General features: G+C 69.0%; 416 protein-coding genes, 9 tRNA genes, 2 other RNA genes and 1 riboswitch (2 of these 428 only partly in view). Of the genes, 165 read left to right on the forward strand and 262 right to left on the reverse strand.

Annotated elements, in window-relative coordinates; genetic code table 11:
• Nucleotides 1-918 carry the 5' portion of an anthranilate synthase component I gene (locus U9J23_RS14005; RefSeq protein ID WP_176569465.1) on the reverse strand. The gene continues 666 nt to the left of window position 1, outside the view, so 918 of the gene's 1,584 nt are visible here — the first part of the coding sequence; its start codon is at nucleotides 916-918; its stop codon lies beyond the left edge, outside the window.
• A gap of 44 nt (nucleotides 919-962) precedes the next feature.
• Nucleotides 963-1,751, reverse strand: coding sequence for a dioxygenase family protein (locus U9J23_RS14010; RefSeq protein WP_059381014.1), 789 nt, complete (start codon nucleotides 1,749-1,751; stop codon nucleotides 963-965).
• 109 nt (nucleotides 1,752-1,860) lie between these two features.
• Between U9J23_RS14010 and U9J23_RS14015 the strand changes: the two genes are divergently transcribed.
• The gene (locus U9J23_RS14015) at nucleotides 1,861-2,346 is read left to right on the forward strand and encodes a MarR family winged helix-turn-helix transcriptional regulator (protein ID WP_059381013.1); all 486 of its coding nucleotides are present in this window, start codon (nucleotides 1,861-1,863) and stop codon (nucleotides 2,344-2,346) included.
• A 27-nt stretch (nucleotides 2,347-2,373) separates the two neighbouring features.
• Here U9J23_RS14015 and U9J23_RS14020 read toward each other — a convergent pair whose 3' ends face one another.
• From U9J23_RS14020 to U9J23_RS14060, 9 genes are all read right to left on the reverse strand, one after another.
• Nucleotides 2,374-3,657 carry an acyl-CoA dehydrogenase family protein gene (locus U9J23_RS14020; RefSeq protein ID WP_085468364.1) on the reverse strand — a complete coding sequence of 428 codons (1,284 nt, stop codon included), beginning with the start codon at nucleotides 3,655-3,657 and terminating at the stop codon, nucleotides 2,374-2,376.
• Nucleotides 3,657-4,790 (reverse strand): acyl-CoA dehydrogenase family protein, encoded by a 1,134-nt coding sequence (locus U9J23_RS14025; protein ID WP_059381011.1) that lies wholly within the window; start codon nucleotides 4,788-4,790, stop codon nucleotides 3,657-3,659. The genes U9J23_RS14020 and U9J23_RS14025 overlap by 1 nt, the downstream gene beginning before the upstream one ends.
• Nucleotides 4,791-4,902: 112 nt before the next feature.
• Nucleotides 4,903-5,082: a tautomerase family protein gene (locus U9J23_RS14030; RefSeq protein ID WP_016935788.1), complete on the reverse strand. Its 180-nt coding sequence runs from the start codon at nucleotides 5,080-5,082 to the stop codon at nucleotides 4,903-4,905.
• 56 nt (nucleotides 5,083-5,138) lie between these two features.
• Nucleotides 5,139-5,909: a cutinase family protein gene (locus U9J23_RS14035; RefSeq protein WP_059381010.1), complete on the reverse strand. Its 771-nt coding sequence runs from the start codon at nucleotides 5,907-5,909 to the stop codon at nucleotides 5,139-5,141.
• 80 nt (nucleotides 5,910-5,989) lie between these two features.
• Entirely contained in the window at nucleotides 5,990-6,352 is a 363-nt protein-coding gene (gene hisI / locus U9J23_RS14040; protein ID WP_016696032.1) for a phosphoribosyl-AMP cyclohydrolase, read from the reverse strand.
• Complete coding sequence (gene hisF / locus U9J23_RS14045; RefSeq protein WP_016696031.1) at nucleotides 6,349-7,122, reverse strand: imidazole glycerol phosphate synthase subunit HisF; 774 nt, start codon at nucleotides 7,120-7,122, stop codon at nucleotides 6,349-6,351. Before hisF ends, hisI begins: the two co-directional genes overlap by 4 nt.
• Complete coding sequence (locus tag U9J23_RS14050; protein ID WP_016696030.1) at nucleotides 7,119-7,961, reverse strand: inositol monophosphatase family protein; 843 nt, start codon at nucleotides 7,959-7,961, stop codon at nucleotides 7,119-7,121. The genes hisF and U9J23_RS14050 overlap by 4 nt, the downstream gene beginning before the upstream one ends.
• Nucleotides 7,962-7,964: 3 nt before the next feature.
• On the reverse strand, nucleotides 7,965-8,699 hold the full coding sequence (gene priA / locus U9J23_RS14055; protein ID WP_326598470.1) for a bifunctional 1-(5-phosphoribosyl)-5-((5-phosphoribosylamino)methylideneamino)imidazole-4-carboxamide isomerase/phosphoribosylanthranilate isomerase PriA: 735 nt from the start codon (nucleotides 8,697-8,699) through the stop codon (nucleotides 7,965-7,967).
• Between the two features lie 72 nt (nucleotides 8,700-8,771).
• Nucleotides 8,772-11,051: an ATP-binding cassette domain-containing protein gene (locus U9J23_RS14060; protein ID WP_059381006.1), complete on the reverse strand. Its 2,280-nt coding sequence runs from the start codon at nucleotides 11,049-11,051 to the stop codon at nucleotides 8,772-8,774.
• A 62-nt stretch (nucleotides 11,052-11,113) separates the two neighbouring features.
• Between U9J23_RS14060 and U9J23_RS14065 the strand changes: the two genes are divergently transcribed.
• The gene (locus U9J23_RS14065; RefSeq protein ID WP_326598472.1) at nucleotides 11,114-12,127 is read left to right on the forward strand and encodes a helix-turn-helix transcriptional regulator; all 1,014 of its coding nucleotides are present in this window, start codon (nucleotides 11,114-11,116) and stop codon (nucleotides 12,125-12,127) included.
• A gap of 1 nt (nucleotide 12,128) precedes the next feature.
• On the opposite strand, the gene U9J23_RS14070 is transcribed toward U9J23_RS14065, so the two are convergent.
• The 11 genes from U9J23_RS14070 to hisD form a co-directional block, all read right to left on the reverse strand.
• Nucleotides 12,129-12,917 (reverse strand): ABC transporter ATP-binding protein, encoded by a 789-nt coding sequence (locus U9J23_RS14070; RefSeq protein WP_059381004.1) that lies wholly within the window; start codon nucleotides 12,915-12,917, stop codon nucleotides 12,129-12,131.
• Between the two features lies 1 nt (nucleotide 12,918).
• Nucleotides 12,919-14,550: an ABC transporter permease gene (locus tag U9J23_RS14075; protein WP_059381003.1), complete on the reverse strand. Its 1,632-nt coding sequence runs from the start codon at nucleotides 14,548-14,550 to the stop codon at nucleotides 12,919-12,921.
• Entirely contained in the window at nucleotides 14,547-15,623 is a 1,077-nt protein-coding gene (locus U9J23_RS14080) for an ABC transporter substrate-binding protein (protein ID WP_064059960.1), read from the reverse strand. Before U9J23_RS14080 ends, U9J23_RS14075 begins: the two co-directional genes overlap by 4 nt.
• Before the next feature lie 77 nt (nucleotides 15,624-15,700).
• A complete protein-coding gene (locus U9J23_RS14085) occupies nucleotides 15,701-16,780 on the reverse strand; it encodes an isopenicillin N synthase family dioxygenase (RefSeq protein WP_326598476.1) in 1,080 nt (359 codons plus the stop codon).
• Nucleotides 16,781-16,938: 158 nt separating this feature from the next.
• Nucleotides 16,939-17,133: a hypothetical protein gene (locus U9J23_RS14090; RefSeq protein ID WP_059381114.1), complete on the reverse strand. Its 195-nt coding sequence runs from the start codon at nucleotides 17,131-17,133 to the stop codon at nucleotides 16,939-16,941.
• Nucleotides 17,134-17,189: 56 nt separating this feature from the next.
• Nucleotides 17,190-17,825 (reverse strand): imidazole glycerol phosphate synthase subunit HisH, encoded by a 636-nt coding sequence (gene hisH, locus U9J23_RS14095; RefSeq protein WP_024101217.1) that lies wholly within the window; start codon nucleotides 17,823-17,825, stop codon nucleotides 17,190-17,192.
• 10 nt (nucleotides 17,826-17,835) lie between these two features.
• Complete coding sequence (locus U9J23_RS14100; RefSeq protein WP_085468367.1) at nucleotides 17,836-18,993, reverse strand: MFS transporter; 1,158 nt, start codon at nucleotides 18,991-18,993, stop codon at nucleotides 17,836-17,838.
• Nucleotide 18,994: 1 nt separating this feature from the next.
• Complete coding sequence (locus tag U9J23_RS14105; RefSeq protein ID WP_016696019.1) at nucleotides 18,995-19,150, reverse strand: hypothetical protein; 156 nt, start codon at nucleotides 19,148-19,150, stop codon at nucleotides 18,995-18,997.
• Nucleotides 19,151-19,153: 3 nt separating this feature from the next.
• Nucleotides 19,154-19,768, reverse strand: coding sequence for an imidazoleglycerol-phosphate dehydratase HisB (hisB, locus tag U9J23_RS14110; protein ID WP_106199458.1), 615 nt, complete (start codon nucleotides 19,766-19,768; stop codon nucleotides 19,154-19,156).
• Nucleotides 19,765-20,892: a histidinol-phosphate transaminase gene (locus U9J23_RS14115; RefSeq protein ID WP_326598482.1), complete on the reverse strand. Its 1,128-nt coding sequence runs from the start codon at nucleotides 20,890-20,892 to the stop codon at nucleotides 19,765-19,767. Before U9J23_RS14115 ends, hisB begins: the two co-directional genes overlap by 4 nt.
• Nucleotides 20,889-22,211, reverse strand: a complete 1,323-nt coding sequence (gene hisD / locus U9J23_RS14120) for a histidinol dehydrogenase (protein ID WP_085468370.1) — start codon at nucleotides 22,209-22,211, stop codon at nucleotides 20,889-20,891. The genes U9J23_RS14115 and hisD overlap by 4 nt, the downstream gene beginning before the upstream one ends.
• 121 nt (nucleotides 22,212-22,332) lie before the next feature.
• On the opposite strand from hisD, the gene U9J23_RS14125 reads away from it, so the two are divergent.
• The 4 genes from U9J23_RS14125 to U9J23_RS14140 all read left to right on the forward strand — a co-directional run bounded on the left by U9J23_RS14125 (nucleotide 22,333) and on the right by U9J23_RS14140 (nucleotide 26,300).
• Nucleotides 22,333-22,716: a helix-turn-helix domain-containing protein gene (locus tag U9J23_RS14125; RefSeq protein ID WP_085468371.1), complete on the forward strand. Its 384-nt coding sequence runs from the start codon at nucleotides 22,333-22,335 to the stop codon at nucleotides 22,714-22,716.
• Nucleotides 22,717-22,827: 111 nt separating this feature from the next.
• Complete coding sequence (locus tag U9J23_RS14130; protein ID WP_326598486.1) at nucleotides 22,828-24,582, forward strand: PHA/PHB synthase family protein; 1,755 nt, start codon at nucleotides 22,828-22,830, stop codon at nucleotides 24,580-24,582.
• Between the two features lie 108 nt (nucleotides 24,583-24,690).
• Nucleotides 24,691-25,116, forward strand: coding sequence for a hypothetical protein (locus U9J23_RS14135; RefSeq protein WP_059380999.1), 426 nt, complete (start codon nucleotides 24,691-24,693; stop codon nucleotides 25,114-25,116).
• 65 nt (nucleotides 25,117-25,181) lie between these two features.
• Nucleotides 25,182-26,300 carry an alpha/beta fold hydrolase gene (locus U9J23_RS14140; RefSeq protein WP_059380998.1) on the forward strand — a complete coding sequence of 373 codons (1,119 nt, stop codon included), beginning with the start codon at nucleotides 25,182-25,184 and terminating at the stop codon, nucleotides 26,298-26,300.
• 37 nt (nucleotides 26,301-26,337) lie between these two features.
• Here the strand turns inward: U9J23_RS14140 and U9J23_RS14145 are convergent, their stop codons facing one another.
• The 5 genes from U9J23_RS14145 to nadA form a co-directional block, all read right to left on the reverse strand.
• The gene (locus U9J23_RS14145) at nucleotides 26,338-26,631 is read right to left on the reverse strand and encodes a DUF2470 domain-containing protein (RefSeq protein WP_016696012.1); all 294 of its coding nucleotides are present in this window, start codon (nucleotides 26,629-26,631) and stop codon (nucleotides 26,338-26,340) included.
• A gap of 108 nt (nucleotides 26,632-26,739) precedes the next feature.
• Nucleotides 26,740-28,182 carry a WS/DGAT/MGAT family O-acyltransferase gene (locus tag U9J23_RS14150; protein ID WP_059380997.1) on the reverse strand — a complete coding sequence of 481 codons (1,443 nt, stop codon included), beginning with the start codon at nucleotides 28,180-28,182 and terminating at the stop codon, nucleotides 26,740-26,742.
• A gap of 198 nt (nucleotides 28,183-28,380) precedes the next feature.
• Nucleotides 28,381-29,247: a carboxylating nicotinate-nucleotide diphosphorylase gene (gene nadC, locus U9J23_RS14155; protein WP_059380996.1), complete on the reverse strand. Its 867-nt coding sequence runs from the start codon at nucleotides 29,245-29,247 to the stop codon at nucleotides 28,381-28,383.
• A 1-nt stretch (nucleotide 29,248) separates the two neighbouring features.
• Entirely contained in the window at nucleotides 29,249-30,820 is a 1,572-nt protein-coding gene (locus tag U9J23_RS14160; protein WP_106199451.1) for an L-aspartate oxidase, read from the reverse strand.
• Nucleotides 30,817-31,848, reverse strand: a complete 1,032-nt coding sequence (gene nadA, locus U9J23_RS14165) for a quinolinate synthase NadA (RefSeq protein WP_272268647.1) — start codon at nucleotides 31,846-31,848, stop codon at nucleotides 30,817-30,819. Before nadA ends, U9J23_RS14160 begins: the two co-directional genes overlap by 4 nt.
• Nucleotides 31,849-31,930: 82 nt before the next feature.
• On the opposite strand from nadA, the gene U9J23_RS14170 reads away from it, so the two are divergent.
• The gene (locus U9J23_RS14170) at nucleotides 31,931-32,641 is read left to right on the forward strand and encodes an NUDIX hydrolase (RefSeq protein WP_059380994.1); all 711 of its coding nucleotides are present in this window, start codon (nucleotides 31,931-31,933) and stop codon (nucleotides 32,639-32,641) included.
• A gap of 15 nt (nucleotides 32,642-32,656) precedes the next feature.
• Here the strand turns inward: U9J23_RS14170 and U9J23_RS14175 are convergent, their stop codons facing one another.
• Nucleotides 32,657-32,797 carry a hypothetical protein gene (locus U9J23_RS14175; protein ID WP_006554085.1) on the reverse strand — a complete coding sequence of 47 codons (141 nt, stop codon included), beginning with the start codon at nucleotides 32,795-32,797 and terminating at the stop codon, nucleotides 32,657-32,659.
• Nucleotides 32,798-32,858: 61 nt separating this feature from the next.
• Entirely contained in the window at nucleotides 32,859-33,488 is a 630-nt protein-coding gene (locus U9J23_RS14180) for a TetR/AcrR family transcriptional regulator (RefSeq protein WP_059380993.1), read from the reverse strand.
• Nucleotides 33,489-33,598: 110 nt separating this feature from the next.
• On the opposite strand from U9J23_RS14180, the gene U9J23_RS14185 reads away from it, so the two are divergent.
• From U9J23_RS14185 to U9J23_RS14200, 4 genes are read left to right on the forward strand one after another with little or no spacing between them, the layout of a single operon-like run.
• Entirely contained in the window at nucleotides 33,599-34,495 is an 897-nt protein-coding gene (locus tag U9J23_RS14185) for an SDR family NAD(P)-dependent oxidoreductase (RefSeq protein WP_326598495.1), read from the forward strand.
• Nucleotides 34,496-34,540: 45 nt separating this feature from the next.
• Nucleotides 34,541-34,795 carry a maleylpyruvate isomerase family mycothiol-dependent enzyme gene (locus tag U9J23_RS14190; protein ID WP_272268638.1) on the forward strand — a complete coding sequence of 85 codons (255 nt, stop codon included), beginning with the start codon at nucleotides 34,541-34,543 and terminating at the stop codon, nucleotides 34,793-34,795.
• Between the two features lie 17 nt (nucleotides 34,796-34,812).
• Entirely contained in the window at nucleotides 34,813-35,181 is a 369-nt protein-coding gene (locus tag U9J23_RS14195) for a hypothetical protein (RefSeq protein ID WP_326598499.1), read from the forward strand.
• Nucleotides 35,182-35,197: 16 nt separating this feature from the next.
• On the forward strand, nucleotides 35,198-35,764 hold the full coding sequence (locus tag U9J23_RS14200; RefSeq protein ID WP_059380990.1) for a DUF488 domain-containing protein: 567 nt from the start codon (nucleotides 35,198-35,200) through the stop codon (nucleotides 35,762-35,764).
• 61 nt (nucleotides 35,765-35,825) lie between these two features.
• Here U9J23_RS14200 and U9J23_RS14205 read toward each other — a convergent pair whose 3' ends face one another.
• The 3 genes from U9J23_RS14205 to bioB all read right to left on the reverse strand — a co-directional run bounded on the left by U9J23_RS14205 (nucleotide 35,826) and on the right by bioB (nucleotide 37,661).
• Complete coding sequence (locus U9J23_RS14205; protein ID WP_059380989.1) at nucleotides 35,826-36,359, reverse strand: GNAT family N-acetyltransferase; 534 nt, start codon at nucleotides 36,357-36,359, stop codon at nucleotides 35,826-35,828.
• Nucleotides 36,360-36,447: 88 nt separating this feature from the next.
• Nucleotides 36,448-36,648 (reverse strand): biotin synthase auxiliary protein BsaP, encoded by a 201-nt coding sequence (gene bsaP, locus U9J23_RS14210; protein ID WP_106199444.1) that lies wholly within the window; start codon nucleotides 36,646-36,648, stop codon nucleotides 36,448-36,450.
• Nucleotides 36,648-37,661 carry a biotin synthase BioB gene (gene bioB, locus U9J23_RS14215; protein ID WP_229582091.1) on the reverse strand — a complete coding sequence of 338 codons (1,014 nt, stop codon included), beginning with the start codon at nucleotides 37,659-37,661 and terminating at the stop codon, nucleotides 36,648-36,650. Before bioB ends, bsaP begins: the two co-directional genes overlap by 1 nt.
• A gap of 161 nt (nucleotides 37,662-37,822) precedes the next feature.
• Between bioB and U9J23_RS14220 the strand changes: the two genes are divergently transcribed.
• From U9J23_RS14220 to U9J23_RS14245, 6 genes are all read left to right on the forward strand, one after another.
• On the forward strand, nucleotides 37,823-38,449 hold the full coding sequence (locus U9J23_RS14220; protein WP_059380986.1) for a TetR/AcrR family transcriptional regulator C-terminal domain-containing protein: 627 nt from the start codon (nucleotides 37,823-37,825) through the stop codon (nucleotides 38,447-38,449).
• Nucleotides 38,450-38,491: 42 nt separating this feature from the next.
• The gene (locus tag U9J23_RS14225) at nucleotides 38,492-39,781 is read left to right on the forward strand and encodes an SWIM zinc finger family protein (RefSeq protein WP_326598507.1); all 1,290 of its coding nucleotides are present in this window, start codon (nucleotides 38,492-38,494) and stop codon (nucleotides 39,779-39,781) included.
• Nucleotides 39,778-41,178: a DUF5691 domain-containing protein gene (locus U9J23_RS14230; protein WP_229582093.1), complete on the forward strand. Its 1,401-nt coding sequence runs from the start codon at nucleotides 39,778-39,780 to the stop codon at nucleotides 41,176-41,178. Before U9J23_RS14225 ends, U9J23_RS14230 begins: the two co-directional genes overlap by 4 nt.
• A 77-nt stretch (nucleotides 41,179-41,255) precedes the next feature.
• The gene (locus U9J23_RS14235) at nucleotides 41,256-42,344 is read left to right on the forward strand and encodes an ATP-binding protein (protein WP_059381112.1); all 1,089 of its coding nucleotides are present in this window, start codon (nucleotides 41,256-41,258) and stop codon (nucleotides 42,342-42,344) included.
• Nucleotides 42,341-44,542, forward strand: coding sequence for a DUF5682 family protein (locus tag U9J23_RS14240; RefSeq protein WP_106199441.1), 2,202 nt, complete (start codon nucleotides 42,341-42,343; stop codon nucleotides 44,540-44,542). The genes U9J23_RS14235 and U9J23_RS14240 overlap by 4 nt, the downstream gene beginning before the upstream one ends.
• The gene (locus tag U9J23_RS14245) at nucleotides 44,539-45,696 is read left to right on the forward strand and encodes a VWA domain-containing protein (RefSeq protein ID WP_085468378.1); all 1,158 of its coding nucleotides are present in this window, start codon (nucleotides 44,539-44,541) and stop codon (nucleotides 45,694-45,696) included. The genes U9J23_RS14240 and U9J23_RS14245 overlap by 4 nt, the downstream gene beginning before the upstream one ends.
• Nucleotides 45,697-45,732: 36 nt before the next feature.
• On the opposite strand, the gene U9J23_RS14250 is transcribed toward U9J23_RS14245, so the two are convergent.
• On the reverse strand, nucleotides 45,733-47,337 hold the full coding sequence (locus tag U9J23_RS14250) for an MFS transporter (RefSeq protein ID WP_059381111.1): 1,605 nt from the start codon (nucleotides 47,335-47,337) through the stop codon (nucleotides 45,733-45,735).
• Between the two features lie 112 nt (nucleotides 47,338-47,449).
• Between U9J23_RS14250 and U9J23_RS14255 the strand changes: the two genes are divergently transcribed.
• A complete protein-coding gene (locus tag U9J23_RS14255) occupies nucleotides 47,450-48,445 on the forward strand; it encodes an iron-siderophore ABC transporter substrate-binding protein (protein WP_059380981.1) in 996 nt (331 codons plus the stop codon).
• Between the two features lie 29 nt (nucleotides 48,446-48,474).
• Here U9J23_RS14255 and bioD read toward each other — a convergent pair whose 3' ends face one another.
• The 3 genes from bioD to U9J23_RS14270 form a co-directional block, all read right to left on the reverse strand.
• A complete protein-coding gene (bioD, locus tag U9J23_RS14260) occupies nucleotides 48,475-49,173 on the reverse strand; it encodes a dethiobiotin synthase (protein WP_059380980.1) in 699 nt (232 codons plus the stop codon).
• Nucleotides 49,170-50,309, reverse strand: a complete 1,140-nt coding sequence (locus U9J23_RS14265) for an 8-amino-7-oxononanoate synthase (protein ID WP_326598515.1) — start codon at nucleotides 50,307-50,309, stop codon at nucleotides 49,170-49,172. Before U9J23_RS14265 ends, bioD begins: the two co-directional genes overlap by 4 nt.
• A gap of 144 nt (nucleotides 50,310-50,453) precedes the next feature.
• Nucleotides 50,454-51,743 carry an adenosylmethionine--8-amino-7-oxononanoate transaminase gene (locus U9J23_RS14270; protein ID WP_059380978.1) on the reverse strand — a complete coding sequence of 430 codons (1,290 nt, stop codon included), beginning with the start codon at nucleotides 51,741-51,743 and terminating at the stop codon, nucleotides 50,454-50,456.
• A gap of 150 nt (nucleotides 51,744-51,893) precedes the next feature.
• Between U9J23_RS14270 and U9J23_RS14275 the strand changes: the two genes are divergently transcribed.
• The 3 genes from U9J23_RS14275 to treY are packed head-to-tail and all read left to right on the forward strand — an operon-like array spanning nucleotide 51,894 to nucleotide 58,722.
• Nucleotides 51,894-53,996: an acyltransferase family protein gene (locus U9J23_RS14275; protein WP_326598519.1), complete on the forward strand. Its 2,103-nt coding sequence runs from the start codon at nucleotides 51,894-51,896 to the stop codon at nucleotides 53,994-53,996.
• Nucleotides 53,997-54,043: 47 nt separating this feature from the next.
• Nucleotides 54,044-56,332 carry a glycogen debranching protein GlgX gene (glgX, locus tag U9J23_RS14280; RefSeq protein WP_059380976.1) on the forward strand — a complete coding sequence of 763 codons (2,289 nt, stop codon included), beginning with the start codon at nucleotides 54,044-54,046 and terminating at the stop codon, nucleotides 56,330-56,332.
• Nucleotides 56,329-58,722 carry a malto-oligosyltrehalose synthase gene (gene treY / locus U9J23_RS14285; RefSeq protein ID WP_106199433.1) on the forward strand — a complete coding sequence of 798 codons (2,394 nt, stop codon included), beginning with the start codon at nucleotides 56,329-56,331 and terminating at the stop codon, nucleotides 58,720-58,722. Before glgX (U9J23_RS14280) ends, treY begins: the two co-directional genes overlap by 4 nt.
• Here the strand turns inward: treY and U9J23_RS14290 are convergent.
• Both U9J23_RS14290 and U9J23_RS14295 read right to left on the reverse strand, forming a co-directional pair.
• Entirely contained in the window at nucleotides 58,719-59,231 is a 513-nt protein-coding gene (locus U9J23_RS14290) for a DUF2029 domain-containing protein (protein WP_085468382.1), read from the reverse strand. The genes treY and U9J23_RS14290 overlap by 4 nt on opposite strands.
• Complete coding sequence (locus U9J23_RS14295) at nucleotides 59,228-59,449, reverse strand: helix-turn-helix transcriptional regulator (protein WP_059381110.1); 222 nt, start codon at nucleotides 59,447-59,449, stop codon at nucleotides 59,228-59,230. Before U9J23_RS14295 ends, U9J23_RS14290 begins: the two co-directional genes overlap by 4 nt.
• A 368-nt stretch (nucleotides 59,450-59,817) precedes the next feature.
• On the opposite strand from U9J23_RS14295, the gene U9J23_RS14300 reads away from it, so the two are divergent.
• Nucleotides 59,818-61,095 (forward strand): amidohydrolase family protein, encoded by a 1,278-nt coding sequence (locus U9J23_RS14300; protein ID WP_059380974.1) that lies wholly within the window; start codon nucleotides 59,818-59,820, stop codon nucleotides 61,093-61,095.
• Nucleotides 61,096-61,170: 75 nt separating this feature from the next.
• Here the strand turns inward: U9J23_RS14300 and U9J23_RS14305 are convergent, their stop codons facing one another.
• Nucleotides 61,171-61,656 (reverse strand): TIGR00725 family protein, encoded by a 486-nt coding sequence (locus U9J23_RS14305; RefSeq protein WP_059380973.1) that lies wholly within the window; start codon nucleotides 61,654-61,656, stop codon nucleotides 61,171-61,173.
• A gap of 123 nt (nucleotides 61,657-61,779) precedes the next feature.
• Here U9J23_RS14305 and U9J23_RS14310 point away from each other — a divergent pair, with 123 nt between their 5' ends.
• Nucleotides 61,780-62,193 (forward strand): YchJ family protein, encoded by a 414-nt coding sequence (locus tag U9J23_RS14310; RefSeq protein WP_059380972.1) that lies wholly within the window; start codon nucleotides 61,780-61,782, stop codon nucleotides 62,191-62,193.
• 10 nt (nucleotides 62,194-62,203) lie between these two features.
• On the opposite strand, the gene U9J23_RS14315 is transcribed toward U9J23_RS14310, so the two are convergent.
• Nucleotides 62,204-62,875: a TetR/AcrR family transcriptional regulator gene (locus U9J23_RS14315; protein ID WP_059380971.1), complete on the reverse strand. Its 672-nt coding sequence runs from the start codon at nucleotides 62,873-62,875 to the stop codon at nucleotides 62,204-62,206.
• Nucleotides 62,876-62,985: 110 nt separating this feature from the next.
• Here U9J23_RS14315 and treZ point away from each other — a divergent pair, with 110 nt between their 5' ends.
• Entirely contained in the window at nucleotides 62,986-64,734 is a 1,749-nt protein-coding gene (treZ, locus tag U9J23_RS14320) for a malto-oligosyltrehalose trehalohydrolase (protein WP_059380970.1), read from the forward strand.
• A gap of 87 nt (nucleotides 64,735-64,821) precedes the next feature.
• Complete coding sequence (locus U9J23_RS14325; RefSeq protein WP_006554117.1) at nucleotides 64,822-65,094, forward strand: hypothetical protein; 273 nt, start codon at nucleotides 64,822-64,824, stop codon at nucleotides 65,092-65,094.
• 9 nt (nucleotides 65,095-65,103) lie between these two features.
• Here U9J23_RS14325 and ilvA read toward each other — a convergent pair whose 3' ends face one another.
• Together ilvA and U9J23_RS14335 are read right to left on the reverse strand one after the other, a co-directional pair.
• Nucleotides 65,104-66,423 (reverse strand): threonine ammonia-lyase IlvA, encoded by a 1,320-nt coding sequence (gene ilvA / locus U9J23_RS14330; RefSeq protein ID WP_059380969.1) that lies wholly within the window; start codon nucleotides 66,421-66,423, stop codon nucleotides 65,104-65,106.
• A 155-nt stretch (nucleotides 66,424-66,578) separates the two neighbouring features.
• Nucleotides 66,579-67,022 carry a nitroreductase family deazaflavin-dependent oxidoreductase gene (locus U9J23_RS14335; protein ID WP_059380968.1) on the reverse strand — a complete coding sequence of 148 codons (444 nt, stop codon included), beginning with the start codon at nucleotides 67,020-67,022 and terminating at the stop codon, nucleotides 66,579-66,581.
• A 138-nt stretch (nucleotides 67,023-67,160) separates the two neighbouring features.
• Here U9J23_RS14335 and U9J23_RS14340 point away from each other — a divergent pair, with 138 nt between their 5' ends.
• Complete coding sequence (locus U9J23_RS14340; protein ID WP_059380967.1) at nucleotides 67,161-67,388, forward strand: hypothetical protein; 228 nt, start codon at nucleotides 67,161-67,163, stop codon at nucleotides 67,386-67,388.
• A gap of 219 nt (nucleotides 67,389-67,607) precedes the next feature.
• Here U9J23_RS14340 and dnaE read toward each other — a convergent pair whose 3' ends face one another.
• The 5 genes from dnaE to lspA all read right to left on the reverse strand — a co-directional run bounded on the left by dnaE (nucleotide 67,608) and on the right by lspA (nucleotide 74,497).
• Nucleotides 67,608-71,144: a DNA polymerase III subunit alpha gene (gene dnaE, locus U9J23_RS14345; RefSeq protein WP_106199428.1), complete on the reverse strand. Its 3,537-nt coding sequence runs from the start codon at nucleotides 71,142-71,144 to the stop codon at nucleotides 67,608-67,610.
• Nucleotides 71,145-71,182: 38 nt separating this feature from the next.
• A complete protein-coding gene (gene rarD / locus U9J23_RS14350) occupies nucleotides 71,183-72,124 on the reverse strand; it encodes an EamA family transporter RarD (protein WP_372466034.1) in 942 nt (313 codons plus the stop codon).
• A 124-nt stretch (nucleotides 72,125-72,248) separates the two neighbouring features.
• Nucleotides 72,249-72,896, reverse strand: a complete 648-nt coding sequence (locus tag U9J23_RS14355) for a hypothetical protein (RefSeq protein WP_059380964.1) — start codon at nucleotides 72,894-72,896, stop codon at nucleotides 72,249-72,251.
• Between the two features lie 3 nt (nucleotides 72,897-72,899).
• Nucleotides 72,900-73,808, reverse strand: a complete 909-nt coding sequence (locus U9J23_RS14360; protein ID WP_016691814.1) for an RluA family pseudouridine synthase — start codon at nucleotides 73,806-73,808, stop codon at nucleotides 72,900-72,902.
• A 14-nt stretch (nucleotides 73,809-73,822) separates the two neighbouring features.
• Nucleotides 73,823-74,497, reverse strand: a complete 675-nt coding sequence (gene lspA / locus U9J23_RS14365) for a signal peptidase II (RefSeq protein ID WP_059380963.1) — start codon at nucleotides 74,495-74,497, stop codon at nucleotides 73,823-73,825.
• 66 nt (nucleotides 74,498-74,563) lie between these two features.
• Between lspA and U9J23_RS14370 the strand changes: the two genes are divergently transcribed.
• Nucleotides 74,564-75,520, forward strand: coding sequence for a hypothetical protein (locus U9J23_RS14370; RefSeq protein ID WP_064059915.1), 957 nt, complete (start codon nucleotides 74,564-74,566; stop codon nucleotides 75,518-75,520).
• A gap of 78 nt (nucleotides 75,521-75,598) precedes the next feature.
• Here U9J23_RS14370 and U9J23_RS14375 read toward each other — a convergent pair whose 3' ends face one another.
• From U9J23_RS14375 to U9J23_RS14490, 24 genes are all read right to left on the reverse strand, one after another.
• Complete coding sequence (locus U9J23_RS14375; RefSeq protein ID WP_033097609.1) at nucleotides 75,599-76,105, reverse strand: hypothetical protein; 507 nt, start codon at nucleotides 76,103-76,105, stop codon at nucleotides 75,599-75,601.
• Nucleotides 76,106-76,228: 123 nt separating this feature from the next.
• Nucleotides 76,229-77,536, reverse strand: coding sequence for a DNA polymerase IV (locus U9J23_RS14380; protein WP_059380961.1), 1,308 nt, complete (start codon nucleotides 77,534-77,536; stop codon nucleotides 76,229-76,231).
• A 124-nt stretch (nucleotides 77,537-77,660) separates the two neighbouring features.
• Nucleotides 77,661-80,819, reverse strand: a complete 3,159-nt coding sequence (gene ileS / locus U9J23_RS14385; RefSeq protein ID WP_085468385.1) for an isoleucine--tRNA ligase — start codon at nucleotides 80,817-80,819, stop codon at nucleotides 77,661-77,663.
• Nucleotides 80,820-81,080: 261 nt separating this feature from the next.
• Nucleotides 81,081-81,353, reverse strand: a complete 273-nt coding sequence (locus tag U9J23_RS14390) for a hypothetical protein (protein ID WP_059380959.1) — start codon at nucleotides 81,351-81,353, stop codon at nucleotides 81,081-81,083.
• Between the two features lie 63 nt (nucleotides 81,354-81,416).
• Nucleotides 81,417-82,265, reverse strand: coding sequence for a DivIVA-like cell division protein Wag31 (gene wag31, locus U9J23_RS14395; RefSeq protein ID WP_059380958.1), 849 nt, complete (start codon nucleotides 82,263-82,265; stop codon nucleotides 81,417-81,419).
• A gap of 151 nt (nucleotides 82,266-82,416) precedes the next feature.
• Nucleotides 82,417-82,707 carry a YggT family protein gene (locus tag U9J23_RS14400; protein ID WP_006554132.1) on the reverse strand — a complete coding sequence of 97 codons (291 nt, stop codon included), beginning with the start codon at nucleotides 82,705-82,707 and terminating at the stop codon, nucleotides 82,417-82,419.
• Nucleotides 82,708-82,863: 156 nt separating this feature from the next.
• Nucleotides 82,864-83,502 (reverse strand): cell division protein SepF, encoded by a 639-nt coding sequence (locus U9J23_RS14405; RefSeq protein ID WP_085468386.1) that lies wholly within the window; start codon nucleotides 83,500-83,502, stop codon nucleotides 82,864-82,866.
• A gap of 32 nt (nucleotides 83,503-83,534) precedes the next feature.
• Nucleotides 83,535-84,269, reverse strand: coding sequence for a YggS family pyridoxal phosphate-dependent enzyme (locus U9J23_RS14410; RefSeq protein ID WP_059380956.1), 735 nt, complete (start codon nucleotides 84,267-84,269; stop codon nucleotides 83,535-83,537).
• Nucleotides 84,266-85,012, reverse strand: coding sequence for a peptidoglycan editing factor PgeF (pgeF, locus tag U9J23_RS14415; protein WP_085468387.1), 747 nt, complete (start codon nucleotides 85,010-85,012; stop codon nucleotides 84,266-84,268). The genes U9J23_RS14410 and pgeF overlap by 4 nt, the downstream gene beginning before the upstream one ends.
• The gene (ftsZ, locus tag U9J23_RS14420; RefSeq protein ID WP_059380954.1) at nucleotides 85,009-86,244 is read right to left on the reverse strand and encodes a cell division protein FtsZ; all 1,236 of its coding nucleotides are present in this window, start codon (nucleotides 86,242-86,244) and stop codon (nucleotides 85,009-85,011) included. The genes pgeF and ftsZ overlap by 4 nt, the downstream gene beginning before the upstream one ends.
• A gap of 262 nt (nucleotides 86,245-86,506) precedes the next feature.
• The gene (locus U9J23_RS14425; protein ID WP_370670832.1) at nucleotides 86,507-87,280 is read right to left on the reverse strand and encodes a cell division protein FtsQ/DivIB; all 774 of its coding nucleotides are present in this window, start codon (nucleotides 87,278-87,280) and stop codon (nucleotides 86,507-86,509) included.
• Nucleotides 87,277-88,845, reverse strand: coding sequence for a UDP-N-acetylmuramate--L-alanine ligase (gene murC, locus U9J23_RS14430; RefSeq protein ID WP_059380953.1), 1,569 nt, complete (start codon nucleotides 88,843-88,845; stop codon nucleotides 87,277-87,279). The genes U9J23_RS14425 and murC overlap by 4 nt, the downstream gene beginning before the upstream one ends.
• Complete coding sequence (murG, locus tag U9J23_RS14435; protein ID WP_059380952.1) at nucleotides 88,842-89,996, reverse strand: undecaprenyldiphospho-muramoylpentapeptide beta-N-acetylglucosaminyltransferase; 1,155 nt, start codon at nucleotides 89,994-89,996, stop codon at nucleotides 88,842-88,844. The genes murC and murG overlap by 4 nt, the downstream gene beginning before the upstream one ends.
• The gene (gene ftsW, locus U9J23_RS14440; RefSeq protein ID WP_059380951.1) at nucleotides 89,993-91,480 is read right to left on the reverse strand and encodes a putative lipid II flippase FtsW; all 1,488 of its coding nucleotides are present in this window, start codon (nucleotides 91,478-91,480) and stop codon (nucleotides 89,993-89,995) included. Before ftsW ends, murG begins: the two co-directional genes overlap by 4 nt.
• Nucleotides 91,481-91,560: 80 nt before the next feature.
• On the reverse strand, nucleotides 91,561-93,051 hold the full coding sequence (gene murD, locus U9J23_RS14445) for a UDP-N-acetylmuramoyl-L-alanine--D-glutamate ligase (protein ID WP_085468388.1): 1,491 nt from the start codon (nucleotides 93,049-93,051) through the stop codon (nucleotides 91,561-91,563).
• 2 nt (nucleotides 93,052-93,053) lie between these two features.
• Nucleotides 93,054-94,133 (reverse strand): phospho-N-acetylmuramoyl-pentapeptide-transferase, encoded by a 1,080-nt coding sequence (gene mraY, locus U9J23_RS14450; RefSeq protein WP_016693810.1) that lies wholly within the window; start codon nucleotides 94,131-94,133, stop codon nucleotides 93,054-93,056.
• Complete coding sequence (locus U9J23_RS14455) at nucleotides 94,130-95,671, reverse strand: UDP-N-acetylmuramoyl-tripeptide--D-alanyl-D-alanine ligase (protein WP_059380950.1); 1,542 nt, start codon at nucleotides 95,669-95,671, stop codon at nucleotides 94,130-94,132. The genes mraY and U9J23_RS14455 overlap by 4 nt, the downstream gene beginning before the upstream one ends.
• Nucleotides 95,668-97,329 carry a UDP-N-acetylmuramoyl-L-alanyl-D-glutamate--2,6-diaminopimelate ligase gene (locus U9J23_RS14460; protein ID WP_326598556.1) on the reverse strand — a complete coding sequence of 554 codons (1,662 nt, stop codon included), beginning with the start codon at nucleotides 97,327-97,329 and terminating at the stop codon, nucleotides 95,668-95,670. The genes U9J23_RS14455 and U9J23_RS14460 overlap by 4 nt, the downstream gene beginning before the upstream one ends.
• 206 nt (nucleotides 97,330-97,535) lie before the next feature.
• Entirely contained in the window at nucleotides 97,536-99,368 is a 1,833-nt protein-coding gene (locus U9J23_RS14465; RefSeq protein ID WP_059380948.1) for a peptidoglycan D,D-transpeptidase FtsI family protein, read from the reverse strand.
• A gap of 71 nt (nucleotides 99,369-99,439) precedes the next feature.
• The gene (locus U9J23_RS14470) at nucleotides 99,440-100,288 is read right to left on the reverse strand and encodes a hypothetical protein (RefSeq protein ID WP_059380947.1); all 849 of its coding nucleotides are present in this window, start codon (nucleotides 100,286-100,288) and stop codon (nucleotides 99,440-99,442) included.
• A 3-nt stretch (nucleotides 100,289-100,291) separates the two neighbouring features.
• The gene (gene rsmH, locus U9J23_RS14475) at nucleotides 100,292-101,332 is read right to left on the reverse strand and encodes a 16S rRNA (cytosine(1402)-N(4))-methyltransferase RsmH (RefSeq protein WP_059380946.1); all 1,041 of its coding nucleotides are present in this window, start codon (nucleotides 101,330-101,332) and stop codon (nucleotides 100,292-100,294) included.
• Between the two features lie 290 nt (nucleotides 101,333-101,622).
• On the reverse strand, nucleotides 101,623-102,054 hold the full coding sequence (mraZ, locus tag U9J23_RS14480; RefSeq protein ID WP_006554148.1) for a division/cell wall cluster transcriptional repressor MraZ: 432 nt from the start codon (nucleotides 102,052-102,054) through the stop codon (nucleotides 101,623-101,625).
• A gap of 439 nt (nucleotides 102,055-102,493) precedes the next feature.
• Nucleotides 102,494-102,913, reverse strand: a complete 420-nt coding sequence (locus U9J23_RS14485) for a DUF3040 domain-containing protein (RefSeq protein WP_060652805.1) — start codon at nucleotides 102,911-102,913, stop codon at nucleotides 102,494-102,496.
• 173 nt (nucleotides 102,914-103,086) lie between these two features.
• Nucleotides 103,087-103,572, reverse strand: a complete 486-nt coding sequence (locus tag U9J23_RS14490; RefSeq protein WP_059380938.1) for an SAV_6107 family HEPN domain-containing protein — start codon at nucleotides 103,570-103,572, stop codon at nucleotides 103,087-103,089.
• 322 nt (nucleotides 103,573-103,894) lie between these two features.
• Between U9J23_RS14490 and U9J23_RS14495 the strand changes: the two genes are divergently transcribed.
• From U9J23_RS14495 to U9J23_RS14515, 5 genes are read left to right on the forward strand one after another with little or no spacing between them, the layout of a single operon-like run.
• Complete coding sequence (locus U9J23_RS14495) at nucleotides 103,895-104,542, forward strand: GNAT family N-acetyltransferase (protein WP_059380937.1); 648 nt, start codon at nucleotides 103,895-103,897, stop codon at nucleotides 104,540-104,542.
• Nucleotides 104,539-106,134 carry a phytoene desaturase family protein gene (locus U9J23_RS14500; RefSeq protein ID WP_326598564.1) on the forward strand — a complete coding sequence of 532 codons (1,596 nt, stop codon included), beginning with the start codon at nucleotides 104,539-104,541 and terminating at the stop codon, nucleotides 106,132-106,134. Before U9J23_RS14495 ends, U9J23_RS14500 begins: the two co-directional genes overlap by 4 nt.
• Complete coding sequence (locus tag U9J23_RS14505) at nucleotides 106,131-107,009, forward strand: carotenoid biosynthesis protein (protein WP_272268601.1); 879 nt, start codon at nucleotides 106,131-106,133, stop codon at nucleotides 107,007-107,009. The genes U9J23_RS14500 and U9J23_RS14505 overlap by 4 nt, the downstream gene beginning before the upstream one ends.
• On the forward strand, nucleotides 107,006-107,728 hold the full coding sequence (locus U9J23_RS14510) for an LppM family (lipo)protein (RefSeq protein WP_080968141.1): 723 nt from the start codon (nucleotides 107,006-107,008) through the stop codon (nucleotides 107,726-107,728). The genes U9J23_RS14505 and U9J23_RS14510 overlap by 4 nt, the downstream gene beginning before the upstream one ends.
• Nucleotides 107,698-108,915 carry a glycosyltransferase family A protein gene (locus U9J23_RS14515; protein ID WP_272268599.1) on the forward strand — a complete coding sequence of 406 codons (1,218 nt, stop codon included), beginning with the start codon at nucleotides 107,698-107,700 and terminating at the stop codon, nucleotides 108,913-108,915. Before U9J23_RS14510 ends, U9J23_RS14515 begins: the two co-directional genes overlap by 31 nt.
• Before the next feature lie 21 nt (nucleotides 108,916-108,936).
• Here the strand turns inward: U9J23_RS14515 and metF are convergent, their stop codons facing one another.
• Entirely contained in the window at nucleotides 108,937-109,881 is a 945-nt protein-coding gene (gene metF / locus U9J23_RS14520) for a methylenetetrahydrofolate reductase [NAD(P)H] (protein WP_272268797.1), read from the reverse strand.
• A 219-nt stretch (nucleotides 109,882-110,100) separates the two neighbouring features.
• Here metF and U9J23_RS14525 point away from each other — a divergent pair, with 219 nt between their 5' ends.
• From U9J23_RS14525 to U9J23_RS14540, 4 genes are all read left to right on the forward strand, one after another.
• Nucleotides 110,101-111,147 carry a polyprenyl synthetase family protein gene (locus tag U9J23_RS14525; protein ID WP_059380932.1) on the forward strand — a complete coding sequence of 349 codons (1,047 nt, stop codon included), beginning with the start codon at nucleotides 110,101-110,103 and terminating at the stop codon, nucleotides 111,145-111,147.
• A 5-nt stretch (nucleotides 111,148-111,152) separates the two neighbouring features.
• Entirely contained in the window at nucleotides 111,153-112,685 is a 1,533-nt protein-coding gene (gene crtI / locus U9J23_RS14530; protein WP_326598568.1) for a phytoene desaturase family protein, read from the forward strand.
• 100 nt (nucleotides 112,686-112,785) lie between these two features.
• Nucleotides 112,786-114,372 carry an alpha-(1->6)-mannopyranosyltransferase A gene (locus U9J23_RS14535; protein WP_174479565.1) on the forward strand — a complete coding sequence of 529 codons (1,587 nt, stop codon included), beginning with the start codon at nucleotides 112,786-112,788 and terminating at the stop codon, nucleotides 114,370-114,372.
• Nucleotides 114,365-115,303 (forward strand): phytoene/squalene synthase family protein, encoded by a 939-nt coding sequence (locus U9J23_RS14540; RefSeq protein WP_080968142.1) that lies wholly within the window; start codon nucleotides 114,365-114,367, stop codon nucleotides 115,301-115,303. The genes U9J23_RS14535 and U9J23_RS14540 overlap by 8 nt, the downstream gene beginning before the upstream one ends.
• Before the next feature lie 39 nt (nucleotides 115,304-115,342).
• Here the strand turns inward: U9J23_RS14540 and U9J23_RS14545 are convergent, their stop codons facing one another.
• Nucleotides 115,343-115,714 (reverse strand): Rv2175c family DNA-binding protein, encoded by a 372-nt coding sequence (locus U9J23_RS14545; RefSeq protein WP_229579298.1) that lies wholly within the window; start codon nucleotides 115,712-115,714, stop codon nucleotides 115,343-115,345.
• Nucleotides 115,715-115,896: 182 nt separating this feature from the next.
• On the opposite strand from U9J23_RS14545, the gene pknB reads away from it, so the two are divergent.
• Nucleotides 115,897-117,942, forward strand: coding sequence for a Stk1 family PASTA domain-containing Ser/Thr kinase (gene pknB, locus U9J23_RS14550; RefSeq protein ID WP_059380929.1), 2,046 nt, complete (start codon nucleotides 115,897-115,899; stop codon nucleotides 117,940-117,942).
• A gap of 42 nt (nucleotides 117,943-117,984) precedes the next feature.
• Here the strand turns inward: pknB and U9J23_RS14555 are convergent, their stop codons facing one another.
• From U9J23_RS14555 to U9J23_RS14610, 12 genes are all read right to left on the reverse strand, one after another.
• Nucleotides 117,985-119,370: a class II 3-deoxy-7-phosphoheptulonate synthase gene (locus tag U9J23_RS14555; RefSeq protein ID WP_059380928.1), complete on the reverse strand. Its 1,386-nt coding sequence runs from the start codon at nucleotides 119,368-119,370 to the stop codon at nucleotides 117,985-117,987.
• Between the two features lie 54 nt (nucleotides 119,371-119,424).
• Nucleotides 119,425-119,916 (reverse strand): polyadenylate-specific 3'-exoribonuclease AS, encoded by a 492-nt coding sequence (locus U9J23_RS14560; RefSeq protein WP_026061497.1) that lies wholly within the window; start codon nucleotides 119,914-119,916, stop codon nucleotides 119,425-119,427.
• A 4-nt stretch (nucleotides 119,917-119,920) separates the two neighbouring features.
• The gene (locus U9J23_RS14565; RefSeq protein ID WP_085468539.1) at nucleotides 119,921-120,709 is read right to left on the reverse strand and encodes a lysophospholipid acyltransferase family protein; all 789 of its coding nucleotides are present in this window, start codon (nucleotides 120,707-120,709) and stop codon (nucleotides 119,921-119,923) included.
• A gap of 145 nt (nucleotides 120,710-120,854) precedes the next feature.
• Nucleotides 120,855-121,832, reverse strand: a complete 978-nt coding sequence (locus U9J23_RS14570) for an ROK family glucokinase (RefSeq protein ID WP_059380927.1) — start codon at nucleotides 121,830-121,832, stop codon at nucleotides 120,855-120,857.
• Entirely contained in the window at nucleotides 121,829-122,251 is a 423-nt protein-coding gene (locus U9J23_RS14575) for a hypothetical protein (RefSeq protein ID WP_085468396.1), read from the reverse strand. Before U9J23_RS14575 ends, U9J23_RS14570 begins: the two co-directional genes overlap by 4 nt.
• Complete coding sequence (locus U9J23_RS14580; RefSeq protein ID WP_272268592.1) at nucleotides 122,239-123,447, reverse strand: ArsA family ATPase; 1,209 nt, start codon at nucleotides 123,445-123,447, stop codon at nucleotides 122,239-122,241. The genes U9J23_RS14575 and U9J23_RS14580 overlap by 13 nt, the downstream gene beginning before the upstream one ends.
• 23 nt (nucleotides 123,448-123,470) lie before the next feature.
• Nucleotides 123,471-123,908: an SRPBCC family protein gene (locus U9J23_RS14585; RefSeq protein ID WP_016693835.1), complete on the reverse strand. Its 438-nt coding sequence runs from the start codon at nucleotides 123,906-123,908 to the stop codon at nucleotides 123,471-123,473.
• Between the two features lie 158 nt (nucleotides 123,909-124,066).
• Nucleotides 124,067-124,456: a polyketide cyclase / dehydrase and lipid transport gene (locus U9J23_RS14590; RefSeq protein ID WP_186455411.1), complete on the reverse strand. Its 390-nt coding sequence runs from the start codon at nucleotides 124,454-124,456 to the stop codon at nucleotides 124,067-124,069.
• Between the two features lie 39 nt (nucleotides 124,457-124,495).
• The gene (locus tag U9J23_RS14595) at nucleotides 124,496-125,665 is read right to left on the reverse strand and encodes a glycosyltransferase family 4 protein (RefSeq protein ID WP_059380922.1); all 1,170 of its coding nucleotides are present in this window, start codon (nucleotides 125,663-125,665) and stop codon (nucleotides 124,496-124,498) included.
• A 71-nt stretch (nucleotides 125,666-125,736) separates the two neighbouring features.
• Nucleotides 125,737-127,077 (reverse strand): hypothetical protein, encoded by a 1,341-nt coding sequence (locus tag U9J23_RS14600; RefSeq protein WP_326598582.1) that lies wholly within the window; start codon nucleotides 127,075-127,077, stop codon nucleotides 125,737-125,739.
• Between the two features lie 76 nt (nucleotides 127,078-127,153).
• Nucleotides 127,154-128,197: a C40 family peptidase gene (locus U9J23_RS14605; protein WP_006554173.1), complete on the reverse strand. Its 1,044-nt coding sequence runs from the start codon at nucleotides 128,195-128,197 to the stop codon at nucleotides 127,154-127,156.
• 274 nt (nucleotides 128,198-128,471) lie between these two features.
• Entirely contained in the window at nucleotides 128,472-129,053 is a 582-nt protein-coding gene (locus U9J23_RS14610; protein WP_059380920.1) for a C40 family peptidase, read from the reverse strand.
• A gap of 15 nt (nucleotides 129,054-129,068) precedes the next feature.
• A riboswitch (cyclic di-AMP (ydaO/yuaA leader) is annotated at nucleotides 129,069-129,233 on the reverse strand.
• A 451-nt stretch (nucleotides 129,234-129,684) separates the two neighbouring features.
• On the opposite strand from U9J23_RS14610, the gene U9J23_RS14615 reads away from it, so the two are divergent.
• Nucleotides 129,685-131,433, forward strand: coding sequence for a DEDD exonuclease domain-containing protein (locus U9J23_RS14615; protein WP_080968140.1), 1,749 nt, complete (start codon nucleotides 129,685-129,687; stop codon nucleotides 131,431-131,433).
• 32 nt (nucleotides 131,434-131,465) lie between these two features.
• Nucleotides 131,466-131,741 (forward strand): Lrp/AsnC family transcriptional regulator, encoded by a 276-nt coding sequence (locus U9J23_RS14620; RefSeq protein WP_059380919.1) that lies wholly within the window; start codon nucleotides 131,466-131,468, stop codon nucleotides 131,739-131,741.
• 83 nt (nucleotides 131,742-131,824) lie between these two features.
• Here U9J23_RS14620 and trpD read toward each other — a convergent pair whose 3' ends face one another.
• Nucleotides 131,825-132,904: an anthranilate phosphoribosyltransferase gene (trpD, locus tag U9J23_RS14625; protein ID WP_085468399.1), complete on the reverse strand. Its 1,080-nt coding sequence runs from the start codon at nucleotides 132,902-132,904 to the stop codon at nucleotides 131,825-131,827.
• Nucleotides 132,905-132,967: 63 nt separating this feature from the next.
• Complete coding sequence (locus tag U9J23_RS14630; RefSeq protein WP_059380917.1) at nucleotides 132,968-133,423, reverse strand: hypothetical protein; 456 nt, start codon at nucleotides 133,421-133,423, stop codon at nucleotides 132,968-132,970.
• A gap of 174 nt (nucleotides 133,424-133,597) precedes the next feature.
• On the opposite strand from U9J23_RS14630, the gene ctaE reads away from it, so the two are divergent.
• The 6 genes from ctaE (at nucleotide 133,598) to U9J23_RS14660 (ending at nucleotide 139,789) form a co-directional block, all read left to right on the forward strand.
• Nucleotides 133,598-134,212, forward strand: a complete 615-nt coding sequence (ctaE, locus tag U9J23_RS14635; RefSeq protein ID WP_059380916.1) for an aa3-type cytochrome oxidase subunit III — start codon at nucleotides 133,598-133,600, stop codon at nucleotides 134,210-134,212.
• A 100-nt stretch (nucleotides 134,213-134,312) separates the two neighbouring features.
• A complete protein-coding gene (gene qcrC / locus U9J23_RS14640) occupies nucleotides 134,313-135,149 on the forward strand; it encodes a cytochrome bc1 complex diheme cytochrome c subunit (RefSeq protein WP_174479564.1) in 837 nt (278 codons plus the stop codon).
• Nucleotides 135,146-136,273, forward strand: coding sequence for a cytochrome bc1 complex Rieske iron-sulfur subunit (gene qcrA / locus U9J23_RS14645; RefSeq protein ID WP_059380914.1), 1,128 nt, complete (start codon nucleotides 135,146-135,148; stop codon nucleotides 136,271-136,273). Before qcrC ends, qcrA begins: the two co-directional genes overlap by 4 nt.
• A complete protein-coding gene (qcrB, locus tag U9J23_RS14650) occupies nucleotides 136,270-137,931 on the forward strand; it encodes a cytochrome bc1 complex cytochrome b subunit (RefSeq protein ID WP_059380913.1) in 1,662 nt (553 codons plus the stop codon). The genes qcrA and qcrB overlap by 4 nt, the downstream gene beginning before the upstream one ends.
• A 162-nt stretch (nucleotides 137,932-138,093) precedes the next feature.
• Entirely contained in the window at nucleotides 138,094-138,777 is a 684-nt protein-coding gene (locus U9J23_RS14655) for a HEAT repeat domain-containing protein (protein ID WP_145708969.1), read from the forward strand.
• A gap of 4 nt (nucleotides 138,778-138,781) precedes the next feature.
• The gene (locus tag U9J23_RS14660) at nucleotides 138,782-139,789 is read left to right on the forward strand and encodes a HEAT repeat domain-containing protein (protein ID WP_145708968.1); all 1,008 of its coding nucleotides are present in this window, start codon (nucleotides 138,782-138,784) and stop codon (nucleotides 139,787-139,789) included.
• A gap of 71 nt (nucleotides 139,790-139,860) precedes the next feature.
• Here U9J23_RS14660 and U9J23_RS14665 read toward each other — a convergent pair whose 3' ends face one another.
• Both U9J23_RS14665 and ctaC read right to left on the reverse strand, forming a co-directional pair.
• A complete protein-coding gene (locus tag U9J23_RS14665) occupies nucleotides 139,861-140,277 on the reverse strand; it encodes a cytochrome c oxidase subunit 4 (protein ID WP_006554396.1) in 417 nt (138 codons plus the stop codon).
• A gap of 33 nt (nucleotides 140,278-140,310) precedes the next feature.
• Nucleotides 140,311-141,396 carry an aa3-type cytochrome oxidase subunit II gene (gene ctaC, locus U9J23_RS14670; protein WP_272268581.1) on the reverse strand — a complete coding sequence of 362 codons (1,086 nt, stop codon included), beginning with the start codon at nucleotides 141,394-141,396 and terminating at the stop codon, nucleotides 140,311-140,313.
• Between the two features lie 353 nt (nucleotides 141,397-141,749).
• On the opposite strand from ctaC, the gene asnB reads away from it, so the two are divergent.
• Nucleotides 141,750-143,675, forward strand: a complete 1,926-nt coding sequence (asnB, locus tag U9J23_RS14675) for an asparagine synthase (glutamine-hydrolyzing) (RefSeq protein WP_059380909.1) — start codon at nucleotides 141,750-141,752, stop codon at nucleotides 143,673-143,675.
• 73 nt (nucleotides 143,676-143,748) lie between these two features.
• On the opposite strand, the gene U9J23_RS14680 is transcribed toward asnB, so the two are convergent.
• Together U9J23_RS14680 and U9J23_RS14685 are read right to left on the reverse strand one after the other, a co-directional pair.
• A complete protein-coding gene (locus U9J23_RS14680) occupies nucleotides 143,749-144,723 on the reverse strand; it encodes a carbohydrate kinase family protein (RefSeq protein ID WP_059380908.1) in 975 nt (324 codons plus the stop codon).
• A gap of 134 nt (nucleotides 144,724-144,857) precedes the next feature.
• On the reverse strand, nucleotides 144,858-145,208 hold the full coding sequence (locus tag U9J23_RS14685; protein WP_006554400.1) for a HesB/IscA family protein: 351 nt from the start codon (nucleotides 145,206-145,208) through the stop codon (nucleotides 144,858-144,860).
• A gap of 141 nt (nucleotides 145,209-145,349) precedes the next feature.
• Between U9J23_RS14685 and U9J23_RS14690 the strand changes: the two genes are divergently transcribed.
• Nucleotides 145,350-146,024 carry a DUF3043 domain-containing protein gene (locus U9J23_RS14690; protein ID WP_059380906.1) on the forward strand — a complete coding sequence of 225 codons (675 nt, stop codon included), beginning with the start codon at nucleotides 145,350-145,352 and terminating at the stop codon, nucleotides 146,022-146,024.
• Between the two features lie 14 nt (nucleotides 146,025-146,038).
• On the opposite strand, the gene U9J23_RS14695 is transcribed toward U9J23_RS14690, so the two are convergent.
• The gene (locus U9J23_RS14695; RefSeq protein WP_059380905.1) at nucleotides 146,039-146,272 is read right to left on the reverse strand and encodes a hypothetical protein; all 234 of its coding nucleotides are present in this window, start codon (nucleotides 146,270-146,272) and stop codon (nucleotides 146,039-146,041) included.
• A 123-nt stretch (nucleotides 146,273-146,395) separates the two neighbouring features.
• On the opposite strand from U9J23_RS14695, the gene cobT reads away from it, so the two are divergent.
• Together cobT and U9J23_RS14705 are read left to right on the forward strand one after the other, a co-directional pair.
• Nucleotides 146,396-147,487, forward strand: coding sequence for a nicotinate-nucleotide--dimethylbenzimidazole phosphoribosyltransferase (cobT, locus tag U9J23_RS14700; protein WP_059380904.1), 1,092 nt, complete (start codon nucleotides 146,396-146,398; stop codon nucleotides 147,485-147,487).
• On the forward strand, nucleotides 147,487-148,251 hold the full coding sequence (locus U9J23_RS14705; RefSeq protein ID WP_059380903.1) for an adenosylcobinamide-GDP ribazoletransferase: 765 nt from the start codon (nucleotides 147,487-147,489) through the stop codon (nucleotides 148,249-148,251). Before cobT ends, U9J23_RS14705 begins: the two co-directional genes overlap by 1 nt.
• Before the next feature lie 73 nt (nucleotides 148,252-148,324).
• On the opposite strand, the gene U9J23_RS14710 is transcribed toward U9J23_RS14705, so the two are convergent.
• Together U9J23_RS14710 and gcvT are read right to left on the reverse strand one after the other, a co-directional pair.
• A complete protein-coding gene (locus tag U9J23_RS14710; RefSeq protein WP_106199386.1) occupies nucleotides 148,325-149,431 on the reverse strand; it encodes a branched-chain amino acid aminotransferase in 1,107 nt (368 codons plus the stop codon).
• A 32-nt stretch (nucleotides 149,432-149,463) separates the two neighbouring features.
• The gene (gcvT, locus tag U9J23_RS14715) at nucleotides 149,464-150,564 is read right to left on the reverse strand and encodes a glycine cleavage system aminomethyltransferase GcvT (protein WP_106199384.1); all 1,101 of its coding nucleotides are present in this window, start codon (nucleotides 150,562-150,564) and stop codon (nucleotides 149,464-149,466) included.
• 155 nt (nucleotides 150,565-150,719) lie between these two features.
• Between gcvT and U9J23_RS14720 the strand changes: the two genes are divergently transcribed.
• The 5 genes from U9J23_RS14720 (at nucleotide 150,720) to U9J23_RS14740 (ending at nucleotide 157,449) form a co-directional block, all read left to right on the forward strand.
• Complete coding sequence (locus tag U9J23_RS14720; protein WP_085468405.1) at nucleotides 150,720-152,231, forward strand: leucyl aminopeptidase; 1,512 nt, start codon at nucleotides 150,720-150,722, stop codon at nucleotides 152,229-152,231.
• A gap of 296 nt (nucleotides 152,232-152,527) precedes the next feature.
• On the forward strand, nucleotides 152,528-154,654 hold the full coding sequence (gene sucB / locus U9J23_RS14725) for a 2-oxoglutarate dehydrogenase, E2 component, dihydrolipoamide succinyltransferase (RefSeq protein WP_283479235.1): 2,127 nt from the start codon (nucleotides 152,528-152,530) through the stop codon (nucleotides 154,652-154,654).
• A gap of 126 nt (nucleotides 154,655-154,780) precedes the next feature.
• Nucleotides 154,781-155,560 carry a lipoyl(octanoyl) transferase LipB gene (gene lipB, locus U9J23_RS14730; RefSeq protein ID WP_059380889.1) on the forward strand — a complete coding sequence of 260 codons (780 nt, stop codon included), beginning with the start codon at nucleotides 154,781-154,783 and terminating at the stop codon, nucleotides 155,558-155,560.
• Nucleotides 155,561-155,614: 54 nt separating this feature from the next.
• Nucleotides 155,615-156,625, forward strand: a complete 1,011-nt coding sequence (gene lipA, locus U9J23_RS14735; protein WP_026061742.1) for a lipoyl synthase — start codon at nucleotides 155,615-155,617, stop codon at nucleotides 156,623-156,625.
• 83 nt (nucleotides 156,626-156,708) lie between these two features.
• A complete protein-coding gene (locus U9J23_RS14740; RefSeq protein ID WP_059380888.1) occupies nucleotides 156,709-157,449 on the forward strand; it encodes a DUF4191 domain-containing protein in 741 nt (246 codons plus the stop codon).
• 119 nt (nucleotides 157,450-157,568) lie between these two features.
• Here U9J23_RS14740 and U9J23_RS14745 read toward each other — a convergent pair whose 3' ends face one another.
• Nucleotides 157,569-158,045: an RDD family protein gene (locus tag U9J23_RS14745; RefSeq protein WP_059380887.1), complete on the reverse strand. Its 477-nt coding sequence runs from the start codon at nucleotides 158,043-158,045 to the stop codon at nucleotides 157,569-157,571.
• 210 nt (nucleotides 158,046-158,255) lie between these two features.
• Between U9J23_RS14745 and glnA the strand changes: the two genes are divergently transcribed.
• The 4 genes from glnA to U9J23_RS14765 all read left to right on the forward strand — a co-directional run bounded on the left by glnA (nucleotide 158,256) and on the right by U9J23_RS14765 (nucleotide 163,163).
• Nucleotides 158,256-159,692, forward strand: coding sequence for a type I glutamate--ammonia ligase (glnA, locus tag U9J23_RS14750; RefSeq protein WP_016694971.1), 1,437 nt, complete (start codon nucleotides 158,256-158,258; stop codon nucleotides 159,690-159,692).
• 274 nt (nucleotides 159,693-159,966) lie between these two features.
• A complete protein-coding gene (locus U9J23_RS14755) occupies nucleotides 159,967-160,356 on the forward strand; it encodes a Fur family transcriptional regulator (protein WP_059380886.1) in 390 nt (129 codons plus the stop codon).
• Nucleotides 160,357-160,393: 37 nt separating this feature from the next.
• Nucleotides 160,394-162,577, forward strand: a complete 2,184-nt coding sequence (gene katG, locus U9J23_RS14760) for a catalase/peroxidase HPI (RefSeq protein ID WP_095092032.1) — start codon at nucleotides 160,394-160,396, stop codon at nucleotides 162,575-162,577.
• A gap of 250 nt (nucleotides 162,578-162,827) precedes the next feature.
• Nucleotides 162,828-163,163, forward strand: coding sequence for a hypothetical protein (locus tag U9J23_RS14765; protein WP_064059832.1), 336 nt, complete (start codon nucleotides 162,828-162,830; stop codon nucleotides 163,161-163,163).
• 6 nt (nucleotides 163,164-163,169) lie between these two features.
• On the opposite strand, the gene U9J23_RS14770 is transcribed toward U9J23_RS14765, so the two are convergent.
• The 3 genes from U9J23_RS14770 to U9J23_RS14780 form a co-directional block, all read right to left on the reverse strand.
• Complete coding sequence (locus U9J23_RS14770) at nucleotides 163,170-166,181, reverse strand: bifunctional [glutamine synthetase] adenylyltransferase/[glutamine synthetase]-adenylyl-L-tyrosine phosphorylase (protein WP_272267302.1); 3,012 nt, start codon at nucleotides 166,179-166,181, stop codon at nucleotides 163,170-163,172.
• A 14-nt stretch (nucleotides 166,182-166,195) separates the two neighbouring features.
• Nucleotides 166,196-167,533 carry a glutamine synthetase family protein gene (locus tag U9J23_RS14775; protein ID WP_059380883.1) on the reverse strand — a complete coding sequence of 446 codons (1,338 nt, stop codon included), beginning with the start codon at nucleotides 167,531-167,533 and terminating at the stop codon, nucleotides 166,196-166,198.
• A gap of 85 nt (nucleotides 167,534-167,618) precedes the next feature.
• Nucleotides 167,619-169,169 carry an alpha/beta hydrolase gene (locus tag U9J23_RS14780; protein WP_024101317.1) on the reverse strand — a complete coding sequence of 517 codons (1,551 nt, stop codon included), beginning with the start codon at nucleotides 169,167-169,169 and terminating at the stop codon, nucleotides 167,619-167,621.
• A 185-nt stretch (nucleotides 169,170-169,354) separates the two neighbouring features.
• On the opposite strand from U9J23_RS14780, the gene panB reads away from it, so the two are divergent.
• The 4 genes from panB (at nucleotide 169,355) to pip (ending at nucleotide 174,505) form a co-directional block, all read left to right on the forward strand.
• On the forward strand, nucleotides 169,355-170,215 hold the full coding sequence (gene panB, locus U9J23_RS14785; protein WP_024101318.1) for a 3-methyl-2-oxobutanoate hydroxymethyltransferase: 861 nt from the start codon (nucleotides 169,355-169,357) through the stop codon (nucleotides 170,213-170,215).
• A 112-nt stretch (nucleotides 170,216-170,327) separates the two neighbouring features.
• Entirely contained in the window at nucleotides 170,328-173,030 is a 2,703-nt protein-coding gene (locus U9J23_RS14790; RefSeq protein ID WP_006554419.1) for a cation-transporting P-type ATPase, read from the forward strand.
• A 71-nt stretch (nucleotides 173,031-173,101) separates the two neighbouring features.
• Entirely contained in the window at nucleotides 173,102-173,542 is a 441-nt protein-coding gene (locus U9J23_RS14795; protein ID WP_033097808.1) for a hypothetical protein, read from the forward strand.
• 51 nt (nucleotides 173,543-173,593) lie between these two features.
• The gene (gene pip / locus U9J23_RS14800; RefSeq protein WP_059380898.1) at nucleotides 173,594-174,505 is read left to right on the forward strand and encodes a prolyl aminopeptidase; all 912 of its coding nucleotides are present in this window, start codon (nucleotides 173,594-173,596) and stop codon (nucleotides 174,503-174,505) included.
• A gap of 7 nt (nucleotides 174,506-174,512) precedes the next feature.
• Here pip and U9J23_RS14805 read toward each other — a convergent pair whose 3' ends face one another.
• The 4 genes from U9J23_RS14805 to rnpB form a co-directional block, all read right to left on the reverse strand.
• A complete protein-coding gene (locus tag U9J23_RS14805; protein WP_059380881.1) occupies nucleotides 174,513-175,115 on the reverse strand; it encodes a CHAP domain-containing protein in 603 nt (200 codons plus the stop codon).
• Nucleotides 175,105-176,514: an RNB domain-containing ribonuclease gene (locus tag U9J23_RS14810; protein WP_085468408.1), complete on the reverse strand. Its 1,410-nt coding sequence runs from the start codon at nucleotides 176,512-176,514 to the stop codon at nucleotides 175,105-175,107. The genes U9J23_RS14805 and U9J23_RS14810 overlap by 11 nt, the downstream gene beginning before the upstream one ends.
• A gap of 43 nt (nucleotides 176,515-176,557) precedes the next feature.
• Nucleotides 176,558-176,740: a hypothetical protein gene (locus tag U9J23_RS14815; RefSeq protein WP_059380879.1), complete on the reverse strand. Its 183-nt coding sequence runs from the start codon at nucleotides 176,738-176,740 to the stop codon at nucleotides 176,558-176,560.
• A gap of 245 nt (nucleotides 176,741-176,985) precedes the next feature.
• An RNA gene (rnpB, locus tag U9J23_RS14820) (RNase P RNA component class A) lies at nucleotides 176,986-177,393 on the reverse strand.
• Nucleotides 177,394-177,448: 55 nt separating this feature from the next.
• Between rnpB and U9J23_RS14825 the strand changes: the two genes are divergently transcribed.
• Both U9J23_RS14825 and U9J23_RS14830 read left to right on the forward strand, forming a co-directional pair.
• On the forward strand, nucleotides 177,449-177,970 hold the full coding sequence (locus U9J23_RS14825; RefSeq protein WP_059380878.1) for a DUF1697 domain-containing protein: 522 nt from the start codon (nucleotides 177,449-177,451) through the stop codon (nucleotides 177,968-177,970).
• A 108-nt stretch (nucleotides 177,971-178,078) separates the two neighbouring features.
• Nucleotides 178,079-179,323 (forward strand): lipase family protein, encoded by a 1,245-nt coding sequence (locus U9J23_RS14830; RefSeq protein WP_106199373.1) that lies wholly within the window; start codon nucleotides 178,079-178,081, stop codon nucleotides 179,321-179,323.
• Between the two features lie 134 nt (nucleotides 179,324-179,457).
• Here U9J23_RS14830 and U9J23_RS14835 read toward each other — a convergent pair whose 3' ends face one another.
• The 3 genes from U9J23_RS14835 to U9J23_RS14845 all read right to left on the reverse strand — a co-directional run bounded on the left by U9J23_RS14835 (nucleotide 179,458) and on the right by U9J23_RS14845 (nucleotide 182,575).
• Entirely contained in the window at nucleotides 179,458-180,618 is a 1,161-nt protein-coding gene (locus U9J23_RS14835) for a bifunctional RNase H/acid phosphatase (protein ID WP_059380876.1), read from the reverse strand.
• Nucleotides 180,615-181,352 (reverse strand): zinc ribbon domain-containing protein, encoded by a 738-nt coding sequence (locus U9J23_RS14840; protein ID WP_059380875.1) that lies wholly within the window; start codon nucleotides 181,350-181,352, stop codon nucleotides 180,615-180,617. Before U9J23_RS14840 ends, U9J23_RS14835 begins: the two co-directional genes overlap by 4 nt.
• 74 nt (nucleotides 181,353-181,426) lie before the next feature.
• Complete coding sequence (locus tag U9J23_RS14845; RefSeq protein ID WP_085468410.1) at nucleotides 181,427-182,575, reverse strand: Nif3-like dinuclear metal center hexameric protein; 1,149 nt, start codon at nucleotides 182,573-182,575, stop codon at nucleotides 181,427-181,429.
• 75 nt (nucleotides 182,576-182,650) lie between these two features.
• Between U9J23_RS14845 and U9J23_RS14850 the strand changes: the two genes are divergently transcribed.
• The 5 genes from U9J23_RS14850 to U9J23_RS14870 are packed head-to-tail and all read left to right on the forward strand — an operon-like array spanning nucleotide 182,651 to nucleotide 185,836.
• A complete protein-coding gene (locus U9J23_RS14850) occupies nucleotides 182,651-183,349 on the forward strand; it encodes an HAD hydrolase-like protein (RefSeq protein ID WP_085468411.1) in 699 nt (232 codons plus the stop codon).
• Nucleotides 183,339-183,809: a low molecular weight protein-tyrosine-phosphatase gene (locus U9J23_RS14855; RefSeq protein WP_085468412.1), complete on the forward strand. Its 471-nt coding sequence runs from the start codon at nucleotides 183,339-183,341 to the stop codon at nucleotides 183,807-183,809. The genes U9J23_RS14850 and U9J23_RS14855 overlap by 11 nt, the downstream gene beginning before the upstream one ends.
• Nucleotides 183,810-183,837: 28 nt before the next feature.
• Nucleotides 183,838-184,674 carry an SURF1 family cytochrome oxidase biogenesis protein gene (locus tag U9J23_RS14860; RefSeq protein WP_059380871.1) on the forward strand — a complete coding sequence of 279 codons (837 nt, stop codon included), beginning with the start codon at nucleotides 183,838-183,840 and terminating at the stop codon, nucleotides 184,672-184,674.
• Nucleotides 184,671-185,072 (forward strand): DUF5655 domain-containing protein, encoded by a 402-nt coding sequence (locus U9J23_RS14865; protein ID WP_080968132.1) that lies wholly within the window; start codon nucleotides 184,671-184,673, stop codon nucleotides 185,070-185,072. Before U9J23_RS14860 ends, U9J23_RS14865 begins: the two co-directional genes overlap by 4 nt.
• Before the next feature lie 35 nt (nucleotides 185,073-185,107).
• On the forward strand, nucleotides 185,108-185,836 hold the full coding sequence (locus U9J23_RS14870) for a CBS domain-containing protein (RefSeq protein ID WP_059380870.1): 729 nt from the start codon (nucleotides 185,108-185,110) through the stop codon (nucleotides 185,834-185,836).
• Nucleotides 185,837-185,897: 61 nt separating this feature from the next.
• On the opposite strand, the gene U9J23_RS14875 is transcribed toward U9J23_RS14870, so the two are convergent.
• The 3 genes from U9J23_RS14875 to U9J23_RS14885 all read right to left on the reverse strand — a co-directional run bounded on the left by U9J23_RS14875 (nucleotide 185,898) and on the right by U9J23_RS14885 (nucleotide 186,920).
• A tRNA-Val gene (locus U9J23_RS14875) sits at nucleotides 185,898-185,969 on the reverse strand.
• 32 nt (nucleotides 185,970-186,001) lie between these two features.
• Complete coding sequence (locus tag U9J23_RS14880; RefSeq protein WP_059380869.1) at nucleotides 186,002-186,466, reverse strand: peroxiredoxin; 465 nt, start codon at nucleotides 186,464-186,466, stop codon at nucleotides 186,002-186,004.
• A gap of 31 nt (nucleotides 186,467-186,497) precedes the next feature.
• The gene (locus U9J23_RS14885; protein ID WP_006554437.1) at nucleotides 186,498-186,920 is read right to left on the reverse strand and encodes a DUF3052 domain-containing protein; all 423 of its coding nucleotides are present in this window, start codon (nucleotides 186,918-186,920) and stop codon (nucleotides 186,498-186,500) included.
• A 326-nt stretch (nucleotides 186,921-187,246) separates the two neighbouring features.
• On the opposite strand from U9J23_RS14885, the gene aceE reads away from it, so the two are divergent.
• From aceE to U9J23_RS14915, 6 genes are all read left to right on the forward strand, one after another.
• Complete coding sequence (aceE, locus tag U9J23_RS14890; RefSeq protein WP_059380868.1) at nucleotides 187,247-190,096, forward strand: pyruvate dehydrogenase (acetyl-transferring), homodimeric type; 2,850 nt, start codon at nucleotides 187,247-187,249, stop codon at nucleotides 190,094-190,096.
• A 66-nt stretch (nucleotides 190,097-190,162) separates the two neighbouring features.
• Nucleotides 190,163-191,476, forward strand: a complete 1,314-nt coding sequence (locus U9J23_RS14895) for a PucR family transcriptional regulator (protein ID WP_230823462.1) — start codon at nucleotides 190,163-190,165, stop codon at nucleotides 191,474-191,476.
• A 128-nt stretch (nucleotides 191,477-191,604) separates the two neighbouring features.
• On the forward strand, nucleotides 191,605-192,522 hold the full coding sequence (locus tag U9J23_RS14900; protein WP_085468541.1) for an ACP S-malonyltransferase: 918 nt from the start codon (nucleotides 191,605-191,607) through the stop codon (nucleotides 192,520-192,522).
• A gap of 120 nt (nucleotides 192,523-192,642) precedes the next feature.
• Nucleotides 192,643-192,921, forward strand: a complete 279-nt coding sequence (gene acpM / locus U9J23_RS14905; protein WP_016691373.1) for a meromycolate extension acyl carrier protein AcpM — start codon at nucleotides 192,643-192,645, stop codon at nucleotides 192,919-192,921.
• Nucleotides 192,918-194,174 (forward strand): KasA/KasB family beta-ketoacyl-ACP synthase, encoded by a 1,257-nt coding sequence (locus U9J23_RS14910; RefSeq protein ID WP_167388361.1) that lies wholly within the window; start codon nucleotides 192,918-192,920, stop codon nucleotides 194,172-194,174. The genes acpM and U9J23_RS14910 overlap by 4 nt, the downstream gene beginning before the upstream one ends.
• A gap of 91 nt (nucleotides 194,175-194,265) precedes the next feature.
• Nucleotides 194,266-195,699: an acyl-CoA carboxylase subunit beta gene (locus U9J23_RS14915; protein WP_016691371.1), complete on the forward strand. Its 1,434-nt coding sequence runs from the start codon at nucleotides 194,266-194,268 to the stop codon at nucleotides 195,697-195,699.
• Nucleotides 195,700-195,811: 112 nt separating this feature from the next.
• On the opposite strand, the gene U9J23_RS14920 is transcribed toward U9J23_RS14915, so the two are convergent.
• From U9J23_RS14920 to U9J23_RS14930, 3 genes are all read right to left on the reverse strand, one after another.
• Complete coding sequence (locus U9J23_RS14920) at nucleotides 195,812-196,318, reverse strand: DUF3145 domain-containing protein (RefSeq protein WP_059380865.1); 507 nt, start codon at nucleotides 196,316-196,318, stop codon at nucleotides 195,812-195,814.
• 123 nt (nucleotides 196,319-196,441) lie between these two features.
• Complete coding sequence (locus tag U9J23_RS14925) at nucleotides 196,442-197,254, reverse strand: serine hydrolase domain-containing protein (RefSeq protein ID WP_272267293.1); 813 nt, start codon at nucleotides 197,252-197,254, stop codon at nucleotides 196,442-196,444.
• Nucleotides 197,255-197,306: 52 nt separating this feature from the next.
• Entirely contained in the window at nucleotides 197,307-198,434 is a 1,128-nt protein-coding gene (locus U9J23_RS14930) for an NDMA-dependent alcohol dehydrogenase (protein WP_059380863.1), read from the reverse strand.
• Between the two features lie 168 nt (nucleotides 198,435-198,602).
• Here U9J23_RS14930 and U9J23_RS14935 point away from each other — a divergent pair, with 168 nt between their 5' ends.
• The 4 genes from U9J23_RS14935 to U9J23_RS14950 all read left to right on the forward strand — a co-directional run bounded on the left by U9J23_RS14935 (nucleotide 198,603) and on the right by U9J23_RS14950 (nucleotide 203,238).
• Nucleotides 198,603-200,255 carry an MBL fold metallo-hydrolase gene (locus U9J23_RS14935; RefSeq protein WP_085468414.1) on the forward strand — a complete coding sequence of 551 codons (1,653 nt, stop codon included), beginning with the start codon at nucleotides 198,603-198,605 and terminating at the stop codon, nucleotides 200,253-200,255.
• Nucleotides 200,256-200,398: 143 nt separating this feature from the next.
• Nucleotides 200,399-200,818 carry a Zn-ribbon domain-containing OB-fold protein gene (locus U9J23_RS14940; RefSeq protein WP_059380861.1) on the forward strand — a complete coding sequence of 140 codons (420 nt, stop codon included), beginning with the start codon at nucleotides 200,399-200,401 and terminating at the stop codon, nucleotides 200,816-200,818.
• Nucleotides 200,819-200,849: 31 nt separating this feature from the next.
• Nucleotides 200,850-202,001, forward strand: coding sequence for a thiolase family protein (locus U9J23_RS14945; protein ID WP_085468416.1), 1,152 nt, complete (start codon nucleotides 200,850-200,852; stop codon nucleotides 201,999-202,001).
• A 199-nt stretch (nucleotides 202,002-202,200) separates the two neighbouring features.
• Nucleotides 202,201-203,238, forward strand: a complete 1,038-nt coding sequence (locus tag U9J23_RS14950) for an alpha/beta hydrolase (protein ID WP_080968131.1) — start codon at nucleotides 202,201-202,203, stop codon at nucleotides 203,236-203,238.
• Between the two features lie 28 nt (nucleotides 203,239-203,266).
• Here the strand turns inward: U9J23_RS14950 and U9J23_RS14955 are convergent, their stop codons facing one another.
• The gene (locus U9J23_RS14955; protein ID WP_272267290.1) at nucleotides 203,267-204,232 is read right to left on the reverse strand and encodes a helix-turn-helix transcriptional regulator; all 966 of its coding nucleotides are present in this window, start codon (nucleotides 204,230-204,232) and stop codon (nucleotides 203,267-203,269) included.
• Between the two features lie 61 nt (nucleotides 204,233-204,293).
• On the opposite strand from U9J23_RS14955, the gene U9J23_RS14960 reads away from it, so the two are divergent.
• On the forward strand, nucleotides 204,294-204,866 hold the full coding sequence (locus tag U9J23_RS14960) for a DinB family protein (protein WP_272267289.1): 573 nt from the start codon (nucleotides 204,294-204,296) through the stop codon (nucleotides 204,864-204,866).
• A 1-nt stretch (nucleotide 204,867) separates the two neighbouring features.
• The gene (locus tag U9J23_RS14965; RefSeq protein ID WP_085468419.1) at nucleotides 204,868-205,305 is read left to right on the forward strand and encodes a VOC family protein; all 438 of its coding nucleotides are present in this window, start codon (nucleotides 204,868-204,870) and stop codon (nucleotides 205,303-205,305) included.
• A 10-nt stretch (nucleotides 205,306-205,315) separates the two neighbouring features.
• Here U9J23_RS14965 and U9J23_RS14970 read toward each other — a convergent pair whose 3' ends face one another.
• Nucleotides 205,316-205,705 carry a VOC family protein gene (locus tag U9J23_RS14970; protein ID WP_059380856.1) on the reverse strand — a complete coding sequence of 130 codons (390 nt, stop codon included), beginning with the start codon at nucleotides 205,703-205,705 and terminating at the stop codon, nucleotides 205,316-205,318.
• Nucleotides 205,706-205,778: 73 nt separating this feature from the next.
• Between U9J23_RS14970 and U9J23_RS14975 the strand changes: the two genes are divergently transcribed.
• Nucleotides 205,779-206,522, forward strand: a complete 744-nt coding sequence (locus U9J23_RS14975) for a TetR/AcrR family transcriptional regulator (protein WP_059380855.1) — start codon at nucleotides 205,779-205,781, stop codon at nucleotides 206,520-206,522.
• Between the two features lie 63 nt (nucleotides 206,523-206,585).
• On the opposite strand, the gene nhaA is transcribed toward U9J23_RS14975, so the two are convergent.
• Entirely contained in the window at nucleotides 206,586-208,439 is a 1,854-nt protein-coding gene (nhaA, locus tag U9J23_RS14980; protein WP_059380894.1) for a Na+/H+ antiporter NhaA, read from the reverse strand.
• A gap of 437 nt (nucleotides 208,440-208,876) precedes the next feature.
• Between nhaA and U9J23_RS14985 the strand changes: the two genes are divergently transcribed.
• Entirely contained in the window at nucleotides 208,877-209,323 is a 447-nt protein-coding gene (locus tag U9J23_RS14985) for a hypothetical protein (RefSeq protein WP_085468422.1), read from the forward strand.
• On the opposite strand, the gene U9J23_RS14990 is transcribed toward U9J23_RS14985, so the two are convergent.
• The 3 genes from U9J23_RS14990 to U9J23_RS15000 form a co-directional block, all read right to left on the reverse strand.
• Nucleotides 209,320-209,700, reverse strand: coding sequence for a hypothetical protein (locus tag U9J23_RS14990; protein ID WP_080968136.1), 381 nt, complete (start codon nucleotides 209,698-209,700; stop codon nucleotides 209,320-209,322). The two genes, U9J23_RS14985 and U9J23_RS14990, sit on opposite strands and share 4 nt — an antisense overlap.
• Nucleotides 209,701-209,822: 122 nt before the next feature.
• Nucleotides 209,823-209,896 (reverse strand) — tRNA-Ile (locus U9J23_RS14995).
• Nucleotides 209,897-210,088: 192 nt separating this feature from the next.
• Nucleotides 210,089-210,161, reverse strand: a tRNA-Asn gene (locus U9J23_RS15000).
• Nucleotides 210,162-210,309: 148 nt separating this feature from the next.
• On the opposite strand from U9J23_RS15000, the gene U9J23_RS15005 reads away from it, so the two are divergent.
• Nucleotides 210,310-210,555 carry a hypothetical protein gene (locus U9J23_RS15005; protein ID WP_059380852.1) on the forward strand — a complete coding sequence of 82 codons (246 nt, stop codon included), beginning with the start codon at nucleotides 210,310-210,312 and terminating at the stop codon, nucleotides 210,553-210,555.
• Nucleotides 210,556-210,559: 4 nt separating this feature from the next.
• Here the strand turns inward: U9J23_RS15005 and dnaG are convergent, their stop codons facing one another.
• The 3 genes from dnaG to U9J23_RS15020 all read right to left on the reverse strand — a co-directional run bounded on the left by dnaG (nucleotide 210,560) and on the right by U9J23_RS15020 (nucleotide 214,537).
• Nucleotides 210,560-212,455, reverse strand: a complete 1,896-nt coding sequence (dnaG, locus tag U9J23_RS15010; protein ID WP_085468423.1) for a DNA primase — start codon at nucleotides 212,453-212,455, stop codon at nucleotides 210,560-210,562.
• 79 nt (nucleotides 212,456-212,534) lie between these two features.
• Nucleotides 212,535-213,806, reverse strand: coding sequence for a deoxyguanosinetriphosphate triphosphohydrolase (locus U9J23_RS15015; RefSeq protein WP_059380850.1), 1,272 nt, complete (start codon nucleotides 213,804-213,806; stop codon nucleotides 212,535-212,537).
• A gap of 38 nt (nucleotides 213,807-213,844) precedes the next feature.
• Nucleotides 213,845-214,537, reverse strand: a complete 693-nt coding sequence (locus tag U9J23_RS15020) for a YdcF family protein (protein ID WP_085468424.1) — start codon at nucleotides 214,535-214,537, stop codon at nucleotides 213,845-213,847.
• Between the two features lie 86 nt (nucleotides 214,538-214,623).
• Between U9J23_RS15020 and U9J23_RS15025 the strand changes: the two genes are divergently transcribed.
• Together U9J23_RS15025 and U9J23_RS15030 are read left to right on the forward strand one after the other, a co-directional pair.
• The gene (locus U9J23_RS15025; protein WP_272267287.1) at nucleotides 214,624-216,660 is read left to right on the forward strand and encodes a TPM domain-containing protein; all 2,037 of its coding nucleotides are present in this window, start codon (nucleotides 214,624-214,626) and stop codon (nucleotides 216,658-216,660) included.
• A gap of 3 nt (nucleotides 216,661-216,663) precedes the next feature.
• The gene (locus tag U9J23_RS15030) at nucleotides 216,664-217,734 is read left to right on the forward strand and encodes a DUF6670 family protein (RefSeq protein WP_230823474.1); all 1,071 of its coding nucleotides are present in this window, start codon (nucleotides 216,664-216,666) and stop codon (nucleotides 217,732-217,734) included.
• Between the two features lie 111 nt (nucleotides 217,735-217,845).
• Here U9J23_RS15030 and U9J23_RS15035 read toward each other — a convergent pair whose 3' ends face one another.
• The gene (locus tag U9J23_RS15035) at nucleotides 217,846-219,237 is read right to left on the reverse strand and encodes a glycine--tRNA ligase (protein ID WP_059380846.1); all 1,392 of its coding nucleotides are present in this window, start codon (nucleotides 219,235-219,237) and stop codon (nucleotides 217,846-217,848) included.
• Nucleotides 219,238-219,412: 175 nt separating this feature from the next.
• Here U9J23_RS15035 and U9J23_RS15040 point away from each other — a divergent pair, with 175 nt between their 5' ends.
• Both U9J23_RS15040 and U9J23_RS15045 read left to right on the forward strand, forming a co-directional pair.
• Nucleotides 219,413-219,796, forward strand: a complete 384-nt coding sequence (locus U9J23_RS15040; protein WP_085468427.1) for an ArsR/SmtB family transcription factor — start codon at nucleotides 219,413-219,415, stop codon at nucleotides 219,794-219,796.
• Nucleotides 219,793-220,209, forward strand: coding sequence for a Fur family transcriptional regulator (locus U9J23_RS15045; protein WP_016691347.1), 417 nt, complete (start codon nucleotides 219,793-219,795; stop codon nucleotides 220,207-220,209). Before U9J23_RS15040 ends, U9J23_RS15045 begins: the two co-directional genes overlap by 4 nt.
• A 68-nt stretch (nucleotides 220,210-220,277) precedes the next feature.
• Here the strand turns inward: U9J23_RS15045 and U9J23_RS15050 are convergent, their stop codons facing one another.
• The 4 genes from U9J23_RS15050 to recO are packed head-to-tail and all read right to left on the reverse strand — an operon-like array spanning nucleotide 220,278 to nucleotide 222,847.
• Complete coding sequence (locus tag U9J23_RS15050; RefSeq protein WP_059380844.1) at nucleotides 220,278-220,835, reverse strand: T3SS (YopN, CesT) and YbjN peptide-binding chaperone 1; 558 nt, start codon at nucleotides 220,833-220,835, stop codon at nucleotides 220,278-220,280.
• On the reverse strand, nucleotides 220,832-221,257 hold the full coding sequence (locus tag U9J23_RS15055) for a hypothetical protein (RefSeq protein ID WP_085468428.1): 426 nt from the start codon (nucleotides 221,255-221,257) through the stop codon (nucleotides 220,832-220,834). The genes U9J23_RS15050 and U9J23_RS15055 overlap by 4 nt, the downstream gene beginning before the upstream one ends.
• Complete coding sequence (locus tag U9J23_RS15060; protein ID WP_059380842.1) at nucleotides 221,254-222,060, reverse strand: isoprenyl transferase; 807 nt, start codon at nucleotides 222,058-222,060, stop codon at nucleotides 221,254-221,256. The genes U9J23_RS15055 and U9J23_RS15060 overlap by 4 nt, the downstream gene beginning before the upstream one ends.
• Complete coding sequence (gene recO, locus U9J23_RS15065) at nucleotides 222,017-222,847, reverse strand: DNA repair protein RecO (protein WP_080968129.1); 831 nt, start codon at nucleotides 222,845-222,847, stop codon at nucleotides 222,017-222,019. The genes U9J23_RS15060 and recO overlap by 44 nt, the downstream gene beginning before the upstream one ends.
• Before the next feature lie 103 nt (nucleotides 222,848-222,950).
• Here recO and U9J23_RS15070 point away from each other — a divergent pair, with 103 nt between their 5' ends.
• The 4 genes from U9J23_RS15070 (at nucleotide 222,951) to U9J23_RS15085 (ending at nucleotide 227,403) form a co-directional block, all read left to right on the forward strand.
• On the forward strand, nucleotides 222,951-224,360 hold the full coding sequence (locus tag U9J23_RS15070) for an amidase (RefSeq protein ID WP_145708028.1): 1,410 nt from the start codon (nucleotides 222,951-222,953) through the stop codon (nucleotides 224,358-224,360).
• On the forward strand, nucleotides 224,351-224,926 hold the full coding sequence (locus U9J23_RS15075) for a TetR/AcrR family transcriptional regulator (RefSeq protein WP_085468430.1): 576 nt from the start codon (nucleotides 224,351-224,353) through the stop codon (nucleotides 224,924-224,926). The genes U9J23_RS15070 and U9J23_RS15075 overlap by 10 nt, the downstream gene beginning before the upstream one ends.
• A gap of 261 nt (nucleotides 224,927-225,187) precedes the next feature.
• Entirely contained in the window at nucleotides 225,188-226,714 is a 1,527-nt protein-coding gene (locus U9J23_RS15080; protein WP_143533341.1) for a permease, read from the forward strand.
• A 41-nt stretch (nucleotides 226,715-226,755) separates the two neighbouring features.
• Nucleotides 226,756-227,403, forward strand: a complete 648-nt coding sequence (locus tag U9J23_RS15085) for a cysteine hydrolase family protein (RefSeq protein ID WP_179161725.1) — start codon at nucleotides 226,756-226,758, stop codon at nucleotides 227,401-227,403.
• Nucleotides 227,404-227,413: 10 nt separating this feature from the next.
• Here the strand turns inward: U9J23_RS15085 and era are convergent, their stop codons facing one another.
• The 5 genes from era to U9J23_RS15110 all read right to left on the reverse strand — a co-directional run bounded on the left by era (nucleotide 227,414) and on the right by U9J23_RS15110 (nucleotide 232,057).
• Entirely contained in the window at nucleotides 227,414-228,331 is a 918-nt protein-coding gene (gene era / locus U9J23_RS15090) for a GTPase Era (protein WP_059380837.1), read from the reverse strand.
• Complete coding sequence (locus U9J23_RS15095; protein WP_059380836.1) at nucleotides 228,328-229,644, reverse strand: hemolysin family protein; 1,317 nt, start codon at nucleotides 229,642-229,644, stop codon at nucleotides 228,328-228,330. The genes era and U9J23_RS15095 overlap by 4 nt, the downstream gene beginning before the upstream one ends.
• A gap of 58 nt (nucleotides 229,645-229,702) precedes the next feature.
• Nucleotides 229,703-230,245, reverse strand: a complete 543-nt coding sequence (ybeY, locus tag U9J23_RS15100) for an rRNA maturation RNase YbeY (protein WP_059380835.1) — start codon at nucleotides 230,243-230,245, stop codon at nucleotides 229,703-229,705.
• A 49-nt stretch (nucleotides 230,246-230,294) separates the two neighbouring features.
• A complete protein-coding gene (locus U9J23_RS15105) occupies nucleotides 230,295-231,353 on the reverse strand; it encodes a PhoH family protein (RefSeq protein ID WP_326598638.1) in 1,059 nt (352 codons plus the stop codon).
• A 62-nt stretch (nucleotides 231,354-231,415) separates the two neighbouring features.
• On the reverse strand, nucleotides 231,416-232,057 hold the full coding sequence (locus U9J23_RS15110; protein ID WP_326598640.1) for a TetR/AcrR family transcriptional regulator: 642 nt from the start codon (nucleotides 232,055-232,057) through the stop codon (nucleotides 231,416-231,418).
• 180 nt (nucleotides 232,058-232,237) lie between these two features.
• On the opposite strand from U9J23_RS15110, the gene U9J23_RS15115 reads away from it, so the two are divergent.
• Nucleotides 232,238-233,851, forward strand: coding sequence for an MFS transporter (locus U9J23_RS15115; protein ID WP_106199350.1), 1,614 nt, complete (start codon nucleotides 232,238-232,240; stop codon nucleotides 233,849-233,851).
• Here the strand turns inward: U9J23_RS15115 and U9J23_RS15120 are convergent.
• From U9J23_RS15120 to hrcA, 4 genes are read right to left on the reverse strand one after another with little or no spacing between them, the layout of a single operon-like run.
• Complete coding sequence (locus tag U9J23_RS15120) at nucleotides 233,795-234,607, reverse strand: alpha/beta hydrolase family protein (RefSeq protein ID WP_059380832.1); 813 nt, start codon at nucleotides 234,605-234,607, stop codon at nucleotides 233,795-233,797. The two genes, U9J23_RS15115 and U9J23_RS15120, sit on opposite strands and share 57 nt — an antisense overlap.
• A 43-nt stretch (nucleotides 234,608-234,650) precedes the next feature.
• Nucleotides 234,651-235,409, reverse strand: coding sequence for a 16S rRNA (uracil(1498)-N(3))-methyltransferase (locus U9J23_RS15125; RefSeq protein WP_059380831.1), 759 nt, complete (start codon nucleotides 235,407-235,409; stop codon nucleotides 234,651-234,653).
• A gap of 9 nt (nucleotides 235,410-235,418) precedes the next feature.
• On the reverse strand, nucleotides 235,419-236,570 hold the full coding sequence (dnaJ, locus tag U9J23_RS15130; protein ID WP_059380830.1) for a molecular chaperone DnaJ: 1,152 nt from the start codon (nucleotides 236,568-236,570) through the stop codon (nucleotides 235,419-235,421).
• Between the two features lie 49 nt (nucleotides 236,571-236,619).
• Nucleotides 236,620-237,663: a heat-inducible transcriptional repressor HrcA gene (gene hrcA / locus U9J23_RS15135; RefSeq protein WP_326598646.1), complete on the reverse strand. Its 1,044-nt coding sequence runs from the start codon at nucleotides 237,661-237,663 to the stop codon at nucleotides 236,620-236,622.
• A 159-nt stretch (nucleotides 237,664-237,822) separates the two neighbouring features.
• Here hrcA and U9J23_RS15140 point away from each other — a divergent pair, with 159 nt between their 5' ends.
• A complete protein-coding gene (locus U9J23_RS15140; protein ID WP_059380828.1) occupies nucleotides 237,823-238,176 on the forward strand; it encodes a type II toxin-antitoxin system VapB family antitoxin in 354 nt (117 codons plus the stop codon).
• Nucleotides 238,177-238,258: 82 nt separating this feature from the next.
• Nucleotides 238,259-239,761 (forward strand): serine/threonine-protein kinase, encoded by a 1,503-nt coding sequence (locus U9J23_RS15145; RefSeq protein ID WP_059380827.1) that lies wholly within the window; start codon nucleotides 238,259-238,261, stop codon nucleotides 239,759-239,761.
• A gap of 40 nt (nucleotides 239,762-239,801) precedes the next feature.
• Here the strand turns inward: U9J23_RS15145 and hemW are convergent, their stop codons facing one another.
• A complete protein-coding gene (gene hemW, locus U9J23_RS15150; RefSeq protein WP_326602934.1) occupies nucleotides 239,802-241,049 on the reverse strand; it encodes a radical SAM family heme chaperone HemW in 1,248 nt (415 codons plus the stop codon).
• A gap of 368 nt (nucleotides 241,050-241,417) precedes the next feature.
• Between hemW and U9J23_RS15155 the strand changes: the two genes are divergently transcribed.
• The 7 genes from U9J23_RS15155 to U9J23_RS15185 all read left to right on the forward strand — a co-directional run bounded on the left by U9J23_RS15155 (nucleotide 241,418) and on the right by U9J23_RS15185 (nucleotide 248,894).
• The gene (locus U9J23_RS15155) at nucleotides 241,418-243,133 is read left to right on the forward strand and encodes a nitrite/sulfite reductase (protein WP_059380826.1); all 1,716 of its coding nucleotides are present in this window, start codon (nucleotides 241,418-241,420) and stop codon (nucleotides 243,131-243,133) included.
• A 49-nt stretch (nucleotides 243,134-243,182) separates the two neighbouring features.
• Entirely contained in the window at nucleotides 243,183-243,911 is a 729-nt protein-coding gene (locus tag U9J23_RS15160) for a phosphoadenylyl-sulfate reductase (RefSeq protein ID WP_059380825.1), read from the forward strand.
• Complete coding sequence (gene cysD, locus U9J23_RS15165; RefSeq protein WP_326598653.1) at nucleotides 243,908-244,852, forward strand: sulfate adenylyltransferase subunit CysD; 945 nt, start codon at nucleotides 243,908-243,910, stop codon at nucleotides 244,850-244,852. The genes U9J23_RS15160 and cysD overlap by 4 nt, the downstream gene beginning before the upstream one ends.
• 2 nt (nucleotides 244,853-244,854) lie before the next feature.
• Nucleotides 244,855-246,189, forward strand: a complete 1,335-nt coding sequence (locus U9J23_RS15170) for a sulfate adenylyltransferase subunit 1 (RefSeq protein WP_326598655.1) — start codon at nucleotides 244,855-244,857, stop codon at nucleotides 246,187-246,189.
• Nucleotides 246,186-246,929 carry a sirohydrochlorin chelatase gene (locus U9J23_RS15175; RefSeq protein WP_085468435.1) on the forward strand — a complete coding sequence of 248 codons (744 nt, stop codon included), beginning with the start codon at nucleotides 246,186-246,188 and terminating at the stop codon, nucleotides 246,927-246,929. Before U9J23_RS15170 ends, U9J23_RS15175 begins: the two co-directional genes overlap by 4 nt.
• Nucleotides 246,930-247,034: 105 nt before the next feature.
• Entirely contained in the window at nucleotides 247,035-247,925 is an 891-nt protein-coding gene (ppk2, locus tag U9J23_RS15180) for a polyphosphate kinase 2 (protein WP_085468436.1), read from the forward strand.
• A gap of 93 nt (nucleotides 247,926-248,018) precedes the next feature.
• Nucleotides 248,019-248,894, forward strand: a complete 876-nt coding sequence (locus U9J23_RS15185; protein WP_326598660.1) for a universal stress protein — start codon at nucleotides 248,019-248,021, stop codon at nucleotides 248,892-248,894.
• A gap of 56 nt (nucleotides 248,895-248,950) precedes the next feature.
• Here the strand turns inward: U9J23_RS15185 and U9J23_RS15190 are convergent, their stop codons facing one another.
• The 6 genes from U9J23_RS15190 to U9J23_RS15215 all read right to left on the reverse strand — a co-directional run bounded on the left by U9J23_RS15190 (nucleotide 248,951) and on the right by U9J23_RS15215 (nucleotide 253,306).
• On the reverse strand, nucleotides 248,951-249,949 hold the full coding sequence (locus tag U9J23_RS15190) for a sulfate/molybdate ABC transporter ATP-binding protein (protein WP_085468437.1): 999 nt from the start codon (nucleotides 249,947-249,949) through the stop codon (nucleotides 248,951-248,953).
• The gene (cysW, locus tag U9J23_RS15195) at nucleotides 249,946-250,752 is read right to left on the reverse strand and encodes a sulfate ABC transporter permease subunit CysW (protein ID WP_059380818.1); all 807 of its coding nucleotides are present in this window, start codon (nucleotides 250,750-250,752) and stop codon (nucleotides 249,946-249,948) included. Before cysW ends, U9J23_RS15190 begins: the two co-directional genes overlap by 4 nt.
• Nucleotides 250,749-251,546: a sulfate ABC transporter permease subunit CysT gene (gene cysT / locus U9J23_RS15200; RefSeq protein ID WP_085468544.1), complete on the reverse strand. Its 798-nt coding sequence runs from the start codon at nucleotides 251,544-251,546 to the stop codon at nucleotides 250,749-250,751. Before cysT ends, cysW begins: the two co-directional genes overlap by 4 nt.
• Before the next feature lie 114 nt (nucleotides 251,547-251,660).
• Nucleotides 251,661-252,686 (reverse strand): sulfate ABC transporter substrate-binding protein, encoded by a 1,026-nt coding sequence (locus U9J23_RS15205; protein WP_085468438.1) that lies wholly within the window; start codon nucleotides 252,684-252,686, stop codon nucleotides 251,661-251,663.
• 149 nt (nucleotides 252,687-252,835) lie between these two features.
• Nucleotides 252,836-252,928: an Ms4533A family Cys-rich leader peptide gene (locus U9J23_RS15210; protein WP_315899260.1), complete on the reverse strand. Its 93-nt coding sequence runs from the start codon at nucleotides 252,926-252,928 to the stop codon at nucleotides 252,836-252,838.
• A gap of 171 nt (nucleotides 252,929-253,099) precedes the next feature.
• Nucleotides 253,100-253,306 carry a hypothetical protein gene (locus U9J23_RS15215; protein WP_085468439.1) on the reverse strand — a complete coding sequence of 69 codons (207 nt, stop codon included), beginning with the start codon at nucleotides 253,304-253,306 and terminating at the stop codon, nucleotides 253,100-253,102.
• A gap of 66 nt (nucleotides 253,307-253,372) precedes the next feature.
• Here U9J23_RS15215 and U9J23_RS15220 point away from each other — a divergent pair, with 66 nt between their 5' ends.
• Nucleotides 253,373-255,316 (forward strand): glycoside hydrolase family 15 protein, encoded by a 1,944-nt coding sequence (locus U9J23_RS15220; protein ID WP_085468440.1) that lies wholly within the window; start codon nucleotides 253,373-253,375, stop codon nucleotides 255,314-255,316.
• 7 nt (nucleotides 255,317-255,323) lie between these two features.
• Here the strand turns inward: U9J23_RS15220 and U9J23_RS15225 are convergent, their stop codons facing one another.
• The 3 genes from U9J23_RS15225 to lepA form a co-directional block, all read right to left on the reverse strand.
• A complete protein-coding gene (locus U9J23_RS15225; RefSeq protein ID WP_085468441.1) occupies nucleotides 255,324-256,301 on the reverse strand; it encodes an ABC transporter substrate-binding protein in 978 nt (325 codons plus the stop codon).
• A 67-nt stretch (nucleotides 256,302-256,368) separates the two neighbouring features.
• On the reverse strand, nucleotides 256,369-257,301 hold the full coding sequence (locus U9J23_RS15230) for an NAD(P)H-dependent flavin oxidoreductase (protein ID WP_059380814.1): 933 nt from the start codon (nucleotides 257,299-257,301) through the stop codon (nucleotides 256,369-256,371).
• A gap of 35 nt (nucleotides 257,302-257,336) precedes the next feature.
• Complete coding sequence (gene lepA / locus U9J23_RS15235; protein WP_228525328.1) at nucleotides 257,337-259,232, reverse strand: translation elongation factor 4; 1,896 nt, start codon at nucleotides 259,230-259,232, stop codon at nucleotides 257,337-257,339.
• Nucleotides 259,233-259,295: 63 nt separating this feature from the next.
• On the opposite strand from lepA, the gene U9J23_RS15240 reads away from it, so the two are divergent.
• Nucleotides 259,296-259,964 carry a type II toxin-antitoxin system PemK/MazF family toxin gene (locus U9J23_RS15240; protein ID WP_326598669.1) on the forward strand — a complete coding sequence of 223 codons (669 nt, stop codon included), beginning with the start codon at nucleotides 259,296-259,298 and terminating at the stop codon, nucleotides 259,962-259,964.
• A 27-nt stretch (nucleotides 259,965-259,991) separates the two neighbouring features.
• Here U9J23_RS15240 and U9J23_RS15245 read toward each other — a convergent pair whose 3' ends face one another.
• The 4 genes from U9J23_RS15245 to U9J23_RS15260 form a co-directional block, all read right to left on the reverse strand.
• Nucleotides 259,992-260,813 carry an aquaporin gene (locus tag U9J23_RS15245; protein ID WP_085468444.1) on the reverse strand — a complete coding sequence of 274 codons (822 nt, stop codon included), beginning with the start codon at nucleotides 260,811-260,813 and terminating at the stop codon, nucleotides 259,992-259,994.
• 120 nt (nucleotides 260,814-260,933) lie between these two features.
• Nucleotides 260,934-261,764 (reverse strand): transglutaminase family protein, encoded by an 831-nt coding sequence (locus tag U9J23_RS15250; protein ID WP_085468545.1) that lies wholly within the window; start codon nucleotides 261,762-261,764, stop codon nucleotides 260,934-260,936.
• An 8-nt stretch (nucleotides 261,765-261,772) separates the two neighbouring features.
• Entirely contained in the window at nucleotides 261,773-262,747 is a 975-nt protein-coding gene (locus U9J23_RS15255) for an alpha-E domain-containing protein (protein WP_106199339.1), read from the reverse strand.
• The gene (locus U9J23_RS15260) at nucleotides 262,747-264,339 is read right to left on the reverse strand and encodes a circularly permuted type 2 ATP-grasp protein (protein WP_442802250.1); all 1,593 of its coding nucleotides are present in this window, start codon (nucleotides 264,337-264,339) and stop codon (nucleotides 262,747-262,749) included. Before U9J23_RS15260 ends, U9J23_RS15255 begins: the two co-directional genes overlap by 1 nt.
• 261 nt (nucleotides 264,340-264,600) lie before the next feature.
• Between U9J23_RS15260 and rpsT the strand changes: the two genes are divergently transcribed.
• Nucleotides 264,601-264,861 carry a 30S ribosomal protein S20 gene (rpsT, locus tag U9J23_RS15265; RefSeq protein ID WP_006554505.1) on the forward strand — a complete coding sequence of 87 codons (261 nt, stop codon included), beginning with the start codon at nucleotides 264,601-264,603 and terminating at the stop codon, nucleotides 264,859-264,861.
• Nucleotides 264,862-265,013: 152 nt separating this feature from the next.
• Here rpsT and holA read toward each other — a convergent pair whose 3' ends face one another.
• The 14 genes from holA to U9J23_RS15335 all read right to left on the reverse strand — a co-directional run bounded on the left by holA (nucleotide 265,014) and on the right by U9J23_RS15335 (nucleotide 279,806).
• Nucleotides 265,014-265,985: a DNA polymerase III subunit delta gene (gene holA / locus U9J23_RS15270; protein ID WP_106199337.1), complete on the reverse strand. Its 972-nt coding sequence runs from the start codon at nucleotides 265,983-265,985 to the stop codon at nucleotides 265,014-265,016.
• Nucleotides 265,982-268,342 (reverse strand): DNA internalization-related competence protein ComEC/Rec2, encoded by a 2,361-nt coding sequence (locus tag U9J23_RS15275; RefSeq protein WP_194699222.1) that lies wholly within the window; start codon nucleotides 268,340-268,342, stop codon nucleotides 265,982-265,984. The genes holA and U9J23_RS15275 overlap by 4 nt, the downstream gene beginning before the upstream one ends.
• Complete coding sequence (locus tag U9J23_RS15280; RefSeq protein WP_145708048.1) at nucleotides 268,339-269,172, reverse strand: ComEA family DNA-binding protein; 834 nt, start codon at nucleotides 269,170-269,172, stop codon at nucleotides 268,339-268,341. The genes U9J23_RS15275 and U9J23_RS15280 overlap by 4 nt, the downstream gene beginning before the upstream one ends.
• Before the next feature lie 147 nt (nucleotides 269,173-269,319).
• Nucleotides 269,320-270,159, reverse strand: a complete 840-nt coding sequence (locus tag U9J23_RS15285) for a DegV family protein (RefSeq protein WP_085468450.1) — start codon at nucleotides 270,157-270,159, stop codon at nucleotides 269,320-269,322.
• A gap of 5 nt (nucleotides 270,160-270,164) precedes the next feature.
• Nucleotides 270,165-270,947 carry a diglucosylglycerate octanoyltransferase gene (gene octT, locus U9J23_RS15290; RefSeq protein WP_059380806.1) on the reverse strand — a complete coding sequence of 261 codons (783 nt, stop codon included), beginning with the start codon at nucleotides 270,945-270,947 and terminating at the stop codon, nucleotides 270,165-270,167.
• On the reverse strand, nucleotides 270,934-271,512 hold the full coding sequence (locus U9J23_RS15295) for a histidine phosphatase family protein (protein WP_326602937.1): 579 nt from the start codon (nucleotides 271,510-271,512) through the stop codon (nucleotides 270,934-270,936). Before U9J23_RS15295 ends, octT begins: the two co-directional genes overlap by 14 nt.
• Nucleotides 271,513-271,601: 89 nt before the next feature.
• Nucleotides 271,602-272,009 carry a ribosome silencing factor gene (rsfS, locus tag U9J23_RS15300; protein WP_024101369.1) on the reverse strand — a complete coding sequence of 136 codons (408 nt, stop codon included), beginning with the start codon at nucleotides 272,007-272,009 and terminating at the stop codon, nucleotides 271,602-271,604.
• Complete coding sequence (nadD, locus tag U9J23_RS15305) at nucleotides 272,006-272,719, reverse strand: nicotinate-nucleotide adenylyltransferase (RefSeq protein WP_226949848.1); 714 nt, start codon at nucleotides 272,717-272,719, stop codon at nucleotides 272,006-272,008. The genes rsfS and nadD overlap by 4 nt, the downstream gene beginning before the upstream one ends.
• Before the next feature lie 19 nt (nucleotides 272,720-272,738).
• Nucleotides 272,739-274,184, reverse strand: a complete 1,446-nt coding sequence (locus tag U9J23_RS15310; RefSeq protein ID WP_059380803.1) for a vWA domain-containing protein — start codon at nucleotides 274,182-274,184, stop codon at nucleotides 272,739-272,741.
• 1 nt (nucleotide 274,185) lies between these two features.
• On the reverse strand, nucleotides 274,186-275,082 hold the full coding sequence (locus tag U9J23_RS15315; protein ID WP_006554514.1) for an AAA family ATPase: 897 nt from the start codon (nucleotides 275,080-275,082) through the stop codon (nucleotides 274,186-274,188).
• A 29-nt stretch (nucleotides 275,083-275,111) separates the two neighbouring features.
• On the reverse strand, nucleotides 275,112-276,395 hold the full coding sequence (locus U9J23_RS15320; protein WP_059380802.1) for a glutamate-5-semialdehyde dehydrogenase: 1,284 nt from the start codon (nucleotides 276,393-276,395) through the stop codon (nucleotides 275,112-275,114).
• Between the two features lie 48 nt (nucleotides 276,396-276,443).
• Nucleotides 276,444-277,550 carry a D-alanine--D-alanine ligase family protein gene (locus tag U9J23_RS15325; protein WP_059380801.1) on the reverse strand — a complete coding sequence of 369 codons (1,107 nt, stop codon included), beginning with the start codon at nucleotides 277,548-277,550 and terminating at the stop codon, nucleotides 276,444-276,446.
• A 118-nt stretch (nucleotides 277,551-277,668) separates the two neighbouring features.
• Nucleotides 277,669-278,802, reverse strand: coding sequence for a cystathionine gamma-lyase (locus U9J23_RS15330; protein WP_080968135.1), 1,134 nt, complete (start codon nucleotides 278,800-278,802; stop codon nucleotides 277,669-277,671).
• Between the two features lie 5 nt (nucleotides 278,803-278,807).
• Nucleotides 278,808-279,806 (reverse strand): NAD(P)H-dependent glycerol-3-phosphate dehydrogenase, encoded by a 999-nt coding sequence (locus U9J23_RS15335; RefSeq protein ID WP_059380799.1) that lies wholly within the window; start codon nucleotides 279,804-279,806, stop codon nucleotides 278,808-278,810.
• A gap of 239 nt (nucleotides 279,807-280,045) precedes the next feature.
• Here U9J23_RS15335 and cofC point away from each other — a divergent pair, with 239 nt between their 5' ends.
• Genes cofC through U9J23_RS15350 form a run of 3 tightly spaced genes read left to right on the forward strand, consistent with a single transcriptional unit; the run spans nucleotide 280,046 to nucleotide 283,909 of the window.
• On the forward strand, nucleotides 280,046-280,747 hold the full coding sequence (gene cofC / locus U9J23_RS15340; RefSeq protein WP_059380797.1) for a 2-phospho-L-lactate guanylyltransferase: 702 nt from the start codon (nucleotides 280,046-280,048) through the stop codon (nucleotides 280,745-280,747).
• Nucleotides 280,744-282,939: an RNA degradosome polyphosphate kinase gene (locus U9J23_RS15345; protein WP_059380796.1), complete on the forward strand. Its 2,196-nt coding sequence runs from the start codon at nucleotides 280,744-280,746 to the stop codon at nucleotides 282,937-282,939. The genes cofC and U9J23_RS15345 overlap by 4 nt, the downstream gene beginning before the upstream one ends.
• Nucleotides 282,940-282,952: 13 nt before the next feature.
• The gene (locus tag U9J23_RS15350; protein ID WP_326598688.1) at nucleotides 282,953-283,909 is read left to right on the forward strand and encodes an NUDIX hydrolase; all 957 of its coding nucleotides are present in this window, start codon (nucleotides 282,953-282,955) and stop codon (nucleotides 283,907-283,909) included.
• 96 nt (nucleotides 283,910-284,005) lie between these two features.
• Here U9J23_RS15350 and U9J23_RS15355 read toward each other — a convergent pair whose 3' ends face one another.
• From U9J23_RS15355 to leuC, 3 genes are all read right to left on the reverse strand, one after another.
• Entirely contained in the window at nucleotides 284,006-284,731 is a 726-nt protein-coding gene (locus U9J23_RS15355) for an HU family DNA-binding protein (RefSeq protein WP_326598690.1), read from the reverse strand.
• Nucleotides 284,732-284,902: 171 nt separating this feature from the next.
• The gene (leuD, locus tag U9J23_RS15360) at nucleotides 284,903-285,499 is read right to left on the reverse strand and encodes a 3-isopropylmalate dehydratase small subunit (protein ID WP_059380784.1); all 597 of its coding nucleotides are present in this window, start codon (nucleotides 285,497-285,499) and stop codon (nucleotides 284,903-284,905) included.
• 28 nt (nucleotides 285,500-285,527) lie between these two features.
• Nucleotides 285,528-286,955 carry a 3-isopropylmalate dehydratase large subunit gene (leuC, locus tag U9J23_RS15365; protein ID WP_059380783.1) on the reverse strand — a complete coding sequence of 476 codons (1,428 nt, stop codon included), beginning with the start codon at nucleotides 286,953-286,955 and terminating at the stop codon, nucleotides 285,528-285,530.
• A gap of 116 nt (nucleotides 286,956-287,071) precedes the next feature.
• Between leuC and U9J23_RS15370 the strand changes: the two genes are divergently transcribed.
• Together U9J23_RS15370 and U9J23_RS15375 are read left to right on the forward strand one after the other, a co-directional pair.
• Nucleotides 287,072-287,773 carry an IclR family transcriptional regulator gene (locus tag U9J23_RS15370; protein ID WP_059380782.1) on the forward strand — a complete coding sequence of 234 codons (702 nt, stop codon included), beginning with the start codon at nucleotides 287,072-287,074 and terminating at the stop codon, nucleotides 287,771-287,773.
• Between the two features lie 84 nt (nucleotides 287,774-287,857).
• Complete coding sequence (locus tag U9J23_RS15375) at nucleotides 287,858-288,370, forward strand: pyridoxamine 5'-phosphate oxidase family protein (RefSeq protein WP_059380781.1); 513 nt, start codon at nucleotides 287,858-287,860, stop codon at nucleotides 288,368-288,370.
• Nucleotides 288,371-288,423: 53 nt separating this feature from the next.
• On the opposite strand, the gene U9J23_RS15380 is transcribed toward U9J23_RS15375, so the two are convergent.
• From U9J23_RS15380 to U9J23_RS15400, 5 genes are all read right to left on the reverse strand, one after another.
• A tRNA-Glu gene (locus tag U9J23_RS15380) sits at nucleotides 288,424-288,496 on the reverse strand.
• A gap of 83 nt (nucleotides 288,497-288,579) precedes the next feature.
• A tRNA-Glu gene (locus U9J23_RS15385) sits at nucleotides 288,580-288,652 on the reverse strand.
• An 86-nt stretch (nucleotides 288,653-288,738) separates the two neighbouring features.
• Nucleotides 288,739-288,810, reverse strand: a tRNA-Gln gene (locus U9J23_RS15390).
• A 184-nt stretch (nucleotides 288,811-288,994) separates the two neighbouring features.
• Nucleotides 288,995-290,467: a glutamate--tRNA ligase gene (gene gltX, locus U9J23_RS15395; RefSeq protein ID WP_059380780.1), complete on the reverse strand. Its 1,473-nt coding sequence runs from the start codon at nucleotides 290,465-290,467 to the stop codon at nucleotides 288,995-288,997.
• Between the two features lie 66 nt (nucleotides 290,468-290,533).
• Complete coding sequence (locus tag U9J23_RS15400) at nucleotides 290,534-291,310, reverse strand: fumarylacetoacetate hydrolase family protein (RefSeq protein WP_059380779.1); 777 nt, start codon at nucleotides 291,308-291,310, stop codon at nucleotides 290,534-290,536.
• Between the two features lie 110 nt (nucleotides 291,311-291,420).
• On the opposite strand from U9J23_RS15400, the gene U9J23_RS15405 reads away from it, so the two are divergent.
• Nucleotides 291,421-292,617 (forward strand): MFS transporter, encoded by a 1,197-nt coding sequence (locus U9J23_RS15405; RefSeq protein ID WP_059380778.1) that lies wholly within the window; start codon nucleotides 291,421-291,423, stop codon nucleotides 292,615-292,617.
• Between the two features lie 94 nt (nucleotides 292,618-292,711).
• Here the strand turns inward: U9J23_RS15405 and U9J23_RS15410 are convergent, their stop codons facing one another.
• From U9J23_RS15410 to U9J23_RS15435, 6 genes are all read right to left on the reverse strand, one after another.
• Entirely contained in the window at nucleotides 292,712-293,722 is a 1,011-nt protein-coding gene (locus U9J23_RS15410; protein WP_059380795.1) for a 3-isopropylmalate dehydrogenase, read from the reverse strand.
• 80 nt (nucleotides 293,723-293,802) lie between these two features.
• Nucleotides 293,803-295,395, reverse strand: a complete 1,593-nt coding sequence (gene serA / locus U9J23_RS15415) for a phosphoglycerate dehydrogenase (protein ID WP_059380777.1) — start codon at nucleotides 295,393-295,395, stop codon at nucleotides 293,803-293,805.
• Between the two features lie 128 nt (nucleotides 295,396-295,523).
• Nucleotides 295,524-297,296, reverse strand: coding sequence for a SulP family inorganic anion transporter (locus U9J23_RS15420; protein WP_059380776.1), 1,773 nt, complete (start codon nucleotides 297,294-297,296; stop codon nucleotides 295,524-295,526).
• A 118-nt stretch (nucleotides 297,297-297,414) separates the two neighbouring features.
• Complete coding sequence (gene ilvC / locus U9J23_RS15425) at nucleotides 297,415-298,416, reverse strand: ketol-acid reductoisomerase (protein WP_016691198.1); 1,002 nt, start codon at nucleotides 298,414-298,416, stop codon at nucleotides 297,415-297,417.
• Nucleotides 298,417-298,466: 50 nt separating this feature from the next.
• The gene (gene ilvN / locus U9J23_RS15430; protein WP_006554535.1) at nucleotides 298,467-298,970 is read right to left on the reverse strand and encodes an acetolactate synthase small subunit; all 504 of its coding nucleotides are present in this window, start codon (nucleotides 298,968-298,970) and stop codon (nucleotides 298,467-298,469) included.
• The gene (locus U9J23_RS15435) at nucleotides 298,967-300,907 is read right to left on the reverse strand and encodes an acetolactate synthase large subunit (protein WP_080968125.1); all 1,941 of its coding nucleotides are present in this window, start codon (nucleotides 300,905-300,907) and stop codon (nucleotides 298,967-298,969) included. Before U9J23_RS15435 ends, ilvN begins: the two co-directional genes overlap by 4 nt.
• A gap of 266 nt (nucleotides 300,908-301,173) precedes the next feature.
• Between U9J23_RS15435 and U9J23_RS15440 the strand changes: the two genes are divergently transcribed.
• Both U9J23_RS15440 and ilvD read left to right on the forward strand, forming a co-directional pair.
• Nucleotides 301,174-301,695 carry a PH domain-containing protein gene (locus U9J23_RS15440; protein WP_059380774.1) on the forward strand — a complete coding sequence of 174 codons (522 nt, stop codon included), beginning with the start codon at nucleotides 301,174-301,176 and terminating at the stop codon, nucleotides 301,693-301,695.
• Nucleotides 301,696-301,834: 139 nt separating this feature from the next.
• Entirely contained in the window at nucleotides 301,835-303,676 is a 1,842-nt protein-coding gene (ilvD, locus tag U9J23_RS15445; RefSeq protein ID WP_059380773.1) for a dihydroxy-acid dehydratase, read from the forward strand.
• A gap of 78 nt (nucleotides 303,677-303,754) precedes the next feature.
• On the opposite strand, the gene U9J23_RS15450 is transcribed toward ilvD, so the two are convergent.
• A complete protein-coding gene (locus tag U9J23_RS15450) occupies nucleotides 303,755-304,513 on the reverse strand; it encodes a DoxX family protein (protein WP_085468458.1) in 759 nt (252 codons plus the stop codon).
• Nucleotides 304,514-304,590: 77 nt separating this feature from the next.
• Between U9J23_RS15450 and U9J23_RS15455 the strand changes: the two genes are divergently transcribed.
• Entirely contained in the window at nucleotides 304,591-305,736 is a 1,146-nt protein-coding gene (locus U9J23_RS15455) for a PQQ-dependent sugar dehydrogenase (RefSeq protein WP_085468459.1), read from the forward strand.
• Here the strand turns inward: U9J23_RS15455 and U9J23_RS15460 are convergent, their stop codons facing one another.
• A complete protein-coding gene (locus U9J23_RS15460) occupies nucleotides 305,737-306,942 on the reverse strand; it encodes a cation:proton antiporter (protein WP_229579359.1) in 1,206 nt (401 codons plus the stop codon).
• A gap of 162 nt (nucleotides 306,943-307,104) precedes the next feature.
• On the opposite strand from U9J23_RS15460, the gene U9J23_RS15465 reads away from it, so the two are divergent.
• Nucleotides 307,105-307,848, forward strand: a complete 744-nt coding sequence (locus U9J23_RS15465) for an SDR family oxidoreductase (RefSeq protein ID WP_106201498.1) — start codon at nucleotides 307,105-307,107, stop codon at nucleotides 307,846-307,848.
• 29 nt (nucleotides 307,849-307,877) lie between these two features.
• The gene (locus tag U9J23_RS15470; protein WP_197700703.1) at nucleotides 307,878-308,429 is read left to right on the forward strand and encodes a TetR-like C-terminal domain-containing protein; all 552 of its coding nucleotides are present in this window, start codon (nucleotides 307,878-307,880) and stop codon (nucleotides 308,427-308,429) included.
• A gap of 81 nt (nucleotides 308,430-308,510) precedes the next feature.
• On the opposite strand, the gene gatB is transcribed toward U9J23_RS15470, so the two are convergent.
• The 4 genes from gatB to U9J23_RS15490 form a co-directional block, all read right to left on the reverse strand.
• Complete coding sequence (gene gatB, locus U9J23_RS15475; RefSeq protein ID WP_016691191.1) at nucleotides 308,511-310,019, reverse strand: Asp-tRNA(Asn)/Glu-tRNA(Gln) amidotransferase subunit GatB; 1,509 nt, start codon at nucleotides 310,017-310,019, stop codon at nucleotides 308,511-308,513.
• A gap of 42 nt (nucleotides 310,020-310,061) precedes the next feature.
• Complete coding sequence (locus tag U9J23_RS15480; protein WP_059380768.1) at nucleotides 310,062-311,090, reverse strand: 6-phosphofructokinase; 1,029 nt, start codon at nucleotides 311,088-311,090, stop codon at nucleotides 310,062-310,064.
• 105 nt (nucleotides 311,091-311,195) lie between these two features.
• Nucleotides 311,196-311,873, reverse strand: a complete 678-nt coding sequence (locus U9J23_RS15485) for a response regulator (protein WP_016691187.1) — start codon at nucleotides 311,871-311,873, stop codon at nucleotides 311,196-311,198.
• 11 nt (nucleotides 311,874-311,884) lie between these two features.
• On the reverse strand, nucleotides 311,885-313,051 hold the full coding sequence (locus tag U9J23_RS15490) for a sensor histidine kinase (RefSeq protein ID WP_370670829.1): 1,167 nt from the start codon (nucleotides 313,049-313,051) through the stop codon (nucleotides 311,885-311,887).
• A gap of 167 nt (nucleotides 313,052-313,218) precedes the next feature.
• Here U9J23_RS15490 and U9J23_RS15495 point away from each other — a divergent pair, with 167 nt between their 5' ends.
• Nucleotides 313,219-313,830, forward strand: a complete 612-nt coding sequence (locus tag U9J23_RS15495; protein WP_059380766.1) for a hypothetical protein — start codon at nucleotides 313,219-313,221, stop codon at nucleotides 313,828-313,830.
• Nucleotides 313,827-315,107 (forward strand): alpha/beta-hydrolase family protein, encoded by a 1,281-nt coding sequence (locus U9J23_RS15500; RefSeq protein ID WP_326598716.1) that lies wholly within the window; start codon nucleotides 313,827-313,829, stop codon nucleotides 315,105-315,107. Before U9J23_RS15495 ends, U9J23_RS15500 begins: the two co-directional genes overlap by 4 nt.
• Before the next feature lie 82 nt (nucleotides 315,108-315,189).
• Here U9J23_RS15500 and gatA read toward each other — a convergent pair whose 3' ends face one another.
• Both gatA and gatC read right to left on the reverse strand, forming a co-directional pair.
• Entirely contained in the window at nucleotides 315,190-316,665 is a 1,476-nt protein-coding gene (gene gatA / locus U9J23_RS15505) for an Asp-tRNA(Asn)/Glu-tRNA(Gln) amidotransferase subunit GatA (RefSeq protein WP_059380765.1), read from the reverse strand.
• Nucleotides 316,662-316,961, reverse strand: a complete 300-nt coding sequence (gene gatC / locus U9J23_RS15510) for an Asp-tRNA(Asn)/Glu-tRNA(Gln) amidotransferase subunit GatC (RefSeq protein ID WP_006554549.1) — start codon at nucleotides 316,959-316,961, stop codon at nucleotides 316,662-316,664. Before gatC ends, gatA begins: the two co-directional genes overlap by 4 nt.
• Nucleotides 316,962-317,328: 367 nt before the next feature.
• On the opposite strand from gatC, the gene U9J23_RS15515 reads away from it, so the two are divergent.
• Complete coding sequence (locus U9J23_RS15515) at nucleotides 317,329-317,979, forward strand: amino acid-binding protein (protein ID WP_059380764.1); 651 nt, start codon at nucleotides 317,329-317,331, stop codon at nucleotides 317,977-317,979.
• Between the two features lie 37 nt (nucleotides 317,980-318,016).
• On the opposite strand, the gene U9J23_RS15520 is transcribed toward U9J23_RS15515, so the two are convergent.
• The 5 genes from U9J23_RS15520 to U9J23_RS15540 all read right to left on the reverse strand — a co-directional run bounded on the left by U9J23_RS15520 (nucleotide 318,017) and on the right by U9J23_RS15540 (nucleotide 326,331).
• On the reverse strand, nucleotides 318,017-320,500 hold the full coding sequence (locus U9J23_RS15520) for a LuxR C-terminal-related transcriptional regulator (RefSeq protein WP_230823512.1): 2,484 nt from the start codon (nucleotides 320,498-320,500) through the stop codon (nucleotides 318,017-318,019).
• 225 nt (nucleotides 320,501-320,725) lie between these two features.
• The gene (locus U9J23_RS15525) at nucleotides 320,726-322,117 is read right to left on the reverse strand and encodes a glutamate decarboxylase (RefSeq protein ID WP_106199316.1); all 1,392 of its coding nucleotides are present in this window, start codon (nucleotides 322,115-322,117) and stop codon (nucleotides 320,726-320,728) included.
• Nucleotides 322,118-322,172: 55 nt separating this feature from the next.
• Nucleotides 322,173-324,158: a YhgE/Pip domain-containing protein gene (locus U9J23_RS15530; protein ID WP_059380763.1), complete on the reverse strand. Its 1,986-nt coding sequence runs from the start codon at nucleotides 324,156-324,158 to the stop codon at nucleotides 322,173-322,175.
• Between the two features lie 3 nt (nucleotides 324,159-324,161).
• On the reverse strand, nucleotides 324,162-325,037 hold the full coding sequence (locus tag U9J23_RS15535) for a hypothetical protein (RefSeq protein WP_326598724.1): 876 nt from the start codon (nucleotides 325,035-325,037) through the stop codon (nucleotides 324,162-324,164).
• A gap of 58 nt (nucleotides 325,038-325,095) precedes the next feature.
• Nucleotides 325,096-326,331 (reverse strand): metal-dependent hydrolase family protein, encoded by a 1,236-nt coding sequence (locus U9J23_RS15540; protein ID WP_420892907.1) that lies wholly within the window; start codon nucleotides 326,329-326,331, stop codon nucleotides 325,096-325,098.
• A 218-nt stretch (nucleotides 326,332-326,549) separates the two neighbouring features.
• Between U9J23_RS15540 and U9J23_RS15545 the strand changes: the two genes are divergently transcribed.
• Nucleotides 326,550-327,191: a hypothetical protein gene (locus U9J23_RS15545; protein ID WP_272267225.1), complete on the forward strand. Its 642-nt coding sequence runs from the start codon at nucleotides 326,550-326,552 to the stop codon at nucleotides 327,189-327,191.
• Nucleotides 327,192-327,227: 36 nt separating this feature from the next.
• Here the strand turns inward: U9J23_RS15545 and ligA are convergent, their stop codons facing one another.
• The 6 genes from ligA to U9J23_RS15575 form a co-directional block, all read right to left on the reverse strand.
• Nucleotides 327,228-329,336, reverse strand: coding sequence for an NAD-dependent DNA ligase LigA (gene ligA, locus U9J23_RS15550; protein ID WP_085468467.1), 2,109 nt, complete (start codon nucleotides 329,334-329,336; stop codon nucleotides 327,228-327,230).
• 36 nt (nucleotides 329,337-329,372) lie between these two features.
• Nucleotides 329,373-330,398: a methionine synthase gene (locus U9J23_RS15555; RefSeq protein WP_272267224.1), complete on the reverse strand. Its 1,026-nt coding sequence runs from the start codon at nucleotides 330,396-330,398 to the stop codon at nucleotides 329,373-329,375.
• Nucleotides 330,395-331,474, reverse strand: coding sequence for a tRNA 2-thiouridine(34) synthase MnmA (gene mnmA, locus U9J23_RS15560; RefSeq protein ID WP_059380757.1), 1,080 nt, complete (start codon nucleotides 331,472-331,474; stop codon nucleotides 330,395-330,397). The genes U9J23_RS15555 and mnmA overlap by 4 nt, the downstream gene beginning before the upstream one ends.
• Nucleotides 331,471-332,706, reverse strand: a complete 1,236-nt coding sequence (locus U9J23_RS15565; RefSeq protein WP_085468469.1) for a cysteine desulfurase family protein — start codon at nucleotides 332,704-332,706, stop codon at nucleotides 331,471-331,473. The genes mnmA and U9J23_RS15565 overlap by 4 nt, the downstream gene beginning before the upstream one ends.
• A 172-nt stretch (nucleotides 332,707-332,878) precedes the next feature.
• A complete protein-coding gene (locus U9J23_RS15570; RefSeq protein WP_059380755.1) occupies nucleotides 332,879-333,835 on the reverse strand; it encodes an electron transfer flavoprotein subunit alpha/FixB family protein in 957 nt (318 codons plus the stop codon).
• Nucleotides 333,836-333,880: 45 nt separating this feature from the next.
• Nucleotides 333,881-334,666: an electron transfer flavoprotein subunit beta/FixA family protein gene (locus U9J23_RS15575; protein WP_059380754.1), complete on the reverse strand. Its 786-nt coding sequence runs from the start codon at nucleotides 334,664-334,666 to the stop codon at nucleotides 333,881-333,883.
• 223 nt (nucleotides 334,667-334,889) lie between these two features.
• Between U9J23_RS15575 and U9J23_RS15580 the strand changes: the two genes are divergently transcribed.
• From U9J23_RS15580 to U9J23_RS15595, 4 genes are read left to right on the forward strand one after another with little or no spacing between them, the layout of a single operon-like run.
• Nucleotides 334,890-335,690: a class I SAM-dependent methyltransferase gene (locus U9J23_RS15580; RefSeq protein WP_085468470.1), complete on the forward strand. Its 801-nt coding sequence runs from the start codon at nucleotides 334,890-334,892 to the stop codon at nucleotides 335,688-335,690.
• 26 nt (nucleotides 335,691-335,716) lie between these two features.
• Entirely contained in the window at nucleotides 335,717-337,237 is a 1,521-nt protein-coding gene (locus U9J23_RS15585) for a 1,4-alpha-glucan branching protein domain-containing protein (protein ID WP_059380790.1), read from the forward strand.
• Entirely contained in the window at nucleotides 337,234-338,481 is a 1,248-nt protein-coding gene (locus U9J23_RS15590) for a glycosyltransferase family 4 protein (protein ID WP_059380752.1), read from the forward strand. The genes U9J23_RS15585 and U9J23_RS15590 overlap by 4 nt, the downstream gene beginning before the upstream one ends.
• A complete protein-coding gene (locus U9J23_RS15595; protein WP_059380751.1) occupies nucleotides 338,478-339,020 on the forward strand; it encodes a GNAT family N-acetyltransferase in 543 nt (180 codons plus the stop codon). The genes U9J23_RS15590 and U9J23_RS15595 overlap by 4 nt, the downstream gene beginning before the upstream one ends.
• A gap of 13 nt (nucleotides 339,021-339,033) precedes the next feature.
• Here U9J23_RS15595 and U9J23_RS15600 read toward each other — a convergent pair whose 3' ends face one another.
• Both U9J23_RS15600 and U9J23_RS15605 read right to left on the reverse strand, forming a co-directional pair.
• Entirely contained in the window at nucleotides 339,034-340,536 is a 1,503-nt protein-coding gene (locus U9J23_RS15600; protein WP_272267222.1) for an amidase, read from the reverse strand.
• 34 nt (nucleotides 340,537-340,570) lie between these two features.
• A complete protein-coding gene (locus U9J23_RS15605; RefSeq protein WP_106199309.1) occupies nucleotides 340,571-341,329 on the reverse strand; it encodes an acyltransferase in 759 nt (252 codons plus the stop codon).
• A gap of 93 nt (nucleotides 341,330-341,422) precedes the next feature.
• Between U9J23_RS15605 and U9J23_RS15610 the strand changes: the two genes are divergently transcribed.
• Nucleotides 341,423-342,739 (forward strand): outer membrane protein assembly factor BamB family protein, encoded by a 1,317-nt coding sequence (locus U9J23_RS15610; protein WP_326598734.1) that lies wholly within the window; start codon nucleotides 341,423-341,425, stop codon nucleotides 342,737-342,739.
• A gap of 25 nt (nucleotides 342,740-342,764) precedes the next feature.
• Here U9J23_RS15610 and U9J23_RS15615 read toward each other — a convergent pair whose 3' ends face one another.
• The 5 genes from U9J23_RS15615 to U9J23_RS15635 are packed head-to-tail and all read right to left on the reverse strand — an operon-like array spanning nucleotide 342,765 to nucleotide 347,452.
• The gene (locus U9J23_RS15615) at nucleotides 342,765-343,922 is read right to left on the reverse strand and encodes a THUMP-like domain-containing protein (protein ID WP_326598736.1); all 1,158 of its coding nucleotides are present in this window, start codon (nucleotides 343,920-343,922) and stop codon (nucleotides 342,765-342,767) included.
• Nucleotides 343,923-344,900 (reverse strand): class I SAM-dependent methyltransferase, encoded by a 978-nt coding sequence (locus U9J23_RS15620; RefSeq protein ID WP_085468475.1) that lies wholly within the window; start codon nucleotides 344,898-344,900, stop codon nucleotides 343,923-343,925. It lies immediately after the preceding gene.
• 53 nt (nucleotides 344,901-344,953) lie between these two features.
• The gene (locus tag U9J23_RS15625) at nucleotides 344,954-345,733 is read right to left on the reverse strand and encodes an enoyl-CoA hydratase-related protein (RefSeq protein ID WP_059380745.1); all 780 of its coding nucleotides are present in this window, start codon (nucleotides 345,731-345,733) and stop codon (nucleotides 344,954-344,956) included.
• Between the two features lie 10 nt (nucleotides 345,734-345,743).
• Entirely contained in the window at nucleotides 345,744-346,577 is an 834-nt protein-coding gene (locus U9J23_RS15630) for an NUDIX hydrolase (protein WP_059380744.1), read from the reverse strand.
• A 44-nt stretch (nucleotides 346,578-346,621) separates the two neighbouring features.
• On the reverse strand, nucleotides 346,622-347,452 hold the full coding sequence (locus U9J23_RS15635; protein ID WP_006554577.1) for an ABC transporter ATP-binding protein: 831 nt from the start codon (nucleotides 347,450-347,452) through the stop codon (nucleotides 346,622-346,624).
• A gap of 73 nt (nucleotides 347,453-347,525) precedes the next feature.
• Between U9J23_RS15635 and glgX (U9J23_RS15640) the strand changes: the two genes are divergently transcribed.
• Both glgX (U9J23_RS15640) and U9J23_RS15645 read left to right on the forward strand, forming a co-directional pair.
• On the forward strand, nucleotides 347,526-349,658 hold the full coding sequence (gene glgX, locus U9J23_RS15640; protein ID WP_106199306.1) for a glycogen debranching protein GlgX: 2,133 nt from the start codon (nucleotides 347,526-347,528) through the stop codon (nucleotides 349,656-349,658).
• A gap of 23 nt (nucleotides 349,659-349,681) precedes the next feature.
• Nucleotides 349,682-349,870 carry a GNAT family N-acetyltransferase gene (locus U9J23_RS15645; RefSeq protein ID WP_218775620.1) on the forward strand — a complete coding sequence of 63 codons (189 nt, stop codon included), beginning with the start codon at nucleotides 349,682-349,684 and terminating at the stop codon, nucleotides 349,868-349,870.
• On the opposite strand, the gene U9J23_RS15650 is transcribed toward U9J23_RS15645, so the two are convergent.
• From U9J23_RS15650 to ctaD, 3 genes are all read right to left on the reverse strand, one after another.
• Nucleotides 349,827-350,672, reverse strand: coding sequence for a peptidyl-tRNA hydrolase (locus tag U9J23_RS15650; RefSeq protein WP_442802251.1), 846 nt, complete (start codon nucleotides 350,670-350,672; stop codon nucleotides 349,827-349,829). The genes U9J23_RS15645 and U9J23_RS15650 overlap by 44 nt on opposite strands.
• Nucleotides 350,665-351,894, reverse strand: coding sequence for a phosphoserine phosphatase SerB (serB, locus tag U9J23_RS15655; RefSeq protein WP_059380740.1), 1,230 nt, complete (start codon nucleotides 351,892-351,894; stop codon nucleotides 350,665-350,667). Before serB ends, U9J23_RS15650 begins: the two co-directional genes overlap by 8 nt.
• 172 nt (nucleotides 351,895-352,066) lie before the next feature.
• Complete coding sequence (gene ctaD / locus U9J23_RS15660; protein ID WP_072740429.1) at nucleotides 352,067-353,827, reverse strand: aa3-type cytochrome oxidase subunit I; 1,761 nt, start codon at nucleotides 353,825-353,827, stop codon at nucleotides 352,067-352,069.
• A gap of 269 nt (nucleotides 353,828-354,096) precedes the next feature.
• Between ctaD and U9J23_RS15665 the strand changes: the two genes are divergently transcribed.
• From U9J23_RS15665 to U9J23_RS15675, 3 genes are read left to right on the forward strand one after another with little or no spacing between them, the layout of a single operon-like run.
• The gene (locus U9J23_RS15665; protein WP_059380738.1) at nucleotides 354,097-355,104 is read left to right on the forward strand and encodes an ABC transporter substrate-binding protein; all 1,008 of its coding nucleotides are present in this window, start codon (nucleotides 354,097-354,099) and stop codon (nucleotides 355,102-355,104) included.
• Nucleotides 355,105-355,150: 46 nt separating this feature from the next.
• Nucleotides 355,151-356,209 carry an iron-siderophore ABC transporter substrate-binding protein gene (locus tag U9J23_RS15670; RefSeq protein ID WP_059380737.1) on the forward strand — a complete coding sequence of 353 codons (1,059 nt, stop codon included), beginning with the start codon at nucleotides 355,151-355,153 and terminating at the stop codon, nucleotides 356,207-356,209.
• Between the two features lie 49 nt (nucleotides 356,210-356,258).
• Nucleotides 356,259-356,732 (forward strand): NUDIX hydrolase, encoded by a 474-nt coding sequence (locus U9J23_RS15675; RefSeq protein ID WP_059380736.1) that lies wholly within the window; start codon nucleotides 356,259-356,261, stop codon nucleotides 356,730-356,732.
• Here the strand turns inward: U9J23_RS15675 and U9J23_RS15680 are convergent.
• From U9J23_RS15680 to U9J23_RS15700, 5 genes are all read right to left on the reverse strand, one after another.
• Entirely contained in the window at nucleotides 356,726-359,962 is a 3,237-nt protein-coding gene (locus U9J23_RS15680) for an arabinosyltransferase domain-containing protein (RefSeq protein WP_085468479.1), read from the reverse strand. The genes U9J23_RS15675 and U9J23_RS15680 overlap by 7 nt on opposite strands.
• A 158-nt stretch (nucleotides 359,963-360,120) precedes the next feature.
• Entirely contained in the window at nucleotides 360,121-361,131 is a 1,011-nt protein-coding gene (gene nrdF, locus U9J23_RS15685; protein WP_272267211.1) for a class 1b ribonucleoside-diphosphate reductase subunit beta, read from the reverse strand.
• A 653-nt stretch (nucleotides 361,132-361,784) separates the two neighbouring features.
• Complete coding sequence (nrdE, locus tag U9J23_RS15690; protein WP_442802252.1) at nucleotides 361,785-363,950, reverse strand: class 1b ribonucleoside-diphosphate reductase subunit alpha; 2,166 nt, start codon at nucleotides 363,948-363,950, stop codon at nucleotides 361,785-361,787.
• Between the two features lie 83 nt (nucleotides 363,951-364,033).
• A complete protein-coding gene (nrdI, locus tag U9J23_RS15695; RefSeq protein WP_106199297.1) occupies nucleotides 364,034-364,486 on the reverse strand; it encodes a class Ib ribonucleoside-diphosphate reductase assembly flavoprotein NrdI in 453 nt (150 codons plus the stop codon).
• A gap of 110 nt (nucleotides 364,487-364,596) precedes the next feature.
• Nucleotides 364,597-364,827 (reverse strand): redoxin NrdH, encoded by a 231-nt coding sequence (locus U9J23_RS15700; protein ID WP_006550390.1) that lies wholly within the window; start codon nucleotides 364,825-364,827, stop codon nucleotides 364,597-364,599.
• A 393-nt stretch (nucleotides 364,828-365,220) separates the two neighbouring features.
• Here U9J23_RS15700 and U9J23_RS15705 point away from each other — a divergent pair, with 393 nt between their 5' ends.
• Genes U9J23_RS15705 through U9J23_RS15725 form a run of 5 tightly spaced genes read left to right on the forward strand, consistent with a single transcriptional unit; the run spans nucleotide 365,221 to nucleotide 370,153 of the window.
• A complete protein-coding gene (locus U9J23_RS15705) occupies nucleotides 365,221-366,180 on the forward strand; it encodes a glycoside hydrolase family 26 protein (protein WP_106201496.1) in 960 nt (319 codons plus the stop codon).
• Entirely contained in the window at nucleotides 366,177-367,412 is a 1,236-nt protein-coding gene (locus U9J23_RS15710) for a PP2C family protein-serine/threonine phosphatase (RefSeq protein WP_106199295.1), read from the forward strand. The genes U9J23_RS15705 and U9J23_RS15710 overlap by 4 nt, the downstream gene beginning before the upstream one ends.
• On the forward strand, nucleotides 367,409-369,364 hold the full coding sequence (locus U9J23_RS15715) for a glycosyltransferase family 2 protein (protein ID WP_159417935.1): 1,956 nt from the start codon (nucleotides 367,409-367,411) through the stop codon (nucleotides 369,362-369,364). Before U9J23_RS15710 ends, U9J23_RS15715 begins: the two co-directional genes overlap by 4 nt.
• Nucleotides 369,361-369,696 carry an STAS domain-containing protein gene (locus U9J23_RS15720; protein WP_106199293.1) on the forward strand — a complete coding sequence of 112 codons (336 nt, stop codon included), beginning with the start codon at nucleotides 369,361-369,363 and terminating at the stop codon, nucleotides 369,694-369,696. The genes U9J23_RS15715 and U9J23_RS15720 overlap by 4 nt, the downstream gene beginning before the upstream one ends.
• Nucleotides 369,686-370,153, forward strand: a complete 468-nt coding sequence (locus U9J23_RS15725) for an ATP-binding protein (protein ID WP_159417934.1) — start codon at nucleotides 369,686-369,688, stop codon at nucleotides 370,151-370,153. Before U9J23_RS15720 ends, U9J23_RS15725 begins: the two co-directional genes overlap by 11 nt.
• Here U9J23_RS15725 and U9J23_RS15730 read toward each other — a convergent pair.
• From U9J23_RS15730 to U9J23_RS15745, 4 genes are all read right to left on the reverse strand, one after another.
• Nucleotides 370,133-372,256 carry a xanthine dehydrogenase family protein molybdopterin-binding subunit gene (locus U9J23_RS15730; protein ID WP_106199290.1) on the reverse strand — a complete coding sequence of 708 codons (2,124 nt, stop codon included), beginning with the start codon at nucleotides 372,254-372,256 and terminating at the stop codon, nucleotides 370,133-370,135. The genes U9J23_RS15725 and U9J23_RS15730 overlap by 21 nt on opposite strands.
• Nucleotides 372,253-373,254 (reverse strand): FAD binding domain-containing protein, encoded by a 1,002-nt coding sequence (locus tag U9J23_RS15735; RefSeq protein ID WP_326598763.1) that lies wholly within the window; start codon nucleotides 373,252-373,254, stop codon nucleotides 372,253-372,255. The genes U9J23_RS15730 and U9J23_RS15735 overlap by 4 nt, the downstream gene beginning before the upstream one ends.
• Nucleotides 373,251-373,844, reverse strand: a complete 594-nt coding sequence (locus tag U9J23_RS15740) for a 2Fe-2S iron-sulfur cluster-binding protein (RefSeq protein ID WP_085468481.1) — start codon at nucleotides 373,842-373,844, stop codon at nucleotides 373,251-373,253. Before U9J23_RS15740 ends, U9J23_RS15735 begins: the two co-directional genes overlap by 4 nt.
• A 216-nt stretch (nucleotides 373,845-374,060) precedes the next feature.
• A complete protein-coding gene (locus U9J23_RS15745; RefSeq protein WP_085468482.1) occupies nucleotides 374,061-374,618 on the reverse strand; it encodes an NAD(P)H-dependent oxidoreductase in 558 nt (185 codons plus the stop codon).
• Nucleotides 374,619-374,707: 89 nt separating this feature from the next.
• Between U9J23_RS15745 and U9J23_RS15750 the strand changes: the two genes are divergently transcribed.
• The 3 genes from U9J23_RS15750 to U9J23_RS15760 are packed head-to-tail and all read left to right on the forward strand — an operon-like array spanning nucleotide 374,708 to nucleotide 376,631.
• Nucleotides 374,708-375,391: a TetR/AcrR family transcriptional regulator gene (locus U9J23_RS15750; protein ID WP_085468483.1), complete on the forward strand. Its 684-nt coding sequence runs from the start codon at nucleotides 374,708-374,710 to the stop codon at nucleotides 375,389-375,391.
• A gap of 4 nt (nucleotides 375,392-375,395) precedes the next feature.
• Entirely contained in the window at nucleotides 375,396-376,187 is a 792-nt protein-coding gene (locus U9J23_RS15755; RefSeq protein ID WP_059380729.1) for an META domain-containing protein, read from the forward strand.
• Between the two features lie 24 nt (nucleotides 376,188-376,211).
• Complete coding sequence (locus tag U9J23_RS15760; RefSeq protein WP_226949852.1) at nucleotides 376,212-376,631, forward strand: META domain-containing protein; 420 nt, start codon at nucleotides 376,212-376,214, stop codon at nucleotides 376,629-376,631.
• A 24-nt stretch (nucleotides 376,632-376,655) separates the two neighbouring features.
• On the opposite strand, the gene U9J23_RS15765 is transcribed toward U9J23_RS15760, so the two are convergent.
• Entirely contained in the window at nucleotides 376,656-377,204 is a 549-nt protein-coding gene (locus tag U9J23_RS15765) for a nucleosidase (protein WP_059380727.1), read from the reverse strand.
• The gene (locus tag U9J23_RS15770) at nucleotides 377,201-378,001 is read right to left on the reverse strand and encodes a fructosamine kinase family protein (RefSeq protein WP_085468484.1); all 801 of its coding nucleotides are present in this window, start codon (nucleotides 377,999-378,001) and stop codon (nucleotides 377,201-377,203) included. The genes U9J23_RS15765 and U9J23_RS15770 overlap by 4 nt, the downstream gene beginning before the upstream one ends.
• Nucleotides 378,002-378,095: 94 nt before the next feature.
• Between U9J23_RS15770 and nadE the strand changes: the two genes are divergently transcribed.
• Nucleotides 378,096-378,932: an ammonia-dependent NAD(+) synthetase gene (nadE, locus tag U9J23_RS15775; protein ID WP_059380788.1), complete on the forward strand. Its 837-nt coding sequence runs from the start codon at nucleotides 378,096-378,098 to the stop codon at nucleotides 378,930-378,932.
• On the opposite strand, the gene U9J23_RS15780 is transcribed toward nadE, so the two are convergent.
• Both U9J23_RS15780 and moaA read right to left on the reverse strand, forming a co-directional pair.
• A complete protein-coding gene (locus tag U9J23_RS15780; protein ID WP_024101433.1) occupies nucleotides 378,929-379,207 on the reverse strand; it encodes a MoaD/ThiS family protein in 279 nt (92 codons plus the stop codon). The two genes, nadE and U9J23_RS15780, sit on opposite strands and share 4 nt — an antisense overlap.
• On the reverse strand, nucleotides 379,200-380,258 hold the full coding sequence (gene moaA, locus U9J23_RS15785) for a GTP 3',8-cyclase MoaA (protein ID WP_059380724.1): 1,059 nt from the start codon (nucleotides 380,256-380,258) through the stop codon (nucleotides 379,200-379,202). The genes U9J23_RS15780 and moaA overlap by 8 nt, the downstream gene beginning before the upstream one ends.
• Nucleotides 380,259-380,387: 129 nt before the next feature.
• On the opposite strand from moaA, the gene U9J23_RS15790 reads away from it, so the two are divergent.
• From U9J23_RS15790 to U9J23_RS15805, 4 genes are all read left to right on the forward strand, one after another.
• Complete coding sequence (locus U9J23_RS15790; RefSeq protein ID WP_106199284.1) at nucleotides 380,388-381,593, forward strand: molybdopterin molybdotransferase MoeA; 1,206 nt, start codon at nucleotides 380,388-380,390, stop codon at nucleotides 381,591-381,593.
• The gene (gene moaCB / locus U9J23_RS15795; protein ID WP_059380722.1) at nucleotides 381,590-382,588 is read left to right on the forward strand and encodes a bifunctional molybdenum cofactor biosynthesis protein MoaC/MoaB; all 999 of its coding nucleotides are present in this window, start codon (nucleotides 381,590-381,592) and stop codon (nucleotides 382,586-382,588) included. Before U9J23_RS15790 ends, moaCB begins: the two co-directional genes overlap by 4 nt.
• On the forward strand, nucleotides 382,581-382,994 hold the full coding sequence (locus tag U9J23_RS15800) for a molybdenum cofactor biosynthesis protein MoaE (protein ID WP_059380721.1): 414 nt from the start codon (nucleotides 382,581-382,583) through the stop codon (nucleotides 382,992-382,994). The genes moaCB and U9J23_RS15800 overlap by 8 nt, the downstream gene beginning before the upstream one ends.
• A gap of 225 nt (nucleotides 382,995-383,219) precedes the next feature.
• On the forward strand, nucleotides 383,220-384,617 hold the full coding sequence (locus U9J23_RS15805; protein WP_085468487.1) for a DEAD/DEAH box helicase: 1,398 nt from the start codon (nucleotides 383,220-383,222) through the stop codon (nucleotides 384,615-384,617).
• Between the two features lie 77 nt (nucleotides 384,618-384,694).
• Here the strand turns inward: U9J23_RS15805 and U9J23_RS15810 are convergent, their stop codons facing one another.
• From U9J23_RS15810 to U9J23_RS15820, 3 genes are all read right to left on the reverse strand, one after another.
• Nucleotides 384,695-385,717, reverse strand: a complete 1,023-nt coding sequence (locus U9J23_RS15810) for a CobW family GTP-binding protein (protein ID WP_106201495.1) — start codon at nucleotides 385,715-385,717, stop codon at nucleotides 384,695-384,697.
• A gap of 72 nt (nucleotides 385,718-385,789) precedes the next feature.
• Nucleotides 385,790-386,425 (reverse strand): MBL fold metallo-hydrolase, encoded by a 636-nt coding sequence (locus U9J23_RS15815; RefSeq protein WP_059380719.1) that lies wholly within the window; start codon nucleotides 386,423-386,425, stop codon nucleotides 385,790-385,792.
• Nucleotides 386,422-387,507: an S-(hydroxymethyl)mycothiol dehydrogenase gene (locus tag U9J23_RS15820; RefSeq protein ID WP_059380718.1), complete on the reverse strand. Its 1,086-nt coding sequence runs from the start codon at nucleotides 387,505-387,507 to the stop codon at nucleotides 386,422-386,424. The genes U9J23_RS15815 and U9J23_RS15820 overlap by 4 nt, the downstream gene beginning before the upstream one ends.
• 321 nt (nucleotides 387,508-387,828) lie before the next feature.
• Between U9J23_RS15820 and U9J23_RS15825 the strand changes: the two genes are divergently transcribed.
• Nucleotides 387,829-389,604: a cutinase family protein gene (locus U9J23_RS15825; protein WP_059380717.1), complete on the forward strand. Its 1,776-nt coding sequence runs from the start codon at nucleotides 387,829-387,831 to the stop codon at nucleotides 389,602-389,604.
• Between the two features lie 39 nt (nucleotides 389,605-389,643).
• On the opposite strand, the gene U9J23_RS15830 is transcribed toward U9J23_RS15825, so the two are convergent.
• Nucleotides 389,644-390,921 carry a LuxR C-terminal-related transcriptional regulator gene (locus U9J23_RS15830; RefSeq protein ID WP_059380786.1) on the reverse strand — a complete coding sequence of 426 codons (1,278 nt, stop codon included), beginning with the start codon at nucleotides 390,919-390,921 and terminating at the stop codon, nucleotides 389,644-389,646.
• Between the two features lie 166 nt (nucleotides 390,922-391,087).
• Here U9J23_RS15830 and U9J23_RS15835 point away from each other — a divergent pair, with 166 nt between their 5' ends.
• Nucleotides 391,088-392,665 carry an AMP-dependent synthetase/ligase gene (locus U9J23_RS15835; RefSeq protein ID WP_326598781.1) on the forward strand — a complete coding sequence of 526 codons (1,578 nt, stop codon included), beginning with the start codon at nucleotides 391,088-391,090 and terminating at the stop codon, nucleotides 392,663-392,665.
• Between the two features lie 89 nt (nucleotides 392,666-392,754).
• A complete protein-coding gene (locus tag U9J23_RS15840) occupies nucleotides 392,755-394,638 on the forward strand; it encodes a siderophore-interacting protein (RefSeq protein ID WP_085468488.1) in 1,884 nt (627 codons plus the stop codon).
• Here U9J23_RS15840 and U9J23_RS15845 read toward each other — a convergent pair.
• Nucleotides 394,624-394,794, reverse strand: coding sequence for a hypothetical protein (locus U9J23_RS15845; RefSeq protein ID WP_155418929.1), 171 nt, complete (start codon nucleotides 394,792-394,794; stop codon nucleotides 394,624-394,626). The genes U9J23_RS15840 and U9J23_RS15845 overlap by 15 nt on opposite strands.
• Before the next feature lie 7 nt (nucleotides 394,795-394,801).
• A complete protein-coding gene (locus U9J23_RS15850; RefSeq protein WP_085468550.1) occupies nucleotides 394,802-395,365 on the reverse strand; it encodes a TetR/AcrR family transcriptional regulator in 564 nt (187 codons plus the stop codon).
• 80 nt (nucleotides 395,366-395,445) lie between these two features.
• On the opposite strand from U9J23_RS15850, the gene U9J23_RS15855 reads away from it, so the two are divergent.
• A complete protein-coding gene (locus tag U9J23_RS15855; RefSeq protein ID WP_059380714.1) occupies nucleotides 395,446-395,898 on the forward strand; it encodes a DUF1772 domain-containing protein in 453 nt (150 codons plus the stop codon).
• 1,219 nt (nucleotides 395,899-397,117) lie between these two features.
• On the opposite strand, the gene U9J23_RS15865 is transcribed toward U9J23_RS15855, so the two are convergent.
• The 7 genes from U9J23_RS15865 to U9J23_RS15895 form a co-directional block, all read right to left on the reverse strand.
• Nucleotides 397,118-398,494 (reverse strand): carboxylesterase/lipase family protein, encoded by a 1,377-nt coding sequence (locus tag U9J23_RS15865; RefSeq protein WP_272267196.1) that lies wholly within the window; start codon nucleotides 398,492-398,494, stop codon nucleotides 397,118-397,120.
• 130 nt (nucleotides 398,495-398,624) lie between these two features.
• Nucleotides 398,625-399,056 (reverse strand): MarR family winged helix-turn-helix transcriptional regulator, encoded by a 432-nt coding sequence (locus tag U9J23_RS15870; RefSeq protein WP_059380711.1) that lies wholly within the window; start codon nucleotides 399,054-399,056, stop codon nucleotides 398,625-398,627.
• Between the two features lie 166 nt (nucleotides 399,057-399,222).
• A complete protein-coding gene (locus tag U9J23_RS15875) occupies nucleotides 399,223-400,224 on the reverse strand; it encodes a DUF3068 domain-containing protein (RefSeq protein WP_085468492.1) in 1,002 nt (333 codons plus the stop codon).
• A gap of 491 nt (nucleotides 400,225-400,715) precedes the next feature.
• Nucleotides 400,716-402,317: a bifunctional 3-(3-hydroxy-phenyl)propionate/3-hydroxycinnamic acid hydroxylase gene (mhpA, locus tag U9J23_RS15880; protein WP_160877594.1), complete on the reverse strand. Its 1,602-nt coding sequence runs from the start codon at nucleotides 402,315-402,317 to the stop codon at nucleotides 400,716-400,718.
• Nucleotide 402,318: 1 nt separating this feature from the next.
• A complete protein-coding gene (locus tag U9J23_RS15885) occupies nucleotides 402,319-403,287 on the reverse strand; it encodes a fumarylacetoacetate hydrolase family protein (RefSeq protein ID WP_059384782.1) in 969 nt (322 codons plus the stop codon).
• Nucleotides 403,284-404,420 carry a VOC family protein gene (locus U9J23_RS15890; protein ID WP_326598790.1) on the reverse strand — a complete coding sequence of 379 codons (1,137 nt, stop codon included), beginning with the start codon at nucleotides 404,418-404,420 and terminating at the stop codon, nucleotides 403,284-403,286. The genes U9J23_RS15885 and U9J23_RS15890 overlap by 4 nt, the downstream gene beginning before the upstream one ends.
• Nucleotides 404,417-406,198, reverse strand: coding sequence for an AMP-dependent synthetase/ligase (locus U9J23_RS15895; protein WP_085468495.1), 1,782 nt, complete (start codon nucleotides 406,196-406,198; stop codon nucleotides 404,417-404,419). The genes U9J23_RS15890 and U9J23_RS15895 overlap by 4 nt, the downstream gene beginning before the upstream one ends.
• Before the next feature lie 182 nt (nucleotides 406,199-406,380).
• On the opposite strand from U9J23_RS15895, the gene U9J23_RS15900 reads away from it, so the two are divergent.
• On the forward strand, nucleotides 406,381-407,043 hold the full coding sequence (locus U9J23_RS15900; protein ID WP_106199274.1) for a TetR/AcrR family transcriptional regulator: 663 nt from the start codon (nucleotides 406,381-406,383) through the stop codon (nucleotides 407,041-407,043).
• Between the two features lie 544 nt (nucleotides 407,044-407,587).
• Here the strand turns inward: U9J23_RS15900 and U9J23_RS15905 are convergent.
• The 6 genes from U9J23_RS15905 to pgm all read right to left on the reverse strand — a co-directional run bounded on the left by U9J23_RS15905 (nucleotide 407,588) and on the right by pgm (nucleotide 412,170).
• Nucleotides 407,588-407,663, reverse strand: a tRNA-Ala gene (locus tag U9J23_RS15905).
• 73 nt (nucleotides 407,664-407,736) lie between these two features.
• Nucleotides 407,737-407,809: transfer RNA gene (locus U9J23_RS15910), tRNA-Ala, on the reverse strand.
• Nucleotides 407,810-407,955: 146 nt separating this feature from the next.
• Complete coding sequence (locus U9J23_RS15915) at nucleotides 407,956-408,705, reverse strand: DsbA family protein (protein ID WP_326598794.1); 750 nt, start codon at nucleotides 408,703-408,705, stop codon at nucleotides 407,956-407,958.
• Between the two features lie 40 nt (nucleotides 408,706-408,745).
• On the reverse strand, nucleotides 408,746-409,237 hold the full coding sequence (locus U9J23_RS15920; RefSeq protein WP_272267192.1) for a MauE/DoxX family redox-associated membrane protein: 492 nt from the start codon (nucleotides 409,235-409,237) through the stop codon (nucleotides 408,746-408,748).
• A gap of 26 nt (nucleotides 409,238-409,263) precedes the next feature.
• Nucleotides 409,264-410,481: an MFS transporter gene (locus tag U9J23_RS15925; protein WP_179161718.1), complete on the reverse strand. Its 1,218-nt coding sequence runs from the start codon at nucleotides 410,479-410,481 to the stop codon at nucleotides 409,264-409,266.
• A 60-nt stretch (nucleotides 410,482-410,541) separates the two neighbouring features.
• Complete coding sequence (pgm, locus tag U9J23_RS15930; protein WP_059384788.1) at nucleotides 410,542-412,170, reverse strand: phosphoglucomutase (alpha-D-glucose-1,6-bisphosphate-dependent); 1,629 nt, start codon at nucleotides 412,168-412,170, stop codon at nucleotides 410,542-410,544.
• Between the two features lie 289 nt (nucleotides 412,171-412,459).
• Between pgm and U9J23_RS15935 the strand changes: the two genes are divergently transcribed.
• Nucleotides 412,460-413,461 (forward strand): IS481-like element ISRae1 family transposase, encoded by a 1,002-nt coding sequence (locus tag U9J23_RS15935; RefSeq protein ID WP_326598798.1) that lies wholly within the window; start codon nucleotides 412,460-412,462, stop codon nucleotides 413,459-413,461.
• A 288-nt stretch (nucleotides 413,462-413,749) separates the two neighbouring features.
• On the opposite strand, the gene ssrA is transcribed toward U9J23_RS15935, so the two are convergent.
• From ssrA to prfB, 9 genes are all read right to left on the reverse strand, one after another.
• Nucleotides 413,750-414,118, reverse strand: a transfer-messenger RNA (tmRNA) gene (ssrA, locus tag U9J23_RS15940).
• Nucleotides 414,119-414,232: 114 nt separating this feature from the next.
• Nucleotides 414,233-414,655 carry a TIGR03667 family PPOX class F420-dependent oxidoreductase gene (locus tag U9J23_RS15945; protein ID WP_059382201.1) on the reverse strand — a complete coding sequence of 141 codons (423 nt, stop codon included), beginning with the start codon at nucleotides 414,653-414,655 and terminating at the stop codon, nucleotides 414,233-414,235.
• Between the two features lie 123 nt (nucleotides 414,656-414,778).
• A complete protein-coding gene (locus tag U9J23_RS15950) occupies nucleotides 414,779-415,636 on the reverse strand; it encodes a DMT family transporter (protein ID WP_167388377.1) in 858 nt (285 codons plus the stop codon).
• Nucleotides 415,633-416,109 carry an SsrA-binding protein SmpB gene (gene smpB, locus U9J23_RS15955; RefSeq protein ID WP_024101458.1) on the reverse strand — a complete coding sequence of 159 codons (477 nt, stop codon included), beginning with the start codon at nucleotides 416,107-416,109 and terminating at the stop codon, nucleotides 415,633-415,635. Before smpB ends, U9J23_RS15950 begins: the two co-directional genes overlap by 4 nt.
• A gap of 69 nt (nucleotides 416,110-416,178) precedes the next feature.
• Nucleotides 416,179-417,084: a permease-like cell division protein FtsX gene (ftsX, locus tag U9J23_RS15960; protein WP_059382203.1), complete on the reverse strand. Its 906-nt coding sequence runs from the start codon at nucleotides 417,082-417,084 to the stop codon at nucleotides 416,179-416,181.
• 49 nt (nucleotides 417,085-417,133) lie between these two features.
• The gene (ftsE, locus tag U9J23_RS15965) at nucleotides 417,134-417,823 is read right to left on the reverse strand and encodes a cell division ATP-binding protein FtsE (RefSeq protein ID WP_006550350.1); all 690 of its coding nucleotides are present in this window, start codon (nucleotides 417,821-417,823) and stop codon (nucleotides 417,134-417,136) included.
• A 55-nt stretch (nucleotides 417,824-417,878) separates the two neighbouring features.
• Nucleotides 417,879-418,385, reverse strand: coding sequence for a hypothetical protein (locus tag U9J23_RS15970; RefSeq protein WP_085468498.1), 507 nt, complete (start codon nucleotides 418,383-418,385; stop codon nucleotides 417,879-417,881).
• Nucleotides 418,382-419,269: a mechanosensitive ion channel family protein gene (locus U9J23_RS15975; protein ID WP_226949853.1), complete on the reverse strand. Its 888-nt coding sequence runs from the start codon at nucleotides 419,267-419,269 to the stop codon at nucleotides 418,382-418,384. The genes U9J23_RS15970 and U9J23_RS15975 overlap by 4 nt, the downstream gene beginning before the upstream one ends.
• A 21-nt stretch (nucleotides 419,270-419,290) precedes the next feature.
• Nucleotides 419,291-420,409 (reverse strand): peptide chain release factor 2, encoded by a 1,119-nt coding sequence (gene prfB / locus U9J23_RS15980; protein ID WP_059382205.1) that lies wholly within the window; start codon nucleotides 420,407-420,409, stop codon nucleotides 419,291-419,293.
• A gap of 146 nt (nucleotides 420,410-420,555) precedes the next feature.
• On the opposite strand from prfB, the gene hisN reads away from it, so the two are divergent.
• Nucleotides 420,556-421,341: a histidinol-phosphatase gene (gene hisN, locus U9J23_RS15985; protein WP_059382206.1), complete on the forward strand. Its 786-nt coding sequence runs from the start codon at nucleotides 420,556-420,558 to the stop codon at nucleotides 421,339-421,341.
• A gap of 45 nt (nucleotides 421,342-421,386) precedes the next feature.
• Here the strand turns inward: hisN and U9J23_RS15990 are convergent, their stop codons facing one another.
• Nucleotides 421,387-422,223: a MerR family transcriptional regulator gene (locus U9J23_RS15990; RefSeq protein WP_059382207.1), complete on the reverse strand. Its 837-nt coding sequence runs from the start codon at nucleotides 422,221-422,223 to the stop codon at nucleotides 421,387-421,389.
• A gap of 165 nt (nucleotides 422,224-422,388) precedes the next feature.
• On the opposite strand from U9J23_RS15990, the gene U9J23_RS15995 reads away from it, so the two are divergent.
• The 3 genes from U9J23_RS15995 (at nucleotide 422,389) to U9J23_RS16005 (ending at nucleotide 426,952) form a co-directional block, all read left to right on the forward strand.
• Nucleotides 422,389-423,783, forward strand: coding sequence for an acyl-CoA dehydrogenase family protein (locus tag U9J23_RS15995; protein ID WP_059382241.1), 1,395 nt, complete (start codon nucleotides 422,389-422,391; stop codon nucleotides 423,781-423,783).
• Nucleotides 423,784-423,811: 28 nt separating this feature from the next.
• Nucleotides 423,812-425,026 carry an acyl-CoA dehydrogenase family protein gene (locus tag U9J23_RS16000; protein ID WP_059382208.1) on the forward strand — a complete coding sequence of 405 codons (1,215 nt, stop codon included), beginning with the start codon at nucleotides 423,812-423,814 and terminating at the stop codon, nucleotides 425,024-425,026.
• Nucleotides 425,027-425,248: 222 nt separating this feature from the next.
• The gene (locus U9J23_RS16005; protein ID WP_059382209.1) at nucleotides 425,249-426,952 is read left to right on the forward strand and encodes an acyl-CoA synthetase; all 1,704 of its coding nucleotides are present in this window, start codon (nucleotides 425,249-425,251) and stop codon (nucleotides 426,950-426,952) included.
• 50 nt (nucleotides 426,953-427,002) lie between these two features.
• Here U9J23_RS16005 and U9J23_RS16010 read toward each other — a convergent pair.
• Nucleotides 427,003-427,079, reverse strand: a tRNA-Met gene (locus U9J23_RS16010).
• Nucleotides 427,080-427,547: 468 nt separating this feature from the next.
• Between U9J23_RS16010 and U9J23_RS16015 the strand changes: the two genes are divergently transcribed.
• Entirely contained in the window at nucleotides 427,548-428,072 is a 525-nt protein-coding gene (locus U9J23_RS16015) for a transglycosylase family protein (protein ID WP_059382242.1), read from the forward strand.
• Nucleotides 428,073-428,151: 79 nt separating this feature from the next.
• Here U9J23_RS16015 and U9J23_RS16020 read toward each other — a convergent pair whose 3' ends face one another.
• Nucleotides 428,152-431,166 (reverse strand): UPF0182 family protein, encoded by a 3,015-nt coding sequence (locus tag U9J23_RS16020; RefSeq protein WP_179161719.1) that lies wholly within the window; start codon nucleotides 431,164-431,166, stop codon nucleotides 428,152-428,154.
• Between the two features lie 192 nt (nucleotides 431,167-431,358).
• Between U9J23_RS16020 and U9J23_RS16025 the strand changes: the two genes are divergently transcribed.
• Nucleotides 431,359-431,964: a PPA1309 family protein gene (locus U9J23_RS16025; protein WP_059382211.1), complete on the forward strand. Its 606-nt coding sequence runs from the start codon at nucleotides 431,359-431,361 to the stop codon at nucleotides 431,962-431,964.
• An 80-nt stretch (nucleotides 431,965-432,044) separates the two neighbouring features.
• Here the strand turns inward: U9J23_RS16025 and U9J23_RS16030 are convergent, their stop codons facing one another.
• Nucleotides 432,045-433,070 (reverse strand): YlbL family protein, encoded by a 1,026-nt coding sequence (locus U9J23_RS16030; RefSeq protein WP_024101465.1) that lies wholly within the window; start codon nucleotides 433,068-433,070, stop codon nucleotides 432,045-432,047.
• A gap of 115 nt (nucleotides 433,071-433,185) precedes the next feature.
• Here U9J23_RS16030 and U9J23_RS16035 point away from each other — a divergent pair, with 115 nt between their 5' ends.
• The 3 genes from U9J23_RS16035 (at nucleotide 433,186) to U9J23_RS16045 (ending at nucleotide 436,928) form a co-directional block, all read left to right on the forward strand.
• On the forward strand, nucleotides 433,186-434,631 hold the full coding sequence (locus U9J23_RS16035) for a zinc-dependent metalloprotease (protein WP_326598819.1): 1,446 nt from the start codon (nucleotides 433,186-433,188) through the stop codon (nucleotides 434,629-434,631).
• An 84-nt stretch (nucleotides 434,632-434,715) separates the two neighbouring features.
• A complete protein-coding gene (locus U9J23_RS16040) occupies nucleotides 434,716-435,606 on the forward strand; it encodes a hypothetical protein (RefSeq protein WP_085468501.1) in 891 nt (296 codons plus the stop codon).
• Nucleotides 435,603-436,928, forward strand: a complete 1,326-nt coding sequence (locus U9J23_RS16045) for an ABC1 kinase family protein (RefSeq protein ID WP_085468553.1) — start codon at nucleotides 435,603-435,605, stop codon at nucleotides 436,926-436,928. The genes U9J23_RS16040 and U9J23_RS16045 overlap by 4 nt, the downstream gene beginning before the upstream one ends.
• 19 nt (nucleotides 436,929-436,947) lie before the next feature.
• On the opposite strand, the gene U9J23_RS16050 is transcribed toward U9J23_RS16045, so the two are convergent.
• Nucleotides 436,948-437,274: a WhiB family transcriptional regulator gene (locus U9J23_RS16050; RefSeq protein ID WP_226949854.1), complete on the reverse strand. Its 327-nt coding sequence runs from the start codon at nucleotides 437,272-437,274 to the stop codon at nucleotides 436,948-436,950.
• A gap of 486 nt (nucleotides 437,275-437,760) precedes the next feature.
• On the opposite strand from U9J23_RS16050, the gene U9J23_RS16055 reads away from it, so the two are divergent.
• Nucleotides 437,761-438,120: a VOC family protein gene (locus U9J23_RS16055; RefSeq protein WP_272267187.1), complete on the forward strand. Its 360-nt coding sequence runs from the start codon at nucleotides 437,761-437,763 to the stop codon at nucleotides 438,118-438,120.
• Between the two features lie 44 nt (nucleotides 438,121-438,164).
• Here U9J23_RS16055 and U9J23_RS16060 read toward each other — a convergent pair whose 3' ends face one another.
• On the reverse strand, nucleotides 438,165-440,309 hold the full coding sequence (locus tag U9J23_RS16060; RefSeq protein WP_059382216.1) for an ATP-dependent DNA helicase UvrD2: 2,145 nt from the start codon (nucleotides 440,307-440,309) through the stop codon (nucleotides 438,165-438,167).
• Between the two features lie 109 nt (nucleotides 440,310-440,418).
• Between U9J23_RS16060 and U9J23_RS16065 the strand changes: the two genes are divergently transcribed.
• Complete coding sequence (locus tag U9J23_RS16065) at nucleotides 440,419-440,673, forward strand: mycoredoxin (RefSeq protein WP_059382217.1); 255 nt, start codon at nucleotides 440,419-440,421, stop codon at nucleotides 440,671-440,673.
• 92 nt (nucleotides 440,674-440,765) lie between these two features.
• Here the strand turns inward: U9J23_RS16065 and nudC are convergent, their stop codons facing one another.
• Nucleotides 440,766-441,665, reverse strand: coding sequence for an NAD(+) diphosphatase (gene nudC, locus U9J23_RS16070; protein ID WP_059382218.1), 900 nt, complete (start codon nucleotides 441,663-441,665; stop codon nucleotides 440,766-440,768).
• 9 nt (nucleotides 441,666-441,674) lie between these two features.
• Entirely contained in the window at nucleotides 441,675-442,763 is a 1,089-nt protein-coding gene (locus U9J23_RS16075; protein ID WP_085468502.1) for a potassium channel family protein, read from the reverse strand.
• Between the two features lie 120 nt (nucleotides 442,764-442,883).
• Between U9J23_RS16075 and U9J23_RS16080 the strand changes: the two genes are divergently transcribed.
• Both U9J23_RS16080 and U9J23_RS16085 read left to right on the forward strand, forming a co-directional pair.
• Complete coding sequence (locus tag U9J23_RS16080) at nucleotides 442,884-443,273, forward strand: DoxX family protein (RefSeq protein WP_059382220.1); 390 nt, start codon at nucleotides 442,884-442,886, stop codon at nucleotides 443,271-443,273.
• A 60-nt stretch (nucleotides 443,274-443,333) separates the two neighbouring features.
• Nucleotides 443,334-444,398 (forward strand): NAD-dependent epimerase/dehydratase family protein, encoded by a 1,065-nt coding sequence (locus U9J23_RS16085; RefSeq protein ID WP_085468503.1) that lies wholly within the window; start codon nucleotides 443,334-443,336, stop codon nucleotides 444,396-444,398.
• A 7-nt stretch (nucleotides 444,399-444,405) separates the two neighbouring features.
• Here the strand turns inward: U9J23_RS16085 and U9J23_RS16090 are convergent, their stop codons facing one another.
• Both U9J23_RS16090 and U9J23_RS16095 read right to left on the reverse strand, forming a co-directional pair.
• Nucleotides 444,406-447,762 (reverse strand): ATP-dependent helicase, encoded by a 3,357-nt coding sequence (locus U9J23_RS16090; RefSeq protein ID WP_085468504.1) that lies wholly within the window; start codon nucleotides 447,760-447,762, stop codon nucleotides 444,406-444,408.
• Nucleotides 447,759-451,085, reverse strand: a complete 3,327-nt coding sequence (locus tag U9J23_RS16095) for an ATP-dependent helicase (RefSeq protein WP_179161730.1) — start codon at nucleotides 451,083-451,085, stop codon at nucleotides 447,759-447,761. Before U9J23_RS16095 ends, U9J23_RS16090 begins: the two co-directional genes overlap by 4 nt.
• Before the next feature lie 155 nt (nucleotides 451,086-451,240).
• Between U9J23_RS16095 and U9J23_RS16100 the strand changes: the two genes are divergently transcribed.
• Genes U9J23_RS16100 through U9J23_RS16110 form a run of 3 tightly spaced genes read left to right on the forward strand, consistent with a single transcriptional unit; the run spans nucleotide 451,241 to nucleotide 454,107 of the window.
• The gene (locus U9J23_RS16100; protein ID WP_179161720.1) at nucleotides 451,241-452,026 is read left to right on the forward strand and encodes an alpha/beta fold hydrolase; all 786 of its coding nucleotides are present in this window, start codon (nucleotides 451,241-451,243) and stop codon (nucleotides 452,024-452,026) included.
• A 3-nt stretch (nucleotides 452,027-452,029) separates the two neighbouring features.
• On the forward strand, nucleotides 452,030-452,356 hold the full coding sequence (locus tag U9J23_RS16105; RefSeq protein WP_059382224.1) for an MGMT family protein: 327 nt from the start codon (nucleotides 452,030-452,032) through the stop codon (nucleotides 452,354-452,356).
• Nucleotides 452,357-452,370: 14 nt separating this feature from the next.
• Nucleotides 452,371-454,107: an NTP transferase domain-containing protein gene (locus U9J23_RS16110; protein ID WP_059382225.1), complete on the forward strand. Its 1,737-nt coding sequence runs from the start codon at nucleotides 452,371-452,373 to the stop codon at nucleotides 454,105-454,107.
• A 1-nt stretch (nucleotide 454,108) separates the two neighbouring features.
• Here the strand turns inward: U9J23_RS16110 and U9J23_RS16115 are convergent, their stop codons facing one another.
• The 6 genes from U9J23_RS16115 to U9J23_RS16140 all read right to left on the reverse strand — a co-directional run.
• Nucleotides 454,109-454,837 carry a sirohydrochlorin chelatase gene (locus tag U9J23_RS16115; protein WP_059382226.1) on the reverse strand — a complete coding sequence of 243 codons (729 nt, stop codon included), beginning with the start codon at nucleotides 454,835-454,837 and terminating at the stop codon, nucleotides 454,109-454,111.
• Nucleotides 454,834-455,973: a uroporphyrinogen-III synthase gene (locus tag U9J23_RS16120; RefSeq protein ID WP_268654030.1), complete on the reverse strand. Its 1,140-nt coding sequence runs from the start codon at nucleotides 455,971-455,973 to the stop codon at nucleotides 454,834-454,836. Before U9J23_RS16120 ends, U9J23_RS16115 begins: the two co-directional genes overlap by 4 nt.
• Nucleotides 455,970-456,404, reverse strand: coding sequence for a nitrite reductase small subunit NirD (gene nirD, locus U9J23_RS16125; RefSeq protein ID WP_059382228.1), 435 nt, complete (start codon nucleotides 456,402-456,404; stop codon nucleotides 455,970-455,972). Before nirD ends, U9J23_RS16120 begins: the two co-directional genes overlap by 4 nt.
• Before the next feature lie 89 nt (nucleotides 456,405-456,493).
• Entirely contained in the window at nucleotides 456,494-459,010 is a 2,517-nt protein-coding gene (gene nirB / locus U9J23_RS16130; RefSeq protein ID WP_326598837.1) for a nitrite reductase large subunit NirB, read from the reverse strand.
• A gap of 30 nt (nucleotides 459,011-459,040) precedes the next feature.
• Nucleotides 459,041-460,495, reverse strand: coding sequence for a nitrate/nitrite transporter (locus U9J23_RS16135; protein WP_326598838.1), 1,455 nt, complete (start codon nucleotides 460,493-460,495; stop codon nucleotides 459,041-459,043).
• A gap of 122 nt (nucleotides 460,496-460,617) precedes the next feature.
• Nucleotides 460,618-461,373: the 3' portion of a TIGR02569 family protein gene (locus U9J23_RS16140; RefSeq protein ID WP_026061392.1), read on the reverse strand. 99 nt of this gene lie beyond the right edge of the window; 756 of the gene's 855 nt are visible here — the last part of the coding sequence; the start codon falls outside the window, past its right edge; its stop codon occupies nucleotides 460,618-460,620.

Below are 461,373 nucleotides of genomic sequence, written 5' to 3' on the forward strand. Positions count from 1 at the left end.
CGGGCCCGGGATGTGGAGCAGGAACATGTACGGGCTGGGATTGGACGCACGGAGCATCCGGTAGACGTCGATCGGCTCTGCGTCGCAGTCGATCTCGAAGCGTTGCGAGAGCACCACCTGGAAGGCCTCACCGGCCTCGATGTCGCCGATCAGTTTGCGGACGTCCGTGCAGAACGACTCGGTGGTGCGCTGACGGCGGTAGTCGGGTTCGGGTCGCGAGTAGGTCGCGACGGTGGCCGGTGCGGGGGCTGCGAGCGCCTCCGTCATCCGGTCGAGGCGGGCGACGGCGTCGTCGTAGGCCTCGTCGACGCGCTCGTCGGAGCCGTCCCAGTTCACGGCGTTGGCGATGAGCCAGATCATGCCCTCGTGGTGGTCGACGGCCGCGAGGTCGGTGGCCAGCAGCATCACCATCTCGGGGATCTGCAGATCGTCCTCGGCGAGCGTCGGCAGCTTCTCGAGATGGCGGACGACGTCGTAGCCGAGATAACCCACCATGCCGCTGGTGAGGGGCGGCAGTCCGTGGATGCGGTCGGTGTGGAGCAACTGGAGGGTCTCGCCGAGGACGTCGACGGGGTTGCCGCCCGTGGGCGCGCCGGCCGGGACGTTGCCGTACCAGGCGGCGTCGCCGTCGACGACGGTCAGCGCCGCCGGGCTCCCGGCACCGATGAACGACCACCGCGACCACGACCGGCCGTTCTCCGCCGACTCGAGCAGGAACGTCCCGGGGCGGTCGGCCGCGAGCTTGCGATAGGCCGACAGCGGGGTCTCCGCATCCGCGAGCACCTTGCGGGTCACCGGGACCACGCGGTGCTCGGCGGCCAGCTGGCGGAACTGCTCGCGGGTGGTCGTCGAATCGGAACGGCCGCCACCCGAGGAGTCGGTGGTGGCTGCGGGAATGGTGGTGGGCTCGCCGGACATGCGCCCCATCATCCCAGGGACCTCGTCCGGCCCTGCAGCCGCCGTCAGGCGACCTGGAACGAGCGCTTGGCCAGGCCCATCCAGAAGCCGTCGACGACCTGGTCGATGCCGCGACCGGGGGCATCGGAGGCACCGAGGGTGACGAACAGCGGAGCGAAGTGCTCGACCGTCGGATGCGCGTAGGGCATGCCCGGTGCGCGGTGCCGGAAGTCGAGCAGCGCGTCGACGTCGCCGCGCGCGAGTTGCTCGGCGGTCCAGTGGTCGAACTCCGCGGACCAGCCCGGTGCGGGCGCCTCGGGGCGCGGGTCGCGCAGGAAGGGCAGACCGTGTGTGGTGAACCCGGATCCGATGATGAGCACGCCCTGCTCGCGCAGCGGCCGCAGTCGTGCGCCCAGCTGCAGCAGGCGTTCCGGATCCAGTGTGGGCAGGGAGATCTGCAGCACGGGGATGTCGGCGTCCGGGTACATGACGGTCAGCGGCACGTAGGCGCCGTGGTCGAGTCCGCGGTGCGGTTGCTGCACGACCGGTTCGTCGTCGGGCATCAGCGCCGCGACCTGCCGGGCGAGTTCGGGGGCGCCGGGGCTGGTGTAGGTCACCTCGTAGAAGCGACGTGGGAAGCCCCCGAAGTCGTACACGAGCGGGGTTCCGGTGGTCGTCGAACCGATGGTCAGCGGAGCGGATTCCCAGTGCGCCGAGACCACGAGGATCGCCGTGGGGCGCGGCAGATCGGCCGCCCAGCGCTGCAGCTGCGACACCCACAGTTCGCTGTCGACGAGCGGCGGGGCGCCGTGACTGAGGAACAGGGCGGGCGTGGTCGCGGATTCGGTGGTCATGACATCCCCTCAAGTTGAAGCTTCAAGTATCATAGAGGAGAACCCGTCGCGCGGCCATTCCCGACCTCGGCCGGCTGCGACAGCGAGATCGAACGAGCGAGGAGCAGGTATGAGCAACGAGGACCCGCGGTGGCTCGATCCGACGCAGCAGAACGCCTGGCGGGCACTCGTCTCCGTCGTCACACGACTGCCGGCCGCGCTCGACACCCAGATGCAGCGCGACTCCGACATGACGCACTTCGAGTACTTCGTCCTCGCACTGCTCTCCGAGAACCCCGAGCGCCGGTTGCGTCTCAACGCTCTCGCCGCCGAGGCGAACGCGTCGCTGTCGCGGCTCTCGCACGTCGTCACGCGCCTCGAGAAGCGCGGCTGGGTGCAGCGGGAACCGGTTCCGGGCAGTCGCGGTTCGTACGCAGTGCTCACCGATGCCGGCTACGACACCGTCGTCGAGGCTGCACCGAGCCACGTCGAGGCGGTGCGCAGGCTCGTGTTCGACGGCCTCGACGACGACCAGGTGCGCGCGCTCGCGCGCCTGGGCTCCGCCCTGGTCGAGCAGATCGACGAGGGGATCGCCGGCGGTATCGGCAAGGCCTGAGCTATCGCCCCACCCGCCGTGCGCCCGTCACGTGGCGGGGCGGCTCCTCGGCACGTCCCGGAACGGGATGTTCGGGTCGTGGCTGCGCTCACGCGGCATGCCGAGCACGCGTTCGCTGATGGCGTTGCGCGCCATCTCCGTCGTCCCGCCCGCGATGCACCACACCTGCCGCATCAGATGGTCGACGCCGCGCTGCGCGACCGCTCCGTCGGTCTCGTCCCAGGCGGCACCGTTGGCGTCGGTGAACTCGTAGCCGATGGTGACGAGGCGGCTCTCCACGACACCGGACATCAGGCGGGCGATGCTCGCGGCCTGGTCCGACATGGTCCGCGTCGCCACGCCCGTGGACACCCGCTGTTCGAGGGACTGCTTGACCAGTTCGAGCATCCGCGCCTCCCCGAGGAGGTCGCGGGCGAGCGGGTCGTCGAGCCGGCCGGCGTCGTGGGCCACGGCGAACAGCTCGGGCATCCGCGAGGCGCCGCGCGAGACCCCCGCCGGGATCGTCGTGTACGGCGAGTTCCGGTACATGCGCTCGTGGAACATCCAGCGGGTGCCCACGGTCCAGCCGTCGTCGACCTCGCCGAGCCGGTCGCTGTCGGGGACACGCACATCCGTCAGGAATTCCTGGCAGAACTCCTTCGAGCCGCTGAGCATCTCGATGCGGTGCACCTCGACCGAGGGTTGCTTCAGCGGAATCATGAAGACGGTCAGTCCCCGGTTCTTCGGGACGTCCCAGTCGGTGCGGGCCAGGCACAGCGCCCAGTCCGACCACCACGCACCGGTGGTCCAGATCTTCGATCCGTTGAGGATCCAGTCCTCACCGTCGCGGACCGCGGTGGTGACGGCGGCGGCGACGTCGGATCCGCCGCTGGGTTCGGAGAGCATCTGCATCCACAGTTCCTCGCCCTTCAGGATGGCGGGGATGTGGCGGCGTTTCTGTTCCTCGGTCCCGAATTCGAGCAGCACCGCCGCGCACGGCACGAAGGTGGGCACCTGCAGACGGGATGGATATTCGTAGCCGGCGAGTTCCTCGTCGAACACCTGCTGGTAGGCGCGCGGCAGCCCCTGCCCGCCGTACTCGCGGGGAAAGCAGATGCCGGCGAAGCCCGCGTCGAACATCGCCCGCTGGATGTCGCGCTCGCGCCGGACGAGGGCCAGTTCCTCCTCGTCGGATGCCTCAGGGCGGAGCACCCCGATGTAGGCCGCGGAGTCGGAGCGTTCCAGGTTGGCGTCGATCCACGCCCGCGCCCGTGCCCGGAACTCGTCGAGCGTCTCGGTCACGTCGGCCCTGTCCGAGGTGTCGAGGGCCATCAGGATGCCTCCCGGAGTTCGACGATGTCGGCGAGACGGGCACGATGTTCGGCCGGGGTGCCGAAGCCGGAGCGGTTCGCGGCCGCGCGTCGCGCATAGAGGTGCAGATCGTGTTCGTAGGTCACGCCGATCCCGCCGTGGATCTGGATGCAGTCCTGCACCAGCTCGCTGCCGTACTGGCCTATGTAGGCCTTTGCGGCGCAGACGAGTTCGTCCGCATCGGAGCTCGATGTCGCGACCGCTCCGGCCGCGCGGTCGGCAATCGCGTGACTCGCCTCGATCCAGGTCTTCATGTCGGCGAACCGGTGCTTGAGTTCCTGATAGGAGGCGAGCGGGCGACCGAAGGAGTAGCGGTCGAACGCCCATGCGACGGTGAGATCGAAGACCGCCTGCAGCGCCCCGACGGATTCGGCGCAGGAGATCACGATCGCGGTCCGCCGCGCGCGGGCGGCGTCGTCCGCTCCCCCGCCGGGTCCACCGACGACGGAGCTCAGCGGCACGCGCACCTCGTCGAAGTGGACCGCGGCGTAGCGCCGCGTGACGTCGATCGACCGAAGCGGCGTGATGTTCACTCCCTGCGCGTCGCGGGGTACGAGCACGTTGGTCACGTCCTGCCCGGTCCGACCGGTCACGAGCAGGAGATCGGCGGTGATGACGGCCTCGACGGGGCGTTTGGTGCCGGTGACGACCACCTCGTCGCCGTCGATCCGGATCTCCACAGGCGCGGTGGCGGTCCGGCTGCCGGCGCGCGGTTCGTCCAGGCACCAGGCTGCGGTGGCGCGGCCGGCGAGCAGCGCCGCCAGCGTCTCCTCGTGGTCTTTCCCGTACCGGCCGAGCATCTCCGCCGCGATGTTCGTGGGGCACAGCGGCCCGGGGGCGGCGTGGCGCCCGAACTCGTGGGCGACCAGCGTGAGATCGACGAGTCCGAGACCGCTCAGCGATCCTCCGCCGTGGTCCTCGTCGACGAGCAGGCCGGTCCAGCCGAGTTCGGCCCCGGCACGCCAGTAGTCGGCTGCGAAGCCGTCCGGATCGTCGCGGAGGCGGCGGATCCCGTCCGGCGGCACCCTCTCCGCGAGGAACCGTGCCGTGGTGTCGCGGAAGAACTCCTGATCCGGACTCGGATCCAGCAACATGCGTGCCCCTTCACCCCGTCGTCAGAACATAACGCTCTCAATACAGAGAACACTATTCTCATCGGATACGAAAGGGGTGCGCGAAGACGGACTCGGGGTGAACCGGGTCGGGTCAGCCGAGCGGAGTTCCGCCCACGCCCCAGTTCTCGCGGGGCACCTCGGTGATCGTCACCCACACCGACGACGGATTCTTGCCCGAGGCCTCGGCGTACGCGCGGGTGACCGCGGAGATCACCTCGGCCTTCTGCTCGTCGGACAGGCCCGGCGTCTGACTGATCTGGATGAGAGGCATGCGGGCATTGTCGCAGCCCGTCGCACGACCCGCCGATCGGTCCTGCGCCGTGTCCGTCACGGCACGATCCGGACCTCCGTCGTCCGCGGATGCTCGACGAGCGCGACCATCACATCGACGAACGGGACACCGTCGACCACCAGCGTCGAATAGTGCTGGTGCAGAGCGAAATAGCCCTCGATCCGGCCCGCGGCACCCGCGGGGTCCGCCAGCGGATCGACCATGTCGCACACGGCATCGCCGGCAGCGCAGACGGTGGCCACCGGAACGTCCCCGAAGCCCGCCCGCGCCCCGGTCGGTGAGATACCGGGCAGGGCTGCGGGCACCACGACCTCCGCGCCGGTCCCGGACGTCCGCGGATCGGCGATGAGCAGACCGGCGAGATCGGCCGGTCGGTCGACGGCGCGCGCCAGGTCGGCGAGGACGTCACCGGCGACAGCGGCCCCCTGCGAGAAACCGACGATGCGCACCGCGGCCCCGGGGCACTCCGTGTGCGCCCGCGCGACCTGCCGGTGGAGTTCGGCGACCCCGAGTTCCTTCGACCCGTCGTAGGTGTGGGTACCGAGCGGGCTGATCTCCCCGGGATAGTCGATCCGTATCGTGCGCGCGCCGCGAGCCGCCAGGCGCTCGAGGATCGGATGGACCGTCGACGTTTCCTTGCCCACCTTGAGGGTGCCGTCCACGCCGAGAGCGATCATCGGCGGGCAGTGTGCGAGTGCATCCGACGACGCGAGATCCGGCGCGGCCGCGGCGGGCGAGCCTACGAGGCCCGCGAGCGCGATCGCCGCTCCGAGGATCGCACCGACCCGCGTCGTCACCGCGCGCATCTGTCCCCTTCCGGATCGTCGCGCGGCGACGCTATCAGGGGCGGGGAACGAGCGATGTCGTGCGAACGGACGACATCCGGCTACTCGGCGATCTGCGGTGCCTCGAGCAGGACGTCGGTGTCGAAGCAGGTGTGCGTGCCGGTGTGGCAGGCGGCGCCGACCTGGTCGACGACGAGCAGCACCGTGTCGCCGTCGCAGTCGAGGCGCACCTCGTGCACGTACTGGGTGTGTCCGGACGTCTCGCCCTTGACCCAGTACTGCTGCCGCGACCGCGAGTAGTAGGTGGCCTTGCGGGTCGCGAGGGTGCGGGCGAGCGCCTCGTCGTCCATCCACGCCATCATCAGGACGGCGCCGGTGGTCCGCTCCTGCACGACGGCGGCGAACAGGCCGTCGTCGTTGCGCTTGAGCCGGGCGGCGATCGCCGGATTCAGGATGTCGCTCATCGGACCGTGATCCCTTCCGCGCGCATCGCGTCCTTGACCTGACCGATGGTCAGCTCCCGGAAGTGGAAGACACTCGCGGCGAGCACCGCGTCGGCACCGGCCTGCACGGCGGGTGCGAAGTGCTCGACGGCGCCGGCACCGCCGGAGGCGATGACGGGCACGTGCACGGCCTTGCGCACGGCCTCGATCATCTTCAGGTCGAAACCGTTCTTGGTGCCGTCGGCGTCCATCGAGTTGAGCAGGATCTCGCCGACGCCGAGTTCCTCGCCGCGCCGGGCCCACTCGACCGCGTCGATGCCCGTCCCGCGACGACCACCGTGGGTGGTGACCTCCCAGCCGCTCGGCGTGGGTTCCTGCCCCGCGGGCACGGTGCGGGCGTCGACCGACAGCACGATGCACTGCGAGCCGAATCGCTCGGACATCTCGCGCAGCACCTCGGGCCGGGCGATGGCCGCGGTGTTGACCGAGACCTTGTCGGCGCCGGCGCGCAGCAGGCGGTCGACGTCCTCGACGGTGCGGACGCCGCCTCCGACCGTGAGCGGGATGAACACCTGCTCGGCGGTACGCGTGACGACGTCGAGCATGGTGCCGCGGTCGCCGCTCGACGCGGTGACGTCGAGGAAGGTCAGTTCGTCGGCGCCCTGTTCGTTGTAGAGGGCGGCGAGCTCGACCGGATCACCCGCATCGCGCAGGTTCTCGAAGTTGACACCCTTGACCACCCGCCCCGCATCCACGTCGAGGCACGGGATGACCCGCACGGCCAGCGTCATGTTCGATCTCCTTCGGAACCCAACTGCTCGGCCACGGACTGTTCCGTCGCCGACTGCACAATCTCCAGTATCTCGCCGTGCACTCCGGGCGCTGCAGCGACCACCGATCCGGAGCCGATCCGCCAGGGCCGGCCCGCGAAGTCGGTGGCGATGCCACCGGCGGCCCGCACGAGTGCGACACCGGCGGCGTTGTCCCAGGGGTGGTGGCCGAACACCACGGCACCGCCGATCGCGCCTCCCGCGGTGAACGCGAGGTCGGCGCCGGTGGAACCGTGCATCCGCAGCCGGGCGACGCGCCGGCTCAGCTCGGTGATGACGGCGAGACGCCGGGTGCCGGGCACCCGACCGCGACTGTCGATGTCGAAACTGCCGACGGCGATCATCACGTCCTCGAGCCGGGCCGGCTGCAGCGGTTCGGTGGGCTTGCCGTTCACGAGCAGCGGCCCGTCGGCGATTCCCGCGAAGCGCTGATTCGTCAGCGGCAGCCACGTGAGGCCGAGGATCGGTTCGCCGTCCTCGACGAGAGCGAGGAGGATCCCGGCCATCGGCAGCCCGGCGGAGTAGTTGATGGTGCCGTCGATCGGGTCGAGCAACCAGACGGTGCCCTCCCCTGCGGACGGACCGCCGAACTCCTCACCGTGCACGGGGATACCGGTGCGCTCGGCGAGGGCACCGGAGATCCGCCGCTCGAGTTCGAGATCGAGATCGGTCGCGAAGTCGTTCGGTCCCTTGTCGACGGAACGCGGCGCACCGTGCCCGGCGACGAACCGTTCCGCGACCTCGTCGAGTACACCGCTCGCGACGGCGAGCAGCCGGTTCAGGTCTGCGGGATCGGTCATCGGTCAGCGCGAGACGGCGTCGAGCGCCTCGGTCAGCGTGAATCGGCCCGCGTACAGCGCCTTTCCGACGATGGCACCTTCCACACCCTCGTCGACGAGCGTCGCGATGGCACGCAGGTCGTCGACGGTCGAGACGCCACCGGAGGCGACGACCGGCGATTCGGTGGCCGCGCACACCTCGCGGAGCAGATCGAGATTGGGGCCGGAGAGGGTGCCGTCCTTGGTGACGTCGGTGACGACGTAGCGCGAGCAGCCGTCGCGTTCGAGACGTTCGAGCACCTCCCACAGGTCACCGCCGTCGGAGACCCAGCCGCGGCCGCGCAGCCGCCACCGGCCATCGAGGAGCTTGACGTCGAGACCCACGGCGATGCGGTCGCCGAACTCGCCGATGACGCGCGAGCACCACTCGGGATTCTCGATCGCGGCGGTGCCGAGGTTGACGCGGGCGCAGCCGGTCGCGAGGGCCGCGGCGAGGGTCTCGTCGTCGCGGATGCCGCCCGACAGCTCGACCTTCACGTCGAGTTCGCCGATGACCTCGGCGAGGAGGACGCGGTTGTCGCCGCGACCGAACGCCGCGTCGAGGTCGACCATGTGCACCCATTCGGCTCCGGCGTTCTGCCATTCGAGGGCGGCGTCGCGGGGCGAACCGTAGCCGGTCTCGCTGCCCGCCTCTCCCTGAACGAGGCGAACTGCTTCACCGTTGACGACGTCGACTGCGGGCAAAAGGACCAGGCTCACTGCGTACACATTAGTGCCTGTACCTGTGACATCGCCAAACGCGTGGCCGGGGCGCCGGGAAAGCGCCGTGCGTCATGCCGACCGTGCCGCGTCGAGGGCCCGGCAGGTCGGGGTCGGACGGCCGGTGTACTCGTCGACGGGCCCCTCGTACAGCACGGTTCCGCCGTGCCGTCCCGGTCCCGGTCCGAGGTCGACGATGTGGTCGGCGTGGCGGATCACCTCGAGGTGGTGCTCGATGACGACGACCGTGTGCCCTCGGTCGACGAGGTCGTCGAAAACGCGCAGGAGGGTGCCGATGTCCTCGGCGTGCAGGCCGGTGGTCGGTTCGTCGAGGACGTAGAGGGTCGGTGTCCTGGCTCGTCCGAGTTCCTTGGCGATCTTGACCCGTTGACACTCGCCGCCCGAGAGCGTGTCGAGCGACTGCCCGAGGCGGAGGTAGTCGAGACCCACCCCGGCGAGTGCACTCAGTCGGCGCGTGATCTCCGGGTGTGGCAGTTCCTCGAGGGCACGACCGACGGTGAGGTCGTCGACGTCGGCGATCGACAGGCCGTTCACGGTGTGCCCGAGCACCTCGGCGGTGAACCGGCGACCGTGGCAGGTGTCGCAGACGACCTCGTGTCCGTCCATGAAGGCGAGGTCGATGTACACGACACCGGCCCCCGTGCAGGTCGGGCACGCACCTGCCGAGTTCGCGCTGAACAGGCTCGCCGGCACACCGTTGTGTTCGGCGAACATCCGCCGCAGGGCAGGTGCGATGCCGGTGTAGGTGATCGGGGTGGAGCGGCGGTTGGTGCTCACCGGCCGCTGGTCGATCACCGTGGCGTCGTGTTGGTCGACGAGTTCGGCTGCGAGACTGGACTTTCCCGATCCGGCGACGCCGGTGGACACGGTGAGCACCCCGGTGGGGATCTGCACCGTCAGGTCGCGGAGGTTGTTGCGACATGCACCGGCGATCGTGAGATTGCCGGTCGCCTCGCGAGCGGGGCGACCGCCGCCGATGTCGCGCCGCAGCGATCGGCCGGTGGGGGTGTCGGCCTGCCGCAATCGGTCGAAGGTGCCCTGGAAGACGAGGCGACCACCGGACGAACCCGCACCGGGACCGATCTCGATCACCTCGTCGGCACGGGCCATGACGGCCGGATCGTGCTCGACGACGAGGACGGTGTTGCCGCTGTCACGGAGCCGTTCGAGGAGCTCGATCATCGACTCCACGTCGGCGGGATGCAGACCGACCGTCGGTTCGTCGACGACATAGGTCATCTCCGTCAGGCTCGACCCGAGGTGACGGACCATCTTGATCCGTTGCGATTCGCCGCCCGAGAGCGTGGTGGTCGTCCGGGCGAGCGCGAGATAGCCGAGGCCGATCGTCACCATCGCCTCGAGCCGGCCCACCAGTGCGGATACCACGGGAGCGGCGCGCTCGTCGTCGATCGTGCGCACGAACTCGAGCAGTTCGGCGATCTCGAGGCGGGACAGCTCCCCGATCGTGCGGCCGCGCACTGTGACCGCCCGCGCGGCCGCGTTCAGCCGTTCCCCGCCGCAGTCCGGGCACGTCTCGGCGCGGGTGAAGCGCCGGATGACGTCCTGCTTGCGTTCGGAGAGGTTGTCGGAGGTGTGCAGGTGGATGCGCTCGAACCTTTCGACGACGCCCTCGTAACCGTCCGGCGGTTTGTGGCCCAGCGCCGCTGCGGCCTCGCCACCGTGGAGCAGTGCCTCGCGCTCGGCGGGCCTCCACTCGCGTAGGGGTGTGTCCGCGTCGAAGGACCCGATGTCGGCGTACTGGGAGTACCAGTACCCGCCGTTGCCGAATCCGGGCACCAGGATCGCGCCCTCGGCGAGGGACCGGTCGAGATCGAGGAACCGCTCGACGGCACTGACGACGATCTCGCCGAGCCCGGAGCAGGTCGGGCACATTCCCGTGGGGTCGTTGAACGAGAAGCGGTTCGACTCGCCGAGGACGGGTGTGCCCGCGCGGGAGTACAGCAGCCGCAGATAGGTCCAGGTGTCGGTGATGGTGCCGACCGTCGAGCGGGCGTTGCCGCCGAGCCGACGCTGGTCGACGACGATCACCGGCGTCAGACCGTCGATGTGGTCGACGTCGGGTCGCGTCCATTTCGGGAGCCGGTTGCGCGTGAACGGCGGGTACGTCTCGTTGAGCTGGAAGCCGGCCTCCGCCGCGATCGTGTCGAAGATCAGCGACGACTTGCCGGAGCCGGACACCCCGACGATCACCACGAGCCGGTTGCGCGGAACGGTCAGATCGATGTCGGCCAGGTTGTGGGTGCGGGCGCGGCGGATCGTGATGGCGCGGTCTCGCACTGCCGCCTCGGTTGTCGTGACGGTGGTGGTCATGGGTTCGACGCTACGACCGGTTGCGGCCGGATCCTGGCCGCAACCGATGGGAGTATGGCGCCATGGCGGACGTCACCGAGCGGATGCTCGCGTTGTTGTCGATCCTGCAGACCGGACGCACGATCGGCGGGGACGAGCTGGCCCGGCGGCTGCAGGTGAGCCGCCGGACGCTCCGCCGCGACGTCGACCGTCTGCGCGGCTACGGGTATCCCGTCGAAACCCGTTCCGGGCCCGGCGGTTTCTATCGCCTCGCGTCGGGACGCTCGATGCCGCCGCTGGTACTCGACGACGACGAGGCCGTCGCGGTGCTGCTGGGACTCGGCGCCCTCGCTGCGACCGGGCCGGCCGAAGGAGGGCTGGACGACGCCGCGACCCGTGCCTACGGCAAGCTCGACCAGTTCCTGCCCGCGCGGCTGCGCCCGCGGGTCGCGGCCGTCCGCAGCGCGGTGGAGACGAGTGCGCTGCAGGCGCCCAGCGTGTCGGCGGAGCTGCTCGGCACCGTGGCAGAGGCGATCGCGCGGTGCGACACACTCACCTTCGACTACGTCGACGCGCAGGGCTCGCCCACCTCTCGCCGGGTCGAGCCGTACCGGCAGGTGCACCACCTGGTGCGGTGGTACCTCCTCGGATGGGACGTCGATCGTGAGGACTGGCGGGTCTTCCGTCTCGACCGTGTGCGCGACCTGCTCCGCACCGGCCGCCCATTCGCACCGCGCCCGCTTCCCGCCGGGTCCGCCACGGAATACCTGCGGCAAGGACTCCGGCAGGGGCGGACACCGGTGCACCTGGACGTGGCGGCCTCGGCCACCCGGGTGGCCGACGCGCTGAAGTACCAGGACGCCGAGATCCGCCCGACGGGTGACGATCGGACCGAAGTGGACCTCGCGGTCGAGTCGTGGCAGTGGCTCGTCCTCGCGCTCGCCGCCCTCGACGCCGACGTCCGGATGCGCGCGGCCCCGGAGATCGTGCGGTCCTGCGCGGTGTTCGCCGATCGTCTGCGCGCGACGGCGCAGAACGCCGTCGTCCCCTCCGAGGCGGAGAACGCCGTCATCCCTTCCGAGGAGCGTGCGAGGTGAATCAGAGCGCGGCCGGAGCGAGAAGATCGTCGGACGAGAACAACGCGTCCGAGATCTCGTCGCACAGGCGGTGGAACTCGGGGCTGCGCTTGATCTCCGGCAGACGCGGGCGCGGCAGGTCGATCTCGAAATCCGCGCGGATGCGGCCCGGCCGCGCCGACATCAGCAGCACCCGGTCGGCGAGGAAGACGGCCTCCTCGATCGAGTGCGTGATGAGCAGGGTGGTCGTCGCGCGGCGGGTCCAGATCTCCTGGAGCAGACCGTTGAGGTTCTGCCGGGTCATGTCGTCGAGTGCCCCGAACGGCTCGTCGAGCAGCAGGATGTCCGGCTCCGAGACGAGTGCCCGCGCGATGGAGGCGCGCTGACGCATACCGCCCGACAGGTGGGCGGGGCGGGCGTCGGCGAAGTCGCCGAGCCCGACGAGCCGCACGAGTTCGGCGACGAGTTCGGGGTCCGAACGGCCGGCCGCCGCGAGGGGCAGCGCGACGTTCGCGGCGACCGACCGCCACGGCAGCAGCGCCGGGTCCTGGAAGGCGATACCCACACCGTGACGGCGGCGCACGACATCGGGGTCCTCTCCCGCGACCTTCACACTCCCGGTGGTGGGGGTGTCGAGGCCGGCGAGCATCCGCAGCAGGGTGGACTTGCCGCAGCCGGACGGGCCGACGATCGCGGTGAACGAGCCGGGTGGGGCGTCGAACGAGACGTCGGTGAGGGCTTCGACGCGGCCGGTGCGGCCGTCGAAGAACTTGTGGACCGCCGAGACGGAGATGCCCGGGGTGCTCTGCATGTCAATCTCCCATCCGTGCCAGCACCCAGGACTCCAGGGCGGTCACGATCGTGTAGGCGGCGATCATCGTCAGGGTGCACACCACGACCGCCGCCCACAGCTGGTCGTAGGCGAAGGTGGTGGTCGAACGCAGCATCAGGTATCCGAGACCGGTTCCGGTGGCGAGCCATTCGACGAGCAGGGCGCCGACGACCGCGGCCGGAACCGCGATCCGCGCGGCGGCGAGCAGCGCGGGCAGGGCGGCGGGGATCTGGGCGCACAGGAAAGTGCGGGTCGCGCTCGCGCCGCTCGCCCGGAAGACGTCGGTGACGCTGCTCGGCACCGCGCGCACGGCGGCCAGCGTCATGACGAGCGTCGGGAAGAAGGTGACGGCGCCGCAGATCGCCGCGGCGGTGAACAGCCCGCGCCCGAAGACGATCATGAAGATCGGGGTGAACACTCCGAGGGGCACCGACTGCAGCACGATCGCCGGAGGCATCGCGACGTATTCGAGGGCCGGGAAGCGCACCAGCACTGCGACCAGCAGCAACGCCGCGACGGTGCCGGCGAGATAACCGACCGCCGCGAACGACAGGGTCTGCCCGAGCGCGTCGAACACCACCGCGCGGTGGTCCGCGGCGCGATCGCCGGCGAAGAGGAACCGTGCGACGTCCGCGGGCGTCTTGGCCACCATCGGGCTCGGTTGCAGCAGTTCGACGGCCGCCCACCACACCGCGAGGGTCACCGTGACGGCGGCGACGAGTCCCCCGACCATTCCGAGGAGGCGTCGCCATCCCGTCACGGCCGGGGTGGCCGGGCCGAAGGTGACCGAGCCGGTGGACACGGTCGCGGCCCACGGTGAGGTCCACCGGTTCACCAGCGCCGGGACGGCGTAGGCGATGCCGGCCACGGCGGTCGCGGCGAGCGCCAGCGCCCACGTCAGCGGCACGTTCAGCTGCTGCTGGGCAGTCATCATGGCGGGCCCGAGACCTTCGGAGCCGCCGAGATATTCGCCGATGATCGCGCCGAGCACCGCCGCAGGGCCGGCGATGCGCAGGCTCGCGAGCAGGCTCGGCAGACCGGCGCGGATACGGGCGAAGCGCAGTTCGGCGCCGAGCCCACCGCCGGTCGCGCGGACGACGTCGAGCACCGTCGGGCTCACCGCGCGCAGACCGACGACCGTGCCCACGACGGTGGTGAGGACCACCCCGAGCGCGGAGATCACGATCTTCGGGGTGTCGCCGTCGAGGAGCACGTACAGCACGGGCCCGATCGCGAGAGCGGGCAGGAACGACACGACGGCGGCCAGTCGCAGGACGGATGCCTCGAGTCGCGGCACAACGAGCACGAACACCCCCAGCGCCACCGCGATCGCGTTGCCGGCGAGCCAGCCGAGCGCGGCGACGCGTGTGGTCGACAGGGTGTTGGCCGCGATGAGATCGCCGTTGTCGACGAAGGCGCCGAGTACGGCCACCGGCGTCGGGATCAGCGCCGGACGGGCCACGGCGAGCAGGGTCCACACGAGCAGCAGACCCGCGAAACCGAGCGCGCCGGACACCAGCCGACGGTCGGGACGGAAGCGGACGACTCGCCGGACGGGCGGCGCGCTCGGGAGGCGCGCCGGTGTCACCGGACCGGCGACGACGGTGCTCATCCGTCGATCGCGACGTCGGCGAGCGCCGTCGCGAGGTCGGGTCGCGCGTCGTAGACCTCGGCCAGCACCGACAGGTCGAACAGCTCGTCGGCGGAGATGTCGAGGCCGGAGGCGGCGAGGGTCGCGAGGTTCTGGGCGACGAGATCGTCGGTGACGGTCATCAGGCCGGAACTGCGGGTGTCGTCGGTGACGATCAGGTCGTTCTGGATGCGGGCGATCTCCGTCTGGACGGCGAGGTCGAGACCGAGATCGGGCGCGTAGGAATCGATCGTGATCGATGCGGCGCGTTCGGGATCGGTGATCGCGGCGATCCACCCTTCGATCTCGGCGGTGAGGCACTTGACGAGGTCGGCGCGCCGATCTCCCGACAGGGTCGACTCGTCGGCGACGTACACCTGCGCGACGAGCGGATAGCCGTTGTCGGCGAGGAGCAGCGTCTCGACGTCGTAACCGGCGGCAGCGAGTGTGACGGGTTCGTTGGTGACGAAGGAGAACCAGCCGTCGACCTCCCCCTGGGTCAACGGCGAAGGGTCGAACTGGACGGGCACGGTGGTCACCGACGCCGGATCGATGCCGGCTCCTTCGAGGAAGGCCGTCCACACCGTCTCGTTGACGGCCTGCACACCGATGGTGCGTCCGACGAGATCCTGCGGAGTCCGGATCGGTGCGCTCGCCAGGGACGTCACGGCGTACGGGTTCTTCTGGTAGAGCGCGCCGACGATCTTCACCGCCGCTCCCCCGTTGAGCCGGGCGGTGGCGACCTGGTCCGGTGTCGAGGCGACACCGAGCAGTGCCTTGCCGACCCCGACGTCGAGGGGTGTGGGTGTCGCGGTCGGGCCGCCTTCGAGCAGCTCCACCGTCTCGATGCCCTGGGCGGCGTAGAAACCGTCGGCGATCGCGAGGTAGGTGCCGGCGAAGGACACCGAGTGGGTGTAGGACAGCCGGAACGCGACGGATCCCTCGCTGCCGGTGGCGCTGTCGCCGTCGCCGGAGCAGGCGGTGAGCAGTGTGGATCCGGCGCCGAGCAGGATCAGTCCGCCGAGGGAACGGGCAAGGAACGCACGTCGGGGCATGGTCGTCACGGGATGGACTCCTGGGGAGAACCGCCGGCGGGGGGCCGGCGGTGGGACGGGGGTGGGGTGAGGACAGCTCAGGCGGTGAGACCGACGACCTTGTACTCGAGATATTCACCGGAGTGCACCGGTTCGTGGGCGGGCGGGGTGGCGGCGTCGGTGCACGAGGGCAGGCACTCGATGACCGCGGACCAGTTGGGGGTGTGGAAGAACGGCATCGAGATGCGTTCGCGGTCCCACTTCTCCGGCGGCGGGGGCAGGATCCGGTGGTGGGTGGAGACCCAGCGGTTGTTGGTCCAGATCGCCATGAGGTCACCGATGTTCACGACGAACGAGTTCTCGATGAACGGCACGTCCACCCATTCACCGGTGGAGCGGTCGACGACCTGCAGGCCGCCCTCCTCGTCCTGGTACAGGATCGTGAGGGTGCCGGAGTCGGTGTGCGGGAACTTGCGGAACTGCCCGTCCACCGGGGGCGTGGTGATGGGCGGGTAGTAGTTGGCGCACAGGTTGGTGAGGTGGTTGTCGAACAGTCCGTCGAAGTAGTGCTCGTCGAGTTCGAGGCCGAGCGCGAAGAAGCGCATGACCTCGAGGGCGAGGTGTTCGAGTTCGCCGTAGTACTCGAGCCAGGCCGGGCGGAAGTCCTCGAGGCCGGCGAGGTCGGGCCAGCGGTTGGGGCGCGTCCACACCGCGGCGCCCTCGGCGAGTTCGGCGGTGTCGGGCACGCCGGGCTCCCCCGCCCGGTTCATGGTGAACAGCTCGCACAGGTCGGGCGGCGAGTCGAGGCCGGTCGCGAGACCGTCGGCGCTGGCACCGTCGCGCCCCTTCGTGCTGACGCGGCCCTCGTGGAACAGGCGCAGGCCGCGCAGGGTCACGTCGCCGGGAGGTGCGACGAGATGGCGTCGCTGCTCGAGGGGCACGTGGAAGAAGCGGCGGGTGGCGTCGAGGACCCGGTCGATGAGGCCGCGGTCGATGCCGTGGCCGGAGAGCACGAAGAATCCCGATGTGCGGCAGGCCTTGTCGAGGGCACGGCCGACGGCGGCGCGGGCGTCGGGGTCTCCTGTCAGGGCGAGCGACAGGTCGATCTGGGGGATGTATCCGTCGAGGAGGACCGGGGAGTCGATGACGGATGCGGAGGTGGGGCTGGCTTGGGTCACCCGTTCATCGTTGGGCACGTCGATGACGAATATTGTTGCGTAGATTAACTACAGGTAACCGGTTTGTCCGATTTCGTAGCGGCTGCGTTACGCAGCTCCTCGCGCACCCAACCGAGGTTCGCTACCGCAACACGCCGAGCGAAACCCGGTTCGGCGCGTCAGCTTTCGGGGCGGTCGTCCTCGGCGGGACCGAAGGCGCGGCGGGCCGACCGCGTCGACACGACACCCATCGCAACGACGGCCGCCACGATGCCGACGAGTGCGATGACGAGACCGACGACCGGCGTGGGCCGGACCGCCACCACGACGATCGCGGTGACGAGCAGGACGACGGTCGCTGTGCCGACAGACATCAGCGCGTGACGGCCGAAGGAGAACTCTCCGCCCGGCCGACCGCGCCGCGGCCCGGTCACAACGAGCTGACCCAGTTCTGCAGCAACTGTGCGCCGGCGTCGCCGGACTTCTCCGGGTGGAACTGGGTGGCCGAGAGCGGACCGTTCTCGACGGCAGCGACGAAGCGGCTGCCGTGCTCGGCCCAGGTCACCTTCGGCGGCGCGAGACGCTCGGGAGCGTCGAGCTCCCACTTGCGGGCGGCGTAGGTGTGGACGAAGTAGAAGCGGGTGTCGGCGTCCATGCCGGCGAAGAGCACCGAATCGGCGGGGGCCTCGACGGTGTTCCAGCCCATGTGCGGGAGCACCGGCGCGTCCAGGCGCTCGACCGTGCCCGGCCACTCGCCGCAGCCCTCGGTCTCGATGCCGTGCTCGACGCCGCGTTCGAACAGGATCTGCATGCCGACGCAGATGCCGAGCACGGGGCGTCCGCCGGCGAGGCGGGTGCCGATGATCTTGTCTCCACCGACGCTGCGCAGGCCCTTCATGCACGCGTCGAAGGCCCCGACGCCGGGGACGACGAGGCCGTCGGCGGCGAGCGCGATCTTCGGGTCGGCGGTGACCTCCACATGCACGCCGGTACGGGCGACTGCCCGCGTGGCGGAGTGGAGATTGCCCGAGCCGTAGTCGAGGACGGCGACCGTGGTTGCGCTCATGATGTCGATTCTAGGTGGTGGGACGGGGACGTTCCGACGGCCCGGCCAGTCGGGCCAGCAGCGGCAGGGCCGGGACCAGGACCGCGGCCGCGGCGAACGCCGCGGGATATCCGGCCGCGGCTGCCACCGCGCCGAGGGCGAACGAACCGGCGCCGGTGCCGGCGTCGAAGCCGATGTTCCAGGCGGCGCTCGCCGAGCCGGTGTTACCGGCCCCGGCGCGACGGAACGCGACGAGCAGCGCCTCGTTCTGCACGACACCGAAGCCGAATCCGAAGGCGATCGCGGCGACGATCAGCAGCACCGCTCCCCCGCGGTCGTCGGCGACGAGCGCGAAGGGAATCATCGCCAGGCCCGCCAGGCCGAGACCGACGGGCAGCAACTTGCCGGCGCCGACCCGGTCCGCGACGGAACCTGCCGCGTACCGCCCGATCAGCGAGGACGCGCTGAGTACGGCCAACGCTGCCGCGACGGGCAGGCCGGCGACCGCGATGCGCAACAGCGAGGTGAGACCGCCGTAGGCGATCGCACCCGCGCCCACCGCGACCAGCGGGAACAGGAGCACGACCGGCGGCACCCGTCGTGCCGTCCGCGACTGTTTCGCGGCCAGCCGTGGCAGACGGCTCGCGGCGAACAGACCGGTGGACGAGATGATCGCGCCGAGCACGAACACCGGCGTGGTGGAGAACCGCTCGGCGATCGCCAGCCCGGCGGGCAGGCCGATCGTCTGGGACGCGGCGATGGCGATGCCGAGCATGCCGGTGGCCCGGCCGAGCAATCGCGGCGGCGCGAGCTCACCGACGAGAGCGGCCGCCGCCACGGTGATCATGCCGAAGCCGATACCGCGCAACGCGGAGATCCCGAGCACGGCCGCCGGGGCCATCGACACGAGGAACAGCAGCGACGGTGGCCCGAGGAACAGGCAGCCGGCCGCGAGCGTCGCGCGGTGACCGAACGCGCGCAGCAGTCGCGGCATCGCGAGCTGGGTCAGGACCGTGGTGAACATGAACACCGCCGTCACCGACCCGGCGAGCGTGTCGCTGCCACCGGCCTCGGCGATCGCCCACGGCACGACCGGCAGCAGCAGCGAGAAGCCGCCGAAGGCCGCCGCGGACGTCGACCACGCCGGGATCAGACCACGAACGGTGAACAGTCCTTGTTGTTCCGCCACGTCAGAGCAACCGGAAGACGCCCGCGGCGGCTGCCAGCACGGTCAGAGCCAGCAGCACACCCGCGAACAACGTGTTGCGAGCCTTCCACATCGACCACGTTCCGCCCGCCGCGAATCCGGCCACGATGAAGCACAGGTAGGTGAGGACGACATCCATATGTCAGAGACTGCCCTTCGTCGACGGGATGCCGGTCACGCGGGGGTCGGGTTCGACGGCCTCGCGCAGCGCACGGGCGACCGCCTTGAACTCGGCCTCGGTGATGTGGTGCGGGTCGCGGCCGTAGAGCACCCGCACGTGCAGTGCGATGCGGGCGTGGAAGGCGAACGACTCGAACACGTGCCGGTTGATCACCGTCGAGTAGGGCACGCCGGGGTATCCCCCGATCACCGAGTGCACCATGTAGTCGGGTTCACCGGTGAACACGCAGTAGGGGCGGCCGGAGACGTCGACCGACGCGTGCGCGAGGGTCTCGTCCATCGGGATGAAGCAGTCGCCGAAGCGCCGGATGCCGCGTTTGTCGCCGAGGGCCTGACCGAAGGCCTGGCCGAGGACGATGGCGGTGTCCTCGACGGTGTGGTGGGCCTCGATCTCGACGTCGCCCTGCGCCTGCACGGTGAGATCGAACGAACCGTGCTGGCCGAGCGCGGTGAGCATGTGGTCGTAGAACGGGATCCCCGTGGAGATCTCGGTGCGGCCGGTCCCGTCGAGGTCGATCTCGACGGTGATGCTCGATTCCTTGGTGGTGCGTTCGACGCGCGCGATGCGGTCGCTCATAGGGTTTCCTCGATGTCCGTGGCTGCGAGCTTTTCGCTCACTCGCAGCAACTCGTCGTTCTCGTGGGTCAGGCCGATCGTGGTGCGCAGGTAGCCGGGGATCCCGACGTCGCGGATGAGCACACCCTCGTCGAGATACCGCTGCCAGGTGGCGGGGGCATCCGCGAAGCGGCCGAACAGGATGAAGTTGGCGTCGGAGGGGATCACGTCGTAGCCGAACCGGGCGAGTTCGGCGGCGACGCGGTCGCGCTGGGCCGCCAGTTCGGCGACCGATGCGAGGGTTTCGTCCGCGTGCCGCAGAGCCGCACGCGCGGCGGCCTGGGTGACGACCGACAAGTGATAGGGCAGGCGCACGAGCAGCAGCGCCTCGATCACCGCGGGGGCGGCGGCGAGATAGCCGAGCCGTCCACCGGCGAAGGCGAACGCCTTGCTCATCGTCCGCGAGACGACGACCTTCGTCGGGTACTCGTCGATCAGCGACAGAGCGCTCGGCTGCGACGAGAACTCGACGTACGCCTCGTCGACGATCACGATGCCGGGTGCGGCGTCGAGGATCACCCGCAACTGGTCGAGCGGGATGCTGTGTCCCGTCGGGTTGTTGGGGCTGGTGACGAAGACGACGTCGGGCCGCCGCTCCCGCACGGCGGCGACGGATGCCTCGACGTCGAGGGTGAAGTCGTCGCGCCGGTAGGTGGACAGCCACTCGGTCTGGGTGCCGTCGGCGATGATCGGGTGCATCGAGTACGACGGCACGAAGCCCATCGACGTGCGCCCGGGGCCACCGAAGGCCTGCAGGAGCTGCTGCAGGATCTCGTTGGAACCGTTCGCGGCCCAGACGTTCTCGACGCCGAGGGGAACACCGGACGCCTTCGTCAGATAGGCGGCGAGGTCGGTGCGCAGCGCGACCGCGTCGCGGTCGGGATAGCGGTGCAGCTGCGTCGCCGCCTCACGCACGGCCTCGGCGACGTCGTCGACGAGCGCCTGCGTGGGCGGGTGCGGGTTCTCGTTGGTGTTGAGCTGGACGGGCACCGTCAGCTGGGGTGCACCGTAGGGCGACTTGCCGCGCAGGTTCTCGCGCAGCGGCAGGTCGGCGAGGGTGATGCGGGAGCCGGGGATCTGGGTCACTTCAGCGCCTCGAATCGCAGACGGACGGCTTCACCGTGGGCGGGCAGGTCCTCGGCGTTCGCGAGGGTGATGACGTGACCGGAGACGTCCTTCAGGGCCGCCTCGGTGTACTCGACGACGTGGATGCCGCGAAGGAAGGTCTGCACGCTCAGGCCCGACGAGTGCCGGGCGCAGCCGGCGGTGGGCAGCACGTGGTTCGATCCGGCGCAGTAGTCGCCGAGGGAGACCGGCGCCCACGGCCCGACGAAGATCGCACCCGCCGAACGGACACGCGCGGCGACCTCGGAGGCGTTCTCGGTCTGGATCTCGAGGTGCTCGGCGGCGTAGGCGTTGACGACCTTCAGGCCCTGGTCGATGTCGTCGACGAGGACGATGCCGGACTGGCTGCCGGACAGCGCGGTGGTGACGCGCTCGCGGTGCTTGGTGAGCTCGAGTTGCGCGGCGAGCGCGGTGTCGACGGCGTCGGCGAGGTCGGTGCTGGTGGTGACGAGCACCGAAGCGGCCATGACGTCGTGCTCGGCCTGACTGATCAGGTCGGCGGCGACGTGCACCGCGTCGGCGGTGTGGTCGGCGAGGATCGCGATCTCGGTGGGACCAGCCTCGGCGTCGATGCCGACGACCGCGCGGCACAGCCGCTTGGCGGCGGTGACGTAGATGTTGCCGGGGCCGGTGATCATGTCGACCGGGGCGAGTTCGGCGCCGTCGGTGTCGGTGCCGCCGTACGACAGCAGTGCGACGCCCTGGGCGCCGCCGACGGCCCACACCTCGTCGACGCCGAGCAGGGCCGCGGCGGCGAGGATCGTCGGGTGCGGCAGTCCGCCGAAGTTCTTCTGCGGCGGCGAGGCGATGACGAGCGATTCGACGCCGGCGGCCTGCGCCGGGACGACGTTCATCACGACCGACGACGGATAGACCGCGTTGCCACCGGGCACGTAGAGGCCGACGCGTTCGACCGGCACCCAGCGTTCGGTGACGGTACCGCCGGGGACGACCTCGGTGGTGACGTCGGTGCGACGCTGGGCCGCGTGCACGACGCGCGTGCGCGCGATGGCCTCCTCGAGGGCGGCACGGACGGCGGGGTCGAGTTCGGCGAGCGCTCGGTCGAGTTCTGCGGCGGGAACACGCACGGACGCCGGGCGGACCCCGTCGAACTTCTCGCAGTAGTCGAGCGCAGCCTCGGCGCCGCGGTCGCGGATGTCGTCGACGACGGGACGGACCTGATGGAGCACCGCGTCCACATCCACTCCGCCGCGGGGCAGTGCGCCCCTGAGCTCCGCAGTGGTGGGAGTACGACCGCGCAGGTCGGTGCGGGCAAGCATGAGGTGTCCTCTCTCGTCGAACAGGGATCACCCTCTACTATCCCGCATCCCCCGACGACGTTCGAAGTCGCGCCCGCGTGAGGATGCTCTCGGCACGGATCACCGTGCTTATGCTGTCGGCATGGACGAGGACGAGTCGCGCCCGAGCACGTTGGGCGAGTTGATCCGCCGCCAGCGTGAACTCGCAGAACTGCCCATGCGTCAGCTCGCGGCGATGGTGGGTATCTCGAATCCGTACCTGTCGCAGATCGAACGGAACCTGCGGGCGCCGAGCGAGCGTGTGCTGCAAGCGATCGCCGAACAGTTGCACCTGTCCGCGGACACCCTCGCGGCCCACGCGCAGGCCGACGACGGAGCGGAGTCCGCCGTGCTGCGGGCGATTCGCGAGGATCCCGACCTGACCAATCCCCAGCGGCGTTCGCTCGAGGAGATGTACGAGGCGTTCCGGGAGGTCACCGTCGCGCGTCGTCGGCGTGGCGGAGGGCGCGAACCCGGCGAGGAGTGAGCATTCTCACAATCGCCACCAGGCGGGTTCGTGCGTCACGCAGCAGCCGAGGTCAGCCCGATTTCGTCACGTCGTCGGCGAACATGCAGGTAGCACGTACCTGGGGGTAAGGTGCGCGCCTCCGTCGGCGGCGTCAACATCGGCTCCGGACCATTCACCCAGTTCTGGAGTTGCTCGGTGCTCAACCATCTGCAGAAGAAGCTCACCTCCTCCCTCGACCCGATCGGGTGGGGACCGGCCGTCGCATCCGTCGCCGGCCGTGCAGTGAAGAATCCGCGGGCCGTGGCCGGCGCGACCACGGAGTACGCCGGCCGTCTGGCGAACATCCCGGCGGCGGCGACACACGTGTGGAACGCCGCCGATCCGCAGCCCCCGGTGCCGCTGGATCCGAAGGACCGCCGGTTCTCCGATGCCGCCTGGAAGGAGAATCCGGCCTACTTCTCGCTGCTGCAGAGCTATCTCGCCACCCGCGAGTACGTCGAGGACCTCGCCGACGCCGGCTCGGGCGATCCCGTGCAGGACGGCAAGGCCCGTCAGTTCGCGAACCTGATGTTCGACGCGCTCGCCCCGTCGAACTTCCTCATCAACCCGGGTGTGCTCGTGCGCGCACTCGATACCGGTGGCGCTAGCCTGTTCCGCGGCGCGAAGTACGCCATCGAGGACGTCGTGCACCGGAAGGGCCTGCCGCTCAAAGTCGATCGCGAGGCGTTCACCCTCGGCGAGAACATGGCCGCGACCCCCGGCAAGGTCGTCTTCCGCAACGACCTCATCGAGGTCATCCAGTACGCCCCGCAGACCGGTGAGGTGCACGAGATCCCGATCCTGGCGGCGCCGCCGTGGATCAACAAGTACTACATCCTCGATCTCGCGCCGCAGCGCAGCCTCATCGAGTGGGCCGTGCAGCACAACCGCACCGTGTTCGCGATCTCGTACCGCAACCCGGACGAGTCGATGCACGAGATCACGATGGACGACTACTACCGCCAGGGAGTCTCCGCGGCGCTCGACGTCGTCGAGGAGGTCACCGGCTCGTCGCGCATCGAGGTGCTGTCGATCTGCCTGGGCGGCGCGATGGCGGCCATGGCCGCGGCTCGCATGGGCAAGCTGGGCGACAAGCGCATCAGCGCGTTCACGATGCTCAACACGCTCCTGGACTACAGCGAGGTCGGCGAGCTCGCGCTGCTGACCGACCCGGCGACGCTCGACCGTGTCGAGTTCCGGATGAGCAAGCAGGGCTTCCTCTCGGGCAACGAGATGGCCGGCAGCTTCGACATGATCCGTGCGCGCGATCTGATCTTCAACTACTGGGTGTCGCGGTGGATGAAGGGCGAGAAGCCCGCCGCCTTCGACATCCTGGCGTGGAACGAGGACAGCACCCGCATGCCGGCGAAGATGCACTCGCACTACCTGCGGTCGCTGTACGGCCGCAACGAGCTCGCACGCGGCGTGTACGAACTCGACGGCGAGGTCCTCGACCTGTCGGACATCACGTGCGACACCTACGTGGTGGGCGCCATCAACGACCACATCGTGCCGTGGACCTCGTCGTACAAGGCGACGGGCCTGCTCGGCGGGTCGGTCCGGTACGTCCTGACCAGCGGTGGCCACGTGGCCGGCGCGGTCAATCCCCCCAACCCGAAGGCCTGGTTCGAGGCCGTCGGTGCGCCCGACTCCGAGAAGCTCCCGAAGCTGCCCGAGGACCCGAAGGCGTGGTCGGAGAAGGCCACTCGCACCGCAGGGTCGTGGTGGGACGACTGGACCGCATGGTCGACGAAGCGGGCCGGTGAGCTCGTCGCTCCCCCGGCGATGGGCAGCGCGCAGCATCCGCCGCTGTGCGATGCCCCGGGAACGTATGTCTTCGGGTGACATTGCGTGTTAGCTATCATTTTGCTAACCTGCTAACAGCGCTGATCCGAGCGCACCCCACAGGGGAAGCCCCGCTCCTGTCACGAGCGCCCACGGAAGGTACACACCATGACCGCACCGACCAAGACCACCGCCGCCAACGCCAAGGCCACCGATGCCGCGGCCAAGGCGACCGAAGCCGCCACGAAGGCCGCCGCCGAGGCCACCGCAACGGCCCAGCAGTCGGCCGAGAAGCTGACCTCGACGGCCGCTGCGGTTGCCGACAAGGCCGCGACCGAGTTCACCAAGACCGTCGACGAGGCCACCGAACGCTTCCAGGAGTTCAACGCGAAGTTCGTCGACGCCGCGAAGCAGAGCGGAAACCTCGGTGTCGACACCTACGAGAAGGCCGTCTCGAGCCTCCTGGATCTGCAGGAGAAGGTCGCCGACGCCACCCCCGTCGAGTGGGTCGCCGATCTCGCCAAGGCGCAGGTCTCCTTCGCTCGCGAGCTCACCACCACCGTCACGAGCACCGCTCGCGACCTGCTGAAGTAATCGTCGACTCACTCGATGCAGTCGATACCGAACACCGCATCAGCGGACGTTCTCCGGTGCAGTGCATGCTGACACCGACACCAGCCCGGATCGCCGCGGCCCCGTTTCGTCTCGGGACCGCGGCGATCGCGGGCTGGAGCGGCTATCTCGCCGGCCTCGTACGACGCGGCGCCACGCCGTGCACGCTGGTCTCCGACGCGAACCGGTACAGCCGCGCCCTGACCTCGGCCACGCCGCCGCGCTGGACCACGGACTGGCCGGTCGTGTGCCGGTGGTCGCTCGGAGCTCTGCGTGATTGCAGCACCCCCGATCCCGCACGCGACGAGATCCCCACGCTGTTGCTGCCGCCGCAGGCCGGCACCCACTCGTGCATCGTCGACCATTCCGCCGACCGCAGCCAGGTCGAAGCCCTCAGGGCCGGTGGCCTTACCCGCCTGCACTGCCTCGACTGGGCACCCGCGACTCCCGCGACGGACGACTGCTCGATCGATGAGCACCTGGCGGTCGTCGCCGAGGCCGTCGACCATCTCGGTGGCCGGGTGAACCTGATCGGCGACAGCCAGGGCGGGTGGCTCGGCACGATCTACGCGGCACTGCATCCCGAGCGCGTGCACTCGCTGACCGTGGCGGGAGCACCCATCGACTTCCACGTCGACCAGCCGGCGCTGTCGGTGCTCGCCCACGCGCCCCGCGGGGCCGCGGCCACAACGATCGACTTCTGGTACGGGGCGGCGCGGGCCGTCGGAGTGCCGACCACCGATCCGATCGGTGAGATCGAACGAGCGATGACACTGCTCGGCCTGCTCCACGATCCCGACGAAGTGGCGCGCTGGGAGGCCGAACGGCACTGGTTCACCTGGAAGCAGGAGATCCCTTCGGCCTTCCGCGAATGGATCATGCGGCACCTGTTCGTGGGCAACGAACTCGTCGCCGGCACGCTGAAGGCCGAAGGACGCGTCGTCGACCTCTCGGCCGTCGAGTGCCCGGTCCACCTCATCGCCGGGTCCGCCGATCCGATCGCAACTCCCCGGCAGGTCACCGCGCTGGCCGAGCACGTGTCGACCCCTCCGGAGAGGATCACCACCACGATCGCCGATGCCGGCCACATCGGGCTGTTCATCGGCCGCCGTGCGCTCACGGAGGTGTGGACGCCGCACGCCCGTCGCGTCGCGGCGTCGGCGTGATCGTGCTGTCCCGGCCGCAGCGCGGTCGGGACAGCGATCAGGACGGGGTGTCGACCCCGAGGCGCGTACACGCCGCCTTGTAGAGGTCGACGACGGCCGTGCGGAGTCCCGCCCGGTCGGTCACCGGCTCGAGCCACGGGATACGCACGGTGTGATCGCGACCGTCGATGACGACGACCCACTCCCCCGCCTCGCGGTCGACGCCGGTCATCCGAGCCTCGACGGCACCGGGCTCGGCGAAGGCACGCACGATGAGCAGGCTGTCGGCCGCGTGGTCGTCGTTCATGTGGGCGGTCACAGCCGCCACCACCTGGCTGTCGAAGTCGGTCACGGGCGCTCAGCGTAGCCAATCGGGGCGGGTGACGGGCGTGTCGGTCCCGTTCGCGACCCCACCCTGTCCGTTCGGTGATGCGCCGCAACGATTCTCGAAACGCCGCGGTCAGCCGTGTTCGGCGTCGCTCTCGCCGCTCACCTCGTCGTCGACCTCGACCCGGACGCCGAGGGCGGATTCCAGCGCCTCGAGTTCCTCGTCGAAGTGATCGAGCAGCCGGACGAGATCCGGGACCGTGCGACCGCAGGCCGTGAGACCGAAGGCGATCTCGTCGTCGGTGCTCGTGCACGTGATGTTCAGCGCCTGCCCGTCGACCGGCACCGACAGCGGATACAACGCGTCGACGCGCGCACCGTTCCAGTACAACGGCGCATCAGGGCCCGGCACGTTCGAGACGATCACGTTGAACGGCGGCCGCGGCAGCGCCCGGTTGCCGGTGAGTACTCCCACCGCCAGGGGCGCCACACCCACCGCGCTCGTCGCGAGACGACCGAGCTTCGACATCGAGTTCATTGCGTGCTTGCCCTCGATCATCGAACCGCGCACGCGCGCAAGACGTTCCACCGGGTCGGCGCACTGCGTCCCGAGTGTGCACATGAGGATGCCGATCTCGTTGCCCGACGAGCTCCCGCTCCGACGCAACGAGACCGGGACCATCGCCACCAGCGAATCCTCCGGCAGCGCATCGTGTTCGGAGAGATACGCCCGCAGCGCCCCACCGGACAGTTCGAGGACGACGTCGTTGAGCGTCGCGTCGGCCGCCTTGGCCACCATCCGCAGTCGCTCGATCGGCCAGGACCGGGCCGCGAATCTGCGCGATCCGGAGATCTGCCGGTTGAGGATCGTGTTCGGAGCGCCCAGCGACAACGAACCACCGCGATTGTGCAAAGCACGGTCGACGGTGCCGACGAGCGCCGGAACCAGAGCGACCGCCTCGGACACGACGTTCACTGCATCGTTCACCGCACCGGTCGCCGCGCGGACGACGGCGCCGGGGAACCCGATCGCGGTACCCATCGCCGAGCGGCTCGACGACTGCGCGTCGGCGACCGCCCACGGGGCCGGCATGTCGGTGCGGTCCGGGTCGGTGCTGAGCGCACGGCGCAGCAGGCGCATCGCCCCCACCCCGTCGGCGACCGCGTGGTGGATCTTCACGTAGAGGGCGTAGCGACCGTCGGACAGCCCTTCGATCAGGTGCATCTCCCACAACGGGCGGGTGCGGTCGAGCAGCGACGCGTGCAGGCGGGAGACGAGTTCCCACAGATCGTCCATCGTGCCCGGGGACGGCAACGCGTTGAACCGGACGTGGTAGTCGATCGAGAAGCGCGGATCGTCCTCCCATGCCCACTGCCCGAGGGTGAACAGCGAGCGGGTGGGCCGCTTGCGCCACAGCGGCCCGGCGGGTTCCTCCCGGGCGAGCGCCTCGGCGAACATCGACTTCAGGTCGCTCGCGTCCTTGCCCTCCGGCGGCTGGAACAGCAGGAGACCGCCGACATGCATCGGGTGGTCGCGCGACTCGCCGAGCAGGAACATCGAGTCGGTCGGTGACATCGGTAACCGCATCGTGTTCTGTCTTCCTCCCCCACCCGGCACCGGCGACAACCGGAGCACCGCCCCTACGTGACCGGTACCGGCACGTCGATGTGCTGTCAGTTCTACCCCAGAAAGCGCACGTGCGGGACCGTCTCACCGACGGATGTTCCGGTGGCGCGTCCGATTCGTCCCTGCCGTGACCTGCGACCTACACGCTCACATGTCGAGGCCGAAGTCCAGGACGGTCACAGAGTGGGTGAGCGCACCCACCGCGAGGAAGTCGACGCCCGTGCGCGCGTAGTCGGCGGCGACGTCGAGGGACAGGCCGCCGGAGGATTCGAGTCGTGTCTGCGGCGCATGGGTGTTGCGCCGCTGCACCGCGATCTGAGTCTGCCACAGCGGGAAGTTGTCGAGCAGGATCAATTCCACGTTCTCGGCGAGCACCTCGTCGAACTGCTCGAGGGTGTCGACCTCCACCTCGCACGCGATATCGGGAGCGTGCTCCCGGACGGCGCGCAGCGCCGCGACCACCGAACCGGCCGCGGCGACGTGGTTGTCCTTGATCAGCGCCTCGTCGCCGAGTCCCATGCGGTGGTTGACGCCGCCGCCCATCCGCACCGCGTACTTCTGCAGTGCGCGCATCCCCGGCAGGGTCTTGCGGCTGTCGCGGATCTTCGCCTCAGTGCCGGTCACGGCGTCGACCCAGTGCGAGGTCGCCGTGGCGATGCCCGACAGATGGCACAGCAGGTTGAGCATCGTGCGCTCGGCGGTGAGCAGGCCGCGGGTCGGCGCCTCGACGGTCAGGACCGAATCCCCGGGCAGCACGCGCGTGCCGTCGGACCTGCGATCGAGCACGCGGTAATGATCGGCACCGATGACCTCGTCGAGGACGAGCAGACCGACATCGAGACCGGCGAGGGTGCCGGCCTGCCGCGCGACCACCGAGGCAGTGGCGACGGCGTCGGCGGGCACGGTGGCGTCGGTGGTGACGTCCGGTCCGTAGCGCAGGTCCTCGTCGAGCGCCTTCCGGACCAGCTCGCGGGTCTCGGCGAGGTCGAGTCCGTCGGGCAGCGCGGTGGTCATCTCAGTTGACTCCTGTCAGTTCCGGGGTGGTGAAGGACAACTCGCCGTCGTCGTCGATGCGCAGTTCGAGGCTGCGTGCCTGCGTCGGGTCGGTGTCCGGACGGTCGCTGCGGGTGTGGCATCCCCGCGATTCGGTGCGGCGCTGCGCCGCGAGCAGCAGGGCCCGCGCGGTGACGGTGAGGGCCGAGTCCTCGAGTCGATCGGCGTCGGTACAGGTTGCAGCGACGCTCATCCTGTCGAGTTCGACTGCGGCAGCGGCCAGTCCGTCCGCGTCGCGCACGACCAGCGCGTGCCGGGTCATGAGCTGCTGCAGCACCGTCCGATCACAGACGGTCGAGGCGACGGCGGGAATGCCGTCCGTCCCGACACGCGTTCCGGCCCGTTCGATCGCCGCGGCCGTCCCCGCGCGCTCGCCGAGGACGAGCCCTTCGAGAAGACTGTTGGAGGCGAGCCGGTTCGCGCCGTGCAGGCCGGTACGTGCCACCTCACCTGCCGCGTACAGACCGGGGATGCGGGTGCGGCCGTGCACATCGGTGACGACACCGCCGCACGAATAGTGCGCGGCGGGAGCAACCGGCAGCAGATCACGGGCCGGATCGAGACCGGCGTCGGCACACATCGCCGTGATGGTCGGAAAACGCGTGGCGAAGCCGTCGAGGCGACGGGCGTCGAGGTACACGTGATCCTCACCGAGTGCAGTGAGTCGCTCGGCGATGGCCCGCGAGACGACGTCGCGGGGTGCGAGGTCGCCGAGCGGATGCACACCCTCGGTGATCGATCGGCCGCGGGAGTCGACCAGTCGTGCTCCCTCCCCGCGCACCGCTTCGCTGATGAGCGGCCGACGTCCGGTGCCGCCTTCCGCGAACAGCACGGTCGGGTGGAACTGGACGAATTCGAGGTCGGCGACACCGGCGCCGGCGGCCAGGGCCAGCGCGATGCCGTCGGCCGTGGCGCCGGGCGGATTCGTGCTGCACGCGTACAGCTGCCCGAGACCACCGGTCGCGAGCAACACGGCCGGGGTGTGGACGACGCCGAACCCGCGCTCGTCGAGGACGAGCAGTCCGGTGACGCCCCGCGCATCGGTGAGGATCCGGGCGGCAGCGGCGCCGAACAGGACGGGCAGACCCGCCGCGCCGAGGGCTCGCTGAACCTCGGCGCCGGTCGCGTCACCACCGGCGTGGATGATGCGGCGGGTACTGTGCCCACCCTCGCGGGTGCGGGCGATGTCGCCGTCTCCGGCGGTGTCGAACACCGCTCCGAGGTCACGCAGGGCGGTGACGGCGTCGGGGCCGGCGGTGACGATCGAGCGCACCGCGTCCTCGTCGCACAGTCCTCCGCCCGCGGCGAGGGTGTCGGCGACGTGGGCGTCGACGCTGTCGCCCACCGGCGCCACCACGGCGATGCCGCCCTGGGCGTACTGGGTGGCCGTGTCGGTGGGGCCCCCCTTGCTCACCGTGAGCACCCGTGCGCCGCGCCGGGAGGCCGCGCGCGCGGCCGTGAGACCGGCGACGCCACCTCCGACGACCACCAGGTCGGCGTGGTCCTCCCACGCGACCGTGATGGCGGTGGTCACTCGCCGCTGCCCGGGTTGCCGATGGCGATCATGCGCTGCACCGACAGGCGGGCCCGCTCGGCGACGTCGGCTGCGACGTGGACCTCGTCGCGTCCCTCCTGCAGGCAGCGCAGCAGCGCGGCGGGCGTGATCATCTTCATGTAGGGGCACGACGCCCGGTCGTTGACCGCCTGGAAATCGATGCCGGGCGCGGCCTTGCGGAGCTGGTGCAGCATGCCGACCTCGGTGGCGACGAGGACCTGCTTGGCGCCGGTCTCCCGGGCGGCGTCGATCATGCCGCCGGTGGACAGGATTCTGACCTTGTCGTCGGGCACGAAGCCCTCCCCGGCGAGATACAGCGCCGAGGTGGCGCAACCGCACTCGGGGTGGACGAACAGGTCGGCGTCGGGGTGCGCCTTGGCCTGCGCGGCGAGCTCGTCGCCGTTGATGCCGGCGTGCACGTGGCACTCCCCGGCCCAGATGTGCATGTTCTCGCGACCGGTGACGCGCTTGACGTGGGCGCCGAGGAACTGGTCGGGCAGGAACAGCACCTCGCGGTCGGGGTCGATGGACGCGACGACGTCGACGGCGTTCGAGGACGTGCAGCAGATGTCGGTCAGGCCTTTGACCTCGGCGGTGGTGTTGACGTACGAGACCACCACGGCGTCGGGGTGGTCGGCCTTCCACTCGCGCAGCTGGTCTGCGGTGATCGAGTCGGCGAGCGAGCAGCCGGCGCGCTCGTCGGGGATGAGCACCGTCTTGTTCGGGCTGAGGATCTTCGCGGTCTCGGCCATGAAGTGCACGCCGCAGAAGACGATGGTGTCCTCCTCGGCTTCGGCGGCGATACGCGAGAGCGCGAGCGAGTCGCCGACGTGGTCGGCGACGTCCTGGATCGCGGGAAGCTGGTAGTTGTGCGCGAGCAGCGTGGCGTTGCGCTCACGGGCCAACCGGCGGACCTCCTCGGCCCACTCCGGCGTCGCCTCGACGCCCGTGTATCCGCCGGGGCCGTCGACGATGGTGGCGGCTCCCGTCCACTCGGTCGTGGTCATGGCCTAGCTCCTTCGAGGGTGTCATCCCGGCGGGTTCTACCGGAATTGCCGTATTCGAGGTTTTCGACTTAGGATCGAAAACATGCCACATGGTAACACCCGTCACGAAGTGCTCATCGCCGTGTTCCAGGTTCGCCGCTTCCCGGACGCCTCGGGAGTCCTCCGCGAGGAGCCCGAACTCGGGGTGCTGCTGTGGCAGCGGGCCCTCGATCCGCAGGTCGGCACGTGGTCGCTCCCCGGCGGCCAACTGCGCAACGACGAGGACCTCACGACGTCGGCAAGGCGGCAACTGGCGGAGAAGGTCGATGTCCGCAAGGTCGCGCACCTCGAACAGCTGTCGGTCTTCTCCGACCCGGATCGGGTGCCGGGACCGCGCACGATCGCGTCGACCTATCTCGGCCTGATCCCCCTCACCTCGGATCCCCAGCTGCCGTCCGATACGGCCTGGCATCCGGTCTCGGACCTTCCCGCGATGTCCTTCGACCACGGGGTGATGGTGGCGAACGCCCATGCGCGCCTTGCCGCGAAGCTGTCGTACACGAACATCGCGTTCGGCCTCGCGCCGGCGGAGTTCTCGATGTCGACGCTGCGCGACATCTATTGCGCTGCATTGGGTTACGAGGTGGATGCCACCAATCTCCAACGGGTGCTGGCGCGCCGGAACGTGCTCACCCGCACCGGCAACACCGCACCGTCCGGCAAAGCGGGAGGTCGCCCCCCGGCGCTCTACCGCTTCACCGATTCCCGGCTGCGCGTGACGGACGAATTCGCCGCCCTGCGACCGCCGGTGTGAACCTCCCGGAGGAGATCAGAAAGGCCGTCCCATGATGACCTCGAGCAACTGCAGCGGCATCGTCAGGAAGGCCGACCCGACGAACAGCGCCGAGCGCAGCGGGTCGCCCGCCAGATAACCCTCGCGGATCCATTCCAGAACATCGACCGAACCCATGCTGTCCCTCCCTGATCGTCATGTGATTCCGACGTGTGTGTCGGACAGGAGGAGTCGTACGTTACAGACCGGCGGACGGGTCGCCCTCGGACGGACGCGTCAGGCCGGAGAGGACGGTCTCGACCAGAGTGCGGACGTAGTCGTCCGACGGGGGTTCGCCGGCGGTCGACCATTTCTGGGCGACAGGCGCGAACAACATGTCCACGGCGACATCGAGATCGAGGTCGTCCGGCAGTTGCCCCGCACTCTGCGCGGCGCGGAGCCTGGCCTTCTTCATCTCCCGCATCGGCGCGTCGAGGCGGTGTTCGTATTCCGCTGCGAGCCCGGGGTCTTCGAGTACCGCCACGGTCAACGCGCGCAGCGGGACGGCGAACTTCGGATCACGCAGCTCCGCCACGGTGGCCTGCAGCACCGCAACGAGGTCCGCGCGGAGGTCGCCGGTGTCGGGCAGCGCGGCCTCGTCCCCGGCATCGCCCTGCGTGTGCGCCAGATACGCGTCGAGGAGGACGGCTCCTTTCGACGGCCACCAGCGATAGATCGTCTGCTTCCCCACGCCGGCCCGGGCGGCGATCGCCTCGATACCGAGTTTCGAGTAGCCGACCTCGGCGACCAGGTCGAAAGCGGCATCGAGGATCGCTTTCCGCGAGGCGGGGTTCCGCCGGGAGTTGCCGGGTCCGGGGCGTGCAGACATGGGACGACGATATCGCATCGAGACGAGACGTTGCGTCTTGACAGGCGGCGCCCGGAGGGTCATCCTCAGTTGAACGAGACGAACCGTCTCGTCTCACACAGGAGGTATGCATGCGAACACAACCGACCGCGTCCCCCGCCACCCCCGGCGTCCGTCCTCGCACGTGGTTGATCACCGGCGCGAGCCGCGGCCTGGGCAGGGAGTTCGTCCGAGCGGCACTCTCGAGAGGTGACAACGTCGTAGCCGTCTCACGGTCGATCGGATCGGCCGATCTCCCCCGGGAGCCGGAGCGTCTCCTCCGGCTCCCGGCCGACGTCACCGAACGCACAGCGGTGTTCGCCGCTTTCGACACCGCCCGAAAACATTTCGGAGGCATCGACATCGTCGTCGACAACGCGGGCACCATGGCCTACGGATTCGTCGAGGAGTTCACCGAGGAGCAGGCGCGCGCACAGTTCGAGACGAACTTCTTCGGGGCGATGTGGGTCAGCCAGGCAGCCATGGCGGCCTTTCGCAGTCGAGGACGCGGGCATCTCGTGCAGATCTCGAGCATCGGGGGCGTGCTGAGCGGGCCCGGCACAGGGCTGTACAGCGCAAGCAAGTTCGCCCTCGAAGGACTCAGTGAAGGACTGGCCGTCGAGGCCGCCCATTTCGGCATCGACGTGACGATCGTCGAGCCGGGTGGCTACTGGACCGACCTCTACACCACCATGACGGTGAGCACTCCGCGATCGGACTACGACGCGCTGCGAGCCGAGATCGAGGAGCAGAGCGCGTCCACGAGCATCGACAGCCACCCCGCTCTGGCCGCGCGGGCACTGCTCGAGGTCGTCGACGCCGACCGGCCACCGCGCCGCATCGTGCTGGGCAACTCCGTCCTGGATGCGGCCGTGGCCGCCACCCGGGAGAAGATTGCCACCTGGCTCGAGTGGGAGTCGGTGAGCCGTGCCGCGGAGGACGCCGTACCGGCATTGGAATCCGGGGGTGGGGAGCGATCCGCGATCTAGAATGGGTGGATCGTGTGTCCGGCGGAGCACAGGTCGGGTGATTCCATGAACGTCGACGACATCTGGAACGCGATCGACGAGCAGCGCGCACGAACTGCCGATCTGCTGGAGCAACTGACCGACGACGAGTGGAGCCGGCCGTCGCTGTGCGAGGGCTGGACCGTGCGCGACGTCGCGGCCCACCTCACGCTCCAGCAGCTCACCGTGGTCGACCTCGTCCGGATGGCGCTGCGTCATCCCGGTGGTGTGAACACGATCATCCGTGAGTCCTCCCGGCACCGCGCCCGACAGCCGAGTTGATCACCGACCTCCGGGGAATGATCGGCTCCCGCCGGCACAACGTGGGCATCACCCCGCTCGAGACGATGATCGATCTGCTCGTCCACGGCCAGGACATCGCGATACCCCTGCAGCGCGACCTGCCGATGCCGCCGGACGCCGCAACAGCGGGCGCCACTCGGTTGTGGTCCACCCGCAGCACCGGGAAGGCCCGGGTCTTCGCCGACGTCCCGCTCGACGGATTCCGTTTCACCGCAACCGATGCCGAGTGGTCCTCCGGTTCCGGACCCGAGGTGCGGGGACCGATCTCCGCGATCCTGCTGCTGTTTTCGGGCCGTCGCGCGGGGTTGTCCCGATTGGAGGGCGACGGCGCCGGGGAACTGCGCCGCCGGCTGGCACACGCGTGATGGCACGATGGGAGGCATGAGTGCCGACGCCCGCGTCCTGTGGACCATCGGCCACTGGACGTGCCCGCAGTCGGTCCTGCTCGACACGCTGACCTCGGCCGACATCGAACTCGTCGTCGACGTGCGGAAGATGCCCGGTTCGCGCCGCAGCCCGCAGTTCGACGCCGACGAGATGCCGTCCTGGCTCGACAGCGCCGGGATCGGCTACGTGCACCTCACCGAACTCGGCGGCAGGCGGCCGAAGCAGAAGGACATCGATCCGACCGTCAATGCAGGCTGGAAGAACGCGAGTTTCAAGAACTACGCCGACTACACCCTCACCGGCGACTTCGAGGCCGGACTGAAGCGACTCACCGATCTGGCCGAGCACCGGCACGTCGCCATCATGTGCGGCGAGCCGATGCCGTGGCGCTGCCACCGGTTGTTGATCGCGAACACCCTCGCCGCGCGGGGGTGGACCGTCGTGCATCTCGTCAACAACGCGAACCCGCGACGGCACGAGCTGGGACAGTGGGGTGCGACTCCGTCGGTGGGTTCCGACGGAGTCGTGACCTATCCCGCCGAAGAACGCGGGCTCCCGTAGCGTTCCGGGCCTCGCAGGGGCCCGCGTGCTCACCCTGCCCGGGAGGCAGCGGCAACGCGGATCACCCGAGGTCCCGCGAGTAGTGGACCGCGAGCGCATCCGCCCCCGACGGAGTGACGGTCCGGGTTCGGGCACCGCGGATGTAGCCGCACCGCTCGAGCACGCGCTGGGATGCTTCGTTCTCGGGGAGGGTGCGCGCGGTCAGGCGGAGTAGTCCGCTCCGCCGAGCGAACTCGGCCGCGAGATCGAGTGCGTCGGCAGCGAGCCCTCTCCCACGACCGAGCGGATGCAACCAGAATCCGACTTCTGCTTCCTCGGCGGTGATGCCGAACAACACGAGACTGCCGGCGAAGCGGTCGGTCTCCGGTTCGGCGATCGTCAGTACGGCCAGATCTCCGCGCTCCAGCCCTTGCCGGATCTCGCCGTCGATCAGGGCTGCGACGGACGCTTCCGTGTACCCCGGTTCGGGCAGATGTGCGTACCGGCGCACCAGTGGATCTGCGGTCCCGGCGGCATAGGTAGCCGCGTCGTCACCGCGCATCGCCCGCAGCTGTACTCGGTCGTTGCGTAAGGGCAGCAGTCGGGTATTCAGCATGCATACGACGCTACATCGTTCGGTCGCCGTAACTTTCGCTGGTTGTCGACGCGGTCTGCCCGGCACGATCCGGGACGCGCACGGTCGGTCAACGCTGTTCGCTCATCACCGAGTCGACGCTTCCGTGGCGCGAACACCGCGCCCACCACCCGTCCGGCGCGATCTGGACGATCATCCGGCGACCGCACTGCGCGCAGAAGCGCGGCGGTTCGAGTCCGAGTTGCACTGCCGCGGAGGGGATTCGGATCGTCCCGTCGACGATCTCTTCGCCGGTGAACGGATCGAACATCAGATCGTCTCGCCGAGGGCCTTGATCGGCATCTTCAGTTCGCCGAGCAGATCGAGGTCGGTCTCCACAGGCCGGCCGAGCGTGGTGAGGTAGTTGCCGACGATGACGGCGTTGATCCCGCCGAGGATCCCCTTCTGCGCGCCGAGGTCGCCGAGTGTGATCTCGCGGCCACCGGCGAACCGGAGGATGGTGCGCGGCAACGCCAATCGGAAGGCCGCCACCGCCTTGAGCGCCTCGGTGGCGGGCAGCACCTCGAGGTCGCCGAAAGGGGTGCCGGGGCGCGGATTGAGGAAGTTCAGCGGCACCTCGTCGGGTTCGAGCGCCGCGAGGTCGGCTGCGAATTCTGCTCGCTGCTCGATGGTTTCACCCATTCCGAGGATGCCTCCGCAGCACACCTCCATACCCGCTTCGCGCACCATGCGCAGCGTCTCGAAGCGCTCCTCCCAGGTGTGGGTGGTGACGACGTTCGGGAAGTGCGAGCGCGCGGTCTCGAGGTTGTGGTTGTAGCGGTGCACACCCATCGCGACGAGTCGGTCGACCTGTTCCTGGGTGAGCATGCCGAGCGAGCACGCGATCTGGATGTCGACCTCGTTGCGGATCGCCTCGATACCGGCCGCGACCTGCGCGAGGAGGCGTTCGTCGGGTCCGCGCACGGCCGCGACGATGCAGAACTCGGTCGCTCCGGTCTTGGCGGTCTGCTTCGCGGCCTCGACGAGCGACGGGATGTCGAGCCGGGCGGCTCGCACCGGGGAGGCGAACAGGCCGGACTGCGAGCAGAAATGGCAGTCCTCGGGGCAGCCACCGGTCTTGAGGCTGATGATCCCCTCGACCTCGACCTCCGGTCCGCACCACGCCATGCGCACGTCGTGGGCGACCGCCAGCAGGTCGTCGATGCGATCGTCCGGCAGCTGCAGGACCTCGAGGGTCTGGTCGCGGTCGAAACCGATGCCGCGACGGAGCACCTGGTCGCGAGCTATTTCGAGGATGTCGGTGCGGGCGGGCGCCTGGGTCACTGCCGTCTCCTGGGGTGGCGAGAACTTGAACATCGTTCAATTGAACAGCGTTCAGGTTAGGGCGAAGCGTCCGATAGTGTCAAAGGCACGAATCCTTCGGTTCGGATCCCCGGCGGCGCGGTACCGCCGCGGGCAGTGGGAGAAGCGGGAGCAGAGAAGCAGTGCAGTTGCGACGCGGCGACGTCCTCGACGGCGCCATGGCGATCCTCGACGAGTACGGGCTCGGCGACCTGACGATGCGCAAGCTCGCGTCGTCGCTCGGCGTCCAGCCCGGCGCGTTGTACTGGCACTTCCCGAACAAGCAGACCCTGCTCGGCGCCATGGCGGACCGCATCCTCGACGGTGTCGACGAGCCGCCCGCGAGCGATGCCTGGGACGACGCCCTCTCCGAGCTGGCGCACCGTTTCCGCGCCGCGCTGCTCGCCCATCGCGACGGCGCCGAACTCGTCGCCTCGAGCTACGCCTCCCGGCTGACCACTTCCCGGGCGCGCGACGCCTTCGTGGCCACCGCCGAACGCGCGGGTCTGTCCCGGGCGTACGCCGAACTGACCGGCTACGCGCTGCTGCACTACGTGCTCGGCCACACCGTCGACGAGCAGTCCCGCGCGCAGCTCGAGGAACTCGGCGCGCTCACCCGCGCTCCCCTCTCCCCCGATGTCGCGACCGAACAGCCGACCGAGACCGACGACGAACTGCTCGACGGCGATCCCGCCGTCCGGTTCGAGTTCGGCCTGCGGTTGTTCGTCGACGGCATCCGCGCACGTCTGGAGACCCGTGCGACATCCTGACCCCGCCGTTCCTGTCGGACCCGTCTCCTACCTTCGACGCTCGTGACCGCCCCCTGGACCCTCCAGCAGATCAACGCCGTCGCACCCGATCCGTCCTCGCTGACGGCTGCGCGCGGCGTCGCCTCCGCATGGCTCGAGACCGGTCACGACACCACCGCCCTGTGGGGACTGTGCCGCGGACGCGGCACCACGCCGTATCGCACGGCGATCCACCCGAGCGCTCCCGCCTACACGTGCACGTGCCCGAGCCGGAAGCTGCCCTGCAAGCACGCCCTGTCGCTGCTCGTGCGCTGGTCCGAGGGCGCCGTACCCACGGGGCAGGCACCCGACTTCGTCACCGGATGGCTCGCCGCCCGCGCCGCGTCCACCGCACCGCCCGCCCCGGCGGACGAGCCGGTCAAGGCACCCGATCCGGCGACCGCCCAGCGCCGCGCCGCGCGGGTCGCGGCAGGACTCGACGACCTCGACCGCTGGCTGACCGACCGCATCCGGCACGGCCTCGGGGCGGTGGATCACGGCTACGACACCTACGAGGCGATCGCTGCCCGCATGGTGGATGCCCAGGCTCCCGGCGTGGCGTCGGCACTGCGCGCCCTGGCCTCCGTCGTGAACGACGAAACCGATTGGCCCGCCAGGCTGCTCGAAGAGTATGCGCGCCTGCACCTCATGGCCGTGGCGTACCGGCAGCGCGACGAACTGCCGAGGCCGCTCCTGCGTTCGCTGCAGACCCATCTCGGTTTCGGCACCCGCAGCGAGGAGGTCCGCGCCGAACCGGCCGTGCGCGACCGCTGGCAGGTCCTCGCCGTCCGCGTCACCGAGGAGAGCCGGATGTTCACCCGCAAGACGTGGTTGCGGGGACGGTCGAGCGGACGCTGGGCGATCCTGCTCGACTTCGCACACGGCACAGCACGTTTCGCCGCGCCGCTCCCCTTCCCCGGGTCGCTCGTCGATGCCGATCTGCACTTCTACCCCGGTGCGGCCCCACTACGGGCGGTGCTCGGCCGGCAGCACGGGGAGACGGAGCCGTTCACAACCCTGCCCGCCACCGGACTCGACGCCGCACTGGACGAGTACGCCCGCATGCGCGGAGCAGATCCGTGGTTGCGCACCTGGCCCGTCCTGCTCGACGCGGTCACTCCCACCGACAGTGAAGACGGATGGTACGTCGTCGACCCGTCCGGACGGGCACTGCCGCTCGCCGGAGACGACGACAGCCGCTGGCGGCTGCACGCTGTCGCAGGGGGCCGTCCCGTGACGGTCTGCGGCGACTGGGACGGAACCGCTCTCGCCCCGGTCTCCCTGTTCACCGGAGGACAGGTGATGACCTGGTGAGCACACTGCCCGAATCGCTGACGACCGCAGCACTTCTCGGAACGGCACGCTCCGCTCCGGAGTTCGGCGCGCTGCACACGGCCGGTGCCGCGGGCGAACTCGCCGGAGACCCCGCCGCGACACTGCTCGCCGCTGCCGCCCTGGAGGCGACCTTCCTCACCGCCGCGACCGTGCCGGTGGTCCGCGAACGGCCGTCGCCGGCCCCGGACGACGACCGTCCCGTCCTTCCCGGCGCGGCTGCCGAACGCCTGCGCGCGCTGCTCGCCGTCCGCTCCCCGCTGCTCGACGAATGGTTCGAGGTGGCGGCCCGGTTCCGCGCGTCGCACGACATCGTGGTCGACCTGTTGATCGTCGCGACCACCGACGCGGTGCACCGCGACCGGCTGATCGCTCTCACCGGCGCCCGCGGACGCTGGGTAGCCGCGCGCCACCCGGAATGGGCCGATCTGCTGCCACCCGACCCGCTCGACGACACGCCCTGGCACGTCGGTCCGCCCGCCCGGCGACGCCGATGGTTCGAGGTGCTCCGCGCGCACGATCCGGCCGCGGCGACAGCCACGCTCGCGGCGTCATGGGGTGCGCAGACCGCCGCCCAGCGGGCCGAACTCGTCGCCCTGCTCGCGGTCGGTCTCGGTCCGCACGACGAAGACCTGCTCGAGCGCGCCCTCGACGACCGTAGCCGCAAGGTTCGCGCCGTCGCGCTCGACCTTCTTCCCCGCCTCCACGACTCCGCGTTCGCGCGACGCATGGCCGAACGAGTGCGGCAATGGCTGCTCGTCGACGGCTCGACCGTCACCCTCGCCGTCCCCGAACGGCCGGACGAGAGCGCACTCCGCGACGGTCTCTCCGACGGTCCGGCCCGCGATCTGCTGGTGGCGGCAGTCGCGGCCGCTCCGCTGTCGGTGTGGCGCGAGCACGCCGGAGACGGGGTGCTGCCGGAGTTCGACGTCGACGACGCCATCCGCACGGCACTGACGGACGCGTGGGGCCGCGCGGCGGTCCGGCAACGCGACAGCGGATGGGCCGCGGCGTTGCTGCGACGCGACGGCACCGTCGACACGTCGGTCGCCCGGGTCGTACCTCGCGACATCCTGCTCGCGCACCTGCGCGAGACGTCGCCGCCCGCGGTTCTCGACGACGCGTTGCTCGCCGCGCTCCCGGCGCCGTGGCCGCGAGATGTCGCCGAGAAGGTGCTCACCGCGCTGTACACGAAGCTGACGACCACCCGTGTGGTGCGCGACGTCCTGACGCTGCTCGCCCACCGGGCACCGTTCGAGCTGGCCGATCTGCTGGCCGACGCCGCGAACCGCACCGACGATCTCGGTCGCCTGCACCTGTTCGCGAGCGCAGCCGACACCCTGACCCTCCGCAAGACGATCCACGAGGAGCTGAGTTGACCGACTTCGAGTCGACCCCTGCAGTTGTCGGTACCGACGAGGCCGCGACGCCCGAGACGGGCACGTCCGAGACCGCCGTGACCGGCACCGACCTGCTGCGCCCGCACGCCGAGCAGCAGTACGCGCACGAACTCGCGGCGCTCGCGCGACTCGACGACCGGCCGCGCCCGCCGTCGTGGCAACTGTCCCCGTGGGCGGTGGTGACCTATCTGCTCGGCGGCGAACTGTCCGACGGCACCGTGATCACCCCGAAGTACGTCGGCCCGCGCCGATTGATCGAGGTTGCCGTGGCGACCCTGGCGACCGACCGGGCACTGCTGCTGCTCGGTGTGCCGGGTACCGCGAAGACCTGGGTGTCGGAGCATCTCGCCGCCGCGATCAGCGGTTCGTCGACCCGGCTCGTGCAGGGAACGGCGGGTACGACCGAGGAGTCGGTGCGCTACGGCTGGAACTACGCGCGGCTGCTCGCCGAAGGGCCGAGCGCCGACGCGCTGGTGGCCTCCCCGGTCATGACCGCGATGCGCGACGGCGCCGTGGCACGCATCGAGGAACTCACCCGCATTCCCGCCGACGTGCAGGACGCGCTGATCACCATCCTGTCGGAGAAGACGCTTCCCGTCCCCGAACTCGGCATCGAGGTGCAGGCGACGAAAGGGTTCAACGTCATCGCCACCGCCAACGACCGCGACCGCGGGGTCAACGACCTGTCGTCCGCGCTGCGTCGACGGTTCAACACCGTCGTATTGCCGTTGCCGGCGAGCGAGGAGGACGAGGTCTCGATCGTCACCCGCCGCGTCGAACAACTCGGCGCCGCACTCGAACTGCCCGCCGTGCCCGCGGCCGCGGAGGAGATCCGCCGCGTCGTGACGGTGTTCCGGGAACTGCGCAGCGGAGTCACCACCGACGGCCGGACCAAGCTGAAGTCCCCGTCGGGCACGCTGTCCACCGCCGAGGCGATCTCGGTGGTCACGGGCGGTCTGGCGCTGTCGGCGCACTTCGGCGACGGGGTGCTGCGTCCCTCCGACGTCGCCGCCGGAATCCTCGGGTCGGTCGTCAAGGACCCCGTCTCCGATCGCGTGGTCTGGAACGAATATCTCGAGGCCGTCGTCCGCGAACGCGGCGACTGGACCGACTTCTACCGGGCGTGCCGGGAGATCACCGGGTGACCGACGCTCTCTTCGACCGCGCGGATGCGCCCGCGGAGATCCGGGTCTTCGGGATCCGGCACCACGGACCGGGTTCGGCGCGCGCGGTCCTGCAGGCACTCGCCGAGTTCGAACCCGACACCGTCCTCATCGAGGGTCCGTCGGACGCCGATCCGGTGCTCGCGCTCGCCGCGGCCGACGACATGGTCCCCCCGGTCGCATTGCTGGCCTACGCCCGCGACGAACCGGCGCGGGCGGCGTTCTGGCCGTTCGCGGCCTTCTCGCCCGAGTGGCAGGCCCTGCGCTGGGCGTACCTGCACGATGCCGACGTGCGGTTCTGCGACCTTCCGGCGGCGATGTCGCTCGCCGCCGAACGCGAGGTCGGCGACCGCGCGACCGACGACCTGCTCGGCATGCTCGCCCGCGCCGGCGGCTACGCCGACTTCGAGCAGTGGTGGGACGCGGTGGTCGAGCACGGCACCGCACAGGCCTTCGACGAGATCACCGACGCGATGCGCGTGCTGCGCGAAGATGTCGGGATCGACGACCACACCGCGCGACGCGAGGCGCACATGCGGCAGGTGCTGCGCGCAACGGTCAAGGCCGGGGCCCGCGCGATCGCCGTGGTGTGCGGGGCGATGCACGCGCCCGCACTGACCGGCCGACTCGGACCGGCCGCCCCCGACGCGCGTCTGCTCAAGGGCATTCCCAAGGTGAAGACCACTCTCACATGGGTGCCGTGGAGCCACTCCCGGTTGTCGCTGTCGTCGGGCTACGGCGCCGGCATCACCTCACCCGGCTGGTACCACCATCTGTTCACACAGCCCGCGGACACGACCGCACGCTGGTTCACCCGCGTGGCCCGTGTCCTGCGCGAGGAGGATCTTCCCGTCTCGAGCGCCCACGTCATCGAGGCGACGCGCCTCGCCGACACGCTCGCGGCGCTGCGCGGTCGCGCTGCGGCCGGACTCGACGAGGTCGTCGAGGCGACCCGATCGGTGCTGTGCGACGGCGACGACGTCCTGCTCGACCTCGTCACGCGGCGGCTCGTCGTCGGCGAGGCACTCGGTTCCGTCTCCGAGGACACCCCCACCGTCCCGCTCGACACCGACCTGCAGCGGAATGCGAAGTCGTTGCGCCTCAAGCGGTCCGCCGAAGCGAAGAACCTCGATCTGGACCTGCGCCGCGAGATCGACGTCGCGCGGTCGCGACTGCTGCACCGCCTGGCTCTGCTCGGGATCGACTGGGGCACGCCCACGGAGAGCGAGGTGCGCTCGACCGGTACGTTCCGCGAGACCTGGACGCTGCGGTGGGAACCCGAGTTGTCGGTGGCGATCGTCGAGGCGTCCCGGTGGGGCACGACGGTGGAATCCGCGGCGGCCGCCACGGTGGCCGACCGTGCCGCACGCTCCGGGATCGCGCTCGCCGACCTCACCGAACTCCTCGAACGGGCGTTGCTCGCCGACCTGCGGACCACGATCACGTCGCTGGTGACGGCGATCGACGCGGCGGCCGCACTCGATCACGATGTGCTGCACCTGATGAGCGCACTGCCGACCCTCGTGCGCACCGTCCGTTACGGCGATGTGCGGGGCACCGATCTGTCCTCCCTGGAACACGTCTGCGACGCCCTGCTCGCGCGTGTCTGCGCCGGTCTCCCGGCGGCGGTCACCGGTCTCGACCACGACGCCGCCGATGCGCTGCGCACCGCGATCGACGACGTGCATCTCGCTCTCGCGCTGCGTGAGGACCCGACCGCGACCGGCCGGTGGCTCGACACTCTGACGTCGGTGAGCGAGCGTGACGACGTCGACGGTCTGCTCGTCGGCCGCACCACCCGGATGCTGCGCGACACCGGCCGACTCGGCGAGTACGAGGCGTCCGTGCGGGTCGCGCGAGCGTTGTCGGTGGGGTCATCGGCACCCGTGAAGGCGCGCTGGATCGACGGATTCCTCGGCGGGGGCGGGCTCCTGCTCGTTCACGACAGCGCACTGTTCGACCTCGTCGACGAGTGGATCAGCAACCTCACCGACGACGACTTCGTCGACGTCCTGCCCGTCCTCCGACGCACCTTCGGGTCGTTCGCCTTCGGTGAGCGACGCCTGCTCGGGCAGACCGTGCGCGGCGAACGCACCCGCCGCACGGAGGCACCACCCGCCGTGGATCGCGGCCGGATCGCCCTGACAGCCACCGCGTCGATCCTGGGAGTGTCGGCATGACAACCGAATCCGGAGACACCGAACGCCTGCGCCGCTGGCGGCTCGCACTCGGCGAGGCCGCCGAGGACTCCACGGGCTCCCTGTCCTCGGCCGACGACAACGCCATGGACGCCGCGCTCGCCGCGCTGTACGACACCGCACCCGGCGACGGCACCGCACCGCGCACGGCAGGTCTCGGCGCGTCCGCGCCACGGGTGGCGCGCTGGCTCGGCGACATCCGCACCTACTTCCCGACGTCCGTCGTCCAGGTGATGCAACGCGATGCGGTGGATCGACTCGGACTGACCCGGCTGCTCCTCGAACCCGAGATGCTCGAAGCCGTCGAACCGGACGTACACCTGGTGGGCACGTTGCTGAGCCTGAACCGCGTGATGCCGGAGACCACCAAGGCGACGGCCCGGACGGTCGTCGAGAAGGTCGTGCGCGAGATCGAGGAACGCATCGCCCAGCACACCCGCACCGCCGTCACGGGCGCACTCGACCGGTCGTCGCGGACGTCGAATCCGAAGCTGCGCGACATCGACTGGGATCGCACGATCCGCGCGAACCTCGCCCACTACCTGCCGGAGCATCGCACGGTGGTGCCCGAGAAGCTGGTGGGCTACGGGCGCCGGTCGCAGGCGGTGAAACGCGACGTAGTGCTCGCGGTGGACCAGTCCGGATCGATGGCATCGAGCGTGGTGTACGCGTCGGTGTTCGCGGCGGTCCTGGCGTCGATGCGGGCACTGCGGACCTCGCTGGTCGTCTTCGACACCGCGGTGGTGGACCTGACCGACAAGCTCACCGATCCGGTGGACGTGCTGTTCGGCACCCAGCTCGGCGGCGGCACCGACATCAATCGGGCGATCGCCTACAGCAGGTCGCTGATCACGCGCCCGGCCGATTCGCTGTTCGTGCTCATCTCGGATCTGTACGAGGGCGGTATCCGCGCCGAGATGCTCTCCCGCATCCGGGAGATGCTCGCCGCAGGTGTGCAGGTCGTGGTGCTGCTCGCGCTGTCCGACGACGGGGCGCCGTCCTTCGATCGCGACAACGCGGCGGCGCTCGCCGAACTCGGAGTCCCCGCCTTCGCGTGCACGCCCGACCGGTTCCCGGAACTGCTCGCCGTCGCGCTCGAACGAGGTGACATCGGACGCTGGTCGCAGACCGGATGAGGGCCGACCGATCCCGAACGGCGTGAAGATCGGGGTTCAGTGGGCCGGTTCCCCGGGGAAGTCGACCGCCGCGTCACCGTCCTCCTCGGCGTACCGCTCGAGCAGCGCGATCTCGCCCGTGCGTGAGGGGAACGCGAAGGCCACCAACGCCGCTCCGACCAGCACGATCGCGATCGCGGCCGTGTAGGCGCGGGTGTCGCCGTCGAGGAAGGCCGACCGGGCGGCCTCGACGATCTGCGGCGCGTACTGCGGATAGTGTTCGGCGATCCCGACGGCACCCGCGAACGACTTCTCCAATGCGGTCTCGGTCTGCTCGTCGACGGCCGCGGCCTGCGGACTCGCCGCGATCGTCGCGGCGAGGGAGGCCGAGTACCCGGCCGTGAGCAGGGCACCGAGGATCGACTGGACGATCGCGCCGCCGAGATCACGTTGCAGATCGGCCGTGCCGGAGGCCATTCCGGCGCGGGAGACCGGCACCGACCCCGTGAGCGAATGCGAGGCCGGGGTACCGGCGAGACCGACACCGGCTCCCAGGCACATGTATCCGAGGGCGATCACCCAGTAGTGCGCGTCCTCGTCCCACAGCATCAGTGCGACGACGAGTCCGGCCACGATCGCGACGTAACCCGACAGCAGGGTGAAGCGGGAGCCGCGCGACCCGACCAGTTTCGCCGACTGCGGTGCCACCAGCACCATCACGAATGCGGCGGGCAGCGCCGCCGATCCGGCCGCGAGCGTGGAGTATCCGAGCACGTTCTGCAGGTACTGCTGGCTGATGTACATCGTGCCCATGAGGGTGCCGAACACGATGATGCCCGCCACGGCCGCGACCCAGAACACCCGGCGCCGCGCGACGCGCAGGTCGAACAGGGGATTCGCCGCGCGCAGCTGGCGCATCACGAAGAGGATCACCGCGACGAGAGCGATCACGAGGGCGGACACCGCGATGGTCTTCATCCCGTCGACGGGCACGAAGTTGATGCCCAGGACGAGCGAGCCGACGAGCACGACCGAGACGATGCCACCGAGATGATCGACCGGGTCGGTCGACTCGTTGACGTGGCTCGGCACGAACACCCAGGTAAGGGCCAGCGCGATGAGCGCGAGCGGGATGGTCACGAGGAAGACCGATCCCCAGAAGAACTGTTCGAGCAACATGCCGGCGACGAGCGGGCCGAGCGCGGTCAGGCCGCCACCGATCGACGACCACAGCGCGATCGCGCGCGTGCGCGCTGCGCCCGACCACAGTGCGGTGATCAGGGCCAGGGTGGTGGGGAACGCCAGACCGGCGGAGACGCCGCCGAGCACCCGTGCTGCGAACAGCACCTCGGTGCTCGGCGCGAATCCGGCGACCGCGGAGGCGGGAACCGACAAGGCCATGCCGAGCAGCAGCATCGTCTTGCGTCCGTAGCGGTCGCCGACGGCCCCGAGGTAGAGCACCGACGCGGCGAGACCGACGGAATAACCGACCGCGACGAGGTTCAGTTCGGTCTGGCTCGCGTCGAACGCCTTCCCGATGTCGGGCAGTGCCACGTTCGCGACGGCGAGGTTCAGGTTCGCCACGGCGGCGACGAGGATCAGCGAGGCCAGCACCAGCTTCGCGCGTGCCGGCCGACCGTCGTCAGGTGGGGTCACGGACACATAGTGCGCGCCAGAGCCGCTGTTCTGCGTGGTTTCCGGCCGGTTTTCACCTCCGGTCACCCCGCCGGGTTAGGATCACCTCACTTGTTGATCGACAGACTCGAGGCCAGTCATGACACGCCGTTCCGCCGCGCTGCTCCGTTCCGCCGCTCTGTTCACGGCCACCGCGATCGCGCTGACCGCGTGCGGATCGGCCGACACGGAATCCGACTCCGGTCCGGCACCGGCCGACGGTGCCTTCCCCGTCACCGTCGACACGAAGTTCGGGGAGGTCACCATCGAATCCGCCCCGGAACGCGTCGCGGCACTGGGCTGGGGCGACGCCGAAACCGCACTGGCGCTCGGGGTTCAGCCGGTGGCCGCGAGCGACTGGCTCGCCTTCGGTGGCGACGGTGTGGGCCCGTGGGCGCAGGGGCTGTACGACTCGCCGCCGGAGCTCATCGGCACGATCGAGCCGTCCTTCGAGCTGCTCGCGGCGCAGACGCCCGATCTGATCCTCGACACCAAGAGCTCCGGTGAGCAGGCCCGCTACGAGACGCTGTCGGGGATCGCTCCGACGGTCGCTGGTCCGGAGGGCAGCGACGCCTATCTCACGTCGCTCGACGACCAGGTGACCTCCGTGGCAGCGGCTCTCGGTGTCCCGGACAAGGGTGCCGAATTGTTGTCGCAGATCGATGCGGACTTCGAGCAGGCCGCTGCCGACAATCCCGGGTTCGCGGGCAAGACCGTCACCGTCGCCTCCTACACGTCGGAGGGGTGGGGTGCCTACGTGGTCGGTGACTCGCGCGTCGACTTCATGACCGAGCTCGGTTTCGTGAACAATCCGCAGGTGCAGGCCGCGGCGACGGACGACTTCTTCATCACCGTCTCCGACGAGAACCTGGACATGCTCGACGCCGACCTGCTGATCGTGCTGCCGATCTACGTGCCGGCCGCGGAGGTGACCGACAATCCGGTCTTCCAGCAGCTCCCGGCGGTGCGCGACGGCCGGTTCCTCGTGCTCGACAGCGATTCCGACATCTCCGCGGCGTTCTCGACGAATTCGGTGCTGTCGGTGCCGTTCGCACTCGACGAGTTGGTTCCGCTGGTCGCCGAACGCGTGAACTGAGCCCGCCCCGCGGCGTATCTCGACTTCCGCTATGCGTATGTGGCGGCGGGGGCGGGCGGAGGCAGATCCGACCATCGGGAGGCACGGGCAGCAAAGCTGTGGGCGTCGAGTGCGCCGCTGCCGGCCGGGATCCGGCCGACGACCGGGACGCCGGTGACGTCGGGAAGGTCGTCCAGATTGCATTGCTCCGCCAGATCCGGTGCAGCAGGCCAGGACCCGATGATCACCCCCGGGCATTCGACCCCCGCCGCGCGGAGCGCCGCCACGGTGAGCGCGGTGTGGTTGAGCGTGCCCAGTCCCGCGGCGGCGACGATCACCGCCGGTGCTCCGAGCGCGGCTGCGACGTCGGCGAGGGTGAAGCCGCCCGCACCGAGCCGGACGAGCAGACCTCCCGCCCCTTCGACCAGGGTGAGGTCGTGCTCGGCGTCGAGTCTCCGGACGGTGTCGATGATCTCGTCGAGAGTGAGCGGCGGACGTCCACTGCGCCGCGCGGCGGTGTCGGGCGCGAGCGGATCGGGATACCGCGCGAGTTCGACGACCCGGACGGAGTCTCCGGTCAGTCGCAGGATCTCGTGCAGGTCGCCCGGTCCGTCGTCGGTCACGCCCGTCTGGGCGGGTTTGCACACCGCGACCCGTAGCCCCGCGGTCACGGCGTTCACGGCGAGCGCCGCGGTCGCGACGGTCTTGCCCACATCGGTCGATGTACCGGTGACGACGAGAACGCTCATGCCCGGGCTCCCGCGAGGATGTCGGTGAGCACCTCGTCGACGAGGGTGCGTTCGTCGTCGGTGAGGTTCGCGCGGGCCGTCAGGCGCAGCCGCGAGGTGCCCGCCGGCACCGAGGGCGGCCGGAAGCAGCCGACGTGCACACCGCGCTCGCGACACCGCGCCGCGGCGTCGGCCGCGACGTGCGGGTCACCGAGGATCACCGACACCACGGCGGACGGCGGCGCCTCGACACCCGTGACCCGGGCGAGGTGCGCGGCCTGATCGAGCACGGCCGCCGCGCGGGCGGGTTCGGCGCGCAGCACCTTCAACGCGCCCCGGGCGGCACCGACGGCGGCCGGGGCGAGCCCGGTGTCGAAGATGAAGGTGCGGGCGGTATCCACGAGGTGTTCCCGCACGCGCCCGTCGGCGAGGACGACTCCGCCCTGGGAGGCAAGGGATTTCGACAGCGTCGCCGTGACGACCACATCGGGCTCGCCGGCGAGACCCATTTCGTGGACGAGTCCGCGGCCCCCCGCGCCGCGGACCCCCACTCCGTGGGCCTCGTCGACGAGCAGCAACGCGCCGTGCGCTCGGCAGACGCGATGCAGTTCCCGCAGCGGCGCGAGGTCGCCGTCGGTACTGAACACCGAGTCGGTCAGGACGAGCGCGCGGGCCTCGGTGCGCGTCGCGAGGGCGTGCGCGACCGCGTCGACGTCGTTGTGCGGGGTGACGACGATCCTCGAGCGGGACAACCGGCACGCGTCGACGAGCGAGGCGTGGCTGCCGGCGTCCGACACGATCAGTGCGTCCCTGCCACCGAGGGCGGCGACGGCACCGAGGTTGGCGGCGTATCCGCTCGAGAACACCAGGCCGCTGTCGGCCCCGACGAAGTCGGCGAGTTCGCGTTCGAGGAGCTCGTGTTCGGCGGTGGTGCCGGTGACCAGGCGCGATCCGGTGGAACCGGCTCCCCATCGCCGCAGGGCGGCGGTGGCCCCCGCGAGGACCTCGGGATGGCGGGTCAGGCCGAGATAGTCGTTGGAGGCGAGGTCGACGACGGTCGAGCAGGGGGTCCGGACGACGGGGTCGCGGTGCAGGCCCGCTGCGCGTCGCGCCGCCGCGGTGCCGTCGAGCCACGCCAGGGCGGGATGTGCGGTCATGAGCGGTGACCTTACTTGAACACCGTTCAAGTCGCTACGTCGGTGGCCTCGGGTCGCAGGCCGGATGCCTGGATCGCCGGACGTTCCTACGGCGCACCGCGCGCCCTGAGGGCCGTCGGCGCGAATGTCGGCCGACTCCTTCGATCAGCGGATGTTCGCGCCGACGGCGGCGATCATCCCCGAGGTGATCGCCGCGAGATCGTCGGCCGAGCAGATGTAGGGCGGCATCGCGTAGACGAGATTGCGGAACGGCCGCAGCCACACGCCGGCCGCCACGGCGGCATCGGTCGTCGCGCGCATGTCCACCGGTTCGGTGAGTTCGATCACGCCGATGCCTCCGAGGACGCGGACGTCCACAACCCCCGGCACCTCGCGTGCGGGGGCGAGTCCTTCGGTCAGACCGGTGTTCACCGCCGCCACCTCGGCACGCCAGTCGCGGGAGAGCAGCAGTTCGACCGCCGCGACGGCGACGGCGCACGCGAGCGGGTTGCCCATGAAGGTCGGGCCGTGCATCACACCGCCGCCCTCCCCCGCGCTGATCGCCTCGGCGACGGCCCGCGTACACAGCGTCGCGGCGAGGGTCATGTATCCGCCGGTGAGTGCCTTGCCCACGCACATCACGTCCGGGCTCACCTGCGCGTGATCGGCGGCGAAGAGTTCGCCGGTGCGCCCGAACCCGGTCGCGATCTCGTCGAAGATCAGCACCAGTCCGTGCTCGTCGCACATCCTGCGCAGCTCGCGCAGATACCGCGGGTCGTGGAAACGCATGCCGCCGGCGCCCTGGACGACCGGCTCGACGACGATCGCGGCGAGCTCGTCGACGTGCTCGAGCAGGACCGCCTCGAACTGCGCGACGTAGTCGGGATCGAACCGGTCCGGTGGGGCGGGGGCGAAGACCTGTCGCGCGAGCATGTCGGTCCACAGCGCGTGCATGCCGCCGTCCGGGTCGCACACGCTCATCGGGGCGAAGGTGTCGCCGTGGTAGCCGCCGCGCCAGGTGAGCAGACGACGCCGTCCCGGTCGGCCGACGGCACGCTGGTACTGCACCGCCATCTTCACGGCCACTTCCACCGACACCGAACCCGAGTCGGCGAGGAAGACCGTGTCGAGACCGTCGGGCGTGATGTCGACGAGCAGTTCCGCGAGCCGCGCGGCGGGCTCGTGGGTGAGGCCGCCGAACATCACGTGGCTCATCCGGCCGAGCTGGTCGCGGACGGCGGCGTCGAGGACCGGATGCCCGTATCCGTGCACCGCGGCCCACCACGAACTCATGCCGTCGACCAGCTCACGACCGTCGGCGAGGACGATCCGGGTACCGTGGGCACGGTCGACCACCAACGATTCGGTGGTCGCCGGGAACGCGCCGTAGGGGTGCCAGAGGTGCCGAGCGTCGAGGGTGCGGATCCGCTCGACCGGGAGAGGAGAGTTGTCCACGCCCAGACTGTAGGCGGTTGGAAGTTGCCGCCCGCAGCCGCGTAGTCTGCCCCAGTTGCCGTGAACAGACGCTCACGGCAACCGACCGGCGCGCTCGTCGCCCGGTCGGCAGCACAGCCGAACACGTAAGACACCGGGGGTATCCGTCACATGTCCGTCCACACCTCGGGACCGGAACTCGAGAGTGGCGCGCGGACAGCAGGCACCCGCCCCGCGCGCCGTGCCGACATCGACGGACTGCGCGGTCTCGCGATCGCGCTCGTGGTGATCTTCCACGTCTGGTTCGGTCGCGTCTCCGGTGGTGTCGACGTCTTCCTGGCGCTCTCCGGATTCTTCTTCGTGGGCACGCTCCTGCGGACGGCCGACTCCTCGGCCCCGCTCGATCCGCGTCCCGTCCTGCGGCGGATCGGCCGGCGTCTGCTGCCACCGCTCGTCGTCGTACTCACCGCCGTCGCGGCCGCCACGGTCGTGCTGCGGCCGTTCACACAGTGGCTCGATCTGGCCGACCAGACCGGGGCGTCGCTGCTGTTCTTCCAGAACTGGCACCTCGCCCGCACAGCGAGCGACTATCTGGCCGCGGACCCGATGGTCAGCCCGCTCCAGCACCTGTGGTCGATCGCCGTACAGGGCCAGTTCTACATCGCGGCCCTCGTGGTGGTGTTCGGCCTCGCGTGGCTGTTGCGGCGGATGTCGGTGCCTGTCCGTCTGCCCCTGACGGTGCTGCTGGCCGTGCTCACCGCGGCGTCGCTCGCGTATGCGGTGCTCGCCGACCGTCCGCAGTCGTGGCTCTACTACGACAGCGCCGCCCGTGCGTGGGAGTTGACCCTCGGTGGTCTGCTGATGTGCCTGTCGCCGTGGCTGCGGGTTCCGCGCGCCCTGCGGATCGTACTCGGCGCCCTCGGACTCGCGGTGCTCCTCGCGTGCGGCTTCGTCCTCGACGGCAACTCCCTCTTCCCCGGCCCGTGGGCCCTCGTCCCCGTCGGTGCGGCGATGGCACTCGTCGTCGCGGGCATCCGCTCCGGCTCCGGTCCTGACTCCGACTCCGGCGCCGAGCACGACACGCCGTCGGCGCGACTGCTGGCGTCCGCGCCCATGGTGCGCCTCGGGGCGATCGCCTACGCGCTGTACCTGTGGCACTGGCCGGTCCTCATCGGCTACCTGATCGTGCGCGGACACCCATCGGTCGGCCTGGTGGGCGGGCTCGTCGTGATCGCCCTGTCGCTGCTGCTCGCCGAAGCGTCGACCCGGTGGTTCGAGGACCCCATCCGTCGCGTCGACCCCCCTCGGCCGTCCCGCACCGCGCTCGTGGGTCTCGTCACGGTCCTGGCCGTCGCCCTCGTCGGGGCCGCGAACCTCTGGCACACCCACGTCGACCGCTCGACGGAGGCCCTCGACGGCATCGCCGCCCTGCCGACGGAGCTGTATCCCGGCGCCGCGGTGTTCGATCCCGCCGTCTCCACCGAGGCGCAACCGGTGCAACCGCCGCTGCTCGTCGCCCATCGCGACCTGCCGCCCGCGACGCTCGACAACTGCATCGCCCAGCACACCAACCGCACACCGTTGACCTGCACCTACGGCGATCCCCTCGCAACGCGCCGCATGGTGGTCGTCGGGGGGTCGCACTCGGAGCACTGGCTCGCCGCGCTCGACGCGCTCGGCATCGAACACGGCTTCCGCCTCGACACCTATCTCAAGGTCGGGTGCCCGCTCTCCGATCCCCTCGCCCCGCTCGTCGAGGAGTCCCCGACGGTCGAGTGCGACACGTGGTCGACCGCCGTCCTCGCGGAACTGCGCGCCGATCCGCCCGACTACGTGTTCACGACGTCGACGCGCACCAAGGACCAGGGCGAGGGACCGGGCGACTTCGTCCCGTTCTGGTACGTCGACCTGTGGGAGACGCTCGCCGATTACGGCATCCCGGTGGTGGCGATCCGCGACAACCCGTGGCTGTTCCGCGGCGACGTCGCCTATCGGGCCGCCGACTGCCTCGCCGGGGGCGGCACCGCGGAGACGTGTGGGGTGCCCCGTGAGGAGGCGCTGGACCCGATCGACCCGGCCGTCGCCGCGTCCGCGCACCTGCCCACCGTGTCGCTGCTCGACCTGTCCGACAAGTTCTGCCGGCAGGATCTGTGCCGGGCGGTGGAAGGCAACATCCTCATCTACCGCGACGAGAACCACCTCACCACGACCTACGTCCGGACGCTGACGCCCGAGCTCGGCCGACAACTCGGCCCCGCCACCGGTTGGTGGTGACGCGCTCACCCGGTGCCCGGACCGCCGGAAGGCTACTGTTGGCGGACATGGAGCCCACCGAAGCGAGCGCTAACGACGAGATGCCCGAGCCCCTGGAAGTGTGGCCGGGATCCCCGTACCCCCTCGGCGCGACCTACGACGGGGCGGGCACGAACTTCGCACTGTTCTCCGAGATCGCCGAGAAGGTCGAATTGTGCCTCATCTCCCGCGACGGGAGCGAGACCCGCGTTCCCCTCGAGGAGGTGGACGGTTACGTCTGGCACGCCTATCTTCCGACGGTCTCCCCCGGTCAGCGTTACGGCTACCGCGTACACGGGCCGTTCGATCCGGAGAACGGTCACCGGTGCGATCCGAGCAAGCTGCTCCTCGACCCGTACGGGAAGGCGTTCGACGGTTCGTTCGACGGCGACCCGTCACTGTTCTCCTACCCGCTGCCCGGTGCCGAGCCCGAGGCCGAGGCCGACAGCGCCGCCGACGAGAACACGGACGTCGCCGACACCGAGGACACCGGCGAGCCCGCGCCTGCCGACGACGCCGAGCCCGAGGCGATCGCGACGGGACAGACCTCCGACGCCGCCGCGGAGTTGCCCGGCCTCGATTCGCTGGGGCACACCATGACGACCGTGGTGATCAACCCGTTCTTCGACTGGGCGATGGATCGCCAGCCCCGGCGCCCCTACAACGAGACGGTCATCTACGAGGCCCATGTCAAGGGCATGACGGCCACGCATCCGGACGTCCCCGAACACATGCGGGGCACCTACGCCGGTCTCGCGCACCCGGCGATCATCGACCATCTTCTCGGGCTCGGCGTCACCGCCATCGAGCTGATGCCCGTGCACCAGTTCATGCACGACCAGGTGCTGATCGACCAGGGACTGCGGAACTACTGGGGTTACAACACCTTCGGGTTCTTCGCGCCACACGCCGAGTACTCGTCGTCGACCAAACCCAGTGCCGTGGTCGCCGAGTTCAAGGCGATGGTGCGGGCCTTCCACGAGGCCGGCATCGAAGTGATCCTCGACGTGGTCTACAACCACACCGCCGAGGGGAACCATCTCGGTCCCACCATCTGCTTCCGCGGCATCGACAACGCCGCCTACTACCGCCTCGTCGACGACGACAAGGCCTACTACATGGACTACACGGGAACGGGCAACAGCCTCAACGCCCGTCACCCCCACACCCTGCAGCTGATCATGGACTCGCTGCGCTACTGGGTGACCGAGATGCACGTCGACGGCTTCCGGTTCGATCTCGCATCGACCCTGGCGCGCGAACTGCACGACGTCGACCGCCTGTCGGCCTTCTTCGATCTCGTCCAGCAGGACCCGGTCGTCTCGCAGGTCAAGCTCATCGCCGAACCGTGGGACATCGGTGAGGGCGGCTACCAGGTGGGCAACTTCCCCGGCCAGTGGACGGAATGGAACGGCAAGTTCCGCGACACGGTCCGCGACTACTGGCGCGGCGAACCGGCCACTCTCGGCGAGTTCGCGTCGCGCCTGACCGGCTCGTCGGACCTGTACGAGGACACCGGGCGTCGCCCCGGCGCGTCGGTCAACTTCGTCACCGCCCACGACGGGTTCACCCTCGCGGATCTGGTGTCGTACAACGAGAAGCACAACGACGCAAACGGCGAGGACAATCGCGACGGCGAATCGCACAACCGGTCGTGGAACTGCGGGGTCGAAGGCCCCACGGACGATCCCGAGGTTCTTGCACTGCGCGGGCGCCAGCAGCGCAACATGCTCGCGACGCTGATCCTGTCGCAGGGCACGCCGATGCTCGCCCACGGCGACGAGTTCGGTCGCACCCAGCAGGGCAACAACAACGTGTACTGCCAGGACAACGAGCTGTCGTGGGTGGACTGGTCGCTCGCCGAGTCCAACGCCGACCTGGTCGCGTTCACCCGCAACGTGATCGCATTGCGCACCGAGCATCCGGTCTTCCGGCGTCGCAGGTTCTTCGAGGGCCGGCCGATCCGCAGCGGCGATCAGTCCCGCGACATCGCGTGGCGCACACCGGCCGGCGACGAGATGATGCCCGAGGACTGGGACAGCGGTTTCGGCAAGTCGCTCGCGGTCTTCCTCAACGGCGAGGGCATCCCCGAACCCGATCAGCGGGGGCAGCGCGTCGTCGACGACTCGTTCCTGATGTGCTTCAACGCCCATCACGAGCCGATCGAGTTCGTCACCCCCGACGGCCCGCACGCCGAGGAGTGGACGGTCGCGCTCGACACCGACGTTCCGGACGGTCTGCGCGAGGAGGTCGTCGTCGCCGGTAAGCCGGTCCGGGTGCAGGCACGCTCGGTGCTGGTGCTCCGGAAGACCCGGTGACGACCGGCGGTACGGAGTCGGCAGGTGTGAGCGACGCCGGCGCGGGGAATACTGCGCCGGTGTTGTCCACCTACCGCCTCCAGATGCGCGGCGACGAATGCACCTTCGCCGACGCCGTCGCCCTGCTCGACTATCTCGACGCCCTGGGTGTCTCGCACGTCTACCTCTCCCCCGTCCTCAGCGCGACGACCGGGTCCACCCACGGATACGACGTGGTCGATCCCGGCACGGTCTCCGAATCGCTCGGGGGACGCGAGGGCCTGGAACGGTTGTCGCGGGAGGCACGCGCACGGGGCATGGGGCTGGTCGTCGACATCGTCCCCAACCACGTCGGGGTGGCCGACCCACGCCAGAACGCGTGGTGGTGGGATGTCCTGAAGCACGGCTCCGGGTCCCGCTACGCGTCGTTCTTCGATCTCGACCTCGCCGACGACAACGGTGCGGACGGGCGGATCGCTCTGCCGGTGCTCGGATCGGACGACGCCGTGCGGGAGCTGACCGTCGACCGCTCGGGCGACGAACCGATGCTCGCCTATTACGACAAGCGATTCCCGATCGCTCCCGGAACCGACGAGGGCACCGGCGAGGAGGTCCACGCGCGGCAGGCCTACCGGCTCGTGGCGTGGAACTCGGGATTGATCGGATACCGCCGCTTCTTCACCGTCGACGATCTCGCCGCGGTGCGGGTGGAGGATCCCGCGGTGTTCGACGCGACGCACGAGCAGGTCGCGTCGTGGATCGCCGACGACCTGGTCGACGGGATCCGTGTCGACCATCCGGACGGTCTCGCCGATCCGGCCGGATATCTCGCGCGCCTGCGCGAGGTGATCGGACCCGATCGCTGGCTCGTGATCGAGAAGATCCTCGGCGACGCCGAGCCGCTGGATGCGACGCTGCCGGTGGACGGCACCACCGGCTACGACGCACTCGGCGAACTGTCGTCGGTGTTCGTCGACCCGTCCGGCGAGACGGAGCTGAATGCCCTGTCGCGCAGGTTCACGGGCGCCGAAGGCAACGTGCCGTGGCTGCACGCCCGCGAACACGACCTCAAACGATCGGTGCTCGGCAGTGGGCTCGCGCCGGAGGTGCGCCGCCTCGTTCGGGCGATCCGACGCGAGACCGGCGACACCGGGTGCGACGACGCGGCGCTGCGCGAGGCCGTGATCGCCGTCGCCGCACAGCTTCCCGTCTACCGCGCCGACTACGCGCCGCTCGCGACCCTGGTGCCGCGCATCGTCGGCGACCTCGCGCGGACGCAACCCGCACTCGATCCCGCCCTCGCAGTGTTCGCCCGGGCGATGGCCCTCGGCGGTGAGGCAGCGGCCCGCTTCGGCCAGGTCTGCGGCGCGGCGACCGCCAAGGCGGTCGAGGACTGCCTGTTCTATCGGGCGGCGCGGCTGATCTCGCTGCAGGAGGTGGGCGGGCAACCCGGCCGTTTCTCGGCCACCCCGGCCGAGTTCCACCTCGCGTGGACCCAGCGGGCACGGCACTGGCCGCGGGCGATGACCACCCTGTCGACCCACGACACCAAACGCAGCGAGGACGTCCGGGCTCGGATCGGCGTGCTCTCGCAGGTCGCCGACGAGTGGTCCCGCCGGCTCGGGTCGTGGAACGAATCGGCACCCGCACCGGATCCGGCGATCGGACTGTTCCTGTGGCAGACCCTCTTCGGAGTCTGGCCGCTCGACGGAGCAGTGACCGACGAACTGCGCGAACGGGTACATGCCTACGCGCAGAAGGCGCTGCGCGAGAACGGGACCCGCACCACGTGGACCGAGGTCGACGAGGAGTTCGAGACCGCGGTCGACAACTGGCTGGACGCGGTGATCGACGGACCGGTCGCGGATGAGCTCACCGCCTTCGTCACCGAGGTCGAACCGCACGTCGCGGCCGTCTCGTGCGGCCAGAAACTGCTGCAACTGCTGGGCCCCGGCATTCCCGACGTCTATCAGGGCACCGAACTGTGGGACGACTCCCTCGTCGATCCGGACAACCGGCGGCCGGTGGATTTCGACGCCCGACGGCGGCTGCTCGACGCCCCCGATTCGGCGCCGGCGAAGTTCACGATCGTGCGCACCGCGCTCCGGCTGCGCCGCGAACGTCCGGCGAGCTTCGTCGGGGGCGCGTACGTTCCGGTCCTCGCCACCGGTCCGGCTGCCGAGCACCTGCTCGCGTTCGGCCGCGGGCCGGCGACGGACGACCTCGACGTTCTCGCGGTGGCGTCCCGTCGCACCGTGGCGCTGTCGCGCTCGGGCTGGAAGGACACGGCCGTCGACCTGCCCGACGGCAACTGGTCGGACGTGCTGACCGGACGCTCCTTCACCGGTCGGATGCGGGTCGCCGATCTGCTCGACTCCCTGCCGGTCGCGGCACTCGTCCGCGCGCGTTAGTCCTCGAGCGCGTCGAGCGCTTCCTCCGCGTCGAGCCGGCGCTGGGTACGGCGCCGGCTCCACGTGAGGACCAGTCCCGCGAGGACGATCACGGTGGCCGCACCGACGATGCGTCCGGCCCAGGTCGCGGCATCGTTCTCGAACGGCTGACCCTCGTAGCGCAGGCGGAGGAAGATGCCGGCGACGCCGACGAGATAGAGCGCGGCGGCGGCGGCACTGCGGGGTCGCCACAGTTTCGCGGTGGCGTACAGGTCGACGTCGCGTTGCCGCGCGTACAACTGGGTCACGATCGACACGACGAACCAGGCCACGAGGATACCCAGCGCGGTCCACGCCCCGGGTCGGCCGACGAGCCACGGGAGCAACGCCGCCGCGACCAGCGCGATCCACTGGGACAACTGGAATCCCACCGCCGAGGCTTCGTTCCAGACGTCGCGCTGGCGCTCGTCGCGGTAGAAGTCGTCGTCGAGATCGCCGATGAAACGCGCGGTTTTCAGGAAGACGGTCATGAGGACTCCTTGGTGGTGAGCGGGAACAGTTCCTCGACCGTGGTGTCGAGTCTGAGGGCGAGACGAAGGGCGAGGTAGACGCTGGGCGCGTAGTCGCCCTTCTCGGTCGAGACGATGCTCTGCCTGCTGACGCCGACCGCGTCGCCGAGCGCGGCCTGGGTGAGTCCCGCTTGCTTGCGGAATTCGCGGACCCTGTTGCTCCTCGGTGTGTCGGTCACGGCCAGAAGTAAACCCTGCTTGTCATTTTGTGTCAAGCATTCTTGTCATTTTCGATCATCGAACCACCACGGCACACCTGTCGAGCCGGACATCCGACCACCCCTCGACACAGTCGATCACGGAATCGAGAATTACATTCTCGCGATCGAAGGTTCCGACAACACTCCGGTCTTCGACGAATCGTGCGACAATGCGCCGATTTCCGAGTAGATCCCCATCTCGGCGAGGCATGGATTCGACACCTCCACCCACGAAATCCACCCGATACGCAACACTCCTTGATTTATGTTCTCGAATACGGAAATCTAGTTCTCATCGCGAGCGCCGACGCCGGCAGGACTTTTGCGCAGCCCAGGGAGAGGATTCGATGAAGACCGAAGACATGGTGATGATCAGCATCGACGACCACGTCGTCGAACCCGCGGACATCTTCGAGAAGCACTTCCCCAAGAGCCTGATGGACCAGGCTCCCAAACTCACCGCCCATCCCCGCAACCCCAATGTGCAGGCCTGGCAGTTCCAGGGCACCGTCGTCGGCAGCTCCGGCCTCAACGCCGTCGTCTCCTGGCCCAAGCACGAATGGGGCATGGACCCCACCGGCTACGCCGAGATGCGACCGGGTGTCTACGACATGGACCTGCGCGTGCGCGACATGGACGCCAACGGAACCCTCGCCGCGACCCTGTTCGCCACCTTCCCCGGCTTCGCCGGCACCCACCTGGCGAGCCTGCCCGACAAGAAGCTCTCCCTCGCCGCACTGAAAGCGTTCAACGACTGGGTCGTCGGCGAGGTCCCGGACGCCCACCCGGGCCGGTTCATTCCCATCGGCATCATCCCGTTCTACGATGCCGAAGAATCGGTGAAGGAAATCGAGCGCATCGCCGCCATGGGATGCCGGTCGATCAGCATCCCGGAGACGCCCTACGGCGTCGGCGAGGGTTATCCCGACTTCAAGTCCGGGCACTGGGATCCGATCTTCGAGGCATGCGTCGAGCACAACATCGTGTTGTCCCTGCACATCGGCGGCGGTATCAACCTCGTCAAGCGCCCGGCCGGTTTCAACATCGACGACATGATGATCCTCACGCCGCTCATCTCGACCATCGCGGCCACCGACATCATGCTCAGTGGCGCCTTCCAGAAGTTCCCCGATCTGAAGGTCGCGATGAGCGAGGGCGGTGTCGGCTGGGTCGCGCCGTGGCTCGACCGCCTCGACCGGCACATCGTCAACCAGTCGTGGACCGGCACCAGCTTCCTGCCGGCCGGGATGAGCCCGACGGACGTGTGGCGCAAGAACTTCCTCGCCTGCTACATCACCGAGCCGAGCGGACTGAACAACCGTCACCGGCTCGGCGTCGACACCATTGCGTGGGAATGCGACTACCCCCACTCCGACTCGACGTGGCCGAACTCCCCCGAGATGCTCAAGGAGGAACTCGACGCGTGCGAGTGCACGGACGAGGAGATCGACAAGATCACCTTCGCCAACGCCGCGAAGTTCTTCGACTGGGATCCTTTCGAGCACATCCCGCGTGAGGAGGCCACCGTCGGCGCCCTGCGCGCCCGCGCCGGCGACGTCGACATCAGCGAGACGTCCAAAGAGGAGTACCGCCGCCGCTACGAGCTCGCCAACTCCGGCTCGTAGAGCCTGCTCCACAGGAGCCCACAGCAGACGATGCCCGCCGATCCGGATCGGCGGGCATCGTCAGTCTAAGTCGGCTCACACCGGGTCCTTGCGCCACAACAGCGCGTGCAAGCACTCGACGGCCTCGGCGGGCGATTCGACGTCGAGCACTCCCGCTGCGGGCATCCGCCAGCCCCCGATCGAGATGACCGGGACACCGATGCGGACCGCGAGCGCGATCTCGCTCATCGTGCCCCAGCTTCCACCCACCGCGATCAGCGCGTCACTGCTGCGCACGAGCAGCGCGTTGCGCATCTCTCCGAGCCCGGTGGGAACGGCCACCGTCAGATAGGGATTGCCCTCGGCACGGTCGTCTCCGGGCAGCAGGCCGAGGGTCGTCCCACCGGCTTCCACAGCGCCCCGGCAGGCTGCCGCCATCACCCCACCCAGACCGCCGGTGACCACGACGGCCCGGCGTCCGGCGAGGAGTCCCCCGACCTGGCGGGCGAGGCGTCGCTGTTCGGGCGTGGCTTCACCCGGCCCCACGACCCCGACATAGCGCTGCGCATTCATGTTCGGCATTCTGCATCATGGAGCGCTCCGGAGCGCGCGGTCCGAGAACATCATTCACGCCCGGTGATCGTCCGCTCCTGCAGGCACCGCCCCGAGGTCGGGCGATCGAGCCCCTCGGGGGAGACTGTGGCCATGAGCAGAGCCGACCGCAGCGCCGACATCAGCCCGGACTCCCCGTGCCCGTGCGGTCGCGGCGTTCCCCTGTCCGAATGCTGCGGGCCGCTGCTGGCCGGCGCGAGCGCGCCCACCGCCGAACGGCTGATGCGTTCGCGGTACACGGCCTTCGCGACGCGCGACGCGGCGCACCTGCTGCGCACCTGGCACCCGTCCACGCGTCCGCGCTCGATCGAGTTCGACCCCGGTCAACGCTGGACCGGACTCGAGGTCCTGCACACCACCGGAGGCGGATTCCTGCACACCACCGGCACGGTGGACTTCCGCGCGCACTGGAGGGCGGGCGGGGTGCCCGACTCGATGCGCGAGCACAGCCGGTTCGTGCGGGAGGACGGCGAGTGGCTCTACCTCGACGACCGGGGCGACGACTGAGTCGAATCCGTCACGGTGCAGGTGGCCGCAACAGCGTCGCGCGCAGCGTCCCCGAGAGCCACTGACGGTACTGGTCGACGTCCCATCCGCGATCCCGCCTCAGCAGCGCGTGCACCTGTGGGGAACTCAGGGTGAACAGGACATCTGCCGCGTGTTCGACGGTGACGTCCTCACGCAGCCAACCGGCGTGTTCGAGTCCTTCCGCGAGAGTGCGGGCGTTCTCGGCCGTCGCCTTCGCGTCGTCCGCGGCGAAACGACGCATATCGGGATCCGCCCCCGATGATTCCACGGAGGTCATGAGCAGCCCGCCCGCGCGTTCGAGCATCGCGGTGCCGTAGCGGACCACCTGCTCGACCACCAGATCGACGTGCGAGACCGCGCCGCCGGCGTGGGACGGTTCCGGTTCCGCCGCCGCGGTCGCGCGCGGATCGCCGTCACCGGCCACCGCGTGATCGAGCGCCTCGCGGAAGATCTCCGCCTTGCCGCCGGGGAATGCGGTGAACACCGTCCGCACCGCCACACCCGCTTCGTCCGCGATGTTCTTGACGGTTGTGCTGACGTAGCCGTCGCGAACGAACAACCGTGCCGCGGCGTCGCGGATCGTCTCGCGGGTCCGGCGGGCCGCTTCCTCGCGCAACGGTGAGGTGTACCGTCGGCGGGCTCGCTCGGGATTCGGGTTCACTCCCCCAGTATCGAGTGCATTGCAGCTGCAACAAAATTGACGCGCGGCAGGTGGGTCGTCCGTCGGCGCCATCCCCTGCACCGGCGCCGCCGACACGGCATGCTGGTCGAGTGCACACCTTCGAGGTCTGGGCTCCGATCCCGTCGTCCGTCCGACTGTTCGCCGACGGACGGCTCCACGACATGCAACGCGACGACGACGGCTGGTGGCGTACCACCGTCGATGTCGCTCCCGACACCCGATACGGTTTCGTGCTCGACGACGACACCGGGACGGTCCTTCCCGACCCGCGCTCTCCACGTCAGCCGGAGGGCGTGCACGAGCCATCGCAATTGCACGTGCTCGACGAGTCGAAGTGGACCGACCGCAACTGGACCGGCCGGCAACTGACGGGAAGCATCATCTACGAGATGCACGTCGGGACCTTCACCCCCGAGGGCACTCTCGACTCGGCGATCGACCGTCTCGACGAACTCGTGGACCTCGGCGTCGAGTTCGTCGAACCCATGCCGCTCAACGCGTTCAACGGCACCCACGGGTGGGGCTACGACGGCGTGCTCTGGTACGCGGTGCACGAACCCTACGGCGGCCCCGATGCCCTGCAGCGTTTCGTCGACGCCGCTCACGCGCGCGGTCTGGCCGTGGTGCTCGACGTCGTCTACAACCATCTCGGTCCGTCGGGGAACTATCTGGGTCGCTTCGGCCCCTATCTCTCCGCCGCCCCGGGAATCTGGGGCGACAACATCAACCTCGACGGTCCCGGATCCGGGGAAGTGCGGCGGTACATCCTCGACAACGCGCTGCGTTGGTTCCGCGAGTTCCACATCGACGCCCTCCGGCTCGACGCCGTGCACGCGCTGATCGACCACACGGCCACCCACCTCCTCGAGGAACTGTCGGTCGAGACGTTCCGCCTGTCCGCTCATCTCGGCCGTCCCCTGTCGTTGATCGCCGAATCGGACCTCAACGATCCAAAACTGATCACTCCCCGGCCCGGCGGTGGATACGGACTGCACGCGCAGTGGGCCGACGACGTCCACCACGCGATCCACGCAGCGGTGTCCGGTGAACGACAGGGCTACTACGGCGACTTCGGTTCCCTGGACTGCCTCGCGTACACGCTCGGGCACGGCTTCTTCCACGCCGGGACGTACTCGAGTTTCCGCGGCCGGGTCCACGGGCGCCCGCTCGACACCCGGCGCACACCGGCGAGCGGTCTGGTCGCCTACACCTGCACGCACGATCAGGTCGGCAACCGGGCGCTCGGCGACCGGCCCGGGGCCTATCTCGAACCCGGTCAGCTGGCCGTCAAGGCAGCGCTCGTACTCGCTTCCCCGTACACCCCGATGCTGTTCATGGGCGAGGAGTGGGGTGCGAGCACACCCTTCCGCTACTTCACGTCGCATCCCGAACCGGAACTCGCCGCGGCGGTCGTCGAGGGTCGCCGGCGCGAGTTCGCCGAACACGGCTGGGACGCCGACGACGTACCCGACCCGCAGGCTTCGGAGACCTTCACCGGCTCGAAGCTGCGCTGGGACGAACGCGACGAGGACGGGCACGCCCGGCTGCTGGAGTGTTATCGCGCACTCATTGCGCTCCGGCGGGATCGGGCCGAGCTCACCGATCCCTGGCTCGAGCACGTGCACGTGACATACGACGAGGACGAGAAGTGGCTCGTCGTGCACCGCGGTGCGCTGCGCGTGGCGTGCAATCTCGGACCCGATCCCGTCACCGTGCCGGTCGGCGGGAGGCCTCTGCTCTGGTGGGACGAACCGGTGGTCAACCGCACCGAGTCCGCGGTGCTGATCCCGGGCTGGTCCTTCGCGATCCTGGAGGCTCCCGAGACGCCCCGCCGATAACGTTCGTCAGGCGAAAAAAGTCGTTGATTATGCCACGAGTGGGCGAGTACCGTCTCAGGTACCGTCGAATTCTCGAGGTGGATCACCATGAAACCCAAGAAGATTCTGGCGAGCGTATTCCTCAGCACCGCCCTCGTCCTCGCCCCCGCAGGGGTTGCCTCGGCGTCACCGGTGGTCGACACGTCCCCCGGCGTCGTCGCCGTCAACCACGACCACCACGGCAACCATCACAACAATCACTGGAAGGATCGCGACCACCACGGCAAGAACCACAGGAACGACTGGGATCGCCGTTGGGACAATCCGTGGCGTCCCGACTGCTTCTGGTTCGGCCCGTGGCTGGTGTGCTCGCCCTGGTAGCGACTCCGACTAGGTGAGATAACGGTAGGCCGGCGACCCCGGCTCGAGTCGCTGCGCGTCGATCGGCGACGCGTCCATGCGATTGAGCAGGGCCGAAAGGTCTTCTGCAGCACCCAGTTCGATACCGACGAGGGCAGCACCGGTCTCCCGGTTGTTGCGCTTGACGTACTCGAACAGGGTGATGTCGTCGTCCGGTCCGAGGACCTCGTCCAGGAACCGGCGCAGCGCGCCGGGCTCCTGGGGGAAGTCCACGAGGAAATAGTGTTTGAGCCCGCGGTGGACGAGCGACCGCTCGATGATCTCGCCGTAGCGCGAGACGTCGTTGTTGCCGCCCGACACCAGGCACACCACGTTCGCTCCGGGCTGCACCGAGATCGACCCGAGGGCAGCGACGGACAGTGCGCCGGCGGGCTCGGCGATGATGCCCTCGTTCTGGTACAGATCGAGCATCGTGGTGCACAGCGCACCCTCGTCGATCTGGGTCATGCCGAACGGGGCCCGACCGAGCCCCTCGCGGCGCAGCGTGGCCACGAGCGGCAGGCTCGAATGGGACACGACCTCCGCACCGAGTTCGGAGACGACAGCGTAGGGGACGTCGCCGATCCGCTTGACCGCAGCGCCGTCGACGAACGGCTCGACCTCCGGCAGCGTGACGGGACCACCCGCGACCAGCGCGGCGGTCATCGATGCTGCGCCGGCCGGCTCGACGCCGACGATCGACGTGCGTGGGGACCGCTCGCGCAGATAAGCGGCGACACCGGCGATGAGGCCGCCCCCACCGACGGGGACGAGCACGACGTCGAGATCACCGTCGAGCTGTTCGAGGATCTCGCGGGCGATGGTGCCCTGGCCCGCGGCGGTGCGGGCGTCGTCGAAGGGCGGGATCATCGTCGCACCGGTGCGGATCGCATCGTCGGCCGCCGCCGCGGCCGCGGCGTCGAAGGTGTCGCCGACGCCGATGAGTTCGACGCTGTCGCCACCGTGGACGCGGATCCGGTCGCGCTTCTGCTTGGGAGTGCGGGTTGGCACGTAGATGCGTCCCTGGATTCCCATCACCCGGCACGCGTAGGCGACGCCCTGCGCGTGGTTGCCGGCGCTCGCCGTGACGACACCCGCGGCACGCTCGGCCGCGTCGAGCTGCGCCATGGCGTTGTACGCCCCGCGGAGCTTGAAGGACCGCACCCGGGTGAGGTCCTCACGCTTGAGGTACACGTTGGCACCCACGAGCGCCGAGAGCCGGGGGCTGCGCTCGAGCGGCGTCGGGGCGACCGCCTCCGAAATTCGCTCGGCAGCCGCATCGATGTCGGCCGCGCGGGGCACGGCGGTCACAGTCGTCGGTTCTGCTGTTCGCGAAGTGGAGGTCACCCGTCAATGCTGCCACTCCCCCGAATCGCCCACCACGGCGGGACCTGCATCGAGGGAGTGGCAGGACCTTCCGGACAGTGCCCGGAACGCTGTCGGCTCTTCGTCGGAGCGCGTTCCGTCTACGAACTCTCGATCGGTTCGAGAACGAAGACGGGGATCTCGCGGTCGGTCTTCTCCTGGTACTCCGCGTAGGGCGGGAACGCCTCGACGGCACGCTCCCACCACTGCGCCTTCTCCTCGCCGTGGACCTCGCGGGCGATCATGTCCCATACCTCGGTGCGGTCCCTCACTTCCACGTGCGGATTCGCGAGGACGTTGTGGTACCAGACAGGATGCTTCGGTGCACCGCCGAGCGAGGCGACGGCGGCATACTTTCCCTCGTGCTCGACCCGCATGAGAGGGATCTTGCGGAGCTTGCCGGACTTGGCGCCGACCGTGGTGAGGATGATCACCGGCCGGCCCTGGAGGGTCGTGCCGCGGGTTCCGCCCGACGACTCGTACTCCTCGACCTGCTTGGCACTCCATTCGACGGGACTCGGTTCGTACTCTCCGTGCAGTGGCATACCCACCAGTCAACACAATCGTTGTGACAGTCGCCGCCCGATCGCCGAGTTCGGTGGCCCGAACTCTTCCCTGCGCCTATCCTGAAGAAAGAATTCCGCTCGGCCTACAGCCGCTCTGCCTACAGGAGGTGCACCGAGATGTCCGTGCTCGATACCCGGGTACACCGTGAGCGCACCGACGGCGTGGACATCGCCGGCACGATCTGGCCCCTGTACAAGCTCGAAGCACTCGCCGCCGGTCTCCTCACCCTGCTCGTGGTCCTCGTCGTCACGACCAACGCCCAGAGCGCCGTCCTCGGTGCCGCTGGGGTCACCGTCGTCGTGTGGTGGGTCCGCAGGATCCAGCGGCACGCACTCCGTTCCTAGACGAGACACACCGCTCGCCGTCGCGGCCGACCCCATCCCGGTCGAGGGACGCCTTCCGCGTGCCCCTCTGCTCGGAGCCCGGTCGGGTGCCGTCCGGGCGCATCCCACCCGCACCGCCGCTCTGACGGCACACGAACGGCAGATCGCCGAACTCGCAGCCACCCGGATTCGCAACCGCGCGACGCTCGCCGGAGCACTCGCGTCGCGCGGCGGGACCGGCTAGGTGGCCAGGCAGCCCGGGCCGAGCAGGGCCTTGAGGTCGCCCATGAGCGCGGACGACGGTTCGACCCGCAGGCTGTCGTCGAGCTTGAGGACGGTGACCTTGCTGCCGGTGATGAGCCGCACGTGCACGTCGGACGAGCCGGGATGGCGGGTGAGGACGTTCTTGAGGGCACCGACCTTGTCGGGGGTGCACAGGCGGGTGGGCATCGACACCGACACCGGCTTCGCGACCCCGATCTGCGACAGGTCGGGGACGACGAGATCGTTGGCGATCAGGGAGATCCGGTCGTCGCGGATCGACACCCGCGCCTTGACCAGCACCACCGAGTCCTCCACGACATCCATGCCGTAGACGGCGTAGGACTGCGGGAAGAACAGCACCTCGATGCCACCGGTGAGGTCCTCGAGCTGCGCGGACGCCCAGGCCAGACCGTTCTTGTTGATGCGCCGGTTCACCGAGGCGAGGATGCCGCCGACGGTGACCTGACTGCCGTCCTTGAGCGCGCCTTCGAGGATCGCCGGGATCTGGGTGTCGGCCTGCGACGCGAGCACGTGCTCGACGCCGTTGAGCGGGTGCCCGGAGACGTAGAGGCCGAGCATCTCCCGTTCGAGGGCGAGGCGGTGCTTGGTGTCCCATTCCTCCTCGGGGATGCGGACGTTGAACACCGCGGCGACGGACTCGTCGGCGTCGTCGCCGCCGAACAGGTCGAACTGACCGATCGCCTCGGCCTTCTTCGTGCTCATCACCGCGTCGATCGCATCGGCGTGGACGAGCATCAAGCCCTTGCGCGGGTGCCCGAGCGAGTCGAATGCGCCTGCCTTGATGAGGGATTCGGTGACCTTCTTCGAACACGCGACGGTGTCGATCTTGTTGAGATAGTCGGAGAAGTCGGTGTAGCGGCCCTTCTCCTCCCGACCCTTGATGATCGAGGCAACGACGTTCGTGCCGACGTTGCGAACGGCGCCGAGGCCGAACCGGATGTCCTCGCCCACCGACATGAAGTTGGTGTGCGACTCGTTGACGTCCGGCGGCAGCACCGTGATGCCCATCTTGCGGCAGTCGGACAGGTAGACCGCGGCCTTGTCCTTGTCGTCGCCCACGGAGGTGAGCAGACCGGCCATGTACTCGGCCGGGTAGTTCGCCTTGAGGTAGGCGGTCCAGAACGAGACGAGGCCGTAGCCGGCGGCGTGCGACTTGTTGAACGCGTAACCGGCGAAGGGCAGAACGGTGTCCCACAGCGCGGTGATCGCCGCCTGCGAGAAGCCGTTGTCCTTCATGCCTTGCGCGAAGCCGTCGTAGGCCTCGTCGAGGATCTCCTTCTTCTTCTTACCCATCGCGCGGCGCAGCAGGTCTGCCTGTCCGAGCGAGTAACCGGCCACCTTCTGAGCGATCTGCATGATCTGCTCCTGGTAGACGATCAGGCCGTAGGTGTCGGCGAGGATCTCCTTCAGCGGTTCCTCGAGCTCGGGATGGATCGGCTTGACCTCTTGCCGCCCGTTCTTGCGGTCGGCGTAGTCGTTGTGCGCGTTCATGCCCATCGGACCGGGGCGGTACAGCGCGAGCACGGCGACGATGTCCTCGAAGCCGGTGGGCTGCATACGGCGCAGCAGGTCGCGCATGGCGCTGCCGTCGAGCTGGAACACGCCGAGCGTGTCGCCGCGGGCGAGCAGTTCGTAGGTCGCGGGATCCTCCAGCGGGAGGGTGTCGAGGTCGAGATCGATCCCGCGGTTGACCTTGATGTTCTCGATCGCGTCGCCGATGACGGTGAGGTTGCGCAGACCGAGGAAGTCCATCTTCAGCAGGCCGATGGCCTCGCAGGACGGATAGTCCCACCCGGTGATGATCGCGCCGTCCTGCGCACGCTTCCACAGCGGGATCGCGTCCATGAGCGGCTCGGACGACATGATCACCGCGCAGGCGTGGACGCCGGCGTTGCGGATCAGGCCCTCGAGTCCGAGGGCGGTGTCGTAGATCTTCTTGATGTCCGGGTTGGACTCGATCAGCTGGCGGACCTCGGCGGCTTCCTTGTACCGCTCGTGGCTCGGGTCGGTGATACCCGAGACCGGGATGTCCTTCGCCATGATCGGCGGCGGCAGGGCCTTGGTGATCTGGTCGGCGATCGCGAATCCGGGCTGGCCGAACTGCACTCGCGCGGAGTCCTTGATCGCGGCCTTCGTCTTGATGGTGCCGAACGTGATGACCTGGGCGACCTTGTCGTTGCCCCACCGCTCGGTGGCGTAGCGCACCATTTCACCGCGGCGGCGATCGTCGAAGTCGATATCGATATCGGGCATCGACACGCGCTCGGGGTTGAGGAACCGCTCGAACAGCAGGCCGTGCGGGATCGGGTCGATGTTGGTGATGCCCATCGCGTAGGCGACGAGCGAACCGGCAGCCGAACCACGGCCGGGGCCGACACGGATGCCGACCTCGCGGGCGTGGTTGATGAGGTCGCCGACGACGAGGAAGTAGGCGGGGAAGCCCATCTGGTTGATGACGCTGATCTCGTACTCGGCGCGCTCGACGTACTCGCGGGGCGGGCCGTCGGGGAAGCGCCGGTCGAGACCGCGCATGACCTCCTTGTGCAGCCAGCTCGCCTGCGTCTCCCCTTCCGGTACCGGGAAGACCGGCATCCGGTCGCGGTGGGTCCACACGTCCTCGTAGGACTGCACGCGCTCGGCGATGAGCAGCGTGTTGTCGCAGGCCCCCGGCACCTCGCGGTCCCACTGCTCGCGCATCTCCTGCGCCGACTTGAGGTAGTAGCCGTCGCCGTCGAACTTGAACCGGGTGGGGTCGGAGAGGGTCTTACCGGTCTGGATGCACAGCAGCGCCTCGTGGTTCGCGGCCGCATCCTTGGTGACGTAGTGGCAGTCGTTGGTCACCAGTGGCGGGATGTCGAGCTTGCGGCCGATCTCGATCAGACCCTCGCGAACCCGGCGCTCGATGGACAGGCCGTGGTCCATGAGTTCGAGGAAGAAGTTGTCCTTGCCCCAGATCTCCTGCCACTTCGCGGCGGCCTCGAGCGCCTCGCGCTCGTGACCGAGGCGCAGGCGCGTCTGGATCTCGCCCGACGGGCAACCGGTCGTGGCGATGATGCCCTCGTGGTGGTGGGCGATGAGGTCTTCGTCCATACGCGCCCACTTGCCGAGCTGCCCCTCGATCGATGCGAGCGAGGACAGCTTGAACAGGTTCCGCAGGCCCGTCGAGTTCTCGGCGACCATCGTCATGTGGGTGTAGGCACCCGAGCCGGAGACGTCGTCGGACTTCTGGCCGGGATCGCCCCACTGCACACGCTTGGTGGAGAATCGCGACTCCGGCGCGACGTACGCCTCGATGCCGATGATCGGCTTGATGCCGAACTTCTTGGCGACGTTGTAGAACTCGCTGGCGCCGTACATGTTTCCGTGGTCGGTCATGCCCACGGCCGGCATCCCCAGCCGTTCGGCCTCCTTGAACAACGGTCCGACCTTCGCGGCACCGTCGAGCATCGAGTACTCGGTGTGGGTGTGCAGATGAACGAACGAGTCAGCCACGCGTGCCTCTCCCGGGATGTCTGTGGGCAGAGACGAGTCTAAGCCGCGCGAGGGTCCGCGGTGACCACGGCACGCTGACGACGGGCCCGCACGAGGGCGTCCGTGCTGTACACCGCCAGTGCGATCCAGATCAGGACGAAACCGATCCATCGCGAGGCGGGCATGTCCTCTCCGAGCACCACCACACCCCACGTCATCTGCAGGCTCGGCGTGAGGTACTGCAGCATGCCGAGTGTCGCGAGAGGGACCCGTTGCGCGGCCGCGCCGAAGAGCAGCAGCGGCACAGCGGTCACCAGCCCCGCCGACACGAGCAGCGCGGTGTGATCCATGCCGTACCCGAGGAAGGTGCCGGTGCCGGTCACCGCGAGGAAGATCACGTACCCGAGCGCGAACGGGGCCGCGACGATCCCCTCCCCCGTCAGGGACGTGCGCGGATCGAGCGGCACGATCTTCTTGATCACCCCGTAGGACGCGAACGACAGCGCCAGGGTCAGGGCGATGATCGGCGGTCTTCCGTAGTCGACGGTGATCACCACCACCGCGCATATCGCGAGCACCAGCGCCGCGATCTGCGCCGGCCGCAGTCGTTCCCGGAAGAACAGGACTCCGAACACCACGCTGACGAGCGGGTTGATGAAGTAGCCCAGTGCGGTCTCCACGACCCGGCCCGAGACGACGCCGTAGATGTAGACGCCCCAGTTGACCGCGATCGCGGTGGACGCCGCGGCGACCAGACCCCACGTGCGGGCCGACAGGCCACGCAGGGCGCCGAGGCGTCCCATGACGCCCAGCACGATCAGCATGAGCACGAGGGTCCACAGCACGCGGTGCGCGAGGATCTCGACGGCGCCGGCAGGTTCGAGCAGACCGAAGTAGGCGGGGAACAGTCCCCACAATCCGTAGGCACCCAGGCCGCACAGCACCCCCGTGCGCGCGACGCTCCGCTGCCCCGAATCGTTCCCTTCCCCCGAGTCGCTCACCGGCTCACCCTACGGCGCCGCCGGTGCACTGTCGTTCCGAAACACTGTCGTTCCGAAACACTGTCGTTTCGAGACACTGTCGTTTCGAGACACGCTCGTTCCGAGACGGGGTCGCACCGCACCGTCACGCCTCCCCGTCGTCGGGGCCGGGCACGACCGTCTCGACGTGCGTGGGGAGCAGCGGCGTCACCGCGAAGCGTCCCGCGATCGCGTCGGCGGGCAGGACCTCCACGGCCCGCACGTCCGAGGCGTCGGCGACGGCCCGGAACTGCTCGGGAGTGCCACGGAGCACCGCCGCCACCACGCAGTCGCAACCGCCGGCGAGCCGCTGCGCGGAGACCGCCCCGACCCGTGCGGCGCGTTCGGTCCCGAACTCCATCAGGCTCAGCCTGCCCGCGGCGACCGAGGGAGCACGACGGACCGCCTCCGCGTTCTCCGGCACCGCGACCGGCACCAGCGGTGTCTGGACGCGGTCGATCGGGACGCGCAGCAGCACCTGCGCCACGCGCACCTCGCCGGTGAGTTCGACGACCCGGTCGATGCCGACGGTGTCGGCGAACGACACCAGTCCCCAGTGCTCGAGATCTCCGTCCGCTTCGGCCTCGGTCAGGCTGTCCGCGGCCCGCGTCAGATAGTCGGCGACCACTTCCCCGTTGTCGGGGCCGAGGGTGTCGCTGCCCACGGGGGCCGGCCGCGGCGGTGAGGTCCACCCGGCGACGAGCACGGCGACGACGAGAACGACGACCGCCGCCCAGGGCAGGACGCGTCCCATCGGTCAGGCGTTGCGCAACACGGCGAGCGCGTGTTCGAGATCCGGCGGGTACTTGCTGGTGATCTCGACCCAGTGTCCGCGCGTGGGGTGCGAGAACCCGAGGGTGCACGCGTGCAACCACTGCCGTTCGAGACCGAGACGCGCCGCGAGACGCGGGTCGGCTCCGTAGGTGAGGTCGCCGCAACAGGGGTGACGCAGCGCCGAGAAGTGCACCCGGATCTGATGGGTGCGCCCGGTCTCGAGGTGGATGTCGAGCAGGCTCGCCGCCTGGAACGCCTCGATCGTGTCGTAGTGCGTCACGCTGGGCTTGCCGTCGGCGGTGACCGTGAACTTCCAGTCGCTGCTGCGATGACGGCCGATCGGTGCGTCGATTGTGCCGCTGCTCGGGTCGGGATGCCCCTGGACGAGCGCGTGGTACCGCTTCTCGACCGTGCGTTCCTTGAACGCGCGCTTGAGCACGGTGTAGGCGCGTTCGGACGTCGCGACCACCATGACGCCGGAGGTGCCCACGTCGAGCCGGTGCACGATGCCCTGGCGCTCGTGGGCCCCGGACGTGGAGATCCGGTAGCCGGCGGCGGCGAGACCACCGATCACGGTCGGTCCGGTCCAGCCGACGCTCGCGTGGGCGGCGACACCCACGGGCTTGTCGACAGCGACGATGTCGTCGTCGGCGTAGAGGATCTCCATACCCTCGACGGGCTGGGCCTCGATGGTCAGGGGGCGGGGCGGCTCGGGCAGTTCCACCTCGAGCCAGGAGCCGGCGGACAGTCGGTCGGACTTGCCCACGGCCGCGCCGTCGACCACGACGGCGCCCTCCTCGGTGAGCGTGGCGACCACGGTCCGGGACAGACCGAGCAGGCGCGCGAGGCCTGCATCGACACGCATCCCGTCGAGCCCGTCGGGTACGGGCATCGCGCGGGTTTCCCTCACTGGTGTGATTCCTTTCTCGTGTCGTCCGCATCCGGCGCTGCGTCCCGGCCCTTCGAGGCACCGCCGTCGGGTTCGACGCCGAAGACGGTCAGGGCCACGAGCAGGATCGCCCCGCACACGATGGCCGAGTCGGCGACGTTGAACACCGGCCACCATCCGACCGACACGAAGTCGACGACGTGGCCCTGCAGCGGTCCGGGCGAGCGGAACAGACGGTCGGTGAGATTGCCGAGGGCTCCCCCGAGGACGAGGGCGAGGCCGAGTGCCCACCATCCCGATCTCAGGGTCCGGCCGATCTTCACGACACCGACGACGACGGCGATCGCGACCAGCGTGAGCAGCCAGGTCATGCCCGTGGCCATGGAGAACGCGGCACCGGGATTGCGGACGAGTGTCAGGGTGACCGTGTCGCCGACGATCGAGATCGGGTCGGCGGGGTCGATGTAGTGGACGGCGAGCACCTTCGTCACCAGATCGGCGACATAGACGACGAGCGCCACGAGCAGCAGCGGTCGCAGCATGCGCCGGCCGATGGACGGGGACGGCTCGTCGGCACGACCGGGAACCGGAGTCGGCTCGTCGACGCGACCGGGAACCGGCGTCGGCTCGTCGACGCGACCGGGAACCGGCGTCTCCGCGTCGCGGTCGGGTCGGGAAGCTTCGTTCGTCACCGCTCCATCATCCCCTACCGGACGACCGCGGCGGTTCCCCCACCCGTCGTGGCTACCCTGGGTGGCGTGCCTGCGCTGTCCAGATTCCCCCGCTCGGGGCCGTGTGCCCTCGCGGCCGTGCTGTCCCTCTCCGCTCTCGTCGCCGGTTGCGGTGGTCCTTCGGACGGCGCGCCCGCCGTCACGGCGGCGACATCGACGGAGGTGACGGTGCCGGTATCGGCGGTGACCACGACGGTGCTCGACCCCGGCGCCGAACCCCGATCGGTGGTGCGTCTCGCCCCGGAGGCCGGGGTGCAGCAGGGCGTCGTCCTCACCACCCGCTCCGAGGTCTTCCAGCGCGTCGGCGACGACCCGCAGCAGGACTTCTCCACTCCCGAACTGACCCTTCCGCTCTCGGCCACGGTCGAGCAGGCGGTCTCCGACGAGGACCCGAGCACCGTGGTCGACATCACCGTCGGATCGGCGACGTCGCCGGACGAGACGCTCGGATCCGCGTTGTCCGACGCCGAGGGTTCCGGGGCCGGACTGACCATCGGGCCGACCGGCGCGATCAGTGCGCTGCGCCTCGAGCCCGCTCCCGATGCGGCGAACATCGCACGATCGGCGATCGAGCAGGCGTTCTACCAGGCCGTCTATCGCATCGTCTCGTTCCCGGAGGAAGCCGTCGGGGTGGGCGCCGTGTGGGAGATCCACCAGCAGGTGATGAGCGCGGGCATCACCCTCGACCAGGTCGGGACGGCGACACTCGTCGAGCGGGAGGACGACCGTCTCACGGTCGACGTGAAGGTCGAACAGACACCGCGCGAGTCCACCTGGGTGTTGCCGAACGGGCAGGGCCGTCTCGACATCGAGCAGTACACGATGGCCGGGGAGGGGTCGATGACGATCGACGCGTCGCTCCCCCTGCCCGTCGGCGGAGAACTGACGGTGCGGGGCGATCAGACCTACGTCGAGCCGGACGGCGGAACGCGCCTGTCGCAGTCGCAGGTCGACCGGGTGGGCTGGAACACCCCGGATCGGTAGTCCGGAAGATATACGAACGCCGACGGCCGGCGCGGAAGTTCCGCGCCGGCCGTCGGGTCGTTCGGGACGAGTACTACATCACACGCAGGCCGGGGACTGCAGCTGCGCCATATTGATGACGATGGAGCACGCGTAGTCCTTCGACACCTTCCAGGTGTCGTCCTCGGCGACGAAGTCGACCGTGCCGAAGGACGGCTGGTCGCTGCCCGCGAGCGCCATCTCGACACCGGCGGTGATCGTGCCGTTCTCGTTGTCGGTCACGTCGACGACGTTGACCTGCACACCGGCATCGTTGGCCGCCTGGGCGACCATGTTGATCAGCTCCGGATCCTCCTCGGCGCCCTGGACCAGGTCGGTCTTCTCGGCGGCCGGGACGCTCAGGTCGAAGGCGCGCGCGAGGTCGGCGTTGAGCTCCTCGACGGTGGGCACCGGCGGGTAGTCGACGGCCGGAGCCGCGGCGGTCGTGGTCGTGCTGGTCTTCGCGGTCGTCTCGGAGGAGCTACCGCCGTCGTCCGAGCTGCAGGCGGACATCGTGAGGGCGGCGGCGAGCGCCACGGTGGCGACGGTGATCTTGCGAAGCTTCAACTTCTCGTCCTTCTCGTTCGGTCGTGCACGATGTGATTCGTCGTGCTCGGTCATCCGGCAGCGGATCGCCCGCAAGAGTACCCGGCGGTAGTAAGAAGACCATGAGGGCGCCGGGAACATGTTTCAGTTCAGGCTCGCGAGCGGGTCGGCGACGGTGAGGTCGGGATCGTTCTCGTCGAGCGTCCGCGCTGGTCCCGGACCCGTGCTGCGTGTCTCGAAGCGGACGGTGACCACACCGTGTCCCGCACCCTGCACCCATCCGTGCCCGAATTCCGGATGGCAGACGTCGGCGCCCGGCGTCCACCGCGTGGCCGGTCCGCTCGCCGCGACGAACTCCTCGTCCTCCTCGGCCGGCCCGGTCTCCTCGGTCGTCGTCCGGTCCAGTTCGGGGAACAGGGTGTCCTGCGCGATCGCGGACAGACCCGCATAGCCCACCCCGACGAGCCGGACGGGACCGATCTCGAGGGGATCGAGCGCGAGGCGCTGGGCAGCGGCGGTGAGCACCTGCACGTCCTCGGTGGCGTAGGGCAGGGTCGACGACCGGGTGAGCACCGACATGTCGGCCTTACGCAGCTTGAGCACCACCGTGCGGGCGGCACGCCCGTCCTTGCGCAGGCGTGTGTGCGCGGCGGTCGCGGACGCGGCGATCGCCCGCCGCAGTCCGGGCATCGCGACGATGTCCGTGGGGAAGGTGGTCTCGGCGCTGACCTGTTTCGCCTCGGCGCGTTCGGCGACGGGCCGGTCGTCGAATCCGTTGGCGAGCCGGTGCAGTCCCGGTCCGATGGTGCCGCCGAGGATCGACGCGGCCTCGGCGACGGGCAGCGCCGCGAGATCTCCGATGGTCTCGATGCCGAGTCGCCGCAACCGGTCCTCGGCCACCGGACCGATCCCCCACAGCTTGCGAACCGGCAGGCTGTGCAGCAACGGGAGTTCGCCTTCGGGCCGGACGACGAGCAGCCCGTCCGGTTTCGCGAGACCGGACCCGATCTTCGCGATCTGCTTACCCGATCCGGCGCCGATGGAGGCGACGAGACCCGTTTTCTCCCTGACGTGTTCGCGTAGCTCCGAACAGAAGCGTTCGACCTCGTCGGCGTCGGCGCCGGCGAGTTCGAGAGGTTCGGCGAACGCCTCGTCGAGCGAGAGGGTCTCGAGGATCGGGATCCGGGCGCGCAGGGTGTCGAAGACGAGTCCGCTCAGTTCGCGGTAGAGGATTCCGCGCGGAGGCAGCACGACCGCCGCCGGTCCGACGAGGCGCCGTGCCCGGCTCATCGGCATGGCCGAGCGCGCACCGTAGACGCGGGCCTCGTAGCTCGCGCCGGCCACCACCCCGCGGGCACCGAGCCCACCGACGAGGACCGGCCGGCCCCGCAGGGTCGGCCGGGTCAACTGCTCGGCGGACGCGAAGAACGCGTCGAGATCCAGGTGCAACACCCAGCGCCGACTCACGGAAGCGGGCACGTGTCGAGACTAGTGCGCCGCACCCACACGTCCGGTGGGAGGCCACGGGTCGGTGCTTCCGGAAGGACGCTCGGCCCTTCCGGAAGCACCGGCCCGGTCACGCCTTGACGATGGACGCGCGGGTTCCTTCGCCGAGTTCGATCGCCTCGCCCTCGGGGGCGCCGAGCTCGAAGGTCGTGGCGAGGATCTCGCCGGCGATCAGATCCCGGTGGCGTGCAGCCCATTCGGCGCGTTCGGCGGGAACCTCGAACCGCACCGAGATGCGGTCGGAGACCTCCAGGCCGAGGTTGCGGCGCGCGTCCTGGAACTCGCGGATGCGGTCCTTGGCCCAGCCCTCGGCCTCGAGTTCCTCGGTGACGGTCGTGTCGAGGACCACCAGGCCGTTGCCACCCGGCAGCGCGGCGGTGGATTCCGGCTCGGCCGCGACGAGACGGCTGGTGTACTCCTCGGGCAGCAGGGCGATTCCGGCCGCGGTGACCGTGCCGTCCTCCGCCTGCGTCCAGTCGCCCGCCTTGACCGCCTTGATGACCTTCTGCACGTCCTTGCCGAGACGCGGACCGGCGGCACGCGCGTTGACGACCACCTCGAACCGGCCGTGGGCCTCGACGTCGTCGGTGGTCACGACCCGCTTGACGTTGACCTCGTCCTTGATGAGGTCGACGAACGGATCGAGATGCGACGAACCCGGCGTCGCCACCGTGACCTCGGGCAGCGGGAGTCGCACGCGCAGCTTCTGGGCCTTGCGCAGCGACAGCACGGTCGAGCACACCCCGCGCACCTCGTCCATCGCCGCGACGAGCGCGGGATCCGAGGGCAGGTCGTCGGACGCCGGCCAGTCCGCCAGGTGCACCGACCGGCCACCGGTCAGACCCCGCCAGATCACCTCGGACGCCATCGGCAGCAACGGCGCGGCCAGGCGCGTGACGACTTCGAGCACCGTGTGGAGGGTGTCGATCGCGTCGGTGTCCTCGTCCCAGAACCGGTTCCGCGAGCGGCGCACGTACCAGTTGGTCAGCGCGTCGCAGAAGGTGCGCAGCTCGTCGCACGCCCCGGCGATGTCGACGGCCTCGAGCGCCTCGGTGATGACGTCGCGGGTCTGCGCGAGCTTGGCGAGGATGTACCGGTCGAGCACGTTCGTCGAATCGGTCCGCCAGGTGCCCGGCTTCGACGCGTACAACTGCAGGAAGCTCCATGCGTTCCACAGCGGCAGCAGCGCCTGTCGCACACCCTCCCGGATGCCCTGTTCGGTGACGACGAGGTTGCCGCCGCGCAGGATCGGCGAAGACATGAGGAACCAGCGCATCGCGTCGGAGCCGTCGCGGGCGAAGACCTCGTTGACGTCGGGGTAGTTGCCCTTCGACTTGCTCATCTTCAGACCGTCGTCGCCGAGGACGATGCCGTGCGCGGCAACGCATTTGAAGGCGGGACGGTCGAACAGCGCGGTGGCCAGGACGTGCAGCGTGTAGAACCAGCCGCGGGTCTGGCCGTTGTACTCGACGATGAAGTCGCCCGGGTAGTGCGTGTCGAACCAGTCGCGGTTCTCGAAGGGATAGTGCACCTGGGCGAACGGCATCGAGCCGGACTCGAACCAGCAGTCGAGGACCTCGGGGACGCGACGCATGGTCGACTTCCCGGTCGGGTCGTCGGGATTCGGCCGGGTGAGTTCGTCGATCATCGGCCGGTGCAGGTCGGTGGGACGCACACCGAAGTCGCGTTCGAGTTCGTCGAGCGAACCGTAGACGTCGACGCGCGGATATTCCGGGTCGTCCGAGACCCACACCGGGATCGGGCTGCCCCAGTAGCGGTTACGGCTGATGTTCCAGTCGCGGGCGCCTTCGAGCCACTTGCCGAACTGACCGTCGCGGATGTGCTCGGGCACCCACGTGATCTGCTGGTTGAGCTCGACCATGCGGTCGCGGAAACGGGTGACGGCGACGAACCACGACGGCACCGCCATGTAGATCAGCGGCTGACCCGACCGCCACGAGTGCGGGTAGGAGTGCTCGATGGTCTCGTGCCGCAGCAGCTTTCCGGCGGCCTTGAGGTCCTTGATGATGACGGGGTTGGCGTCGAAGACCTGCAGGCCCTCGTACGGCGGCACCATCGAGGTGAACTTGCCGCCCGGATCGAGCGGCTGCACGAGCTCGATGCCGTTGCGCTGGCAGTACTCCATGTCCTCTTCACCGAAAGCCGGTGCGAGGTGGACGATTCCGGTACCGGATTCGGTGGTGACGTAATCGGCGGCGATCACCCGGTGGGCGTTCTCGTGGCCGGTGAAGAAGTCGAAGGGCGGCTCGTAGGCGAGACCGACGAGGTCGGTGCCGCGGTAACGGCCGAGCACCTCGGGCTCCTCGCCGAGCTCGCGGGTGTAGTGACCGAGACGATCCTGCGCGAGCACGTAGGTCTTGCCGTCGGCGCCGCGTACGGCGACGTACTCGATCTCGGGGTGCACCGCGATCGCGAGGTTGGACGGCAGGGTCCAGGGCGTGGTGGTCCAGATGAGCGCGCACGCACCGTCGAGTTCGGAGCCGGGTGCGCGCAGCACCATGTCGACGGTGACCGCCGGGTCCTGACGCATCTTGTAGGCGTCGTCGAGGCGGGTCTCCTGGTTCGACAGGGGCGTCTGCTCGTACCAGCTGTAGGGCAGCACCCGGAAGCCCTGGTAGATCAGGCCCTTCTCGTACAGCGACTTGAACGCCCACATGACCGACTCCATGAAGTCGAGGTCGAGGGTCTTGTAATCGTTGTCGAAGTCGACCCAGCGGGCCTGGCGGGTGACGTAGTCGCGCCACTCACCGGTGTAGCGCAGCACAGACTGCTTGCAATAGGCGTTGAACTCGGCCAGGCCCATCGAGTCGATCTCGGACTTGTCCTTGATGCCGAGCTGCTTCTCCGCCTCGAGCTCGGCGGGCAGTCCGTGGCAGTCCCAGCCGAAGCGGCGGTCGACCTTCTTGCCGAGCATGGTCTGGAAGCGCGGGACGACGTCCTTGACGTAGCCGGTGAGCAGGTGCCCGTAATGCGGGAGACCGTTCGCGAAGGGCGGGCCGTCGTAGAAGACGAACTCGTCGGCGCCGTCGCGGTTGCGCAGCGAGGCCTCGAAGGTTCCGTCGGAGGCCCACTGAGCGAGCACACGTTCTTCGAGGGCCGGGAAGTCGACACCCGAATCGCGCGGCAGGCCGTAGTCGACGCGCGGATATCCGGCAGTACTGCCGGCGGTTGCTGCGGTGGGATCCGGTGCAGCGTGGTTCTCGGTCACAGCGTGGCTCCTCCGTGCCTGGATACGTCTCGGCACGGGGACGATCGCCGTGCGCGTGCACGGCCACCGCGGTACCACCCCGCTTGCACGTCCCCGAGGGACGGCCACTCGTTCGGGCTGTGACGGGCCCACCCGTCCGGTTCTACTGGGCGACCGGCAAGGTCGCCGTTCTTCCGGAGGCTCCCCGGTGATGGCCGGATCGACGCCACCCGCGATCGCGGGATCGAGCTTCACACTCGGTGATGCATATTGTAGGACGCTTCATCGATCCGACGAATTCCGGTCGCCGGGACGCCGGCGCGGTGCGCGCCGACCGGAACGTCCGCCCGAGGTTCCGGCCTGCCCGACGGAACGGGGATCGGCCCACTCACCTTCGGCCGAACTCCGTCCGCCGAGTGCGCTCGCCAGCAGGAGCACTGCTCCCACGACGCACACCGCGATACAACCCCATGCCCAGACCACCGAACCGGTCATCAACGCGATCACGAGAAGACCGAATCCGACAGCTGCGAGTACCAGCGTGACGACGAGCACGACGCTCCTCCTCTACCGAGGTACAGCACCAGGCCGTACAGCACGAGCCGGAGAGACCGTCGGTCAGCTGTTGCCCTTCGCGAAGGACGACGATCCGAACGACGACGACGAGTTGGACTGGTTGAACACTTCCTGTCCACCGTCCACCGGAACCGCGGAACCGCGCTGCTCGAGCTCTTCGAGCTGCGACTCCAGGTAGGACTTCAGGCGCACCCGGTACTCGCGCTCGAACGTCTTGAGCCGCTCGATACGCTCCTCCAGCACCGAACGCTGCTGGTTGATCGTGGCCATGATCTCGGTGTGCTTCTTCTCCGCGTCCGCCTGCAGCGCATCGGCCTTCTCCTTGGCCTGACGCAGCTGGGTCTCCGAACGGGTGCGCGCATCGGCGAGCATCGCGTCGGACTTCTGCCGCGCGTCGGCGATCATCGCCTCGCTGCGGGTACGTGCATCGGAGACGAGCTGCTCGGAGTTGGTCCGGGCGTTGCGCACGAGCTCCTCGGCCTCGGCCTTGGCGTCGCCGGTGAGGCGGTCGGCCATCTCCTGCGCGAGTCCGAGGACCTTGGCGGCCTGCATGCTCGCATCGCCGCTCGACGGCGCAGCGGCGACCGGGGCGGGTGCCGGCGCCGGAGCGGGCTCCGGCTTCGGTGTCTCGACGACGCGCGCGGGTTCGGGTTTGGACGGGGCCGCCGGCGCGGACGACGACGCGGCGCGCGGTGCCTTCTTGGCCTCGGCGAGCTCCTGGTCGAGTTCGGCCACCCGCTGACGCAGGTCGGCGTTCTCCTCGATGAGGTTCGTCAACTCCTGCTCGACGAGATCGAGGAAGGCGTCGACCTCGTCCTCGTTGTAACCACGCTTCCCGATCGGAGGCTTGCTGAACGCGACATTGTGCACATCAGCTGGTGTCAGCGGCATGGAAGGATCCCTTCACGCGTCGAGTAAGCGGTCAAGCAGGCGTTCTGAGTAATCGACAGTGCGTTACGCGTATCAAAACCCACTGTATATGGCACTCCATTGTGGCACACGGCAGCTCCGGGACGGCCCGACACGACGCCGGACGAAGGCATCATGCTGCGCCGCCCCTGGGCAGGAATGCCATGAGGAAATACACGATGAACAGCAAGACCATGATGGACAGATCGAGCCGTACACCACCGAGATTGAGCGGAGGAATCAGTCTCCGCAGCAGCTTCACCGGCGGATCCGTGACCGTGAAGATCGCCTCGAGAACGACGACCACGAAGCCGGACGGCTTCCACTCCCGCGCGAAGGTTCTGATGAACTCGACGATGATCCGTCCGATCAGCAGAAGCCAGAAGATGAACAGCAGGAACCACAGCACCTCGAAAACGGCCACCTGCCCACAATGCCCGACGATGACGGGTCGATCAAAACCGAAACGCCCGGCCTGCAGTGATCTGCATCATGGCCGGGCGTGTCGGGACGCTCGAGGGACGGCGACGGGCATGCGGCGACGGACGTGCCGTGTGCACGCCCGCGCAGCGCGCGTCGACTACTGCTGGTTGTAGAAGCCGGTCTCGGCGATACGCCGACGTTCCTCGGCGGAGACGTCGATGTCGGCGGGCGAGAGCAGGAAGACCTTCGTAGCCACCTTGTCGAACGAACCGCGCAGCGCGAAGGCGAGCCCGGCCGCGAAGTCGACGAGGCGCTTGGCGTCGGCGTTGCTCATCTCGACGAGGTCCATGATGACCGGCGTTCCGTCGCGGAAACGCTCACCGATCGTGCGCGCCTCGCTGTAGTCGCGGGGGCGCAACGTGGTGATCTTGGACAACGGACCTCCCTCGTCGAACAGCGCACCACGCCGGGGCTCGGCACGCTCGAGTCGGCTCTCCGCCGTCAGTGGTGCGCGGCTGGGAACCGCGCGGGCCGGGGTGGGCGCCGGACGAGGGCTGCGGGCCGTGATGGGCTCGACCCGCGGACGCGGCGCCGGCTCGTACCGGTCGAATTCGTCGTGCTCGAACTCGCGGACCGGTTCCTCGCGGTGCGACGGGGCGTAGCCGCCGTAGGGCGCGTCGCCGTAGTCGCGATCGCGGTCACGGCGGCCACTCGCCGGATCGTCGAGGTACTCGTCCTCGTAATCCTCGAGCGGCACCATCCCGAAGTACGCCTTGAACTTGTGGAGTGTGCTCATCGATCGCCTTTCCCTCGCGCGGCGGATGTCATTCAGGCTAACGGTCGATACCCCAAGACCGCCGTTCCGACACGCACGCACGTCGAACCCCATCGAACCGCGTGCTCGAGGTCACCCGACATGCCCGCGGACAGCTCCACCGCCGCCGGGTGGTCCTGCAGCAACCGTGCATGCATGCCGTGCAGCAGCTCGAATGCCCGCTCGGGCTCCCACCCGAGCGGCGGCACCCCCATCAGGCCTCCGAGTTCGAGGACCTCGGACGCGGCGACCGCCTCCGCGAGGGCGGGCAGATCCTCGGCCACCACGCCACCACGCTCACGGTCGCCGTCGAGGCTGACCTGCAGCAGCGCCCGGAGCGGTGCGGTGCGTTCGCCGGCGTCGAGGGCCGCCCGCACCCCCTTCTCGAAGGCCTGCACGAGACGGAGACTGTCGACCGAGTGCACCGTATGCGCCCAGCGGACGACCGCGCGGGCCTTGTTGCGCTGCACCCGCCCGATCATGTGCCACTCGACCGGCGCGGTGACGCTCTCCCGGAACTCGGCGATCTTCGCGCTCGCCTCCTGCTCGCGGGACTCGCCGAAACGTTCGCATCCCAGCTCGTGGAGAAGCACGGCGTCGGACGCGGGAAAGAACTTGGTGACCGTCAGCAAGGCGACGTCCGACGGATCACGGCCGGCGGCGCGTGCCGCGGCGTCGAGTCGCTCGCGGACGGCGGCGAGACGCCCGGCGAGTTCGTCGCGCCGGTTCTCGGAGGTAGGGGCGCTCACGCCGTTCCCTCCTCGCCGGCCTCCTCGAGCCAGACGACCGAGGCGAAGCGGCCCGTAGGTGCCGAGCGCCGGTGGCTGAACAGCGAGGTGTCCTCGATCGTGCAGCGCGGATCCTCCGCCACGGCGGTCACGCCGTGGTCGGCGAGTTGGCGGCGCAGTCCGGCACGCAGGTCGAGTCCCGGAGTACCGCGGTTCGTGCGGGTCGCGCTGCCGGGCAGGTGAGCCTCGACATCGGCCCTCATCGCCGCGGGCACCTCGTACTGTCGTCCGCTCGCAGCGGGCCCGAGCAACGCGCCGATGCGATCGGGGCGGGCGCCGAGATCGACCATGACGTCGAGCACGCGCGGGAGGATCCCGATGCGCGCCCCCACCCGGCCGGCGTGCACGGCGGCGATCACCCCGGCCACCTCGTCGGACAGCAGGATCGACACGCAGTCGGCGCTGAGGGTCACGAGCGCGAGCCCGGTCTCGCGCGTGACGAGCGCATCGGTGGCGGGAACGGGTTCGGACACCGGCCCGTCGACCACGGTGACGTTGCGGCTGTGGATCTGTTCCATCCAGACAAACCGCTCCGGCGGCAGCCCGAGGACGGACGCGAGCCGCCGCCGGTTGGCGGCGACTGCGGCCGGGTCGTCACCGACGTGGTCGGCGAGGTTGAAACTGTCGTACGGAGGTGCGGAGACCCCGCCGGCTCGTGTGGTCACGACCCGGCGGGCGCGCAGCAGGCGGTGCGGAGCCGTCAACGGCGCATGAAGATCGGCACGTCGACGTCGTCGTCGCCGTCGTCGTCGATGTCCACGCTGCGGGGTGCGTGGCCGCCTCCGGCCGGCGGCTGGTTGCCGACGGGGGGCTGGTCGCGCACCGGGGTGGGTTCGACCGTCTCGCGCTCGGGACGGCCGAGCTCGCCGGCACGCGCGACGCCGATCGCACCGGGCCGACCGGCCGGCTGTTGCTGCTGCGGCTGCTGCCCCTGGCCCGACTGCTGACCCGGTTGCTGCTGGCCCACCTCGACGGGACGGCGGGCGGGCGTTCCGCCCTCGAAGCCGGCGGCGATGACGGTCACGCGGACCTCGTCGCCGAGCGAGTCGTCGATGACCGTGCCGAAGATGATGTTGGCATCGATGTGCGCTGCCTCCTGCACGAGCGAGGCGGCCTCGTTGATCTCGAACAGGCCGAGATCGGATCCGCCGGCGATCGACAGCAGCACGCCGCGCGCGCCTTCCATCGACGCCTCGAGCAGCGGCGAGTTGATCGCGGCCTCCGCGGCCTTGATCGCACGACCCTCACCGCGCGAGGAGCCGATGCCCATCAATGCGGAGCCGGCACCCGACATGACGCCCTTGACGTCGGCGAAGTCGACGTTGATCAGACCCGGGGTGGTGATGAGGTCGGTGATGCCCTGGACACCGTTGAGGAGCACCTCGTCGGCGGAGCGGAAGGCGTCCATGAGGCTGACGGCGGCATCGCCGAGCTGGAGGAGCCGGTCGTTGGGGATGACGATGAGCGTGTCGCAGGACTCGCGCAGCGTCTGGATGCCGGTGTCGGCCTGGCTGCCGCGGCGCTTGCCCTCGAACGAGAACGGACGCGTGACGACACCGACGGTGAGCGCGCCGAGCTTGCGGGCGATGCTCGCGACGACGGGAGCGCCGCCGGTACCGGTTCCACCACCCTCGCCTGCGGTCACGAAGACCATGTCGGCGCCCTTGAGCACCTCTTCGATCTCGTCCTTGTGATCCTCGGCGGCCTTGCGGCCGACCTCCGGGTCTGCGCCGGCGCCGAGTCCGCGGGTCAGTTCGCGGCCGACGTCGAGCTTGACGTCGGCATCCGACATGAGCAGAGCTTGCGCGTCGGTGTTGACGGCAATGAACTCGACTCCCTTGAGTCCCTGCTCGATCATGCGGTTGACCGCGTTCACGCCGCCACCGCCGATACCGACGACCTTGATTACGGCGAGGTAGTTGTGCGGGGGCGTCATGTGCTCTCGCCTTCCTGAAGTTCCGGGTGGTGCATGGTGTCCGGGTGGTGCTCGGGTCTGGGTGGTGCTGGGTCTGGGTCTGGCTCGATGTCGGTCACGTCCGCCGGTCGGGCGGACGGCTCCGCAGCGCGCTGCCCCGACAAACCCTCAACCACAGCTTGAAGGTTATGTCAAGTAACGCGACTGTCCGAAACGCTATGGCACGGGTACCGGGATTAGCCAGTAGACGCGCCGGACACGCCGGACGAATTTCGTCGATCCCTCACCTCACCGTCGGCAGGTCGGGACTCGCCACGTCGAACCGCTCCCCCGGCTGCGTCAGCAGCGGGCCGACGACCGCCGCCTTCCGCTCGGAACGATCGGTCCCACCCCACACCACGACACGCCCGTCGGTGAGGACGATCGAGATGTCGGACGAGGAGGGCGCTTCGACCGTCTCCACCTGCACGCGCAGGTCGGGCGGCAACTTGTCGAGCACCTCCACGGCGGCGCGGGTCGCGGGATCGCCGGTGCCCGGCGTCGGGGTGACGAGGCGGGGCGTGAACATCGGGGGCGGTTCGACCGCGAAGTCCACTCCCTCGATATCGACCGAATGGGTGCCGTCGGGGGCGTCGAAGAAGACCATCGCCTCGCGCTCGGTCACCGTCACCCGAACGGTGGAGGGATAGACCCGCTGGACCCGGGCCGACGCCGCGCGCGGAATCGTGGCGACCCGCTGGGCCGCCGCGGCCGTGTCGACCCGGAGCAGCGGCGTGCCCTCGGCGACCGCGAGCGCGTCGACCACCTCGTCGTAGGTGACGACCTCGATCCCGTCCACCTCGATCACCCGCACGGACAACAACGGCGACAGCCAGGCCACCGCGATGGCACCGAGGAGCACCGCGACGACAGCCGCCCCGACGAGCACGGTCCGCAAGCGCACCGACCGCCCGGACGGGCGCCGGGCGGTACTGCGTTCGCGGGCTTCATCGGGATCACGGGATTCGCGTGACGGTCGCCCGCGGCGGCGGCGTGACGAGACGGCGGCGGGCGTCACGAGCCGATCGGCCCCGGTCCGGAACCGCCGGGTGCGCGGAATCCGCCGGGCTCGGGAACCGCCCCGGCCGGACGGAAACGACCCGGTTTGCTGTGCAGCGCGTCGAGGATCTGCCGGCCCAGCATCGTGACGTCACCGGCACCCATCGTGATCACGACATCACCCGGCCGGGTCAGACGCGCGACCTGCCGCGGCACCGCGGACAGATTCGGCTGGTAGTGCACAGGCTTGCTCACCGCCCGCGCGACCAGCGCACCGCTGACACCGGGGATCGGTTCCTCGCGGGCGCCGTAGACGTCGAGCACCACGACCTCGTCGGCGAGGTCGAGCGCCTGCCCGAACTCGGTGGCGAACGCCTCGGTGCGCGAGTAGAGATGCGGCTGGAAGACGACGATCACGCGGGGTCGTTCGGTGCCGGTCTCGGTGTAGCGCAGCGGCTCTCCCGCGACGAGTTCGGCCGCGGCCGCGAGGACCGCGCGGACCTCGGTGGGATGGTGGGCGTAGTCGTCGAACACCCGCACGCCGTGTTCGCGGCCGGTGTACTGGAACCTCCTGTGGACACCACCGAAGCCGGCGAGGCCCTCCAGCGCCTCGTCGACCTGCGCTCCCGCTTCGAGCGCCGCAAGCAGCGCGGCGAGAGCATTGAGCGCCATGTGCCGGCCGGGGACGGACAGTCGCACGGTGCGCGGCGAATCCTCACCCGCGAGGTGGAACTCGGCGACGCCGCCGACGTCCTTGGCCTCCCAGCCGAGCAGCCGCACCCCGACGGGAACGCCGCGGTGGTCGCCCGCGGTGCCGATGACGTCGGCGGTGCCGTAACCCTGCACCCGCAGGTCGTCGCGGCCGAGGGCGACGACGCGTTCGGCGAGGGCCGCCGAGCCGGGATCGTCGAGGCAGACGACGAGCAGGCCGCCGGGGGCGATGCGGGCGACGAACTCGTCGAAGACCGCCGTGTACGCCTCCGGCGTGCCGAAGTAGTCGAGGTGGTCGGCCTCGATGTTCGTGACGATCACGGTGTTCGGGTCGTACTGCAACAGCGAGCCGTCGCTCTCGTCGGCTTCGGCGACGAAGACGTCCCCGCTGCCGTGGTGGGCGTTGGTCCCGGATTCGTTGAGTTCACCGCCGACCGCGAAGGACGGATCGAAGCCGCAGTGCTGCAGCGCGACGACGAGCATCGACGTCGTGGAGGTCTTGCCGTGGGTGCCGGAGACCAGGAACGTGCGGTTCCCTCGCATCAGCGAGGCGAGGACCGCGGGGCGCAACAGGATCGGGATGCCCCGCTCGCGGGCGGCGACCAGTTCGGGATTGTCCTTCGGGATGGCCGCGAACGTCGTGACCAGGGCGGTGGGACCACCCTCGAGCAGGTCGAGAGCCTCGGCGGCGTGGCCGATGCGGACCTGCGCGCCGCGGGCCCGCAGCGCGAGCACACCGCGGCTCTCCTTCGCGTCGGAACCCGATACCTGTCCCCCACGGGCGAGCAGGATCCGGGCGATGCCCGACATCCCGGCACCGCCGATACCGACCATGTGCACCCGCTCAAGCTCGGCGGGCAACTGCGCACTCATCGTTCACTCCTGTTCGGTTCCACTCCGGCAACCTCGAGCACTATGCGCGCCATCTCGTCCGCGGCACTGCGGTGGCCGGCGGCCGCGGCGCTGCGCCCCATCTCCACGAGTCTCCGCTCGTCGCCGAGCAGCGACACCACTTCCGTGGCGACATAGTCCGAACTCAGGTCGCCGTCGGCGACGATCCTGCCACCGCCGGCCTCGACGACGGGGCGGGCGTTGAGTTCCTGTTCACCGTTCCCGTGCGGGAGCGGCACGTACACGGCGGGCAGACCCACCGCCGAGACCTCCGCGACCGTCATGGCCCCGGACCGGCACACCACCGCGTCGGCGGCGGAGTACGCGAGGTCCATCCGTTCGAGATAGGGCACGGCGACGTACGGCGCGCGGGCGTGTCCGGGGTGAGCGGGAATGTCCACGGTGTTCTTCGGTCCGTGCGCGTGCAGCACGGCGATGCCGGCCTCCGCGAGCGCCGAGGACGCACCGGACACGGCCTCGTTCAGCGAGCGTGCACCCTGCGACCCGCCGAAGACGAGCAGCACGGGCACGTCGTCGGGCAGACCGAAGTGCCGTCGTGCCTCCGCGCGCAGCCCGGCGCGGTCGAGACCGGTGATCGACGAGCGGACCGGGATCCCCACGATCTGCGCGTCGCCACGCCGGACGATTCCCGAGCGCGGGACGGCGGCGAGCACACGCTCGGCCCGCAGGGCACCGATCCGGTTGGCGATGCCCGCGCTCGCATTGGCCTCGTGGACGACGACCGGGATGCGCCGGCGTCGACGCAACGGACCGGCCCCGGCCGCGAGATAGGCGGGCAGCGCCACGTACCCGCCGAAACCGACGACGACGTCGGCGTCGACCTCGTCGAGGATCTGCCGGGTGCGGCGCACCGACGAGACGACCCGCCCCGGTAGCTTCAGCAGGTCCATCGTCGGCTTACGGGGCAGCGGCACCGGTGGGATGAGTTCGAGGGGATACCCGCGGCGGGGCACCAGCGTCGTCTCGAGTCCCCGTTCGGTGCCGAGCGCGGTGATCCGCGCGTCGGGCACGAGCGCGCGGACGGCGTCGGCCACCGCGAGTGCCGGTTCGATATGACCGGCCGTGCCGCCTCCGGCCACCACCACCGACAGTGCCGGCCTCTCCCCACTCACCTACGGTTCCCTCTCTCTCCGCTTCGTCCGTTCGATCCGCGTGTCGTGCGGTTCGTCTGCTGCCGGCCCCGAGCCGGTTCGCGCGCAGGTTGTGCACGCCGGGCCCGGCCGGTCCCCTCCCGGGGTTCCGTCCGGCCCGCCGATCCCCGGCGGTCCTGCGCGGCTCTCCGTTGCCGCTCGTTCGGCACCTGGGGCTTCCGCGTGCGCGATCCCCCACCACCCGACGCGGGGCGGGCACTGCGCTCGGGTGCCGCGGCCCGCGCTCGCGGCTGTCGTGCTGCGACCGTACGCGCCGCCGAGGAGCGACCGGCCCGGTAGGCCTCCGGCTTGCGCAGACGCAGCAGTCGCGCGAACCGGCCGTCCTGCCCCGCGTGTAGCGCGGCGATCGCCTCGGGTTCGTGTCTGGCCGCGTTCGCGATCAAACCGAACATCAGCAGGGTGGTGGCCGTGGAAGTGCCACCGGCCGACACGAGCGGCAACTGCAGGCCGGTCACGGGCAGCAGTCCCACGACGTAACCGATGTTGATGAAGGCCTGGCCGATGATCCACGTCGTCGCCGTCGCGGTGAACAGGCGCAGGAAGGGGTCGGCCGAGCGCATCGCGATCCGCAGTCCGACATAGGCGAACAGACCGAACAGGCCGATGACGGCCACTCCACCGAGGAAGCCGAGTTCCTCACCGATGATCGCGAAGATGAAGTCGTTGTGGGCGTTGGGCAGATAGCTCCACTTCGCGCGGCTCTGACCGAGCCCACGCCCCCACAGGCCGCCGTCCGCGAGCGAGAACTTCGCCTGTCGCGCCTGGTAACCGGCACCCTGCGGGTCGTCGCCGGGGTTGAAGAAGGCCCGCACACGCTGCGAGCGGTAGCCGGCCGTCAGGGCCAGGATCACCGCGAGTGTGGCGGCCGTGCCGACGATCCCGAGGAACACCTTGAGCGGCAGTCCCGCGAACCACAACAGGGCGATCACGATGATCACGATCGAGACGGTGGTGCCGAGGTCGGGCTGGAGCACGATCAGGCCGGTCACGAGCAGGGCGGCCGGGACGAGCGGGACGAGCATCTCGCGGAGCGTCGAGTTCTCGCCGCGCCGGGAGGCGAGCAGGTGCGCACCCCACACGGCAAGGGTGATCTTGGCGATCTCCGCCGGCTGCAACGAGATACCGGCGATGACGAACCAGCCACGGGTGCCCTGCGAGACCGTACCGATGCCCGGTATGAGCACGAGCACGAGCAGTACCACCGAGAACGCGAACGCCGGGAAGGCGAAGCGTCGCATCAGACGGACCGGGATCTGCAGCGCGATGTAGAAGATCACCATGCCGAGGACGGCGAAGATCACCTGCGAGGTGAACAGTCCGTAGGCCGATCCTGCCGCGGCCACCGCGCCGACGCTCGACGACGACAGCACCATGACGAGTCCGAGCACGGTGAGCAGGACGGCGATCGTCACCACGAGGTGGAAGGACGCAAGCGGTCGCGCCATCCAGGCCCCGAAGCGCCCGCGTACTCCGACCACCGGTTCGTCGGTGGTCGCCCCTGTTCGGGTCGCTCCTGCCCGAGGGGTCACGGTTGCGTCCCGCCCCCGCGGAGTTCCTCGACCGCGGACGCGAAGCTCCTGCCGCGTTCGGCGTAATCGGCGAACATGTCGAGCGATGCCGCGGCCGGCGCGAGCAGCACCGTCTCCCCCGGCGAGGCGAGAGCGGCCGCTTCCCGGACCGCCACGCGCATAGCGGCGGGGCCGTCGGCGCCCGGCGCCGCGACCCTCCTCACCGAGGCGGTGTCGGTCTCGCTCGTCGCATCGGTCATCGCTTCATCGTCGCCCGTGTCCACGACGACGACCGGGACCTGCGGGGCGTGTCGCGCCAGCGCGTCGGCGATTTCGCCGGCGTCGCGGCCGAGCAGCACGGCTCCGGACAGTCGCGGTGCCACCTCGGCGACCAGGTCGTCCACCCGGGCGCCCTTGAGCAGACCACCGGCGATCCACACCACGCGGTCGCGGGCGAGCAGCGAACTGCGGGCCGCGTGCGGATTGGTCGCCTTCGAGTCGTCGATGTACTCGACGCCGTCGACCTGCCCCACGGGCGCGGCGCGGTGCGGGCCCACGCGGTGCCGTCGCAGGCCGTCGTGCACCGCCGAGGCGGGCACGTCGATGGCCCGGGCGAGGGCGGCGGCCGCGAGTGCATCGGACAGTCCGGCGGGGCCGGGCGGCGTCACGTCGTCCACCCGGGCGAGCACGGCGGAATCGGCGAACGCCCGATCCACGAGCAGTTCGCCGCTGATCCCGAGCTCGCCTTCCTGCGGATAGCCCAGGGTGAAGCCCACGGTGACCACGGCACGGGACCGGTCGCCGAGACCACCGGCGATCGGGTCGTCGAGACCGATGACCCCGACGGCTCCGGTGAGGGCACCGAGTTTGGCCTCGATGTAGTTCTCGATGCCGCCGTGCCAGTCGAGATGGTCCTCGGCGATGTTGAGCACGACACCGGCCTCGGGCCGAACCGAGGGCGCCCAGTGCAGCTGGAAGGACGACAACTCCACGGCGAGGACGTCGGCCCGCGGTTCGTCGCGGCGCAGGGCGTCGAGCACGGGAAGACCGATGTTGCCGCACGCGACGCTGCCGAGACCGGCGGCCTCGAGGATCGCGTGCAGCATCATGGTCGTGGTGGTCTTGCCGTTCGTCCCGGTGACGACCAGCCACCGACGGGCCGGTCCGTAGACCTCGGCGCGGTCGATGCGCCAGGACAGTTCGATGTCGCCCCAGATGGGGATCGCCGCGCCGGCCGCGCGCGAGAGCAGCGGGGCGTCGGGCGGGAATCCGGGACTCGTGACCACCAGGGCGAACTCGCGCAGCGCAGCGGGGTCGTCGACGAGGCTGTCGAGGTCGACCGTCCGGGCGCCGAGCGCCGCGCACTCGGCCAGTGCGCGCTCGTTGCGGTCGGTGACGGTGACGTGGGCGCCGAGATCGGTGAGGGGTTCGATCGTCGCGCGGCCGGAGACCCCTGCCCCGGCGACGAGCACCGCCCGTCCTCTGAGCCGTTCGAGTTCGTCGTTCACGGTCAGTCCCCGATCGCCGCGAGGTATTCGCTGTAGAAGAGGGCCAGACCGATCGCCGAGGCGATGGCGGCGAGCAACCAGAACCGGATGATCACCGTGGTCTCGGCCCATCCGCCGAGTTCGAAGTGGTGGTGGAAGGGTGCCATCCGGAACACCCGCCTGCGGCTGGACCGGAAGACCGCGACCTGGATGACCACCGAGGCGGCCTCCGCGACGAACAGCGCGCCGATGACCACCATGAGCAGCTCGGTGCGGGTCGTGATGGACAGACCGGCGAGCATGCCGCCGAGGGCGAGCGAGCCCGTGTCGCCCATGAAGATCTTGGCCGGTGCGGCGTTCCACCACAGGAAGCCGATGCAGGCGGCAGCGCCGGCGGCGCACAGCAACGCGAGGTCGAGCGGGTCGCGGACGTCGTAGCACCCGGCGGTCGGCTCCACGGCGCACGCGTTGCGGTACTGCCAGAAGGTGATGATGACGTAAGCGCCGAGCACCAGCGCCATCGAACCGGCAGCGAGACCGTCGAGGCCGTCGGTGAGGTTCACCGCGTTCGACCATGCGCTGACCAGCAGGTAGACGAACAGGATGAACACGATCGAGCCCATCGAGACCGTGGCGATGTCGCGCACGTAGGACAGGTCGGTGCTGGCCGGGGTGAGACCGTCCGCATTGCGGAACTGCAGCGCGAGGATGCCGAAACCCACCGCGACGACCAGCTGGCCGACCAGCTTGGCCGTCTTGTTCAGGCCGAGATTGCGCTGCTTGCGGATCTTGATGAAGTCGTCGAGGAAGCCGACGCCGCCGAGCGCCGTCGTCAGGCCGAGCACGAGCAGACCCGAGGCCGTGGGACCTTCCGCGTCGTATCCCATACCGATGAGATGCGACCCCCAGTAACCGGCCCACAGACCGGCGAGGATCGCGACGCCGCCCATGGTCGGGGTGCCGCGCTTGGACTGGTGGCTCTGCGGGCCCTCGACCCGGATCTCCTGCCCGAAACCCTGCCGGGAGAACATCTTGATCAGGACGGGGGTGAGCAGGATCGAGACTGCGAGCGCGATGCCCGCCGCGAACAGGATCTGTCTCACCGGGCGTCCTCCGTCCCCACAGCAGCGTCGTTGTCTCCGGCACCGGGATCGTCCGCGAGGACGGCCTCGGCGACGGTCCACAGTCCCACGGACTGCGATGCCTTCACGAGCACGATGTCGCCCGGTTGCAGTTCGTCGCGCAACAACGCGATCGCGGCGTCGGCATCGGGTACGTGGCTCGCTTCCTCACCCCACGATCCTTCCATCACGGCGCCCTGGAACAGACCCCGGACCGGCCGGGTGGCACCGACGGCGATGATGCGGGTGACGTCGAGGCGCACGGCGAGACGTCCGATGGCGTCGTGGGCGACGACGGCGTCGTCCCCGAGCTCGGCCATCTCCCCCAGCACCGCGAAGGTGCGCCGGCGATCCGGACCGGACCGCGCCATGGTGACCAGGGCCTTCACGGCTGCGCGCATGGAATCGGGATTGGCGTTGTAGGCGTCGTCGATGACGGTCACCCCGTCGGATCGGGTCTGCACCGCCATGCGGTGCGCCGAGACGGGACCCGCCGTCGCGAGCGCCTCGGCGGCCTGCTCGACCGTCGCACCGCATTCCACGGCGACGGCGATCGCCGACAGGGCGTTGCCGATCTGGTGTTCGCCGTGCACGGCCAGGCGCACCGGCACGCGCCGCTCCTGTCCGTCGGCCCCGGGGACAACGGCGGTGAAGGACGCACGCGCCTGATCGTCGAGGTGGATGTCCTCGGCGCGATAGGCGGCACCGGACCCGGTCCCGACGGTCACCACGCGACCGGTGGTGCGCGTCGCCATCTTCGACACGAGGGTGTCGTCGGCGTTGAGGATCGCCACTCCCCCGTCGGCGGCGCTGGGCAGCGCCTCGACGAGTTCGCCCTTCGTCTTGGCGATGACCTCCTGCGAACCGAACTCGCCGAGGTGGGCGGTACCGACGTTGAGCACGACACCGATCCGCGGCGGGGCGATGCGGGTCAGGGTCGCGATGTGCCCGGGGCCCCGCGCCGACTTCTCGAGGACGAGGAACCGGGTGGATTCGGTGGCGCGCAGCGCGGTCCAGGGGTGGCCGAGTTCGTTGTTGAACGAGCCGGGCGGTGCGACGACCTGCCCGAGCGGTGCGAGCACGGCGGCGATCATGTCCTTCGTGGACGTCTTGCCCGCCGAACCGGTGACACCGACGACGGTGAGGCCGGCGTCGGTGAGCGTGTCCACCACGGTGCGGGCGAGCTTCGCGAGGCCGGCGAGCACGGCCGCGCCGGATCCGTCGCTGTCGTGTTCGAGCGCGAGGGCGTTGGTCTCGGTCGGCGGGATCGGCGGCACCACGATGGCGGGCACACCCACCGGCCGTGCGGCCAGGACAGCGACCGCACCGGCGGCGACGGCGGCCGCGGCGTGATCGTGCCCGTCCGAGCGCGCACCGGGCAGCGCCAGGAACAGGCCGCCGGGACCGATCCGTCGCGAGTCGAACTCGACGGAACCGGTCACCTCGGCGGACGGATCGTCGACGTCGTGCAGGGTGCCCCCGACGACCTCCGCGATCCGAGCCAGTGTCATCGGGATCATGCCTTGCCTCCGTGATGCGAACCGCCCGCAGCAGGCGGATGGTCACCGTCGGGTCCTGCGGTCCGGTACTTGTCGAGAGCTGCACCGAGGACCTCGCGGTCGTCGAAGGGGTGCTTCACTCCGTCGATCTCCTGCCCCGTCTCGTGGCCCTTGCCGGCGACGAGGACGACGTCGCCCGGGCGGGCCCACGCGACCGCGGCGTCGATCGCCGCGGCGCGGTCGCCGATCTCGAGGATCTCGCCACGTTCGGCCGGCGGCACGGAGTGCGCACCGTCGAGGACGGCCGCGCGGATGGCGGCGGGGTTCTCGGTTCGTGGGTTGTCGTCGGTCACGACCACCAGATCGGCGGCTCGCGCCGCGACCTCGCCCATGATCGGCCGCTTCGTCCGGTCGCGGTCGCCGCCCGCACCGACGACGACGGCGACGCGTCCCTCGGTCGCGGCGCGCAGGGTTCCGATGACCGCTTCGAGCGCCGCGGGCTTGTGGGCGTAGTCGACGACGGCGAGGAAGTCCTGTCCGCGCTCGACCCGTTCGACCCGGCCGGGCACCGCGACATCGGCGATACCGCGGATCGCGGCGTCGATGTCGGCGCCCACCTCGGCGCAGAGCGCCACGGCGAGGGCGGCGTTGGTGACGTTGTAGCGGCCCGGCAGGCCGACGGTGGCGCGGCGGGCGATCCCGTCCGGACCGGTCAGGGTGAACTGCTGCACGCCCGTCTCTTCGGGGACGTCGTCGGTGACCGTCCAGTCGGCACCGGCGGCACCGACGCCACCGGCGTCACCTGCGGCACTGTCGTCACCTGTGGCACTGTCGCCACCTGTGGTGACCGTGCGGACTGCGGTCGCGTCGTCGCGGCCGGCGCGAGCGACCTCGGCCATGCGGCGTCCCCACGCGTCGTCGGTGCACACCACCGCGCGCTGGGCCCGGACCGGCGAGTCCTCGGCGAACAGCCGGGCCTTCGCGCCGAAGTAGTCGTCGAGGTCCTTGTGGAAGTCGAGATGGTCCTGGGACAGGTTGGTGAACCCGCCGACGGCGAACTCGGTGGCGTCCACGCGACCGAGCGCGAGGGCGTGGCTGGAGACCTCCATCACGACCGTGTCGACACCGCGTTCGCGCATGACGGCGAACAGTGCGTGCAGCTGCGGCGCCTCGGGGGTCGTGAGGGTGCTCGGCACGCGGATCCCCTCGATCCGGGTCTCCACCGTGCCGACGAGACCCACGACGCGTCCGGCCGCGACCAGGCCGGCCTCGACGAGATAGGAGGTCGTGGTCTTACCGGACGTGCCCGTGATGCCGATGACCTGCATGCTCCGGGAGGGGTGTCCGTAGACGGTGGCCGACGCCGCCCCCAGCGCGGCACGCGGCTCGGGATGGACGAGGACCGCGACCGGATCCGAGGTGGCCTCGGCGACGAGATCGCGACCGGCCTCGTCGGTCAGCACGGCGACCGCTCCGCGCTCGAGCGCGGTGCCCGCGAAGGAGGCGCCGTGGGCGCGCGCGCCGGGCAGCGCGGCGAAGACGTCGCCGGGGCGGATGCCCTGGGCGCGCAGGTCGATGCCGGTGACCGCGGCCGCACGGGCCGCATCATCTCCGGCGGCTGCATTGACGATCTCGACGCGCGCCCCGATGGCGTCGGCGAGAACCGAGATCTGCGTCATCGGTGGGTGCTCGGGTCTCCGCCCCTCCTCCGGAGGAGCCGGATCCGGACTCGATGGCACAGGCACCAGTTTCCTCTCGCTTCGCTGCAGCTCGTCTGCAGGCACTCCGACGGATGTTCCCGGGTTCGTTCCCGATGCGGTCTCGGCGACGATCGTCGTGTCACGTTACCGACGTGTCAGCCTACCGAGGCGCCACGGTCACCTCGTCAGTCGACCTGGAGGATCAACTTGCTCTCCGGTTCGGCCGACAGCGGCACGCCGTCGCGCTGCAGCAACCACGACGCGATGTTGCGGAACAGCGGCGCGGCCGATTGGCCACCGCTGCCGTCGGAGCTGCGGGTCGGGGCGTCGAGCATGATGCCCACGACGTAGCGCGGATCGTCGGACGGCGCGATGCCGGCGAAGGTGATCCAGTAGTCGGAGTTCGAGTAGCACTTGCAGTTCTGGTCGATCTGCTGGGCGGTGCCCGTCTTGCCCGAGATCTGATAGCCCTCGATGGCGGCGCCCGCGCCGGTGCCCTGCTGGTTGCCGGTATCGGACTGGACGACGGAGCGGAACATGTCGCGCACCGTCGCGGCGGTCTGCGGGCTCACCACCCGCACCGGATCGGGGCGGGGCGTCTCGGTGCGTGTGCCGTCCGGCGCGACGGTGGCCCGCACGACCCGCGGCGGGACACGCTCGCCGTCGTTCGCGATGGTCTGGTAGATCGCAGTCATCTGCAGCAGCGTCATCGACAGACCCTGGCCGATGGGAAGGTTCGCGAAGGTGCCACCCGACCACTGCTCCCGGCTGGGCAGCAGACCCGCCGACTCGCCGGGCAGGCCGACATCGGTGCGCTGACCGAGACCGAACAGTCGCAGCATCTCGGCGAAGCGGTCCTCACCGATCCGCTCCGCGAGCATGAGCGTGCCGACGTTCGACGACTTCCCGAACACACCCGTCGTGGTGTACGGCACGACCCCGTGATCCCAGGCGTCCTTGACGGTCGCGCCGGCCATGGTGATCGTGCCGGGGACCTGCAGAACCTCGTCGGGGCGGGTCAGACCGTCCTCGATCGCCGCGGCCGCAGTGATGATCTTGTTCACGGATCCGGGCTCGAACGGCGAACTGACCGCGAGATTGCCCTGTTCGGCGTCGGGCGGGTTGTTCGCGACACCGATCGACGGGTCGAAGGTGCTGTCGTTCGACATGGCGAGCACTTCGCCGGTGTGCGCGTCGAGCACCACGGCGGAGGCGTTCTTCGCCCCGGACAGGTCCTTGGCGCGCTGCACCTCCTGCTGCACGTGGTACTGCAGGTCGTTGTCGATCGTGAGCTCGACGGAGGAACCGTCGACGGCGGGCTGGCGGTCGCGCCAGCTGCCCGGGATGACGGCGCCGTCGGACCCGCGGTCGTAGGTGGACGACCCGTCGGTACCCGCCAGCACGGCGTCCATCGACGCTTCGAGCCCGATCAGGCCGTGTCCGTCCCAGCCGGTCGCGCCGACGAGATTGGCGGCGAGCGATCCGCCCGGATACAGACGGATGTCCTGGCGTTCGGTGCCGACCTTGTCGTACTCGTCGACGATCTCCGCCGCGACGCCCGGATCGACACCGCGAGCGAGGTACACGAAGGTCTCGTCGCTCTCGAGCATCTCGAGCACGTCCTTCTCGGGCGCCGCAGCGCCGAGCGCGTCGTGGATCGCCGACGCGACGCCCTCGAGATATTCCGAGACCTCGGGCCGGGACGGATCCTTGGCGCGTTCCTCCTCGAGTTCCTTGCGCACCCGCACGGGTTGGAAGGTCAGTGCCTTCGCCTCCATGGTGTAGGCGAGTGGTTCGCCGTTGCGATCGGCGATGGTGCCGCGGGTCGCGGGTTCGACGAGTCGGGTGGTGCGCTGGCTGGCCGCCTCGGCGGACAGGGTCGGGGCCTGGACGAGCTGCACGGACAGCAACTGCGCGACGGCTACGCCCAGAGCGCCGAACATGCCGATCCGGCCCCATTTGTTGCGAAAGGTGAAACTCGTCCGGTCGCGGTGCTTGCGATCGCGCGGCGCGGGCATTCGAGCCCGCCCGCCGCGCGTCGCAGGGGTGGAACGTCGCTGCGGTGCACGCCGGGGGGTGGAGCGGTTGTTCACCGAGGCCCACCCTCGGGTTCCGTCGGCACGGCCTGGACAGGTGCTTCGGGCGCCGCTTCACGGGGCGCCTCGGATTGCGGCAGCTCGCTCACGGGTACCGATTGTCCCGCCGCGGGCGGAACAGGTGCGGCACCCTCGACGTCCGGCGTGGCGCCCGCAGGAGCCTCCGCCACGGACGCGGGCACGGGAGCCGGTGCCGGATCCTCGCCCACAGGGCGGCCGTCGGACGACGGCGCCGCCCGGCGCGCGTCCTCGGTGTCGGTGCGCGGCCGGGGTCCCTCGCTCACGTCACCGAGCGGCCGCGGTGTCTCCGCCCCGGCACTGCCGGCCAGCGGGGTCTGGACGCGGGCGTCCTCCCGGGCCGGCGGATCCAGCGGGGCCGGCGGGGCGCCCTGAGCCGGAACCGGATCGCCCACCACCTGCACCGAACCGTCCGGAGCGACGACGATCCGCGCGACCTGCCCGGTAGGAATCATGCCCAGCTCCGCCGCGGCGACGGCGAGCGCGGGAGCCGATTCGGCCGTGGCGACGTCGCGCTGGAGCACCGCGCGCTTCTGGGCGAGTTCCTCGTTGAGGGAACGCGCCGCGCTCAGCTCGTAGGAATCCTCGGTCGCCCGGGTGGTCAGCAGCAGCGTCACGGCCATGCCCACGCCCAGGAGCCCGATGATGGTGGCGACGAACGGGATCCGGGTGCGGACACGTCCGGCACCCGTCGTGCGCCCGCGGGTCTCGACCTGCTCGACCCCGAGCTGTGCTGCGCGCTGCGACCGTCGCTGATAGGCACGCTGCGCTGCGGTCGATCGCCCCGGGTTCCGGCGCTGCGGGGGTGCCACCTGTACGGTCATCGGTTACCTCCTGGCGATTCGTTCTGCAGCACGCAGGCGGACGGGCGCCGAACGTGGGTTGGCCTCGATCTCGTCGTCCGTCGCCCGCTCCGCACCGCGGGTGAGGATGCGCAGCTCCGGTCCCATCCCGGGCAGTTCGACCGGAAGCCCTTCGGGACTGCGGGACTTCGCTCGCGGGGTCAGTTCCTGCTTGACGACCTTGTCCTCGAGCGACTGGTAGGACATGAAGACGATCCGGCCACCCACCGCGAGAGCATCGATAGCGTCCGGTATCGCGTTGCGCAACGAGTCGAGCTCCGCATTCACCTCGACCCGCAGCGCCTGGAAGGTGCGCTTGGCCGGGTGACCACCGGTACGGCGGGTCGCAGCAGGGATCGTGCGGTACAGCAGTTCGACGAGTTCGCCGCTCGTCCGGAACGGGGCCTTGGCCCGGGTCCGGACGATCTCGGAGGCGATCCTGCCGGCGAAACGCTCCTCGCCGTAGGTGCTCAGGATGCGGGCGAGGTCGCCGTGGCTGTAGGTGTTGAGGACGTCGGCCGCGGTGATGCCGGTGGTGGGATCCATCCGCATGTCGAGCGGTGCGTCCTTGGAATAGGCGAAGCCGCGCTCCGCCTCGTCGAGCTGCATCGAGGACACGCCGAGATCGAACAGGGCGGCATGGACCGAGCCGTGCCGGTCGAGGCCGACACTCTCGAGTGCATCGGCGATCCCGTCGTAGCGGGTGTGGACGAAGTCGGTGCGATCGGAGAACCGTGCGAGTCGCTCGCGGGCGATCGCCAGTGCGTCGGGATCGCGGTCGAGGCCGACGAGCCGCAGCTTGGGGTAGATCGTCAGGAAGTGTTCGGAGTGCCCACCGAGACCGAGGGTCGCGTCGACGTAGACCGCGCCCTCGCCGTCGGGAGCGACGCTCTCGATGGCCGGGCCGAGCAGGTCGACGGCCCGCTGGAGCATGACAGGCACGTGGCCGAACTCCACCGCAGATGCCACATCGGCACCGGTGGCCTCATCCGTACCATCGACGGATTCGTGCTCGCCGTCCACCATGTGTCCTCCGGAATCCTGCTCGGGCCGCTTACGGTCTGTGGGGTACTCGTCGGGTGGACGGTGGTGTGCCTCGTGCCTGCCTGTCGCTCGTCTCGATACCGTGCTCGCCGCCACGGGGGTGGATACGGAAGACGGCGAATGCCTCGAGGTCTCTGTCCGAGTCCGAAGAGACCTGACGCCGGGGAAGTGCGTCAGGGCCCTTCGGTCCGTACCTGGCGCTGGGGAAGTGCGTCAGGGCCGGCACATCGGGCAGAGGCCTCGCGGCACTCGCCGCGCAGCCCGAGCCGTGGTTACAAGATGTCGCGTAGTGCTTCGTCTCTCGCTTCCGAGAAGTCTTCTTCGTGCTCGGCGAGGTAGGTCTCCCATGCCGTCGCGTCCCAGATCTCGAGGTACCTGACCGAACCGATCACCACGCAGTCCTTGGTGAGACCGGCGTACTTGCGGTGGGCCGACGACAGCGTGATCCGGCCTTGTGAGTCGGGTCGCTGCTCCTCCGTTCCCGACGCGAGGCTCCGCAGGAACGCACGTGCCTGAGGGTTGCTCCGTGAGGCACTCGCAGCGCGTTCGGCCAGAGCGGCGAACTCGTCACGAGGGAACACGGTGAGGCTGTGATCCTGTCCCTTCGTGATCATCAACCCTCCCGCCAGCTCGTCTCGGTACTTCGCCGGCAGCGTGAGCCGGCCCTTGTCGTCCAACTTCGGGGTGTAGGTACCGAGGAACACTCGGCGCCTCCCCGCTGCCGGACGGATGCTTCGCGCGACAGGACACCTTGTCCCGCCGCGCCCCACATTACCCCACTTTGCCCCACCGGAAACGGATTACCGCCGCCCGGTCACGCGTGTTGTCGTCACATTCCCAGCTCAGAGTGGGTGGCGAAAAATGGGGACACGCCCTCTCGTGACTACGGCGGATCCACCGACGTCGGCGCCCCGACGATCCGCCCCACCGGCGGAGCGAGGTTCGAGCGATGGGCGACCAGGGGAAACACTGCGCCCGGGGCCGGGGTGGGAGGCAGTGGGGGGACGGGGAACGCGCGAGTGGGGCGCGGTGGTGGAGCGACAGGAGGGATGGAGGGAGGTCGCTGGGCAGGCCGACGGAGAAACGACGACGGCGCGACCCGTTGGGTCGCGCCGTCGTCGATACACCTGATGGTCGAGGAGGTCAGTCCTGCTCGAAACGCCTCCGGAACCGCTCTTCCATGCGGTTGGTGAAGCCACCACCCGAGGACTTCTTGCCGCCGCGGGAACTTCGACCGGTCTTTCCGGAACCGGAACTACCGCCCGTCGCCCCTGGAGTCGACGGCCGACGACCGCCGAGGAGCAACAGGACTCCGGCGGCGAACATCACGAGGAACCCGAGCAGACTGATGATCGGGAAGCCGCCCGGCTTGAGCGGCAGGGCAACGCCGGCGATCAACAGCGTCAGGCCCAACACGAACAAGGCGCCGGCCTGTAGCCGCCGCCGGTTCGACGCCATCCCCAACCGGCTGCCACGCACGGTCGAGGCGAACTTGGGATCCTCAGCATAGAGCGCGCTCTCGATTTGATCGAGCATGCGCTGCTCGTGCTCGGAGAGTGGCACGGTACCTCCCCCGGCACTAAACGGTGGCCACCGGATCCGTGGGGCGAATCCGGCGGGGGGCCGTCCGTACGGCCGCCTGAGTCAATAATACGAGCAGATGTCGCTGTGGACCACAAACTCCACACGTGAGTTCGATCCCCTCTTCGGCGAAGACCCTCGTGAGGGGGCGAAAGTCACCCACCGACACCGACCTCCGGCTCTGCTTCGGCGTCGAGATAGCCCTCCACATCGTGCAGGAAGTGACCCACCTCGTCGTAGAACGCCCCGGATTCGTCGGCGCCCACCGCATGCACTACCCCCGCCTCGACTGCGGCGCGGGTGGCTGAGCGATCGGCGAAGTAGTCGGCCCAGACGGCGAAGGACTCGTCGGCGCGCGCCATGAGCGCCCACGCGTTGCGCGTGGCGGGCCGGCGGGGGCGGATCCCGGAACGCAGCTCCGCGGCGGCGACCACCGCGCCCGCGCCGCGCAGCGCCGCCAGATAGGCGAGGCGGAACCGCTCGCCAGGATCGCCGGCACCGGCGGCACCCGAGAGCAGATCGTCGGCCTTGCGCAGCAGCGTCGCCGCGCGCGCCGAGGTGGCATGGTCGATGCATGCGGACGGCCCGAGCGTGGGAGACGTTCGGCGCGGGCCTCGACTCGCGACCTGACCGTTGGCCATGTTCACGCACCTCCTCGGCGTGGTCTCACCACTCGTTACAACGAGCGGTATCCGGTGGCATTCCCGCCGAAACGCCGAGGAACGGAGATCACTGTCCTCGAGTGAGGCCGACACGGACGCCGAGCGGGAGACCCCAGGGTGATCCGGGGATGTTCGCTTCCCTCGAACATCCCCGGATCACCGGTGTCGAACATGCGTTCGACGTATTCAATATAGCTGGACCCACCGACAACCCGTCAAGAGAAAGTGGCCACGTCATCCCGAACGATCAGCGAGACCCGAGCACCTCCGACGCAGCGCGAGCCACCCGAACGAGTCACGCATGACCACCGATCCCCGCCAGGACGCCCCGATCCTCACCGAGCTCTCCCCCGCGGACTTCCGTGCGCGCCTGCCCGAGCTGCTGGCCGTCTACGTCGCGGCGATGCGGTATCCCCGCGGCACGGAGTACCACCGCGCGCCGATGTGGTCCGAGCATTCGGCCCGCGAGGGATGGCAGGCGTTCGCTGCGAGTCTCCCCGACGATCCGGACACCGCCGTCGGGATCGCGTACGGCTACCGGGGCGACACCCGCCAGTGGTGGAACCAGCAGGTGCGCGCCGGGATGCGCCATTCCGGACGGTCCCCCGAGGAGATCGATCGCATCCTCTCCGACTACTTCGAGCTCACCGAACTGCACGTCCGCCCCGACATGCAGGGACGCCGCATCGGTGAACTGCTCCTGTCGGCGCTGCTGCGGGAACGCACCGAAGCGGCCGTACTGCTGTCGACACCCGAAGTGCCGGGCGAGGACAACCGGGCGTGGCGGCTGTACCGTCGGTTCGGATTCCAGGACGTCGTCCGCCGGTTCGTCTTCACCGGCGACGCCCGCCCGTTCGCGGTCCTCGGCAGGAGCCTGCCTCTGGAGCCGGACCTCGTTCCGTACCACCATCACACGATCGACGATCCGGACGGAAGCGGTACCCCATGAACTCCACACTCGACGTCGTCGTCGTCGGCTCGGGCCACAACGCCCTGGTCTCGGCGTGTTATCTCGCCCGCGACGGATGGTCGGTGGAGGTCCTCGAACGCGACACCGTGCCGGGCGGCGCCGTCTCCACCGTCGAACGGTTCCCCGGATACGCCGTCGACCGCGGTTCCTCGGCGCACATCATGGTGCGCCACTCCGGGATCGTCGAGGAACTCGATCTCGCTGCCCACGGCCTGCGCTACATCGACTGCGACCCGTGGGCATACGCGCCGCCGCCGACGGACTCCGACCGCCCCGGCATCGTCTTCCACCGCGATCTCGACCGGACCTGCGCCTCCGTCGAAGCAGCCTGCGGACGCCGCGAGGCCGACGCGTACCGCCGCTTCGTGCAGGACTGGGGTCCGCGCAGCGCCGCGGTGATGAAGTCGTTCACCCACCCCCCGACCGGCCGGCACCTGCTGTCCTCGTTCTGGGGACTCGACGCCGGGGAGGGCGGCAGCGCCCTGTCCCGCCGGTTCCTCACCACCGGCGACAGCCTGCTCGACGAGTACTTCGACGACGAACCCCTCAAGGCGGCACTCGCCTGGTTCGGCGCGCAGTCCGGCCCGCCCATGTCCGAGCCCGGCACCGCCGCGATGGTGGGCTTCGCGGCCCTCATGCACACCCTGCCCCCGGGGCGCGCGATCGGCGGGAGCGGCGCGCTCACCCAGGCCCTGCTGTCGCGGCTGCGGTCCGACGGCGGCACGGTGACCTGCGGCGACGCCGCCACCGAGATCCGCCGGACCGGCGATGTGTGGACCGTGCGCACCGAATCGGGACGCTCCCTGCGGGCCCGGAGGGTCGTCGCCGGATGCCACGTACTGACCACGCTGGATCTGCTCGACCGCGGCGGATACGACCGCGACCGGCTCGAGCGCTGGCGCCGCAGCATGCGGGTCGGCCCCGGTATCGGCATGGTCCTGCGGCTCGGCACCGACTCGCTGCCCCGCTACCGCGGCTGCGACGAGCCCGAACTGACGACCGCCGGCCTGCAACTGCTCGTCGACGACCGCGCCCACCTGCGCGCCGCGCACGGTGCGGCGATGGCGGGAGACCTGCCCCCGCGACCGGCCGTCCTCGCGATGAGCTTCTCCGCCCTCGACCCAACGATCGCACCCGAGGGCAAGCACCAGATCACCCTGTGGTCCCAGTGGCATCCGTACGCGCTGCGCGACGGGCGTCGCTGGGAGGACATCGCCGGCGCCGAGACCGACCGCATCCTCGCCGAGATGGAGACGCGCTCTCCCGGATTCACCGCAAGCGTGGAGCACTGCCACGTGCAGACCCCCGCGGACATCGAGAGCGAACTCGGCCTGCTCGGCGGGAACGTCATGCACGTGGAGATGTCGCTGGACCAGATGTTCCTGTGGCGCCCGCTGCCGGAACTGTCCGGCTATCGGGTGCCCGACGCGCCCGGCCTCTATCTCACCGGCGCCTCGACCCATCCCGGCGGTGGAGTCTCCGGTGCGAGCGGCCGCAACGCCGCCCGGGTCGCCCTCGCCGACGCCAAGGGAACTCTCGTGGACCGCGTGAAGGGCTGGGTGTCGCGGTGACCGACACCCGCGTCCCCGCACCGCCCCGACCGGCCCGCTGGAAGACGATCCTTCCGATCGTCCCGGCCGTCGCCGCGGTCCTGGCCCAGATCGCCTACCCCCTCACCGAGGGTGGCGCCCGGGACGCCGCGACCGTCGCGGTCGTCACGCTGCTCACCGCCGCATGTCTCGTCCACGCCGCGCTGAACCGCGGCCTCACCTTCGCCGTCGTCCTGATCGTCAGCTCGGCGGGCATCGGATATCTGTCCGAGGTGGTCGGCACGACGACCGGCTATCCCTACGGCTGCTACAGCTATGTCACCGATCGGCTCGGACCGGCCGCCTTCGACGTCCCGCTGGTGGTGCCGCTGGCGTGGTCGGCGGGTCTGTACCCCGTCTGGTGCGTGGCCTCCCGCCTCGTCCGCAACGGTCCCGGCCGGGTCGCGGCGGTCACCGTCGGCATGCTGGGCTGGGATCTGTATCTCGACCCCCAGATGGTGGCGGACGGGCACTGGTCGTGGTGCAACGCCGGCGGACTGCCCGGGATCGAGCACATCCCACTCACCAACTACGCGGGCTGGCTTCTCGTCGCCGCGATCATGGCGACCGTGCTCGTGCTCGTCGACTCCCGTTCGGATCGCACCGACACGTCCCGGCACGACGCCGTGCCCGTCGTACTGTTCCTGTGGACGTGGCTCGGTTCGGCGCTCGCCCACAGTGTCTTCCTCGACGCTCCCGAACTCCGCTACTCCGCGGTGTACGGACTGGTCGTCATGGGGGTACTGGGTGTTCCCCTGCTGTTCTCGCTCGTCCGGTCGTGGCGCGGAAGCACGCCCGGTCCCGGGCGGGACGAGACACGACTCGCCGCGAGCGACCCGAACAACCGACGAGGATGACCGTGCCTGGCACCATGTTCTCCGTGCAGTCGTCCATCCTGTCCGTCCGCCGTCGTGTCGTCGCGGTCGTGGGGCTCGTGCTCCTCGGCCTCCCGCTCCTCACCGGCTGCCTGCGTGTGCAGGCGACGATGGGGATCTCCTCCGATGACCGTGTGTCGGGGCAGATCGTCGCCGCGACCATCCCCGCCGACGAGAACGATCCCGGTCCCGAACTCACCCCTCCCTCGGCCCTGGCCGGCAAGGTGCGGGTGCAGGAGTACTCGCAGGACGGCTACGTCGGGAGCCAGGTCTTCTTCAACGACCTCACCTTCGGCGACGTCCAGCAGCTCGCCACGATGTCCGACCAGAGCGCCGGCATGTTCCAGCTCAACCTGCAGCGCTCGGGCGACCTGGTCGCCCTGAACGGACGCGTCGATCTCGAGTCCGCTCCCACCCAGGGCACCGACGTGCAGTTCACCATCGCATTCCCCGCCCGGGTGGCGACCACCAACGGCACCCGCGAGTCGGATTCGGTCGTGACCTGGAAGCTTCCGGCCGGTGAGGTGAGCACCCTCCGCGCGGAGGTGCGCTACGCCGATCCCAACACGCGCGGTTTCGCGGGCTGGGCCGGAATCATGGCCGGCGGCGCCTTCGGTGTCACGCTGATCATCGCCGGCGCGGCCTGGTTCACCCGCAATCCCACGCCGCAGTGGTCGTCGGCGAACGGGACGCGGTCCTGACCCCCCTGCCGCGCGACCTGTCCCCCGGTCTCGCGCGGCTCGTCGCCGGTGGTGCTCTCGTCGCCTCCTACGGTGCGGCCGTCGCCGTCGCGAACCGCGTCGCGCTCCCTTGTCTCGTTCCGGGACCGGTGGTCGACGAGCAGGTCACCGTCGTCGTGCCGGCCCGTGACGAAGCTCCTCGCATCGGTGCGATCGTCTCCGATCTGCGCGCACAGAGAGGCCTGCGCGCCCTGCGCGTGGTGATCCTCGACGACGACTCGTCCGACGGCACCTGCGATCTGGCCACGGCCGCGGCCGCGGACGACGAGCGCATCACCGTCGTCCGATCGACGCAGCCACCTCCCGAAGGATGGACCGGGAAGGCAGCGGCGTGTGCCGCAGCCGTCGCCCACGCCGGGCCGGCAGCCGACAGCGGCGTCGTGGTCTTCGTCGACGCGGACGTCCGGCTCACGCCCGACGCACTCTCCGCCGCCATCGCTCTGCTGCGCCGCCAGGATGCCGCGCTCGTCTCGCCGTTCCCGTACCAGCTCACCGGGTCGGCGCTCGAACGGCTCGTGCAGCCACTGCTGTTCTGGTCGTGGTTCTCGCTGCTGCCCGTCGCGGTCTCGCACCGCACCCACCGGCCGTCGATGGCGGTGGCGTGCGGGCAGTTCCTCGTCCTCGACGCGCACGCCTACGGGGCGATCGGCGGGCACGCCGCGGTCGCGGCGAGTCCCACGGAGGATCTGGATCTGGCCCGGGCACTACGTCGCGCCGGACGACGTACGACGGTCGCGGCCGCGGGCGGGCTGTCGTCGTGCCGGATGTACGACGGGCCCCGCCCGTTGATCGGCGGTTACACCCGCTGGCTGTGGTCGGCGTTCGGCTCCCCCGCCGGCGCGGCCGCGGTGGTCGCGCTGTATCTCCTCGCCTACCTCCTGCCCCCGGCAGCGGCGCTTCTCGGCGAGGGCCGGACACGACGCTGGGGTCTGGTCGGAACCGCCGCGGGCATGGCGTCACGACTCCTCGCCCGCGTCACCGAACGGGGAGGACGCACACACCCGGATGCTCCGGACCGTCCCGCCGACGACCTGCTCGAGGCCGTGGCACACCCGGCATCGGTCCTGGCCTTCGGCGCGCTCACGGCGTCGTCGATCCGGGCCCGGCGCAGCGGACGCGCGGCATGGAAGGCCCGCGTCCTGCCCTGACCCCGAACCGGGGCACGGATGTCAGGCCGGCTGCACCGCGGCGGGAGCTTCGAGTTCGTAGCCGAGGCGGTCGAGCACCTCGCCGGTCGCGCGGGCGAAGTTCAGCGTGATGAAGTGCAGGCACGGCGCGCCCTCGGAGATCAGCCGCTCGCACATCTCCGTGGCCACCTCGATGCCCACCTCGCGCACGGCGGCGCGGTTCTCCTCCGGGCCGTCGCCCGCCGCGCGCCGCAGCCGCTCCTCGAGCACGGGCGGCAGGTGCGAACCCGACAGTTCGAGGCTGCGCCGCGCCGAGCGCAGCGACGTGATCGGCATGATCTCGGGGATGATCGGCTTGAGCCCCTGCTCGGCGTCGCACGCCACGACCCGGTCGCGCAGACGCAGGTAGTGCTCGACGTCGAAGAACATCTGGGTGATCGAGTACTCGGCGCCCGCACGCAGCTTCTGCACGAGATAGCGGGTGTCGTGGTCGAGGTCCGGGGACCGGTGGTGTCCTTCCGGGAACGATGCGACGCCCACGTGGAAGTCGCCGAGATCGCGCACCAGACGTACGAGTTCGTCGGCGTATTCGAGACCCTCCGGGTGCTTCTCCCACTCGCCGAGGGGGTTGCCCGGCGGGTCGCCGCGCAGGGCGAGGATGTTGGTGATGCCGCGGTCGGCATAGGCACCGACCATCGCGCGCAGTTCGTCGATGCTGTGCCCGACGGCCGTGAGGTGCGCGACCGGCAGGAGGGTGGTCTCCTCGGCGAGACGTCCGGTGATCCGGACCGTACGGTCGCGGGTGGATCCCCCGGCGCCGTAGGTCATCGATACGAAGGCCGGACCGAGGCGTTCGAACGTCCGCACGGCACGCCACAGTCGTCCCTCGGCCTCGACATCGCGAGGTGGGGAGAACTCGACGGAGAACGGAATGCGGCCCGAACGCGCGGATCCGAGACGGTCCACGATCGACGGGGTCCGAGAAATCCCGTCGTCCTCGGTTGCCCTGACGAAGTCGCTTGTCACCGGTCCAGCATAGGTGGCGCCACCGGGCCGGTCGCTACCGGCGACGACCCGAGTGTGCGGATAGGCTGGTCGCGGCGCCTCCGGCTCTCCCCCCGCCGAGGTGCCGTCACCCATCGACCTGGAGGTTTCGTCCTGTCTACCGGCGCCGATCACTTGTCTGCCGAGCAGCTCCCCCATCGTGTGGAGGACTCCCTCCGGCAGTTCTTCACCTCACGTTCCGATCTGGTCGACTCGGTGGGCGGTGGATACCGGCAGGCCGTCGACACGCTCGAGGCGTTCGTGCTGCGCGGGGGCAAGCGGGTACGTCCGCGCTTCGCCTGGACGGGCTGGCTCGGCGCCGGCGGTGATCCGACCGGGCCGGACGCCGCGGCCGTCCTGCAGGCGTGCTCGGCGCTCGAGCTCGTGCAGGCCGCGGCCCTCGTCCACGACGACATCATCGATGCCTCAACCACGCGCCGCGGGTTCCCCACCGTGCACGTCGAGTTCACCGAGCAGCACCGCAGCGCCGGCTGGCACGGTAGGTCGGAGCAGTTCGGCGAGTCGGTCGCGATCCTGCTCGGCGACCTCGCCCTGGTGTGGGCGGACGACATGCTGCACTCGGCCGGGCTCGACCCCGCGACGGTCGCGCGCGTGGTCCCGGCCTGGGCCGCGATGCGCACCGAGGTGCTCGGCGGGCAGTACCTCGACATCGCCAACGAGGTGGCGGCGGACGAATCGGTGGAGGCCGCCACGCGGGTCAACCGGTTCAAGACCGCGGCGTACACGATCGAACGCCCGCTGCACATCGGCGCCGCTCTCGCCGGCGCCGACGACGACCTCATCGACGCCTACCGCCGCTTCGGCACCGACATCGGTCTGGCGTTCCAGCTGCGCGACGATCTGCTCGGCGTCTTCGGCGACCCCGAGATCACCGGCAAGCCCTCCGGCGACGACCTGCGCTCGGGCAAGAGGACGGTCCTGTACGCGCTGGCACTCGAGACGGCCGACGCCTCCGATCCGGCCGCGGCCGAGCTGTTGCGCACCTCGATCGGGACCGATCTGTCCGACGCGCAGGTCGAACAGCTCCGCTCGCTGCTCGTCGACCTCGGCGCGGTCGCCCGGATCGAGGACCGCATCACGGAACTGACCGACAGCGCGTTCGAGGCGCTCGAGTCGTCCGGCGCCACCGAGGAGGGCAAGGTCCTCCTGCGCGAGTCGGCGGTCGCCGCGACCCGACGGGTGGCGTGAGGACGGTGCGGACGGTTCCCGGCGCCGACCGGGTCGTCGTGGTCGGTGCCGGCCTCGCCGGTCTGTCCGCGGCGCTGCACCTGCGTGGCGCCGGTAGGGACGTGACGGTCCTCGAACGCGCCGACGACGTCGGGGGCCGGGTCGGCAGTTATCACGGCCCCGGTTACGAGATCGACAACGGTGCCACCGTGCTCACGATGCCCGAGCTGATCGACGACGCCCTCGCCGCGGTGGGCGCCGATCGGGACTCGGTCCGGCCGGCGCTACGCACCCGACAATTGTCCCCCGCCTATCACGCGCGGTTCGCCGACGGCACCTCGCTCGACGTGCACTCCGACCCCGAGGCCATGGTCGCCGAGATCTCGCGGGTGTGCGGTCCCGAGGAGGCACGCCGCTATCTGCGGCTGCGGGCGTGGCTCGCCGACATCTTCGACGCCGAGTTCGACCGCTTCATGGACGCGAACTTCGACTCGCCGCTCGACCTGGTCTCGTCTCCGGCGGCACTGCGCGACCTTGCGCGTCTGCTCCGGCTGGGCGGGTTCGGCAGGCTCGGCGCACAGGTGAACCGCAGGATCACCGACCCACGCCTGCGCCGCGTCTTCACCTTCCAGGCGCTGTACGCGGGGGTCGCTCCGGCACGGGCCCTCGCCGTCTACGGGGCCATCGCCCACATGGACACCTCGCTGGGCGTGTACGCGGTGGACGGCGGTATGCGATCGGTCGCCCGCGCGATGGCCGCGGCGTTCGTCGATGCCGGCGGACGGCTCGAACTCGGCCGGGAGGTGACCTCGCTCGATCTCTCCGGTGGCCGGGTCGACGGTGTCCGCACCCGCGACGGAGAACGCTTCCCGTGCGACGCGGCCGTCCTGACCCCCGACACCCCGGTGGTCGACGGGTTGCTGCCGCACCGTCGGCGCCGCCGCACACTGGCCGCGCCGTCGGCCGTGGTGCTGCACGGGTCGATCCCCACCGGGGTGACCCACGGCTGGGCGGCGCAACACCACCACGTGATCGACTTCGGCGGTGAATGGGACCGCACCTTCGCGGAGATCACCCGCAGCCGCGGACGTGGCCGGCCGATGTCGGATCCCTCGCTGCTCATCACACGACCGGCTCTGTCCGATCCCGGTCTGCGCTTCACCCGTGAGGGGGCCGAGCACGAACCGTTGTCGGTGCTGGCGCCGTGCCCGAACCTCGACAGCGCTCCGCTCGCCTGGGCCGAGCTCGCGGTGCCCTACCGCAACGAGCTGCTCGACGTCCTCGACCGCCGCGGATACGGCGGTATCATGGACGGTTTCCGCGTCGACCACATCGACACACCCGCAACCTGGCACGCTCGTGGCATGCAGGCGGGCAGCCCGTTCTCGAGCGCTCACGTCTTCCGGCAGACGGGACCGTTCCGGCGCCGTAACCTCGATCCGGCCGTTCCCGGCGTGGTGCTCGCCGGGTCGGCGACGGTGCCGGGCGTCGGCGTCCCCACCGTGCTGTTGTCCGGAAGGCTCGCCGCCGAACGGCTCGATGTTCCGCGAAGCCGGTGACACCGGGCGCAACACGCTCCGCGTCTCCACTAAACTGTCCTCGTTCGCCAGCTACCTGCGCGCCGCGCATCCACACGTCCACGGGGGAGGAACCGTAACGATGTCGTCCCCTGCCTCGCCCGACGCCGAGCCGCAGACCTCGCCCGCGCCGGAGGGGACGGTCGCGCCGACGGGTGAGCGCCCGAAGTACGCATTCCTGAGGAGTCCCGCCGGCCACGCCACGTTGCTCGGCGCGTGGGGCGCGGTGCTCATGACCTTCGGCAGTTTCGGATCGGGCAGTGTCCGCCGCGTCGATCCGCTGCTCGAGGACATCTATCTGTCGTGGCTGCGCTTCGGCCACGGTCAGCTGCTCTCGCGGATCATCCTGTGGGTCGGTGTGCTCGTCATGATCGCAGCGTGGGTGCGCGTCGGTCGGGCGACCCTCGCCGGCCACGTCACGGTGCGCGATCTGTGGACGGTGCTTCCCGCGTGGACCGCTCCCCTGCTCGTCGCGACCCCGATGTTCAGCCGCGACGCCTACTCCTACCTCGCGCAGGGTGCACTGCTGCGCGACGGCTTCGATCCGTACGAGGTGGGCCCGGTCGTCAACCCGGGCGTCCTGCTCGACAACGTCAGCAACGTATGGACGACGACCACCACGCCGTACGGGCCCGTCCACCTGCTGCTCGGTGCGGGCATCACGTCCATCACCGACGACAACGTGGTGACGGGCACCTGGCTGTGGCGCCTGACCATGCTTCCCGGCCTCGCGCTCATGGCGTGGGCCGTGCCGAAACTCGCCCGTCGCATGGGTGGGAACCCCGCGATCGCCCTGTGGCTCGCGGTCCTGAACCCGCTCGTGCTGATCCATCTCGTCGGCGGTGTGCACAACGAGCTGCTGATGGTCGGTCTCATGATCGCCGGCATCGTGCTCGTGCTCGAGGGCCGACATATCGGCGGCATCGCCCTGGTCTCGCTCGGCGCCGCGATCAAGGCCACAGCAGGATTGGCACTGCCCTTCCTGGTGTGGGTGTGGATGATCCACGAACGCGACCGTGCGCGCGCCGAAGGGCGCGAACCGGCAGCGCCCGTCCGCCTGTTCGCCAAGGCCGCCGGTCTGGGACTGGTCGTCTTCGCCGCGGTCTTCGGCGGCACCTCGCTGCTCGCCGGTGTGGGCATCGGCTGGCTCACCGCCCTGTCCGGCTCGTCGAAGATCATCAACTGGTTGTCGCTGCCGACGATGATGGCGCACGCCGTCACGTGGGTCACCCCGTGGCGACTCGGATCGGTCCTCGACATCACGCGCATGCTCTGCGCGATCGCGCTGGTGGTGATCCTGGTGTGGGCGTGGTGGCGCTTCCGCCGCACCGAGCGCGACGCGGTCTTCGGGATCGTCGTGGCACTGACCGCGGTGACCCTGCTGTCGCCCGCCGCGCTGCCCTGGTACTACTCCTGGCCGCTCGCCGTCGCCGCCGCCTTCGCGATGTCGCCCAGGGTGCTCATGGTGCTCGTCGGGTTGTCGACCTGGTTGATGTTGATCTTCAACCCCGACGGGTCGATCGGGATGTACAACATCGCGCACGTCGCACTCGCGGTGTTCGCCTCGATCGTCGCGGCCCGTTCGCTCGTCACCCGTGATCCGCTGCGCCTGCGGTTGCGGCCACGAGCGGCATCGCCCGCCGGCGCTGCCCGGGACGACCGTGCCTGACCGCCCCGCGGGGATCGCGGCCGACGATCTCACCCGGGCCTACGCCTACTGCGCCGAACTCACCGCCGAACACGGACGCACCTACAACCTCGCGACCCGGTTGCTGCCGGCCCCGCGCCGACACGCCGTGCACGCGCTCTACGGGTTCGCCAGACATGTCGACGACATCGTCGACGTCACCGCCGTGGACGACCCGGAGGCCGCGATCCGCGGGGTCGACGACGCGCACGCCCGCCTGCACGCCGCGCTCGCGGGTGATCCCGGCCCGCTCGACGAGACCGGTCTGGTGGTCCGTGCGCTCGCCGACACGATCCGGCAGTACCGCATCCCGACCGGGTACTTCGACGCCTTCATCCGTTCCATGCGCATGGACGTGCCGCGCACGCCCGAGTTCCGGCCCCACTACCGGACCATCGAGGAACTGCGCGAGTACATGCACGGCTCCGCGGCAGTGATCGGTCTCGAACTGCTGCCCATCCTCGACGTCGCCGATCCTGCCGCCCCACCGGCCGCGGCCGCGCTCGGTGAGGCATTCCAGCTCACCAACTTCATCCGCGACGTCGGCGAAGACCTCGAGCGCGGACGCGTCTACATCCCGCTCGACCTGTGGTCGGCGTTCGGGGTCGACATCGACCTGCTGCAGGAATGCCGGCGCACCGGCGCCGTGGATCCGAGGGTCCGGCGGGCGCTCGCCCACGCGGTCGCACTGACCCGCGCCGAATATCGCAAGGCCGAACCCGGACTGGCGGTACTCCCCGACCGGATCCGGCCCGGTATCCGCGCGGCCTTCACGCTCTACGGGCGGATCCTCGACGAGGTCGAACGCAGTGGGTTCCGAGTGCTCGACCGGCGCGCGACGGTACCGCGCCGCACCCGCGCCGCGGTGATGCTCACCGAGTACGTCACCGGTTCACTGCTCCGGCAGCGCTGAGTTGCCCGCCGCGGATCAGGCCGAGTTGCCCGCCGCGGATCAGAAGGCGAGTGCCTGTGCCCGCCGCATGACCTCGCGCGCGGACTGCGTGTGCATCGCGGCGACGGGGCTTCCACCGGGAAGAGAATCGTCCTCGGCGAAGAGCCACTGCAGGATCTCGTCGTCCTCGTAACCGCCGTCGTGCAGCACCGCGATCAGGCCGGGAAGACCCTTGAGAACGTTCCCCTCGTCGTCGAGGAAGGCCTCGGGCAGGACCGGCACGCGGTCGCGCTTGAACGCCAGCAACTGCCGGTCGCGCACCATCTGGTGCACGCGGGAGGTGGCGACGCCGAGGCTCTTGGCCACATCGACGAGCTGCACCACGGGCACGGAGCGGTCGAGAACGTCGTCGCAGTAAGGGATTGCACTCACCCCACCACGTTATCGTTGCGGCCTCGCGGGCAGCTACGCGGCTACCGTCCACGGGAGCTGGCTACGATCGACGGGGACGAAATCGCTCCGCACACGCAGAGCCGGACCTTCGTCACGTCGATACCTCGAAGGCCCGGGTACCGGCGTCCCACCATCACGCACGAGACACGGGGGTACACCGGGTGACCGCTGGCAGCGACCGACTGGTCGGCGTCGTGCTCGACCGGCGTTATCGCATCGAATCGCAGATCGCACGCGGCGGCATGTCGACCGTCTATCGCGGCACCGACATGCGTCTCGACCGTCCCGTCGCCGTGAAGATCATGGATCCGCAGTTCGCGGCCGATCCCCAGTTCCTGGCACGGTTCGAGTTCGAGGCCAGGTCCGTCGCACGATTGACGCATCCCGGGCTCGTCGCGGTCTACGACCAGGGCCAGGACGGCGACCATGTCTTCCTCGTGATGGAGCTCGTCGAGGGCGGCACCCTGCGTGAGCTGCTGCGCGAGCGCGGGCCGATGCCGCCGCACGCCGCCGCTGCCGTGGCCGCTCCGGTCCTCGGAGCCCTGGCCGTCGCCCACCGGGCGGGTCTCGTGCATCGCGACATCAAGCCCGAGAACATCCTCATCTCCGGCAACGGCGAGGTGAAGATCGCCGACTTCGGGCTCGTCCGCGCCGTCGCCGCCGCGACCACCACCTCGCGCAGCGTGATCCTCGGCACCGCGGCGTACCTGTCCCCGGAGCAGGTCACCGTCGGCAGCGCCGACGCGCGCAGCGACGTCTACTCGGCCGGTGTGCTCGTATACGAGATGCTCACCGGCCGCACCCCCTTCATCGGCGACACGTCCCTGTCGGTCGCGTACCAGCGCGTGGAGAAGGACGTGCCGGATCCGAGTTCGGTCATAGACGGGGTTCCGCCGGAACTGGACGCCTTCGTCCGTCGGGCCACCGAACGCGAACCGTCGGAACGCTACGCCGACGCGCAGGTGATGGCCGACGCGCTCGGCGAGATCTGCGACACGCTCGATCTCCCCCGCTACCGGGTTCCGGCTCCCAGACGATCCGCCGTGCGGACGCCGCCCGTGGTGGACCCCGACGCCGCGGCACCGACCCGCACCGTCGACGGTGCCGCTGCCGGACATGCCGATCCCGCTCCGGCGACGACGGTGCTCCCCGGCTCGGCCGCCGCGAACTCGCACGCCCCGACGACCGTGCAGACCGCCGTTCCGGCCACGCCCGGCCCGGATGCTCCGGCCACGCCCCCGCACCCGACCCGGGTCGCGACCCGCACCCATCCGCGTCCCGACACCGAACCCGTGGCGCCCCGGCCCGACTACGCTGCCGACCGTCGCCGTCAGCGCCGGTCCGCCGCCGGTTGGATCGCCGCGATCATCGTGCTCGCGTTGTTCATGGGAATCGCCGGGTGGTGGCTCGGCGCCGGCCGCCTCACCGACGTCCCGACCGTGCAGGGTCTCGACCGGGCAGCGGCCGTGTCCGCGATCGAGACGGCCGGATTGTCCAGCGAGATCCGGGGCGAGTACTCCGACGACGTCCCCGTCGACACCGTCCTCGGCACCGACCCCAGCGCGGGTTCACGCGTGCCCGACGGCGACACGATCGCGTTGCTCGTGTCGCTCGGCAGACCCACCGTCCCGTCCATCCCCGGCGCCGGCGAGAGATCCGTCGTCGAGGACGAACTGCGCAGCCGCACCTTCGAACCGATCGAGGGCGGCACCGCGTTCAGCACCACGGTGCCCGAGGGCGGTGTGGCTGCACTCGACCCCGCCCCCGGCACCGTCCTGCCGGTGGGCGCCGAGGTCGCACTCGTGATCAGTAAGGGCTCCCCGCCGGTCACCCTGCCCGATCTCACCGGACGCCCGGTCGACGAGGCGCGACGCATCCTCGACGAAGCAGGTCTGACCGTCGGTGAGATCCGAGAGGTCTTCGACGCCGACGTCGACGAGGGACGAGTCGTCGGCACCGACCCGGAGGAGGGCGCCGACGTCAGCGCCGGCGGAACCGTCACCCTGCTCGTATCCAATGCAGTGAAGGTGCCGTCGATGTTGGGACGCTCGGTGGGCTCGGCCCGCGACGAGCTCACCCGCCTCGGTTTCGAGGTCGAGGTCCGGCAGCTCGGCGACTCCGACCGCTCGATCGTGATCGGCCAAGATCCGGGGGCAGGCCGGAGAACAGAACAGGGCAGCACGGTCACGCTGACCGCACTGCCCTGATCCGACCACCCGTCCTCTACCCGGGAAGCATCCCCACTGTGATCAACCGCGGAGCATCTCCGCCACGAGGAACGCGAGTTCGATCGACTGCTGCGTGTTCAGCCGCGGATCGCACGCCGTCTCGTAACGACCGTGCAGATCGAGATCGGAGATGTCCTGGGCACCGCCGAGGCACTCGGTGACGTCCTCACCGGTGAGCTCGACGTGGATGCCGCCGGGATGCGTGCCGAGCGCGCGGTGCACCTCGAAGAAGCCCTGCACCTCGTCGACAATGCGGTCGAAGTGACGGGTCTTGTAGCCGGTGGATGCCTCGTGGGTGTTTCCGTGCATCGGGTCGCACTGCCAGATCACCTTGTGGCCGGTGGCCTCGACACGCTCGATGATGCCGGGCAGCAGGTCGCGAACCTTCGAGTGGCCCATCCGGGAGATCAGGGTCAGCCGGCCCGGCGTGTTGTGCGGGTCCAGGCGCTCGACGTACTCGACGGCCATCTCCGGGGTGGTCGACGGACCGATCTTCAGGCCGATCGGGTTCGACAGCAGCTCCGCGAACGCGATGTGCGCGCCGTCGAGCTGGCGGGTGCGATCGCCGATCCACAGGAAGTGGGCCGACAGGTCGTACAGGCGCGGCTTGTCGCCCGAGTTGTCGAGACGGAGCATCGCGCGCTCGTAGTCGAGGACGAGGGCCTCGTGGCTGGCGTAGATCGTCGCTGCGCGCAGGTTCGGGTCGACGACCCCGCAGGCGTCCATGAACCGCAGACCGCGGTCGATCTCGGAGGCGAGCGCCTCGTAGCGGGCACCGGCGGGCGACGCCGAGACGAAGGCCCGGTTCCAGTCGTGCACGCGGTGCAGGTCGGCCTCACCGGCGGCGGTGACGGCACGCACGAGGTTCATCGCGGCACTCGCGTTCGCGTAGGCACGCACGAGGCGCGACGGATCGTGCCTGCGCACCTCCGCGTCGGCGACCAGCGAGTTGACCATGTCGCCGCGGTAGGACGGCAGGCCGAGCGCGTCGGTGTCGGACGAACGCGGCTTGGCGTACTGGCCGGCGATCCGCGCGACCTTCACGACCGGCGTCGACGCACCGTAGGTCAGCACCACCGCCATCTGCAGCAACGTGCGGATGTTGCCCTTGATGTGCGGCTCGGTGTTGTCCGCGAACGTCTCGGCGCAGTCGCCGCCCTGGAGGAGGAAGGCCTCACCGCGAGCGACGGCGGCGAGCTGGGTCTGCAGCTCCTCGACCTCGCGGGGCACGGTGATGGGAGGCACGCTCTCGAGCACGGTGCGCATCGCCGCGGCCTGTTCCTCGGGCCAGCTGGGCTGCTGCAGCGCCGGCTTTGCGAGCGCCGCGTCGAGGTTGGCACGCAGCTCCTCGGGCAACGGGGGGAGTTCGGGCAAGCGGTCGATCGGCACGTCGACAGTCCAGTTCACCCGTCCAGGATATGGCGTGACGGCCGGAAGCGGCGCAGCACCCCGTTACCCGCGTCACCGCGACCGTCGAGCAGCCTCGATCGCTTCGAACTTCGCGAGGTTGTGGCGAGCGTCGGCGAGGGCGTCGTGGTTGTCGTCCGGCGCGGGGGGCAGGGGCGGGGAGCCCGAGTCCTCCCAGTACTGCCGGAGCTCGCGGGTGAAGCGGGGCAGGACGTCCGGGAGTTCGGGCATGGTGCCCCACAGCTGGACGAGCACGACGTGGTCGTAGGCCCCGATCCAGGCCCACAGTTCGGGCCGGATTCCCGGCCGGGGCACGAGGAACTTCAGCAGGTCGTCGCGGATCCTCGATCGCGACTTCCAGGCCGGGTGCGCCGGAGGCGGGAGCTTCGGGAGGACGTTGCGGCGCACCCAGGCTCCGGCCCGGGTCGGGTCGAACTCGGTCGACACCGCGTAGAACTCGCGGCCGTCCTCGCAGGCGACACCGATCGAGACGAGTTCGATCGTGCGGCCGTCCTCGATGAACTCGCAGTCGTAGAAGTAGCGCACCGGCTCACCCGGCACGCGTGTCGGGGACGCGGTCCGCGACGGAACCGTCCTGCGGCGGGGTCGCGGCACTGCCGTTCGTCGACGCGCCCGTGTCCCCGGCCGTGCCCGACTCGTTCGCCGAGCCCTTGTTCTTGAGGGAGGCGGCGTAGATGTCGACGTACTCCTGACCCGACAACTGCATGAGCGAGTACATGACCTCGTCGGTGACGGTGCGCTCGACGAACCGGTTGCCACCCATGCCCTCGAACCGGGAGAAGTCGATGGGCTCACCGATCCGGACGGTGATCTTCGCCGGTCGCCACATCTTCGACCCGATCGGGTTCATCCGGTCGGTGCCGATCATGGCGACGGGGATCACGGGCACACCGGTCTCCAGCGCCAGTCGCGCCAGGCCGGTCTTGCCCTTGTAGAGACGTCCGTCGGGTGAGCGGGTGCCCTCGGGGTAGATGCCGAGCAGCTTGCCCTGACCGAGAACCCGCACCCCGGCGTTGAGCGCGTCCTGCGCGGCGTCGGCGCCGGTGCGATCGATGGGGACCTGCCCGACCGAGGAGAAGAACCAGCGCTGGAAGGCACCCTTGAGGCCGGTGCCGGTGAAGTACTCGCTCTTGGCGAGGAAGGTGATGCGCCGGCGCACCAGGAGGGGAAGGTAGAACGAGTCGAGGACGGCCCGGTGGTTACTGGCCAGAATCGCCGGTCCGTGCGCCGGAATGTTCTCGCCGCCTTCGAACTTCGGACGTCCTATGAGCCACAGCAGCGGTCCCAGGAGGACGTACTTGAACAGCCAGTACCACATGGCATCCTTCCCGAATCCGATCATCCCCCACACGGATCGGTGCAGCACCGCCCGCCGGTCGACTCTACGACGATGCGGCTGCCACACGCACATCGCGTCAGTGCCCGACCCCACCCTTTCGACGTCGACGTGACGATAATCTCACCTACAGCGGCGGTCGAGAGGTTTCGACGGCGGATCGGGCGAGATCGGCGGCGCCGATGAGACCGGCGGCGTCGCCGAGCTGCGCGACCCGGACGCGCGCGAGCGGGCGGTGGCCGGCGCCGGTGGTCACGGCCGCATAGTGCTCGCGCGCAGCGTCGAGGAACAGCGGCGCGGAACCGGAGACCCCTCCCCCGATGACGACGAGCTCGGGGTCGTAGACGTCGGCGACGAGCGCCAGGCCGAGCCCGAGCCGACGGGCGAAATCGTCGAAGGCGGCGAGCGCGACGGGATCGCCGTCGTGGGCGGCCCCGGCGATCCGCCGGCCGGTGAGCGATCCGGGATCCGAGGCGATCTCGCCCGCGAGAACGGACCGTCCGGGATCGGCCGCGAGCATCTCGACGGTCGTGTCCACGAGACCTGTTCCGCTGCAATATCTTTCCCAGCATCCCTGCTTACCGCACGGGCAGGGCCGCCCGTCGGGCACGACCTGCAGGTGACCGAGTTCGGGCGCCACACCGTAGGCACCGCGATAGATCCGGCCGTCGAGCAGCAGGGCGGCGCCGATGCCCGTTCCGAGCGCGACCATCACCGCGATGGTGCTGCCCGCGGCGGCGCCGAAGCGGTACTCGGCCCAGGCGGCTGCGTTGGCGTCGTGTTCGAGGACGACCGGCAGTCCGAAGCGTTCGGTGAGTATCTCGGCGAGCGGTGTGTCGCGCCAGGGCAGATGCGGCGCGAACCGCACGGTGGTGCGGTCCTCGGTGAGGAAACCCGCGACCCCCAGCCCGACCGCCGCGATGTCGTTGCGTTCGCGCAGATGCTCGACGAGACGGTGGAGCGCGTTCTCGAGGGCGACCGCGGAGGACGGCGTCTGCGTGCGCACACTGTCGACGACGTCGCCGTCACGGTCGACGGCCGCCGCCCGGATGCTCGTGCCCCCGATGTCGATCCCGACGGTGAGCCCGGGGCCCTGCGTGTTCACGTGCGGACGTCGACGGAGATCCGCTCGAAGGCCGGGCGATCCCGCGTCGGCGGATCGGGTGTCGGCTCGGGCGGGGCGCCACCGGTCGAGGGCAGGAACTGCGCGAGGAACTCCCTCAGCAGCGCGATCAACGCCGCCAGTTTCGACGCCAGCCTGCTGACCAGTTCGTGGTTCTCGCCGCGAACCAGGGCTGCGGCGGCGCAGAGCGGGCACCACGCGCATCCGCTCGGGGTGGTCGCGGCATCGGCGTCACCCGGCGCCGTCGAACCGGTCGCGGCCTCGGGATCCGTATGAGCCGGCGCATCGCCGGTCGCGACGACGAACTGCTGCACCGTGCCTTCGACGCGGTCGAGCACGGCGTCGGCGAGCAGCAACAACTCCGAGATCAGGGCTTCGTGATCGTCCCTCACAGCGGCCACACCGCCGGATCCGGTACGAACCGCACCACCAGATCGGTTCCGTCGAACTCGGCATCGGAGACGGTGCACCGGCGCAGACCCGACGCGAGTCGCACCCGGCGGCGCATGCCGTCGGCGCCGACGACGAGGTCGTCGCCCATCCGTCCGAGTGTCAGCGATGCGGGGTCGGCGAGCGGCAGGTACATGCGCATCGCGTACACCGACTCCACCCCCGTTCCCGATTCGTGCTGCACCCGGACCGGCTCGTCGGTCTCCGACGAGGGAACGGATGTGTCGCGGCGGAGCGCCGTGGCGAGCTCCTCCAGAGCTGCCAACCCTACCGGCTCCGCGGCACGGCGCTCGCACACGATCACGGGGACGTCGGCGACGACGGCCCCGATCTCGGCGACGATCGCCTCCTGCGCGGCCCGCTGGTCGGCGAGCAGCTGCGCGGCCGCACCCGAACCACCCACCGCGGGGGCGACGCCGTTGACGACGACCGCGTCGACACGGAGGCCGGACAGGGCGAGCCACGACCGCACCCGTGCGAGTTCGGCACGACCGGCGCGGTCGGGCGTCGCCACGATCACTGCGGCACTGCGTCCGCGATCGTCGAGCAGGTCGCGTACCGCGGTGATCCCCGACAACAGCCGATCGAACAGCGCGACGAAGACACCCGTGCGGGGGTCGGGACCGGTGGCCGCCGCCACCCGGCTGTGCTGGGGCCAGATCCGTTCGAGGGAGTCGGCGACCGTACGCGGCGCGGTGAGGGTACGCAGGGCGTCGCCGGAGGCCGGGGCATCGACGACGACGAGAGCCCACCGTCCGCTGTCCGCGAGGCGCGCGACCTCGGCGAGCACCAGCAGTTCCTCGACGCCGGGAAGTCCGGTCAGTTCGTCGGGCTCGGGCAGGTCGAACCGATCGGCGTGCTCGTGGGTCCCGGCGAGCGCCGCCATCGAGGCGAGAACCGCATAGCGCGTGCGGAGCAGCTGCAACGAGTCGATCTCCACCATGTGGAGGTTCTCCTCGACACTCCGGATGTCCGTCGCGCCGGCGTCCCGGTTCGTGGCCGGGGGCACGTCGAGCACGTCGCCGAGGGAGTGCGCCCGGTCGATGGACACGACGAGCACGGGCTCGCCCGCACGGGCGGTCGCGAGCGCCTCGGCCGCGGCCAGGGTCGTCTTCCCGGCGCCGCCCTTGCCGACGAACCATCGCACACGGGCCGGGGCGTGGCGGACGTTCAGCCCTCCACCTGCTTCTTGAGTTCCTTCAGCGCGGTGTCGGTGATGACCTTCTCCGCCTTGCGCTTGAACAGCCCGATCATCGGGATCGTGAGGTCCACGGTGAGCTGGTAGTCGACGACCGTGGTGCCGTCGGGCGTCTCGGTCAGCACGTACGAGCCCGACTGCGCCTTCTGAATCTCGCCGCTCTCGAGCTCCCAGCTCACGGCACGGTTGTCGGACGCCCACTTGTACCGCAGGACGTAGGTGTCCTTGACGATGCCGGCGTCGAGGACGAAGCGAACGCGTTCGGCCCGGCCGTCGGGACGATGCTCCACGACCTCCACGGTCTTCGCCGCCGACACCCACGTCGGATAGGCATCGAAATCTGCGATGACCTCCATGACACGCTCGGCCGGCGCGTCGATGGTGATCGACCTCTTCGTCTTCTCGGCCATGTGGTGACGGCTCCCTTTCTCGGTCCCTCGGGTGTGCACCGATCAGTCCCGCCCCGAGGGTCTATCACACACGTGGGAACAACGGTATCGGGACGCCGGTCGTGCGGTGGTTCCGGTATCGCGGCGGGTCGCCGACCGGTGCCGCGACCGCTCGCCGGTCAGTGGCGCGGCGGCTCACCGGCCGGACGACCGGCCTCGAGACGCTGCTTGACCTCGAAGGTCATCACCTTCCCCTGGACCCGGCGTGTGCGGTTCATTTCCGCGAGGTCGAGACCCGCGACGCGCTCGGGCGCGACACCCGCCGGTTCGCAGTGCAGGAAGTAGTGGATCACCGCGCCGTCGAGGACCGGCTCGATCCACGCCTCCATCGTCCCTTCGAGCGGACCCGACACGGTCCACCGGATGCCCTTCTCGCCTCGGTCCTCCCGCACGGTCAGTACGAGATCGGGCCACCATGCACGCCACCGATCGAGGGCCGCGACCTCCTCGGCGATGCGCTCCGGGGGCGCCGCTACGAAGGTCTGGTCCGCCACCTGAATGCTGCTCACGCAGGACAGCTTCACATATCGCTCCGGCGGCCCGTCCGGTCACCCCGCCGACGGCGCCACGGTCTCGTTCGGGGGCGCCGAGGCATCGAGATAACCACGCAATCTGGCGCCCAGGACGTCCCATCTCCAATCGGTGGAGACCCATTCGCGCCCGGCCGCACCCATCGCGGCGGCCCGATCGGGATCGGCCAGGACACCGGACACCGCGGTCGCCACGGCCGTGACGGAGGTACCGTCGACGACGTAACCGGTGCGCCCGTCGCGCACCGTCTCCGGGGCCCCGCCCGACCGGCCCGCCACGACGGGCACCCCGGTCGCGGACGCCTCGAGGTACACGATGCCCAGGCCCTCGACGTCGAGACCGCCGCCGCGGGTCCGGCACGGCATCGCGAACACGTCGGCAACGGTGTGGTGCGCGGCGAGCTCGGCCGACGGCACGGTGCCGGTGAACACGACGTGCTCCTCGACCTCCGTGCGGCGGGCGAGCTCCCGCAGGCGCGACTCGTACGGTCCGCCGCCCACGATCACGAGGACGGCACCGTCGATCCGCTTCCGGATCGCGGGCAGCGCGCGGATGAGCACGTCCTGCCCCTTGCGCGGCACCAGGCGCGACAGGCACAGCACGGTGGGACGGTCGCCGAGGCCGTAGCGTGCCCGCAGTTCGGCGCGCGCGGCCGGATCGGGCCGGAAGACGTCGGTGTCCACCCCGGACGGCAGGTGTTCGAGACCTGCCTCGGGGCCGAAAGCTGAGGCGAACCGCCCCCTCGTGTAGCGACTGACGTAGGTGACGGTGTCGGTGTGCTCGCCGATCTGCCGCAGCGCCTGCCGGGCGGCGGGCAGCATCGACCATCCCACCTCGTGCCCGTGCGTGCTGGCGACGATGCGATGGGCGCCGGCGCGGCGCAGCACGGGCGCCAGCAGCGCGAGCGGCGCGGCCGCCCCGAACCAGACGGTGTCGCAGTCGTGTTCGGTGAGCAACCGCGTGGCCCGTCGCGCGACGTCGGGCGTCGGCAGCATCAGCGTCGTGGGATGACGGACGACCTCGAAGGGGACCCGCGCGTCGAACTTCACATGGCTGTCGCCGCGCCACCGCGGCGCGTAGACGACCAGGTCGTCGGACGGCAGCTGGTTCGCGAAGGCGTGCAGATAGGACTGGATGCCCCCGGGTCGGGGCGGGAAATCGTTCGTCACCAGCAGGGTCCGCGACATGGGACCACCGTAGAAGCAGCGCGACGGGAAGGCGTCGACGGGTCCCGGGCTCCGGGTCCGGACCGTGCCGGTCAGCGGATGTCGCGGATGCGCTCTCCGAGCCAGCGGCCCCAGCCGTCCACGAACTCGGCGGTGTCGACGCCGAGCAGGTCGCTGAGCACGTCGTCGAGCCGCTCGTCGGTGACGGGACCCGCGGCGAGGGCACGGTAGAGAGAGACGAGCGTGTCGTGTCCGAATTCGTCCGCGGTGTACGCGGCGATCGACCAGGAGCTCTCGTAGGCGAGCGCCGACCGGTCGCCGGTGAAGTCGCCGTCGGCGGGCAGCGACGTCGGGGCACCCGACGTCCGCACCTGCCGGGCCAGCGTCGGCGCGATCCGCTGCACGTCGACCGGCCCGGTGTCGAGGCCCTCTGCGGCCGTGCGGTGGCCGACGTAGTCGGCGAAGCCCTCGAGGACCCACATCGGTGAGCCGTCCACGGTGCCGGCGCGTGCGGCGACGTGCACCGTCTCGTGCGCGAGCACGATCCGGCGGGAGGTGTCGTCCAGCCGGTCGCTCGCGGCCGGGTTGAAGACGATGCGCTGCCCGGTGGCGATCCCGCGCTCGTGGTCGACATCGTCGGAGACCGCGACGGCCGCGATGTCGTCGCCGTCGTGTCGTGGCCCGACGAGGTGCGAGAACTCCTCGCGTGAGGACGTCACGACCACCAGTGCGCGTCGCGGCCAGGAATCGCCCCACAGGTCGTCGACGGCCTCGACCACCGACGGCAGGTCGCCGGCCAGGTCGTCGACGAAGGCGGCGTTGTCCGGGTGTCCGATCACGAGCGAGCGACCACCCTCGGTCTGCGCGGTCGCGAGGTGGAGACTGCCGTGGTCCCAGGGTCCTCGCCAGGTGACGGTCTGCGCCCCGGCGAGATCGGGCGCGTCGTCGGCGATCCGCCAGCCCTGCGGCCGGTGGACGAAGAGCACGGTCACCGGTCGTCGGGTGGGCACGTCGTCGATTCCGTCCACGGCGTACCGGAGGTGGACACGGTGCGCCCGTACCTCGTCGGCCGCGAACCGGGTGATCGTCTCGGGCGGCAGGGGCAGCGCGGGTTCGGAGGCGAGTTCGTAGCCGAGATCGGCGAGGGGAACGACGGAGATCGCCGCGATCCGCTCGCGTTCGGCGTCGAGGAGTTCCGGGGACGCGTCGTCGATCAGCTCCGCGAGCGATCCGTCGTCGCCGGTCCGGACGGCGTGCGCCCAGTCGTCGAGCACGACCTGCAGTTCGGCCCGTACCCGGCTGTCGGCGTCGTCGGTGTCCACCGGGTCGACGGCCAGCAGCAGTCCTGCTGTGACCAGCGCGACCACGAGTCCGGCCAGGCCGAGACGTTCCCACTTGCGGGTACCGGCGGTGAAGGGCGATCGCGCGGGCACCGCGTCAGTCTAGGTCGGTGTCCGAGGGGGTCCCGTACGCCCCTCGCCCACCGGCGGCGATCCCGCCTCTACCCGATCAGTACCTCCGGGCGCTGTGGAACGGGAAGCGATCGATCGACTGCACCTTCACCGGCACACCGAAGGTCGACGCGTGCACCATGTTGCCGTCGCCGACGTACATGCCGACGTGGGAGGCGTCGTCGTAGAAGATCACGAGGTCGCCGGGCTGCAGATTGTCGCGGGAGACGGGGATGCCGCCCTGCGCCTGGGCCTGACTCGACCGGGGCAGCGACTTGCCGACCTGGTTGTACGCCCACACCATCAGTCCCGAGCAGTCGAACTGGTCGGGGCCGGTCGCGCCCCACACGTACGGCGAGCCGATCCGCGACAGGGCGGCGCGGAGCGCGGCGCCGTTGCTGCCGGGGACGAGGTGCTGCAGGATCTTCTCGGCGTCGAGGCCCGGAGGGAAGGGAGTGCCGGCGAGTTCGGCCTTCTCCGCGTCGCTCAGCGCCTCGAAGGCGTTCAGGACCCCTTCGATCTGCTCCTCGAGTTCGGCCTGTCGCCGCTGGAGTTCGTCGCGGAGGGTCTGGGCCTGCTCGGCGGCGGCACGCGCCTCGTCGGCGGCATGCTGCGCGGCGACGGCCGCCTCGGCCGCAGCGGCGGTGGCCGCCCGGAAGCCCTCGACCTCACGCGAGGTCTGCTCGCCCAGGACGTCGAGCAGGACCATCTGGTCGAGCATCTGCTGGGGCGAGTCGCTCACCATGACGGCGAACAGCCGGTTGGTGCGCGCACCGCGGTAGTTGGCCCGCGCGAGCTTGTCGACGGTGGGCTTGAAGCGGGCGATCTCGGCGCGAGCGGCGCCGAGCGCGTCGTCGGCCTGGCCGGCACGCACCTCGGCCTCGTGCTGCGCAGCGACCTTCGCTTCGAGATCCGCCCCGGCGGCGTGCAACGCCTCGGTGGCCTGTTCGCTGCGACGCGACAGATCCGCGAGGTGCTCGAGGCGTGCTGCCGGGCTCTCCCCTGCGGGTTGCGCCGTCGCCGGCGCCAGGGTGAAACCGAGGACCATCATCACGAGGGCTACGACGAGCGCCGGACGGCCGGTCCGTCGCCTGTCCTGCACTCGTACGAGGTGCTTCGTCCTGTCGGAAACCACGTGGGCTCGCATCCTTTCCCAAAGGTCTCGATCAGGTTACGGAATTGCATAGGTTTGTGTCTACCTGCGAGTAGCCCTCCCACGCAGCGGCCGTTTGTGCAAGCAGTTCGCGCATCGGCAGGGACATGCAGACACACGAGGAGGGTGGGTCCGGTACGTACCGGACCCACCCTCCTCGGGCAGTGCGTCGGCGCTGGAGCGGGGGTGCTCAGCCCGATCGGAAGCGACGGGCGCCGACCGATCAGAAGCGACGGGCGCCGTCGACGGGCATCGAGTTCAGCGGTGCGATCTTGACCGGCTGGCTCGAGGTGGAGGCGTGCACGATGTTGCCGCCGCCGATGTAGATGCCGGTGTGGCTGCCGCCGTAGAACGACACGACGTCACCGGGCTGCAGAGCCGCGACGTCCACCGGGGCACCGGCGGAGGCCTGCTCGTAGCTGGTGCGCGGGACGCTCAGACCGGCCTGCTTGTAGGCCCACTGCACGAGACCCGAGCAGTCGAAGGAGCTCGGGCCGGCAGCGCCGTAGACGTAGGGGGCACCGATCTTCGACTGTGCGGCGTCGGCAGCGCGCTGGCCGACCGAGCTGAAGGGGGCGGTGAAGGAACCGGCCTGAGGCGCGGGGGCCGCCTCGGGGGCCGGCGGAACGATGTTGGCGATCTCCGGCGGCACGGTCACACCGGCCGGGAGGTCGAACGTTCCGACACCGGGAATGTTGATCGGCTCGGCCATCGCCGGGCCGGCCGAGACGGTGACTGCTCCGAGAGCAATGGCACCGGCGACGAGTGCGCGCCGGACGGTGCGCTTGCTGTTGTTCGAAACCACGAGGGGACGTTCTCCGTTTCTTCCGTTCACCCGCCGACCGAGTTAGCTGACGGGTTCGGGCCGGAAGATCAGCCCTACCCCTCCCCGCGAGCGGCGGAGGGGATTCACCCCGAGTACTACGTGTGGGTCCCCGGCTCACTGCTCCCACAGACGAGAGAAGCGATTAGGCGGTAACCGTGCGGCTCCGACCCGGGGGTGGGGCGGAAAACTCTCCGCTCGGTCTCGAAAAGATTACGAAACGGCATCGGTGAAGTCGACCGCCTCGCCGTGCAGCCCGACCGTTTCGGCCCGCTCCTGGGGGAATGCCGCCGCGGGGCAACGGTCCGATAACGGCGCGGTAACGGCCACTGTTCGACGCACCTCCGCCCGAAGGAGGCCCGGCGCCCGTTTCACCCGAGTCCTTTCCGGAAGAACCAGGTCAGGGCGCCCTGACTCACCGACCGTCGAGGAGGCGATGCGCCCGATTCGCCGGATTGTCGTTCTCGGAGGCCGATCGGTCTGTTTTCCGGCCTCCGCATACCCCTCATCGAGCCGAAAAGAACGCAGTGTGATCCTCGTCTCCCCCGTGCTCCGAACCCCGCTCCGAAGCCCGCTCGGCGGCGTGTCGGTGACGCTTCCTAGGCTCTGCCGCATGACCTCGCCGCAACCATCCGCCCTCGGCGTGCAACTCGGTTTCGACGAGCTCGACACTCCCCTGCGCGAGACCACCTTCGTCGTCGTCGACCTCGAGACGACGGGCGGGAAGGCAGCCGAGGACGCCATCACAGAGATCGGCGCGGTGAAGATCCGCGGGGGCGAGGTGCTCGGCGAGTTCGCGACCCTCGTCGATCCGGGGCGACCCATCCCCCCGTACATCGTGCAGCTCACCGGCATCACCACCGCGATGGTCTATGCGGCTCCCAAGATCGAGGAGGTGCTGCCCGCCTTCCTGGAATTCGCGTCCGGAGCGGTGCTCGTCGCACACAACGCCGGATTCGACGTCGGCTTCCTCAAGGCGGCCACGGCGCAGTGCGAACTCGCGTGGCCCCGCTTCCAGGTGCTGTGCACCGTCAAACTGGCCCGCCGCGTCCTCGGACGCGACGAAGCGCCGTCGGTGAAGCTGTCCGCGCTGGCCGAACTGTTCCGGGTCTCCACCGTGCCCACCCACCGCGCCCTGGACGACGCACGCGCCACCGTGGACGTCCTGCACGCCCTCATCGAACGGGTCGGCAACCAGGGCGTCCACAGCCTCACCGAGCTGCGCGACTACATGCCGGTGGTCACCGCCGAGCAGAGGGCCAAACGCGCACTCGCCGCGCATCTGCCGCGCAAACCGGGCGTCTACATGTTCCGCGGCCCGTCCGACGAAGTGCTGTACGTCGGCACGGCGGTCGACCTGCACCGGCGTGTCCGTACTTATTTCACGGGCTCCGAGACGCGACCGCGGTTGCGCGAGATGGTCGCGCTCACCACACGCATCGATCACGTCGAATGCGCCCACGGGCTCGAGGCCGGCGTCCGCGAACTCCGATTGATCGCGGCCCACACCCCTCCCTACAACCGCCGGTCGAAGTATCCGATGCGCGGTTGGTGGATCATCCTCACCGACGAGGCGTTCCCGCGCTTCGCCGTGAGCCGCACCCCCGGACCCGACTCGGTCGGCCCGTTCTCGGTGCGCGCCGACGCCGCGGATGTCGCGGCACTGCTCGCGGAGATGTGCGGTCTGCGCACGTGCACGCGCAGGATCGGCCGTACGGCCCGCCACGGCGACCGCTGCCCGCCCGTCGCCGTCGGGGGTTGCGCCGCAGCCTCCTTCGGGGTCCAGGACGCCTCCGCCTACGCGGCCCAGGTCGAGCGTGCGCGCGCGGTCGTCCGCGGGACCGCCGACGATGCCGTCGAAACGGCGCAGGAGCGCCTCGACGCCCTCGTGCGCGACCAGCTGTTCGAGAACGCCGCCCGTCTGCGCGACCGCCTCGCCGCCGCCCTCGTCGCGCTGCGGCGCACGCAACGCCTCGCGGCACTGGCGGCCGTCGACGAACTCGTCGCCGCGCGACCGCGGGCCGAGGGCGGATGGGAGTTCGCGGTCGTGCGCGCCGGTCGTCTCGCGTCCGCAGGGGTGGCGCCGCGCGGTGTGCGCCCGATGCCCGTCGTCGAGGCGATCGTCGCCGCGGCCGAGACGGTGCGGCCGTCACCCGGCCCGCTCCGGGGCGCGTCCCCGGAGGAGATCGGTCTGGTCGCACGATGGCTCGACGGCGAGGGCATCCGCATCGTCCGGGCGAGCGAGGGCTGGTGCGAACCGACGCGGGGTGCCGGCCGGTGGAGCGCGTGGGCCGAGCTCGCCCGCGACGCCCGCGCGGTCCGCAGGCTCCTCTCCGCCGACGAGCCGCACCGCTTAGGCTGATGCAATCCCCGAGGAAGGTTGAAGGAGACCCCATGATCAACGCGATCGTCCTGATCGATGCCGAGGCGAACCGTATCCCCGAGACCGCGCAAGCGGTGGCCGACCTCGACGGTGTCGACACGGTGTACTCCTGCGCGGGCGACGTCGACCTCGTGGCCGTGGTCCGGGTCCGCGACCACGAGAAGATCGCGGACGTCGTCACCCGGGGCATCAACAAGATCGACGGCGTGAGGAAGACCGTCACCCACATCGCGTTCCAGTCGTACTCGAGCGCCGACGTCGAGGCCGGTTTCTCGATCGGGAACTGACACCCCGCAGCACCACCGACGACCGACGGGCCCGCACCGATGCAGTGCGGGCCCGTCGTTCGTGTGTCCTTACTCTTCTCCGGTCACTTCTGTCCGGAACCGGCGCCCAGCCGCGTGGTGACCTCGGCCCACTGTTCCAGGACGGCCGTGGCCCGGCCGCTGTCGATCGCCTCTGCCGCCGTCTCGAGTCCGGCCGTGAGGGCGTCCTCGAGAACGCCGTCGACGCCCCGGAAGGCTGCGATCGCCCCGGCGGCGTTGAGGAGCACGGCATCGCGCACCGGCCCTGTCTCCCCCGCCAGCACCGCCCGCGCGATCGCCGCATTCTCTGTGGCGTCGCCTCCGCGGAGCGCCGCGAGCGGAACCCGTTCGATACCCAGATCGCGCGGATCGAGCGTCACGACCCGGACCTCGCCGCCGTGGACGACGTGCACGCGCGAGGTCGTGGAGGTGGTCAGTTCGTCGAGACCGTCGTCGCCGCGGACGACGAGCGCCGAATTGCCGCGCTGCGCGAGCACACCGGCGACGGTCGGGACGAGCGGTTCGAAGGCGCATCCGATCAGGCCGGCGCTCGGACGGGCCGGATTGGTGAGCGGACCGAGAACGTTGAAGACCGTGGGGATGCCGATCTGCTTGCGCGGTGCGGCCGCGAAGCGCAGGGCCGGGTGGTAGACCGGCGCGAAGCAGAATCCGATCCCGGCCTCGGCGACCGAGCGGGCCACCTCGTCGGGTCCGAGGTCGATGTGCACTCCCAGCGCTTCGAGCACGTCGGCGCCGCCGCTCTTGGACGAGGCGGCGCGGTTGCCGTGCTTGACCACGCGGATACCCGCCGCGGCGACGACCAGCGAGGCCATCGTCGAGATGTTGACGGTGTTCGCCCGGTCGCCACCGGTGCCCACGACGTCGACCACGTCACCGTCGACCGGGACCAGCCGGGCGTAGTCGAGCATCGTGTCGGCGAGTGCCCGCACCTCCTCGGGTGTCTCGCCCTTCATCTTCAGAGCGACACCGAAGGCCGCGATCTGGGCGGGGGTGGCGTTGTCGGAGAAGATTTCGCTCATCGCCCATCGCGCCTCGGCGGCGGACAGGTCCTGCCCGGCGGTGAGCACTCCCAGGACGGAGGGCCAGTTCTGCGTCACCTCGTCCGCGTCTCGCGTCGCGTTCATCGCACCTGCCCTCGCCGCATCTCGCTCCTCACCGGGCACCGGCGTGCCCTCCGACCGGTCAGCTTAGCCAGCGGAATCCTGCGGTTGCAGAGCGTCCCATCCCAGGGCCGTTCCACCGAGCCGCTGAGCGAGTGAGGCCATGCGCGACTTCTCCTGCGCACAGTGCAGTGCATCGAGGACCTGCACGCGCTGCAGGATCACCGAAACGCCATCGACGGCCGCGGGTGGGACGTTCCCGTCGCCGGTCCCGGCCACGACGTAGCCGTCCTGCCCGGCCAACTCCGCCGCCCGGTCCACCCTGTCGGCGGGCAGGGCGAGGTGGTGCCGCAGAACCGCCTCGTCCTCGGCCTGCCACGCAGGTGTCGCCTCGGCGGCACGCTCGAGCGCCGTCGAACACGCCTCCGCGTCGTCGAAGGACGAGACGACCACGACCAGGTCGGCCCGGTTCGCGTCGAGCGGTTCGCTGCGCCGGCCGACCAGCGACCGCAGCCACCCCCGAAGACCCTTTCCGGTACTCATGTCACCACGATCGCACGTGACCTCCGCGACCCTCCGAAATGTCCCGTGTGGCACCCCTCCGAGCACCCGCCACCGAGTGCCCACCTGGAGAAATACAGGTCCGGGACCTGCACGGACGCGCCGATTTCGGCCCCGATTGCCCAAGACGTACTACGACGGGTCATACTAGCCAGCGTGACGAGCGCAGTAGGGACTTCAGGATCTGCAATCACACAGCGCGTGCACTCGTTGAACCGGCCCAACCTGGTCAGCGTCGGCACCATCGTGTGGTTGTCCAGTGAGCTCATGTTTTTCGCAGGGCTCTTCGCCATGTACTTCGTGGCACGGGCACAGGCCCCGGAGGGCATGTGGCCGCCCCCGCCCACCCACTTGAACCTGTGGTTGGCGGTACCGATCACCATGGTGCTGATCGCTTCTTCCTTCACCTGCCAGCTGGGCGTCTTCGCCGCCGAGCGCGGCGACGTCTTCGGCCTGCGACGGTGGTACATCGTCACCCTCGCCATGGGCACCTTCTTCGTGCTCGGCCAGGGCTACGAGTACATCACCCTGGTGAAGGACGGCACGACCATCCCCGGCAGCGTGTACGGCTCGGTGTTCTACATGACCACCGGTTTCCACGGCCTGCACGTCATCGGCGGCCTCATCGCATTCGTGTTCCTGCTGTTCCGCACGAAGGTCAGCAAGTTCACGCCTGCGCAGGCCACTGCAGCCATCGTCGTTTCGTATTACTGGCACTTCGTCGACATCGTTTGGATCGCGCTGTTTGCCACGATTTATTTCATCCGTTAGCCAGCTGAACGCCCAGGCAGCCCCCTGACGTCCAGTCCGTCCCGACATAAAAAAAGGGATACAGATGAGTTCATCCCCACCTCTCGCCTCCGAGGGTGACATGCCCGGTCGATCCTCTGCAGCCGATGCTGCGAAGTCCCGCCGCCAGCGCAAGATGCGCCGGCGCGTCACCGGAGCGTTGGTCCTCGCGCTCGGTCTCCTCAGCGCAGGCTTCATCGCCTCCGCGCTGACACCTGCCCCGCAGGTGGCTACAGCGCAGGACGACCAGAGCGCTCTGATCCGCGAGGGTCAACAGCTCTACGAGACCTCCTGCGTGACCTGTCACGGTGTCAACCTCCAGGGTGTCCAGGACCGCGGTCCCAGCCTGATCGGTGTCGGCGAGGCCGCCGTCTACTTCCAGGTCTCCTCGGGCCGCATGCCGATGATGCGCAACGAGGCCCAGGCCCTCCGCAAGGACCCGAAGTTCGACGGTGCGCAGGTCGACGCCCTCGGCGCGTACATCCAGGCCAACGGTGGAGGCCCGACGGTCATCCGCGACGAGAACGGCGAGATCGCCCAGTCGTCGCTGCGCGGCAACGACATCGGACGCGGTTCGGAGCTCTTCCGCCAGAACTGCGCGTCGTGCCACAACTTCACCGGACGCGGCGGCGCGCTCTCGTCCGGCAAGTTCGCACCGAACCTGGATCCGGCCAACGAGCAGCAGATCTACACCGCGATGCTCACCGGCCCCCAGAACATGCCGAAGTTCTCCGATCGTCAGCTGACGGTCGAGGAGAAGCAGGACATCATCGCGTACATCAAGTCCGCCAGTGAGACGAGAGACCCGGGTGGCTACGGGCTCGGCGGCTTCGGCCCCGGTGCCGAAGGGCCGACCATGTGGGTCGTCGGCATGGTCGCCGTCGTCGGCGCTGCACTGTGGATCGGAGCAAGGTCATGAGTGGCGGCGAAACGCCGAACAAGCACACGGTCGAAGATCTCGACCGGATGAGCCGGGACGACCTCGTCACGCTCGGCACGAACCTCGACGGCGTCGACGTCGCGTTCCGCAAGGACCGCTGGCCCGTCGAAGGCACCCGTGCCGAGAAGCGGGCCGAGCGCAACGTCGCCTTCTGGTTCGCCCTCGCGGGCATCGCGGGTGTCGCGTTCATCGCGATCTACCTGTTCTGGCCGTGGGAGTACCAGGGCATCGGCGACGAGAACTACGGCTGGTACAGCCTCTACACCCCGATGCTCGGCCTGACCCTGGGTCTGGCCATCCTCGGCATCGGCGTGGGCGCGGTGCAGTTCACCAAGAAGTTCATCCCGGAGGAGGTGTCGATCCAGGATCGGCACGACGGCGGCTCGCCCGAGGTCGATCGCAAGACGATCGTCGCCGAGCTCTCCGACTCGCTCGAGACGTCCACCCTGCCGCGTCGCAAGCTGATCAAGCGCACCGCGATCTTCGGTGGTGGCGCGCTCGGCCTCGGTCTGATCATGCCGCTCGGCGGCCTGATCAAGAACCCGTGGGCCGAGGGTGACCAGTCGTCGCTGTGGGTGTCGGGCTGGACCCCGCGCTACCCCGGCGAGACCATCTACCTGCGTCGCGACACCGGCCGCCCCCAGGACATCGTCCTGGTGCGCCCGGAGGACCTCGACGCCGGCGGTATGGAGACGGTGTTCCCGTTCCGCGAGTCCGATCGCGGTGACGACCACGCTCTGCTGCAGAGCCTGCGCGGCATCCGCAACGCCGTCATGCTCATCCGCCTGCGCACCGAGGACACCGAGCGTGTCGTCAAGCGCAAGGGCCAGGAGAGCTTCAACTACGGCGACTACTTCGCGTACTCGAAGATCTGCACGCACCTCGGCTGCCCGACCTCGCTCTACGAGCAGCAGACGCACCGCATCCTGTGCCCGTGCCACCAGTCGCAGTTCGATGCGCTGGAGTACGGCAAGCCGATTTTCGGTCCCGCTGCTCGCGCACTGCCGCAGCTTCCGATTACAGTGAACGAAGAGGGCTTCCTGGTCGCCAACGGTGACTTCATCGAGGCACTCGGCCCGGCATTCTGGGAGCGTCGCCCGTGAGTACTGCAACCCCGTCCCGCGCCGCACAGATCGGCGAGAATCTCGATTCTCGCTACCACCTGTCCGCGGGCATCCGCCGCCAGATCAACAAGGTGTTCCCCACCCACTGGTCCTTCCTCCTGGGTGAGATCGCGCTCTACAGCTTCGTCATCCTGTTGATCTCGGGTGTCTTCCTCACCCTGTTCTTCGACCCGTCGATGGCGCACGTCATCTACGACGGCGTCTACACTCCGCTGCGCGGTGTGGGCATGTCCCGCGCCTACGAGACGACCCTGAACCTCTCCTTCGAGGTCCGCGGTGGTCTGTTCGTGCGACAGATCCACCACTGGGCAGCACTGATGTTCGCCGCGTCGATCGTCGTCCACCTGCTGCGCGTGTTCTTCACCGGTGCGTTCCGGCGTCCGCGTGAGGCCAACTGGGTGATCGGCTCGCTGCTGCTCATCCTGGCGATGTTCGAAGGCTTCTTCGGTTACTCGCTCCCCGACGACCTGCTCTCGGGCACCGGCCTCCGCGCCGCGTTCTCGGGCATCACGCTCTCGATCCCGATCATCGGTTCGTGGATGCACTGGGCGATCTTCGGTGGCGACTTCCCGGGTGAGCTGATCATCCCGCGCTTCTACGTGCTGCACGTGCTGCTCGTCCCGGGCATCATCCTGGCCCTGATCGCCGCGCACCTCGCGCTGGTCTGGTACCAGAAGCACACGCAGTTCCCCGGCCCCGGCCGCACGGAGCAGAACGTCGTCGGCGTTCGTATCCTCCCGGTCTTCGCCGTCAAGTCGGGTGCGTTCTTCGCGATGACCTTCGCGGTACTCGCCCTGATGTCCGGCCTGCTGCAGATCAACCCGGTCTGGAACATCGGCCCGTACAACCCGTCGCAGGTGTCCGCCGGCTCGCAGCCCGACATCTACATGATGTGGACGGACGGCATGGCCCGTATCTGGCCCGCCTGGGAGCTGTACCTGTTCGGCCGGTACACGATCCCGCAGCCGTTCTGGATCGCGCTGATCATGGGCCTGGTGTTCGTCGTGCTCACGGTCTACCCGTGGATCGAGAAGAAGTTCACGAAGGACGACGCACACCACAACCTGCTCCAGCGTCCGCGCGACGTGCCGGTCCGCACCGGTATCGGGTTCATGGCCCTGGCGTTCTACGCCGTCGCCACGATCATGTGTGTCAACGACATCATCGCGTACAAGTTCGACATCTCGATCAACGCGACGACCTGGATGGGCCGCATCGGTCTCGTCCTGCTCCCGCCGCTCGCCTACTACATCGCGTACCGGTTCTGCCTGGGTCTGCAGCGCAGCGACCGCCAGGTGCTCGAGCACGGCATCGAGACGGGCATCGTCCGTCGCCTGCCGACCGGCGAGTACATCGAGATCCACCAGCCGCTCGGCCCGGTGGACGAGCACGGCCACCCGATTCCGCTGGAGTACCAGGGCGCTGCTGTCCCGAAGCGGATGAACAAGCTCGGCACCGCCGGCAAGCCCGGCTCCGGCAGCTGGTGGAGCCCGGACCCGGCCGACGAGGCCGCCGCTCTCGAGGCCGCTCACCACGAGGCCGAGCTCGAGCTGCGGAACACGCTCCGCGAGTACCAGGAGCGCGTCCACGGCAACGGAGACGGCGCAGCACAGCTGCCCGACAAGTCGCAGCACTGATCCGCATCAGCGGCTCGTAACGGGGCCCCGGACCATCACGGTCCGGGGCCCCGTTCGTCGTTCGGGGGATCTCCCCTCCCCCACCGGATATCGTCCGGGGCGTACGTCTTGACCTTGACACTGTGACAAGCGCTCGAATGGGTCGTGAAGGAGGTGCCTTCCATGCGCACACATCACGACCTGTCCGCCCGTAACATCGAGTCCCGGTCGACCCGCCTCGTCGAGGCCCTGTCCGCCGCCGACGCCTCCGTGCGTCTGCGTGCCGCACTCGAATCGGGCACCGCAGCCGATCCCGCCGCGGTGACGGCTCTCGTCGACCGTTGCGCGGTGGAGCCGGACTTCTTCGTCCTCGACATGCTGACCTGGGCGCTGTGCCGCCTGCCGGCCGAGGTGACCGTGCCCCGCCTGCTCGCCGAGCTCGGTTCGGACGTCATGCAGGCGCGCAGCCAGGCATTGCACACGTTGTCGAAGATCGGCGATCCGATCGCGTGGCCGGAGGTCTCGGCGATGCTCCACGACGAGCACGACGAGGTGGCACGCAGCGCGTGGCGCGCGGCGGTCGCTCTCGTGCCACCGGGCTCGGAAAGCGGCCTCGCTGCCGCTCTCGGCGCCGAACTGGGCCGCGGCGACCACGACCTGCAACTGAGCCTCGGTCGCGCTCTCGCGGCGCTCGACGAGGCCGCAGTGCCGGTCCTGCACGCGGCGATGAACAGCTCCGACCCGCGCGTCCGCGCCCACGCGGAGGCCACCGAACGGATCCGCGTCGACCCCGACAGCGCGTTCGTCCTCTCCGTGGAGTCGGCGAAACACGTCGCCGCACTCGGCGCGGACTGGATCCGGGAGTGAGCCGGTGCTGATCGGTGAGGTCTCACGGCGCTCCGGTGTCAGCACCCGCATGCTGCGGCACTACGACCGCCTGGGGCTGGTAACGCCGACGGGCCGCACCTCGGGTGGTTACCGCGAGTACACCGAGGACGACCTCCGGAGGCTCTTCCACGTGGAGAGTCTCCGGAGTCTCGGCCTGTCGCTGAACGAGGTCGGACGAGCGCTGGGGGAACCGGATTTCGCTCCGGCGGAACTGGTGCAGGAGCTGATCGCGCACACGCGGGAACGGATCGCCGCCGAGACCGAGCTCCTCGCCCGTCTCGAGGGTGTCGACTCGCTCTCCCCCACCGGTTGGGACGACGTCCTGCGCCTCGTAGCGTTGCTGCGGGCGTTCGAATCCGATTCCGGGTCACGCCGCCAGCAGGCGATCCTGTCCCAGGACGCGGAGACGACGCTTCCGGTCGCCGCTTTGGTCCGGGCCGCGCTGTCGGAGGAGGACCCGTTCGTCGCGGGCGCGCTGCGCTGGTCGCTCGCCCGGGCGGATGCGATCGACGCTGCGCTGCCGGCTCTCTCGGAGGGTCTGCGCTCCGACGACGTGCCGGTTCGGCGACGGGCGATCGCGACACTCGCGGAACTCCGTGTGCCCGAATCGACGACGCTCCTGGAGGAGGCCCTCGACGATGACGATCCCAGGGCGCGCTCCACGGCGGCTCTGACGCTCGGGGCGCGAGGTGTGAACGCGGCCGTGCCCGTGCTGGTGGAGATGATCGTGGAGGGACAGTCGGACGTCGAGGCGGCCGAGGTGCTGGGTGTGCTCGCGGATCGGCCGCTGTCGTCCGCCGAGATCGTGCGGTCGCTGCGGCACGCACTGGGCGGCTCGGACGATGCCGGTGTCCGGCTGCGTCTCACGCAGGCACTCGCGGAGATCCCCGGATCGGCCGCCCACGACGCTCTCGAGGCTCTGACCGACGACCCGGATCGCACGGTCGCAGCGACCGCGAGGGTTGTCCTCACCTCCCGCAAGGCTCCGTGACGAACGACGCCGGAAACGACACGGGCGCCGCACCCGAAGGTGCGGCGCCCGTGTGCGTCGAGAGTGTCGGCTCAGTGCTTCTCGGGTCCGATGTGGTACTCGAACACCAGGCCGGCTGCGGCGGCGATGATGAGTGCGACCGCGAGGACGATCATCCAGGGCTGGTAGAAGGCCAGCGCGATGGCGGCGAAAGCGGCCGCACCGGCGAGCAGGATCGGCCAGTAGCTACCCGCACTGAAGAAACCGAGGTCGCCCGCACCGTCGCTGATCTCGGCGTCCTCGTAGTCCTCGGGACGGGTGTCGAGACGACGCGCGACGAAGCGGAAGTACGTTCCGACGATCAGGGTCAGACCGGCGGAGAGGACGATGGCCGTGAGGCCGGCCCATTCGATGCCCTTGTCCGAGAGCCCGGTGAACACGCCGTACACGATGGCGACGAGCACGAAGAACACCGTCACGACCTCGAAGAGCTTGGCTTCGATCTTCATATCAGCACTTGTCCTTGTCGGAGGGGGTGGCCGTCACTCGCCTGCGGCGACGGTCGCCGACCGGTCCGTGCGGTCGGTCTTGAACGGAGTCGTCGAGGTCGCGATCGGGCTCTGGCCGATGGCTTCGAGCGCACGAGCGTTCGACAGGCCTTCGCCGCCGTCCTCGACCGGCTTGCGGAGCTCGATGTACTGGGCGAAGTCCTCCGGGCTGACCGCGCGGACCTCGAAGTTCATCATCGCGTGGTAGGTGCCGCACATCTCGGCGCAGCGGCCGACGAACGCGCCCTCACGCTCGATCTCGGAGATCTGGAAGACCGGATCGGAGTTGTTCTCACGCGGGTTCGGGTTCACGTCGCGCTTGAACAGGAACTCCGGCACCCAGAAAGCGTGGATCACATCGGACGACGCGAGGTGGAACTCGATGCGCTTGCCGGTGGGAAGCACGAGCACCGGAATCTCTTCGCTGGTGCCGATCGTCTCGATCTTGTCGTAGTGGAGGTAGGACAGGTCCTCCGCCGGCTTGCCGTGGATGGGGCCCGGAGCCTCGTGCTCGCCGCCCTCTCCACCACCGTGCTCACCCTCGGTGCCCGGCTCGTACGGCTGCAGTGCGACCGCGTCCTGGGCGACCTCGTCGGTGCCCTCGTACCGCGCGGTGCCGTCCTGCAGATCGATGGTCCGGTAACCGAACTTCCAGTTCCACTGGAACGCCGTCACGTCGACGACGACGTTCGGGTTGTCCTCCTTGTCCAGGACGTAGTTCTGGACCACGACCGTGAAGTAGAAGAGGACACACACGGCGACGAACGGCGCCGCGGTGTAAGCCAGCTCGAGCGGCACGTTGTACGCCGTCTGACGCGGGAACTCCGGATCGTCCTTCCGACGCCGGTAGGCGATGATCACCCAGAAGGTGAGTCCCCACACGAGAATTCCCATGACGAGGGCGGCGACAACCGACCACGTCCACAGTTCACGCATACGCTCGGCCTGAGGAGTGATGCCCTCCGGCCAGCCGAAACGAAGGATTTCTTCGCTCGAGCACCCGGTCAGCACCAAGGCTGCAATGCCGAGTGATGCTGCGAGCCCGAACCGCCGAAGGATCCGACCTTGCGCCACGTTCACGCCTTCCTGATCGCCGCAATTCCACTAGGGCACACCCGGAGGGCCGGCCCAATTACTACGCAGCGTAGACCAAACCCGGGCGCTATCCATCGCCGGGGCACGAAGAAAGTGTCGGACTGGGCGTTTCGACCGGAAGACCCGGCTCGTGACGTCGGTTTTCTCCTGACGGGCGAGTGATCGTCGGTGGCGTCCGGGCGCGGCTGCCCGGTGTCGACCGTCTGCGGCATACTTCGGTAGAACCAACGCCGGACCCCGAGTGGTAGTTCCCGGTGTCATGCGCGGTGCGGTGTCCCGCGCTGGGCACCCACCGGGGTTCTTCGCGACACCCCCGACCGGAATGAGGTAACCCACGCGTGTGCGGATTGCTCGGGTTTCTGACCACTGACGGCACCAGCGACGACGCCGTCGCGAAGGTGGGCTCCGCGATGCACTGCCTGCGCCATCGCGGCCCCGACGAGCACGGCACCTGGCACGACGCCGACCTCGTCTTCGGATTCAACCGGTTGTCGATCATCGACATCGCGCACTCGCACCAGCCGCTGCGCTGGGGCCCGCCGGAGCAGCCCGACCGCTACGCGCTGACCTTCAACGGTGAGATCTACAACTATCTCGAACTGCGCAAGGAGCTCACCGAGACCTTCGGTGCCTCCTTCGCGACCGAGGGCGACAGCGAAGCGATCGTCGCGGCCTACCACCACTGGGGAGTGCGCGCGGTCCAGCGCCTGCGGGGCATGTTCGCCTTCGCGATCTGGGACACGCACACCCGCGAGCTGTTCGTCGCGCGCGACCCGTTCGGCATCAAGCCGCTGTTCCTCGCGACCGGCACCGGCGGTACGGCTTTCGGCAGCGAGAAGAAGAGCCTGCTCGAGCTCGCCGACGTGATCGGCATCGACACCGAGCTCGATCCTCGTGCGATCGAGCACTACACGGTGCTGCAGTACGTTCCCGAGCCCGAGACGCTGCACCGGCGGATCCGCCGCCTCGAGTCGGGCTGCTACGCGCGTATCACGCCCGGCGCCGAGCCCGAGATCACCCGCTACTTCCACCCCACCTTCCCGGTCCGGCCGTTCGCGGCGGGACGCGAACAGGACCGCTACCGCGAGATCGCCGAGGCCCTCGAGGACTCGGTGGCCAAGCACATGCGCGCCGACGTGACCGTCGGGTCGTTCCTCTCGGGTGGCATCGACTCCACGGCCATCGCCGCGCTGGCGATGCGCCACAACCCGAAGCTCATCACCTTCACCGCGGGTTTCGAGCGGGAGGGCTACTCCGAGGTCGACGTCGCCGCGGAGTCGGCGGCCGCGATCGGTGCCCGGCACGTGGTGCGGGTGGTCTCCCCCAGCGAGTTCGCCGCGGCGATCCCGGAAATCATCTGGTACCTCGACGACCCGGTGGCCGACCCGGCGCTCGTGCCGCTGTGGTTCATCGCCCGGGAGGCCCGCAAGCACGTCAAGGTCGTGCTGTCCGGTGAGGGCGCCGACGAGCTGTTCGGCGGGTACACGATCTACCGCGAGCCGCTGTCGCTGCGTCCGTTCGAGTTCCTGCCGCCGGCGCTGCGCCGGGCCGCCGGGAAGCTGTCGGAGCGCATCCCCGAGGGCACCCGAGGCAAGAGCCTGCTGCACCGTGGCTCGATGACGCTCGAGGAGCGCTACTACGGCAACGCCCGCAGCTTCAACGACGCGCAGCTGCGCTCGGTGCTGCGCGACTTCCGTCCGGAATGGACGCACCAGGACGTCACCGCCCCGATCTACGCGCAGTCTGCCGGCTGGGATCCGGTGGCACGGATGCAGCATCTCGACCTGTTCACGTGGCTGCGCGGCGACATCCTCGTCAAGGCCGACAAGATGACGATGGCCAATTCGCTCGAGCTGCGCGTGCCGTTCCTGGACTCCGAGGTCTTCCGGGTGGCGTCGCAGGTTCCGCTGGACCAGAAGATCACGAAACAGACGACGAAGTATGCGCTGCGGCAGGCACTGGAGGGCATCGTCCCGCCGCACGTGCTGCACCGCGCGAAGCTGGGCTTCCCGGTGCCGCTGCGGCACTGGCTGGCCGGCACGGAGCTGTTCGACTGGGCGCACGAGGTGATCGCCGAGTCGCAGACCGATCACCTGCTCGACAAGGCCGCGGTGGCGAGGATGCTCGACGAGCACCGGACCGGCCCGATCGATCACAGCCGTCGTCTGTGGACGGTGCTGTGCTTCATGGTCTGGCACGGCATCTTCGTGGAGAAGCGCATCGTGCCGCAGATCCAGGAGCCGGCCTACCCGGTCGAGATCTGACGGTCACGACGAGACACGGCCGCGAGCTCCCCTTCCGGGGTGCTCGCGGCCGTTCGTCGTTCCGGGGGCGGGATCAGGCGCCGAGAACCGCGCCGATCTCGTCGGCGGCGCCGGTGCCGTAGGCGTCGGCGAGACGCTTGAGGGCGTCGGTGCGGTCGAAGCTCCACTCCTGCGTGCCGGTGGTCTCGAGGACGTGCACCGCGACCAGCGAGCCCAGCTGCGCGGCCCGTTCGATGTTCAGACCGGAGCGGTGGCCGAGCAGGAAGCCTGCGCGGAAGGCATCGCCCACACCGGTGGGGTCGACCTTGGCGCGTTCGGGCACCACACCGACCTGCACCCGGTTGCCGTCGCGGTCGACGATCTTCGCGCCGTCGCCGCCGAGGGTGGTGATGCGCATGCCGACCTTCGCCTGCACCTCGTCCTCGGTGAGACCGGTCTTCTGCAGCAGCAGGCCCCACTCGTACTCGTTGGTGAACAGGTACTCGGCACCGTCGATGAGCTGCTCGGTCTGCTGCCCGTCCAGGCGAGCGAGCTGCTGGGACGGATCGGCGACGAACGGGACGCCGAGCCGGCGGCACTCCTCGGTGTGCCGGATCATCGCGTCGGGGTCGTTGGCGCCGACGAGCACGAGGTCGACGCCGTGCTTGCTCACCACGTCGGCGATCGAGATCTCGCGGGCCTCGGACATCGCACCGGGGTAGAACGACGCGATCTGCGCCATGTCCAGGTCGGTGGTGCACACGAAGCGGGCGGTGTGGGCGGTCTGCGAGATCCGCACCGACGAGCAGTCCACCCCGTGGTCCTCGAGCCAGGTGCGGTACTCGGTGAAGTCGGCACCGACGGAGCCGACGAGCACCGGCGTTCCGCCCAGGACACCCATCGCGAAGGCGATGTTGCCGCCCACTCCACCGCGCCGGACGACGAGGTCGTCGACGAGGAAGCTCAGGGAGATGTGCGCGAGCTGGTCGGCGAGCAGCTGCTCGGCGAACCGGCCCGGGAAGCGCATGAGGTGGTCGGTGGCGATGGAGCCGGTCACGGCGATGGTCACGTGGCTGAGCCTTTCCGCGGATGTGGATGGTGTGGCTGCTCACACGGAGAGCCGTAGCGGTCCCACGGTACTACCGCGGAAACGACGGAACCCCGGCGCCGTGAAGCGCCGGGGTTCCGAGGTGCGTTCTCGGTTCAGTTGAACGAGTCGCCGCAGGCACACGATCCCGTGGCATTCGGGTTGTCGATGGTGAAGCCCTGCTTCTCGATGGTGTCGACGAAGTCGATCGACGCACCCTCGACGTACGGCGCGCTCATCCGGTCGACGGCGAGCGTCACACCGGCGAATTCCTTCGTGAGGTCTCCGTCCAGCGTGCGATCGTCGAAGAACAGCTGGTACCGCAGACCGGCACAGCCTCCGGGCTGCACGGCGATACGCAGTGCGAGGTCGTCGCGGCCCTCCTGATCGAGCAGTGCCTTCGCCTTCGCAGCGGCGGCCTCGGTCAGGATGACGCCGTGAGTATCGGTCTCTTGCTGCACAGTCATGGGCGCTCCCTGTCGTTCGTGTCGAAACCCGATGGTTCAACGGTACCGCGCCGGAATCTATTCCTCGTGGACGAGTTGCGCCGAGCGTGGTATGGCATGCGGAATTTCCCGCTTCTCTCCACTATCCCATAGCCTGGTGGTGTGAAGTTGCTACGCCGCGGTGGTTCCGACGACTCCGCCGATCACCAGGTTCCTGCGACCGAGGACTCCCCGGCCGCGACTCCCGACGATTCCGCGTCCGCGAAAGCGACGACCGGTAAGGGGCGTCCGACGCCCAAACGGCGCGACGCCGAGAACCGTCGTCGCGGTCCCGTCGCCCCCGCTCCCCTGACTACGAAGGAAGCACGCGAGCGCCGCAAGGCCGCCCGCAAGTCGCAGAGCAAGGAGGAGCGCAAGGCGGCCGCCGCGCAGCGGCGCGCCGACGCGTCCGAGCGCCGCAACCGGATGCTCGCGGGCGAGGAGAAGTACCTGCTCCCCCGCGATCGCGGCCCGGTGCGCGCCTACGTGCGCGATATCGTCGACAGCCGGCGCAATCTCGTCGGCCTGTTCATGCCGCTCGCCCTCGTTCTCATCATGTCGATGTTCCTCGGACCGGTGGTGCAGCAGTACGTCACGCTCGCGATGTTCGTGATGATGTTCCTGATGATCATCGAGGGCATCTACCTCGGACGTATGGTCAACAAGAAGGCGCGCGAGCGCTTCCCGGATTCGACGGACGGTGGCTTCGGGCTCGGCTGGTACGCCTTCGTGCGCGCCTCCCAGATCAAGAAGCTGCGTGCACCGCTCCCCCGGGTGGGCCCGGGCGACGCCGTCTGACCTCCCGGCGACCCTCAGTTGTGAGGCGCCCCGCACACGATCGGCGGTAGCCGCCGGATCTCGGCCGCGGCCTGCATGTCCTGAGACATGCGGTGCCGCGGCCGAGTCGTCTCCGCGGGGCGATCCCAGTGGAGCCGCCAGGGTGCGCGCCGGACCCAGGCCGGCGCGGGAGCGGTCCTTCGGCGGAGCAGCTCGAGTCCGACGACCAGGGTGGACAGGACCACGACCGTGATTGTGAGTTCGATCATGTCTCGATCCTCCGACCGACCCCCGTCGCCGAAAAGTGGCAGTGATGACGCATAACGTCGAATTCCTGCCAGACCGGGCGGTTGATAGCGTTCTCGCGTGAAGATCCGTCCGAGAGGTGACCTGTGACCAGCGGTTCCGATTCCCCCGCCGACGTCGAGTTCCCGCGCGTCGACCTACCCGATCTCGAAGCACGCGTCGCCGCCGAGGAACGCCAGCGGGATCTGACGAAGCCCGCCGCCTCGCTCGGCCGGCTCGAGGAACTCGGGTGCTGGGTCGCCGCCTGCCAGGGCGAGGTCCCGCCCCATCCCTTCCGCCGGCCGCGCGTCGTGGTCTTCGCAGGCGACCACGGCGTCGCGCGCAACGGGGTCTCGGCCTATCCGCCGGAGGTCACCGCGCAGATGGTCGCGAACCTGTCCGCGGGTGGCGCCGCCGTGAACGTGCTCGCCGCTGCCGCAGGAGCGGGAGTGCGGGTCGTCGACATGGCCGTCGAGAGCGACACCTCCCCCGAGGTGTCCGAGTTCAAGATCCGGCGCTCGAGCGGCAGCATCGACCGCGAGGACGCACTGACGCACGAGGAGACGATCCGCGCGATCGAGGCAGGCCGTGCGCTCGCCGACCGCGAGGTCGACGAAGGCGCGGATCTGCTCGTCGCGGGTGATATGGGGATCGGGAACACCACTCCTGCAACCGTTCTCATCGCCACCCTCACCTCCACCGAGCCCGTGGCCGCGGTCGGCCGCGGCACCGGCGTCGACGACGCGGGGTGGATGCGCAAGGTCACTGCGATCCGCGACGCCATGTGGCGGGCACGACCCCACGTACGAAATCCTGTCGCCCTGCTGCGCACCGCCGGCGGCGCCGACTTCGCGGCGATGGCTGGATTCCTCGCGCAGGCCGCGATCCGCCGGACGCCGGTGATCCTCGACGGCGTCGTCGTCACCGCCGCCGCGATGGTCGCCGAGGAACTCGCACCCGGCGCGGCACGCTGGTGGGTCTCCGGCCACCGGTCGGCCGAACCCGCCCACACCCTCGCGCTGCGTCATCTCCGGCTCGAACCGATCGTCGACCTCGGAATGCGCCTCGGGGAGGGCTCGGGTGCCGTCACGGCGCTGCCGGTGCTGCAGGGTGCGGTTGCGATCCTCGCGCAGATGGCCACCTTCTCCGAAGCGGGCGTGAGCACCCGCGACGAGAGCGCTCCGGCGATCACCGACTGATGATCCGCGCCTGGCTCGGTGGGGCCGCGCTGGCCCTGTCGTGGTTGACGGTCCTGCCCGCGCGAGGCCCGTCGGAAATCGACCGGACGGTCGCGGGTCGTGCGATCTCCGCGGCGCCGATCGCCGGTGCCGTGCTCGCTGCCGCGGCCACGGTCGTCTGCCTGGTCGGTTCCGCCGTCGGGACGCCACCGCTGGTGACGGGTCTGCTGTGTGTCGGGGTGCTGGCGGTCGGCACCCGGGGAATGCACGTCGACGGTCTGAGCGATACCGCCGACGGTCTCGGCTGCTACGGCCCGCCCGAGCGGGCGCGCGAGGTGATGCACAGCGGCGGCGCGGGCCCTTTCGGTGTCGCGGCGCTCGTCGTCGTCCTCGGTCTGCAGGCCGCCTCGTTCGGCGCGCTCGCCGACACCGACGCGTGGTGGGCGATCGCGTTCGCGGTCTTCTCGGGACGTGTGGCCGTGGTCGTCGCGTGCCGACGCGGCGTACCGGCAGCGCCCGGCAGCGGCTTCGGCTCACTCGTGGCAGGGACACAGGGCGTCGTGCCGATCGTGGTATGGACGGTGGCGGCCGTGGCACTGTCGCTCGTGTGCCTGCCCGGGCCGATCCCGTCCGGACCGTTCGTCGTCGCGGTGGTACTGGTCGCCGCGGTTCTCTTCGCCCGCCACTGCGCCGCGCGCTTCGGCGGCATGAACGGTGACGTGCTCGGCGCGGTCACCGAGGGCACGGTTGCCGCCGTCGCGGTGGCGGCGGCGAGTCTGCTCTAGATCGCACTACGTCCGGAAATGACGAGGGGTGCTGCCGAATCCGGCAGCACCCCTCGCGTCGTTCGTGGCTACGTCACTTGCGCAGCGTCGTCATCCACCCGTGGGTGTCGGCGAAGGTACCGCGCTGGATGCCCGTGAGGGTGTCGCGCAGGGCCATCGTGATCGGGCCGGGCTCACCGTCGGCGATGGTGAACTCGCCGTCCTTGTCCTTGACGCTGCCGACCGGCGTGATGACCGCGGCGGTGCCGCACGCGAACACCTCGGTGATCTCACCGCTGGCGGCCTTCTCACGCCACTCGTCGGTGCTGATGCGCCGCTCCTCGACCGCGAGACCGGAGTCCTTGGCGAGGGTGAGCAGCGAGTCGCGGGTGATGCCGGGAAGCAGCGAGCCGGACAGCTCCGGCGTGACCAGGCGCGCGTCGGCACCGGACCCGTACACGAAGTACAGGTTCATGCCGCCCATCTCCTCGACGTACTTGCGCTCGATCGCGTCGAGCCAGACCACCTGGTCGCAACCCTGCTCGGCGGCATGGGCCTGCGCGACGAGCGAGGCCGCGTAGTTGCCGGCGAACTTCGCGGCGCCGGTGCCGCCCGGGGAGGCGCGCACGTACTCGCGGGAGAGCCACACGTTGACGGGCTTCACGCCGCGCGGGAAATAGGCACCCGCCGGAGACGCGATGACGAGGAACTTGTACTCCTTCGCGGGCCGCACGCCGAGAGCCGGCTCGATCGCGAACGCGAAGGGACGCAGGTAGAGGGAATCCTCGCCACCCGCGGCGGGGACCCACTCGTTGTCGACCTCGACCAGCTCGGTGATCGCCTTCACGAACAGCTCCGGCGGCAGGTACGGCATCGCGAGCCGCTCCGCGGACCGGTTCATGCGCGCGGCATTGGCGGTCACGCGGAACGACGCGATGCTGCCGTCGGCCTGACGGTAGGCCTTGAGGCCTTCGAAGATCGCCTGCCCGTAGTGCAGGACCATTGCCGCCGGGTCGAGCGAGATCGGTGCGTACGGCTCGACTTTCGCGTCGTGCCAGCCGATTCCGTCGGTGTACGTGATCGACACCATGTGATCGGTGAAGTACTGCCCGAATCCGGGATTCGACAGAACCTCCTGGCGCCGCTCCGCAGAGCTCGGTGAAGGATGCTGGACGCGGGCGAATTCGAGGACACCTGTCATGGACGACAATGGTACAACCGCCCGCAGAACCGCTATCTGGTGTGGTCCTCGACGAACGGCGGAGCCACCACTTCGGCACGCAGCGATCGTCCGCGCACGTCCACGGTCACTTCGTCGCCGGGTTCGAGTCCGGCGGAGGTGTCGAGGAGCGCGAGAGCGATGCCGATCTTGAGAGTCGGCGAGAAGGTTCCCGAGGTGGTCCGCCCGACCTCGTCACCGTCGCGACGCACCGTCAGGTCCTGACGCAGGACGCCGCGGTCGAGCGCCCGCAGGCCCCACAGTTTCCGTGCCGGGCCCGCCTCCTTCTCGCGGAGCAGCGCGTCGCGGCCCCAGAACTGCGGCTTCTTCCAGCCCACGGCCCATCCGACCCGCGCTTCGAGCGGCGAGATGTCGACGGACAACTCGTGCCCGTGCAGCGCGTAGCCCATCTCGGTGCGCAAGGTGTCGCGGGCGCCGAGACCGGCGGCCTGACCACCCTGTGCGCGGACGGCGTCGAGCAGCGCGCGGAAGACACCTTCGGCGTCGTCCCAGCGCGGCAGCACCTCGTAGCCGCGTTCACCGGTGTAGCCGCTGCGGCACACACGCACCGCAGCACCCTCGTACTCGCCGTCGGCGAATCCCATGTAGGCGATGTCGGTGGGCAGGCCGAGCGCCTCGAGGACCTCGACGGACTTCGGGCCCTGGACGGCGAACACCGCGTGGTCGCGATGCTGGTTCGTCACAGTGACGTCGGCCGGCGCCGCCGCGGACAGCGCCTCGACGACCGCCGCGGTGTTGGCCGCGTTCGGAACGAGGAAGAGCTCGTCGTCGGAGACGTAGTAGACGATCAGGTCGTCGACGACACCGCCGGTCTCGGTGCAGCACAGCGTGTACTGCGCCTTGCCGGGGCCGATCCGGGTGAGATCGTTGCTGAGCGTGGTGTTCAGGAACTCGGCGGCACCCGGTCCGGCGACGAGCGCCTTGCCCAGGTGGCTGACGTCGAACAGTCCCACGTTCTCGCGCACGGCCGTGTGCTCGGCGACCGTCCCGGCGTAGGAGACCGGCATCTCCCAACCGCCGAACGGAGCGAAGGTCGCACCGAGTTCGACGTGCACGGTGTGGATGGGGCCCTGCTTCAGTTCCTCGTCGCTCATGGCGTACGACGCTATCCCACGGCCATCGTGTCCGACAGCGACGCCGGGCGTCGTTGTCATTAGGGTCGATGGCATCGAGGCGATTCCCCTCGCACCGAACGACGCCGTAAGAGAACGACTCGCTCGTTCCCGACCCAGCCCCAAGGAGATGCCCTGTGAGTGCACCCACTCCCGATCTTCCCGAACTCGTTCTCGCCGGTTCGGTTTCGAAACGAGCCGATGTCCTGGTGATCGGCGTGACCTCCTCCGACGCCACCCCCGAGATACTCGCCGGCGACGCACCGATCGACGAAGCGGTTCTCGGCGAACTGCTCGACGCCCTGGTCGCCGTGGGCGCGAAGGGCCGCGGCGAGGAGCTCACCCGCGTGCCGGCACCTGTCTCCCTGCCCGTGGCGAGCGTGCTCGCCGTCGGTCTCGGCGACGCCGACAAGATCGACGCCGAGCAGGTCCGCCGCTCCGCCGGTACCGCGGCACGCGCGCTGACGGGTGTGGAGACGGTCGCGACCACGCTGTCCGCCGTCGACCTCGGTGCCGCAGCAGAAGGCTTCGCGCTCGGCGCCTACACCTACACCGAGTTCCGGTCGGAGAAGTCCGCCCCCAAGGAGGACGCGCGGCCCGTCGCGCGGGTGGAGCTGCTCGTGCCGTCGACCCGCGACCGCGCGGCCAAGGCGGCCCTCACCCGCTCCGTCGCGATCGCCGAGGCCGTCGCGACGGCCCGGAACTTCGTGAACACCCCGCCGAGCCACCTGTTCCCGGCCGAGTTCGCCGAGCGCGCGAAGGCGCTCGGTGAGGCCGCCGGCCTGAAGGTCGAGATCCTCGACGAGAAGGCGCTCGAGAAGAAGGGCTTCGGCGGCATCGTCGGCGTCGGCAAGGGCTCGTCGCGTCCCCCGCGTCTCGTGCGCCTGTCCTACTCGTCGAAGAAGCGGAAGGCCCCGAAGGTCGCGCTCGTGGGCAAGGGCATCACCTTCGACACCGGCGGCATCTCCATCAAGCCCGCCGCCGGTATGGAGGCGATGACCTCCGACATGGCCGGGGCCGCCGCGGTCGTCGCGACGGTCGTACTCGCCGCGAAGCTCGGTGTCGCCGCCGACGTCACCGCGACCGTGCCGATGGCCGAGAACATGCCGTCGTCGACCGCGCAGCGTCCGGGCGACGTGCTGACCCAGTACGGCGGAACCACGGTCGAGGTCATCAACACCGACGCGGAGGGTCGCCTGATCCTCGCCGACGCGATCGTGCGCGCGTGCGAGGACGATCCCGACTACCTCATCGACACCGCGACCCTCACCGGCGCGCAGATGGTCGCCCTCGGCACCCGCACGCCGGGCGTCATGGGTCACGACGAGTTCCGCGACCGCGTGGCGGCGCTGTCCCGGGAGGTCGGTGAGAACGGCTGGGCGATGCCCTTCCCGAAGGAACTGCGCGGCGATCTCGAGTCCCGCGTCGCCGACCTCGCGAACGTCTCCCCGCACCGGTGGGGCGGCATGCTCACGGCCGGCATCTTCCTGAAGGAGTTCGTCGCCGAGGGTGTTCAGTGGGCGCACATCGACGTCGCCGGCCCGGCCTTCAACACGGGCGGACCGTTCGGTTACGTCGGCAAGGGCGGCACCGGCGTGCCCGTGCGCACGATGCTCGCCGTGATCGAGGACGTCGCCGCCAACGGATGATCTTCGGCACCGGTCCTCTCCTACGGGCCCGTCCGGGGCAAGGGAGAGGACCGGTGTGATCGGCAACAGCGGAACCCCCGGTGTGAGGTGATCCGCCCCTCCCCGAACATCACCGAAAGATAGGTGCAAGGATGGGAGGGGCCATGCCCCGCCGGTATCGGCCCGACCGAACACGTGAACCAGCAGGCACGGGGTTCCCGCCCCGCGCACAATGGTCAACGACCACACAATGGTCGGCGACCACGAGTCGGTACAACTCAACACACACGAACACAACCGTCGAGGAGTCAACAGACATGGCCTTCTCCGTCCAGATGCCAGCGCTTGGTGAGAGCGTCACCGAGGGAACTGTCACGCGATGGCTCAAGCAGGAAGGAGACACGGTCGAAGTCGACGAGCCCCTGCTCGAAGTCTCCACGGACAAGGTCGACACCGAGATCCCGTCGCCTGCAGCCGGCGTGCTGGTCAAGATCGTCGCCCAGGAGGACGACACGGTCGAGATCGGTGGCGAACTGGCCGTGATCGGTGACGCCGGTGAGGAAGCCGGTGGAGATTCCGCTCCCGCCGCCGAAGAGGCACCGGCCGAAGAGGCTCCCGCGGAGGAGCCCGCCGCCGAGTCCGCCCCCGCGCAGCCCGCATCCTCGGGTGGGAGCGGTGAGGGCACCTCGGTCACCATGCCGGCACTGGGCGAGTCGGTCACCGAAGGCACCGTCACCCGCTGGCTCAAGGCCGTCGGCGACGAGGTCGCCGTGGACGAGCCGCTCCTCGAGGTCTCCACCGACAAGGTCGACACCGAGATCCCCTCCCCGGTCGCCGGCATCCTCACCGAGATCACCGCGCAGGAGGACGAGACCGTCGAGGTCGGCGGCCAACTCGCCGTCATCGGCAGCGAGGCCCCGGCCCAGCAGTCCGCTCCCGCCGAGCAGTCCGCCCCGGCAGAGGAGTCGGCCCCGGCCACCGAGCCGTCCGAGGAGGCCGCTCCGGCTCCGTCCGAGCCTGCGAAGCCTGCATCCTCGGGTGGCAGCGGTGAGGGCACCTCGGTCACCATGCCGGCACTGGGCGAGTCGGTCACCGAAGGCACCGTCACCCGCTGGCTCAAGGCCGTCGGCGACGAGGTCGCCGTGGACGAGCCGCTCCTCGAGGTCTCCACCGACAAGGTCGACACCGAGATCCCCTCCCCGGTCGCCGGCATCCTCACCGAGATCACCGCGCAGGAGGACGAGACCGTCGAGGTCGGCGGCCAACTCGCCGTCATCGGCAGCGAGGCCCCGGCCCAGCAGTCCGCTCCCGCCGAGGAGAAGCCGGCGCCGAAGCAGGAGGCTCCCAAGCAGGAAGCTCCCAAGGAGGCTCCGAAGCCCGCCGAACAGAAGCCCGCCGCACAGCAGCAGGCCCCGAAGGTCGAGCAGGCCGCACCGGCTCCCGCACCGAAGCCGGTCGGGACCGCGGCGACCACCCCGAAGCCCGCGCCCCAGGAGGAGTCCACCCCGAGCGGTGCGACCCCGTATGTCACCCCGCTCGTGCGCAAGCTCGCCTCGCAGCACGGCGTCGACCTGTCGACGGTGAAGGGCACCGGTGTCGGTGGCCGCATCCGCAAGCAGGACGTCCTCGCAGCCGCCGAGGGCGGCAAGGCCGCCGGTGGCGAGCAGAAGCCCGCCGCTCCGGCCGGTCCGGCTCCGGGTGTCCGTCCCGAGCTCGCCAAGCTGCGCGGAACGACCCAGAAGGTCAACCGCATCCGCCAGATCACGGCGAAGAAGACCCTCGAGTCGCTGCAGACCACCGCGCAGCTCACCCAGACCTTCGAGGTCGACGTCACCAAGATCGCCCAGCTGCGTGCGCAGGCGAAGAAGACGTTCTCCGAGCGCGAGGGCGTCAACCTCACCTTCCTGCCGTTCTTCGCGAAGGCCGTCGTCGAGGCGCTGCGTGCGCACCCGAACGTCAACGCCTCCTTCGACGACAGCAAGAAGGAGATCACCTACCACGCGGCCGAGCACCTCGGCATCGCGGTGGACACCGAGCAGGGTCTGCTCTCCCCGGTCATCCACAACGCCGGCGACCTGTCGCTGGCCGAGCTCGCCCGCGCGATCGCCGATATCGCCGAGCGTGCCCGCAAGGGTGGTCTCAAGCCCGACGAGCTGGCCGGTGGCACCTTCACCATCACCAACATCGGTAGCCAGGGCGCGTTGTTCGACACCCCGATCCTCGTGCCGCCGCAGGCCGCGATGCTCGGAACCGGCGCAATCGTCAAGCGTCCGGTCGTGGTGATCGACGAGACCGGCAACGAGTCCATCGGCGTCCGCTCGATGTGCTACCTGCCGCTCACCTACGATCACCGCCTGATCGACGGTGCCGACGCGGGCCGTTTCCTCAAGACGATCAAGCATCGTCTCGAGGAGGGCGCGTTCGAGGCCGATCTGGGACTGTAGGTTTCCGGATCCGGACGACCTCCGGACGACCTCCGACGGGGGCATCACCACTGCGGTGATGCCCCCGTCGGCGTCCGCGCCACAGCGGGTGCCCTCCTCCTGCGGTGCGGCGTAGAGTTCAGGAACATGAGTGATCCCTCGTCTTCCGCCCGTTCCGATTCGGCTCCCGTCGCCGTCGCACGTCTCGGAACCATCGGTTATCTCGAGGCCTGGGAGAGGCAGCGCGAACTCGCGAACGAGCGCGCCGACGGCATCGGCGCCGACACCCTGCTCCTGCTCGAACACCCGCCCGTCTACACGGCCGGGCGCCGCACCGAGGACGGCGACCGTCCCACCGACGGCACGCCCGTCATCGACGTCGACCGCGGCGGCAAGATCACCTGGCACGGCCCCGGGCAGCTCGTCGGCTACCCCATCGTCAAGCTCGCCGAGCCGATCGACGTCGTCGGCTACGTGCGTCGCATCGAACAGGGCCTGATCCGCGTTTGTACCGACATGGGCCTGAACTGCGGCCGCGTGGAAGGACGCTCCGGTGTCTGGCTTCCCGCCGAGCTGCGTGACGGGCACTGGCTCCCCGAACGCAAGATCGCTGCGATCGGCATCCGGGTGCAACGTGGTGTCGCCATGCACGGCTTCGCACTCAACTGCAATTCGGCTCTCGACGCGTTCGACTCGATCGTCCCGTGCGGCATCCGCGACGCCGGAGTCGCGTCGCTCACCGGCGAACTCGGCCGGGAGGTCACCGTCGACGACGTCGTCCCCGCCGTCACCGAGGCCGTCATCGCCGCTCTCGACGGCCGAATCCCCGTGACCGAGTGCGACATCGAGCGGGTCACCTTCGAGCAGGCAGTGGGGGCGTCCGGAATTCCCACCACCACCCCGGAATTCACGACGCACCGGTTCTGAGGGGCGGTCACACCCGCCGGGTCCGGGCAGGACCGGCGGCGTACGATCGAGTGCGTGACTGTGGCCCCAGAAGGACGCAAGCTGCTGCGGATCGAGACCCGAAACGCGCAGACGCCGATCGAACGCAAACCCAACTGGATCAAGACCCGGGCGAAGATGGGCCCGGAGTACACCGACCTCAAGGGCCTGGTGCGACGCGAAGGTCTGCACACGGTCTGTGAGGAAGCCGGTTGTCCCAACATCTACGAGTGCTGGGAAGACCGCGAGGCGACCTTCCTCATCGGTGGCGAGCAGTGCACCCGTCGCTGCGACTTCTGTCAGATCGACACCGGTAAGCCCACCGCGCTCGACCGCGACGAGCCGCGCCGTGTCGCCGAGTCGGTCCGTTCGATGGGTCTGCGCTACTCCACGATCACCGGCGTCGCCCGCGACGATCTGCCCGACGGCGGCGCATGGCTGTACGCCGAGACGGTGAAGCAGATCCACGCGCTCAATCCGGGCACCGGCGTCGAAAACCTGATCCCCGACTTCAACGGCAAGCCCGATCTGCTGCAGGAGGTCTTCGAGTCGCGTCCCGAGGTGCTCGCGCACAATGTCGAGACCGTGCCGCGGATCTTCAAGCGCATCCGTCCGGCCTTCCGTTACGAGCGGTCGCTCGACGTGATCCGGCAGGCCCGCGATTTCGGACTGGTCACCAAGTCCAACCTCATCCTCGGTATGGGTGAGACCCCCGAAGAGGTCACCGAGGCGCTGCACGATCTGCACGACGCCGGCTGCGACATCATCACGATCACCCAGTACCTGCGGCCCTCCCCGCTCCACCACCCGGTCGAGCGCTGGGTCAAGCCGCAGGAGTTCGTCGACCACTCCGAGACGGCCCGCGAGATCGGGTTCGCCGGTGTGATGGCCGGGCCGCTGGTGCGTTCGTCGTACCGTGCCGGTCGCCTGTACGCGCAGGCGATGGCCCACCACGGCCGCGAACTGCCCGCCGACCAGGCGCATCTCGCCGAGGAGGGCACGGCGTCCCAGGAAGCCGGTGCCGTTCTGGCGCGCTTCGGCAACTGACCTCTCGCCGCTCGTCGCGGCAGGTCCTCGGGCGGCCCCGGTGGTGGTAAACGTGCCACCACCGGGGCCGTATCCTTGTGTACATGGCGAAGGGCAGTAAGAACGACAAGGAAGCGAAGGCTGCGGCGAAGGCCGCACGCAAGCAGGCGTCGAAGGAGCGTAGAACCCAGCTGTGGCAGGCGTTCCAGATCCAGCGCAAGGAGGACAAGGCACTCCTGCCGTGGATGATCGGTGCCCTCGTCGGTTCGATCGTGGTGTTCTTCGTCGTCGGCCTGATCTTCGGCATCCAGTGGTTCCTGCTGCCGGTCGGCATCCTCGTCGGCGTCCTGCTGGCCTTCATCATCTTCGGGCGCCGCGTACAGAAGAGCGTGTACGCGAAGGCCGACGGCCAGGCCGGTGCGGCCGCGTGGGCACTCGACAACCTGCAGGGCGCGTGGCGCGTGAGCCAGGCGGTCGCGGGCACCACCCAGCTCGACGCCGTGCACCGCGTCATCGGACGTCCCGGCATCATCCTCGTCGGTGAGGGCAATCCCGGTCGCGTGAAGGGCCTGCTGGCACAGGAGAAGAAGCGGGTCGCGCGTCTGGTCGGCGACACCCCGATCTACGAGTTCGTCGTCGGCAACGAGGAGGGCCAGATTCCCCTCTCCCAGCTGCAGAAGCGTCTGAACAAGCTGCCCCGCAACATCGACACCAAGCGGATGGACACCATCGAGGGTCGCCTGTCCGCACTGAGCACGAAGAAGTCCGGGCCGGCCATGCCCAAGGGTCCGCTTCCCGCCGGCGCGAAGATGCGCAGCGTGCAGCGCACCATGCGTCGCCGCTGATCGTCCGGACCACACCGAAGGCCGCCTCTCGTCCGATGGACGAAGGCGGCCTTCGGCGTGTGCGGTGAAGTTCTCGGAGGTCGACGCGAACGGACCGGTTCGAACGGACGCCTGTGCGATCAGCGCGAACGAACGACCGCGGTGCCCGTGGCGCGATCCTGGAGGCCGCGACCGTCGATGTCGGTGACGAGCGCCGGAGCGATGAAGACCAGCAGTACCTGACGCGCGAGCGCGCGCAGGACGCCGACCCGCGCGGGGGCGTCCACCCGCACGACCTGCAGTCCGGCGACGAACTGGCCGGGGGTGAACGAGAACAGGCTCACGCATCCCACGCCCACCACGAACCAGATGATGAGGGTGTACGACGACAGCAGCGGGCTCTCGAGCGGGTTGCCGCCGACGAGGCCCGCGGCGATCGCCATGGACATGAACCAGTCGACCGCGAGGGCGAGCACCCGGCGGACGGTGGGCACCATGGAGCCGGGGCCGTGTTCGGGGAGACCGAGCAGTTGCCCGGGATAGTCCTGCTCCTGCTGGAGACCTTTGGGAAGCGCCGCAGCAGGCCCGGAAAGCCAACTGCCCGTCATGCGTGCCATGGCACCAGGATAAGCTCTTGTGGGCGGACCAGCGTCGACCCATGTTGGCCGTGGTGACTTATACCACCTTTTCGACCTCACAGCAGGACGAAGGCATGTGTAACACCCGCGAAACATAGGCTTGATGGACGGGCAACACCAGATCCATAACGTCTGATCCGACGCAGGCGCCCAGCACCCATGGCGCGCACCGACTGAAGGAGCACAAGCGTGGCGTTCACCACGGCCGAAGAGGTCATCAAGTACATCGCGGAAGAGAACGTCGAGTACGTCGATATCCGCTTCACGGACCTGCCCGGCATCGAACAGCACTTCTCGATCCCGGCGAAGGCGTTCAACGAGGACGTCTTCGAGGACGGCCTGGCATTCGACGGATCCTCCGTGCGGGGCTTCCAGTCCATCCACGAGTCGGACATGCTCCTGCTCCCCGATGTGACGACCGCCCGCATCGACCCCTTCCGTGCCGCCAAGACCCTGAACGTCAGCTTCTTCGTCCACGATCCGTTCACCCGCGAGTCCTACAGCCGCGACCCCCGCAACGTCGCGCGTAAGGCCGAGGAGTACCTGGTCAGCACCGGCATCGCCGACACTGCCTTCTTCGGTGCCGAGGCCGAGTTCTACATCTTCGACTCCGTCTCCTACGACTCGAAGATGAACGGCGCGTTCTACGAGCTCGACTCGATCTCCGGCTCGTGGAACACCGGCGCCGAGTACAACGCCGACGGCACCCCGAACCGCGGCTACAAGGTCCGTCCGAAGGGTGGCTACTTCCCCGTCGCTCCGTACGACCACTACGTCGACCTGCGCGACGAGATCTCCACCAACCTGCAGCTCGCCGGCTTCGAGCTCGAGCGCGGCCACCACGAGGTGGGCACCGGCGGCCAGGCCGAGATCAACTACAAGTTCAACACGCTGCTCTCCGCGGCCGACGACCTGCAGCTGTTCAAGTACATCGTCAAGAACACGGCGTGGAAGGCCGGCAAGACCGCCACCTTCATGCCGAAGCCGCTCTTCGGCGACAACGGCTCGGGCATGCACGTGCACCAGTCGCTGTGGAAGGACGGCAAGCCGCTGTTCCACGACGAGTCCGGTTACGCGGGTCTGTCCGACCTCGCTCGCTGGTACATCGGCGGCATCCTGCACCACGCGCCGTCGCTGCTCGCCTTCACGAACCCGACGATCAACTCGTACCACCGCCTGGTGCCGGGCTACGAGGCTCCGATCAACCTCGTGTACAGCCAGCGCAACCGTTCGGCCGCCGTGCGTATCCCGATCACGGGCAACAACCCGAAGGCCAAGCGCCTCGAGTTCCGCGCTCCCGACTCCTCGGGTAACCCCTACCTGAACTTCGCAGCGCAGATGATGGCCGGCCTCGACGGCATCAAGAACAAGATCGAGCCGCTCGCGCCGGTCGACAAGGACCTCTACGAGCTCCCGCCGGAGGAGGCCAAGAACATTCCGCAGGCTCCCACCAGCCTGTCGGCCGTCATCGACAACCTCGAGCGCGACCACGAGTACCTCACCGAGGGCGGCGTCTTCACCACCGACCTCATCGAGACCTGGATCTCGCTCAAGCGCGAGCAGGAGATCGCTCCGGTCAACCTGCGTCCGCACCCCTACGAGTTCCAGCTGTACTTCGACTGCTGAGTCGAGTCCGGTAAGCACTCTTCGAGAGGCCGTTCGTCCCTTCCGGGACGGGCGGCCTCTCGCCTTGTCCGCACCCTTCCGTTCGGCATTCCCGCGCGCCGAAACGGGGCTTGCCCGTGCTGCAGCAGGGGCGAAACCCGGTTCGGCGCGCGAGAATCGTTAGTTCGTCATCGAATCCGGCGAAATCGCGACCGATTCCAGAAACGTGGTCCATAGTGGGCACGTGCCCTCGACGCGGGATTTCTCCGAGAGGTTACGCGCAGCCGGTCTTCGCGTGACCCGACAGCGTCTGGCGGTGCTCGATGCGGCGCACGAGCACCCGCACGCCGATGCCGATCGCATCTTCGAAGCGGTCGGCGCCGTCGTTCCCGGCATCGGCCGGCACACCGTGTACGACATCCTCCACGCTCTCTCGGCACACGGCCTCCTCCGACGTATCCAGCCCGCAGGTTTCCACGCGCGGTACGAGGTGCGTGTCGGCGACAGTCATCACCACCTCGTCTGCCGGTCCTGCGCCGCGATCTCGGATGTCGACCACACCATCGGCGACTCGCGTTGCCTGTCGCCGGTGGACGACGCAGGTTTCGATGTCGACGAGGCGGACGTCGTCTTCTGGGGCCTGTGCCGCGACTGTTCGACAGACGAACCACGACAACAGCCCTGAATCGGTCCGATCGACCCTGATCCGGAAGGAAACCGCAGTGTCCGAAAGCGAAAACCCGGCAATCCCCACCCCCGAGCCGTCACCGCACCGGCCCAGGACCAATCAGGACTGGTGGCCGGACCAGCTGGATCTGACGGTCCTGCACCAGCATTCACCGCTGTCCAATCCGATGGAACCCGACTTCGACTATTCGAAGGAAGTCGAATCCCTCGACGTCGAGGCGCTCCGTCAGGATCTGATCGACCTGATGACGGATTCCCAGGATTGGTGGCCGGCCGACTTCGGCCACTACGGGGGGCTGTTCATCCGCATGAGCTGGCACTCGGCCGGCACCTACCGCATCGCCGACGGCCGCGGTGGCGGCGGCAAGGGTGCGCAGCGGTTCGCGCCGCTCAACAGCTGGCCCGACAACGTCAGCCTCGACAAGGCCCGTCGTCTCCTGTGGCCGATCAAGCAGAAGTACGGCCGCAAGCTCTCGTGGGCAGACCTGCTGGTCTTCGCCGGCAACTGCGCCTACGAGTCGATGGGTTTCAAGACGTTCGGCTTCGCGTTCGGCCGCGAGGACATCTGGGAGCCCGACGAGGTCTTCTGGGGCCCGGAGGACACCTGGCTCGGCGACGAACGCTACGCCGGTGAGCGTGAGCTCCAGGGCCCCCTGGGTGCCGTGCAGATGGGTCTGATCTACGTCAATCCCGAAGGCCCGAACGGTAACCCGGAGATCCTGGCGTCCGGACGCGACATCCGTGAGACGTTCGCCCGGATGGCGATGAACGACGTCGAGACGGCCGCGCTGATCGTCGGCGGTCACACCGTCGGCAAGACTCACGGTGCCGCCCCGGCCGACAACCTCGGGCCCGAACCCGAGGGTGCCCCGATCGAACAGCAGGGTCTCGGCTGGAAGAACTCGTACGGCACCGGTGTCGGTGGCGACACGATCACCAGCGGTCTCGAGGTCACCTGGACGCCGACGCCGACCAAGTGGGACAACAGCTTCCTCGAGACGCTGTACGCCTACGAGTGGGAGAAGACCAAGAGCCCCGCCGGTGCGTGGCAGTGGACGCCGAAGGGCGGCGCCGGCGCGGACACCGTGCCCGACGCCCACGACCCGACGAAGAAGCACGCGCCGGGCATGCTCACCAGCGACCTCGCGCTGCGCTACGACCCCGTCTACGGCGAGATCACCCGACGCTGGCTCGACCATCCCGAGGAACTCGAGCAGGAGTTCGCCAAGGCGTGGTTCAAGCTGCTGCACCGCGACATGGGTCCGATCTCGCGGTACCGCGGACCGTGGATCCCGGAACCGCAGATCTGGCAGGACCCGGTGCCGGAGGTCGACCACGAGCTGATCGACGACAGCGACGCCGCCTCCCTCAAGGCGAAGATCCTCGACTCGGGAGCGACGATCCCGCAGCTCGTCGCCACCGCCTGGGCGTCGGCCGCGAGCTTCCGCGGCACCGACAAGCGCGGCGGCGCGAACGGTGCCCGCGTACGACTCGAGCCGCAGAAGAACTGGGAGGCCAACGAACCCGAGCAGCTCGCACAGGTGCTGCAGATCCTCGAGGGCATCCAGCAGGACTTCAACGGCTCGGGCGGCAACAAGAAGGTCTCCCTGGCGGACCTGATCGTGCTCGCCGGTAACGCCGCGGTCGAGAAGGCCGCCAAGGATGCGGGACACGACATCACGGTTCCGTTCTCCCCCGGCCGCACCGATGCGACGCAAGAGTGGACCGACGTCGAGTCGTTCGAGGTGCTCGAGCCGAAGCACGACGGTTTCCGCAACTACCTGCGCGGCGGCGAGAAGCTCCCGCCCGAGAAGTTGTTCCTCGAGCGCGCCAACCTGCTGACGCTGACCGCTCCCGAGACGACGGTGCTCGTCGGTGGCCTGCGTGCGCTCGGCGCGAACCACGGCGGCAGCAAGCACGGGGTCTTCACCGACCGCCCGCAGACCCTGACGAACGACTTCTTCGTCAATCTGCTCGACATGGGAACCGAGTGGAAGGTCTCGCAGAACCAGGAGGGCGTCTACGAGGGACGCGCCCGCGGCTCGGATCAGGTCAAGTACACCGCGACCGCCGTCGACCTCGTCTTCGGGCACAACTCGCAGCTGCGGGCGCTCGCCGAGGTCTACGCGACCGACGATGCCGGCCCGAAGTTCGTCCGCGACTTCGTCGCGGCCTGGACGAAGGTGATGAACCTGGACCGTTTCGATCTGAAGAAGTGACCGCGTCGGCGGTCCACGACCGCGCCTGACGCACCACCCCGGAGCCACCCGTCGTGTTCGGCGGGTGGCTCCGTCGTGCGCAGGTGGATGTGTGCAGGTCGGAGGGGTTTCCGAAACCGACTGGACAGCCGTACTGCACACAGGTGTACCGTGGAGACACAGCCTTGGTGATGTTCGTCACACCCGCTCGCGGGGGAGCGGATGCGACATGGTCCGTATCCGAACGACACGTCTCCTCGGGAGGCCACCCATGCGTAGATCCCTCGTTTCAGCAGCATGCGCCGCCGTCATGCTGTCCCCCGTCCCCCTGTCCGTCGCACTCTCGGGCACCGCAGCGGCCCAGACCTCCGTCTCGGTGGTCGGGATGTCGCAGGAGCAGGCACAACAGGTGCTCTCCGACGCGGGAGTCCCCTACATCATCCTCAACCGGTCCGGCAGCACCATGCAGAACTGCAGGGTGACAGAGCAACGCGACCGCGGCTACGACGTCGAGGTCGAGTACGACTGGGACCACAAGGACCAAGAGTGGGAGAAGACCGAGATCGAGGTCTGGCGAGGACTCGCACTCGTCGTCTTCTGCGACTGATCGCCGTCAGTCCCAGAACACCCGCTCGACGACCGCCCGCGCACGACGCGTGACGCGCAGGTAGTGGTCGAGGAACTCCGACGCGTCCTCACCACGCCAGCCCGTCACGCGGGCAACTGCTTCGAGCAGCCGCCCCGGCCCCGGGAGCTGATCGGTCGGTTTGCCGCGGACGAGCACGAGACAGTTCCGCGCATCCGTCGCGGTGATCCATGCCGCACGCAGGAGTTCGACGTCGGTCGCGCTGAGCAGTTCGGCGGCTCCGATCCCGTCGAGTGCCTCGAGCGTCGAGGTCGTGCGGAGCGCCGGGAGCCGGTAGGCGTGCTGGAGCTGCAGCAGCTGCACGGTCCACTCGATGTCGGCGAGGCCACCCCGTCCGAGTTTGGTGTGGGTGGCCGGGTCGGCACCGCGCGGCAGCCGCTCGGAATCCACGCGCGCCTTGATGCGCCGGATCTCGCGGACGGCCTCCTGGGAGACCCCACCCTCGGGATACCGCACGTCGTCGATCATGTGCAGGAAGCGCGTGCCGAGCTCGCGGTCGCCGGCGACGGCGTGTGCGCGCAGCAGCGCCTGCACCTCCCACACCTCGGCCCACTGCGTGTAGTACGCCCGGTAGGACGCGAACGTCCGGACGATCGGACCGCTGCGACCTTCCGGACGCAGATCCAGGTCGACCTCGAGCGGGGGGTCGGTGCTCGGCGCACCGAGCAGTCGCCGTACCTGTTCGGCGATGCTCGTCGCCCACTTGACCGCATCGGTCTCGTCGGCGTCCGGCAGCGGATCGCACACGAACAGCACGTCCGCGTCGGATCCGTAACCGAGTTCGCCGCCGCCGAGCCGGCCCATCCCGATCACCGCGATGCGCGCCGGCGCCGGTCCGCGGGCCTGCTCCGAGGCCCGGATCACCGAGTCGAGCGCGGCTTCGAGGACACCCGCCCACACCGTGGACAGCGCCCGGCACACCTGCGGCACATCGAGCATGCCGAGGATGTCGGCGCTCGCGACGCGCGCGAGTTCGGCGCGGCGCAGCGAGCGCGCCGCGGCGATCGCGCGAGCGGGGTCGGAGTAACGCGAGGACGACGCGACGAGGGCGCGCGCCACCTCGGGCGGGTTCGCCTCGAGCAACCGCGGCCCGGTCGATGCATCGGCGTACAGACGGATGACGTCGGGAGACTTCACCAGCAGATCGGCGACGTAGGCCGACGAACCGAGCACCGTCATGAGACGTTCGGCCACGGCCGGCTCGTCGCGCAGCACCCGCAGGAACCAGACGGTGTCGTAGAGCGCGTCGGACAGCCGCCGGTAGGCGAGCAGACCGGCATCGGGATCCGTTGTCTCACCGAGATACTCGAGCAACTGCGGGAGCAGGAGCGCCTGGATGCGTGCCTTGCGGGACGCTCCCCCGGACAGCGCCGCCAGATGTTCCATCGCGTGCTGCGGAGCGTTGTAACCCAGCGCCGCGAGCTGACGGACGGCCGCGTCGGGTGACAGTCGCAGGGCTTCCTTGTCGAGCTTGCTCACCGAATCGAGCAGCGGCCGGTAGAACAGGCGCGCGTGCAGCTTCCGGATCCGCGACGAGTTGCGCTTGATCTCCGATTCGAGGACGCCGAGCGCATCCTTGCGTCCGTCGGGCCGCATGTGCGCGGCACGCGCGAGCCACCGCAACGCCTCGCGGTCCTCGGGCGGCGGAAGGGTGTGGGTCCGCTTGAGCCGCTGGAGCTGCAGCCGGTGTTCGAGCAGACGGAGGAACTCGTAGGACGCCCGCATGTTCGCCGCGTCGTCGCGCCCGACATACCCGCCGTCGGCGAGCGCGCACAGCGCTTCGACGGTGTTGGGCACGCGCAGCGCTTCGTCGACGCGACCGTGTACGAGTTGGAGCAACTGCACGGCGAACTCGACGTCGCGGAGGCTGCCGCGTCCGAGCTTGAGTTCGCGTTCGCGCAGATCGGGGGGCACCATCTCCTCGACCCGGCGGCGCATCGCCTGCACGTCGGGCACGAAGTCCTCGCGTTCGGAGGCGGTCCACACCATCGGGCTCAGGGCGTCGATGTACCGGCGGCCGAGGTCGAGGTTCCCGGTCATCGGCCGTGCCTTGAGCAACGCCTGGAACTCCCAGGTCTTGGCCCACCGGTTGTAGTAGGCGACGTGGGATTCGAGGGTGCGGACGAGCTCGCCGCGTTTACCCTCCGGTCGCAGCGCGGCGTCGACCTCGAAGAAGGCCGACGTCCCGATACGCATCATCTCCCCGGCGATCCGGCTCGCGCGGGAATCGGCGGGTTCGGCGACGAAGACGACGTCGACGTCGCTGACGTAGTTCAGTTCGCGCGCACCGCACTTTCCCATCGCGATGACGGCGAGGTCGATCGGGCACGGGCCCTCCGGGATCACCGTGGACACCGCCACCGCGAGGGCTGCGGTGAGCGCCGCGTCGGCGAGGTCGGCGAGCAGCGCTCCGACCTCGAGATAGGGCAGCACCGGTTCGTTCTCGACGACCGCCGCGAGATCGGCGGCGGCGATCAGCATGAGCTGGTCGCGGTAGGTGGTGCGCAGCGCCGCGACGGCGTGGGGGCCGACGAGCCCGGCCCGGTGGATCAGCCGGCCGGGACGCCCGTCGGGTTCGGGCTCCGCGTCGACGCTGTCGAGCATCCGCGCCGTGAAGGTGTGCTTGTCGGGCAGCGCAGCGCTGCCCGCGAGCATCTTCCAGCGATCGGGATTGGCGACCACGTGGTCGCCGAGGGCCGAGGACGCCCCGAACAGCCCGAACAACCGACCTCGCAGGCGCGTGTCGGAGCGCAGTGCCGAGTCGAGCTCGGCCCAGTCGTCACCGAGCGCGTCGGCCAGGCGCGCGAGGGTACGCAGGGCCAGGTCGGCGTTGGGGGCACGGGACAGCGCCCACAGCAGTTCGACGCTCTCGGCGTCGTTCCATCCGAGTCGAGCGAGCTCGGCGGGCGCGGTCGGCTCGACGAGGCCGAGCCGACCGGGGCCGGGAACTACCGAACGCGCGCTGGGCGGTCTCACCACGCTTCCATCGTCGCTTACAACCCCAGGTACTGCTCGAGTTCGAAGGGAGTGACCTGGCTGCGGTAGTTCTCCCACTCCCGCCACTTGTTGCGCAGGAAGTAGTCGAAGACGTGCTCACCGAGGGTTTCGGCGACGAGTTCGGACTTCTCCATCTCGCGCAGCGCGATGTCGAGATCGGTGGGCAGTTCGCGGTAACCCATGGCGCGACGCTCGGCGGAGGTCAGCGACCACACGTCGTCCTCGGCCTCGGGGGCGAGCTCGTAACCCTTCTCGATACCGCGCAGACCGGCCGCGAGCAGCAGCGCGAAGGTCAGGTAGGGGTTGCACGCCGAGTCGGGGGTGCGGATCTCGACACGCCGCGACGACGCCTTGTTCGGCGTGTACATCGGGACACGCACGAGCGCGGAGCGGTTCGACGGACCCCAGCACGCGGCCGTGGGTGCCTCTCCCCCGTGCACGAGACGCTTGTACGAGTTGACCCACTGGTTGGTGACGGCGCTGATCTCGTTGGAGTGCTCGAGGATTCCGGCGATGAACGCCTTGCCGGTCGCCGAGAGCTGCAGCGGGTCGTCGGGGTCGTGGAAGGCGTTGGTCTCGCCCTCGAACAGCGACATGTGGGTGTGCATCGCGGAACCGGCGTGGTCGCGGAAGGGCTTGGGCATGAAGGTCGCCCGCACGCCCTCCTGCATCGCGATCTCCTTGACCACGTAGCGGAAGGTCATGACGTTGTCGGCCATGGACAGCGCGTCGGCGTAGCGCAGGTCGATTTCCTGCTGGCCGGGCGCGGTCTCGTGGTGGCTGAACTCCACCGAGATGCCCATGGACTCGAGAGCGTCGATGGCGTGGCGCCGGAAGTGCGGGGCCGAGCGGTGCACGGACTGGTCGAAGTAGCCGCCGATGTCGGCCGGGATCGGGGCACCGCCCTCGGGGCCGTCCTCGACGAGGAAGAACTCGATCTCGGGGTGCACGTAGCAGCTGAAGCCGAGATCGGAGGCCTTGTTGAGCTGGCGGCGCAGGACGTGGCGGGGGTCGGCCCAGCTGGGGGTGCCGCCGGGCATGGTGATGTCGCAGAACATCCGGGCCGAGTACTGGTGTCCCCGGTCGTCGACCCAGGGCAGCACCTGGAAGGTGGTGGCGTCGGGACGCGCGACCATGTCGGCTTCGGAGATCCGGGAGAAGCCTTCGATGGCCGAGCCGTCGAACCCGATGCCCTCCTCGAAGGCTCCTTCGAGTTCGGCCGGCGCGATCGCCACCGACTTGAGGGTGCCGACGACGTCGGTGAACCACAGGCGCACGAACCGAATGTCGCGCTCTTCGAGGGTGCGGAGCACGAACTCCTTCTGGCGATCCATACTCGCGAGACTAGGCACAATCCGTTAATTCCGTGTTACATCGGGTGACAGTTCCGGATGGCGTGTCGCTCACGTTCGTCGACGGTCAGCAGTGAGGATCGTTTTCCGGCACCGTCGAATCCACAAGATAGCTGGTCACAGCGGTGTCGACGCATGCGTTGCCGTCCAGGACGACGGTGTGCTGCGTGCCCTCGAAGCTCACCAGGACACCACCGAGCCGGGCTGCCAGTTCGACTCCCGCATCGTAGGGCGTCGCCGGATCACCGGTCGTCGAGACCACGAGCACGGGCGGCAGATCGCGGACATCGGGGGTGTGCGGCTCCCCCGTGGCCGGAACGGGCCAGAAGGCGCACACGTCCAGGGCCGCCGATCCGGTACCGCGGCCGTCGTCGAGGAAGGGCGCCGCCGTGCGGAACCGCATGTCGAGTTCGCCCGCGAGGGCGCGGTCGGTCACCGGCGGGTCGTCGACGCACCGGACGGCGTTGAACGCGTCGGTGATGTTGCTGTAGGTGCCGTCCTCACCGCGACCCTCGTAGAGGTCGGCGAGTCGCAGCAGGGTGTCGCCCGTGCCGGTCGTCGCGAGCGACTCCAGCCCGCCGCGCAGTGAACCCCACAGGGTCGGCGAGTACAGGCCCTGCTGCACACCGGTGATGGCGTCGCGGTGGCTCAACCCGCGCGGATCGGTGGTGGGTGCCGGAGCGTCGAGCAGAGGGTCGACGAGCGTACGGAACCGCTCCGCTGCCCGAGCCGGATCGCTGCCGAGCGGGCACCCGGCGTACTGCGCGCAATACACCGCGAACTCGTCGAACGCCTTCTGGAAACCCTCGGCCTGCAGCACGATCTCCTCGACCGGGTCCTGCTCCGGATCGATCGCGCCGTCGAGCACCATCGCCCGCACCCGGCCAGGGAAGGCCTCGGCGTAGAGGGTGCCGAGCCGGGTTCCGTAGGAATAGCCGAGATAGGTCAATGCGTCGTCCCCGAGGACCCCGCGGAGGACGTCCATGTCCTGCACGACCTCTCGGGTGCCGAGATGCGCGAGCAGATCCGTGCCGTTGCGTTCGGCGCACAACTCCGCGTACTCACGATTGCGTTTCTCCGTCGCGGCGATGCCCTCGGGGCTCGTGTCCCCGTCGTCCACAGCGCGGTCGGCGTCGAACTCGGCATCGGTGAGGCAGCGGACCGCCGGTTCGGACGATCCGACACCGCGGGGGTCGAAGCCGACCACGTCGAAGCGGTCGGCGAGGACGGTGCCGTCGGCGGCGAGCGCGGTGGACAGTCCCGAGGCGCCCGGGCCGCCGGGGTTGACGAGCAGGGAACCGATCCGGTCGCCGCCGGCGGGCAGTCGCGACACCGCGAGGGTGATCACCTCGCCGTTCGGGTCCTCGTAGTCGAGGGGAACCTCGACGCGTGCGCACTCGACACCCTGCCGCACCATCATCGGCCCGTCCGCGCCGTACGACCCGCACGACTCCCAGTCGACGTCCTGCTCGTAGAACCGCTCGAGTCCCGGGACGACTCCGACCGCCGACGGCTGTCGCTTTTCCTGCGCGGTGTCACCACACGCGGTCGCCGCGGCGGCGGCCACGAGCGTCAGGAGGGACAGACGACGGATGCGCGCGCGAGCAGGGTGGGGCACGATCCGATCGTGCCACGCCCCGGTCGGCCTGCAGCGGCACGACCTGCGCTCCCTTCCGAGCGGTCGTGCGGTGTGACGAATCGCACCGCTGCGCGGCCTTCGTCCGTCCGAACCCGAGTGGCAGACTGAGACAGTCATCACCCGACCCGGGGACCCCGAGGGCCTCGAGGAAGAAAGGGACAGTGATGTCCGAGAACATGACGTCCGTATACGGTGGCGCGGCCTCCGCCGCAGCCCCTGCAGACACCCCCAAGCGCAAGACGCGAGTCCATCACCTGCAGGCGATGAAGGCCGAAGGCCGCCGCTGGGCAGAGTTGACGGCCTACGACTACTCCTCCGCCCGCATCTTCGAGGAGGCCGGTATCCCGGTCCTGCTCGTGGGCGATTCCGCAGCCAACGTCGTCTACGGCTACGACACCACGGTGCCCGTGACCGTCGACGAACTCCTCCCCCTCGTCCGCGGCGTCGTGCGCGGTGCTCCGCACGCGCTCGTCGTCGCCGACCTGCCGTTCGGCTCGTACGAGGCCTCGCCCGAACAGGCCCTCGCCACCGCCGTGCGGTTCATGAAGGAAGGCGGCGCCCACGCGGTGAAGCTCGAGGGCGGCGAGCGGATGGCTCCACAGATCGCCGCGATCACCGCCGCCGGCATCCCCGTGCAGGCCCACATCGGCTTCACCCCGCAGTCCGTGAACACGCTCGGCGGGTTCCGCGTGCAGGGCCGCGGCGACGGCGCCGAGCAGCTCGTCGCCGACGCGATCGCCGTCCAGGAGGCGGGTGCCTTCTCCGTCGTGATGGAAATGGTGCCGGCCGAGCTGGCCGGGCAGGTCACCCGCAAGTTGAGCATCCCCACCGTCGGCATCGGCGCGGGCAACGAGTGCGACGCGCAGGTGCTCGTCTGGCAGGACATGGCCGGCTACACCAGCGGCAAGACCGCGAAGTTCGTCAAGAAGTTCGGGCAGGTCGGCGACGAACTGCGCCGCGCCGCAACACAGTACGCAGCAGAGGTCGGGCAGGGCACCTTCCCGGGGCCCGAGCACTCCTTCTGACGATCGCTCGTTTGCCGAGGGGCACCACCGACCGCGGTGGTGCCCCTCGTGCGTCCGGGATCACCGCCGTCCCGGGGTGCCCGCGGAAGCGACACTGAGTAAAATTTCGGTAATGAGCCACCCCTGGCACGCACTCGATTCCGGTGACACGCTCGCCCGGCTCGAGACCACCGAAGCGGGACTGACCACGGCCGAGGCGACCCGCCGGCGGGAGCTGTACGGACCCAATGCGCTGCCCGCTCCCCGCTCGGATCGCTGGTGGTGGCGACTGCTGCGACAGTTCCACAACGTCCTGCTGTACGTGATGATGGCGGCCGCTGTCGTCACCGCGTTCCTGGGCCACTGGATAGACACGGCAGTCCTGATGGGTGCCGTGATCGTGAACGCGCTCATCGGTTTCGTCCAGGAGGGTCGCGCCGCGTCCGCGCTCGACTCGATCCGTGCCATGCTCGCGCCCCGGACGCGGGTCCACCGCGACGGCCGGATCGTCGACATCCCCGCGGCAGATCTCGTGCCGGGCGACGTGGTGCGCCTCGCCTCCGGCGACCGCGTCCCCGCCGACCTGCGGATCCTGAGCTCGCGTGAGCTGCGCATCGACGAGGCGGCCCTGACCGGTGAATCCGTGCCCGTCGCCAAGACACCGGACCCGGTCGACGCCGACACCGAACTCGGCGACCGCAGATCGACGTGCTTCACCGGCACCGTCGCGGTTTTCGGCCAGGGTGACGGCGTGGTGATCGCGACCGGCTCCGACACCGAACTCGGCCGCATCAATGCCCTGTTGTCGGGTGTCGACCGCGCGGCCACACCGTTGCTCGAGCAGATCGGCCGCTTCGGCCGTTGGCTGGCGGCGGTCATCCTCCTCGCGTCCGCCGTGACCTTCGCGCTCGGTGTCGTGTGGCGCGGCGAGAGCCCGGCGGAGATGTTCACCCTCGTGGTCGCGTTGGCCGCCTCCGCGATCCCCGAGGGACTCCCGGCCGTGATGACCGTGGCCCTGTCCCTCGGCGTGCAACGCATGGCCCGGCGCAACGCCGTCATCCGGCGCCTTCCTGCCGTCGAGACCCTCGGCTCGGTGACGGTGATCTGCTCCGACAAGACGGGCACGTTGACCCGCAACGAGATGACCGTGCAGAAGGTCGTGTGTGCGCACCGCACCGTCGAGGTGGGCGGTGTCGGTTACGCGCCGATCGGTTCGATCATCGCCGCCGAGAGTGGCGATCCGGTCGATCCGCACACCGACCCGGCACTCGATCTGGCCGTCCGCGCCGGTGTCCTGTGCAACGACACCGAGGTGGTCGAGGAGGACGGCGTGTGGGAGGTGCACGGCAACCCCACCGAGGCAGCGCTCGTCGTCCTCGGCCGCAAGGCCGGCCTGCCCACCGCGGCGGCCCACGAGCGGTGGCCGCGCCTCGATGTCGTCCCGTTCGAATCCGAACACAAGTTCATGGCGACCCTGCACCCGCACGACGACGGTCGCCGCGAACGCATCCTGCTCAAGGGCGCCCCGGAGCGGGTCCTCGTCGCCTGCACCGGCCAGCTCGGCGCCGACGGCGTGGTACGCCCCGTCGACGAGGCCTACTGGACCCGCCGCGCCGACGAGATCGCGGCCCAGGGCCTGCGCGTGCTGGCCCTCGCGTTCCGCGACCGCGAACCGGAGGACGGCGTGCTCGCCTTCGAAGACGCCCGGCACGACTTCACGATGCTCGCTCTGGTCGGCATCATCGACCCGCCGCGCGAGGAGGCGATCACGGCGGTGCGCGAATGCCACCGCGCCGGGATCACGGTGAAGATGATCACCGGTGACCACGCCGCCACCGCCGCCGAGATCGGGGCGCAGATGGGTCTCGGCACGGGTTCGCGGGCGATGACCGGCGCCGAGATCGAGACCCTCGACGATGCGGAACTGCGCCGGGTCGTCGCGGAGACGGACATCTTCGCGCGCACCAGTCCCGAGCACAAACTCCGTCTGGTGCGCGCCCTGCAGGCCGGCGGTCACGTCGTGGCGATGACCGGCGACGGTGTGAACGACGCGCCGGCGCTTGCGCGGGCCGACGTCGGGGTCGCGATGGGCATGACCGGAACCGAGGCCGCCAAGGAAGCGGCCGACGTCGTTCTCGCCGACGACAATTTCGCGAGCATCGCCGCCGCAGTCCGCGAGGGCCGCGGCGTCTACGACAACCTGAAGAAGTTCGTCCTCTTCATGCTGCCCACCAACGGCGGTGAGGCGCTGGTGGTCGTCGCCGCCATCCTCTTCCAGCTCACCCTGCCGCTCACACCCGCGCAGGTGCTGTGGATCAACCTCGCCACCGTCAGCACCCTCGGTCTGGCGCTCGCGTTCGAACCGACGGAGAAGTCGGTCATGCTCCGCAGGCCGCGACCGCCCGGGGAATCACTGCTGTCCCGCTTCTTCGTCTGGCGCGTGGTGATGGTGTCGGTGCTGATGATGGTCGGCTCGCTCGGCCTGTTCCTGTGGGAACTCGACCGCGGTGCACCGGTGGAGGTCGCGCGCACGCTCGCGGTGGACGCGATCGTCGTGGCCGAGATGTTCTACCTGCTCAACAGCCGCCGCATCCGCGACACGGTCCTCACCCGCGACGGGCTGTTCGGGAACCGGTACGTGCTTGCTGCGATCGCGGCGTGCGCCGCGTTGCAACTGTTGTTCACCTACGCCCCGTTCATGCAGGCGATCTTCGGGTCCGCCGCGATCTCGTGGGCGGACTGGGGCAAGGTGCTCGCGGCGGGCCTGCTGGTGTTCGTCGTCGCCGAGTTCGAGAAGTGGGTGGTCCGGCGCCTGCGACCGGCACCCGTGTCCTGACCGCCGACGGCCCCGTCCCCGGCCGGTGGCAGACTCGACGACGATCCGACCGTACGACCCGTGAGGTGTCCATGCAGATCCGCTCCAGTCTCGTTCCCGCCGTCGCCGTCGCGCTGGCAGGTGTTCTCGCGGCGTGCGCGCCGGCCCAGGACCCGGCACCGACCGGCACGTCCACCGAGTCCCCGGTGACGACGGAGACGACATCGGCTGCGGGGTCGAGCCCCGCGGAGGCCGGAGCGGGTGGCTTCACCGAGGCGCAGGCCGCAGATCTGTGTGCACGCCTCGAGGGCCAGCTGTCGAACTGGCGCACCTACACCCCCTCGGTGGGGCGCGGTGGCCTCAACATCCTCGTCGGCGAATGGGGTGCGGCGAACGGTGTCGACCTCGTCGCGCTCGCGGGCGACCGGGGCCGCATCGACGCGGCGACCTCCGCGCAGTGCCCGGAGGTGCGCGAGGAGGCCGTGCAGGCACTCGAGATCCCCGATCTCGCGTCGGGCCTCGTCGGGTTCTGATCCGTGGAGCGACGCGAACTGTATCCGCCGATCGAGCCGCACGAGACGGGCATGCTCGACGTCGGTGACGGCCAGCAGCTGTACTGGGAGGTCAGCGGCAACCCGCAGGGCAAGCCCGTGGTCTTCCTCCACGGCGGTCCGGGTGGCGGCACCGCGCCGCAGCACCGGCGCTTCTTCGATCCGGGCGCCTACCGGATCGTGTTGTTCGACCAGCGTGGCTGCGGCCGGTCGCAGCCCCACGTGGCCGACGGCGCCGCTCTGTCGGTCAACACCACCGACCATCTGGTCGCCGACATCGAGCGGCTGCGCACCTTCCTCGGTGTGGACCGGTGGATGGTCTTCGGCGGGTCGTGGGGCTCGACGCTCGCCCTCGCCTACGCCCAGCGGCACCCCGAGCACGTCACCGAACTCGTCCTGCGCGGGATCTTCCTGCTGCGCCGCAGCGAGATCGACTGGTACTACAACGGCGGTGCCGGGCAGCTGTTCCCCGAGGCGTGGGAGGGGTTCCGTGCTCCGCTCGACGCCGCCGAGCCGGGCGAGCATCCCGTGGACGTCTACCACCGCCTGCTGCACTCGGCCGATCCGGACGTCGCCCTGGACGCGGCGATCGCATGGTCCACCTGGGAGGGCGCCACGAGCTCGCTGCTGCCGAACCCGGATCGTGTCGCGGAGACCGCCGAACCCCGGTTCGCGTTGGCCTTCGCACGCATCGAGAACCACTACTTCCACCACCGCGGCTTCTTCGACGAGGGTGCACTCCTGCGCGACGCGCATCTGCTGCGCGACATCCCGGGCGTGATCGTGCAGGGCCGCTACGACGTGGTGTGCCCGGCGCGCAGCGCGCACGACCTGCACGAGGCGTGGCCGTCGTCCCGCCTGCACATCGTCGACGACGCGGGCCATGCGGCGACCGAACCGGGAATCGTGCACCGGCTCGTCGAGGCCACCGACATGTTCCGCTGACCCAGGATCAGCCCGGCAGCCGCCCGAAGCCGACCACCGCGTCGTCCCCGGTCACGTCGAGTTCGTGGACGCGGATCCGGCCCATCTCGTTGCCGCCGACGGTGATCGCCGAATCACCGTCGACGGCGACGACGATGTTCGTGTGTTCGCGCTGACCGAGGCCGATCCTGTTGTGGTACAGCACCACATCGCCGACTTCCGGCCGGTATCCCGTGCCCGCCGGTTCGTAGCGGTCGACCTGCTCGTAGTACTCCTGGAGCGTGAACACGCCGGGGATCCGCCAGTGACCCGAATGCGGATTGGACAGCGGCACACCGGCTTCCCGCATGATCCAGCTGACGAAGTCGGCGCACCACGGTTCGCGGACACCCTCCGAGTAGAACGTGCCGGGATTCTGCGCCTCGTGCTGTTCCTCGAGCAGTTCGACGACCCGCACCTGCGCCGGCGACAACGCCGAGGTGTCGATCTCGGGGAATGGCGCACTGTCCCACGGGAACAGCCGGTTCGGCAGGATCCACCACACGAGCACCGCGAGCACCGCACACAGCGCGAGCACGACGGCGAGGACGGCGGCGACCGGCCGTCGCCGCCGCATCACCTCACCGGTCATGGTCGAAGCGGATCTTGCGGGCCTGCGGGTCGGCGAGGGTGAGCCGCACCCGCACCGTGCTGCCCTCCTCGGGCGCCCCACCGCACGGGCCGATGACGGTCTCGGAAACGACGAACACCTCCGCGTCGCGCCGCTCGGTCGCCTCCTTCAGGACAGTCGCCTCGAAGGTCTCCCCCACCCGCGGCGCGAGCACGACCGCCTCGGTCAGGTCGATGCACGCCCGGTTCACCTTCCCGGCGAGAGAATCGGTCGACGACATGATCTTCGGCATCGCGGACAGTTCGGCGCGGACCGCCTCCGGGACGTCCCGGCCCGACGACACCGCGAGGCACACCTCGGTGGCGTACCGGTCGGACAACCGGCGCAGCGGCGCGGTGACGTGCGCGTAGGGCGCACCGATCGCGCCGTGCAGGATCGTCTCGGGCAGTTCACCGTCGAAGGCCGCGTAGGACGCACCGCGCAGCAGTGTCGGCGCTTCGCTCATCAATACGAGCGTCTTCGGGTCGTTGGCGTCGAACGAGGCGAGGAAGGCACCGACACCCAGCCCCGACGGCCACGGCACGTCGAGCGACCGCGCGGTGCGGCGCAGAGCATCGACCGCGGCGGGATCAGCGGGTGGGAGCGTGCGCAGCAGGCCGACCCGCGCGTCGATCATGATCTGCGCGGCGCACATCCCGGTGAGCAGCGAGATCTCGGAGTTCCACTCGTCGGCCTCGGTGCGCGGTTCGATCTGCAGCGTCCAGTCGTCGCCGTCCTGCACGACGTCCTGCGCGGGCAGGCGCAGTTCGATCGCTCCACGGGCGAGCGCTGCGGCCTCCCGCAACCGCCCGAAATCGGGCAACGCCTCGACGGACGGATGCAACCGGCCCGCGTCGGCGTCGCGTTGCACTCCGGCGTAGTGCATACGTGCGACCGACCGGACGAGGGCACGACGCACGCTCACCGCGACGGGCTCGGCGCGGTGGTCGGTCTCGATGCGCCACAACACCGCCGGACGGACGGCGTCCGGCAGCAGGCTCGCGGTGCCCTCGGACAGCTCGCGCGGATGCAACGGCACCGAGCCGTCGGGCAGGTAGTAGGTCTGCCCGCGGCGGTGCGTCTCGGCGTCCAGTGCGCCACCCGGTTCGACGAGTGCGTACACGTCGGCGATCGCGTAGTGCAGCACGAAGCCGTCGTCGGTGCGTTCGAGGTGCAGCGCCTGGTCGAGATCCATCGACCCGGGTGGGTCGATGGTCACGAGAGGCAGATCGGTGCGGTCCTCACGGACGTCCGCGAAGCGGTCGGCCGCCCGCCGCGCCTCGGCGAGGGCCTCCGGCGGGAACTCGTCGACGAGGTCGAACTCGGCGCGCACGTCGGCGAAGTCGATCGCCGGCGCGACGACAATCGGAGTGGTCACCACGATGCTCGTGAACTCCTGGCGGTCCGGGTGCTCGTCGTCGGACTCAGCCGTTCTTCCAGTCGTCGTCGGCCGCGTCGGCCGCCTTGTTCCGTTCTGCCGCGATCTCCAGCGCCCGCTGAGCGGTCTCCTTGTCCGGATAGGGACCCATACGGTTGAGGGCGTGCGGATCCTTGCCCTGGGAGACCTTCCCGGTGCGCACGTCGTAGTACCAGCCGTCGTCGCTCATGGTCTCAGTGTGCCCGAATCACGTCTGCCTGTACGGGCAACCCGTCGGTTGGCGTGGCGCGGTACTGTCGGGCCGCACGCATGTGCTCGACGTCCGAACGAAGGAGCAAGCAATGTCCTACATCCTCTTCGACACGTTGCTGCCCTGGCTGGGTCCGGATGCGGCCTCGTACTGGGCGCACCTGCTGGTCATCGATCCGATCTGACCCGGCCGGTAGCAACGCGGTGGGATCGGGAGACGCCGGGCGAACGAGCCGGCCTGTAAGCCGGATCCTGTCCCCCGCCGAAACGGGGTGGCGACCATCCATCTGGGCACACCGTCGCCGGGTACCTCGAGCGGTTCACCCGCAGGCTCGGGCGAGCAGCCCTCGAACACCTGCGCAGCCGCACCGCACGCGATGCGACCTTCAACCTTGCTCCGGGCGGGGTTTACCTAGCCGCCCCGGTCACCCGGGGCGCTGGTGCGCTCTTACCGCACCCTTTCACCCTTACCTGCCGTACGGCAGGCGGTTTGCTTTCTGTGGCACTGTCCCGCGAGTCACCTCGGGTTGCCGTTAGCAACCGCCCTGCTCTGTGGAGTCCGGACTTTCCTCGATGCAGGGCCTGGCACCATCCGGTACCGGTTCCCTGCTCCGCGGCCGCCCGGCCGACTCGTTCGCTCGAACAGACTATCCCGCGGCGTATCGGCGCCGCCAACTACGGTGCACTCATGACGCGACTCGTGGCCCTGCTCCGCGGAATCAACGTCGGCGGCATCCGCATCCGGATGGCCGATCTGAAGGAGGTCTTCGTCGGCCTCGGCTTCGAGAACATCCGCACCGTACTCGCATCCGGCAACGTGCTCTTCGACTCCGAGGACGATCCCGCCGCCGCCAAGGCCCGGATCGAGGCCGCGCTCACCGAGCGGTTCGGTTACGAGGCCTACACCTTCGTCGTCGAGCAGTCGTATCTCGCGCGGGTCGTCGAGGCGTATCCCTTCGACGACGCACGCACCGACCGGCATTCGTACGTCGTGTTCGTCTCCGATCCCGCGGTACTCGCACCGCTGGCCGCCCTGGCGGACGATCTCGATCCGGACCTCGAATGCATCCAGGTGGGAGAGGGCGTCCTCTACTGGCAGGTCGTGAAAGGAGCGACGCTCGACAGTGCCGTCGGGAAGCAGTCGGGTTCGGCCCGGAACAAGGCGACGACGACCGTCCGGAACCTCAACACGCTGCGGCGACTGATCTGACGGGGAGGGTCGACGGCCCCGCCGATCCGCCGGGAGGATCCGTTGCGCCTGCCTACAACCTGCAGGTAGCCTCCCTCCTCGACATTCGTCCCGCCCGGAAGGTCCAGGATGCGCAGAAGCACCGGAATGTTCGCCTCGATTGCGGCGGTCGTGTTCCTCGCAGTCACACCGGCGGTCGCGAACGCCGAGTCGGACACCGACTTCTACACGCCCCCGCCGGCATTCGAGACGGCGCCGCTCGGCGACGTCCTGCGTACCGCGCCGTCGGTCGCCGCCGTCATCCCGAACACCCCGGCCGCCCTCGACGCGACCGTCACCCGGGTGATGTACCGCAGCACGAACGCCACCGGAGGGCCGGTCGCCACCGTCGGCACCGTGCTCGTCCCGTCACAACCGTGGACCGGCCCCGGCCCCCGGCCCACCATCGTGCTCGGTCCGGGCACGCAGGGCATGGGCGACCAGTGCGCACCGTCGAAGCTCATGACCTTCGGCCAGGAGTACGAGTACATCCACATCGGTCCGATGCTCGCGGCCGGCTACGCCGTCGCGGTCACCGATTACGAAGGACTCGGCACTCCCGGCGTGCACCCCTATCTCAACCGCGAGTCGCAGGGACGGGCGATGCTCGACCTCGCGCGCGCCACCCGTTCGCTCGGCGATCTCGGTCTCGACCCCGACGGCCCGATCGCGTTCTGGGGATATTCGCAGGGCGGCATGGCATCCGCATCGGCCGCCGAACTCGCCGCGACGTACGCCCCCGAACTGTCGGTGGTCGGCGCCGTGGCCGGTTCACCGCCCGCCGACCTGGGCGACCTCGCCGTGGCCGGCGACGGATCCCTGCTCTCCGGCGGGATCGGCTGGGTCGTCGACGGTTTCATCTCGGCGTATCCCGAGTACGCCCCGTCGCTGCTGGCGGCATTCAATCCCGCCGGACTCGACGTCCTGCGTCGCGCCGAGACGGCCTGCGTCTTCGATGCGTTCACACTGAATCCGTTCGGGCAGACCTCGTCGTACACGATCGACGGACGGCCCATCGCCGAGCACCTCGGCGACGAGCCGTGGGCGTCGCTGGTCGCCGAGCAGCAACTCGGCAACCGCGCCCCGGCAATGCCGGTCTTCGTGGCGCAGAGCACGGGCGACGACTTCGTGCTCGTCCAAGGGGTCGACACCATGGTCGACAAGTGGTGCTCGGCCGGCGCCGACGTCACCTACCGCCGCTACGACGTCGGACCCGTTCTGACGAAGACCGGGACGGGCCATCTGATCGGCATGTTCCCGGCCGTCGTCGAAGGCCTCGACTGGCTCGATCAGCGGTTCTCCGGCCGGGAATCCCAGTCCGGCTGCACGGCCTGACCTCCCGCCGGAAGAATTTCTCGGAGACCGTGTAACACCCTCGGTCGGCCGACAGATAGACCTGATGAGTGGCCGCGCAGGCAACCCCCCGACATGTCTGCGCGGCCACTTTTCGTTTCGCGACCGCTACGGGTTCACAGGTGCGAGGTGTCGTTGACGAGCCGCACCGACGAACCGCCGTCCGCGTAGAACTCGGCGATGCTGAGCGACGCGAGATCCAGGTGCAGGCGGTACAGCAGCGACGGGCCCGACTCGAGCGCCATCTGCAGGAACGTCTTGATGGGCGTGACGTGCGAGACGACCAGCACGGTCGAGCCGGCGTAGTCGGTCAGCAGGTCGTCGCGCACCGAGGCGATCCGCTTGGCGACCTCGTCGAAGCTCTCGCCGTTCGGGGGTCGCACGGAGGTGTCGCCGAGCCAGCGGCGGTGCAGTTCGGGATCGCGGCGCGCGGCCTCGGCGAAGGTGAGGCCCTCCCAGTCGCCGAAATCCGTCTCGATCAGCCCGTCGTGCACCGTTACCGGGAGATCGAGGGCGTCGGCGGCCGCAGCGGCCGTCTCCCGCGCTCGCCCCAGCGGTGACGACAGCACGGCGGTGATCCCGCCGCGGGCACCGAGTCGCCGGGCCGCGGCGACCGCCTGGTCGCGACCGAGTTCGGTCAGCTCCGGGTTGCCCCGTCCCGAGTAGCGACGCTCGACCGACAGCGAGGTCTGCCCGTGACGCAGCAGCAACAGACGGGTCGGTGACCCGACCGCACCGGTCCAGCCGGGTGAAGCCGGCACTGCCGGATCGGGCACAGGCACGGCCGGCGGGGTGGTGACGTTCTCGGTCCCCGCACTCGACGGCGCCACGGGACGCGTCACAGTGTCGGACGCGACGTCCAGCAGTGCTTCGGCGGCCGCGTCCATCGCGGCGTTGGCCAACCGATCGGCGTAGGCGTTCTCGGCACGCGGGATCCACGTGTAGTCGACGCTGCGGAACCTGCCGGCCAGCTCACGCGCCTGCGCGGCCAGCGGGATCATGTCGGCATGCTTGACCTGCCACCGGCCGCTCATCTGCTCGACGACGAGCTTGGAATCCATGCGGACGTGCACCTCGTCGGCGCCGAGTTCGGCAGCGGCCGTGAGACCGGCGATCAGGCCCTTGTACTCGGCGACGTTGTTCGTCGCGCGCCCGATGCTCGCCTGACGCTCGGCGAGTACGGTCCGATGGTCGGCATCGAAGACCACGGCACCGTAACCGGCCGGTCCGGGATTCCCGCGAGAACCACCGTCCGCTTCGACGACGACCGTCGTCACAGCCCGGATTCCTTGGTGCGGACCAGGATCGCGTCGCACTCCGGGCACCGGACGAGCAGATCGGCGGGTGCGGCGGCGATCCGGGCGATCACACCGCGGTCGAGCTCGATACGGCACGCGCCGCAGCGGCGGGCCTGCAGCAGGGCTGCGCCGATGCCGGACTTCTCACGCTGCTTCTCGTAGAGCGTCACCAGTTCCGCAGGGAAGACGGCGAGCAGTGCCTCGCGGTCGCTGTGGCACCGCTGCTCGGCCACCTCGATGTCGGCGATCGCCTCGTCGCGAGCGCGGACGGCGTCCCCGATCTGGTCATCGACCTGCGAGACCTGCGCACCGGCGTGGTCGTGGTCGGCCTTCGACGCCTCGCGCCGCTCCATGACCTCGAGCAGGTCGTCCTCGAGTGCCGCCTGGCGACGCTCGAGGCTGGTGAGCTCGTGCTGCAGTTCGGTGAGCTGCTTCGATCCCACCGAACCGCTCTGGAGCATCGACCGGTCGCGGTCGGCACGCATGCGCACGGCCTCGATCTCGCCCTCGAGCTTCCGGATGTCCCGGTCGAGGTCGTCGAGGATGATCTCGACGGCCACCGCGGCGTCCTTGCGCGCGTTGCGCTCGGTCTGCAGGCGGTCCACCTCCTGCTGTTCGGGCAGTGTCCGACGGCGATGCGCGAGGCGGTTCAGCTCTGCGTCCACGGCGGCGAGGGACAGCAGCTTGGCCTGCACGGTGGGTTCGACGTTCACTCGGGTGGTTCCTGCTTTCGGTGGTGTGTCGGTGGGCCGGGATCCGGCGGCCACGCGGGACGTGTCGTAGCTGATTACCGTACCGCGCCCGCCGCGGTCGTCCAGGGATCGGTACGCAACTCACTGACCCGCGCCTGCCAGCCGTCCCGGTCGGCGAACGCCGCATCGAGGACGTCGCGGGCCTGCGCGCACCACGGGTACTCGCTCGCCCAGTGCGCAACGTCCACCAGCGCGGGACCTCCGGCGCGCAGATGCTCGTCGGCGGGATGGTGCCGCAGGTCGGCGGTGACGTAGACGTCGACCCCCTGCGCGGTGGCGAGCCCGAGGAAGGAATCGCCGGATCCGCCGCACACCGCCACCGTGCGCACCGGCCGGTCGGGGTCGCCCGCACCGCGCACGCCCCATTCGGTGGCCGGCAGCGCGGCGGCGACGTCGGCGGTGAATTCGCGCAGCGTGCGGGTCTGTGGCAGCTCCCCCACCCGGCCCAGGCCGCGATCGCTCGGCAGGTCGGCGAGCTCGATGATGTCGAAGGCCGGTTCCTCGTAGGGGTGTGCATCGCGCAGCGCGGCGAGCACCGCCGCACGGGATCGGCGCGGGGCGATGACCTCGATCCGGTCCTCGGGGACGCGTTCGAGGTCGCCGACCGAGCCGATGGCCGGGTCAGCTCCGTCGACCGGGCGGAACTGGCCGGTTCCCGAGGTGGACCAGCAGCATTCGCGGTAGTTGCCGAGGGCGCCCGCGCCCGCCGCGAACAGTCCCGCGCGCACCGCGTCGACGGCGTCGGACGGCACCATGACGACCCACTTGTCGGTCGCGGGTTCGGGTTTGGCCTCGAGCGGTCGCAGCCCGGTCAGGCCCAGCGCCCCGGCCAGCGCGTCCGAGACGCCGGGGTTCGCGCGGTCGGCGTTGGTGTGCGCGGTGAACAGGGCGCAGCCGCCGCGGATGAGGCGGTGGATCAGCGCGCCCTTGGGAGTGTGCGCGCCCACGGTGTCGACTCCGCGCAGCAGCAACGGGTGGTGCACGAGCAGCAGTTGCGCACCCCATTCGAGCGCCTCGTCGACGACGGCCGCGGTCGCGTCGACGGCGAGCAGCACCTTGCGCACCGGCTCGTCGGGGTCGCCGGCGACGAGTCCCACCGAGTCCCAGCCCTCCGCCAGCGACGGCGGGTAGGCCGTCTCCAGAACGTCGATCACCTCACGCAGCGTCGCCGCCGTCACGTCCACCTCCAGCTGATCCGCTCTCTCCTACGCGCACGACCCTACGCGGCGGAAGACCGGACGAACGGGGAGAATGGCCCGGTGACCGTTCTCGCTGCCACCCAGCCGCTCGTACTCCCCGCTCCCGTCGTCCTGTTCGATCTCGACGGCACCCTCACCGATTCCGCGACCGGGGTGATCAACGGGTTCCTCCACGCCGCCGAGACGACCGGTTTCGAGGCGCCCGACGGCGACCTGGAGTGGCTCCTCGGACCGCCCATGCGCGACACCCTGCAGAATCTCGGCCTCGACGAGGAGCAGATCGCTGCGGGACTCGCCGCCTACCGCGACTACTACTCCGCCACCGGATGGGCCGAGAACGCGGTCTTCGACGGCATCGAAGCCGTACTCGAGGCCGTGCGCGGGGCCGGTAGCCGCCTGGCGGTCGCGACGTCGAAGTCCCAGACGTTCGCCGAGAAGATCCTCGACCACTTCGGTCTGACCGGATACTTCGAGTTCATCGGGGGTGCGAGCGACGACGGCGCCCGTCGCCACAAGTGGGAGGTCGTCGCGCACAGCCTCACCGCTCTCGGGATCGACCCTCAGGAGACCGAGGCCGGCGGCACGACCGGGGTGGTGATGGTGGGCGACCGCGAGCACGACATCCACGGCGCCGCCCGGTTCGGCATCCCCACGGTGTTCGTCGAGTGGGGTTACGGGACGGAGACCGAGGGTCGGGCGGCGGCGCGGACGACCGCTTCGGTGGAGGAACTGCGGGAGGTGCTCACGGGTGGACGCTGACGACCGTTTCCACGTGACCTTCGTGTGCACCGGCAACATCTGCCGGTCTCCGATGGCCGAGAAGATCTTCGCCGAGCACCTGCGTCGGGAGGGACTCGACGACCGGGTCCGGGTGAGCAGCGCGGGCACGCACGGCTGGCACGTCGGGTCCGAGGCGGATCCGCGCACCGACGCCGTGCTGGAGCGGCACGGCTATCCCACCGGTCACCGCGCCGCGAAGCTCGGCGCAGAGCACCTGTCGGCCGACCTCGTCGTCGCCATGACCACCACTCACGAGCGGGCGCTGGCGCAGCTCGGTGTCCCGTCCGATCGTCGTGTGCTGCTGCGATCGTTCGATCCCGACGCCGACGACGATTCGGTGCCCGATCCGTACTACGGTTCCCTCGACGAGTTCGAGCAGGTCCGCGCGCAGATCGAAGCCGCCGTTCCGGGCCTGCTCGAGCGGGTGCGACAGCAGTGAGACGCACCTCACCGGCTACCGTGGATCTGTGCGCCGATTGACATTTCTCCTACGCCCCGGCTGGTTGGTCCTGGCACTGGTGGTCGTCGGCTTCGCCTACGCGTGTTTCACGGTCCTCGCACCGTGGCAGCTCGGTAAGAACACGAGCACCGAGGACCGCAACGGCCGCATCGCTGCGTCGATGGCACAGGATCCGGTTCCCGTCGGCGAACTGCTCGGCGGCGACGGTCCGACCATCGAGGACGAATGGCGCCGTGTGCTCGCGCAGGGCTCCTATCTGCCCGAGTCGGATGTCCTCGTGCGGTTGCGGAACGTCGAGTCGCGGCCGGCCTACGAGGTGCTGACCCCGTTCGTCCTCGATTCCGGTGGCACGATCCTGGTCAACCGCGGGTACGTGCGGCCGGTCCGCGGCACCGAGATCCCCGAGATCCCGGCCGCGCCGTCCGGCACCGTCACCCTCGACGCCCGCATCCGGATGTCCGAGGGAACGGTCGAGGACAAGGTCCCCTTCGTCGACGCCGGTTACCAGCAGGTGTACTTCATCGACGCCCCGCAGGTCGCGTCCGTCACGGGTCTCGACCTCGAGGACGTCTACCTGCAGCTCGACGCCGACCAGCCCGGTGGTCTCGGCGTCATCCCGCTCCCCCAGCTCGATTCGGGCCCGTATCTGTCCTACGGCCTGCAGTGGCTGGCGTTCGGGATCATGGCCCCGCTGGGTCTGGGCTACTTCGTGTGGGCCGAACTGCGGGAGCGCAGGAAGGCCAAGAATCCGCAAGACGGTGGTGACGCAGCCGGGGCCCCGGCAGAAGCGGCACCGCGCACCGCGAGCGAGAAGCTCGCCGACCGATACGGCCGGCCGCGGTGACCGAGCCGACCACCCTGCCCCGATTCGAGGAGCTCCCGATGTACGCGACCGTCGACGACTACCTGGCCGACAAGGATCCGGCCGCCGTCGACGTGTTCCGGCACGTGCGCGCGATGATCCTCGGTCTCGGCGACGACGTCACCGAGCACGTCCACGCATCGGAGATCTCCTGGTCGCGGGGCCGTCCGTTCGCAGCGGCGTTCGTCTACGCCTCGCGTCTCGAGGTGGCCCTGGATCTGCCGCGGCGCATCCACCACGCGACGCTGCGTGAAGCGTTCCCGAAGAAGGGAACGGTGACGACGCACCGCCTGAGCGTCTCGTCGGTCGACGAACTCGACGACCACTTCGTGGAGTTGCTGGGCGTCGCCTACCGCACCGCGGCGGAACGGCGCGACTGACGCCCCACGGCTCCCTTCCGCACGAAGGAGACGAGATGGACGAGGTCAGCGGCGCGATCCGGTTCCTGTCGGCCTTCACGGCCATCGAGAACCATTTCAAGTGGCAGCTGCAGGCGGACGAGGAGCACATGAGCTTCGTCCGGATGGCCAAGGAATACGCCCGGCGCCACCGCACGCAGGTGGATCTGCCCGCGCTCCGGGCCTTCGCGGACCTGCGCAACGCGCTCGTGCACCAGGACTACTACGGGGGCAAACCGGTTGCCGATCCGGTCCCGGAGGTCGTCGAGGCGATCGAGAGACTGCGCGACCGGATCATCGATCCGCCGAAGGTGCTGCAGGTCCTGCCGAGGCGGGCACCCGCCGTGTTCGAGACGGGCACACCGCTGGATCAGGTGCTCGACGAGATCCGACGCCACGACTACTCGCAGTTCCCGATCTACGAGGACGACACCTATCTCGGACTGCTGACGACGAACTGCATCGCCCGTTGGCTGGCGCATCGTCTCGCGACGGACGAGATCGTCGAGGGCGAGACCGTCGGAGCGGCCCTGGAGTTCGCCGAACCGCACGAGCGGGCCGCGCACCTTCCCCGCACCATCACGGTGCCGCAGGCGATCAAGAAGTTGTCCCCGCCCGCGGGCGGGCAATTGCCGCCGACGGCGTTGATCGTCACGCACAGTGGCAGCGCGAAGGAACGTCCGCTCATGATCGTCGTGGCCGACGACCTGCCGGCGCTCGTCGCGGCGGTGAACGCCGGAAACTAGATCTGTGTGGATCCGACCCCGCTGAGCGGGGCTCGATCCACCGGAATCGCACATGGGATTGTGGGCGCGGAGGGTTTCGAACCCCCGACCGCTGGTGTGTAAAACCAGAGCTCTACCACTGAGCTACACGCCCGAAAGACGGCGGCCGAGGCCGCCGACTTCGCATCAGGACTTTAGCGCGGCGAGCGCTCTGGCCCAAGCTCCCTGGTCACGGGGCTCTCCGGGCTGGTTCTCCTCCGCGAACTGCACGATGCCGTCCTTGTCGATGACGAACGTGCCGCGGTTGGCGAAACCGAACTTCTCGTTGAACACACCGTAGGCCTGTGCGACCTCGCCGTGCGGCCAGAAGTCGGACAGCAGCGGGAAGGTGTAGCCCTGTTCGGCCGCCCAGATCTTGTGGCTCGGCGACGGGCCGACCGAGACCGCGAGGATCGCGGTGTCGTCGTTCTCGAAGGTGGGCAGGTCGTCGCGCACGGCGCACAGCTCGCCCTGGCAGACGCCGGTGAAGGCGAGCGGGTAGAAGACCAGGAGCACGTTCTTGCTGCCCCGGAAGCTCGACAGCGTCACTTCCTGGTTGTTCTGGTCCTTGAGAGTGAAATCGGGGGCTTCGGTGCCCACAGCGATCGGCATACGTGAGGATCCTTACGTTCTGGGAGCCGGGTCAGCGGCGGGGACGGCCGGCCTTGGGCTGGACGAGGCGGCTGCCGATCCAGTCACCGAGGTTGGTGGCCGTGGTCTGGGTGAGGCCGGCCGTGGCGGCCGACTCGGCGATCTCGCTGGGCTCGACATGATCGGGGCGCCCGGTCTTGGGGGTGAGCACCCACACGACGCCTTCGTCGGCGAGGGGGCCGATCGCGTCCATGAGGGCGTCCACCAGGTCGCCGTCGCTGTCGCGCCACCACAGCAGCACGACGTCGACGACCTCGTCGGAGTCCTCGTCGAGCAGCTCCGTACCGGTGACCTCTTCGATCGCAGCTCTCAACTCGTCGTCGGTGTCCTCGTCCCAACCGAGTTCCTGCACCACGTGGTCGTGAGTGATACCGAGCTTGGAGACATAGTTCTTGGCATCCGCCGCGGCGACCACGGTGGCTCCTCCTAGGGGTTGTGGTGCGCGAAATCGGATCCGCGTACCGGCGTGACGATCAATTGGTCAAAGCGAACATCGTTGCGAGCCTCAACGCAACCCGAATCGCTGGGAAAAGCGGGAGAATCTTTGGAGAGAGACCCATTGCACCACCCCGCACCGTGTCCGATCCGTCCTGTCGGCCGGGCCACGACGTGATCCTCCGTCCCGGATGGGGGAAGATGAGGGGTGCATCATGTTCAGATGTCGATTGCGTCGGCTCCCACAAGAGCCGGCCGACGGAGAGGGCGCTCCACCTACGCGCCCACCACGATGAGGAGCAGACGTTGACAGACCTGATCCACGGATCCGACTCCCGACAAGGCGCCGCACCGGGCGCGTCGGGACCGGATTCCTCGGCCAAGCCGGCATCGACCAAGGACAACCGTGTCCGGGTGATCCGCGAGGGCGTGGCCTCCTACCTGCCGGACATCGATCCGGCGGAGACCGAAGAGTGGCTCGAGTCGTTCGACGGGATGCTCGAGGCCGCGGGCCCCACCCGCGCGCGCTACCTGCTGCTGCGCATGCTCGAGCGTGCCAATGAGCGCAAGGTCTCCCTTCCCGCCCTGACCTCCACCGACTACGTCAACACCATCCCGACCGAGAGCGAACCGTGGTTCCCCGGTGACGAGGAGGTCGAGCGTCGCTACCGCGCGTACATCCGGTGGAACGCGGCGATCATGGTCACCCGCGCGCAGCGCCCGGGTGTCGGCGTCGGTGGTCACATCTCCACCTACGCGTCCTCTGCCGCCCTGTACGAGGTCGGCTTCAACCACTTCTTCCGCGGCAAGGACCACCCCGGCGGCGGCGACCAGGTCTTCATCCAGGGTCACGCCTCCCCCGGTATCTACGCCCGCGCGTTCCTCGAGGGCCGCATCGGCACCGAGCAGCTCGACGGTTTCCGGCAGGAACACAGCCACGCCTCGCTCGGCGGTGGACTGCCGTCGTACCCGCACCCGCGCCTGCTCCCGAACTTCTGGGAGTTCCCGACGGTGTCGATGGGCCTGGGCCCGATGAACGCGATCTACCAGGCACGGTTCAACCACTACCTGCACGACCGCGGCATCAAGGACACCTCCGATCAGCACGTCTGGGCCTTCCTCGGCGACGGCGAGATGGACGAGCCGGAGTCGCGCGGCCTGGCGCACGTCGCGGCCACCGAGGGTCTCGACAACCTGACCTTCGTCGTCAACTGCAACCTGCAGCGTCTCGACGGCCCGGTGCGCGGCAACGGCAAGATCATCCAGGAGCTGGAGTCGTTCTTCCGCGGCGCCGGCTGGAACGTCATCAAGGTCGTGTGGGGCCGCGAGTGGGACGCCCTGCTGCACGCCGACAAGGACGGCGCGCTGGTCAACCTCATGAACGTCACGCCCGACGGCGACTACCAGACGTACAAGGCCAACGACGGCGCGTTCGTGCGCGAGCACTTCTTCGGCCGCGACCCGCGGACGAAGGAACTGGTCAAGGATCTGTCCGATCAGGAAATCTGGAACCTCAAGCGCGGTGGCCACGACTACCGCAAGATCTACGCGGCGTACAAGGCCGCGATGGAGCACAAGGGTCAGCCGACGGTGATCCTCGCGCACACCATCAAGGGCTACACGCTCGGTAAGCACTTCGAGGGCCGCAACGCGACCCACCAGATGAAGAAGCTCACCCTCGAGGACCTGAAGTACTTCCGCGACATCCAGCGGATCCCGATCTCGGACGAAGAGCTCGAGAAGGATCCGAAGATGCCGCCGTACTACCACCCCGGTTTCGAGTCGCCCGAGATCCAGTACATGCTCGAGCGTCGCCGGGCCCTCGGTGGTTTCCTTCCGGAGCGCCGTACCACCGCGAAGCCGTTGGCGCTGCCTGCGGAGAAGACCTACGACGTGGTCCGCAAGGGTTCGGGCAAGCAGGAGGTCGCCACCACCATGGCGACGGTCCGTGTGCTCAAGGAACTGTTGCGCGACAAGGAGATCGGTAAGCGCATCGTGCCGATCATTCCGGACGAGGCCCGCACCTTCGGTATGGACTCGTGGTTCCCGTCGCTGAAGATCTACAACCGCAACGGTCAGCTGTACACCTCGGTGGACGCCGATCTGATGCTCGCCTACAAGGAGAGCGAGGTCGGGCAGATCCTGCACGAGGGCATCAACGAGGCCGGTTCGACGGCGTCGTTCACGGCGGTCGGTACGTCCTACGCGACGCACGGCGAGCCGATGATCCCCGTGTACATCTTCTACTCGATGTTCGGTTTCCAGCGCACGGGCGACGGCCTGTGGGCAGCGGCCGACCAGATGGCACGCGGGTTCGTCCTCGGCGCGACCGCCGGTCGCACCACGCTGACCGGTGAGGGCCTGCAGCATGCCGACGGGCATTCGCTGCTGCTCGCGTCGACCAACCCGGCTGCGGTCACCTACGACCCGGCGTTCTCCTACGAGATCGCCCACATCTTCCGCGACGGTCTGCGGCGGATGTACGGCGGTACGGAGGGTGTCGACGGCTTCGGTGGCGAGGACGTCTTCTACTACATCACCATCTACAACGAGCCGTACTCGCAGCCGGCCGAGCCGGAGGACCTCGACATCGAGGGCCTGCTCAAGGGCATCTACCTGTACAAGCGGGGCCAGGAGTCGGGTCCGAAGGCGCAGATCCTGGTCTCGGGCGTGATGATGCCCGAGGCGCTGCGTGCACAGGAGATCCTCGCCGACGAGTGGGGCGTGTCCGCGGACGTCTGGTCCGTCACCTCGTGGGGCGAGCTGCGTCGCGACGGCGTCGAGTGCGACCGCCAGGCGCTGCTGAACCCCGGTGAGGAAGCTCCGGTGCCGTACGTGGCGTCGGTGCTCAACGACGCTGCGGGGCCGTTCGTCGCGGTGTCCGACTGGATGCGCGCGGTGCCCGACCAGATCCGCAAGTGGGTCCCGGGCGACTACACGGTGCTCGGCGCCGACGGATTCGGCTTCTCCGATACCCGTGGCGCCGCTCGCCGCGTGTTCAACATCGACGCCGAGTCCACGGTGGTTGCGGTGCTCTCGGCGCTGGGTCGCGAAGGTGCGATCGATCGCGAGAAGGCCGTCGAGGCGGCCCGCACCTACAAGATCGACGACGTGACGGCCGCCCCGGTCTCGATGGCGGATCCGGGCGTCGCCTGATCTCTCCACCGGTCACGTCCGAGTGGCGTGACCGGTCGGCTCGCGGCCGCCGGGTACTTTCGTCCCATGGTCGACGAGCCGCAACCCCGCCGGACCGGGCAGGTACCGGGCGTTCACAGGGAACGCCCGGTACCGCCGTCCCGCCCCGAGCGGGCACCGCTGCCCGACGCGCTGCTCCGTCGGGTCAAACAGTTCTCGGGGCGACTGTCCACCGAAGCGGTGCACGTCATGCAGGAGCAGTTGCCCTTCTTCGCCGATCTCGACGCGTCGCAGCGGTCTACCGTGCAGCTGGTCATCCAGACGTCGGTGGTCGACTTCCTCGAGTGGGTGCGCAATCCCGACAGCGACCTGCGGTTCAGCCTCGACGCCTTCCAGATGATCCCGCAGGACCTCGCCCGGCGTCTGACTCTTCGTCAGACGGTGGACATGGTCCGTGCGGCGATGGAGTTCTTCGAGCAGTGGCTGCCGGCCCTCGCCCGCAACGAGGAACAGCTCGTGGCGCTCACCGAGGCGATCCTGCGGTACGGGCGGGAGCTCGGTTTCGCCGCCGCGGCGGTGTACGCGGGTGCGGCCGAGTCGCGGGGCGCCTGGGACACGCGACTCGAGGCGCTCGTCGTCGACGCCGTGGTGCGCGGGGACACCGGGCCCGACATGCAGTCGCGGGCCGCGACACTCAACTGGGACGCGACCGCACCGGCGACGGTGATCGTCGGTACTCCCCCGCCCGACCAGGGTGTCTCGGTGATCACCACAGTGCACACCGTCGCCCAGGAGCACGGCCGCGCAGCCCTCGCGGTGGTGCAGGGCGAACGCCTGGTCATGGTGGTCAGCGGCGAACTTCACGGCACGGTCGACGCGGTGAACTTCCGCACCGAGCTGATGCGCGCATTCTCCGACGATCCCGTCGTGATCGGTCCGACGACACCGACGCTGGCGACCGCACACGTCTCCGCCGTCGAAGCGCTCGCCGGCATGGAGGCGGTCGTGGGGTGGCCGGGAGCTCCCCGGCCGGTGCATGCCGCGGAGTTGCTGCCCGAGCGCGCGCTGCTCGGTGATCCCGGCGCGATCGCCGCGCTCGAGGACTTCGTCGTCGCCCCGCTGGCGGCTGCCGGGCCGTCCCTCGCGGACACGCTGGACGCATACCTCGACAGTGGGGGCGCTGTCGAGACTTGTGCCCGGAAGCTGTTTGTTCATCCAAATACCGTGCGGTATCGATTGAAGCGGATCACAGAAGTAACGGGTCGGGATCCCACAAATCCCCGCGACGCGTACGTGCTCCGAATCGCTGCCACGGTCGGTCGCCTGGCACGAAGCCATAACGAATTGAGATCGCCTGCACCACCTGCCACTCGATTCACAATTCGCGAATCGGACACGTAACGTCTCCGGCCTTTCGTCCGATAGCGAGCACCGACGTGCAGATTTGTGGGAACCCTACAAATCGGAGGGCAACCTTTCATCGCTACCGACATCTCGCAGGTACCCGCTCGCGGTGTTCTCTGGTGATCGTGATTTCGCTGCTTGCCCCCGGACAGGGGTCTCAAACACCCGGAATGCTCGCCCCGTGGCTCGAGCAGTCCGGAGCGCGCGACCGCATCGACCAGTGGTCGCAGACGGCGGGACTCGATCTCGCGCGTCTCGGCACCACTGCCACCGCCGAGGAGATCACCGACACCGCGGTGACCCAGCCGCTCGTGGTGGCCTCCGCCCTGCTCGCCTTCGAGGATCTCGACCGTCGCGGCCTCGTGCCCGCCGACACGATCGTCGCCGGCCACTCCGTCGGCGAACTCGCCGCGGCCGCCATCGCGGGTGTCATCGGCGCCGACGACGCCGTCGCCCTCGCCGCCGTCCGCGGAGCCGAGATGGCCCGCGCCTGCGCGCTCGAACCCACCGGAATGTCCGCCGTGCTCGGCGGTGCCGAGGACGAGGTGCTCGCGCGCCTCGCCGAGTTGGATCTGACCCCCGCGAACATGAATGCGGCCGGTCAGATCGTCGCAGCCGGGCGCCTGAGTGCGCTCGAGGAGCTCGCTGCGAACCCGCCCGAGAAGGCCCGAGTCCGCGCCCTGCCGGTCGCCGGTGCCTTCCACACCCGATTCATGGCACCCGCCCAGGACGCCGTGGCTGCCGCCGCGGCGAAGATCACACCTTCGGATCCGACGCACACGCTGCTGTCGAACTACGACGGCAAGCCCGTCACCTCCGGAGCCGACGCCCTCGAACGTCTCGCAGCCCAGGTCACCCGGCCCGTCCGGTGGGATCTGTGCACCGCTTCCCTGCGTGAAGCGCAGGTGAGCCGGATCGTCGAGCTTCCCCCCGCCGGCACGCTGGTGGGCATCGCCAAGCGCGAGATGCGCGGCACGCCCACCGTCGCCCTCAAGACCCCCGCGGAGATCTCCGCTCTGGCCGAAAGTCTTCAACTCGGTTAGGTTGCTGCGCGCGCCGTCGCACAGCACGGGCACCTCACCGGGAACTCCCCGGACCCCCGACCGGAAACATCCGGCCGGTTTCGAACGACATAGTCGACAGATCGAGAAGGGAGCCACATCGTGGCCGCCACCCAGGAAGAAATCATCGCCGGTCTCGCGGAGATCATCGAAGAGGTCACCGGCATCGAGCCCTCCGAGGTGACCGTCGAGAAGTCCTTCGTCGACGACCTCGACATCGACTCGCTGTCCATGGTCGAGATCGCCGTCCAGACCGAGGACAAGTACGGCGTGAAGATCCCCGACGAGGATCTCGCCGGTCTGCGCACCGTCGGCGACGCCGTGAACTACATCCAGAAGCTCGAGGCCGCAGGCGTTCAGGCCACGAACGACAACGAATGAGTTCTGCTGTGACCTCCCCTTCTCCTCGGGCACTCCGCAACGTCGTCGTCACCAGCCTCGCGGCTACGACGTCGATCGCCGGCGATGTGGACGCCACCTGGAAAGCACTGCTGGCCGGTGAGAGCGGGATCGGCACCATCGACGGCGGATTCGTCGACGAGTTCGACCTCCCGGTGCGCATCGGCGGAACCCTGAAGGTCAGCCCCGACGAGGGACTGTCCCGCGTCGAACTCCGTCGCATGAGCTTCGTCGAGCGCCTCGCGCTCACCCTCGGACGCACCGTCTGGCAGAACGCCGGCAGCCCCGAGGTCGACCAGGACCGTCTCGGTGTGGTCATCGGTACGGGCCTCGGTGGCGGAGAGTCGCTCATCGACGCCGTCGACAAGCTCCGTGACGGCGGCTACCGCAAGGTCTCGCCCTTCGCGGTGCAGATGATCATGCCGAACGGGCCGTCGGCCACCGTCGGGCTCGAACTCGGTGCCCGTGCCGGGGTCATCACCCCGGTCTCGGCGTGCTCGTCCGGATCCGAGGCGATCGCCAACGCGTACCGGATGATCGCCTTCGGCGACGCCGACATCGTCGTCACCGGTGGTGTCGAGGGTCAGCTGGACGCGGTCGCCACGGCGGGCTTCGCGATGATGCGGGCGCTGAGCACCCGCAACGACGACCCGAAGGGCGCATCGCGTCCGTTCGACAAGGACCGCGACGGTTTCGTCTTCGGCGAGGCCGGCGCACTGATGGTCCTCGAGAGCGAGGAGCATGCCAAGGCACGCGGGGCGACCATCCACGGTCGCATCCTCGGCGCCGGCATCACCTCCGACGGTTACCACATCGTCGCCCCCGATCCGGAAGGCACGGGAGCGGCACGGGCCATGCGGCGGGCGATCGAGACCGCCGGGCTCACCAAGGCCGACATCGGGCACGTCAACGCGCACGCGACGGCCACCCCGATCGGCGACGTGGCCGAAGCCAAGGCCATCAACGCGGCCGTGGGCAACCACGCCGCGATCTACGCCCCCAAGTCCGCGCTCGGTCATTCGATCGGTGCGGTGGGTGCACTCGAAGCAGTACTCACGGTCCTGTCTCTGCGTGACGAGGTCATCCCGCCCACGCTGAATCTCGAGAACCAGGATCCAGAGATCGATCTCGACGTGGTGAAGGGCGAACCACGTTCCGGACGGATCGATTTCGCGCTGAACAACTCGTTCGGTTTCGGTGGGCACAACGTGGCGCTCGCATTCGGTCGCGCCTGACCGTCGACGCCAGTCCGCCCCATGCGGTGGAGGCTCCGCCCGGAGCCTCCACCGCAGCCCACCACCACCGCGTCTGCCCGAGGAGTACCCGATGACCATCCTGGATCCAGCCACCCCGCGTGAGACGACGGTGGACCCGAGAGATCCGTTGGCCCGTCTCGAGAAACTGTTCGACCCGGGCAGCCTGGAACTGCTGCACACCCGCGACAAGTCGGGCGTCCTCGCCGCCGTCGGCGACGTCGACGGCATCCGCACCGTCGCATACTGCTCCGATGCCACCGTCATGGGCGGGGCCATGGGCGTCGAGGGATGCAAGCACATCGTCTCCGCCATCGACCACGCCATCGACCACGAGATCCCCGTGGTCGGCATCTTCCACTCCGGTGGTGCGCGTCTGGCCGAGGGCGTCGAGGCCCTCCACGCCGTCGGCCTGGTCTTCGAGGCCATGGTTCGCGCGTCCGGTCTGATCCCCCAGATCTCCGTCGTTCTCGGCTTCGCAGCCGGCGGTGCCGCCTACGGTCCGGCCCTGACCGACATCGTCATCATGGCTCCCGAGGGCCGCGTCTTCGTCACCGGACCGGACGTGGTCCGCAGCGTCACCGGTGAGCAGGTCGACATGGAGTCGCTCGGCGGCCCCGAGACGCACACCAAGAAGTCCGGTGTCGCGCACATCGCCGCGCACGACGAGGCCGACGCGTTGCACCGGGCCCGCCGCCTGGTGTCGATGCTGGCCGAGCAGGGCGAATTCGACGTCGCCGCTGCGGCGCTCGGCGACACCGACCTGCGGGCGCTGATGCCCGCCTCGCCGCGACGCGCATACGACGTGCGGCCGATCGTCCACCAGTTGCTCGACAACGTCGACGGCGAGTCCGCCTTCGAGGAACTGCAGGCCGGTTGGGCCCGCAGCATCGTCACCGGCTTCGGCCGTCTCGGCGGCCGTACCGTCGGTGTCATCGCCAACAACCCGCTCCGTCTCGGCGGCTGCCTCAACTCCGAGAGCGCCGAGAAGGCAGCGCGTTTCGTGCGGATGTGCAACGCCTTCGGTGTTCCGCTCGTCGTCATCGTCGACGTCCCCGGTTACCTTCCCGGTGTGAGCCAGGAGTGGGAGGGTGTCGTCCGACGCGGCGCCAAGCTGCTCCACGCGTTCGCCGAGGCGAAGGTTCCCCGTGTCACGCTCGTGACGCGCAAGATCTACGGCGGCGCGTACATCGCGATGAACTCCCGGGCGCTCGGGGCCACCGCCGTCTACGCATGGCCGGAGTCCGAGGTGGCCGTGATGGGCGCGAAGGCCGCTGTGGGCATCCTCCACAAGAAGGCCCTCGCCGCGGCTCCCGAGGAGGAGCGTGAGGCGCTGCACGACCGTCTCGCGGCCGAACACGAGGCGATCGCCGGTGGCGTCGGGCGCGCGATGGCGATCGGTGTGGTCGACGAGATGATCGATCCCGCCACCACCCGCAGCACGCTGGCCGCCGCGCTCGCCGCCGCACCCGCAGTTCGCGGCGGGCACAAGAACATTCCGCTCTGATCCGGACACAGCACGAGAACACCGGCATCGCTCCTCGGAGCGGTGCCGGTGTTCTCGTATCAGGAAGATGTGGGGTGCGTTCCGGTCGCGTCACCGGGGCGGCGGACCGCGGTCAGCCGACGTCCCGGCGGAGCCACGTCACCTGCGCGCCTTCGTCGCCGCTGCGGTACGGCTCGAGCTCTTCGTCCCAAGCCGTTCCGAGGGCGCGGTGCAGTTCGCTCGTGACATCGGCAGAGGACAGCATGGCGCGCAGACGCATCTCTCCGACGACGATGTCGCCGTTGGCGCTGGTTGCCCCGCGCCACAGGCCCAGTCGGGGGACGTAGCTGAAGCGTTCGCCGTCGACGCCCTCGCTCGGGTTCTCGGTGATCTCGAAGCGGAGCATCGGCCACGAGCGCAGCACGTCGGCCAGTCGCGCGGCCGTGCCCACGGGCCCGACCCAGTCGACGCAGGTGCGCAGCAGCCCCGGTGCGGCGGGCTGGCCCGTCCACGAGAGATCGGGCCGGCAGTCGAGGATGTCGGCCAGTGCCCACTCGATGTGCGGGCACACGGCCGCCGGTGAGGAATGGACATAGATCACCCCCGCCGTGGCATCCGCGAATTGGTTGGATGCGCGCATACATTCACCTCCGATTCGACCAGGACGTCTTCCCCAACGACCTTCGTCGATCAAGGCTTCTCCATGCAGGCTGCGTACAAGTGTGCCCGTGTGGCGTGTGTTTCGCCAGCGAACCAGAGAGGTTTATGTGAATTCGGTGATGATCGCGTCCCCGAGGGCAGGCCAGAGCGGTTTCGCCCAGTCTCCGAACGCACGATCAGTAAGTACCACAGTGACGACGGAAATTTCGGGATCTACCCAAATGAATGTGCCCGATTGACCGAAATGACCGAAAGTACGCGGTGAATTACCGGTCGCGGTCCAATGCGGATTCTTTTCCCCGCGGATCTCGAATCCGAGACCCCAGTCGTTGGGCTTGAACATCCCGTAGCCGGGGACGAGCCCGTTCAGACCCGGGAACTGCACGCTGGTCGCCTCGGCGAGGGTTTCGTGCGAGATCAGCACGGGCTCGAGGAGCTCGCGCGCGAACAACGCGAGATCGGCGACCGAGGACTGCGCTCCGTGGCCGGCCGAGCCCGACAGGGACGAGGACTGCATACCGAGCGGTTCGAAGACCGCCTGGCGGAGGTATTCCGGGAACTCGATACCGGTTTCCGCCTCGACGAGTTCGGCGAGCACCTCGAAGCCCGCACTCGAGTAGATCCGCTTCCGTTCGGGTTCGGTCTGCACGGTGCGCTCACCGAACGCCAGACCCGAGGCGTGGGCGAGCAGATGCCGCACCGTCGACCCTTCGGGACCCGCGGGCTGGTCGAGCTCGATCGCGCCCTCCTCGACGGCGATCAGCGCGGCGTACGCCACGAGCGGCTTCGTCACGGACGCGAGCGGGAAGATCCCGTCGAGGTCTCCCCTGGACGCGACCGTTCCGCCGTCGCGGGTCACCACCGCGGCGGCGGAACGGTCGACAGGCCAGTCGCTGAGCAGATCGAGGCTGTGCACGCGATCAGCCTACGAGACGGCCCGGCGCGGCGAGGTCACCGGTCGGTGCCGGTCACCAGTCGGCTTCGGTGTACCGGATGACGCCGCGGATGTTCCTGCCCTCGAGCATGTCCCGGTATCCGTCGTTGATCTGCTCGAGGGTGTAGGTACGCGTGACCATGTCGGCCAGGTTCAGCTGGCCGGACTTGTACAGGTCGAGCAGGTTCGGGATGTCGACGCGGGCATTGCAGCCACCGAAGATGTTGCCCTTGAGGTCCTTCTGGAGCATCGAGAACAGGAACGAGTTGAGCTTGACGTCCATGTCGGACATGTAGCCCATCGCCGTGACGACGCACCGGCCGCCCTTGGCCGTGAGGGTCAGCGCGGGATCGACCAGCTCACCCTTCATCTCGCCCACGGTGATGATCGTCGAGTGGCACATGCGGCCCCACGTGATCTCCATGATCGGCACGATGGCCTCCTCGATGGAGGCGTAGGTGTGCGTGGCACCGAACTTCAGCGCCTGCTCGCGCTTGAACGGTTCCGGGTCGATCGCGAAGACGTGGCGCGCACCGGAGGCCACGGCACCCTGCAGGGCGCTCATGCCGACACCGCCGACGCCGATGATGGCAACCGAATCGCCGGCCTTGACCTCGGCGATGTTCGTCGCCGAACCCCAGCCGGTGGGCACGCCGCAGCCGACGAGGGCGGCGAGCTCGAACGGCACGTCCTTGTCGATCTTGACGACCTGGCTCTGGTTGACCGTCATGTACGGCGAGAAGGTGCCGAGCAGGCACATCGCGATCACGTTCTGGCCGCGCGCCTGGATGCGGTAGGTGCCGTCGGAGATCGCCTGGCCGCTGAGCAGTCCGGCGCCCAGATCGCACAGGTTCGAGTGCCCCGAGGCACAGGACGGACACCGCCCGCACGCGGGGATGAAGGACAGCACGACGTGGTCGCCCACCTCGAGGCCCACCACTCCCTCGCCGACCTTGGTGATCACACCCGCGCCCTCGTGACCGCCCATGGCGGGGAAGGACGGCATCGGGGTTGCGCCCGTGACGATGTGATGGTCGGAGTGGCACATACCGGCGGCTTCCATGCGGATCTGCACTTCACCAGCGACGGGATCACCGAGTTCGATCTCCTCGACCGACCACGGCTCGTCGATGCCCCACAGCACTGCACCCTTGGTCTTCATCTGGCTCGTCCTCCATCGCATTGCCGGTTGTGCACGTGACGATAGACACAATCGCACAGAATTGGAACAGGTTCTAGACCTCGTCCCGGTCCGATCGACATGCGCCCGCGGATACCGTGAGACCGAAGCACCGCGGGTCACCACCGCCCGACCGTCCGAGGAGATGCCGTGCCCGACAATCCGGAACTCACCTTCCACGGCGCGGCGAGAACCGTCACCGGCTCGTGCGCGACGATCGAACTCGGCGACGCCCGCATCCTGGTCGACTGCGGGATGTTCCAGGGTTCGCGCAGCCTCGAGAAGCTCAACGTCGCGGAGTTCGCGTTCGCCCCCGAGTCGATCGACGCGGTGATCCTCACCCACGCCCACATCGACCACTGTGGGCTGCTCCCCAAGCTCGTCGCGCGGGGCTTCGAGGGCCACATCTTCTGCACCGCCCCGACGGCCGAGCTGCTCTCGTTCATGCTCGCCGACTCGGCGCGGATCCAGGAGTTCGAGGCCCAGCGCCGCAATCGGCGGCGCGACCGCGCGAACCGGGCGAAGTTCCACCCGATCTACACCGAGGAGGACGCCCGGCTCGCCGCCTCACGCGCCCGGCCGGTACCGCTCGAGGAGTGGTTCGAACCGGCGCCCGGTTTCCGGGTCCGCCTGTGGAATGCCGGACACATCCTGGGATCGGCCTCGGCGGAGATCGAGGCCGGCGGTGTGCGGATGTTGTTCTCGGGCGATCTGGGGCCGGAACAGAAGGCCTTCCATGCCGATCCGGAAGGTCCGACCGGACTCGACTACGTCGTCTGCGAATCCACCTACGGGGACCGCTCACGCCCTCGACTCACGATCGCCGAGCGCCGCGACCTCCTGGCCCGGGAGGTGAACGAGGCACTCGAGCGGGGCGGCAACCTGATCGTGCCGTCGTTCGCGCTCGAACGCACCCAGGAGTTGTTGCTCGACATCGGATACCTGCTCGACGACGAGCGCATTCCGGAGGTGCCGGTCTTCGTCGACTCCCCGCTCGCGATCCGCGCGACCGACGTCTTCGCCGCACACGCCGGAGAACTCGAGGACCTCGACGGCCGGAACGTCTTCCGCCATCCGGGCATCCGGTACACCGCCGAGGCCGAGGAATCGATGCGGATCGACAGCTACCATCGCGCGATCATCATCGCGGCCTCCGGGATGTGCGAGGCGGGACGGGTTCGGCACCACCTGCGGAACAACCTCGCCCGCCCCGACTCGACGGTGCTCTTCGTCGGCTATCAGGCGCAGGGCACGCTCGGAAGGGTGATCCTCGAGGGTGCGCCGAAGGTCCGGATCTCGGGTGAGGACATCGATGTCCGGGCACGGATCCGGCGGATCGACAGCTACTCCGCGCACGCCGACCGCGGCGAGTTGGTGCAATGGGTCGGGCAACGCGCGCCGATCTCCGGTGCGGTCTTCCTCGACCACGGAGAACCCGATGCGCTCGCCGCCTTCACGGCATCGCTGCACGAACTCGATGCCGGACTGAACGTGGTCGTCCCGGAGATCGGCGCCCGATACCGGCTCGTGGCGGGCGGTCCGCCCGAGCACATCGCCACGGTCGCACCGCCGGCACCGGTGCGCGTCGGCCGTGATTGGCAGAACGAGTACGCCGAATTCGCCACCGGCCTGCGCGACCAGCTGCTCGAGATCGACGATCCGCGCACCCGGGAGCGCGCGATCGCCGCGATGCGGAGGGTGCTCGACGAATACCGCACGGGCGCCCCACCCCCGGAGGAGCACCGACGCCACTCGAGGCCGGGTCGGCGCAAGCCACCACCTCGCCGGAGGCGCCGATTCTGAGCCGCTCCCTTCATTCCCGCGAGAATCGTCTCGCGCGATATCCGTCCTCTCATTGTAGAGAATGGCATTTCCGTCTAACGTGATCCTCATGTTCGACCGCGGCGAGGGCCGCCGCATCGGCATCGGACAACGGAGGACGAACCATGACGACGAAGGCGCTCGCGCCCGACGTATCCACGTGGCCGGCAGAGAACCCGCAGCTCATCGGCAGCCGCTGCGACGACTGCTCCGCGACCACGTGGCCCACCCAGCCGCGCTGCCCCCGGTGCAGCGGGGCGAACATCTCGGAGCTGCTGCTGCCGCGTCGCGGCACGCTCGTGGCATGGACCACGCAGGGCTTCGTGCCGAAGCAGCCCTACGCGGGCAACGAGACGGCGGCGACCTTCACACCCTTCGCGTTCGGCCTCGTCCAGCTCGACGACGTGGTCCGCGTCGAGGCCCGCCTCGTGGAGAGCGACCCCGAGAAACTGCGCCCGGGCATGGAGGTCGAGCTCACCTTCGTCCCCTTCTACACCGACGAAGAGGGCACCGACATCGTCACGTGGGCCTTCGCGCCGATCTGATCCGTACACATCCCATCGAGGAGTTCCCGACATCATGAACGACGTTGCCATCATCGGGGTGGGTCTTCACCCGTTCGGTAGATTCGGCGCCAAGTCGGCCATCGAAATGGCCGCAGACGCAATCCAGCTCGCGCTCGAGGACTCGGGCGTTGCCTGGAAGGACATCCAGTTCGGCATCGGCGGCAGCTACGAGGTCGACAACACCGACGCCGTCACCCGCCTCGTCGGCCTGACCGGCATTCCCTTCACCAACGTGTTCAACGCGTGCGCGACGTCCGCCAGCGCGATCGAGCAGACCGCCGACGGGATCCGTTCCGGCAAGTACGACATCGGCATCGCTGTGGGCACCGACAAGCACCCCCGCGGCGCCTTCACCGCCGATCCCGCCATGCTCGGCCTGCCCGCCTGGTACGCCGAGAACGGACAGTTCGTCACCACCAAATTCTTCGGCATGAAGGCGAACCGCTACGCCATCGACCACAACATCTCGCACGAGACTCTCGCGCGGGTCGCGGCGAAGAACTATCGCAACGGCGGCCTCAACCCGAAGGCCTTCCGCCGCACGGAGTTCAGCATCGAGGAGATCCTCTCGTCGCCGATGCTCAACTACCCGCTCACGGCGAAGATGTTCTGCGCGCCGGACGAGGGTGCCGCAGCGGTGATCATGTGCCGTGGCGACCTGGTGTCGAAGTACACCACCAACAAGCCGGTCTACCTGCGTTCCACAGCGATTCGCACCCGCACATACGGCGCGTACGAGGTCCACGCGACGTGGGCGTCGGTGGAGGAGGACGTCTCCCCCACCGTCTACGCGGCCGAGGCCGCCTACGAGGCCGCCGGGATCGGCCCCGAGGACGTCGATGTCGCCCAGCTCCAGGACACCGACGCCGGCGCGGAGGTGATCCACATGGCCGAGACCGGGCTGTGCGCCGACGGCGACCAGGAGAAGCTGATCGCCGAGGGCGCCACCGAGATCGGTGGATCCCTCCCGGTGAACACCGACGGTGGTCTCATCGCCAACGGTGAACCCATCGGCGCCTCCGGCATCCGCCAGGTCCACGAACTGGTGCTGCAGCTGCGTGGTCGGGCCGGCGAGCGGCAGGTTCCGGGCGAGCCGAAGGTGGGCCTCGCCCAGGTCTACGGTGCCCCCGGCACCGCAGCCGCGTCGATCCTGTCACTCTGAGTACCACGTAACCGCACGAAAGTTCGGCCGCCGCACGAGATCCCGAGTGCGGTGGCCGAACTCGCCCCAGGGACACCGCGAGTCCGGAATCACAACACCCCGAGGCACTTTTCGCAACCGGAGGAAGGTACTGTCCAGCTCAGCGGGTCGAACGCGGGGGACGACTCATCAGCATCACTTCGAGTCGAGGAGTTCATCCGTGCGTCGATCCGTCGCGTCCCGTCGTGGCTTCCGCAGCCTTGCGGTCGGTCTCGCAGGCCTGTCGGCGCTCGTGTTCGGCACCGCCACCGCGCACGCCGATCCCGAGCAGCCCGACGCCGAACCCACCACCGCCTACGTCGATGGCGTCGACGAGGTGACCGACCAGCACTGGACGGTCCGCGTCTACTCCCCGGCCATGGACACCGTCGTCCCCCTCGACGTCCTGCGCCCGGCCGACCCGAGCGAGCCCCGACCGGTCGTCTACGCCCTCGGCGGCGCGGGCGTCGGCGTGATCGACGGCACCGGATGGATGGAGAGCAGCGACATCGCCGAGTTCTTCTCGGACAAGAACGCCAACGTCGTCATCCCCGCCACCGGCAACTTCAGCTACTTCACCGACTGGGATCTCGACGATCCGGTCCTCGGCCGCAACCAGTGGCAGACCTTCCTCATCGAAGAACTGCCGCCGGTCGTCGACGAGCTGCTGGACACCGACGGCAAGCAGTCGATCATCGGGATGTCCATGAGCGCCGGCTCCGCGCTGGACCTCGCGATCCGGAGCGGCGACCTGTACTCCGGCGTCGCCTCTCTCAGCGGATGCGTGCGCACCAGCGATCCGATCGGTCAGCTGTACGTGAGGCTCGTCGTCGAGCGCCGCGGCAAGGGCGACGTCGAGAACATGTGGGGTCCGGCCGACGGTCCGCGCTGGGCCGAGCACGACGTCTACCTCAACGCGGAAGGCCTGCGCGGCAAGGCCTTGTACCTGTCGAGCCGCAACGGCCTGCCCGGCCCGTACGACATCCCGGGTCAGGAACGAGCGGCCGGCGAATCGTTCGCGACGCAGATCGTCGCGGGCGGGGCGATCGAGGCCGCGACGAACGCCTGCACGCGCCAGCTGGTGGACCGGCTCGAATCGCTCGACATCCCGGTCACGGCCGAACTCGATTCCGACGGAACACATTCGTGGGGCTACTGGGAGGACGACCTCCGGAAGGCATGGCCGATCCTCGCCGAATCCATGGGCGCGGAGGCCTGATCCCGCAACGGGATTCCGCGTCGACCCGTCACCGATCGGAGCGGGAAGCGATCGCGGCGAGGCGCGTCGCGAGCCGGTCCGCGGCCGCCCGAAGTTCCGGCGGCTCGAGGACGACCGCCTCGAAACCCATTCGCGCGACGTGCATCACGACCCAGTCCGGATCGTCCGCGCCGACGACGAGCACGCACCACCCGTCCTCGTCGTCCTCGACCCGCCCGACCTGCGGTGGCACCATGTCGCGCACCTGGTCGGCGTCCGCCCGCAAGCGGATCCGCGCGATGTACCGGTAGGGGGACTCCGTCACCGACCGCTGGACGTAGGCCACCGGATCGGGATGCTGCCGCGGCCGGAACCGCCACGTCGTGGGGGTCACGTCGCGCATGCGGTCGAGCCGGAAGGTGCGCCAGTCGTCGCGATCGACATCCCACGCCATGAGGTACCAGCGCTGCCCCGTGGCGACCATCCGGACCGGCTCGACGGTGCGTTCGTCGTCCACCTCCTGCCGGGTGGTGTACCGGAACCGCACGCGGGTCGCGTCGCGGCACGCGCGGGCCAACGCCAGCAGCGTGTCGGCGTCGATCTCGGTGCCCGCGCCGACGACGGTCTCCGTGGCGCCGTAGATCGCCCGTACCTCCTCGCGCAGACGCGGTGGCATCACCTGATCGAGCTTGGCCAGTGCGCGCAGGGCCGCCTCGGCGGCACCGGCGATCGTGCTGCCCGACGCCAGTCGCAGCGACACCGCCGTCGCGATCGCTTCGTCGTCGTGCAGGAGCAGCGGCGGCAGTCTCGTGCCGGCACCGAGTTGGTAGCCGCCGCCGACGCCGGGAGTCGCGCGGACGGGATAGCCGAGGGCACGCAGCCGATCGACGTCGCGGCGCACCGACCGATCGGTCACGCCGAGTTCCGCGGCGAGTTCGACGGCCGTCCACGACGGGCGGCTCTGCAACAGCGCCAGCACCCGCAGGACCCGTTCGGTGGTCGACTCGACGGTCACACGACGATCGTCGCACGGATCACGGACCGAATCTGTCCGGAATATGCGTCAACCTGGAGCCATGACAGAACTCGACTGGAATCACCTACTGCGACAGCAACTCGACTATCCGGTGCGCCGCCGCCTCGACGGCCTCACCGACGACGAGTACTTCTTCGAACCCGCACCGGACTGCTGGAGTGTTCGGCCGCGTGGGACGGGCACGGCTCCCGTGCGGGCGGGAGCCGGGGCGATGACCATCGATTTCGCGTTCCCCGAACCCGATCCACCCCCGTTCACGACCATCGCATGGCGTCTCGGGCACGTGATCGTCGGCGTTCTGGCGATGCGCAATGCGAGCCACTTCGGACGCACCCCCACCGACTATTCGTCGTTCGAGTACGCAGCGACCGCGGACGAGGCCCTCGCCCAGCTCGATGCCGAACTCGCCACGTGGATCGCAGGCGTCGAGTCCCTCGGGGAATACGGACTCGCCCGGCCGTGCGGTGAAGCGGAAGGACCGTACGCCGAGTACCCGATGGGCATGCTGGTCCTGCACATCCACCGCGAACTCATCCACCATCTGTCCGAGGTCTGCCTCCTGCGGGACCTCTACCTGCACACCCGTACCCGCGCCCGACAGGAGGCGAGCTGACATGGCCCGCGACATCCAGATCACGTTCGACTGCGCCGATCCCGCGGCACTCGCGGATTTCTGGGCGGACGCCCTCGGCTACGAACTCCAGAAGCCGCCCGGCAATTTCGTGTCGTGGGACGACGCACTCGACGCGATGGGGGTGCCGCTCGAACGACGCAACGACGCCTCGGCCGTCGTCGACCCGGACGGAGCAGGACCCCGGCTGTTCTTCCAGAAGGTACCCGAAGGCAAGCAGGCCAAGAACCGGGTGCACCTGGACGTGCGTGCAGCGCCCGGACTCGACGGCGCCGAGCGCATGGCCGCCCTGGAAGCCGAGGCCGAACGGCTCGTCGCGCGCGGGGCCACGCGGCTGGAACGTCACGACCCCGCACCGCCGTTCGGGGCCGGCCACATCGTGATGGCCGACCCCGAGGGCAACGAATTCTGTCTCGACTGAGCCTCGCGGATCAGGCCGGTTCGGAGACCCAGTGGACGAGCTGCCAGATGATCCCGTTGGGATCGGCGAACTGGCAGTACCGTTCACCCCACGGCTCGGTCTCCGGCTCGGTCACCACCGTCGCACCGGCTTCCGCGATGCGCGCGAACTCGGTGTCGACGTCGTCGACGACGAAGGCGATGAGCATGCCCTGACCGGCCGGGCCGGCGACGGATTCGGGCTTGAAGGTCGACAGCCCGGTACGCAGGAACACGATGTTGAAGCCTGCGTCCGGGTGAGTCAACGAGACGAATCCGTCCGCCGACATCTCCTCGGTGAAACCGAAGTGCCGGATCGCGAAATCTGCCGATGCGGCCGTGTCGGCGACGTTGAGCGACAGTGCTGTGGAACCGATTTTCATAGGACCTCCCCCGGGACATAAACCTTGTACGACGTATAGAGTACTCCCGAGAGCGAGTTTTCGGGAGGCATATATGGCGCGCGATCTGATCGACCTGCTGTGGCGCGAGCATCCCGATGCGCCGACCGGTGGTTCACGTGGCCCGAAGGCCAAGGTCACCACCAGTTCCGCGGTGGACGCGGCCGTCACCGTCGCCGACGCGGAAGGCCTCGACGCGGTGACGATCCGTCGCCTCGCGACCGATCTGGGTATCTCCGCCATGGCCCTCTACACCCACGTCGGGTCGCGTGACGATCTGATCGTCCTCATGGTCGACGAGGTCCACGCTCGGCAATCCCGGCCGCCCTACGAGTTCCCGTCGTGGCGGGATCGGGTACGGCAGGTCGCCGAGGCCGAACTCGAGCACTACGCCGCGCACTGGTGGCTGCTCGACGTCGACGATCAACGCATGTCCCTCGGACCCGGCACGATCGCGAAGTACGACCACGAACTCCACGCCTTCGACGGAACGTCCCTCGGCGACACGGATCGCGACGCCGCGCTCACGTTCGTCGCGGACTTCGTTCGCGGCGCGGCCCGAGCGCGACGCCCCGACCCGCACGCCGCCGACATGGGCGAGGCCTGGGCGCGATGGAACGAACGCCTGGCGCACTATCTCGGCGACGACCATCCCCTCGCGCAGCGGGTGGGCGCGGCGGCCGGGGCGGAGATGAACGCCGCCTACAGCCCGCACCACGCGTGGGAGTTCGGACTGCAACGCGTCCTCGACGGACTCGAACCGCTCGTCTCGAATGGCGGGGTGCCCACCATCCGCTGAGAGCCCGTCACGATTCCTGTGGATCCGGCCCCGTTTTCCGGGGTCGGATCCACCCGGATCGCATCACCCTTCGCGCACCGCTTCGAGGCGGCGGATCAACGTCGCCGCGTCGAACGGGCCGGTGTGCCGGGTGAGGTCCGAGCCGGTGACGCCGAGGTAGAAGGTGGGCGTTCCGAAGACGTCGCTGGTCTCGGCGTCGAGATCATCGTCCTCGACGCGGTGACGGTACCGCCCCAGGCGAAGGTCCTCGTCGAACCGGTCCATGTCGAGACCCAACTGCTGGGCGTGTTCGTAGATCTCGTCGCGGGACAGAGCGTCGCTGTGGGTGAACAGGTGGTCGTGCATGTCCCAGAAGCGACCCTGCGCGGCGGCGGCCTCGGACGCTTCGGCGGCGAACCGCGCGTGGGGATGATGCTCGTCGAGGGGCAGGTGCCGGAAGACGTACCGCAGGTCGTCGCCGAAATGGCCGCGCACGTCCCGGATGCTGCCCGTGGCCTTGCTGCAGAACGGGCACTCGAAGTCTCCGTACTCGACGAGTGTGAGCGGAGCGTCGACCGGTCCCCGTATGTGGTCGCGGTCCGGATCCACCGGACGCAGCAGCACGAGCCCGGCAGGTCCCTGCGGCGGATTCAGGCGGTCGGACAGCCGGAACAAAGCCCAGCCCAGCGCCGTGGCGAGAACAGCCGCGAGAAGTACGCCGATTCGGGCGTCGTTGGCCGCTTCGGGAGATTCGATCGCCAGATCCACGATGAACAGTGAGATCGTGAACCCGATGCCGGCGAGCGCGGCACCCCCACCGACGTGCGAGAGGGTGAGTCCCGGCGGCAGGCTGCCCGGACGCAGGCTCGAGAAGACGGCGGTGGCCGCGGTGATGCCCACCAGCTTGCCCACCACGAGACCGAGGACGACGCCCCACGTGATCGGCGACCGGATCGCAGTGCCGACGGTCTCGGCGGAGATCACCACACCGGCGTTGGCGAGGGCGAAGATCGGCACGACGAGGAACGCCGTGTACGGCCGGTAGAGCCGTAACAGCCGCTCGTTCACGGACACCGCGCGGAGCACCCCGAGTTGCGCGGCGCGCGCGTAGTCGGAGTTGGGCGACTGCCGGAACGCCCGCGTGAGTTCGCCGGCACGTTCCACCTCGCTGCGGCGCGGCGGATAGACGGGAAGGATCAACGCGATCAGCACACCGGCAAGGGTCGGGTGCACGCCGGACTCGTAGAACGCCACCCACGTCCCGGCCGCGACGACGAAGTAGACGACGCCCCGCCACACTTCGAGCCGACGGAACTGCAGGATCAGCAGCAGTCCGATCGCCGCGGGTATGAGGAAGACCGGCTGCAGATTGTCCGTATAGACGAAGGCGATGATGGCGAGGGCGCCGATGTCGTCGGCCACGGCCAGCGTGAGGATGAAGACGCGCAGCCGAGCCGGGCAGCGGGGCCCGACCAGCGCGAGCGCACCGAGCACGAATGCGGTGTCGGTGGACACGACGACGCCCCACGCTCCTGCGGCCTCCCCACTGGGGTTGAGCAGCAGAAACAGTCCCGCAGGTAGGGCGAGACCCGCGATTGCCGCCACGAGCGGGACCGCCGCGCGCGTCCGGTCGGTGAGCTCTCCCATGGTGAGCTCGCGTTTGACCTCGAGGCCGACGACGAAGAAGAACAGCGTCATGACGGCGTCGTTGACCCAGTGCTCGAGGTCGAGATCGATGCCGTAGTCGCCGATGCTGATGCTGAGCGGCGTGTGCCAGAACGCCTCGTACGAGTCGCCCAGGTTGGCCCAGACCAGAGCGATCAGGGTCGCCGCGAGTACGACGCCTGCCGCGAGCGTGTCGTCGTCCGTGCCGTCGCGGACCCCTGCCAGAAGGTCGGACGCCCGGCGGAGCGTCGTCGGATTCTCGTCGACCGTCATGTGCTCCCTCGTTCCGCAGTCCGCTTCGAGCAACTCGGTGCCGGTGAGTACGCCGACGACATCGCACAACGCCGGGCCCCGGGGCGATTATTTCCGGTATCGGCTGTTCGGACCTGCATTGTCCGAACACAACAGTGCAACCGGTTCCGCCGTACAGGAGGCGGATTGCACCCCTCCGACTACCGACCTCACCCGAAACTAGACCGAATCGTTGTGCCAACAACCGATTTCGGCGTTTCGACAGCCCGACCGTTACATTCCGCCACTACATGTCGCCTCGACGGACGATAGCCCTGCGCGTCCGCGCCGGGTATCGTCACGATCCACCGAAGCATCGGTTCCGAATAACCCTCGGCGAGAACAACTTTCCTAAGTTCTCTTACGGAGAGGAGGTGGATCCGTTGCTGTACAGGGGAACGGTCCGAAGAGTTCGATGGATGTTGTTCGCCGCAGTGGGAGCAGGGGTGCTCATCGCGGCGACGACATACCGGCCCGTCTCGGTCGGCGGGGCCGACCCGACGGTCGCGTACGCCCGGTCGTCGCACTCCTCGGTCCCGGTGTGTGCGCCGCCGGACGGCGCGCCCATCCGGCGTCCGGGCGAGCTCGGCGACCATCCGGATCCACCGGATGCGATAGGAGGGGTGGCGAGCGGGCGGATCGGAGGCGTCTTCCACCCGTCCGCCACGGTTCACCTAATCGGACTGGACGTGTGCGAGCAGTACATCGACCGCAGCATCGTCACGACGAGCGACGGCTGGTTCCTGTTCACCGGGCTCATGCCGGGTCGCTACACGCTGCTGAGAGACGACGGAACGGTGCTCACCGAGATCGAGGTCTCCGCCGAGTCACCGGATCACTCCGGACTGGTGCTGGCTTCCGGCTAGGCCGTCAGCACGAGGAGGTATCCGCCGCCGGCCGACTCGATCCTGGTGTCGAACCGCATTCCCGGCTCGAGGCGCGACAAGCGGTCGAGGAGCCACTCCGAGGCGTCCTCCGCGTCCGACTTCTCGGGACACCGGGCAACGGCGACGCGACCACCCTTGCGCGTGAGCTGCTCGACGACGCCGATGATGGGCGCAGGGTCGACGACGAACAACCGGTCGGGCCACGGCACCACGGGTTTGACGGCACCTTTCTTGGTGTTGCAGGCGCGGTGCGCGAGTCGCTCGACTCCGCCCTTGCCCTTACCACCCTTCTTGGCGGTGTTGATGCTGTCGATACTGGGACCGCGCGGGTCGTTGACCGACATGTCGGGGTCCACGGGCTCGTCGCACAACCAGCAACGCCACGCCTCGCGTTCGCCGACTTCTCGAAGGGTGCTCATGGGGTCGAACGCTACCGTTCCGCCGAGCAGGAACATCTCGCGGCCGCGAGCAGAGGATGTGGGGCGGGCGGGGCTCGAACCCGCGACCAGCGGATTATGAGTCCGCGGCTCTAACCGACTGAGCTACCGCCCCGTCGCGACGACACGCGTCGCACAGTGCCGCACTCGTCGCACGGCGCGATCGAATGCTACCCGGACACAGCGGGCGACACTCTGCCGGGTGCGAAGTAACAGAGATCACATCCATGGATGTTCTGCCGCATCAGCAGACCCCCGGATGCACAGAATCCTCCCACCCGTGACGGGTGGGAGGATTCTGTAGGCGCTCCCCCGGCTGGACTCGAACCAGCAACCGTTCGATTAACAGTCGAATGCTCTGCCAATTGAGCTACAGGGGATTGTCCTGCGGTGCTCCGCGGTTTCCCCCGGTGCGTGAAAAACCATAGCGTCCCACCCGCCGCAGCACCAAATCGCCTGCTTGTGGGCATGCTGCGGGGTCATCGGGCAGGATGGGGACGACGCAGTCACGGGTGGAAGGACAACACATTGATGGGTTTGCTGGTCGGGGTCGCTGCGGGGTACGTGCTCGGCACCCGAGCGGGTCGCGCGAGGTACGAACAGCTCAGCAAGACGGCCAAGGCGGTGGCCGCGAGCCCCGTCACGAAGAAGGCGATCGAGGTGGGCCGGCAGAAGCTCGCCGATTCGCTCAGCCCTCAGCCCAAGCTCGAACCGATGAAGCCGATCGACGAGACGACCACGATCATGATTCCGCGGGACCAGTTGAAGAAGTAGACCGTCAGCCGGCCAGGCCGTCACCGATGGCCTGGTCGAGCAGGCTCCGCCTGTACTGTTCGAGCGCCATGAGGTCGCCGAGCAGGGCGTGGAACTCCTCGGACTCGGTGGCCGGGGAGATGCGCTGCAGTTTGGACTTCAGTTCGGCCACCTGCTCGCCGACCCAGACCTCCTGCAGTCGGGCCAGCACGCCACCGATGTAGCGCGGCAGCCGGTCCTCTTCGGTGGGGACGGGTTCGACGGCGAGTTCCATCACGAGCGAATGCGCGACGGGATCGGTCGCTGCCCTGCCCACGGCGTCGACCCATTCGGCTCCCCCGAGGCCCGCTGCGGTTCCGCCGGCGTCGGCGACGGCCCGCCGCACCGCCGCGTAGGCGGGGTCGGTGAAGGTCTCGGGCGGCAGGGAGTCGAAGACGGTCCCGGCGATGCCCGGATACTGCAGCGCAGCCTTCAGCGCGTCGCGCTGCGGCCACAGCGCGGGATCGTTCGGGCGGGGACGTCGCAAGGCCGAGGCGGGCTCCGCCGCGGCCGTCGCAGGCCGCGTCCTCGCTTCCGGTGCACGGACTCCCCGTCGCGCTTCCTCCTGCACGCGCCGTCGCACGGTGGGGATGTCGTCCCACCCCGTCCAGTGCGCGAGTTGCACCGCGTAGTTGTCGCGGATCGTGCGGTCCTTGATCCGGCCGACGACGGGGACACACCGGCGCAGGGCCTCCACACGACCTTCGACGGTGTCGAGATCGTGTTCGGCGAGAATCGATTTCACGACGAACTCGAACATCGGGGTGCGGCGGGCCACGAGGTCGCGCACCGCGCCGTCGCCCGACTGCTGCCGCAACTCACACGGATCCATACCCTTGGGGGCGATCGCGACGTAGGTCTTCGCGGCGGTCTTCTGATCGCCCCCGAACGCCTTCATCGCCGCCGCGCGACCGGCATCGTCGCCGTCGAAGGTGTAGATGATCTCCCCGCGGAAGAAGCTGTCGTCCATGAGCAGGCGGCGCAGCAGCGCGAGATGTTCGTCACCGAAGGCGGTGCCGCACGCGGCGACCGCGGTCTTCACACCGGCCAGGTGCATGGCCATGACATCGGTGTATCCCTCGACGATCACGGCCTGGTGCGACTTGGCGATCTCGCGCTTGGCGAGGTCGAGACCGAACAGTACCTGAGACTTCTTGTACAGCACCGTTTCCGGCGTGTTCATATACTTGGCGGTGATCTGGTCGTCGTCGTACAGACGGCGGGCACCGAAGCCGATGACGTCGCCCGCCAGATTGCGGATGGGCCACAGCAGACGACGGTGGAAACGGTCGATCGGACCGCGGCGTCCCTGCCGGGACAGTCCGGCGGCCTCGAGTTCCGAGAAATCGAACCCCTGGCCGAGGAGGTGCTTGGTGAGCGCGTCCCAACCGGCGGGTGCATAGCCGCAGCCGAACGTCTCGGCGGCCGCCTGGTCGAAGTTTCGTTCGGTCAGATACTCGCGGGCGGCCTGGGCGTCGGGCGTGCGCAATTGCTCGGCATAGAACTGCTGGGCGGCCGCGTTCGCCGCGACCAGCCGGGCACGAGTGCCCCGGTCGCGCTGGACGGAAGGACCGCCGCCCTCGTAGTTCAGCGTGTAGCCGACACGCTCGGCGAGCTGCTCGACGGCCTCGACGAAGCTGACGTGTTCGATCTTCTGCAGGAACGAGTAGACGTCGCCGCCCTCACCGCAACCGAAGCAGTGGTAGTGCCCGTGATTGGGCCGCACGTGGAAGGACGGGGACTTCTCGTCGTGGAAGGGACACAGGCCCTTGAGCGAGTCGGCGCCCCCGCGCTTGAGTGCGACGTACTCGCCGACGATGTCCTCGATGCGCACGCGGTCGCGAATGGCCGCGATGTCTCTGTCTGAAATACGGCCGGCCACGAGACGAGTCTAAGCCGCGGCGCAGACTGCCCGGCACGACGGTCGGGCACGACCGGCCGTCGCGTTCGCTCGAGTCCCGTCAGCCCCAGCTCGCCTGCGCGGCGAGGCTGTCCCGGTCGATCCGTTCGAGGCGCGACTCGGTGCACGACGCGATCTGATCGACCACGACCCGCACCTTCGCAGCGTCGTCGGGCGCGGCCTTCCAGGCGGCGACGAAGAACGGGTCGAGACCGACCGGAGCGGTGCGCAGCAACCACTCGGCGACGCGGTGGATGCGTTCGCGTTGCGATTCCTGGCGGCTGCGGTGGGCGCGGTCGGACATGACGAACTGCAGCGCCATGGTCTTGAGCAACGCGACCTCCGAGACCACGATCGGCGGGACCACGAGGTCGGCGTCGTATCGGGTCACGCGCCGGCCCTCCGTCGCCTCCCGGGTTCCGAGGATCGCCGCGTTGGCGAAGCGGCCCACCAGCTCGCTGGTCAGCTTCTTGAGCGCGACGGAGCAGGCGAGGGTGCCGTCGAAGGTGCCGACGGCGCGGACCACCGGCATGGAGGACAACCGCTTGGCCGCCTCGGTCAGCTCGGCCGGGTCGAGACCGGAGAACTCGCGCATGCCCACCTCGATGAGCCCGGAGACCTCGTCGGGATCGTCGAGCATCCGCAGGTCGATGCGACCGTCGATCACGCCGTCCTCGAGGTCGTGCACCGAGTACGCGACGTCGTCGGACCAGTCCATGATCTGCGCCTCGAGGCACTTGCGGCGCTCGGGTGCCCCTTCGCGGATCCAGTGGAGGACCTCGGCGTCGTCGTCGTACGAACCGAACTTCGCGCCCGGGCGCGGACGCGTCCACGGGTACTTGAGCGTCGCGTCGAGCGAGGCCCGGGTGAGGTTGAGGCCCGCGCTCGTGCCGTCGGGATAGAGGATCTTCGGTTCGAGGCAGGTGAGGATGCGCAAGTTCTGTGCGTTGCCCTCGAAGCCACCGCAGGACTCGGCGACCGCGTCGAGTGCCCGCTCGCCGTTGTGCCCGTAGGGCGGGTGCCCGATGTCGTGGGCGAGGCCGGCGAGGTCGACGAGATCGGGGTCGGCGCCGAGCCCTTCGGCGATGCTGCGGCCGATCTGCGCGACCTCCATCGAGTGGGTCAGGCGGGTGCGCGGGGTGTCGCCGTCGCGGGGGCCGACGACCTGTGTCTTGTCGGCCAGGCGGCGCAGGGCCGCACAGTGCTGCACGCGTGCACGGTCGCGTGCGAAGGCGGTCCGCTCGGACGCCGCTCCCTCGGACCCGGCGAGCGCCGAGGTCTTGCGCGGCTCGGCGACGCGCCGTTCGAGATCGTGTTCGCTGTAGCCCTGCATCACACTGCCTTCCGTCACCGAAGACCCTACGTTCCGCCTCACTGCTGCGCCGTGTACGGGAAATCGGCGGAGAAATGGGTGATCTGGTACCAGATCAATGCGCCGGTCTCGCGGGCGATGCCGTGCAGTTGCGACTCGCGGGTGAACACCGCCGGCCCCTGACGGGTGGGGGCGGTCCAGGCGTCGAGACCGGCGTCGCGCGCCATGGTCCGGGTGCGCAGCGAGTGCCACGGGTCGCTGACGAGCACGACCGACGACAGACCCAGATCCGACATCTCGTGGCTGACGGCCTCGACGCTGAGCAGCGTGTCCGAGCCCTCCTCGACTGCGACGATCGACTCGGCGGGCACCCCTCGTGAGACGAGATAGTTCTTGCCCGCCGCGGCCTCGGTGAACAGGTCGCCCTCCTGCTTGCCGCCGACGGTGACGATTCGCGGCGACACGCCCGCCTCGTAGAGCTTGAGGGCCTGCTCGAGGCGGGCCTCGAAGACCGACGAGGGTGTGCCCGAATACTGCGCGGCACCGAGCACGACGATGGCGTCGGCGGGGGTGCGGTCGTCGATCCGCGCGACCTGCCACACCCGCAGCGCCGTGCCGCCGACGACGAGGACGGCGGCGAGCAGCACCCCGACGATCAGTCGCCGGAGCCAGCGCGCGATGCGCGCGCCGACGCCGAGGTCGTCCCCGGTGTACGTCGCGGTGGTGCCGGTGCGGCGGGATGCGGTGCTCACCCCCTGATTCTGCCAGCGAACGCGAACACGTCGACCCGACGACGCGCCGACCCCGTCCTCGTCCCACAGCCACTAGATTCGATTCCATGGCACACGTATCGGCCGCACCGCTCCGGCGACCTGCAACACCGCTCCGGCGACCAGCACGGTCCGCGCTCGCATTCGTCCCCGCCCTGCTGGCAGTGGCCGCGTGGCTGCTCCTTCCCGCGGCGGCCTCCGCGGAGCCACCCTCGCGGCTCCCCCAGCCGATCACCGACACCGCGGGCGTGCTCGACGACGCCGACGTCGCACGGATCCAGGAAGCGACGAACACTCTGTACGACGAGCACGGTCTGCAGTTGTGGGTGACCTACGTGTCGAGCTTCGACGGACGCGACTACGACAGTTGGGCGCAGGCCACCGCGCAGGCGAGCAATTTCGGTCCCGACACCGCGCTGCTGGCGGTCGCGACCGACGACCGCGAGTTCGCGTTGTGGACACCGACGGGTTCGGAGATCTCCGAGAGCGAGCGTGACCGGATCAGCTCGTCCGACGTCGTGCCGGCCTTGCGCAACAGCGACTGGGCGGGTGCCGCCGTGGGCGCAGCCGACGGGTTGATCAACGCCCTCGCCCCGTCCGCCGCTCCGGTGACGACGTTGCTCGTCGGCGGCGGTGTCATCGCGGCCGGCGGTGCCGGTGTCTACGCCTACAACCGGCGGTCGAAGAAGAAGCGCGCCGAGGCCGGTGCCGCACAGGCCGCGCAGATCGATCCGGCCGACACGACCGCCCTGCGCGGTCTGCCGATCGAGGGTCTCGACCAGTACGCGCAGACCCTCCTGGTGGACACCGACAACGCGGTGCGGTCCAGTGCCGAAGCGCTCGAGCTCGCCCGGGGCGAGTTCGGGGACTCGGCGGTGGCTCCCTTCGACCGCGCGCACCGGCAGGCGCAGGTCGCGTTGGCGAACGCCTTCGAGATCCGTCAGCGCCTCGACGACGACATCCCCGAGACACCCGAACAGCAGCGCGACATGCTCGTGCAGCTCGTCTCCTCGTGTGGGCAGGCGAACCGCGAACTCGACGCGCAGGTCGAGGCGTTCGACAAGATGCGGAATCTGCTGCTCGACGCTCCGGCCCGTCTGGACGGGCTCACGCAGCGCGCGATCGCGCTGACGGCCCGCATCCCGGAGGCCGAGCGGACCCTCGGACAGTTGCACTCGGAGTTCCCCGCCGGTGCCCTGACCCCGGTGGTGGACAACGTCTCACTGGCGCAGGAGGAGATCTCGTTCGCGGAGAATGCGATCGATCAGGGTCGCACCGCAGTGGCGCGACCGGTCGGTGAGCAAGGCGACGCCGTGCGTGCGATCCGCGAGGCCGAACGCGCTCTGGGGCATGCCGCGACGCTGCTCGACGCGCTCGACCACGCGGCGGAGGACATCCGGCGCGCGATCGCGACGCTTCCCGCCGCGATGGAGGACGCCGAACAGGGTGTCGCCGACGCGAAGAAGCTCGTCGATGCGGGCGGTCCCGAATTCGTCGATGCCATGAAGGCCGTGCAAGATGCCCTCGAACACGCTCGGGCCGAGCAGCACACCGACCCGCTGGGCAGTTTCACGCGGGTCGTCGAGGCCGATGCGCGGCTCGACGAATTGCGTGCCCGGACGCGCGCGGCCAAGCAGCAGGCCGAGGAGATGCGGCGCCGACTCGAGCAGGACCTGAATGCAGCACAGGCGCAGGTCACCGCCGCGGCCGACTTCATCGGGACGCGCCGGGGCGTCGTGGGCGCCCAGGCACGCACCCGCCTGTCGGAGGCCCAGCGGCACCTGCAGGCCGCTCAGCAGGCCGCCGAGTCCGATCCGGCGGCCGCCGTCCAGTACGCGCGGTCCGCCGCGTCGCTGGCCGCACAGGCACTGCGCAGCGCCCAGAACGACGTGCAGCGTTGGAACAACCAGCACCGTCCGCCCCGCGGTGGTTCGTCGGGCGGTAACGTCGCCGGCGCCGTGCTCGGCGGCATCCTCATCAACAGCGTGCTCAACAGCGGCCGCGGGGGCGGCGGTTTCGGTGGGGGCGGTTTCGGTGGGGGCGGTTTCGGTGGCGGTGGTTTCGGCGGCGGCGGTTTCGGCGGATCGAGCGGCGGACGCTTCTAGAGCATGCGCCCGATCGCAGCACGCGCCCTGGGTGCCGGTCTCGGATCGGCCGTCCGGTTGTTCGATTCGGCCGCGTCGGCCGACGGAAAGCCGTTCTCCGAGCCCGACATCCTGCGTCCGCACGTCGACTCGCGTCGGTTCGGCTGGGTGCACTACGGGGTGATGATCCCGGATCTGCCCGAGCCGCACCGGTTCTTCTCGATGATGTCGTTGATCGGCGCCACCGGGTCGCTCGCCTTCGACAACGACCACGCGCTCGTGGCGCCGCCGCGCCGCAATGCCGCCGTGGTGGCCGGCACGGCGGCGTCCCATCCCGCACACTTCGGGAACTACGCCGTGGGCGACGATTTCGTGTCCTCCCCGGACGGGTCTCTGGTGAAGTTCGGGGACGATCTGACCCTGACCGGACGCTACCCACACTACGAACTCGTGGGACGGCTCGGAACGGTCGACATCGCGCTGACACTGACCAACACGGACACGGTCTCGTGGTTCTTCCGCAGCCCGCTCTACAAGCACTTCGGGTTGCTCACCGAATACGAGGGCACCTTCACCCACGACGGCCACAGCGTCACGGCCGAAGGTCTGTGTTCGTTCGAATACGGGGCGATGCCGAGCCTGTATCTGGTGCGGTCCACTCCCCTGCCCCCTGCGGCGAAGGCTCCGCTCGACCATTTCGTCTACCAGATCGTCGATCTCGACGCCGACACGCAGATCCTGTTGAGCCGCTATGCGATCGGTGCCCGGCCCTTCATGACGACGGCGATCCTGCGCACCCGCAGCGGCTACGGGACCCGTTTCCGGGACGTGGATTTCGAGATACTCGAGCTGCGTGGCGAACCCGAGCCGACTCCCTACGGCATCCCGATGCCGGTGCCGCGGCGGACCCGGTTCCTGGTGAGGGACACCACCGGTCGTCCCTGGCTGGATCTGGAAGGGGTCATGGACACCCCGTTCACCTATGGCCTGGGAACCGGATTCGTCACCGGTTTCGCATGGTCGGCGTTCTGGCGGGGCGAGGAGATCTCCGGCCGCGGGTATTTCGAGTACATCGATCGACGCTCGGCGACCTGAGCGCTACGGAGCACCCCCTCGATGCGGTGTCGTCGCGGTGGGCGCGGCTACGAAACGACAGATGCCCTCCGGTCCGTCGGAACCGGAGGGCATCTGCGTCGATCGGATCGGTCAGCAGCCGATCAGGCGCTGCGCGAGGTAGCCCTCGACCTGGTCGAGGCTCACACGCTCCTGCGCCATGGTGTCGCGCTCACGAATCGTGACGGCCTGGTCCTCGAGAGTGTCGAAGTCGACCGTGATGCAGAACGGGGTGCCGATCTCGTCCTGGCGACGGTAGCGGCGGCCGATGGCGCCGGCGTCGTCGAACTCGATGTTCCAGTTCTGGCGCAGCTTCGCGGCGAGGTCCTTGGCCTTCGGGCTCAGGTCTGCGTTGCGGCTGAGCGGCAGCACGGCGGCCTTGACCGGCGCGAGGCGACGGTCGAGACGCAGCACGGTGCGCTTGTCGACACCACCCTTGGCGTTGGGCGCCTCGTCCTCGGTGTAGGCGTCCACGAGGAAGGCCATGAGCGAACGGGTCAGGCCGGCCGCCGGCTCGATGACGTACGGCGTGTAGCGCTCGTTGGTGGCCTGATCGAAGAAGCTCAGGTCGGTGCCGGAGTGCTTCGAGTGCGTCGACAGGTCGAAGTCGGTGCGGTTCGCGACGCCCTCGAGCTCACCCCACTCGCTGCCCTGGAAGTGGAAGCGGTACTCGATGTCGACGGTGCGCTTCGAGTAGTGCGACAGCTTTTCGAGCGGGTGCTCGTAGAGGCGCAGGTTGTCCTTATTGATGCCCAGATCGGTGTACCAGTTCATCCGGTAGTCGATCCAGTACTGGTGCCACTGCTCGTCCTCGCCGGGCTTGACGAAGAACTCCATCTCCATCTGCTCGAACTCGCGGGTGCGGAAGATGAAGTTGCCGGGCGTGATCTCGTTGCGGAAGCTCTTGCCGATCTGGCCGATGCCGAAGGGCGGCTTCTTGCGCGAGGTGGTGAGTACGTTCGCGAAGTTCACGAAGATGCCCTGCGCCGTCTCGGGGCGCAGGTAGTGCAGGCCTTCCTCGCTCTCGATCGGGCCGAGGTAGGTCTTGAGCATCATGTTGAAGTCGCGGGGCTCGGTCCACTGGCCCTTGGTGCCGCAGTCCGGGCAGACGATCTCGGTCATCGGCACGGCATCGGGGTCGTCGAGCTTGTGCTTCTCGGCGTAGGCCTCCTGCAGGTGGTCCTGCCGGTGACGCCTGTGACAGCTCAGGCACTCGACGAGCGGGTCGTTGAACACACCGACGTGGCCGGAGGCGACCCAGACCTGACGCGGCAGGATCACCGACGAGTCGAGGCCGACGACGTCCTCGCGGCTGGTGACCATGTTGCGCCACCACTGCTTCTTGATGTTGTCCTTGAGCTCCACGCCGAGCGGCCCGTAATCCCAGGCGGACCTGGTGCCGCCGTAGATCTCACCGCAGGGATAGACCAGGCCCCGGCGCTTGGCGAGGTTGGCGACGGTATCGATCTTGGATTTGGGTGCCACTCGGTTTCTCCATCTTCGATGCGGGTTTTCGCAGCATGCGTCGATCTGTAAGCCTATCGCTCCTCGTTCGCAGGTCGAATTCGCGCCGGTTGACATGCACAACCGTGCATATCAAAATGGAATCGATTTGCAATAAGCCCGCCGACCGGCGGCTGTCCCCGCCCCGAGGAGCCCCGTGAGCATCGACGCCGATCCACGTGAGTGCAGCACGGGCGAGCGCGCCCGCGGACCGACCGGGAGCGACGCCCTGTCGTCCCCGGTCGACGTCTCCCCCGGCACCCTCGTCGCGGCCGGTGAGCTGCTGCGCGCGCTGTCGGCGCCCGTCCGCATCTCGATCGTGCTCGAACTGCGCGAGTCGGCCCGCTGCGTGCACGAGCTCGTCGGAGCCCTCGGCGTCACCCAGCCGCTCATCAGCCAGCATCTCCGCGTGCTCAAGACCGCCGGCGTCGTGCGCGGAGAACGCTCGGGACGCGAAGTGCTCTACCACCTGGCCGACGACCACCTCGCCCGCATCGTCGTCGACGCCGTCGCTCACGCCCAGGAAGGACGATCGCAGTGACCTCCGCCCGCAAACCTCTCGTGGGGGTCCGCTCGACCCGTCAACGCAGCGCCATCGTCGACCTGCTCGACAACACCGAGGAGTTCCGGTCCGCCCAGGACCTGCACGACGAGCTGCGCAAGCGCGGCGAGGGCATCGGCCTGACCACCGTCTACCGCACCCTGCAGTCGCTCGCCGAGGTCGGCAGCGTCGACGTGCTGCGCACCGACAGCGGTGAGTCACTGTTCCGGCGGTGCTCGTCCGGGCACCACCACCATCTCGTGTGCCGCCACTGCGGCTTCACGGTCGAGGTGGACGGCCCGGAGGTCGAACGCTGGTCGCACGAGGTGGCCGAGTCGAACGGCTTCGTCGACGTCAGCCACACCGTGGAGATCTTCGGCAACTGCCGCGACTGCGCCCTCGCTCAGGGCTGAACAGGCAGGTCGCGGCAGTCGCCATCAACCGCGGCCGTAGGCCGCAGAGTCGCCATCAACCGCGGCTGTCAGCCGCAGTCGCAGTCCTCACAGCCGCAGCCGTCGACGAGCAGGTTCTCTTCGTCGTCCTCGGCCTCACCGTCGAAGACCGACGCTTCGCCGCCGAGACGCTGCGCCAGCGCTCGTGCCTGTTCGACGACCGGCACGAGCGATGCGACGGCACGCACGAGGTGGATCGGGACGAGCGGCGACGCCGCGACCCGCAGCTCGACGGTGACGCGGTCCTTGTCGAGGACGAACTTGACCTCGGGGAACTCCACCTGCAGGTCGCCGAGTACCTCGGCGGCACGGGTGCGGCCCGTGATGCCCTCGACCAGGTAGGTGGTGAGCAGCACGAAGCCGCTCTCGGCGTCGACGGTCGCGTAGGTGAGCACGTCGTCGATCCAGATCGGGATCTCGCCGTCCTCGTCGGGCTCGGGAGCCTCCTCGAGGATCTCGGACAGCGTCTCCACCACGGCGGCACGCAGCGCGTCGTCGTCCTCGGTGGGGATCGCGACGGCGTGCGCTCCGTCGGCGGCGACGACCTCCTCGGTGGTGGTCTCGGCGTCGATATCGGTCGTGGTCACGAATTCTCCTCGGGGTCGGGGGTGCCGGCAACGGCGCCGCGCGCATCGGCGGCACCGTCGAGCACGAGCAGCAACATGGTGGTCAGCGCGGTGTCGTCGAGACCCGTCGCGGGGAACGAGTACCGCAGCACGACGTCGGCGTCGGTCTCGCGCTCGATGAGGTGGACCGATCCGAACTGCAGGGCGTCGGCGGCGGTCGCGACGCGACCGCGCACGGCGTCGTCGAGCGGAAGATCCCACGCGAGCACTCCGGTGACGGAGACCACGTCGAGTCCTTCGGTGAGCGTGACGACCTGCAGCGCGAAGGGCACGGCGCCGTAGTCGAATCCGAACGAGCCGTCGCCGTCGGCGGCGGACGACGGAGTGCGGACGTCGACGAAGGGCGTCAGCGCGCCCGCGATCCGTTCGCGCAGCGACGTCACTTCACACCACCGAACCGCCGGTCGCGCGAGGCGTATTCGACGCATGCCGCCCACAGATCGCGACGGTCGAAATCGGGGAACATCGTGTCCTGGAAGACGAGTTCGGCGTAGGCCGACTGCCACAACAGGAAATTCGAGGTGCGCTGCTCGCCCGAGGGCCGCAGGAACAGGTCGACATCGGGCATCTCGGGCTCGTCGAGATACCGCGCGATGGTCGACTCGGTGATGCGTTCGGGGTCGAGTTCCCCTGCGGCGACACGGCGGGCGATCTCCCGTGCGGCGTCGGCGATCTCGGCGCGACCACCGTAGTTGACGCACATCGTGAGGGTCATGACGTCGTTGTCCTTCGTCAGTTCCTCGGCGATCTCGAGTTCCTTGATCACGCTGCGCCACAGGCGGGGACGGCGACCGGCCCACCGGACCCGCACACCCATCTCGTGCATCTCGTCGCGGCGGCGCCGGATCACGTCGCGGTTGAAGCCCATGAGGAAACGGACCTCGTCGGGGCTGCGCTTCCAGTTCTCGGTGGAGAAGGCGTAGGCGGAGAGCCACTTGACGCCCATCTCGATGCATCCGCACACCGTGTCCATCAGCACGGCTTCGCCGCGTTCGTGGCCGGCGGTGCGCGGCAGGCCGCGCTCCTGCGCCCAGCGACCGTTGCCGTCCATCACGAGCGCCACGTGCTGCGGGATCAGCTCGGGTTGCAGTACGGGAGGTCGCGCGCCCGACGGATGCGGATCGGGCGGCCGGATCACCCGCTCAGGCGATGGGGGCGTGGTACGTCGTCGAATCACGGTCCCCATCCTGCCGGACACCCCGGGTGACGTCATCAACCCGGTTCCCCGTCGCAGGTTCGGTACGACCGCGCTCGACGAGAGGCAGCGAGCGCAGTTGCCGTTCGAGATGCCACTGCAGGTGCGCGGCGACGAGGCCGCTGGCCTGGCGGCGCACCGCCGTATCGGCGGCCTCGGTGTCGGCCCAGCGTCCGTGGTTGAGCGCGTCGAGCAGCGCCAACACGCCCGGTGCCGGGGTGGCCGCCCCGGGCGGACGGCAGTGCACGCACACCGCCCCACCGGCGGCGACGTGGAAAGCGGTGTGCGGCCCGGGACGGTCGCAGCGCGCGCAGTGGGTGATCGCCGGTGCCCATCCCGCGTAGGCCATGGCCCGCAGAAGATAGGCGTCGAGTACGAGTTCGGGCGGCCTGGTGCGGTCGCACACCGCGCGGAGAGCGCCGACGGTGAGCGCGTGCAGGCGCGGCACGGGCGCGCGTTCCTCCCCGGCGAGACGTTCGGCGGTCTCGAGGATCGCGCACGCGGTGGTGTAGCGGGGGTAGTCGTCGACGATGCCCACCGCGAAGGCGTCGAGGGTCTGCACCTGGGTGATGACGTCGAGACTGCGGCCCGGGTGGAGCTGGACGTCGATGTGGGCGAACGGTTCGAGCCGTGCGCCGAACTTCGAGCGCGTCCGGCGCACGCCCTTCGCGACGGCCCGCACGAGCCCGTGCCGGCGCGTCAGCAGGGTGACGATGCGGTCGGCCTCGCCCAGCTTGTGCTGGCGCAGCACCACCGCGTTGTCCCGATAAAGCCTCACTCCCCGAGTCTGTCATGTCGCGGTGACACCGGACGACCGGCGAAGGGACTCGACACCAAGAACTGGAACGCGTTACTGTTCGTTCGAACGAACGGGGGAACGAATGGACGCTCGAACCGACCTACGCGACCTGAAGGCGACCGTCGAGGCACTCGACCGCGGCGAGACCAGCTCCACGGACCTCGTCCGTGCGAGCCTCGACCGGATCGACGAATCGCAACCGCACCTGAACGCCTTCCGCGTCGTGCGCCGCACCGCCGCGCTCGACGAGGCCCGCGAGGCCGACCGGCGCCGCGCGAGCGGCGAACGCCTGCCCCTGCTGGGCGTCCCCATCGCGATCAAGGACGACACCGATATCGTCGGCGAGACGACGATGTTCGGTTGCGCCGGCACCTTCACCCCGAAGGACACCGACGCCGAGGTCGTCCGTCGCCTGCGGGCCGCCGGCGCGGTGATCGTCGGCAAGACACACTCCCCCGAACTCGGCCAGTGGCCGCTCACCGGCGGCGACGCCTTCGGGCACACCCGCAGTGCGTGGTCGCGCGAGCACACCCCCGGCGGCTCGTCGGGCGGCAGCGCCGCGGCGGTCGCTGCGGGACTCGTGCCGGCGGCCCTGGGATCCGACGGCGCCGGATCGGTCCGCATCCCCGCCTCGTGGTCCAATCTCGTCGGCATCAAGCCGCAACGCGGCCGCATCTCCATGTGGCCGGACGCCGAATCCTTCAACGGACTCACCACGCACGGCCCGCTCGCCCGCACGGTCGCCGACGCAGCCCTGCTCCTCGACGTCGTGTCCGGGAACCACCCCGGCGACCGGCACACGTGCGCGCCGCTCACCGTCTCCGATGCCGTGGGACGAGACCCGGGTAAGCTGAACATCGCTCTGTCGCTGAAGATTCCGTTCACCGCGACACCCACCCGCCTCGACGCCCGCGTCCGTACCCGCATCGCTGCCCTCGCCGCAGTGCTGCGCGATCTCGGTCACGAGGTGACCCTCGCCGATCCCGACTACGGAATGATGTTCGGCCTCGCCTTCCTCCCGCGATCGATGGCCGGTATCGAGGACTGGCTGCACCGCCTGCCCGACCCGTCCCTCGCCGACGTGCGCACCCGCGCGAACGCCCGCACCGGCCGGTTCCTGCACGGTTATCCGTTGCGGGCGGCGCGCGCGGTCGAACCGCGACTGCACCGCAGGGTCGGCCGCATCTTCGACCGGTTCGACGTCGTGCTCGCCCCCACCACCGCCACACCGCCGCTGCCGGTGACGGCGATCGACGGCATCGGCGGCTGGGCGACCGACAAGGTCATCACCGGCGCATGCCCCTATGCATGGCCGTGGAACGTGCTGGGCTGGCCCGCGATCAACGTCCCTGCGGGATTCACCGAGGAGCGGCTTCCGGTGGGCGCCCAACTGCTCGGCCCGGAGAACTCCGAACCGATGCTGGTGTCCCTCGCCTCCCAACTGGAGTCGGTGCTGCGCTGGCACGAACACACTCCGGAGCAATGGTGGTGACCACGCGCGACGACGCCCGTGCGCGGATCGTCCACGCCACCCTCTTTCTCGTCGGCACCGACGGGGTCGCCGGGGTGACCAACCGGCGCATCGCGGCGCGCGCCGAGGTGTCACTGGGTTCGATCACCTACCACTTCCCCACCCAGGCCGACCTGCTGCGCGCCGCGCTCGAGTTCTTCGTCGACGAGGAGACGGAGCGGTTGCGAGAACTCGCCGAACAGTATCGATCCCGGGCCCTGTCGCTGTCCGAGGCCGCCGAACTCACCGAACGCGTCGCTCACGACCTGACCTTCACGGCCGAACGCATCGCCCCGTTCGAGCTGTACGTCCAGGCGGGGCGCGACGAGGACCTGCGGCGGGTCGCCGAGCGCTGCTGGCGCGCCTACGACACGTTGACCGTCTCCGTTCTCTCGGCCCTGGGGGTGCCGGAGCCGGAGACGATCGCCCCCACGGTCGTCGCGACCATCACCGGGCTGCAACTGCGCCGCCTGTCGACGGGTACGGAGCCGGATCTGTCGGAGGCCGTCCTGCTGTTGCTGCACGGCGCGGCTGCCACCCGTCGCTGAGCACCCCTCGCTCGCCGCTCGCGCCGTGACGACGCGTTCACATCCGCGTCCGCGACGAAACACCACCGTTACGAATTGTGCACTGTGCACAGTCCTTTCCCGTCTCAGGTGGTCTGTCGGCCGCTTGCCGAGACCTGTCCGACTCTTCAAGATCGACTGCGTTCCGGCCGACGACGGCGGTGCCGCCCATCGATGTCGCGGCGCCCTTCGATCCGTCCACGGTCGTCGCCCGCCGCATGTTCACACGTCGAGGAGTCTCCCGTGACCGTCGCGCACATCGTCTTCCTGCTCGGACTGGTCGGCCTGATCGTCGCCATGGCACTACGCAAGAACGTCCTGATCCCGGCCGTCGCAGCCACTTTCGCCACCGCCCTCGCCTACGACGGCAATGTCGCCTCCGCCGTCATGGCGGTCTTCCGCGCCACACTCACCGCCGGTGGTGCCCTCTTCGAGATCTTCGTCGTCATCGCCGCCGTGACATCGATGCTCGCGGCGATGCGCACCATCGGCGCCGACGAACTCATGGTGCGTCCCTTCGGGCGCTGGATGATCAACGGCCGCGTCGCCTACGTCGTGCTGTTCGTCGTCACCTACCTGCTGTCGCTGTTCTTCTGGCCCACACCCGCTCTCGCGCTCATCGGCGCCGTGCTGCTCCCGGCGGCGATCAAGGCCGGGTTGCCGCCCCTCGGCGCCGCACTCGCCCTCGCGATCTCCGGACAGGGCATGGCCCTCGCATCCGACTACGTCATCGGTCTCGCACCGTCGATCTCCGCGAGCGGCGCAGGTGTGCCGGCCGACGAGATCGCCGACCGCGCACTGGTCCTGTCCCTCATCGTGGGTCTGACGGCGGCCGTACTCGCCTGGTTCCTCACCATCCGCAAGGAGATCGTCCGCCACTCCGCGAATCTCGTGTGTCCGACGGATGATTCGGGCACCGGCGGCCCGGCTTCCGGACGTCCGGCAGCGCGCCCGAACGGAGACCTCCCGACCGCCGGGCCCGATCACACCGAGACCGATCACACCGCACCGGTGAGCACCGTGGCCGACGTCGACCTGCCCGGAACTCTCGCGCCGGTCCTCACCCGCCCGGCCCGCGCACGTGCCTGGGCGATCGCGGTTCCCGCAACCTTCGGCCTGGTACTCGTCTACATGATGCTGGGGCGCTTCACCGATCTCGTGCCGTGGTCGGACGGCGCCGGCGCCTCGCTCGTCGGCGGCACCGCGCTCGTTCTCATGGCCGCCGTGACCCTGACGACGCGACCGGCCGACACCCTCGAACACTGCGCCACCCATTTCGTCGACGGACTGGTCTACGCGTTCAAGGCCATGGGAATCATCCTGCCGGTGGCCGGATTCGTATATCTCGGGATCCCCGACTACTCGGGTTCGATCCTGGGACTCGAGGACGGCACCGGACCGGCCTTCCTGTTCGACACCGTCGAGAGCATTCAGAGCTACATCCCCGACAACGGCCTCTTCGCCGCGTTCAGCATGCTCCTCATCGGCATGCTCATCGGCCTGGACGGCTCCGGCTGGGCCGGTCTGCCGCTCACCGGCGGTATCGCCGCCGCGCTCGCCCCGCAGGCCGGCATGGACACCGCGACCCTCGCCGCCCTCGCGCAGAACGCCGCGACCTGGACCGGCGGCGGCACCCTCGTCATCTGGTCGTCGCTGATCGTCGTTGCGGGCTTCTGCCGTGTCCCGGTCGGAGATCTCGTGCGACGACTCGCGATCCCGGTGGCGAGCGGACTGCTCGTCGCCGCCGTCGCAGCGGTGGTGATCTGGTGACCACCGCATCTACACCGAACCCCTTCGAGGAGAGGACCCCCGTGGACGAATCCGGTTTCCGTTACGACCCGCGGCGCTGCGCCCTGATCGTCGTCGACATGCAGAACGACTTCTGTTCCCCGGACGGCGCTCTCGCCGGTTGCGGCTTCGACGTCTCCGCCGCCGTCGCCATGACACCGCGGCTGGCGGAACTGATCGACCGCGCCCGCCGCAGGGACGTGCCCGTCGTGTGGGTCCGCACGGAACACGACGAGACCACCGACACGCCCCAGTGGCTGGGCCGCGTCGGCGGCGGTCCCGGCACGGCACGGACCGGCCTGACCTGCCGGCCCGGAACCCCCGGAGCGGAGTTCTACGGGGTCCGTCCGGAGCCGGGGGAACCGGTGATCGTCAAACACCGCTTCAGCGCGTTCGTCGGCACCGACCTCGACAGCGTCCTGCGGTCACGAGGCATCGAATCGTTGTTGTTCACCGGTGTCGCCACCGAGATCTGCGTCGAGTCGAGCCTGCGCAGCGGGCTGTTCCACGAGTACTGGGTCTCGCTCGTCGAGGATTGCGCCGCGTCCTACAGCCCCGCGGCGCACGCCGCCTCGGTCGCGGTGGTCGCGCAGAACTTCGGGACCGTGGTGACCGCGGACGACCTCGCGTCGATGTGGGTCGCCCGGCCGATCACCGCCTCCGCCCCGTAGGGGCCCGGCGTCAGAATCCCAGACGGCCCAGCTGTTTGGGATCGCGCTGCCAGTCCTTCGCGACCTTCACGTGCAGGTCGAGGTAGATCTTCACGCCGAGGAGCTTCTCGATCTGGGTGCGCGCGGCGGTGCCCACCTCGCGCAGCCGCGCGCCACCCTTGCCGATGACGATGCCCTTCTGGCTCGGCCGCTCGACGTAGAGCAGGGCGTGCACGTCGAGCATCTCGCCCTGCTTCTCGGTGCGCCCCTCGCGTTCGGTGATCTCCTCGATCACGACGGCGAGGGAGTGCGGCAGTTCGTCGCCGAGACCTTCGAGGGCTGCCTCGCGGATGAGCTCGGCCATGAGGGTCTCCTCGGGCTCGTCGGTGAGCTCGCCGTCGGGATAGAAGGCCGGTCCGGGCTCCATGTGCGAGACGAGGACATCGATGAGGACCTCGACCTGCTCACCCGAGGTCGCGGAGACGGGCACGACGTCGCAGTCCTCGCCGAGGAGCTTCGAGACGGCGAGCAACTGCGCGGCGACCTGCTGCTTGCCCACCTTGTCGATCTTCGTGACGATGCCGACCACCGGTGTCTTCGGCGCCATGTGACGCACCTGCTCGAGGATCCAGCGGTCGCCGGGGCCGATCTTCTCGTCGGCGGGGAAGCACATGCCGATCGCGTCGACCTCGGAGTAGGTGTCCTGCACCAGATCGTTCAGCCGCTGGCCGAGCAGCGTGCGGGGGCGGTGCAGTCCCGGGGTGTCCACCAGGATGAGCTGGGCGTTGTCGCGGTGGACGATGCCGCGGATGGTGTGGCGGGTCGTCTGCGGACGCGACGAGGTGATCGCGATCTTGCTGCCGACGAGCGCATTCGTGAGCGTCGACTTCCCGGTGTTGGGCCGGCCGACGAAACAGATGAAGCCGGAACGGAAGTCGGTGTCGGTCATGCATGCTCCTCGGTGGTGGCCGTATCGGTATCGGTGGGTTCTTCTTCGGGTGTGGCGCGCTGCACGAAGACGGTGCTCACGCGCACCCGTCCGCGGACGTCCGGGCCGCCCTCGCCGCGGAGCAGCAGGCCGTGGGTCCGGACCTCCGCACCCGGCAGCGGAACTCGGCCGAGTTCGTAGCCGAGGAGTCCGCCGACGGTGTCGACCTCGTCGTCCTCGATGTCGATGTCGAACAGTTCGCCGAGGTCCTCGACGGGCAGTCGCGCGGAGACCCGGTAGGTGTCGTCGTCGAGTTCCTCGACGTCGGGGATCTCCCCGGTGTCGTACTCGTCGGCGATCTCGCCGACGATCTCCTCGATGACGTCCTCGATCGTCACGAGCCCGGCGATGCCGCCGTACTCGTCGACGAGGACCGCCATGTGGTTACGGTCGCGCTGCATGTCGGCGAGCAGGTCGTCGAGACGCTTCGAATCCGGTACGAAGACCGCCGGCCGCATGACGTCGGCGACGGAGACGCTGCGTCCGCCGTCGCGGTGGTAGTAGGTCTGCTGGACGAGATCCTTGAGGTAGACGACACCGCGGATGTCGTCGACGTTCTCGCCGATCACCGGGATCCGGGAGTGCCCGCTGCGCACGGCGAGCGAGGTGGCCTGACCGGCGGTCTTGGTCTCCTCGATCCACACCATCTCGGGACGCGGAACCATGATCTCGCGGGCGGTGGTATCGCCGAAGTCGAACACCGACTGGATCATCCGGCGTTCCTCGTCGGCCACGACCCCGCTCTCCTGAGCGAGATCGACCAGTTCGCGCAGCTCGATCTCGTTGGAGAACGGGCCGTTCCGGAAACCGCGACCGGGCGTGACGGCATTGCCGACGCTGATGAGGATCCGGCTGATCGGACCGAGCAGGACACCGAGGATCCGCAACGGTCCGGTGGCGGCGAGCGCGATCGGGTACGCGTGCTGGCGTCCGAGCGTGCGCGGGCTGACACCGATGACGACGTAGTCGACGATGACCATCACCGCGGCACCCACGACGAGCGCCCACGTGCGGTCGAGCACGGCGAGCAGCGCACCGACGAGGACGACGGTGGCGGTGATCTCGCAGAGGATGCGCAGCAACACCGTCAGATTGACGTAGCGGGGCCGGTCGTCGAGCAGACCGAGCAACCGGCGCGCACTGGGGCGGCCCTCTTTCGCGAGTTCCTCGGCGCGTGCCGCGGATACGGTGTTGAGCGCGGAATCGACGGCGGCGAACAGGCCGCCGAGCACCACCAGGACGACCGCCAGGACGACGAGGGGCACGGTACTCACGCGATCGTCACTCCCTCGATCGGTGCCGTCCGATCACGATGGCTCGTACTGTCGCCGCTCATGATTCGGGGGTGTCGACGAAACCGGCCTTGCCCAGCAACTTCCGGTCGCGGGCGGCGAGCTGCGCCTCGTGCTCGGCGCGGCGGATCTCCTCGTACCACTCGGCGAGGAGCTGGTTCTGCAGGCCGAACATCTCCTTCTCCTCCTCCGGTTCGGCGTGGTCGTAGCCGAGGAGGTGGAGCATGCCGTGCACGGTGAGCAGGGCGAGTTCGTGGGCCACCGGGTGACCGGCTTTCGCGGCCTGGTCGGCGGCGAACTGCGGGCACAGCACGATGTCGCCGAGCATCGACGGTCCCGGTTCGGGAGCGTCGGGACGCCCGCCGGGCTCGAGTTCGTCCATGGGGAACGACATCACGTCGGTGGGGCCGGGAAGGTCCATCCACCGCACGTGCAGATCGGCCATGGTGTCGAGGTCCACGAGCACCATCGACAACTCCGCCGCCGGATGCACATCCATCCGGGCGATCACGAAACGGGCGACGTCGAGGAGTTCCTCCTCCGAGACGTCCATTCCCGATTCGTTCGAGATCTCGATGCTCATGACTGGAGTTCCTTCTGCACGACGGTATTCGGTTGATCTACAAGGGTGTTCATCGACGCTGCACCCGCTGCGCGCGACGCTGGGCACGGTTGCCGGGGATCCCGTCGCCGTCGCGGGTGGCCTCGAAACGGCTGTAGGCGTCGACGATGTCGGAGACGAGCCGGTGCCGCACGACGTCGCTGCTGTCGAGTCGCGCGATGTGGATGTCGTCGATGCCGTCGAGGATCTCGGTAGCGGCGGCGAGACCCGAACGGGCACCGCCGGGCAGGTCGATCTGCGTGATGTCGCCCGTCACGACGATCTTGGAATTGAAGCCCAGACGCGTGAGGAACATCTTCATCTGTTCGGCGGTGGTGTTCTGCGCCTCGTCGAGGATGATGAACGCATCGTTCAGGGTGCGGCCACGCATGTACGCCAGGGGCGCGACCTCGATGACCCCGGCCTGCATGAGCTTCGGGATCGCCTCGGGATCCATCATGTCGTGCAGCGCGTCGTGCAGTGGACGCAGATACGGGTCGATCTTCTCGTGCAGGGTGCCAGGCAGGAAGCCGAGCCGCTCCCCTGCCTCGACGGCGGGACGCGTGAGGATGATGCGGTTGACCTGCTTGGTCTGCAGCGCCTGCACGGCCTTCGCCATGGCGAGATAGGTCTTGCCCGTACCGGCCGGTCCGACACCGAAGACGATGGTGTGGGCATCGATCGCGTCGACGTACCGCTTCTGGTTCAAGGTCTTGGGCCGGATCGTCTTCCCGCGCCGCGACAGGATGTCGAGGCTGAGCACGTCGGCCGGCGACTCGGAGAGCCCCTGGGTGAGCATGCCCACGGTGCGACGCACGGCGTCGGGGGCGAGCGCTTGTCCGCGACGGACGATGGTGACGAGTTCGGCGAGCGCGCGTTCGGCGAGTGCGACGTCGGCGGGCGCTCCGGTCAGCGTGACGGTGTTGCCCCGCACGTGGATGTCCGCCGCCAGGAGGGCTTCGAGGGCGATCAGATTCTCGTCCGCGGCTCCGAGCAGGGGCGCAGCGGCCTCCGAGGGGAGGTCGAGGCTCGATCTCACCGTGGTCGGTTCGAATTCGGCGGGCTCGTGGGGTCGGTCTGGTTCACTCACGTGGACGGTACGTCCTGCTTTCGGTTCGGCTCCTGCACGACGGTCGTCGTGTTCGTGCCAGTCTAGCGCCGGACGGGGCGTACCCTCCCGCAACAGCGCGTTTCACCGGGGTTCGGTTCCGCCGCCGCGGGGGTGGCCTCCGCGAGCCACCGCCGTGCCTCGGCGAGGATCCCGGGCGCCCGGTCGGGTGAGACGCCGGCGAGCACGAGGTTGCCCAGGACGATGGTGTCGCCCGAGTCGTCCACGAGCCCGAGATTGGCCTGCTCGAGGGTGGCCATCGTCAGGCCCTCCATCATCCCCACGAGCACGGGCGCCGGAAGGTAGTCGGAGAACTGTCCCTGGGCGAGTCCGCGCTCGACGTGCCCGAGGACACGCGAGCGCACCGGGGAGACGAGTTCGGCGATGCGCTGCTCTCCCATCTCCTTGCGCGCGAACGAGAGCAGCACGCGGTAGCGGTCGCCGATGGGCCAGGTCCGCAGCCCCACGACCGCGAGCGCGACCGCGGGATCGTCCGGCTCTGGGTGATCGAGAGCATCGGCGAGAGCGGTCGAGGCGTCGTCGACGATCCCCTCGACGAGAGCTTCCCGGTTGGGGAAGTGCGCGTAGACGGTGCGGCGGACGACGCCCGCAGCCTTGGCGACGTCGTCCATGCTCGCGTCGGAGTCGGCAGCGAAGCACATCACCGCAGCGTCGAGTATGCGCATGCGGTTCGCATTGAATCGGGTGCGCGGTCGTGTGACCGAGTTCTCCACGTTCTCGTCCTGTTCGCCGACTGTGATCTGTCTTTCATTTTAGTTGCACACGAATGTGCAGCTGCGTAACTTGCACACCACCGTGTAGATCGGGGCTCCGGTCCCGGCCCGTGTCGCACCCGAGGAGAACCCATGACCACTGCCGTCACCCCCGCAGGAGGGACCGCAGCGAAGGAACCCTATCGGCTGCGCTGGGCAGGACTCGCGGTGCTGTGCCTGAGCCTCCTCATCGTCGTGATGGCCAACACCTCACTGATCGTCGCCGCCCCCGGGATGCTGCGCGACCTGCAGCTCACCAGCGCCGACATGCAGTGGATCATCGACGGCTACACCGTCCCCTACGCCGCGCTGATGCTGCTGTTCGGTGTGCTCGGCGATCGCTACGGGCGACGCCGCGCGTTGCTGGCAGGCCTGATCGCCTTCGCCGCCGGCGCGGTCTACGGATCGTTCGCCGACAGCGCCGGTGACGTGATCGTCGCGCGCATCGTCATGGGTGTGGGCGCCGCCGTGATCATGCCCGCGACGCTGTCGCTGCTCGTCGCGATGTTCCCCGTGCACGAGCGTGCCCGTGCGATCGCGGCCTGGGCGGCTACGTCCGGGCTCGCGATCGCACTGGGCCCCCTGCTCGCCGGATGGCTCCTCGAATCGAACTCGTGGGGTTCGACCTTCCTCATCAACGTGCCGATCGCGGCGCTCGCCGCCATCGCGGCCCTGATCCTCGTACCGGCGTCGAAGGCGGACGATCTCACCCGCACCGACTGGGTCGGCGGTGCCCTGTCGGTCGCTGCTCTCGGCGGAATCGTCTACACCATCATCGAGGGATTCCACTTCGGTTGGGGTACCGGGGTGATCGCCACCTCGATCGGCTCGGTGGTCGCCGCCGTCCTGTTCGTGGGGTGGGAACTTCGCCACCCCCGGCCGCTGCTGGACGTGCGCCGGGTCGCGGACCGGACCGTCGGCGGCGCCTGCATGTCGGTGCTGCTGCTCTTCCTCGTCGCCTTCGGCGCCATCTACTTCGTCGCGCAGCAGTTCCAATTCGTGCTCGGTTACGGCCCGCTCGAGACCGGACTGCGCCTGCTTCCCCTCGCGGCGACGGTCTCACTCGGCGCCGCACTGAGCGGCCGGCTCGCACCCCGACTCGGTGCGCGGATCCTCGTGGGCGCGGGCATGATCGCCGCTGCGGCAGGCATCCTCACGCTGACCGTCACGGACGGCGCCTCCGGCTTCACGCCCTTCCTGATCTCGCTGCTGCTGCTGGGATTGGGCATCGGTCTGGCCACACCCCCGTCCACCGACCTGATCATGGGCGGCTTCCCCGACTCGGATCTCGGAGCCGCGGGCGGATTGAACGACACCGCAGTGGAATTCGGCGGTTCGCTGGGTATCGCCGTGCTCGGTTCGATCCTCGCGACCACCTACCACCGCGAGATCTCCGGCTTCCTCGACGGACTGCCGTTGGCGAACCTGCCGGGCCCGATGGCCGATCAGGCCGCGATGGCGATCGAAGCGGCCGGCGATTCGGTGGGCGGAGCGGCGATCGTCGCGGAGGAACTCGCGGCGAACCCGTTCGCGGCGTCGTATGCACAACCGCTGCTCGACGCGTCGTCCGCAGCCTTCGCCCAGGCGATCTCGTCCGCGAGTCTCGTCGCCGGCATCGTCCTGCTGGTCGGCGCCGCAGCGGTCACCGCGCTACTCCCCCGCGGACTCCACACGCGCGCCCGCAGCGAAGCCCAGATCGGCAGCTGAACGGGCGGTGAGCAGGTCGAGCGATCGTTCCCAGGCGCGGGTGGTCCGGTTCAGGAAAGCGACGTGATCCTCGCCGTCGAACAGTTCCAGCAACACCGGATCCCCCGCCGCGTCGGCCGCGTCGACGTAACGGTGCGCGACGCTCACCGGCACCTGTTCGTCGGCGGTGCCGTGCAGCACCGCGACCGGCACACCGATCGGCGGGCGGTGCGTCGGTGAGGCCGACCGGTAACGCTCGGGCGCATCCGCGTAGGACACACCGAAGAGCGCCTCGAACGCCTCCACGCGACGACCACGCTCACCGGCCGTGACGAGGTCGAGCGCACCCGCCTGCGAGACCACGAATTCCGGTCGCACCGACGTGCTCTCACCCGCGAGCCACACCGCCAGCTGGCCTCCCGCCGAGTGACCGACGAGCCGCACACGGTCGGGATCGACCTCGACACCGCCGCGCTGCGCATGCGGAACCACCTCGGTGAAGATCGTCTCGTACGCCGCGACCACATCGGCGGACATCTCGTCCCACGCGCCACCGGCCTCGAGACGTCGGTACTCGACGTTCCACGCCACCACACCGCGACGCGCGAGTTCCACGGAAAGCGCCGTGCCGAGGGTTAGCTGGTAGCGGCCGTGCCACGAACCGCCGTGGACGACCATCGCGACGGGAACGGGCCCCGTCACCGTCGCGGGGTCGGGCAGGAAGACGTGCCCGAACTGCTGCGAGTGGGTGCCGTAGGCAATCTTCGTACGAGCCAAGAGAATTCCTTCGGTACAGATGGTCGGGACCCGCAAGCGATCCCTAGTGCAAGGGCCGAGCACGCCACCGGTCGGTCAGCACACCGATCGCGCCGAGTGCCACGGCCGCCGCGGTCGAGGTGCGCAGCACCGTGGGGCCGAGGCCGACGGCCACCGCGCCCGCATCGACGAGGGTCTCGACCTCCGCGTCGTCGAGTCCCCCTTCGGGACCGACGATCAACGTCAACGAATCGGCATCGCGCACCGGCAGATCAGCGAAGGGGATGGTGGCGGATTCGTGGAGCACCGCGACGACGTCGCCGCGCTCGACGGCCGACCGGACCCGGGCGACGACCTCGGGCGTGCGGTGCAACCCCGCGACCGTCGGCACGTGCGCGCGCCGCGACTGCTTCGCCGCGGCGGTCGCGACCGCCTGCCACTTGGCAACACCCTTGTCCGCCTTGGCATCCCACCGCGCGACGCACCGCGCCGACTGCCACGGCACGAACTCGTCGGCACCGGCCTCGGTGGCCAGCTCGACGGCGAGTTCGGACCGGTCGGACTTCGGCAGCGCCTGCACGACGGTCACGCTCGGACGCGGCGGGTCGACGACGCGACGATCGAGCACGAGCGCTTCGAGCCGGTCCTTCGCCACCGCCGTGACCTCGACGTCGGCGACCTGCCCGGCACCGTCGGACAACACGAGCCGCTCGCCGACCGCGATGCGACGCACCGTCGCGGCGTGCCGGCCCTCCTTGCCGTCGAGGACGGCCGTGCGCCCCTCGTCGGGCAGCGGGTCGAGGTAGAACAGTGTCGCGGCCACCCGAGCGACCTAGCGGGCGCTGAACGCGTCGCGCAGGCGCGAGAACAGACCGCCGGTGTTCTGCGAACCCGTGGTCACGACCTCGACGTGCTCCCGGTCGCTGTGCCGACGCAGGTCCTCGAGCAGCTTCGTCTGCTTGTGATCGAGCTTGCTCGGCACCACGACCTCGAGGTGCGCGTGCAGATCGCCACGGGTACCCGAGCGCAGCTTCGGCATGCCGTGGCCGCGCAGGACCGAGACCGAACCGGGCTGGGTGCCGGGATCGATGGTGATCTCGGTGGGACCGTCGAGGATGGTCTCGACGGTCACTTTGGTGCCGAGCGCAGCGTCGACCATGGGCACGCGGATGGTGCAGTGCAGGTCGTCGCCGTCGCGCACGAAGACCTCGTGCTGCTGTTCGAGCACCTCGACGTAGAGATCGCCGGCGGGGCCGCCGCCGGGGCCGACCTCGCCCTGGGCCGCGAGGCGGATGCGCATCCCGTTGCCGACACCGGCGGGCACCTTGACGGTGATCTCGCGGCGGGCACGCACGCGGCCGTCGCCGCCGCACTTGCGGCAGGGATCCGGGATCGTCTCGCCGACACCGCGGCAGGTGGGGCACGGCCGGGACGTCATGACCTGGCCGAGGAACGAACGCTGGACGGACTGGACCTCACCGGCACCGCCGCACGTCTCGCAGCGCACGGGCTTCGAGTCTCCGTGGGTACCGGAACCGGTGCACGCGTCGCACAGGATCGCGGTGTCGACAGTGACCGTCTTGGTGACGCCGCGGGCGCATTCCTCGAGGGTCAGGCGGGTCCGGAGCAGCGAGTCGGCGCCGGGCTGGACTCGGCCGCGCGGACCGCGGGAACCGCCGGCGCCGCCACCGAAGAACGCCTCGAAGACGTCGCCGAGGCCGCCACCGAATCCGGCACCGCCGAAGCCGCCCGCACCGCCGCCACCGGGTTCGAGCGGGTCGCCGCCGAGGTCGACGATGCGTCGCTTCTCGGGATCCGACAGCACCTCGTAGGCGGCCGAGATCTCCTGGAAACGCTTCTGCGCCGACTCGTCGGGGTTCACATCCGGGTGGTGCTCGCGCGCCAACTTGCGGTACGCCCGTTTGATCTCCTGGTCGGTCGCGTTCTTGGACACGCCGAGCGTCCCGTAGTAGTCCCGTGCCACGTTTGGTTCTCGTCCTTACGTCGTTCTACAGAGCAAAAATGGACGGTGCTCAGCGTTCGCCGAGCACCTCACCGATATATCTCGCAACGGTGGCGACCGATGCGATGGTTCCCGGATAGTCCATCCGGGTGGGGCCGAGCACTCCCAGACCACCGAAGACCGTACCCGCGGCCCCGTAACCGGTGGACACGACCGAGGTGGTGCGCATCTCCTCGAACTGGGTCTCCTCACCGATGCGGACGGTGACCCGGCCGGCGTCCTGGTTGGACGCGAGCAGTTTGAGCACCACCACCTGTTCCTCGAGGGCTTCGAGGACCGTGCGCAACGAGCCCGGCACCATGCCGTGGCCGTCGAAGTCGGCGGCGTTGCGGGTGAGATTGGCCGTGCCGCCGAGCACGAGACGCTCCTCGGGGTGCTCGACGAGGGTCTCGACCAGCACGGTGGTGCACCGGATCAGCGCGTCGCGCAGATCGTCCGGTGCGTTGTCGGCGAGTTCGGTGACCGCGATGGACGCGGCGGCGAGCCGCTTGCCGGTCAACGCCCCGCCGAGCAGCTCACGCAGCCGCGACAGGCCGTCCTCGTCGATCACGTCGCCGAGTTCGACGATGCGCTGATCGACGCGGCCCGAATCGGTGATGAGCACGAGCAGCAGCCGCGCCGGTGTCAGCCCGACCACCTCGAGGTGACGCACGGACGACGCCGACAGCGTCGGGTACTGCACGACCGCCACCTGACGGGTGAGCTGCGCGAGCAACCGCACCGCGCGTCGCAGCACGTCGTCGAGGTCGACGCCCGATTCGAGGAACTGCAGGATCGCGCGGCGCTCGGCCGACGAGAGCGGCTTGACCTCCGCGATCCTGTCGACGAACTGGCGGTAGCCCTTGTCGGTGGGCACGCGTCCCGAGCTCGTATGGGTCTGTGTGATGTATCCCTCTGCCTCGAGCACAGCCATGTCGTTGCGGACCGTGGCGCTGGACACACCGAGGTTGTGCCGGTCGACGAGAGTCTTGGAGCCGATCGGCTCCTTGGTGGACACGTAATCCGCCACGATGGCGCGCAAGACCTTGAATCTTCGCTCCTCGGTACTCGACAACCCGCCACCTCCGTTTCCGCCGCCTGTAGGACTGCACCTCTCGGGGCCGTACCCTGCCAGTCTAATCGCGCGACGACCTCGAAGGTGTCGGGCACGTGTGCGACACCACCCCCGACACCGGAAGCGACGCCGGTGGCGCGTCCCCCGTAATGTGTCCGCATGATCTTCAAGGGCGTCCGGGACGGCAAGCCGTATCCCGATCACGGACTGTCTCTGCGCGACTGGTCGAGGATTCCGCCCCGTCAGGTGCGCCTCGACGAGATCGTCACGACGACGAAGGTGCTCGAACTCGACCGGCTGTTGTCGGAGGATTCGACCTTCTACGGCGACCTGTTCCCCCACGCCGTCCAGTGGCAGGGCGTGCTGTACCTCGAGGACGGACTCCACCGTGCCGTGCAGTCCGCGCTGCGGAACCGCCCGGTGCTGCACGTACGTGTCTTCGAGTACGACGTGCTGATTCCCGGTGGCGTGTCCGACCCGGGTGCCGGGGTTCGGGGCCCGTCTCCCGCATAGCCCGATCAGGGGTACATTCGCCCCGTTTCGACCGACGTCCGACGGACCGACCGAGCTCTCGGACCACGACCGGAGGAGAGGCATGGGCAGTGCGACGGGCCGTGGCACGGGCGAGACGTTCGGTCGCTACGAGCTGCAGACCCGGCTCGGTCAGGGCGGGATGGGCCAGGTGTGGTGCGCATTCGACTCGGTCACCGATCGTCAGGTCGCGGTCAAGGTCCTGCCGCCGGAACTCGCCGACGACGCCGGATACCGCGCGCGTTTCGATCGTGAGGCCCGGGCCGTCTCCAAGCTCCGCCATCCGAACGTCGTCCCGATCCACAATTTCGGTGAGATCGACGGTCGGCTGTACATCGACATGGCCCTGCTCGAGGGCGAGGATCTCGGCACCGTCCTGAGACGTGAGGGCTCTTTGCCGCTCGACCGCACCGTGCGTGTGATCGGGCAGGTCGCTGCGGCTCTCGACGCCGCACACGATTCCGGATTGGTACACCGGGACGTCAAACCGGCCAACATCGTGCTGCACCCCAGCGGCCATACCTATCTGATCGACTTCGGGATCGCGCATGCCGACGGCCAGACCGCCCTCACGCGCGACGCCGGGGCGATCGGCACGCTCGCGTACATGGCCCCGGAACGCTTCGACGGCCGATCCGGACCGGGTTCCGACATCTACGCGCTGACCTGCGTGTTGTTCCAGTGCCTCACCGGACGGCCACCGTTCGCCGCCGACAGCACCGCCCAGCACATCGCGTCCCATCTGACGAAACCGCCGCCGCGCCCGACCGGCCTCGTGCCGGGCCTCCCCGCCGCGCTGGACGGTGTCGTCGCACGCGGGATGGCCAAACGGGTCGAGGATCGGTATCGCCGTGCCGGTGAACTCGCCGAGGATCTGGCCCGGAGCGCGATGGATCGGCGGCCGCCGCGAGGGGCGCCGGTCCCGCTCCGGAAGGTCCGATCCGGACCGCCGCCTACGGCAGTGATCCCGCCGACCGCGGTGAACCCGCCGGACTTCCCGAACACACCGGACTTCCCGAGCCCGGCCTCGATGGGGCCTCCTCCCCCACCGCCGACGCGTGCGCCGCGCCGTGGTGCGGTCGTGGCACTCGCGGTCGCCGCCGCGGTGCTCGTACTGGGGGCGGTGCTCGCCTTCGTCCTCGGGCGGGACACCGGCGACTCGTCAGCCGTTGCCACGAGTCCGATATCGACGGAGACCTCGACGCCCCCCACCGCGCCGTCCTCACCCGAATCGGCCACGTCCGAGTCGCCGCCGAGCTTCGAGCGCATGGCGACCTTCGTGCGGGACTACTACGGGTTGCTCCCGGACGACACCGAACAGGCCTGGGCGCTGTTCGATCCCCACTACGCGGAGAAGGTCGGCCGGGCCGGATTCGACGAGTTCTGGCCGACGATCCGGTCCGTCTCGGTGGGCGCCGTGGAACCCCGCGATGCGTCGAGTGTGATCGTCACCCTCACGTTCGTCACCGTCGACGGCCGGACCGAATCCGAAAAGCGCTGGGTGTCCGTGGCCGAGAACCGCGGGCGGCTGTCGGTCTACGACTCGGAGCGAATCGGAGCAGCCTGACGCGGCCGGTCGATCGGAGCGGCGTGACGCGGCCGGCCGGTCAGTCGTCCGCGCCGAGCAGGATGGTGCGGACCACCGCGTCGGCGAGCAGCCTGCCCCGGTCGGTCAGCACCAGATGGTCGTCGCGCACCACGGCGAGACCGTCGGCGACCACCGTCTCCGCCGCTTCGCGCTCCCCGTCCTCGAGTTCCGACAACGGCAGGCCCGTGCGCAGCCGCACCGTGAGCATCACGAGTTCGGTGTGCCGGTCCTCGGCCGTGAGGTGTTCGCTGCCCCCGACGGGCAGGACTCCGTCGGCGAGGGTCGACGCGTAGCGGGCGGGATACTTGACGTTCCACCAGCGAACACCGCCGACATGGCTGTGCGCGCCCGGCCCGGCGCCCCACCAGTCGCCGCCGTCCCAGTAGCCGAGGTTGTGGGCGCACCGCGCCGACGGATCGTCGGACTTCGCCCAGTTCGACACCTCGTACCAGGTCATCCCGGCGTCGGCGAGCCGCGCGTCGATCCGCTCGTACCGCGAGGCGAGCACGTCGTCGTCCGGGGCCGGCAGTTCGCCGCGCCGGACCCGGCGAGCGAGGGCGGTGCCGTCCTCGACGATGAGCGCGTAAGCCGAGACGTGGTCGACACCCGCTTCGAGCACGGCGTCGAGGGAGGCGTCGAGATCGGTGTCGCGCTCGCCGGGAGTGCCGTAGATCAGATCGAGGTTGACGTGGCCGAAGCCGGCCGCGCGCGCTTCCTTCGCCGCCGCGACCGGACGTCCGGGCGTGTGGGTGCGGTCGAGGACCGCCAGCACGTGCGGCGCGGCGGACTGCATGCCGAGCGACACGCGGGTGTATCCGGCCTCGCGGATCGACGAGAAGAACTCCGTGGAGGTCGACTCCGGGTTCGATTCGGTGGTCACCTCGGCGCCGGGAGCGAGCCCGAACGAGTCGCGGATCGCGTCGAGCACTTGCGCGAGACCGTCCGCGCCGAGCAGCGAGGGTGTTCCGCCGCCGACGAAGACCGTCTCGGCGGCGGGAGTCCGTCGTCCGGATTCGGACAGCAGCCGGGCACCGGCGTCGAGTTCGCGGCGCAGACCCTCGAGCCAGGACTGCGGCGAGGCCGCGCTGCCGAGTTCCCCGGCGGTGTAGGTGTTGAAGTCGCAGTAGCCGCAGCGGGTCGCACAGAAGGGCACGTGCACGTACACGCCGAACGGTCGTGTCCCCACGCCGGCGAGTGCCGAAGCGGGAAGTTCGAGACCGGCCGGACGACCCGCGATACCGATTTCCGTGCCGGTGCGTCGACCGATCCCAGTGCTGTTCACGCCCTCCAGTGTTCCAGAGACCCGGAGGGTGGCCCCGCACACGAGGCCCCTACCTCGACATTTCCCGAAAATCTGGTGGAAATACCGCCCGCAATTCGGATTCGCCCCGGTGACATGGCACAATGGTCCGCATGACAGGACACGGAGTGCGACTCGTGGCGCGACGCCACGTCGACTTCAAGCGCGTCTGCGCATCCTGTTGTCTGCCTTGCGCCGCTTGTCTCTGCGCCGACTGTCTCTAGTCGGTACTCCCCGGCACATCCCAGATCCCGCCGGGTCGAAGCATGCGTGCACGAGGTCAGCCCCCTCCTGCGCTCGTCGGCCCGGTTCCAGCGAATATCAGGAGACCCTGTATGTCGTCGACCACCGACGTCACTCCCGCCGACGAGTCGGCCAAGCCCGCGCGCCGCGCGCGTCCCGCCAAGCGTCGCGCCGAAGGCCAGTGGGCTCTCGGTTACCGGGAGCCGCTCAACGCCAACGAGCAGACGAAGAAGGACGACAACCCGCTCAACGTCCGCAAGCGTATCGAGAACATCTACGCGCACACCGGTTTCGACGGAATCGACAAGGGCGATCTGCGTGGCCGCTTCCGCTGGTGGGGTCTGTACACCCAGCGCGAGCAGGGCTACGACGGCACCTACACCGGTGACGAGAACATCGACCTGCTCGAGGCGAAGTACTTCATGATGCGGGTGCGCTGCGACGCCGGCGCCCTGAACCTGGCGCAGCTGCGCACGATCGCCGGTATCTCCACCGAGTTCGGCCGCGACACCGCCGACCTGTCCGACCGCGAGAACGTCCAGTACCACTGGATCGAGGTCGAGAACGTCCCCGAGATCTGGCGTCGCCTCGAATCGGTCGGGCTCAAGACCACCGAGGCGTGCGGCGACTGCCCTCGCGTCGTGCTCGGTTCGCCGCTCGCCGGTGAGTCCCTCGACGAGATCATCGACGGCACCCCGGCGATCGACGAGATCGTGCGCCGCTACATCGGCAACCCCGAGTACTCGAACCTGCCGCGCAAGTTCAAGACTGCGATCTCCGGCCAGCAGGATGTCGTGCACGAGATCAACGACGTCGCCTTCATCGGCGTCGAGCACCCCGAGCACGGACCCGGCTTCGACCTGTGGGTCGGTGGCGGTCTGTCCACCAATCCGATGCTCGCGCAGCGGGTCGGCGCGTGGGTGCCGCTGGAGGAGGTCGCCGATGTGTGGGAGGGCGTCGTCGCGATCTTCCGCGACTACGGCTACCGCCGGCTGCGGTCCAAGGCGCGCCTGAAGTTTCTCATCAAGGACTGGGGCATCGAGAAGTTCCGTGAGGTGCTCGAGACCGAGTACCTGAAGCGTCCGCTGCTCGACGGCCCGGCCCCGGCCGCGCCGGAGCGTCCCATCGATCACGTCGGTGTCCAGAAGCTGCGCAACGGTCTCAACGCCGTGGGTGTCGCGCCGATCGCCGGCCGGGTCTCGGGCACGATCCTGTCGAAGGTCGCCGACGCCGCCGAGCGTGCGGGTTCGGACCGGATCCGGTTCACCCCGTACCAGAAACTGATCGTGCTCGACGTGGCCGACGACAAGATCGAGCAGCTCGTCACCGAGCTCGAGGCGCTCGGTCTGCCGGCCTCGCCGTCGCCGTGGCGCAAGAACCTCATGGCCTGCACGGGAATCGAGTTCTGCAAGCTGTCCTTCGTCGAGACGCGCAAGCGTTCGCAGGCCCTCGTGCCCGAGCTCGAGGAGCGTCTCGCCGACATCAACGCGCAGCTCGACGTCCCGGTGACGATCAACATCAACGGCTGCCCCAACTCGTGCGCGCGCTCCCAGATCGCCGACATCGGCTTCAAGGGTCAGCTCGTCGACGACGGTGAGGGCAACCAGGTCGAGGGCTTCCAGGTGCACCTCGGCGGTGCGCTGGGCTTCGACGCGAAGTTCGGGCGCAAGCTGCGCCAGCACAAGGTCACCAGCGCCGAGCTCGGCGACTACATCGAGCGGGTGGTGCGCACCTTCGTCAAGGAGCGCACGCCCGGTGAGCGCTTCGGCGAATGGGTCGTCCGGGCCGAGGAAGCCGACCTGCGATGACCGGCGCTGCTGCAGCGGTCGACACGAAGACGGATCGGGAAGGGACGCGATGACGATCGATACGAACATCGACGAGCTCCGGAGTATTGCCGCGCAGGGGGCGGCAGCACTCGAGGGCGCGTCGGCGCAGGAACTCCTGCGGTGGACGGACGAGACCTTCGGCACCCCCACCACCGACGGTGGACGGAGCGGCTACATCGTCGCGTCCAACATGCAGGACGGTGTCCTGGTCCATCTGGCCGCGCAGCAGCGTCCGGGCGTGGACGTGCTGTTCCTCGACACCGGCTACCACTTCGCCGAGACGCTCGGCACGCGCGACGCGGTGGAGCAGGTGTACGGCGTGAACATCGTGAACGCCCGGGCCGAACAGTCCGTCGCGGAGCAGGATGCTCTGCTCGGCAAGGATCTGTTCGCCCGCGACCCGAACGAGTGCTGCCGGCTGCGCAAGGTGGTGCCGCTGAAGGAGAGCCTGAAGGGCTACCGCGCCTGGGTGACCGGCATCCGCCGTGTCGAGGCCCCCACCCGCGCGAACGCACCGCTCGTCTCGTTCGACGACGCGTTCGGACTGGTGAAGATCAATCCGATCGCGGCATGGTCCGACGAGGACATGCAGAACTACATCGACGAACACGGGATCCTCGTCAATCCCCTCGTCGACGAGGGCTACCCGTCCATCGGGTGCGCCCCGTGCACCACCAAACCACTTCCCGGAGCCGATCCGCGCAGCGGGCGCTGGGCCGGCCGAGCCAAGACCGAATGCGGGTTGCACGCCTCATGACACTCATCGATACGAATCCCACCGACACCCGGACGCTGCTGGACGGCAACCGGTTCGACACCCTCGACGCCCTCGAGTCGGAGGCGATCCACGTCTCCCGCGAGGTCGCGGGCGAGTTCGAACGCCCCGTCATCCTGTTCTCGGGAGGCAAGGACTCCACCGTCCTGCTGCACCTCGCGATCAAGGCGTTCTGGCCCGCGCCGCTCCCCTTCGCGCTGCTGCACGTCGACACCGGCCACAACCTCCCCGAGGTCCTCGAGTTCCGCGATCACGTGGTCTCGAAGTACAACCTGCGCCTGCACGTCGCGAGCGTCGAGGACTACCTCGCCGACGGCCGGCTCACCGAACGTCCCGACGGCATCCGCAACCCGCTGCAGACCGTGCCGCTGCTCGACGCGATCTCGGAGAACCGGTTCGACGCCGTCTTCGGTGGCGGACGCCGCGACGAGGAGCGTTCGCGCGCCAAGGAGCGGATCTTCTCGCTGCGCAACGCATTCGGCCAGTGGGATCCGAAGCGTCAGCGTCCGGAGCTGTGGAATCTGTACAACGGGCGGCACGCACCCGGGGAGCACGTGCGCGTCTTCCCGCTGAGCAACTTCACCGAGCTCGACATCTGGCGTTACATCGCCCGCGAGAACGTCGAACTGGCGAGCATCTACTACGCGCACGAGCGCCCCGTCTACCGCCGCGACGGCATGTGGATGACCCCGGGTGTCTGGGGCGGTCCGGCCGAGGGCGAAGAGCTCGAGACACGTTCGGTGCGCTACCGCACCGTCGGCGACGGATCGACCACCGGCGCGATCCTGTCCGAGGCCTCCACGAACGAGGAGATCCTCGCCGAGGTCGCGGCATCACGACTGACCGAGCGCGGCGCCACCCGCGGCGACGACCGGGTTTCCGAAGCGGCGATGGAAGACCGCAAGCGAGAGGGCTATTTCTGATCATGAGCGACCTTCACGAGCAGAGCGTGCAGAGCGACACGCAGCTGCTGCGCCTCGCCACCGCCGGTTCGGTCGACGACGGCAAGTCCACCCTGGTGGGCCGACTGCTCTACGACACCAAGTCCGTACTCGCCGACCAGATCGACGCCGTCACCCGCGCGTCGGTCGACCGCGGCCACGACACCCCCGACCTCTCGCTGCTCGTCGACGGCCTTCGCGCCGAGCGTGAGCAGGGCATCACCATCGATGTGGCCTACCGCTACTTCGCGACGCCGAAGCGCAGCTTCGTCCTCGCGGACACCCCGGGTCACGTCCAGTACACCCGCAACACGGTGTCGGGTGCGTCCACCGCGCAGCTCGTCGTCCTGCTCGTCGACGCGCGCAAGGGTGTCGTCTCGCAGACCCGCAAACACGCCGCCGTGCTCGCCCTGCTCGGTGTGCCGAAGCTCGTCCTCGCGGTCAACAAGATCGACCTCGTCGAGGATCCGGCCTCGGTGTTCGCGCAGATCTCCGCCGAGTTCGGGGAACTGACGAGTTCGCTCGGCTGGGCCCCCGAGGACGTGCAGGAGATCCCGGTCTCCGCGCTGCACGGCGACAACGTGGCCGTGCGCAGCGAGAACACCCCTTACTACGACGGCCCGACCCTCATCGAGTACCTCGAGTCGGTTCCCGTCGACGCCGATGCGCACGGCCGGCACGAGACCGGTCTGCGCTTCCCGGTGCAGTACGTGATCCGTCCCCGCACCGCCGAGTTCCCCGACTACCGCGGCTACGCCGGTCAGGTCGCGGCAGGGTCCGTGCGCCCCGGTGACGAGGTCGTCGTGCTGCCGTCCGGTGTCCGCACCACCGTCGAGCGCATCGACAGTGCCGACGGCGCATTCGATGTCGCGCACGCCGGCCGGTCGGTGACCCTCGTGCTCGCCGACGACGTCGACGTCTCCCGCGGCGACATCATCGCCACCCCGGAGGCGGCACCCGAGCCGCTGTCGGAGTTCGAGGCCACCGTGTGCTGGCTCGCCGAGAAGCCGCTGCGTCCCGGCGCCCGGCTGCTGCTCAAGCACGGCACCCGCATCACGCAGGCCATCGTCGGGACGATCGACGAGCGGTTCGACGAGCAGGATCTCACCTCCGTCCCGAGCCCGGAGAGCATCGAGCTCAACGAGATCGCGCGCATCACGGTGCGTGTGGCCGAGCCGATCGCCGCGGACGACTACCGCGTCAACCGCCGCAGCGGCAGCTTCCTGCTGATCGATCCGGCCGGGGGCAACACCCTCGCCGCGGGTCTCGTGGGCGACGGACTCGCCGACATCGAGCTCGGGGACCGCGTCCCGGCATGATGCCGCTCGTCGCCGTCGCGCACGGCAGTCGCGACCCGCGTTCGGCGCGGGCCGTGGCTGCCGCGCTCGACACCGTCCGGGCCGAGAACCCCGGTCTGGACGTGCGACTCGCGTTCCTCGATCTGAACACCCCGTCGGTCGGTCAGGTTCTCGACGCGCTCGCCGCGGACGGGCACCGGCAGGTCGCGGTGGTGCCGCTGCTGCTCGGCAGTGCCTTCCACGCAAGAGTCGATCTGCCGGCCCTGTTGCACGAAGCGCAGCAACGTCATCCGCTGCTCGAGGTGCTGTGCTCGCCGATCCTCGGCGACGACGATCTCCTCGTCGACGCGGCTCGCGATCTCATCACGGCCACGGGGGTGTCGGCCGACGATCCGTCCGTCGGTATCGCGGTGTGCGCGGTGGGATCGCGACGCCCCGAAGCGAACCGGGCGACGGAACTGGTGGTACCCCGCATTCTCGCCGGCACGGCGTGGACGCAGGCCGCGGCGTGCTTCGCCACGACCGGTCCGTCGGTCGGGACGACCCTCGCCGACCTCACCTCCCGCGGTGCCCACACCGTCGTGCTGACACCGTGGATCCTCGCCCCCGGACTGCTGTGGGACCGTGCCTGCGCCGAGGCCGACAGCCTCGGGCACGTGCGGGTCGCGCAGACCCTCGCCCGGCACGATGCCGTCGCGCGGGTGATCACCGAGCGCTACACCGAGGCCGTGCACCGGCGGCGCGGACTGCGCGTGGCCTGAGTCGCTTCCGGCTCTCCACCCGAGTTCACGCACGATTCGCATTCCTCCGCTACAACGGAGTCACGGTCGTCGTCCGACGACATCGGTGATCCGGGAGGGCCTCACGTGCAGAACGAACTTCGGCGCTACATCGATCGGCTCCGCACGGAGGGCTATTCGGTGCGCGACGACCACGGTGAGGACCCCGATCTGATCGACATCGAGGGCCGCGCCGTCGACACCTGGCGGGAGAACTATCCGTACGACACCCGGATGGACCGCGCCACCTACGAGGTCGAGAAGTACCTCCTGCAGATCGAACTGCTGAAGTTCCAGTCGTGGGCCAAGGACAACGGCTCCAAGCACATCATCGTGTTCGAAGGTCGCGACGCCGCCGGCAAGGGCGGCACGATCAAGCGGTTCCAGGAGTACATCAACGTCCGGCACGCCCGGACCGTCGCGCTGAACAAGCCGTCCGACCGTGAGCAGGGCCAGTGGTACCTGCAGCGCTACATCCAGCACTTCCCCACCGCCGGCGAGCTCGTGCTGTTCGACCGTTCCTGGTACAACCGCGCCGGGGTCGAACGGGTCATGGGTTTCTGCAGCGACGACGAGTACGAACGCTTCATGGAACACGTCCCGTTGTTCGAGAAGCTCGTCGTGGACGCCGGCATCACGCTGACGAAGTTCTGGTTCTCGGTCACCCGGAGGGAGCAGCGCACCCGCTTCGCCATCCGCCAGCTCGATCCGGTGCGACGCTGGAAGCTGTCGGAGATGGACCTCGAATCGCTCGACAAGTGGGACCAGTACACCGACGCGAAGGAAGAGATGTTCCGGCGCACCGACACCGACTGGGCGCCGTGGACGACCATCAAGTCCAACGACAAGAAGAGGGCGCGGATCAACGCGATGCGGTTCTTCCTCAACCAGTTCGAGTACGAGGACAAGGACCGTCAGATCGTCTTCCCGGCCGACCCGAAGATCGTCCAGCGTGGCAAGGACGCCGTCGGCGACTGACCACCGGGCAGTTGTCCGCGCGTGCCGAGGTGCTCGGGGCTGGCGCGCACCGTGTGATCCGTACCACACTGGACGGTGACGCGAGGAGGCAGCATGGGCACAGCCAATGTCGGTCACGGAATCGTCGTCGGCATCGACGGATCGGACAGCGCACTCGATGCGGCCCGGTGGGCCGCCTGCGTCGCCCGACGTCTCGGCGAACCGATCGACCTGGTCCACGTTCATCCCCCCACCTCCGGCGACGGGACCGACCCGTCGGAGGAGGCCGTTCTGACCGCCGCGGAAGCGGCAGTTCGGGGCGCGGTCGACCGGGTCGAGGTCCGGCGGTCCACTCCGTCGGGCAAGCCGGATCGCGTGCTCACCGACCTGTCGCGCGAGGCACGGATGATCGTCCTCGGCCACACGACCACCACGGAGTGGGAGTCGATGATCCGGCGCTCCGACGTCGTGTCGGTGGCCAACCACGCCGAATGCCCGGTGGTGACGTGGCGCAGCCGCGACGGATTCCAGCCGCCCGACGGGCGCCCGGTCGTCGTCGGAGTGGACGGCACCGAGGTCAGCGAGTCCGCCGTCGAGCATGCGTTCGCGACCGCCGCGGCGCTCGAGGCACCGCTCGTCGCGATCCACACCTGGACGGAGCAGTCCACGCTCACCTACGGCGAGGGGTCACGGTTCACGGACTGGACGGCCTACGTCGAGCACCGGAGGGAGGAGATGAAGTCGCATACCTCCGGGCACACCGAACGGTTCCCCGACGTCGAGGTCTCCTATCGGGTCGAGCGGGGCAAGCCCGACATCGTCCTGCTCGAGGAATCCAAGAGTGCCCAGCTCGTGGTGGTCGGCAGCCACGGCCGGAGCCCGCTGGCAGCTGCGGTGGTCGGCTCGAGCAGTCAGGGACTCATCCACCACAGTTGCTGTCCGGTCATGATCTGCCGGGCCCACCACCGATCGGAGACCGAGGCCCACTGATCCGCCGACCCAGGTGACCCAGGTGACCCCGAGTCTGACCCCCGAGTCGCGCTCGGTTACTGCGCGGCGGTACCGAGCGGGGCGGTCTCCGGCACGGCGGGAGCGTGCGCGTAGACGGTGTCGCCCGCGACAAGCCCGAGATCGTGGGCCTCGCCGCGGGTGATCTGCGTCGTGAACTGCTCACCGGTCGCGTCGTTGCGGAGTTCGACACGCACCTCGAAGCCCAGCCGGACGACACGCTCGACGGTCGCCCGCGTGACACCCACCGAGCCGCCGGAAGTGTCGGAGAGCGCGGGTTGCCGGGCGAGCCGGATGTCGTGCGGTCGCACCAGCACACCGTTGATCTTGGACACCGTCCCGAGGAACGACATCACGAAGCTGTTCGCCGGGCGATCGTAGAGTTCCTCCGGCGTTCCGACCTGTTCGATGCGTCCGGCGTTCATCACGGCGATGCGGTCGGCGACGTCGAGCGCCTCCTCCTGATCGTGCGTGACGAGCACGGTGGTCACGTGCACCTCGTCGTGCAACCGGCGCAACCAGGTCCGCAGGTCGGCGCGGACCTTCGCGTCCAGCGCACCGAACGGCTCGTCGAGCAGCAGCACCTGCGGGTCGACGGCGAGAGCCCGGGCGAGTGCCATGCGCTGACGCTGACCGCCGGACAACTGCGCCGGATAGCGTCGTTGGAACCCGTCGAGCCCGACGATCTCGAGCAGGTCGTCGACCCGCTTCGTGATCTCGGCCTTGGGTCGCTTGCGGATCTTGAGTCCGAAGGCGACGTTCTCGCGCACGGTCATGTGCTTGAACGCGGCGTAGTGCTGGAACACGAACCCGATGTCGCGTTTCTGCGGGGTGACGCCGGTGACGTCCTTGCCGGCGATGTGGACGGTGCCCGCGTCGAGGGTCTCGAGGCCGGCGATCGAACGCAGCAGGGTCGACTTCCCCGAACCCGACGGTCCGAGCAGGGCGGTGAGCGAGCCGGACGGGATGTCGATGTCGACGTCGTCGAGTGCGGCGAAGTCTCCGTAGTTCTTGCGCGCCCCGGTGACGGTGATCATTCGGTGCTCCTCTTCCGGTCGAGCAGGGTCATCAGCAGCAGGACGATCACCGCGATGGCCATGAGCAGGGTCGCGGCGCTGTAGGCGCCGAAGGTGTTGTGGTCGTCGATGTACCGGGCGTGCACGAGCAACGTCAGCGTCTGGGAGACGCCGGGGAAGCCGGACGAGACCATGATGACGGCGCCGAACTCGCCGAGAGCTCGCGCGACGGTGAGGACGATGCCGTAGGTCAGGCCCCAGCGGATCGCCGGCAGGGTGATCCGCCAGAAGGTCTGCCAGGTGTTCGCGCCGAGGGTCGCGGCGGCCTGCTCCTGCTCCTCCCCGATCTCGCGCAGCACCGGTTCGACCTCGCGCACGACGAACGGCAGGGTCACGAAAATCGTCGCGAGCACCATGCCCGGCAGCCCGAAGATCACCTTGAAGCCGAGATCCTCGACGGCGCCGAACCACCCGTGGGCGCCCCACAACATGATCAGGGCGACACCCACGACGATCGGCGAGACCGCGAAGGGCAGGTCGACGACGGCCTGCAGCAGTCCCCTGCCCGGGAATCTGCCGCGGACGAGGGCCAGCGCGACGACGATGCCGAAGATCACGTTCACGGGAACGACGATCGCGACGATCAGCAGCGACAGGTTCAGCGCCGAGATCGCCGCCGGGGTGCTGATCGACTCGGCGAACGCCACGACGCCGTTCTCGAAGGTGCGGTAGAGGATCACCCCGATCGGGACGAGCAGCAGCACGAACAGGTACGCGAGCGCGACGAAGCGCAGCGACAGTCGGGCTGCGAGGGACGGTTTCACCGGTCGTCCTCCTCTCGGCGCAGTCCCCGGTTCGCGACCAGGCGCAGGACGAACAACACGACGAAGGCGATCACCAACAGTGCGACGGAGACCACCGCGGCGTTGACCGGCCGGTCGATCTCGATCTGCTGCTGGATGTACTGCGACGCGACCTGGGTCTTGTACGGGATGTTGCCGCCGATGAGCACGATCGAGCCGTACTCGCCGATGGCGCGGGCGAATGCCAGGCCGGTGCCACCGAGGACGGCCGGTGCGAGCACGGGCAGCACGACCGTGCGGAAGATCGTGAAGTTGCCGGCTCCGAGCGATGCGGCGGCCTCCTCGACCTCACGGTCGGCTTCGATGAGCACCGGCTGCACCGAGCGCACCACGAACGGCAAGGTGACGAACGCGAGCGCCACCACCAGTCCCGGCTCGGTCGCGTTGAGCTGCACACCGATCGGGCTCTGCGGCCCGTACAGCGAGAGCAGCACGATGCTCGCGACGATCGTCGGTAGTGCGAAGGGCAGGTCGATCAGGGCGTTGACGAACTTCTTCCCCGGGAACTCGTCGCGGACGAGAACCCACGCGATCACCGTGCCCATCACCGCGTTGATCGCCGCGACGACCAGCGAGACGACGACGGTGATCCGCAGGGTCGCGAGAGCGGCCGGTGCGGTGATCGCATCGACGAAGGTGCCGAGGCCGTCCGAGACGGAGTGGAAGGCCAGGGCCGCGAGGGGAAGCAGGACGATCAGACTCAACCACAGGGTGGCGATGCCGATACCGAGGGGCCCGACGGCGCCGGTGAACATCCGGCGACGCGGACGGGCGGGGGCCGCGGCGGACGGCCCGCGACGCGAACCCGCCGGGGCGGGAGACGAATCTCCCGACCCGGCGGTGTGTTCCGAAACGGTCACGCGCGTGCTCTACTTCGTGGCGTTGTCGTAGATCACCGCGATGGTACCGGTGCTGTCGGCGAACAACTCCTCGTTCACGGTCTCCCAGCCGCCGAGATCTGCGACGGTCCACAGCTTCTCCGGCTGCGGGAATTCCTCGGCGAACTCCTCGGCGACGCCCGGGTCGACGGGCCGGAAGCCGGCCTCTGCCCACAGGCGCTGGCCCTCTGCGGTGTACAGGAAGTCGTTGAACGCCTGCGCGACCTCGACGTCCTTCGCATTCTTCAGTACCGCCGCGGGGTTCTCGATCTTGAAGGTGACGGGCGGGGTGACGTGCTCGACGGGGTCGCCGTTGCGCTCGATGAACAGCGCCTCGTTCTCGTAGCTCAGCAGCACGTCGCCGGTGCCCTGCAGGAAGGTCTCGGTGGCCTCGCGACCGGACTTCGGCTGTACCTTCACGTGATCGGTGACCAGTTCGGTGACGTAGTCGATGCCGGCCTGCGGGTCGGCGCCGCCGTTGCTCTTCGCGGCGTACGGCGCGAGCAGGTTCCACTTCGCCGAACCCGAGCTGAACGGGTTGGGGGTGACGACCTCGACGTCCGGACGGAGCAGGTCGTCCCAGTCCTGAATGTTCTTCGGGTTGCCCTCACGGACGACGATGGTGACGACCGATCCGAACGGGATCCCGTTGTAGGCGTTGTCGTTCCAGTTCTCGTCGACGAGACCCGCGTCGACGAGACGAGTGATGTCGGGCTCGACGGAGAAGTTCACGAAGTTGGCCTCGGCGCCGTCGCGCACCTTGCGGGACTGGTCTCCGGAGGCACCGTAGGACTGCTGGAAGACGACGCCCTCCCCTTCCTCGGTCTCCTGGAAGGCGGGGATCAGCGAGTCGAATCCGACCTTGGGCACGGCGTACGCGTAGAGGTTGATCGTGCCGCCGGATCCGTCCCCGCCGCTCTCGGCTCCGACGGTGTCGCTCGAACCTCCGGAGCAGGCGGTGAGGGAGAGCGCGGTGACCGCGGTGAGCGCCGCGACGACGAACCTGGAACGTTTCATGACGAGCCTCCTGAGGGGCTGTTTCGAGGGGGATGAACGCGACCGGCACCGGACGAGGGGCTGCCGGAATCGGACCGGCCGGGATTCGCGAGGATGCGGCACCGACGGACGAGAGGATCCGGAAGACGGGGACCGCAGAGAAGAAGGGTTCAGCGACAACAGTCGATGTCGGCGACCGAAGGCATGCCCACAGCGATCAACGCCAACTCGTGGCGGATGCGGGGCAGAGTGGTCGCGGACACGCGGCAGAGATTAGCAGAGGTCGAGGGACGACCGAAATCGACGATTCGGACACCGGACATCGGGCACCGAGCCGGATGCGCGAGCGGCGTGGTCACATGGAGACGAGCCATGCGACGACGACGATGATCAACAGCGCGATCAGCGCCAGGGTCACGCGCGAACGCGGCATGTCAGCAATCCTCCGTCGTCGTGGCGGGCGAGTCCGTCTCTCCGCGGCCGAGCAGCCCGAAGATCCCGGCCATCGCCCGATCGAGCAGCCACGCGACCCCGAAGCAGGCCGGCACCAGCACCGCGAGCACCAGAGCCACCTGGGGGACGAAGGACAGACCCGCGAGCCACAACTCGAAGCCGTCCCACCACGAAGCCACCCGATCCATTGCCTACACCCTAGTAGGTTCGGCAACCACGCTGCGATCCACCCGGCCCGCAGTGATCATGGAGTGATGGACCAACACCACTCCTCGCCGCTGTCGGGGTCACCCTTCCGACGGAGCGTGTTCCCGCCCATCGACGACTACGCATTCCTCTCGGATTGCGAGAGCACCTGTCTGATCGCGCGCGACGGAACCGTGGAGTGGATGTGCGTGCCGCGACCCGACTCCCCCAGCGTGTTCGGCGCACTGCTGGACCGCAGCGCGGGCCATTTCCGGTTGTCGCCGCACGATCGCACCGTGCCCGCGGCACGGCGGTACCTGCCCGGCGGTCTGGTCCTCGAGACGACCTGGCAGACCGACACGGGCTGGATGATCGTGCGCGACGCCCTGGTCATGGCGCCCTGGTACGACGTCGAGGAGCGCTCCACGACACACCGCCGCACACCGTCCGACTGGGAGGCCGAGCACATGCTGTTGCGGACGGTGCGCTGTGTGAACGGGACGGTGGACCTGTACGTCAGTTGCGAACCCGCCTTCGACTACCACCGGGGCCGCACCGAATGGCGGTACACCGGCAAGGTCTACGAGGAGGCCACCGCGGTGTGCCGGAACGCGGCGGACGAGCATCCGACGCTGCGCATGACCACGGATCTGCGACTCGGCATCGAGGACCGCGAGGCCCGCGCGCGACGTCGGCTCAACAAGGGCGACACGGCCTTCGTCGCATTGTCGTGGGGGGACTGCCCGATGCCGCACACCTTCGACGAGGCGGTCGCCAAGATGGTCTCCACCCAGGACTACTGGCGCGAATGGATCACGACGGGCCGCTTCCCGGATCATCCCTGGCGCACCTATCTGCAGCGCAGCGCGCTCACACTCAAGGGACTGACCTACAGCCCGACCGGGGCGCTGCTCGCGGCGTCGACAACCTCGCTCCCCGAAACACCTGGCGGAGAACGTAACTGGGACTACCGTTACGCGTGGGTACGCGATTCGACCTTCGCACTGTGGGGTCTGTACACCCTCGGGTTCGACCGGGAAGCCGACGACTTCTTCTCGTTCATCCTCGACGTCTCGCGCGACGCGGACGGCGTCCGCTATCCGCTCCAGGTGATGTACGGGGTGGGCGGTGAGCGCGAGTTGCCGGAGTCGACCCTCGATCATCTGAGCGGCTACGACGGCGCCACCCCGGTCCGCATCGGCAACGACGCCTATCACCAACAGCAACACGACATCTGGGGCACACTGCTCGACTCGGTCTACCTTCACGTCAAGTCCCGCGGGCACTTCCCCCAGACGTTGTTGCACACCCTGCGCCGGCAGGTCGAGGAGGCATCGGCCAACTGGCGCAAGCCCGATCGGGGCATCTGGGAGGTGCGCGGCGAGCCCCAGCACTTCGTGTCGTCGAAGGTCATGTGCTGGGTGGCGCTCGATCGCGGCTCGAAACTCGCCGAACTGCAGGGTCGTCCCGACTACGCCCGGAAGTGGGCGGCGATGGCCGACGAGATCAAGGCCGACGTCCTCGAACACGGCGTCGACGAACGCGGTGTCTTCACCCAGCGGTACGGCCACCCGTCACTCGACGCGTCGGCTCTGCTGATCCCCTTGCTGCGCTTCCTGCCCGCGGACGATCCCCGGGTGCGGGCCACGGTGCTGGCGATCGCCGACGAACTCACCGAGGACGGACTGGTGCTGCGCTACCGGGTGGAGACCACCGACGACGGACTCGCGGGCGAGGAGGGCTCGTTCACCATCTGTTCGTTCTGGCTGGTCTCGGCCCTCGTCGAGATCGGTGAGGTCGAGCGGGCCGCCGCACTGTGCCAGCGCCTGCTCGACTACGCGAGCCCCTTGAAGCTCTATGCCGAGGAGATCGACACCGAGACCGGACGCCATCTGGGGAATTTCCCGCAGGCGTTCACCCACCTGGCGCTCATCAACGCCGTCGTCCACGTCATCCGTGCCGAGCGGGAGATCGGAGCGGGCAACTTCCGGCCCGCGCATCTCGGGCCGTGAACCGGTCTCAGGCGTTGGCGACCGCCTCGAGCTGCGGCCGGATCACGTCGAGCGCATAGCCGATCGACAGTGACGAGGGCGTGTTGAACGCGACGACCGTCGGGAAGTCGACGACGGCGAGACCGCCTCCGGTGACGGCCGGCAGCCTGTCGAATCCGGGCAGGGCCATCAGGTCCTGCTCGGTTCCGCCGCGCGGCAGGATGATCAGCAGATCGGCGACCAGGGCGTCGACGCGTTCGGGACCGAGGACGACCCGCCCCTGGGAGGCTCCGCCCTCCGCGACCAGCGCGGGCGGCAGCGTCATGCCCAGCTGTGTGAACAGCGCCGCCGCACCGTCGTCCGGATCGGCGACCACGACGACCTGCTGCTCGTTCGTGACGTATTGCGACAGCGCGGCGGTCCGTCCCTCGAGGCCCGGCAAGGCGGCCTCTTCGATCTCGGCGTTGCGGTCGGCGATGATCCGCTCGGCGTCGTCGGTGCGGCCGAGGACCTCACCGAGCACGCGCACCTGTTCGTCCCAGCGGTCCACCCCGGTGTCGCCGAGGGGCCCGATCGTCGGGGCGACCGCGGAGATCATGTCGTAGTCGTTCTGCGAGGTGATCTGCCAGGCACCGAGGACGAGGTCGGGTTCGAGTGCGGCCACCTCCTCGACGGGCACCGACGTCTCCGCCGCCGCACTCAGCGCCACCGCATCCGGGGAGACGTCGGTCTGCCACGGATAGAGGCCGCGCTCGTCGCCGTACGAGCCGGCGCTGTAGTACGCGATGGGCTGCACCCCGAGTTCGACGAGGGCGTCGAGCCATTGGCTGGAGGTCGCGACGATCCGCTCGGGTGTGCCCTCGATCGTCGTCGTGCCGTAGGAGTGCTCGACGGTGACGGTCTCGCCGCCGGCAGTCGCGGTGTCATCGGTGTCCGACGAACACGCCACGAGGGTCGGGGCGACGAACAGTACGAGCGCTACCGCGGAGAGAACGACTCGGCGCATGGGCGACCTCCATTTCAGGTGAGGCTCACCTTAACCCGAGTGGGACGTCCGTGTGCCGGTGCAGTGCTCAGCGGAAGCGGGACAGCAGGGTCTCCGCCTGTTCGGCGATACCCCGGATCACCTCGCCCGCGGGTCGCTCGGACCGCACCAGACCGGCGGCCTCCCCCGCGTAGACCACCCCGATGTCGGGATCGTCACCGGTGTACGCCGCGGCGAGGGTGTCCTCGTCGGCGCCCCGGCCGTGCCACTCCTCGGTGAACGCATTGCGCAGGGCGCGTCCGCCCCAGCGCGCCGGCCACGGCTGGTGCCGGGCCTTGTCGAAGACGTCGGTGTAGACGGTGTCGGCGCTGCCGGCCTCCACGAGCCGGCCACGGGCGTAATCGGGGCCGACGGTCTCCGGGCTGGCGAGCAGAGCCGTCCCGACCAGGGCGCCCTGTCCACCGGCTGCGAGCACCGCCGCCAGACCGCGGCCCGTGGCGATGCCGCCTGCGGCGAGCACGGGCAGCGACGTCGACTCGAGTACCTCCTGCAGCAGCGGGAGGGTGCCGATCCGGCCCGTGTGCCCACCGGCCTCGTGTCCCTGCGCGATCACCGCGTCGACACCCGCGGCCTCGACCACCCGCAGGTCGTCGATCGTGTTGATCTGCGAGAGGACGACAGCCCCGGCATCGTGGGCACGCTCGACGTAGGGTGCGGGATCGCCGAACGAGAGCGTGACCACCTGCGGGCGGTGCTCGAGCACCGCGGTGAGGAGGCTGTCGTCGTCGGCGAGCGCCCAGGTCATCAGACCGAATCCCACGGCCCCACCACCGATCTCGCGGGCGGTGCGGACCTCACCCTCGATCCACTCGGCGGTGTTGTACCGGGCGGCACCGATCAGGCCGAGGCCGCCGGCCCGCGTCACCTCGCCGGCGAGCCGCCCACCGGCCCGGCCACCCATGGGCGCACCCAGCAGAGGAACGGAGATTCCGAGTTCACGGGTAAGCCAGGTGTCGAGCACGCGAATCCTTCCGGTGGGCGTCGCAGCAGGAGCGACTACTTCTTCGGCTTGTCGGACGAGGCCTCGGACGACAACGCGGCGACGAACGCCTCCTGCGGCACGTCGACGCGGCCGATCGTCTTCATCCGCTTCTTGCCTTCCTTCTGCTTCTCGAGCAGCTTGCGCTTACGGCTGATGTCGCCGCCGTAGCACTTGGCGAGAACGTCCTTGCGGATCGCCCGGATGTTCTCGCGGGCGATGATCTTCGAGCCGATCGCAGCCTGGACGGGCACCTCGAACTGCTGCCGCGGGATGAGTTCCTTGAGCTTGGTCGTCATCTTGTTGCCGTAGGCGGCCGCGGCGTCCTTGTGGACGATCGCGCTGAACGCGTCGACGGCCTCGCCCTGCAACAGGATGTCGACCTTGACCAGCGCGGCCTCCTGCTCGCCGGCCTCCTCGTAGTCCATCGAGGCGTAGCCGCGGGTGCGCGACTTCAGCGAGTCGAAGAAGTCGAAGATGATCTCGGCCATCGGCAACGTGTACCGCAGCTCGACGCGGGTCTCGGACAGGTAGTCCATGCCGCCGAGCTCACCGCGCCGCGACTGGCACAGCTCCATGATCGAACCGATGAACTCGCTCGGCGCGATGATGGTGCACTTGACGATCGGTTCGTAGATCTCGCGCGCCTTGCCCTCGGGCCAGTCGGACGGGTTCGTCACGACGACCTCCTGGCCGCCTTCGAGCACGACTCGGTAGACGACGTTGGGGGCGGTGGAGATCAGGTCGAGGCCGAATTCGCGCTCGAGACGCTCGCGGGTGATCTCCATGTGCAGCAGACCGAGGAAGCCGCAGCGGAAGCCGAATCCGAGCGCGACGGACGTCTCGGGCTCGTAGGTGAGCGCGGCGTCGTTGAGCTGGAGCTTGTCGAGCGCGTCGCGCAGCACCGGGTAGTCGGAGCCGTCGACCGGGTACAGACCGGAGTAGACCATCGGGCGCGGTTCACGGTAGCCCGTGAGCGGATCCTCCGCACCGTTGCGGGCGGTGGTGACGGTGTCGCCGACCTTCGACTGACGCACGTCCTTCACGCCGGTGATGAGATAGCCCACCTCGCCGACGCCGAGACCGGCGGTGGCCTTGGGTTCGGGCGAGACGATGCCGACCTCGAGCAGTTCGTGGGTGGTGCCCGTCGACATCATCTTGATCTTCTCGCGGGGCACGATCTTGCCGTCGACCACACGCACGTAGGTCACGACGCCGCGGTAGGTGTCGTAGACGGAGTCGAAGATCATGGCGCGGGCGGGCGCGTCGGCGTCACCGACCGGCGGCGGCACCTGACGGATCACGGCGTCGATGAGCTCGGGGACGCCCTCGCCGGTCTTGCCGGAGACGCGGAGGACGTCGGACGGCTCGCAGCCGATGATGTTCGCGATCTCGCCGGCGTAACGGTCGGGGTCGGCCGCGGGCAGGTCGATCTTGTTGAGGACCGGGATGATCGTCAGGTCCTTGTCGAGCGCGAGGTAGAGGTTGGCGAGGGTCTGTGCCTCGATGCCCTGTGCGGCGTCGACGAGCAGGACCGCGCCCTCGCACGCCTCGAGCGCGCGGGACACCTCGTAGGTGAAGTCGACGTGACCCGGGGTGTCGATCAGGTGCATCACATAGTCTTCGCCGTCGAGGTTCCACGGCAGACGTACGTTCTGCGCCTTGATCGTGATGCCGCGCTCGCGCTCGATGTCCATGCGGTCGAGGTACTGGGCGCGCATCTGCCGCTCCTCGACCACCCCGGTGAGCTGCAGCATCCGGTCCGCGAGCGTCGACTTTCCGTGGTCGATGTGCGCGATGATGCAGAAGTTCCGGATCTTTGCGGGGTCCGTGAACGTGGTGTCGGCGAAGGTGCTGATGTCGTGCTCCTGACTCGGACTGGCAGCGGCCTGCAGACCGCGGTCACCCTGCAGAATATCCAAGTCGGGCGGCGGCCGGGACTTCGCCCGGGTCAGGTCCGGTTAAGCTCGGTTCCCGTGGCCGGTACATGGAAGAAATTGGGCAGGCAGCTGGGTCGTCTCGCAGTCGAGCAGGGTCCGAAGATCTACCAGCAGTTGCAGCAGTCCGGAGCGCTCGACAAGGCGCGTGCCGCGCTGAACGCGGCCGGCCAGGCCGGCACCGCGAGCGGGACCTCGGGGAGCGGTACCACCGCGGCACCGAAGCCCGGCGCGGACCGGACCGCCACACCGAAGCCCGGTGCTGCGAAGAGCCCGTCCGGTACGAAGCGCCCGGCCCCCGGTCGTCCGGTGGCATCGCGCACCACGCCCACGGCGCAGCGCGCCCGCCACGTCGAGTACTCCCCCGACCTCGACGGTCGCGCCGATCCGGGCGAGATCGTGTGGACCTGGGTGGCGTACGAGGAGGATCCGACGCAGGGCAAGGACCGCCCGGTGCTCGTCGTGGGCCGTGACGACAGGACGCTGCTCGGGCTGATGCTCTCGTCGAACTCCGACCGCGACGGTCACCGCGACTGGCTCGGGATCGGCTCCGGGCAGTGGGACGCCGAGAACCGCCCGAGCTGGGTACGTCTCGATCGCGTGCTCGACGTCCCCGAGGACGGCATCCGCCGCGAGGGCGCGATCCTCCCCCGCGCACGATTCGATCAGGTCGCGACCCGGCTCCGTACCGATTTCGGTTGGAGCTGAATCGGGCCGCGTCCCGACCGAAGGCGCTCAGGAGGCCCGGAGCCCGTACCGCCGCCCGAAGAGGAAGGTGTAGACGAGCGCTCCGAGTGCTCCGCCGATGAGCGGGAACACGATGAACGCCCACAGCTGCCCGAGCGCACCGTCCTGGTAGAAGGCGACGGCGAGGCTGCGGGCGGGATTGACCGACGTGTTGTCGATCGGGATCGAGATCAGGTGGATCGCCGCGAGGGTGAAGCCGATGGCGATGCCGGCGATCGGCGCGTCGGCCACCTGATCGGTCGCACCCAGCACCACGAACACGAGCACGGCCGTGAGCAGGACCTCCACGACGATCATCGCGCCGATGCCGTAGCCGTTCTCGAGCACGCCGCCGAGCGGACCGTGCACGGCCGAGGGGCTGTGCGCGCCCCAGCCGTTCGCCCCGAGGCCGTCGGCGGCCCGGTCGTAGCTCGGCAACGACGACGCCACCGCGTAGAGCGTCAGACCGGCGATCAGACCGCCCACGACCTGCGCGATCCAGTAACCCAAGGCGCGCACCGGGGTCACGTGGCCGACGATGAGCTGCCCGAGCGTCACCGCCGGGTTCACGTGACACCCGGAGATCGGGCCGATGGTGTACACGAGGAACAGCAGGGTCAGGCCGAACGCCAGTGCGACGCCGAGCTGACCGACATACGTTCCGGCGAACACCGCGGTACCCACCGCGGAGAACACCAGGAGGAAGGTTCCGATCGCTTCCGCCACATACTTCCGGAGGTCGGAGAACTCACCGGGGTCTCTGATCTCCAGGGACGTCCGGCGTGCGAGATCTTCGTCGATTCGGGACTCGGGATCGCGTGGGGGTTCCATGGGTCACCTCGATGTTCGCGGCCCCGCACGCAAGCGGAACCTGGTGGTAGAACACTTCGAGTCGATGTACCGCTGTCGATGTACCGCTACGGCGAACTCGTGTTCGCGCTGTGACGCAGATTACGCAAGCCTGGTGACCTCGACAACGACTTCGTGCGCAGTGGCGTGTCCGCCCATGTAGATGCCCTTGAGCGGCGGCACGTCGGTGTAGTCCCGTCCGATGGCGACCGAGGTGTGTTGTTCGCTCACGAATTTCGCGTTGGTGGGGTCGTATCCCCACCACGATCCCGTCCACGCCTGGATCCACGCGTGGGACTGCCCCGCGACGGTTTCACCGATCTCGGCGTCCGCCACCGGATGCAGATAGCCGGAGACATATCGCGCGGGGATCCCCATCCGCCGCAACAACAGCAGCGTCAGGTGCGCGTAGTCCTGGCACACGCCCTGACGTTCCTCGAAGGCCTGCAACGCGGAAGTGTGGACGCCGGTCGTGCCCGGGACGTAGTCCATCTGGTCGTACACCCACTGTGCGGCCGCGACGACGGCGTCGACCGGTTCGAGTCCGCGGGCGAGTTCGCGGGCGGTCGCCTCGAGTTCCGGGTCGGTCGGCACGTACGCGCTGGGGGCCAGCACCTCGTCGTACCGGTCCCGGGTGTCCTGGTCGTTGATGACGTCCCAGCCCGCGGGCTCGTCGGGTGGACGGACCGGGTCGGTCTCGACCACCGACAGTCCGACGACCTCGAGCGAGGTGTGCGGGGCGTGCAGGTCGAAGGCCGTCACGGCACTGCCCCAGTAGTCGGTGTACCGGTAGGAGCGTGTGGCCGGGGTGGTCTCGACGCGGTTGAGCACCACCGTCTGACGGCCGTCCGAGCGCGGGGTGAGTCGGGCCTCGTTGTACGACGCGGTGACCGGACCGTCGTACTCGTACCCGGTCTTGTGCACCACACGCATCCGCCAGCTCACAGTTCTCCCTCCAGAATCGCCATGTCCGCGCCGGCGTCCCGTGCGGAGACCCACGCGACCCATGGGGCGGCGTGGAAGTACTGCAGCGCGATGGCCTCGCCGGCCTTGCGGCACAGGTCCTGCAGCGACGACAGGCGCGTCGCGAGTTCGTCGAGCAGCACGCCCGGACCGATGAATTCGAGTTCGCTGCGGGCACGGCCCAGCAGACGCTGCGCCTCGTCGCGTGCCCCGAACCGGTAGTCGCCGTGGTCGTCGAGTTGGGCGAGACATTCCTCGGCCTGTTTGAGTGCGAAGAACACCGATCGCGGGAACAGTCGGTCGAGCATCATGAACTCGACGATGCGACCCGCGTCGAGCGCTCCGCGGTAGGTGCGCAGATAGGTGTCGTATCCGCCGGCGGACCGCAGCACGGTCGCCCAGCTCGGTGAGGTCGGGCCGTCTCCCGCGCGGGACAGCAGCTGCCGCACGGTCATGTCGACGCGTTCGATCGACCTGCCCAGCAGCAGGAAGCGGTACCCGTCGTCGCGGCACATGGTGCTGTCGGCCAGGCCCGCGAACATCGCGGCGCGGTGTTCGACGTACCGGAAGAACTCGTGGGGCCCGAGCCGTTTCGCCGCGCGTTCGCATTCGGCGAGACCGTTGTAGGTGGTGTTGAGGCACTCCCACATCTCGGTGGAGGTGACTTCGCGTGCACCGCGCGCGTTCTCCCGCGCGAACCCGATGGTGTCGAGGATCGAGCCCGCGCCGTCCCGGCCGAAGGCCACGATCTCGGTGACGGTGCGCACGTCGAGTCTGCCCTCGGGCTCGGTGAATCCGAGCACGCGCAGCAACCGGCGGCAGGTGCGGTCGGGGTCGACGGTCGAATCCTCGAGCAGCTGGTGCACTGCCACGTCCATGATCCGGGCGGTGTCGTCGGCGCGTTCGACGTATCGGCCGATCCAGAACAAGGATTCCGCGTTCCGTGCGAGCATCAGCGGTCGTCCCTTCCGCTCTGTTGTTGCTGTTGTTGTTGCTGCTGTGAGGTGGTGAGTTCCGGGCCGTGCTCGGAACGGTTCACGTCCTCGCGCTCCGCGACGACGCCCTCGCCGCCCAGTTCGGCTGCGGTGTCGGAGGTCTCGGCGAGCACCCAGGTGTCCTTGCTGCCACCGCCCTGACTGGAGTTGACGACGAGCGATCCTTCGGGCAGCGCGACCCGGGTGAGACCGCCGGGCAGAACCCACACGTCTTCACCGTTGTTTACGGCGAACGGACGCAGGTCGACATGGCGCGGAGCGAGCGCATCGCCCGCGCGCGTCGGCACGGTGGACAACTGCACGACGGGTTGCGCGATCCAGCTGCGCGGGTCCTCGCGGATCTTGCCGATCATCTCGTCGAGTTCGGCGCGCGAGGCGTCGGGACCGAACAGGATGCCGTAACCGCCGGAGCCCTCGACGGGCTTGAGGACGAGTTCGTCGATGCGGTCGAGGACCTCCTCGCGTTCGGCGTCGAGCCAGCACCGCAGGGTGTCGACGTTGGGCAGCAGCGGTTTCTCGCCGAGGTAGTAGTCGATGATCTCGGGCACGTAGGTGTAGACGAGCTTGTCGTCGCCCACGCCGTTACCGACGGCGCTGGAGATCACCACGTTGCCCGCCCGAGCGGCGTTGACGAGTCCCGCGACGCCGAGGACGGAGTCGGGGCGGAAGTGCATCGGATCGAGATAGTCGTCGTCGATGCGCCGGTAGATGACGTCGACCTGCCGCTCGCCTTCCGTGGTTCGCATGTAGACGACGTTGTCGCGGCAGAACAGGTCGCGTCCCTCGACGAGTTCGACACCCATCTGGCGGGCCAGCAGCGAATGCTCGAAGTACGCGGAGTTGGCGATGCCCGGGGTGAGCACCACCACGTTGGGGTCTGCGGCGTTCGGGGCAGCGGACGCACGCAGGGCTCGCAGCAGGTGCAGGGCGTAGTCGCCGACCGGCCGCACCTTGTGCTGGGCGAACAGATCGGGTGCGACGCGCGCCATGGCCCGGCGGTTCTCCATGACGTAGGAGACGCCGGACGGTGAGCGCAGATTGTCCTCGAGGACGCGGAAGGTGCCGTTCTCGTCGCGGATCAGGTCGATGCCCGCGACGTGGATGCGCACTCCGTTGGGCGGGACGATGCCCGAGGCCTGGCGGTGGAAGTGCTGGCAGGACGTCACGAGCCGCCGGGGAAGGACCCGGTCGCGCAGGATGCGCTGCTCGCCGTAGACGTCGGCGAGGAACAGTTCGAGGGCACGCACCCGCTGCCGGATGCCGCGTTCGAGTTCGGACCACTCGGCGGCCGCGATCACCCGCGGGACCATGTCGAGGGGGAAGGGCCGCTCCTGCCCGGACAGCGAGAAGGTCACGCCCTGATTGGTGAATGCGCGTCCGAGCGCCTCGGTGCGGGCCGCGAGGTCGTCGACGCCCTTGGACGTGAGCGTCTCGAAGAGCCGTCGGTAGGGTTCGCGGACCTGTCCGTCCACGTCGAACATCTCGTCGTACGCGGTGGGTGCGCCGGGGTCGCCGGATCCGGCGTGAATCTCGGGGTAGCCCGCGAACACGTCGGTGCCGGCGCGTCCGGGGGCGGGTCCGCCCTGCTCGAGGGGGTCGTGCTGATCATGCCGAAATCGTTCTACATGCCGGGGCGGATGACCTCAGACGAAACAAATTCGTTTCATGTGCGAAACATTAGGGGCGCTGACGAGGGTGATCCGGCCTCCGGTTTGGGCTTTGTGATCCATTCTTGGTAGCCTTGTCCATCGGTGCTCAGATGCACCCAGAGCTTTCCTACCAGCTACCAGCAAGACGACAGGATTTTACGCGTGGCCAACATCAAGTCCCAGGTGAAGCGGATTCGCACCAACGAGCGCAACCGACTCCGGAATCAGTCGGTGAAGTCGTCGCTTCGTACGGCGATCCGTTCGTTCCGCGAGGCTGCGGCCGCCGGCGACAAGGACAAGGTCAACGAGCTCCTCGTCGCCACGAGCCGTCAGCTCGACAAGGCTGCCAGCAAGGGTGTCATCCACCCCAACCAGGCTGCCAACAAGAAGTCTGCTCTCGCGAAGCTTGCCAACAAGCTCTGAGTTCATCGCTCCGAGGTAGTAGACGCAGGCTCTGCTTCACGAAGGCCGTCCCCCGCCGGGGACGGCCTTCGTGGCGTTGAACGACAGAAATGATGCCGCCCGCCCGGAATCGGCCGCGGGCACGAGCACGGGCACGGGCGCGCGGAGAAGTCTCAGGCCGCCAGCTCGGAGATGACCCGCACGGCGTGCTCGAGGGCGTAGTCCGGATCGGCCGCGGCTCCCTTGACGTCGGCGTTGAGCGCAGCCACCACCGTGAGTGCGGTCCCGATCGACGCCGGCGCCCACGTGCGCGCCTGCGCCTGCGCCTTCTTCACCTTCCACGGCGGCATACCCAGCGACGACGCGAGGGAGAACGGGTCGCCGCGACCGGCCGAGCCGACCCGGGCGATCGTGTGCACGGCGTCGGCGAGAGCATCGGCGAGCAGCACGTGGGCGACACCGCGGTGCATCGCCCACCGCAGCGCTTCGAGCGCACCGGCGGTGTCGCCGGCCACGGCCTTCTCGGCTACGTCGAATCCCGACACCTCGGCCTTGCCCGAGTAGTAGCGCCGCACGGCCGCAGCATCGATCTTGCCGCCGGTGTCGGCCACGAGCTGGCTGCACGCCGCAGCGAGTTCGCGCAGGTCGGAACCCACCGCTTCGATGACGAGCTGTTCGACATCGCCCGAGACCCGCACCCCCGCGGCCTGGAACTCCTTGTGGACGAACGTCCGCACCCACGCCGCCTTCTCCCCCGCCTTCGCGGGAGCGGCACACATGTGCTCCTCGGCGCCGCACTTGCGCAGCGCGGGCACCATCGCCTTGGTGCGACCCCCGCCGCTGTGGAGGATCACCAGTGTCACGCCCGGAGGCGGATCGCCCGCGACATCGAGGATCAGCGCCGCGGCGTCCTTCCCGGCGTCGGCGGTGGATTCGAGGATCACGATGCGTTCTTCCGCGAACAGCGACGGGCTCAGCAGCTCGGCGAGTTCGGGTACGCCCGCGTCGCCGGCGCGGAGCCGGGAGACGGGGAGATCGCCGGGAGTTTCGCTGCGCGTGCGGACATCGGACACGATCTGCGCGACGGCACGGTCGACGAGCAGTTCTTCCTCACCGAGGATCAGATGCAGGGACGCGTCGCTCACGGTTCGATCGTGCCACGCACGTCCGACACCACCGCGAGCGCCCCGGAGGCGGCACGGACCACCGCGACGTCGCCGTGCAGATCGGTCCGCAGCACCCGCGTCCCCATCCCGGTCAGGGTGTACACGATCTCGGGATGCGGATGACCGAACAGGTTGTCGCGCCCGGCGCTGACGAGGGCGACGCTCGGCCGCACAGCGGTGAGGAAGCGTGCAGGTGTGGTGCGCGAGCCGTGGTGCGGCACCTTCAACACGTCCGCACGCACGTCGGTGCCCGACCGCAGGAGTGCGTCGAGCGCGGCCTCCTCCGCGTCTCCCGGCAACAGGACCCGGCCCACGACGGTGTCGACCGCCAGGACGAGCGAGTCGTCGTTCTCGGAACCGCCCGTCCGTCGCCCGGCCGGGCCCAGCACCCGGAGGTCGAGATCGCCCGCACGCAGGGTCGCACCGGCACCCACTTCCCGCACCACGACACCGATCCCGGTCGCCGCGTCGAGCACACCCGCCGCGTCGTCACCGGCAGCGCCCGGCCCGACCACGACCGTCTCGACCGAGCGCCCGGTGAGGACACCGCGGATTCCACCCGCGTGGTCGGCGTGCAGGTGCGACACGACGAGCAGTGCGACACGGCGAATCCTCAACCGGCGCAGGCACCGATCGACGGGTTCCGGTTCGGGTCCGGTGTCGACGACGACCGCGCGCCCGTCCCCCGTCGCCAGCACCAGCGCATCGCCCTGACCGACATCGCATGCGACGAGTACCCACCCGGCCCCGGGCCAGCCCGGTCGCAGCATCCGCACCGGCAGCCACACCGCCGCGACCGCCAGCGCGATCACGAGGCCGGTGATCCGCACCCGTCGGTGACGAGCCACCGACCACGCAACCGCGACCAGCACCGCAGCGACCACTGCCCCCACCGGCCCGTCCGGCACCTCGAGCTCGGCCGACGGCAACGATGCCGCCCGGTCGGCCACCGTGATCAGCCACCACAGGAACGGCCCGGTGCCGCGCGCGAGCACCTCCCCGACCCACGGGACGACGGAGGCGCCCACCGCGACCAGCGAACCGAGGACCGTCAGCGGCGCCAGTACCGGGGTGACGAGGACATTGGCCGCGACCGACACGACACTCACCGTCCCGCTCACCGCCGCGACGAGAGGTGCGGTCGCCACGAACGCGACCAGCGACATCGCCGTGACCTCCGCGACGGGACGCGGCCACCTGCGATCCACGAGCCGGGTCACGACGGGTGGCGCGGCGACGATCAGTGCCGCCGTCGCGGACACCGACAGCGCGAACCCGACGTCGACGGCGAGGTCGGGCAGGAGCACGAGCAGTACGCCCACCGCGGTGCACAGGGCGGGAAGTGCCTGTCGCTCACGACCCGTCACGAATGCCAGCAACCCGATCGATCCCATCGCCGCCGCGCGCACCACACTCGCCGACGGACGGACCACGACGACGAAGGCGACGAGAGCGGTTCCGGCGAGGACGGTCCCGGAACGCGGTCCGAGTCCTACCGCACGCACGAGGAGCAGTACCGCTCCGAGGACGATGCTGACGTTGGCTCCGGACACGGCCGTCAGGTGCGTCAGTCCGGCCACGCGGAAGTCCTCCCGCACCTCGTCGGTCAGCGCCGTGGTGTCGCCCACCACGAGACCGGGCAGCAGGCCGGCCCGATCGGCGGGAAGCACCGCGGAACCCACCTGCGCGAGCCGGTCGCGTACCGTGCCGGCCCATCGCTGCCACACCGGTGGCGGGCCGACCGTCGTCGGCGCCGTCTCCGCGCGAAGCAACGCCACCGTGGTGCCCGGCCCGGTGTGCGGCGCCGCCCGCACACGTGCGGTGACGGACTGCCCGGGCAGGAGATCTCCCCACGAGTCGGCCGGTGCGAACACCACCACCGATCCCCCGGTCTCCACGGATCGCCCACCGACCGTCACGTGCTCGAGCCGTGCCGGGATGCGTACCCGGGGTGTGTCGTCGAATGCCGCGGCCCGGATGTGCCGCGGGTCGTCGGTGGGGACTAGGACGACGCCGGCCCAGGATCCCTTCTCCGCTGCGGCGGCGATCGGGTGCTGGTCGGCGGCCCACATCCGGAGGCCGGCGGCCGGTCCGAATCCCGCGACGACGGCCAGTGCGGCGAGGAGGATCCGCGCACCTCCGCGTGGGATGCGACCGGTCGCGACGAGCCGGACCGTCACGGAGCACCCGACGACGGCCGCGACCGCCACGACGATCACGATCCGCCATCCCGTGTACAACCCCAGAAGCGTCACGGCCCATGCGGCCAGCGCGCACGGCACCAGCCGGGCATCGAGAACCGTTGCGGCGTCGGACCCGTCGTTCCGTCCGGTCACACCGTCACCAGTTCACGCAGCCTCGCGAGTCGCGCCGGTCCGATCCCGTCGACCTCACCGAGTTGTTCGACGTCCGTGAACGGTCCGTTGGTGTCGCGCCACGAGACGATCGCCGCTGCCGTGACGGGACCGACTCCGGGCAGCGCGTCGAGCGCAGTCTCGTCGGCGGTGTTGAGATCCACCGGCCCGCCCGCATCCGGCGGAGTATCGCCGGGTGTCTGCGCACCGACGATTCCGCTGGCCTGTGGAACGGGTTGGGGCGGGGCGATTCCCACGACGATCTGGTCGCCGTCGGCCACCCGCCGGGCCAGATTCAGGCCGATGAGGTCGGCGCCGTCGGCAGCACCGCCGGCAGCGTCGAGCGCGTCGGCGACACGGGATCCCGCCGGCAGCCGCACGAGTCCGGGACGTGTCACCGCACCCACGACGCTGACGACGAACTCGGTGGAATCCGACTGTGCCGTGTCCGTCTCCCTCGCGGCGGACGGCTCTGCCGTGTCCACGACTTCGACTCTCGGCAGCGGCGGTACCGGTTCGGGGACCGGCCGGTCGCGCCACACGACGACGAGTGCCACTGCGGCGGCGAGTACTCCGATCGCGGCGAGGGCAGCGGTCCCGCGTCGTCCGGTGTCCCATCGCGCTGCGGTCAGCCGATCGACGAATCGTTCCCGGCCGGGGTGGAGAGGCTCGTCACCGTCGTCGGGGTCCGCCCAGGGGTGGTCGTTCGCCGACCTGTCGTCGGTCCAGGGCGGTTCCGCGGGCATCGCCGAGGAACGTGTGATCGCGCCGAGGCGGGTGCGCGCGAGATCACGATGGTCACTGCTCGCCATGCCGCGACGCTAACCTCGTCCGCGACCGCCGGATTCCGTGCCTGCGCCGATCCGGACGGGGTTGTGGATGACCCGCGCCCCTGTGGATGGGTACCCGGATCGGGCTTCCACCGACATGATCCGGACCGGGAGGTGGTGTAAGGGGTTTCAGTCCTCGGGGGTACCGGTCGCCGCGGAGGCGACGACCACACCGACCGCACCCGGCCCGACGTGCGCGCCGAGAACCGCGTCGAGTTCGGACACGACGATCTCGGTGCCTTCCGGAAGACGCTGTGCGAGCTGATCGGCGAGACTGCGCGCCCGCTCGGGTGCCCCGCGGTGGTGCACCGCGACGAGCGGTTCGTCGCCCACATCGGTCGCGGCTCCGTCGACGAGCTTGGCCATCGCCTTGGTCATCGTGCGGGTCTTCTCCCGCAGGACGAGCTTGCCGTCGGAGATGTGCAGCACGGGCTTCATCGCGAGCGCTGTACCCAACAGCGCTGTGGCCGTGCCGATCCGGCCACCGCGACGGAGGTGGTCGAGCCGGTCGACGACGAGCAGGGTCCGGGCGGACGCCGCGACCTCCACGGCCCGCTCGTACACCCGGGCCAGGTCTTCTCCGGCCCGTGCGGCGCGCACCGCTTCGAGGACGGCGAAACCCGAACCCATGGCGGTGTTCCGCGAATCGACGAGCCGGATCCGGTCGCCCAGCGATTCGGCGGCGTGCCGGGCTGCGTCCCACGTCCCGGACAGCACCCGCGAGAGGTGCACGGCCACGACGCCGTCTCCCCCACTGTCCTCGAGGGCCTCGGTGTAGGCGTCGGTCAGTTCTGCGGGAGACGGACCGGAGGTCGTCACGGTCGACAGATCCTCCGGCAACTCGTCGACGCCCTCGCGGAGGTCGCGTCCGCCCGCGATGATGTGCAGTGGCACAACACGGATGTCGTACCGACGGATCAGTTCGGGGTCGATACAACTCGACGAATCTGTGACGACGACGACGGACACGACGCCTACCGTAGGCCCTCCACCGGGACTTCCGCATCCCGATGCACGATCCGGACCGCGTCGCCGACAGCGGCGGCGACACGGCGGTGTCCTTCCCAACCCCAGTGGATCCCGTCGGGATTGGCGTCGTCGGAGAAGACGTTCTCCCGCACCGCTTCGGCGAGATCGACGAGGGGAACCGACTTCTCGGCCGCCCAGCGGGTGATCGCGCGTGCCGCGGGGAGCCGGCCGGCATGCACCGACCGGTACTGCTCGCTGCGGTGCACCGACGGCAGGGTGCCGATGACGGGCAGATCGGGGCGCATGTATGCCAATGCGTCCCTGATCGTTTCGAGGTACTCGACGCTGACCCGAGGTGGGAGCGCCACCGGTCGACCGAGCGGTGACAGTCGCGGCTGCAACCACCCGTAGGCGTTACGCGCCGCGCGACGCAGGGCCGGCGGGCGGATGTAGCGCAGGCCCTCCCGCAGTGCGGTGGGCAGCGGGGACGGGAGGGTGTCCATCCCGCCCACGGCCAGGACGACGGCTCCGGCGTGCGGGATCGCGGCCCACACCCGCGGGTCCTGGGTCATGGCCCACCACGCGTCGCGTGTGGTCCACCCGATCCGGGCGACGAGTTCGACGTCCCATCCGAGTTCGGCCGCGACCAGGTTGGGCCAGATCCGCGGATGGTCGGCGGGCAGGCCGCCCTTCGGGCCGTAGTAGCTCAGCGAGTCGCCGATCACCAGCAGGACCGGGCGCCGCGGGGCGGCGTCGGTCCCGATCGGCGTGGGTTCAGAGGACGTCATCGGGCGCCACCGTGGCCGACGCGTTCCAGACGTCGAGGCGCCAGGACGGCACCTCGCCGTATCCGCTGAGCTGCACCCAGCCGGTGTTCCCGAGACCGCCGAGGACGGGCCACCGATCGACGGGCAGGTCGAGCAGGGCCGCGGTGAGCGCGGCGATCAGACCCCCGTGTGCGACCAGCACGATGGGCCGATCGCTCCAGTTCTCGTACTTGTCGAGCAGTTCGCAGACGACGGCCATGCTGCGCCGCGCGACGTCGATCCGGTTCTCGCCTCCCGGCGGTGCCCAGGTCGCGTCGGCGCGCCACGCGCTGCGCGCGCCCGGGGCCACGGCGTCGACCTCGGTGTGGGTCAGGCCCTGCCATTCGCCGAGATGCGTCTCGCGCAGCCGCGTGTCGATCGCGACCGGCAGCCCGATGCGATCACCGAGCGCGGTCGCCGTGTCGTAGGCGCGGCGCAGATCGGACGAGACGACGGCGAGCGGATCGAACCGGGCGATCGCGTCGGCGACGGCGAGCGCCTGCTGCCGACCGAGCTCGGAGAGGTCGGTGTCGAGCTGGCCCTGCATCCGCCGCGTGGCGTTGTACTCGGTCTGGCCGTGGCGCAGCAGCACCAGCTGCCGCACCCGCGGGCTCTGCGAACCCTCCTCCGGACGACTCACACGTCCTCCGGCGAGTCGGCGGCGTCGATCGCCGAACGGGGGCCACCCACACCGTCGACCTCGATGGTCGGGCAGTCCTTCCACAGGCGGTCGAGGGCGTAGAAGTTGCGCTCGTCCTCGTGCTGGATGTGCACCACGACGTCGACGTAGTCGAGCAGCGTCCACCGTCCCTCGCGGGTGCCCTCGCGGCGGACGGGCTTGTGGCCGGCCTCGCGCAGCTTCTCCTCGACGTTGTCGACGATGGCGTTGACCTGACGCTCGTTGGGTGCGGACGCGATGACGAAGCAGTCGGTGATCACCAGCTGCTCGGACACGTCGAGCACCACGACGTCGGTGGCGAGTTTCTCGTCGGCGGCCAGGGCTGCGATTCGGGCCATCTCCGTGGCTTCTGCCGTTGCGCTCACTGCGTGCTCTTTCTCTCGATGGTGCCGGGGGTGTTTCCGTCGAACACCGGGACGGGATCTCCGTCGAGGTGCGTATTCGTGCGGTAGAGCCGGCGTTTGCTGATGTACTGCACCACTCCGTCGGGCACCAGGTACCAGACCGGCCGGTTCTCGCGAGCCCTCCTGCGGCAGTCCGTGGAGGAGATCGCCAGTGCGGGGATCTCGACCAGGCTCACCGCCTCGGCCGGGAGTTCGTCCAGATGCGGTGCCAGATGTTCGGCGTGCAGGTCGTATCCGGGCCGGGACACCCCGACGAAGCGGGCGAGGTCGAACAGGGTCTGCCAGTCCTGCCAGGACAGGATCGATCCCAGGGCGTCCGCGCCGGTGATGAAGTACAGCTCCGCGTCGGGATACTGCTTGCTGAGATCTCGCAGCGTGTCGACGGTGTAGGTGGGTTTGCGTCGATCGATGTCGACACGGCTGACGGAGAACCGCGGGTTGGATGCGGTCGCGATCACCGTCATCAGGTAGCGGTCCTCGGCGGGGCTGACGTCGCGTCCGGTCTTCTGCCAGGGTTGCCCGGTGGGCACGAAGATCACTTCGTCCAGGTCGAAGCTCGCGGCGACCTCGCTGGCCGCCACGAGGTGTCCGTGGTGGATCGGGTCGAACGTTCCACCCATGACGCCCAGGCGGCGCCTGGGGGCCGAGGGCCGATCCGTTGGCTGATGCACGGTTGTCCAGCTTACGGGTTCACACGGGGAGCAGACTCGCCACCACCGTTGCGAGCTGCTGCGCCGACCGGCACTCGTGCATCGTGACGACCTCGCTGTAGACCCTGGCGGCCGAATCCCCCGAACCCCATTGTCCCTTCGGCTCGGGATTGAGCCAGTGCGCGTGCCGTGCGACGGACACGAGATGTTCGAGGACCTCGAGGTTCGGATTGCGGTAGTTCGTGCGGCCGTCGCCGAGGATCAGCAGCGAGCTACGGCTGGTGAGGGCATGCGCATGGTTATCCGCGAAGCTGCCGAGGGCGTGTCCGTAGTCGGAGTGACCGTCGTAGGTGATCAGCTCCGCTTCCTTCAGCATCCGCGACATGGACTCGCCCAGATCGGACCCTGCGGCGAAATAGTGGGTGACCTCGTCGGCGGTGTCGATGAACGCGAACACGCGCACTCGGGAGAACTGCTCGCGCAGGGCGTGCACGAGCAGCAGCGTGAAGTGCGAGAAGCCGGCGACGGAACCGGAGACGTCGCAGAGCACGACGAGCTCGGGACGCGCCGGACGGGGCTTGCGGTTGACCAGGTCGATGGGCACGCCACCGGTCGACATGGACTTGCGCAGTGTGCGCCGCAGGTCGATGGCGCCGGCACGAGCGCGCCGGCGGCGCGCCGCGAGACGGCTCGCGAGCAGACGCGCGAGCGGCATGACGCTGCGGCGCAGCGCGACGAGTTCCGCGTCGGACGCGCGCAGGAAGTCGACCTCCTCGGCGAGCTTGGGCACCCCGTACTTCTCGACGCGTTCGCGGCCGAGCTGCTCGGCGGTGCGTCGGCGGGTCTCCCGTTCGACCATCGCCCGGAAATCGGCGATGCGCTGGGCGGCGGTGCGCCGCGCAACCTCGCTCTCGTAGGCGGCGTCGTCGCGTTCCTCGCGGGTGCTGTTGCCGAGCAGTCCCTCGAGGATCTTCGTGAGCAGGGTGTCCGGGGAGACGTCGCGCAGCGCCTGATAGGCCGAGAAGGAAGGGCCGTTCGACGACGCATACTGGCCGAGTTCCTCGACGATGGCGGAGACGAGCATCTCGGAGGCCTCGAGTGCCTCCGGCGACTCGTCGGACAGCAGCTCGGCGATGAGGTCGCGCAGGGCTTCGAAGTCGACCTCCCCCGTCGGGGTGCGCGGGATGCTCACCTGAGGGTCGGTGGACTCGCGGCGTCCGATCGCTGGCGGGAACCACAGGTCGAACAGGGCGTCGAAGGTCGGCCGGTGTGTGGACCGGCGGAGCAGGGTGCACGCGAGGCCTTCGCGGAGGGCCTCCCGATCGAGGAGATCGAGCACCGTCATGACCCGTCCGGCGTCGACCGTCTCGGACGGCCCGACCGCGATGCCGCGGCGGCGCAGCGCCTCGACGAATCCGACCAGGTGCCCGGGCAGTCCGTGGGGTGCCGGGGGCGCCTCGGATCCGGGAAGGTGCGCGGCGGCCATGTCAGTTCAACCGGAGCTCGGCGGCAGCGCGGATCTGGTCGGACTGGTGCTTGAGGATCACGCCGAGCGTGCTGCGCAGCGCGGTGTCGTCGAGGGTGTCGAGCCCCAGTGCGAGCAGGGTGCGACCCCAGTCGATCGTCTCGGCCACCGACGGCACCTTCTTGAGCTGCATGCCGCGGAGCACGCGGACCGTGCGCACGAGCTGGTCGGCGAGCGCGTCGGGCAGATCGGGGACCCGGCTGGCGAGGATGCGTCGTTCGAGGTCGGCGTCGGGGAAGTCCAGGTGCAGGAACAGGCACCGGCGCTTGAGCGCTTCGGACAACTCGCGGGTGGCGTTCGAGGTGAGCACCGCGAACGGCTTGCGGGTGGCCCGGATGGTGCCGAGCTCGGGCACCGTGACCGCGAAGTCGCTGAGCACCTCGAGCAGCAGGCCTTCGATCTCCACGTCGGCCTTGTCGACCTCGTCGACGAGCAGCACGGTCGGATCCTCGCGGCGGATCGCGGTGAGCAGCGGCCGCGACAGCAGGAACTCCTCGGAGAAGACGTCCTCCTTGGTGCGGTCCCACGACTCGCCCGCCGCGGCGGTCGCTCCTGCCGACTGGATGCGCAGGATCTGCTTGGCGTGGTTCCACTCGTACAGCGCGCGGGATTCGTCGACGCCCTCGTAGCACTGCAGGCGCACGAGTTCGGCCTCGGAGGTTTCGGCGACGGCACGGGCGAGCTCGGTCTTGCCCACGCCCGCGGGTCCCTCGATCAGCAACGGCTTGCCGAGGCGATCGGCGAGGAACACCGCGGTCGCGGTGGACTTGTCGGCGAGATAACCGGTACCGGCCAGACGATCGACGACGTCCTGGACGTCCGCGAAGATCGGCGGGGTGGTGGGCAGCGCACGATCCACGCTGGTTCCTTTCGTCGGGCCGGTCTCGATCAGGCGGGGCGGGTGTGGCCGTCGCCCCACACCACCCACTTCGTCGACGTCAGCTCGGGCAGACCCATCGGACCGCGGGCGTGCAGCTTCTGGGTGGAGATCCCGATCTCCGCGCCGAATCCGAACTGCTCACCGTCCGTGAACGCCGTCGAAGCGTTGACCATAACGGCTGCGGCGTCCACGCGCGTCGTGAACTCCCGCGCAGCAGCGAGGTCCGAGGTGACGATCGCCTCGGTGTGACCGGTGCCGTAACGGTCGATGTGGTCGACGGCGGCGTCGAGGTCGTCGACCACGGCGAGGGCGACGTCGAGCGAGAGGTACTCGTCCGACCAGTCCTGTTCGGTCGCGGGCACGAGGCCGGGCAGGTCGCCGTGGACCGTGACGCTGTGTTGCTGGAAGGCCTGCAGGATCTTCGGAACGGCGGTGTCGGCGATCGCCTTGTCGACGAGGATCGTCTCGGCGGTGTTGCACACGCTGGGCCGGCGGGTCTTCGCGTTGATCACGATCTTCTCGGCCATCTCCAGATCGGCCGCGGAGTGGATGTAGACGTGGCAGTTGCCGGTGCCCGTCTCGATCGTGGGGACGGTCGCGTCGCGGACCACCGCGGCGATCAGACCGGCGCCACCGCGCGGGATCACGACGTCGACCAGCCCCCGGGCCTGGATCAGATGCGTCACCGACGAGCGGTCGGCGCTCGGCAGCAACTGCACGGCGTCGGCGGGGATGCCCCGATTCTCGAGCGAGGCACGCAGCACCTCGACGAGCGCGGCGTTCGAGCGGGCCGCGGACGACGAGCCGCGCAGCAATGCGGCGTTGCCGGACTTCAGGGCGAGACCGAAGGCGTCGACCGTGACGTTCGGACGCGCTTCGTAGACCATGCCGACCACGCCGAGCGGGACGCGCACCTGGCGCAGCTCGAGACCGTTCGGCAGCGTCGAGCCGCGGACCACCCCGCCGATCGGGTCGGGCAGTCCGGCCACCTGGCGCAGACCGGCGGCGATCCCGTCGATCCGGTCGGGGGTCAGGCGCAGCCGGTCGAGGATGGCCTCCTCGGTGCCACCGGCACGAGCGGCCTCGATGTCCTCGGCGTTCGCAGCCAGGACGGTGTCGGCGGCGGCGAGCAGAGCGTCGGCCGCGGCGTGCAGAGCCGCGTCCTTCTCGGTGGTGGTGAGCAGCGCGAGACGACGCGATGCCACGCGGGCGCGACGCGCGGCCTCGTGGACGGCCTCACGGGTGTCCGTGCCGGCGTCGGTCGCAGCTGAGTCGGGGGTCACGGCAGTCATGTGTCCAGCCTAGTCGGGTCCTCGCGGAACCCGACAGGCCGTGTGCCGTCAGCGCAGCCCGGTCCCCCGCGCCAGCGCCGTCTCCACCAGGATCGACAGCAGCTCGGCGTACTCCACGCCGGTGGCCTCCCACATCCGCGGGTACATCGAGATCGAGGTGAATCCGGGCATCGTGTTGATCTCGTTGATCACCGGTCCGTCCTCGGTGACGAAGAAGTCGACGCGGGACAGGCCGTGGCAGTCGAGGGCGCGGAACGCCCGGACCGCGAGTTCGCGGATCCGGTCGGAGGTCTCCTCGTCGAGCTTGGCCGGGACGTCGAACTCGCAGACGTCGTCGAGGTACTTCGTGTCGAAGTCGTAGAACGCCTCGTGGTCGCCGGAGGTGTCGGGCATGCGGATCTCGGCGACGACACTCGCGCGGACGTCGCCGTCCGGGAACTCGAGCACGCCGCACTCGACCTCGCGGCCGATGATCGCGGACTCGACGATGACCTTGGGGTCGTGCTGCCTGGCCTTCGCGACGGCGTCGTCGAAGGCGGCCCAGTCGGCCACGCGACTGATGCCGATGGACGATCCGCCGCGGGCGGGCTTGACGAAGACGGGCAGGCCGAGGCGGGTCTTCTGCTCCTCGGTGAGGGACGCGGTGCCGGGACGCAGGACGATCTGGAAGCCGACCGGCAGGCCTTCGGCCGCGAGCAGCTTCTTGGTGAACTCCTTGTCCATACCGGCGGCGCTGGCGAGGACGCCGGGACCGACGTACGGGATGTCCGCGAGTTCGAGCAGACCCTGGATGGTGCCGTCCTCGCCGTAGGCGCCGTGCAGGACCGGGAACACCACGTCGACCGAGGCGAGCACCCGGCCGTAGGAGGCCTCGTCGAGGGCGACGATGTCGCCACCGCGGGTCGGATCCGCGGTGAGGACGAGATCGGAGCCGTCGCCGGCGACGACGGGCAGTTCACGACCGGCCGCGGCGAGGCCGGCGGGGTCCGCGTCGCCGAGGACCCATGCGCCCTCGGGAGTGATGCCGATGGGCACGACCTCGTACTTCTCCGGATCCAGGTTGCGCAGGATGCTCCCTGCCGAGATGCAGGAGACGGAATGTTCGTTGCTGCGACCACCGAAGACGACGGCCACCCGGGTTCGGGGCGTACTCACGTGTCGAACCGTACCGGGTGGCGATCTCCGCGTGTCGAGCGAGTCCTACGCGGGTGGGACCGGACACCCTGCTATGTCTCCGCGGGCCCCGGTCTCCCTCACCGGAGGGTCGCCTCCCTCAGTGGAGGGCCGTCTCCTTCAACGCCGCGTCGAGATCGGCGAGCAGATCCGCGGTGTCCTCGATTCCGCACGACAACCGGACGAATCCCTCCGACACCGCATCGCCCCAGCGTGCGCGACGATCCGCTGTCGTGTGGATACCGCCGAAGCTGGTGGCGGGTGCGACGAGCGTGGCCGCGCGGACGAAGCGGTGCACCTCGTCGCGCCCGGGCAACCGGAAGGTGAGCAGGGGGCCGAAGCGGCTCATCTGGCCGGCCGCCACGGCGTGGGCCGGGTCGCCGGCGAGCCCGGGATAGCGGACGTCCGTGACAGCGGGGTGCTCGAGCAGCATCCCGGCGACGGCGAGCGCGTTGGCGCACTGCCGTTCGAAGCGCAGTCCGGCGGTGCCGAGGCTGCGGTGCGCGAGCCAGGTCTCGAAGGGTCCCAGCACGGTTCCCGACAGCAGTCGTTCCCGGTCGATCGCGGGCAGCAGTTCGGGATCGGCGACGGCGATGTAGCCGAACAGCAGGTCACTGTGTCCGCTGAGCGATTTCGTTCCGCTCGCCACCACGACGTCGGCCCCGAGGTCGAGCGGGAGCTGTCCGAGCGGGGTGGCGGTCGTGTTGTCGACGAGCAGCAACGCCCCGGTGCGACGGCACGATTGCGCGGTCTCACGAAGATCCACCGTGTCGAGACCGGGATTCGACGGCGTCTCGGCGAGGACCACCGCACCGGGGCCCGCACCGTCGAGCACCCGCTGCAGGGAGCCGTCGCCGAATTCGGCGACGGAGAGTTCGTGGACGTCGATGCCGTGCGGCGCGAGATATTCGGTGGCGAACTTGCGCACCTGGTAGTAACCGTCGGAGGGGACGACGACCGTGCCGCCCGGTCTCACGAGCGATCGCAGCGCGACCGTGATCGCCGACATTCCCGAGCCGACGACGCGGGCGGCCGAGGCGTGCTCGAGGTCGGCGAGCGCCGATTCGAGTGCGCGCCAGCCGGGATTCGAGGCACGCGCATAGGTGTCGATGTCGTCGCGTTCGTCCTCCCCGAGGAGATACGGCGCCGCGAAGACCGGTCCCGCCTGCAGCGGGGAGCCCGGAACACCCTCGTGTGCAACTGCCTTCACGCAGCGAGTCGAATCGCCCGTCATGCCGCTCATTCCGGCTTGATCCGGCGTCCGAGCAGCTGCCCGATCGCGTCCCGCACCGACATGCCTTCGTGGCACACGCGGTGCACGGCGTCGGTGAGCGGCATCTCGACGTCGTAGCTCGCCGCGAGGGCGCGGACCGAGGTGCACGACTTGACCCCTTCGGCCACCTGACCGTGGGTGGCCTCCTGCGCGCTCTCGAGGGACTCACCGCGGCCGAGTCGTTCGCCGAACGAACGGTTGCGGGACAACGGGGACGTACATGTGGCGACGAGGTCGCCGACACCGGCGAGACCGGCGAGCGTGGCCGGCTTGGCCCCGAGGGCGGTTCCGAGCCGGGTGATCTCGGCGAGACCGCGGGTGATGATGCTCGCGACGGTGTTCTCACCGAGCCCGACCCCGGCGGCCATGCCGCACGCGAGGGCGATGACGTTCTTGCAGGCGCCACCGATCTCGCAGCCGATTACGTCGGAATTGGTGTACGGTCGGAAATACTTTGTGGCGCAGGACTTCTGGATCTCCATGGCGCGGGTGGAGTCGGGGCACGCGATGACGGTCGCGGCCGGTTGTCCCTCGGCGATCTCACGGGCGAGGTTGGGGCCGGACAGCACGGCGATGCGATTCTGCTCGGCGCCGGTGACCTGACCGATCACCTGACTCATGCGCATCAGGGTGCCGCTCTCGATTCCCTTGGCGAGACTGAGAAGTGTCACGTCCGGTCCGATATCCGCCTTCCACGCCTCGAGATTGGTGCGCAGGGTCTGGCTCGGGACGGCGAGGACCACGAAATCGGCGCCCTCTAGGGCCACCCGATGATCGGCCGTCGCCTTCAGCGAGTGCGGCAGTTCCACACCGGGCAGATAGTCGGAGTTCTCGTGCCGCTCCGCGATGCCGCGCGCCACCTCCTCGCGCCGCGCCCAGATCGTCACGTCCGTTCCGGCGTCGGCCAGCACCTTGGCGTACGCCGTCCCCCACGAACCCGCGCCCAGTACTGCTGCTGTGGTCACGCGATCCTCACTCTCGTCCGATGCCCGGCACTCACGCTCGCGATCGGCCCGGAGCGGGCGGTCGCGACCGGTTCGGTCCGGGCGGTCACCACCCACGGTCGCACCCAGTATCGCGCAGGCGCCACCGACGCCGCGCCGGGTCGGAGGACGGACCGCACACGACCCGGTCGCAGCGGGCGGTCGTGCGGTTCGTCACCTCGCACGACCGTGTGATCGATCGCTGATGGCACAATCGGGCAATGCCCGCGACGCACGTGCTCGTTCCCGTCAAGGCCCTCGGCCTGGCGAAGTCGCGGCTCTCGCACGTCCTCGACCCGGCGGCACGGGAATCGCTGGTGCTCGCGATGCTCCAGGACACCGTGACGGCGGCGCTGTCCGTCGGAGACGTGACGGTCACCGTCGTCACCGCCGACGAGCGCGTCGCGGCCGCCGCACTGGACTGCGGCGCAGACGTCCTCCCCGACCCGATCCGTCCCGGCTCCCCCGACCCACTGAACTCCGCGCTGCTCGCAGCGGCCCGCCGGGCGCGGGAGCACACACCCGGCGCAGAACTCGTGGCGTTGCAGGCCGACCTACCGGCCCTGCGGGCCGAGGAGTTCGCGCTAGCCCGCGAGACCGCGCGGCGAACGGGTACAGCCGTCGTCGTCGACCACACGGCGAGCGGTACGACGGCGTTGCTGCACTGCGTGAGCGGTACCCTGCCGCCATTGTCGTTCGGACCGGGGTCGGCCGGCCGCCATATCGACGCCGGCGCATATCCGGTACCGGACGCGCTCCCCGGACTGCGACTCGATGTGGACACACCGGACGATCTTGCCGCTGCACTGCGACTCGGCGTCGGATCGGCCACCGCAGCCGTGCTCGACACGGTCGAATTCCCACTGCGCCACCGCTGCGACAGCGCTGCAGGGAGCCGTCGCTCTGCCACAATGAACTGGTGACCAACGGCGATTCCCCCGATCCCACGAGTTCCGAGCACGCGGCACCGTCCAACGTCGTACGACCTGCCGGCCGCGTGGCAACCGCGACCAGCGCGCCTCCGGCCGCGACGGGACTGCAGTCGAGGACCGATCACGACAACACGCTTCCCGTCGACCGCTATCTCAACCGGGAGCAGAGCTGGCTCGATTTCAACGCCCGCGTTCTCGCGCTGGCGGAGGACACCTCGCAGCCGTTGCTCGAACGCGCCAAGTTCCTCGCGATCTTCGCGTCGAATCTCGACGAGTTCTACATGGTGCGGGTCGCCGGGCTGAAACGTCGCGCCGAGACGGGGTTGTCGGTCCGGTCCGCGGACGGCCTGTCCCCGCGGGCCCAGCTCGCGCTCATCGCGTCGAGCACGCGCGAACTCGCCGGGCGCCAGGCGCAGGTCTTCCTCGACTCGGTCATGCCCGCCCTGGCGGCCGAGGGCATCTCGATCATCCGATGGGCGGATCTGACCGAGGACGAACGTCGACGGCTGACACAGTATTTCGCCGAGCAGGTCTTCCCGGTCCTGACGCCACTCGCGGTCGATCCCGCCCATCCCTTCCCCTACATCAGCGGCCTGTCCCTCAACCTCGCTGTCACGGTCAAGGATTCACAGTCGTCCGGTGAACACTTCGCGCGTGTGAAGGTGCCCGACAACGTCGACCGGTTCGTCCGGGTCGATCGCGCGGGTTCGTCGCACGGGCTGCCGGCCTTCCTCCCTCTCGAAGAGCTGATCGCCGCGCACCTCGACGTGTTGTTCCCGGGTATGGAGATCGTCGAGCACCACGCCTTCCGCGTCACCCGCAACGCCGACTTCGAGGTCGAGGAGGACCGCGACGAAGATCTCCTCCAGGCCCTCGAACGCGAACTCGCCCGGCGGCGCTTCGGTTCTCCCGTGCGCCTCGAGGTGTCGGACGACATGACCGAACACATGCTCGACCTCCTGCTGCGCGAACTCGACGTCGATCGGGTGGATGTCGTCCAGTTGCCCGGCCTGCTCGATCTGTCGTCGCTGTGGCAGGTGCACGCCGTCGACCGGCCGGATCTCAAGGACGCCCCCTTCGTGCCGGCGACCCATCCCGCCTTCGGCGAGCGTGAGACACCGAAGAGCGTGTTCTCCACCCTGCGCGAAGGCGACATCCTCGTCCACCATCCGTACGACTCGTTCTCCACGAGCGTGCAACGGTTCATCGAGCAGGCCGCAGCCGACAGCCAGGTCCTCGCCATCAAGCAGACGCTGTACCGGACGTCGGGCGACTCCCCCATCGTCAACGCCCTGATCGCCGCTGCCGAAGCGGGCAAGCAGGTCGTCGCGCTCGTGGAGATCAAGGCGCGCTTCGACGAGCAGGCCAACATCAAGTGGGCACGCAAACTCGAACAGGCCGGTGTCCACGTCGTATACGGACTCGTGGGTCTCAAGACGCACTGCAAGACCTGCCTGGTCGTGCGGCGCGAGGGTTCGACGATCCGCCGTTACTGCCACATCGGCACCGGCAACTACAACCCGAAGACCGCTCGTCTCTACGAGGACGTCGGCCTGCTGACATCGTCCCCCGAGATCGGCGCCGACCTCACCGACCTGTTCAACACCCTCACCGGATACTCCCGGAAGGCGCAGTACCGCAATCTGCTCGTCGCACCGCACGGGGTCCGCAAGGGCATCATCGAACGCGTCGAGCGTGAGATCGAGCACCACGAGGCCGGTCGCCCCAGCGGGATCCGGCTCAAGGCCAACGCCCTCGTCGACGAGCAGGTGATCGACGCGCTCTACCGCGCGTCGCGGGCGGGGGTACGGACCGAGGTGGTCGTGCGCGGGATCTGCGCCCTCAAGCCCGGTGTGCCCGGCCTGAGCGAGAACATCACGGTGCGCTCGATTCTGGGGCGGTTCCTCGAACACTCGCGGTTGTTCCATTTCCGGGGCAGCGACGAGTACTGGATCGGCAGCGCCGACATGATGCACCGCAACCTCGACCGTCGCGTCGAAGTGATGGTGCAGGTGAAGAACGCCCGGCTCGCAGCGCAGTTGGACGGCATCTTCGATTCCGCGCTCGACCCGGTCACCCGCTGCTGGACTCTCGAGGGCGACGGCACGTGGACGGCGTCCCCGGAGCCGGGAACCGCTGCCCGCGACCACCAGGTCGAACTCATGCGTAGCCGCGCGTCCTGAGGTGGAGGGAACGTTGACCGAATCACGCGACAAACCCGTGAAGGCCAACATCTTCGCGGCGGGCGCCGTCCTGTGGCGTCCTGCGGCGGACGACGCTCCGCACGATGCGCAGGTCGCGCTCGTGCATCGTCCGCGCTACGACGACTGGTCCTTCCCCAAGGGCAAACTCGACGCGGGTGAGACGGCCGTGATCGCCGCGGTGCGGGAGATCGAGGAGGAGACCGGATTCCGCGCCGCGCTCGGCCGCAGCCTCGGGAAGGTCGTCTACCCCGTTCCAGGGCACCGCAAACTCAAGCGGGTGGACTACTGGGCGGCGCGCTGCCTCGACGGGCGGTTCGCGCCCAACGACGAGGTGGACGAATTGCGTTGGGTGTCCCCCGATGAGGCATTCGACCTGTTGTCCTACCCGATGGACCGCAGCGTCCTGCGCCGGTTCCGCCGGGTGCCGTTGGACACGACCACGGCGCTGATCGTGCGGCACGCCAAGGCCGGAAGTCGGAAGAAGTACAAGGGCGACGACCGTTACCGGCCCCTCGATGCGTCCGGACGGGCGCAGGCCGAGGCTCTCGTTCCGCAGTTGACGGCATTCGGCGGCGACAGCGTGGTGTCCGCCGACCGCACCCGGTGCATCGCCACGGTCGAACCGTTCGCCTCCCGGCACGGACTCGAGATCGCGATCGAGCCGTCCCTGTCGGAGGAGGAGTACCGCGCCGATCCGGACCGCGGCCGCAAGCGGGCGTTGGAGATCGCGTCCGGTCCCGGCACTCCCGTGATCTGCAGTCAGGGCAAGGTGATCCCGCCGCTGCTGGAGTGGTGGGCCGAGCGCGACGGTCTCGCGCTGCCTCCGGCGCGGAACCGGAAGGCGAGCATGTGGGTGTTGTCGCTGCGCGGGGATCGTCTCGTCGCGGCCGACCACATCGACAGTCCGCTTCCGACGGGCCACCCGCCGGTGGACGACGAGAGCATCTGACCCGAGTACGCACGACGGCGGCCACCGGATCTCCGGTGGCCGCCGTCGTCTCACCTGTGCGGCTCGCACGTGTGCGAGCCGCATCGCGGGTGGGTGTTACTTCTTGGTGCTCTTGCGGGCCGTGGTCTTCTTGGCCGGGCTCTTCTTGGCCGCGGTCTTCTTGGCCGCGGTCGACTTGGTGGCGGTGGTCTTCTTCGCCGGAGTCGACTTGGCCGCCGTGGTCTTCTTCGCCGCGGTGGTCTTCTTGGCCGCGGTCGACTTGGTGGCGGTGGTCTTCTTCGCCGGAGTCGACTTGGCCGCCGTGGTCTTCTTCGCCGCGGTGGTCTTCTTCGCCGCAGTCGACTTCGTCGCCGTGGTCTTCTTCGCCGGAGTCGACTTGGCCGCCGTGGCCTTCTTCGCCGCGGTGGTCTTCTTCGCCGCAGTCGACTTCGTCGCCGTGGTCTTCTTGGCCGCAGTCTTCTTGGCCGCCTTCTTCGCTGCCGCGGTCTTCTTGGCCGCTGCGGCTGCACCGCGCTTCACGGCCGGACCCGAAGAGGGGAGCTTCTGGGTGCCCGCGATGATGTTCTTGAAGGACTGGCCGGGACGGAAGGCCGGCACCGAGGTCGGCTTGACCTTGACCGTCTCGCCCGTGCGCGGGTTCCGCGCGACACGAGCCGCCCGGCGACGCTTCTCGAAGACACCGAATCCGGTGATGGTGACGCTCTTACCGTCGTGCACGGCGCGAACGATCGCGTCCACGATGTGCTCGACGGCCGCGGTGGCGGTGCGCCTGTCCGAACCGAGTTTCTCGGTCAGAACGTCGATCAGTTCTGCCTTGTTCATTGATTTCCTCCGCACATACACGGTCCACCGTCAGACCGACTCCAGTCCACGGTAGACCCGCAAACGGGCAAGAGTCTATGTGCCACGCGGATTCTCATGCAAATAACCTCCGGGCCCGGCCCGACGGGAGCGTCGGACCGGGCCCGGAGAAGGCGCGTTCGCGGGGTGTTTTCAGGGCGCCGGAAGGGTACTCGGTTTCCATGACGGCCTTGACTTTTCGTACTCGGAAATCGCGTCTACCTGGCGCAATGTCAATCCGATGTCGTCGAGACCCTCCAGCAGACGCCACCGCGTGTAGTCGTCAATGGTGAACGGCACCACGGTGGTTCCGGCGGTCACGGTCCGGTTCTCGAGATCCACTTCCAGTTCGAGTCCGGGCTGTTGCTCGATCAGCTTCCACAGCAGTTCGACGTCGTCCTGCGAGACCTGAGCGGCGAGCAGACCGGCCTTTCCGGCGTTGCCGCGGAAGATGTCGGCGAAACGGGACGAGATCACGACCCGGAATCCGTAATCCGACAACGCCCACACGGCGTGCTCACGCGAGGAGCCGGTGCCGAAATCCGATCCGGCGACGAGAACGCTGCCGCGATCGAAGGGCGGAGTGTTGAGCACGAAGGACGGGTCGTTGCGCCATGCGGCGAACAGACCGTCCTCGAATCCCGTACGGGTGACGCGCTTCAGGTACACGGCCGGGATGATCTGATCCGTGTCGACATTGGAGCGGCGCAGCGGGACGCCGATGCCCTTGTGAGTGGTGAAGGCTTCCATCGAAAATTCTCCTCGTCGGTCCTGTGGTCTAGTCCAGATCCGCCGGTGCGGAAAGCGTTCCCCGCACCGCGGTTGCGGCGGCCACGGCCGGCGAGACGAGATGCGTCCGTCCGCCCTTGCCCTGCCGTCCTTCGAAATTCCGGTTCGAGGTCGACGCGGAGCGTTCGCCCGGCGCCAACTGGTCGGGGTTCATGCCCAGGCACATCGAGCACCCGGCCTGACGCCACTCGGCGCCTGCGGCGGTGAAGATCTCGCCGAGACCCTCCTCCTCCGCCTGCGCGCGCACCCGCATCGAACCCGGCACGACGAGCATCCGGACACCGTCGGCGACCTTGCGGCCCTTCAGGACATCCGCCACGGCACGCAGATCCTCGATGCGGCCGTTGGTGCACGAGCCGACGAAGACGGTGTCGATCTTCACATCGCGCAGCGGCATGCCCGGTTCGAGATCCATGTAGCGCAACGCCTTCTCCGCGGCAGACCGCTCGGTTTCGTCGGCGATCTCCGCGGGTACCGGAACCGTGGACCCGAGCGGTGCGCCCTGGCCCGGGTTGGTGCCCCACGTGACGAAGGGCGTCAGGGCGCTGCCGTCGATGTGGACCTCGGCGTCGAAAACCGCGTCGTCATCGGTCTTCAGCTGCTCCCACGCCTCCACAGCGGCGTCCCAGTCGGCACCCTTCGGGGCGTGCGGGCGACCCTTGATGAACTCGTAGGTGGTCTCGTCGGGAGCGATCATGCCGGCGCGGGCGCCCGCCTCGATCGACATGTTGCAGATGGTCATCCGCGCTTCCATCGACAGCGCGCGGATCGCCTCCCCGCGGTACTCGAGGACGTAGCCCTGTCCACCGCCGGTGCCGATCTTCGCGATGATCGCGAGGATGAGGTCCTTGCTCGTCACTCCCGGCGCGAGGGTGCCGTCGACGTTGATGGCCATCGTCTTGAACGGCCGCAGCGACAACGTCTGTGTCGCCATGACGTGTTCGACCTCACTGGTGCCGATGCCCATCGCCAATGCGCCGAAGGCGCCGTGGGTGGAGGTGTGGCTGTCGCCGCACACCACCGTCATGCCGGGCTGCGTGAGACCGAGCTGCGGGCCGACCACGTGGACGATGCCCTGATCGAGATCGCCCATGGGGTGCAGACGGACACCGAACTCCTCGCAGTTGCGGCGCAGGGTCTCGACCTGTGTGCGCGAGACCGGGTCGGCGATCGGCTTGTCGATGTCCACCGTGGGGACGTTGTGATCCTCGGTGGCGATCGTGAGATCGGGACGCCGCAGCCGGCGTCCTGCCAGCCGCAGACCGTCGAAGGCCTGCGGGCTGGTCACCTCGTGTACGAGATGCAGGTCGATGTAGATCAGGTCCGGCTGTCGCGCCGATCCCTCTCCTTCACCGCGCACGACCACGTGCTGGTCCCACACCTTTTCCGCCAGAGTCTTTCCAGCCATCTTCTCCACCTTGTCGTACGTGACGAACGCGGGATCCCGGGGGCTGTCCGGCCGCGTATGGCGTCGTCCCCACCGCTCTCGGCATGCGATATGCTTCCCATTATGCGAGACGGAGGTATCGACCTATGAGACAGCATAGCGGGATCGGAGTGCTGGACAAAGCGATGACAGTCCTCCATGCGGTTGCCGAACAGCCGTGCAACCTCAACGAGTTGTGCGCGCGGACCGGCCTGCCCCGTGCCACGGCGCACCGTCTCGCCGTGGGCCTCGAGGTCCACCGCCTCCTCATGCGCGACAGCGACGGACAGTGGCGTCCCGGCCCCGGGCTGGCCGAATTGTCCGCGGGCGCAGGCGACACCCTCGTCGAGGCCGCCTCGCTCGTCCTCCCCCGCCTGCGCGAGATCACCGGCGAGAGCGTGCAGTTGTACCGCCGCGAGGGCACCCAGCGGGTCTGCGTCGCCGCTCTCGAACCGCCGACCGGTCTGCGCGACACGGTCCTCGTCGGCGCACGCCTTCCGATGACGGCCGGCTCAGGCGCGAAAGTTCTGCTCGCGTGGGCCGATACGGCGACCCAGCGCGCCATCCTCCCCGAGGCAGCATTCGGTGAACGCGTGCTCGTCGAGGTCCGCCGCCGCGGCTGGGCGCAGAGCGCCGCCGAACGCGAACCCGGTGTGGCGTCGGTCGCCGCACCCGTGCGCGACAGCACCGGTGCCGTGATCGCCGCGATCTCCGTATCGGGCCCCATCGACCGCATGGGCCGCCGACCGGGGGCCCGCTGGGCCGCGGACCTCCTCGCCGCCGCAGAAGCGCTCCAGAAGCGTCTCTGAGCCCGACTGCACGCAGGTTCCCTCCTGCGCGAGGAGCGGGAAGGAACACAGCCGTGCACTTCCCGCTGTGCCAGAGTGCTTCGCATGGGAACCAACCGCCGCGCAGACATCACGATGACGGACTCGGAGATCGACGAGTTCCTCCACCGCAGCCGGGTCGCGAACCTGGCGACCCTCGGACCGACGGGCACCCCGCACCTCGTCGCCATGTGGTACGCGGTGCTCGACGGGGAGATCTGGTTCGAGACGAAGGCGAAATCGCAGAAGGTCGTCAACCTCCGGCGCGACGATCGCGTGACCGTCCTCGTCGAGGCCGGCGACACCTACGACCAGTTGCGTGGCGTCTCGATCGAGGGGCGCGCGGAGATCGTGGACGACCACGACCGCCTGTTCGAGGTCTGCCGCGACGTGTGGGAGCGGTACACCGCCCCGTACACGGAGGAGGCGCGCCCCGCGGTGGAGCAGATGATGCACAAGCGGGTGGCCGTCCGTGTGGTGCCCGCACGGGTGCGATCATGGGATCACCGCAAGCTCGGGATGCCCGCCATGGAGATCGGCGGCACGACGGCGGCGTATCTTCCGTCCGCCACGCCCTGACCGCACATACGCGAAAGGCTCTCCGATCGATGATCGGAGAGCCTTCGTGGTTGTACCCCCGATGGGATTCGAACCCACGCTACCGCCGTGAGAGGGCGGCGTCCTAGGCCGCTAGACGACGGGGGCCTGGAACTTTCCGAGGAATCGACGAGTCGACGCCTCCGAGAGAAGAACACCCACCGATCCGGAGATCGATGGGTAGTCCGTTGTACCCCCGATGGGATTCGAACCCACGCTACCGCCGTGAGAGGGCGGCGTCCTAGGCCGCTAGACGACGGGGGCCTATGGAACTTCTTCTCTTCGCTTCCCGAAGGAAGCTCAGCCAGCATAGCTGGCCGAGACGTTGCGGGCAAACCGCCGCGTCTCAGCTGGGGTACCAGGACTCGAACCTAGAATGGCTGAACCAGAATCAGCTGTGTTGCCAATTACACCATACCCCAATGGTTTGTTCCTTCGGCCTGCCCTGCGGGCGTTGTGGCCTCCGTTCCGAACCGAGAAGAAGACTAGCACCAACCCCGCCACCAACTACAAATCGGCTGGTCAGAGACCTGAAATCGAGCTCGGAACGAGCTCGGCCCGTCGCCGGCGGGTGCCGACGACGGGCCGAGAGCGACCCGTGAGGGGTCAGGCGATACGGGCCCGCCCGGCACGCAGGCGCGCGAGGGTGCGCTCACGACCGAGCAGTTCCATCGACTCGTAGAGCGGCGGGCTGACGTGCGAGCCCGTCACCGCGACCCGCACGGGAGCGAAGGCCTTCCTCGGCTTCAGCTCGAGCCCCTCGATCAGTGCGCTCTTGAGCGCCTCCTCGATCGCCGGCGTGGTCCACTCGGCCACGCCCTCGAGGGCGGCGACGGAGGCGTCGAGCACCGACGCGGCATCCTCCTTGAGGTTCTTCGCCGCAGAGGCCTCGTCGAGCGTGAAGTCGGCGTCGTCGACGAACAAGAACTTCAGCAGGTCCCACGCGTCCCCGAGAACGACGATGCGGGTCTGCACGAGGTCGGCGGCCGTCCGGAAGAGCGTGTCGTCGACGTCGGCCCCGATCCGGCCGTGCTCGACGAGGTACGCCTTCAGCCGGGTCGCGAACTCCGCCGGCTCGAGCAGGCGGATGTGCTCGGCGTTGATGGCGTCGGCCTTCTTCTGGTCGAACCGGGCCGGGTTCGAATTGACCTTGGAGATCTCGAAGGCCGCGACCATCTCGTCGAGAGAGAACACGTCGCGATCGTCGGCGAGACCCCAGCCGAGCAGAGCGAGGTAGTTGAGCAGGCCCTCGGGGATGAACCCGCGATCGCGGTGCAGGAAGAGGTTGGACTCAGGGTCGCGCTTGGAGAGCTTCTTGTTGCCCTGCCCCATCACGAACGGCAGGTGGCCGAACTCGGGCGTGAAATCGGTGACGCCGATGCGCTGCAGCGCCGCGTACAGCGCAAGCTGACGCGGGGTGGACGACAGCAGGTCCTCGCCGCGCAGGACGTGTGTGATCTTCATCAACGCGTCGTCGACGGGATTGACGAGGGTGTAGAGCGGGATGCCGTTGCCGCGGGTCAGCGCGAAGTCGGGCACCGAGCCCGCCTTGAAGGTGGTCTCGCCGCGGACCAGGTCGTTCCACGTGAGGTCCTCGTCGGGCATGCGCAGTCGCACGACCGGCTTGCGCCCCTCGTCGAGGAAGGCCTGCCGCTGCTCCGGGGTGAGGTCGCGGTCGAAGTTGTCGTAGCCGAGCTTCGGGTCGCGGCCGGCGGCCTTGTGCCGCTCCTCGACCTCTTCCGGCGTCGAGAACGACTCGTAGGCCTCACCGGCGTCGACGAGCTTCTGCACGATCTCGAGGTGAAGCTCGCGTCGCTGCGACTGCCGGTACGGCTCATACGGTCCGCCGACCTCCGGACCCTCGTCCCATTCGAGACCCAGCCACCGGAGGGCGTCGAGGATCGCCTGGTACGACTCCTCGGTGTCGCGTGCGGCGTCGGTGTCTTCGATGCGGAACACGAAGGTGCCGCCGTGATGACGCGCGAAAGCCCAGTTGAACAGGGCGGTGCGCACCAGACCCACATGCGGGGTTCCGGTCGGTGACGGGCAGAAACGTACGCGTACTTCGCTGGTGGTCATGACTCGCTCAGGGTTGAGGATCGACGGGAGACCTTCCCAGGCTATCCGCCCCGCAGCGAGCTCCGGTCAGGATCCCTTGGCGACGACCGGATTCGTGAGCGTTCCGATGCCCTCGACGGTGATCGAGACGGTGTTGCCCGGCTCGATCGGTCCGACACCTTCGGGGGTGCCGGTGAGGATGACGTCGCCCGGCAGCAGGGTCATGACACCGGAGATCCATTCGATGAGCTTCGGGATGTCGTGCACCATCTTCGAGGTGCGGCTGCGCTGGCGGATCTGCCCGTCGACCTCCGCCGAGATCTCGAGATCGGAAGGGTCGATGTCGGTTTCGATCCACGGACCGAGCGGGCAGAAGGTGTCGTGGCCCTTGGCCCGACCCCACTGGCCGTCCTTGCGCTGATGGTCGCGCGCGGACACGTCGTTGGCCACCGTGTAGCCGAGGATCGCCTCCCGGGCCTTCGCGGCGGGGACGTCCTTGCAGGGGCGCCCGATGACCACGGCGAGTTCGGCCTCGTGGTGGACGAGCGAGGTGGTGGGCGGAATCACGATGGGCGCGCCCGGGCCCACGATCGACGTGTTGGGCTTGAGGAAGATCATCGGCTCGTCGGGGACCTCGTTGCCCGACTCGGCGGCGTGGGCGGCGTAGTTGCGACCGACCGCGATCACCTTGGTGGCGAGGATCGGGGCGAGAATCCGCACGTCGGCGAGGGGCCAGCTCCGGCCCGTGAAGGTGGGGTTCCCGAAAGGATGCTCGGCGATCTCCTTCGCCGTCGCGGACTCCCCCTCCCCTTCGATGCTCACGAACGCGACACCATCCGGGCTGGCAATTCGACCAAGGCGCATGTCCGGAGTCTAACGGTGCGCGCACACTGCGATCGACGCCCGGGTGCCGCGGGTATAGAGTCCGACCGAGATTTCATATAACGGTACGACTTTCTCAGATAGTGGGACTCATGGACACTCCGGACATCGGTGGGCGCCGATGGCTGATCCTGGCCCTCGGCGTCCTCGCCCAGGCCTCCCAGGCCACCGTCATCAACGGCGTCGCCTTCCTCATCCCGACCCTGAACCAGGAGGGTGGCTTCACCCTCGCGCAGGCCGGAACCCTCGCCGGCGCACCGATCCTCGGCGGCGTGTTCACGCTCGTCGTGTGGGGCGCGATCGCCGACCGGTTCGGTGAACGTCTCGCGCTGGCCGCCGGACTCGGGATCGCGGCCGTCGCGATGGGACTCGCGAGCGCGACCACCTCGCTGGACCTGTCCCGCACCGCCTCCGCCGCGCTGCTCGGCCTGTTGCTGATGTGTGCGGGAGCCGGCGCCGTGAGCGCCAATTCGGCGAGCGGTCGCGTGGTGGTCGGATGGTTCCCGCCGCACCAGCGCGGCCTCGCGATGGGCATCCGGCAGATGTCGGTGCCGCTGGGTGTCGCCGCGGGCGCACTCGTCATCCCGACTCTCGCGGGCGACCACGGGATCGCCTGGGCACTCGCGTTTCCCATGCTCGCGTGCGGGCTGGCAGCCGTCGCCTGCGCGGTCGGCGTGGTGGATCCGCCCCGACCCGGACGGGCGGAGGCCGAGCGCGCAGGCGTGCTCGGCAATCCCTACCGGAGTTCCATGTCCCTCACGCGCATCCATCTCGCGTCGATCCTGCTCGTCGTTCCGCAGTACGTCGTGTGGACCTACGCCCTGGTGTGGCTCATCGCCGACCGCGGCTGGGACGAGGTCGGCGCCGGCCTCGTCATCACCGCCGCCCAGATCCTCGGCGCCCTCGGACGTGTCGTCACCGGAGCCTGGTCCGATCGGGTGGGCAGCCGACTGGGACCGATGCGCATCGTCGCAATATCGGTCGTCGTGTCGATGGTCGCGCTGTCCGTCACCGCGTGGACGGATTCGGCGATCGCGGTGGGCGTCCTGCTCGTCGCGTCGATCCTGACCTCGGCGCCGAACGGGTTGGCGTTCACCGCCGTCGCGGAGATCGCCGGCCCGTTCTGGGGCGGTCGCGCACTCGGAATCCAGAACACCGGGCAGTTCGTCTTCGCCGCGGCCGTCGGACCGGTCTTCGGTGGGCTCATCGCTGCGGTCGGATTCCCCGCCGCGTTCGCCCTGGCCGCCATCGCTCCGGCAGCGGCGGTCCCGGTGGTCCCCAAGGACTGACACGAAGAACCGCGCGTGGCGCCGGACGGGACGTGCCCGCCGGCGCCACGCGCGGTCGTGAGGAAGAACTCGGTGTTCGAAGAGAACTCGGCGTTCAGAGAGAAGTTGCGATCCGATCGCCGATCTCGGTGGTCACGATCGGACCGGTGCCACGGTTCGCGAGGTCGGTCTCGACGGCCCGCTCGACGCGTGCAGCGTCCTCCTCGCGCCCGAGATGGCGCAGAAGCAGTGCGGTGGACAGGATCGCCGCGGTCGGGTCGGCGATGCCCTTGCCGGCGATGTCGGGTGCCGAGCCGTGGACGGGCTCGAACATCGAAGGGTTGGTGCCCGAAGCGTCGATGTTGCCGCTCGCGGCCAGACCGATGCCTCCGGTCACGGCGCCGGCGAGGTCGGTGATGATGTCGCCGAAAAGGTTGTCGGTGACGATGACGTCGAAGCGCGACGGGTCGTCGACCATGTAGATGGTCGCGGCGTCGATGTGGCAGTAGGCCGTGGTGACCTCGGGGAACTCCTTGCCCACGGTCTCGACGGCGCGGGTCCAGATCGCACCGGCGTTCGACAGCACATTCGTCTTGTGGATGAGCGTGACGTGCTTGCGGCGGGTCTGCGCGAGCTCGAAGGCGTAGCGGACCACGCGCTCGGCTCCGAACCAGGTGTTCACCGAGACCTCGGTGGCGATCTCGTGCGGGGTGCCGACGCGGATCGCTCCCCCGTTACCGGTGTACGGGCCCTCGGTGCCCTCGCGGACGACGACGAAGTCGATCTCGTGGTCGGCGGCGAGCGGCGACTTCGCGCCCGGGTACAGGCGCGACGGCCGCAGGTTGACGTGGTGGTCGAGGGCGAACCGCATGTTCAGGAGGAGACCGCGTTCGAGGACGCCGGGCGTGACCGACGGATCGCCGATGGCACCGAGGAGGATCGCGTCGTGCTCGCGGATCGCGGCGAGATCGGCATCGGGCAGGAGTTCGCCGGTCGCGTTGTACCGGCGGGCACCGAGGTCGTACTCGGTCGTCTCGAGATCCGGGACGAGAGCGCGGAGCACCTTGAGAGCTTCCGCCGTGACCTCGACACCGATGCCGTCACCGGGGATGACCGCAAGTTTCATGAGCACTACTCACTTCCTGTGCGACGGTGGCCGCGACCGTGCAGACGGTCGCGGCCACCGGATGATGGAGAACCGAAGGATCAGGACAGGTCGACCTGGGCGACGCGAGCGTCGAGCGCCTCGGTGATCTGTCCGACCTCGGCGTCGCCGACGACGCGGTCGACACGGAGGATCACGGTGGCGCCGGGGCCCTCCGCGTCCTGGCTCAGCGCCGCGGCCTGGATGTCGATGCTCGCGTTGCCGAGCACGGTGCCCAGCGTTCCGAGGACACCCGGACGGTCCTGGTAGTGGACGATCAGGTTGTGGCCCTCGGCGCGGAGGTCGAAGCTGCGGCCGTTGATGTTGACGATCTTCTCGACCTGCTGCAGGCCGGTGAGCGCACCCGCGACGGAGGTGACGTGTCCGTCCGGCGCGACGGCGCGGACCTCGACGGCGCTGCGGTGCGTGGTGGCCTCGCTGACCTTCTCGACCTCGACGGTCACGCCGCGCTGCTCCGCGAGCTTCGGGGCGTTGACGAAGGTGACCGGCTCGTCGCTGCTCGCCGAGAACAGGCCGCGGAGGGCGGCCAGGCCGAGGATGTCGGTGTTCTCGGCCGAGAGCTCACCGCTGACGACGACCTGCACGTTCTGCACGGCCTCGGGCGAGAGGGTGCCGGCGAGCAGACCGAGCTTGCGGACGAGCTCGAGCCACGGCGCGACCTCCTCGCCCACGGGGCCACCGGAGACGTTGACGGCGTCGGGCACGAACTCGCCGGCGAGGGCGAGCAGCACGCTCTTGGCGACGTCGGTACCGGCGCGGTCCTGGGCCTCGGCGGTGGATGCACCGAGGTGCGGGGTGACGACGACGTTGTCGAGGTCGAACAGCTTCGAATCGGTGCACGGCTCGGTCTCGAAGACGTCGAGGCCGGCAGCGCGGACCTTGCCTTCGACGAGCGCGTCGTACAGCGCGTCCTCGTCGATCAGGCCACCGCGGGCGGCGTTGACGATGATGACGCCGTCCTTGGCCTTGGACAGACGCTCGGCGTTGATCAGGCCGGCGGTCTCCTTGGTCTTGGGCAGGTGCACCGAGATGAAGTCGGCGCGGGCGACCAGCTCGTCGATGTCGACGAGCTCGATGCCGAGCTGTGCGGCGCGGGCGGCCGGCAGGTAGGGGTCGTACGCGATGACGTGGGTCTCGAACGCCGCGAGACGCTGGGCGAACAGCTGGCCGATGCGGCCGAGGCCGACGACGCCGACCGTCTTGCCGAGGATCTCGGTGCCGTTGAAGCTCGACCGCTTCCAGGTGCGCTCACGCAGGGTGCGGTCGGCGGCGGGAACCTGACGCGCCGCGGACATGAGGAGCGCGACCGCGTGCTCGGCGGCGGAGTGGATGTTGGAGGTGGGCGCGTTGACGACCATCACACCGCGCTCGGTGGCAGCGGCGATGTCGACGTTGTCGAGGCCGACACCGGCGCGACCGACGATCTTGAGGTTGGGCGCCGCAGCGAGCACCTCGGCGTCGACGGTGGTCGCGGAGCGGACCAGCAGCGCCTGGGCCTCGGGCACGGCCGCGAGCAGGGCGGGGCGGTCGGGGCCGTCGACCCAGCGCACCTCGACACCGTCACCGAGCGCATCGACGGTCGACTGCGCAAGCTTGTCGGCGATCAGGACTACTGGACGGCCATTCTGGCTCACGTGCGGACTCCCTGTGTCGTGAATGTGTGAGTGGTCGACGGCGCTCGCGCCCGACAGCATGCGTGGGCACCCGCGACCGCCCACAGTTTAGTGCCCCGGCCCCTCCCACGGGGCCACCGGGACCGGGATCACGGTGGTGCGGGCCGATCCTTCCGCGGGGGCGGGACGATGTCCTGCGGGGGTGCGTCGAGCACACTGCGCTCGATGCCGGGCTGGTTCCGGTGCCGGAAGGCCACCACGGCGGTGCGGACGGTCGGATGGAATCGCCCGGCCCCGAAGCGATTCCCCGATTGCATCCGGTGCAACTTGTCCTTGACCGGCCCCTTCATCGCGGCGAAGGCGAGCCGTATCCCCCTGTGGGCGAGGTAGTCGTCGAGACGTTCGATCTCTTCGACGGCGCTGATGTCGAGATCCGTGATCGGTTCGGCCGCGAGTACCACCCACTCGATACGGTCCTCGCGTTCGCGGACGAGTTCACGGACGAACTTCGTGAGGATCACACCGTTCGCGAAGAACAGCGGGGCGTCGAATCGCACGAGCACGAGACCCGGGATGCGGTGGCCCTCGGGATGCCGCTCCCGGTCGTGATATCCGGCGATGTCCTCGAGTTCGACGAGTTCGGTCCGGTGGGGTTGCCAGGCACGCACGATCACGACCGCCAACGACAATGCGATCGCGACGAGTACACCCCTCAACACACCGGCGAGACCGACCGCCACGAATGCGGCGAAGGACAAACAGAATTCGATCTTGTTGACCCGCCACAGGCGACCGAGCCCCTTCACATCGACGAGCGCACTCGCCGCGGCGATCACGACGGCAGCGAGCGCGGCCTGCGGCAGGTACGCCGTCGCCCCCGGCGCGGCCAGCAGGAAGATCGCGACCGTCACCGCTCCGACGGCACCCGCGAGCTGGGTACGCGCTCCGGCCTGTACGAGGACGGGAGTGCGACTGCCGCTGCCGCAGATCGGGAATCCGCCCGTCGCACCGGCTGCGATGTTCACCACACCGAGGGCGCGCATCTCGGAACTGCCGTCCACGTCCTCGCCCCGTCGGAGCGCGAACGAGCGCGACAGCACCGCGGTGTCGGCGAACGCGATGACGGCGACGGCGACGGCGGGTGCGAGCAGTTCGATCACGTCTCCCCGTTCGATACCGCCCAGAACGGGCGCGGGGATCCCGGCGGGCAACGCCCCCACCATCTCCACCCGATCGGTGAGCCCGAACACCTCGACCGCCGCGGAGGCGGCGACCACCGCGACGAGCACCGCGGGTATGCGGGGAACGACCTTCTGCAGCGCGAGGATCACAGCGAGGGTGCCGACGCCGAGGAGAAGTCCGACCGGTTCGACACCGTCCTCGAAGACGTCGTCGACGACGTCGAGAACCTCGGCGACGACACCGGATTCGTCGGCCGAGGTGCCCAGCAGGAGCGGGAGCTGCCCGACGATGACGATGATCGCGATCGCGTTGAGGAAACCGACCCGGATGGGTGTGGAGAGCAGATAGGTCAGGAATCCGAAGCGGAGTATCCCGCCGACGAGGAGGATCGCCCCGACGAGGAGGGCGAGCACACCGGCGAGGGCGACCGCACGCTGCGGATCACCGTCGGCGGCGAGCGGGATCACCGCGGCCGCGATGAGCGGGGCGAGCGCGGAATCCGGTCCGAGCACGAGGATCCGGGACGGACCGACCACCGCGTACACGAGCATCGGCACCACTGTCGCGTAGAGACCGGTGTAGGGCGGCAGTCCCGCCGCCTGGGCATATCCCATGCCGGTGGGGACGAGCAGAGCGCTGAGCGCGAGACCCGCCGTGACGTCGCCCCGCAACCACCCCCGCCGGTAGGACCGTGCGGTGGCGACACCCGGGAGCCGCCCGAACGCGGCGAGGAGCCACATCAGCCAAGTATCCTCCGCGGCCTCGGCCCGTGACTGCGACATCGCTCACGCGCACCGACGACGGCGGCCCGGCACCCCCGTAGGGATACCGGGCCGCCGTGACCGGATCAGGTGGCTGTCAGGCCGTCTCGGTGATGGGGCGATCGACCCAGCTCATCAGGTCGCGCAGCTGCTTGCCGACGACCTCGATGCCGTGCTCGGCGTTCTGCTTGCGCAGACCCTCGAGCTCCTTGTTGCCGCCCTCGACGTTGGCGACGAGACGCTTGACGAAGGTGCCGTCCTGGATGTCCTTGAGGATCTCCTTCATGCGCTCCTTGGTGCCGGCGTCGATGACGCGCGGGCCGGAGAGGTAGCCGCCGAACTCCGCGGTGTCGGACACCGAGTAGTTCATGCGGGCGATGCCACCCTCGTACATGAGGTCGACGATGAGCTTGAGCTCGTGGAGAACCTCGAAGTAGGCCATCTCGGGGGCGTAGCCCGCCTCGACCATGACGTCGAAGCCGGTCTTGACGAGCTCCTCGGTGCCACCGCAGAGCACGGCCTGCTCGCCGAAGAGGTCGGTCTCGGTCTCTTCCTTGAAGGTGGTCTTGATGACGCCGGCGCGGGTGCCGCCGATGCCCTTGGCGTAGGACAGCGCGAGCGCCTGACCCTCACCCTTGGGGTCCTGGTGGACGGCGATGAGCGCCGGAACGCCCTTGCCGTCGACGAACTGACGACGCACGAGGTGGCCGGGGCCCTTGGGGGCGACCATCGCGACGGTCACGTTCTCGGGAGCCGTGATGAGACCGAAGTGGATGTTGAGGCCGTGGCCGAAGAACAGCGCGTCGCCGTCCTTCAGGTTGGGCTCGATGTCGTTGGTGAAGATCGACGCCTGGGCGGTGTCGGGAGCGAGGACCATGATGACGTCGGCCCACTCGGAGACCTCGGCGGGGGTGCCGACGGTGAGACCGGCTTCCTCGGCCTTGGCCCGCGACTTCGAGCCCTCCTTCAGACCGATGCGAACGTCGACGCCCGAGTCGCGCAGGCTCAGCGAGTGCGCGTGTCCCTGACTGCCGTAGCCGATGACGGCGACCTTACGACCCTGGATGATCGACAGGTCGGCATCGTCGTCGTAGAACATCTCGACTGCCACAGTGATTACCTCTTTCAGCAAGTATGGGTGTGTTAAGGCTAACGGGTAGCCGTGATGGACTTCGGACCGCGTCCGACGGCGACGACACCGGACTGGACGATCTCGCGGATTCCGTACGGTTCGAGCATGCGCAGCAGCGCGTCGAGCTTGGACCGCGTACCGGTCGCCTCGATGGTCAGCGACTCGGGCGAGACGTCGATCACCTTGGCGCGGAACAGATTCACCGTCTCGATGACCTGGGTGCGCACGCTGGCGTCGGCGCGCACCTTGATGAGCACGAGTTCGCGGGCGACGGACGCCTCGTCCTCCTGCTCGACGATCTTGATGACGTTGACGAGCTTGTTGAGCTGCTTGGTGACCTGCTCGAGCGGGAACTCGTCGACGGTCACCACGATCGTCATCCGCGAGATGTCGGGCACCTCGGTGCCACCGACGGCAAGGGATTCGATGTTGAAGCCGCGTCGCGAGAACAGCGATGCGACTCGGGCGAGCACGCCCGGCTTGTCCTCGACGAGAACACTGAGGGTGTGGCTCGTGCTCACTTGGTCTCCTCCTGGGCCGCAGCGTTCTCGCTGCGTGCTTCGAGCGCGTCGATGGTCTCGTGGATGACGGCGGGATCGTCGGCAGCGGCGTCGTCGTCGAACAGCGGCCGGATGTCGCGGGCCGCCATGATCTCGTCGTTGCTCGTGCCGGCAGCGACCATCGGCCACACCTGCGCGTCCTTGCCGACGATGAAGTCGATGACGACGGGGCGGTCGTTGATCTCCTGCGCCCGGCGGATCGCCGGCTCGACGTCCTCCTCACGCTCGACGCGGATGCCCACGCAGCCGAGGGCCTCGGCGAGCTTGACGAAGTCGGGGATGCGCAGCGAGTGCGTCGCCAGGTCGGTGTTCGAGTACCGCTCCTCGTAGAAGAGGGTCTGCCACTGCCGGACCATGCCGAGATTGCCGTTGTTGATGAGCGCGACCTTGATCGGCACACCCTCGACGGCGCACGTCGCGAGTTCCTGGTTGGTCATCTGGAAGCAGCCGTCGCCGTCGATGGCCCACACCTCGGTGTCGGGGCAACCCATCTTGGCTCCCAGAGCCGCGGGCACCGCGTAGCCCATGGTGCCGAGACCACCCGAGTTGAGCCACGTGCGGGGCTTCTCGTAGTCGACGAACTGCGCCGCCCACATCTGGTGCTGGCCGACACCCGCGCAGTAGATCGCGTCGGGGCCGGCGAGCTTACCGACGGCCTGGATGACGTACTGCGGCGACAGGGTGTCGTCGGTGGGGCGGTCGTAGCTCAGCGGGAAGGTGCGACGGATGTCGTCGAGGTACGCCCACCATGCCGAGTAGTCGAGCTTCGTGCCGGTCGCCAGGTCGGCGCGGATGGCCTCGAGCAGCTCGACGATGACCTCCTTGCAGTCACCGACGATCGGCACGTCGGCGTGCCGGTTCTTGCCGATCTCCGCCGGGTCGATGTCGGCGTGGATGACCTTGGCGTCGGGCGCGAAGGAGTCGAGCTGACCGGTGACGCGGTCGTCGAAGCGGGCACCGAGCGTGACGAGCAGGTCGCTCTTCTGCAGCGCCGCCACTGCAGCGACGTTGCCGTGCATGCCGGGCATGCCGCAGTGCAGGTTGTGGCTGTCGGGGAACGCGCCGCGGGCCATGAGCGTGGTGACGACCGGGATGCCGGTCAGCTCGGCGAGCTCGAGCAGCTCGGCCGACGCCTCGGCCTTGATGACGCCGCCGCCGACGTAGAGCACCGGGTTCTTCGCGTCGGCGATCAGTCGCGCGGCCTCGCGGACCTGCTTGCCGTGCGGCTTCGTCACCGGGCGGTAGCCGGGCAGGTGCATCTCCGGCGGCCAGCTGAAGGTGGTCTGCGCCTGGAGGATGTCCTTGGGGATGTCGACGAGGACCGCGCCCGGGCGACCCGAGGCGGCGAGGTAGAACGCCTCGGCCAGGATGCGCGGGATGTCGGCGCCGTCGGTGACCAGGAAGTTGTGCTTCGTGATCGGCATCGTGATGCCGGAGATGTCGGCTTCCTGGAAGGCGTCGGTGCCGATGAGGGGGCGACCGACCTGGCCGGTGATCGCGACGACGGGCACGGAGTCCATCTGCGCGTCGGCGAGCGGGGTGACGAGGTTCGTCGCGCCCGGACCCGAGGTGGCCATGCACACGCCGACCTTGCCGGTGGCCTGGGCGTAACCGGTGGCAGCGTGCCCGGCGCCCTGCTCATGGCGGACGAGCACGTGGCGCACGCGCCGCGAATCGAAGAGCGGGTCGTAGACGGGCAGGATCGCGCCGCCGGGAATGCCGAATACCGTGTCGACCTCGAGTTCCTCGAGTGCGCGGACCACCGACTGGGCGCCGGTGACCCGCTCGGGGGCGACCTGGCGTCGGTTGGTGGGCTGCGTCGCGGCAGCTGCGGGAGTCGGGGTGGCGGACCCCGGCTTTCGCGGCGAGGGTTGAGGCCGTGCGGTTGGTGCGCTCACTGCGAATTCCTCTGATTCTGGCTCCGGGCAACAAAAAACCCTCGTCAGCAAGTCTGCTGTACGAGGGTGGCGCGTCGTGGGCGAGTTGCGAAATGCGGCTCAGGCGACGACGCGCCGGCCGATTACGAGCAACCCATTCTGATTCACGCGCTCGACGGTAGGCGCATGGTGTCCAGACAGTCAACTTGGTGCGGTCGACCGTCCCAGAATGTGAGATGCCGCGGCTGCAGTGCGAAGATGTAGAGGTGTCATCTTCCCAGCAGCCCGTGCCACCGCCTCCATCATCCCACACGCCCGATTCGACGACGCAGGTCATCCAGATCTCGCGACTGTCGTTCCTCGCGTGCGCTCTGCTCCTCCTCGCCCTCGCCTCTCCGGCGCTGGCGTGGCCGGAGGCCTTCACATGGACGCTGATCATCCCGTTCCTCGTCGCGGCCTGGATCGTGCGGGTACGCACCGTCGTCGGCCCCGAGGGCATCGTCGCGCGAGCGACCTTCAAGACCACGAACCTGAAGTGGGACGAACTCGACGGCCTCCGGTTCCCGAAGCGGGGCTGGGCCCGCGCACGGCTCACCGACGGCAGCGAGGTCGCACTGCCGGTCGTCACCTTCGGCCGGCTGCCGCAGCTGTCGGAGGCCAGCGGAGGCCGCATCACCGATCCGTACGCGGCCGCACAGCTCGCCGAGGAGAAGGCATACCGCGAGAAGGCGGCCGCCGAAGCCGGTCCGGATGCCGAAACCACCGACGACGCAGTCACCGTCGAGAAGAAGGACGACCGCTCCTCCTGATCCTCGCGACCGGGTGCGAATAGAGGCATCCGGAAGCACGCGAGTAGATTCGTCGGTGCCGTTGCCCGGATCCGCCCAGCCCGGCGACCGGACGCGGCCCGGCCGATTGCGCACCAGCCACCGTCAAGGAAGTCAGCCCATGCCCCCGTTGAGGTCACGCACCACCACCGTCGGACGAAACGCCGCGGGAGCGCGCTCCCTGTGGCGCGCCACCGGCCTGACCGATTCCGACTTCGGCAAGCCGATCGTCGCGATCGCGAACTCCTACACGCAGTTCGTACCCGGTCACGTCCACCTCAAGGACGTCGGTGAGATCGTCGCGAAGGCCGTGCGCGAAGCGGGCGGCGTGGCGCGCGAGTTCCACACCATCGCAGTCGACGACGGCATCGCCATGGGCCACGGCGGCATGCTCTACTCGCTGCCGAGCCGCGAGATCATCGCCGACTCCGTCGAATACATGGTCAACGCGCACACCGCCGATGCACTGGTGTGCATCTCGAACTGCGACAAGATCACCCCGGGCATGCTCAATGCCGCGATGCGCCTGAACATCCCGACGATCTTCGTCTCCGGTGGTCCGATGGAGGCCGGTAAGGCGGTCGTCGTCAACGGTGTCGCGCAGGCCCCCACCGACCTCATCACCGCCATCTCGGCCTCCGCCAGCGAGGCCGTCGACGACGCGGGTCTCGACGAGGTCGAGCGCAGCGCGTGCCCGACCTGCGGTTCGTGCTCGGGCATGTTCACCGCCAACTCGATGAACTGCCTCACCGAGGCCCTCGGTCTCGCGCTGCCCGGCAACGGTTCGACCCTCGCCACCCACGAGGCGCGACGCGCACTGTTCGAGACCGCCGGCCGAACGATCGTCGAAGCGGCCCTGCGCTACTACCGCGACGACGACGAGTCGGTGCTTCCGCGCAACATCGCCACCCCGGCCGCCTTCCGCAACGCGATGGCGCTCGACGTCGCGATGGGTGGTTCCACCAACACCGTGCTGCACACCCTCGCCGCTGCGCAGGAGGGTGAAGTCGACTTCGACCTCACCACCATCGACGAGATCAGCCGCCGGGTGCCCTGCCTGGCGAAGGTCTCCCCGAACTCCGACTACCACATGGAGGACGTGCACCGCGCCGGCGGAATCCCCGCCATCCTCGGCGAGCTGCGCCGCGGTGGCCTGCTCGAGACCGACGTCTCCACGGTCCACACGAAGAGCTTCGACGAGTGGCTCGACACCTGGGACATCCGTTCCGGCAAGGCGTCCGAGACGGCCCTCGAGCTGTTCCACGCCGCACCGGGCGGTGTGCGCACCACCGAACCGTTCTCGACCGACAACCGCTGGTCGTCGCTCGACACCGATGCGGCGAACGGCTGCATCCGCGACATCGAGCACGCCTACACCGTCGAGGGCGGCCTGTGCGTGCTGCGCGGAAACCTCGCACCGGACGGCGCGATCCTCAAGACTGCCGGTATCGACGAGGACCTGTTCCACTTCGAGGGCCCGGCCTACGTCGTCGAGTCGCAGGAGGAGGCCGTCTCGGTCATCCTCGGCAAGAAGATCAAGGCCGGCGACGTCGTCGTCGTCCGCTACGAGGGCCCGGCCGGCGGCCCCGGCATGCAGGAGATGCTGCACCCCACCTCCTTCCTCAAGGGCATCGGCCTGGGCAAGGTGTGCGCCCTGATCACCGACGGCCGCTTCTCCGGCGGCACGTCCGGTCTGTCCATCGGGCACGTCTCCCCCGAGGCCGCGTCCGGTGGTGTGATCGGCCTGATCGAGCAGGGCGACCGGATCCGCATCGACGTCGCGACTCGCACCCTCGAGGTGCTCGTCGACGACGAGGTGCTCGCCGATCGTCGCGCGAAGATGGAGGCCTCCGAGCGGCCGTGGCAGCCCGTCGACCGTGAGCGCACGGTCTCGAAGGCACTGCGCGCCTACGCCGCTCTGGCGACCTCCGCCGACAAGGGTGCCGTCCGGCGCCTGCCGTAACACCTCACGACAGCAAGAGCGAGGGCCCCGCGATCGTTCCGATCGCGGGGCCCTCGCCTGTCGTGCGTGCTTCCTATGTCAGCGTCCGAAGATCCACAGGCACACGCCGGCTGCCACGCCCAGCAGCAGCACGACGAACGAACCCAGGAAGGGGCGTGTCGCCCAGCCGCGTCGTCCGTCGATCGCGATGCGTCCCGGTCCTGTGAGGGTGATCGCCACCGTGCAGGCGACGAGGAGGGCTTCGAACTCGAAGCCCGACGATTCGGCGGCGAAGAACTGGACGCCCGGCTCGAGTTCGTGTTTGAACAGCACCGCGTTGACCATGATGGCGACGATCGCAGCAGCGGCGAACGGAGTGAGCAGCCCCAGGACGAGCAGTCCTCCGGCCGCGATCTCACCGACCGCGCCGACGATCGCGAGCACGGCGGGCTGCTGGTACCCCGCGTCGCGCAGCAACGACTCGAAACCGTCGAGACCCGGGCCGTTCCACAGACCCACCAGCTTCTGCAGTCCGTGTGCGACGAGGATCGCCCCGACCGCCGCGCGCAGGACGAACAATCCGAGGTCGAGCGTCCCGCGGCGCACCTTCGGGGTCTGCTCGCCGACGGCCACCGCGCCGCCCGCATCCGCACCGAATACCGGCTCCGGCCGGTACATCTGCTCGGTGGGAGCGGCGTAGGCGTCGTTGCCGAGGGGCGTTCCCCCGGCCCCGAAGTCGTCGTCCGATCCGAGATACGACTCGCGTGGTCGGTGCATCTCGAGTGTGTGCTCGTCGGGCTGGTTTCCGTAGGGACTCGAACCTGCGTCCGGTATGCCACCGTTCTTGTTGTCGGCCACGCCCCCAGCCTAGGCCCGTGACTGCCCCCGCACCCGGCATCCGCGGGTGCGCGCGTCGTGCCGGTAACGTTTGCGGCATGACACGGGGTACGCGGTGGAGGGGTTCGTGGGGCGTACGTGCGGCAGCGGCGGCGCTCGCCGTCGGAGTCCTCGCCGTCCCGTCCTGCGCCCGCTTCGACGACTCCGCATCGAGCCCGTTCACCCCCGAACCCACCTTCGATCCGGGACCGGGCGTCGGGCCCCAGGACCCCACCGAGACGACCACGCCGAGCGCCTCCCCCAAGCCTCCGGGGCCGTGTGTCGATCCCGATCCGTCCGTGATCGCGACCTGCCTCGACGTCACCGGCGGCCTGGTGACGATGCCCGACGGCAACTCCGCGCTCGTCACCGAGCGCCGGACGGGTCGGATATTGCAGGTCGCGCCGGAGACCGAGCCGGTGGAGATCGCGACGATCCCGGTCGACGGATCCGGGGACGGTGGGCTGCTGGACGTGGCACTCTCCCCCACCTTCGCCGAGGACCGACTGCTCTACGCCTACATCACCACGGCCTCGGACAACCGTGTGGTCCGCATCGCCGCGGGCGACACTCCCAAGGACGTGCTGACGGGAATCCCGCGCGGCGCGACGGGCAATTCCGGCGCCATCGAGTTCGTCTCGCCCACCGAGCTCGCCGTCCTGACCGGCGACGCCGGAAACGCAGCGGCCGCAAACGATCCGAACGTCCTGTCCGGCAAGCTCCTGAACCTGCCGCTCCCGGCACCCGGCGCGGCACCCACTCCCTCGGTGATGCTGTCGGGCATCGGCACCGCGGGCGATGTGTGCCGCGATCCGAACGGCAACCTGTGGATCACCGACCGCACCCCCCTCGAGGACCGGCTCCAGCGGGTGGGGGTCGACGGCTCGACCGGCACCGGCCCGGCCTGGACGTGGCCCGAACGGCCCGGTGTCGCCGGGTGCGCGGCGGCTCCCGACGGGATCGCGATCTCGCTCACCGACGCGAAGGCCGTCGCGGTCGTCGCCACCGACCCGGGTACCGGCGCGGTCACGGCGTCCCCCGTCCTCGCGGCGGAGGACCGCTACGGCATGCTGCGCGGCGCCTCTTCGTCGCCCGACGGCCTGCTGTGGGTCTCGACGGTCAACAAGTCCGGCGCCGAACCGGGACCGAACGACGACCGAGTCATCCGCATCCAGTTCCCGGCCGGTGGCGGCGGATTCGACTGATCATGCCCGCTCCGGCGTCTCCGCCGGAGCGGGGCGGTGGAGCAGCCCCGCGAGCATCGGCAGGACGAGGACGGTGACGGCGCCCGCCGCCACGAGGATCGACGCGCTCGCGTTCGTCATCTGATCGGCACTCACCGCGACGCCCGTGACCGCGACGATCAGCGGAAGACCCGTCGTGGAGTACAGGGCGATCTGCAGCTGTTCGGCGGTTCCGAACATGCGGTTGCCGGTCTCGTCGCGTTCGAGGCGCGATGCGACGAACACCGGTACACCCCTCACCAGGACGAGCAGTCCGAGGAATGCCAGCAGGATGCCCGGGGCACTCGCGACGGCACCGACGTCGATCGCCATGCCCGAGGTGACGAAGAAGATCGGGATGAGGAAGCCGTATCCGAGACCGTCGAGCTTCTTCTCGAGCCGCTCGTCGCCCGTGGGGATCGTGCGGCGCAGGATGAAACCGGCCGCGAACGCACCGAGGATGATGTCGAGATCGAAGACGGCGGCGACCGCGATGAGTCCGACGAGCAGCAACATCGTCAGGCGCACCGGGATCTGGGCGGTGGTGTCGGAGCCGAGCCGGACGAACTGGGTGAACCGTGAGCCCTCCCCCAGGATCCAGGTCGGCAGCACGGCGACGGCGACGGCGACGACCGCGAACGCCAGCAGGACGATCAGCGAGCCGAGTGCGCCGCGCGCACCGAGCAGGGTTGCCATGGCCACGACGGGCAGCAGTTCTCCGAACGCCCCGTGATTGAGCACCGACCGTCCGAGTGGGGTCGCGACGAGCCCGCGGTCGGCGAGGATCGGCAGGAGCGTCCCCAGCGCCGTGGATGTCAGGGCGATCGCCACGGCGATCTCGGCGTGCACCTGGCCTACCGCTCCCAGTGCGGCGACGGTGCCGAGCGCCGACAGCATGCACACGCACCAGGTGAGCATCGCGCGGCGCCCACCCCGCCCGCGCAGCTCGGCGGGGTCGATCTCGTATCCGGCGAGCAGGAAGAGCATTCCCAGGCCGAGTTCGCGCAGGATGCCGATCTCGCTGCCCGTCTCCGCGAGGTCGAACGCGTAGGGGCCGATGAGGACACCGGCCACCAGCAGCAGCACGACCTCGGGGACCAGCCGACGCGGGACGGCGCCGGCGATCAGCGGTGCCAGCACCGCCGCGACGGCGATCCAGAACAGCGAGGTGGCTACAGCAGCGTCCATGCGCCGAAACTCTAGCCGCGCAAGATCAACGTACGCGCGAGGACGAGGACCGACACACTCACGACCAGCAGGCGCGAACCCCGATGGACGGTCGGTTGTGGACGGACCGTCCATGACCGTGTTTAAATGGACGGACCGTCCACATCTCCGGAAGGAGCTCTCGTGTCCGACGCGAACACCACACCTCGGGTGGCCCTGGTCACCGGTGGATCCGGCGGTATCGGCCGCGCCGTGAGCGAACGTCTGGCAGCCGACGGGTTCGCGGTTGCCGTGCATTACGGCGGGAACGCCCGGCGAGCCGGGCAGATCGTGGACGAGATCGTCGCGGGCGGCGGGCGGGCGATCACCGTCGTGGGCGACGTCGCCGACGAAGTCGGGATGGCCGAGGCATTCGACTCGGTGGAGGCCGAGTTCGGAGGCCTCGACGTGGTGGTCAACACCGCCGGGATCATGGTGCTCTCCCCCGTCGCGAGCCTCGATCTGGCCGACCTCGACCGGATGCACCGAACCAATGTCCGCGGCGCCTTCGTCGTCTCCCGGCTCGCCGCCAACAGACTTCGCAGGGGCGGCGCCCTGATCAACGTGTCCACCAGCCAGACCCGGCTCCAGCACCCGACGTACGCTGCGTATGCCGCAAGCAAGGCCGCCGTCGAGAGCCTGACCCTCGTCCTTGCCCGCGAGTTGCGCGGCAAGGACATCACTGTGAACGCGATCGCGCCCGGCCCGACCGCGACACCGCTGTTCCTCGACGGCAAGGACGAACACACCGTCGAGCGCCTCGCCGGCCTGGCCCCGCTCGAACGCCTGGGCACGCCCGAGGACATCGCGGAGGTCGCGGCCTTCCTCGCCGGTCCGGGCCGCTGGATCAACGGTCAGGTCGTCTTCCCCAACGGCGGGATCGCTTGACGCGCCGCGGGCGTCGCCCCGCCGAGGAGGTGCGCGCCGACATCCTGGAGGCCGTCGGGGCGATCCTCCTGAGCGAGGGCAGCGCGAACCTCACCTTCGAGCGAGTCTCACGCGAGGCCTCCGTCAGCAAGACGACCCTCTACAAGTGGTGGCCTTCGATGGGTGCACTCGCGCTCGACGGCTACTTCCACGCGGTGGAAGGCACTCTCGCATTTCCCGACACCGGCGACATCCGCGTCGATCTCATCAGCCAGCTCCGCGCCTTCGGCGAACTGATGACCCGGACTCCCGGGGGACGGGTCCTGACCGAACTGATCGGGCGGTCCCAGACCGACGAAGACCTGGCGATCGCATATCGGCGCCTGTATTCGTCCCAACGCCGCCGTCTCGCCTGCGAACGGCTGCGGCGCGCTCAGGAGGTCGGCCAGATCCGTTCCGACGTCGACCTGCAGATCATCGTGGACCAGCTCTGGGGAGCGGTCTACCACCGGCTCCTGATCCCCGACGAACCCGTCACGGATCGCTTCATCGACGGCCTGGTCACCAACCTCCTCGACGGCGTCGCATCCCGGAAGGCATGACGCGACGATCCGTCGCCCGAGGGCGGGAGTGCGACGCCCTGTCCCGCGGTCGTCCACAGGACAGGGCCCCGCTGTGCGGGATCAACTGCACGCGGCGATGACGAGTTCCTTCACGCGCGCCGGATCGGCCTGTCCGCGAGTGGCCTTCATGACGTCGCCGACGATCTTGCCGGCCGCCTGGACCTTGCCGGAGCGGATCTTGTCGGCGATGTCGGGGTTTGCGGCCAGAGCGGCGTCGACCGCGGCCTGCAGCGCCGAATCGTCGCGCACGACCTCGAGACCGCGAGCCGCCACCACCTCGTCGGGTTCGCCCTCACCGGCGAGCACACCGTCGACGACCTGCCGGGCCAGCTTGTTCGTCAGCTTGCCGTCGGCCACCAGCGCGATGACGCGGGCGACCTGCTCGGGCGTGATGGGCAGTTCGGCGAGTTCGACACCGCGGGTGTTGGCCTGCTGGGCCAGGTAGGCGACCCACCATGAGCGGGCCTCCGAGGCGGGGGCACCGGCCTCGGTGGTCGCGATGACGAGATCGAGCGCGCCGGCGTTGACGAGGTCGCGCATCTCCTCGTCGGAGACACCCCAATCGGCCTGGATGCGGGCGCGGCGCAGCCACGGCAGCTCGGGCAGCGTCGCGCGAAGCTCCTCCACCCAGGCAGCGTCGGGCGCGATCGGCTCGAGGTCGGGTTCCGGGAAGTAGCGGTAGTCCTCGGCGGTCTCCTTGCGGCGACCGGGCGAGGTGGTGCCGTCGGCCTCCTGGAAGTGCCGGGTCTCCTGGATCACCTCACCACCGGAGACCAGCACGGCCGCCTGGCGCCGCATCTCGTAGCGCACCGCGACCTCGACGGACTTGAGGGAGTTGACGTTCTTCGTCTCGGTACGGGTACCGAACTCCTTCGCGCCGATGGGCATCAGCGAGATGTTCGCGTCGCACCGCATCGAGCCCTGGTCCATGCGGACGTCGGAGACGTCGAGGGCCTTGAGCAGGTCGCGCAGGGCGGTGACGTAGGCGCGGGCGACCTCGGGGGCGCGCTCACCGGCACCGACGATCGGCTTGGTGACGATCTCGACGAGCGGCACACCAGCGCGGTTGTAGTCGAGCAGCGAGTGGCTCGCACCGTGGATGCGGCCGGTGGCGCCACCGACGTGCAGCGACTTGCCGGTGTCCTCCTCCATGTGCGCGCGCTCGATGTCGACGCGCCAGGTGGTGCCGTCGTCGAGCACGACGTCGAGATATCCGTCGGTGGCAATCGGCTCGTCGTACTGCGAGATCTGGTAGTTCTTCGGCTGATCCGGGTAGAAGTAGTTCTTCCGCGCGAAACGACCCCAGGGGGTGATCGAGCAGTTCAGCGCGAGGCCGATGCGGATCGCGGACTCGACGGCGGCCTGGTTGACGACAGGCAGTGCCCCCGGCAGACCGAGGCAGACCGGGCACACCTGCGTGTTGGGCTCGGCACCGAAGGCGGTCGGACAGCCACAGAACATCTTGGTGGCGGTGTGCAGCTCGACGTGCACCTCCATGCCCATCACGGGCTCGAACTTCGCGAGCACGTCGTCGTAGGCGAGCAGGTCAGCGGACACGGAGGCAGTCATGGTGTCGATTTTAGACGGCGCCGGGAGTGCCGACGCGCGGCCTCACCCGAACAGGATCCGCATCTCCTGATAGCGCTCGTCGGGTACGTACTTCGGTTCGGCGAGCTCGTCGAAATCGACCCGGGCGATGTCGGTGCCGTGCAGCGCGACCATGTGGCCCCAGTCCTCCTCGGCGACGAGATCGGTCACCGCCATGCCGAGCCGCGTGGCGAGCACCCGGTCGAATGCCGTGGGTACACCGCCCCGTTGGATATGACCGAGCACCGTCGCGCGGGCCTCGACGCCGGTGTGCTTCTCGATGAGCGGCGCGAGCACCTCCGCGATACCGCCGAGACGCGGCCGGTCGAATCCGTCGAGCCCCTTGGTGGAGTACGCCTCCTCCATCTCGGGCAGTGTGAAGCCCTCCGCGACGACGACCATCGGCGAACGCCCGCGGTCGCGGACGCTGGTCACCCACTCGCAGATCTGTTCGAGGCTCTCGGGGTGTTCAGGGATGAGGATGGCGTGTGCGCCACCGGCGGTACCCGCGTGCAGTGCGATCCATCCGGCGTGCCGGCCCATGACCTCGAGCACCATGCACCGCTTGTGGGAGTTGCCGGTGGTGCGGAGGCGGTCGATCGCCACCGTCGCGATCTCGACGGCGGTGTCGAAACCGAAGGTGTAGTCGGTGTGGCTGAGGTCGTTGTCGATCGTCTTCGGCACACCGACGATGCGGATCCCTTCACCGAACAGTCGCTTCGAGGCGGCGGCGGTGCCCTCTCCCCCGATGGCGATCACGGCGTCGATCCCGAGACGGTCGAGGGTCTTCTGGATGTTCTGTGCCCCACCGTCGGGTCCCTGGTACGGACCGAACCGGCTCGTGCCGAGGATCGTGCCACCCTGCTGGGCGAGACCGCGAACACGGCTGCGGTCCAACGGGATCACATCTCCTTCGACGAGACCGCGCCAGCCGTCGAGGAATCCTACGAACTCCTGTCCGTGGACCTCGGTCCCCTTGAGCACCGCACCGCGGATGACCGCGTTGAGACCGGGGCAGTCCCCGCCACTGGTGAGAATTCCGATCCTCGTCACGCACTACCTCCCGTCGGATGGACCAGTACCGCACCGGACCGGTTCTGCCCGAACCGGTGCTGCACTGCCAATCCTGCCCGTTCGCAGTCGCGACGGCAGCCCGATTCAGCCGGGTGTGACGAGACCGGACTCGTAGGCGAGCACCACGGCCTGTGCGCGGTCGCGCAGGTGCAGTTTCGCGAGAACCTTGCCGACGTGGGTCTTGACGGTCTGCTCGGCGACGAACAACCGCTCCGCGATCTCTGTGTTCGACAGGCCGTGCGCGATCAGTTCGAGCACCTCGAGTTCGCGCGGGGTGAGCGGATCGAGGACGCGGTCGCGTCCTCTCGCCGGCCGGCGCCGGCTGGTGACGTCGGCGATGAGGCGACGGGTGACGGTCGGCGCGAGCAGCGCCTGGCCGTCGGCGACCACCCTCACTGCACGCACGAGTTCGTCGGCGGGGGCGTCCTTGAGCAGGAATCCGCTCGCTCCCATACCCAGCGCTTCGTAGACGTAGTCGTCGAGGTCGAAGGTGGTGAGCATGAGCACCTTCGACCGCGGCTCACGAGTGTCGGCGAGGATGTGCCGCGCCGCGTCGAGACCGTTCATCTCGGGCATGCGCACGTCCATGAGGACCACGTCGGGTCGCAGTCGCGCGACCTCCGAGACGGCTGCTCGACCGTCGGGGGCATCGCCGACGACGCTGATATCGGGCTGGGCTCCGAGCAACGCTCCGAAGCCCTGCCGGACCATGGCCTGATCGTCGGCGATGAACACGGTGATGGGAGGGTGCGGTTCGGTCATCGGCACCCACCTTAGGCCCCGGTCAGCACCGGGAGAACCGCTCGGACCTCGAAACCTCCGCCGGGCCGGGGATGGGCGACGAGTTGCCCGCCCACGACGGACGCGCGTTCGACCATGCCCAGGATGCCGTTGCCGCCGCTGCGGTCCGATTGCCGAAGGGCGGCGTCGACCTCACCGGGCGAGGCCGGCCCGTTGGTCACCTCCACCGTGACGGTCGCCGGCTCCCACTGCAGCCGTGCGCACACGCGGGCGCCGGGTGCGTGCCGGGCCGCGTTCGCCAGGGACTCCTGCAGGATCCGGTAGACGGTGAGTCCGACACCGTCGGAGACTGGTACGGGGACGCCGACCGTCTCCGTCTCGAGCGCCATACCGGCTCGGCGGGAGGACTCGAACAGCTCACCGATGCGGTCGATGTCGGGCTGCGGTTCGCGTTCGGGGAGCTGCCCGTCGCTGCGAAGCACCCCAAGCAGGGTGCGGACCTCGTTCAGCGCCTCCCGTGCGGTCGCACCGAGGGCGTCGAATTCGGCGCGCACGTCGTCGTTCACGTCCGGAAGCCGGTAGGGCGCGCTCTGCGCCTGCACGACGATCATCGACATGTGATGGGCAACGATGTCGTGGAGGTCGCGTGCGATGTGGGCCTTCTCTTCGAGGATGGCGCGCCGTGCACGTTCGAGCTCGCTGACCTCCTCCTCCTGGGCGAGTTGCCGTCGGGAGATCACCAGCCAGCGCACCAGCAGCCCGAATACCACCAGGGCGCTGATCCCGATCCCCCAGCCCCAGCCGTCGCTGCCGGGGACGAAGGCCGCGAAGAGCAGAACCGTCGAGACCCAGACGACGAGGACGATCCGGATCTCCTCGCGGATCGCAACGGCGAACACCAGCGCGAGCATCACCAGGATGTGCACGACCTGCCACGGATAGTCGTAGCCGGGGACCAGGTCGAACGCTATCGGGATGACGAGTCCCGCCGCCGCGACCACCGCCCATCCGAGCGCCGGCCGGACGAGCACGAGGAGGAACGGGAACACCGCCATCCCCGAGATCAGCGGCAGGAGGGGTGGGGAGATGTCGTGGGTCAGGGGCAGCGTCGGCCACGCGATCGCATAGAGGATCAACGTCACGGTGACCACGGTGACGACGCTCCACCGTCCCCGGCCCAGGCGTCCCGCGGTTCTCACGCCGGACTTCGCAAGCTCTTTCACCTCACCCACGCTAGGAGCCGGGGTCTCGACTGTCCTCATACCTGGGGGTGAGATCCGCATAGCTCTGCGGGTGGTGTCGGTCTCCTCGAGATCGCTCCGTCGCGGGGTCCGGTGCAGGGCTACGCGTTCCTAGCGTCACCGGCATGACAGTGAGATCCGCAGCGGTCCGAGTCGCGTCGGTCGTCTTCCTCGCCACCGCAGCATATGCCGCCGTGCCGGGGGCGCTCGCCCACTCCGCCGCGCCCCCGACGGAGGACGCCGCGGCCGCAGCGACGGTGACGGCGCTCGTCGCCGACGACGCGGAGGGAGCACTGTCGTCCCTGCCGGCCGATTTCACCGCCGTGATGGGGTATGCGCCGATCGTCGAACAGTGGGCGGACGGGACGACGGTGCTCGCCGACCCCGAAGGTGACTGCTCCGCCCCGGTGCCGCTGCCGGCGGCGTTCGAATCGGCCTGCCGGGTGCACGATCTCGGGTACGACCTCCTGCGGTACGCCCACACCACCGGTGGCGAGCTGGGCACCGGTGCCCGCCGCGACCTCGACGGTCTGTTCGCGCGGCATCTCGACACCGTCTGCCGTTCCGAACCCGACATCACCTCCTGCACGCCGATCGCAGGGATCTCTTCTGCAGCAGTGGAATTCAACTCGTGGCGACAGGGCCACCGGACGCCTGTCGCGGAATCGCCGTGGGCCCTGGCCGTCGCTGCGGGCTCGGTCGCTCTGGGCTTCACGGCACGAAAGGTACGGCGATGACGATCCTCACGGTGGTTCTCGCGACGGTGATCTCCCTCGCCCCTCCCCTGCTGCCGCGACAGTCGGTCGTGCAGGGCGTCGTCACAGGGGTGTTCGTCGTGGTCGCGCTGGCCGTTCTCCGTCTCGTCGTGACCGCGCGGCGGCGGACCGGTCGGGCTCCGCGGCCGGCGAGGCCGGAACTGCGTGTGCCCGTCGCGCTCGTCGGCGGGTCCGTCGTGCTGGTCGCGGCCGCCGGTGCGCATCGGTGGCAGAACGGTCTGCGGGAGGCGATGGCGGTCCCGGCGCTTGATGTGCGCTGGTGGCTCGAGGCACTGGCGGTCGCGATCGTGGTCGTCGCGGCGCCGCTCGCCCTTCCGCGCCTCGTGCACCTCCTGTCGCGACGCGGGGTGGCGGTGGCCGTCGCCGCGACGCTGGGAATCGGCGCCACGGTTGGGATCGGCGCCACGGCGGCCTTCTCACCCGGAGGGGCGATCGACACGGTCGCCTCCCCCACCGCGCTCTCGGTGGGACTGTCGGGTGGCGTGGGATCGGCGGTGTCATGGAACCGGTTGGGTCGAGAGGGGCAGAAGTTCGTGTCCCTGCCCTCCGAGGGGTCACCGATCCGGATCTACGTGCCGTTGTCGGCCGCACCGGATCCGTCTGCGCGCGCCGAGTTCGCGGTGGACGAACTCCGCCGGGCGAGAGCCTTCGACCGACCGCATCTCGTGGTGGCCGTGCCGACCGGCTCGGGCTGGGTCGATGCCGCTGCGGTCCGCGGCTTCGAGGGCCGGTGGGGCGACGATGTCGCCATCGTCGCCCAGCAGTACTCGGACATGCCGAGCTGGGCGACCTTCGTCCTCGATCGCGGTGCTGCGGAGGAGGAGGCCCGCGCGCTCGTCACCGCATTGCGGGCGCACCTGTCCACGCTGCCCGACGAGCGACGCCCCGCCCTGCACGTCTACGGGCAGTCTCTGGGAGCGACCGGCGCGAGCGCCGTCTTCGACGACGAACCGGAGCCGTGTGCACTGTTCCTCGCGGGGCCGCCCGCGGGGGTCCGCACCGCCGGTGCGAGTGTCCGGGCGAACACCTCCGACCCGGTGGTGTGGTGGCGGCCGTCGCTGCTGTGGTCGCCGCCCGATCTGTCGCATGCGCGCGCCGATGCTCCGACCCCGCCGTGGCTGCCGGTGGTGTCGTTCGTGAACACGACGGTGGACCTGCTCACCTCGCTGGAGGCAGCACCCGGTCACGGTCATCGCTACGGCGACGATCAGGCCCGATGCACCTCCTCCGACGGATAGATCGCGCCCGCACGGATCGGTGTCCGGATACACCGCGACCCGCCGGCCGACGAACGGCACGGCGGGTCGTGATGGGAAAGGATCAGGCGACGATGGGTCCTCGTGCCGCCTCGAAGGCCGCACCCACGCGGTACAGACGCTCGTCGGCCAGGGCCGGGGCCATGATCTGCAGGCCGACGGGGAGACCGTCGTCCGCCGAGAGGCCGGACGGCACCGACATCGCGCAGTGCCCCGCGAGGTTGGTCGGGAGCGTGCACAGGTCGGACAGGTACATCGCCAGCGGATCGTCGACCTTCTCGCCGAGCTTCCACGGCGTGAACGGGCTCGTGGGCGAGACCAGCACGTCGACCTGCTCGTAGGCCTTGTCGAAGTCCTGCGCGATGAGGCTCCGGACCTTGAGCGCCTGACCGTAGTAGGCCTCGTAGTAGCCGGAGGACAGCGCGTAGGTGCCGATCATGATGCGGCGCTTGACCTCCTTGCCGAAGCCGGCGGCGCGGGTCGCGGCCATGACCTGCTCGGCACTCATCGTGCCGTCGTCGACGCGCATGCCGTACCGCATCGCGTCGAAGCGGGCCAGGTTGGAGGAGACCTCCGACGGCAGGATCAGGTAGTACGAGGCCAGCGCGTACTCGAAGTGCGGGCACGAGACCTCGACGACCTCCGCGCCGAGCTTCGTGAGCGTCTCGACCGCCGCGTCGAACGAGGAGAGCACGCCGGGCTGGTAGCTGTCGGAGTGCAGCTCCTTGACCACGCCGACCTTCAGGCCCTTCAGGTCGCCGGCCGCACCCTGGCGCGCCGCCTCCACGACGGGACGCACGGGGGCGTTCACCGACGTCGAGTCGCGCGGGTCGTGCCCGGCGATGACCTCGTGCAGCAGCGCCGTGTCGAGGACGGTGCGGCCGCAGGGACCACCCTGGTCGAGCGACGACGCGCAGGCGACGAGGCCGTACCGCGAGACCGTGCCGTAGGTGGGCTTGGTGCCGACGGTGGCGGTGACCGCGGCGGGCTGGCGGATCGAGCCACCGGTGTCGGTGCCGATCGCGAGCGGAGCCTGGTACGACGCGAGCGCCGCAGCGGAACCACCACCGGAGCCACCCGGGATACGGCTGGTGTCCCACGGGTTGCGGGTGGGGCCGTAGGCCGAGTTCTCGGTGGACGAACCCATCGCGAACTCGTCCATGTTGGTCTTGCCGAGGATGGGGATCCCGGCCTCGCGCAGCTTCGTGGTGAGCGTCGCGTCGTAGGGCGAGACCCAGCCCTCGAGGATCTTCGACCCGCACGTGGTGGGCATGTCCGTGGTGGTGAACACGTCCTTGAGCGCGAGCGGCACACCGGCGAGCGCCGAGGCCGGCTTCTCGCCCGCGGCGACGGCCCGGTCGACCTCGGCCGCGGCGGCGAGCGCCTGCTCGGAGGCGACGTGCAGGAAGGCGTTGTACTCGCCGTCCACCTCGGAGATGCGATCGAGGTGGGCCTGGGTGACCTCCACCGACGACAGTTCGCCGGCATGGATCTTCGACGCCAGGGTCGCGGCGTCGAGGCGTGTCGTATCCGTGCTCATTCGCCCTCTCCCAGGATCTGCGGGACCGAGAAGCGGTCCTCCTCGACGGCCGGGGCGCCGGAGAGCGCCTGCTCGGGCGTGAGACCGGGGACGACGACGTCGGGTCGCGTCACGTTGGTGACGGCGTTCGGGTTCGCCATGGGAGCCACATCGTCCGCGGCCACCTCCGACACCGCCTTGACGTGGTTGAGGATCGAATCCAACTGACCGGCGAACTCGTCGAGTTCGGCATCGGTCAGCGCAAGCCGGGACAACCGGGCGAGATGCGCGACCTCGTCACGGGAGATGGCAGGCACCGTGAATGGCCCCTTTCCGATGGAGAGTGAACGTCCTGTCCAGGGTAATGCGTCCTGGATGCGACGGCGCACGCGGTTCGGCGACATCACTCGTCGCACGGTCGGCGTCGCGTCCCGTCCACCGATGTTGCAAGCTTCGCAACGCTGTGTTGCGTTCGTGTGACATGCACCGTCGCGACCGGGGATTATCGATGGGGTCGGCATATTTTCGGATCTGCACCGTCCCGGACGCCGTCGCCGAGGTGCAAGGATGTGGTCTGCCAGAGGTCGACACGGGCCCCTGGGCCGGCACGCGGATGCCGGCGCACCATGTGCCGTCGGTGCGGCGTTCGTCGACGGCACGAAACCGACTGGGGAAAGGACTCACGTGTCGTACCTCTTGCGTGTCAGGCTCCCCGATCGTCCCGGTAGCCTCGGCTCGCTCGCCGTGGCGCTCGGTTCGGTCGGCGCCGACATCCTGTCGCTCGATGTGGTCGAGCGCGGCACGGACTTCGCGATCGACGATCTCGTCGTCGATGTCGAGCCGGGCAAGCTTCCCGACACGCTCCTCACCGCGGCCGAGGCTCTGCCCGGTGTGACGGTCGACTCGATCCGGCCCTACGCCGGAATCCTCGACACGCATCGCGAACTCGAACTGATCGATCACGTCGCCGCCGCCCGCGACGACCGCATCCAAGTCCTCGTCGACGGCGCTCCCCGGGTGCTCCGGGTGGGCTGGGCGACCGTGCTCGGGGTCGGCCCGAACGGCATCTTCCGCATCGCGGGGAGCCCGGGTTCGCCGGAGACCCATCTCAACGGTGTGCCCTGGATGCCGCTCGCCGAGGCCACCCTGCTCGACCACGACGGTGAGTGGGTGCCGCAGCTCTGGCGCGACATGGACACGATGCTCGCGGCCGCTCCCCTCGGCTCGTCCGAACGTGTCCTCGTCCTCGGCCGCCCCGGCGGACCGGAGTTCCGTCCGTCCGAGATCGCGCGCATCGGCTACTTCGCGGGCATCGTCGGCACCGTCCTCCGATAGTCCCCCGGGTTCCGGTCCCCAGGTTCCGGAACGGGTCTCAGCCGACAACGAGCCTGTGCGCCTGCGCGATCGCTTCCTCACGCGAGTGCACGCCCAGTTTCCTGTAGAGGGAACGCAATTGGGTCTTGACGGTGTTGAGGGTGACGAACTGTTCCTTGGCGATCGAGCTCGCGGTTCCGCCGGCGAGCAATGCCTCGAGGACCGCGCGCTCGCGCGGGGTCAGCCGTACGACGACACGGATCTCGCGGAAGATGCCGTACTCGGCCATCGCCGAGTCGAGATCGATCGGCAGGTCGACCCCGAGCGACAGGATGTCGCGCACGGCCGAGGGCGGGACACCGACGAACGGCCGTGTCACCCCGGCATGTTCCGCCAGCACCACGGCCCGCTGGAGATGCCGTCGCGCATCGGTGCGGCGACCGAGTCGCAGCGACGCCACCGATCCGATCAGGGCGAGTTCCGCACCGACGGCCGGACAGTGCTCACGGGCGGCATCCCCACGATGCACGATCACCTCCGCGCCTCCGGGATCGCCGCCGAGCAGACGCAATCGCGCACGGGCCGGAGCCGTGAGGGGGTGCGTCGAGCCGTCGAGCAGCTCGCGCGCCGCGCGGGCCTCGCCGAGCGCGAGGTGCAGGTCGGCACGCGCGGCATCGACCAACACCGCAGAGATACCGGTGAGGCGATGGGAGAAGTGCTGAAGTTCCGAATCGATGTACAGCAGGCCGTCGGCGGGCACACCGCTCAGCAGCGCCAGTCGCCCCCGCGCGTACATGACGGCCGCCCACAACTCTTCCGTGTGGCGGGGAGTGCCGAGTTCGGAGAGCGCGCGGAAGGCCGTGCCGGTGTCGAGCCTGTCGAGGGCCACGAGCGCGGTGGCGACCAGGCCCGCCGTACGGACGAGGGCCTCGGCCTCTCCCATGATCGGCGGATGCCGGAGCTCCTCCTCGATCCACCGGGTCGCCTCGTGGGTCCGGCCCCGGAGGGCTTCGAGGAGCGCGAGTTTGCCCGCGGCCTCCCGCTCGACGAACACACCGCGTCCCGCCGTGTGGGCACGGCGCAGCATCGTTCCGGCATCGGTGGTGCGTCCGCCGAGGAGGTAGACGGTGCCGAAGTTGAGGTATTTCAGTCCGTGGGCGTGCCGGGTCGTGTCGTCCAGCGTCTCGAAATCCGGCACGGGTTCGGTGGCCAGGCCGTCGCACACTTCCATCGCCTCGTCGTAGGCACCCTGCATCCGGAGACTTCCGAGGCGGAGGATCGTTTCGAAGGATTGCGGGAAGGCCCACTGCCCCGGCTCTCCCGCCTCGTTCCGGGCACGGGTGATCGTCCGCAGCGACGCGACGGTGCGATCGTTGGTCGCCATGTCGTCGGGGAGCAGCTCGAGCAGCACGATCCCCAGGGAGCGGAGCGATCCGCTTCCGTACAGTGCCACCCAGTTCTTCTCGACGATGTCGATCGCGCATCGCCAGTCGCGCCGCTCCACGGCATGTTCGAGCGCGATGTCCGGACGTGAGCGCTGCAACCAGTAGTCGATGAGAGCCGACCGCGCATCCCACAGTTCCTCGGGGTATTCGGCGCTGCCCACCCGCAGGAGTGATCTGCGGACGACCTCGGGATAGCACCAGGCGGTCTCGCCGTCCGTGGAGTCCTCGTCCGTCGAGCAGGCCTCGATCAGTCCCGACTCGGCCAGCGCGGTGAGGAAGGCGTCGCTGTCGTCGATGTGCGGTAGAGCCGAGATCGACGACTCCGTCACCGTGTTGGGTGCGGCGGAGACGAGGACCGAGCGGGAGGACAGTGCCAGTGAGGGATCCGCGGCCACGACATGCATGACGACGAGATCGACGGCCGAGTCGACCAGGACGTCGAGGGCGTCGGTGCCGTAGACCCGATCCGGCTTCTCGGCGCGCAGTGTCGCACACACCGCCGCGACGAATGCGGCGAATCCTTCGGTGCGGCGGGTGATCCACTCGATGGTGCGTTCGTCCCGCGCAAGTCCGAAGAGCCGGCACAGTGCAGCGGTCTCGTCCACAGTGAATGCCAGGTCGTCGTCGCCGACGATCGTCCTGCGCGGGTGTCCGTCGACGTGTTCGGCCCACGCCCCCGTGGCCCTGCTGGTGACCACGATCCGCACCTGTGGCCCGAGCCGCAGCAACTGCCCGACCCGGTCTTCGATCGCCTCGACCGACCGGACACCGTCGAGCACGAACATCACGGGCCGGGAGTGCCGGACCAGTATCGAACACAACGAGTCGAAGGAGCCTTCCGCCGCAACGGGTTCGTCGACTCCGAGGGAGGTACACAGCGACGATGCCACCGTCGCCCAGTAGGTCTCGGGTGTGACGTCGTGCGCGGGTTCGGGAATCACCACCGGCGCCCACTCGGGGCACGGGTCGGTCGCCAACCACGTGTCGACGAGGGTCGTCTTGCCGGAGAAGGGGCCACCGACGATCACGGCGAGTTCGGAATGCGCGGACAGAACGGAGAACAATCGGCGACGGGACAAAGGCAGTGTTCTCGGCACGTCCACTATCCCTTTCTCATCCGGGCAGCATCGTCCTCGAAACGGACTCACAAATGTGTGCAAATATTAGCAGCCGGCGGGGGAAATGACGGATTTCGCCGGAATTCGGATTGCGCGTCAGAATCACATCGAAGTAATTCCGCACCTCCATTCACACGGTCCACGAACGGATCTCACGCCGGCGGGGGAGAAACTCGGTGAGCTTCTCCCCCGCAGCGACTTCGTTCAGTGTGCGAATGCCTGGTCGGTGTGACCGCGACCGACACCCTTGCGGAGATATCCGACCACATCGGCGATGTCTTCACCGAGCTTGTGGGCGGTGTCCCGACTGAAGCCCTCGCGAAGCACGATTCGCAGGACCGCGACGTCCTCCGCGTCGGCCGGCATCGTGTAGGCCGGGACCTGGAATCCGCGGGCCCGCAATTCGTGGGAGATGTCGAACACCGTGAAGCCGGGGTCGCCCGTCACCTCGAAGGAGATGACCGGGATGGCGGAGCCGTCCGTGATGATCTCCATGTTCTCGATCTCGGAGATCTGCTTCGACAGCATGAGCGCGGTGTCGCGCAGGGTCTCCATGATCTGCGTGTAGCCAGCGATACCGAGCCGGATGAAGTTGTAGTACTGACCGATGACCTGGTTGCCAGGACGCGAGAAGTTCAGTGTGAACGTCGGCATGTCGCCACCGAGGTAGTTGACCCGGAAGACCAGGTCCTCGGGCAGATGTTCCTTCGAGCGCCAGACGACGAAACCGATACCCGGATAGGTCATGCCGTACTTGTGACCACTGACGTTGATGGACACGACCCGCGGCACACGGAAGTCCCATTCGAGGTCCGGATGGAGGAAGGGCACCACGAAGCCACCGGAGGCGGCGTCGACGTGCAGCGGGACGTCCGGACCGCCGGAGGCCGCGAGCTCGTCGAGCGCGGCGGCGATCTCCGCCACCGGCTCGAGTTCACCGGTAAAGGTGGTGCCGAGGATCGCGACGACGCCGATGGTGTTCTCGTCGACCGCTTCACGGACCTGCTCGGGGGTGATGACGTAGCGGCCGGGCTCCATCGGCAGGTACTTCGGCTCGACGTCGAAGTAGCGGCAGAACTTCTCCCACACCACCTGCACGTTGCTGCCGAGCACGAGGTTCGGCTTCGACGCGTCCTTGCCGGCGGCCCTACGGGCCTCACGCCAGCGCCACTTGAGCGCGAGACCGCCGAGCATGACGGCCTCGGACGAACCGATCGTCGAGACGCCGGTGGCCGACGACGGATCGGCCGGATCGAGGTCTTCGGCGTGGAACAGGGCCGCGACCATGTTGACGCAGCGGGTCTCGATCTCCGCCGTGGCCGGATACTCGTCCTTGTCGATCATGTTCTTGTCGAACGTCTCGGCCATGAGACGACCCGCCTGCGGATCCATCCACGTGGTGACGAAGGTCGCCAGGTTGAGCCGCGAGCTGCCGTCGAGCATCAGCTCGTCGTGGATGAACTGGTACGTCGCCTCCGGATCGGTCTCCGACTTGGGAAGTCGCAGAGCAGGAATCGGTTCGGTACCGAGTCTGCCGGTGAAGGCAGGTGCGAGTGTCTCGGCTGGAGCATTGGACTCTGACATGGTTTCCTCCATTTCCCGCATCGAACACTCGTCGATCCGGTGACATCAGGACATACGGGGGCGGCTCTCACACCTCGATCGGCGGGTACAGCCTCTCCATCGTGTAGCGGCGGTTCCGCCGGACCGACAGGGCACTCAGGGTCAACGATACGAGCAGGATTCCGGCCAGAACAGCGATTGCGATCCACAATCGCGAGTCGATGTTCTCGGCGACGGTGAGCTGTCGCAGGCCGTTGACGGTGTAGGTCATCGGGTCGAACGGATGGATGTACTGGAACGGCTTGGCGGTGGTCGGCACGGGGTAGATACCGCCGGCCGAGACCAGTTGCAGCATCAGGAAGGCCAACGTCACCACACGGCCGACAGCGACACCGAAGATCGCGTTGAACGCCTGGATCATGGCCAGATACGTCGCGGAGATCAACATCAGGAACAGGATCGTGCCCACCACGTGCTTCACGTCCAGGCCGACACCGAAATGGACGACCGTGTACATCACGATCACCTGCAGGATGCCCACCAGCAGAGCCGGCCAGTACGACGCGAGAACCGTGCGGTAGGCGCCGAGTCCCACAACGGTCGGCCGCGACTGCAGCGGGGTGAGCAGCATCCAGGTGATGATGCCGCCGACGAACAGGGCGAGCGACAGGAAGAACGGCGCGAAACCGGTACCGAAAGTGGGTGCCTCGTTCGTGTAGTTCTGTTGCAGTGCAACCGGAGTCGACAATGTCTCGGCGGTGGCGGTGCGTTGTTCGTCGGTCCAGCTCGGCACCTGGGTGGCGCCCTGGCTCAGGGCCTGCGCGAGTTCCTGGGAACCCGACTGCAGCTCGACCATGCCCGAGGACAGCTCTCCTGCTCCGTCGGCCAACTGGAAACTGCCGTCGGTGAGTTGGACGAGACCCGAGTTCAGCGTGGCGGCACCGGAGCTCAGTTCGTTCACACCGCTGCGGAGTTGGTTCACCTCCGCCGCCAGACCACCGCTCGACAACGTCGCCAGAGCGCCCTGCAGCGGACTGTTCGGATTGCCGAGTTGGTATTCGAGCTGTTCGGCGTCGGCCTGCAGACGCACGATCTCTGCGCGCAAGGCGTCGGCATCGGTGGCCGCCTGTTGTGCCGTCAGTGGCGTCAACGCGGTGATCGCCTGCTGCACGACCGGATCGGAGCTCTGGTTCAGGATGTCGACGACCTGCTGCACGGCCTGGTTCACCGTCGACTGCGTTGTCTGCGGCACCCGTGATTCGAGCGCGTCGAGCGAGGCCCGCAGCTCCGCCGCCTGCCCCGCGACACCCGAGAGGGCACCGCTGTCGAGCGCGCTGAGCAGCGGACCGGTCACGCCGTCGATCGCAGTCGCCAGTTCGTTCGCGCCTGCTGCGAGCTGCGCCGATCCGTCCCGCGCCGTGACCATGTTCGTCGCGAGCTCCTGCGATCCCGAGGCGAGCTGGTCCGCACCGCTCTTGGCCGTGTCGATACCGTCGGCGAGCTGCCCGGCACCGTCGGCGGCCTGCTTCAGACCCGAGCCGGCGGTCTCGAGACCGGTGAGCACGGTCCCGACGCCCTGGGCGCCGATCGTGGAGTTCACCTGTCCGATCACCTGTTCGGACGCGTCCTGCCCGATGATCGTCGCGAGATAGTTGTTCGCGTCGTTGAAGGTGAAGACCAGATTCGCCTTCTCGGGGTTGTCGCCGTTGGGGGATTCCACCGCTTCGGTGAAATTCTCCGGAATCGTGATGGTGTAGTAGTACTTTCCGTCGGCCAGACCCGCGACGGCGTCCTCCTCCGACACCTCCGCCAGATCGAGCTGACCGGATGCGATGAGGGACTTCACGACCTGATCGCCGGCGTCGACCTGTTCCCCCGTCGACGAACGACCGGTGTCGTTGTTGACGATCGCCGCCGGGATCTTGTTCACCGCACCGAACGGGTTCCAGAAGGCCCACAGGTACATGGCGCCGTACAGCAACGGCATGAGAATGATCGTCGCGATCGCGATGCGCGGCATCGTGCCGCGGAAGTATCGCTTCGAGTCGCTACCGAGAGAGACGCCTGCGAGCACTCGTCACTTCCTCTTCGTCAGGACGCCGATGTCACCGGGTCCGAGCAGATCGTGCATGTCCACCACGGCCCGGACCCCGACGGCGGGATCGACAGGGTTCACGTCGCCGATGATCACCGACTGGTTCTCACCGAGCGCGACGAGCCGGTCGAGCAGGGTGGCGCGTTCGACGTCGTCGGCGATCCTGTCGATCCGGCCCACCACCAGCAGTGGCGGACGTCGGGTGTTGGCCACCGCGATCCGCAGCAGCAGTTGCTGGAGTTCGGGGAGATCGTCGACGAATGCCTCGAGCGGTGGCAGCGGCACCTCGCCGAAGATCTCCTCGCACATCTCGGCGACACCGGCCTCACGGACTCGCGGAACGAACTTGTACCACGGGGAATCCCACCGCTTCTGCTCGGTGACGATGTCGCGCACGGTGACCGACGGGCGCACCTCGTCGAGCTCGTTCATGCACGCGATCGCCGACCGCGCGATGATCTTCTGCGGTCTGCCCTCGCCGAGAACCGTCAGCGATCCCCGTGTCAGTCGCATGCGACCGCACAGGGCCATGAGCAACGCGGTCCGTGCGGCGCCGGCCTGCGCGGCCAGAACCGTCACTCCCCCGGCATCGAGATCCAGATCGAGAGGCCCGAAGACGTGCCCCCACGGTCCGTGGAGTTCGATCCCGCGCGCCGACACGAGCGTGCCCGGGGTCTCCCGGGCGACCGCCTGCTGCACGGCCGGTGCGCCGTACGGAGGGGTCTCGACATCGTCCGGTCCGGCTGGGCCCGCCGATGTTCCGCTGTAGTTTCCGTCCGCGACGAAGGGGTCCTCGAGTTGCTCGTCCGACAACTCGTCCCATGCTTCTGCGTCGCTGTGCTGTCCGTAGTGGGTCACCGACCGTCCTTGCGCCGAACGAGTGGGGCGTCGTGTCGTGTCCGATGCGCGTCCACGATCACAGGCTGTTCTTGACGACGTGGCCGTTCTTCACGATGACCGACAGGTTCTTTGCCGGATCGGCGATCAGGCTCAGATCCTCGAGCGGGTTGCCGTCCACGAGGAGCACATCGGCCCAGGCGCCCTTGTCGATCACGCCCCACCGGGCCTGCCGGTACGGATCGCGCTCGCCTGCGAGCCGGAACAGTTCGGCGTTGCCGGAGGTGAGCATCCGCAGCGCGTCGAGATTGCTGTAGTGGTCACCGAGCCGCGCGGCCATCTCGCTCTGCCGCGGGGCGATCTGCGGCTCGAGCAGCAGGTCGGTTCCCCATGCGGTCTTCACCCCGTGCTTCTGCGCCCACTCGTAGACGTGGTCGGTACCGGTGCAGATCTGCTTGTCCTTCTCCGCGCGATCCGGATCGGGATAGTGGTGGTCGCCGAGCGCGAAGGGCTGCATCGACAACCACACTTCCTTCTCCGCGAGCAGGGCGACGGTCTCCTCGTCGGCGAGGTGTCCGTGCTCGATCGACTTCACCCCGGCCGCGACCGCGCGGCGGATCCCGGTGACGTTGTAGACGTGGGTGGCCACGTAGGTGCCGTAGTCGGATGCGGCCTGGACGGCCGCACGCAGTTCCTTGTCGATGAACTGGACGGTGTACAGCGGGTCGTACATGGACGCCGCCCCACCGCCGACCATCAGCTTGATCTGCGATGCGCCCTTCTTGAGCTGCTCGCGCACGGCCGCGAGGACCCGGTCCTCACCGTCGGCGACCCTCATGAAACCGATCTGTTCGGCGCGCGACTGGTCTCCACCGAGGGCTGTGGGGCATTCGTAGACGAAGCCGAAGTCTCCGTGCCCGGAGGTCTGCGAGATCGCGGCCTGGGACGGGTAGATGCGCGGTCCGTCGAACAGCCCCCGGTCGATCACCGACTTGATGCTGCCGGTGTCGCCGGCCATGTCGCGGACGGCAGTGAAGCCGCGCAGCAGCATGTTCCGGGCCTCGGCGAGGCCGTTGAGCGCGATGTGCGCTTCGCTGCCCATCACCATGTCGATGTAGGAGTTCGCGTTGCCGACGAGGTGGACGTGCGCGTCGGACATGCCGGGCATGAGGACCCGCCCGCCGCCGTCGATCACTTCGGTTTCGCGACCGGGTTCGTCGCCGATCGGCGATTCGGACACGGCGACGATGCGGTCTCCGTCGATCAGTACGTCGCCGGTGACGAGCTCTCCGGAAATTCCGTCGAAAACTCGCACATTACGAAAAAGAAGGCGATGAGTGGACTTACCGGTCTCCGTCATGGCCGGAACGCTAACGCGCATCGAACAGGGCTTCCCACCAACGAAAGAGTTTTCGTCTCATTTCACCCCGGCCGTTCACCCTTTTCGGAAACCGCCCTTGAACTGCACCTATCCGATCGGGTAGTTTCCTCCGAACACCCGCATATTTCCGGCCTCTGCCTTATACTGCGCCAATGCTGATTCACCCGACATTGCGCATGCAGTCCTGGGGATTCGTTATCGGGGCCGCCCTGTTCGCATTGGGATCGGCACCCGGAATTGCGACGATTCTCGGCACTGCCGGTGCAAATACTTCGTTCTTCGTGGGTTCCTGGTTCTTCACGGGTGCAGCATTCGTCCAACTGATGCTGAATGGGCCGGCCACCGTCTCGGACAAGGGCAGCCCGGCGATCCGCGCCGACTGGCTCGCGTCGCTGATCCAGTTCATCGGTACGCTGCTGTTCAACGTCAGCACGGGGGCCGCACTGCATGCCCACACCGTCAAGGGCGAGATGCACCTGGTGTGGAACCCCAATCTCGAAGGCTCCCTGTGCTTCCTGGTGTCGAGCGCCATCGCGTGCGCGATCCTGTGGCGCTCCGGCTCGCATTGGGCGCCGCGCTCGAAGGATTGGATCAGCGGCTGGCTGAACATGCTCGGATCGATCGCTTTCGGGGTCTCCGCAGTCGGTGCGTTCGTCCTCGACGACGGAAACACTCTCGACCCGAGCCTGGCCAACGCCGGCACGTTCGTCGGCGCGATCTGCTTCCTCCTGGCCGCGGCCGTGTTCCTCGGCAGGCGCAACGCCGACGAACACGAATCCGCAACGGCCCCCTGAGAACCCGCCGACAGGGTACCTGCCGGCGGGGGCGTCTCAGTTCTGTCCTTCTCGCTCTTCCAGATAGGCCCGAGCGGCGTCGGGCCCCTCGTCGAGCAGAATCCGGAAACCGTCCTCGTCGAGCACGGGCACCCCGAGATCGGCCGCCTTGTCGGCCTTCGAACCCGGGTTGTCGCCGATGACGACGAAAGCCGTCTTCTTCGACACCGATCCGGCAGCCTTGCCTCCACGCGCGAGGACGGCCTCCTTGGCCTGGTCGCGGGAGAATCCTGCGAGTGTGCCCGTGACGACGATCGACAGTCCTTCGAGGGTCCGCGGGATGGATTCGTCGCGTTCGTCGGCCATCCGCACGCCCGCTGCCGCCCACTTGTCGACGATGGCGACGTGCCAGTCGACAGTGAACCAGTCGGTCACCGCCGCGGCGATCGTCGGTCCGACGCCCTCGACGGCCGCGAGTTCGTCGACGGATGCGGCCCGGATCCGGTCGAGGCTGCCGAACTCGGTGGCCAGCGCCCGCGCAGCGGTTGGTCCGACGTGCCGGATGGACAGGGCGACGAGCACGCGCCAGAGCGGTTGCTCCTTCGCCTTGTCGAGGTTCTGCAGCAGGCGCTCGCCGTTCTTCGACAGCACGCCCTTGGTGGTGCGGAAGAACGGGATGCGTTCGAGATCTTCCTTCGTGAGCGAGAACAGATCGCCCTCGTCGGCGATGATCTTCCCCTCGAGCAGTGCCGTCGCCGCCTCGTAGCCGAGCGCTTCGATGTCGAACGCTCCCCTGCCCGCGACGTGGAAGACCCGTTCGCGCAACTGCGCCGGGCACAGTCGCGAGTTGGGGCAGCGCAGGTCGACGTCGCCCTCCTTCGCCGGGGCGAGCGGTGTTCCGCACTCGGGGCACCGGGTAGGCATCTCGAATGCGTACTCGGAACCGTCGCGCAGGTCGACGACCGGGCCGAGCACTTCCGGGATCACGTCGCCGGCCTTGCGGATGACCACGGTGTCGCCGATGAGCACGCCCTTGCGCTCCACTTCGGACGCATTGTGCAGTGTCGCCAGCGACACCGTGGACCCGGCGACGGTGACCGGCTCCATGTAGGCGAAGGGGGTCACGCGCCCGGTGCGCCCGACGCTGACGCGGATGTCGAGGAGCTTGGTGGTGACCTCCTCCGGCGGGTACTTGTAGGCGATCGCCCACCGCGGGGCGCGGGACGTGGCGCCGAGACGGCGGTGCAGCCCCATGTCGTCGATCTTGACCACCAGGCCGTCGATCTCGTGTTCGACGTCGTGGCGGTGTTCGCCCCAGTACCGCATCCGCTCGACGACCGCGTCGGCGCCCTGCACGCGGGTGGTGTGCGGGGAGACGGGCAGCCCCCAGGCCGCGAAGGCCGCGTAGGCGTCGGATTGCGAACGGGGCTCGAAACCCTCCATCCGGCCGTAGCCGTGGCAGTACATGCGCAGGCGCCGACGCGCGGTGACGGCCGGGTTCTTCTGGCGGAGCGAACCGGCGGCGGAATTGCGGGGATTCGCGAAGGGAGGTTTGCCCTCGGCCACCAGCCCGGCGTTGAGGGTCTGGAAGTCCTCGAGCCGGAAGAACACCTCGCCGCGCACTTCGAGCAAGGTCGGAATCGGGTATCCGTCGCTGCCGGTGAGCTTTTCGGGAACGTCGTCGATCGTGCGGGCGTTGAGGGTGACGTCCTCGCCGGTGCGTCCGTCGCCGCGGGTGGCCGCGCGGACGAGTTTGCCGTTCTCGTAGACGAGACTCAGCGCCACGCCGTCGATCTTCACCTCGCACAGATAGTCGGGGTGGGTGCCCGTCTCGGCCTCGGCGCGCGAGAGCCACGCGCGTAGTTCGTCCTCGTCGAAGACGTTGTCGAGGCTGAGCATGCGTTCGAGATGCTCGACGGCACCGAACTCGGTGGCGAAGCCGCCGCCGACCAGCTGGGTGGGCGAATCCGGCGTGCGGAGTTCGGTGTACTGCTCCTCGAGCGCCTGGAGTTCGCCCAGGAGCGCGTCGAACTCACCGTCGGAGATGATGGGGGCGTCGCGCACGTAGTAGCGGAACTGATGTTCGCGCACCTGTTCGGCGAGATCCTGCCAGCGCTCACGCGCCTCCGGAGGAGCGGTGATGGGTGCGTCCGTCGGTTCACTCACAGCCTGCAAGCCTAGTCGAGGGACCGACCGGAATGCTCAGAGCGTGTCGGCTTCCTCGGCGAATGCCGACGCGACGTCGCGCAGCGAACGCAGAGCGGCACGCGCTCCCTCCGTGGAGGCCGAGGCCAGCCCGCAGACCGGGCTCACCGCCACCGATTGCAGCACCTTCCGGGGGAAACCGAGCCGGTCGATCAGGTCGACGGCCGGTGCCGCGCACTCGCGCCAGCCGGTCGAGGCCGATTCGGGGGCAGGCGCGAGTCCCAGGATCGGGACAGTGCCGGAATCGAACAGCTCGCCGAGTCCGTCGAGGTCGGAGCGTCGCACGCGTCCGACGTCGAAGGCGACCGCGTCGGCAGCGCTGCGCCGCAGGAAGTCGGCCGGGAAGGTGCCCGCACAGCAGTGCACGGCGACGGACAGCCCGGTGCCGCGGATCGTCGTGTCGAGCACGTCCAGCGCTTCCGGATCCGGCACGGCCGGGACGGTCTCGAGGACGGTCCGCCCCTTCAACGTTCCGGCGAGCACATCCGGCAGCGACGGTTCGTCGAGTTGCACGACGACGCGCACCCCGAGCCGGCGGGTGATCTCGGCCGCGTGTCGGGCCAGCCCCTCCGCGAGCGATTCGGCCAGGTCGCGGACGGCGCCGCGGTCGGTGAGCACCCGCCGTCCGGTGGCGAGTTCGACGTGGGCGGCGAGAGTGAGCGGTCCGGCGGCCTGCACCTTCACGGGACGGTCGGCCCCGAGCCCGGCACGTTCCCATGTCTCCTCGAGCGCGTCGAGATCCTGTGCGAGCAGGTCGCGCGCCCGGGCGGCCACGCCGCCGCGTCGCGACACGAGGCGGTAACCGGTGGTGGAGGTGTCGAGGTACATGTCGACGAGCAGGGCGCTGACCCGGCCGATCATGTCGGCACCGAGACCCCGCGCCGGCAGTTCGACGAGGTGCGGCAGGTCGGTGAGTTCGCCGACCACGACCGCCGCGGCCTCACGCGGGTCCGTTCCGGGCCACGAACCGATGCCTGTCGCGAGACCGGACCACACCTTGCGGCCGGTGGCAGGTGCCGTCACCGGTCCCCTGCCGTGATGGTGCCGCTGCCGATGACGATGTCTCCGGCAGCGTCGGGCCGGTACAGCACGGCGGCCTGACCGGCGGCGACACCGGTGAGCGGTTCGCGCAGCGAGATCTCGATGCCCGAACCCACCGCTTCGGCGACGGCCGGAGCCAGGCCACCGTGGGCGCGGACCTGGACGACGCACTCGATCGGTCCGACGGGAGCCGTGCCCGAGGTCCACACGGCGCGCTCGGCCCGGATCGACTCGACCTTCAGTTGTTCGGCGCTGCCGACCCGCACGGTGCCGCTGTCCGGTTCGATCGCGGTGACGTAGCGGGGGCGGCCGTCCGGTCCGGGCCCGGCGATGCCGAGTCCCTTGCGCTGACCGATGGTGAAGCCGTGCACGCCCTCGTGTTGCGCGAGCACCTCACCCGAACGGTCGTCCACGACGGCACCGGGACGCACACCGATGCGGGCACCGAGGAAGGCACGGGTGTCGCCGGACGGGATGAAGCAGATGTCGTGGCTGTCGGGCTTGTTCGCCACCGCGAGTCCGCGTTCGGCGGCCTCCTCGCGGATGCGGCTCTTGGGGGTGTCGCCGACGGGGAACACCGCGCGCGACAACTGCTGCGCGGTGAGCACGGCCAGCACGTACGACTGATCCTTGTCGGCGTCGACGGCGCGGCGCAGCACTCCGTCGTTCAACTGCGCGTAGTGACCGGTGGCGACGGCGTCGAAGCCGAGCGCGACGGCACGATCGGCCAGCGCCGAGAACTTGATCTTCTCGTTGCAGCGCAGGCACGGATTCGGGGTCTCACCGGCGGCGTAGGACGCGACGAAGTCGTCGATCACGTCCTCCTTGAACCGGTCTGCGAAATCCCATACATAGAAAGGGATTCCGAGCACATCGGCCGCGCGGCGGGCGTCGCCGGCATCCTCCTTCGAACAGCATCCGCGCGAGCCGGTGCGCAGCGTGCCCGGCGCGGTCGACAACGCGAGATGCACTCCCACGACATCGTGTCCGGCCTCGACCATGCGGGCGGCGGCGACCGCCGAGTCCACACCGCCGCTCATTGCCGCAAGAATCCTCATCTCCGGTCACCTCCTCGTCCACCGGCGCTCGCCAGTCCGGCGGCGCGAGCCCTGTCCACCACGGAAGGGAGAGTTTCGATCAGTTTGTCGATGTCACCGCGGGTCGTGGTGTGCCCCAACGAGAATCGGAGCGAACCACGCGCCTTGACGGGGTCCGCCCCCATCGCGACGAGCACGTGACTCGCCCGCGCGACCCCGGCGGTGCACGCCGAACCGGTCGAGCATTCGATACCGGCCGCGTCGAGCAACATCAGCAGCGAATCCCCTTCGCATCCGGGGAACGTGAAGTGCGCATTGTTGGGCAGTCGTCCCGCCTCGCGAGGACCGTTGAGGATCGCATCGGGGATCGCCGCCTCGACACCCTCGACGAGAAGGTCGCGCAGGCGTGCGAGTTCGGCGGTGCGGCCGGGCAGATCCGAGGTGACCTCGCGCAGCGCGGCGGCCATCGCCACGATGGACGCGGTGTCCTGCGTCCCGGACCGCACATCGCGTTCGTGGCCTCCGCCGTGGGCGAGCGGCACGCACGGCACCTGCCTGCCCAGCAGCAGCGCTCCCACTCCCTGGGGCCCACCGAACTTGTGGGCGGCCAGGGTCAGGGCCGACAGTCCGCTCGCGGTGAAGTCGACCGGCAGATGCGCGACCGCCTGCACGGCGTCGCTGTGCATCGGGACGTCGAACTCGGCGGCGATCGCAGCGAGCTCGGTGATCGGCATGACGGTGCCGACCTCGTTGTTCGCCCACATCACGGACACGAGGGCGACCTCGCCGGCGTGGCGCGAGAGTTCCTCACGGAGCGTGGTGGGATCGACACGGCCGGACCCGTCCACCGGAAGCCAGGTCACTTGGGCGTCCTCGTGCTCGACGAGCCATTCGACGGCGTCGATCACGGCGTGGTGTTCGACCGCGCTCGCGAGGATCCGGCGACGCCGGGAGTCCTGGGCGCGGCGGCCCCAGTAGATACCCTTGACGGCCAGGTTGTCGCCCTCGGTACCACCGGAAACGAAGATCACTTCGGAGGGTCGGGCGCCGAGGGCGGCCGCGATCGACTCCCGCGACTCCTCGATGCGCCGGCGCGCTGCGCGCCCCGATCCGTGCAGGGAGGATGCGTTTCCGACGGTGGTGAGGACCGACGTCATCGCCTCGATGGCCGCAGGAAGCATCGGCGTCGTCGCGGCGTGATCGAGGTAGACGGTCGTGGGGGTACCGGAGGGACCGGCGGCGGGCGAGGTCATGACCGATCCAGGATAGCGGGTCGACGCAGGTGCCCGTCGCGCTCAGGGGGTCGGCGAGCGGGCGATATCCGGCACATCCCAGGTCGAGCGGGTGGTCACTCCCCCCGAACGCACGCGGCCCCGCTCTTTTCGAAGGAGCGGGGCCGCGCAGGGATCGATCTGCCGGAGCGGATCAGCCCTTGTGCTTCTTGACCTCTTCGGTCAGCTGCGGAGCGACGTTGAACAGGTCGCCGACGACGCCGTAGTCCGCGATCTCGAAGATCGGGGCCTCTTCGTCCTTGTTGACCGCGACGATGGTCTTCGACGTCTGCATGCCGGCGCGGTGCTGGATGGCGCCGGAGATACCGAGCGCGACGTACAGCTGCGGGGAGACCGTCTTACCGGTCTGACCGACCTGGAACTGGCCCGGGTAGTAGCCCGAGTCGACGGCGGCGCGGGAGGCACCGACGGCGGCACCGAGCGAGTCGGCGAGCTCCTCGACGACGGAGAACTTCTCGGCCGAACCGACACCGCGGCCACCGGAGACGACGATCGACGCCTCGGTGAGCTCCGGACGGTCGCCACCGACGATCGGATCGCGCGAGACGATCTTCACGGCGTTCTCTTCCTGGGCCGGAACCTCGACGGCCACGCGCTCTGCGGCGGCAGCCTCGGGCTTGGCCTCGATGGCGCCCGGGCGGACGGAGATCACGGGGACCTCACCGTTGGCCTTGGCGTCGACGGTGAACGCGCCACCGAAGATCGAGTGCACGGCGGAACCGTCGGCCTTGACGTCGACGACGTCGACGAGCAGGCCGGAACCGATGCGGGCAGCGAGGCGACCCGACACCTCCTTACCCTCCACGGACGCGGCGGTGATGACGGCGGCGGGGCTGGTGGACTCGACGAGCGACGCGAGGACGTCGACCTTCGGGGTCACCAGGTAGTTGTCGACGTCTTCCGACTCGGCGGCGTAGACCTTGACCGCACCGGCGGCGGCGAGGGCGTCCTGCAGCGCGTCGGCGGTGCCGGGGGCACCTGCGACGACGGCGGAGGGTTCACCCAGCACACGCGCGGCGGTGATGAGTTCGGTGCTGACCTTCTTGAGCGCGCCCTCGGCATGCTCGACGAGCACGAGTACTTCTGCCATTACTACTTCTCTCCTAGATATGTCAGATGTTGTCGCGGGGCGCGATCAGATGATCTTCTGGCCGACCAGGTACTGAGCGATCTTGGTGCCGCCGTCGCCCTCGTCGGTGACGCGCTCACCCGCGGTGCGCGGGGGCTTCGGGGTCACACCGGTGACGGTGGACGCAGCGTTCGCAACACCGAAGATCTCGGGATCGAGACCGATGTCGGCGAGGGTGAGGGTCTGAACTTCCTTCTTCTTGGCGGCCATGATGCCCTTGAAGGAGGGGAAGCGGGGCTCGTTGATCTTCTCGGTGACCGAGACGATGGCGGGGAGCGGAGCCTCGATACCGAAGACACCTTCGTCGGTCTCGCGCTCGCCGGTGGCCTTGCCGTCCGCGATGGTGAGCTTGCGCAGGTGCGTCAGGTGGGGCAGGCCCAGGTACTCGGCGATGATCGCGGGCACGGCGCCCACGCGACCGTCGGTGGCCTCGTTACCGGCGATGACCAGCTCGACACCCTCGATCTGGCCGAGTGCAGCGGCGATCGCGTACGCGGTCTGGATCGAGTCGGAGCCGTGCATGGCGGGATCGTTGAGGTGGATCGCCTTGTCGGCGCCCATGGACAGCGCCTTGCGGATGGCGTCGGTGGCGCGGTCCGGGCCGGCGGTCAGAACGGTGACCTCGCCGCCGTCGCGCTCCTTGATGAGCAGAGCTTCCTCGACGGCGCGCTCGTTGATCTCGTCGAGCACGGCGTCGGCGGCCTCACGGTCGAGCGTGTAGTCGCCGTCGCTGAGCTTGCGCTCGGACCACGTGTCGGGGACCTGCTTGATCAAAACGACGATGTTCGTCATGGGTCTGCGTCGACCTCCTGTGTGTAGCTGCCTTTGGTCGGCAAGGCGCTGCCTGAACCGAGCACTCGTGTCTTTCGCACGGCGTGTGCGATAGATTATCAGCCGCTAAGTTACCAGTCAGTAACTTGACGGGATTCCCGGTTCACCATAGCCGTACGGAAGGACGACGAAACCTGTGATCTGGAACACCGGAGACCACCCCTCCGGGGAGAGGTCTAATGTCGTGGCGGTGAGCGACACCCCCGCCCGCGCCGACGACGCGCACACCCTCCCCCTCACCGGCGAACGGACGGTCCCCGGCATCGCCGAGGAGAACTATTGGTTCCGACGTCACGAGGTCGTCTACCAGCACTTTCTCCCCCGCTGTGAGAATCGGACCGTCCTCGAGGCCGGCGCCGGCGAAGGCTACGGAGCCGACATGATCGCCGACGTCGCGACGCGCGTGATCGGCCTCGACTACGACGAGAGCGCCGTCGCGCACATCCGCGCGCGCTACCCCCGCGTGGACATGCGGCACGGCAATCTCGCCGAACTCCCCCTCGAGGACGAATCGGTCGATACGGTCGTGAACTTCCAGGTGATCGAGCATCTGTGGGATCAGACACAGTTCCTACGCGAATGTCACCGCGTTCTCACTCCCGGTGGCGAGTTGCTGATCAGCACCCCCAACCGCATCACCTTCTCCCCCGGCCGCGACACCCCGCTCAACCCCTTCCACACCCGCGAGCTGAACGCCGCCGAACTGACGGAACTGCTCGAGGACGCCGGCTTCCGCGTCGAACTCATGACCGGCGTGCACCACGGCCCCGCGCTGCGCGCACTCGACGCCAAACACGGCGGATCGTTCATCGACGCCCAGATCGAGCGCGCGCTCGCCGGTCGGCCGTGGCCGGACGATCTCACCGCCGACGTCGCCATCGTCTCCACCGACGACTTCGCCATCGTCCCCGAGAACATCGACGCGAGCCTCGATCTCGTCGCGATCGCCGTGAAGGACCCCGCAGCGAAGGACACCGCTCCGTGAGTGCCGCATCGTCCCGCGAACCCGGCATGTTCGCGCTCGTCCTCCACTCCCACCTCCCCTGGCTCGCCCATCACGGCCGGTGGCCCGTCGGCGAGGAATGGCTCTACCAGTCGTGGGCAGCGACCTACCTGCCCGTCACCGATGTCCTGCGGCGACTCGCCGCCGAAGGCCGGACCCGGATGCTCACACTCGGCATCACTCCGGTACTCGCCGCGCAACTCGACGACCCGCACTGCCTCGCCGGGATGCACCACTGGCTCGGCAACTGGCGGCTCCGCGCGCACGAGGCCGCCGGCATGCGGGAGGAGTCCTACCGCGCGCTCGGCGCCCGCGAGCACCGCGCGGCCACCGCGGCACTGGAGGACTTCGAAACCCATTGGCGCCACGGCGGATCCCCCGTCGTGCGGCAGCTGATCGACGCCGAAGCGATCGAACTGCTCGGTGGGCCTCTCGCCCATCCGTTCCAGCCCCTCCTCGATCCGCGACTGCGCGCCTTCTCGCTGTCCGAGGGCCTCGACGACGCCCACGCCCGCTGGAACCATCGCCCGCGCGGCATCTGGGGCCCGGAGTGCGGTTACACACCGGGCATGGAGAACGGTTACGCCGCAGCGGGAGTCGAGCACTTCATGGTCGACGGCCCCGCGCTGCGCGGCGACACCTCGCTCGGCCGCACCGTCCGCGACTCGGACGTCGTGTGCTTCGGCCGCGACCTGCAGGTCTCGTACCGCGTGTGGTCGCCGAAGTCCGGCTACCCCGGCCACTCCGCCTACCGCGACTTCCACACCTACTGCCACGACACCGGACTCAAGCCGTCCCGCGTCACGGGCCGCACGGTGCCCTCGCACGAGAAGGCGCCCTACGACCCCGAACTCGCGTCGCAGGCCGTCGACCGGCACGTCGCCGACTTCGTCGAGACGATCCGGCAACGACTGCGCAGTGAGTCCGACCGCATCGGCCGGGACGCACTCGTCGTCGCGGCCTTCGACACGGAACTGTTCGGCCACTGGTGGTACGAGGGCCCGATCTTCCTCGAACGACTGCTCCGTGCTCTTCCCGAAGCCGGCATCGAGGTCGGAACACTCGCCGATGCCCGCGACCGCGGATATGTCGGAGCCTCGGTCGATCTGGAGAACTCGTCGTGGGGTTCGGGCAAGGACTGGCGGGTGTGGGCCGGCGACCAGGTCGCCGATCTCGTGCGCCTCGACGACGAAGTGGTGCGCACGACCCTCGACAGCATCGACAAGGCCCGCGAGCAGAGCACGTCGTCCGTCGCACTCCGCAACCGCGTGCACGACCAGATGTTGCGCGAAGCGCTGCTGACGGTGTCCAGCGACTGGGCGTTCATGGTCAGCAAGGACACTGCCGCCGCCTACGCGCGCGACCGCGCACACAAACACGCCCACGCCCTGCGGGAGATCGCCGAGGCGGTCGACTCCGGACGCACCGAGACGGCACAGCGTCTGGCCGACGGATGGAACCGCGCCGACAATCTCTTCCCAGGACTCGACGCCCGACGACTGCCCGGACGCCACGGAGGCCCGCGATGAAGATCCTGCTCGTCTCATGGGAATACCCACCCGTCGTCGTCGGCGGCCTGGGCAGACACGTCCACCACCTCGCCACCGAACTCGCCGCGGCGGGCAACGAGGTGGTGGTGCTGTCCCGTCGTCCTACCGGCACCGATGCGTCGACCCACCCCACGATCAGCCACATCGCCGACGGCGTGCTCGTGGTGGCGGTCGCGGAGGACGCCCCCCACTTCGACTTCGGCGAGGACATGATCGCCTGGACCCTGGCGATGGGCCACGCGATGGTCCGCGCCGGGATCGGATTGAGCCGCGGCGGCATCGGCGAAGGCTGGTATCCCGACGTCGTCCATGCCCACGACTGGCTCGTCGCCCACCCCGCGATCGCGCTGGCCGAGTACTTCGACGTGCCGCTCGTGTCGACCCTGCACGCAACCGAGGCCGGTCGCCACAGCGGCTGGCTGTCGGGCCGAATCAACCGGCAGGTGCATTCCGTCGAGTGGTGGCTCGCCAACGAATCCGACCGTCTCATCACGTGTTCGGCATCGATGCACGACGAGGTCACCGAGCTGTACGGCCCGGACCTCCCGGAGATCTCGGTGATCCGCAACGGCATCGACATCACCACCTGGTCGTACCGCGAGCGTGAGCCGCGTCCCGGGCCGGCACGACTGCTCTACGTCGGTCGCCTCGAATACGAGAAGGGTGTGCAGGACGCGATCGCCGCGCTCCCCCGCATCCGCCGCTCGCATCCCGGCACGACCCTCGTGGTCGCCGGTGAGGGCACCCAGTTCGAGTGGCTGCGCGAGCAGGCACGCGTGCACCGCGTCGCACGCTCGGTGAGCTTCCTCGGCAACCTCGACCACACCGAACTTCTCGGCTGGCTGCACGGCGCGGACGCGATCGTGCTGCCGAGCCGCTACGAGCCGTTCGGCATCATCGCCCTCGAGGCCGCAGCGGCGGGTACCCCGCTCATCACGTCCACCGCAGGTGGACTGGGCGAAGCCGTGGTCGACGGCGTGACCGGACTGTCGTTCCGGCCCGGCGACGTGGCCGGACTCGTCTCGGCGGTCCGGGAGACCCTCGACGATCCCGAGGCCGCACAGGTGCGCGCGCGGGCTGCTCGGGCACGACTGACCGACGACTTCGACTGGCGCCGCGTCGCCGAGGAGACCGCGCAGGTCTATTCGTCGGCGAAGCGGCGGGTGCGGCACCCGCTGGCCCGCCCGACGATCCCGCAACGACCACTCCCGGATCGCGGATGAACGAGCAGCACACCGTCGAGGTCGAGCGCCTCGCCCCGCACGAATCCGACGTCGCCGCCGTCACCGAACTGCTCAACGCGGTCTACGCGGTGGCCGAGGACGGCATGTGGGTGCCGGGCACCACACGGACCGACACGGACGAGATCACCCGGTACGCGCGGGAGGGCAGCATCCGCATCGCCCGCTCGCACGGCCGGGTGGTCGGCTGCATCCGCGTGACCCCGGTCGGCGCGACGACGGCCGAGTTCGGGATGCTCGCCTCCGACCCGAAGGTCCGCGGCACGGGCGTCGGCCGCCTGCTGATCGACACGGTCGAGACGGAGTTCGCCGAGCGCGGTTTCGAGACGATGCAGCTCGAGGTGATCCGTCCGCGCGACACCTCGCACGGGTCGAAGGTGTTCCTCGACCGGCTCTACACCCGGCTCGGCTACGTGCCGGAGGAACCCGCGCCGCTCGATACGCGCCATCCGGAACTTGTTCCGGCTCTTGCGGTCCCGTGCGAGACCGTCGTGTACCGGAAGCCTCTGGCTCGATCCTGAGCCGGACTTCGGCTCACGAAGCAGCGGACAACTCGGCCGGAGCGAGCGGCGGCTGCCGATCGAACCACGGCCGCGCCTGTTCGAGTTCGCCTGCGAGGGCGAGGAGCACGCCCTCCCCACCGAGCGGGCCGACGAACTGCACCCCGAGCGGCAGACCGGACGTCGTCCAGTGCAACGGCACCGAGATCGCCGGTCGTCCGGTGATGTTGGCGAGCTGCGTGTAGGGGGTACGGCCGAGATTGTCGTCCACCACCCGATCGATGAAACCGGCCCGGGTCGCGATCCATGCGGTGCGGGTCCGCAGGAGCGCCTCACCGGCACGCCGCATCCAGCGGGGTGTGTCGAGTTCGCCGATGCGTGACGGTGGGAAGGCGAGCGTCGGCGTGAGCAGCAGATCGTAGCGTTCGTGGAACTGCGCGAGACCGCTCGCGTACTCGGCCCAGCGGGCATGTGCCGCAATATAGTCCGACGCCGAGGTGGACCTGCCCACGGCGGCGATGATGCGGGTGTCGAACTCGAAGTCCTCCGGTCGTGCCCCGGTGAGGCGACAGGCCTCGGCGACCTCCGCTGCGGCCGTGGCGAACCACATCGTGAGGAAGTCCTCGGCGAGACGCCGTTCGTCGATACCCGTCGAGGCAGGCTCGACGTGATGACCCAGTTCCTCGAGCACCGCGACGGCGGCGTCCACCGCGGCCTCCGCCTCCGGGTCGACCGGCGTCCCGATCGGTGACACGGTCTCGTACCCGATCCGCAGCCGCTTCGGCGCCGAGCGCGCGGCCTCGGCGTACGACTGCGCACGCTCGACGAGATACGGCCCGCCCGCGTACGGACCCGCCATGACGTCGAGGAAGGCAGCGGCGTCGCGCACCGTCCGGCAGATGACCCCGTTGGTGGCCGCCCCGTGCAACGGTTCGCCGCCGCGCATACCGGTGGGCACGAGTCCGCGACCGGGCTTGAGCCCGAGGAGCCCGCAGCAGGCGGCGGGGATGCGGATGGAGCCGCCGCCGTCGCTCGCTCCCGCAGCGGGGACGACCCCCGCCGCGACCGCGGCAGCGGAACCACCCGACGACCCACCCGGCGTCACCGCCGGGTCCCACGGGTTGCGGGTGGCCCCGAAGGCCTCGGGCTCGGTGATGCCCTTCGCCCCGAACTCGGGGGTGTTGGTCTTCCCGAACGGGACCAGGCCCGCGCCGAGCCACCGGTCGACGATCACCGAGTTCTCGTCCATCGGCAGGTCCGCGAGGACCCGGGAACCGCACGAGGTCGGCTCACCGGCCAGATCCTGCCCCAGATCCTTGAGCAGGAACGGCACCCCGGCGAACGGACCGTCGAGCGGTTCGCGTGCCCGGATACGGGCCTTGTCGTCGAGCCTGTGGACGACGGTGTTCAGTGTCGGTTCGACCGTGTCGAGCCGCGCGATCGCGGTCTCGAGCAGCTCGCTCGCCGACACCTGACCCGTCGCGACGAGTTCGGCCAGGCCGGTCGCGTCGTGACTCCGATACTCCGAGTAGTCCATCTGCTGTCCCCCGACAGTGTCCCGGCCCGCGTCGCTACTGATGCACGTCCGCGGGCTTGTCTCCCGACTTCTTCCGTGCGATATCGGCGAGCGCCGCTTCCCGGGCGGCACGCTCGGCAGCGGCGCTCTCCCACGCCACCTTACGGTTCTTGACGACCTTGGCGGGTGAACCCACCGCGATACTGAAATCGGGGATGTCGCCCTTGACGACCGCGTGCGCTCCGAGCACCGAACCGCGGCCGACCCGGGTGCCACGGAGCACGGTCACCTTCGCGGCGATCCAGGTGTCGGGACCGATCCGGACGGGGCTCTTGACGATGCCCTGGTCCTTGATCGGGTAGGTGACGTCCTCGGTGCGGTGGTCGAAGTCGCAGATGTAGCACCAGTCGGCGACCAGCGTCGACGCGCCGATCTCGATGTCGAGATAGGTGTTGACGACGTTATCCTTGCCGAAGACGACCTTGTCGCCGATCCGGAGCGAACCCTCGTGGCAGCGGATGGCGTTGCCGTCGCCGATGTGGACCCAGCGGCCGATCTCGAGGCGCGACAGTTCGGGCGTCGCGTGGATCTCGACGTTCTTGCCCAGGAAGACCATGCCGCGCAACACCACGTGCGGATTGGCCAGGCGGAACTTCGCCAGGCGGTAGTACCGGACCAGGTACCAGGGCGTGTACGCCTTGTTGTCCAGCACCCACTTCAGAGAGGACAGCGTCAGGAATCGTGCCTGTTCGGGATCCCTTCGACGGGACCCGCGCCACCTCGCCGTCAGAGGTGCACCCCACATGCTCGTCATAGGGGCAGCCTACGGTCCGCCTCGTTCGCGGCTCACGACCCCCGGCCCGATACGCTGACACGTCGAATCGTTCGCCTGTGGAGGAGTTGAGTGATGCGGGGTGTCCTGCGGACCGCGGTCCCGGCGCTGACGGCGGTCTTCGCGCTGAGCGCGTGCGGCGGTGGGGCCGGTACCGACGACGTGTTGTCGAGCGGTGGCTGGCCGGGACGGCACTCCGATGCCCGCAACAGCAACACCGCGACCGCCGAGAGTGTCGACGACCTGGCGCCCGGCTGGACGCGTCCGCTGGGCGGCCCGGTCGGCTCCCCCGCCGGGATCGCGGCCAACGGCCAGGTCTCGGTGGCGGCCGCGACGGAGGCCGGATGCAATCTGTTCTCCTTCCAGATGGACACGGGCCGCAAGCGCTGGTGCACGCGTCTCGCCCCGGCCGTCACCACGATCACGCCCGTCTCCGACGGGGTCGCGAACATCTATGTCGGTGAGGACGGCGGACTGCTGTCGTTCAACGAACACGGTCAGCGCCGTTGGCGCATTCCCGTGAGCGGCAGCCCCCGCAGCGCACAGTTCACCTCCGACGGAAGCCTGTTGGTGGTCACGCATTTCGGTCAGGTCAATGTCGTCGACCCGCAGACGGGACACCTCGAGGCACCGCTGTTCGATCTCGTGCCGGTGCCGACCGTCGAGGACGGGCAGAACCTGCCGCGACTCGCGAGCGATCACGGTCTGCCCGCCTGCTTCGGTGGTTCGGAGGACTGCCCGGTCGCCACGACTCCGGCCGTCGACACCGCCACCGACCGGGTCTTCGTCACCGTGTGGCGCCCCGGCGAGGACAGATCGGCGCTCGTGGCGCTGCGCTACACGGCGGGCGACGTCGCGGTGGTGTCCGAGGAGTGGTCGGTACCCGACCTTCCCGGGGGTGCGGTGACGAGTCCGGTTCTGTCCGCGGACGGTTCGACCGTCTACGTCCACGACGGGGAGGGTGCCCTGTGGGCGCTCGATGCGGAGACGGGCGAGGCGCGGTGGACCCACGAGACCGGCCGTCCCACGGCGCTCGGTCCCGCCGTCACGGAGGACGGACTGCTGCTCCTCGCGTCGGCCGACGGCAGCGCCCCGCTGACGGCGCTGCGCGACGCCGGCGACAGCGTCGAGGTCGAGTGGGAGCGGACGGACGTGGTTCCGTACGGTGCGCCGGCGGTGACCGCCGACGGCCGGGCCTATGTGGTCGTCGACGGCGATCGGGCTCTCGCAGCAGCGGTGCTCGATCTCGCGGACGGAGCGACGCTCGAGGAGGAACCCCTCGATCCCTCCACCGGACTGCCGGTCGGGACCGGTGTCGGCCCGGGCGGGGAGTTCGTGATCACGACCGTCGACGGCGACGTGGTGGTGCTGCGCGAACCGCAGTCCGTGTGAGGACAGCGAGTTCGCGCGCGGGCGGTCAGCGTGACGGCGTGCAGACGAAGGCTTCCGGCGTCCGGCCGATGCGGGTGAGCACCACGCTGAGCGAGGCCGACCCGCGCAGCTTCAGGCGCGGACGCAACACCGCTGGGTCGACGTCGACACCTCGTACGAGGATCTCGACCGCACCGCAGTCGTGGCGGGCGAGCGCCTGACGGAGCGTCTTCTCGCTGTACTTGAGACGCTCGACGATCCGGAAACCCCGTACTCCGTCGGGCAGGCTGTCGCCGGTGAGATAGGCGATCCGCGGGTCGAGTTGCCACAATCCGTGCGCGGCGGCGTAGTGACGGACGAGACCGGCGCGCACGATCGCGCCGTCGGGGTCGACGATCCACTCCCCCGGCTCCCGCTCCGGGATGTCGTCGTCCGCGGCATCGGTGATCTCGAAACCGGTGCCGTCCGAACGCAGTACCGCAGCCCGTCGCCGCACGCCGGGAGTGCTCAGCCCCGGTGAGTACAGGCACGCCTCGCGGACTCCGCCGTCGAGCGAGACGACCTCGACCTCACCGGACCAGTCGAGCGAGTCGAAATCCAGTCCGGGTGCGCACTTCACGGCGAGATCGCGGCCCGCGTAGACGTCGAGGAGATCGGGCAGCGGTGGTTGCAGCGCCGCCGGATCGTGGGTCCGTCGCCCACCCGAACGGCGTGCGGGATCGGCGACGACGGTGGTGTCTCGCGTGACCGGACGCAGGGCGTCGGCGCGCAGGAGGTAAGCCCCGGGGACGTTGTGCGCGGCCATCGCCAGACGCACATCGTCGAGATCACTGCCGATCACGGTCTCGGCGACCCCGACGAGTTCGGTGAGTTCGGCGCCGATCGAACACGTCACGTCGTGCACCGTGCGGCCGCGCAACCGTCGCGCGCGGTGCGCCGCGACGCGGGTGGGCGTGGACTGCTGCAGAGCGTCGTCGGTGAGCACCCACCCGGCGCCGCCGGCGATCTTCGCCTCCGCCTTGCGCCGCAGGATGACGGTTTCGACGAGCATTCCGGCGCGGTCACCGAAACGCGTACGCGCCCAGCCGATGTCGGCGAGGCGCGTACGCGTCGACAGTTCCCGGTCGGCGACGCTCGCGAGAGCGTCGCGGCCGTCGTCCGACGTCAGGTACTCGACGTCGGCGAGGGTGAAGTCGTAGCCCAACTACTTGCCGGGCTTCACACCGGTGATCATGACGTTGTAGAAGAAGCTGCGGGGCACGACGTGCTTGAGGACGTTCTCGTCGACCCAGCTCAGCGTCTTCCAGCCGCCGAAGGCGAACTTCGCCCAGTTCCAGCCCAGCTTCTCCTGCGGGACGGCGGCCTCGAAGGTGCGCACCGGCCAGCCGAGCAGGGCCGCGGCGAACTCCTCGCTCGACGCCTTCACCTCGACGGCACCGGCCGACGAGGCCAACTTCTCGAGATCCGCAGGGTCGAAGGTGTGCAGATCGACGACGGCCTCGAGGGCGGCCGCCCGGGAGGACTCGTCGAGCTCGGTCTGCGGACGACGCCAGTCGCGCAGGAAGGGCAGCTTGGTGATGTTGGTGGTGGCCTCCCACGTGACCCGGCCGAGCATGCGGGCGTAGAAGTTGCCGATCGTGCTGGGCTCGCCGGCGAAGACGAAACGGCCGCCGGGCTTGAGCACGCGCAGCACCTCGCGCAGCGACTGCTCGACGTCCGGGATGTGGTGCAGCACGGCGTGCCCGACCACGAGGTCGAAGGTGTCGTCGTCGTACGGGATGGTCTCGGCGTCGGCGACACGGCCGTCGACGTCGAGACCGAGGTTCTCGGCGTTGCGGAGCGCGACCTTCACCATGCCGGGCGACAGGTCGGTCACCGAACCGGTCTTCGCGACCCCGCCCTGCATGAGGTTGAGGAGGAAGAAGCCCGTGCCGCAGCCGAGTTCGAGTGCGCGCTCGTAGGGCAGCGGCTGGTCGCCCGCAGCGGCGACGAACCGACCCTTGGCGTAGTCGATGCACCGCTCGTCGTACGAGATAGACCATTTCTCGTCGTACGTCTCGGCTTCCCAGTCGTGGTAGAGCACCTGGGCGAGCTTGGTGTCCTCGAGGGCCGCTGCGACCTCTTCGGCAGTGGCGTGCGGATTCGGCGCGGGGTCGACCCCGTCGGTCCTGCTGGCAGTCATGCGGTGATCCTACTCATGGGTAAGCTGTGGACAAGTGCGGGTGCCGGTCGGCATCACTCGCCGACGAACTTCGCCTTGCCCGGCCCGTTCTCGATGAACGATTCGAGACCGATGGTGCGGTCCTTCGTGGCGAACAACCCGGCGAAGACGTGCTGCTCGATCTTCAGACCCGTATCCAGATCGGTGTCGAGACCCTGGTCGATCGCGGCCTTCGCAGCGGCGAGCGCGCGCGAGGCGGCGCCGGTGAACTGCCCGGCCCAGCGACGTGCCGCCTCGTAGACGTCGTCGGGGGCGACGACCTCGTCGACCAGACCGATCGACAGGGCTTCGTCGGCACCGACGAAGCGACCGGTGAAGACGAGATCCTTCGCCTTGGCCGGGCCGATGAGCCGAGCCAGTCGCTGGGTGCCGCCGCCGCCGGGGATGATGCCCAGCAGGATCTCGGGTGTGCCGAGCTTGACGTTGTCGCCGACGATGCGCCGGTCGGCGCCGAGGGCGAGTTCGAGGCCCCCGCCGAGGGCGTAGCCGGTGATCGCGGCGACGGTGGGCTTGGGGATGTCGGCGATCGACCCGAGGGCCGACTGCAGGTCGCCGACGATCTCGCTCATCTGCACGTAGCTCAGGTCGGCCATTTCCTTGATGTCGGCGCCGGCCGCGAACACCTTCTCGCCACCGTAGACGATCACCGACTTCACGTCCGAACGGACGGTCGCCTCGCGCGCAGCGGTCCGGATCTCCTCCTGGAGCTGCCGGTTCAACGCGTTCATCGGAGGTCGGTCGAGACGGATGGTGCCGATGCCGTCGGAGACGTCGAGGGTCACGAATTCAGCCATGGTCCTCAGCCTAGATGTCGGAGCGCTGGGCCCACGGATGAGTACCGACCTCGTAGTAGCCCTCGTCACCGTCGAACGCGATGTGGACCGCACCGTCGCGGCGGCCCATGATCGGCAGGATCGGCTCGATGACCGGGTCCGCCGCCATGAGGTCGGCGACCGTGGCGAAGCCCGACAGGATCGACAGCTGACTCCATGTGGGCGGGAGCAGGATGCACCGGCCCGACCGCCAGTCGGCGAGGGCCTCCTCGGCGGTCTGCCACTGCACCAGATCGGTCTCGCTGGTGTTCCCGTCGGCCCGCTGCCCTTCCGGTACCGCGGCGACGAAGAAGCGCGTGTCGTAGCGGCGCCGCTCCCCCAACGGGGTGATCCAGTTCGCGTGCGGACGCAGCAGGTCGGCGCGCAGCACCAACTGCTCCTTCTCCAGGAAGTCCCCGAAGGACAGCTCGCGCGCTTCGAGCAGACGACGCGCCTCGGCGTAGTCGCTCGTGTCGGCCACCACCGAATCCTCGGTGGGGCCGGCGAGCAGCACGCCGCACTCCTCGAAGGTCTCGCGCACGGCCGCGAGCACCAGCGCGCGGGCCTGCGCCTCGCCGATACCGAACCGCTCGGCCCACCAGGTCACGTCCGGACCGGTCCACCGCACGTCGGCGTCGGTGTCCGAGGGGTCGACCCCGCCGCCGGGGAAGACGGTCATGCCGCCGGCGAAGTCCATGCCGACGACACGACGCTGCAGGAACACCTCGACGCCGCGCGCGGAGTCCCGCACGAGCATCACGGTGGACGCGTCGCGGATGGGCACCGCGGTGGGATCGAAGGTGGATGCCGAGCGATCGTTGGACATGGCCTCAACCTAGCCGATCGGTCCCGGCACCACCCGACCCGGAGTTACCTGCGGTGCCGTCCCGCCTGGCGGGTGCGGCGGGCGAAGAACCGGTCGTCGACCTTGTCGAGCGAGATGGACTGGCTGAACGCCGCGCTGAGGTTCTCGGCGGTGATCACGTCGTCGAGCAGGCCCTGGGCGACCACGCCCCCCTCCTTCAGGAGCAGGGCGTGCGTGAAGCCCGGAGGGATCTCCTCCACGTGATGGGTGACGAGCACGATCGCGGGTGCATCCGGGTCGGCCGCGAGAGTGCCGAGCCGGGCCACGAGTTCCTCACGACCACCGAGGTCCAGGCCGGCCGCGGGCTCGTCGAGCAGCAACAGTTCGGGGTCGGTCATGAGCGCCCGGGCGATGAGCGCGCGCTTGCGCTCGCCCTCCGACAACGTCCCGTACAGACGGTCGGCGAGATGTTCCGCGCCGAGACTCTCGAGCATCTCCACCGCGCGGCTCGTGTCGATGTCGTCGTACTGCTCGCGCCACCGGCCCAGCACGCCGTAGCCCGCGGAGAGCACGAGATCGGTGACCTTCTCGTCGTTCGGCACCCGGTTGGCCAGGGCCGCGGAGGACAATCCGATCCGGGGTCGCAGTTCGGACAGATCCGTCTTTCCGAACGTCTCCGCGAGGACGTGCGCGGTGCCGGAGGTGGGGAAGGTCTCGGCCGCCGCGACCCGCAGCAGCGAGGTCTTTCCTGCCCCGTTGGGTCCGAGAACCACCCAACGTTCGTCGAGTTCCACCTTCCAGGTCACGGGACCGACGAGGACGTTCCCGCCGCGTCGGACCACTACGTCGTCGAATTCGATGAGCAAATCGGGATCAGGTTGTGCCACGCGGACCATCTTCTCTTACGCCCGAGCCCGAAACGCGGCAGGATCGGTTCCCGTGTCGTCCTCCGCATCCGAAACTGCTGTCGTGTCCGGCTCGGTCGCGCTCCCCGACCGGGCTGCCTTCCCGCTCGGACCCATCCCGGTCGACGGCGGCACACGCTTCGCCGTCCACGCCCCGCACAGCGACCGCGTCCAGGTCTGCCTCGTCGACGACGACGGGAACGAACACCGCGTGGACCTGCCCGACCGCACCTACGGGGTCTGGCATGGGGTGGTCCCCGGCGTCGGCGCCGGGCAACGGTACGGCTACCGCGCCTACGGGCCGTGGCAACCGCAGTGGGGGCTGCGCACCAACCCGCACAAGATCCTGCTCGATCCGTGGGCCCGGCGGATCGACGGCGACGTCGGCGACCCGGACCGGTTGATCCCCCACCAGGGCGACCCGTTCGGTGCGATGTCGACCGTCGACTCGCTCGGTCACACGCCCCTGTCCGTGGTGACACCCGTCCTGACGCCCATGCACGGCAAGCCCCGCGTGCCGTGGGAGAACACCGTCGTCTACGAACTGCACGTCGGTTCGTACACGGCCCACCACCCGCTCGTGCCACCGGAGCTGCGTGGCACCTATCTCGGACTCGCCCACCGGTCGGTCATCGACCATCTGGTGGGGCTGGGGGTGACGACCGTCGAGTTGCTGCCCGTGCAGGCCTTCGTGACCGAGCCGTCGGTGCGTGCGCGGGGGATGCGCAACCACTGGGGTTATTCGACCGCCTCGTACTTCGCGCCGCATCCCGCCTACGCCGTCACGCCGGGCAACGAGATCGCCGAGTTCCGGACGATGGTCGACGCCTTCCACAGCGCCGGGCTCGAGGTGCTGCTCGACGTCGTCTACAACCACACGTGCGAAGCGTCGGTCGACGGTCCGAGCCTGTCCTGGCGCGGCCTCGACGCGCCCGGCTACTACCTGCTCGACGCGCACGGACGGGACGTCGACCTGACGGGGTGCGGCAACACCCTCGACGCGTCCTCACCGATCGTCGTGCGGATGGTGTGCGACAGCCTCCGGTACTGGGCGGACGTGATGGGTGTGGACGGCTTCCGCTTCGACCTCGCCAGTGCGCTGGCCCGTCCCCGCGGTGGGGCCTTCGATCCGCGGGCGGCACTGCTCACCGCGATCGTCACCGATCCCGTCCTCTGCGACGTCAAGCTCGTCGCCGAACCGTGGGACGCCACCGCACACGGTTACCAGCTCGGGAACTTCGGCGCGCAATGGGCCGAATGGAACGACCGCTACCGCGACACGGTCCGCCGCTACTGGGCGGGACGTTCCGGGATCCGCGAGATGGCGTCGCGGCTCACCGGTTCGGAGGACCTCTACGACAGGAACATCCGGCAGCCGTGGATGTCGGTCAACTTCGTCACCGCCCACGACGGTTTCACCCTCGCCGACGCAGTCTCGTACGAGCGCAAGCACAACGACGAGAACGGTGAGGAGGGCCGGGACGGGTCGAACAACAACGAGTCGGTGAACCACGGGGTCGAAGGGCCGACCGACGATCCGGAGATCCTCGCCGCTCGCGATCGGCACATCCGGGCGATGCTCGCGACACTGCTGTTGTCGACGGGCACACCGATGTTGCTCGCCGGCGACGAGTTCGGGCATACGCAGAACGGCAACAACAACGCCTACTGCGTCCCCGAGGACGTCCCGGTCCGCGACGCCTGGCCGCTGGACTGGGAGCACGCCGACCGTGCGCGAACGGATTACGTGCGCGAACTGCTCCGGCTGCGCAAGCGCGTCCCGGTGCTGCGGCAGCGACGCTTCTTCGAGGGGCGTGCCCGGTCCGTGGGGTATCCCGATCTGGTGTGGTTCGGCATCGAGGGGATCGAACTCGACGAGGACGCGTGGCACGACGACAGTCGCCGCACGCTGCAGGGCTGGGTCGACGGCTCGCAACTCGGCACCGTGACCCGCACCGGAGTCACCCTCGAGGACAGCAGCGGCCTGTTCGTCCTGCATGCGGGCGACGCCGCCACGGTGACCCTCGCCGGACCCGAGTGGTATCGCGGCGACATCGCGTGCGTCTTCGATTCGAGCGCCCCCGACGGCAGGCCTGCGAACACCTCCCCGATGCGGGTGGGGAGTTCGTACCCGGTCGACGGGCCGACGGTGCTGATCTTCCGGATCGCGGACGACGACCCCATCGAGCACGAATGATCGACGGCGCCGGTGGATTCCGCGTGCGGGTTCCCACTGCCGACGAGGCGGAGGCGATCGCGGGCGACCCGATCGGCGACGACGCTCCCGTCCGCGCGCTCCGGCTCCACACCCTGTACGTGCTGCCCGACCACCGCGGATGCGGTGCGGGACAGGCACTGGTCGAGGTCAGGCTCGTTCGTCGACCGTGCCGGGCACCGCGATCACGGTGATCGAACCCGGGGCCACCTCGGTGAAGCCCGCATCGCGGACCGCGACGGCCGTGCCGGCTTCCACGCGGGCGAGCAGCTCGTGCCAGGTGGCCTCGTCCGCATCGCGGACGGCACACGGGAATCCGTCGGAAGCCCATGCGCGTGCGGTGTCGACGTCCAGTGCCCCCGCGAACAGCATCGCGGCATGACCGACCTGCGCGGCCGCCTTGCCGACGGTCATCTCGAGGTCCTTCTGCACCCAGAGGACCGGAACGCCGTCCGCCGGTGGGGGCGGATCGTCGTGGGGCAGGTCGGTGCCACCGATCTGCAGGCGGGAGATGCGCGGGTCCAGTTCCCCCACAGGGCCGGGCACGAACACCCTGGCCTGGGCACCGGCGTGGTCGACGGTGACTCCGTCGACGTCCTGCGCGGCACGCCAGTGCGCTCCGCGGGCGCGGCGGGCGACCTTCCGTATCCGCGCGTCGTTCCATGCGAGGAAGGGTTCCTGCCACGGGCCGGGTTCGCCGTCCGGGCCGGGACCGACCCGCGGGTCGAAACACAGTGCCACGGTAGCCATCGCGACGGCTTCGAGCACCGCGCTGCGGGCGGGTGGATCGACCTTGGGGATGTGCAGCACGATCGGCATCGCCTGCACCTTCGCCGGATCCTCCGGATCGGGCCGGTGCCCGTAACCGCGGGTGAGTACGCCGTGGCGCTCGGCGAAACCCGGATCCGACGCCGGGTCGAAGACCGGCTCGGGGTCCGTGCCCGCAGATCCGGAGGCCGTCTCGGTGTGCACCGACTCGGGGTCCGGCTCAGACACTGCCGTCGATCGGGACGCGGCGCAGGGTTCCGTCGACGCGGTCGGCCGCCTCGATCTCCTCGCGGGTGACGCCGAGGACGAAGAGCACCGCATCGAGGTAGGGATACGACAGGGCGGTGTCGGCGACCTCGCGCAGGGCCGGCTTGGCGTTGAACGCCACGCCCAGGCCCGCGGCCGACAGCATATCGATGTCGTTGGCACCGTCGCCGACCGCGACGGTCTGCTCGACCGGCACGCCCGCCTCGTCGGCGAACTCACGGAGGGCGCGTGCCTTGGCGGCGCGGTCGACGATGTCGCCGACCACTCGCCCGGTGAGCTTGCCGTCGACGATCTCGAGCGTGTTGGCGCGGACGAAGTCGAGTTCGAGTTCGTGTGCGAGCGGGTCGATCACCTGACGGAAGCCGCCCGAGACGACGCCGCAACGGAAGCCGAGCCGACGCAACGTCCGGATCGTGGTGCGGGCACCGGGAGTGAGCTCGAGCTGCTCGGCGACCTCGTCGATGACGGTCGCCGGCAGACCCGCGAGGGTCGCGACGCGTTGTTCGAGGGACTGCGCGAAATCGATCTCACCGCGCATCGCAGCCTCGGTGACCTCGCGGACCTTGTCCTCGACACCGGCGTGCGCGGCGAGCATCTCGATGACCTCGCCCTGGATGAGCGTGGAATCGACGTCGAAGACGATCAGGCGCTTGGAACGACGGGCGAGACCGCCGCGCTCCACCGCGATGTCGACGTCGAGGCCCGCGGCGAGTTCGACGAGGGCGTGCCGCAGCGCGGCGTCGGCCTCGACGCTGGTGTCGGGCGCGGTGATCATCAGCTCGAGGCCGGTGAGCGGGTAGTCGGCGATGCCGCGGATCGAATCGATGTTCGCGCCCTGGGCCGCGAGGGTGCGGCCAACCGACTGCAGTGCCTTGGCACTGACCGGGCTGCCCAGCACCACGACGGCGTGGGTCGAGACGGTGCGGGCACCGCGCTCGGCACCGATCTGGACGTCGGCGTGCATACCGATGGTGGCCATCGCGGACTCGACCTCGTCCTGCAACGCTTCGACGTCGGTCGGGCAGACGAGGAGGACACCGAGGGTGAGCCGGCCGCGGATCACGACCTGTTCCACATCGAGGAGGTCGACGTCGTGCCGCGTCAGTGCTGCGAAGAGCACCGAGGTCACGCCGGGATGGTCAGGTCCGGTCACGGTCACCAGCACCGTGCTGTCAGACGCCACTACGTCTCCGATCGCTTGTCTGTCGAGGTACACACGGACGCACGCGCGTACCGGCTCGCTCGTCCATTGTTGCAGGTCGAACCGTCGCTCCCGTTCGCGGGTCCGGCCCCACCGAAAGGCCGAAGCCCCACCCGGTGGACGGGTGGGGCTTCGGTGGATCGTCGATCTGCGCTCAGGCGCGCGGATGGTCGCCGGGGGTACGGTCGGCACCCTCGAGGACGTTGACGTTGTGCTTGTCACTGCCCGGGCCGACATGCGCTTCGGCGCGCATCTTCTCGACCATGTGCGGGTAGTGCAGCTCGAAGGCAGGACGCTCCGAGCGGATCCGCGGCAGCTCGGTGAAGTTGTGCCGTGGCGGCGGGCAGCTGGTGGCCCATTCGAGCGAGTTGCCGTAGCCCCACGGGTCGTCGACCGTGACGACCTGGCCGTAGCGGTAGCTCTTGAAGACGTTCCACAGGAACGGCAGCGTCGAGGCACCGAGCACGAACGCACCGATGGTGGAAATCGTGTTCAGGGTGGTGAACCCGTCGGACGGCAGGTAGTCGGCGTAGCGACGCGGCATGCCCTCGTTACCGAGCCAGTGCTGCACCAGGAAGGTGGTGTGGAAACCGATGAAGGTCAGCCAGAAGTGCCAGCGGCCGAGCTGCTCGTCGAGCATGCGTCCGGTCATCTTCGGGAACCAGAAGTAGATGCCGGCGTAGGTCGCGAACACGATGGTGCCGAAGAGCACGTAGTGGAAGTGGGCGACCACGAAGTACGAGTCGTGCAGGTGGAAGTCCAGCGGCGGGCTCGCGAGGATGACACCGGTCAGGCCACCGAAGAGGAAGGTCACGATGAAGCCGACCGAGAACAGCATCGGCGATTCGAAGGTGATCTGGCCCTTCCACATCGTGCCGATCCAGTTGAAGAACTTCACGCCGGTCGGGACGGCGATCAGGAAGGTCATGAACGAGAAGTACGGCAGCAGCACGGCGCCGGTGGCGTACATGTGGTGCGCCCACACGGCGATGGACAGTGCCGCGATGGCCATCGTGGCGTAGACCAGACCCGTGTAACCGAAGATCGGCTTGCGCGAGAAGACCGGGAAGATCTCCGAGACGATGCCGAAGAACGGCAGCGCGATGACGTACACCTCGGGGTGGCCGAAGAACCAGAACAGGTGCTGCCACAGGAGCACACCGCCGGTGGCGGGATCGTAGATGTGGCCACCGAGGTGACGATCGACGAACAGGCCCATGAAGGCGGCGGTCAGCAGCGGGAACACGAGCAGGATCAGCAGGCTGGTGATCAGGATGTTCCAGGTGAAGATCGGCATCCGGAACATGGTCATGCCCGGTGCACGCATGCACACCACGGTGGTGATGAAGTTGACGCCACCGAGGATGGTGCCCAGACCCATCACGCCGAGGCCGAGGATCCAGAAGTCGGCACCGACACCCGGGGAGTGGATCTCACTGGTGAGCGGCGTGTACGCCGTCCAGCCGAAGTCCGCTGCACCGCCGGGGGTGACGAAGCCGAGCATGACGATCGTCGCGCCGAACAGGTACAGCCAGTAGCTGAATGCGTTCAGGCGCGGGAAGGCGACGTCGGGGGCGCCGATCTGCAGCGGCAGGATGTAGTTCGCGAAGGCGAACACGACCGGCGTCGCGTACATCAGCAGCATGATCGTGCCGTGCATGGTGAACAGCTGGTTGAACTGCTCGTTCGACAGGAACTGCAGGCCGGGGACCGCGAGCTCGGTGCGCATCAGCAGGGCCATCAGGCCGCCGATGAGGAAGAAGGCGAACGAGGTGACCATGTACATGATCCCCAACATCTTGGGATCTGTGGTCGTGATCATCTTGTAGATGAACGAACCCTTGGGTCCCTGCCGCGGCGGGTACGGCCTTGCTGCAGCTATCTCTGGGACTGGCTGGGGCGCTACGGCAGTCACTAATCCTCCTGAATGCGCGCTCGACCTCGGGCTGGAGGCGAACGGTCTCTGGCTTGCGCTCATCGAATCGTAGACCCTCCCCGAAACGGTCGCCCTCCGGGTCCTACTCACTGTCGTACTCGACTCGCGAGGCTACCTGGAGCGGAGCCGACAACCACAATCCGAGGGTGTGCTGCACCTCACACGCAGGGACGACACCAGGTGACCTCACCACGCGCGAACAGCCCGGGTTAGGGTGCACTTCCCCCGCAATCACAGAAGGACGACCCGTGCCTGTTCCCTCCTCCCGCCCCGCCCGGTTCGCGGCAGCACTGCTGACCGCCGCACTCCTCGTCGCCGGCTGCAGTTCGGCCGACACCTCCGACGACTCGTCCACCGACACCGCGTCCGACTCGGCCGCCGACTTCCCCCGGACCGTCGAACACTTCCGCGGTTCCACCACGATCGAGAGCGAGCCGACCCGCATCGTCGCGCTCGACACGAGCTACTCCGACGCCGTCCTCCTCCTCGAAGCGCCTCTCGTCGGCTACGTCGACTACCGCACCGACGAGTTCCCCGACTATCTCGGCGACTCGCGGCAGTACGCGACCGACGCCGTGTCCGTCGGCAGAACCGCGGACGTGAGCCTCGAACAGGTGGCCGCGCTCGAACCCGACCTCATCCTCTCGGCGGAGGTGCGCGACGGGGAGAACTACGAGGAACTGTCCGCCATCGCCCCGACCGTCTTCTCCCAGTCGACCGGACCGACGTGGAAGGACAACATCCGTCTCGTCGCGCAGGCCATCGGCAAGGAGGACCTCGCCGAGCAGAAGATCTCCGAGTACGAGGAACGCGCCGCGGCAATCGGCGCGGACATCAACGCGAAGGCGGGCAACCCCACGATCTCGGTCGTCCGCTTCGCCGGTGAGCCGACGGCGCGGCTGTACCGCACCACCTCGTTCAGCGGCATCGTGCTCGAGGACGCCGGTCTCGCCCGCCCCGCGAGCCAGGGCCCCGATCCGTCGGATCCGTCGAGCATCATGAACGCCATCAGCCCCGAACTGATCACCGAGGCCGAGGCGGACGTCATCTTCGTCACCACCTACGACCTCGGCGACGGCAAGGCACAGGCGGCGGCCGAACCCTTCGTCACCAATCCGCTGTGGGAGAACCTGCAGGGACGGAAGGTCGAGGTCGACGACAGCGTGTGGATGATGCCGGTGAGTATCCAGGGTGCGCACCGCATCCTCGACGATCTCGCGGACACCTTCGGCGTCGATCGTCACACGACCGGATAGCCTGAGCCGTCCGATCCGAGCAGCGTCCTACAGGAGTTGGTCCGACGTGTTTTCCGTGCACCGGTCACGAGCAGTGCTCGTCGCAGCCGTCGCTGCGGTGACGACAGCCCTGGCCGGATGCTCCACACCTCCCGACGACGACGCGTCCGAGATCGTGCGCACCACGACCCGCATCGCCGGTGCGTCGGTCGTGGGCATCGACCGGGACACGTCGACCGCGTGCGCACTCCCCTCCCCGCTCGATCCGGGACAGCCCACCACCGGCACCCGACCGGTCCTGCACACCGCAGGCCGGTCGGATGTGCCCGCCGACCCGCAGCGGATCGTCGTCCTCGACCCCGCGGCGCTCGACGCGGTGTGCGCCCTGGGCCTGTGGGAGCGCGTCGTGGGAGCGAGCGCCGAGGTCACCGGCCGGCCGGAATACCTCGGCTACGGGATCGGCGAACTCCCGCCCGTGGGTGCCGCGGGCAACCCGGACGTCGCGGCGATCGAACGCGCACAGCCGGATGTGATCCTCGGCTCCTCCACCGCCCCGGACGTGTACGCCTCCCTCAGTGGCATCGCACCCACCGTGCTGGTCGGGTCCGATCCGGTCTTCTGGAGGGAACAGTTCGTGCGGGTCGGTGAGGCGCTCGGGCGCACGGAGGCCGCGCGGCGCGTGCTCGACGACTACGCGACGGCCGCGCGCGATCTGGGCCGCGAGCTCGTGTCGTCCCAGACGCAGGCGTCGATCGTCCGGTTCACGCCCGACGGTCCCACTGTCGAGGGCACCGCGTCGTTCGCGGGGCAGGTGCTCGGCGACGTCGGGGCTGCCCGGCCACCGGCCCAGCGGTTCGCGGTGGTCGACGGACAACCGTGGCAGGCCGTCGACACGGAGGACCCGGCCGCCGCCGACGGCGATGTGATCTTCGTCCGCTTCGCCGGTGAGGACGGGCTCGGGGCCGGCAAGGACTACATGCAGACCGACGAGTGGCTCGACCTCGGTGCCGTGCGCGACAACCGTCTGTTCTCCGTGGCCGACGACGTGTGGTCGACCCCCGGACCGGTCGCCGCCCGGGCGATCCTCACCGACCTGACGTACACCCTCAACGGATATTCGAACTGATCGCCGACTCGACCGGCGGCAGCACGATTGCCGGTATAGAAACGAGGGCGTGCCGATACCCGATTTCGTCCTCCAGCTCCGCTCACACGTAGGAACCGCTCCCCTGTGGCTGCCGGGGGTGAGCGCGATCGTCACGGACGACCGTGATCGCGTCCTGCTCACCCGCCGCGCCGACAACGGCATGTGGGCCGTGGTGTCCGGCATCCTCGAACCCGGTGAGGAACCGGCGGTCGCCGCGGTCCGGGAAGTGCTCGAGGAGACGGGGGTCGCCGCCGAGATCGTGCGGCTGACGAGCGTCGATGTCACGGCACCGATCACCTATCCCAACGGCGACGTCGCGCAGTACCTCGACGTGTGCTTCCTGCTCCGCGCGACCGGCGGGGACGCACGCGTCGCCGACGACGAGAACCTCGAGGTGGCCTGGTTCGCGCCGGACGACCTTCCCGAACCGCTCACCGAGACGTCGCGTCTGCGGCTCGGGAAGGCTCTCGCCGGCCGTGCGGAGGCGTGGTTCCGTCAGTAGGCGGTGTTGATCGGACCCGGGCTCCACAGACCGCTGCGTGTGACCGTGGCGGTGTCGGGTTCCACGGTCTCCGTCGACGGATCGATCGGCGTGTACTGCTCGATCGCTCCCCAGTCGCGGTCCCAGTCGTGATGGAGATACGACGGGATCGTGCGGGCCCGCAGCAACTGGTCGGTCCAGCCGAGAGGACCGCCACCGTTGTGGTCCTGCCACAGATCCGTGGAGATGGCACCGATCCGGTCCGGCAGGATCCGGTACTCGGGGATCTCGGCGATGCCGTTGCGGTGCAACATCTGCCGCTGGCACGGGAAGTTGAGCCCGACCGCCCAGTCCAGCAGGACCGGAGTGTCGCTCCCGACGACCTGCTGCAGGGTCTGCGTCTGCGGCACGCGTGGCGGAGTGAACGCCAGCCACTGTTCGGGCGCGAGATCGTTGTCGGAGGCGACGATCCGTACCGCGTCGACCTCGCCCGGCAGCGTGTCCATCGGGACACGCAGATTCCTCCACGAGGGCGCCGGACCGATGTCGATCGGCAACGCCCGTCCCAGCGCGGTGACGCTGCCGTCGGCCGCGGTGGTCCCGTATTCGAGTTCGAGTCGCTGACCGTAGGTTTCGGTTCCGTCGGCGTCGACGGAGAAGATCCGGCCGGCCGCGGCGATGGTGACGAGATCCCCGCGCGAACCGGCTGCGTCGGGTTCGGGCAGCCGGAACCAGGCGCTCGTGACGTCACCGAGGGACGATCCGTGGCTGCCCAGCACCGGGGTGGTCGCCGGATCGAGCCCGAACGGCAAAGCGACGGTGCTGCCGTTGATTCCGACTCTGCCGGTACCACCGCCGGTGCCTCCGGTACCGCCGGTCGAGGTCTGGTCGTCGTTCGTGTCGACCGTGTTGGCGGTACCGGCCGAGGCCGAGTCGTCGTCCGGGGTCAGATCGAGGGCGACACCACCCGGCGTGAACCCGTCCCCTCCTCCGGCATCGAGAGCGGTGGCCGTGTCGGCGCCGATCGGAGTGAGCACCGAGGCGTTCGGGTCCGTCTCGAGCAACACGTCGTTCGCGAGCGCACACGAGTTGCCGGTGAGCGTGTCGAAGTTGGACCGTGCCACCGAATAACCCGGGTACTGCGAGATCGCGCCCTTGGCCAGTGACAGCACCTCGAACAGCACCATCGCGGCGGCGGCGACGGTCAACGGCGGCACCGCCCACAACCGGGACGGGACGTCGGTGCGGGTGGAGGCGACGGGGTGGATGTGCCACCACGCGGCGAGCAGCAAGGCGACGACCGTCACCGCGAAGAACACGGTGGAGAAGCCGAACCCGGCGACCGACGGCGGCTTGTCCCACCACGGGACCCCGTAGCTCGAGACGTACCACCAGCCGTTGGGGCCGATGAACGACATGGTCACCACGAACGACACCGCCGCGGCGAACAGGGCGCGGTTGCGTCGCGAACGCAGCACCGCGGGGCCGGTGGCCACGGCGGCGAGCATCGCCACTGCGGCCGCCAGACCTGCGTAGATCCCGAAGTGGTGGGTCCACTTGGTGGGCGCGAACATCATCAGCACCAGCGCGCCGAGGGTGATGCCGACGATGCGGCGGGACGGACCCTGCGCGGTGCCGGGGATGTGCCCACCGCGGCGCAGCATCGCCACGATCGCCACTGCCAGGCACAACGCCAGGGTGAAGACCGCGAACCTGCGGGCCAGCGAGCCGTCCACGGTGATCTGCAACAGGTACTGGTAGCGCAGATACTCCTGGAACCACGGCACGTTCGGGCCGACACCGTGCACGTGCTGCATCTCCAGCACCGCCGCGAGAGTCTGGTCGGCGAAGACCGGCACCAGGATCACCAGTCCGGCCGCGAGCATCGGCGCGAGAACCGGCAGCCATCCCAGGGTCTGTGCCCGTCGATGGAGGATGCGGGCGATGGGGCGGGCACCGGCGATCAGCGCGGCGAAACAGATGATGCCCGACGGTCCCGCGGTCACGGTGAGCGCGGCGACGAGGATCGCGGCCGCCGCGGGCAGCAGACGCCGGGTGGCGATCGCGCGTTCGACCGAGCACCAGGTGAGCACGATGCCCGTCGCGACGATCGGTTCCGGGCGCAGTCCGTTGTTGAGCGGCAGCCAGAACGCCAGGAACACCAGCGCCCCGGTCCACAGCGGAAGCCGGTTGCGGCGCAGCGCGACGCCGAGACGCGGAGCGACCTCGCGGCTGAGCACCCACCAGCACAGGATTCCGGCGGTCAGCGCCGGTAGCCGCATCCAGATGCTCGCCGTCGAGACCTGGGTCATCAGGGCGAGGACGTCGTAGAAGGGGGTACCGAAGGGCGCTTCGGGCACACCGAACCACCGGAAGTAGTTCGCCATGTACCCGGCCTCACCCGCGGCGCGGGCCATCCCGAGCTGATAGCCGTCGTCGGCGGTGTTCGCCCCGATGACATGCCAGAGGAGCAGCGTTCCGGCGACCAGCGCGTCGATGCGGGTGAACGACCACCAGGACGCCGGCAACAGGCGACGGTGAAGACGACCGTCGGCGCGATCGAGCCGGGCCAGCGTCCACAACGCCAGTGCCGTGGCCACCACCGCGACGATCATCGCGACGATCTTCAGCACTGTCGGAGACGTCGTGAAACGGGTGTCGACGGTCGCGGTGACCGAGACACCGTCGAGTGCGGGTCCGGGCAGGTCGGTGAAGATGCCGACCAGTTGGGGCCGCAGGTCGCGGTCGAAGGTCCGCTCCCCCGCCGCCCCGGCAGAGCCGGTGATCGTGGCGACGGTGCGTTCCGAGTTCGAGGACAGGGTGATCGAGCAGTCCCCGGCCAGGTCGTCCACCGGTGCCGAGGAGAGCAGCGTGTTGCGGGAGATCACCTCGAACATCGCCGGCCCGTCGTCACCGGCCGGCCGGACACGGGCGATCAGTCCGTAGCGCTCACGGTCGGGAGCTCCCGAGGGGAGTGTGGAGAAGACGGTGCCGCCGTCCGGCAGCGCATCGCGCACGGACCGGCACTCGATCGTGGCGTCGAGATCGACCGGCGCATAGGACACCAGCGGGGCCGAGATGCCGGCGTTGCTCCCGCCCTGCGGCCAGTCGATGGTCGAAGTGGTCTGTGTCACGGGCAGGAACGGCATCGCGATCGATGCGGCGATCCCCACGACGGCGGCGAGCACCGCCCACAGACGGGTCCGCTGGTCGACTGCTCGCCCGCCCGAAGGCGCGCGTTCGGTTGTCACCGGCCGAGGCGAGCCCGACGCTTCTCTTGTCTCGGTCACGAGGAGCGATGCTATCGGTGACGGGCCGGGCCGCGAAAAGCACACGATCCCGCACCCGGGCGCTGCTGCGCCGGTGTGCGGGATCGATGCGTTCGGGCCGGTGACGGAGAATGTCTACGTCAGAAGTCCCAGTCCTCGTCCTCCGTGACGACGGCCTTGCCGATCACGTAGGAGCTACCGGAGCCGGAGAAGAAGTCGTGGTTCTCGTCGGCGTTCGGCGACAGCGCCGACAGGATGGCCGGGTTGACGTCCGTCTCGTCCTTCGGGAACAGCGCCTCGTAACCGAGGTTCATCAGCGCCTTGTTCGCGTTGTAGCGCAGGAACTTCTTGACGTCCTCGGTGAGCCCGACCTGGTCGTAGAGGTCGGCCGTGTAGTGGGTCTCGTTGTCGTACAGCTCGAAGAGCAGTTCGAAGACCCAGTCCTTGAGCTCGTCGCGCTCGGCCTGCGTGATCGTCTCGAGTCCGCGCTGGTACTTGTAGCCGATGTAGTAGCCGTGGACGGCCTCGTCGCGGATGATCAGGCGGATCATGTCGGCGGTGTTGGTGAGCTTGGCCCGCGACGACCAGTACATCGGCAGGTAGAAGCCCGAGTAGAACAGGAACGACTCGAGCAGTGTCGAGGCGGCCTTGCGCTTGAGCGGGTCGTCGCCCTTGTAGTAGTCGAGGATGATCTGCGCCTTGCGCTGCAGGTGCTCGTTCTCCTCCGACCACCGGAAGGCGTCGTCGATCTGGCGGCTCGAGCACAGTGTCGAGAAGATCTGCGAGTAGCTCTTCGCGTGCACCGACTCCATGAACGCGATGTTCGTCAGCACCGCTTCCTCGTGCGGGGTGACCGCATCGGGAATGAGTGAGACCGCACCGACCGTGCCCTGGATGGTGTCGAGCAGCGTCAGGCCCGTGAAGACCCGCATCGTCAGTTCCTGCTCGTATTCGGTGAGCGTTCCCCACGACTGGATGTCGTTGGAGACGGGCACCTTCTCCGGGAGCCAGAAGTTGCCGGTGAGGCGATCCCAGACCTCGGCGTCCTTGTCGTCGGGGACGCGGTTCCAGTTGATCGCGGAGACGCGATCGATGAGCTTTACGCGTGTGCCGTCGGCTGGCGAATGCGCACGGGGTGCGGAAGTAGTCATTTACCTTTCCCTGTTGGCTCAACTTGCTCACTGTGGCGTAGCCAATCGACCGCGCCATCCGAACGAAAGCCGGGATTCATGCAGCATCCGGCTCGACGTAGTAGTACTACGGATAGTAGCCCCACAGGTAAGTATTCCGCGAATTTTGCAGCGAAAGTCGTTGCCAGTAATGCCATTCGAGTTCGTCAACGGTTTTTGGGGTTGAGACAGGAGTAGGTGGAGGATGGGAGCACCCCATCCTCCACCTACGGGTTACAGTCAGACGCGCTGGGTGACCGTCCCTTGTGGGTCGTCGCCGCCCTTACGCTTGGTCACGAACCGGCCGGTCGAAGCCGACCTCGTAACCGAACGCTGGTTCGATGTGCCACTTCCGACCGCTTCGTTGATGGTTTTCGAAGGCCATCTCGCGGCGGAAGCCTTACTGACAAATCGACCACTTATTGCGCTTCGGTTGACTCGTCGAGTCATACCGACCACCTCCTGAGGTGGTTACGCCTCGACTGAGCCCCGGGACTCTTCCCAGGTTCAACTCGTGTACGCTCAACTTCTGGATAGGCAGTCTCGCGCGCCGAGGCTATGAGGGGTTCGACTGTTGGAGCAGTCGAACCCCTCACTTCTTTCTCACCGCCGATCTGGCGGCAAAATCCTTCGCCTCACAGCATGCAGGAGACGCAGTTCTCCACCTCGGTGCCCTCGAGCGCCATCTGCCGCAGGCGGATGTAGTACAGGGTCTTGATTCCCTTGCGCCACGCGTAGATCTGCGCCTTGTTCACGTCGCGGGTGGTGACGGTGTCCTTGAAGAACAGCGTCAGCGACAGACCCTGGTCGACGTGCTGCGTCGCAGCAGCGTAGGTGTCGATGATCTTCTCGTAGCCGATCTCGTACGCGTCCTGGAAGTACTCGAGATTCTCGTTCGTCATGTAGGGCGCCGGGTAGTAGACACGCCCGATCTTGCCCTCCTTGCGGATCTCGATCTTCGACGCGACCGGGTGGATCGAGCTCGTCGAGTGGTTGATGTACGAGATCGAACCGGTGGGCGGAACCGCCTGCAGGTTCTGGTTGTAGATGCCGTGCTTCTGCACGGACTCCTTCAGCTCGCGCCAGTCCTGCTGCGTGGGGATCGCGATGTTCGACTCGGCGAACAGCTGACGGACCCGCTCGGTCGCCGGCTCCCACACCTGATCGGTGTACTTGTCGAAGAACTCACCCGAGGCGTACTTCGACTCCGGGAAGCCCTTGAAGTACGAGCCGCGCTCGATCGCGATCTTGTTCGACGCACGGAGGGCGTGGAACAGCACCGTGTAGAAGTAGATGTTCGTGAAGTCGACGCCTTCTTCGGACCCGTAGAAGATGTGCTCGCGGGCGAGGAAGCCGTGCAGGTTCATCTGACCGAGGCCGATGGCGTGGGATTCGTTGTTGCCCCGCTCGATCGACGGCACCGACGAGATCGTCGTCTGGTCGGAGACGGCCGTCAGGCCGCGGATGGCGACCTCGATGGTCTGCGCGAAGTCGGGCGAATCCATCGTCTTCGCGATGTTCAGCGAACCGAGGTTGCACGAGATGTCCTTGCCCACATGGCTGTAGGACAGGTCGTCATTGAACTCCGAGGGGGTCGAGACCTGCAGGATCTCCGAGCACAGGTTCGAGTGCGTGATCTTGCCGGCGATCGGGTTGGCCCGGTTCACCGTGTCCTCGAACATGACATACGGGTAGCCCGACTCGAACTGCAGCTCGGCGACGGTCTGGAAGAACTCGCGCGCCTTGATCTTCGACTTGCGGATGCGCTTGTCGTCGACCATCTCGTAGTACTTCTCGGTGACGTCGATGTCGGCGAAGGGCTTGCCGTAGACGCGCTCGACGTCGTACGGCGAGAACAGGTACATGTCCTCGTTCTTCTTCGCCAGCTCGAACGTGATGTCGGGGATGACGACACCCAGCGAGAGGGTCTTGATGCGGATCTTCTCGTCGGCGTTCTCACGCTTGGTGTCGAGGAAGCGGTAGATGTCGGGGTGGTGCGCGTGCAGGTAGACCGCACCGGCACCCTGACGGGCACCGAGCTGGTTGGCGTAGGAGAAGGAGTCCTCGAGCAGCTTCATGATCGGGATGACGCCGGAGGACTGGTTCTCGATCTTCTTGATCGGGGCGCCGTGCTCACGAATATTGCTGAGCAGCAAGGCGACACCGCCACCGCGCTTGGACAGCTGCAGTGCGGAGTTGATGGAGCGGCCGATCGACTCCATGTTGTCCTCGATGCGGAGCAGGAAGCACGAGACGGGCTCTCCGCGCTGCTTCTTGCCCGAGTTGAGGAAGGTGGGGGTGGCCGGCTGGAAACGACCGGAGATGATCTCGTCGACGAGGTGCCGGGCGAGGATCTCGTCGCCGTCGGCGAGCGTCAGCGCGACCATGCACACGCGGTCCTCGAAGCGCTCGAGGTAGCGCTTGCCGTCGAACGTCTTGAGCGTGTACGAGGTGTAGTACTTGAACGCACCGAGGAAGGTCGGGAACCGGAACTTCTTCGAATATGCGTGCTCGAACAGCGATTTGACGAACGCACGCGAGTACTTCTCGAGCACCTCGGGCTCGTAGTAGTTCTCCTCGACGAGATAGTCGAGCTTCTCGTCGAGGTTGTGGAAGAAGACCGTGTTCTGGTTGACGTGCTGCAGGAAGTACTGGCGGGCGGCGGCCACATCCTTGTCGAACTGGATCTCGCCGTTGGGGCCGTACAGATTCAACATCGCGTTGAGCGCGTGGTAGTCGAGATCCTTGATCGAATCGTCGAGGTGTGCGCTCGTGGCGGGAGCGGGATCGGTAATGGTCACAGTGCTGTCCCCACTTGTCGGAGTTAGGAAACGGCCGCGCAGTCACGTCCGCGACGCGCGTCGAATACGGATACGGATGTGGCTCAGGCGTTCTGGAGAACGGACTCCCAGAATCGGGCGAGACCGTCGCGGACACGCTCGACGTCGTCGGTCGTGCCCATCAACTCGAACCGGTACAGATACGGCACCTTGCACTTGCGCGAGACGATGTCTCCCGCGAAACAGTACGAGTCGCCGAAGTTGGTGTTACCCGCCGCGATGACACCGCGGATCAGGCCCCGATTGTGCTCGTTGTTGAGGAATCGGATGACCTGTTTGGGAACGTAGCGGGTATCACGGCCCGTGGCGGTCGTCCCGCCACCGTAGGTCGGCACGATCAGCACGTACGGATCGTGGACCTCGAAATTCCCCTCACGATCGTGCAGCGGGATACGGCTGGCCGGAATCCCGAGTTTCTGCACGAATCGGTGGGTGTTCTCGGATGTACTCGAGAAGTACACCAGCGATGTTCCCGGGATCGACCCCAGCGAAGCCATCGGTAGTCACCACTCTTCATTCGATTGCGAAGACCGGCCCGAGGCGGACACGGAAGAACACGTCCGCCCGGAGACGACGACGATCGGGCCGCCGCGAACGCGGCCCGGGCTCAGGCAGCGACGGTGAGCGCCTTGATTCGGTCGGGGCGGAAGCCCGACCAGTGGTCGTCGCCGGCGACGACGACGGGCGCCTGGAGGTATCCCAGCGCCATGACGTAGTCGCGGGCCTCGGGGTTCTCACTGATGTCGACGACGTCGTACTCGATGCCGGCCTTGTCGAGGGCGCGGTAGGTGGCGGTGCACTGGACGCAGGCAGGCTTGGTGTAGACGGTGATGTTCATGAATGCCCCTTTTCCGACGGCCGTGGGCGGCCTGACGACTGACTGCTGTGCGTTACCCGGAAGCCCACTCATCCGTCCGATCCCGCTTCCCCGAGAGATCGTCGGCACTTGTGGCCCTCCAGCGGTCTAGACACTACACCTTGTGTCCGTCGGATACACAGAACCCAGGATGTTGTGACTTACAAAGGTGATATTCCCAGGTCGCGACCCTCCCTCCACGGCGTTTCGGGCGTGTCTCGGCGTGTCGCCGCAGCGCGTCCGAGAGAGACCTCGAGCACAGTGTGGCGGGCACCACCGACAACTTCGCGAGGTCACCGCGAGAACACCCTCCGGAGGGCCTGCGCGGGGAGCTCCGGGCGGGAAGAATGACTCCTCGTGCACCCGGTTCGCGCGATGCTTGCCGCACTGCTGGCACTGTCCCTGTGCGCCGCCTGTGACTCGCGCCGTGAGTGCGAACCGATCTCCGCCCCGCTCGACGAGACGAGCACCGCGTGTCCCCGCTTCGGCATCAGCACCCCCGGCGGCCCGGTGGCCGTCGACGAGTACCGCGCGGTCACCGGGGCGGTCGGCACCGCCCCCGGCGCGGTGCTGTGGTTCGTCGACTTCCTCTCCCCGCCACCCCTCGGGGCCCTCGACATCGTGCGCGCCTCGGGCGCCGACCCGATCGTCACGTGGGAGCCCTGGTTGCAGCGCGACGACGGGACGTACGACCGGACGTCGATCTCGATGACCGACATCGCCGCGGGGATCCACGACGACCATCTCTACCGATGGGCGGACGAGCTCGCCGCCTGGGACGGGACCGTGTTCCTGCGCTTCGCGCACGAGCCGAACGGGGACTGGTACCCCTGGGGTCCCGCCGGCGGTACCTCAGCGGAGACCTACGTCGCGGCGTGGCGGCATGTGCACGACCTGTTCGCCTCCAAGGGAGCCGTCAACGTGCGCTGGATCTGGACGGTCAACGTCCCGCACGAGGGCAGCAGCCCCATCGCCCCCCTGTATCCGGGCGACGGTTACGTCGATGTCATCGGGGTCGACGGCTACAACTGGGGCACCACCCGGCAGTGGAGTCGCTGGCAGTCCCCCGAGGATCTGTTCGGACCGACCTTCGACGAGCTCGGTCGGCTCGCCCCGGAGCGTCCAGTCGCAGTCACCGAGGTCGCGAGCGCGGAGGCCGGTGGGTCGAAGCCGGACTGGATCCGGGATCTGGTGGCTTACTTGGACAGTCACCCCGCGGTGACGACGTTCGTGTGGTTCCATCACAACAAGGAAACCGACTGGCGCCTGACCAGCACGGCCGAGTGCGCGGCGGCCCTGGACGACGCTCTGCACAGGAGACACACCGCACGATGACATCCGAGGCGCCGCTGCTCCCCGACCATCTCGAGGGCGAGCGCATGCGCGACGTCGAGCGGCTCGAGCTGCTCGACACCCCTCACGAGGAGCGCTTCGACAAAATCACCCGCATGGCGTGCCGCGTGTTCGGCGTCCCCATGGCGTCGGTGTCGCTGATGGACCACGACCGGCAGTGGTTCAAGTCGATCCTCGGACTGCAACTCTCCGAAGTTCCTCGCGAGAGGACGGTGTGCCGCACCACCATCGCGCGGGCGTACGAGCGGCCGGACGACCCCGCACTCGTCCTTCCCGATGCCGCAACCGATCCCGCCTTCATGGACATCCCCGGTATCGGTGGTGAGGGTGGGATCCGGTTCTACGCCGGTTATCCCCTGTTCGGCCCCACCGGTCACCCCGTGGGCACCTTCTGCATCTATGACACCGAGGAGAGGAGCCTCGATCCGGATCAGCTCGACACATTCGCGGAGCTGGCCGAGTGGGCTCAACGCGAACTCGATCGTTCCGACGAACTCGAGCGGGCCGCCGAGATCCAGCGGCAACTCCTGCCCCGGCCGCTCCCGGATCTTCCCGGTTACGGGATCGCCACGGTGTGCCTGCCCGCCTACATGGTGGGCGGCGATTTCTTCGACCACTACCGACTCCGCGACGGGGTCGTGATCACCGTCGCCGACGTCATGGGCAAAGGACTCGGTGCTGCGATACTGTCGTCGGCCGTACGTTCCTCGCTGCGCGGGGTCGGAAGAGTCTTCGACCGGTTCGGGCGGCCGGAAGGTGTCCTCGAGACCGGATTGGCGCTGTCGGTCGCCGCGGAACACCTCGCGGAGGACTTCGAGCACACCGGGACGTTCGTCACCGCCTTCGTCGCCGCGATCGACTTCTCGACGGGGCACATCGAGTTCGCCGATGCCGGCCACGGTCTGGCCGCGATCCGGCGTGCCGACGGCGAGGTCGAACCGCTCCACGGCGGCGGCCCTCCGCTCGGGATACTCCCCGAGACCACGTGGATATCGGCAACCGCGCAGCTGAATCCGGGCGACACTCTCGTGGTCTGCTCGGACGGTCTCCTCGACCTGCTCGACGAGCAGAGCGACCCTGCGGCACTGTGCCGATTCGTTGCGGCTCATACCACCCCGGAGGCACTGGTGGACGCTGCGCAAGCCTTGACGGAGAGCGAACCACCGCTCGACGACGTCACGGTCGTCGCGATACGACGGAACGAGGTGTTGTGAACGCCGTCACGAAAGAGGGCTACCCGTCCCCGTTCCTGCGTGTCCTCATCGTCCTCACGGTCGTCGTCGGTCTGAACTACATCGTCTGGCGCTGGTTGTTCTCGGTGAATTGGGACGCCTGGTGGATCGCGGTGCCACTGGTGCTTGCCGAGACATACAGCCTGATCGACTCCTTGCTCTTCGCCTTGACGATGTGGCGGCTGAGGAGACGCCCCGAGCCGCCGGCGGCACCCGAAGGGATGACGGTCGACGTCTTCATTACCACCTACAACGAACCCGTCGACCTGGTGCTGCGCACCGCCGCAGCAGCAAAGCGGATCCGCTATCCGCACCGGACGTGGATCCTCGACGACGGAGCCCGGCCCGAACTCGCCGCGGCCGCAGCCGAACTCGGTGTCGACTACATGACACGCTCGGCGAGCTGGACGAACAAGCCCCGTCATGCCAAGGCCGGCAATCTCATCAACGCCCTGCTGCACTCCGACGGCGAGTTCCTGTTGATCCTCGACGCCGACCAGGTGCCCGAACCCGAGATCCTCGACCGCACACTCGGATACTTCACCGACGAGAGCATGGCGCTGGTCCAGACCCCGCAGTACTTCACCAATGTCCCCGACTCCGATCCACTCGGCAGTCAGGCCCCGTTGTTCTACGGCCCGATCCAGCAGGGCAAGGACGGCTGGAACGCGGCCTTCTTCTGCGGGTCCAACGCGATCCTCCGACGTGAAGCACTCATGCAGCTCGGCATCGCCGGCTACGTCCAGGCCGTCGAGGACGGTGTGGAACGCACCCTGCGTACCGCCGGAAAGGTGGTCGATCGCGCGCGCCGGAAAGTGCCCGCCGATCAGCCCGATGTGGCCGCGGCACTCGACTCGGTGCGCCGTGCCGTGCGCACGGCACGCAGCGAACTCCGGACCGGTGTGGCACTCGCCGACGTCACCTTCCGCTTCCAGCAGACGGTCGACGCCGCTGCACGCAGCATCGTCGACGCCGACTTCGGTGGTATCCGCGCCGATCTCGAGGAGATCGCCGCGCTCGACGCACACGGTACCGACGCGCTCACCATCGACGACACCGTGCTCGAACGCCTGGCCGATCGCGAATGGTCGCCGCTCGGTGCGCTCGAATCGATCCGCGCGATGATCCGCGCGGTCGACGTCGACCGCGCGGAGGAGGCCGAACCGATGCTCGCGTTGGCGACCATCTCCGTGACCGAGGACATGGCCACCTCGATGCGCCTGCACGGCGCCGGCTGGAAGTCCGTCTACCACCACGAGATCCTGGCCTACGGGCTGGCCCCGGAGGATCCGAAGACGATGGTCACCCAACGACTTCGCTGGGCGCAGGGCACGATCCAGGTGATGCTCCGGGAGAACCCGCTCGTCCAGAAGGGCATGACCGTCGCGCAGCGCCTGATGTACTGGTCGACGATGTGGAGTTATCTCTCCGGATTCGCAGCCCTCGCCTATTTCGCGGCGCCGGTGATCTATCTCGTCTTCGGAGTCCTGCCGGTCGAGGCGTTCAGCCTCGACTTCTTCGCGCGACTCGTCCCGTTCCTCATCCTGAGTCAGTTGTTGTTCTTCATCGTGGGCCGCGGGACGCCGACCTGGCGTGGCCAGCAGTACAGCCTCGCCTTGTTCCCGGTGTGGATCAGGGCGTGTTGGACCGCCTTCCTCAACGTGTATTTCGACAAGCCGCTGGACTTCGCGGTCACTCCGAAGACGCGCCAAGGGGGCGAGGGTGTCCCGTGGTATCTGTTCCGGCAGCAGCTGCTCGTCATGGCGCTGTTGGTGGTCGCAGCGATCATCGGCACCGTGCGGTTGTTCCTCGGCGATATCTCGGTGCTGGGAGTCACCGCGAACCTCGTCTGGGTCGTGTTCGACCTGTTCATTCTCTCGGTGGTGATCCAAGCGGCTCGCTACCGTGGACCCGAAAGCAAAGGAGATCGATGAGCCACTACGAAACCCGCCAGGTGGGAACGAGCACCGTCGTGCAGCCCACGGGCCGCCTGAACATGGTTGCGGCACCGCGCCTTCGCGAGCAGCTACATGGTCTCGTCGAGAACGGATCCAGCCGGCTCGTGGTGGATCTCAGCCGGACCGACTTCATCGACTCCTCCGGTCTCGGCGCACTCGTCTCCGGGTTGAAGGCCGCCCGTCAGGCGGGCGGCGACCTGCGGATCGCCGCACCGACCGCCCAGGTACAGAGCGTCCTCGCGCTCACCCGGCTCGACCGGGTGCTGACGACACACGATTCCGCGGACACGGCGTTCGATGGCGACTGACCGGCCACCGGAAATGCAACCGGACCAGGGCCCCTCGATGCGGTGGGAGCTGTCGGCCACGACGAGTGAAGGCACCCTCGACAGGATCATGAACCTGGTCGCCGAGATGTTCGCCGCCGAGGAGCTCGACGAGTCCGACCGCATGCAGTTCGAGATCGCGGTCGCCGAGATCGGCGCGAACATCATCGAGCATGCCGGCCGGGGAGACGCGGTCTCGGTGACGCTGACCCTGGAACTCCATCCGGAGCGCCTGGAGGCCGTGTTCGTCGACGACGGCGCCCCGGCCCGGGTGGATCTGCGTTCGGTCGAACTTCCGGATGTCCTCGCCGAGCGCGGTCGAGGACTTGCCATCGCCCTCGCCGCGCTCGACGAACTTCGGTACCGGCGGCAGGCCGGCACCAATCGCTGGCTGTTGGTCTGTTACCGGTCCGACGCGTCAGGGCAGGCCGGGCAGTAGGTCGTCGAGGCGGGCCGGCAGGTTCCGGACCCGCACTCCGGTCGCGTGCCACAGGGCGTTGACGACCGCCGCGGCGCTGCCGACGATCCCGATCTCACCGATCCCCCGCGACCCCATGGGGGTCGCATGCAGATCTTCGTCGTCGAGCCACTCCGCTTCGATTCCGCGGATGTCGGCGTGCGTCGGGACGTGGTACTCGGACAGGTCGTGGTTGACGACGTGCCCGAAACGGGCGTCACGGATGCTCTCTTCGAACAGCGCCATCGAGATCCCGAACGACATCCCGCCGATGAACTGCGACCGCGCCGTCCGCGGGTTGATGACCCGTCCCACGGAGAACAGCCCGAACATCCGGGGCACCCGGATCTCGCCGGTGTCGGCGTCGACGTGCACCTCGGCGAAGTGCACACCGAAGGACTGCGCGGTGTAGTGCTCGAGTTCGCGGTTCTCGGCTGCCGATGCGGACAGTTCGGCACCCACCGGCGGATCGTCGCCGAAGCGTTTGCCGAATTGCTCTGCGGCCGTGACGATCGCGGTTCCCCAGGACGAGGTGCCCGACGACCCGCCGGCCACCGTGCCGTTGGGCAGTGCGCTGTCGCCGATCTCGAGGTCCACGTCCTCCGGTCGGCATCCGAGTGCGTCGGCGGCGATGAGGGTCAGGGTCGTCCACGCACCCGTACCGAGGTCGGTCGCTCCGATGCGGACGGAGTAGCGCCCCTCCCCGAGGTGCCGGATCTGGGCTTCCGAGCCGGGATTGACCATGTGGGGATAGGTCGCGACCGCCATGCCGGTACCGATCAGGGTGTTACCCTGCCGCCGGGTGCCGGGTTCGCGGTCGGACGGATCCCATCCGAATCGCTGTGCTCCTTCGCGGAGGCATTCGACGAGCCGGCGCGACGACCACGGCTTCCCCGTCTCCGGATCGGACTCGGGTTCGTTGCGGATGCGCAGTTCGATCGGGTCGATCCCGAGTTCGGCGGCGAGCTCGTCCATCGCGACCTCGCCGGCGAACATGCCCGGCGCCTCGCCGGGAGCGCGCATCCAGAACGGCGCCGGCACGTCGAGGGTGATCGCGCGATGCGACGTGCGGGCGTTGGCGACGTCGTAGAGATTGCGCAGCGGCACCCCCGCCTGTTCGACGAATTCGGTGACCCGGGACGACTGGGCGAACGCCTCGTGCACGAGACCGGTGAGCTTGCCGTCACTGTCGGCCGCGAGCCGGATGTGCGAGGCGGTCGGAGCCCGGTAACCGACGTAACCGAACATGTCGGGCCGGGAGACCGCGAACTTGATCGCCTTCCCCGGCAGGGCACGCGCCGCGAGTCCGCCGAGGACGTCGTGCGCGTGAGGACCGCCCTTGGAACCGAATCCCCCACCGATGTACGGACAGACCACCCGCATCCGGGCCGCGTCGAGACCGAAGACCGGCGCGAGGGTCTCGACGACACCGTGCGGATGCTGTGTCGAGGTGTACAGCGTCAGGGTGTGTGCGTCGGTCTCACCGTTCGACGGCACGACGTCGTTCCGCCAGATCGCGACCACGGTGTGCGGTTCGAGCGGGTTGTTGTGTTCCTCGGGGGTGGAGTACCACTGATCGACGACCGTCTCGGCGCGGGCGAACGCCGCGTCGACATCCCCTCGCTCGCTGTCGGGTTCGTAGCCGCCGTTGACGGTCTCGGGTGTGTACGCGTCGGGATGGTCGGCGCGGAAGAGCGCGTCGTGCGGTTCCTCGCTGTATTCGACCTCCAGGAGCGAACATGCCTCCCGGGCGATCTCGAAGCTCTCCGCGACGACCGCGCCGATGATCTGGCCCCGGTACAGCACGTCGGGTGTCTGCAGGACGGAGTACTCGCCCTCGGCCTCCTCGGTGAGACGCGGGGCGTTCCAGGGAGTGAGGACCTTCAACACCCCCGGCACCGCTTCGGCGGCGGCCGTGTCGATCCGGTCGACGCGTCCACGCACGATGGTGGAGGTGAGCGGTACGAGGTAGGTGGGATCGTCGACCGGGTGCTCGTAGGCGTACGGCGCCGTCCCGGCGACCTTCGCCGGTCCGTCGATGCGCGCGGTGGAGCGTCCACCTGCTCGGATCGGCTCGGGGCTCATGCGGATCCACCTCGTTCCCGTCGTTCGTCGAGTTCGCGCAGGGTCGCCACCACGGTGCGCCGCAGCAGCGGGATCTTGTACGCGTTGCCGTCGAGGGGACTCGCGTCGGCGAGTTCGGCCTCGGCCGCCGCGGCGAAGACCTCGTCGGAGGGCTGCTGCCCGAGGAGTGCTTCCTCCGCGCGGTGTGCCCGCCAGGGCCGGTGCGCGACCCCACCGAATGCGATGCGGCACCCGGTGATCGTCCCGTCCGCGACGGTCGTCTCGGCCGCCACGGAGACCAGCGCGAAGGCGTAGGACGCCCGGTCGCGCACCTTGCGATAGGTGGACAGCGAACTTTGCGCCGCGGGGATCTGCACGCCGACGATGAGGTCGTCGTGTTCGAGCACGGTGTCGCGCTCGGGTGTGTCACCGGGAAGGCGGTAGAAGTCCTCCACCGCGATGGCGCGCTCACCGTCCGGGCCGAGAACGAGGACTTCGGCGTCGAGCGCGAGCAGGGCGACCGCCATATCGGACGGATGGGTGGCCACGCAGTGCTCCGAGGCGCCGAGGATCGCGTGGTAGCGGGTATATCCGCCGATGGCGGAGCAGCCGCTGCCGGGTTCGCGCTTGTTGCAGGGGGTGCTCACGTCCCGGAAGTACGAGCACCGCGTGCGCTGGAGCAGGTTGCCGCCGGTGGTCGCGGTGTTCCGGAGCTGGGGCGAGGCACCGGCGAGCAGTGCACGCGACAGCACCGGATAGTTGCGCCGCACGAAGGGATGCGCCGCGAGGTCGCTGTTGCGGACATTGGCGCCCACCCGGATTCCCCCGTCGGCGGTCTCCTCGACGGTGTCGAGCGGAAGGTGCGAGACGTCGACGAGGAGGTCGGGGGTCGCGACGCCGAGTTTGAGGTGGTCGACCAGATTCGTGCCGCCCGCGAGGAAGACCGCACCCGGTGTCTCGTGCACGACGGTGACGGCGGCGGCGGGATCTGCCGGTCGCTCGTAACGGAGGGAGCTCATCGCGTCTCCTCCGTATCGAGTCGGCTGTCGCCGGCACCGATTCGGCTGTCACCGGCGGCGACGGTGCGGATCGCCGAGACGATATTGGGATAGGCGGCGCAGCGGCACAGATTGCCACTCATGCGTTCCCGGATCTCGTCGTCGTCGAGTTCGGGTGCCCGGTCGAGATCGGCCGTGACGTGACTCGGTGCCCCGTCGGCGAACTCGTCGAGCATGCCGACGGCGGAACAGATCTGGCCGGGGGTGCAGTAGCCGCACTGGAAGGCGTCGTCCTCGATGAACTGTGCCTGGAGCGGATGCATCTCCCCGTCGCCGAGTCCGGCGGCGGTGACGATCTCGGCGCCGTCGTGCGAGGCGGCGAGGGCCAGGCACGAGAGGATGCGCCGGCCGCCGATCAGCACGGTGCACGCTCCGCACTGACCGAGATCGCATCCCTTCTTCGGGGACGTGATCCCGAGGCGGTCGCGCAGTGCGTCGAGCACGGTGGTGCGGACGTCGATCGGGACGCGACGCTCCACCCCGTCGACGTGGAGAACTATGTCGAGATCGGGTCGGTGGCCGGTATCGGTCCTCGTATCCCCGCTTGTCATGGGCAAACCTCCGAACAGTGGGCTGTGTTCGGGGCATTCCCGCTGCAGGCGTCATCGAACCGTCGAGATGCGACGAGCGGAGCGTCCGCGGCTCGGCCGGACCCTGCGGATACGCGCGGTGCCGGAGACCTCGCGGGTCTCCGGCACCGGGGTGTCGGTCGGTCCGCCGGCCGCTCTCGGTGCCGGCGGTACCGGCAGGGACGACGGACGTCTCGATCAGGCGTTGGCGAGCACCTTGGTGGCGTCGGCCAGTGCGGTGACGACAGCTGCGATCTGCTGCGCGGTCTCGGCGTGCTCCTTGGCGTGGACGCCACCGAACTTGCCGAAGGTCTCGCCGATCGACAGCGAGCCGCCCTCGACGATCGTTCCGCCGGCGATGCCGATGGCCTTGACCGCGTCCTCGAGCGCCCACTTCGCGGCGTTCTGGCTGGGCGACTGGCTGACGATCGCGACGGGCTTGCCGCTCAGTGCACCGGCACCGTAGGGGCGCGACAGCCAGTCGACGGCGTTCTTGAGGACCGCGGAGACGGTGCCGTTGTACTCGGGGGTGACGACCAGCACGGCATCGACATCGGCAGCGGCGTCACGCAGGGCAACGGCAGCAGCGGGGGCGGCCTCGCCGTCGAGGTCCTCGTTGTAGAACGGAACGTCGGCGAGGCCCTCGTAGAGGGTCACCTCGACGTTCTCGGCAGCGACCGCCGCGGCGGTCTCGGCGATCTGGCGGGAGACGGAGCCGTCGCGCAGGCTGCCGACGAGGGCGAGAACTCGGGTCATGGGAACATCCTCGGGTCGAAGTGGTTGACTACGCAATGTTAAACGGACCGCGGTCCGCTTTATTCCCCGCCCCGCTAGAGTGTGACCTTGTGAACACTCGCCCCCTCCCGCACGCGGACGGTCGGGCGCTGCCTGCGGCGAACAGCCGGGCCCTCCCTCTGGCGGATGAGCGACTCTCCGAACGGGGCGACGCAGCGCGCAATCGTTCCCGTCTGCTCGACGCCGCCGCCCTGCTCGTCGCCGAACGGGGCGTCGACGCCGTGACGATGGACGCCGTCGCGGCGCGGGCCGGAGTCGGCAAGGGCACCGTCTTCCGCAGGTTCGGCTCCCGCGCCGGACTCGTCCGGGCACTGCTCGACCACAGCGAGCGCGAGTTCCAGCAGGGCTTCCTGTTCGGCCCACCGCCGCTCGGCCCGGACGCCGAACCTCTGGACCGGCTCATCGCGTTCGGTCGTGCGCGCATCGAACTCGTCGAGGTGCAGGGCGAACTGCTCCGCGCGGCCGAATCCGCCACCGACTCCCGCTACACCGCTCCCGCCCACCTGGTCTCGCTCGCCCACGTCGACACGTTGTTGCGTGCCGCCGGGGTCACCGGCGACACCCGATTGCTGGCGACCTCGCTGGTCGCGTCGCTCGAAGCCACCCTCGTCCTCCACCAGTGGCGCGAACTCGGTCATCCGCTCCGCCGACTCGCCGACAACTGGGCCGAACTTGCACACCGTGTCGTGACCGGACGAGGTACCCACGAAACCGGGTCGAGCGCCGTACCGTAACGGCATGATTCGCACATTCCGGGTGCTCGCGTTCGTCTCCCTGGCAGCGGTGGCCGCCGCGTGCAGCACAGAGTCGGATTCGGCCGACACCAACTCCGCAGAGGACCTCACCGGTCGCACCTTCGTCTCGACGAGCGTGACCGGCACACAGATCCCGGGCGACGGACCGCTGGTCGTCGAGTTCCCGGACGACGGACGCATCTCCGCGACCGCCGGCTGCAACCGCTTCGTCGGTGGCGTCGATCTGTCCGAGGGCAGAGTGAAGGCGTCGGACCTGGCGAGCACGATGATGGCCTGCCTGCCGGAACGCGAGGGAGCCGACGCCTGGCTCACCACGTTGTTCGACGCCGAGCCGCGCTGGTCGCTCGACGGGAACACCTTCACGCTCACCGGCGACGACATCACGGTCTCGCTCGAGGACGAGAAGGTCGTCGACCCCGATCTGCCGATCACCGGCACCGAATGGGTGGTGACCTCGCTGCGCACCGCCGACGCCGTCGTCAGGTCGATCGCCCTGGAGAACGCCGCGCCGACACTCACCCTGTCCGACGACGGCACCCTCACAGGGAACACGGGGTGCAACGAGTTCGGCGGCAGCGCCGAGGTCGGCAACGACGTCATCCTGTTCGAACCGCTCACCATGACCCGCGCGGCCTGCGCCGATCCCGAGCTCGCCGATGTCGAGACGCACATCCTGAACGTGCTCGCAGGTGAGACCACCTACACCGTCCAGGGCTCGTCGATGACCCTCACCGCGGCGAACGGCACCGACGGACTGGAGTTCACGGCCCGCTGAGCCCTCCTCGGTACCGTGAGACACATGCCGGGAGCAGTCCGCGTGGTCGTCGTCCTCGCACTGGGTGCGCTGCTGTCCGGGTGCGGGCTGTTCGGATCGTCGCCGTCCGACCCGATCGGCCGCCGTTACGTCTCGACCGAGGTCGAGGGGCGGCCGATCCCCGGCGGCGGCCCGCTCCAGTTGTCGTTCCCCGCCCGGGAACGGGTCGCGGCGTCCGCCGGATGCAACCGGTTCACCGGCACCGCCGACCTTTCCGGGGGCAGGATCCGTGCCGGGACGCTCGCGTCCACGAGGATGGCGTGCCCTCCCCCGCGCGACGGCGCCGACGACTGGGTGCGGACACTGTTCGCGGGCACACCCCGGTGGACTCTCGACGGAGAGGTGCTCACCCTCACCACCGGCGCGGTGACCGTCACCCTCACCGAACGCACGGACGAGCGCTGAGGTCGGTCGTCCGGGGCGAATCGTTCAGTAGCGCTCGACGAGCCACCGCGCGAGTTCCCGTGCGCTGCGGTCGACCTGCTTCGGCCAGTCGAGCGCCGAATCGTCGGCCCGGTCGCTCACGTGCTTGACGAGCCGGCACCGCGCACCCATGCGACGGGCGGCGTAGGCGACCGCGAAACCCTCCATGTCGACGAGATCGGCGCGCGCGGACAGCGCGTCGCGGATCTCGGCGTCCGAGACGAACGAATCGCCGGTGGCGAGCACGCTGCCGTCACCGTCGTCGATCCGGACGACGTCCTGCACCGGGTGACCGAGGCTCTTCAGGATCTCGCTGCTGATGTCGTGGTTGATCACGGCGGACGGCAGGAACAGTCCCGAGTGATGGGTGTGCAGCGCACCGGCGGTGCCGATGTTCACGACGAGCGGCCGAGCGTCGGCCGGATACGCCGCGAGCGCCGCGGTGACGGCGACCGCTGCGTCGACCTTCCCGATTCCGGTGATCACCGTCTCGTAGCGTTCCGGGACGTGCGCCGCCTCGGCGCGGGTTGCGGATACGACGAGGATCCCGTTCACGTACTGCCTCCGAGTTCGAGGGTTGCGAGTGCCGCCCGGTGCAGCTCCCGCCCGTACCCGGCACCGTATCCCGCGGCGTGCACCGCCAGTGGATGCAGCTGGTGCACGGGCACCCGATGCTCCCAGCCGGCGCGCAGCGGATGCGCCGACTCGTAACCGTCGACGACCCGGCCCAGGTGCGGGCAGCCGAAGAGCGCGAGCATCGCCAGATCTGTCTCGCGGTGGCCGCCGTGTGCGGCCGGGTCGATCAGGACGACGCCGCGCGGCGACCACAACACGTTGCCGTTCCACAGGTCTCCGTGCAGACGCGACGGCGGATCGTCGTCGTCGAAGGCTCCGGCCGCAACGAGATCGCAGGCGGCCTCGATGTCGCGGCACTGGCGGTCGGTGACGCTGCCCGCATCGACCGCGATGCGCAGGAAGGGCAGCACCCGCTCTGCGATGTAGAACGATCCCCAGGTGGCGTGCACGGTACGGCTCATGGGGCGGCGGCCGATGAACAATTGCCCGTCGTAGTGGTCGGGTGCCGCACCGAAACCTGCGGCCCCCGCGTCGTGCATCCGGGCGAGTACCGCACCGAACTCACGTGCGGTCCCGGCGGACGGGGATGCCTCGGCGATCCGATCGAGTTCGATGTGGTGTTCGCTCACCGACCGCACCGCCGCGACCGGCATACCGGCCTCGGCGAGCCAGGCCAGGCCGGCCGCCTCGGCCCGGAAGAAATCCGGATGTGCGTGCGGGTCGTGTTTGCGGAAGACGTCTCCGGTGCTCACCCCGAAGAGTCTGCCCGACCGCACTGTTCGTCTCGCATCTCTCCGCCCGGCCCTCATCCTTCCCGCCCTCTTCGCCGTTGTATCGCAGCAGTAACACGGGAACGCTAGGGTCGTGAAGATGACGAACCTTCGCGATCGGATCATCGAAGAACTCGGGGTGAAACCCTCCATCGACCCACGCGCCGAGATCGACGCCCGGGTGCAGTTTCTCGCCGACTACCTGCGCAGCACTCCCGCGAAGGGATTCGTGCTCGGCATCAGCGGCGGGCAGGACAGCACACTCGCCGGCAAGCTCGCCCAGCTCGCCGCGGAGAAGCTCCGCGCCGAGGGCCTCACGGCGGAGTTCGTTGCGGTCCGCCTGCCCTACGGCAAGCAGGCCGACGAACACGACGCCCTCGTCGCACTGGAGTTCATCGGAGCCGATCGCACTCTCGGTGTGGATGTGAAGCCCGGCGCCGACGCGACGGCATCGGAGGCGGCTCGCGCGCTGTACGGCACCGAGACCCGTCTGCGCGACTTCGTGCGCGGCAACATCAAGGCCCGCGAACGCATGATGATCCAGTACGCGATCGCCGGAGAACTCGGCTACCTCGTGGTCGGCACCGACCATGCCGCCGAAGCGGTGACCGGTTTCTACACCAAGTACGGCGACGGCGGCGTCGACATCACTCCGCTGGCCGGTCTGACGAAGCGGCAGGGAGCGGCGCTGCTGCGCGAACTCGACGCACCCGAGAGCACCTGGATCAAGATCCCCACCGCCGATCTCGAGGACGACCGTCCCGCGCTGCCCGACGAGGAAGCGCTCGGCATGACCTACAGCGAGATCGACGACTATCTCGAGGGCAAGGACGTCACCGACGACCTCGCCAAGCGCCTCGAGACCAAGTTCCTCGACACGCGGCACAAGCGCGTGATGCCCGTGGCGCCCTTCGACACCTGGTGGCGCGAGGGTTAGCCACCCGCGAAGGGCGGCAGGACGTCCACCCGGGATCCGGCCGGTCGGCCGAGGTCCCGGGTGAGTTCGCCCGTGCCGCCGTCGCCGGGTTCGAGCAGGAAGGCCGCCACCGACAGGACCCGCTCCATGCCGGCCCCGTAACGGTCGACGAGGACGGCGCGCAGCGCGCCGAGATCGGCGCCCTCCGGTAGGTCGATCGTGTCCTTCTCGCGTCCGGCCGCATCTGCTGCGGCCGCGAAGTACCGCACCTCGATCCCGGTCGTCACCTCAGCCACCGATAGCTCCCATGCTCCGCTGCGGCGGCGCGAAGTCCGCCGCGTCCATGCCGTGTCCGGCCCATTTGTTCCACATCGCCCCGCGCCACACCGCGGCGAGGTCCTCGTCGGTGGCGCCGCCGCGCAGAGCGGCGCGCAGGTCGGTCTCCCGATCGCTGAACAGGCAGGACCGGACCGTTCCCTCGGCCGTCAACCGCGTGCGGTCGCAGTCGCTGCAGAACGACCGCGTCACCGACGCGATGATGCCGACCGTCGCAGGTCCGCCGTCGACGAGCCAGCGTTCGGCCGGCGCGGACGGATCCTCCCGTTCGGTCTCCGTGAGCGTGAACCGTCGCCCGAGGACGTCGAGCAACTGCTGGGCAGGCACCATCTGCGAGCGCGCCCAGTTCTGATCGGCGTCGAGGGGCATCTGCTCGATGAACCGCAGTTCCACGCCCTCGTCCAGGCACCACGCGAGCAGGTCGGCCGCGCCCTCGAGGGTCTCCGGCATCAGGACGGCGTTGACCTTGACCCGGCCGAGTCCGGCGGCCACCGCGGCCCGGATGCCGTCGAGCACCGAATCGAGCCGGTCGCGGCGCGTCAGGCGCGCGAAGTGCTCGCGGTCGATGGTGTCGAGGGAGATGTTCACGCGGGTCAGTCCGGCGTCCGCCAGCGCCCGCGCGCGGTGCCGGAGACCGACCGCATTGGTGGTCAGCGCGATCGGCAGCCCCGGGGTCTGCTGCGCACATCCGGCGACGATCTCCTCGAGATCGCGGCGCATGAGCGGTTCCCCACCGGTGAAGCGCACCTCGTGGACACCGAGCCGGCCGGTCGCGATGCCCACCAGGCGCACGATCTCGGCGCTCGTGAGCAGCTTGTCGCGCGGAATCTCGGGAAGTCCCTCGGCCGGCATGCAGTAGGTACAGCGCAACGAGCACTTCTCGGTGAGGGATACACGCAGGTCGCGGGCGATGCGACCGAAGCGATCGAGGAGCTCGGGCACGTCGGGCCGATCGGACACGTCGTCTGCGCGATCGCGCACGACCGGGATGCCCATGTCCACCGCTGTCATACGACCATCGCTTTCATACAGCCCAGTATGCCCACAACCGCAGATCGTGACACCGCATCCGGACAGACGGGGCACACGCGGCGCGTCGTCGACGACGGGGCACGGCCTCCGTGTGCCTAGGATGGCGACATGACGAGCGGCAGGCGGTCCGTGGAGGAACACGAACAGCACGTGGCGGCGTTGCTCGACCCGTTGCGGAAGAAGGGCCCGTTGCGTGTGCCGCTCGCGCACGCGCTGCACCGCACCCTCGCGGAGGACATCGAGTCGCCGCTGGACCTGCCGCCCTTCCGCAACTCCCAGATGGACGGCTACGCGGTCCGCGCCGGCGATCTCGCGTCGACCCCCACGGACCTGCCCGTCCAGGGTGTCCTGGCCGCGGGCGACACCGCCGCGGCGCTCGAGCCGGGGCACGCACTGAAGATCATGACGGGCGCTCCCGTCCCGGACGGCGCCGACGCCGTCGTCCCGGTCGAGGACACCCACGCGACCGCCCCCGACCCGGACGGCGCCGGCACCGTGACCGTCGAGCGCAGCGTCACGCCCGGGACCTATGTGCGTGAGGCCGGAACCGACGTCCGTAAGGGCGATCTGCTGCTTCCCGCCGGCACGGTGCTCGCCGCCCGGCACATCGCCGCGCTCGCCGCCGTCGGGCTCACCTCGATCCCCGTCCACGCACGACCGCGGGTCGCGATCATCTCGACCGGCAGCGAACTCGTCACGGCCGGGAGCGAACTCGGACCGGGCCAGATCTTCAACTCGAACGGGCCGGCGCTGGCCGCCAGCGCGTCGGCCAACGGCGCCGACGTCGTGACCATCGACCACTGCCACGACGATCCGGAGGAGTTCGTGACGATGCTCGAACACGCCGTGGGCGTCGCCGACGTCGTGTTCACCTCGGGCGGAGTGTCGAAGGGCGATTTCGAGGTCGTGAAGGACACGCTCGCGCCGCGGGGCGGACAGTTCGTCTCGGTGGCGATGCAGCCGGGCGGACCTCAGGGCACCGCCGTGATCGACGACGTACCGATCCTGACCTTCCCCGGCAATCCCGTCAGCGCGCTCGTCTCGTTCGAGGTGTTCGCGCGCCCCGCACTGCGCGCCGCCGCCGGCTATCCGCCCGTCGTGTGCGAGAACCTGCCGCTCACCGAGGATCTCACGTCGATCCCGGGACGCCGGCAGTTCCTACGGGGACGACTCGACGAGAACGGGGTGACCCCCTTCCGCGGGCACGGTTCGCATCTCGTCGCCGGACTCGCCGCCGCCGACGTGCTCCTCGACATCCCCGCCGACACCACCTCCCTCGAAGCCGGAGACCTCGTGAAAGTACGGATCCTGTGACCGATCTCAGCCACCTGGACGATCAGGGACGCGCCCGCATGGTGGACGTCTCCTCGAAGACCGACACCACGCGGATCGCCGTGGCGGCAGGCGAACTCGTCACCACTCCCGAGGTGATCGCGCTCGTCCGCGCCGACGACATGCCCAAGGCCGACGTCCTGGCCACGGCCCGCATCGCCGGCATTGCGGCGGCGAAACGCACCTGGGAGCTCATCCCCCTGTGCCACCAGCTGGCACTGTCGTCGGTGAAGGTGATGTTCGATTTCACCGACACCTCGATCACGATCGAGGCCATGGCGAAGACCAAGGGCCCGACCGGAGTCGAGATGGAGGCCCTCACCGCGGTCGCCGTCGCCGGTCTGACCCTGCACGACATGGTCAAGGCCGTGGATCCGGCGGCCGTTCTCGACGGCGTGCGGCTGATCTCCAAGGAGGGCGGCAAGCGCGGCCACTGGACCCGCGACGAGGCACCCGGCCGGGGCGAGACCGCCGGCACCGACGAACAGCCCGTGGAGGAGTCCGGACGTTCCGCCACCGTGGTCGTCGCGTCGACCGGTGTCGCCGCAGGCACCCGCGAGGACCGCACCGGCCCGCTCATCGTGTCGTGGCTCGAGGACAAGGGATTCACGGTCCGCGGCCCCCTCGTCCACGCGGACGCCGACATCGCCGCCGGTCTCGCCGACGCGGTCCGTCTGGGCCCTGCCCTGGTCGTCACGACCGGCGGAACCGGGGCCTCGCCGACCGACGCGACGCCCGAAGCGACTCTCGCACTGCTCGACCGTGAGCTGCCCGGCATCGCCGAGTCGATCCGGCAGCGCGGACTCGACGCCACCCCGCACGCCGTGCTCTCGCGCGGCGTCGCCGGTCTCGTCGGCCGCACGGTCGTCGTGAACCTGCCCGGCTCGCCCGGCGGGGTGAAGGACGGTCTCGCCGCCCTCGACCCGATCCTCGACCATCTGTTGGCACAAGTCGCAGGAGGCGGCGCTCATGAGTGAACTACTGGCCCGGATCTCGACGGAGCCGCTCGACCCCGCAGCGGTGGACGCCGCGGTGGCGGGCGCCGAACACGGTGCGGTGGTGCTGTTCACCGGTGTCGTCCGTAATCACGACGGCGGGCAGTCGGTGACCGCGCTGCAGTACCAGGCCCATCCGGATGCCGAAGCGTTCCTGCGGCGGTGCTGCGAGGACGTCGCGGCGAAGTCCGGGCTTCCGGTCGCCGCCGTGCATCGAGTGGGCGATCTCACCATCGGCGATCTCGCGCTCGTCGCGGCGGTCGCCGCCCCGCACCGCGCGGAAGCCTTCGCCACCTGCGCCGAACTGGTGGAACGCATCAAGGCCGAGGTGCCGATCTGGAAGCGTCAGCACTTCACCGAGGGTGCCTCGGAATGGGTGGGTCTGTAACCGGAACGGGGGGTCGGACGTACCCCGTGCGGTAGGGTGACATGGTTCGGGCGTCACAACGACGCCCACCGTCGTGGGATACCGGCGGCCCGGGATCGTGCCCGGCCCGCACGCACAGATGCAATACGCACAGATGCACCGGCTTTCCTTGCGGCGATCGCACAGCACCACGGGCACACGGCCCGTCGAGTGCACACACGCCGCATCGAAAGGCAGCGCTGTTCCATGACCACATCATTTTCCGATCTCGGGGTGCCCCGCCCGCTCGTCGCCACACTGAGCGACGCCGGGATCACCAGCCCCTTCCCCATCCAGGTGGACACCCTCCCCGACACCCTCGCCGGTCGCGACGTGCTCGGACGCGGACGCACGGGTAGCGGTAAGACCCTGGCCTTCTCGATCCCGCTGGCCGCGCGCCTCGCCGGCCGCAGCACCCGGGCGGCAGGCCGCCCGCGTGGCCTGATCCTGGCTCCCACCCGCGAACTGGCGACCCAGATCGCCGCGGCCATCGAACCGCTCGCGCATTCGTCGGGTCTGAAGGTCACCACGATCTTCGGCGGCGTGTCGCAGAAGCGTCAGGTCGACGCCCTCCGTCGCGGTATCGACATCGTCATCGCCTGCCCGGGTCGCCTCGAGGACCTCATGCGCCAGAAGTTCGTCGTGCTCGACGACGTCGAGGTCACCGTGCTCGACGAGGCCGACCACATGGCCGATCTCGGCTTCCTGCCCGGCGTCACCCGCATCCTGACGGCGACGCCGAAAGACGGTCAGCGCCTGCTGTTCTCGGCCACCCTGGACAACGGCGTCGACAAGCTCGTCAAGCGGTTCCTGAAGAACCCGGTCATGCACTCGGTCGACGAGGCCACCTCTCCCGTCGCCGCGATGACCCACCACGTCTTCGACGTCGCGGGCATGGATGCGAAGAAGGACCTCGTCCGCACCCTCGCATCGGGCACCGGTCGCCGAATCCTGTTCATGCGCACCAAGCATCAGGCCCGCAAGCTCGCCAAGCAGCTCACCGACTCGGGCATCCCGGCGGTGGACCTGCACGGCAACCTCTCCCAGAACGCCCGCGACCGCAATCTCGCCGCGTTCTCGTCGGGTGAGGCCCGGGTGCTCGTGGCGACGGACGTCGCCGCACGTGGTGTCCACGTCGACGACGTCGAACTCGTCGTGCACGTCGATCCCCCGGCCGAGCACAAGGCGTACCTGCACCGTTCCGGTCGCACGGCCCGCGCCGGCAGCACCGGCGACGTCGTCACCGTCGTCCTGCCCGACCAGCGCAGGGATCTCGCGGCCATCATGCGCAAGGCCGCCATCGACGTCACCCCCATCAAGGTGACCGCGGATTCCGAGCACGTGCTGAAGCTCGTCGGCGAGATCGCGCCGTACGTCGCGCCGGCACCGAAGCAGGCTGCCGCGCCGTCGCGTCCGCAGCGCAACGGTGGTAGCCGCCGTTCGCCGGCTCCCCGCCAGGGCTCCGGTCAGCGTTCCTCGTCGAGCGGACAGCGCTCCTCGGGCGGACAGCGCGCCGCCGGCGGTCAGCGGTCGGCCGGTCAGGGCGCCGCAGCCGCAACCGGTGGTCGTCGTCGCCCCCAGCGCCGTACCTCCGCTGCACGCTGAGCCGGAGGGCCGGCCTTCCGCCTCAGCGGGCATAAATCGGCCTTCCGCCTCAGCGGGTCGTGAATCGGCCTTCCGCCTCAGCGGGGCGTGAACCGGTGTATCGCGTACATCGCGTCCGCGGACACCGGTTCGGTCGGAACACAACGGCGTAGGCGCTCGCGTACGTCGTCGGAGTCGAGATCGGCACCGATGACGACGAGCTGCGTCCCGTCGGGCACGTCGTCGCCGCGACCCGCCGGTTCGAACCGGATGTGGTCGCCGACGGTGTGCAACAGATAGGTGCCGGTATCCAGTCCGGCAGCGACTCGCACGTATCCCTTGATACGGAACACCCCTGCGGGCTGGTTCTCGAGGAAATCGACCAGCACGCGGGGGTGTAGTGCGTCTGAGGACTCGAAGGTGATCGCGTCGTAGCCGTCGTGCAGATGGGTGTGCTCGTGGTCGTCCTGCTCGTAGAGCAACCGGTCGAGGGTGAGCTGCTCCCCCGGCTGCGGATCCGGCCGCTCCGGGATGTCGAACAGCAACGCCGGGTCGATGCGGCCGTGATCGGTCGAGACGACGGCAGCGCGGGAATTGAGCCGGCACAGGCGGGTCAACAGATCGTCGTGGGCGTCGCCGTCGATCCGGTCGGTCTTGTTGATCAGCACCAGATCGGCGAGCGCGACGTGTTGTTCGAGTTCGGGATGCTGCGCCGCGGTCGCGTCGAACTCCACCGCGTCGACGACCAGCACGAGCCCACCGTAGGAGACGTATTCGTTCTCCGAGCCGGCGACGAGCCGGGTCATGTTGCGGGGCTCGGCGAGTCCGCTCGCCTCGACGACGATCACGTCGAGGTCGGACGAGCGGTGGGCGAGCTTGTCGAGCATTGCATCCATGTCGCTGACATCGACTGCGCAGCACAGACATCCGTTGCTCAGCGAGACCATCGAATCGACCTGTCCCGCAACCATCATCGAATCGATGTTGACGGAACCGAAGTCGTTGACGATCACGCCGATCCGCGCACCACGGGTGTTGCGCAGCAGGTGGTTGAGCAGCGTCGTCTTTCCCGCGCCGAGAAATCCGGCCACGACGATCACCGGGATCTGCTTCTTCGCCATGATGGTGAGACTAGCGGTGCGCTCGTGCGCGGTTCCGGCGGCGACCGCCACCGGAACCGCGCACCGGCGGCATCAGCTTCCGCGCTTGATCCACTCCTCGAGATGCGGCGACTCGGTACCGATCGTGGTGCCGTCGCCGTGACCGGTGTGCACCTTCGTCTCCGCGGGCAGGGCGAACAGCTTGTCGCGGATCGACCCGATGATGGTCGGGAAGTCCGAGAACGAGCGGCCCGTCGCGCCCGGTCCGCCGGAGAACAGGGTGTCGCCGGTGAACAGCTCACCCGCTTCCGGCAGGTACAGGCAGGTCGAGCCCGGCGAGTGACCCGGCGTGGCAATCGCCTGGATGTCGGTGCCGGCCACCCGGATCCGCTCGCCGTCCTCGAGCGTGCCGTGCGCGACACCCGGGTGGGTCATCTCCCACAGCACGTCGTCGGCGGGGTTGAGCAGGATCGGCGCGTCGAGCTTCTCGGACAGCTCGGGCGCCACGGTGATGTGGTCGTTGTGGGCGTGCGTGCACACGATCGCCACGACCTTCCGTCCACCGACGGCGTCGATGATCGGTTGCGCGGTGTGCGCGGCGTCGATCACGACCACCTCGGAGTCGTCGCCGACGAGCCAGATGTTGTTGTCGACCTCCCATTCGCCACCGTCGAGCGCGAAGGTGCCCGACGTGACGACCCGGTCGACGCGGATCGGCGAGGTGCTCACAGGACCACCACCGAACGGAGGACCTCACCGCGGTGCATCGTCTCGAACGCCTTCTCGACGTCGTCGATGCCGATGCGCTCGGTGACGAACTTCTCGAGCGGCAGGCGCCCCTGCTGGTACAGGTCGACGTAGGTCGGGAAGTCGCGCTCGGGCAGGCAGTCGCCGTACCACGAGCTCTTGAGCGAGCCGCCGTGCGAGAAGAAGTCGATGAGCGGCATCTCGAGGGTCATGTCCGGCGTGGGCACGCCGACGAGGACGACGGTGCCGGCGAGGTCGCGGGCGTAGAAGGCCTGCTTGTACGTCTCCGGGCGGCCCACGGCCTCGATGACGACGTCGGCGCCGAAACCGCCCGTCAGCTCCTTGATGGCCTCGACTGCATCGGTCGAGGTGGAGTTGACGGTGTGGGTGGCACCGAGGTCGGTGGCCCACTCGAGCTTCTTGTCGTCGCGGTCGACGGCGATGATCGTGCCGGCACCCGCCAGGCGCGCACCCATGATCGCGGCGTCGCCGACACCGCCGCAGCCGATGACGGCGACCGACTGGCCGCGGGTGACGCCGCCGGTGTTCACGGCGGCACCGAGACCGGCCATGACACCGCAGCCGAGCAGGCCGACGACGGCCGGATCGGCGCTCGGGTCGACTTTGGTGCACTGGCCGGCGTGGACGAGCGTCTTGTCGGCGAACGCGCCGATGCCCAGCGCCGGAGTGAGCTCGGTGCCGTCCTCGAGCGTCATCTTCTGCGTGGCGTTGAAGGTGTCGAAGCAGTACTGCGGCCGGCCGCGCTTGCAGGCGCGACACTGGCCGCACACCGCGCGCCAGTTCAGGACGACGAAGTCGCCCACGGCGACCGAGTCGACGCCCTCACCGACGGATTCGACGACCCCGGCGGCCTCGTGGCCGAGCAGGAAGGGGAACTCGTCGTTGATGCCACCCTCGCGATAGTGCAGGTCGGTGTGGCACACACCGCACGCGGCGATCGCGACGACGACCTCGCCGGGTCCGGGATCGGGGATCACGATGGGCACGACCTCGACGGGCGCTCCCTTCGAGCGAGCGACGACTCCGCGGACTGTTTGCGACATGGTGTCTCCGTTTCGTGATGCGACCGGCAGTGTCCGGTGTTTCCGACTTCCGGTGATTCCGACCCTAGCCACTCCCGCGGCGCTCTGCTCCTGATCGTTCGGCGGGCCCGACCCGGCCGAACGGCCAGTCGCGATCCGGTGAAGTCCAATTGTCCGATTAGCGCATTTCCCTTGGATTTTGCGGCTCGATACTTCTCCGTCGCCACCTCGGCAAACCCGTGTCGATGTAACGCTGCGAGCGACCTTCACGAAATCCGTTACGACCCGCCGCACTTCGGCGGGCCGGTAATTCCTCGGTCAGAAACGGATTGGTAGAGGCCCATGGCACTTCGAAAGTCGCTGTCGCGTCGGCGGATTCTCGCCGGCGTCTTCGCCCCCACCGCGCTCGGAGTCGTGGCAGCGGCCGCGATCGTGCTTCCACAACAGGACGCCCCCACCGTTGCCGACCCGTATCTTGCCGGCCTCGCGAAGACCACCGAATGTCACGACATGGTGAGCCTGGGCATCGGCGGTCGCGGCGACATCCCTCGCGACGAGTCGAAGATGCTCGTCGACGAGAAAGGCAACCGCCTTCCCGCCGCCCAGCAGGGTGCCTACCGCAGCCACTGGGTCGAGCCGGTCATCAGCGCACCGCTCGAGAACCACGAGGCGGGCAACGGCTACGCCGCCATCTACATCGAGTACCCGGCCGACCTCGCGAGCTACGAGAACGCCGTGAACCAGGGCGCCGAGAACACCATCGAGGTCATGAAGGCCATCCGGCGGTCCTGCCCGAACACCCAGTTCGCCATCGTGGGCTTCAGTGAGGGCGCCGACGTCGCGCGCCGCGCCGCGATGCAGATCGGTGCGCAGGAGCAGGGCGAGGACGGTTCCTGGGACATCATCGATCCTGATTCCGTCAGCGGCGTGGTCATCCTCTCCGACGCCGGCCGGGAAGCAGGAGAAGGCTTCTTCCCCGGCGCGGAGAACGGCGCCAACCCCGACGGTTTCGACCGCCCCTACCAGCCGGGCAGCGACCCCGTCCCCGGACGCGGCGTCCTCCCCGACACCAACGGCGGTTTCGGGCATCTCGCCGGCAAGGTCGCCTCGTTCTGCTCCGAGGGCGACTTCACGTGCTCGGCACCCGAGAACATCGCGCTGATCGAACTGCTCGCGAACGTGGGCCGTCAGGTCAACGGCGATGCGCTCGAGCGCGAGGGTCTCACCCCCGCAACCGGCGCCGATCTCGCCCAGGTCGTCGGCCGGGTCGCGTTGCTCGCTCTCGCCGACATCTCGGCGAACCCGGACTGGATGCGGTCGGACGAGACCTTCCTCGAGGTGCTGATCAAGGTCTCCGACCCGAGTTACGATCCCGCCACCGCCCGCCCCACCACGCCTGTGGCCGCCGATGCCGATGCCACCGGCGAGGACGGTGCCGAGGCGCCCATCCCCGCGGAGCGTCTGTCGAACCTCGCGTATCTGCCGGAGAAGATCGTCAAGGAGGTCGTCGGGTTCATCCGGAGCAACCAGAACACCCTCGCGGTGGTGCTCGCCGACCCGTACGACCAGACCTTCGGCTACGACCGTGAGAACGACGACCACTACGGTCACCACTTCGACTACTGGGACGACGACATCGACGGTAAGGGCACGTCCACCGTCGAGTACGCCGCCGCCTGGCTCGAGCACCTGGCCCGCGAGGCCAAGGAGGGCAAGAAGGTCGATCCGAAGAAGGTCGACCAGACCGCGGTCCTCATGATCGCCGAGGAGACGGCGAAGGCCGAGACCACCGAGGTCTCCACCACGCCGGAGACCTTGCCGTCCTCGACCGTGACCGACGACGCGACGGTCGCCGACAGCAGCGTGCCTGCCCCGGTCGACGGTGCCCCGGCACCCGCGGGCGACCCGGCCGCCCCGGTGGACCCGCTCGCGCCCGACGCCGGCGCACCGGTGGCCACCACCCCGGTGACCACCACGGCTCCGGTCCCCACCCCGTCGGAGACCACGACTCCGGCCACGGGCGAGACCACCACGGACGCCGGGTCGACGACCTCCTCCGGAACGCCCACGACGACGGTCGCCCCGACGACGACCACGTCGCAGGCACCCGCTGCCTGACCGTCCTCGACGGGTTACCCGACGACCGAGAACTCGGCGTCAGCCCGCGGCGCGGACCCCGGCCTCTGCACCGAGAGCCGCGGCCTCACCGCGAGTGCTGACGCCGAGTTTTCGTAGTACGCCGGCCACGTGGAACTTCACGGTCGATTCGCTCACGCCGAGGCGTTCGGCGATGACGCGGTTGCGTCGTCCGGCCACGAGATGTTCGAGGACCTCGATCTCCCGCGGCGCGAGAGCGGCGAGCGCATCGAGGGCGGGACCGTCCGTCGCGGCGATCGGCAGGTCGAGCGGGAAGCTCACCGCGATCCGCGTGCCCCAGCCGGGCGTCGACTCGGATTCGATTCCACCGCCGAGGGTTTCGACGCGGTCGCGGAGCTGGCGCCCGAGTTCGACGACGTCGATCTCGCCGTTGCCGTCGTCGCGCACGTCCACCAGCAGGGTCGAGTCGTCGCAGGTCCATGCGACGCGCACCCGCGTCACGTCGGCCTGACCGGACATCGCCAGCACCGCACCCCGGGCGATCGCGCGGGCCGCGTGCGCGACCTCGCCCGGCAGTCCGCGCCCACCCACCGGCGGAGCGACCATCTGCAGGTCGAGCGAACGGTGCCGCACCAGATCGCGCAGCTCGCCGTGCAGCCGGGCGAACGCGGTGGTCAGCGCCTCCTCCGCGAGTTCGCGGTGCAGGTCCACCGCCGATCGCAGGCCGATCAGGGCCTCGGTCGCCGTCTCCCGCGCCGTGGTGCGGGCACGGGTGTCGTCGAGATCCTTCGACCGCAGCGTGGCGAGGATGGTCTCGAGCGTCACGGCATGGGATTCGGTGAGCTCGGCGACGGTGCGGGCCCGCTCCGCCGAGGCGGCCCGCGACTCCGCGAGATAGGCCGGACTGGCGGTGTGCACCTGCAACCGGATGCCGGTGGCCACCACGCCGAACGCCGCCCGCACGAGGTCGAGGGCGGCGGACGTCGCCCGAGTCCCGCGGGGTACGAAGACCAGGAGTGTGTCGGTGCTGTCGAGGATCGCGCACACTTCACGATCGCGACCGGCGAGACGGAAGCCGTCGCGGCGGATCTCCCCCGCGGCGAGCTCGTTGCGCACCCGATCCAGCTCGGCGATGGTCACCCGGTCGACGATCGACGGGTCGCCGGCCACCTTCCGCGGCCGGCCGGTGCATTCCCTCGTGAAGATCACCATGGCGCTGTGGGGAGCGAGGTCGTCGACCCAGGTGGAGAACCGCTGCGCGATTTCCGCGAGCGGACCGGTCAGGACGTCGCGCAGCTCGGCGATCAGGACGTCGGGACGACGCGCAACGGGACTCACGTGCCCACGATATCGGCGTCCGCCGGCGCCCTCCGCCGGGAGCCGCTCCCTCGCCGACGCGAGCATCGCGTACTGCTCCACTTCGGCCCCTCGGACCGCGACCGGCGGTAACATTCCGACCACTGGGGCGACTTCGATTCCTCGTCCGTGGGAGGTGCTGCGAACCGTGGCGGACCCCCGCTCGACGACGGGCACCGCGACCGCGATCGACGGTCGCGACGGGTTCCCCGCGACCGTGCCGGGTCTGCTGCTCGACCGGGTGTCCCGCTCCCCCGACTCCGTCGCCTACCTGCGTCCCGACGGCGAGCGGTGGCGCCCCTCGACGTGGACGGACGTTCGACGGGAGGTCTTCGATCTCGCGGCGGGACTGATCGGCCGGGGTGTGGACGCCGGATCGCGGGTCGCGATCTGCGCGACGACCTGTTACCGGACCGTCGTCGCCGACCTCGCGATCGCGTGCGCGGGCGGCGCCACCGTCCCGATCTACCCCGCGACCCGTGACGACGAGGTGCGGGCGCAGATCCGACGTGCGCACGCCGTCCTCACCGTCACCGACCGGCCCGTCGCCGCCACCGACATCCTGGGCATCGACGGACTCGACGAACTCGCCGCCGAAGGGCGCCGTCTGCTGCGCACCGACCCCGGCCTCGTGGAGCGACGCATCGCGGCGCTGTCCCCTGACGACGAGGCCGCGCTGATCTACACGGCGTGCGAGGACGGCCGCACCAAGGGCGCGTGCCTGACCCACCGGGGCACGACCTACGGTGCCCGCGCCGTCGCGCAGACCGGCATGATCTCGTCGTCCGACCGTCAGTTGCTGTGGTTGCCGCTCGCGCACGTCTTCGGCCGGTCGTTGCTGCTCATGGCCGTGCACACGGGCGTGAGCACCGCTGTCGACGGGCGCGCCGACCGGGTCACCGCGAATCTGCGGACGGTCCGGCCGACCTTCCTGGGGTCGGTCCCGCATGTGCTCGAGAAGATTTCCCGGCTGGAACGGGACGAGCTCGGCGGCCGGCTCCGCTTCGTCATCTCCGGATCGGCGCGGCTGTCCGAGGCGGTCGCGCGGCGGTTCGAGCGGCTCGGTGTACCGGTGCTCGAGTGCTACGGGATCACGGAGACCTCGGGACCGTCGTGTGCGAACCTGCTCGGCGCGCACCGGCCCGGCACGGTCGGCCGGCCGTTGCGCGGAACGGAGGTCCGGATCGCCGACACCGGCGAACTCCTCATCCGGAGTCCCGGTGTGATGACCGGATACCACGACGATCCCGCGGAGACCGCCGCCGCGCTCGACGCCGAGGGTTGGTTCCACACGGGCGATCTCGCCGAGATCGACGCCGACGGATTCGTCGTCGTGACCGGTCACCGCAAGGACACCTTCAAGACCAGCACCGGAAAGTACGTCGGTCCCACCGCGCTCGCCGACCGCTGGCGCCGGGTGTGTCCGGGCAGTGAACTCGTCGTGGCCGGGGAGCTGCGCCCGTACTGCGTCGGCCTCGTGTTCACCACCGCGCCGGAGCCGGTCGTCGCGGCCGCGCTGGAGCAACTCAACGCCCGGTCGGATCCGTGGGAACGCATCCGTCGATTCGTCACGGTGAACACGCCACCGGACGCCGACGATCTCGACCAGGCAGGGCGCCCGATCCGTCATCGCGTGCTCGCCCGGTACGCCGATCTCGTCGACGAGATGTACGCGAACGGTCGCCGCGCGGGCAAGGACGGGTCGCGGCAGTCGAATGCCGTCTGAAGTAAGGTTCGCCTAAGCGCAGGTCACCGCGCGGCCGGACATGCCGGTCGTTCCGCCGTCCACGATCCCCTGCCGAGGAGAACGCACCCATGGTCCGTAGTCTTCGCCCCATCGAGGTCTTCCCGATCACCACGCGGTACCTGAAGGTGCTCCGCGTGACGGACGTGAGCCCCGGGATGCGGCGGGTGACCCTCGGGGGCGAACAGTTGCAGGCGCACGTCGCGCCGAACGGATTCCCGGTGGAGGCGTTCCGGTCCGACGGTGTGGACGACGAGTTCAAGTTGATGTTCAAGCACCCCGACCTCGACGAGGCCCTCGGCCCCACCCAGGCGGACGGCGTGGTGAACTGGCCGCGCGATCCGAAACTGCTCATGCGCACCTACACCGTCCGACGCTGGGATCCGGTCGCCGGCGAGATCGACGTGGACTTCGTGCGCCACGGCGTGGGTCCCGCGTCGAGCTGGTCGTACCGCGCGGAACCCGGTGAGACGATCCAGATCGCCGGACCGAAATCGTCGGCCGGGCACCCCCAGGGCGTGGACTGGACACTCGTGGCGGGCGACGAGACGGCGCTGCCGGCCATCGGGCGCTGGCTCGAGAACTGGCCGGAGGGTGCACGCGGCCGGATCTTCGTCGAGATCGCCGACGATTCGCATCGGCAGGATCTTCCCGTTCCCGACGGAGTGGAGCTGACCTGGCTGAGCCGCGACGGCGCCGAACCGGGCACGACGACCCTGTTGTTCGATGCCATCCGGAGCGCCGAGTGGTGGGGCGGCACGGTCTTCGCGTGGGTGGCCGGTGAAGCCCTCACGCTCACCCCCATCCGGCGGTGGCTGCGGAACGAGAAGGGTCTGCCCAAGGAACAGGTGGAGGTCACCGGTTACTGGCGTCGTCAGGAGGTCTCGGTCTCGGAAACCGACGCCTCCCTGCCCGATTTCGAGGCGACCGAGGACGAACGCGACCGCTTCGACGAACTGGCCGAGATCGCCCCGGGTTTCGCGCTGCGGGTCGCGGCGACCATCGGACTGGCGACGGCCTTCGACGCGTCACCGCGCACCCTCGACGAACTCGTGGCCAAGACGGGGACAAATCGCACCGGCCTCGGCAAACTTCTCCGCTATCTCGTCGCCGTGGGTGTGGCCGAGGATCTCGGCGAGGGCCGATTCGGGCTTACCGGCGTCGGGCGTGAACTCGAGGACGACCACCACATCGAGGAACTGCGACTCGACGGCGTGCATGCGCAACGGGAACTGGCGGGCATGCTCGCACTGCTCACGGCCGTCCGCACCGGTCGCGGGGACGACGCACAGCGGTTCGGGAAGAGCTTCGCGCAGCGCGTCGCAGACGACACTGCTCTTCTGACGGATCGGTACGAGCAGGAAGCCGAGACGGCCGTCTACTTCGCCCGTGCTCTCGCAGCGAAGGTGCCCTCCGATGTCTCGACGATCGTGGTCTCCGGTGAGGCGGCCGGTTCCTATGCCCACGCGTTCGTCACGGCGAATCCGTCGGCACGGGCGACCGTGGTGGCCGCGCCGTCGGAGATCGAGGTGCTGCGTCGCGTCCACGGCGAGCACGAGCGGGTCGGCTACGCGCCGGGCAGCATGCTCGAAGTCCGGCCCGAACCGGTCGACGCGGTGCTGCTGAGCGGGCGGTTGAACGAACTGCCCGAGGCCGACGTCGTGCACGTGCTGCAGCAGGCGGCCGCCGGACTGAATCCGGGCGGCCGGATCCTCGTCTTCGGCAATGTGCTCGACGACGTCGCCCGTGAGCACGACTACGAGGACGATCTCATCGACTTCGCGCTCACCGGTGGCGGTGGCCGTACGCACGAGGACCACCTGGCACTGTTCGAGGCGGCCGGCCTCGCGGAACCCGAGCGCACGACGGTGGGATGGGGCATGACGCTGTACACGTCCGTCGGTCGGCCCGCTCGGCGCGCGGAGGAACGGGGGTCGGGTTCAGTGTACGAGTAGGGGCACGACGGCGCGGGCGAACTCGGCCGGCTCGGCACTGGCGCCCACGTGGTTGCCGGGCACATCGATCAGAGGGAGTCCGAGCCGGTCGGCAAGTGCTTCGGTCACCGCGCCGGCCGCGCATGACGCCGCGAACCACGCAGGAGCCTCCTGCATTCGACGCTCACCGGTTCGCGTACCGCGCACTCAGTTCGGCCACGCGATCCGCACGACTCTCGGGTCTCATCCGACCGGCACGTTCCAACAGGTGCATTCCGTGAAGTGCCGCCCAGAACGTCTCCGTCGCGCACCCTCTCGCGTCGTCACCGATGGTCTCGGCGAGAACGTCGAATCCCGCTCGCATGTCCGCCGGGGTGTGGGCGACGGCGAACTCCGCGTCGATGGCCTGCTGGAACATCGCCTCGTAGACGGCGGGATGGGAGCGGGCGAAGTCGAGGTAGGCGTCGGCCACCGACTCGACCCTGCCTCGTGCTTCGGCATCGTCGAGCGCCGCGCGACACCGCCGTGTCAACTCGACGAAGCCCTCCATGGCGACGGTCAGCACGATCTCCGCCTTGCCTCCCGGGAAATGCCCGTAGAGCACCGGTTGCGAATACCCGATGGCTTCGGCGAGATGCCTGGTGGTGACGGCGGCCCATCCCTCGTCGTCCGCGCGGTGGCGAGCCGCGTCGACGATCGCGCGACGCCGCTCCTCGTACCGCCTTTCACGGGGGGACTGTTCGTTCATCGAAACCTCCATTGCGCCGAACCACGATCAGGCCTAGTCTAGCAGTACTAGAAATTCTAGTGCCGATAGAAGGAGTCGCCATGTCCCCCTCGCTCTCGGTGATCACCACCGTCGTCGTCGGATTGATGGTCGGTGTCGAGTTCTCGGTCGCATTCGTCATCAACCCGATCACACTGGCGCTGCCCGCACCGGCCTCGATGGCCGCCAGATCACACGGCGCACGGATGATGGGCCGCGCGATGCCCTTCTGGTACTTCGGCTCATTGATCCTCACCGGCGTACTCGCCGTGACCACGTGGGGCACGACGGCATCGGTCGCAGCGCTCGCGGCGGCGGCCCTGCTGGCGGTGAGCGTCATCATGTCGATCGCACTGCTCGTTCCGATCAACAACCGGTCGGCGAGCTGGACGGACGAGACCTACCCGGAGGACTGGCGCGAACAGACGCAGCGCTGGGACAACCTCCACTACATCAGGGTCGCGATCATCGTCGGAGCGTTCGCCCTGGTCGCGGTCGCCGCGACGTCCCTGTGACCGAGAGAGCACCCGCAGCAGAGCTCGGCCCGCACATCGCACGGAACGCAAACGACGACACCCGTTCCGAATCATCGGAACGGGTGTCGTCGTGGAGTGGACCTTGGGGGACCTTACTACAACCCTGAAACCGCAGGGAGAAGCCCTGAAACGCCGGCAGAAGCCCTGGAGTTTCTGATCCAGAAGCTACCCGACCCGACAAGTCCGGCCCCGCCACCCGTGGAGCACCCCAAACCCCGGCGGGTACGGCAACTCGACGCCGAGGAAGTCGCAGAGCTGATCACCGGATACAAGGCCGGAGCGACCGTGTACGAACTGGCCAACCGATTTGGTATCGAACGACGCACAGTCAGCGGCATCCTCCACCGACACGATGTACCGATGCGCCGCCGGGGCCTGTCCCCCGACCAGGTCGACACTGCCATCCATCTCTATAGGCTCGGCTGGCCACTCGCAAAGGTCGGCAACCATCTCGACGTCAACCACACAACCGTTCTGGCCGCACTGCGTCGACGCGGAGTACCCACGAGGGATTCTCAGGGACGGGCGCGTCGGTGATCGACACCGAACCGGGTCGCGGCCGACTCGACCTTGCCTCGACAGCTTTCGGTCGAGCTCGTCGGCTGTCGAGTAGACCACGCGCGGGCGCGCAGGATCAGGCAGGTGGTGGTGGCGTGGGAGACTCGGTTGCATGAGCGCCGACGTCGGCCCGCATCGGCAACCCCGCCGCAACGATCCGCTCGAGGTGGGCGATGCCTTGCACATGAGAAAAGCCCATGTCCGGTCCAATCCCCGTGTTGTGACAGCCTTTTTCGTCCGGCATAGCTTCGGTGTAGGCGAGCCGGGCAGAAGCCGTCGACCGCGGAGTGCAGGTAGAGACATCCAGCCATTGCTCCGAGCCGTTTGGCTGCGTCGGCGGTTCCAGATGGCGCGGAACCGCGACCGTGGGCCCGCCGGCCGCCGCCATCGACGATTATCCGGGCCGGGGCATCGGCGGTGGTGGCGAGATAGTGCCGTTGGTGGTGAACCATGATCAGGTCATTCTGCCCTAACCGATCCGGCTGATCCCCGACCACAGGTCGCAATGATGCTCGGCGGCGAAGGAATCGGCGGTGCTGATCCCAGAGCTGCTCATTTCGAGAGTGGAGCCGGGGGTGGTCGGCCAGTCGGCGAAGTCCGCTGTCACCGGATCGCCGGTGTGGGCGAAACGTGCCCAGCTCTACTGGATGCGGCGGGAGAGCTGGTCGCCTGCCGGGGGAAGCGGGATCGGGATGCCGAGCAGCTCGGTGAACACGTAAGGAAGTTCGGCCGCGTGAAAGGCGCCGGGAAGCACCGGGTTCTGACCGAGCGGCGCTTCGTTGAAGCGGTATTGCCAGACCTCGGCCCCACCGGCACGCGCGGCCTCGGTAGTGAACAGTGCTGGGCACGCGAAGAATCCGTCGGTGAGCACCTTCTCCTTCGCCTTGACCGCGGAGGAGAAATCGACTGGCGGGTATTGGCGCAAAACCTGGCCCGCGTTGTCGCCGAACAGTTCCTGGGCCCAAGCCAGGTAATCGGATTCATCGGGGATCATGCCTTTCAGGTAGTCGAGCAGGGCGATGAAAGTGGCGCCTTCGTCGGCGTTGCTGCCTACCAGGAGCGGCATGTCGCGGGCGGCTCCGGCGGCGAGCGCCTGTTCTGGAGCGGAGGTCAACACGACGCCGTCCTGTACGGGGCTCCAGGCGACCGCCATCGAATGCAGTTCGGCGCTGGGCGAATCCAGCAGCTTCCCGACCGGAAGAGCGCGCAGGCAGTTCAGTCGCGTGTGCGGATCGCGGCAACCGAGGCTCGCCGCGTAGTCGGCCGACCGCTGGAAGGCGAGTTCGGAGTCCGGAGGTGACAGCGGGCTGCGCGCGCATGAGCCGCTCTGGATGATCGCCCGGTGGAAAAGGCCCCGTGCCAGCGGCGAAGCGAGCTGCGTGCACACACTCATTCCGCCGGCCGATTCGCCGAAGAGGGTGACATTGCCGGGGTCGCCACCGAACGCGGCCGCATTCTCCTGGATCCAGCGCAGCGCGGCCTGTTGATCGAGTGTGCCGTAGGTCCCGGTGATGCCGCCGGTGCTGTCGGCCAGTTCGGGTAGCGCAAGGAAACCGAACGGGCCGACCCGGTAATTGGGGATAGCCACGATGACCTTGTCCTCACGCACCAGCCGGTCGGGGGAGTCGTACTGGGCGTTGGAGCCGAGTACGAAGGCGCCACCGTAAATCCACACCATCACCGGAAGAACCGCGCCCGCAGAGTTCTCCGGCACATAGATATCGATACTCAGGCAGTCCTCGCTCGATTCTTGCACCGCCAGCCCGAACGGCGCCGGAGACGCCTGCGGGCACTGCGGCCCATGCGCGTGGGTCGCAGGTACACCCGTCCACGGAGCGACCGGTTGTGGTGGTGCGAAACGGTTTTCACCCGAGGTGGGTGCGGCAAACGGAACACCGAGGTATTCGACAATCCCATTGGCGTGCCGACCGCTGATGGGTCCGCCCGTGACAGTGACTACCGTGTCGTCGGGTGCCGCCGCGGCGGGCGGAACCACCACTGCCGCACTGGCACTCATGAGGACTGCGGCTGCCACCAGCAGTCGACGGAAGGATCTCGGGTTCCGCAACGCAACGCTCCCGCAGTAAAATACTTTTGGAACAAAACCACTGTAGGTGACCGGCCTCACAGAGGGAAGAGTGCGCGACTTATTCGTCCAGCACGGACAGCAATCGCCGCAAGGCCGGAACCGCGGATTCCAGGACTTGCTGATCCTCTGGTGACAGTTTCGCCAGCGAGTCCCGTAGCATCGACGCACTGGCCCGGTCGTACCTGGCCAGCAGTTCCTTGGCCCGCGCCGTCGCGACAAGCACCACCCCGCGCCCGTCCTCGGACGACGGCACCCGATCCACCAGATCCGCCATCGTCCGCACCAGATTGCTCACCGTCGACTGCGCCACCTTGAGCTCGAACGCCGCCCGCCCCGGCGCCAGACCATCCTGCGACACCAGCAATCTCAGCAGTTCGATCTGCGCCTCCGGCAAATCGGGCAATCCCTCCAGCACCCGCGTCCGTCGCAGCACCGCTCGCCGCAACGGTCCGAGCAACGCACTCAACTGAGCTTCGACCCCACCTGCCATCCCACCATTCTCCCGGCCTCGCACGAAAGGCTGTGCGTGGTGTCCCGCGGGAAGCCCAGCTCCCACATCCGAGCGCACCGCCCTGCCGTCAGGCTCGCGTGTCAACCGAGCCACCGGAAACCGCGTCACCACCTCGCCGATAACGAGCTGGATGCTGGATCACTTGTTACGTTGTTCCACCGACAGTTCCGGCCGACATGGAGCGGCGGTACCGAGCGGAGCGCAGTCGCCTGATGCCGATGATCAACGCGGCAACGGACCCGAGAGCAGCGATACTCGGGCCGATAACGCGCAGCGCTGTGATCTGTTTGCGAGCGGCGGCCACCTGGGTGGCCATCTGGTCGATCGTCTGATCGTCGAATTTCAGGTCGCCATCGAAAACGGTTATCCGGTCGGGGGCATCGGCGGTGGTGGCGAGGTAGCGCAGCTGGTGCTCGTTGATGATCACGACGGCGCCGGTGGTCGGCTCGACCCAGTAGTCACGCGTTGCCGAATAGTACAACGAGACTCCGACCAGTTCATCGCCGCCCTTACCGCCCAGGAGCCTGGCAGGGAGATCCACCCGCCCACGCATCGGGAGCAATCCGCTGAGATCGACAACTGGGATGTCAGCACGGAAGTGCAACAGGCGTAGACCGTTTCGGACAGTGGAGTCATCGACGTAGGCCATGGTGGTCTCACGCTGCGAGATCGCGTCGAAGTATGGATGATCACGCTTCGCCGTGCCGAAGGGAAACTTGTATTGCAGGCCGTGGCGGACAGTTTCGAGCGGCTTCTGATCGAGTTCGAACATGGTCATGGCTGGTCGACGCTGAGGCATGCCAGTGGTTCTGCTGACGGTCACCTGATCGACCGACGCGTCGAGCAGTCTCGATGTGTCGGTGCGATCGCGCCGGGTAACTTCGAAGGAGGCGCATAGTGTGACCACGTTCGAGTCCGTCGGAACGACGCTGTTGACCAGGGTGGTCAGCTGTACGGGAACCTCATGGTCGATGTGCACCGTTCCCTCCAGCAGTTGCCTGAAGTCCAGCACGTCTCCCGTCCCGGTCGCGCGGGTGACCTGATGGATCCGGTCCGGGAATTTCACCAGACTCTTCGCCACATAGGTGGGCAGGACGATCGCGACAAGGGCGAGACGCCGGCGGGCGCCGGGAATGGACAGCGGTATCGGGCATGGTCGATCCCTTCGAGTTCCGCTCCCACCGGATCGGTTGCCGCTCGGGGGTCTATCGGCCGACTGCGGCGAGCGAACTCGTACAGCTGTCCGATCGGTCGGGGGAGGGCGGTCGGTTCAGTGATGGACTCCCATCGCCGTACCACCGAGACATTGATGATGATATCGTCACATGCGACGCAAGTCTCAGTCAAGTAGATATGACGAATTCGTCACTATATGGTGCGCACACCCATGTGCCATGGATTTCACGGCCAACCTCAGGCGATCGATGAGACGTGGATCTTCCGGCATCAGCAGCGCCGGAGCCGGATCTGCACCGCCCGTCGCCGCGCGGCCGGCAGCCTCGACGACCGGATACGATGCGAGGTTCGTGTGTGGACGGGTCGATCCGAGCTGGAGAGCGGGCGTGACGTAGGTGCGGATCGGGTTGCGCCGACCTCGAACACCTCCCGGCCGACCGGCCGGGAGGTGAGGGGAAACCGTTACCGGATTCCCCCTGCTTCGGCCGCATCGTGGGCACCGTCCGACCAACTACAGCGGTCGCGATAGACCACTTTGCAACAGGTGTCCGATACCGGCAGGCGGACAACCGCGTCGCACAGACGTGACAGGTCACGGCCGGCGCACTGAACGGTGCCGTCGGGGCGGATCAGCGCAGCGCGGGCGCGCCCCTGGCGCAGCCAACGATGGAGTTCCTCCCCTGCGTTGGTGATGATCAGGACCGCAGCGCGGTCCTCCACCATCGCGCGCTGGGCCGCGGTCGGTGTCCGCGAGGTGATGAGGGCGAACCGGCCCGTGATGAGGTCGTCAAGTCGCCGGCCGTCCGGTAGTGGTGGATTCGGAACGAGTCGTCCAGCGAGGCTGGTGAAGCGCGCAGTCTTGGTCACCAGGCTGCTGTGGTGGAGCGCGGGGGTCTCGCCATTTATGAAACGCCGGTCGAACCCGGGCATGCGGTGCACATACGGTGCGAAGACCCGGCGAGCTCGGCTACCGATCTCACCACCGGCGGTCATCGATGCGCCGAGCAGCATCGCGATCCGAATCATCGCCTGCGCGTGCGGCTTTCGTTCGATTTCGTAGCTGTCGAGGGCGTCGTCGCCGAGCTCGCCACTGAGTACCGCGGCCAGCTTCCAGCTCAAGTTCGCGGCATCTCGGAGTCCGGCGCCCATGCCCTGGCCGATGAAGGGTGGTGTCAGGTGCGCCGCGTCGCCCAGCAGAAAGGTGCGCCGGGAGCGCCACTGCTGGGCGACCCGTGCACAAAAGGTGTACTCGGCCACCCGAAGCAGCTCGAAATCGGCGAGCGCGACCGACTCGGTCCAGGGCCGGATCAACGGCAGCAGATCCTCCATCTTCTGATAGTCGGAGGCGGATTCGTTCGGCAGCAGCTGAAATTCCCAGCGATATCGCTGTTCCCCGATACGCATGAAGGTGGCGGCCCGGTTCGGGTCGCTGACCTGGTGTATACCGTCCCACTGTGCCAGTTCGGCGCTGGTGGCCACATCCACGACCAGCCAGCGTTGCCGGAAACCGAAGTCTCGCATGCCGACGCCCATCGATGTGCGCACGATACTGTTCGCACCGTCGCAGCCGAGCAGGTACCGGCCGCGGATCGAATTCCGAGCACCGGTCCGGCGGTCGATGTAATCGACACGGACACAATCAATTTCATCGACAGATCCGATGACCTCCACCTCGCCACGGATAGTGACCTCGGAGCGGTGACCGGCATTTTCGCGCAGTATCGCTTCCAGCTCCGGTTGATCGAACAGATTGGCCTCGGGATGCCCGTTGCGGCCCGGGTTGGGGTCACGATCGAACTGCGCCAGTACATGACGCCCGGCTCCGTCGATCAAGCGCAGCCCGAGCGCGGGCCGGGAGATGGCATCGAATGCGGTGCCCACCCGCAACCGGGTCAGTATCCGGCGGACCTCACCGTCGAGATGCACCGCGCGGGGTTGCGGATAGACGCCGTTCCAGCGCTCCAAGACAACCGTTTCGATACCGTACTGCGCGAGCAGGGTCGCGGCCGTCAACCCGCTGGGCCCCGCGCCGACGACCACGACCGGAACTGCGGCAGTGCTCATCTCAGCGCGCGCCTCGCACGGTGGTGCGCTGGGTACCGAGGTCGATGGCTCCGTCGTCGGTGCCGATAAATACTTCGATGAGGTCCCCGGGTTGGAGGTACTTCGGATTCTTGGCCTGGCGGTCGAAGAATATCTTCCATTTCAGCTTCGGCGGCAGCAGCGACCCGATCATCTCCACGGGCTTGGGTGGTGCACTGAGCGCAGTGCCGATCGGCGTCCCGGTCAGCAACAGATCCCCGGCATCCATACGCTGGAACCGAGTCAGGCTTCGCAGAGTCTCGACCGGCTTGTAAATCATGTCGGTCACCGTCATATCCTGGCGGATATCGCCGTTGACCCACAGTCGCAGCCTCAGTTCGTCGAATCGCTTCAACTCGTCGGCGTCCATGAGCACCAGCGCCGGACCGACCGGAGTGAAAGTCGGATATGACTTTCCCTCGTAGAACTGGGTTTTGGGGAGTTGCACATCGCGTGCGGAGATGTCGTTCGTGACAACCAGGCCGGCGATGTAGTCGGCCAGATTCGCTGCGTCGATGTGCGATCCGACCGGCATCGCCCGGCCGAAGACGAGCCCGATCTCGACCTCGTAGTCGAGCAATCGCACATGCTCGGGGCGAATCACATCGTCATAAGGCCCACTCACCGAACCGGATGTCTTGCGGAAGAACGTGAGCGGAACCGACTCCGGATCGCCTCCCGAATCCTTGACATGCGACGCGAAATTCGTCATCTGCGCCACAACCCGGCACGGAGCGGTCACCGGCGACACCAGCGCGAGTTCACTGACCGGAACCAATTGCGGCGCGAGTTCGCTGATGGGAACAACTTCGCTGTTGCGGCACGCGGCGTTGATCGCGGGCCGGACAGCGAGAAGTTCGGCGGTGGTTGTCGCATCCGTATCGATCCGGGCCGCTCCTGCGGGTGTTTGCACCCACCAGGCATCGGCGGTGCGAAGAACAGTCACAGTCATGTACGGGCTACTTTCATCAGGCCGAATAACCGGCGAAGGTCGAATTCGTTGTCGTTCCCACCGACTGCGCGAAATATCGAAAGCAGCTCACGCAGCGATTCCGGGCCGGGCGATATCCCCAGGAAATCTCGCGTCGCCGGTGGACCCCATTGAGACAGGCCGGAGGCCGTCATGGGAGCCCAACCTGGCTCGAGGGTGTTGTCGAACATGTCACCGTCGCTGAAATGCTCGACCAGGAAGCCGTCGGGATCGCGCCAGTAATCGAAGATCTGGCTCCCTTGAATATGCCGCCCGATACCCCATGACCGGCGATATCCGTGATCCTGGAGATATTCACCGCCCGCAGCGAGTGTGTCCAGGTCGGCCACCTGAAAAGCCGAGTGGACGTATCGATTCGAGGGACCGAGGGTCAGCGCGAGCGTATGGTGATCGACCGGGATCGACCCCTGATCGCATCGGATGAAACTCATGACCGGGCCACGATCCCGCTGCCCCGGGAAAAACAGGAAATCGCTGACGATCAAGCCAAGGTTCTGCAGGTACCAATCGAGCGTCTGCCGATACCGTGTCGTCTGGACGACTACGTGCCCCAGACGCTGAATACGCGCCGGCGCTCGCGGGGAACGCTGCGTGCTGTTGATCCGAGTCAGGCGTTCCCCGAAGTTGAGGCTCAACGGAGGGGGTGCCGGTAACGCATCGAGTTCACGGGTGTCGCAGACAACTCTGACGCGAAGCCCGCTCGGGTCGACGAGCGTAACCGCCATCCCACCGATCGATTCGGGTAGCGCCACAACTCGCGACCCCACTGCGTCGCCGAGTCGCTTCAGATCCGACCTTTCGGCGGCGCGAAATGCCGGACCGAGGAATCGGGAGCGGGGAGCGCGGCGTACCCGAATGCATGGTGAACCAGGTTCGGTTCCACGGAGCTGCAACTCGGCCTCGGTCCGGGACGCGGTCGCGAACCCGAACGCATGGGCGAACGCCTCGGCCCGGCGAAGGTCGGGTTTTTCGAACTCCAGCCAGGCCAGATCCACGACCTTCACCACCGGGTTCACTGCCCGTCCCAGGTGTTCACCCGGCCGGGCGCCCTCAGCGCTGTGCAGACCCGCATGAGCGTCATGACGACCGTTCATCGGAGTGCGCCCGCCTGGTCGCTGTAGATACCCTCGATCGTCTCGGCGTAATTGCGGAGCACAACGGCGCGTTTCACCTTGAGGCTCGGGGTGAGTTCGCCGGATTCCACGGTCAGATCGCGTGGCAGTATCCGGTACTGTTTGATCGTTTCCCAGCGGTTGAGCCTGCAGTTGACCTCGGTGATTGCCTGCTCGACTGCTGTCGACACTGCATCGTCCGGCAGGTCACCGCGCACTTCGGGGTCGATGGTCAGCAGAATGCTCACGAAGTTTCGTCCGTCGGCGACCACAACTGCCTGCGACACCAGTGGGCAGGTGGCCACTACCGCCGATTCGATCAGGGCCGGTGCGATGAACTTTCCACCGCTGGTCTTGACCAGATCCTTTTTACGATCGGTGATCTTCAGGAACCCGTCGGCATCGACCTCACCGATATCACCGGTGGCGAACCACCCGTCGGCGTCGATGACCTCGGCAGTTTGCTCTGGTAGACCGTGGTAGCCGCGCATGATCCCGGGCCCCCGCAGCATGATCTCTCCGTCATCGGCGATGCGGACCTCGGTTCCCGGGAAGGGCTGTCCGACGGTGCCGATACGAATATCGCCCGGCCGGTTCACGAATGCGGCGCCCGTGGTCTCGGTGAGGCCGTATCCCTCGTTGATCGCCAGGCCGATGGCCGCGAACCACTCGGCGATCTGCGGCGACAATGCTGCACTACCGGAGACGAGGTACTCGATCCGTCCGCCGAAACCTCGCCGGATCCGCGCGAAAACGAGCCGGTCAGCAACGAAGAGTTGCATCCGTTGCAGCACCGTGGCCCGACCGGCCGAGCGTCGGCGAACAGCGTCGACCCCGACCGCGATAGCCCAGTCGAAAAGGGCTTTCCGCATGCCCCCCTGGGCAGTGACCATGCTGACGACCCGGGCGTGAATCTTCTCGAAAACGCGCGGTGCAGCGGCCATGAAGGTCGGCCGGATGATCGGCAGGTTGTCGACGATCCGGTCTATCCGGCCGTCCACCGCCGTAACGAACCCCGTTTCGTACTGGGCGGCGAGCAGCAACTTGCCGAAGACATGGGACAACGGCAGCCACAGAAACTGCACGTGGTCGGGCCGGACAACGTCCTCACTCGCCACCGCCGCGCCCAAGTAGAGCCAGTTGGCATGGGTCAGCTCCACCCCTTTGGGTCGTCCCGTGGTGCCCGAGGTGTAGATGATCGTCGCGAGTTGATCGCGACCGACCGCCCGCACGGACTTGACAACAGCATCCGCGTCTTCTCGAAGATGCCTGCGGCCGAGCAGCGCCAGTTGCGCAAGCGTGAGGACCGAATCATCGGCAGCGTCGGCGTCGCCGTCGAACAGCACAACATGGCGCACCGCGGTTTCGGAGGCTCGAATCTTTGCCAGCTGATCACGATCCTCGGCGAAGACGACGACAGCGCCGGCGTCCGCCAGGATGTAGCCGACACCTTCGGCGTTCGTACTCGGGTACACAGTGGTGGTCGCCGCGCCGGCCAGCGCAATGGCGAGATCGGCAAGGATCCATTCCAGACGGGTCGAGCCGGCAATGGCAACCCGGTCTTCCGCGAGCACACCCAAGGCAAGCAAACCTGCGGCGAGGTCCGTGGCACGCCGAGCAGTCTCCGACCACGTCAAGGTCAGCCAGCCCGTATCCGTCTCATTGGGCGCACGGAACGCCGGTGCATGCGGCGCCCTCCCGGCCTGAGCGAGGAAACACGCGCCGACCGAGTCAAATTTGTCAACGGCGAGAGTGGTCATGTCACAGCTTTCGTGTGGTGTTGCGAAAGACGGAAGGGACGCCGGACCCCATGCGAGATCGCAGCGCGTGCCGTGATGGTCGGCCATCGTCACCAACCTTCACTGATGACGATATCGTCACCTACGAACAGCACGTCAGTCAAGACAATTGACAGAATCGTCATTACTGACACCACGCAGGTATGATCGACCGAGTGACCGTTCCCCAGAATCGGCTCGAACGCCGCAAGCTGAGAACTCGGACAGCGCTCATCAGCGCTGCCCAATCACTGCTCGCGGCAGGGAATCAGAACGTACCCGTCCTGCAGATCACGCAGCTCGCCGACGTCGGGATGGGTTCCTTCTACAATCACTTCGAAACGAAGGAACAGCTGTTCGAAGCAGCGGTCGACAACGCGCTAGAGGCGCTCGGCGATGTACTCGATGCGCTGACCGACCACCTGACCGATCCGGCAGAAATCTTCGCGCAATCCGTCCGGTTGACCGGACGCCTGCATCGACTCGCACCAAAGATGAGCAAGGTCGTACTCTCGGCAGCACCCGGCCAGATGTCATCGGATCGCGGACTTGCCGCACGCGCCCGCCGCGACCTCGCCAGCGGCATCGAAGCCGGCCGCTTCTCGATCCCCGACCTCGACCTCACGCTCGTTGTGGTGTCCGGAGCCGTCGTGTTCCTCGGTCAACTGCTGCACGACCAGCCCGACCGCGACGACGCGGCCGCCAGCGACCGAATCACCGAGGATCTACTGCGTTTCGTCGGAGTTCCCGATGAGGAAGCACGTGCGATCTGCGCTCAACCACTCCCCGACCTACAACAGCTGCTCGCGGACACCGCGATCTGTTGATCAGTGGGCACGGTAATGCTCGGTCACGATCGTTCGCCGGACCCCGGATCTGGTACAGCTCACCGTCACCTACCCGGACAGCTACGCATCCAAATTCGACCTCGGCGTGTTCTGGCACGCGCAGTCGCCAGCGCTGCTAGAGGTCGGACCCGTCCTGCACCCCGACTACGCGGTAGCCGGCAATATGGACGCCCTGTTCAACCGAACAAGCCGACCACGCGATCGACCTCTACAGCCGAGGCTGGTCCCTGGCCAAGGTAGCCCGACACATCGCCGTCAACCCGACCACAGTCCTGACCCGACTGCGCGAACGCGGCGTCCGAACTCGCGACAACCCACGGACGAACCCGGCCCTGACAACCGACAGCCAGCTGGCCTGAAGGCAGCCGAGTCCTCCCGACCTAATCAACACCAGGAGCAACGAAGACACTTTAGGGGAACTAGAACCCTCACAACCAGGATTTCCCCTGCTCAGCGCCACGTCCAGATTGCGCGTCCAGTAGCAACAGTGAACCCCCAAGTCTCTGACCTGGGGGTTCACCTATGGTGGAGCTAAGGGGACTCGAACCCCTGACCCCCACACTGCCAGTGTGGTGCGCTACCAGCTGCGCCATAGCCCCTTGCACGGCCCTGACGGGGACCGCCACCGAAGACTACAGGCGAGAGCGTGAACTCTCGCCTGTAGCGATCTTGTGGAGCTAAGGGGACTCGAACCCCTGACCCCCACACTGCCAGTGTGGTGCGCTACCAGCTGCGCCATAGCCCCGTATTCGGTTGTACCGTCGCGCTCCGGTAACCCCTTCGCGCTGAAAGAAAACTACACCATCGCGCTCGACGCCAACAAATCGGCTGGTAGACGGCGTGACCGTGGCGGGAGCACGCATCCTGCGCGGACTCCCGCCACCGCGTCGTCTATCCGACGAGTTCGCTCACCCAGTTCTCGTTGCCGAGCGCGTCGACGACTGTTCCCTCGTACACGACGGCCGGGGTGCCGGCCGCGCCGGTCGTGGCCAGGAGCTGGCGTCCTGCCTCCGCGTCGGCCGAGGCCTGTTCGATCCGGGCACCGTCGGTGATGCACTGTGCGACGTCCTCGGATGCACCCGCGTCGCGGGCCATCTGCGCGAGACCCGCATTGTCGATGTCACCCTTGCCGCCCTCGGCCGGCTGGTTGTCGGGCGACAGCAGGGCGTCGTGGAATGCGGAGAACGCGCGGGCGTCCCCGCTCTCGGCGACACACTGCGCCGCCGCTACGGCGCGGGTCGAGTAGTCGCCGCTGCTCGACGCCCGGTCGAGGAAGGCGAGCATCCGGTACCGCACCGCCAGCTGCCCGTCGTCGATCGCCTGGGAGAGCTCCTGCGAGTGCTTGTGTTCGAGTTCGGCGCAGTAGGGGCACATCGGGTCCTCGAACAGGTCGACGGTCCGCGAGGCATCGGGACGGCCCAGCAGGATCGCGCCGTCGTCCTCGATCGTGACCTCCACCGCGGCGTTCTGCACGGAGCCGTAACCGTCGTTGCGGGGATCGCTGCCACCCGACGACCACAGGACCCCACCGACGACGAGCGCACCGATCACCAGGATCGCGATGCCGCCGAGAATGTAGGTGAACCTGTTCGACGTCGGCTTCGGTGTGTACTTGCCGGATGAGACCTTCTTCGCGCTCACGGATGCTGCCTCTGCTGCTCGTCGGTGGGAAAGGACGATCTCACTCTGCCATCGACGGCTGAGGGGCTGCTGAGAGGGAAACCCGTGAGCCCGGACCGAGCGCGAACCAGGTGCGCGGCCGGACGACCAGCCATATCGACATCGCCAGGAAACCGAGGTCGCGGGCGATCTCGACGGCATAGTCGCGTCCGTCGACACCCTCGACCACGCCTCCTCCCCCGAAGCAGCCGCAGTCGATCGACAGACCGCGCGCCCATGCCGAGGCGATCGCGGCGACGAGCGCGACCAGTCCCAGGGCGCTGACGAGCGCTGCGCAGCGCGTCGCGAGACCGACGAGCAGGACCAGCCCGAGGGCCAACTCCAGCACAGGGAAGACGGTGGCGAACGGCCGCACCCAGTCGGTCGGCAGGATCTGGTACGCCCGTACCGCCACGACGGTCTGCGTCGGGTCCGAGAACTTCACCCAACCGGAGACGAGCCACACCGCCGCGAGACCGTATCGGGCGAGCGTGGAGACGAGACCGACCCACATGCGGGCGACAGTACCGGGCGGTCGTCTCACCGTGCCGTGTCGTCGGTCACCGGTGTCGCCTGCTCCGCGACACGGGGGCGTCCGGCGAGGAACCACGGCAGGGTCGCCGCCAGCATGATGACGCCCGTGACCGCGAAGGCCGTCGAGTACGACAACCGGTCCGCGAGGAAGCCGGCGGCGACCGGGCCGATCACCGCGCCGACATCGGCGACCATCTGGAAGGTCGCGAGCACCGGTCCGCCCCGGGCCTTGCTGCCCACGACGTCCGCCACAGCGGCCTGCTGCGAGGGGTTCGACAGTCCGGACCCCATACCCGCCACGAACGACGTGATGAGGAACCAGACGACGCTCTCGGTGAAGCCCATCGCGATCGTGCTGACCCCGCACACCACCAGGCCGGCCAGGACGAAGGGGCGCCGCCCGAACCGGTCGGACAGCTTGCCCGACTTGATGAGGACCAGAGCGTTGCCCACTGCGAAGGCGGTCAGCGCGACACCTGCGAACGCCTCACCCTCGTCGAGGGCCTCGACGACGAACAGCGGCACCATCGCCACGCGGACCCCGAACACCACCCAGCCGTTGGCGAAGTTCGATCCCAGCGCCGCGCGGTAGATCGGCGAGCGCAGCGCGTCGCGCAGGCGCATGACGGGCACGCCGTCCCCGCTGTCGGGACGGGCGAGCTCCGACGAACGCAGGCTGATCCCCACGACCGAGGCAGCCACGAGCAACGCCACGGCGTAGATGAGGAAGGGTGCGCGCAGCCCCAGTCCGATCAGGGCACCGCCGAAGAGCGGGCCGAGGATGTTGCCCATGAGGAAGCTGGTCGCGTACAGGCCGGAGACGCGCCCGCGGGCGTCTGGGGGCGCGATCCGCACGAGCAGACCGAGCGCCGACACCGTGAACATCGTCGACCCGATGCCGCCGAGCGCACGGAAGACGAGCAGCTGCCAGTAGCTCGCCGCGAACGCGCACGCACCCGTCGACAGGGCGACGATGAGCAGGCCCGTGATGTAGACGGGCCGCTCCCCCAGCTTCTGCACCAGCGACCCGCTCGCGGGTGCGAAGAGCAGCCGCATCGCCGCGAACGACGAGACGACGACCGTCGCCGCCGTCACACCGACGTCGAAGCTGCGCGCGAATTGGGGCAGCGCGGGAGCGACGAGACCGAAGCCGAGCGCGATCACGAAACTCGCGACGACCAGAACCCAGATTTCCCGCGGCAACGCCGCGTCACGTGTCCGCATGATGTCCACGATGTTAGCGAGGCGCACGACCTCGCCCGGTCGCGCGGTGGGCGAGCGGACTCAGGACAGGACGGACGAGACGAGTTCGCGTGCCGCCTGCTGGACCTCGGCGAGATGATCGGGGCCGCGGAACGATTCGGCGTAGATCTTGTAGACGTCCTCGGTTCCGGAGGGGCGGGCGGCGAACCACGCGTTCTCGGTGGTGACCTTCAGGCCGCCGATCGCGGCGCCGTTGCCGGGAGCCTCGGTGAGCGTCGCGGTGATCGGTTCGCCGGCCAGTTCGGTGGCGCCGACCTGCTCCGGCGACAGCTTCGACAGCACCGCCTTCTGCTCGCGCGTCGCCGGGGCGTCCACACGCGCATAGGCGGGGTCGCCGTACCGATCGACGAGATCGGCGTAGTAGCGGGACGGGCTCTTCTCCGTCACTGCGGTGATCTCCGCTGCGAGCAGGGCGAGGACGATGCCGTCCTTGTCGGTGGTCCACACCGAGCCGTCGCGCCGGAGGAAGGACGCACCGGCACTCTCCTCCCCACCGAAGCCCAGCGACCCGTCGCTCAGCCCGGGCACGAACCACTTGAAGCCCACCGGCACCTCGAGCAGGTCGCGGCCGAGACCGGCGGCGACCCGGTCGATCATCGACGAGCTCACGAGCGTCTTGCCCACCTTGCTCGACTCCGCCCAGCCCGGGCGGTTCCGGAACAGATAGTCGATCGCGACGGCGAGATAGTGGTTCGGATTGAGCAGACCGGCATCGGGGGTGACGATGCCGTGCCGGTCGGCGTCGGCGTCGTTGCCCGTCGCGAGGTCGTAGGCCCCGCGATTGCTGATCAGCGACGCCATGGCGTTCGGCGACGAGCAGTCCATCCGGATCTTCCCGTCGGTGTCGAGCGTCATGAACCGCCAGGTGGCGTCGACGAGCGGATTGACGACGGTGAGGTCGAGCGCGTGCCGTTCGGCGATCTCGCCCCAATAGTCGACGCTCGCACCACCCAACGGGTCGGCACCGATCCGTATCCCGGCGGCGCGGACGACGTCGAGATCGACGATGTTCGGCAGATCGTCGATGTACGCGGCGAGGAAGTCGTGTCGTCCTGCCGAGGCGAGGGCCGAGGAGAGCGGCACCCGCTTCACTCCGTCGAGTCCGGCGGCGAGCAGTTCGTTGGCGCGGGCGGCGATGACCGACGTCGCATCGCTGTCGGCCGGCCCGCCCGACGGCGGGTTGTACTTGAAGCCGCCGTCGCGCGGAGGGTTGTGAGAGGGGGTGACGACGATGCCGTCGGCGCGGGCACCCGACCCGGAATTGTGCTGCAGGATCGCATGACTGACGGCCGGGGTCGGGGTGTAACGGTCGCGGGAGTCGACGACCACCTCGACGTCGTTCGCGACGAGCACTTCGAGTGCACTCGCCCACGCCGGTTCGGACAGGGCGTGCGTGTCGCGGCCGAGGAACAGCGGGCCCGATGTGCCCTGCTGGGCGCGATATTCGACGATGGCCTGGGTGGTCGCGAGGATGTGGGCTTCGTTGAACGCACCGTCGAGGCTCGAGCCGCGATGGCCGGACGTACCGAAAGCCACCTGCTGCGAAGCATTCTCGGGATCCGGTTGCACGGTGTAGTAGGCGGTGACAAGGTGTGCGAGATCTTCGAGATCCGCCGCGGTGGCCGGCTGTCCCGCTCGTTCGTGCGCCATGTGCTCTCCTCGTCGAAGGTGGTGTTCTCATCTTGCCGCCGATCCGCGGCACGCGCGGGATGAGTACCCCGATCCGCGCGTCGATACGGACAACGGACGAAAAGGTCATCGCGGCCGCGGGACCAAAGTTTCTGACTCGAAAGTAATGTTGGTGCTCACAATTAGGTGGGCTAACTGTTGCGGGTCATGACGTTGTAGACACCACCAGGGGCTGACGAAGGCGGACGGGCCTTCCGACGGCAGGATGGGAAGTACCACCAACTCATCCGCCGAACGAAAGAACCCGTCCGTGCTCCACCGTAACGCCCCACTGTCCGTCGAAGGTCGCCGCCGTCTCGTCGAGCGGTGCCAGACTCGTCCGCTGTCCCATGTCGCCGCCGAGATGGGGATCTCCCGGGCCTGCGCCAGCAAATGGATGGCCCGCTACCGCGAACACGGTGAACTCGGCCTGCTCGACCGCCCCAGCGTCCCGCACCACCAGCCCACCGCGACCCCGGCCGAGACCGTGGCGCGGATCGAGACCCTGCGACGGAAGCACAAGTGGTCCGCGGCTCGTATCGCACACGAGCTCGCCGCCGACGGCATCAGCATCTCGGTACGCACCGTCAGCCGGCACCTCGCTCACCTCGGCTTGAACCGGCGCAGGTTCCTCGATCCGAACGGCGAGAACAACCGCCAGCCACGCCGGATCATCGCCCGCTGGCCCGGCCACATGGTGCACGTCGACATCAAGAAGGTCGGCCGGATTCCCGACGGTGGTGGCTGGCGTGTCCACGGCAAGGGCTCGGAGCAGGCCAAGAAGGTCGAGCGCGCCAAGACCGCCGGTGCCCGCGCCGGCTACGTCTACCTGCATTCGGCGGTCGACGGGTTCTCCCGCCTCGCCTACACCGAGGCCCTGGCCGACGAGAAAGCCGCCACGGCAATCGGGTTCATGCACCGGGCGAGAGTGTTCTTCGCCGCCCACGGCATCGTGCACATCCACCGGGTGGTCACCGACAACGGGTCCTGCTACCGGGCGAAGGACTTCGCGAAAGTGCTCCACGGTGGCCGGCATCAACGGATCACCCCGTACACCCCTCGTCACAACGGGAAGGTCGAGCGCTACAACCGGATTCTGGCCGAGGAGTTCCTCTACGCCCGCGTCTGGGTCAGCGAACGGCAACGCGCCCAGGCGCTACAGGTGTGGAATGTGCACTACAACTATCATCGTCCGCATACTGCCGTCGGTAATCGGCCGCCCGCGAGCAAACTCCGGACCGGTGTCACCAACGTCATGGCCTCATACAGCTAACTTCAGTGAACGAAATGAAGACGATGCCGGGGAGGACATTTCTTCGTTTCGCTCTCGCTGTTTCGGCGTCGTCTCCGACGTCTCCGGGACCGACAGCGACCGCGCCCGCCGTCGAGAACACTCACACCCTGAGTCTCGACGGCGGGCACCGCTGTTTCCAGGGCACCGCTGTTTCCAGGGCACTGCCGCTTCTCGGGCACTGCCCTTCCTGCCACTGCCGATCCGGCCACCCCGAACAAAACGAAACCCGGGTAGGTGATCGAATGGTCGATCTCCTACCCGGGTCGATGGTGGAGCTGCCGGGAATCGAACCCGGGTCCTCCGCCGCCTCGCGAGGGCTTCTCCGTGTGCAGTTCGCTATGTCTCTACTCGGATCTCCCGTTCTCGCGAACAAGACGAGATGACGATCCCAGTCGCTGTTTGTTGTCCCGCACGTCTCCGCGACCGAGCCGTACGGTAGAGCTCTCTAGTCGATGCCAGGAACCGGGTCGAGAGCAAACCCGGGCTGACAGAGACGCGCTCGCTTAGGCAGCGAGGGCGTACTCGCGCTGAGTGGACTCGGCGCTTAATTGGTTGCAGCGACGCTTACGGTGGTCTCTTGCCTGCACCGACACGCTTCCCCTTGCTCAACGTACGCAGTCGAAACCGTTCAGCCCCGTACGCGCCTGCGACCTTCGCAGGACTACCTACTGTAACGACCCGAAGGCCCGATGTCATTCCCATTTCCGGAAACGATTCGCGGCCGGGTCATGAGCCTGCTCACACCGCCGCTCACCAGCCACGGAACCGGGCCGGGGTGACCCGGACGGGGACGGAGTAATCGGCCCGGAAGGCGTCCGGACTGTAGTCGAGCGAGCGCATACCCGCTGCGTACTTGTCGACGTACCGCCGCCACTCGTCGTCGTCGACGCTCTCGGTGACCGCGGCCGTCCCGGTGAACACCGCGACGTGCCCGCCACCGCTGTCGGCTTCGAGGTTGACGGCGACCCGTGGGCGGGCGGTGATGTTGGCGAGCTTGGCCGTGCCGGGCTGCGAGAAGAACAGGAAACTATCACCGGACCACAGGAACCACACGGGCGTGGGGACGGGTCCGCCGTGGCGGTCGACGGTGGTCAGCCAGACCACGGATTCGTCGGTCAGTCGCTTCAGGACCGCATCGGGAATCGAGAGGGTGGAAGAAACGGTTTCGGTCATGTTGTCCTCGGCTTTCTCCGAGTCCGGCGTCGCCGGGTGTTGTCCGTAGTGCTCCGTCCGACGACGCGCTTTCCGCGATGCCGGGTCCAACGCCTCCAGGATTCGTGTTCTTCCCACCCCGGATCAGCCGGGCAGGCTGACGAGTGCGACGGCCAGTCCGGCTGCGAGCAGGCCGAGCAGTTTCACCCGGCTCACGCGCTCACCGAGCACTATGACGGCGAGCAGCACCGTCACCGCCGGATACAGCGCCGCGATCACGCTCACCAGCGACAGCAGGCCGTGCTGGTAGGCGAACAGCAGTGCACCGTTCGCGATCACGTCGATCGCGCCGATCCCGATCAGGATCGGCAGGAGCGACCGGATCGGCCACACCACGGTGCGCCACGAGAAAGCGATCACCAGCCAGACCACGAGGGTGGCGGTCGCGCGGGAAGCGGCGAGCGGCCACAGACCGGTACCGGTGCCGACCTGACCGAGGCCGATGAACGACAACGCGAAGGCGATGCCCGATCCGACCGTCCACCACGCGATCCTCGACGTGAAGCGCGGGTGTCCGACACCGGTGACGGTCTCGTCGGATTCGCGGCTGACCAGCCCCACCGCGATCACCGCGACGACGATGCCGAGATAGGCGAGCAGACCGGGCCGGTCCCCCGTCGCGATCCCGACCAGCACGGGGATCCCGGCCACGACGACAGCGGTGACCGGTGAGACGACCGACATCGGCCCGTTCGCCAGTGCGAGATAGAACCACCAGACGGCGATGCCGCCGGCCACGCCCGCTGCGGCACCCCACGCGAGGGACGCCGCGGTGAGGTCGCCGCCGACGATCGACGCGGCGATCAGGGACACGACGAGCGACACCGGATAGGTGACGGCTACGACGCCGAGTGCGCTCGCGCGACGGGAGGCGGCACCCCCGGCGAAATCGCTGAGGCCGTACCCGACCGCCGCGAGCAGCGCGAGCGCGACCGCGATCAGCGGCTCATGCCCTTCACCCGCCGGCCGAGCTCGCGGGTCACCTCACGTTCGGCGGTCCGGCGGGCGAGATCCTGACGCTTGTCGTAGTCCTGCTTGCCCTTGGCAAGCGCGAGCTCGACCTTGACCTTGCCGTCGGAGAAGTACATCGACAGCGGCACGAGGGTCTGGTTGCCCTCCCGGGTCTTGCCGACGAGCGCGTCGATCTCGCGACGGTGCAGCAGCAGCTTGCGGGTGCGGCGCGGAGCATGGTTGGTCCATGTGCCGTGCCCGTATTCCGGAATGTGCAGACCCCGCAACCACACCTCGCCGTCGTCGACGGTCGCGAATGCGTCGACCAGGGAGGCCTTCCCCTCCCGCAGGCTCTTGACCTCGGTACCGACGAGGGCGATGCCCGCCTCGTAGGTATCGAGGATGGTGTAGTTGTGGCGCGCCTTCCGGTTGGTCGCGATGACCTTCCGGCCCTTTTCCTTCACGTGCAGGCCTTTCCGGTCCACGATCGATCGAACAGAACACCGTCCAGCATAGGAACCTCGCACAACACCTTATTCACGCACGTACAGACGCAAGGTCACATACGAGGTGAGAGCGGCCATTCCCACACCCATGAGGACCAGGAACGGCGAAACCAGAAGGATGTCGCTGTCGGTGATGCGGGCGACGATGTTCGCGTCGTAGACCTCGGTGAGCATGTCGTCGACGAACATGCTCTTGGCGACGAAGAGGCCTCCGATGGCGAGTGCGGCACCCACGATCGCGGCGATCACCGCTTCGAGGAGGAAGGGCAGCTGCGTGTACCAGCGGGTCGCGCCGACCAGCCGCATGATGCCGACCTCGGTGCGACGGGTGAAGGCCGCGATCTGCACCATGTTGGCGATCAGGAGCACGGCCGCGATCGCCTGGATCGTGGCGATGGCGAACGCGCCGTTGCGGATGCCGCCGAGCACGCCGAACAGACGCTCGACGAGATCCTGCTGGTTGAGCACGCTGTCGACGCCGGGCCTGGTACCGAAGTCGTCCTGGATCGCCGCGAATCGATCCGGATCGGACATCTTGATCTTGAAGGAGGCGGGGAAGCTGTCGGCACTCACGAGTTCGGCGAGTTCGGGCTGATCGGCGAAGACACGATCGGTGGCGTCGAGGACGGCGTCGTCGCGGCTCAGGTACTGGACCGACACCACGTCGTCGGTGCTCTCGAGGTCGCTGCGCAGGTCGGAGCAGAGATCCTGCTCGCACTCCGGATCGAGCGAGGAGATGTCCTCGGTCAGGAACACCTGCACCTCGACCCGGTCGAGGAAGATCCGTTCCGTCTTGCCCGCCATCTGGACCACGAGCAGCCCCGCACCGAACAGCGCGAGGGAGATCGCCGTGGTGAGGATCATCGCGATGGTCATGGTGAGGTTGCGGCGCAGGCCGGTGGTGACCTCGCTGAACAGGAAGCTGGCACGCATCGGGTGGGATTCCTTCGGTTGCCTGGTGGGGATGCTCGGGTGACGGGATCTAGCGGCCGACGCCGTAGACGCCGCGTGCCTCGTCGCGCACGACGCGTCCGAGATCGAGTTCGACGACCCGTCGCCGCATCGAGTCGACGATGTGGTGGTCGTGGGTCGCCATGAGCACCGTCGTGCCCGTGCGGTTGATGCGTTCGAGCAGCAGCATGATGTCCTGGCTGGTCTCCGGGTCGAGGTTGCCGGTCGGTTCGTCGGCCATCAGCACGAGCGGCCGGTTGACGAACGCGCGCGCGATCGCGACGCGCTGCTGTTCGCCGCCGGACAGTTCGGCGGGCAACCGGTCGGCCTTGCCGGACAGTCCCACCAGGTCGAGAACCTCCGGCACCGTCCGTTCGATCACTCCGCGCGGCTTACCGATCACCTCGAGGGCGAACGAGATGTTCTCGGCGACCGTCTTGCGCTGGAGCAACCGGAAGTCCTGGAAGACGCATCCGAGATTCTGGCGCAGCTTCGGTACGCGACGCGCCGGCAGCCGGTTGACGTGGAAATCGGCCACGTGGATGTCGCCGGTGGTGGGCTTCTCCTCACGCAGGAGCAACCGGAGGAAGGTCGACTTCCCGGATCCGGAGGGACCGATGAGAAAGACGAACTCGCCCTTCTCGACGTGCACCGAGACCCCTTCGAGCGCGGGACGCGTGGACGTCTTGTAGGACTTGGACACATTCTCCAGCCGGATCACGTGGACATGCTAACCGTTACCGGACGGTGACCTACGGCACCGGCTCGTCGGCGCTCTACGACGACGGAGTGTCGGTGTCCTCGGTCACCGTCGGATCCTGCTGGTCGTTCAGTCCGGGGATCGTGGGCAGGTCGAACGGGAACTGCCTGTTCGTCGCGGTGGGGGGCGCTGTCGTCGTGGCATCCTGCGACGGCGTCCCGCCCTGTTCCCTGCCCGGCACGCCGGTCGCCGTCGTCGGCGGGAAGGTCGACGAGGTCGTCGGCGGATAGGGCGTGTCGGTGGTCTCCGGCACGAACTCCTCCTGCGGAACCGTGGTCGCCGGCGGCACGTACGGCACGTAGGGCGTCTCGGAGATGATCACGGCGGTCGACGGCGCATCGGGGGTGTCCTCGGGCTGGTTGAGGAACAGGTAGGTCACCCACAGGGCGAGCCACAGGGTGCACAACGCGAAGGTCGTGGTCCTGATCCGCCCACCGAGGAGGTGTGACGGGATGCGCCTGCGGTGCGGCTCCTCCGGCTCGGTCGCCGGACCGCCACCCGATGCCCCTCCACCCGATGTCACTGTGCCTCCACCCGATCGACCACGCTGGCGGTGTCGAGCTGGGGCGTGACGGTGATGCCCTGTTCACGCAGCGCCCGCGCGATCCGTGCACGCAGCAGACGACCCACCTGGAACTGCTTGCCGGGCAGCGTGCGCGCGACCATGCGGACGCTGAGCTGATCCACCTCGAGGCTCTCGACACCCATCACGCTCGGCTGGTCGAGCAGCAGCTCCCGCAAGCGGGGTTCCTTGTACGCAGCGACGCCCAGTTCGCGCAGGATCTCGGTGACGTCGGCGATGTCGGCGGTCACCGGGATCGGCACGTCCACGACGGCGCGCGCCCAGTCCTTCGACAGGTTGACGGCCTTGTTGATCTGCCCGTTGGGGACGGTGATGACCTCACCCGCCGTGCTGCGCACCCGGGTGACGCGCAGCGTGACATCCTCGACGGTGCCGATCGCGTCCTCGGACGCACCGGTCACGGAGATCTGCACGGTGTCGCCGAAGCCGTACTGCCGTTCGGTGATGATGAAGAAGCCCGCGAGGATGTCCTGCACGATGCGCTGGGCACCGAAGCCGAGCGCGGCGCCGAGCACGGTCGCCGGCGCGACCAGGCTGCCGATGGGTAGCTGGAGATAGTCGAACACCTTCAGGGTCGCGACGATGTACACGAACGAGATCGCCATCCACGTGACGACCTGGGCGACCGAGTGGCGGTGCTTCGTCGCCTCGGAACGTACGAGGTCGTCGGACTGGGTGTAGCGATCGTCGATGCGCCGCGTGATGCGGCTACCGATCCACGAGATGAACCGGGCGATGAGGACAGCACCCAGAACGGTGAGCGCGATCAGCAACCCACTCGTCGACAGCCAGTCGAGCAGTCTAGCTCCGGGAAGGAACGGCACAGGCCCCTCTCCTGTTTCCGATCACGACTTCTGCTCTTCACGCATACGCCAGCGGATGCCGGCCTCGAGGAATCCGTCGATGTCGCCGTCGAGCACCGCCGAGGGGTTGTTGACCTCGTACTCGGTGCGCAGGTCCTTGACCATCTGGTAGGGATGCAGCACGTACGAGCGCATCTGGTTGCCCCACGAGCTGCCGCCGTCGCCCTTGAGCGCATCCATCTCGGCGCGCTCCTCCTGGCGCTTGCGCTCGAGGAGCTTGGCCTGCAGGACGCGCATGGCCGCGACCTTGTTCTGCAGCTGCGACTTCTCGTTCTGACAGGTGACGACGATGCCGGTCGGGATGTGCGTCAGGCGCACGGCGGAGTCGGTGGTGTTGACCGACTGGCCACCCGGGCCGGACGAGCGGTAGACGTCGACGCGGACGTCGTTCTCGTCGATGTCGATGTGGTCGGTGGTCTCGACGACGGGCAGCACCTCGACCTCGGCGAAGGAGGTCTGGCGGCGGCCCTGGTTGTCGAAGGGGCTGATGCGGACGAGACGGTGCGTGCCCATCTCGACCGACAGGGTCCCGTAGGTGTAGGGCGCCTTGACGGCGAAGGTGGCGGACTTGATGCCGGCTTCTTCCGCGTAGGAGGTGTCGTAGACCTCGACGCCGTAGCCGTGTTTGTCGGCCCAGCGGATGTACATGCGCATGAGCATCTCGGCCCAGTCGGCGGCGTCGACGCCACCGGCGCCCGCGCGGATGTTGACGAGCGCGTCGCGCTGGTCGTACTCGCCGGACAGCAGCGTGCGCACCTCCATCGCCTCGATGTCGGCGCGCAGGCTCTCGCGTTCGGCCTCGGCGTCGGCCAGGGCGGCGGTGCGGGCCTCGCCCTCCTCGCCCTCGGCGAGCTCGTACAGAACCGGGAGATCCTCGAGCCGCTGGCGCAGGCCCTCGACCCGGCGCAGCTCGCCCTGTGCGTGCGACAGTTCGCTGGTGACCTTCTGGGCGTGGTCCTGGTCGTTCCACAGCTCGGGGTCGGCGGCCTGGTGTTCGAGTTCGTCGATGCGCCGTCGAAGCTCCTCGACGTCGAGGACCGACTCCACGGTGCGGAGGGTCGTGTCGAGCTCGGTCAGGGCTGCGGAAACATCGGGATGCACGATTCAACAGGTTACCGGAGCGACGAACCGGCCCGCCGTGGGCAGCGATCGACACGGCAGGGCCCCGGGCGGGTCGAGCACCGCGCCGACCCCGGAGTGGGCGGCAAGCTGCTCGGCCCCGGGCGACGGCGGCTAGCGTTTCCGTCATGACCACCGACTACACCGCCGACCTGGACCTCGCCCTCCGACTCGCCGACGCGTCCGACGCCATCACCCGCGACCGCTTCGGTGCGCTGGACCTGAAGGTGGACGACAAGCCGGACCTGAGCCCGGTCTCCGACGCCGACCTCGCCGTCGAGCGCACCATCCGCGAGATGCTCGGCGAGCAGCGACCGGACGACGCGGTGCTCGGCGAGGAGTTCGGCGGCGACGCGGTCTTCCGCGGGCGGCAGTGGGTCGTCGATCCGATCGACGGCACGAAGAACTTCGTGCGTGGCGTACCGGTCTGGGCGAGCCTGATCTCGCTCCTCGAGGACGGCGTGCCCGTCGTGGGCGTGGTCAGCGCCCCGGCACTGAACCGTCGGTGGTGGGCGGCCGCGGACGGCGGCGCCTGGGTGTCGCACGACGGTGCCGAGCCCCGGCGCATCTCGGTGTCGGAGGTGACCGACCTCGCGTCGGCGTCGCTGAGCTTCTCGAGCCTGAGCGGATGGCACGAGCGTGGCATCCGTGATCGTTTCGTCGCCCTGACCGACGACGTGTGGCGGGTGCGCGCCTACGGCGACTTCTTCTCCTACTGCCTGCTCGCCGAGGGCGCCCTCGAGATCGCGCTCGAACCCGAGGTGTCGCTGTGGGATCTGGCCGCGCTCGACGTGCTGGTGCGCGAGGCCGGTGGACGGTTCACGAACCTCGAGGGTGCGGACGGTCCGCACGGCGGCAGCGCGGTCGCGACCAACGGCACGCTGCACGACGAGGTGCTCGGTCGACTGAAGTGAGTGGCCGGCCCCACGCGCGGATGGTCACGCGTGGGGCCGGGTTCGTCAGCGGACCGGGAGATGCACAGCGGTCTCGAGGTCGGCTTCGTTCGTGACGCCCGGATCATCGAGATAGACGTTGAAGTGGTGGGTGGCCACGTCGTCGTCGACCCGGGCCGCGGACAGGCCGTGTTCGGCCAGGAATGCGGCGATGGCCTCGTGGGCACGCGGGATCGATTCGGCGTACGGCCCGGTCACGGTGGCGACGACCGCCCGGCGTGCGGGGAACTCGTGGACCGTCAGCGGCTCGCGAGCCGTGGTTCCCGGCGCCACCGGCAGGAACACGGATTCGTCGACGTCCGACTCGCGGAACTCGCCGTCGTGTTCGATGCATCCACCGGGCCCGGTCGGGACGATGCCCTGCTCCTGCAGTGCGGGCATGAAGCGTTGCCACAGTTCCCCTTCGGCCGAGTAGTCGGCGACGGTGCCGCGGAGGCAGACGTAGGTCTGCGGCGGAATCTCGGTCAGTTCGATTCGGGTCATGATGGTGTCCTCCGGTATCTCGTCGAGCATGCGGTCCAGGGCTCTCAGTCGCATGCGGCCGAGTTCGAGCTCCTCTTCCAACACGCGGCGCTGCAGTCGCAGAGCCTGCGTGTAGGCGGGAGTTCCGGCCGTCGCCAGTAGCGCCCCGATGGCGGACACGCCGAAGCCGACGTCGCGCAGACGGCGGATGCGCGCGGCATCGGCGGTCTGCTCGGGCAGGTATCGGCGGTAACCGCTGACCTCGTCGACCACGGCGGGGATCAGCACTCCGTGCGAGTCGTAGTGGCGCAGCATCCGCACGCTGATCCGGGTCAGGGACGAGAACTCTCCGATGGACATCAACCTGGTGGTGTCGGTCATGGCGCCGAGTCTGCGACCTCACACGGTGTGAGAGTCAACTCGTGCTCGCGACACGACGGACGATGCTGGCGACACGCGTCCACGGCGGAACTTACTGCGCGGTAGACAGTGACCTTACTCGGAAGTAAGATCGGGAGTGTCCGCTGCCGCATCGAGAGACTTCTGGTGATCATGAGCAAGCAAGACAGCGTGGCCCGCCACACGCCTCGCGACACGTCCGCCGTCGGCCTCAATCCGATCAAACGCGACGCCATGGGTGCTGCCATGCGCGTGCTCACCCGGATCACGGGTTCCGAACTGGCCGACCGGTACAAGATCCGCGAGACGATCGACCGGATCACGTACCAGTCCACGAAGACCGGCTTCAAGACCCTCGGCGCCGCCACGCGCACCTTCAAGAAGATGTCCGGCGGCGCGAGCGGCCCGCAGCGTCTCGCCACCGCGAAGAACGCCGACTTCTTCGATCTCACCCCCACCGACGATCAGCAGATGATCACGGAGACGGTGCGTGAGTTCGCCGCCGAGATCCTGCGGCCCGCCGCGCACGACGCCGACGAGGCCGCCGCGGCCCCGGCCGATCTGCTCGCGCGCGCAGCCGAACTCGGCATCACCATGGTCAACGTGCCCGAGGCGTTCGACGGCGCCGCCGACGAGCGCGGCGTGGTCACCAACGTGTTGGTCGCCGAGGCCCTCGCGCACGGCGACATGGGCCTGGCCCTGCCGATCCTCGCGCCGAGCGGTGTGGCCGTGGCTCTCACACAGTGGGGCACCGAGGACCAACAGAAGACCTACCTGCCGGCCTTCGCCGGCGACGATGTCCCCCAGGCGTCGGTCGTCATCGCCGAGCCGCGCGCCCTGTTCGATCCCTTCGCGTTGCAGACCAAGGCGGTGCGCTCCCCCAGCGGCTACCGGCTCAACGGCGTGAAGTCGTTCGTCCCGGCGGCGGGCAGCGCCGAACTGTTCGTCGTGGCAGCCGAACTCGACGGTAAGCCGTCCCTCTTCCTCGTCGAGGCGAAGAGCAAGGGCGTCGTGATCGAGGCCGATCCGGGCATGGGCCTGCGCGCCGCCGGACTGGGCCGCCTTCTGCTCGAGGACGTCGCGGTGCCGGAATCGGCACGCCTCGGCGACGACGACGCCGACGTCCGCGCCGAGCAGTACGCCGACGCCGTGCGCCTGTCGCGCCTGGGCTGGGCAGCTCTGGCGATGGGCACCGGTCAGGCCGTGCTCGACTACGTGGTCCCCTACGTCAACGAGCGCGAGGCGTTCGGCGAGCCCATCAGCCACCGGCAGGCGGTGGCGTTCATGGTAGCCAACATCAAGATCGAGCTCGACGGTCTGCGTCTGGTCACCCTGCGCGGTGCGTCGCGGGCCGAGCAGGGCCTGTCGTTCGCTCGCGAGGCGGCCCTGGCCCGCAAGCTCGCCACCGACAAGGGCATGCAGTTCGGCCTCGACGGCGTCCAGCTGCTCGGCGGCCACGGCTACACCAAGGAACACCCCGTCGAACGTTGGTACCGCGACCTGCGAGCAATCGGAGTCGCCGAGGGCGTCGTCCTCGTCTGATCGGCCCGACCCGAACAAGGAACCTGTGATGATCAATCTCGAACTTCCCCGGAAGCTCAAGGCTTCCGCGAACCAGGCCCATCAGGTCGCCGCGCAGATCTTCCGGCCGATCTCCCGCAAGTACGACCTCGCCGAGCACGAGTACCCCGTCGAACTCGACACCATGGCCGCGATGGTCGAAGGGCTCAACGACTCCGGCCAGGGCGCGGCGGGTGCCACACTCGGCCGCGACAGCAAGGCCAAGCAGGACGGCCCCGCCGGAAATGCCAACGGCGGCAACATGGCCGGACTCCTCAATGTCATCGAGACGTGCTGGGGCGACGTCGGCCTGACCCTGTCGATCCCCTACCAGGGCCTGGGCAATTCCGCGATCGCCGCGGTGGCCACCGACGAGCAGCTCGAACGCTTCGGCAAGGTGTGGGCCTCCATGGCGATCACCGAGCCCGGTTTCGGATCCGATTCGGCGGCCGTGACGACCACGGCCGTGCTCGACGGCGACGAGTGGGTCCTCAACGGTGAGAAGATCTTCGTCACCGCCGGTGAGCGTTCCACGCACATCGTCGTGTGGGCGTCCGTCGACAGGTCGAAGGGCCGCGCCGCGATCAAGTCGTTCGTCGTGCCGCGCGAGGCTCCCGGACTCTCGGTCGCGCGTCTCGAGAAGAAGCTCGGCATCAAGGCATCCGACACCGCGGTGCTCGTGCTCGACAACTGCCGCATTCCGAAGGACAACATCCTCGGCTCCCCGGAGGTGAACACCGAGAAGGGGTTCGCCGGGGTCATGCAGACCTTCGACAACACGCGTCCGATCGTGGCCGGCATGGCCGTGGGTCTCGGTCGTGCGGTACTCGAGGAGCTGCGCACGATCCTGAAGGAGGCGGGCGTCGAGGTCTCCTACGACATCCCCGCCAACAACCAGCACGCCGCGGCAGCCGAGTTCCTCGCGCTCGAGGCCGACTGGGAGGCCGCCTACCTGCTCGCGCTGCGCGCGACGTGGATGGCCGACAACAAGAAGCCCAACTCCCTCGAGGCGTCGGTGTCGAAGGCGAAGGCCGGCCGCACCGGCACCGCGGTCTCGCTCAAGGCCGTCGAACTCGCCGGAACCTACGGGTATTCGCAGCGGCCGCTACTCGAGAAGTGGGCACGCGATTCCAAGATTCTCGACATCTTCGAGGGCACCCAGCAGATCCAGCAGCTCATCGTCGCTCGGCGGGTGCTCGGAAAGTCGTCCTCCGAACTGAAATAACGCCCGGGGCATGGGGTCCGTCCGCGGGCGCCGGAGGGATGGGACCGGTGCCTGCGCACGGTACCGGGCGTGTCGGAGGATCCATCGGGGGACGAGCCCTCGCCGCAGGCGCGGCGAGGGCTCTACCCGTTCCAGGAAGATCATCCGGAGAAGATTGCCTGGAATGTGAGCTACGTCACGGCTACTGTGTGTGCTGACGCCGACACACAGCTAGGGGGACGGATGCTCGGTCAGGACATTCTCGGCAGGATCACGGGTGGGCGGATCACGCTCGACGACACGATCGACCAGGTCAAGGACACCCTCGGATCACTCGCGGTACTCCATCGCGCAGGTCTGCTGCACTTTCCGCGCGTGGACCACAGCATCGGGACGATCATGGCGGCCAACAAGTACGGCCCCTTCGCCGGCGCCGTGCACGCACAGGCCGAACGCGGTCTCGACGCCGTCGCCCTGATCGACGAGGCCGGCGATGTCACCTACAAGGAACTCGAGGCCCGCTCCAATGCCCTCGTGCGGGCGTGGCAGCGCGCCGGCGTGGAGCCGGGATCGGTCATGGGCATCATGGCCCGCAATCACCGCGGTCTCGTGTTGACGATGCTCGCCACCGCCAAGCTCGGTGTGCGGCTGGTGATGATGAACACCGGTTTCGCGCCGCGGCAACTCGTCGATGTCGCAGCGCGCGAACAGGTCTCGACGTTCGTCTTCGACAGCGAATTCGCCGAGGTCGCAGCCGCGCTCCCCGACGACGTGCGCCGGTACGTCTCCTGGGTGGACGACGAGGTCCCCGGCATCCCGACGCTGGAGCAGTCGATCGACGGGCTGGACGGCTCGTCCCTGCCCGCGCCGGAGGTCTTCGGTGGATTCGTATTGCTCACCAGCGGCACCACCGGCACCCCGAAAGGCGCGCCGCGCGGCCGCACGTCGCCGTTCGCGTCGGCCCAGTTCCTCGACCGGGTTCCGCTGCGCCCCGGGCAGACGATGCTCATGGCCGCCCCGGCCTTCCACGGCACCGGCGTCTCGCAGTTCGCGCTCGCCCTCGCACTGGGTCAGACCGTGGTGATGATGCGGCGCTTCTCCCCCGTCGACACCCTGGGCCTCGTCGAGCAGCACGGAGCGAACGTGCTGGTGGTGGTCCCGACGATGCTGCAGCGGATCCTCGACCTCGGACCGGAGAAGATCGCCGAGTACGACACCTCGAGCCTGAAGATCGTCTTCTCCGCGGGTTCGTCGCTCTCGCCCGACGTGTGTCGCCGGACGACGGAGGCGTTCGGGCACGTGCTCTACAACCTGTACGGCTCCACCGAATGCGCCGTCGCGACGGTCGCGACCCCCGACGACATCCGGCAGGCCCCCGGCACGGCCGGTCGCCCTCCCGTGACGTGTCGGGTGGTGCTGTTCGACGACGACGGCAACCGCATCACCGAACCGCACGTCCCCGGCCGCATATTCGTCTCGAGCGGCCTGTCCTTCGCCGGCTACACCGACGGTCGCGACAAGGAACGCATCGACGGGCTGCTGTCGATCGGCGACATCGGGCACTGGGACGAGAACGGCCTGCTCTTCGTCGACGGTCGCGACGACGACATGATCGTCTCCGGCGGCGAGAACGTCTATCCGCTCGAGGTCGAGAACCTGCTCGCCGAGCGGGAGGACGTACTCGACGCCGCCGTGGTGGGTGTCCCCGATCCCGAGTTCGGGCAGCGGCTGCGAGCCTTCGTGGTCCCCTCCCCCGACTCCTCCCGCGACGCCGAGGACATCAAGGCGTTCGTGAAGTCGAATCTCGCCCGGTACAAGGTTCCGCGCGAGGTGGTCTTCCTCGATGAGCTGCCGCGCAACGCCACCGGGAAGCTGCTGCGCCGGGTGCTGGTGGAGATGGATCTGCCCGAGAATCCCGAGAAGGGGTACACCACCGCTCGGGGGTGACCCCCTCGAATGAACGAAGGCCGGTCGTCCGAGACGACCGGCCTTCGTGGTGGTAGCGGGGACAGGATTTGAACCTGCGACCTCTGGGTTATGAGCCCAGCGAGCTACCGAGCTGCTCCACCCCGCGTTGCATGAATGAACCTACACGAGCACGGAAACGGAATGCAAATCGCCTCGTCGGACGCGGATGAGCCTCGACGACAACCGGAATCGCACCTCCCCGGGGTGTCCCGGTTCACATTTCCACCATGACTATCGCCACATAACGGAGGTGTAACGATCTTGCATCGACCCCCGTTATCACCTTCCTGAACTGCGAAGACTCAGTCGTTCCATCCCATCAGGTGGACAAGCACCTCTCCCGGCGGGGGGATGACGCGCCGCGGAGCGCTTTGTACTGTCGGTCCCGGCTCGAAACAGCCGAGCCACCACCGGCCCGTCGCCGCCAGTCTGCCCCGCGGGATCCGGTGCCTACGAAGACCCGAGGGGCAGGGACGCAACCGACATGATCCCCGATCCGGACGGAGACATTTCTCCGTCGACCGAGATCGACGAGGGCCGTCGCGCTCCGCGAGCGCGGGAAGGACTCCACAGCATGACCAACTTCAGCACGCGTGCATTCCGCACTGCCGTCGTCACCGGTGCACTCGCCGCGGTTCCGTTCGCGCTCGCCACCGGCACCGCGTCCGCCGCCCAGCACAACTGGGACGGCGTCGCCCAGTGCGAGAGCGGTGGCAACTGGGCCATCAACACCGGCAACGGCTACTACGGCGGCCTGCAGTTCTCGCAGAGCACCTGGGAGGCCAACGGCGGCAGCGGCCGCGCGGACCAGGCCTCGAAGGCGGAGCAGATCCGTGTCGCCGAGAACGTCCTGCAGACGCAGGGCCCCGGCGCGTGGCCCGTCTGCGGTCAGTACCTGACAACCGAATCCGCGCCGGCTCCCGCCGCACCCGAGGCGCCCGCACCGGCACCCGAGGCTCCGGCACCTGCGGCTCCGGCTGCCCCCGAGCTGCCGGCCGAGGTCACCCAGGCCGTCGATACCGCGAACCAGCTCGCCCAGCAGTACGGCTTCGGCGCCGAGTTCGCACAGATCGTCGACGTCACGCTGGCCGGTCGCTGACACAGACCGCCTCCACGAACACGACGAAGGCCCGCGGTGCGAACCGCGGGCCTTCGTCGTGTCGATCTCCGTTACCGGATCAGCCGCCGGTGGATTCGTAGGCGTCGACGGCCTGCTGCACCCGCCGCAGCGCCCGACCGTAGGCCTCGAAATCGCCGCTGGTCTGAGCGTTGGCCAGCTCCGCGAGTGCCGAATCGAGCTCCGCCACCGCGGCATCTCGATTCGCGGGAGTCGTCGGCGCCGGCGAGGTGGGCTGCTGTTGCTGCTGATCGGAAGGCTGGTTCTCGTCCGTGGTGCCCTCGATCACCTCGCCCCGCGTCTCGTCCTCGACCTCGGCGGTGGGCAGCGCCTCGCCACCGGGAGCGGTGGCCGCGTCGCCGACGCCGGGACCGAACACCTGGTCGAGCGCACCGGCGAGAGTCGGTGCGTAACCGATCCGGACGCCACCGCTGGCACCCGGCTCCCGGTAGCTGACGAGCACGCGCGACAGCTGCGGGAAGGTCGACGTGCTGCCCGCCGTCGCGTTGCGCTCGGTGTACATCGGCTGGACGTACAGGATGCCGCCGTCCGCGATGGGCAGGGTGAGCAGGTTGCCGTACTGGATCCGGTTGGACCGTTCGAGCAGGGTCCGTTCCGAAGCCACTCGGGTGTCGGAGATCATCGCGTTCTGCGTCTGCTCCGGACCGAAGGTCTGCGTATCCGTCGGCAGCTGCAGGATCGTGAACTTCCCGTAGTTCTCCGGATCGGATTCGACCGAGATGTACGCCGACAGGAACTGCCGGTTGTAACCCACCATCGCCGAGGTCAGACGGAACCGGGGATCCGCCGTTTCACGATCGCCCATGAGCAGGTAGTAGGGCGGCTGGTTCGCGCTGGTGTCGACCGTCGGGTCCGCCGGTACCGACCAGAACGCGTTGTTCGTGAAGAACTCGCGCGGGTCGTCGACGTGGTACTTGGCGAGCATCTCGCGCTGCACCTTGAACAGATCCTCCGGGTACCGGAAGTGCGCCCGCAGCTCGTCGGAGATCTGGTCCTGCGGGGTCACCGCATCGGGGAAGACACCCATCCACGCCTTCAGGACCGGGTCTTCATCGTCGACCTGGTAGAGCGTGACCGTGCCGTCGTAGGCATCGACCGTCGCCTTGACCGAGTTGCGGATGTACGAGACCTCCTTGCGGGGCAGCAGGCGACCGGTGTTCTGGTCGATGCTGTCCTCGACGAGGCCCTCGAGCGACGCGCGCTGCGCGTACGGGTAGTAGTCGAGCGTGGTGTACGCGTCGACGACCCACTTGATGCGGCCGTCGATCGCCGCCGGATAGGCGTCGCCGTCGGCCGTCAGCCACGGCGCGACCTTCGTCACGCGCTCACGCGGGTCGCGGTTGAACAGGATCTTCGAGTCGCTGCCGATGGCGCTCGAGAACAGGATGTTGCGTTCGCCGTACTTCGCGGCGAAGGCGAGGCGGTTGAACCAGTTGCCGATGTCGACACCACCCGTACCGGTGTAGGTGTACTTCTCGGTGTCGGTGTCGTACTCACGCGGTCCGGACGAATCGGCACTGTTACCGACGATCGCGTAGTCCGGATCGGCCTCGGCGATGACCTCGCCGTAGTAGATGCGGGGCTGCTCGACGGGGATGACCTGGTTCTCCGCGGCGAGCGACGCCAGGTCGCTGACGAAGTAGACGGGATAGCCGCTGTTGCTGTTGGCGGCCTCCTCCGCCGAGGCGCTCGCGGCGGCGTTCACGCGGTTGGCGGGCGCCGCGACGAGACCGTTGCCGTGCGTGTACACGGTGTGCCGGTTGATCCAGTCGGTCTGGTTGCCGGTCAGGCTCGTCGGCGAGAGCTCACGTGCCGCGACGATGTAGTCCTCCATACGACCGTCGAGCTCGTACCGGTCGATGTCGAGCGACTCGGGGTAACCGTAGAAGTTCTTCAGCTGCGTCTGCTGCGTGAACGTGCGGGGAAGCACGTTCGGGTCGAGCAGGCGGGCGTTCGCGATCGTGGTGATGTCGGCCGGGATGTTCTCGGGCGAGGTGGTGCCCACACCCGGGTAGTCCTCGTACGCCACCTTGTCGTCGGTGATGCCGTACGCCTCGCGGGTCGCGGCGATGTTGCGCTCGATGTACTCGCTCTCCTTGTCGGCAGCGTTCGGGCGCACCGAGAACTGCTCGACCATGAGCGGGTACACCGCGCCGACGAGGATCGACGAGAGCACGAGCAGTGCCGTCGCGAGTGCGGGGATCCGCAGGTCGCGCAGGAAGATCGCGGCGAAGAACGCGATCGCGCAGATGACGGCGATGGCGAGCAGGATGAGCTTGGCCGGCAACACCGCGTTGATATCGGTGAAGCCACCACCGGTGAAGGTGGGTTCCTTGCGGCTGCTCCACAGCAGTTCGTACCGGTCGAGCCAGTAGGCGACCGCCTTGAACGCGACGAACAGGCCGGCGAGGACGGCGAGCTGCACACGCGAGGCCGTCGACATGCTTCCACCGCGACCGGCGAGGCGGATGCCGCCGAAGATGTAGTGGGTGACGAGGTTCGCGATGAACCCGAGCACGATCGCGACGAAGAACCAGTTGAGCACGAAACGGTAGAACGGCAGGTCGAAGGCGTAGAAGCCCACGTCGAGACCGAACTGCGGATCGGTGGTGCCGAAGTCGCCGCCGTTGAAGAACATCTGCACGGTGACCCAGCCGGCCTGGGCGACCAGACCGGAGAGCACACCGAGCACGACCGGGATACCGATCCCGAAGGCGCGCATGCGCGTCATCACCGTGGTGCGGTAGCGCGCCACCGGATCGTTGGGTCCGGTGGTCGGCACGAAGACCGGGCGCGACCGGTAGGCGAGCAGCATCGTCAGCCAGACGACACCGCCGATGAACAACCCGACCACCAGGAACAGTGCGATCCGGGTCAGGAGAACTTTGACGTATACGTCCCGGAAGTCGACCTCGCCGAACCAGAGCCAGTTGGTGTAGGTGTCCACCAACCGTGGTCCGAGCAGGAGCAGCACTGCGGCCACCACTGCCAGGATCAGCAGAACTCTGCTCCGCTTCGACAATGTAGGTACTCCGGTCGGGGGCCTCATGCCCACGTGCCACGCTCCCAACTCGTCCGGCGGCGCGATCGCACCGCATCTGTACATCTCGCGCTCGACGAACGCGTGCGAGCACGCCTCGTTCTCACGGAGTGCCCGTTTCGCCCCACTCTACGGAATCCTCGTACCGGGGGTCGCACGACGCAGGTCCGGCAGCGCACACCCGCGTACGGGTGCCAGGATAGGCCGGTGAACCAACGTCTTCCCGTACCTTCCGAACAAGGACTCGCGCGCGCCGTCCACGAGATCATCGATTTCGCGGACGCGGAGGGTTGGGACCGCCCTCCCGTCATGTTCGCGCTCGTCCCGACCGTGCTTCTCGCAGCCGCCGAACCCGCCCTCGCCGACCAACTCGACGAAGGACACGAGTACACCCCGATCGCGCAGGAATCCCTCCCCGACGACGTCGAGGGCGGCAGTCCCGCACTCGAGGAGTTCCTCGCCACGACCACCTGGCCCGGATCGGTTGCCGGGTGCGCGCTCGTGCAGGAGGTGGTCGTGCTGCCGCCGAGCGCCGAGAACGAACTCGACGACGCCTTCACGCCGTTGCTCGCCGACGCCCACGCGGCGGACGAGGCGGCCCGGCTCGCAGCGCACAGTCACCCGGAACGACGCGCCGCCCGCCTCATCTCCGCGGTCCTGCGCGACGGGCCGTCGCTCTCACTCCTGCAGTTGCGTCCCCTCGACGACGACGATCCGTTCGCGGGCGCTGAACTGCGGACCTACGACAACCTCGCCCCGCACGTCGTGGCTGCGTTGTACGCGACCCTCGAGGCAAGCGACGACGACTACTGAGAGGGCGATCACCTGAGAGGGCGATCACCGCGCTGCCGATCCCCCGTGCGGCGGGTGGGATCGGCTGCAGACGGGTGGGATCAGCTGCAGGCGGGCGCGTCGCGTCCGTCCGCGATCGCTGCCAGCGCGTCGATCGCACCCTCGAGCGTCTCGACCTTCACGAGCTGCACACCCTCGGGGGCGCCGCTCTGCGCCTCCGCGCAGTTCTCGGCGGGCACCAGGAAGACGGTCGCGCCGTCCTCCGACGCCGCGGTGAGCTTGTGGGTGATCCCGCCGATCGGCCCGACCATCCCGTCCGAGTCGATGGTGCCGGTACCGGCGACGTCCAGGCCGCCGTTGAGCAGGCCAGGGCTGAGCTTGTCCACCACGGCCAGACTGAACATCAGGCCGGCGGACGGTCCGCCGATGTCGGCGAGGTTGAAGGTGACCTCGAAGGGCACCTCGGGAACCTCCTCGGTGGCGATGCCCAGGAAGCCCTTGTCCGGGTCGCCGGGCCGGGAACCGACGGGAACGTCGAACGATTCCTCGGCATCGCCGCGCCGGACGGTGACGTCCACCGACTCACCGGGCGGCACGTCGCCGACCGCGCGCTGGACCTGGCCGGCCGTGCGCATCTCCTCGCCGCCGACGGCGACGATCCGGTCGCCCGCCTCGAGCAACCCGGCGGCAGGGGCGTCCTGGCCCACCTCGGCAATTCGCAGGGTCACCGGCAGGTCGAGATAGTGCAGGGCGGCGAGTTCGGCGGACCGCTCCGACTGGGCGAACTGCGCCTGGTCGACGGCCTGCACCTCGTCCTTGCTGCGGTCGGGTGGGTAGACCTGCTCGCGCGGCGCGACGCCGTAGCGCCCGCTGATCCAGGCGGTGAAGGTCTGCGCGAGGGTGAGATTGTCGGTGACCCCGACAGTCGTCATGAACAGACTGCCCTCGGTCTCGTCCGCCTCGATCCCCTCGAGCGCGACGACCGGGGTGCCTTCGATCTCACCGAGCGTGTCGAAGACGGGGCCGGGGCCGAGCGCCACGTACGGCGCCCGGACGTTGAACGCCACGACCACGATGACGAGGATCGGGAGCACGAGCGCGAGCGGCAGGACGTAGCGACGATTCACCCGGCCAGGGTAGCGGTCGCCCGACCACCCCCTTCACACCACGACCGTGTCGTGTTCGCCATGAGCGAGACCACGATGCCGGTCCCCGCCCTGGACGCCTTGTACCGTTGGATACATGAGCGACACGCCCTTCGGATTCTCGAATCCCGACGACGACCCCGACCGCAGGAAGGACGAGGGTTCCGGTAGCGGCGGCGCCGGTGGCGGCATGCCCTTCGGATTCGGACTCCCCGGCAGCGGTGGGAGCGACAACCCGTTCGGCGGTCAGGGCTTCGATCCCGCGCAGTTCGGTCAGATGCTCAGCCAGTTCGGCCAGATGCTCGCCGGTATGGGCAGCGCCATGGGTTCCGGCGGCGGCTCGGGTCCGGTCAACTACGACATCGCGACGAAGCTCGCACGTCAGCAGATCGGGTCCGTCGACCCGGTCTCGCCCCGTACCGCCGACGCCGTGACGGACGCCGCGCGCCTCGCGGAACTGTGGCTCGACGCGGCCACCACGCTGCCCGCGGGTGCGTCGAAGGTCGTGGCGTGGACGCCCGTCGACTGGCTCGACAACACCCTCGAGACGTGGAAGCGCCTGTGCGATCCGATTGCCGAGCAGGTCAACGGCATGATGCTGAACGGTCTGCCCGAGGAGGCCCGTGCGATGGCCGGGCCCATGCTCGGAATGTTCTCGCAGATGGGTGGGGTTGCTTTCGGCTCCCAGCTCGGCCAGGCCCTCGGCCAGTTGTCGAAGGAAGTGCTCACCTCCACCGACATCGGTCTCCCCCTCGGCCCGGAGAGCACCGCCGCTCTCCTGCCGGCCGCGGTCGAGAGCTTCGGTGAAGGACTCGAGCAGCCCGCTCAGGAGGTGCTCGTCTTCCTCGCCGCACGCGAGGCCGCCCACCAGCGCCTCTACAGCCACGTGCCGTGGCTGCGTCAGCGGATGCTGGCGACCGTCGAGGAGTACGCACGCGGCATCCGCATGGACATGTCGTCGATCGAGGATCTCGCGCAGGGACTCGACCCGTCGGCACTCACCGACCCGTCCAAGCTCGAGGAGATCCTCAAGCAGGGTGCGTTCGAACCCCAGACCACCCCGGAGCAGAAGGCCGCACTCGAACGACTCGAGACGATGCTCGCGCTCGTCGAGGGCTGGGTCGAGACGGTCGTCGCCGACGCGCTCGGCGAGCGGCTCCCGGGTGCCTCGGCCCTGACCGAGACCCTGCGCCGTCGCCGCGCCACGGGCGGGCCGGCCGAGCAGACCTTCGCCACGCTCGTCGGCCTCGAGCTCCGGCCCCGGAAGGTGCGCGAGGCCGCTGCCCTGTGGCGACGCCTCACCACCGACGCCGGCACCGAGGCCCGCGACCACGTGTGGGCGCATCCCGACCTGCTGCCGGACTCGTCGGATCTCGACAACCCGACGGCCTTCGTCGACCGTGTGATCGGCGGTGGCACCGGAGCCTTCGAGGATCCGATCGCCCAGCTTCAGGCGACCATGGAACGGGAGCAGGCCGAACGCGATCGCGCCGCCGAGGACGGATCCGACGAGGACCGGCCCGGGGACGACAGCACCTCCTAGAACGACCCGATAGAGGCACCCGCGCCTGTGGACAACTGCTCCTCGTGAGCCGTCCACGCGCGCGGGTGCTGTCAGTCTGTCTCCATGATCACCGCATCGCGCGAGACGACCACGACTGCCGCACCGGCCGAGGCTGCGGTTCTCCGGGTCGATCCGGAACTGGCCGTGCTCGAGCGGTCCGACGGCTCGCTCCAGCTCGGCTGGGGTCCCGGCACCGCGACCGTCGTCCTGCCACCCGAGGGCATGGACAGCTTCGACCTCGGCGTTCTCGTCCGGCTGCTCGACGGCCGGCTCACCCTCGACGAGGTGCTGGACGTCGCGGCCGAGCGCGGGCTTCCGTCCGGACGGGTCCGGCAGGTGCTCGACGAGCTCACCGCGACGGGTGCGGTCCGGCGGGTTCCCGTGTCGCCCGGTCCGGCGCGACCGCGGCGGGTGCGGGTCCACGGCTCGGGTCCGCTCGCTTCGGCGATCGTCGAGGATCTCCCGGTATGGGATGTGCGGTGGGTGCGCTCGTCGTCCGGTGACGAACCGCAGGGCCCGGCCGACTGTGTCGTCCTCGCCGACGGGCAGGTGCCCGACCCCCACCTCGTGAACATGCTCGTGCGGGCCGGTATCCCCCATCTCGCGGTGCGAATCAGGGACGGACGCGGCATCGTCGGCCCGTTCGTACTCCCCGGCCGGAGCAGTTGTCTGCGCTGCGCCGATCTCGTGCGGGCCGATCTCGATCCGTCCTGGCCGCGACTGGCGAGTCAGCTGTACGGGCGGCAGGGCCACGCCGGCAGGGCGGTGACGTCGGCGACCGCGGCGATGGCCGTCGGCCAGATCGAGGCGTTCCTCTCCGCAGATCCGTCCGTGACCCCGGCGGTCGACCGCACACTCGAACTGGACCTGCGAACCCACCGCATCGTCACGCGCCGATGGTTCCGTCACCCCCGGTGCGACTGCTCGGCCATCGCTCGGGTCGGTCAGGCATGATGGGGGGCGTGCCAGACATCCCTCGCAGAAGCTCGTCCCGCACTGCCAAGCTCGCGAGCATTCCTCTGGGAATCGCCGGGCGCGCCGCCGTCGGTTTCGGCCGTCGACTCGCCGGTGGAGATCGGGAGGAGATCGACGCCGAGATGACGGCGAAGGCCGCCGAACAGTTGTTCAGTGTGTTGGGCGAACTCAAGGGCGGCGCCATGAAGTTCGGCCAGGCCCTGAGCGTGATGGAAGCCGCCGTCCCGGAGGAGTTCGCCGAGCCGTATCGGGAGGCGCTCACCAAACTGCAGGCGGAGGCCCCTCCCCTGCCAGCCCGGGCCGTGCACCGCGTGCTCGACCAGCAGCTCGGCACGAAGTGGCGTGAGCGCTTCGAGTCGTTCGACGACGTGCCCGTCGCGTCGGCCAGTATCGGCCAGGTGCACCGGGCCGTGTGGTCGGACGGACGCGAGGTCGCGGTGAAGGTCCAGTACCCGGGCGCCGACGAGGCTCTGCGCGCCGACATGCGCACGCTGGCCCGGTTCGCCGGATTGTTCGCCACAATGATGCCGGGTGCCGATGTGCGTGCGCTGCTCGACGAGTTGTCCGCACGCACCGAGGAAGAGCTCGACTACCGGATCGAGGCCGACAACCAGCGGGCCTTCGCGAAGGCCTTTGCCGACGACGAGAAGTTCGTGATCCCGCGTGTCGTCGCGAGCGCCCCGAAAGTCGTTGTGACCGAATGGCTTTCGGCCACTCCGCTGTCTGCGATCATCAGCGGTGGTACGCGGGAGCAGCGCAACCGGGCCGGTGCGCTGCTCGCGGAGTTCCATTTCTGTTCGCCCGCGCGTGCCGGTCTGCTCCACAGCGACCCGCATCCGGGCAATTTCATGCTTCTCGACGACGGCCGTCTCGGAGTCATCGACTTCGGGGCCACGGCGTCGATGCCCGACGGCTTCCCGCCGGTGCTCGGACGGATGGTCCGACTGGCCCTCGAGGAACGTTTCGACGAACTCACCCGGCTGCTCTACGACAACAAGTTCGTCCTGCCCGGCCGCACGGTCACCGACGAGGAGATCGCCGACTACCTCCGGCCGTTCACCGACCCGATCCACACCGAGTCGTTCCACTTCACCCGCACATGGCTGCAGCGGGTGGCGGGCACGGCCACGGACTTCTCGAGTTCGACCTTCAAGACGGCTCGGACGCTGAATCTTCCGCCCGAGTACGTGAGTGTGTTCCGGGTCCTGCTCGGCTCGGTCGGCATCTGCGCTCAGCTCGACGCCGAGGCACCGTACATGCGCATCCTCAGTGAATGGCTACCCGGCTTCGTCGAGGAGTGACGAAGCCGGGCAACCGTATTCACGCACAGACCAGTTCTTTGCGGGGTTCGGGCAGCGGATTCTTCCGCGGCCGGCCCCGCGGCCGCTTGCGGGCCACGACGACACCACGGTCGATGATCTCCCCGCCCCACACGCCCCAGGGTTCCTCTCGCTCGAGAGCGGCGTCGAGACACTGGGCACGCACCGGGCAGCCCGCACACAGCGTCTTGGCGTACTCGAGATCGGCCGGGGTCTCGGCGAACCACAGGTCGGGGTCGTTGTCGTGGCACGGCAGGGTGTCGCGGTCGCGGTCGTTGCGGGAGACCGCGAAAGTGTCGCTGCGCGACAGGATGTCGGTACGACGCATCTCGTCTCCTTCCGTTCGGTTCGACAGGCTCGACGGGTATTCGCTCGGCACGTGAGCTCCTTCGTTGGTTCGGTGGAATGCGATGCGAACCCGGCCGGAGAACGAGAAAGGCCACGGTCCGCTGGGCGGGGTCCGTGGCCTGGAGGAGACGAAAGGTCTACCGGGAAACAGTTCCCGATCGACTTCCGACCACGGACGAGACGGCGGCGGCGTACACACGTCGGCGTGCACGCGGCGCGGCTGCCACTGCGGGTGCCACAAATGTGGCGGTGCGAGCGGTAGCGGCGGCCCCAGCGACACGAGGGGCCGCTGCCGCTGCAAAAGCATCGAAGCCGAGCATCGGGGCCACCTCACTTTCTCGTCGCGCACGGACCGTCTCCCGTGACATCGTCATCCAGACTAGATTCGTGAGCACGATCGGCACAAGTTATTTTCTACCTGCGGTTTCGTGCCGCGTTCTTCGTCCCCGCACTACAGTCGGAGGGCATGTCCCTCGCGACCACGAGACTCCTGCCCGTCCTCGACTGTCCGGATCCCCGCGCGCTCGCCGACTTCTACCGCCGATTGCTCGGATGGACGATCACCGACGACCGGGAGGACTGGGTCGAACTGGCGCGTGACGACTCGACCGCCCTCGCGTTCCAGCGCGATCCCGACTTCACGCCGCGTCACTGGCCCGCGGACGGGGTGCACGCCCATCTCGACTTCCACGTGCCCGACCTCGACGAGGCCGAACGCCTCGTCCTCGGACTCGACGCGCTGCGCGCCGACGACGGCTCGAACAAGAGCACCTTCCGGGTGTTCCGCGACCCGGCCGGACACTACTTCTGCCTGTGCGCCGAGTGAACACGGTCGGGTAGTCGTCAGAGGTCGAGGGTGTCGACGGTGCGCTAGAGGTCGAGGGTGTCGACGGTGCGCTCCCCCCGCACGAGGGCGAGCACGTCGGCGCCGTACTGCTCGAGCTTCTTCGCCCCGATCCCCGGGATGGCGACCAGCGCACGATCGTCGCGCGGCTGTTGTTCGGCGATCGCAACGAGGGTGTTGTCGCTGAAGACGACGTAGGCCGGAACCTTCATCTCCTTCGAACGCTCCCGGCGCCATTCCTTGAGCGCGACCAGCAGATTCTCGTCGAGATCGGACGGGCAGCCCTCACAGCGGCCGAGCATGGTCGAGGTGGTGCCCATGAGCGGCTTACCGCAGACACGGCACTGCGGGCGCTTCTTCCGCGGGGAGGCCGGTTCGGCGATCTTCGACGCGGGTGAACTGTCGGGGATGAGCCCGTGAAGGAATCGAGAGCGTCGCCGCGACCGACGTCCGCCCGCCGTGCGGGACAACGCCCACGACAGTTGCAGGTGCACGCGGGCTCGGGTGACACCGACATAGAGCAGCCGCCGTTCCTCCTCGATGCCTGCCTCGTCGGGCGGGGTGTCCTTGTCGCCGGTGACATGGGTGATCGGCAGGGTTCCGTCGGTGAGGCCGACGAGGAAGACGGCGTCCCATTCGAGGCCCTTCGCCGCGTGCAGCGACGCGAGGGTGACGCCCTGGACCGTCGGTGGCTGGCGCGCCTCGGCACGGGCCGCGAGATCGCGCAACAGCCCCTGCAGATCGAGGGCGGGTTCGTGCTCGAGCAGTTCCTCGGTGAGCTGCACGAGCGCGACGAGCGACGCCCAGCGCTCGCGTGCCTGCGCACCCACCGGTTCGGTGTCGGTCAGACCCAGCGGCACCAAGGTGGCCCGGACGAGGCTGAGCAGCCCGGCACCGCGACCGGCATCCTCCGGCAGGTCGTCGCGCGTACCAACCTGACGCAGGGCGTTGACCGCCTGCCGGACCTCGGCGCGGTTGAAGAAACCTTCACCGCCGCGCACCTGGTACGGGATACCCGCCTGCGTGAACGCCTGCTCGTAGGCCTCGGACTGAGCGTTGATGCGGTAGAGCACCGCGATCTCGGCCGCCGGGACCCCCTTGCCCATCAGCTTCGCGACGGCCTTGGCGACCGCCTGCGCTTCGGCGGGCTCGTCGTCGAACTCGGCGAAGGTGGGCTCCGGCCCGGACGGACGCTGACCGACGAGCTTGAGCCGGGTGCCGGCGATGCGGCCCCGCGCCGCTCCGATCACGCGGTTGGCGAGGTCGACCACCTCCGGCGTGGAGCGGTAGTCGCGTTCGAGGCGCACGACCGTGGCGTCGGGGAACCGGCGGGAGAAGTCGAGCAGGTGCTTCGGGGTGGCGCCCGTGAACGAGTAGATGGTCTGGTTGGCGTCGCCGACCACCGTGAGGTCGTCGCGCTCGCCGAGCCACGCGTCGAGCACGCGCTGCTGCAGCGGCGTCACATCCTGGTACTCGTCGACGACGAAGCAGCGGTAGCGGTCGCGGAACTCCTCGGCCACCGCGAGGTTGTCCTCGAGGGCCGCGGCGGTGTGCAGCAGCAGGTCGTCGAAGTCGAGATACATCCCGTCGCCCGACCGGGTCTTGAGCTGCTCGTACGTCTCGTAGACGCGCGCGACCCGCTCGGGATCGGCCGGTGGGGTGCGGTGGGCGCGGGCGGCCGCGGCGGGATAGTCCTCGGGCGCGACGAGCGTGCCCTTCGACCATTCGATCTCGGACAGCAGGTCGCGCACGGTGTCGGTGTCGGTCGGGAAGCCGCACCGGTGCGCCGCCTGCGAGACCGCCGCGAACTTGCGATCGAGCAGTTGCCACGGCGTGTCGCCGACCACCTGCGGCCAGAAGTACCGCAGCTGCCGCAGCGCAGCGGCGTGGAAGGTGCGGGCCTGCACCTGCGTGCCGTCGCCACCGATGCCCAGGGCGCGTAGGCGGGAACGCATCTCCCCTGCCGCGCGGGCGGTGAAGGTGACGGCGAGGACCTGGCTCGCGGAGACGTGACCGGCGGAGACGAGATGGGCGATGCGGCGGGTGATCGTGCGGGTCTTGCCGGTACCGGCGCCGGCGAGCACGCAGACCGGCCCGCGTGGGGCGAGTACCGCTGCTGCCTGCTCGGGGTCGAGACCGTCCACCACATCCGCACACATGGCCTCCATCATGACAGCGACCGCCGACAGCGCAGCCCACCGGTGAGATCACTCGGTGTGGTGAGGACCACAGCTCACCCCGTCGCGGAACATGTTCGGCGGCTGTGATGTTCTCGAAGACATGACGACCACCGACGCACCCGCCCTCACCGTCTACTCCACCACCTGGTGCGGTTACTGCAGGCGGCTGAAGACCCAGCTCGACCAGAACGGCATCGCATACGCCGAGATCGACATCGAGTCGGATCCGGCCGCCGCGGAGTTCGTCGGCAGCGTCAACAACGGCAACCACGTGGTGCCCACCGTCAAGTTCGCCGACGGCAGCACCGCGACCAACCCGTCGCTCGCCGAGGTCCAGCGCGCTCTGGGGCTGTAGCTCTGGGTCTGTAGTACCTGCTCGTTCGGAAAGGCCGGTCGCGTCCGCCGCGGCCGGCCTCTCTCGTGCCCGGACCTTCTACTCCGGACCTTCTACTCCTTGGCCCAGCCTTCGAGCATCCCGCGCGCGATGGAGATCGAACCGGGCAACAACAGCGGGGCGTCCTCGGCGGACGCCCAGTCGCCTGTTGCCAGCGCCGCACGGACCTCGTCGCGGGTGAACCACCGCGCCTCGATGATCTCCCCGTCGCGAAAGTCCAGCGCCTGCTCGGGATCGGCGATCGCCGCGAATCCGAGCATGAGCGATCGAGGGAACGGCCAGGGCTGACTGCCGAGATACCGCACGTCGCGCACCTCGACACCGACCTCTTCGCGGATCTCCCGCACCACGCACGATTCGAGCGACTCACCGGCTTCGACGAAGCCTGCGAGAACGGAGAAGCGCCGCTCCGGCCACACCGGCTGGCGCGCGAGCAGCACCCGATCGTGTCCGTCGTGTACGAGGCAGATGATCGCCGGATCGGTACGAGGGAACTCCTGGTGTCCGGTCTCGGTGCTGATCCGCGACCAGCCGGACATCGTCGGCCGGGTGGGCGAGCCGTCGACCGCGCTGTAGCCGGCGTTGTCGTGCCAGTTCAGCAACGCGACCGCGCTGACCATCAGATCGGCGTCGGCATCGTCGAGACGCTCGCCGATGCGCCGCAGATCGGCCACCGTGCCCGTCTGCGCCAGGACGCGGGTCGCCCAGACGTGGTGTCCGTCGCGGATACCCAGGAAGATCGCGCCCTCGACCGGTTCGGGACCGAGCTCGGACGCCTCACCGAGCACGAGCGCACTGTCGGAGACACGGACCTGGTTGCGACGATCGACCCGCAGGAGTTTCGCGTCGGCCCAGCCGGCGCGCAGGGCGTCCTCGTCCGAACGCAGTTCCTCCGCCCGGTCGACGACGGTACGTGAGAGCAGCGGGGTACCCGACAGAGCGAAACCGGTCACATCAGCACCCTAGCCACGCATGGCGCCCGGCGGCGAACCCACCAGCCGGATGTAGAGCAGTTTGTCGTTCGCTTCGAGCGCGTCGACCTCGGGCGAACCGATCCGCCACATCCGTCCGTCGCGGACGACGGCGAGCACGATGTCCTTGAGATGCCGCGGGGATCCCCCGACCTCGCTGGGGTCGACATCGCGTTCGGCGATGGCGAATCCAGCCTCCGGGGTGAGCAGGTCCTCGATCATCTCGACGACGTTCGGCGTGGTCGTGGCGATACCGAGCAGGCGACCCGCCGTCTCCGACGAGATGACCACCGAGTCGGCTCCCGACTGACGCAGCAGGTGGGTGTTCTCCGACTCGCGGATCGCGGCGACGATCTTCGCGCGCGGAGCGATCTCGCGGGCGCTGAGGGTCACCAGTACCGCGGTGTCGTCACGGTTCGCGGCGACGATCACGGCGGCTGCGTGCTGCACTCCGGCGAGGCGGAGCACATCGGATTTCGTCGCCGAACCCTGGACCGTCACGAGTCCCTGCCCTGCGGCGGACTCGAGAACGACCGGATCTGTGTCGACGACGACGATCTCGGACGGCGGGACTCCGTCGCCGAGCATCGCGTCGACCGCGGTACGGCCCTTGGTGCCGTAGCCGATCACGACGGTGTGATTACGCACGCGGCGCCTCCAACGCTGGATCTTGAATGCTTGCCGGGAACTCTCGGTCAGTGCAGAGAGCGTGGTACCGACCAGCACGATGAGGAAGAACACCCGCAGTGGAGTGATCACCAGGATGTTGATCAGTCTCGCCTGGGGGGTGAAGGGGGTGATGTCGCCGTAACCGGTGGTCGAGAGCGACACGGTGGCGTAGTAGATGCAGTCGAGCAGCGACAGTTCGCTGCCCTGCGAGTCGCGGTAGCCGTCGCGGTCGAGGTAGACCACGAGAACCGCGAGGATCAGCGCAGCGAAGGCGTAGCCGATGCGACGCGCGATCGCGAAGCCGGGACTCGTCTGCTCCTGCGGTACCCGCAGCACACCGACGAGCGCGAAGTCGGGGCGCTCGGTGAGCTGATCGGAGCGGCTGAACCGCGCACGCAACCTCCCGGGCATCGCGGTGTCCCACCTTCCTGCTGTCGACCTGCGCCGGAGACCGCCCTCCGCCGTCGCGGCACCGAGCGGACCGCCTCGATACCGGATCGCAGCCTACCGCCGCGCGCTAGTCTGGCACGCATGTCCACGAAAGCGTCGCAGCGCTCTGCGATCCGGCTGGCAACTCTGCTTCTCGGCGTGGGGGTCCTGCACTTCGTGCGACCGGAACCGTTCGACGGCATCGTGCCCCGCGCTCTGCCGGGCGACGCCCGGACCTACACCTACGCCTCGGGGGTCGCGGAGATCGCCGTCGCCGGCGCGCTCGCCGTGCCCCGCACCCGGCGCCTCGGCGGTTCCCTGGCCGCGGCGCTGTTCCTGGCGGTCTTCCCCGCCAACGTGCAGATGGCCGTGACGTGGCTGCGCAGCCCGAAGCTCTCCCCCGTCGCCAAGGCGGTGTCGCTCGCCCGGCTCCCGCTGCAGATCCCGCTCGTCACCGAGGCACTGAAGGTCCGCCGCACCGCGGTTCGCTGAACGATCCACCTACTGTTCACCCGCGGTGATTGAGGTCACAGCGAGCGGGTATGCGTCGGTATGGACACCGCACGTGGTCTGAAGGTGGTCGTCGTCGGCGCGACCGGCAATCTGGGAACCGGAATCGTCGAGGCGCTCGGGCGTGAACCCGACATCACCGAGATCGTCGGCGTCGCGCGACGACCTACGGAATGGACGTCCCCCAAGGCGACCTTCACGGTCGCCGACACCACCACCGACGACTTCCGCCCGATCGTGCGGGGCGCCGACGCGGTGATCCACCTGTCGTGGCTGTTCCAGCCCACGCACCGCCCGGAGGTGACCTGGGAGAACAATGTGCTCGGCGCGATCTCGGTCTTCGAAGCGGCGGCCGCGGAGAAGGTCCCCGCACTGATCTACTCGTCGTCGGTCGCAGCCTATTCACCCGGACGCTCGACGGATCGCGTCACCGAGGACTGGCCCACGCACGGGTGGCCGGGCGCCGCCTATCCCCGCGAGAAGTCGTATCTGGAACGCTTTCTCGACACTCTCGAACTGCAGGCACCGGAGACCCGCATCGTACGGATGCGGCCCTACTTCATCTTCAAGCGCGAATCGGCGACCTCGCAACGACGCCTGTTCGTCGGCCCCCTGCTCCCGGGCAACCTGCTGCGCAGCGGCCTGCTACCCGTGATGCCGCTGGTCGAGGACCTGCGAGCCCAGGTACTGCACACGAGCGACGTGGCCGATGCCTTCGTCCGTGCGACGATCCGGCCCGTCCGCGGCGCGTTCAATCTCGCCACGGAACCACCCGTGGACGGCGCGTTCCTGGCAGAGATGTTCTCCGCTAGGAAGATCCCCGTACCGCGCGCGGCGCTCCGCGAAGCCGTGCGGGCGGCATGGCACGCGCATCTCGTTCCGGCCTCCCCCGGCCTGCTCGACACCGTGTTGCAACTTCCGCTGCTCGACAGCACCCGCGCCCGCACCGAACTGGGCTGGGAACCGCGGTATTCGCCGCCCGAGATCCTCGAGGAATTCCTGTCGGGTCTCCGCGAGGGAGCCGGGATGCCCACCGCTCCCCTGGCGCCCGACACCGCCGGACGCCGGGCACACGAGGTGGCCACCGGTGTGGGGCAGCGCCCCTGAGTCCGCGTCACTCGCCCTCGGCACGCCCCCGCAGATTTCCTGCCTCGAGCACGAGGCGTTCGAGCATCGCCGCATTCGGCAGTTCCTCGGGTGCGACGGTGCGTCCGGTGCGGACGTAGTGGAAGGCCGCCCGGACCTTGTGCAGCGGCAGTTCGGCCGGTCGGCCGGTGAGCCGCTCGGTCCGCGCTGCCATCAACTGGGCCCAGGCGAGCCTGTAGGCGGCGAGCTGCACACCCACCGCGGCGAGCTTCTCGCCTTCCGGTTCGGCACCGGTCTTCCAGTCGATGACCGTCCAGCCTCCGTCCGGATCCTCGAAGACCGCGTCGATGCGACCGCGGATCACGGTGCCGCCGAGAGCCGTTTCGAACGGCACCTCGACCTCGACGGGGTTGCGCGACGCCCACTTCGACCGCAGGAATGCCTCCTGGAGCCGGTCGAAGTGCGAATCGTCGCCGTCCTCGTCGTCGGCACCGGGAAGCTCGTCGAGGTCGAGCAGACGCGTCGCGCCGAATCGGCGCTCGAGCCACGCATGGAAGGCGGTGCCGCGACGCGCGAGCGGATTGGGCCGGAACGGCAACGGACGACGCAGACGCGCGGCGAGGGCGTCGGGATCGGTGGCGAGATCGACGAGCTGGCTGACGGACAGCTGTGCGGGCAGCACCACCTCGGCGCTCTGCTCGGCGCGCTGTTCGCGTTCGGCCAGAAGCGCATCGACGTCGGTGGCCCACTCGTCGGGATCGTCGTCGTATTCGGTCGGGAGGTCGGTCCGGTCGAACTCGGCGAGGACCAGTGCCGCGCCGTGTTCGACGTCGGTGCGCCGGGCGCCGAGCGGGTCGCGCGGCCACAGCGCGCTGCGCGGTGATGCCGTGAGCGGGTTCTCCTGGTCCGGTTCGGGTTCCGGAGCCCAGTGGTCGATCGCACCGAGTTCGGGCCGAGCCGTGACGATCTCGTGCAGTTCCTCGAGGAACGGCGAGGGCCCCTTCGGTTCGGATCCGGTGTCGGCCCAGTGGTGGGCGGAGACGAACAGTGTTCGTTCGGTGCGGGTGAGGGCGACGTAGAACAGCCGGCGGTCCTCATCGAGCTTGCGACGCTTGAGCGCGTCCTTGTGGGAGTCGATGGCCCGCTCGAGCATCTTGCGATCGGAGAGGTCGTCGAGCTCGAGCACGGGCACACCGTCGGTGCTGCCCGGATCGTCGTCGGGCAGCACCCGGTCGCCCCGCAGATGCGGGGGAAGTTCGGTCGTCGAACCGAGCCAGGTCGCGGCGGCGGTGGACGACGGGAAGACCCCGGCAGCGACATGCGGGACGGCGACGACCTCCCATTCGAGGCCTTTCGCGGAGTGGACGGTGAGGACCTGCACCCGATCGGGGTCGACTTCCACCTCACCGGGCGCGAGCCCCTGCTCGATCTCCTCCGCCGCCGCGAGGTAGGACAGCAGACCGGGCAGGGTCGCGTTGGTCCGCCCCGCGTAGGACGCGACGACCGAGGCGAAGGCATCGAGATGCTCGCGGCCGGCGACACCGCGTCGGCTGCCCACGCGGGCCTCGGTCTCGATGCCGATACCGAGCACACGCTCGACCTCGGCGACGAGTTCGGTGAGCGGCTGGCCGAGACGCTCACGCAGGGAGGTCAGCTCGCGGCCGAGCGCGACGATGCGCGCGTAGCCGAACTTCGAATAGCGGCTGCTGTCGCCGGGATCGGAGATCGCATCCGCGAGACCGGCCTGGTCGGCATATTCACCGGGCAACGCCGAATCGAGGGCGTCCTCGAGCGCGTCGGGATCGGTCACCGCACCGGCGACACCCCAGCGTCCCGCGATGGCCAGTTCCTGGGCACGCTCCCACAGTGCCTTCAGGTCGGCGGCACCGAGCTGCCAACGAGCGCCGGTGAGCACCCGCACAGCCGCGCTCCCGGCCAGCGGGTCCGCCGCGAGGCGCAGCATCGCGAGCACGTCGGCGACTTCGGGCGTGTGCAGCAACCCGCCGATGCCGACGACCTCGACCGGAAGGTCGCGGGCGCGCAGCGCCTCGGCGATCGGAGCGGCGTCGGCGTTGCGTCGGACGAGGACCGCAGCGGTCGGCGGTGTGCGTCCGGCCTCGCGTGCGGCGGCGTACTCGGCGGCGATCCGGTCGGCGACCCACTCGCGTTCGACCGCGACGTCGGAGTGCAGCGCGAGCCGGACGTCGCCGGCGGTCGCGTCGGGTCGGGGACGCAACCGGCTGACCGACACCCCGCGATCGCGCAGCGGTTCGGACGAGACGTTCGCCAGTTCGAGGGCCTGCGGCGGATTGCGCCAGCTGGTGAGCAGTTCGCGGGTGGGTGCCGGTTTGCCGTCGGCCGCCGGGAAGTCGGTCGCGAACCGCGGCAGGTTGGCGGCCGACGCGCCGCGCCAACCGTAGATGGACTGCATGGGATCGCCGACCGCGGTGACCGCGAGGCCGGGATCGGCGCCACCGCCGAACAGGGCGGCGAGCAGCACACGCTGGGCGTGGCCGGTGTCCTGGTACTCGTCCAGCAGCACGGCCCGGAATCGTTCCCGCTCACCGGCTCCCACTTCGCGGTGGTCGCGGGCGACGCGCGCGGCGAGCGACATCTGGCTGCCGAAGTCGAGGGCGCCTTCGCGACGCAACGTCTCGGACAGCCGTTCGACGAGCGGAAGCAACTGCAACCGCGCGTGCTGGGTCTCGAGGTAGCCGAGCAGGGTCTTCGACGGTGCTCCGCGCTGCCCCGGGCCGGGCGGGAGGGTGTGCACGAGCTGTTCGAGTTCGACGTGGGCGTCGCGCAGCAGATCGGGCTCGACGAGGTGCTCGGCGAGCTGACCGGACAGGGCGAGCACGGCCTCGGTCACCGATGCGGGATTGCGGTCGGTGTCGAGTTCGCCGTCCCACGAGCTGACCACGCGGTGCGCGACCTGCCACAGCTCGGTCTCGGACAGCAGCGTCGCCGACGGTTCGATGGGCAGCAGCAGACCGTGCTCGGTGAGCAGGCGACCGGCGTATGCGTGGTACGTGCTCACCTCGGGTTCGCTGCCGAGGATCCGCGCGCGCAACCCGCCGCTCGGATCGAGGTCGCGCAGGAGCGCCGATCCGGCGAGCTTGGCCAGGCGCGCCCGGATGCGGGCCGTGAGCTGCTGCGCGGCCTTGCGGGTGAAGGTCAGGCCCAGCACCTGCTCGGGTTCGACGAGACCGTTGGCGACGAGCCACACCACCCGCGCGGCCATGGTCTCGGTCTTGCCGGCACCGGCCCCGGCGACGACCAGCATCGGGCCGGGCGGGGCCTCGATGACGGCGGCCTGCTCGGTCGTCGGCGGCAACTGCCCCAGTGCCTCCGCGAGGCGCTTCGCGCTCACCCGTGGTGCACTCATTCCCCTGTCACCTGCCTGCCTTCGTCGTGTGCCGGGCAGCTCGACAGCACCGGGCAGTGCCGGCACCCGTCGTTGACCCTCGCGACGAAGCGGGGACCGCGGGTCGCGGCCGCCGCGTCGTGGATGATCTCCCGCCACTGCGCGAGACCGTCCTCGTCGAGGGGCGGCTGCACACGCTGCGTCGCGCCTTCCTTGTTGTGCGGCTTCGCCACGAAGACCAGGCGCGCACCGCCGGGCTGCGACGCCGGTTCGCCCTCGATCGCGCCGGCCGCCGCGGCCACCTGATAGGCGGCGAGCTGGGCATGATCGCGCGCGGCGTCCTTCGACACCGGGTTCTTCGCGGTCTTGACGTCGATGACGACCGGACGACCGTCTGCGTCGCGTTCGAGCCGGTCGATGCGACCGCGGAGCCGCACGCGGGGCCGGTCGTCGGCATCGGGTTCGAGGATGCCGTCGACCTTGACCTCGACGCCGATCTCGGTGAGCTCTCCGCGCGTGCCCTGCAGCCACGTCGAGAAGGTGTCGAGCATGCGGCGGGTGCGTTCGAGCTCGCGGCGGGCGTACCATTCGGCGCCCAGATCGACCGAGTCCCACGCCTTTTCGAGGGCTTGATCGATGCGGTCGGGTGGGATCCGCCCGGCGAGCGCCTGGACGAGGGTGTGTACGAGCGTGCCGGTGACGGCGTGGCTGTTCTCGCCGTCGGATCCGCCGTGGCGCTCGAACATCCACCGCAGCGGGCAGGTCGTGAGCTGTTCGACCGTGGACGGCGACAATCGCACCGCGTCGTCGTCGGGATCCCACAGCGGGTCGGCGGTGCTGGGATCGGCCGTGCCGTACCAGTCGTCGGGGTGGGCGCCGCGCACCCCGGCGCGCGCGAGCCGCGCGAGTTGCTGGGCGGCGCGCTGCTGCCGTTCGGGTTCGGTCTCGGCGATCTCGGGATCGCACACCACGCTGCGCAGTTCGGCGACGAGGGCGGGCAGGGCCAGCACGCGGGTGCGGACCTCGTCGGGCACCGGTTCGGCCAGGAGGTCGTCGGACGCATCGAGGTCGTCGGTGCCGACACCGCGCAGTTCGTCGACGAAACGGGACCGGACCAGTTCGCTGTCGCCGCTCACCGAATCGACGGCGGTCACCAGAAGGTGGGTGCGGGCGCGACTGCACGCCACGAGGAACAGGCGCCGCTCCTCGGCGAGCAGCGGCGCGGTGCGGGAGAGCCGTGCGCCGGCCTCGTCTCCCCCGTCGACGCCGGAGACGGCGTCGATCAGGGCCTCGATGCCGAGCAGGGTGCCACGCGCCCGCAGGCTCGGCCACAGGCCTTCCTGGACACCGGCGACCACCACGACGTCCCACTCGCGGCCGGCGGCGGAGTGCGCGCTGACGACCGTGACCGCTTCGGATTCGGCGGCGACACGGGTGCGGGACGTGGCAGGGATCTCCTGCTCGGTGAGGTAGTCGACGAACCCTGCGATGTGTGCGCGGGGCAGACGGTCGACGTAGTCGGCGGCGGCGTCGAACAGGGCCACGACCCCGTCGAGATCGCGGTCGGCCTGCGCACCGATCGGCCCGCCCCAGGCCGACGCGGCGGCCCATCGACGTTCGAGTCCGGTGGCCTGCCATGCCTCCCACAGCACGTCCTCGAGGCCGCCCCCTCGCAGCGCCGCCGAGCGGGCCTTGCGCAGCACACCGAGCACCTTCTTCAGCGGTGCGGCCTCGACGTCGGTCAGCCCGCGGATCAGATGCGTGTTCTCGGCGGTGTCGTCGCCCTCGGTGAGCAGGATGCGCAGGAGTTCGGCGGAGTCGCGGTCGTTGCCCGACGCGAGCTCGACACGCCGCAGGCCACGCCGAAGTCTCCGCAGCGCGACCGGTTCGGCACCGCCGATGGGCCCGGACAGCAGAGCGAGCGCTTCGTCGCCTCCGAAGCCGCTGTCGGACACCGCGCGCAGCACGAGGAGCAGTCCCGCGACGCTGTGCTGACGGGCCAACGGGAGTTCGGAGGCGGCGGTCGTCATCGGGACGCCCGCCGAGAGCAGCGCGCGGCGCAGCGGCGCGAGTACCCGCGGCACGGACCGGACGACGATCGCCATGCGCGACCACGGCACACCGTCGACGAGATGGGACCGGCGCAGGGTGTCGGCGACCAGGGCCGCCTCCTTGGCCTGCGACGAACACACCGCCACCCGGACCTGCCCCGGATCGCCCTCCTCTACGCGGTGCCCGGCCATACCCCGGTGCGGCGGCAGGCCCGGCAGTCTGCGGGCGATGCCGTCGGCGAGGGATGCCACCTCGGGAGCGGCACGATGATTGATACCCAACACGATCCGACGCGATCCGTCGGCCTCGCCGAGGCTCTCGAGGAAGGAGGTGTCGGCGCCGCGGAAGCCGAAGACGGCCTGATCGGGGTCGCCGGCGATCGTGCTGGTGCGGGTGCCGGTACCGATCACGCGGACCAGGTCGGCGGCCTGCGGATCGAGATGCTGGGCGTCGTCGACGAGCAGGTGGCGGATCCGGCCGCGCTCGGCGGCCAGCAGATCGGGATCGGTCGCGAACGCCGCGAGCGCCGCGCCGACCAACTCGGCCGCGTCGAGTGCCGGAGCGGTGGCCTCCGGAGCTTCGAGACCGACGGCACCGCGAAGCAGCATCACCTGCTCGTAGCGCTCCGCGAAACGCCCGGCCGCGACCCATTCGGGCCGATTTCGGCGCTCCCCGAGCGCCACCAGATCCTCCGGGCCGAGACCGCGCTCGTTCGCGCGCAACATCAGGTCGCGCAGTTCGACGGCGAAGCCCGTCATGCCCAGTGCCGGACGCAACCGCTCGGGCCACATCCCAGCGCCGTCGTCGATGTCGCCGCGCAGCAGTTCGCGCAGCACGGCATCCTGTTCGGCGCCGGTGATCAGACGGGGCGGCGGATTGCCGTGCGCCGAGGCCTGCAACCGCAGCACCGCGAAGGCATAGGAGTGGACGGTACGGACGAGCGGCTCACGTGTGGCGCGGGGCACGGCGCCGTCGCCGAGGGCGATCAGACCGGCCGTGATCGCCTCGCGCACGGCGGTGGCGGCCCGCCGCGAATGCGTGAGGATCAGCACCGACTCGGGATCGGCGCCGGAGGCGATGCGGTGGACCGCGAGGTCGACCAGCAGGGACGTCTTGCCCGTGCCGGGACCGCCGAGGACCTGCCACGGCCGCCAGCGGAGGGAGGGCGGAGCGTCGTCGAACAGCACGCGCACGTCGTCGGGCCACTCGCGGGCCACCGGCGCCTCGGCCGACCTGCGCACGAGACGCGCGGCCGGGCGCCGGACCCGATCGGGGATCTGCGGTTCGGACATGCGCGAGACGGTGGCGGGCAGATCGGTGACCTGCGCCCGTGGTGGGTGCAGGTCGGGAGTGCCGGTATCGACGTCGAGCATGACCCCATCCCACCAGACGGGTACGACAACGTCCGGGAGCACACCGCGAGGTCACGACTGGGATAGTGGTCGGCGTGAGTGCCACGGAGCTTCTGCACACCCATCTGTTCGGGCCCGACGAGGGACCGGAGGTCCTCGCCCTGCACGGACTCACCGGTCACGGCCGACGCTGGCGCAACCTCGCCGAACGACACCTGCCCCACCTGCGGTTCGTCGCCCCGGACCTGCGGGGTCACGGGCGGTCGCCGTGGACTCCCCCGTGGTCGTTCGAGGCGCACGTCGCCGATCTGACGGCCGTGCTGGACGCGCACACCACCGGTCCCGTCACCGTGGTGGGCCACTCCTTCGGTGGTGCCCTCGCGCTGCATCTCGCTGCCGCGGTGCCCGACAGGGTGCGGGCGCTGGTGCTCCTCGATCCGGCGATCGGCCTCCCGGCCGACCGGATGCTCGAGATCGCCGACCTCACGCTCCACAATCCCGACTACACGGACGAGGCCGAGGCGCGGTCCGAGAAGGTCCACGGCGACTGGGGCGAGGTGGCACCCGAGCTCCTCGACGAGGAGATCGCCGAGCACCTCGTCGAACTCGACTCGGGGCGCGTCAACTGGCGGATCTGTGTACCGGCGCTGGTGACCTCGTGGGGCGAGCTGGCCCGCGAACCCGTCCTGCCCCCGGCCGGTATCCCGACGACCTTCGTGCAAGCCGGGAAGGTGCAGCCCCCGTACACCACAGCGGACTTCCGTCGCGATCTCGCGGAGCGGCTCGGAGACGACCTGACCCTGCTCGAATTCGACTGCGACCACATGATCGACCAGGCGCGTCCCGCCGAGACCGCCGAACTCGTGGCCCGGATGGTGTAGCCGGTGGTCACCACGGACGAGCAGATCGAGCGGGTTCGCGAACTCGTCGCCTCCGTGCCCGCGGGGCGGGTCGTGACCTACGGCGACATCGCCGGCGCGGCGGGCCTGTCCAGTGCGCGCACCGTCGGCTGGATCATGCGGACCGATTCCGCCGACCTGCCGTGGCACCGCGTGGTCCCGGCCTCCGGACGACCGGCCGCGCACCTCGCACGCCGGCAACTCGCCCGCCTCGAACTCGAGGGCGTCCCGATCTCCGGCGACCGGATCGATCTGGCCCGTGCGCGGCACCGTTTCCCGCCGTACTCAGGCGATCACGAGCGGGACGGATGAGGCAGCATGAAGACATGAGCACGCTCACTCACGTCGAAGCCGTGATCGTCGCGGGAGGCCGCGCGACCCGCATGGGAGGCGTCGACAAGCCCGCTCTGACCGTCGGCGGCCGCAGGATGCTGGATACCGCCCTCGGCGCGGTCGAGGGATGCGCGCGGGTCACGGTGGTGGGTCCGCACCGTGACGATCTCGCCCCGCACGTGCTGCAGATCCAGGAGACACCGCCCGGCGCGGGTCCGGTTGCCGCGTTGGCAGCGGCGGATCCGGTCGCCGATCTCGTGGTCACTCTCGCCGCCGACCTTCCGTTCGTCACACCGAAGACCGTCGCGGCCCTGCTCGAGGCCCTGAACGAGGATGCGGCGGCCGAGGCCGCCTTCGCGGTGGACGACACCGGACGGGTGCAGTTCCTGCTCGCGGCGTGGCGGACACCGGCGCTGGCCGCGCGTCTGGACTCTCTCGGTGGGGACGTCGCGAACCGGCCCATGAAGGCGTTGTTGCCCGAGCGGTACGTCACCGTCGCGGTGTCCGAGGCGACCGACTGTGACACCCCGGCCGATCTGGAGGCGGCGCGCGCCGGATCCGCAACCGCCCGTGTGGCCACCGATCCCGACCATGCACGCAGGATTCTGCGCGAAGCGTTGTCACCCTTACCTTCCCGCACCGTTCCGGTCGAGGAAGCGCGGGGCGCCACGTTGGCGGCGCCACTCGTCGCGGCGGAGGCGTTGCCCCGTGTCCGCACTTCGGCCATGGACGGCTACGCGGTGGCCGGCGGCGGACCGTGGTTGTTGCGCAACGAGATCCGCTATGCGGGTGACGGTGGCTCGCTCACGCTCGGCGACGGGGAAGCCGCCCGGATCGCGACGGGCGCCCACCTGCCGGCCGGCGCGACCGCCGTCGTGCGCGACGAGTTCGTCCGCGTGGAGAGCGGTCTCGTCACCCGCCTGCCCGATGCCCCCGTGCGCGACGACGCGCGTCGCCGCGGGGAGGACTGGGAGTCCGGGACGGTCCTCGCCGGGGCGGGCACCGCCGTGAGCCCGGCGGTCGTCTCCGCGGCCGCCAGCGGTGAGGTCGCCGAGCTTCGGGTGCGCGGCCCCCTGCGGGTGCACATCGTGCTCACCGGCGACGAGATCCGCCGCACCGGCCCTCTGCGCGAGGGGCAGACGCGCGACTCACTGGGTCCGGTACTCCCCGACCTCGTCCGTTGGTGCGGCGCCACGGTGGTCGGTGAAGGACATCTCCGCGACACCGCGGACGGATTCGACGCGTTGTTCACGGGCACCGATGCCGATGCGATCGTCATCGTGGGTGCGACGGGTGGTGGCGCCGCCGATCAGTTGCGCGGTGCGCTGACGCGGGCCGGCGCGCAGGTGGTCGTCGAACGGGTGCGGTGCAAGCCCGGCGGATCGCAGGTCGCGGCGACGCTGCCGGACGGCCGTGCCGTGTTGGGACTGCCCGGGAATCCGGTGGCGGCGGTGTCGACCCTGCTGGTGATGCTGCCTGCGATCGCCGACGGCCGTACCCTCCGTACCCCGACGATTCCCGTGACCGCTCCGCTGGCGAACGCCTCGGAGGTCGTCGGCGACATCACGCGGTTGCTGCCCGCCCGCCAGGACGTGCAGGGACGGTGGCTGTGCGACAACACGATTCGTACGGCGCATCTCGCCGGCCTCATCGGACGCAGCGCGATCGCCGTGGTGCCGCCGGGAGCGGTGGACGGCGACCGCGTCGAATTGTTGCCGCTTCCCAGCTGATTCAGGCGCGGTGGCGAGCCGCTCCCACAGGAGCGGGGCGCAACGCGTCGACGGCGGAACGGTAGCGCCGGACCACGAGGTCGACGACGGATTCGGCGACACCGATCGGCGCGGCGACACCGTCGGCGCCGACCTCCGCCAGGCGGCGGTGGAACAGACCGTCGGCGAGAAGATACGACGCGACGAACACCCGTCGTGCGCCGCCTGCACGGACCTCGTCCACGAGGGTCGCGACCCGCGGTTCTCCGGTGGCGATCCATCCGACGCGCACCGGGGTCCGCACGAGCGACGAGACCATGCGGGCCGTCACATGGACGTCGTGGCGGGCGCGAGGGTCGGACGACCCGGCGGCCGCGAGAACGACGTCGTCGCCCTCGACCCAGCCGGCCTGCCGCAGCCGCTCGACGAGAACACGGGCGAGAGCAGGGTCGGGACCGAGCGCGGGGGTGATCGTCACCGCGTCGTTCCCGCCGGCGGCGACCTCGCGCGGAACGTCGGTGTGCACGTGATAGCCGGAGGCGAGGAAGGCGGGGACGAGCACGGTCGGGCGGTCGGTGTCGCGCAGGACCTCCGAGGGCGACGGTCCGAGGACGTCGACGAAGGCGACGCGGGTGGGGCCGACGCGGGAGGAGACGGCATCGGCGAGCGCCGCGATCATGTCGACACCGCGCGGATTGCGGGTGCCGTGCGCGACGAGCAGCAATGCCGGGTCGGTGTGTGTACCGGTCATGGATGCATTCCTTCCGGGTCGACGGCGAGGCGGTAGCCGCGCTTGACGACGGTCTGCACGATCGCCGGTGCGCCGAGAGCCGAGCGCACCCGGGCGACCGCGGTTTCGACGGCGTGGGTGTCGCCGCCACCACCGGGCAGGGCCGCGAGGAGTTCCTCGCGGGAGACGACGAGACCGGCGCGCGCGACGAGTGTGCGCATCAGGGCCATCCCGGCAGGGGGAAGGCACCGCACGGTGCCGTCGACGATCACGCAGCGCCCTCGCGGGCTGAGTACGTGACCGCCGGCCTCGATGCGCACGGCCCGCCGGGGCAGTTCCTCGGCGATGTGCCGGGCCAGCGAACCCAGCCGGGATCGGGTGGGCATGCTGACGGGTACGTCGAGTTCGGTGAGCGGTGCCGCGGTGACGGGACCGACGCACACCGCGGTGACGCCGGTCCGCAGCGACCGGAGCATCGGTTCGAGCCAGCCGGTCTCCTTGGCCCGCATGAGCATGGACGCGACGGCCGGTGCACTGGTGAAGCTCACGGCGTCGAGTCCGCGTTCCACGATCTGCTCGATCATCCGGTCGAGCGCGGTGAGATCCTCGGGGGCCGTCCAGCGGTAGACCGGGACGGGCACGACGTCGGCGCCCGCAGCGCGCAGCGCCTCGCACACGTCGGTCCCGGGCTCCCATTCGGTGCGCTCGCCGTGCAACTGCACCGCGATGCGGCGGCCGGCGACCCCCTCCTTCAGCAGAAGTTCGAGCACCTCGGCGGACGATTCCGAGGAAGGAGACCACTCCTCGCGGAGTTCGGCGGCCCGGATCGCGCCCGTGACCTTCGGGCCACGGGCGAGGATCCGGCTCGAGCCGAGTGCCTGCGCGAGGTCGTCGGCGAGTCCCCAGCCCTCCGCTGCACCCATCCACCCGCGGAATCCGATCGCCGTGGTGGCGATCGTGATGTCCGGGGGCTGCGCGACGATGCAGCGCGTGACGCGCTCGAGTTCGTCGTCGTCGGACAGCGGGATGATGCGGATGGCGGGGGCGTGCACGACCTCGGCCCCGCGCCTGGTGAGGAGCGTGGCGAACTCGTCGGCGCGTCGAGCCGCCGTCACGCCGATGGTGAATCCCCGCAACGGCGCGGTGTCGTCGCTCACGAACCCTCTCCGGTCGGACCCTCGTGCCGCTGGTCGCGCGGGACGAGGCTGTGGATCTGGACGACTCCCGCCCACACGCGCACCTCGTAGACGGGCAGACGCACCGACGGATCGTCGAGGCATCGGCCGTCGTCGAGGGAGAAGACCTGCTTGAGCAGCGGCGACGCCACGGTGGGTTCTCCGCCTCGGTCGCCCACGATGCCGCGGGACATCACCGCGGCGCGGCCGAACGGATCGAAGTTGCCCACTGCGCGCAGCGTTCCGTCGTCGAGCAGGAACAGGGCCACCTGCTCGCCGCCGCGCAGCAGCACGGCCACGCCGCGGCCCGGGATGAGATGGCTGAGCGGACAGGCCGAGGTCCATTCCAGTCGCCCGTCGAACACGCTGTCGCGCGTCGATCCCCCTACGGTATGCGTCTCGATGACGGTCATCGCTGTCCTCCTTGAAACTGCTGTCCTGAAGTTTGGGTGCCCGGTGTTTCGAGCGCGTTACCCGCTCGTTCCCTCGGGGTAAGCGGTGGTCACGCCCCGGTTCCGGGTCCGATGCCCGGCATACCCACGAGGACGGGGACCTTGCGGGGGCCGCTGTCGTCGAAGCGGACGGTGGGGTCGGGCTGCTCGGGCGCGTTGACGAACGAGACGAACCGCGCCAGCTTCTCCGGATCCTCGAGGACGCCGGCCCACTCGTCCTTGTAGCCCTCGACGTGCTTGGCCATCGCGGCCTCGAGATCGTCGGCGATCCCGAGCGCATCGTCGCACACGACCTCCTTGAGGTGCTCGAGACCACCCTCGAGTGCGTCGAGCCACGGAGCGGTGCGCTGGAGCCGGTCGGCGGTACGGATGTAGAACATCAGGAACCGGTCGATGTAGCGGACGAGGGTCTCGTCGTCGAGGCCGCCGGCGAGGAGCTGTGCGTGCTTGGGCGACTGGCCGCCGTTGCCGCACACGTACAGGTTCCAGCCGTTCTCCGTCGCGATGACACCGACGTCCTTGCCGCGGGCTTCGGCGCATTCACGGGCGCAACCCGACACACCCATCTTCAGCTTGTGGGGCGATCGCAGTCCGCGGTAACGCAATTCGAGGGCGACGGCCATTCCGACCGAGTCCTGCACGCCGTAGCGGCACCAGGTGGAACCGACGCAGCTCTTGACGGTGCGCAGCGACTTGCCGTATGCCTGGCCGGATTCCATGCCGGCGTCGACGAGACGCTTCCAGATCTGCGGGAGCTGTTCGACGCGGGCACCGAACAGGTCGACGCGCTGACCGCCGGTCATCTTCACGTAGAGACCGAAATCGCGTGCCACCTCACCGATCACGATGAGCTGCTCGGGGGTGCACTCGCCACCGGGCATGCGCGGCACGACCGAGTAGGTGCCGTTCTTCTGGATGTTGGCGAGGAAGTGGTCGTTCGTGTCCTGCAGACCGGCCTGCTTCGGGTGCAGGATGTGGTCGGAGTCGGTGGACGCGAGGATCGAGGCGACCACCGGCTTGCAGATGTCACAGCCGTGTCCGGTTCCGTACTGCGCGATGAGCGCGGAGAAGGTGCGGATGCCGGTGGCCTGGACGATCTCGAACAGCTCGGCCCGCGACTGCTCGAAGTGCTCGCACAGAGCCTTCGACATCTGCACACCCGACTGCGCGAGCAGCTGCTTGATACTCGGGAGGCAGCCGCCGCAGGTGGTACCGGCACTCGTGCACGACTTGATCTGCGCGATGTCGCAGGCGCCCTCGGAGATCGCGCCGCAGATCGCGCCCTTGGTGACACCGTTGCACGAGCACACCTCGGCGTCGTCGGGCAGCGCGCCGGCGCCCGGCTTCTCCCCCACCGGGGAGATCAGCGTGGCCGGATCACCCGGCAGTTCGCGGCCCACCAGCGGTCGCAGCGTGCCGTAGGCGGAGGCGTCGCCGACGAGGATGCCACCGAGCAGGGTCTTCGCGTCGTCGGAGACGACGAGCTTGGCGTAGGTGCCCTTCGCGGAGTCGGACAGCACGACCTCGAGGGCGCCGGGCGTCGTCGCGTGGGCGTCGCCGAAGCTCGCGACGTCCACGCCGAGCAGCTTGAGCTTGGTGGACAGGTCGGCGCCGGGGAACTCGGCGGTGCCGCCGACGAGCCGGTCGGCGACGACCTCGGCGGTGCTGTAGCCGGGGGCGACGAGTCCGTAGCAGGTGCCCTCGACGGCTGCGCATTCACCGATGGCGTAGACGGCCTCGTCCGAGGTGCTCCGGCAGGTGCGGTCGGTGAGCACACCGCCGCGGCCGCCGAGTTCGAGTCCGGCCTCGCGGGCGAGTTCGTCCTGGGGACGGATGCCGGCGGAGAAGATCACGAGCCCGGCCTCGAGGACGGAGCCGTCGGACAGGGTCACCTGGAGCGCCTCAGATCCGGCCTCGATCTTCTCGGTGCCCACACCGGTGTGGGTGACGAGGCCGAGGTCGGTGACGAGACGGTCGAGGACACGGCCGCCGCCCTCGTCGACCTGGGCGGGCATGAGCCGGTTGCTGTACTCGACGACGTGCGGGGTCACGCCCAGCAGGCGCAGCGCGTTGGCGGCCTCGAGTCCGAGCAGGCCACCACCGATGACGATGCCGGCGAGGCCGGCGGCCTTGGCGCGTTCGGCGGCGGCGCGGATACCGTCGAGATCGTCGAGCGTGCGGTAGACGAAGCAGCCGGGCAGGTCGTGGCCGGGCACCGGGGGCACGAAGGGGTACGAGCCGGTCGCGAGGACGAGGCTGTCGTAAGGCAGAACGTCGCCGCCGGCGGTGGTGACGGTGCGGGCCGCGCGGTCGATTCCCACGGCGCGGGTGCCGACACGCAGGTCGACGAGATCGTCTGCTGCGTAGTCGTTTCCGGCGAGGGCGAGTTCCTTGCGGTCCCAGGCTCCGACGTAGGACGACAGTCCCACGCGGTCGTAGGCGGCGTCGGCCTCCTCGCCGAGCACGGTCACCGACCAGCTGTTCTGCTCGTCGCGGACGCGAAGGGCTTCGACGAAGCGGTGGGCGACCATTCCGTGTCCGACGACGACGACGTTCTTGCGGCTCATGATGTTCTCTTTCTTCGTGCCGGGGATCGGTCAGACTGCGACGCGGGCCGGGGCGGGAGCCTCGGTGGACGGCTCGCTCGTGGGGGTGGTGTGGGGGCGGCGGAGGAAGACGAACCAGGTGACCGCGATGCACACGAGGTAGAAGACCGCGAAGACCCAGAAGGCCATCGTCGCTGACTGCGCCTCGCCGCCGTAGGAGGCACGGAAGACCAGGTTGATGCCGACGCCGCCGAGTCCGCCGATGGCACCGGCGAAGCCGATGAGGGCACCGGACATGCTGCGCGACCAGGCGGCCTTCTCGTCGCGATCCAGTTCGTCGAGATCCTGCGCACGGGCCTCGAAGATGGACGGGATCATCTTGTAGACCGAGCCGTTGCCGAGCCCGGAGAGCAGGAACAGGGCGATGAAGCCGAGCACCATGGCGGTCAGTACGCCGCCGGTCGCGGCGCCGGTGGTGCGGTCGTCGAGGGTGCCGGCGACGATGAGCACCGCGGCGGCCAGGGCCATCGCGACGAAGGTGTAGAGGGTGATCTTCCCGCCGCCGATGCGGTCGGCGAGCTTTCCGCCGAGCGGGCGCGAGATGGATCCGAGGAGCGGGCCGATGAAGGCGATCTGCGCGGCGTGCAGGGCGGCCTGGGCGGGGGTGTCGCCGCCGGCGAGGAAGTTGATCTGCAGGACCTGCCCGAAGGCGAAGCTGAAGCCGATGAACGAACCGAAGGTGCCGATGTAGAGGAAGGAGATGATCCACGAGTCGCGGAACTTCAGTGCGGTGCCCATGGCCCGCAGGTCGGCCTTCTGGTCACGGAGGTTGTCCATGAACAGTGCGGCGCCGAGCGCGGCGACGGCGCACAGGACCAGGTAGACCGCGCACACGATCCAGGGCTCGGTGTTACCGACGGTGGCGATGACGAGCAGGCCGATCAGCTGGACGGCCGGGACACCGATGTTTCCGCCACCGGCGTTGAGTCCGAGGGCCCAGCCCTTCAGGCGCTGCGGGTAGAAGGCGTTGATGTTGGTCATCGACGACGCGAAGTTTCCGCCGCCGACGCCGGCGAGCGCCGCGACCAGCATGAACGTGGTGTAGGAGTGGCCCGGGTTCAGCATCAGGTACAGCGCACCGATGGTGGGGATCAGCAGTACCAGGGCGCTGAAGATGGTCCAGTTACGGCCACCGAAGCGGGCGGTGGCGACGGTGTAGGGAATGCGGAGGATCGCGCCGACGAGTGTGGGGACCGCAACCAGGAAGAACTTGCCGGCGGCGTCGATGCCGTACACCTCGGTGGGCATGAACAGCACCATGACCGACCAGATCGACCAGACGGAGAAGCCGACGTGTTCGGCGATCACCGACCAGATCAGGTTGCGCTTGGCGACCTGCTTACCGCCGGCCTCCCACGCCTCCACATCCTCGGCGTCCCACCGATCGATGTTGTGGTTGCGTCCGAATTTGTCTCTGAGACTTTCATTTTCGATGAAGGTCGTCATCGCCGTTCCTCCTCGGGTCCGTGTTGATCCCAAAGGTAGGAAACGGGTGTTGCTACGGTGCTGCCCGCGGTGACCGTCGCGTCAAGAGTTGCTCACCCCGGCCCCGGCCGCCCTGTGAGGTGTTACAGGAGGAACCGCACGAGGTCGGCGGTGTGCGCCAGGCCCGGGAAGGCGTCCTCGGTCGAGCGCGGGTGCAGCGCGTGCACGGCCAGCCGGAAGATCACCGCGCGCAGCAGCATCTGCGGCCATTCCGGCAGATCCTCCCAGCGGCCGATGAGTCCTTCGTCGGCCCCGCCCCACGACAGCGCGTCGACGACGGCGACGGCGGCTGCCCACGAGGCCGGACGCCAATAGGGAGTGATGTCGGTCAGGCCGGGCGCCGCACGCCCGGCGAACAGGACCGTGCCGAACAGGTCGCCGTGGACGAGCTGATCGGGCAGGTGCACGGGCTTGCGGAAGGTCGCGAGCTGGTTGATCAGGTCGAGACTCTTGCGGCCGTCGGGGGTCACCGTCTCGGGCGCCCCCGCCGCGCGGGCGCTGCGCAGGGGCACGGTCTCCCAGGCCGCGCGGTCGGCCGCGACGAAGACGTCGACGTCCTCCCAGGGTGCGACGGGTGGCTGCATGAGGAAACGGGGACGTTCGAGCTGCGCGGTGGCGGTGTGCAGCCGCAGCGACAGCGAGACCACTTCGTCGTGCCGGGGCTCGGACGTGCCGACGATGTAGGTGTCGGCGCGCCATCCGGAGACCACGTAGCGACCGTCGGTGGACCGCACCGGGCGGGCCAGCCGCACGCCGTCGACGGTCAGGGTCTCCCGCACTTTGGCGGACCAGGCCGCGCGGGCGTGATCGGCGACTCGGGACAGCACGACGTCCCCACA

Origin of the sequence: Rhodococcus sp. PD04 (assembly GCF_035918275.1) — a bacterium.
Classification (GTDB): domain Bacteria; phylum Actinomycetota; class Actinomycetes; order Mycobacteriales; family Mycobacteriaceae; genus Rhodococcus; species Rhodococcus rhodochrous.

Bases quoted from the DNA above. Each gene is read 5' to 3' on its own strand.
- U9J23_RS14010 (WP_059381014.1), bottom strand. From the start codon at position 1,751: ATGACCACCGAATCCGCGACCACGCCCGCCCTGTTCCTCAGTCACGGC.
- U9J23_RS14015 (WP_059381013.1), top strand. From the start codon at position 1,861: ATGAGCAACGAGGACCCGCGGTGGCTCGATCCGACGCAGCAGAACGCC.
- U9J23_RS14020 (WP_085468364.1), bottom strand. From the start codon at position 3,657: ATGGCCCTCGACACCTCGGACAGGGCCGACGTGACCGAGACGCTCGAC.
- U9J23_RS14025 (WP_059381011.1), bottom strand. From the start codon at position 4,790: ATGTTGCTGGATCCGAGTCCGGATCAGGAGTTCTTCCGCGACACCACG.
- U9J23_RS14030 (WP_016935788.1), bottom strand. From the start codon at position 5,082: ATGCCTCTCATCCAGATCAGTCAGACGCCGGGCCTGTCCGACGAGCAG.
- U9J23_RS14035 (WP_059381010.1), bottom strand. From the start codon at position 5,909: ATGCGCGCGGTGACGACGCGGGTCGGTGCGATCCTCGGAGCGGCGATC.
- hisI (WP_016696032.1), bottom strand. From the start codon at position 6,352: ATGAGCGACATCCTGAATCCGGCGATCGCCGCCCGGCTCAAGCGCAAC.
- hisF (WP_016696031.1), bottom strand. From the start codon at position 7,122: ATGACGCTGGCCGTGCGGGTCATCCCGTGCCTCGACGTGGATGCGGGG.
- U9J23_RS14050 (WP_016696030.1), bottom strand. From the start codon at position 7,961: ATGACCGATCCCGCAGACCTGAACCGGCTGCTCGCCGTCGCGAGCGGT.
- U9J23_RS14060 (WP_059381006.1), bottom strand. From the start codon at position 11,051: ATGACCACCACCGTCACGACAACCGAGGCGGCAGTGCGAGACCGCGCC.
- U9J23_RS14065 (WP_326598472.1), top strand. From the start codon at position 11,114: ATGGCGGACGTCACCGAGCGGATGCTCGCGTTGTTGTCGATCCTGCAG.
- U9J23_RS14070 (WP_059381004.1), bottom strand. From the start codon at position 12,917: ATGCAGAGCACCCCGGGCATCTCCGTCTCGGCGGTCCACAAGTTCTTC.
- U9J23_RS14075 (WP_059381003.1), bottom strand. From the start codon at position 14,550: ATGAGCACCGTCGTCGCCGGTCCGGTGACACCGGCGCGCCTCCCGAGC.
- U9J23_RS14080 (WP_064059960.1), bottom strand. From the start codon at position 15,623: ATGCCCCGACGTGCGTTCCTTGCCCGTTCCCTCGGCGGACTGATCCTG.
- U9J23_RS14090 (WP_059381114.1), bottom strand. From the start codon at position 17,133: ATGTCTGTCGGCACAGCGACCGTCGTCCTGCTCGTCACCGCGATCGTC.
- hisH (WP_024101217.1), bottom strand. From the start codon at position 17,825: ATGAGCGCAACCACGGTCGCCGTCCTCGACTACGGCTCGGGCAATCTC.
- U9J23_RS14105 (WP_016696019.1), bottom strand. From the start codon at position 19,150: ATGGATGTCGTCCTCACCTACCTGTGCTTCATCGTGGCCGGATTCGCG.
- hisB (WP_106199458.1), bottom strand. From the start codon at position 19,768: ATGAGCGACCGCATCGCGCGCGTCGAACGCACCACCAAGGAATCGAGC.
- hisD (WP_085468370.1), bottom strand. From the start codon at position 22,211: ATGCTTGCCCGCACCGACCTGCGCGGTCGTACTCCCACCACTGCGGAG.
- U9J23_RS14125 (WP_085468371.1), top strand. From the start codon at position 22,333: ATGGACGAGGACGAGTCGCGCCCGAGCACGTTGGGCGAGTTGATCCGC.
- U9J23_RS14135 (WP_059380999.1), top strand. From the start codon at position 24,691: ATGACCGCACCGACCAAGACCACCGCCGCCAACGCCAAGGCCACCGAT.
- U9J23_RS14140 (WP_059380998.1), top strand. From the start codon at position 25,182: ATGCTGACACCGACACCAGCCCGGATCGCCGCGGCCCCGTTTCGTCTC.
- U9J23_RS14150 (WP_059380997.1), bottom strand. From the start codon at position 28,182: ATGTCACCGACCGACTCGATGTTCCTGCTCGGCGAGTCGCGCGACCAC.
- nadC (WP_059380996.1), bottom strand. From the start codon at position 29,247: ATGACCACCGCGCTGCCCGACGGACTCGACCTCGCCGAGACCCGCGAG.
- nadA (WP_272268647.1), bottom strand. From the start codon at position 31,848: ATGACCACGACCGAGTGGACGGGAGCCGCCACCATCGTCGACGGCCCC.
- U9J23_RS14170 (WP_059380994.1), top strand. From the start codon at position 31,931: ATGCCACATGGTAACACCCGTCACGAAGTGCTCATCGCCGTGTTCCAG.
- U9J23_RS14175 (WP_006554085.1), bottom strand. From the start codon at position 32,797: ATGGGTTCGGTCGATGTTCTGGAATGGATCCGCGAGGGTTATCTGGCG.
- U9J23_RS14180 (WP_059380993.1), bottom strand. From the start codon at position 33,488: ATGTCTGCACGCCCCGGACCCGGCAACTCCCGGCGGAACCCCGCCTCG.
- U9J23_RS14185 (WP_326598495.1), top strand. From the start codon at position 33,599: ATGCGAACACAACCGACCGCGTCCCCCGCCACCCCCGGCGTCCGTCCT.
- U9J23_RS14190 (WP_272268638.1), top strand. From the start codon at position 34,541: ATGAACGTCGACGACATCTGGAACGCGATCGACGAGCAGCGCGCACGA.
- U9J23_RS14195 (WP_326598499.1), top strand. From the start codon at position 34,813: ATGATCGGCTCCCGCCGGCACAACGTGGGCATCACCCCGCTCGAGACG.
- U9J23_RS14200 (WP_059380990.1), top strand. From the start codon at position 35,198: ATGAGTGCCGACGCCCGCGTCCTGTGGACCATCGGCCACTGGACGTGC.
- U9J23_RS14205 (WP_059380989.1), bottom strand. From the start codon at position 36,359: ATGCTGAATACCCGACTGCTGCCCTTACGCAACGACCGAGTACAGCTG.
- bsaP (WP_106199444.1), bottom strand. From the start codon at position 36,648: ATGTTCGATCCGTTCACCGGCGAAGAGATCGTCGACGGGACGATCCGA.
- U9J23_RS14245 (WP_085468378.1), top strand. From the start codon at position 44,539: ATGACAACCGAATCCGGAGACACCGAACGCCTGCGCCGCTGGCGGCTC.
- U9J23_RS14255 (WP_059380981.1), top strand. From the start codon at position 47,450: ATGACACGCCGTTCCGCCGCGCTGCTCCGTTCCGCCGCTCTGTTCACG.
- bioD (WP_059380980.1), bottom strand. From the start codon at position 49,173: ATGAGCGTTCTCGTCGTCACCGGTACATCGACCGATGTGGGCAAGACC.
- U9J23_RS14265 (WP_326598515.1), bottom strand. From the start codon at position 50,309: ATGACCGCACATCCCGCCCTGGCGTGGCTCGACGGCACCGCGGCGGCG.
- U9J23_RS14275 (WP_326598519.1), top strand. From the start codon at position 51,894: ATGTCCGTCCACACCTCGGGACCGGAACTCGAGAGTGGCGCGCGGACA.
- glgX (WP_059380976.1), top strand. From the start codon at position 54,044: ATGGAGCCCACCGAAGCGAGCGCTAACGACGAGATGCCCGAGCCCCTG.
- U9J23_RS14290 (WP_085468382.1), bottom strand. From the start codon at position 59,231: ATGACCGTCTTCCTGAAAACCGCGCGTTTCATCGGCGATCTCGACGAC.
- U9J23_RS14300 (WP_059380974.1), top strand. From the start codon at position 59,818: ATGAAGACCGAAGACATGGTGATGATCAGCATCGACGACCACGTCGTC.
- U9J23_RS14305 (WP_059380973.1), bottom strand. From the start codon at position 61,656: ATGCCGAACATGAATGCGCAGCGCTATGTCGGGGTCGTGGGGCCGGGT.
- U9J23_RS14310 (WP_059380972.1), top strand. From the start codon at position 61,780: ATGAGCAGAGCCGACCGCAGCGCCGACATCAGCCCGGACTCCCCGTGC.
- U9J23_RS14325 (WP_006554117.1), top strand. From the start codon at position 64,822: ATGAAACCCAAGAAGATTCTGGCGAGCGTATTCCTCAGCACCGCCCTC.
- U9J23_RS14335 (WP_059380968.1), bottom strand. From the start codon at position 67,022: ATGCCACTGCACGGAGAGTACGAACCGAGTCCCGTCGAATGGAGTGCC.
- U9J23_RS14340 (WP_059380967.1), top strand. From the start codon at position 67,161: ATGTCCGTGCTCGATACCCGGGTACACCGTGAGCGCACCGACGGCGTG.
- U9J23_RS14355 (WP_059380964.1), bottom strand. From the start codon at position 72,896: ATGGGACGCGTCCTGCCCTGGGCGGCGGTCGTCGTTCTCGTCGTCGCC.
- U9J23_RS14360 (WP_016691814.1), bottom strand. From the start codon at position 73,808: ATGCCCGTACCCGACGGGCTCGACGGGATGCGTGTCGATGCAGGCCTC.
- wag31 (WP_059380958.1), bottom strand. From the start codon at position 82,265: ATGCCGCTGACACCAGCTGATGTGCACAATGTCGCGTTCAGCAAGCCT.
- U9J23_RS14405 (WP_085468386.1), bottom strand. From the start codon at position 83,502: ATGAGCACACTCCACAAGTTCAAGGCGTACTTCGGGATGGTGCCGCTC.
- ftsZ (WP_059380954.1), bottom strand. From the start codon at position 86,244: ATGACGCCCCCGCACAACTACCTCGCCGTAATCAAGGTCGTCGGTATC.
- murC (WP_059380953.1), bottom strand. From the start codon at position 88,845: ATGAGTGCGCAGTTGCCCGCCGAGCTTGAGCGGGTGCACATGGTCGGT.
- ftsW (WP_059380951.1), bottom strand. From the start codon at position 91,480: ATGGCGCGACCGCTTGCGTCCTTCCACCTCGTGGTGACGATCGCCGTC.
- U9J23_RS14455 (WP_059380950.1), bottom strand. From the start codon at position 95,671: ATGATCCCGATGACACTGGCTCGGATCGCGGAGGTCGTCGGGGGCACC.
- U9J23_RS14460 (WP_326598556.1), bottom strand. From the start codon at position 97,329: ATGACGCAGATCTCGGTTCTCGCCGACGCCATCGGGGCGCGCGTCGAG.
- U9J23_RS14465 (WP_059380948.1), bottom strand. From the start codon at position 99,368: ATGCCCGCGCCGCGCGATCGCAAGCACCGCGACCGGACGAGTTTCACC.
- U9J23_RS14470 (WP_059380947.1), bottom strand. From the start codon at position 100,288: ATGACCGTACAGGTGGCACCCCCGCAGCGCCGGAACCCGGGGCGATCG.
- rsmH (WP_059380946.1), bottom strand. From the start codon at position 101,332: ATGGTGGACGGCGAGCACGAATCCGTCGATGGTACGGATGAGGCCACC.
- U9J23_RS14490 (WP_059380938.1), bottom strand. From the start codon at position 103,572: ATGGCCAACGGTCAGGTCGCGAGTCGAGGCCCGCGCCGAACGTCTCCC.
- U9J23_RS14495 (WP_059380937.1), top strand. From the start codon at position 103,895: ATGACCACCGATCCCCGCCAGGACGCCCCGATCCTCACCGAGCTCTCC.
- U9J23_RS14500 (WP_326598564.1), top strand. From the start codon at position 104,539: ATGAACTCCACACTCGACGTCGTCGTCGTCGGCTCGGGCCACAACGCC.
- U9J23_RS14510 (WP_080968141.1), top strand. From the start codon at position 107,006: ATGACCGTGCCTGGCACCATGTTCTCCGTGCAGTCGTCCATCCTGTCC.
- U9J23_RS14535 (WP_174479565.1), top strand. From the start codon at position 112,786: ATGTCGTCCCCTGCCTCGCCCGACGCCGAGCCGCAGACCTCGCCCGCG.
- U9J23_RS14565 (WP_085468539.1), bottom strand. From the start codon at position 120,709: ATGTGGTACTGGCTGTTCAAGTACGTCCTCCTGGGACCGCTGCTGTGG.
- U9J23_RS14585 (WP_016693835.1), bottom strand. From the start codon at position 123,908: ATGGCCGAGAAGACGAAGAGGTCGATCACCATCGACGCGCCGGCCGAG.
- U9J23_RS14595 (WP_059380922.1), bottom strand. From the start codon at position 125,665: ATGTCGCGGACCCTGCTGGTGACGAACGATTTCCCGCCCCGACCCGGG.
- U9J23_RS14615 (WP_080968140.1), top strand. From the start codon at position 129,685: ATGACCTCGCCGCAACCATCCGCCCTCGGCGTGCAACTCGGTTTCGAC.
- U9J23_RS14620 (WP_059380919.1), top strand. From the start codon at position 131,466: ATGATCAACGCGATCGTCCTGATCGATGCCGAGGCGAACCGTATCCCC.
- trpD (WP_085468399.1), bottom strand. From the start codon at position 132,904: ATGAACGCGACGCGAGACGCGGACGAGGTGACGCAGAACTGGCCCTCC.
- U9J23_RS14630 (WP_059380917.1), bottom strand. From the start codon at position 133,423: ATGAGTACCGGAAAGGGTCTTCGGGGGTGGCTGCGGTCGCTGGTCGGC.
- qcrC (WP_174479564.1), top strand. From the start codon at position 134,313: ATGCCCGGTCGATCCTCTGCAGCCGATGCTGCGAAGTCCCGCCGCCAG.
- qcrA (WP_059380914.1), top strand. From the start codon at position 135,146: ATGAGTGGCGGCGAAACGCCGAACAAGCACACGGTCGAAGATCTCGAC.
- U9J23_RS14655 (WP_145708969.1), top strand. From the start codon at position 138,094: ATGCGCACACATCACGACCTGTCCGCCCGTAACATCGAGTCCCGGTCG.
- U9J23_RS14665 (WP_006554396.1), bottom strand. From the start codon at position 140,277: ATGAAGATCGAAGCCAAGCTCTTCGAGGTCGTGACGGTGTTCTTCGTG.
- U9J23_RS14685 (WP_006554400.1), bottom strand. From the start codon at position 145,208: ATGACTGTGCAGCAAGAGACCGATACTCACGGCGTCATCCTGACCGAG.
- U9J23_RS14695 (WP_059380905.1), bottom strand. From the start codon at position 146,272: ATGATCGAACTCACAATCACGGTCGTGGTCCTGTCCACCCTGGTCGTC.
- U9J23_RS14705 (WP_059380903.1), top strand. From the start codon at position 147,487: ATGATCCGCGCCTGGCTCGGTGGGGCCGCGCTGGCCCTGTCGTGGTTG.
- U9J23_RS14710 (WP_106199386.1), bottom strand. From the start codon at position 149,431: ATGACAGGTGTCCTCGAATTCGCCCGCGTCCAGCATCCTTCACCGAGC.
- gcvT (WP_106199384.1), bottom strand. From the start codon at position 150,564: ATGAGCGACGAGGAACTGAAGCAGGGCCCCATCCACACCGTGCACGTC.
- sucB (WP_283479235.1), top strand. From the start codon at position 152,528: ATGGCCTTCTCCGTCCAGATGCCAGCGCTTGGTGAGAGCGTCACCGAG.
- lipB (WP_059380889.1), top strand. From the start codon at position 154,781: ATGAGTGATCCCTCGTCTTCCGCCCGTTCCGATTCGGCTCCCGTCGCC.
- U9J23_RS14740 (WP_059380888.1), top strand. From the start codon at position 156,709: ATGGCGAAGGGCAGTAAGAACGACAAGGAAGCGAAGGCTGCGGCGAAG.
- U9J23_RS14745 (WP_059380887.1), bottom strand. From the start codon at position 158,045: ATGGCACGCATGACGGGCAGTTGGCTTTCCGGGCCTGCTGCGGCGCTT.
- U9J23_RS14765 (WP_064059832.1), top strand. From the start codon at position 162,828: ATGCGTAGATCCCTCGTTTCAGCAGCATGCGCCGCCGTCATGCTGTCC.
- U9J23_RS14775 (WP_059380883.1), bottom strand. From the start codon at position 167,533: ATGGATCGCCAGAAGGAGTTCGTGCTCCGCACCCTCGAAGAGCGCGAC.
- panB (WP_024101318.1), top strand. From the start codon at position 169,355: ATGTCCGAGAACATGACGTCCGTATACGGTGGCGCGGCCTCCGCCGCA.
- U9J23_RS14790 (WP_006554419.1), top strand. From the start codon at position 170,328: ATGAGCCACCCCTGGCACGCACTCGATTCCGGTGACACGCTCGCCCGG.
- U9J23_RS14795 (WP_033097808.1), top strand. From the start codon at position 173,102: ATGCAGATCCGCTCCAGTCTCGTTCCCGCCGTCGCCGTCGCGCTGGCA.
- pip (WP_059380898.1), top strand. From the start codon at position 173,594: ATGCTCGACGTCGGTGACGGCCAGCAGCTGTACTGGGAGGTCAGCGGC.
- U9J23_RS14805 (WP_059380881.1), bottom strand. From the start codon at position 175,115: ATGACCGGTGAGGTGATGCGGCGGCGACGGCCGGTCGCCGCCGTCCTC.
- U9J23_RS14815 (WP_059380879.1), bottom strand. From the start codon at position 176,740: ATGAGCGACGACGGCTGGTACTACGACGTGCGCACCGGGAAGGTCTCC.
- U9J23_RS14825 (WP_059380878.1), top strand. From the start codon at position 177,449: ATGACGCGACTCGTGGCCCTGCTCCGCGGAATCAACGTCGGCGGCATC.
- U9J23_RS14830 (WP_106199373.1), top strand. From the start codon at position 178,079: ATGCGCAGAAGCACCGGAATGTTCGCCTCGATTGCGGCGGTCGTGTTC.
- U9J23_RS14870 (WP_059380870.1), top strand. From the start codon at position 185,108: ATGGACGAGGTCAGCGGCGCGATCCGGTTCCTGTCGGCCTTCACGGCC.
- U9J23_RS14880 (WP_059380869.1), bottom strand. From the start codon at position 186,466: ATGCCGATCGCTGTGGGCACCGAAGCCCCCGATTTCACTCTCAAGGAC.
- U9J23_RS14895 (WP_230823462.1), top strand. From the start codon at position 190,163: ATGGTCGACGAGCCGCAACCCCGCCGGACCGGGCAGGTACCGGGCGTT.
- U9J23_RS14910 (WP_167388361.1), top strand. From the start codon at position 192,918: ATGAGTTCTGCTGTGACCTCCCCTTCTCCTCGGGCACTCCGCAACGTC.
- U9J23_RS14915 (WP_016691371.1), top strand. From the start codon at position 194,266: ATGACCATCCTGGATCCAGCCACCCCGCGTGAGACGACGGTGGACCCG.
- U9J23_RS14920 (WP_059380865.1), bottom strand. From the start codon at position 196,318: ATGCGCGCATCCAACCAATTCGCGGATGCCACGGCGGGGGTGATCTAT.
- U9J23_RS14930 (WP_059380863.1), bottom strand. From the start codon at position 198,434: ATGAAGACCAAGGGTGCAGTGCTGTGGGGCATCGACGAGCCGTGGTCG.
- U9J23_RS14940 (WP_059380861.1), top strand. From the start codon at position 200,399: ATGACGACGAAGGCGCTCGCGCCCGACGTATCCACGTGGCCGGCAGAG.
- U9J23_RS14960 (WP_272267289.1), top strand. From the start codon at position 204,294: ATGACAGAACTCGACTGGAATCACCTACTGCGACAGCAACTCGACTAT.
- U9J23_RS14965 (WP_085468419.1), top strand. From the start codon at position 204,868: ATGGCCCGCGACATCCAGATCACGTTCGACTGCGCCGATCCCGCGGCA.
- U9J23_RS14970 (WP_059380856.1), bottom strand. From the start codon at position 205,705: ATGAAAATCGGTTCCACAGCACTGTCGCTCAACGTCGCCGACACGGCC.
- U9J23_RS14975 (WP_059380855.1), top strand. From the start codon at position 205,779: ATGGCGCGCGATCTGATCGACCTGCTGTGGCGCGAGCATCCCGATGCG.
- nhaA (WP_059380894.1), bottom strand. From the start codon at position 208,439: ATGACGGTCGACGAGAATCCGACGACGCTCCGCCGGGCGTCCGACCTT.
- U9J23_RS14985 (WP_085468422.1), top strand. From the start codon at position 208,877: ATGTTGTTCGCCGCAGTGGGAGCAGGGGTGCTCATCGCGGCGACGACA.
- U9J23_RS15015 (WP_059380850.1), bottom strand. From the start codon at position 213,806: ATGCAGGGCTACAGCGAACACGATCTCGAACGGCGCGTCGCCGAGCCG.
- U9J23_RS15025 (WP_272267287.1), top strand. From the start codon at position 214,624: ATGGCACACGTATCGGCCGCACCGCTCCGGCGACCTGCAACACCGCTC.
- U9J23_RS15030 (WP_230823474.1), top strand. From the start codon at position 216,664: ATGCGCCCGATCGCAGCACGCGCCCTGGGTGCCGGTCTCGGATCGGCC.
- U9J23_RS15060 (WP_059380842.1), bottom strand. From the start codon at position 222,060: ATGGGGACCGTGATTCGACGACGTACCACGCCCCCATCGCCTGAGCGG.
- U9J23_RS15070 (WP_145708028.1), top strand. From the start codon at position 222,951: ATGGACGCTCGAACCGACCTACGCGACCTGAAGGCGACCGTCGAGGCA.
- U9J23_RS15075 (WP_085468430.1), top strand. From the start codon at position 224,351: ATGGTGGTGACCACGCGCGACGACGCCCGTGCGCGGATCGTCCACGCC.
- era (WP_059380837.1), bottom strand. From the start codon at position 228,331: ATGACCGACACCGACTTCCGTTCCGGCTTCATCTGTTTCGTCGGCCGG.
- ybeY (WP_059380835.1), bottom strand. From the start codon at position 230,245: ATGAGCATCGAGATCTCGAACGAATCGGGAATGGACGTCTCGGAGGAG.
- U9J23_RS15110 (WP_326598640.1), bottom strand. From the start codon at position 232,057: ATGCGCATACTCGACGCTGCGGTGATGTGCTTCGCTGCCGACTCCGAC.
- U9J23_RS15115 (WP_106199350.1), top strand. From the start codon at position 232,238: ATGACCACTGCCGTCACCCCCGCAGGAGGGACCGCAGCGAAGGAACCC.
- U9J23_RS15140 (WP_059380828.1), top strand. From the start codon at position 237,823: ATGATCTTCAAGGGCGTCCGGGACGGCAAGCCGTATCCCGATCACGGA.
- U9J23_RS15145 (WP_059380827.1), top strand. From the start codon at position 238,259: ATGGGCAGTGCGACGGGCCGTGGCACGGGCGAGACGTTCGGTCGCTAC.
- U9J23_RS15155 (WP_059380826.1), top strand. From the start codon at position 241,418: ATGTCGTCGACCACCGACGTCACTCCCGCCGACGAGTCGGCCAAGCCC.
- U9J23_RS15160 (WP_059380825.1), top strand. From the start codon at position 243,183: ATGACGATCGATACGAACATCGACGAGCTCCGGAGTATTGCCGCGCAG.
- cysD (WP_326598653.1), top strand. From the start codon at position 243,908: ATGACACTCATCGATACGAATCCCACCGACACCCGGACGCTGCTGGAC.
- U9J23_RS15170 (WP_326598655.1), top strand. From the start codon at position 244,855: ATGAGCGACCTTCACGAGCAGAGCGTGCAGAGCGACACGCAGCTGCTG.
- U9J23_RS15175 (WP_085468435.1), top strand. From the start codon at position 246,186: ATGATGCCGCTCGTCGCCGTCGCGCACGGCAGTCGCGACCCGCGTTCG.
- U9J23_RS15185 (WP_326598660.1), top strand. From the start codon at position 248,019: ATGGGCACAGCCAATGTCGGTCACGGAATCGTCGTCGGCATCGACGGA.
- U9J23_RS15190 (WP_085468437.1), bottom strand. From the start codon at position 249,949: ATGATCACCGTCACCGGGGCGCGCAAGAACTACGGAGACTTCGCCGCA.
- cysT (WP_085468544.1), bottom strand. From the start codon at position 251,546: ATGTTCACCGGCGCCGTCGGGCCCCTCGGTATCGGCATCGCCACCCTG.
- U9J23_RS15205 (WP_085468438.1), bottom strand. From the start codon at position 252,686: ATGAAACGTTCCAGGTTCGTCGTCGCGGCGCTCACCGCGGTCACCGCG.
- U9J23_RS15215 (WP_085468439.1), bottom strand. From the start codon at position 253,306: ATGGATCGGGTGGCTTCGTGGTGGGACGGCTTCGAGTTGTGGCTCGCG.
- U9J23_RS15220 (WP_085468440.1), top strand. From the start codon at position 253,373: ATGGACCAACACCACTCCTCGCCGCTGTCGGGGTCACCCTTCCGACGG.
- U9J23_RS15225 (WP_085468441.1), bottom strand. From the start codon at position 256,301: ATGCGCCGAGTCGTTCTCTCCGCGGTAGCGCTCGTACTGTTCGTCGCC.
- U9J23_RS15245 (WP_085468444.1), bottom strand. From the start codon at position 260,813: ATGGAACCCCCACGCGATCCCGAGTCCCGAATCGACGAAGATCTCGCA.
- U9J23_RS15250 (WP_085468545.1), bottom strand. From the start codon at position 261,764: ATGCGTGTGGTGCACAAGACCGGGTACGAGTACGACGGTCCGGTCACC.
- U9J23_RS15255 (WP_106199339.1), bottom strand. From the start codon at position 262,747: ATGCTCGCACGGAACGCGGAATCCTTGTTCTGGATCGGCCGATACGTC.
- U9J23_RS15280 (WP_145708048.1), bottom strand. From the start codon at position 269,172: ATGGCGAGCAGTGACCATCGTGATCTCGCGCGCACCCGCCTCGGCGCG.
- octT (WP_059380806.1), bottom strand. From the start codon at position 270,947: ATGACGTCCTCTGAACCCACGCCGATCGGGACCGACGCCGCCCCGCGG.
- U9J23_RS15295 (WP_326602937.1), bottom strand. From the start codon at position 271,512: ATGCAGGGCCAGCTCGACACCGACCTCTCCGAGCTCGGTCGGCAGCAG.
- U9J23_RS15310 (WP_059380803.1), bottom strand. From the start codon at position 274,184: ATGGCCGCCGCGCACCTTCCCGGATCCGAGGCGCCCCCGGCACCCCAC.
- U9J23_RS15320 (WP_059380802.1), bottom strand. From the start codon at position 276,395: ATGACTGCCGTGACCCCCGACTCAGCTGCGACCGACGCCGGCACGGAC.
- U9J23_RS15330 (WP_080968135.1), bottom strand. From the start codon at position 278,802: ATGACGGGCGATTCGACTCGCTGCGTGAAGGCAGTTGCACACGAGGGT.
- cofC (WP_059380797.1), top strand. From the start codon at position 280,046: ATGCCCGCGACGCACGTGCTCGTTCCCGTCAAGGCCCTCGGCCTGGCG.
- U9J23_RS15355 (WP_326598690.1), bottom strand. From the start codon at position 284,731: ATGAACAAGGCAGAACTGATCGACGTTCTGACCGAGAAACTCGGTTCG.
- leuD (WP_059380784.1), bottom strand. From the start codon at position 285,499: ATGGAAGCCTTCACCACTCACAAGGGCATCGGCGTCCCGCTGCGCCGC.
- U9J23_RS15370 (WP_059380782.1), top strand. From the start codon at position 287,072: ATGAGACAGCATAGCGGGATCGGAGTGCTGGACAAAGCGATGACAGTC.
- U9J23_RS15375 (WP_059380781.1), top strand. From the start codon at position 287,858: ATGGGAACCAACCGCCGCGCAGACATCACGATGACGGACTCGGAGATC.
- gltX (WP_059380780.1), bottom strand. From the start codon at position 290,467: ATGACCACCAGCGAAGTACGCGTACGTTTCTGCCCGTCACCGACCGGA.
- U9J23_RS15400 (WP_059380779.1), bottom strand. From the start codon at position 291,310: ATGCGCCTTGGTCGAATTGCCAGCCCGGATGGTGTCGCGTTCGTGAGC.
- U9J23_RS15405 (WP_059380778.1), top strand. From the start codon at position 291,421: ATGGACACTCCGGACATCGGTGGGCGCCGATGGCTGATCCTGGCCCTC.
- U9J23_RS15410 (WP_059380795.1), bottom strand. From the start codon at position 293,722: ATGAAACTTGCGGTCATCCCCGGTGACGGCATCGGTGTCGAGGTCACG.
- U9J23_RS15420 (WP_059380776.1), bottom strand. From the start codon at position 297,296: ATGTGGCTCCTCGCCGCGTTCGGGCGGCTCCCGGGTGTCGCCACCGCA.
- ilvC (WP_016691198.1), bottom strand. From the start codon at position 298,416: ATGTTCTACGACGACGATGCCGACCTGTCGATCATCCAGGGTCGTAAG.
- ilvD (WP_059380773.1), top strand. From the start codon at position 301,835: ATGCCCCCGTTGAGGTCACGCACCACCACCGTCGGACGAAACGCCGCG.
- U9J23_RS15455 (WP_085468459.1), top strand. From the start codon at position 304,591: ATGACACGGGGTACGCGGTGGAGGGGTTCGTGGGGCGTACGTGCGGCA.
- U9J23_RS15460 (WP_229579359.1), bottom strand. From the start codon at position 306,942: ATGGACGCTGCTGTAGCCACCTCGCTGTTCTGGATCGCCGTCGCGGCG.
- gatB (WP_016691191.1), bottom strand. From the start codon at position 310,019: ATGACTGCCTCCGTGTCCGCTGACCTGCTCGCCTACGACGACGTGCTC.
- U9J23_RS15485 (WP_016691187.1), bottom strand. From the start codon at position 311,873: ATGACCGAACCGCACCCTCCCATCACCGTGTTCATCGCCGACGATCAG.
- U9J23_RS15495 (WP_059380766.1), top strand. From the start codon at position 313,219: ATGACAGTGAGATCCGCAGCGGTCCGAGTCGCGTCGGTCGTCTTCCTC.
- U9J23_RS15500 (WP_326598716.1), top strand. From the start codon at position 313,827: ATGACGATCCTCACGGTGGTTCTCGCGACGGTGATCTCCCTCGCCCCT.
- gatA (WP_059380765.1), bottom strand. From the start codon at position 316,665: ATGAGCACGGATACGACACGCCTCGACGCCGCGACCCTGGCGTCGAAG.
- U9J23_RS15525 (WP_106199316.1), bottom strand. From the start codon at position 322,117: ATGGAGGAAACCATGTCAGAGTCCAATGCTCCAGCCGAGACACTCGCA.
- U9J23_RS15545 (WP_272267225.1), top strand. From the start codon at position 326,550: ATGCTGATTCACCCGACATTGCGCATGCAGTCCTGGGGATTCGTTATC.
- mnmA (WP_059380757.1), bottom strand. From the start codon at position 331,474: ATGAGGATTCTTGCGGCAATGAGCGGCGGTGTGGACTCGGCGGTCGCC.
- U9J23_RS15565 (WP_085468469.1), bottom strand. From the start codon at position 332,706: ATGACCTCGCCCGCCGCCGGTCCCTCCGGTACCCCCACGACCGTCTAC.
- U9J23_RS15570 (WP_059380755.1), bottom strand. From the start codon at position 333,835: ATGGCAGAAGTACTCGTGCTCGTCGAGCATGCCGAGGGCGCGCTCAAG.
- U9J23_RS15575 (WP_059380754.1), bottom strand. From the start codon at position 334,666: ATGACGAACATCGTCGTTTTGATCAAGCAGGTCCCCGACACGTGGTCC.
- U9J23_RS15585 (WP_059380790.1), top strand. From the start codon at position 335,717: ATGTTCGCGCTCGTCCTCCACTCCCACCTCCCCTGGCTCGCCCATCAC.
- U9J23_RS15590 (WP_059380752.1), top strand. From the start codon at position 337,234: ATGAAGATCCTGCTCGTCTCATGGGAATACCCACCCGTCGTCGTCGGC.
- U9J23_RS15595 (WP_059380751.1), top strand. From the start codon at position 338,478: ATGAACGAGCAGCACACCGTCGAGGTCGAGCGCCTCGCCCCGCACGAA.
- U9J23_RS15600 (WP_272267222.1), bottom strand. From the start codon at position 340,536: ATGGACTACTCGGAGTATCGGAGTCACGACGCGACCGGCCTGGCCGAA.
- U9J23_RS15605 (WP_106199309.1), bottom strand. From the start codon at position 341,329: ATGACGAGCATGTGGGGTGCACCTCTGACGGCGAGGTGGCGCGGGTCC.
- U9J23_RS15610 (WP_326598734.1), top strand. From the start codon at position 341,423: ATGCGGGGTGTCCTGCGGACCGCGGTCCCGGCGCTGACGGCGGTCTTC.
- U9J23_RS15620 (WP_085468475.1), bottom strand. From the start codon at position 344,900: ATGACTGCCAGCAGGACCGACGGGGTCGACCCCGCGCCGAATCCGCAC.
- U9J23_RS15625 (WP_059380745.1), bottom strand. From the start codon at position 345,733: ATGGCTGAATTCGTGACCCTCGACGTCTCCGACGGCATCGGCACCATC.
- U9J23_RS15630 (WP_059380744.1), bottom strand. From the start codon at position 346,577: ATGTCCAACGATCGCTCGGCATCCACCTTCGATCCCACCGCGGTGCCC.
- U9J23_RS15635 (WP_006554577.1), bottom strand. From the start codon at position 347,452: ATGGTCCGCGTGGCACAACCTGATCCCGATTTGCTCATCGAATTCGAC.
- nrdF (WP_272267211.1), bottom strand. From the start codon at position 361,131: ATGACTACTTCCGCACCCCGTGCGCATTCGCCAGCCGACGGCACACGC.
- nrdI (WP_106199297.1), bottom strand. From the start codon at position 364,486: ATGGCTTCGCTGGGGTCGATCCCGGGAACATCGCTGGTGTACTTCTCG.
- U9J23_RS15700 (WP_006550390.1), bottom strand. From the start codon at position 364,827: ATGAACATCACCGTCTACACCAAGCCTGCCTGCGTCCAGTGCACCGCC.
- U9J23_RS15705 (WP_106201496.1), top strand. From the start codon at position 365,221: ATGCTTGCCGCACTGCTGGCACTGTCCCTGTGCGCCGCCTGTGACTCG.
- U9J23_RS15710 (WP_106199295.1), top strand. From the start codon at position 366,177: ATGACATCCGAGGCGCCGCTGCTCCCCGACCATCTCGAGGGCGAGCGC.
- U9J23_RS15720 (WP_106199293.1), top strand. From the start codon at position 369,361: ATGAGCCACTACGAAACCCGCCAGGTGGGAACGAGCACCGTCGTGCAG.
- U9J23_RS15725 (WP_159417934.1), top strand. From the start codon at position 369,686: ATGGCGACTGACCGGCCACCGGAAATGCAACCGGACCAGGGCCCCTCG.
- U9J23_RS15730 (WP_106199290.1), bottom strand. From the start codon at position 372,256: ATGAGCCCCGAGCCGATCCGAGCAGGTGGACGCTCCACCGCGCGCATC.
- U9J23_RS15735 (WP_326598763.1), bottom strand. From the start codon at position 373,254: ATGAGCTCCCTCCGTTACGAGCGACCGGCAGATCCCGCCGCCGCCGTC.
- U9J23_RS15740 (WP_085468481.1), bottom strand. From the start codon at position 373,844: ATGACAAGCGGGGATACGAGGACCGATACCGGCCACCGACCCGATCTC.
- U9J23_RS15745 (WP_085468482.1), bottom strand. From the start codon at position 374,618: ATGACCCGAGTTCTCGCCCTCGTCGGCAGCCTGCGCGACGGCTCCGTC.
- U9J23_RS15755 (WP_059380729.1), top strand. From the start codon at position 375,396: ATGATTCGCACATTCCGGGTGCTCGCGTTCGTCTCCCTGGCAGCGGTG.
- U9J23_RS15760 (WP_226949852.1), top strand. From the start codon at position 376,212: ATGCCGGGAGCAGTCCGCGTGGTCGTCGTCCTCGCACTGGGTGCGCTG.
- nadE (WP_059380788.1), top strand. From the start codon at position 378,096: ATGACGAACCTTCGCGATCGGATCATCGAAGAACTCGGGGTGAAACCC.
- moaA (WP_059380724.1), bottom strand. From the start codon at position 380,258: ATGACAGCGGTGGACATGGGCATCCCGGTCGTGCGCGATCGCGCAGAC.
- U9J23_RS15790 (WP_106199284.1), top strand. From the start codon at position 380,388: ATGACGAGCGGCAGGCGGTCCGTGGAGGAACACGAACAGCACGTGGCG.
- U9J23_RS15800 (WP_059380721.1), top strand. From the start codon at position 382,581: ATGAGTGAACTACTGGCCCGGATCTCGACGGAGCCGCTCGACCCCGCA.
- U9J23_RS15805 (WP_085468487.1), top strand. From the start codon at position 383,220: ATGACCACATCATTTTCCGATCTCGGGGTGCCCCGCCCGCTCGTCGCC.
- U9J23_RS15810 (WP_106201495.1), bottom strand. From the start codon at position 385,717: ATGGCGAAGAAGCAGATCCCGGTGATCGTCGTGGCCGGATTTCTCGGC.
- U9J23_RS15820 (WP_059380718.1), bottom strand. From the start codon at position 387,507: ATGTCGCAAACAGTCCGCGGAGTCGTCGCTCGCTCGAAGGGAGCGCCC.
- U9J23_RS15825 (WP_059380717.1), top strand. From the start codon at position 387,829: ATGGCACTTCGAAAGTCGCTGTCGCGTCGGCGGATTCTCGCCGGCGTC.
- U9J23_RS15840 (WP_085468488.1), top strand. From the start codon at position 392,755: ATGGTCCGTAGTCTTCGCCCCATCGAGGTCTTCCCGATCACCACGCGG.
- U9J23_RS15845 (WP_155418929.1), bottom strand. From the start codon at position 394,794: ATGCAGGAGGCTCCTGCGTGGTTCGCGGCGTCATGCGCGGCCGGCGCG.
- U9J23_RS15850 (WP_085468550.1), bottom strand. From the start codon at position 395,365: ATGAACGAACAGTCCCCCCGTGAAAGGCGGTACGAGGAGCGGCGTCGC.
- U9J23_RS15855 (WP_059380714.1), top strand. From the start codon at position 395,446: ATGTCCCCCTCGCTCTCGGTGATCACCACCGTCGTCGTCGGATTGATG.
- U9J23_RS15865 (WP_272267196.1), bottom strand. From the start codon at position 398,494: ATGAGTGCCAGTGCGGCAGTGGTGGTTCCGCCCGCCGCGGCGGCACCC.
- U9J23_RS15870 (WP_059380711.1), bottom strand. From the start codon at position 399,056: ATGGCAGGTGGGGTCGAAGCTCAGTTGAGTGCGTTGCTCGGACCGTTG.
- mhpA (WP_160877594.1), bottom strand. From the start codon at position 402,317: ATGAGCACTGCCGCAGTTCCGGTCGTGGTCGTCGGCGCGGGGCCCAGC.
- U9J23_RS15885 (WP_059384782.1), bottom strand. From the start codon at position 403,287: ATGACTGTGACTGTTCTTCGCACCGCCGATGCCTGGTGGGTGCAAACA.
- U9J23_RS15890 (WP_326598790.1), bottom strand. From the start codon at position 404,420: ATGAACGGTCGTCATGACGCTCATGCGGGTCTGCACAGCGCTGAGGGC.
- U9J23_RS15895 (WP_085468495.1), bottom strand. From the start codon at position 406,198: ATGACCACTCTCGCCGTTGACAAATTTGACTCGGTCGGCGCGTGTTTC.
- U9J23_RS15900 (WP_106199274.1), top strand. From the start codon at position 406,381: ATGATCGACCGAGTGACCGTTCCCCAGAATCGGCTCGAACGCCGCAAG.
- U9J23_RS15920 (WP_272267192.1), bottom strand. From the start codon at position 409,237: ATGTGGGTCGGTCTCGTCTCCACGCTCGCCCGATACGGTCTCGCGGCG.
- U9J23_RS15925 (WP_179161718.1), bottom strand. From the start codon at position 410,481: ATGCGGACACGTGACGCGGCGTTGCCGCGGGAAATCTGGGTTCTGGTC.
- pgm (WP_059384788.1), bottom strand. From the start codon at position 412,170: ATGGCGCACGAACGAGCGGGACAGCCGGCCACCGCGGCGGATCTCGAA.
- U9J23_RS15945 (WP_059382201.1), bottom strand. From the start codon at position 414,655: ATGACCGAAACCGTTTCTTCCACCCTCTCGATTCCCGATGCGGTCCTG.
- ftsX (WP_059382203.1), bottom strand. From the start codon at position 417,084: ATGCGTGCCAGCTTCCTGTTCAGCGAGGTCACCACCGGCCTGCGCCGC.
- hisN (WP_059382206.1), top strand. From the start codon at position 420,556: ATGACCACCGACTACACCGCCGACCTGGACCTCGCCCTCCGACTCGCC.
- U9J23_RS15990 (WP_059382207.1), bottom strand. From the start codon at position 422,223: ATGACCGACACCACCAGGTTGATGTCCATCGGAGAGTTCTCGTCCCTG.
- U9J23_RS16000 (WP_059382208.1), top strand. From the start codon at position 423,812: ATGATCAATCTCGAACTTCCCCGGAAGCTCAAGGCTTCCGCGAACCAG.
- U9J23_RS16005 (WP_059382209.1), top strand. From the start codon at position 425,249: ATGCTCGGTCAGGACATTCTCGGCAGGATCACGGGTGGGCGGATCACG.
- U9J23_RS16015 (WP_059382242.1), top strand. From the start codon at position 427,548: ATGACCAACTTCAGCACGCGTGCATTCCGCACTGCCGTCGTCACCGGT.
- U9J23_RS16035 (WP_326598819.1), top strand. From the start codon at position 433,186: ATGAGCGACACGCCCTTCGGATTCTCGAATCCCGACGACGACCCCGAC.
- U9J23_RS16040 (WP_085468501.1), top strand. From the start codon at position 434,716: ATGATCACCGCATCGCGCGAGACGACCACGACTGCCGCACCGGCCGAG.
- U9J23_RS16045 (WP_085468553.1), top strand. From the start codon at position 435,603: ATGATGGGGGGCGTGCCAGACATCCCTCGCAGAAGCTCGTCCCGCACT.
- U9J23_RS16050 (WP_226949854.1), bottom strand. From the start codon at position 437,274: ATGCGTCGTACCGACATCCTGTCGCGCAGCGACACTTTCGCGGTCTCC.
- U9J23_RS16055 (WP_272267187.1), top strand. From the start codon at position 437,761: ATGTCCCTCGCGACCACGAGACTCCTGCCCGTCCTCGACTGTCCGGAT.
- U9J23_RS16060 (WP_059382216.1), bottom strand. From the start codon at position 440,309: ATGATGGAGGCCATGTGTGCGGATGTGGTGGACGGTCTCGACCCCGAG.
- U9J23_RS16065 (WP_059382217.1), top strand. From the start codon at position 440,419: ATGACGACCACCGACGCACCCGCCCTCACCGTCTACTCCACCACCTGG.
- U9J23_RS16075 (WP_085468502.1), bottom strand. From the start codon at position 442,763: ATGCCCGGGAGGTTGCGTGCGCGGTTCAGCCGCTCCGATCAGCTCACC.
- U9J23_RS16080 (WP_059382220.1), top strand. From the start codon at position 442,884: ATGTCCACGAAAGCGTCGCAGCGCTCTGCGATCCGGCTGGCAACTCTG.
- U9J23_RS16085 (WP_085468503.1), top strand. From the start codon at position 443,334: ATGGACACCGCACGTGGTCTGAAGGTGGTCGTCGTCGGCGCGACCGGC.
- U9J23_RS16090 (WP_085468504.1), bottom strand. From the start codon at position 447,762: ATGAGTGCACCACGGGTGAGCGCGAAGCGCCTCGCGGAGGCACTGGGG.
- U9J23_RS16095 (WP_179161730.1), bottom strand. From the start codon at position 451,085: ATGTCCGAACCGCAGATCCCCGATCGGGTCCGGCGCCCGGCCGCGCGT.
- U9J23_RS16110 (WP_059382225.1), top strand. From the start codon at position 452,371: ATGAGCACGCTCACTCACGTCGAAGCCGTGATCGTCGCGGGAGGCCGC.
- U9J23_RS16115 (WP_059382226.1), bottom strand. From the start codon at position 454,837: ATGACCGGTACACACACCGACCCGGCATTGCTGCTCGTCGCGCACGGC.
- nirD (WP_059382228.1), bottom strand. From the start codon at position 456,404: ATGACCGTCATCGAGACGCATACCGTAGGGGGATCGACGCGCGACAGC.
- nirB (WP_326598837.1), bottom strand. From the start codon at position 459,010: ATGAGCCGCAAGAACGTCGTCGTCGTCGGACACGGAATGGTCGCCCAC.
- U9J23_RS16135 (WP_326598838.1), bottom strand. From the start codon at position 460,495: ATGACGACCTTCATCGAAAATGAAAGTCTCAGAGACAAATTCGGACGC.